This window comes from Streptomyces sp. NBC_01707 (assembly GCF_041438805.1).
Lineage (GTDB): Bacteria > Actinomycetota > Actinomycetes > Streptomycetales > Streptomycetaceae > Streptomyces.
This window is the reverse complement of the sequence record NZ_CP109190.1, coordinates 5503492-5960642: the sequence shown is the minus strand read 5'-3', so window position 1 is coordinate 5960642 and position 457151 is coordinate 5503492. Positions and strand designations below refer to the sequence as shown.

The 457151-nt window shown below is 69.8% G+C and carries 407 protein-coding genes, 4 tRNA genes, 3 rRNA genes and 9 pseudogenes (2 of these 423 only partly in view); 164 read left to right on the top strand and 259 right to left on the bottom strand.

The window, feature by feature from the left end:
• Positions 1-2085 carry the 5' portion of a phosphoenolpyruvate carboxylase gene (gene ppc, locus OG963_RS26880; protein ID WP_030926783.1) on the bottom strand. Its footprint begins 645 nt before the window's first position, so 2085 of the gene's 2730 nt are visible here — the first part of the coding sequence; the start codon lies at positions 2083-2085; its stop codon lies off the left edge, out of view.
• A 275-nt stretch (positions 2086-2360) separates the two neighbouring features.
• Between ppc and OG963_RS26875 the strand changes: the two genes are divergently transcribed.
• Both OG963_RS26875 and OG963_RS26870 read left to right on the top strand, forming a co-directional pair.
• Positions 2361-3362 (top strand): fatty acid desaturase, encoded by a 1002-nt coding sequence (locus tag OG963_RS26875; protein WP_093776494.1) that lies wholly within the window; start codon positions 2361-2363, stop codon positions 3360-3362.
• Positions 3359-4045 (top strand): TetR/AcrR family transcriptional regulator, encoded by a 687-nt coding sequence (locus tag OG963_RS26870; protein ID WP_093776492.1) that lies wholly within the window; start codon positions 3359-3361, stop codon positions 4043-4045. The genes OG963_RS26875 and OG963_RS26870 overlap by 4 nt, the downstream gene beginning before the upstream one ends.
• 113 nt (positions 4046-4158) lie before the next feature.
• Here the strand turns inward: OG963_RS26870 and OG963_RS26865 are convergent, their stop codons facing one another.
• Together OG963_RS26865 and OG963_RS26860 are read right to left on the bottom strand one after the other, a co-directional pair.
• Entirely contained in the window at positions 4159-4524 is a 366-nt protein-coding gene (locus tag OG963_RS26865) for a VOC family protein (RefSeq protein ID WP_030926778.1), read from the bottom strand.
• Positions 4524-5321 carry a trans-aconitate 2-methyltransferase gene (locus tag OG963_RS26860; protein ID WP_319325222.1) on the bottom strand — a complete coding sequence of 266 codons (798 nt, stop codon included), beginning with the start codon at positions 5319-5321 and terminating at the stop codon, positions 4524-4526. Before OG963_RS26860 ends, OG963_RS26865 begins: the two co-directional genes overlap by 1 nt.
• Positions 5322-5409: 88 nt before the next feature.
• On the opposite strand from OG963_RS26860, the gene OG963_RS26855 reads away from it, so the two are divergent.
• Positions 5410-5907 carry a MarR family winged helix-turn-helix transcriptional regulator gene (locus OG963_RS26855; protein WP_093776488.1) on the top strand — a complete coding sequence of 166 codons (498 nt, stop codon included), beginning with the start codon at positions 5410-5412 and terminating at the stop codon, positions 5905-5907.
• Here the strand turns inward: OG963_RS26855 and OG963_RS26850 are convergent.
• Positions 5866-6651, bottom strand: coding sequence for a response regulator transcription factor (locus tag OG963_RS26850; RefSeq protein WP_093776486.1), 786 nt, complete (start codon positions 6649-6651; stop codon positions 5866-5868). The genes OG963_RS26855 and OG963_RS26850 overlap by 42 nt on opposite strands.
• 277 nt (positions 6652-6928) lie before the next feature.
• On the opposite strand from OG963_RS26850, the gene OG963_RS26845 reads away from it, so the two are divergent.
• Positions 6929-7372: a GNAT family N-acetyltransferase gene (locus OG963_RS26845; protein WP_030926769.1), complete on the top strand. Its 444-nt coding sequence runs from the start codon at positions 6929-6931 to the stop codon at positions 7370-7372.
• A gap of 9 nt (positions 7373-7381) precedes the next feature.
• Here OG963_RS26845 and galK read toward each other — a convergent pair whose 3' ends face one another.
• The 3 genes from galK to galT are packed head-to-tail and all read right to left on the bottom strand — an operon-like array spanning position 7382 to position 10589.
• Positions 7382-8548, bottom strand: coding sequence for a galactokinase (gene galK, locus OG963_RS26840; RefSeq protein WP_093776484.1), 1167 nt, complete (start codon positions 8546-8548; stop codon positions 7382-7384).
• Positions 8545-9549 carry a UDP-glucose 4-epimerase GalE gene (gene galE / locus OG963_RS26835; RefSeq protein WP_093776482.1) on the bottom strand — a complete coding sequence of 335 codons (1005 nt, stop codon included), beginning with the start codon at positions 9547-9549 and terminating at the stop codon, positions 8545-8547. Before galE ends, galK begins: the two co-directional genes overlap by 4 nt.
• Positions 9546-10589, bottom strand: a complete 1044-nt coding sequence (galT, locus tag OG963_RS26830; protein WP_319325223.1) for a galactose-1-phosphate uridylyltransferase — start codon at positions 10587-10589, stop codon at positions 9546-9548. The genes galE and galT overlap by 4 nt, the downstream gene beginning before the upstream one ends.
• Positions 10590-10824: 235 nt before the next feature.
• Here galT and OG963_RS26825 point away from each other — a divergent pair, with 235 nt between their 5' ends.
• A complete protein-coding gene (locus OG963_RS26825; RefSeq protein WP_093776478.1) occupies positions 10825-12495 on the top strand; it encodes a sodium:solute symporter family protein in 1671 nt (556 codons plus the stop codon).
• Positions 12496-12510: 15 nt separating this feature from the next.
• The gene (locus OG963_RS26820; RefSeq protein ID WP_093776476.1) at positions 12511-12813 is read left to right on the top strand and encodes a hypothetical protein; all 303 of its coding nucleotides are present in this window, start codon (positions 12511-12513) and stop codon (positions 12811-12813) included.
• 33 nt (positions 12814-12846) lie between these two features.
• Here OG963_RS26820 and OG963_RS26815 read toward each other — a convergent pair whose 3' ends face one another.
• From OG963_RS26815 to OG963_RS26795, 5 genes are all read right to left on the bottom strand, one after another.
• A complete protein-coding gene (locus OG963_RS26815; protein WP_093776474.1) occupies positions 12847-13542 on the bottom strand; it encodes a LuxR C-terminal-related transcriptional regulator in 696 nt (231 codons plus the stop codon).
• Positions 13543-13835: 293 nt separating this feature from the next.
• On the bottom strand, positions 13836-15671 hold the full coding sequence (locus OG963_RS26810; RefSeq protein WP_371799539.1) for a PQQ-binding-like beta-propeller repeat protein: 1836 nt from the start codon (positions 15669-15671) through the stop codon (positions 13836-13838).
• Between the two features lie 85 nt (positions 15672-15756).
• Positions 15757-17616: a PQQ-binding-like beta-propeller repeat protein gene (locus tag OG963_RS26805; protein ID WP_319739066.1), complete on the bottom strand. Its 1860-nt coding sequence runs from the start codon at positions 17614-17616 to the stop codon at positions 15757-15759.
• A gap of 226 nt (positions 17617-17842) precedes the next feature.
• On the bottom strand, positions 17843-19690 hold the full coding sequence (locus OG963_RS26800; RefSeq protein WP_371799538.1) for a PQQ-binding-like beta-propeller repeat protein: 1848 nt from the start codon (positions 19688-19690) through the stop codon (positions 17843-17845).
• 112 nt (positions 19691-19802) lie between these two features.
• Positions 19803-21617 (bottom strand): ABC-F family ATP-binding cassette domain-containing protein, encoded by a 1815-nt coding sequence (locus OG963_RS26795; protein WP_371799537.1) that lies wholly within the window; start codon positions 21615-21617, stop codon positions 19803-19805.
• Positions 21618-21716: 99 nt separating this feature from the next.
• On the opposite strand from OG963_RS26795, the gene OG963_RS26790 reads away from it, so the two are divergent.
• The gene (locus OG963_RS26790) at positions 21717-22358 is read left to right on the top strand and encodes a lipoprotein (RefSeq protein WP_319739063.1); all 642 of its coding nucleotides are present in this window, start codon (positions 21717-21719) and stop codon (positions 22356-22358) included.
• Positions 22359-22377: 19 nt separating this feature from the next.
• Here OG963_RS26790 and OG963_RS26785 read toward each other — a convergent pair whose 3' ends face one another.
• The 7 genes from OG963_RS26785 to rsmI form a co-directional block, all read right to left on the bottom strand.
• Positions 22378-23694: an acyltransferase gene (locus OG963_RS26785; RefSeq protein WP_371799536.1), complete on the bottom strand. Its 1317-nt coding sequence runs from the start codon at positions 23692-23694 to the stop codon at positions 22378-22380.
• Between the two features lie 73 nt (positions 23695-23767).
• The gene (locus OG963_RS26780) at positions 23768-24661 is read right to left on the bottom strand and encodes a 4-(cytidine 5'-diphospho)-2-C-methyl-D-erythritol kinase (RefSeq protein ID WP_371799535.1); all 894 of its coding nucleotides are present in this window, start codon (positions 24659-24661) and stop codon (positions 23768-23770) included.
• Positions 24658-25623, bottom strand: a complete 966-nt coding sequence (rsmA, locus tag OG963_RS26775) for a 16S rRNA (adenine(1518)-N(6)/adenine(1519)-N(6))-dimethyltransferase RsmA (RefSeq protein WP_371799534.1) — start codon at positions 25621-25623, stop codon at positions 24658-24660. The genes OG963_RS26780 and rsmA overlap by 4 nt, the downstream gene beginning before the upstream one ends.
• Positions 25620-26900, bottom strand: coding sequence for a resuscitation-promoting factor (locus OG963_RS26770; RefSeq protein ID WP_093930385.1), 1281 nt, complete (start codon positions 26898-26900; stop codon positions 25620-25622). Before OG963_RS26770 ends, rsmA begins: the two co-directional genes overlap by 4 nt.
• A gap of 175 nt (positions 26901-27075) precedes the next feature.
• Complete coding sequence (locus OG963_RS26765) at positions 27076-27942, bottom strand: TatD family hydrolase (RefSeq protein WP_093776460.1); 867 nt, start codon at positions 27940-27942, stop codon at positions 27076-27078.
• Positions 27943-27974: 32 nt separating this feature from the next.
• Entirely contained in the window at positions 27975-28367 is a 393-nt protein-coding gene (locus OG963_RS26760) for a hypothetical protein (RefSeq protein WP_093776458.1), read from the bottom strand.
• A 161-nt stretch (positions 28368-28528) separates the two neighbouring features.
• Positions 28529-29422, bottom strand: coding sequence for a 16S rRNA (cytidine(1402)-2'-O)-methyltransferase (rsmI, locus tag OG963_RS26755; protein WP_093776456.1), 894 nt, complete (start codon positions 29420-29422; stop codon positions 28529-28531).
• 53 nt (positions 29423-29475) lie between these two features.
• Between rsmI and OG963_RS26750 the strand changes: the two genes are divergently transcribed.
• From OG963_RS26750 to OG963_RS26740, 3 genes are all read left to right on the top strand, one after another.
• On the top strand, positions 29476-31254 hold the full coding sequence (locus tag OG963_RS26750) for a dolichyl-phosphate-mannose--protein mannosyltransferase (protein ID WP_093776454.1): 1779 nt from the start codon (positions 29476-29478) through the stop codon (positions 31252-31254).
• 512 nt (positions 31255-31766) lie between these two features.
• A complete protein-coding gene (locus OG963_RS26745) occupies positions 31767-32483 on the top strand; it encodes a hypothetical protein (protein WP_371799533.1) in 717 nt (238 codons plus the stop codon).
• A gap of 1676 nt (positions 32484-34159) precedes the next feature.
• Positions 34160-34732 carry a hypothetical protein gene (locus tag OG963_RS26740; protein WP_319739057.1) on the top strand — a complete coding sequence of 191 codons (573 nt, stop codon included), beginning with the start codon at positions 34160-34162 and terminating at the stop codon, positions 34730-34732.
• Between the two features lie 3 nt (positions 34733-34735).
• Here OG963_RS26740 and OG963_RS26735 read toward each other — a convergent pair.
• From OG963_RS26735 to OG963_RS26725, 3 genes and pseudogenes are all read right to left on the bottom strand, one after another.
• Positions 34736-35040 (bottom strand): annotated as a pseudogene (locus OG963_RS26735) (transposase); the annotation flags it as partial.
• A gap of 58 nt (positions 35041-35098) precedes the next feature.
• Entirely contained in the window at positions 35099-35683 is a 585-nt protein-coding gene (locus tag OG963_RS26730) for a S1 RNA-binding domain-containing protein (protein ID WP_319739056.1), read from the bottom strand.
• Positions 35684-35795: 112 nt separating this feature from the next.
• Entirely contained in the window at positions 35796-36095 is a 300-nt protein-coding gene (locus OG963_RS26725) for a hypothetical protein (RefSeq protein ID WP_319739055.1), read from the bottom strand.
• Positions 36096-36237: 142 nt separating this feature from the next.
• Here OG963_RS26725 and OG963_RS26720 point away from each other — a divergent pair, with 142 nt between their 5' ends.
• Entirely contained in the window at positions 36238-36609 is a 372-nt protein-coding gene (locus tag OG963_RS26720) for a hypothetical protein (protein ID WP_319739053.1), read from the top strand.
• A 747-nt stretch (positions 36610-37356) separates the two neighbouring features.
• Here OG963_RS26720 and OG963_RS26715 read toward each other — a convergent pair.
• Positions 37357-39210, bottom strand: coding sequence for a multicopper oxidase domain-containing protein (locus tag OG963_RS26715; RefSeq protein ID WP_107490413.1), 1854 nt, complete (start codon positions 39208-39210; stop codon positions 37357-37359).
• Between OG963_RS26715 and OG963_RS26710 the strand changes: the two genes are divergently transcribed.
• From OG963_RS26710 to OG963_RS26695, 4 genes are all read left to right on the top strand, one after another.
• Positions 39136-39597: a hypothetical protein gene (locus OG963_RS26710; RefSeq protein ID WP_177309273.1), complete on the top strand. Its 462-nt coding sequence runs from the start codon at positions 39136-39138 to the stop codon at positions 39595-39597. The two genes, OG963_RS26715 and OG963_RS26710, sit on opposite strands and share 75 nt — an antisense overlap.
• A gap of 133 nt (positions 39598-39730) precedes the next feature.
• On the top strand, positions 39731-41365 hold the full coding sequence (locus OG963_RS26705) for a penicillin-binding transpeptidase domain-containing protein (protein WP_093776452.1): 1635 nt from the start codon (positions 39731-39733) through the stop codon (positions 41363-41365).
• A 72-nt stretch (positions 41366-41437) separates the two neighbouring features.
• On the top strand, positions 41438-41965 hold the full coding sequence (locus tag OG963_RS26700) for a YbaK/EbsC family protein (protein ID WP_030926728.1): 528 nt from the start codon (positions 41438-41440) through the stop codon (positions 41963-41965).
• Positions 41962-42813 carry an EamA family transporter gene (locus OG963_RS26695; RefSeq protein WP_371799532.1) on the top strand — a complete coding sequence of 284 codons (852 nt, stop codon included), beginning with the start codon at positions 41962-41964 and terminating at the stop codon, positions 42811-42813. The genes OG963_RS26700 and OG963_RS26695 overlap by 4 nt, the downstream gene beginning before the upstream one ends.
• Before the next feature lie 128 nt (positions 42814-42941).
• On the opposite strand, the gene OG963_RS26690 is transcribed toward OG963_RS26695, so the two are convergent.
• The 5 genes from OG963_RS26690 to OG963_RS26670 form a co-directional block, all read right to left on the bottom strand.
• Positions 42942-43736, bottom strand: coding sequence for an SDR family NAD(P)-dependent oxidoreductase (locus tag OG963_RS26690; RefSeq protein ID WP_093776448.1), 795 nt, complete (start codon positions 43734-43736; stop codon positions 42942-42944).
• Entirely contained in the window at positions 43733-44896 is a 1164-nt protein-coding gene (locus tag OG963_RS26685; protein WP_093776446.1) for a serine hydrolase domain-containing protein, read from the bottom strand. Before OG963_RS26685 ends, OG963_RS26690 begins: the two co-directional genes overlap by 4 nt.
• Positions 44897-45008: 112 nt before the next feature.
• Complete coding sequence (locus OG963_RS26680) at positions 45009-45776, bottom strand: energy-coupling factor ABC transporter ATP-binding protein (protein WP_093776444.1); 768 nt, start codon at positions 45774-45776, stop codon at positions 45009-45011.
• Positions 45773-46534, bottom strand: coding sequence for a cobalt ECF transporter T component CbiQ (gene cbiQ, locus OG963_RS26675; RefSeq protein WP_093930390.1), 762 nt, complete (start codon positions 46532-46534; stop codon positions 45773-45775). The genes OG963_RS26680 and cbiQ overlap by 4 nt, the downstream gene beginning before the upstream one ends.
• Positions 46534-47583, bottom strand: a complete 1050-nt coding sequence (locus OG963_RS26670) for an energy-coupling factor ABC transporter permease (protein ID WP_093776440.1) — start codon at positions 47581-47583, stop codon at positions 46534-46536. Before OG963_RS26670 ends, cbiQ begins: the two co-directional genes overlap by 1 nt.
• Before the next feature lie 191 nt (positions 47584-47774).
• On the opposite strand from OG963_RS26670, the gene OG963_RS26665 reads away from it, so the two are divergent.
• The gene (locus OG963_RS26665; protein ID WP_030926713.1) at positions 47775-48140 is read left to right on the top strand and encodes an SsgA family sporulation/cell division regulator; all 366 of its coding nucleotides are present in this window, start codon (positions 47775-47777) and stop codon (positions 48138-48140) included.
• Positions 48141-48284: 144 nt separating this feature from the next.
• Here OG963_RS26665 and OG963_RS26660 read toward each other — a convergent pair whose 3' ends face one another.
• A complete protein-coding gene (locus tag OG963_RS26660) occupies positions 48285-50516 on the bottom strand; it encodes an MMPL family transporter (RefSeq protein WP_093776438.1) in 2232 nt (743 codons plus the stop codon).
• A 116-nt stretch (positions 50517-50632) separates the two neighbouring features.
• A complete protein-coding gene (locus OG963_RS26655; RefSeq protein ID WP_030926709.1) occupies positions 50633-51205 on the bottom strand; it encodes a TetR/AcrR family transcriptional regulator in 573 nt (190 codons plus the stop codon).
• Positions 51206-51388: 183 nt separating this feature from the next.
• Between OG963_RS26655 and OG963_RS26650 the strand changes: the two genes are divergently transcribed.
• Positions 51389-54667 carry a S41 family peptidase gene (locus OG963_RS26650; RefSeq protein WP_093776436.1) on the top strand — a complete coding sequence of 1093 codons (3279 nt, stop codon included), beginning with the start codon at positions 51389-51391 and terminating at the stop codon, positions 54665-54667.
• Positions 54668-55250: 583 nt separating this feature from the next.
• Here the strand turns inward: OG963_RS26650 and OG963_RS26645 are convergent.
• The 4 genes from OG963_RS26645 to OG963_RS26630 all read right to left on the bottom strand — a co-directional run bounded on the left by OG963_RS26645 (position 55251) and on the right by OG963_RS26630 (position 58924).
• Entirely contained in the window at positions 55251-55445 is a 195-nt protein-coding gene (locus tag OG963_RS26645) for a hypothetical protein (protein ID WP_093776434.1), read from the bottom strand.
• An 85-nt stretch (positions 55446-55530) separates the two neighbouring features.
• The gene (locus OG963_RS26640; protein WP_093930391.1) at positions 55531-56451 is read right to left on the bottom strand and encodes an SDR family oxidoreductase; all 921 of its coding nucleotides are present in this window, start codon (positions 56449-56451) and stop codon (positions 55531-55533) included.
• Positions 56448-57392 (bottom strand): alpha/beta fold hydrolase, encoded by a 945-nt coding sequence (locus OG963_RS26635; RefSeq protein WP_093776430.1) that lies wholly within the window; start codon positions 57390-57392, stop codon positions 56448-56450. The genes OG963_RS26640 and OG963_RS26635 overlap by 4 nt, the downstream gene beginning before the upstream one ends.
• Positions 57389-58924: an NAD(P)/FAD-dependent oxidoreductase gene (locus tag OG963_RS26630; protein WP_093776428.1), complete on the bottom strand. Its 1536-nt coding sequence runs from the start codon at positions 58922-58924 to the stop codon at positions 57389-57391. Before OG963_RS26630 ends, OG963_RS26635 begins: the two co-directional genes overlap by 4 nt.
• A gap of 168 nt (positions 58925-59092) precedes the next feature.
• Here OG963_RS26630 and OG963_RS26625 point away from each other — a divergent pair, with 168 nt between their 5' ends.
• Both OG963_RS26625 and OG963_RS26620 read left to right on the top strand, forming a co-directional pair.
• The gene (locus OG963_RS26625) at positions 59093-59755 is read left to right on the top strand and encodes a MerR family transcriptional regulator (protein ID WP_030926698.1); all 663 of its coding nucleotides are present in this window, start codon (positions 59093-59095) and stop codon (positions 59753-59755) included.
• 77 nt (positions 59756-59832) lie between these two features.
• Positions 59833-60114 (top strand): DUF2087 domain-containing protein, encoded by a 282-nt coding sequence (locus OG963_RS26620; RefSeq protein WP_319739047.1) that lies wholly within the window; start codon positions 59833-59835, stop codon positions 60112-60114.
• On the opposite strand, the gene OG963_RS26615 is transcribed toward OG963_RS26620, so the two are convergent.
• Complete coding sequence (locus OG963_RS26615) at positions 60104-60919, bottom strand: exodeoxyribonuclease III (RefSeq protein WP_093776424.1); 816 nt, start codon at positions 60917-60919, stop codon at positions 60104-60106. The two genes, OG963_RS26620 and OG963_RS26615, sit on opposite strands and share 11 nt — an antisense overlap.
• A 50-nt stretch (positions 60920-60969) precedes the next feature.
• On the opposite strand from OG963_RS26615, the gene OG963_RS26610 reads away from it, so the two are divergent.
• Positions 60970-61455 carry a GNAT family N-acetyltransferase gene (locus OG963_RS26610; protein WP_319739045.1) on the top strand — a complete coding sequence of 162 codons (486 nt, stop codon included), beginning with the start codon at positions 60970-60972 and terminating at the stop codon, positions 61453-61455.
• A 19-nt stretch (positions 61456-61474) separates the two neighbouring features.
• Here OG963_RS26610 and OG963_RS26605 read toward each other — a convergent pair whose 3' ends face one another.
• The 9 genes from OG963_RS26605 to galU all read right to left on the bottom strand — a co-directional run bounded on the left by OG963_RS26605 (position 61475) and on the right by galU (position 69295).
• On the bottom strand, positions 61475-62275 hold the full coding sequence (locus OG963_RS26605; protein ID WP_371799531.1) for an alpha/beta fold hydrolase: 801 nt from the start codon (positions 62273-62275) through the stop codon (positions 61475-61477).
• A 260-nt stretch (positions 62276-62535) separates the two neighbouring features.
• Positions 62536-63321 (bottom strand): SAM-dependent methyltransferase, encoded by a 786-nt coding sequence (locus tag OG963_RS26600; RefSeq protein ID WP_093930395.1) that lies wholly within the window; start codon positions 63319-63321, stop codon positions 62536-62538.
• A 423-nt stretch (positions 63322-63744) separates the two neighbouring features.
• A tRNA-Ala gene (locus OG963_RS26595) sits at positions 63745-63818 on the bottom strand.
• An 88-nt stretch (positions 63819-63906) separates the two neighbouring features.
• Complete coding sequence (gene glpR, locus OG963_RS26590) at positions 63907-65079, bottom strand: gephyrin-like molybdotransferase receptor GlpR (RefSeq protein WP_093776416.1); 1173 nt, start codon at positions 65077-65079, stop codon at positions 63907-63909.
• Positions 65080-65246: 167 nt separating this feature from the next.
• Positions 65247-65849 (bottom strand): GNAT family N-acetyltransferase, encoded by a 603-nt coding sequence (locus tag OG963_RS26585; RefSeq protein WP_093776414.1) that lies wholly within the window; start codon positions 65847-65849, stop codon positions 65247-65249.
• A gap of 17 nt (positions 65850-65866) precedes the next feature.
• Complete coding sequence (locus OG963_RS26580; RefSeq protein WP_256223690.1) at positions 65867-66457, bottom strand: molybdenum cofactor biosynthesis protein B; 591 nt, start codon at positions 66455-66457, stop codon at positions 65867-65869.
• Positions 66454-66954, bottom strand: a complete 501-nt coding sequence (gene moaC / locus OG963_RS26575; protein WP_030926678.1) for a cyclic pyranopterin monophosphate synthase MoaC — start codon at positions 66952-66954, stop codon at positions 66454-66456. The genes OG963_RS26580 and moaC overlap by 4 nt, the downstream gene beginning before the upstream one ends.
• A 124-nt stretch (positions 66955-67078) precedes the next feature.
• Positions 67079-68389 carry a gephyrin-like molybdotransferase Glp gene (gene glp, locus OG963_RS26570; RefSeq protein ID WP_093776412.1) on the bottom strand — a complete coding sequence of 437 codons (1311 nt, stop codon included), beginning with the start codon at positions 68387-68389 and terminating at the stop codon, positions 67079-67081.
• 3 nt (positions 68390-68392) lie between these two features.
• Positions 68393-69295 (bottom strand): UTP--glucose-1-phosphate uridylyltransferase GalU, encoded by a 903-nt coding sequence (gene galU / locus OG963_RS26565; RefSeq protein ID WP_093776410.1) that lies wholly within the window; start codon positions 69293-69295, stop codon positions 68393-68395.
• 106 nt (positions 69296-69401) lie between these two features.
• On the opposite strand from galU, the gene OG963_RS26560 reads away from it, so the two are divergent.
• Positions 69402-69983, top strand: a complete 582-nt coding sequence (locus OG963_RS26560) for a 5-formyltetrahydrofolate cyclo-ligase (protein WP_093930445.1) — start codon at positions 69402-69404, stop codon at positions 69981-69983.
• A gap of 50 nt (positions 69984-70033) precedes the next feature.
• Here OG963_RS26560 and OG963_RS26555 read toward each other — a convergent pair whose 3' ends face one another.
• Positions 70034-72787 (bottom strand): penicillin acylase family protein, encoded by a 2754-nt coding sequence (locus OG963_RS26555; RefSeq protein ID WP_093776408.1) that lies wholly within the window; start codon positions 72785-72787, stop codon positions 70034-70036.
• Between the two features lie 243 nt (positions 72788-73030).
• Between OG963_RS26555 and OG963_RS26550 the strand changes: the two genes are divergently transcribed.
• The 6 genes from OG963_RS26550 (at position 73031) to OG963_RS26525 (ending at position 79069) form a co-directional block, all read left to right on the top strand.
• Positions 73031-74533, top strand: a complete 1503-nt coding sequence (locus OG963_RS26550; protein ID WP_256223703.1) for a potassium/proton antiporter — start codon at positions 73031-73033, stop codon at positions 74531-74533.
• Between the two features lie 311 nt (positions 74534-74844).
• Entirely contained in the window at positions 74845-76128 is a 1284-nt protein-coding gene (locus OG963_RS26545; protein WP_371799530.1) for an MFS transporter, read from the top strand.
• A 66-nt stretch (positions 76129-76194) separates the two neighbouring features.
• The gene (locus OG963_RS26540) at positions 76195-76542 is read left to right on the top strand and encodes an FmdB family zinc ribbon protein (protein ID WP_030926662.1); all 348 of its coding nucleotides are present in this window, start codon (positions 76195-76197) and stop codon (positions 76540-76542) included.
• A gap of 91 nt (positions 76543-76633) precedes the next feature.
• A complete protein-coding gene (locus OG963_RS26535; RefSeq protein ID WP_030926660.1) occupies positions 76634-77467 on the top strand; it encodes an S-methyl-5'-thioadenosine phosphorylase in 834 nt (277 codons plus the stop codon).
• A gap of 369 nt (positions 77468-77836) precedes the next feature.
• On the top strand, positions 77837-78415 hold the full coding sequence (locus tag OG963_RS26530; RefSeq protein ID WP_176902287.1) for a hypothetical protein: 579 nt from the start codon (positions 77837-77839) through the stop codon (positions 78413-78415).
• 165 nt (positions 78416-78580) lie between these two features.
• On the top strand, positions 78581-79069 hold the full coding sequence (locus OG963_RS26525) for an MscL family protein (protein ID WP_256328179.1): 489 nt from the start codon (positions 78581-78583) through the stop codon (positions 79067-79069).
• 1 nt (position 79070) lies between these two features.
• Here the strand turns inward: OG963_RS26525 and OG963_RS26520 are convergent, their stop codons facing one another.
• The 6 genes from OG963_RS26520 to OG963_RS26495 are packed head-to-tail and all read right to left on the bottom strand — an operon-like array spanning position 79071 to position 84481.
• Complete coding sequence (locus OG963_RS26520) at positions 79071-79298, bottom strand: hypothetical protein (protein WP_030926653.1); 228 nt, start codon at positions 79296-79298, stop codon at positions 79071-79073.
• A gap of 22 nt (positions 79299-79320) precedes the next feature.
• The gene (locus OG963_RS26515; RefSeq protein ID WP_371799529.1) at positions 79321-79707 is read right to left on the bottom strand and encodes a hypothetical protein; all 387 of its coding nucleotides are present in this window, start codon (positions 79705-79707) and stop codon (positions 79321-79323) included.
• Positions 79704-80426 carry a ubiquinol-cytochrome c reductase iron-sulfur subunit gene (locus OG963_RS26510; RefSeq protein ID WP_371799528.1) on the bottom strand — a complete coding sequence of 241 codons (723 nt, stop codon included), beginning with the start codon at positions 80424-80426 and terminating at the stop codon, positions 79704-79706. The genes OG963_RS26515 and OG963_RS26510 overlap by 4 nt, the downstream gene beginning before the upstream one ends.
• Positions 80423-81025, bottom strand: a complete 603-nt coding sequence (locus OG963_RS26505; protein ID WP_093776394.1) for a 4Fe-4S dicluster domain-containing protein — start codon at positions 81023-81025, stop codon at positions 80423-80425. Before OG963_RS26505 ends, OG963_RS26510 begins: the two co-directional genes overlap by 4 nt.
• Before the next feature lie 7 nt (positions 81026-81032).
• A complete protein-coding gene (locus OG963_RS26500) occupies positions 81033-83345 on the bottom strand; it encodes a molybdopterin oxidoreductase family protein (RefSeq protein ID WP_371799527.1) in 2313 nt (770 codons plus the stop codon).
• Positions 83342-84481 carry an MFS transporter gene (locus OG963_RS26495; RefSeq protein WP_371799526.1) on the bottom strand — a complete coding sequence of 380 codons (1140 nt, stop codon included), beginning with the start codon at positions 84479-84481 and terminating at the stop codon, positions 83342-83344. Before OG963_RS26495 ends, OG963_RS26500 begins: the two co-directional genes overlap by 4 nt.
• A 198-nt stretch (positions 84482-84679) precedes the next feature.
• Between OG963_RS26495 and OG963_RS26490 the strand changes: the two genes are divergently transcribed.
• The 3 genes from OG963_RS26490 to OG963_RS26480 all read left to right on the top strand — a co-directional run bounded on the left by OG963_RS26490 (position 84680) and on the right by OG963_RS26480 (position 87906).
• Positions 84680-85861, top strand: a complete 1182-nt coding sequence (locus OG963_RS26490) for a low temperature requirement protein A (protein WP_371799525.1) — start codon at positions 84680-84682, stop codon at positions 85859-85861.
• A gap of 10 nt (positions 85862-85871) precedes the next feature.
• Positions 85872-86978, top strand: a complete 1107-nt coding sequence (locus tag OG963_RS26485) for a P1 family peptidase (RefSeq protein WP_371799524.1) — start codon at positions 85872-85874, stop codon at positions 86976-86978.
• Positions 86979-87135: 157 nt separating this feature from the next.
• Positions 87136-87906 (top strand): DUF6227 family protein, encoded by a 771-nt coding sequence (locus OG963_RS26480; RefSeq protein WP_093776384.1) that lies wholly within the window; start codon positions 87136-87138, stop codon positions 87904-87906.
• Positions 87907-88029: 123 nt separating this feature from the next.
• On the opposite strand, the gene OG963_RS26475 is transcribed toward OG963_RS26480, so the two are convergent.
• Positions 88030-89586: an MFS transporter gene (locus OG963_RS26475; protein WP_093930406.1), complete on the bottom strand. Its 1557-nt coding sequence runs from the start codon at positions 89584-89586 to the stop codon at positions 88030-88032.
• Between the two features lie 61 nt (positions 89587-89647).
• Here OG963_RS26475 and OG963_RS26470 point away from each other — a divergent pair, with 61 nt between their 5' ends.
• The gene (locus OG963_RS26470; protein WP_093776380.1) at positions 89648-90619 is read left to right on the top strand and encodes a YafY family protein; all 972 of its coding nucleotides are present in this window, start codon (positions 89648-89650) and stop codon (positions 90617-90619) included.
• A 101-nt stretch (positions 90620-90720) separates the two neighbouring features.
• On the opposite strand, the gene OG963_RS26465 is transcribed toward OG963_RS26470, so the two are convergent.
• Positions 90721-91719, bottom strand: coding sequence for an RNA polymerase sigma factor RpoD/SigA (locus OG963_RS26465; protein WP_093776378.1), 999 nt, complete (start codon positions 91717-91719; stop codon positions 90721-90723).
• Between the two features lie 149 nt (positions 91720-91868).
• Here OG963_RS26465 and OG963_RS26460 point away from each other — a divergent pair, with 149 nt between their 5' ends.
• Both OG963_RS26460 and OG963_RS26455 read left to right on the top strand, forming a co-directional pair.
• A complete protein-coding gene (locus OG963_RS26460) occupies positions 91869-92417 on the top strand; it encodes a GNAT family N-acetyltransferase (RefSeq protein ID WP_093776377.1) in 549 nt (182 codons plus the stop codon).
• A 72-nt stretch (positions 92418-92489) separates the two neighbouring features.
• A complete protein-coding gene (locus OG963_RS26455; protein WP_319325244.1) occupies positions 92490-93569 on the top strand; it encodes a questin oxidase family protein in 1080 nt (359 codons plus the stop codon).
• Between the two features lie 4 nt (positions 93570-93573).
• Here the strand turns inward: OG963_RS26455 and OG963_RS26450 are convergent, their stop codons facing one another.
• A complete protein-coding gene (locus tag OG963_RS26450) occupies positions 93574-94356 on the bottom strand; it encodes a dioxygenase (RefSeq protein WP_371799523.1) in 783 nt (260 codons plus the stop codon).
• Between the two features lie 151 nt (positions 94357-94507).
• Between OG963_RS26450 and OG963_RS26445 the strand changes: the two genes are divergently transcribed.
• Positions 94508-95020 carry a MarR family winged helix-turn-helix transcriptional regulator gene (locus OG963_RS26445; RefSeq protein ID WP_093776374.1) on the top strand — a complete coding sequence of 171 codons (513 nt, stop codon included), beginning with the start codon at positions 94508-94510 and terminating at the stop codon, positions 95018-95020.
• Between the two features lie 116 nt (positions 95021-95136).
• On the opposite strand, the gene OG963_RS26440 is transcribed toward OG963_RS26445, so the two are convergent.
• Both OG963_RS26440 and OG963_RS26435 read right to left on the bottom strand, forming a co-directional pair.
• Positions 95137-96669, bottom strand: a complete 1533-nt coding sequence (locus OG963_RS26440; protein ID WP_093776373.1) for an MFS transporter — start codon at positions 96667-96669, stop codon at positions 95137-95139.
• Between the two features lie 218 nt (positions 96670-96887).
• The gene (locus tag OG963_RS26435) at positions 96888-97568 is read right to left on the bottom strand and encodes a TetR/AcrR family transcriptional regulator (RefSeq protein WP_371126454.1); all 681 of its coding nucleotides are present in this window, start codon (positions 97566-97568) and stop codon (positions 96888-96890) included.
• 285 nt (positions 97569-97853) lie between these two features.
• On the opposite strand from OG963_RS26435, the gene OG963_RS26430 reads away from it, so the two are divergent.
• Positions 97854-99131 (top strand): M6 family metalloprotease domain-containing protein, encoded by a 1278-nt coding sequence (locus OG963_RS26430; RefSeq protein WP_093776372.1) that lies wholly within the window; start codon positions 97854-97856, stop codon positions 99129-99131.
• A gap of 15 nt (positions 99132-99146) precedes the next feature.
• Here OG963_RS26430 and OG963_RS26425 read toward each other — a convergent pair whose 3' ends face one another.
• Positions 99147-100901, bottom strand: coding sequence for a class I adenylate-forming enzyme family protein (locus OG963_RS26425; protein WP_371799522.1), 1755 nt, complete (start codon positions 100899-100901; stop codon positions 99147-99149).
• A 192-nt stretch (positions 100902-101093) separates the two neighbouring features.
• Between OG963_RS26425 and OG963_RS26420 the strand changes: the two genes are divergently transcribed.
• Positions 101094-101166, top strand: a tRNA-Arg gene (locus OG963_RS26420).
• Between the two features lie 46 nt (positions 101167-101212).
• Here OG963_RS26420 and xerC (OG963_RS26415) read toward each other — a convergent pair.
• Together xerC (OG963_RS26415) and OG963_RS26410 are read right to left on the bottom strand one after the other, a co-directional pair.
• Positions 101213-102886, bottom strand: coding sequence for a site-specific integrase (gene xerC, locus OG963_RS26415; RefSeq protein ID WP_327367963.1), 1674 nt, complete (start codon positions 102884-102886; stop codon positions 101213-101215).
• Complete coding sequence (locus tag OG963_RS26410) at positions 102883-103563, bottom strand: helix-turn-helix transcriptional regulator (protein ID WP_327367964.1); 681 nt, start codon at positions 103561-103563, stop codon at positions 102883-102885. The genes xerC (OG963_RS26415) and OG963_RS26410 overlap by 4 nt, the downstream gene beginning before the upstream one ends.
• Positions 103564-103657: 94 nt before the next feature.
• Here OG963_RS26410 and OG963_RS26405 point away from each other — a divergent pair, with 94 nt between their 5' ends.
• The 5 genes from OG963_RS26405 (at position 103658) to OG963_RS26385 (ending at position 108803) form a co-directional block, all read left to right on the top strand.
• A complete protein-coding gene (locus OG963_RS26405; protein ID WP_326742090.1) occupies positions 103658-103888 on the top strand; it encodes a hypothetical protein in 231 nt (76 codons plus the stop codon).
• 215 nt (positions 103889-104103) lie between these two features.
• Positions 104104-105339 (top strand): DUF3631 domain-containing protein, encoded by a 1236-nt coding sequence (locus OG963_RS26400; RefSeq protein WP_371799521.1) that lies wholly within the window; start codon positions 104104-104106, stop codon positions 105337-105339.
• Positions 105340-105534: 195 nt separating this feature from the next.
• On the top strand, positions 105535-106344 hold the full coding sequence (locus OG963_RS26395) for a DUF2637 domain-containing protein (RefSeq protein ID WP_327367966.1): 810 nt from the start codon (positions 105535-105537) through the stop codon (positions 106342-106344).
• A gap of 93 nt (positions 106345-106437) precedes the next feature.
• Positions 106438-107094 (top strand): MobC family plasmid mobilization relaxosome protein, encoded by a 657-nt coding sequence (locus tag OG963_RS26390; RefSeq protein WP_371799520.1) that lies wholly within the window; start codon positions 106438-106440, stop codon positions 107092-107094.
• A complete protein-coding gene (locus OG963_RS26385) occupies positions 107091-108803 on the top strand; it encodes a relaxase/mobilization nuclease domain-containing protein (RefSeq protein ID WP_371799519.1) in 1713 nt (570 codons plus the stop codon). The genes OG963_RS26390 and OG963_RS26385 overlap by 4 nt, the downstream gene beginning before the upstream one ends.
• On the opposite strand, the gene OG963_RS26380 is transcribed toward OG963_RS26385, so the two are convergent.
• From OG963_RS26380 to OG963_RS26355, 6 genes and pseudogenes are all read right to left on the bottom strand, one after another.
• Positions 108804-109349, bottom strand: coding sequence for a flavoprotein (locus OG963_RS26380; RefSeq protein ID WP_327367969.1), 546 nt, complete (start codon positions 109347-109349; stop codon positions 108804-108806).
• 111 nt (positions 109350-109460) lie between these two features.
• Positions 109461-109925 carry a hypothetical protein gene (locus OG963_RS26375; RefSeq protein WP_371799518.1) on the bottom strand — a complete coding sequence of 155 codons (465 nt, stop codon included), beginning with the start codon at positions 109923-109925 and terminating at the stop codon, positions 109461-109463.
• Positions 109900-109959 (bottom strand): annotated as a pseudogene (locus OG963_RS26370) (hypothetical protein); the annotation flags it as partial. The gene OG963_RS26375 and the pseudogene OG963_RS26370, both read right to left, overlap by 26 nt.
• Before the next feature lie 231 nt (positions 109960-110190).
• Positions 110191-110778 carry an Imm21 family immunity protein gene (locus OG963_RS26365; protein ID WP_327367971.1) on the bottom strand — a complete coding sequence of 196 codons (588 nt, stop codon included), beginning with the start codon at positions 110776-110778 and terminating at the stop codon, positions 110191-110193.
• Between the two features lie 166 nt (positions 110779-110944).
• Positions 110945-111073, bottom strand: a complete 129-nt coding sequence (locus OG963_RS26360) for a hypothetical protein (RefSeq protein WP_371799517.1) — start codon at positions 111071-111073, stop codon at positions 110945-110947.
• Positions 111070-111333, bottom strand: a pseudogene (locus OG963_RS26355) (transcriptional regulator); the annotation flags it as partial. The gene OG963_RS26360 and the pseudogene OG963_RS26355, both read right to left, overlap by 4 nt.
• On the opposite strand from OG963_RS26355, the pseudogene OG963_RS26350 reads away from it, so the two are divergent.
• Positions 111328-111717 (top strand): annotated as a pseudogene (locus tag OG963_RS26350) (mobilization protein); the annotation flags it as partial. The pseudogenes OG963_RS26355 and OG963_RS26350 sit on opposite strands and share 6 nt — an antisense overlap.
• 25 nt (positions 111718-111742) lie before the next feature.
• On the opposite strand, the gene OG963_RS26345 reads toward OG963_RS26350, so the two are convergent.
• From OG963_RS26345 to OG963_RS26315, 7 genes are all read right to left on the bottom strand, one after another.
• Complete coding sequence (locus OG963_RS26345) at positions 111743-112861, bottom strand: hypothetical protein (RefSeq protein ID WP_327367972.1); 1119 nt, start codon at positions 112859-112861, stop codon at positions 111743-111745.
• Between the two features lie 90 nt (positions 112862-112951).
• Positions 112952-115033 carry a methyltransferase, FxLD system gene (gene fxlM, locus OG963_RS26340; protein ID WP_327367973.1) on the bottom strand — a complete coding sequence of 694 codons (2082 nt, stop codon included), beginning with the start codon at positions 115031-115033 and terminating at the stop codon, positions 112952-112954.
• A 21-nt stretch (positions 115034-115054) separates the two neighbouring features.
• Entirely contained in the window at positions 115055-116332 is a 1278-nt protein-coding gene (locus tag OG963_RS26335) for a lanthionine synthetase C family protein (RefSeq protein WP_327367974.1), read from the bottom strand.
• The gene (locus tag OG963_RS26330) at positions 116329-119283 is read right to left on the bottom strand and encodes a lantibiotic dehydratase (RefSeq protein WP_371799516.1); all 2955 of its coding nucleotides are present in this window, start codon (positions 119281-119283) and stop codon (positions 116329-116331) included. Before OG963_RS26330 ends, OG963_RS26335 begins: the two co-directional genes overlap by 4 nt.
• A gap of 214 nt (positions 119284-119497) precedes the next feature.
• Entirely contained in the window at positions 119498-119677 is a 180-nt protein-coding gene (locus OG963_RS26325) for an FxLD family lanthipeptide (RefSeq protein ID WP_016825826.1), read from the bottom strand.
• Positions 119678-119865: 188 nt separating this feature from the next.
• On the bottom strand, positions 119866-120054 hold the full coding sequence (locus OG963_RS26320; protein WP_371799515.1) for a hypothetical protein: 189 nt from the start codon (positions 120052-120054) through the stop codon (positions 119866-119868).
• Positions 120055-120280: 226 nt separating this feature from the next.
• Positions 120281-120727, bottom strand: a complete 447-nt coding sequence (locus OG963_RS26315; protein ID WP_327367977.1) for an ATP-binding protein — start codon at positions 120725-120727, stop codon at positions 120281-120283.
• Positions 120728-120968: 241 nt separating this feature from the next.
• Between OG963_RS26315 and OG963_RS26310 the strand changes: the two genes are divergently transcribed.
• The 7 genes from OG963_RS26310 to OG963_RS26280 all read left to right on the top strand — a co-directional run bounded on the left by OG963_RS26310 (position 120969) and on the right by OG963_RS26280 (position 130754).
• Positions 120969-122255: an XRE family transcriptional regulator gene (locus OG963_RS26310; protein ID WP_371799514.1), complete on the top strand. Its 1287-nt coding sequence runs from the start codon at positions 120969-120971 to the stop codon at positions 122253-122255.
• Positions 122252-122791: an N-acetyltransferase family protein gene (locus OG963_RS26305; protein ID WP_371799513.1), complete on the top strand. Its 540-nt coding sequence runs from the start codon at positions 122252-122254 to the stop codon at positions 122789-122791. Before OG963_RS26310 ends, OG963_RS26305 begins: the two co-directional genes overlap by 4 nt.
• A 90-nt stretch (positions 122792-122881) precedes the next feature.
• Complete coding sequence (locus OG963_RS26300; protein ID WP_327367980.1) at positions 122882-123712, top strand: hypothetical protein; 831 nt, start codon at positions 122882-122884, stop codon at positions 123710-123712.
• Positions 123709-124494, top strand: coding sequence for a hypothetical protein (locus OG963_RS26295; protein ID WP_327367981.1), 786 nt, complete (start codon positions 123709-123711; stop codon positions 124492-124494). The genes OG963_RS26300 and OG963_RS26295 overlap by 4 nt, the downstream gene beginning before the upstream one ends.
• A 245-nt stretch (positions 124495-124739) precedes the next feature.
• Positions 124740-125495, top strand: coding sequence for a phage Gp37/Gp68 family protein (locus OG963_RS26290; RefSeq protein ID WP_327367982.1), 756 nt, complete (start codon positions 124740-124742; stop codon positions 125493-125495).
• Positions 125496-125594: 99 nt separating this feature from the next.
• Positions 125595-126722, top strand: coding sequence for a three-Cys-motif partner protein TcmP (locus tag OG963_RS26285; protein WP_371799512.1), 1128 nt, complete (start codon positions 125595-125597; stop codon positions 126720-126722).
• 468 nt (positions 126723-127190) lie between these two features.
• Complete coding sequence (locus tag OG963_RS26280) at positions 127191-130754, top strand: NACHT domain-containing protein (RefSeq protein ID WP_327367984.1); 3564 nt, start codon at positions 127191-127193, stop codon at positions 130752-130754.
• A 337-nt stretch (positions 130755-131091) separates the two neighbouring features.
• On the opposite strand, the gene OG963_RS26275 is transcribed toward OG963_RS26280, so the two are convergent.
• The 3 genes and pseudogenes from OG963_RS26275 to OG963_RS26265 all read right to left on the bottom strand — a co-directional run.
• Positions 131092-132219, bottom strand: coding sequence for a tyrosine-type recombinase/integrase (locus tag OG963_RS26275; protein WP_371799511.1), 1128 nt, complete (start codon positions 132217-132219; stop codon positions 131092-131094).
• On the bottom strand, positions 132219-132428 hold the full coding sequence (locus OG963_RS26270) for an excisionase family DNA-binding protein (RefSeq protein ID WP_371799510.1): 210 nt from the start codon (positions 132426-132428) through the stop codon (positions 132219-132221). Before OG963_RS26270 ends, OG963_RS26275 begins: the two co-directional genes overlap by 1 nt.
• 2 nt (positions 132429-132430) lie before the next feature.
• Positions 132431-133273 (bottom strand): annotated as a pseudogene (locus tag OG963_RS26265) (replication initiator); the annotation flags it as partial.
• A gap of 26 nt (positions 133274-133299) precedes the next feature.
• Here OG963_RS26265 and OG963_RS26260 point away from each other — a divergent pair.
• Both OG963_RS26260 and OG963_RS26255 read left to right on the top strand, forming a co-directional pair.
• Complete coding sequence (locus tag OG963_RS26260) at positions 133300-133665, top strand: hypothetical protein (protein WP_371799509.1); 366 nt, start codon at positions 133300-133302, stop codon at positions 133663-133665.
• Between the two features lie 34 nt (positions 133666-133699).
• Positions 133700-134170: an NUDIX domain-containing protein gene (locus OG963_RS26255; protein WP_354391294.1), complete on the top strand. Its 471-nt coding sequence runs from the start codon at positions 133700-133702 to the stop codon at positions 134168-134170.
• Here OG963_RS26255 and OG963_RS26250 read toward each other — a convergent pair.
• The 4 genes from OG963_RS26250 to OG963_RS26235 all read right to left on the bottom strand — a co-directional run bounded on the left by OG963_RS26250 (position 134167) and on the right by OG963_RS26235 (position 137325).
• The gene (locus tag OG963_RS26250; protein WP_371799508.1) at positions 134167-134499 is read right to left on the bottom strand and encodes an ankyrin repeat domain-containing protein; all 333 of its coding nucleotides are present in this window, start codon (positions 134497-134499) and stop codon (positions 134167-134169) included. The two genes, OG963_RS26255 and OG963_RS26250, sit on opposite strands and share 4 nt — an antisense overlap.
• A 9-nt stretch (positions 134500-134508) precedes the next feature.
• Complete coding sequence (locus OG963_RS26245) at positions 134509-135066, bottom strand: HD domain-containing protein (protein WP_326629541.1); 558 nt, start codon at positions 135064-135066, stop codon at positions 134509-134511.
• Positions 135067-136042: 976 nt separating this feature from the next.
• Positions 136043-136519, bottom strand: a complete 477-nt coding sequence (locus tag OG963_RS26240; protein WP_371799507.1) for a hypothetical protein — start codon at positions 136517-136519, stop codon at positions 136043-136045.
• 308 nt (positions 136520-136827) lie between these two features.
• Positions 136828-137325, bottom strand: a complete 498-nt coding sequence (locus OG963_RS26235; RefSeq protein WP_371799506.1) for a lactococcin 972 family bacteriocin — start codon at positions 137323-137325, stop codon at positions 136828-136830.
• An 824-nt stretch (positions 137326-138149) separates the two neighbouring features.
• Here OG963_RS26235 and OG963_RS26230 point away from each other — a divergent pair.
• Positions 138150-138977 carry a hypothetical protein gene (locus OG963_RS26230; RefSeq protein ID WP_093930413.1) on the top strand — a complete coding sequence of 276 codons (828 nt, stop codon included), beginning with the start codon at positions 138150-138152 and terminating at the stop codon, positions 138975-138977.
• A 410-nt stretch (positions 138978-139387) separates the two neighbouring features.
• On the opposite strand, the gene OG963_RS26225 is transcribed toward OG963_RS26230, so the two are convergent.
• The gene (locus OG963_RS26225) at positions 139388-141040 is read right to left on the bottom strand and encodes a hypothetical protein (protein WP_371799505.1); all 1653 of its coding nucleotides are present in this window, start codon (positions 141038-141040) and stop codon (positions 139388-139390) included.
• 530 nt (positions 141041-141570) lie between these two features.
• Between OG963_RS26225 and OG963_RS26220 the strand changes: the two genes are divergently transcribed.
• Together OG963_RS26220 and OG963_RS26215 are read left to right on the top strand one after the other, a co-directional pair.
• Entirely contained in the window at positions 141571-141909 is a 339-nt protein-coding gene (locus tag OG963_RS26220; RefSeq protein ID WP_093776365.1) for a hypothetical protein, read from the top strand.
• Positions 141910-142246: 337 nt separating this feature from the next.
• On the top strand, positions 142247-142795 hold the full coding sequence (locus tag OG963_RS26215) for a DUF4262 domain-containing protein (protein WP_371799504.1): 549 nt from the start codon (positions 142247-142249) through the stop codon (positions 142793-142795).
• A 774-nt stretch (positions 142796-143569) separates the two neighbouring features.
• Here the strand turns inward: OG963_RS26215 and OG963_RS26210 are convergent.
• Together OG963_RS26210 and OG963_RS26205 are read right to left on the bottom strand one after the other, a co-directional pair.
• Positions 143570-144148 (bottom strand): suppressor of fused domain protein, encoded by a 579-nt coding sequence (locus tag OG963_RS26210; protein ID WP_093776363.1) that lies wholly within the window; start codon positions 144146-144148, stop codon positions 143570-143572.
• A gap of 517 nt (positions 144149-144665) precedes the next feature.
• Positions 144666-145136, bottom strand: coding sequence for a VOC family protein (locus tag OG963_RS26205; protein ID WP_371799503.1), 471 nt, complete (start codon positions 145134-145136; stop codon positions 144666-144668).
• A gap of 273 nt (positions 145137-145409) precedes the next feature.
• On the opposite strand from OG963_RS26205, the gene OG963_RS26200 reads away from it, so the two are divergent.
• From OG963_RS26200 to OG963_RS26190, 3 genes are all read left to right on the top strand, one after another.
• Entirely contained in the window at positions 145410-145637 is a 228-nt protein-coding gene (locus tag OG963_RS26200) for a hypothetical protein (RefSeq protein ID WP_319738852.1), read from the top strand.
• Positions 145638-146004: 367 nt separating this feature from the next.
• The gene (locus OG963_RS26195; protein ID WP_371799502.1) at positions 146005-147429 is read left to right on the top strand and encodes an FG-GAP repeat protein; all 1425 of its coding nucleotides are present in this window, start codon (positions 146005-146007) and stop codon (positions 147427-147429) included.
• A gap of 405 nt (positions 147430-147834) precedes the next feature.
• Positions 147835-148251, top strand: a complete 417-nt coding sequence (locus OG963_RS26190) for a MerR family transcriptional regulator (protein ID WP_093776359.1) — start codon at positions 147835-147837, stop codon at positions 148249-148251.
• Between the two features lie 196 nt (positions 148252-148447).
• Here the strand turns inward: OG963_RS26190 and OG963_RS26185 are convergent, their stop codons facing one another.
• From OG963_RS26185 to OG963_RS26175, 3 genes are all read right to left on the bottom strand, one after another.
• Positions 148448-149203: an SDR family NAD(P)-dependent oxidoreductase gene (locus OG963_RS26185; protein WP_093776358.1), complete on the bottom strand. Its 756-nt coding sequence runs from the start codon at positions 149201-149203 to the stop codon at positions 148448-148450.
• 180 nt (positions 149204-149383) lie between these two features.
• Positions 149384-150493, bottom strand: coding sequence for a PP2C family protein-serine/threonine phosphatase (locus tag OG963_RS26180; RefSeq protein ID WP_093776357.1), 1110 nt, complete (start codon positions 150491-150493; stop codon positions 149384-149386).
• Positions 150494-150844: 351 nt separating this feature from the next.
• Positions 150845-151420, bottom strand: coding sequence for a hypothetical protein (locus OG963_RS26175; protein WP_371799501.1), 576 nt, complete (start codon positions 151418-151420; stop codon positions 150845-150847).
• A 236-nt stretch (positions 151421-151656) separates the two neighbouring features.
• Between OG963_RS26175 and OG963_RS26170 the strand changes: the two genes are divergently transcribed.
• The gene (locus tag OG963_RS26170; protein WP_371799500.1) at positions 151657-154545 is read left to right on the top strand and encodes a BTAD domain-containing putative transcriptional regulator; all 2889 of its coding nucleotides are present in this window, start codon (positions 151657-151659) and stop codon (positions 154543-154545) included.
• A 150-nt stretch (positions 154546-154695) separates the two neighbouring features.
• Here the strand turns inward: OG963_RS26170 and OG963_RS26165 are convergent, their stop codons facing one another.
• The 6 genes from OG963_RS26165 to OG963_RS26140 all read right to left on the bottom strand — a co-directional run bounded on the left by OG963_RS26165 (position 154696) and on the right by OG963_RS26140 (position 162087).
• The gene (locus OG963_RS26165; protein WP_371799499.1) at positions 154696-155523 is read right to left on the bottom strand and encodes an isocitrate lyase/phosphoenolpyruvate mutase family protein; all 828 of its coding nucleotides are present in this window, start codon (positions 155521-155523) and stop codon (positions 154696-154698) included.
• A complete protein-coding gene (locus OG963_RS26160; RefSeq protein WP_371126453.1) occupies positions 155520-156065 on the bottom strand; it encodes a hypothetical protein in 546 nt (181 codons plus the stop codon). The genes OG963_RS26165 and OG963_RS26160 overlap by 4 nt, the downstream gene beginning before the upstream one ends.
• Before the next feature lie 56 nt (positions 156066-156121).
• Entirely contained in the window at positions 156122-156403 is a 282-nt protein-coding gene (locus tag OG963_RS26155) for a hypothetical protein (protein ID WP_093776352.1), read from the bottom strand.
• Positions 156404-156469: 66 nt separating this feature from the next.
• Positions 156470-157420, bottom strand: a complete 951-nt coding sequence (locus OG963_RS26150; protein ID WP_256223695.1) for an adhesin — start codon at positions 157418-157420, stop codon at positions 156470-156472.
• 96 nt (positions 157421-157516) lie between these two features.
• Positions 157517-159409, bottom strand: a complete 1893-nt coding sequence (locus tag OG963_RS26145) for a hypothetical protein (protein WP_093930425.1) — start codon at positions 159407-159409, stop codon at positions 157517-157519.
• 182 nt (positions 159410-159591) lie between these two features.
• The gene (locus OG963_RS26140) at positions 159592-162087 is read right to left on the bottom strand and encodes a D-alanyl-D-alanine carboxypeptidase (protein ID WP_371799498.1); all 2496 of its coding nucleotides are present in this window, start codon (positions 162085-162087) and stop codon (positions 159592-159594) included.
• Between the two features lie 194 nt (positions 162088-162281).
• Here OG963_RS26140 and OG963_RS26135 point away from each other — a divergent pair, with 194 nt between their 5' ends.
• The 3 genes from OG963_RS26135 (at position 162282) to OG963_RS26125 (ending at position 164746) form a co-directional block, all read left to right on the top strand.
• Positions 162282-163004, top strand: a complete 723-nt coding sequence (locus tag OG963_RS26135) for a GPP34 family phosphoprotein (protein ID WP_030927908.1) — start codon at positions 162282-162284, stop codon at positions 163002-163004.
• 376 nt (positions 163005-163380) lie between these two features.
• Positions 163381-164250 (top strand): helix-turn-helix transcriptional regulator, encoded by an 870-nt coding sequence (locus OG963_RS26130; protein ID WP_030927911.1) that lies wholly within the window; start codon positions 163381-163383, stop codon positions 164248-164250.
• 289 nt (positions 164251-164539) lie between these two features.
• Positions 164540-164746: a DUF397 domain-containing protein gene (locus OG963_RS26125; RefSeq protein ID WP_078879069.1), complete on the top strand. Its 207-nt coding sequence runs from the start codon at positions 164540-164542 to the stop codon at positions 164744-164746.
• Positions 164747-164852: 106 nt separating this feature from the next.
• Here OG963_RS26125 and OG963_RS26120 read toward each other — a convergent pair whose 3' ends face one another.
• The gene (locus tag OG963_RS26120; protein ID WP_093776348.1) at positions 164853-165692 is read right to left on the bottom strand and encodes a hypothetical protein; all 840 of its coding nucleotides are present in this window, start codon (positions 165690-165692) and stop codon (positions 164853-164855) included.
• Between the two features lie 80 nt (positions 165693-165772).
• Here OG963_RS26120 and OG963_RS26115 point away from each other — a divergent pair, with 80 nt between their 5' ends.
• A complete protein-coding gene (locus OG963_RS26115; protein WP_093930427.1) occupies positions 165773-166555 on the top strand; it encodes an SDR family oxidoreductase in 783 nt (260 codons plus the stop codon).
• 351 nt (positions 166556-166906) lie between these two features.
• Positions 166907-168481, top strand: coding sequence for a sodium:solute symporter family protein (locus tag OG963_RS26110; RefSeq protein WP_093776346.1), 1575 nt, complete (start codon positions 166907-166909; stop codon positions 168479-168481).
• Between the two features lie 97 nt (positions 168482-168578).
• On the opposite strand, the gene OG963_RS26105 is transcribed toward OG963_RS26110, so the two are convergent.
• Together OG963_RS26105 and OG963_RS26100 are read right to left on the bottom strand one after the other, a co-directional pair.
• A complete protein-coding gene (locus OG963_RS26105) occupies positions 168579-169694 on the bottom strand; it encodes an ADP-ribosylglycohydrolase family protein (RefSeq protein ID WP_362274279.1) in 1116 nt (371 codons plus the stop codon).
• 271 nt (positions 169695-169965) lie between these two features.
• On the bottom strand, positions 169966-172548 hold the full coding sequence (locus tag OG963_RS26100; RefSeq protein WP_371799497.1) for a bifunctional FO biosynthesis protein CofGH: 2583 nt from the start codon (positions 172546-172548) through the stop codon (positions 169966-169968).
• A gap of 244 nt (positions 172549-172792) precedes the next feature.
• On the opposite strand from OG963_RS26100, the gene OG963_RS26095 reads away from it, so the two are divergent.
• A complete protein-coding gene (locus OG963_RS26095; RefSeq protein WP_093776343.1) occupies positions 172793-174385 on the top strand; it encodes a phosphodiester glycosidase family protein in 1593 nt (530 codons plus the stop codon).
• A 211-nt stretch (positions 174386-174596) separates the two neighbouring features.
• Here OG963_RS26095 and OG963_RS26090 read toward each other — a convergent pair whose 3' ends face one another.
• The gene (locus tag OG963_RS26090) at positions 174597-175442 is read right to left on the bottom strand and encodes an LLM class F420-dependent oxidoreductase (protein WP_093776341.1); all 846 of its coding nucleotides are present in this window, start codon (positions 175440-175442) and stop codon (positions 174597-174599) included.
• A gap of 181 nt (positions 175443-175623) precedes the next feature.
• Between OG963_RS26090 and OG963_RS26085 the strand changes: the two genes are divergently transcribed.
• The gene (locus tag OG963_RS26085) at positions 175624-177168 is read left to right on the top strand and encodes a CehA/McbA family metallohydrolase (RefSeq protein WP_093776339.1); all 1545 of its coding nucleotides are present in this window, start codon (positions 175624-175626) and stop codon (positions 177166-177168) included.
• A gap of 32 nt (positions 177169-177200) precedes the next feature.
• Here OG963_RS26085 and OG963_RS26080 read toward each other — a convergent pair whose 3' ends face one another.
• The gene (locus OG963_RS26080) at positions 177201-178442 is read right to left on the bottom strand and encodes an MFS transporter (RefSeq protein ID WP_371799496.1); all 1242 of its coding nucleotides are present in this window, start codon (positions 178440-178442) and stop codon (positions 177201-177203) included.
• A 302-nt stretch (positions 178443-178744) separates the two neighbouring features.
• On the opposite strand from OG963_RS26080, the gene OG963_RS26075 reads away from it, so the two are divergent.
• The gene (locus tag OG963_RS26075) at positions 178745-179383 is read left to right on the top strand and encodes a DNA polymerase ligase N-terminal domain-containing protein (protein WP_093776337.1); all 639 of its coding nucleotides are present in this window, start codon (positions 178745-178747) and stop codon (positions 179381-179383) included.
• The gene (locus OG963_RS26070; protein WP_093776335.1) at positions 179380-180030 is read left to right on the top strand and encodes an endonuclease; all 651 of its coding nucleotides are present in this window, start codon (positions 179380-179382) and stop codon (positions 180028-180030) included. Before OG963_RS26075 ends, OG963_RS26070 begins: the two co-directional genes overlap by 4 nt.
• An 80-nt stretch (positions 180031-180110) precedes the next feature.
• Here the strand turns inward: OG963_RS26070 and OG963_RS26065 are convergent, their stop codons facing one another.
• Positions 180111-182816, bottom strand: a complete 2706-nt coding sequence (locus tag OG963_RS26065; protein WP_371799495.1) for a GNAT family N-acetyltransferase — start codon at positions 182814-182816, stop codon at positions 180111-180113.
• Between the two features lie 60 nt (positions 182817-182876).
• Here OG963_RS26065 and OG963_RS26060 point away from each other — a divergent pair, with 60 nt between their 5' ends.
• Complete coding sequence (locus OG963_RS26060; RefSeq protein WP_030927953.1) at positions 182877-183608, top strand: siderophore-interacting protein; 732 nt, start codon at positions 182877-182879, stop codon at positions 183606-183608.
• Between the two features lie 37 nt (positions 183609-183645).
• On the opposite strand, the gene OG963_RS26055 is transcribed toward OG963_RS26060, so the two are convergent.
• The 6 genes from OG963_RS26055 to OG963_RS26030 all read right to left on the bottom strand — a co-directional run bounded on the left by OG963_RS26055 (position 183646) and on the right by OG963_RS26030 (position 191792).
• On the bottom strand, positions 183646-185211 hold the full coding sequence (locus OG963_RS26055; RefSeq protein WP_093776329.1) for an APC family permease: 1566 nt from the start codon (positions 185209-185211) through the stop codon (positions 183646-183648).
• A gap of 246 nt (positions 185212-185457) precedes the next feature.
• Positions 185458-186921: an aldehyde dehydrogenase family protein gene (locus OG963_RS26050; RefSeq protein ID WP_371799494.1), complete on the bottom strand. Its 1464-nt coding sequence runs from the start codon at positions 186919-186921 to the stop codon at positions 185458-185460.
• On the bottom strand, positions 186918-188657 hold the full coding sequence (locus tag OG963_RS26045; RefSeq protein ID WP_093930433.1) for an amidohydrolase family protein: 1740 nt from the start codon (positions 188655-188657) through the stop codon (positions 186918-186920). Before OG963_RS26045 ends, OG963_RS26050 begins: the two co-directional genes overlap by 4 nt.
• Positions 188658-188811: 154 nt before the next feature.
• Entirely contained in the window at positions 188812-189933 is a 1122-nt protein-coding gene (locus tag OG963_RS26040) for an LLM class flavin-dependent oxidoreductase (protein ID WP_093776323.1), read from the bottom strand.
• A gap of 114 nt (positions 189934-190047) precedes the next feature.
• Positions 190048-190833, bottom strand: coding sequence for an SDR family NAD(P)-dependent oxidoreductase (locus tag OG963_RS26035; RefSeq protein ID WP_371799493.1), 786 nt, complete (start codon positions 190831-190833; stop codon positions 190048-190050).
• 11 nt (positions 190834-190844) lie between these two features.
• Positions 190845-191792, bottom strand: coding sequence for an LLM class F420-dependent oxidoreductase (locus OG963_RS26030; RefSeq protein WP_093776320.1), 948 nt, complete (start codon positions 191790-191792; stop codon positions 190845-190847).
• A 277-nt stretch (positions 191793-192069) separates the two neighbouring features.
• Between OG963_RS26030 and OG963_RS26025 the strand changes: the two genes are divergently transcribed.
• A complete protein-coding gene (locus OG963_RS26025) occupies positions 192070-192507 on the top strand; it encodes a VOC family protein (RefSeq protein ID WP_093776318.1) in 438 nt (145 codons plus the stop codon).
• An 11-nt stretch (positions 192508-192518) separates the two neighbouring features.
• Here the strand turns inward: OG963_RS26025 and OG963_RS26020 are convergent, their stop codons facing one another.
• From OG963_RS26020 to OG963_RS26010, 3 genes are all read right to left on the bottom strand, one after another.
• Complete coding sequence (locus tag OG963_RS26020) at positions 192519-193280, bottom strand: class I SAM-dependent methyltransferase (protein WP_093776643.1); 762 nt, start codon at positions 193278-193280, stop codon at positions 192519-192521.
• Positions 193281-193610: 330 nt separating this feature from the next.
• Positions 193611-195533: a long-chain fatty acid--CoA ligase gene (locus OG963_RS26015; protein WP_093776316.1), complete on the bottom strand. Its 1923-nt coding sequence runs from the start codon at positions 195531-195533 to the stop codon at positions 193611-193613.
• A gap of 114 nt (positions 195534-195647) precedes the next feature.
• On the bottom strand, positions 195648-196916 hold the full coding sequence (locus tag OG963_RS26010) for an acetyl-CoA C-acetyltransferase (protein WP_177309280.1): 1269 nt from the start codon (positions 196914-196916) through the stop codon (positions 195648-195650).
• An 86-nt stretch (positions 196917-197002) separates the two neighbouring features.
• Here OG963_RS26010 and OG963_RS26005 point away from each other — a divergent pair, with 86 nt between their 5' ends.
• Both OG963_RS26005 and OG963_RS26000 read left to right on the top strand, forming a co-directional pair.
• Positions 197003-198331, top strand: a complete 1329-nt coding sequence (locus OG963_RS26005; protein ID WP_371799492.1) for a 3-oxoacyl-ACP reductase — start codon at positions 197003-197005, stop codon at positions 198329-198331.
• A 5-nt stretch (positions 198332-198336) separates the two neighbouring features.
• Complete coding sequence (locus tag OG963_RS26000) at positions 198337-199209, top strand: MaoC family dehydratase (protein ID WP_371799491.1); 873 nt, start codon at positions 198337-198339, stop codon at positions 199207-199209.
• Between the two features lie 11 nt (positions 199210-199220).
• Here OG963_RS26000 and OG963_RS25995 read toward each other — a convergent pair whose 3' ends face one another.
• The 6 genes from OG963_RS25995 to OG963_RS25970 all read right to left on the bottom strand — a co-directional run bounded on the left by OG963_RS25995 (position 199221) and on the right by OG963_RS25970 (position 204900).
• The gene (locus OG963_RS25995) at positions 199221-199856 is read right to left on the bottom strand and encodes a TetR/AcrR family transcriptional regulator (RefSeq protein WP_030928002.1); all 636 of its coding nucleotides are present in this window, start codon (positions 199854-199856) and stop codon (positions 199221-199223) included.
• Between the two features lie 245 nt (positions 199857-200101).
• Positions 200102-201451 carry a dicarboxylate/amino acid:cation symporter gene (locus OG963_RS25990; RefSeq protein ID WP_093776310.1) on the bottom strand — a complete coding sequence of 450 codons (1350 nt, stop codon included), beginning with the start codon at positions 201449-201451 and terminating at the stop codon, positions 200102-200104.
• A 652-nt stretch (positions 201452-202103) separates the two neighbouring features.
• Positions 202104-202400 (bottom strand): DUF4229 domain-containing protein, encoded by a 297-nt coding sequence (locus tag OG963_RS25985; protein ID WP_093776308.1) that lies wholly within the window; start codon positions 202398-202400, stop codon positions 202104-202106.
• Positions 202401-202487: 87 nt separating this feature from the next.
• On the bottom strand, positions 202488-203012 hold the full coding sequence (locus OG963_RS25980; protein ID WP_352304996.1) for a GNAT family N-acetyltransferase: 525 nt from the start codon (positions 203010-203012) through the stop codon (positions 202488-202490).
• Positions 203013-203165: 153 nt separating this feature from the next.
• Complete coding sequence (gene mqnE / locus OG963_RS25975; RefSeq protein WP_093776306.1) at positions 203166-204329, bottom strand: aminofutalosine synthase MqnE; 1164 nt, start codon at positions 204327-204329, stop codon at positions 203166-203168.
• Between the two features lie 115 nt (positions 204330-204444).
• Positions 204445-204900: an Lrp/AsnC family transcriptional regulator gene (locus OG963_RS25970; RefSeq protein WP_030928011.1), complete on the bottom strand. Its 456-nt coding sequence runs from the start codon at positions 204898-204900 to the stop codon at positions 204445-204447.
• 132 nt (positions 204901-205032) lie between these two features.
• Between OG963_RS25970 and OG963_RS25965 the strand changes: the two genes are divergently transcribed.
• Positions 205033-205167 (top strand): hypothetical protein, encoded by a 135-nt coding sequence (locus OG963_RS25965; RefSeq protein WP_256224108.1) that lies wholly within the window; start codon positions 205033-205035, stop codon positions 205165-205167.
• A 23-nt stretch (positions 205168-205190) separates the two neighbouring features.
• Here the strand turns inward: OG963_RS25965 and OG963_RS25960 are convergent, their stop codons facing one another.
• Positions 205191-205853, bottom strand: coding sequence for a UbiX family flavin prenyltransferase (locus OG963_RS25960; RefSeq protein WP_093776304.1), 663 nt, complete (start codon positions 205851-205853; stop codon positions 205191-205193).
• Between the two features lie 146 nt (positions 205854-205999).
• Here OG963_RS25960 and OG963_RS25955 point away from each other — a divergent pair, with 146 nt between their 5' ends.
• Complete coding sequence (locus OG963_RS25955; protein WP_093776302.1) at positions 206000-206608, top strand: rhomboid family intramembrane serine protease; 609 nt, start codon at positions 206000-206002, stop codon at positions 206606-206608.
• Here the strand turns inward: OG963_RS25955 and mqnP are convergent.
• Entirely contained in the window at positions 206598-207515 is a 918-nt protein-coding gene (mqnP, locus tag OG963_RS25950) for a menaquinone biosynthesis prenyltransferase MqnP (RefSeq protein WP_030928016.1), read from the bottom strand. The two genes, OG963_RS25955 and mqnP, sit on opposite strands and share 11 nt — an antisense overlap.
• Positions 207512-208969: a menaquinone biosynthesis decarboxylase gene (locus OG963_RS25945; protein ID WP_030928021.1), complete on the bottom strand. Its 1458-nt coding sequence runs from the start codon at positions 208967-208969 to the stop codon at positions 207512-207514. Before OG963_RS25945 ends, mqnP begins: the two co-directional genes overlap by 4 nt.
• An 88-nt stretch (positions 208970-209057) precedes the next feature.
• Between OG963_RS25945 and OG963_RS25940 the strand changes: the two genes are divergently transcribed.
• The 5 genes from OG963_RS25940 (at position 209058) to OG963_RS25920 (ending at position 214875) form a co-directional block, all read left to right on the top strand.
• The gene (locus OG963_RS25940; RefSeq protein ID WP_030928025.1) at positions 209058-209462 is read left to right on the top strand and encodes a PLD nuclease N-terminal domain-containing protein; all 405 of its coding nucleotides are present in this window, start codon (positions 209058-209060) and stop codon (positions 209460-209462) included.
• 149 nt (positions 209463-209611) lie between these two features.
• Complete coding sequence (locus tag OG963_RS25935) at positions 209612-210103, top strand: nucleoside deaminase (RefSeq protein ID WP_371799490.1); 492 nt, start codon at positions 209612-209614, stop codon at positions 210101-210103.
• Positions 210096-211061: an isopenicillin N synthase family oxygenase gene (locus OG963_RS25930; RefSeq protein WP_093776300.1), complete on the top strand. Its 966-nt coding sequence runs from the start codon at positions 210096-210098 to the stop codon at positions 211059-211061. Before OG963_RS25935 ends, OG963_RS25930 begins: the two co-directional genes overlap by 8 nt.
• A 129-nt stretch (positions 211062-211190) precedes the next feature.
• The gene (locus OG963_RS25925) at positions 211191-213317 is read left to right on the top strand and encodes a hypothetical protein (protein ID WP_371799489.1); all 2127 of its coding nucleotides are present in this window, start codon (positions 211191-211193) and stop codon (positions 213315-213317) included.
• Positions 213310-214875 carry an ABC transporter substrate-binding protein gene (locus tag OG963_RS25920; RefSeq protein WP_371799488.1) on the top strand — a complete coding sequence of 522 codons (1566 nt, stop codon included), beginning with the start codon at positions 213310-213312 and terminating at the stop codon, positions 214873-214875. The genes OG963_RS25925 and OG963_RS25920 overlap by 8 nt, the downstream gene beginning before the upstream one ends.
• A gap of 21 nt (positions 214876-214896) precedes the next feature.
• Here the strand turns inward: OG963_RS25920 and OG963_RS25915 are convergent, their stop codons facing one another.
• The 8 genes from OG963_RS25915 to hemL all read right to left on the bottom strand — a co-directional run bounded on the left by OG963_RS25915 (position 214897) and on the right by hemL (position 223313).
• A complete protein-coding gene (locus OG963_RS25915; RefSeq protein ID WP_093776294.1) occupies positions 214897-215436 on the bottom strand; it encodes an SRPBCC domain-containing protein in 540 nt (179 codons plus the stop codon).
• Between the two features lie 55 nt (positions 215437-215491).
• A complete protein-coding gene (gene ccsB, locus OG963_RS25910; RefSeq protein ID WP_093776292.1) occupies positions 215492-216583 on the bottom strand; it encodes a c-type cytochrome biogenesis protein CcsB in 1092 nt (363 codons plus the stop codon).
• Entirely contained in the window at positions 216580-218325 is a 1746-nt protein-coding gene (locus OG963_RS25905; RefSeq protein WP_030928047.1) for a cytochrome c biogenesis protein ResB, read from the bottom strand. The genes ccsB and OG963_RS25905 overlap by 4 nt, the downstream gene beginning before the upstream one ends.
• Before the next feature lie 5 nt (positions 218326-218330).
• Positions 218331-219068 (bottom strand): cytochrome c biogenesis CcdA family protein, encoded by a 738-nt coding sequence (locus OG963_RS25900; protein WP_051878882.1) that lies wholly within the window; start codon positions 219066-219068, stop codon positions 218331-218333.
• Between the two features lie 31 nt (positions 219069-219099).
• A complete protein-coding gene (locus OG963_RS25895; RefSeq protein ID WP_093776288.1) occupies positions 219100-219711 on the bottom strand; it encodes a TlpA disulfide reductase family protein in 612 nt (203 codons plus the stop codon).
• Positions 219712-219778: 67 nt separating this feature from the next.
• Positions 219779-221029, bottom strand: coding sequence for a hypothetical protein (locus OG963_RS25890; RefSeq protein ID WP_093776286.1), 1251 nt, complete (start codon positions 221027-221029; stop codon positions 219779-219781).
• 284 nt (positions 221030-221313) lie between these two features.
• Positions 221314-222000, bottom strand: coding sequence for a histidine phosphatase family protein (locus OG963_RS25885; RefSeq protein WP_093776284.1), 687 nt, complete (start codon positions 221998-222000; stop codon positions 221314-221316).
• Positions 221997-223313, bottom strand: coding sequence for a glutamate-1-semialdehyde 2,1-aminomutase (gene hemL / locus OG963_RS25880; protein ID WP_371126452.1), 1317 nt, complete (start codon positions 223311-223313; stop codon positions 221997-221999). The genes OG963_RS25885 and hemL overlap by 4 nt, the downstream gene beginning before the upstream one ends.
• Before the next feature lie 129 nt (positions 223314-223442).
• Here hemL and OG963_RS25875 point away from each other — a divergent pair, with 129 nt between their 5' ends.
• Together OG963_RS25875 and OG963_RS25870 are read left to right on the top strand one after the other, a co-directional pair.
• Positions 223443-224027: a hypothetical protein gene (locus OG963_RS25875; RefSeq protein WP_078852811.1), complete on the top strand. Its 585-nt coding sequence runs from the start codon at positions 223443-223445 to the stop codon at positions 224025-224027.
• A 223-nt stretch (positions 224028-224250) separates the two neighbouring features.
• A complete protein-coding gene (locus tag OG963_RS25870; protein WP_319325285.1) occupies positions 224251-225360 on the top strand; it encodes a hypothetical protein in 1110 nt (369 codons plus the stop codon).
• A gap of 400 nt (positions 225361-225760) precedes the next feature.
• Here the strand turns inward: OG963_RS25870 and OG963_RS25865 are convergent, their stop codons facing one another.
• On the bottom strand, positions 225761-226333 hold the full coding sequence (locus tag OG963_RS25865) for a TIGR03086 family metal-binding protein (protein WP_093776278.1): 573 nt from the start codon (positions 226331-226333) through the stop codon (positions 225761-225763).
• 88 nt (positions 226334-226421) lie between these two features.
• On the opposite strand from OG963_RS25865, the gene OG963_RS25860 reads away from it, so the two are divergent.
• Both OG963_RS25860 and OG963_RS25855 read left to right on the top strand, forming a co-directional pair.
• Positions 226422-227228 (top strand): helix-turn-helix domain-containing protein, encoded by an 807-nt coding sequence (locus OG963_RS25860; protein ID WP_093931475.1) that lies wholly within the window; start codon positions 226422-226424, stop codon positions 227226-227228.
• Positions 227229-227274: 46 nt separating this feature from the next.
• On the top strand, positions 227275-227826 hold the full coding sequence (locus tag OG963_RS25855) for a GNAT family N-acetyltransferase (protein WP_030928081.1): 552 nt from the start codon (positions 227275-227277) through the stop codon (positions 227824-227826).
• A 13-nt stretch (positions 227827-227839) separates the two neighbouring features.
• On the opposite strand, the gene OG963_RS25850 is transcribed toward OG963_RS25855, so the two are convergent.
• Complete coding sequence (locus OG963_RS25850) at positions 227840-228283, bottom strand: GNAT family N-acetyltransferase (RefSeq protein WP_093776274.1); 444 nt, start codon at positions 228281-228283, stop codon at positions 227840-227842.
• Between the two features lie 216 nt (positions 228284-228499).
• Between OG963_RS25850 and OG963_RS25845 the strand changes: the two genes are divergently transcribed.
• Positions 228500-229252: a Mut7-C RNAse domain-containing protein gene (locus OG963_RS25845; RefSeq protein ID WP_093776272.1), complete on the top strand. Its 753-nt coding sequence runs from the start codon at positions 228500-228502 to the stop codon at positions 229250-229252.
• A gap of 40 nt (positions 229253-229292) precedes the next feature.
• Here OG963_RS25845 and OG963_RS25840 read toward each other — a convergent pair whose 3' ends face one another.
• Positions 229293-229868, bottom strand: coding sequence for a TetR/AcrR family transcriptional regulator (locus tag OG963_RS25840; RefSeq protein ID WP_030928088.1), 576 nt, complete (start codon positions 229866-229868; stop codon positions 229293-229295).
• Positions 229869-229975: 107 nt separating this feature from the next.
• On the opposite strand from OG963_RS25840, the gene OG963_RS25835 reads away from it, so the two are divergent.
• On the top strand, positions 229976-231463 hold the full coding sequence (locus OG963_RS25835) for an FAD-dependent oxidoreductase (protein ID WP_093931477.1): 1488 nt from the start codon (positions 229976-229978) through the stop codon (positions 231461-231463).
• A gap of 53 nt (positions 231464-231516) precedes the next feature.
• Here OG963_RS25835 and OG963_RS25830 read toward each other — a convergent pair whose 3' ends face one another.
• Positions 231517-232071, bottom strand: coding sequence for a hypothetical protein (locus OG963_RS25830; RefSeq protein WP_093776268.1), 555 nt, complete (start codon positions 232069-232071; stop codon positions 231517-231519).
• A 148-nt stretch (positions 232072-232219) separates the two neighbouring features.
• Between OG963_RS25830 and OG963_RS25825 the strand changes: the two genes are divergently transcribed.
• Entirely contained in the window at positions 232220-232555 is a 336-nt protein-coding gene (locus OG963_RS25825; RefSeq protein ID WP_030928094.1) for a YnfA family protein, read from the top strand.
• A 150-nt stretch (positions 232556-232705) separates the two neighbouring features.
• Positions 232706-233464 carry an SDR family NAD(P)-dependent oxidoreductase gene (locus OG963_RS25820; RefSeq protein ID WP_030928096.1) on the top strand — a complete coding sequence of 253 codons (759 nt, stop codon included), beginning with the start codon at positions 232706-232708 and terminating at the stop codon, positions 233462-233464.
• A 99-nt stretch (positions 233465-233563) separates the two neighbouring features.
• On the opposite strand, the gene OG963_RS25815 is transcribed toward OG963_RS25820, so the two are convergent.
• Positions 233564-234757 (bottom strand): RtcB family protein, encoded by a 1194-nt coding sequence (locus tag OG963_RS25815; protein WP_093776264.1) that lies wholly within the window; start codon positions 234755-234757, stop codon positions 233564-233566.
• Between the two features lie 170 nt (positions 234758-234927).
• Here OG963_RS25815 and OG963_RS25810 point away from each other — a divergent pair, with 170 nt between their 5' ends.
• From OG963_RS25810 to OG963_RS25800, 3 genes are all read left to right on the top strand, one after another.
• Entirely contained in the window at positions 234928-235698 is a 771-nt protein-coding gene (locus OG963_RS25810; protein WP_093776262.1) for a DUF3558 domain-containing protein, read from the top strand.
• A 152-nt stretch (positions 235699-235850) separates the two neighbouring features.
• On the top strand, positions 235851-236624 hold the full coding sequence (locus OG963_RS25805; protein ID WP_093776260.1) for a DUF3558 family protein: 774 nt from the start codon (positions 235851-235853) through the stop codon (positions 236622-236624).
• A 207-nt stretch (positions 236625-236831) separates the two neighbouring features.
• The gene (locus OG963_RS25800; RefSeq protein WP_093776258.1) at positions 236832-238175 is read left to right on the top strand and encodes a DUF2637 domain-containing protein; all 1344 of its coding nucleotides are present in this window, start codon (positions 236832-236834) and stop codon (positions 238173-238175) included.
• 98 nt (positions 238176-238273) lie between these two features.
• Here the strand turns inward: OG963_RS25800 and lysS are convergent, their stop codons facing one another.
• Positions 238274-240034, bottom strand: coding sequence for a lysine--tRNA ligase (lysS, locus tag OG963_RS25795; protein ID WP_176902281.1), 1761 nt, complete (start codon positions 240032-240034; stop codon positions 238274-238276).
• A 134-nt stretch (positions 240035-240168) separates the two neighbouring features.
• On the opposite strand from lysS, the gene argS reads away from it, so the two are divergent.
• A complete protein-coding gene (argS, locus tag OG963_RS25790) occupies positions 240169-241944 on the top strand; it encodes an arginine--tRNA ligase (RefSeq protein ID WP_030928108.1) in 1776 nt (591 codons plus the stop codon).
• Positions 241945-242063: 119 nt separating this feature from the next.
• Positions 242064-242387 carry a hypothetical protein gene (locus OG963_RS25785; RefSeq protein WP_143020007.1) on the top strand — a complete coding sequence of 108 codons (324 nt, stop codon included), beginning with the start codon at positions 242064-242066 and terminating at the stop codon, positions 242385-242387.
• Here the strand turns inward: OG963_RS25785 and OG963_RS25780 are convergent.
• Positions 242351-243694: a helix-turn-helix domain-containing protein gene (locus OG963_RS25780; RefSeq protein ID WP_319325290.1), complete on the bottom strand. Its 1344-nt coding sequence runs from the start codon at positions 243692-243694 to the stop codon at positions 242351-242353. The genes OG963_RS25785 and OG963_RS25780 overlap by 37 nt on opposite strands.
• A 305-nt stretch (positions 243695-243999) precedes the next feature.
• Here OG963_RS25780 and OG963_RS25775 point away from each other — a divergent pair, with 305 nt between their 5' ends.
• The 4 genes from OG963_RS25775 (at position 244000) to OG963_RS25760 (ending at position 247507) form a co-directional block, all read left to right on the top strand.
• Positions 244000-244749, top strand: coding sequence for a DUF4232 domain-containing protein (locus tag OG963_RS25775; protein ID WP_371799487.1), 750 nt, complete (start codon positions 244000-244002; stop codon positions 244747-244749).
• A 331-nt stretch (positions 244750-245080) separates the two neighbouring features.
• Entirely contained in the window at positions 245081-245881 is an 801-nt protein-coding gene (locus OG963_RS25770) for a HEAT repeat domain-containing protein (RefSeq protein ID WP_177309399.1), read from the top strand.
• An 86-nt stretch (positions 245882-245967) separates the two neighbouring features.
• On the top strand, positions 245968-246774 hold the full coding sequence (locus tag OG963_RS25765; protein ID WP_093776250.1) for a DUF4253 domain-containing protein: 807 nt from the start codon (positions 245968-245970) through the stop codon (positions 246772-246774).
• A 202-nt stretch (positions 246775-246976) separates the two neighbouring features.
• A complete protein-coding gene (locus OG963_RS25760) occupies positions 246977-247507 on the top strand; it encodes a HEAT repeat domain-containing protein (protein ID WP_107441121.1) in 531 nt (176 codons plus the stop codon).
• Positions 247508-247535: 28 nt separating this feature from the next.
• On the opposite strand, the gene hemB is transcribed toward OG963_RS25760, so the two are convergent.
• The 6 genes from hemB to OG963_RS25730 all read right to left on the bottom strand — a co-directional run bounded on the left by hemB (position 247536) and on the right by OG963_RS25730 (position 254140).
• Complete coding sequence (gene hemB, locus OG963_RS25755) at positions 247536-248534, bottom strand: porphobilinogen synthase (protein WP_176902279.1); 999 nt, start codon at positions 248532-248534, stop codon at positions 247536-247538.
• A 147-nt stretch (positions 248535-248681) separates the two neighbouring features.
• Entirely contained in the window at positions 248682-250349 is a 1668-nt protein-coding gene (locus OG963_RS25750; protein WP_093776246.1) for a bifunctional uroporphyrinogen-III C-methyltransferase/uroporphyrinogen-III synthase, read from the bottom strand.
• Positions 250346-251329 carry a hydroxymethylbilane synthase gene (gene hemC, locus OG963_RS25745; RefSeq protein ID WP_093776244.1) on the bottom strand — a complete coding sequence of 328 codons (984 nt, stop codon included), beginning with the start codon at positions 251327-251329 and terminating at the stop codon, positions 250346-250348. The genes OG963_RS25750 and hemC overlap by 4 nt, the downstream gene beginning before the upstream one ends.
• Positions 251326-252822, bottom strand: coding sequence for a glutamyl-tRNA reductase (locus OG963_RS25740; protein ID WP_093776242.1), 1497 nt, complete (start codon positions 252820-252822; stop codon positions 251326-251328). The genes hemC and OG963_RS25740 overlap by 4 nt, the downstream gene beginning before the upstream one ends.
• The gene (locus tag OG963_RS25735; RefSeq protein WP_030928153.1) at positions 252819-253592 is read right to left on the bottom strand and encodes a redox-sensing transcriptional repressor Rex; all 774 of its coding nucleotides are present in this window, start codon (positions 253590-253592) and stop codon (positions 252819-252821) included. The genes OG963_RS25740 and OG963_RS25735 overlap by 4 nt, the downstream gene beginning before the upstream one ends.
• 272 nt (positions 253593-253864) lie before the next feature.
• Positions 253865-254140 carry a glutaredoxin family protein gene (locus OG963_RS25730; RefSeq protein WP_030928155.1) on the bottom strand — a complete coding sequence of 92 codons (276 nt, stop codon included), beginning with the start codon at positions 254138-254140 and terminating at the stop codon, positions 253865-253867.
• Positions 254141-254298: 158 nt separating this feature from the next.
• Between OG963_RS25730 and OG963_RS25725 the strand changes: the two genes are divergently transcribed.
• The 3 genes from OG963_RS25725 to OG963_RS25715 all read left to right on the top strand — a co-directional run bounded on the left by OG963_RS25725 (position 254299) and on the right by OG963_RS25715 (position 257791).
• Positions 254299-255255 (top strand): HAD family phosphatase, encoded by a 957-nt coding sequence (locus tag OG963_RS25725; protein ID WP_093776240.1) that lies wholly within the window; start codon positions 254299-254301, stop codon positions 255253-255255.
• Positions 255256-255615: 360 nt separating this feature from the next.
• Positions 255616-256392: an ECF subfamily RNA polymerase sigma factor, BldN family gene (locus tag OG963_RS25720; RefSeq protein ID WP_030928170.1), complete on the top strand. Its 777-nt coding sequence runs from the start codon at positions 255616-255618 to the stop codon at positions 256390-256392.
• A gap of 208 nt (positions 256393-256600) precedes the next feature.
• Positions 256601-257791 carry a DUF5667 domain-containing protein gene (locus OG963_RS25715; RefSeq protein ID WP_327423001.1) on the top strand — a complete coding sequence of 397 codons (1191 nt, stop codon included), beginning with the start codon at positions 256601-256603 and terminating at the stop codon, positions 257789-257791.
• Between the two features lie 74 nt (positions 257792-257865).
• On the opposite strand, the gene OG963_RS25710 is transcribed toward OG963_RS25715, so the two are convergent.
• The 12 genes from OG963_RS25710 to OG963_RS25655 form a co-directional block, all read right to left on the bottom strand.
• Positions 257866-258915 carry a lysophospholipid acyltransferase family protein gene (locus tag OG963_RS25710; RefSeq protein ID WP_093776236.1) on the bottom strand — a complete coding sequence of 350 codons (1050 nt, stop codon included), beginning with the start codon at positions 258913-258915 and terminating at the stop codon, positions 257866-257868.
• A 15-nt stretch (positions 258916-258930) separates the two neighbouring features.
• A complete protein-coding gene (locus tag OG963_RS25705) occupies positions 258931-260025 on the bottom strand; it encodes an NAD-dependent epimerase/dehydratase family protein (protein ID WP_093776234.1) in 1095 nt (364 codons plus the stop codon).
• A 189-nt stretch (positions 260026-260214) separates the two neighbouring features.
• Entirely contained in the window at positions 260215-260313 is a 99-nt protein-coding gene (locus OG963_RS25700; protein ID WP_003948845.1) for a 30S ribosomal protein bS22, read from the bottom strand.
• A gap of 109 nt (positions 260314-260422) precedes the next feature.
• Positions 260423-260635: a helix-turn-helix domain-containing protein gene (locus tag OG963_RS25695; protein ID WP_014046653.1), complete on the bottom strand. Its 213-nt coding sequence runs from the start codon at positions 260633-260635 to the stop codon at positions 260423-260425.
• 128 nt (positions 260636-260763) lie between these two features.
• A complete protein-coding gene (locus OG963_RS25690; protein WP_030928195.1) occupies positions 260764-261579 on the bottom strand; it encodes a phosphatase in 816 nt (271 codons plus the stop codon).
• 142 nt (positions 261580-261721) lie between these two features.
• A complete protein-coding gene (locus tag OG963_RS25685) occupies positions 261722-262894 on the bottom strand; it encodes an acetoin utilization protein AcuC (protein WP_093776232.1) in 1173 nt (390 codons plus the stop codon).
• Entirely contained in the window at positions 262863-264074 is a 1212-nt protein-coding gene (locus OG963_RS25680; RefSeq protein WP_176902278.1) for an MFS transporter, read from the bottom strand. The genes OG963_RS25685 and OG963_RS25680 overlap by 32 nt, the downstream gene beginning before the upstream one ends.
• 41 nt (positions 264075-264115) lie before the next feature.
• The gene (locus OG963_RS25675) at positions 264116-264760 is read right to left on the bottom strand and encodes an HAD family phosphatase (RefSeq protein WP_030928204.1); all 645 of its coding nucleotides are present in this window, start codon (positions 264758-264760) and stop codon (positions 264116-264118) included.
• 72 nt (positions 264761-264832) lie between these two features.
• Positions 264833-264949 (bottom strand): 5S ribosomal RNA (gene rrf / locus OG963_RS25670).
• A gap of 79 nt (positions 264950-265028) precedes the next feature.
• Positions 265029-268153: ribosomal RNA gene (locus OG963_RS25665) — 23S ribosomal RNA — on the bottom strand.
• A 297-nt stretch (positions 268154-268450) separates the two neighbouring features.
• A 16S ribosomal RNA gene (locus OG963_RS25660) occupies positions 268451-269976 on the bottom strand.
• Together the 16S, 23S and 5S rRNA genes form the textbook arrangement of a ribosomal RNA operon.
• Positions 269977-270634: 658 nt before the next feature.
• Positions 270635-271651, bottom strand: a complete 1017-nt coding sequence (locus tag OG963_RS25655) for a GlxA family transcriptional regulator (protein ID WP_371799486.1) — start codon at positions 271649-271651, stop codon at positions 270635-270637.
• Positions 271652-271725: 74 nt separating this feature from the next.
• On the opposite strand from OG963_RS25655, the gene OG963_RS25650 reads away from it, so the two are divergent.
• Entirely contained in the window at positions 271726-272313 is a 588-nt protein-coding gene (locus tag OG963_RS25650; RefSeq protein WP_093777816.1) for a cysteine hydrolase family protein, read from the top strand.
• Between the two features lie 3 nt (positions 272314-272316).
• Here the strand turns inward: OG963_RS25650 and proC are convergent, their stop codons facing one another.
• The 9 genes from proC to OG963_RS25605 all read right to left on the bottom strand — a co-directional run bounded on the left by proC (position 272317) and on the right by OG963_RS25605 (position 281079).
• Positions 272317-273126 carry a pyrroline-5-carboxylate reductase gene (gene proC, locus OG963_RS25645; protein ID WP_093777818.1) on the bottom strand — a complete coding sequence of 270 codons (810 nt, stop codon included), beginning with the start codon at positions 273124-273126 and terminating at the stop codon, positions 272317-272319.
• Between the two features lie 76 nt (positions 273127-273202).
• Entirely contained in the window at positions 273203-274033 is an 831-nt protein-coding gene (locus OG963_RS25640; protein WP_371799485.1) for an ABC transporter permease, read from the bottom strand.
• Positions 274030-274797, bottom strand: a complete 768-nt coding sequence (locus OG963_RS25635) for an ABC transporter ATP-binding protein (RefSeq protein ID WP_030925363.1) — start codon at positions 274795-274797, stop codon at positions 274030-274032. The genes OG963_RS25640 and OG963_RS25635 overlap by 4 nt, the downstream gene beginning before the upstream one ends.
• A 100-nt stretch (positions 274798-274897) precedes the next feature.
• The gene (locus OG963_RS25630; protein ID WP_319739986.1) at positions 274898-275662 is read right to left on the bottom strand and encodes a methyltransferase domain-containing protein; all 765 of its coding nucleotides are present in this window, start codon (positions 275660-275662) and stop codon (positions 274898-274900) included.
• Positions 275663-275685: 23 nt separating this feature from the next.
• Positions 275686-276222: a hypothetical protein gene (locus tag OG963_RS25625; protein ID WP_093777822.1), complete on the bottom strand. Its 537-nt coding sequence runs from the start codon at positions 276220-276222 to the stop codon at positions 275686-275688.
• Positions 276223-276360: 138 nt separating this feature from the next.
• The gene (gene ilvD, locus OG963_RS25620) at positions 276361-278211 is read right to left on the bottom strand and encodes a dihydroxy-acid dehydratase (RefSeq protein WP_093777824.1); all 1851 of its coding nucleotides are present in this window, start codon (positions 278209-278211) and stop codon (positions 276361-276363) included.
• A 168-nt stretch (positions 278212-278379) separates the two neighbouring features.
• A complete protein-coding gene (locus OG963_RS25615) occupies positions 278380-279021 on the bottom strand; it encodes a TetR family transcriptional regulator (protein ID WP_030925358.1) in 642 nt (213 codons plus the stop codon).
• Positions 279018-279845, bottom strand: coding sequence for a sugar phosphate isomerase/epimerase (locus tag OG963_RS25610; protein ID WP_037822756.1), 828 nt, complete (start codon positions 279843-279845; stop codon positions 279018-279020). The genes OG963_RS25615 and OG963_RS25610 overlap by 4 nt, the downstream gene beginning before the upstream one ends.
• Before the next feature lie 286 nt (positions 279846-280131).
• Complete coding sequence (locus OG963_RS25605; RefSeq protein ID WP_093777826.1) at positions 280132-281079, bottom strand: Ppx/GppA phosphatase family protein; 948 nt, start codon at positions 281077-281079, stop codon at positions 280132-280134.
• A gap of 40 nt (positions 281080-281119) precedes the next feature.
• On the opposite strand from OG963_RS25605, the gene OG963_RS25600 reads away from it, so the two are divergent.
• A complete protein-coding gene (locus OG963_RS25600; RefSeq protein ID WP_093777828.1) occupies positions 281120-281989 on the top strand; it encodes a hypothetical protein in 870 nt (289 codons plus the stop codon).
• A 31-nt stretch (positions 281990-282020) separates the two neighbouring features.
• On the opposite strand, the gene OG963_RS25595 is transcribed toward OG963_RS25600, so the two are convergent.
• Positions 282021-283847 (bottom strand): hypothetical protein, encoded by a 1827-nt coding sequence (locus OG963_RS25595; RefSeq protein WP_093777830.1) that lies wholly within the window; start codon positions 283845-283847, stop codon positions 282021-282023.
• A gap of 190 nt (positions 283848-284037) precedes the next feature.
• Here OG963_RS25595 and radA point away from each other — a divergent pair, with 190 nt between their 5' ends.
• On the top strand, positions 284038-285450 hold the full coding sequence (gene radA, locus OG963_RS25590; protein ID WP_030925349.1) for a DNA repair protein RadA: 1413 nt from the start codon (positions 284038-284040) through the stop codon (positions 285448-285450).
• Positions 285451-285530: 80 nt separating this feature from the next.
• Positions 285531-286655, top strand: coding sequence for a DNA integrity scanning diadenylate cyclase DisA (gene disA / locus OG963_RS25585; protein WP_030972387.1), 1125 nt, complete (start codon positions 285531-285533; stop codon positions 286653-286655).
• Positions 286656-286862: 207 nt separating this feature from the next.
• On the opposite strand, the gene OG963_RS25580 is transcribed toward disA, so the two are convergent.
• The gene (locus tag OG963_RS25580) at positions 286863-287672 is read right to left on the bottom strand and encodes a hypothetical protein (protein ID WP_371799484.1); all 810 of its coding nucleotides are present in this window, start codon (positions 287670-287672) and stop codon (positions 286863-286865) included.
• An 838-nt stretch (positions 287673-288510) separates the two neighbouring features.
• On the opposite strand from OG963_RS25580, the gene OG963_RS25575 reads away from it, so the two are divergent.
• The 5 genes from OG963_RS25575 (at position 288511) to cseC (ending at position 293101) form a co-directional block, all read left to right on the top strand.
• Positions 288511-289410 (top strand): A/G-specific adenine glycosylase, encoded by a 900-nt coding sequence (locus tag OG963_RS25575; protein WP_030925345.1) that lies wholly within the window; start codon positions 288511-288513, stop codon positions 289408-289410.
• A gap of 176 nt (positions 289411-289586) precedes the next feature.
• Positions 289587-290237 (top strand): SigE family RNA polymerase sigma factor, encoded by a 651-nt coding sequence (locus OG963_RS25570; RefSeq protein ID WP_030925343.1) that lies wholly within the window; start codon positions 289587-289589, stop codon positions 290235-290237.
• On the top strand, positions 290225-290914 hold the full coding sequence (locus OG963_RS25565; RefSeq protein WP_093777832.1) for a hypothetical protein: 690 nt from the start codon (positions 290225-290227) through the stop codon (positions 290912-290914). Before OG963_RS25570 ends, OG963_RS25565 begins: the two co-directional genes overlap by 13 nt.
• Before the next feature lie 79 nt (positions 290915-290993).
• Positions 290994-291698 carry a two-component system response regulator CseB gene (cseB, locus tag OG963_RS25560; protein WP_030925339.1) on the top strand — a complete coding sequence of 235 codons (705 nt, stop codon included), beginning with the start codon at positions 290994-290996 and terminating at the stop codon, positions 291696-291698.
• On the top strand, positions 291695-293101 hold the full coding sequence (cseC, locus tag OG963_RS25555; RefSeq protein ID WP_051878535.1) for a two-component system sensor histidine kinase CseC: 1407 nt from the start codon (positions 291695-291697) through the stop codon (positions 293099-293101). Before cseB ends, cseC begins: the two co-directional genes overlap by 4 nt.
• Positions 293102-293205: 104 nt before the next feature.
• On the opposite strand, the gene OG963_RS25550 is transcribed toward cseC, so the two are convergent.
• Positions 293206-294831, bottom strand: coding sequence for an MDR family MFS transporter (locus tag OG963_RS25550; protein WP_093777834.1), 1626 nt, complete (start codon positions 294829-294831; stop codon positions 293206-293208).
• 124 nt (positions 294832-294955) lie between these two features.
• Between OG963_RS25550 and OG963_RS25545 the strand changes: the two genes are divergently transcribed.
• On the top strand, positions 294956-295540 hold the full coding sequence (locus tag OG963_RS25545) for a TetR/AcrR family transcriptional regulator (protein WP_093777836.1): 585 nt from the start codon (positions 294956-294958) through the stop codon (positions 295538-295540).
• 35 nt (positions 295541-295575) lie between these two features.
• Here OG963_RS25545 and OG963_RS25540 read toward each other — a convergent pair whose 3' ends face one another.
• A complete protein-coding gene (locus tag OG963_RS25540) occupies positions 295576-296274 on the bottom strand; it encodes a M23 family metallopeptidase (RefSeq protein WP_093777838.1) in 699 nt (232 codons plus the stop codon).
• Between the two features lie 1088 nt (positions 296275-297362).
• Entirely contained in the window at positions 297363-299891 is a 2529-nt protein-coding gene (locus tag OG963_RS25535; protein ID WP_093777840.1) for an ATP-dependent Clp protease ATP-binding subunit, read from the bottom strand.
• Positions 299892-300321: 430 nt separating this feature from the next.
• On the opposite strand from OG963_RS25535, the gene OG963_RS25530 reads away from it, so the two are divergent.
• Complete coding sequence (locus OG963_RS25530) at positions 300322-300930, top strand: SCO3374 family protein (protein WP_093777842.1); 609 nt, start codon at positions 300322-300324, stop codon at positions 300928-300930.
• On the opposite strand, the gene OG963_RS25525 is transcribed toward OG963_RS25530, so the two are convergent.
• The 10 genes from OG963_RS25525 to OG963_RS25480 all read right to left on the bottom strand — a co-directional run bounded on the left by OG963_RS25525 (position 300909) and on the right by OG963_RS25480 (position 309076).
• Positions 300909-301244 (bottom strand): Lsr2 family protein, encoded by a 336-nt coding sequence (locus OG963_RS25525; RefSeq protein ID WP_030925324.1) that lies wholly within the window; start codon positions 301242-301244, stop codon positions 300909-300911. The genes OG963_RS25530 and OG963_RS25525 overlap by 22 nt on opposite strands.
• A gap of 144 nt (positions 301245-301388) precedes the next feature.
• Complete coding sequence (locus OG963_RS25520; RefSeq protein ID WP_078852725.1) at positions 301389-301946, bottom strand: amino-acid N-acetyltransferase; 558 nt, start codon at positions 301944-301946, stop codon at positions 301389-301391.
• Positions 301947-301955: 9 nt separating this feature from the next.
• Positions 301956-302372: a BlaI/MecI/CopY family transcriptional regulator gene (locus OG963_RS25515; protein WP_093777844.1), complete on the bottom strand. Its 417-nt coding sequence runs from the start codon at positions 302370-302372 to the stop codon at positions 301956-301958.
• Positions 302373-302515: 143 nt separating this feature from the next.
• Positions 302516-302695, bottom strand: coding sequence for a hypothetical protein (locus OG963_RS25510; RefSeq protein ID WP_093777846.1), 180 nt, complete (start codon positions 302693-302695; stop codon positions 302516-302518).
• Between the two features lie 61 nt (positions 302696-302756).
• Positions 302757-303344 (bottom strand): hypothetical protein, encoded by a 588-nt coding sequence (locus tag OG963_RS25505; RefSeq protein ID WP_030925314.1) that lies wholly within the window; start codon positions 303342-303344, stop codon positions 302757-302759.
• A gap of 138 nt (positions 303345-303482) precedes the next feature.
• A complete protein-coding gene (locus tag OG963_RS25500; protein ID WP_030925312.1) occupies positions 303483-304280 on the bottom strand; it encodes a type III pantothenate kinase in 798 nt (265 codons plus the stop codon).
• The gene (gene nadC / locus OG963_RS25495) at positions 304280-305323 is read right to left on the bottom strand and encodes a carboxylating nicotinate-nucleotide diphosphorylase (protein ID WP_093777850.1); all 1044 of its coding nucleotides are present in this window, start codon (positions 305321-305323) and stop codon (positions 304280-304282) included. The genes OG963_RS25500 and nadC overlap by 1 nt, the downstream gene beginning before the upstream one ends.
• A 2-nt stretch (positions 305324-305325) precedes the next feature.
• A complete protein-coding gene (locus OG963_RS25490; RefSeq protein WP_093777852.1) occupies positions 305326-307113 on the bottom strand; it encodes an L-aspartate oxidase in 1788 nt (595 codons plus the stop codon).
• A complete protein-coding gene (gene panC, locus OG963_RS25485; protein ID WP_371799483.1) occupies positions 307110-308120 on the bottom strand; it encodes a pantoate--beta-alanine ligase in 1011 nt (336 codons plus the stop codon). Before panC ends, OG963_RS25490 begins: the two co-directional genes overlap by 4 nt.
• Positions 308117-309076 carry a Rossmann-like and DUF2520 domain-containing protein gene (locus OG963_RS25480; RefSeq protein ID WP_093777856.1) on the bottom strand — a complete coding sequence of 320 codons (960 nt, stop codon included), beginning with the start codon at positions 309074-309076 and terminating at the stop codon, positions 308117-308119. Before OG963_RS25480 ends, panC begins: the two co-directional genes overlap by 4 nt.
• 181 nt (positions 309077-309257) lie before the next feature.
• Between OG963_RS25480 and OG963_RS25475 the strand changes: the two genes are divergently transcribed.
• Complete coding sequence (locus OG963_RS25475) at positions 309258-310493, top strand: low specificity L-threonine aldolase (protein ID WP_093777858.1); 1236 nt, start codon at positions 309258-309260, stop codon at positions 310491-310493.
• Between the two features lie 36 nt (positions 310494-310529).
• On the opposite strand, the gene OG963_RS25470 is transcribed toward OG963_RS25475, so the two are convergent.
• A complete protein-coding gene (locus OG963_RS25470; RefSeq protein WP_093777860.1) occupies positions 310530-310814 on the bottom strand; it encodes a hypothetical protein in 285 nt (94 codons plus the stop codon).
• Positions 310815-310918: 104 nt separating this feature from the next.
• On the opposite strand from OG963_RS25470, the gene OG963_RS25465 reads away from it, so the two are divergent.
• Positions 310919-312031: a DUF5937 family protein gene (locus OG963_RS25465; RefSeq protein ID WP_093777862.1), complete on the top strand. Its 1113-nt coding sequence runs from the start codon at positions 310919-310921 to the stop codon at positions 312029-312031.
• A 25-nt stretch (positions 312032-312056) separates the two neighbouring features.
• Here OG963_RS25465 and OG963_RS25460 read toward each other — a convergent pair whose 3' ends face one another.
• Both OG963_RS25460 and OG963_RS25455 read right to left on the bottom strand, forming a co-directional pair.
• Positions 312057-312734 (bottom strand): response regulator transcription factor, encoded by a 678-nt coding sequence (locus tag OG963_RS25460; protein WP_093777864.1) that lies wholly within the window; start codon positions 312732-312734, stop codon positions 312057-312059.
• A 43-nt stretch (positions 312735-312777) separates the two neighbouring features.
• A complete protein-coding gene (locus OG963_RS25455; RefSeq protein ID WP_093777866.1) occupies positions 312778-313977 on the bottom strand; it encodes a sensor histidine kinase in 1200 nt (399 codons plus the stop codon).
• A gap of 96 nt (positions 313978-314073) precedes the next feature.
• Here OG963_RS25455 and OG963_RS25450 point away from each other — a divergent pair, with 96 nt between their 5' ends.
• Positions 314074-315105: an SAM-dependent methyltransferase gene (locus tag OG963_RS25450; RefSeq protein WP_093931246.1), complete on the top strand. Its 1032-nt coding sequence runs from the start codon at positions 314074-314076 to the stop codon at positions 315103-315105.
• Between the two features lie 110 nt (positions 315106-315215).
• On the top strand, positions 315216-316358 hold the full coding sequence (locus OG963_RS25445) for an NADH-quinone oxidoreductase subunit D (protein ID WP_030925291.1): 1143 nt from the start codon (positions 315216-315218) through the stop codon (positions 316356-316358).
• A 54-nt stretch (positions 316359-316412) separates the two neighbouring features.
• On the opposite strand, the gene OG963_RS25440 is transcribed toward OG963_RS25445, so the two are convergent.
• From OG963_RS25440 to OG963_RS25425, 4 genes are all read right to left on the bottom strand, one after another.
• The gene (locus OG963_RS25440; RefSeq protein WP_030925289.1) at positions 316413-317426 is read right to left on the bottom strand and encodes a hypothetical protein; all 1014 of its coding nucleotides are present in this window, start codon (positions 317424-317426) and stop codon (positions 316413-316415) included.
• A gap of 106 nt (positions 317427-317532) precedes the next feature.
• The gene (locus OG963_RS25435; protein WP_093931247.1) at positions 317533-318510 is read right to left on the bottom strand and encodes an ABC transporter substrate-binding protein; all 978 of its coding nucleotides are present in this window, start codon (positions 318508-318510) and stop codon (positions 317533-317535) included.
• Between the two features lie 68 nt (positions 318511-318578).
• Positions 318579-319253 carry an ABC transporter permease gene (locus OG963_RS25430; RefSeq protein WP_030925285.1) on the bottom strand — a complete coding sequence of 225 codons (675 nt, stop codon included), beginning with the start codon at positions 319251-319253 and terminating at the stop codon, positions 318579-318581.
• Positions 319254-319256: 3 nt separating this feature from the next.
• Complete coding sequence (locus OG963_RS25425; protein ID WP_093777872.1) at positions 319257-319970, bottom strand: ABC transporter permease; 714 nt, start codon at positions 319968-319970, stop codon at positions 319257-319259.
• A 129-nt stretch (positions 319971-320099) separates the two neighbouring features.
• On the opposite strand from OG963_RS25425, the gene OG963_RS25420 reads away from it, so the two are divergent.
• The gene (locus OG963_RS25420) at positions 320100-321287 is read left to right on the top strand and encodes a betaine/proline/choline family ABC transporter ATP-binding protein (protein WP_093931249.1); all 1188 of its coding nucleotides are present in this window, start codon (positions 320100-320102) and stop codon (positions 321285-321287) included.
• Positions 321288-321318: 31 nt separating this feature from the next.
• Here the strand turns inward: OG963_RS25420 and OG963_RS25415 are convergent, their stop codons facing one another.
• Positions 321319-322440: an esterase family protein gene (locus OG963_RS25415; protein WP_030925278.1), complete on the bottom strand. Its 1122-nt coding sequence runs from the start codon at positions 322438-322440 to the stop codon at positions 321319-321321.
• A gap of 139 nt (positions 322441-322579) precedes the next feature.
• On the opposite strand from OG963_RS25415, the gene OG963_RS25410 reads away from it, so the two are divergent.
• From OG963_RS25410 to OG963_RS25385, 6 genes are all read left to right on the top strand, one after another.
• Positions 322580-324421 carry a phosphatidylglycerol lysyltransferase domain-containing protein gene (locus OG963_RS25410; RefSeq protein WP_093777876.1) on the top strand — a complete coding sequence of 614 codons (1842 nt, stop codon included), beginning with the start codon at positions 322580-322582 and terminating at the stop codon, positions 324419-324421.
• Between the two features lie 93 nt (positions 324422-324514).
• A complete protein-coding gene (folP, locus tag OG963_RS25405; RefSeq protein WP_030925274.1) occupies positions 324515-325312 on the top strand; it encodes a dihydropteroate synthase in 798 nt (265 codons plus the stop codon).
• Positions 325309-325791, top strand: coding sequence for a nuclear transport factor 2 family protein (locus OG963_RS25400; protein WP_030925272.1), 483 nt, complete (start codon positions 325309-325311; stop codon positions 325789-325791). Before folP ends, OG963_RS25400 begins: the two co-directional genes overlap by 4 nt.
• 191 nt (positions 325792-325982) lie before the next feature.
• Positions 325983-326342, top strand: a complete 360-nt coding sequence (gene folB / locus OG963_RS25395; RefSeq protein ID WP_030925270.1) for a dihydroneopterin aldolase — start codon at positions 325983-325985, stop codon at positions 326340-326342.
• On the top strand, positions 326339-326950 hold the full coding sequence (gene folK, locus OG963_RS25390; protein WP_030925268.1) for a 2-amino-4-hydroxy-6-hydroxymethyldihydropteridine diphosphokinase: 612 nt from the start codon (positions 326339-326341) through the stop codon (positions 326948-326950). The genes folB and folK overlap by 4 nt, the downstream gene beginning before the upstream one ends.
• Before the next feature lie 96 nt (positions 326951-327046).
• Positions 327047-327529: a DUF3180 domain-containing protein gene (locus tag OG963_RS25385; protein WP_030925266.1), complete on the top strand. Its 483-nt coding sequence runs from the start codon at positions 327047-327049 to the stop codon at positions 327527-327529.
• A gap of 62 nt (positions 327530-327591) precedes the next feature.
• Here OG963_RS25385 and folE read toward each other — a convergent pair whose 3' ends face one another.
• From folE to dacB, 6 genes are all read right to left on the bottom strand, one after another.
• The gene (folE, locus tag OG963_RS25380; protein WP_093777878.1) at positions 327592-328197 is read right to left on the bottom strand and encodes a GTP cyclohydrolase I FolE; all 606 of its coding nucleotides are present in this window, start codon (positions 328195-328197) and stop codon (positions 327592-327594) included.
• 144 nt (positions 328198-328341) lie between these two features.
• The gene (gene ftsH, locus OG963_RS25375; RefSeq protein WP_093777880.1) at positions 328342-330369 is read right to left on the bottom strand and encodes an ATP-dependent zinc metalloprotease FtsH; all 2028 of its coding nucleotides are present in this window, start codon (positions 330367-330369) and stop codon (positions 328342-328344) included.
• 218 nt (positions 330370-330587) lie between these two features.
• A complete protein-coding gene (gene hpt / locus OG963_RS25370; RefSeq protein ID WP_030972308.1) occupies positions 330588-331127 on the bottom strand; it encodes a hypoxanthine phosphoribosyltransferase in 540 nt (179 codons plus the stop codon).
• 99 nt (positions 331128-331226) lie between these two features.
• Positions 331227-332345 carry a tRNA lysidine(34) synthetase TilS gene (gene tilS, locus OG963_RS25365; RefSeq protein ID WP_093777882.1) on the bottom strand — a complete coding sequence of 373 codons (1119 nt, stop codon included), beginning with the start codon at positions 332343-332345 and terminating at the stop codon, positions 331227-331229.
• A gap of 198 nt (positions 332346-332543) precedes the next feature.
• Positions 332544-333677: a zinc-dependent metalloprotease gene (locus OG963_RS25360; protein WP_030925255.1), complete on the bottom strand. Its 1134-nt coding sequence runs from the start codon at positions 333675-333677 to the stop codon at positions 332544-332546.
• Between the two features lie 49 nt (positions 333678-333726).
• Positions 333727-335232 (bottom strand): D-alanyl-D-alanine carboxypeptidase/D-alanyl-D-alanine-endopeptidase, encoded by a 1506-nt coding sequence (gene dacB, locus OG963_RS25355; protein ID WP_371126472.1) that lies wholly within the window; start codon positions 335230-335232, stop codon positions 333727-333729.
• 86 nt (positions 335233-335318) lie between these two features.
• Here dacB and OG963_RS25350 point away from each other — a divergent pair, with 86 nt between their 5' ends.
• Together OG963_RS25350 and OG963_RS25345 are read left to right on the top strand one after the other, a co-directional pair.
• Positions 335319-335813 (top strand): inorganic diphosphatase, encoded by a 495-nt coding sequence (locus OG963_RS25350; protein WP_003968257.1) that lies wholly within the window; start codon positions 335319-335321, stop codon positions 335811-335813.
• A 224-nt stretch (positions 335814-336037) separates the two neighbouring features.
• Positions 336038-337741, top strand: a complete 1704-nt coding sequence (locus tag OG963_RS25345; RefSeq protein WP_093777886.1) for a threonine/serine exporter ThrE family protein — start codon at positions 336038-336040, stop codon at positions 337739-337741.
• Between the two features lie 25 nt (positions 337742-337766).
• Here OG963_RS25345 and OG963_RS25340 read toward each other — a convergent pair whose 3' ends face one another.
• Positions 337767-338477 carry a DedA family protein gene (locus tag OG963_RS25340; protein ID WP_093777888.1) on the bottom strand — a complete coding sequence of 237 codons (711 nt, stop codon included), beginning with the start codon at positions 338475-338477 and terminating at the stop codon, positions 337767-337769.
• 146 nt (positions 338478-338623) lie between these two features.
• On the opposite strand from OG963_RS25340, the gene OG963_RS25335 reads away from it, so the two are divergent.
• Positions 338624-338986 (top strand): YbjQ family protein, encoded by a 363-nt coding sequence (locus tag OG963_RS25335; RefSeq protein ID WP_030925239.1) that lies wholly within the window; start codon positions 338624-338626, stop codon positions 338984-338986.
• A 44-nt stretch (positions 338987-339030) separates the two neighbouring features.
• On the opposite strand, the gene OG963_RS25330 is transcribed toward OG963_RS25335, so the two are convergent.
• Positions 339031-339789, bottom strand: a complete 759-nt coding sequence (locus OG963_RS25330; protein ID WP_093777890.1) for a MerR family transcriptional regulator — start codon at positions 339787-339789, stop codon at positions 339031-339033.
• Between the two features lie 148 nt (positions 339790-339937).
• Here OG963_RS25330 and OG963_RS25325 point away from each other — a divergent pair, with 148 nt between their 5' ends.
• The 3 genes from OG963_RS25325 to OG963_RS25315 all read left to right on the top strand — a co-directional run bounded on the left by OG963_RS25325 (position 339938) and on the right by OG963_RS25315 (position 343426).
• The gene (locus OG963_RS25325; RefSeq protein WP_319329657.1) at positions 339938-341215 is read left to right on the top strand and encodes an ion channel protein; all 1278 of its coding nucleotides are present in this window, start codon (positions 339938-339940) and stop codon (positions 341213-341215) included.
• Positions 341216-341318: 103 nt separating this feature from the next.
• Positions 341319-341942 carry an NAD(P)H:quinone oxidoreductase gene (gene wrbA, locus OG963_RS25320; RefSeq protein ID WP_093777894.1) on the top strand — a complete coding sequence of 208 codons (624 nt, stop codon included), beginning with the start codon at positions 341319-341321 and terminating at the stop codon, positions 341940-341942.
• 59 nt (positions 341943-342001) lie between these two features.
• Positions 342002-343426, top strand: a complete 1425-nt coding sequence (locus tag OG963_RS25315; protein WP_371799482.1) for a glutamate decarboxylase — start codon at positions 342002-342004, stop codon at positions 343424-343426.
• A 44-nt stretch (positions 343427-343470) separates the two neighbouring features.
• Here the strand turns inward: OG963_RS25315 and OG963_RS25310 are convergent, their stop codons facing one another.
• The 6 genes from OG963_RS25310 to OG963_RS25285 form a co-directional block, all read right to left on the bottom strand.
• A complete protein-coding gene (locus OG963_RS25310) occupies positions 343471-344301 on the bottom strand; it encodes an ABC transporter permease (protein WP_371799481.1) in 831 nt (276 codons plus the stop codon).
• Positions 344298-345245, bottom strand: coding sequence for an ATP-binding cassette domain-containing protein (locus OG963_RS25305; protein ID WP_093931259.1), 948 nt, complete (start codon positions 345243-345245; stop codon positions 344298-344300). Before OG963_RS25305 ends, OG963_RS25310 begins: the two co-directional genes overlap by 4 nt.
• Positions 345246-345332: 87 nt before the next feature.
• Complete coding sequence (locus OG963_RS25300) at positions 345333-345974, bottom strand: PadR family transcriptional regulator (protein WP_093931260.1); 642 nt, start codon at positions 345972-345974, stop codon at positions 345333-345335.
• Positions 345975-346167: 193 nt separating this feature from the next.
• Entirely contained in the window at positions 346168-346704 is a 537-nt protein-coding gene (locus tag OG963_RS25295; protein ID WP_093777900.1) for a DinB family protein, read from the bottom strand.
• 100 nt (positions 346705-346804) lie between these two features.
• Complete coding sequence (locus OG963_RS25290; RefSeq protein WP_371799480.1) at positions 346805-348262, bottom strand: aldehyde dehydrogenase family protein; 1458 nt, start codon at positions 348260-348262, stop codon at positions 346805-346807.
• 54 nt (positions 348263-348316) lie between these two features.
• On the bottom strand, positions 348317-349198 hold the full coding sequence (locus tag OG963_RS25285) for a helix-turn-helix transcriptional regulator (RefSeq protein ID WP_078878977.1): 882 nt from the start codon (positions 349196-349198) through the stop codon (positions 348317-348319).
• 306 nt (positions 349199-349504) lie between these two features.
• Here OG963_RS25285 and OG963_RS25280 point away from each other — a divergent pair, with 306 nt between their 5' ends.
• Entirely contained in the window at positions 349505-350029 is a 525-nt protein-coding gene (locus OG963_RS25280) for an ATP-binding protein (RefSeq protein WP_256224051.1), read from the top strand.
• Between the two features lie 58 nt (positions 350030-350087).
• Here OG963_RS25280 and OG963_RS25275 read toward each other — a convergent pair whose 3' ends face one another.
• Positions 350088-350330 carry a DUF397 domain-containing protein gene (locus OG963_RS25275; RefSeq protein WP_030925212.1) on the bottom strand — a complete coding sequence of 81 codons (243 nt, stop codon included), beginning with the start codon at positions 350328-350330 and terminating at the stop codon, positions 350088-350090.
• Positions 350331-350613: 283 nt separating this feature from the next.
• Between OG963_RS25275 and OG963_RS25270 the strand changes: the two genes are divergently transcribed.
• Positions 350614-351096: a hypothetical protein gene (locus OG963_RS25270; protein WP_093931262.1), complete on the top strand. Its 483-nt coding sequence runs from the start codon at positions 350614-350616 to the stop codon at positions 351094-351096.
• A gap of 69 nt (positions 351097-351165) precedes the next feature.
• On the opposite strand, the gene OG963_RS25265 is transcribed toward OG963_RS25270, so the two are convergent.
• Together OG963_RS25265 and OG963_RS25260 are read right to left on the bottom strand one after the other, a co-directional pair.
• The gene (locus OG963_RS25265; RefSeq protein ID WP_319739996.1) at positions 351166-353298 is read right to left on the bottom strand and encodes an FUSC family protein; all 2133 of its coding nucleotides are present in this window, start codon (positions 353296-353298) and stop codon (positions 351166-351168) included.
• A gap of 140 nt (positions 353299-353438) precedes the next feature.
• A complete protein-coding gene (locus tag OG963_RS25260; protein WP_371799479.1) occupies positions 353439-354605 on the bottom strand; it encodes a DUF2786 domain-containing protein in 1167 nt (388 codons plus the stop codon).
• A 106-nt stretch (positions 354606-354711) separates the two neighbouring features.
• On the opposite strand from OG963_RS25260, the gene OG963_RS25255 reads away from it, so the two are divergent.
• The 3 genes from OG963_RS25255 to OG963_RS25245 all read left to right on the top strand — a co-directional run bounded on the left by OG963_RS25255 (position 354712) and on the right by OG963_RS25245 (position 359509).
• On the top strand, positions 354712-355518 hold the full coding sequence (locus OG963_RS25255) for an ABC transporter ATP-binding protein (protein WP_093778070.1): 807 nt from the start codon (positions 354712-354714) through the stop codon (positions 355516-355518).
• The gene (locus OG963_RS25250) at positions 355512-357659 is read left to right on the top strand and encodes an FtsX-like permease family protein (protein WP_176902345.1); all 2148 of its coding nucleotides are present in this window, start codon (positions 355512-355514) and stop codon (positions 357657-357659) included. The genes OG963_RS25255 and OG963_RS25250 overlap by 7 nt, the downstream gene beginning before the upstream one ends.
• A gap of 155 nt (positions 357660-357814) precedes the next feature.
• Complete coding sequence (locus tag OG963_RS25245; protein WP_093777908.1) at positions 357815-359509, top strand: bifunctional 3'-5' exonuclease/DNA polymerase; 1695 nt, start codon at positions 357815-357817, stop codon at positions 359507-359509.
• A 41-nt stretch (positions 359510-359550) separates the two neighbouring features.
• On the opposite strand, the gene OG963_RS25240 is transcribed toward OG963_RS25245, so the two are convergent.
• Positions 359551-359853 (bottom strand): hypothetical protein, encoded by a 303-nt coding sequence (locus OG963_RS25240; RefSeq protein WP_093777910.1) that lies wholly within the window; start codon positions 359851-359853, stop codon positions 359551-359553.
• Between the two features lie 375 nt (positions 359854-360228).
• Here OG963_RS25240 and OG963_RS25235 point away from each other — a divergent pair, with 375 nt between their 5' ends.
• Positions 360229-360909 carry a phosphotransferase gene (locus tag OG963_RS25235; RefSeq protein WP_093931265.1) on the top strand — a complete coding sequence of 227 codons (681 nt, stop codon included), beginning with the start codon at positions 360229-360231 and terminating at the stop codon, positions 360907-360909.
• Positions 360910-361408: 499 nt separating this feature from the next.
• Here the strand turns inward: OG963_RS25235 and OG963_RS25230 are convergent, their stop codons facing one another.
• Together OG963_RS25230 and OG963_RS25225 are read right to left on the bottom strand one after the other, a co-directional pair.
• Positions 361409-362494 carry a sulfite oxidase gene (locus OG963_RS25230; RefSeq protein ID WP_218133110.1) on the bottom strand — a complete coding sequence of 362 codons (1086 nt, stop codon included), beginning with the start codon at positions 362492-362494 and terminating at the stop codon, positions 361409-361411.
• A 451-nt stretch (positions 362495-362945) separates the two neighbouring features.
• Positions 362946-363701, bottom strand: coding sequence for an SDR family NAD(P)-dependent oxidoreductase (locus OG963_RS25225; RefSeq protein ID WP_093777914.1), 756 nt, complete (start codon positions 363699-363701; stop codon positions 362946-362948).
• A 128-nt stretch (positions 363702-363829) separates the two neighbouring features.
• Here OG963_RS25225 and OG963_RS25220 point away from each other — a divergent pair, with 128 nt between their 5' ends.
• On the top strand, positions 363830-364264 hold the full coding sequence (locus OG963_RS25220) for an Rrf2 family transcriptional regulator (protein ID WP_093777916.1): 435 nt from the start codon (positions 363830-363832) through the stop codon (positions 364262-364264).
• Positions 364265-364489: 225 nt separating this feature from the next.
• A pseudogene (locus tag OG963_RS25215) lies at positions 364490-364888 on the top strand (tyrosine-type recombinase/integrase); the annotation flags it as partial.
• Positions 364889-364935: 47 nt separating this feature from the next.
• Here OG963_RS25215 and OG963_RS25210 read toward each other — a convergent pair.
• The 15 genes from OG963_RS25210 to OG963_RS25140 all read right to left on the bottom strand — a co-directional run bounded on the left by OG963_RS25210 (position 364936) and on the right by OG963_RS25140 (position 385277).
• Positions 364936-365009, bottom strand: a tRNA-Thr gene (locus OG963_RS25210).
• Between the two features lie 127 nt (positions 365010-365136).
• Positions 365137-366666 (bottom strand): alpha/beta hydrolase, encoded by a 1530-nt coding sequence (locus OG963_RS25205; RefSeq protein WP_093777918.1) that lies wholly within the window; start codon positions 366664-366666, stop codon positions 365137-365139.
• A 109-nt stretch (positions 366667-366775) separates the two neighbouring features.
• Entirely contained in the window at positions 366776-367981 is a 1206-nt protein-coding gene (locus OG963_RS25200) for a DNA polymerase III subunit delta' (RefSeq protein ID WP_030925188.1), read from the bottom strand.
• A 141-nt stretch (positions 367982-368122) separates the two neighbouring features.
• Positions 368123-371263: a dTMP kinase gene (tmk, locus tag OG963_RS25195; RefSeq protein ID WP_176902346.1), complete on the bottom strand. Its 3141-nt coding sequence runs from the start codon at positions 371261-371263 to the stop codon at positions 368123-368125.
• Positions 371264-371451: 188 nt separating this feature from the next.
• Positions 371452-374307 carry a type I DNA topoisomerase gene (topA, locus tag OG963_RS25190; RefSeq protein ID WP_093931269.1) on the bottom strand — a complete coding sequence of 952 codons (2856 nt, stop codon included), beginning with the start codon at positions 374305-374307 and terminating at the stop codon, positions 371452-371454.
• Between the two features lie 347 nt (positions 374308-374654).
• The gene (locus tag OG963_RS25185; protein ID WP_030925181.1) at positions 374655-374852 is read right to left on the bottom strand and encodes a hypothetical protein; all 198 of its coding nucleotides are present in this window, start codon (positions 374850-374852) and stop codon (positions 374655-374657) included.
• A gap of 244 nt (positions 374853-375096) precedes the next feature.
• On the bottom strand, positions 375097-375912 hold the full coding sequence (locus tag OG963_RS25180; protein WP_093931270.1) for an ABC transporter permease: 816 nt from the start codon (positions 375910-375912) through the stop codon (positions 375097-375099).
• Between the two features lie 19 nt (positions 375913-375931).
• Positions 375932-376723 (bottom strand): ABC transporter permease, encoded by a 792-nt coding sequence (locus OG963_RS25175; protein ID WP_093931271.1) that lies wholly within the window; start codon positions 376721-376723, stop codon positions 375932-375934.
• Positions 376720-377805: an ATP-binding cassette domain-containing protein gene (locus OG963_RS25170; RefSeq protein ID WP_371799478.1), complete on the bottom strand. Its 1086-nt coding sequence runs from the start codon at positions 377803-377805 to the stop codon at positions 376720-376722. Before OG963_RS25170 ends, OG963_RS25175 begins: the two co-directional genes overlap by 4 nt.
• Positions 377806-377893: 88 nt before the next feature.
• Positions 377894-378901: an ArsR/SmtB family transcription factor gene (locus tag OG963_RS25165; RefSeq protein WP_371799477.1), complete on the bottom strand. Its 1008-nt coding sequence runs from the start codon at positions 378899-378901 to the stop codon at positions 377894-377896.
• 64 nt (positions 378902-378965) lie between these two features.
• On the bottom strand, positions 378966-380474 hold the full coding sequence (locus OG963_RS25160; protein ID WP_093777932.1) for a class I SAM-dependent methyltransferase: 1509 nt from the start codon (positions 380472-380474) through the stop codon (positions 378966-378968).
• An 82-nt stretch (positions 380475-380556) separates the two neighbouring features.
• Positions 380557-381162 (bottom strand): hypothetical protein, encoded by a 606-nt coding sequence (locus OG963_RS25155; protein WP_030925163.1) that lies wholly within the window; start codon positions 381160-381162, stop codon positions 380557-380559.
• Between the two features lie 307 nt (positions 381163-381469).
• Entirely contained in the window at positions 381470-383911 is a 2442-nt protein-coding gene (locus OG963_RS25150; protein WP_093777934.1) for a sodium-translocating pyrophosphatase, read from the bottom strand.
• Positions 383912-384186: 275 nt separating this feature from the next.
• The gene (locus OG963_RS25145; protein ID WP_093931273.1) at positions 384187-384660 is read right to left on the bottom strand and encodes an ATP-binding protein; all 474 of its coding nucleotides are present in this window, start codon (positions 384658-384660) and stop codon (positions 384187-384189) included.
• Positions 384661-384923: 263 nt separating this feature from the next.
• Positions 384924-385277, bottom strand: coding sequence for an STAS domain-containing protein (locus OG963_RS25140; RefSeq protein ID WP_003967428.1), 354 nt, complete (start codon positions 385275-385277; stop codon positions 384924-384926).
• A gap of 78 nt (positions 385278-385355) precedes the next feature.
• Between OG963_RS25140 and OG963_RS25135 the strand changes: the two genes are divergently transcribed.
• Positions 385356-387911: a DEAD/DEAH box helicase gene (locus OG963_RS25135; protein WP_371799476.1), complete on the top strand. Its 2556-nt coding sequence runs from the start codon at positions 385356-385358 to the stop codon at positions 387909-387911.
• A gap of 40 nt (positions 387912-387951) precedes the next feature.
• Here the strand turns inward: OG963_RS25135 and OG963_RS25130 are convergent.
• The 7 genes and pseudogenes from OG963_RS25130 to ssd form a co-directional block, all read right to left on the bottom strand.
• Positions 387952-388173, bottom strand: a pseudogene (locus tag OG963_RS25130) (Rv3654c family TadE-like protein); the annotation flags it as partial.
• Between the two features lie 137 nt (positions 388174-388310).
• Positions 388311-388721, bottom strand: a complete 411-nt coding sequence (locus tag OG963_RS25125; protein WP_093777938.1) for a TadE family type IV pilus minor pilin — start codon at positions 388719-388721, stop codon at positions 388311-388313.
• The gene (locus tag OG963_RS25120) at positions 388708-388908 is read right to left on the bottom strand and encodes a DUF4244 domain-containing protein (protein ID WP_093777940.1); all 201 of its coding nucleotides are present in this window, start codon (positions 388906-388908) and stop codon (positions 388708-388710) included. Before OG963_RS25120 ends, OG963_RS25125 begins: the two co-directional genes overlap by 14 nt.
• Positions 388909-388967: 59 nt before the next feature.
• The gene (locus OG963_RS25115) at positions 388968-389771 is read right to left on the bottom strand and encodes a type II secretion system F family protein (RefSeq protein ID WP_319330126.1); all 804 of its coding nucleotides are present in this window, start codon (positions 389769-389771) and stop codon (positions 388968-388970) included.
• Positions 389768-390649 carry a type II secretion system F family protein gene (locus OG963_RS25110; protein ID WP_371799475.1) on the bottom strand — a complete coding sequence of 294 codons (882 nt, stop codon included), beginning with the start codon at positions 390647-390649 and terminating at the stop codon, positions 389768-389770. The genes OG963_RS25115 and OG963_RS25110 overlap by 4 nt, the downstream gene beginning before the upstream one ends.
• Positions 390646-391794, bottom strand: coding sequence for a TadA family conjugal transfer-associated ATPase (locus tag OG963_RS25105; protein WP_319740005.1), 1149 nt, complete (start codon positions 391792-391794; stop codon positions 390646-390648). The genes OG963_RS25110 and OG963_RS25105 overlap by 4 nt, the downstream gene beginning before the upstream one ends.
• The gene (gene ssd / locus OG963_RS25100) at positions 391791-392840 is read right to left on the bottom strand and encodes a septum site-determining protein Ssd (RefSeq protein WP_177309375.1); all 1050 of its coding nucleotides are present in this window, start codon (positions 392838-392840) and stop codon (positions 391791-391793) included. Before ssd ends, OG963_RS25105 begins: the two co-directional genes overlap by 4 nt.
• Positions 392841-393408: 568 nt before the next feature.
• Here ssd and OG963_RS25095 point away from each other — a divergent pair.
• On the top strand, positions 393409-394248 hold the full coding sequence (locus OG963_RS25095; protein WP_093931277.1) for an HAD family phosphatase: 840 nt from the start codon (positions 393409-393411) through the stop codon (positions 394246-394248).
• A 551-nt stretch (positions 394249-394799) separates the two neighbouring features.
• Here the strand turns inward: OG963_RS25095 and OG963_RS25090 are convergent.
• Positions 394800-395624: an oxidoreductase gene (locus tag OG963_RS25090; RefSeq protein WP_093777948.1), complete on the bottom strand. Its 825-nt coding sequence runs from the start codon at positions 395622-395624 to the stop codon at positions 394800-394802.
• Between the two features lie 102 nt (positions 395625-395726).
• On the opposite strand from OG963_RS25090, the gene OG963_RS25085 reads away from it, so the two are divergent.
• From OG963_RS25085 to OG963_RS25055, 7 genes are all read left to right on the top strand, one after another.
• Positions 395727-396722 carry an ATP-binding protein gene (locus OG963_RS25085; protein ID WP_030925133.1) on the top strand — a complete coding sequence of 332 codons (996 nt, stop codon included), beginning with the start codon at positions 395727-395729 and terminating at the stop codon, positions 396720-396722.
• A 725-nt stretch (positions 396723-397447) separates the two neighbouring features.
• Positions 397448-400186 (top strand): bifunctional SulP family inorganic anion transporter/carbonic anhydrase, encoded by a 2739-nt coding sequence (locus OG963_RS25080; protein ID WP_371799474.1) that lies wholly within the window; start codon positions 397448-397450, stop codon positions 400184-400186.
• 128 nt (positions 400187-400314) lie between these two features.
• Positions 400315-402312 carry an acetate--CoA ligase gene (acs, locus tag OG963_RS25075; protein ID WP_093777952.1) on the top strand — a complete coding sequence of 666 codons (1998 nt, stop codon included), beginning with the start codon at positions 400315-400317 and terminating at the stop codon, positions 402310-402312.
• A gap of 229 nt (positions 402313-402541) precedes the next feature.
• Complete coding sequence (gene nhaA, locus OG963_RS25070; RefSeq protein ID WP_093931280.1) at positions 402542-403951, top strand: Na+/H+ antiporter NhaA; 1410 nt, start codon at positions 402542-402544, stop codon at positions 403949-403951.
• 45 nt (positions 403952-403996) lie between these two features.
• On the top strand, positions 403997-404536 hold the full coding sequence (locus OG963_RS25065) for a phage holin family protein (RefSeq protein WP_093777956.1): 540 nt from the start codon (positions 403997-403999) through the stop codon (positions 404534-404536).
• Positions 404533-405495, top strand: a complete 963-nt coding sequence (locus OG963_RS25060) for an alpha/beta fold hydrolase (protein ID WP_093777958.1) — start codon at positions 404533-404535, stop codon at positions 405493-405495. Before OG963_RS25065 ends, OG963_RS25060 begins: the two co-directional genes overlap by 4 nt.
• Positions 405496-405659: 164 nt before the next feature.
• A complete protein-coding gene (locus OG963_RS25055; RefSeq protein ID WP_078878972.1) occupies positions 405660-405863 on the top strand; it encodes a hypothetical protein in 204 nt (67 codons plus the stop codon).
• Positions 405864-405950: 87 nt separating this feature from the next.
• Here the strand turns inward: OG963_RS25055 and OG963_RS25050 are convergent, their stop codons facing one another.
• The 3 genes from OG963_RS25050 to nth form a co-directional block, all read right to left on the bottom strand.
• On the bottom strand, positions 405951-407156 hold the full coding sequence (locus OG963_RS25050; RefSeq protein ID WP_030925120.1) for a MarP family serine protease: 1206 nt from the start codon (positions 407154-407156) through the stop codon (positions 405951-405953).
• Between the two features lie 90 nt (positions 407157-407246).
• Positions 407247-408020 (bottom strand): CoA pyrophosphatase, encoded by a 774-nt coding sequence (locus OG963_RS25045; protein WP_256224057.1) that lies wholly within the window; start codon positions 408018-408020, stop codon positions 407247-407249.
• A gap of 84 nt (positions 408021-408104) precedes the next feature.
• Positions 408105-408974: an endonuclease III gene (nth, locus tag OG963_RS25040; RefSeq protein ID WP_093777960.1), complete on the bottom strand. Its 870-nt coding sequence runs from the start codon at positions 408972-408974 to the stop codon at positions 408105-408107.
• A gap of 313 nt (positions 408975-409287) precedes the next feature.
• Between nth and OG963_RS25035 the strand changes: the two genes are divergently transcribed.
• Positions 409288-409962: a Crp/Fnr family transcriptional regulator gene (locus OG963_RS25035; protein WP_030925113.1), complete on the top strand. Its 675-nt coding sequence runs from the start codon at positions 409288-409290 to the stop codon at positions 409960-409962.
• Positions 409963-410079: 117 nt separating this feature from the next.
• Here the strand turns inward: OG963_RS25035 and OG963_RS25030 are convergent, their stop codons facing one another.
• The 4 genes from OG963_RS25030 to OG963_RS25015 form a co-directional block, all read right to left on the bottom strand.
• Complete coding sequence (locus OG963_RS25030) at positions 410080-410910, bottom strand: MBL fold metallo-hydrolase (protein WP_030925111.1); 831 nt, start codon at positions 410908-410910, stop codon at positions 410080-410082.
• Complete coding sequence (locus OG963_RS25025) at positions 410907-411797, bottom strand: NUDIX hydrolase (RefSeq protein WP_093777964.1); 891 nt, start codon at positions 411795-411797, stop codon at positions 410907-410909. Before OG963_RS25025 ends, OG963_RS25030 begins: the two co-directional genes overlap by 4 nt.
• Positions 411798-411999: 202 nt before the next feature.
• On the bottom strand, positions 412000-412470 hold the full coding sequence (locus OG963_RS25020) for a RidA family protein (RefSeq protein ID WP_030925105.1): 471 nt from the start codon (positions 412468-412470) through the stop codon (positions 412000-412002).
• Positions 412470-412628 (bottom strand): DUF4177 domain-containing protein, encoded by a 159-nt coding sequence (locus tag OG963_RS25015; protein WP_003967454.1) that lies wholly within the window; start codon positions 412626-412628, stop codon positions 412470-412472. Before OG963_RS25015 ends, OG963_RS25020 begins: the two co-directional genes overlap by 1 nt.
• 71 nt (positions 412629-412699) lie before the next feature.
• On the opposite strand from OG963_RS25015, the gene OG963_RS25010 reads away from it, so the two are divergent.
• Both OG963_RS25010 and OG963_RS25005 read left to right on the top strand, forming a co-directional pair.
• Complete coding sequence (locus OG963_RS25010; RefSeq protein WP_093777966.1) at positions 412700-413686, top strand: ArsA-related P-loop ATPase; 987 nt, start codon at positions 412700-412702, stop codon at positions 413684-413686.
• Positions 413683-415068, top strand: coding sequence for an ArsA-related P-loop ATPase (locus OG963_RS25005; protein ID WP_362271829.1), 1386 nt, complete (start codon positions 413683-413685; stop codon positions 415066-415068). Before OG963_RS25010 ends, OG963_RS25005 begins: the two co-directional genes overlap by 4 nt.
• Before the next feature lie 31 nt (positions 415069-415099).
• Here the strand turns inward: OG963_RS25005 and OG963_RS25000 are convergent, their stop codons facing one another.
• Complete coding sequence (locus OG963_RS25000; protein WP_030925100.1) at positions 415100-415450, bottom strand: WhiB family transcriptional regulator; 351 nt, start codon at positions 415448-415450, stop codon at positions 415100-415102.
• Positions 415451-415847: 397 nt separating this feature from the next.
• Between OG963_RS25000 and OG963_RS24995 the strand changes: the two genes are divergently transcribed.
• Entirely contained in the window at positions 415848-418106 is a 2259-nt protein-coding gene (locus OG963_RS24995) for a transglycosylase domain-containing protein (protein ID WP_371799473.1), read from the top strand.
• Positions 418107-418201: 95 nt separating this feature from the next.
• Here the strand turns inward: OG963_RS24995 and OG963_RS24990 are convergent, their stop codons facing one another.
• The gene (locus tag OG963_RS24990; protein WP_030925093.1) at positions 418202-418666 is read right to left on the bottom strand and encodes a GatB/YqeY domain-containing protein; all 465 of its coding nucleotides are present in this window, start codon (positions 418664-418666) and stop codon (positions 418202-418204) included.
• Positions 418667-418745: 79 nt separating this feature from the next.
• On the opposite strand from OG963_RS24990, the gene OG963_RS24985 reads away from it, so the two are divergent.
• Together OG963_RS24985 and OG963_RS24980 are read left to right on the top strand one after the other, a co-directional pair.
• On the top strand, positions 418746-419684 hold the full coding sequence (locus OG963_RS24985; protein WP_093777972.1) for a metallophosphoesterase: 939 nt from the start codon (positions 418746-418748) through the stop codon (positions 419682-419684).
• Between the two features lie 109 nt (positions 419685-419793).
• A tRNA-Pro gene (locus tag OG963_RS24980) sits at positions 419794-419867 on the top strand.
• A 95-nt stretch (positions 419868-419962) separates the two neighbouring features.
• On the opposite strand, the pseudogene xerC (OG963_RS24975) reads toward OG963_RS24980, so the two are convergent.
• The 3 genes and pseudogenes from xerC (OG963_RS24975) to OG963_RS24965 form a co-directional block, all read right to left on the bottom strand.
• Positions 419963-421131 (bottom strand): annotated as a pseudogene (gene xerC, locus OG963_RS24975) (tyrosine recombinase XerC).
• Positions 421131-421313, bottom strand: coding sequence for a helix-turn-helix domain-containing protein (locus tag OG963_RS24970; RefSeq protein WP_093777976.1), 183 nt, complete (start codon positions 421311-421313; stop codon positions 421131-421133). The pseudogene xerC (OG963_RS24975) and the gene OG963_RS24970 overlap by 1 nt, the downstream one beginning before the upstream one ends.
• Positions 421306-422168: pseudogene (locus OG963_RS24965) on the bottom strand (replication initiator); the annotation flags it as partial. The pseudogene OG963_RS24965 and the gene OG963_RS24970, both read right to left, overlap by 8 nt.
• Positions 422169-422707: 539 nt before the next feature.
• On the opposite strand from OG963_RS24965, the gene OG963_RS24960 reads away from it, so the two are divergent.
• Together OG963_RS24960 and OG963_RS24955 are read left to right on the top strand one after the other, a co-directional pair.
• Positions 422708-423253, top strand: coding sequence for a hypothetical protein (locus OG963_RS24960; protein ID WP_371799472.1), 546 nt, complete (start codon positions 422708-422710; stop codon positions 423251-423253).
• Between the two features lie 337 nt (positions 423254-423590).
• Positions 423591-423962, top strand: coding sequence for a hypothetical protein (locus tag OG963_RS24955; protein WP_371799471.1), 372 nt, complete (start codon positions 423591-423593; stop codon positions 423960-423962).
• Positions 423963-424171: 209 nt separating this feature from the next.
• Here the strand turns inward: OG963_RS24955 and OG963_RS24950 are convergent, their stop codons facing one another.
• Positions 424172-424522 (bottom strand): hypothetical protein, encoded by a 351-nt coding sequence (locus OG963_RS24950; RefSeq protein WP_093777978.1) that lies wholly within the window; start codon positions 424520-424522, stop codon positions 424172-424174.
• A 348-nt stretch (positions 424523-424870) separates the two neighbouring features.
• Here OG963_RS24950 and OG963_RS24945 point away from each other — a divergent pair, with 348 nt between their 5' ends.
• Together OG963_RS24945 and OG963_RS24940 are read left to right on the top strand one after the other, a co-directional pair.
• Positions 424871-425260, top strand: coding sequence for a hypothetical protein (locus OG963_RS24945; RefSeq protein ID WP_218133111.1), 390 nt, complete (start codon positions 424871-424873; stop codon positions 425258-425260).
• 919 nt (positions 425261-426179) lie between these two features.
• Positions 426180-427610 carry an FG-GAP-like repeat-containing protein gene (locus OG963_RS24940; protein ID WP_176902349.1) on the top strand — a complete coding sequence of 477 codons (1431 nt, stop codon included), beginning with the start codon at positions 426180-426182 and terminating at the stop codon, positions 427608-427610.
• 53 nt (positions 427611-427663) lie between these two features.
• Here the strand turns inward: OG963_RS24940 and OG963_RS24935 are convergent, their stop codons facing one another.
• Positions 427664-428320: a TetR/AcrR family transcriptional regulator gene (locus OG963_RS24935; RefSeq protein WP_093931284.1), complete on the bottom strand. Its 657-nt coding sequence runs from the start codon at positions 428318-428320 to the stop codon at positions 427664-427666.
• Positions 428321-428419: 99 nt separating this feature from the next.
• Between OG963_RS24935 and OG963_RS24930 the strand changes: the two genes are divergently transcribed.
• Positions 428420-429406, top strand: coding sequence for a zinc-binding dehydrogenase (locus OG963_RS24930; protein ID WP_371800323.1), 987 nt, complete (start codon positions 428420-428422; stop codon positions 429404-429406).
• 108 nt (positions 429407-429514) lie between these two features.
• On the opposite strand, the gene OG963_RS24925 is transcribed toward OG963_RS24930, so the two are convergent.
• From OG963_RS24925 to OG963_RS24915, 3 genes are all read right to left on the bottom strand, one after another.
• Positions 429515-430666, bottom strand: coding sequence for a phosphotransferase (locus tag OG963_RS24925; RefSeq protein ID WP_319329596.1), 1152 nt, complete (start codon positions 430664-430666; stop codon positions 429515-429517).
• A gap of 107 nt (positions 430667-430773) precedes the next feature.
• On the bottom strand, positions 430774-431523 hold the full coding sequence (locus OG963_RS24920) for an HAD family hydrolase (protein ID WP_143020020.1): 750 nt from the start codon (positions 431521-431523) through the stop codon (positions 430774-430776).
• Between the two features lie 59 nt (positions 431524-431582).
• Positions 431583-432548, bottom strand: coding sequence for a winged helix-turn-helix domain-containing protein (locus tag OG963_RS24915; protein WP_327422915.1), 966 nt, complete (start codon positions 432546-432548; stop codon positions 431583-431585).
• A gap of 257 nt (positions 432549-432805) precedes the next feature.
• Here OG963_RS24915 and OG963_RS24910 point away from each other — a divergent pair, with 257 nt between their 5' ends.
• Positions 432806-432973 (top strand): hypothetical protein, encoded by a 168-nt coding sequence (locus tag OG963_RS24910; RefSeq protein WP_176902350.1) that lies wholly within the window; start codon positions 432806-432808, stop codon positions 432971-432973.
• On the opposite strand, the gene OG963_RS24905 is transcribed toward OG963_RS24910, so the two are convergent.
• The 3 genes from OG963_RS24905 to OG963_RS24895 form a co-directional block, all read right to left on the bottom strand.
• Positions 432974-434227, bottom strand: a complete 1254-nt coding sequence (locus OG963_RS24905) for a GNAT family N-acetyltransferase (RefSeq protein WP_093777988.1) — start codon at positions 434225-434227, stop codon at positions 432974-432976.
• 63 nt (positions 434228-434290) lie between these two features.
• The gene (locus OG963_RS24900; protein WP_093777990.1) at positions 434291-435283 is read right to left on the bottom strand and encodes an asparaginase; all 993 of its coding nucleotides are present in this window, start codon (positions 435281-435283) and stop codon (positions 434291-434293) included.
• A gap of 54 nt (positions 435284-435337) precedes the next feature.
• Complete coding sequence (locus OG963_RS24895) at positions 435338-435958, bottom strand: ABC transporter substrate-binding protein (RefSeq protein ID WP_176902351.1); 621 nt, start codon at positions 435956-435958, stop codon at positions 435338-435340.
• Positions 435959-436074: 116 nt separating this feature from the next.
• Here OG963_RS24895 and dtd point away from each other — a divergent pair, with 116 nt between their 5' ends.
• Positions 436075-436524, top strand: coding sequence for a D-aminoacyl-tRNA deacylase (dtd, locus tag OG963_RS24890; RefSeq protein WP_030925066.1), 450 nt, complete (start codon positions 436075-436077; stop codon positions 436522-436524).
• A 45-nt stretch (positions 436525-436569) separates the two neighbouring features.
• Here the strand turns inward: dtd and OG963_RS24885 are convergent, their stop codons facing one another.
• The 6 genes from OG963_RS24885 to OG963_RS24860 all read right to left on the bottom strand — a co-directional run bounded on the left by OG963_RS24885 (position 436570) and on the right by OG963_RS24860 (position 441647).
• A complete protein-coding gene (locus OG963_RS24885) occupies positions 436570-437535 on the bottom strand; it encodes a folate-binding protein YgfZ (RefSeq protein ID WP_030925063.1) in 966 nt (321 codons plus the stop codon).
• Between the two features lie 21 nt (positions 437536-437556).
• Positions 437557-438018, bottom strand: coding sequence for a Fur family transcriptional regulator (locus OG963_RS24880; RefSeq protein ID WP_030925060.1), 462 nt, complete (start codon positions 438016-438018; stop codon positions 437557-437559).
• Between the two features lie 81 nt (positions 438019-438099).
• Positions 438100-438672 carry an FABP family protein gene (locus OG963_RS24875; RefSeq protein WP_371799470.1) on the bottom strand — a complete coding sequence of 191 codons (573 nt, stop codon included), beginning with the start codon at positions 438670-438672 and terminating at the stop codon, positions 438100-438102.
• Positions 438673-438952: 280 nt separating this feature from the next.
• Positions 438953-439954, bottom strand: a complete 1002-nt coding sequence (locus tag OG963_RS24870) for a hypothetical protein (RefSeq protein ID WP_371799469.1) — start codon at positions 439952-439954, stop codon at positions 438953-438955.
• The gene (locus OG963_RS24865; protein ID WP_319329586.1) at positions 439951-440748 is read right to left on the bottom strand and encodes a hypothetical protein; all 798 of its coding nucleotides are present in this window, start codon (positions 440746-440748) and stop codon (positions 439951-439953) included. The genes OG963_RS24870 and OG963_RS24865 overlap by 4 nt, the downstream gene beginning before the upstream one ends.
• Positions 440745-441647, bottom strand: coding sequence for a hypothetical protein (locus OG963_RS24860; RefSeq protein WP_371799468.1), 903 nt, complete (start codon positions 441645-441647; stop codon positions 440745-440747). Before OG963_RS24860 ends, OG963_RS24865 begins: the two co-directional genes overlap by 4 nt.
• A gap of 105 nt (positions 441648-441752) precedes the next feature.
• Between OG963_RS24860 and OG963_RS24855 the strand changes: the two genes are divergently transcribed.
• Positions 441753-442115 (top strand): DsrE family protein, encoded by a 363-nt coding sequence (locus OG963_RS24855; protein WP_030925046.1) that lies wholly within the window; start codon positions 441753-441755, stop codon positions 442113-442115.
• A 9-nt stretch (positions 442116-442124) separates the two neighbouring features.
• Here the strand turns inward: OG963_RS24855 and OG963_RS24850 are convergent, their stop codons facing one another.
• From OG963_RS24850 to OG963_RS24820, 7 genes are all read right to left on the bottom strand, one after another.
• Complete coding sequence (locus tag OG963_RS24850) at positions 442125-442382, bottom strand: DUF3099 domain-containing protein (protein WP_030925042.1); 258 nt, start codon at positions 442380-442382, stop codon at positions 442125-442127.
• Positions 442383-442590: 208 nt separating this feature from the next.
• Positions 442591-442878 (bottom strand): DUF1416 domain-containing protein, encoded by a 288-nt coding sequence (locus OG963_RS24845; RefSeq protein ID WP_030925040.1) that lies wholly within the window; start codon positions 442876-442878, stop codon positions 442591-442593.
• 50 nt (positions 442879-442928) lie between these two features.
• Positions 442929-443774 carry a sulfurtransferase gene (locus OG963_RS24840; protein ID WP_371799467.1) on the bottom strand — a complete coding sequence of 282 codons (846 nt, stop codon included), beginning with the start codon at positions 443772-443774 and terminating at the stop codon, positions 442929-442931.
• Between the two features lie 453 nt (positions 443775-444227).
• The gene (locus OG963_RS24835) at positions 444228-444917 is read right to left on the bottom strand and encodes a DUF2993 domain-containing protein (RefSeq protein WP_093778000.1); all 690 of its coding nucleotides are present in this window, start codon (positions 444915-444917) and stop codon (positions 444228-444230) included.
• Between the two features lie 179 nt (positions 444918-445096).
• Complete coding sequence (locus OG963_RS24830; RefSeq protein ID WP_371799466.1) at positions 445097-446395, bottom strand: hypothetical protein; 1299 nt, start codon at positions 446393-446395, stop codon at positions 445097-445099.
• A 10-nt stretch (positions 446396-446405) separates the two neighbouring features.
• On the bottom strand, positions 446406-446660 hold the full coding sequence (locus OG963_RS24825; RefSeq protein WP_030925031.1) for a MoaD/ThiS family protein: 255 nt from the start codon (positions 446658-446660) through the stop codon (positions 446406-446408).
• Positions 446661-446701: 41 nt separating this feature from the next.
• On the bottom strand, positions 446702-447595 hold the full coding sequence (locus tag OG963_RS24820; protein ID WP_371799465.1) for an alpha/beta hydrolase: 894 nt from the start codon (positions 447593-447595) through the stop codon (positions 446702-446704).
• A 306-nt stretch (positions 447596-447901) separates the two neighbouring features.
• Between OG963_RS24820 and OG963_RS24815 the strand changes: the two genes are divergently transcribed.
• The 6 genes from OG963_RS24815 (at position 447902) to OG963_RS24790 (ending at position 453381) form a co-directional block, all read left to right on the top strand.
• Positions 447902-448717 (top strand): response regulator transcription factor, encoded by an 816-nt coding sequence (locus OG963_RS24815; RefSeq protein ID WP_093778006.1) that lies wholly within the window; start codon positions 447902-447904, stop codon positions 448715-448717.
• Positions 448718-448741: 24 nt separating this feature from the next.
• A complete protein-coding gene (locus tag OG963_RS24810) occupies positions 448742-449788 on the top strand; it encodes a LacI family DNA-binding transcriptional regulator (protein ID WP_030925025.1) in 1047 nt (348 codons plus the stop codon).
• Between the two features lie 103 nt (positions 449789-449891).
• Positions 449892-451016, top strand: a complete 1125-nt coding sequence (locus OG963_RS24805) for a S1C family serine protease (protein ID WP_093778008.1) — start codon at positions 449892-449894, stop codon at positions 451014-451016.
• Between the two features lie 11 nt (positions 451017-451027).
• Positions 451028-451204, top strand: coding sequence for a hypothetical protein (locus OG963_RS24800; protein WP_176902352.1), 177 nt, complete (start codon positions 451028-451030; stop codon positions 451202-451204).
• A 39-nt stretch (positions 451205-451243) separates the two neighbouring features.
• Positions 451244-451975 (top strand): response regulator transcription factor, encoded by a 732-nt coding sequence (locus OG963_RS24795; RefSeq protein ID WP_030925019.1) that lies wholly within the window; start codon positions 451244-451246, stop codon positions 451973-451975.
• Positions 451976-452025: 50 nt separating this feature from the next.
• Positions 452026-453381 carry a sensor histidine kinase gene (locus OG963_RS24790; protein ID WP_371800322.1) on the top strand — a complete coding sequence of 452 codons (1356 nt, stop codon included), beginning with the start codon at positions 452026-452028 and terminating at the stop codon, positions 453379-453381.
• A 17-nt stretch (positions 453382-453398) separates the two neighbouring features.
• On the opposite strand, the gene OG963_RS24785 is transcribed toward OG963_RS24790, so the two are convergent.
• From OG963_RS24785 to OG963_RS24775, 3 genes are all read right to left on the bottom strand, one after another.
• Positions 453399-454283, bottom strand: coding sequence for a phosphatidylinositol-specific phospholipase C (locus OG963_RS24785; protein WP_093778010.1), 885 nt, complete (start codon positions 454281-454283; stop codon positions 453399-453401).
• A 106-nt stretch (positions 454284-454389) separates the two neighbouring features.
• A complete protein-coding gene (locus OG963_RS24780) occupies positions 454390-454821 on the bottom strand; it encodes a DUF302 domain-containing protein (RefSeq protein WP_037822716.1) in 432 nt (143 codons plus the stop codon).
• Between the two features lie 95 nt (positions 454822-454916).
• Positions 454917-456746, bottom strand: a complete 1830-nt coding sequence (locus OG963_RS24775; protein ID WP_319329570.1) for a bifunctional metallophosphatase/5'-nucleotidase — start codon at positions 456744-456746, stop codon at positions 454917-454919.
• 234 nt (positions 456747-456980) lie between these two features.
• Here OG963_RS24775 and mshD point away from each other — a divergent pair, with 234 nt between their 5' ends.
• Positions 456981-457151, top strand: the 5' end (the start) of a protein-coding gene (mshD, locus tag OG963_RS24770) for a mycothiol synthase (protein ID WP_093778014.1). 753 nt of this gene lie beyond the right edge of the window; the window shows 171 of its 924 coding nt (coding positions 1-171); its start codon is at positions 456981-456983; the stop codon falls past the right edge of the window.

The window sequence follows — 457151 nt, the reverse complement described above, 5'->3', positions numbered from 1 at the left end:
GCGGTACGCGTCGTGCGCGGCGTCGGAGACGGTGTCCATCGCCGCGTCCCAGCGTGCGAGGGCCTCGTCGGACTGGCGGGGCGCGGTGTGCAGCGCGGACGCCTGGAGGGTGGCCGCGACGGTCAGCTCCAGGTTCTCCCGTGCGAGCGCGGGGATGAGGTACTTGTCGGAGATGACCTCGCCCTGCTCGGTCACCTTGATCTCGCCCTCCAGCGTGCCCCACGGCTGCGCGAGGATCGCGTCGTGCGAGGGGCCGCCGCCACGGCCGACGGTGCCGCCGCGGCCGTGGAAGAGCCGCAGCCGTACGCCGTAGCGGTGGGCGACGTCGCGAAGCCGGCGCTGCGCGCGGTGGATCTCCCACTGGGAGGTGGTGATGCCGCCGAACTTGGAGGAGTCGGAGTATCCGAGCATGACCTCCTGGACGTCGCCGCGGAGGGAGACGAGCCGCCGGTAGGACGGGTCGGCGAGCATTTCGTCGAGGATCACGTCGGCGGCGCGCAGCTCGTCGGTGGTCTCCAGGAGCGGCACGATGCCGATCTTGGCCCAGCCGCCGTGCAGGTCGAGCAGTCCGGCCTCGCGGGCGAGTACAGCGGCGGCGAAGACGTCGTCGGCGCCCTGGCACATCGAGATGATGTACGACTCGATGACCTCGGGGCCGAATCGCTCGAAGGCTTCCTTGATGGTGTGGAAGACGCCGAGGGTCTTCTCGCCCGCGGCGTCCAGCGGGGCCGGGGTCGGGGCGAGCGGGCGGCGTGAGCGGAGCTCCTTGGCGAGGAGCTTCTGCCGGTAGTCGCGCGGCATGTCGGCGTAGCGCCAGGATTCCTCGCCGAGCCGGTCGAAGAGCTGGCCGAGGGTGTGGTGGTGGGCGTCGGCGTGTTCGCGTACGTCCATGGTGGCGAGCTGCAGGCCGAATGCGGAGAGGGTGCGGATGGTGCGGTCCATCCGCCCGTCGGCGAAGAGACCGCCGCGGTGCTCGCGCAGGGAGGTCTGGATGAGTTCCAGGTCGGCGAGGAGTTCGGCGGTGCCGAGGTAGTCGCAGCCGGGGCGGTGCGGGGTGTTGCCGGCGAGGCGCTCGCGGGTGTTGACGAGCTTCTGCCGGATGCAGGTGGCCTTGAGGCGGTACGGCTCCTCGGCGTTCAGCCGCTTGTAGCGCGGGCTGATCTCGGGGAGGCGTTCCAGGTCGGCCTGCAGGGAGGTCAGCAGCTCGTCGGTGGCGCCGGTGTAGCGGATCGAGTTGGAGAGCTGACCGCGCAGGTAGTCGACGAGTTCCAGCGCGTCGGTGATGCCGTGTTCGTGCTGGAGGATCAGTACGTCCCAGGTGACGGCGGGCGTCACGTTGGGGTTGCCGTCGCGGTCGCCGCCGATCCAGGTGCCGAAGGTCAGCGGGCGGGTGCCGGCGGGCAGCTCGACGCCGACCCGCTCCAGCTCGGCCGCGAGGTCCTCGAGCACGTCCCCGACGGCGTTGGCGTGCAGTTCGTCGAGGTAGTAGATGGCGTTGCGGGCCTCGTCGGCCGGCTCGGGGCGGACCACGCGCAGTTCGTCGGTCTGCCAGATGAGGTCGATGTTCTCGGCGAGCCGCAGGTCGTGCCGGCGCCGGTCGGCCTCGATGACGGGGGTGTCGAGCAGCTCGGCGATGCGGCGGAGCTTGTTCAGTACGGAGCGCCGCGCGGCCTCGGTGGGGTGCGCGGTGAAGACGGGCCGTACGTTGAGGTTCTTGACGGTCTGGCGCAGGTGCTCGGGGTCCGCGTCCTTCAGCCGGTCGGCGGTGCGGGCCAGCAGCCCGCCCTCGGCGGCGCGCCGGTCGCGCATCTCGTGGGCGCGGTGGACCTGCTCGGTCACGTTGGCCAGGTGGAAGTAGGTGGAGAAGGCGCGCACGAGCTGTGCGGCGGTCTCCAGGTCCGTGTCGCCGAGGAGTTCGGCGGCGGCCTCGCCGTCGGTACGGGTCAGGGCGCGGACACGCTCGACGAGGTCGAGGAGTTCCTGGCCCTCCTGGCGTACGAGGGTCTCGCCCAGCAGGTCGCCGAGGCGGCGGATGTCGGCGCGCAGCTCGGCGTTGGCGGCGGGGGTCTGGTCGGCACTGCTCACAGTGTGCGGCTCCTTGCAGTGGTTGAGCACCGGATCCGGGGCCGGCGGCCGGCACAGGCCCCGGGAAAGCAGAGTGCGGACCGCGCTGTCCGACTCTCCCAGGATAGGTGTCCGCGCCGTCGGCGCTGCTGTCGGCCCGACCACCGTTCCCCTTCATGGCGGAGGCCCGCAGCTCTCGTGCTGCGGGCCTCGGCGCTGCCATACTTACGAAGCCGTAGGTTACGGATGCGTAGCCAGAGCTATCCGTCGTACTCCTCACCCTCCAGGGGCTCCCCATGAACACCACCCCCGACGTGATCGACGACGCCCGGACACCGGCGGCCGACGGTCCGGTTCCCCCCTCCGCCACGCTCGGCGGCGACAACAAGCGTTCGATCGAGCAGATCGCGCTGCTGCTCTTCATCGTGGTGCCGTTCGTGGCGCTGGTCGCGGCGGTTCCGCTGGCCTGGGGCCGCGGTGTGAGCTGGCTCGATCTGGGTCTGCTGGTCGCCATGTACTTCACCGGCGTCCATGGCATCACGATCGGTTTCCACCGCTACTTCACCCACGGTTCCTTCAAGGCGAAACGCCCGCTCCGGATCGCCCTGGCCGTCGCCGGGTCCCTCGCCGTGGAGGGCCCGCTGGTGCGCTGGGTGGCCGACCACCGCAAGCACCACCGCTTCTCCGACGCCGAGGGCGACCCGCATTCGCCGTGGCGGTTCGGCGAGACGCTGCCGGCCCTGATGAAGGGGCTGTGGTGGGCGCACATCGGCTGGATGTTCGACGAGGAGCAGACGCCGCAGCACAAGTACGCCCCGGACCTGGTCAAGGACCCGGCGCTGCGCGGGATCTCCCGCCACTTCCTCACGTTCACGATCGTCTCGCTGGCGATCCCGCCACTGGTCGGCGGTCTGGTGACGATGTCGTGGTGGGGTGCGGCGACGGCGTTCTTCTGGGGCTCTCTCGTACGGGTGGCTCTCCTGCACCACGTCACGTGGTCGATCAACTCCATCTGCCACGCGGTCGGCAAGCGTCCCTTCAAGTCCCGCGACCGGTCCGGCAATGTGTGGTGGCTGGCGGTCCTGTCCTGCGGCGAGTCCTGGCACAACCTGCACCACGCGGACCCGACGAGCGCCCGGCACGGGGTCATGAAGGGGCAGGTCGACTCCAGCGCCCGGCTGATCCGCTGGTTCGAGAAGCTCGGCTGGGCGTACGACGTGCGCTGGCCGGACGCGTCCCGGATCGACTCCCGGCGTATCGACTCCCGGCGCGAGTCCGCGCGCGCCGACGCGGCATGATTGACCACGTGGCGACCGACGGCAGCACGAGCAGCGAGAAGAACCGTCCCTCCTCCACCCGGCGGACCCGCCGCGTGAGGATGACGGGCAAGGAGCGCCGCGAACAGCTGCTGGACATCGGCCGCATCCTCTTCGCCGACAAGGGATTCGAAGGCACCTCGGTCGAGGAGATCGCGGCCCGGGCCGGTGTCTCCAAGCCGGTGGTCTACGAACACTTCGGCGGCAAGGAGGGCCTGTACGCCGTCGTGGTGGACCGTGAGATGCGCCAGCTCCTCGACATGGTGACCAGCGCCCTGACGGCAGGGCACCCTCGCGAGCTCCTGGAACAGGCCGCGTTCGCACTGCTCGACTACATCGAGACGTACACGGACGGCTTCCGCATCCTGGTCCGCGACTCCCCCGTCGCCCAGTCGACGGGCACCTTCGCGTCGCTGATCAGCGATATCGCCACCCAGGTGGAGGACATCCTGGGCCTGGAGTTCAAGGCCCGGGGCTTCGACCCGAAGCTGGCCCCGCTGTACGCGCAGGCGCTGGTCGGCATGGTGGCGCTGACGGGCCAGTGGTGGCTGAACGTACGCAAGCCGAAGAAGGCGGAGGTCGCGGCGCATCTGGTGAACCTGGCCTGGCACGGCCTGGAGAATCTGGAGTCGAGGCCGCGGCTGATCGGCCACCGGAAGAACTGACCGGCCACCGGAGGAACCGGCGCGCCGACACGGTGTGTGAGCGGGCCCGCCCTGTCGTCAGGGGTGGGCCCGCCGGCCGTTCACGGCGTCCCGCGCCGAACCGGTTCCGGCACTCAGCCGTCCACCGGTTCCAGGAACTCCAGCCGGTTGCCGACCGGGTCGTGGCTGAAGAACCGGCGGTGTCCCGGCAGGTCGCCGTCCCACCGCACCGGTGCGCCGTGCGCCTCCAGCCGCGCCGCGAACGCCTCGATGTCCGAGACCCGCAGCCCCGGGTGGGCCTTCTTCGCCGGACGGAACTCGGCTTCGATGCCCAGGTGAAGCTGGACGGGGCCCGTCCGGAACCAGCAGCCGCCGCGGGCTGCGAGGACCGGTGGCTTGGGGATCTCCGTCATACCGAGGGCGTCCACGTAGAAGGCGCGCAACGCGTCCTCCGAGCCTGCCGGGGCGGCCAGTTGGACGTGGTCCATCGCGGCGATCATCACTTCTCCTTGTGGGCCACGGCGAAGATGCGGCGGAACGGGAAGACGGTGCCGTGCGGGCCCTTCGGGTAGGCGGTGCGCAGCGCGTCGCGGTATTCGGCCAGGAAGGCGTCCTTGGCCTGCGGGTCGTCCGCGAGCGCCGTCAGGACCGGGCGCAGACCGGTGCCCTTGACCCAGTCCAGGGCGGCGTCCTCACCCTGGAGCAGATGGAGGTAGGTGGTCTCCCAGACGTCCGCCGTGACGCCGGGGGCGGTGATCGCGTCCAGGTATCCGGTGGGGGTCAGGACGGCGTCGGCGTGGCGCAGGATGCCGGTCAGCCGGGAGCGCCAGCGTGGGGAGTCGGCCAGTTCGCGCATCAGGACGTGCGTGGGCTGGTCGAAGTTGCCGGGGACCTGGAAGGCGAACGTACCGCCGGGGGTGATGGCGTCCAGCCAGGCCGGGAAGCGGTCGGCGTGGCCGGGGACCCACTGGAGCAGGGCGTTGGAGACGATCAGGTCGTACGGTTCGGCCGGCGTCCAGGTGGTGGCGTCCGCCTCGGCGAAGTCCAGGAAGGGGGTGGCGTGGGCGCGGGCCTGTTCCAGCATCTGGGGGGAGTTGTCGTAGCCCGTGATGCGGGCCTCGGGCCAGCGCTCGGCGAGGAGGGCCGTCACGTTGCCCGCTCCGCAGCCGAGGTCCGCGATGCGGGGTGCGGGTGCGGCCGGCAGCTCGGGAATGCGGGCCAGGAGGTCGTGGAACGGGCGGGTCCGGTGGTCGGCGTGGCGCAGGTACTGCTGGGGGTCCCAGGTGGGTGTCGTCATGCAGCCAGGATCACCACCGAAGTATCTTGATGTCAAGACACTTGAATTCAAGAGACTTCATGTCGACAGACCCTTTACACTGATCCACATGGAGGACGAGGTCGACCGTCTGGTCGCTGCATGGCGCCGCGAGCGCCCCGACCTCGACGTGGAACCGCTCGAGGTGCTCAGCCGTGTCTCGCGCCTCGCCCGCCACCTCGACCGGGCCCGCCGGATCGCGTTCTCCGAACACAATCTTGAGCCGTGGGAGTTCGACGTACTGACGTCGCTGCGGCGCGCAGGTGCCCCGTATCAGCTCTCCCCCGGCCAGCTGCTGACGCAGACGCTGGTGACTTCGGGCACGATGACCAACCGTATCGACAGGCTGACCAAGAAGAACCTCGTCGAGCGGCTCCCCGACCCCAGCGACCGGCGGGGCGTGCTGGTCCGGCTCACCGCCGAGGGGCGCGACAAGGCCGACCAGTCGCTGGCCGGCCTGCTCGCCCAGGAGCGTGCCATCCTGAGCGAGCTCTCCCGCCACCAGCGTGGTGAACTGGCATCGCTGCTACGCCAGTTGACCGCCCCGTTCGACAACATCCCCGGGTAGCTCGGCCGGTCCGACGCCCGCCCGGCGGGCCAGTGCGACGGCGGCCAGGGTCGAGTGCACGCCCAGCTTCCCCAGCACGTTCTGCATATGCGTACGCACCGTGTGCGGTGAGAGGAAGAGCCGTTCCGCCACCGCCTTGCGGCCCAGCCCCGCGACCATGCAGCGCAGCACCTCGCGCTCGCGCGGGGTCAGCGACTCGACCAGCCGCTCGCTCTCGGTGCGGTGCTTGCGCGCCGCCGTCAGCTCCCGCAGCACCCCGGTGAGCAGCGCGGGAGGAAGATGCGTCTCGTCGCGGAGCACGCCCCGGATGACCGCGAGCAGCCGTTGCAGCGAGCAGTCCTTGGCGACCCAGCCCGACGCCCCGGCCTGCAGCGCGAGCGCGGCCCGGCGCGGGTCGTCCTTCTCGGCGAGCACCACCGTACGGGCGGACGGCTGGCCCGAACGGACGCCGGCGACCAGCGAGAGTCCGTCGACCGGAGCGCTCTCGCCGCTGTTCGGTGCGGGGACCGGGACCGGGCCGGAGGCCATGCGTCCACCGTCCGGCGACAGGGTGCCGAGTTCGGCGTCGACGAGTATCACGTCGTACCTACGGCCTTCGGCGGCCGCCCGCTCCATACATCGCAGCGCGGCGGGGCCACTGCCCGCCGCCGCCACGTCGACGTCCGGTTCGGCCGCGAGGGCCGCCGCGAGCGACTCGGCGAAAATGCGGTGGTCGTCCACCACCAGAACCCGGATACGAACCACAGGCACCCCCATGCTGCGTCTGGTGCGGGGCCACCCCCTGGCCCCCCGACGGGGACGGACCGGTGCGGGCACGACGCCCGGAGCGATGGGTGAACCTCAGTCCTACGGCCGCCGCCGTGTGCCGATTGCCACCCCGCCACGGGCGTCGTACCCGACTGCCTCGTACCCCTGAATCAGCACCGGCCCCCACCGGTGCTGTGCATCAGCGTACGACTGGGGGCCCGGAGCGGAAGGCAATTGACAGAACTGATGGACCTCGGTGTTTAGGGTGTGGTTCATGTTTCTTCTTGAGACAGAAGTAGACAAAGATCGTCGCCTTCTGCTGGGTGAGCGGCTGCACCGCAGCAACAGGGAACGCTCCCCGGAGCTACGCGCCCTGCTCGCCACGCCCGCCGAGCACGAACTCCCGCTGGAGGTATGGGCGATGGACGGCCGAGGCGGGCTGGCCGGCGGGCTGACCGGACGCACCTGGGCGTACTGGCTCCATGTGGATCTGCTCTGGGTCGACGACCGGCACCGCGGCTCCGGCCTCGGCTCGCAACTGCTCGCCGAGGCCGAACGGGTGGCCGTGACGGACCGTGCCTGCACCCGCTCCCGGCTGGAGACCTGGGGGTTCCAGGCCCCCGGCTTCTACCGCAAGCGGGGGTACGAGGTGATCGGGCAGGTCGAGAACTACCCGCCCGGCGTCACCGAGTTCATCCTGACGAAGACCTTCGGCTGACCGACACGCTCAGCCGGTGCGGCGGGCGCCTGCCGACGGGACCGCCGGAAAGACCCCGGGTGTCGCGTATCCCGCCGAAGTGAACGCCTCCAGCACCGACTTGGTGACCGCGTCCGCGTCCGCCTCCTCCACCAGCACGATCGCCGACCCGCCGAAGCCGCCGCCGGTCATCCGCGCCCCCAGCGCCCCGGCCGCGTTCGCCGCGGAGACCACCAGGTCCAGTTCGGGGCAGGAGACCCGCAGATCGTCACGGAGCGAGACATGGCCCGCCGTGAGGACGGGGCCCGCGGCGCGCACATCGCCCGCGTCGAGCAGCGCGATGACCTGCTCCACCCGTGCGTTGTCGCTGACCACATGGCGTACGTACCGCACGACCGACTCGTCGGCGCCGGACTCGGCGAGGGTGTCGAGCGCGGCGTCGAGACCGTCGTACGGAAGATCGCGCAGCGTCCCGATGCCGAGCGCCCGCGCGCCCGCCTCGCAGCCGGCCCGCCGCTCCGCGTACGCGCCGTCGCCCAGCGCGTGCTTGACCCGGGTGTCGACGACCAGCAGCCGCAGACCGTGCGCGGCCAGGTCGAACGGGACCTGACGCTGGGTGAGGTCACGGGTGTCGAGGTGCAGGGCGTGGCCGTCGGTGCAGCAGGCCGACGCCATCTGGTCCATGACCCCGCACGGCACGCCGACGAACGCGTTCTCGGCGCGCTGCGCAAGCACCGCCAGCTCGGACGCGGACAGGCCGAGCTCGAAGAGGTCGTTCAGCGCGAGCGCGGTGACCACTTCGAGGGCGGCGGACGAGGAGAGTCCGGCGCCGGTGGGGACGGTCGAGGTCAGCTGGATGTCCGCGCCGGTGACCTGGTGGCCCGCCTCGCGCAGTGCCCAGACGACGCCGGCCGGGTAGGCCGCCCAGCCGTGCCCGGAGTGCGGGGCCAGCTCGTCGACACGGAGCTGGACGACACCGCCCGGCACGTCGGTCGAGTGCAGCCGCAGCTCGCCGTCGGTACGGCGGGTGACGGCCGCGCGCGCCGTGTGCGGCAACGCGAGCGGCATCACGAAGCCGTCGTTGAAGTCGGTGTACTCGCCGATCAGGTTGACCCGGCCGGGCGCCGCCCAGACTCCTTCGGGTGCGGTGCCGTACAGCTCGGTGAAAGCGGTGACCAGCTCAGCGTTGTCGGTCATGGCGCGGTGGGCTCCTCTCGGCGGGCGAACGTCCAGGCGTCGGAGACGATTCCGGCCAGGTCGGCACGGCTCGGCTGCCAGCCGAGCCGCTCCCTGGCGGTGGCGGCGGAGGCGACCAGCACGGCCGGGTCACCGGCGCGGCGCGGGGCCGCGGTCTCGGGGACCGGATGGCCGGTGACCTTGCGGACGGTCTCGATGACCTCGCGTACCGAGAAGCCGTTGCCGTTGCCGAGGTTGCAGATCAGGTGTTCGCCCGCGGTGGCCGCGTCCAGGGCCAGGAGGTGGGCCTCGGCGAGGTCCGCGACGTGGATGTAGTCGCGTACGCAGCTGCCGTCGGGGGTCGGGTAGTCGTCGCCGTAGACGGAGATCGACTCGCGCCGGCCGAGCGCGACCTGGAGGACCAGCGGAATCAGATGCGACTCGGGACTGTGCCGCTCCCCGTGGCTGCCGTACGCCCCGGCCACGTTGAAGTAGCGCAGCGAGACCGCGGCCAGTCCGTGCGCGGCCGCCTCGCCTGTGATCATGTGGTCGACGGCCAGTTTCGTCGCGCCGTACGGATTGGTGGGGGCGGTCGGGTCGGACTCCGTGATCGGGCTGGACACCGGTTCGCCGTAGGTCGCGGCCGTGGAGGAGAAGACCAGGGTGCGGACGCCCGCGTCACGCATCGCGGCGAGCAGGGCGGTGGATCCGCCGACGTTGTTGACCCAGTACTTCTCCGGGTCGGTGACGGACTCGCCGACCTGGGAGTACGCGGCGAAGTGCAGCACCCCGTCGTAGGAGGGGTCCAGCCAGCGCGCGGCGTCCTGGATGCGGCCCTCGATGAACTCGGCACCGGCGGGGACACCCTCGCGGAACCCGGTCGACAGGTCGTCGAGGACGGTCACCTCGTGACCGGCTTCGAGGAGGTGCGCGGCGACCACGCTGCCGACATAGCCGGCGCCGCCTGTGACCAGGTACTTCTTCCGGGGGCTGAGCCGGGGGTCGCTCTGGGGCTTGCTCACTCGCTCGCTACCTCTCGCAGTCGCTGGGCCGCGGCCTCCGGCGGCACGTCGTTGATGAACACACTCATGCCGGACTCGGAACCCGCGAGGAACTTCAGCTTGCCGGAGGTGCGTCGGATGGTGAAAAGCTCGAGGTGAAGCCCGAACTCCTCCCGCCCGCGGACTCCGAACGGCGCCTGATGCCAGGCCGCGATGTACGGGGTCGGAGGCTCACCGGGGCCGAAGATCCGGTCGAATCGCCTCAAGAGTTCCAGATAGATCTGTGCGAACTCCGTGCGCGCGCCTTCGTCGAGTTCCCGCAGGTCGGGAACGCGCCGGCGCGGGTGCAGATGCACCTCGTACGGCCAGTGCGCCGCGTACGGGACGAAGGCCACCCAGTGCTCCCCGGTCAGCACCACGCGATCGCCGTCGGCCAGCTCGCGGGCCACGATGTCGTCGAAGAGGTTGCCGCCGGTCCGCTCGCGGTGCGCCTCCATCGAGCGGAGCATCAGCTCGGTGCGCGGGGTGACGAAGGGGTACGCGTAGATCTGCCCGTGCGGATGGCCGAGCGTCACACCTATCTCGGCGCCCCTGTTCTCGAAGCAGAACACCTGCTTGACCTGCTCGAACCCGGCAAGTTCGGCGGTGCGGTCGGTCCAGGCGTCGAGGACCAGGGCCGCCTGCTCCTCGGTGAGGTCGGCGAAGGACGCGTCGTGGTCGGAGGTGAAGCAGACGACCTCGCACCGGCCCGAGTCACCCGCGAGCGAGGGGAAGCGGTTCTCGAAGACCACCACGTCGTACCGGTCGTCGGGGATCTCGCTGAGCCGCCCCTCCCGGGACGGGCAGAGCGGGCACTCGTCGGCCGGCGGGTGGTACGTGCGGCCCTGACGGTGCGAGGCGATGGCGACGCTGTCCCCGAGAAGGGGATCGCGGCGGATTTCGGAGGAGGTCGATACGGCGTCCAGCGGCCGCCGGTCGACGGCGTCCCGGACCACGTCGTCGCGGCTGTCGTAGTAGAGCAGCTCCCGGCCGTCGGCGAGCGTCGTAACCGTCTTCTTCACCAGGTTCCTCCAAACATAACCGCACACAACAAACCACAAGCCAACACGCACGTCAATGCTCCGGCGCCGCCGTATGTGACCTGGGTCTCCTGTGGGCCGCAAGCCCGTCAGGCCTGGAATTTTCCCCTCATCCGATCACAATCCAACAAAGGACCCCAAGCAAACTGTTCATTTTTTGACAACAGGAGCGTAGGTTTCTGCAGGTTCAGTTCGCGCAACGAAGCGAGTACCCCCCATGCAATATCTGGCCGAAGGGCTCCGGCTGCCCACGAACGGGCTCGACTACACGATTCTGGCGATCTACTTCGTCGTGGTTCTCGGCATCGGCTTCGCCGCCCGGGCCAGCGTGAAGACCAGCCTCGACTTCTTTCTCTCCGGACGTTCACTGCCCGCCTGGGTGACCGGTCTCGCGTTCGTCGCGGCCAATCTCGGTGCCACCGAGATCCTCGGCATGGCGGCCACCGGCGCGCAGTACGGCGTCGCAGTCGTCCACTGGTACTGGATCGGCGCCATCCCCGCCATGGTCTTCCTCGGCCTGGTGATGATGCCCTTCTACTACCGGTCGAAGGTCCGTTCCGTACCGGAGTTCCTGCTCCAGCGCTTCGACAAGTCCGCGCACCTGCTGAGTTCCATACTCTTCGCCTTCGCCGCGATCCTGATTGCGGGCGTCAACCTGTACGCCCTGTCGATCGTCGTGGAGGCGCTCCTCGGCTGGCCGCAGTGGGTCGCGATCGTCGTCGCGGGCCTCTTCGTCCTCGTCTACATCACCATCGGCGGGCTCTCCTCGGCGATCTACAACGAGGTGCTGCAGTTCTTCGTCATCCTCGCCGCGCTCATCCCGCTCACCCTGCTGGGCCTCAAGCGCGTCGGCGGCTGGGACGGTCTGACCGGCTCGCTGGAGAAGAGCCACGGCTCCGACTTCCTCTCCGCCTGGGGCGGTACGGGCATCGGTGACGCCAACCCGCTCGGCGCCAACTGGCTGACGATCATCCTCGGCCTCGGCTTCGTGCTCTCCTTCGGCTACTGGACGACCAACTTCGCCGAGGTGCAGCGCGCCCTGTCCGCGAAGAACCTCTCGGCCGCCCAGCGCACGCCGCTGATCGCCGCGTTCCCGAAGATCTTCATCGTCTTCCTCGTGATGATCCCGGGCCTGGTCGCCGCCGTGCTCGTACCGAAGATCGGTACGCCGGGCTCGGACCTCACGTACAACGACGCGATCCCGCTGCTGATGCAGGAACTGCTGCCCAACGGTGTGCTCGGCATCGCCGTGACCGGTCTGCTGGCCGCGTTCATGGCCGGCATGGCGGCCAACGTCTCGTCGTTCAACACGGTGTTCACGACGGACATCTGGGCGCGCTACGTGAAGAAGGACCAGCCCGACGCGTACTACCTGCGGTTCGGCCGGCTGATCACAGCGGTCGGCGTACTGGCCTCCATCGGCACGGCCTTCATCGCCGCCAGCTTCTCGAACATCATGAGCTACCTCCAGACGCTGTTCTCGTTCTTCAACGTCCCGATGTTCGTTGTCTTCATCATCGGCATGTTCTGGAAGCGCGCCTCGATGAAGTCCGGGGTCTGGGGGCTCCTCGCGGGCACCACCGCCGCGATGGTCAACTACTTCTGGATCTACAAGCAGGGCGTCATCGAGATCCCGACCGACCAGGGCGCCAACTTCGTCTCCGCGATCGTCGGCTTCGTCGCCGGTGCGGTGGTCATGGTCGCCGTCACCCTTTTCACGGCTCCGAAGCCCGAGGCCGAACTCGCGGGTCTGGTGTACGGAACCGAGTCCCCGGACGCGGTGGAACCACCGGCCGAGGGCGACAGCGCCTGGTACCGCAAGCCGGCCCTGCTCGGCTGGGGCGCGATCGTCATCGCCGCCCTGTGCTACCTGCCCTACTCGCTCTGATCGGAGGCCATCACCATGTCCGAATTCCGCAATGACCTGCACAAGGAAGTCTCCGAACTGGAGCGCAAGTCCGCGACCGCGGCCCGTCTCTTCGACATCCGGCGGATCATCGGCGGCCTCTTCGTGATCTACGGAGTGATCGTCACGCTCGCCGGGATCAACCCGTCCGACGCGGACCTGAAGAAGGCCGAGGGCGTCCACATCAACCTCTGGACCGGGCTGGCCATGCTGGTCCTGGGGCTGTTCTTCCTGCTGTGGCTGAAGCTGCGTCCGGCACCGGCGCCGGACGGCGCCGCCGACAGCGGCCCGGACGCCTGAGCAGTCTCCGCACCGCCCCGAAGGGGCCGGACGTCACCGGACGTCCGGCCCCTTCGGCGTTCCGTCCACCGCCGCGCGGTCCAGCAGCCCGGTGCGGGCCGCAAGCGCCGCGGCCTCCAGCCGTGAGCCGACCCCCAGCTTCATCAGCACCCGCTGCACATGCGTACGCGCGGTGCTCGGCGCGATCCGCATCCCGGCCGCGATCAGCCGGGTGTCCTCGCCCTCCGCGACCCGCACCAGGACCTCGACCTCGCGCGGGGTGAGCATCCGCAGCAGTCGCTGCCCCTCGTCGTCCGGCTGGACGGCCGGGTTGAGCAGCTCGGCGAAGGCACCCTGCAGCAGTTGCGGCGCGACCGCCGCCTCGCCGGCCCGCGCCTTGACCATCGCCCGCTCGACACCCTCTATCCGCTCGTCGTGCCTGACGTATCCGGCGGCGCCGGCCGCGAAGGCCGCCGCGATCCCGCGCGGACTCGGCACCGGCCCGAGCACCACCACCGCCACCTGTGGGCGCTCCCGCTTGATCCGGGCTATCGGGTCGAACGCCCCGGGTTCGGCGGGCGTCGCCGTGCCGAACAGACAGACCTCCGGGGCTCTGCTCACCACGAGTTCCGCCGCACCGGCGGTCGGCGCGGCCGCCGCCAGCACCCGGTGACCCCGCAATTTCAGCGCCGAGGCCAACGCCTCGGCGAGCAGTCTGTGGTCATCGACCACCATGAGCCGCACGCCCATCGAGTTACCCCCCACAGCAATGGAGCCACACCCAGGCGTCGCGCGGCAGACGCCGGTTCGACGACAGCCCCGGCCCCCCGGCCCCTTTGACCCGGCAAGCTACACGCTTGTTCGACGTAGCGCGCCCCTTACCAGGCAGAAGACCCCCGGAATGCCGAATTCTGTGCTGTTCGGGTCCGGTTGACCGACAGTAAGCCGGCGGAAGGGATCGGTGAGCAGGCAGAAAACGACCGGCCCTGCCGGTCGATGTTCGACCGGCAGGGCCGTGGTGCGTGCGCGTACCCGTACCGGGGTCAGCCGGTGGCGAACGAGACCGCGAGGTACTGCTTGTCGTCGAGAGAGCTCTCCCGCGGCTTGCTCACCATCACCTCGGAGATGTACATCCGGCCGTCCGAGTAGAGGATCTCCGCGTAGTCCATGGAGAAGCTGGTCTCCGCGTCCCGGACGGACTCGTCCCCCGGGTTCTCCATGAGAACCGTCTGCTTGAAGGTGGAGCCGTCGATGGAGACGATCTGGCCGCCCTTGTCGTACGGGGGAACCTTGTACGCGATGATGTTGGAGCCGTCCATGCGGATCGGGAACATCGTGTACCGGTCGCCGGCGTCGGCCTTGTCGCTGGTCGGCTTGCCGGTGGTGAGGTCGAACGAGACGATCTCGTTGGTGTCGCCGTAGTCGCCGGTGCCCTCGTGCTCCTCGGTCGGCAGGTAGAGCCGGTTGTTGCCGACGGCCAGCTGCTGGCAGGTCTCGACCTCGGTGGAGCCGCAGCGGGCGGCGTACTTCTCGCCGTCCGCGGCGATCTTGGTGAGGAGCTTTCCGGTCGACGCGTCGATCGAGAAGAAGTCCGAGATCCCACTGCCGTCACCGGCGGTGTCGCCGACGTCGGCCGCGACGACCAGCGGCTTGGTGGAGACGATGCTCGCGTATTCGACACCGGGCGGCATCTTGAACGACGAGAGCGGGGCGCCGGTCGTCGGGTTCAGCGCCTGGATGACGAGCTGCGGGTTGTCGTACGTACCGCACTTGCGGACCACCGCGAGCGCGTCACCGCCGCCGTACCCCTTGTCGTAGCAGCCATCGGTGCCGACCTTCGGCTTCCAGCGCTCGGCGCCGGTGTTCAGGTCGAAGGCGGCGCCGCCCTCGGTGCCGCCCGCGGCGACCGTGGTGCCGCTGAGCGTGACCTCGTCGAACCTCACCGGCTCGTCACCGCTGGTGGCGGCGGTCACCGACTTGCTCCACATCAGCTTTCCGGTGTTCAGGTCGATCCCACCGACCTGGTTGCACGGCGGGTACTTCTTCGCCTTGGTCGGCTTGCTCTCCTCGAAGACGACGGCCGTCCTGTAGTCCTTCGACATGTGCCGGGAGGCAGCACAGAGCTGGCCCTCCAGCGGAACGGACCAGAGCTTTGTGCCCTTGACCTTGTCGTAGCCGACGATCTCGTCGACACCGGTCTTCACATACGCCTTGTCGGTCAGCCAGGAGCCGTCGACCGTCGTGACGTCGCCGACCTTCGGCTCCGGCAGCTGGAAGGCCACGGTGGACTTGGTGTTCGCCGGCACCTTCTCCTTGCCGCCACCTCCGATACCGCTGTCCCCGCCGTCCTTGTCCCCACCGGTGGGACCGGCGGTGGACACCTCGTTCTTCTTGTCGTCGCCACCGGAGGCGAGGAAGATGCCACCGCCGATGATCACCGCCACGGCGACCACGGCGGCAACGATGATCTGCATCTGCGCGGTGAACTTCTTGCCGCCCTTCCCGCCCTGCGGCGGCGGCGCGTACTGCGGCTGCATCGGGGCGGTCGGGTAGCCGTATCCGTAGCCCTGCTGCGGCGGCTGGCCGGGCGGCAGGCCCTGTCCGGCCGGGGGGCCGGGCGGGTAGCCGTAACCCGGCTGCTGCGGATAGCCGTAACCGGGCTGCTGCGGCGGCCCGGCAGGCGGGGTCTGCGGAGCGCCGAAACCACCGGCGGGCGGGGTCTGCGGAGCGCCGAAACCACCGGCGGGCGGGGTCTGCGGAGCGCCGAAACCACCGGCGGGCGGCGGTACCGGTGCCCCGAACCCACCGGGCGGGGTGTCCTGCGGGGCGCCGAACCCGCCCTGGGGCGGTTCGTTGGGCGGCTGGGGCGGCTGAGTCATGGCGTACGTACCTCGAGGGAAGGGGAGTCGGTCGGTCGGGACCTGTCGCGGTCGGTCAGGGTCCGTCGGGTGCCTGCGTGAGCCGTCACTTGCCGAAAGCCATCATGGTCTTCGTCTCCAGCTCTTCCTTGTCGTTGCTCGCGCTGACCCGCCCGCTCGCGATGAAGGAACGCCCACCCGCGTAGACGACCTTCGCGTTGTAGAACGAGCTCTCGATCTGGGACGTCGACTCCGGGTGCCGGAGCAGCATCTGCGGAGTGCCACCGGTCGGGGCGAGGGTGGCGATCCCGCCGCCCTTGTTGTACCCGGCCTCCACGTAGAGCAGCACGTTGCCGCCCTCCATCCGCAGCGGCTTCACGGTCTGCTCGGCGGGAGCCGAGGCCTTCCACTTCGGCTTGCCGGTGTTCAGGTTGAACGCGACGACCTTGTTCGTACGGGCGGTACCGCTGGAGTCGGGTTCGGTCGCCATGTAGAAGGTGTTGGCGTCGGCGGCGACACCGACACAGCCGTCCAGCGACTTGCCGAAGATGGCGAAGGCGCTGCCGCAGTCCGGTGCGAACTTGTCACCCTTGTCACCGACCAGCTGGGAACGGAGCGTGCCGTTCTCCTTGATGGCGAGGATGCTCCACTTCTTCTTCTCTCGCTGGGTCAGCGAGACGACGAGCGGGCTCACCGAGTAGACCCGGTCTATCTCCCAGCCACGGGCCGGCCGGTACGTCCACTTGGGCTTGCCGGTGGCCGCGTCGATCTCCTGGATCTGGTGCTGGGGGTTGTCGAGGTCGTCGGTGCGGCAACTGGAGGCGGCGATCAGCTTGGGGCCCCCGGCGAAGGCGAACGGCTGGCAGTTGCCCGCCGGCTTGCCGAACAGCTCCTTGCCGTCGCTGACCCGGTAGGCGTTGGAGTTGCTGGTCCGGCCGACCGTGACGGTGTCCGCGCTGATGGCGAGGGAGATGTCCGACATCATGTCCCAGATGCCGTTCTTCTTGATCGACTTCTTCCAGCCGGCCTTGCCGGTGTTGAGGTCGATCATCTGGAGGTCCGAGCAGTCCGCCTTGTCGGTGGTGCCGTTCTTGACCCCGACGACGATCTTGCCGTCGGTGGTGGTCTGCGAAGGCGCGGCGCACATGTCGGCGGGCAGCTTCAGCGTCCACTTCCGCTTGCCGTCGGCGACCGAGTAACCGGAGACCGCGCGGTACATGCCCTTGACGACGGTGTCGCCGACGACCCAGGGGCCGTACACGTCCGCGCCGTTGCGCGGCAGGTCGACGTCGTTCTTCTGCAGCCAGAGGACCTTGGCCTCGCCCGGCTTGCGTCCGACGTTGAGGTCGTCATCGCCAGGTCGTCCGGCGCCGTTGCCGTCGCCCTCGTCGACGGAGGGCGAACCGCTCGGCGCCTTGCCGTCCGTGCTCTCCTGCGCGACGGGCTTCTTGTCGTCGTCACCGCCGCCGGTCGCGAGGAACACGCCACCGGCGACGACGATCGCGGCGGCGACCGCCGCACCGATGATCACTGCGGGCTTCCCCTTGAAGGGGTTGCCACCGCCCGTACCGCCGGGGCCGCCCGGTATCGGGGCGCCGGGGTACTGCTGTTGCGGGTAGCCGTAGCCGGGCTGCGGCTGCTGGCCGTAGGGGCCCGGCTGTTGGGCGTACGGTCCCGGCTGCTGGCCGTAGGGGCCCGGCTGTTGGCCGTACGGTCCGGGCTGGTTGTACGGACCCGGCTGCTGCGGGTAGCCGTAACCGGGGGCCTGGGCCGGCGCCTGCGGGTAGCCGTAACCCGGCTGTGCGGGCGGCGGCGTCGGCGGCGCGGCAGGCATCTGCGGCGGCTGGGCAGGCGGTTGACCCTGCGGCGGCTGCCCGGGCGTCGCGGGCTGAGGACTCCCCTGCGGCGGCTCCTGCGGAGCGCCGAAGCCTCCCTGCGGCGGTTGCTGGCTGGGCGGCTGGGTCATCAGCACGTCCCCCTTCGTGCGGTCCGGTGCCCGTTCCGGTCTCCCCCGCGATTCCGCTGGGCTGAATTCCCCTCGGAAAGGAGCGAATCGGGCATGGCTTCCGCGGCGATACGACAGTCGAGCGGGGCTTCTTTGTACCACCCGCGACGCATCGCACACCGAGTCGGTCCGCCCCCTGTTCCCAAGGGAGAACCGCGCCGTGATGCCCTCGTTACGCCTCGGCCCGTCAGCTGCCGAAGGCCGCCATCGACTTCATCGACTTCTCGTCCTCGTCGTCGATCCCGCTGATCCTCGCGTGCATGAGGATGCAACGCCCGTTCCGGTAGGCGACCCTGGAATCGAAGAAGCCGCGCTCGACCGTGGCGGCTGCCGCCGGGTGCCGCAGCACCATCTGCGGTGTGCCACCGGTCTGCGGGAGGGACGCGATGCCGCCGCCCTTGTTCTTGCCGGCGGCGAGATACATCAGCAGCCTGCCGCCCTCCGTCCGTACCGGCATGAAGGTCTGTCCGGCCGGGGCCGCGGCCTTCCACTTCGCCTGACCGGTGTTCAGATCGAAGGCGACGACCTTGTTGGTGGGGGTGAGGTCGTCCTCGGGTGGCTTGGTCGCCAGATAGACCGTCCGCTCGTCGGCCGCCACCCCCAGGCAGTTGTCGAGGTTCTTGCCCTCGGTGAGGAGGTCACCGCCGCACTTCGTCCCGTATTCTTCGGTCCCGCCGACCAGTTGGGACCGGTAGGTGCCGTTCTCGTTGAGCACGATGATCGCCCACTTGTCCGCCTGCTTCAGCGAGACGACCAGCGGGTTGACCGAGTAGAACTGTGCGACCTCCCAGCCCTTCTTGACCTTGTACGTCCACCGGACCTTTCCGGTGACCGGATCGATCCGCTGCACCTGCTGCTCCTTGTGGTCATCGGCCGCGGTCTGGCAACTGGTGGCGGCGATCGCCACAGGGCCGCTGGCGAAGCCGAACGGCTGGCAGTTGCCCGGCAGTTCCCCGAAGAGCACCGCACCGTCGCTGACCCGGAAGGCATCCGTCCGGCTGGTGCGCCCCACGGTCACGGTGTCACCGTTGATCGCCATCGAGACGTCGGACAGCAGGTCCCAGGCGCCCTGGCGCCGGTATGTCTTGCGCCAGCCGGCCTTGCCGGTCGTGAGGTCGGCCATCTGGAGGGAGTTGCAGAGCGCGTCGTCCGCGGTGCCGGTCTTGATCCCGAAGACGATCTTGCCGTCGGCGGTGGGCTGCGAAGGCGCCGCGCACAGACTCGACGGCAGACGAAGACTCCATTTCCGGCGGCCGTCGGTGACGGAGTAGCCGGTGACCGTCCGGAACATGGCCTTGACGACGGTGTCGCCGACGATCCAGGGGCCGTACACGTCCGAGCCGTTGCGCGGCAGGTCGACGCCGCCCTCCTGGAGCCAGAGGATCTTCGCCTCGCCCGTCCTGCGCTTGGCGTTGAGCGCGTCGGCTTCGGCACGGAGGTCGTGCGTGCCCTGGTCCTCCGCCTTGCCGTCGCCCCCGCCGTCGGGTCCGGGCCCGGGGTCGGTGCTCGCGTTCGCCGTGGGCTTCGACCAGTCGTCGCCGCTCGCGGCGAGCCAGATGCCACCGCCGGCCAACAGCACCACCGCCAGCACGGCTCCGACGACCGCACCGCGCCGGCCCCTGAAGAACCCTCCGCCGCCCGGCCGCGGGGGCTGCTGATACTGCGACTGCTGCGGGTATCCGTATCCGGGCTGCCGCGACGACGGACGGCCGTACGGCCCGGGCTGAGAGGGCGCACCGTACGGCCCCGGCTGCGTGGGCGCGCCGTAAGGCCCGGGCTGCGTGGGCGCGCTGTACGGCCCGGGCTGCATGGGCGCACCGTACGGCCCGGGCTGCGGAACGCCGTACGGACCCGGCTGAGCGGGTGTGCCGTACGGGCCCGGCTGTACCGGCGCTCCGTACGGTCCCGCGGCCTGACCGGGCGGCGGCGCGGAGCCGTATCCGGGCGGTGGCGACGGCCGGTCCGATTCCGGCGGTGGATCGTACGGAGCACCGAAGCTTCCCTGCGGCGGTTGCCGGTCGGGCGGCTGGGCCATCAGCACGTCCCCCTTCGCGCGGATCGGTCCGGCATCTGCACCTGCGCCGGGCGGGCCCTCTTTCTACCACCCGCCCCGCAGGCCACCCGTCACGCCGAAGGCGCGTCAACGATCAGGCGTCCGCGGCCAGTTCCAGCCAGCGCATCTCCAACTCGTCGCGCTCCGCGACCAGTTCCCGCAGTTCCGCGTCGAGCTTCGCCACCTTCTCGAAGTCCGTGGCGTTGTCGGCGATCTGCGCGTGCAGGGTGGTCTCCCTGCTCGACATCTTGTCGAGCTGCCGCTCGATCTTCTGCAGTTCCTTCTTGGCGGCGCGTGCGGCCTGCGGCGAGACCGCGGCGGCGGCCGGCGTCTCCTTCCCCGCGGCGGGCGCCGAGGCGGGTACGGCCGCCTCCTCCATCCGCTGCCTGCGCTCGATGTACTCGTCGATACCGCGCGGCAGCATCCGCAGCGTGGCGTCACCGAGCAGCGCCATCACCCGGTCCGTGGTCCGCTCGATGAAGAACCGGTCGTGGGAGATCACGATCATCGATCCCGGCCAGCCGTCGAGGAGGTCTTCCAGCTGGGTCAGGGTCTCGATGTCGAGGTCGTTGGTGGGCTCGTCGAGGAAGAGAACGTTCGGCTCGTCCATCAGCAGCCGCAGGATCTGCAGCCGTCGCCGCTCACCGCCCGACAGGTCGCCCACCGGGGTCCACTGCTTCTCCTTCGAGAAGCCGAACTGCTCGCAGAGCTGGCCCGCGGTCATCTCCCGGCCCTTGCCGAGGTCGACCCGGTCCCGTACCTGCTGCACGGCCTCCAGCACCCGCAGGTTCGGCTTGAGTTCGCTGACCTCCTGGGAGAGGTAGGCGAGCTTGACGGTCCTGCCGACGACGATCTTCCCGGCCGCGGGCTGCTCCTCGCCCTGGGTGCGGGCCGCCTCGGCGAGCGCCCTCAGCAGTGAGGTCTTGCCCGCGCCGTTGATCCCGACCAGGCCGATCCGGTCGCCGGGGCCGAGGTGCCAGGTGAGGTGGGTGAGCAGCGTCTTGGGTCCGGCCTGGACGGTCACGTCCTCCAGGTCGAAGACGGTCTTGCCGAGCCGTGCGTTGGCGAACTTCATCAGCTCGCTGGTGTCACGCGGCGGCGGCACATCGGCGATCAGCTCGTTGGCGGCCTCGATGCGGTAGCGCGGCTTCGACGTACGGGCGGGGGCGCCGCGCCGCAGCCAGGCCAGCTCCTTACGCATCAGGTTCTGCCGCTTGGACTCCTCGGTGGCGGCGATCCGCTCCCGCTCGGCCCGGGCGAACACGTAGTCGCTGTAGCCGCCCTCGTACTCGTGGACCGTGCCGCGCTGGACGTCCCACATGCGCGTACAGACCTGGTCGAGGAACCACCGGTCGTGGGTGACGCAGACCAGGGCCGAGCGCCGGCTTTGCAGGTGCCGGGCCAGCCAGGAGATGCCCTCGACATCGAGGTGGTTGGTCGGCTCGTCGAGGACGATCAGGTCCTGTTCGGCGATGAGCAGCTTGGCGAGCGCGATCCGGCGCCGCTCGCCGCCGGAGAGCGGGGCGATGACGGTGTCCAGGCCGAGTTCGAAGCCGGGCAGGTCCAGCCCGCCGAAGAGCCCGGTCAGCACGTCACGGATCTTGGCGTCGCCCGCCCACTCGTGGTCGGCGAGATCGCCGATGACCTCGTGGCGGACCGTCGCCTCCGGGTCGAGCGAATCGTGCTGCGTGAGGACACCGAGACGCAGGCCACCGCTGTGGGTGACGCGGCCGGTGTCCGCCTCCTCCAGCTTGGCGAGCATCCGGATGAGGGTCGTCTTGCCGTCGCCGTTACGGCCGACGACACCGATCCGGTCCCCCTCGGACACACCGAGGGACACACCGTCGAGCAGGGCACGGGTGCCGTACACCTTGCTGACCTGCTCGACATTGACCAGATTGACGGCCATTTCACTCCTGACTGGGGGATCGATCGACATCCCAGGGTAGTCGCCACGCGGGTGGGTTAGCGTGCGGCGATCGATCAAGGGCGGGGACAGGGGATTTTCGTGGTGCGCAATTCCGTACGGGGCACGGTCACGGCGGTGCTGGTGGCGGTGTCGATGGCGGTCACCGGCTGCACGTCGTCCGCCCAGGACGACGGCGGAAGCGGCCGGAAGGCGGCCCCGAAGCCGCGGGCCGAGGCCCGGAGCGCGACCAAGGGCGGCAGCGTCGGAGGCTCCGGTTCTGCCTGCGCCCTGCCTGTCACCTTCGACCTCGCGTCGTCCTGGAAGCCGGAGGCCGTACAGCTCGGTGCGGACGACGCGCTGAACGAGCTGGCCCGACAGGGCCCGCTCACGCTCGTCTGCGAGATCGACGCGAAACCCGCCGGGAGCATCGGCTTCCTGCGTGTGTGGACCGGCGACCGCGCCGACCGCACCCCGCGCCAGGTCCTGGAGGCGTTCCTGGCTGACGAGCCGAACGCCGGCAAGATCACTTACACCGACACCGAGGCCGGCACCCTTCCCGCGACGGAGGTCGGGTACACGATCAGCAGCGAGCTGCTCGACGGGCCGCAGAAGAAGCGGGCGTTCGCCGTCTCCACCCCACACGGGCCGGTCGTGGTGCATCTGGGCGGGCTGGACTCGGCGGAGCACGAGGAGATGCTCCCGGCGTACGAGTTGGCGAAGCGGACCGTACGGCTCGGCTGAGCCGTACGAACGCACGTGGTCAGCGGGACCGCCGCCGCCCCGCCCGTTCCACCAGCAACCAGCCGCCCAGCGCCATCGCGACGGCCGCCGGGGCGCTGACCCGTACCGCGACCAGCATCGCCGTACGCCCTTCCAGCAGCCCGCCGAACCCGACCATCGACACCCCGAGCACCCCGAACAGGCAGAGCGTCACACCGAGCGCGGACACCGGCCCGGAGCCCTTCCCCGGTATCGCGGACACCGGCCGCTCGAACGTACGGAAGACGGCGACCAGCCCCGCCGTGACGGCTGCCGCCACCGCGATCCGCACCGGCACCTGCGCCCACCAGGCACCGGTCGCAGGTTCGGGAAGCGGGACGTGCAGGGCGATCATCGCCCCGTAGACCCCGAGCATCGCGGTGAGGTGCCAGAGGAACGCGGTCATCGCCACCCCGTTGGCCGCGACGACTCCGCGCCACACCCGCGGGCGGGCGACCAGCCGGGCGCCGGGTCCGCGCAGCAGCTCGACCGCGCCGACCAGCCACAGGCCGTGGCAGAGCAGGGCGAGCGTCGGCGGTGCCATGTTGCTGATCTTCTCTCCGGGCATCCCGACCATGGAGAGCGGATACGGACCGCACGCGACCAGCGCGGCCGCGGTGGCCAGGCCCGGGCCGGCCAGCAGCGCGGGGCGGCGGATGCGGCCGTCGGCGCGCAGAAAGCCCAGCTGGTGCACGGCGAGCCAGACGAACGCGAAATTGAGGAACGCGATGTACGGGACTCCGGCGGCGAAGCGCAGCACGTCGACGGCGACCGCCGCCGCGGCAAGCCCGGCGAAGGCGCCCCAGCCGTACCGGTCGTGCAGTTTCAGCAGCGGCGGCGTGAACGCCACCATCGCGAGATAGATCCCGATGAACCAGAGCGGCTGGGCCACCAGCCGCAGCGTGACCCCGGTCAGCCCGCCGCCCCCGCCGAGCAGCTGGACGATCAGCGCGGCCGTCCCCCAGACCAGGATGAAGACCATGGTGGGGCGCAGCAGCCGCTGCAGTCTGGCGCGGAGAAAGGCCGAGTAGACGGAGTCCGTCGCGCCGGCGGGCTGCTTGCGGCTGAGGGAGCGGTACGACAGCGCGTGCGAGAAACCGCCGACGAAGAAGAACACCGGCATGATCTGGAGCACCCAGGTCAGCAGCTGGAGACCGGGGACGACGGCGAGCAGGTTGCCGACGCCGTCGGGGGTGACGGCGGCCATCAGCCAGTGCCCGAGGACGACCGTCCCGAGCGAGGCGACGCGCAGCAGGTCGACGTACCGGTCCCGGGTGGCTGGGGTGGCCCCGGCCAGGTCACGAACACTTGATCCCATACGGGTACGGTCGCGCCCGACGCCCCGGGGGCGGCAGCGCGACCGTACTCAGTTCCCGTCTGAGTACCCGCGGTCAGACGATCGTGGCACCCGGCGCCGGGGACACCGCGACCCGCGCGGTCCGGCAGGTCCCCGACGCCCGCAGCGTGTCCGCGATCTTGCGCGCCGCCTCCGCGTCCGCCGCCAGGAACGCGGTGGTCGGCCCGGAGCCCGAGACCAGTGCGGCCAGCGCACCGGCCTCGGTGCCTGCGGCGAGGGTGTCGGCGAGCGAGGGGCGCAGGGAGAGCGCGGCGGGCTGCAGGTCGTTGGAGAGGGCCTTCGCGAGCACACCGGTGCTGCCGGTGCGCAGGGCGTCGAGGAGCGCCGGTGAGGCTTCCGGTGCCGGGACGTCGGTGCCCGCGGTGAGCCGGTCGAACTCCCCGTAGACGGCCGGGGTGGAGAGCCCGCCGTCGGCGACCGCGAACACCCAGTGGAACGTGCCGCCGACGTCGATCGGGGTCAGCTGCTCGCCACGGCCGATACCGAGGGCGGCGCCGCCGACCAGGGAGAACGGCACGTCGCTGCCGAGCTCCGCGCAGATGGCGAGCAGTTCGTCCCGGGTGGCGCCGGTCACCCACAGGGCGTCGCAGGCCACCAGGGCGGCCGCGGCGTCGGCGCTGCCGCCCGCCATGCCGCCCGCGACGGGGATGTCCTTGGCGATGTGAATGTGCACGTAGGGGGCGATGCCGTGGCGTTCGGCGAGGGCGATCGCGGCGCGGGCGGCGAGGTTGCCGGTGTCCAGCGGGACCTGTGCGGCGTCCGGGCCCGAGCAGGTGACGGTCAGCGCGTCGGCGGGGGTGACGGTGACCTCGTCGTAGAGGCCTACGGCGAGGAAGACGTTCGCCAGGTCGTGGAAGCCGTCGGGGCGCGGGGCGCCGACCGCGAGCTGCACATTGACCTTGGCGGGGACGCGAACGGTGACGCTCACTCGCCACTCCCGGTGGACTCGTTCCCGTGGGACCCGTTCCCGGCGGGCTCGTCCGCGCCGGGCCTGCTCTCGCTCGGCGAGTCCGCCGCCGGCTCGTCCACCGCCGGCTTGTTCTCGGCGATGGCCGCGAACTCCTCGACGGTCAGTGCTTCACCCCGCGTCTTCGGCGAGATCCCGGCCGCGACCAGAGCCGCCTCGGCGGCCGGCGCGGAGCCCGCCCAGCCGGCCAGGGCGGCCCGCAGCGTCTTGCGGCGCTGAGCGAACGCCGCGTCGACGACCGCGAAGACCTCGGCCCGGCTCGCGGTCGTCGCGATCGGCTCGGTGCGACGGACCAGCGACACCAGACCGGAGTCGACGTTCGGGGCCGGCCAGAAGACCGTGCGGCCGATGGATCCGGCCCGCTTGACGTCCGCGTACCAGTTGGCCTTCACCGAGGGCACGCCGTAGACCTTGTTGCCCGGTCGGGCGGCCAGCCGGTCGGCCACCTCGGCCTGCACCATGACCAGGGTCCGCTCGATGGTCGGGAACCGCTCCAGCATAGTCAGCAGGACCGGCACGGCCACGTTGTACGGCAGGTTGGCGACCAGGGCGGTGGGCGGCGGGCCCGGCAGCTCCGTGACCAGCATCGCGTCGGAGTGGACCAGCGAGAACCGGTCGGCGCGGCCCGGCATCCGGGCCTGGACCGTGGCCGGCAGCGCCGCCGCCAGCACATCGTCGATCTCGACGGCGACGACCCGGTCCGCCGCCTCCAGCAGCGCCAGGGTCAGCGAGCCCAGACCGGGTCCGACCTCGACCACCACGTCGTCCGGACGGACCTCCGCGGTCCGCACGATCCTGCGGACCGTATTGGCGTCGATGACGAAGTTCTGACCGCGCTGCTTCGTGGGGCGTACCCCGAGCTTCGCGGCCAGTTCGCGGATGTCTGCGGGGCCCAGGAGGGCGTCGGGCTCTGTGGTGCTCACCCGGTAAGCCTACGGCCGCAATGCGGCCACGGGCTCGCCCCCCGTTGCAGGTACAGCTTCTTCGCCCGGAACGTCTGCTCGGACGCCGGGGCGTCCTGCGGACGTCCGCTGCCGCCGAGGGAGCGCCAGGTCTGCGTGTCGAACTGGTACAGCCCGCCGTACGTGCCGCTGGCGTCGACCGCGCGAGGCCGACCGCCGGACTCGCAGGACGCGAGCCCCGCCCAGTTCAGCCCACCCGCTCCCACCGCGGACCGCGGGCGGGCTCCGGTACCGACCCTCACGATCCGGTCGACCGGCGTGCGGACCAGTTCGGCGTCCAGCGCCCGCGGCCGCTGCCGGACACCGTTGACGGTCCGAACCCCGTACGTGATCCGGCGGGCGCCCGGCAGGCCCTCGCGCTCGACGACCTCCGTACCGGCGGGGAGCGAATCGTCGCCGGACCGTTGTTCGGCGTACGGGATGGGCTCCTCGCGCACCTCGCGGGAGTCGGTGATCCGCATCACGGAGACCGTCTGGCCGTCGCGCGGGAAGCTGTGCGGGTCCACGGAGGTGGTGTCCTCGCCGTGCAGGGTGATACCCGCCTCGGCGACGGCCTCGCGGACGGTCGCGGCGTTGGTGCGGACGGTGCGCTCCCGGCCGTCGGCCATGAAGGTCACGGTGCGTTCGGTGCGGACGTCCAGGGCGAGCCCGGTGCGGCCGATCGAGGAGGAGCGGGCGACGGAGAGGTACGCCCCGTCGGCCCGCACCCCGAGCTGGCGCAGGGCGCCGTCGACCGAGCCCGCGGTGGTCCACACCCGGCGGCGCACCCCGTCGAGGGTGAGGGTCACCGGGCGCCCGTGGCGGACGGTGATCTCGTCGCCGTTGTCGAGGTCGCCGACGGGGGCCGGGGTGACGACGTCGTGGGCGCCGACGGTGACGCCCTCGTCGTCGAGCAGTTCGCCGATGTCGTCCGCGAAGGTGTGCAGGGTGCGCGGCTCCCCGTCGACGGTGAGCCGCACCGCCTTGTCGTGGGCGAGGAACGCGGTGGTGCCGCCGGCCAGGAAGGCGACGACGAGGGCCTGCGGGACGAGGCGGCGCAGGTTCTCCGGACGTGCGGGGCTCTTGCGGTGCGCGGCCCGCCGGGCCGCGGCCCGGCCTCCGGTGCGGGGGCCGGCGGCCGGCCCGGGCGGCGCCGCAGGCGCGTCGACGACGGTCGGATCGTGGACCGGCCAGAGGACGACACGCGTCTGCTCCTCGTGGAACGGCAGAGGTGCGGGGACGGTCTGCGGTGTCGCCACCGCCGCACCTCCCGCACGTCCCCTGCCCGGTGCCGCACGGTGACTGCCCTGCGCATTGATCACGACGCTCCAGAAGGTCCGTTCGTCCCGATGGCCCGATGGGCGTCCGGGACGATAGTGGAGCTTCGGTCACCCTCCAAAGCGGCGCGACCGCACACCGTCACAGCGTGATCTGTCAGTAATCGAACGCGCGAGCCGTGTTGTCGTTGATCGCCGACGCCAGGGTGTCCTCGTCGACCCCCTTCACCTCAGCCATGGCCCGGAGCGTGACGGGAATGAGATACGGCGCGTTGGGACGGCCGCGGTACGGGGCGGGGGTGAGGAACGGCGCGTCCGTCTCGACCAGGACCAGTTCGATCGGCGCGACGGCCAGCGCGTCCCGCAGCGGCTGGGCGTTCTTGAACGTCACGTTGCCCGCGAAGGACATGAAGTACCCGGCGTCGGCGCAGATCCGGGCCATCTCGGCGTCCCCGGAGTAGCAGTGGAACACGGTCCGTTCAGGGGCGCCCGCGTCGGCGAGCACCCGCAGCACATCGGCGTGCGCCTCGCGGTCGTGGATGACGAGAGCCTTGCCGTGTCGTTTGGCGATCTCGATGTGGGCCCGGAAGGACTCCTCCTGGGCGGCCATGCCCTCGGGGCCCGTACGGAAGTGGTCGAGGCCGGTCTCGCCGACGCCGCGCACCCGGTCGAGGGCGGCCAGCTCGTCGATCTCGGCAAGCGCCTCGTCGAGGGCGGCCTTCCCGCCCGGCTGCCGCGCCTCCTGGCGGGACCAGCCGTCCGGGTCGCCGTGGACGATGCGCGGCGCCTCGTTGGGGTGCAGGGCCACCGCCGCGTACACACTCGCATGCGCGGCCGCGGTCTCGGCGGCCCAGCGCGAGCCCCGCACGTCGCAGCCCACCTGGATCACGGTGGTGACGTTGACCGCGGCGGCCCTGGCCAGGCCCTCCTCGACGGTGGCGTCCTGCATGTCCAGATGGGTGTGCGAATCGGCGACCGGTACCCGCAGGGGTTCGGGCAGTGGCGGGGCTTCCGTACGGCTCATGCCACGATCGTACGAGGACCGTGGCACCGCTCTCACTTGCGGTGGAAGGGGTGCAGCAGGTCGGAGAGGTGCCAGTGGTGCTCCGCGGCCGCCGGAGCGGCTGCCGATGCGCCGACCGCCTCGCGTTCGCGGGCTTCGCCGTCCTCGGCGTGCCCGGCGGTCTCGTACTGCGACTGGAGCAGCTGCTGGACGGTCGAGACACGGCCGGACCGCATGATCCGGACCAGATGGCCGTCGCAGTTCGTACAGGTGGGCTTGGAAAGAGGTGACGGGACCCGTTCCCCGTTCGCCTTGTAGATGACGAAGTCGTTGTTGGAACCGTCGACGTGGTGCTCTATCTCGTAAGCCTGTTCCCAGCCGTATCCGCACCTCATGCAGGCGAAGGAATACGCCTCGTGCACGGTGGTCACTGCGGTCTCACTCATGCCTGCTCCTCTTGTCCGCTCGGACAAGCACTCCGGAGAATGCGTCCCTGATTCAGTGGACGCCTTTACCGGCGGGAGCGCACCATGCCCTGTCGAGTATTGGAGCGGTCTTGGCCTTCTCGTGGCAAAAGGGGCCGGATGGGCGGCTCGCCCTTTGCTTTTTACGATAGTCCTTTGCCGTCCGCAGGGGCGGTCCGCGACGCGTTCTTCGCGGCGACGACCGCATCGAAGACCTCCCGTTTGGGCAGCCCCGCCGCCGCGGCGACAGCGGCGATCGCCTCCTTGCGCCGCTCCCCCGCCTCCTCGCGCACCTGCACCCTGCGTACCAGCTCGGCGGCGTCCAGCTCCTCGGCCACGTCCGCCGCTCCCTCGACGACGACGGTGATCTCGCCGCGTACGCCTTCGGCCGCCCAGACCGCCAGTTCGGCCAGCGGGCCGCGCTTCACTTCCTCGTAGGTCTTGGTCAGCTCCCGGCACACGGCGGCCCTGCGGTCACCGCCGAACACCTCGGCCATCGCGGCGAGCGTGTCGTCGAGCCGGTGCGGGGCCTCGAAGAAGACCATGGTGCGGCGCTCGTCGGCGACCTCGCGGAGCCGCCCGAGCCGTTCGCCCGCCTTGCGCGGCAGGAAACCCTCGAAGCAGAACCGGTCGACAGGCAGACCGGACAGGGCGAGCGCCGTGAGCACGGCGGACGGGCCGGGGACGGCGGTGACCTTGATGCCCTTCTCCACGGCTGCGGCGACGAGCCGGTAGCCGGGGTCGGAGACGGACGGCATCCCGGCGTCCGTGACGAGCAGGACCCGGGCACCACCGGTCAGCGCCTCGACGAGTTCGGGCGTACGCGCCGACTCGTTGCCCTCGAAGTAGGAGACCACCCGCCCCGTGGTGTGGATGCCGAGCGCCTGCGTCAGCCGGCGCAGCCGGCGGGTGTCCTCGGCGGCGACGACGTCCGCCGTCTCCAGTTCTGCGGCGAGCCGTGGCGGGGCGTCCGCCACATCGCCGATGGGGGTCCCTGCGAGTACCAGCGTTCCAGTCGTTCCAGTCACATCAGCCATCCTCCCAGCACGGGCGACAGCAGTCGCACAGATGCGTTCCCTACGATGGCGCGGTGACGAGTACTGCGCCCGAAGCCCAGCAGGGTCAAGACGCCGGGGACCAGCACGGCGAAAAGCCGCCTTCCTGGCAGCAGCGGCTGCGCCGCTTCGGCCATTCGCCGCGGCCCGATATCGGGCTGCGGGAACGGCTGGTCCCGCCGTACAACCGGCCGGGACCGCAGTTGTGGGCGGTGCTGGGGGTGTCGCCGCCGACCGCCGAGCGACTGGTGCGGTGGTCGGCCTGGGGCGGTCCGCTGCTGGTGACGCTGGTCGCGGGGGTGCTGCGGTTCTGGCATCTGGGCAGCCCGAAGGCGGTGATATTCGACGAGACGTATTACGCCAAGGACTCCTGGGCGCTGATCAAGCAGGGGTACGAAGGGTCCTGGCCGAAGGACGTCGACAAGTCGATCCTGGCCGATCCTTCGCTGGTGACGGTGCCGACGGCACCTGGCTATGTGGTGCATCCGCCGGTCGGCAAATGGATCATCGGGTTCGGCGAGCAGCTCTTCGGGTTCACGCCGTTCGGCTGGCGGTTCATGGTGGCGGTGCTCGGCACGCTGTCGGTGCTGATGCTGTGCCGGATCGGGCGGCGGCTGTTCCGCTCGACGTTCCTGGGGTGTCTGGCGGGCGCACTGCTCGCCGTCGACGGGCTGCACTTCGTGATGAGCCGCACCGCGCTGCTCGACCTGGTGCTGATGTTCTTCGTGGTGGCGGCGTTCGGCTGTCTGCTGATCGACCGGGACTGGGCACGGCGCAGGCTCGCCGCGGCACTTCCGGTCGACAGCGAGGGGGTGCTGCGCCCGGACGCGCGGATCGCCGAGACGCTGCGGCTGGGGTGGCGACCGTGGCGGATCGCGGCGGGGCTCTCGCTGGGGCTGGCGTTCGGCACGAAGTGGAACGGCCTGTACATCCTGGTCGCGTTCGGCCTGATGACGGTGGTGTGGGACGTCGGCGCGCGCCGGACGGCGGGGGCGGTCCAGCCGTACCGGGCGGTGATCCGGCGGGACCTGGTGCCCGCGTTCGTCTCGACCGTGCCGGTCGCGATCCTGACGTACATCGCTTCGTGGACCGGCTGGATCATCAGGAACGATCCCGACCACCACGGCTACTACCGGGACTGGGCCACCACCGACGGCAGGGGCGGCGGCTGGACCTGGCTGCCGGACTGGCTGCGCAGCCTGTGGCACTACGAGTACCAGGTCTACGAGTTCCACGTGAACCTGACGTCCGGGCACACGTACCAGTCGAACCCCTGGAGCTGGATCGTCCTGGGCCGCCCCGTCTCGTACTTCTACGAGGAGCAGAACGGCTGCACGGCATCGGAGACCGGCAAGTGCGCCCGTGAGGTGCTGGCCCTCGGCACACCTCTGCTGTGGTGGGCCGCGTGCTTCGCCCTGGTGTACGTCCTGTGGCGGTGGCTCTTCCGGCGCGACTGGCGGGCGGGCGCGATCGCCTGCGGGGTGGCGGCGGGCTGGGTGCCGTGGTTCCTCTACCAGGAACGGACGATCTTCTTCTTCTACGCGGTCGTGTTCGTGCCGTTCCTCTGTCTCGCGGTGGCGATGATGATCGGCGCGATGATCGGGCCCGCGGCGGGCACCGGGGCCAGGCGGGAACTGGGCCTGGTGACAGGCGATCCGTCCGGTGAACGGCGGCGGACATTGGGGGCGGTCGCGGTCGGCGTACTCGTCCTGCTGATCATCTGGAATTTCATCTATTTCTGGCCGCTGTACACAGGCATGTCCATTCCGGAGAACTCCTGGCGCAACCGCATGTGGCTCGACACCTGGATTTAGCTGGACAGAAGCACGAAGAGGGCGCGGCTGGTGGCCGCGCTTTCTTGGTTGTTGTTGGTGGCCGTCGGTGGCCACTGGCCACCCTCAGACGGCCCACAGACGGCCCCGCCGGCAGGCGACTGTCTGGCAGCCTCGTGTTGGCAGGCACGGCCGGAGGCCCGGGATAGCGGTGGGCAACTCGTCTCCCGTCTTGTCGCTTGTCTTGTCGCTTGTCTTGTCGCTTGTCTTGTCGCTTGTCTTGTCGCTTGTCTTGTCGCTTGTCTTGTCGCTTGTCGTCACGCAGGTCAGACGCGCTCTCCATCCCCAGAAGAGCGCGAACGGCGTCACCCGCGACAAGCGACAAGACAAGCGACAAGACGGGGTACTTGAGAGCGATACGCGAGCCGATGTCTGTTATGTCTTCGCCGGAAGGTGTGGCTCGGCAGGCCCGTAGCTGCGGGCAGAGCGAGCCGTTGGGGGCAGCAACCAAATACTCGTTCGCCGAGCGAGCGCAGTGCAAGCAATCATGAAGCATGGCCCTCCAGCGCACGAAGCCGCACATCAGCACACTCTCCCTGCGGCACGTCCTGCCGGAGCCGTTGGCACTGGAGCAGTGGGCGGAGATCCGCCCGGTGATCGATGGCCGCGATCTGCTCGCGGCGATACATCCCGACGGGGTCTCCAGCTGTTCCTATGACGGCTGGATCGGCGCAGTGGAGGACTGTCCTCTCGCGGCGACCAAGGAGGCACGACAGGTCGAGTTGTCCAACAACGACTGTGACACGGGTTGCTGCGGTGGCGTCTTCGTCACTGTGCGGCGTGACGGGCCCTTCGTGCTGTGGACAGGATGGAAGAACACCAACGACATCCGGGTGCCGTCCCCGCCCGAGCTCCGCTTCGACGCTGCCCAGTACGACGCCGCACTGACTGCCGCTGCGGACGACGTCGGCTGGGAGGACCCAGTGCACACTGCTGCCCGTCTGGTGGCACGGGCCCTGGGCGACGGTGAATGGTTCGAGCGGTGGGGCTACCGGCTGGCGATGGTTCGGCCCTACCGCACGAAGTTCCCGGCAGACAGGGAGTCGCCCTCGGTCAGCGTGCTCTTCAGCCCCATCGATTCCCGATGCACCTACTACAGTCTGGGATTCGCCGTCACCGGGGACGAGGCCGCCGAGGACCAAGCTCGGCAGTTCGTGACGCGCATCCTGGCAGACGATCCGCGCAAGTCCGCCACTCCGTGCGGAACGTAGCACCTCAGTGGATATGTGAGTTACTGAATAGACCGCCCTTCGGGCGCCCACACCGGGAGCTCCCAAAGGTGTGTGAGCGACTCCAGAACGTGTTGGAGGCGAGTGGCCTTCCAACGGGAGTTGCCTCGCTCGCCTTGGAAGGCATCAGGCGCAGTCGCCCACGGCAACGCCTGAGCGCACGCAGCTACTGCCTACTGCCTACTGCCAACTTGCCACTAGCCAGTAGAACGGGCCGCTACCGCCCACACAGGCCGTTTCAACAGGGCGTTAGCCACTAGCCACTAGGCAATAGGCAGTAGGCAGTAACACGGAAGCTATCCGCGCAGCACGACGGACCTCGGTCGGCGGTCGAAGAGGCCACCTCTCGTTGCTCGAAGGCCAGAGGCATGGTGAGCGTCGTGAAGTCGGTGGGTGGCTTCGGCGGTATGGCCACCGCCAAGAGGCTGGGGCGCAAGGGACGTTGTCTCCCCTTCCGCCGGCCCCGGAGCGGGCGGAAGCCGTAGACGGCCCGTAGAGCGTCCAACCCCCCTCGCGCATGGGGTTTAAAGACCCCCCGCGCCGTGGACGGCTGCCCACGGTGCCACCGAGACGCTGTGTGACGGTAGTTTCCGCCGCCCTACGCGCACGCGCACGTAGGGGCTCCCTCCACGAAACCGCGCAACTCTGAAACTCTGCAGATCACAGGCGGTTGCAGGGGTTCAACCGGCGTTGTTGACGCAATCGACAGCGCCAACTACCGCAAAACGGACGAGTCGGTGATGCCACGCAACGGCGAACTGGCCCTCATCCACCGTCTTGGAGGGCTCTTCGTGGACTGGAAGCAAGCACGGTCGACCACAGCCACTACGACCAACGCCATGGTCTCACCCGCTCGCACAAGCAAGAGGAGCACGGCACGGCTCCGCCAGGGTGCTCCTCTTGCTTGTGCGAGCGGCCGGCCGCTCCCTACCCCGCGAGCCCGGCGCCCCTCTGAAATGCCGTCCGTAGCCACGACAGAGCAGCAGAGGGCATCGTGCTTAAGGTCATCCGACCTCGCCCCTCCCTGGCGGCTTACCGAGGCATTTCAGGGGAGGGGGCGGTCATTCCGCTTAGGCCTCCTGCACCTCTTACTAGAGAGTTGAGAGAAAACAGCGTCCGCAGCGTCCGCACTCTCACCTGCACCTGCTCTGACCTGCTTGGGCGCTGCGGACGCTAAACAGAATGTGCAGCGTCCGCCAGCGTCCGCAACCCTCACTCCGCCTTAAGAGCGTCACCGCAGGTCAAGACGGCCCTTAAGGATTGGGGGTGCGGACGCTAATCCCTGACGACGGGAGGCGGGGGGCCAGGTCGAAGCCTTCCACTTAGCGGCCCAATCCTGCGTCTCCCGTGGCAACTCCCGTCGCCGCGCCATGGACGCCAGGACGCGCGGCGATCGCCCCGCGCTCGCGCAGCGAGCTGCCAATGAATGTGCGGCTTGGCTGCTCCGCATATCGCCCTTCCAAGCGAGTATGGCCCCGGGTTGCCCTGCTAGACCTGGCACCCACCCCCGCTAGATCTAGCACCGCCACTAGGACCTGTCTGAATAAATGATCACCCGTGGGCTCAAAATGCCGGATGCTTATTGACGGAGGGTGGCCACCGTCATGGGGTGTCGCATCTCCCCCCGTGGCGGGACATGACGACGAGGAGTGTCAGCGGTGTTGGAGACCTACCTGTCCTGGTACCGCGAGGGCCGGATGGACGAGTCCGAGTTCCGCTCGGTCACGAACCACTTGGCCCAGTCCGGGCTGACCGTCGAGCACCCGATGCTGGGCTGCGGGATGCTGTTGGACGTCGTGGGGGAACAGGTGAAACTGCCTGTCGGGCGCATCCTGGAGCTTGTCGGCCTGTCGGTCGGGCCGCTCTGCATGCAGTTCTGGCTGTCGGCTGACACGGACGTGGTGTGCGATGTCAGGTACGTGGCGCCGGACACCCAGGTCCTCACCTTCGTGCTCGGCGGGTTGACAGAGAGCGAGCGTGAGCAGGCCATCGATGCGATTCAGCGGCTGATTCAGAGGGAGTTGCACAGGACTGTCGCGCTACTCGTCGATCTGGGCGGCGAAACAGCGGACGAGGACGATGACGCGCTGGTCCTGTCTGGCCGACTGCCGATGGGCCCGCGCCCGGACCGAGTGCAGTTCCGTACGGACCGGCTCAGCGCCGTCCCGGCTGTTCTTGCCGGAGCAGAGGTGACGGATCTCGGCAACGGGCTGAGTACAGTGCGCTGGTAATGATCATCGGCCAGGTTCGCGGAGCCAGAGGACGAGCGCTGCGAGGTGGAGTCCGGCCCGGTAGCGGGCGGCGATTTTGTCGAACCGTGTCGCGATGGCGCGGAACTGCTTGAGGCGGCTGAAGCAGCGTTCGACTACGTTGCGGGCTTTGTAGAGCTCGCGGTCGAAGGCTGGCGGTCTGCCGCCGGCCCGGCCGCGCCGTACGCGGTTGGCCTTCTGGTCGGCCCTCTCCGGATCACCGCCCGGATGCCCCGGCGCCGCAGGGTCCGGCGGATCGCCCGTGACGAGTACGCCTTGTCGGCGACACTCGGCATCCGTGAGATCGCCCGCCCCATGCTCACCTCAACGATTCGGGCACGGCGGCCGTCACGTGGGCAGCACGACTCCTGCGTACTGGCCGCTCTCTGGCCTGGAGAGGAACACTCGGCGGCGTGGCAGCTCGATTTCCGCGACGACGACGGCAATTTCCTCTCCGCCCTCGAAGTCTTCTGCCGGACTCGCCGCAGGGCGGCCGTCGATCTCTCTGAAGGGGACCAGCCCGAAGATCCCATCCCCGAGGTCGACGAGGACGCCGACGGGAAGCACCTGCTCAACCGTCCCGCGGAATTCCTGGCCCACCACTGTGCGGTCGGCGAAAGCCTGAAGGGGGTCGGGCTCCAGTGCCTTCAAAGACAGGCTGGCCTCAGCGTTGTAGGCGTCCAACCCAATGAACTCGCACGAGACACGCTGCCCTACCTGAACAACATCGGTGGGATCATCGAAGCGCCGCCAGGACAGTTCGGGGATACCGAGGAACCCGACACCGGGCAGGGTGGGATGGCCAGGCCCGTCGTCCAGGGCCACGAAGACCCCGAACCGTTCGATCGCCGCGACGGTGCCGGACAGGATGTCGCCGCGGTGCAGGGACTCAAGGAACGCCCAGAGTTCCGGGCTCTCAGACTGCCAATCCATACCCGCAACCCTGGCACACGACGTCGTGTGCCAGCCATGTCCTCAAGCTGAAGCGACCGTCCGCAATCCCGCCATGCCTCAGCCGCCAGCCCCTTGATCGCCCGGACAAGTCCTAGCTGTCCTGAAGCCGCGCCGCTCCTTCCAGCGCCTTCAGTACGGATTCGGGATCGCCGTCGTAGAACTCTTCGCGCCCGTCGGCGGCGGCCTCGTCGACCAGCTCCAACAGGTGCTGCCAGCCCGGGGCGGAGGTGTCCTGCCGTTCGGTGTGGAACCCGACGCGGGCGCGCGGGTGCGGCCTGGACCCGTCGAAGCACGAGCACGCGTCCTGGCGGGGCCCCCGGCGCTCCGGGGCAGGATCTGATGTGTCGCCCCATCGGTTCACGTAGAGCCTCGGTTCTTCCTTGTCCGTCATGGCACCAAGATACGGAGGTTGCTGTGGGCCGCTCCTGCGACTATTCGTGTGAGCGAGACTCAGGATCGAACGCTTGCGTGGGGACGCTGACGCTGCTGACGGGGAATTACGTGACGTTCCACACGGCTGATAGACCGTGGCTATGACGTTCCTGGTGGTGGTAGAGGGTGATGCGGGCGGATGGCGCGTCGATGAGGATGCACTGACGGAGGCGATCCTCGATCGGTGGACTGATGTCGCGACTCGTTCAGAGCATCCCAGCGAAGTGCGCAGTCACATATGGGAGTTCGAGACGACGAACGGGCCCGGAGAGGCGTATCTGCACGTGGAGGGCACGTGCCTATACATGGACGTGTGGGAAGACGACGCCATCTGGTTGGCGGTCCTCTTCCGCAGGCTGACACCGGACACCCTTGACCTGGTCTTCTGCGATGAGGGCTACACCTTCGATGTTCATCTCCCGCCTGGGATCGCTGAGGCTGAGCTCACGGGCCTTGTGAATGCGGTGGGCTGAACTCAGATGCTGAGGCCGGCGAGCTGTGCGAGGATCCGCGCCGTCGGAGAGCAGGCCATGGCGACCCCCTGGCGACCTCAGCCTGAAGTTGGAAAAGGCTCAAGGATCCATGATCACGGCCCAGAGACGGCCCAGCAGGCCCCGAACGGCCCCGTCCAGTCAGAAACTCGCTGGTCGGGGCCCCGCCTCCGCGACAAGCGAGACTTCATCTATTTCTGGCCGATGTACACAGGCATGTCCATTCCGGAGAATTCCTGGCGCAACCGCATGTGGCTGGATACCTGGATCTAGCGGGTTTCCATGAGTGCTGTGCGTAACGAGGCTTGAGGTGTTGGGCTTCGGTCCGGACAGTGGTCCGTTTCTCTATTCGAGAAGCAGACCCGCGGGGCCTTCCACTGCTGGACCACAGCCGTCGGGAAGCCTCGACCACGAGCACGATGGTCTCCTCCGGGGTTCGAGCGATGCGATCCGGAATGTCTCGGCCTTGGGGGGCGGGCCGCGCCCTCCAGCCTCCTCCCGGTGTCCTTGCCGGTCATTGCTGCGAGTCGCGCCGGGTGCCACCAGGGGCGTCTGCGGCCTCGCCAGGCGTTCGATCGCGATGTCGGCATCGTCCGCCGCCCGACGAGGTCGTGGTCGGTGCGCGCCCGCCCTTCGTGTTCGCCGATGCCGCCGACAGGCAGGAGGAGCAACGCGGGTGTGCTCCTCCTGCCTGCTTGGCTGCGGCACACACGGGTCGGTCGATCCCCGTCAGTGGCTGCCGCCACCGCTGTCGTGACCGTGGTGGCCGTCATGACCGACGATCGTCCACGGGCGCATCAAGTCGTCGCATTCATGCTCAAGGATGTGGCAGTGGTGGATGTACGTCGCCGGCAACTCGGTGCCGCTGTGCGGGATCGATGCGATCGTGCCCGGGACGTCGAATTGGTGGATGATTCTGGTCACCATCCCCTGGTACGCCCTGACCGTGTCCTTGCGGGCCATTTCCTCGTCCGGGTCCGGCGGAGTCGGTGGGCCGGTGAAATAGTCGGCCACCTCCGGCTTGTCCGCCGGGTTGCTGCCGTTGTCGACCCACTGCTTGTAGACCTTCTGGAAGGCGGGCCCGTCGAACGGCTGCCTCTCCAGCACCTGGAAGTTGACGAGATGGACGTGCACCGGGTGGGCGACCGGCTGGGGGTTGATGTACTCCCAGATCTCGGTCGACCCCACCTCGATGAAGTCCGCGCTCGGCGCCATGAAGGGCAGCGCGTTGAACTGAAGGGGATCGTCGGCTGTCCGCTGGTACACGACGAATTGCCGACGGGGCGTTTCCGACGTATGCCGGATCCGCATGACCGGCGGCAGGGCGAGTGTCCTCGGTGGTGTGCTCCGGTCCGCGCCGGACAGCCTTTCGGTCACCCGGAACTGCATGACTTCCGGGATCTCCGCGCCGTTGCCGTTGGGGAAGTAGACGGGGGCGTCGAAGTTCTCCAGCGTGACGTTCGTACCCATGGGAACCCGGCTGAAATCGACGATCAGGTCGATCCGCTCGGCCGACCCGAGCAGAATGCTCTCCAATCGCAACGGAGAACGGTAGCCGTCGTCGGTCCCGATCAGCCAGAACGGCAGTGTCTTCGTGTCGGTGTTGAACCGCAGCCGCCACGTGCGCGTATTCGATGCGTTGAGAATACGCAGCCGATAGCGCCGCGGCTGGACGTCCAGGAACGGGTACGCCTTCCCGTTGACGACGGGTGTGTCCGCGCCGAACTCCTTGTCCAGGGTGTAGGCGAGTGAGCCGTCCAGGTGGAAGGTCCGGTCGGCCAGGATGAGGGGAACCTCGAACTCGCCCTGCGGCAGGCCGAGCCGCCTGTCGGCGGGATCATGGATGAGGTAGGCGCCGGCCAGGCCCGCATAGACGTTGAGGCTGGTGATCCCGATGGCGTGATCGTGGTACCAGAGCATGCAGCTCGTCTGCTCGTGGTTGGTGTAGCCGTAGATCGCTTCGTTGGGTGCGGCACGGCGCGGATCCAGGGTGGCGTAGCCCGGGCCGTGAACGCCTTCCGAGGTGAACCACTGCAGTGGAAGACCGTCGGACTGCGGCGGGGTGAAGCCGCCGTGATGATGCACGACGTTCCATACGGAGAGATGCTCCGGAAGCATGTCAGGGCTGTCGTGGTGCAATTGATCGACCCTGGCCTGGAACAGGTGGGTGGTCGGCAGCTCGGTGCGGTACTTGACGACCGTCGGGTGGTCCTTGGTCGCGACGACGGTCGGACCGAGATATCCCATGCCGATCGGCATGTCGGGATCGTATGGATTCTTGGCCCAGTAACCCCACACGGCTCCTGTCCCGAGATCCCGGTGGAACTGCCACGGACGCTGCAACATCGTGAGCTCGTAGTAGTCGGCGCCCCGATGGAGGGACCGATCCGGGATGGCCGTCATCAGCGTGGGGAGCGGATCGACGTACTTTTCCAGCGGGGGAGTCTTCGTCACCTCGATGTCCGGGTGCCCTGACCCGGTACCGTGCGACGCGAATGCCGGTACGCCGTGAAGACCTTGTGGAAGCAACATGGCCGCACCACCGACGGTACCGGCCTTGAGGAATTGCCTACGCCCGACCATTTTCTCTCGCCTTCTACAGCCTTGGTGGGATTCAAGAAGTACAGGCCTGGTTCGGAGCAGGCTGTGGCGCAACGATCGAGTCGGCCGAAATCACCCGGACGTGAGTTCCCGGTTCTCGACGGTGCGGTAATTTCCTCTGAATTGCTGCCGCGGTTTCGGGCCGGACGCCGTCCTGAATCCGCGCCGCTCCTTTCAACGCGTTCGGCACGGAATTCGGGATCGCCGTCGTGGACGATGTGGGGCTCATCCGGCGTGGGCACGCCACTGGAGGACGTCAGCGGCGATGTCGACGGCGGTTCGGCCACGGTCCTGTGGGGCGGCTCGTCCGGCATGTCCATTCCGGAGAATTCCTGGCGCAACCGCATGTGGCCGGATACCTGGATTTGACCGGCTTCTTCGTACCGCTGCCGGTCGCGGTCCGATAACAACTCCCCCTGGAGTCACTGCCGTCCCGTAAAGTGCCCACAAGCGCTCTCTTGAACATGTTCAAGAGAGCCTCCTGGGGAGGGGGACTGCACAGATGCGCAGTGGAGCGAAGGTCGCCGTCATCGGCGGAGTGTTCGTGCTGGTGGTCGGCGGTGTGGGGTACGGGGCCTACAACGTGCTCGACGGGCTCGGCGGCGGGGGCGACGGATCGGACGGCCGCCCCGCCTCCGCCGTGGTGAAGACGGGGCCGCCGAGCAAAGCGGAGATCAGCGAGACGTCGAAGAAGTTCCTCGAAGCCTGGGCGGCCGGCGAGGCGGCGGACGCCTCCCAGCTCACCAACAACGCGACCGAGGCCAAACCGGCCCTCAGCGGATACAGCGCCCAGGCCCACGTCACCAAGGCGGTGATCACTCCGGGCCCGGCGACCGGCACGACAGTGCCGTTCACCGTGAAGGCGACCGTGAGTTACGAGGGGAAGTCCAAGCCCTGGTCGTACTCCTCCGAACTGACCGTCGTGCGCGGTCTGACCACCGGCCGGGCGCTGGTCGACTGGAAGCCCTCGGTGATCCACCCGGATCTGGCGGACGGCGAGTCGCTGAGGACCGGCGAGGCCTCCGCCCCGTCGATCGAGGCGCTCGACCACAACGGCAAGGTGCTGACGAAGGAGAAGTACCCGTCGCTGGGGCCGATCCTGGACGCGCTGCGCGAGAAGTACGGCGAGAAGGTCGGCGGGACCGCAGGCATAGAGACCTGGATCGAGTCCACGGGCGAGGACACCCCGGACCAGACGCTGCTGACACTGTCCAAGGGGAAGCCCGGCAAGCTGCAGACGACGCTGGACGCCAACGTCCAGGCGGCGGCCGAGAAGGCGGTCAAGCAGTACAGCCAGGCCTCGGTGGTCGCGGTCCGGCCGTCCACCGGTTCGATCCGCGCGGTCGCCAACAACCCTGCGACCGGCTTCAACGCGGCCATGCTCGGCAAGCAGGCACCCGGTTCGACGATGAAGATCGTCACCGCGTCGATGCTGATCGAGAAGGGGCTCACAGGCGCGAACCAGAAGGTCGAGTGCCCGAAGACCGTGCTCTACCAGGGTCGTACGTTCCAGAACCTGGCCGGGTTCTCCATCCCGGACGGCACCCTCACCACCAGCTTCGCCCGGTCGTGCAACACCGCCTTCATCAAGCTGATCGACGACACCAAGGACGACGCCGCACTCGCCAAGGAGGCCCGGGACGTCTTCGGGATCGGCCTCGACTGGAAGACCGGCTCCGCGTCCTTCGACGGCAGCGTGCCCGAGGCCACCGGCGGAGAGGCCGCCGCGCAGTACATCGGCCAGGGCACCATCCAGATGAACGCACTCAACATGGCGTCCATCACCGCCACCGCACGCAACGGCACCTTCCGGCAGCCGGTCCTCGTGCCGCAGGAGCTGGACGGCCGTCAGCTGGCCACCGCGTCCCGTTCGCTGCCCGCGTCCGTCTCCCAGCAGGTGACGAACATGATGCGGCAGACCGCGAGCTGGGGCACCGGCAAGGCGGCGATGGCCTCGGTCGGCGGCGACAAGGGCGCGAAGACCGGTTCGGCGGAGGTCGACGGACAGGCCACGTCCAACAGCTGGTTCACCGGCTTCAGCAACGACCTCGCAGCCGCGGCGGTCGTCCAGTCCGGCGGCCACGGCGGCGACGCCGCAGGCCCGGTGGTCGCCCAGGTGCTGCGCGCGGGGCCGTGACCTGCTCCGACCGGGGTCCGGTGGCCGAAACAGAATCGCGTGCCCCGCTGGACGGCCGCTAGCGTGCGGGGCATGAGTACTCCCGACGCCACGGCTCCCGTCACCCCAGCTCCTGAGGCCGCAGCTGCCGAAGCCCACCCCCGATTCGCCGAGGCCCTGCGCGAGCTGGGCCTCGACGTCGAGATCCGCCGTTTCCCGGAGGCGACCCGTACGGCGGCCGAGGCCGCCGCCGCGATCGGCTGCGACCTCAGCGCCATCGTCAAGTCGCTGATCTTCGAGGCCGACGGGGCGCCCGTGCTGGTCCTGATGGACGGCTCCTCACGGGTCGACGTGGAGCTCGTACGGCGGGAACTGGGCGCCGGGAAGGTCAAGCGGGCCGGGGCCGACCTGGTCCGGGAGACCACGGGATACGCGATCGGCGGGGTGCCGCCCTTCGGCCACCGTACGAAGACACGGGTGCTGGCCGACCGCGGGCTGCTCGACCACGACGTGGTCTGGGCCGCGGCGGGCACCCCGCACACCGTCTTCCCGCTCGACCCCAAGACGGTCATCGGGCACGCCGGTGGCACCGTGGTGGACGTGCGCGAGCAGACGAAGTGACGCCGCTGGTCGCGATCGCGGTCCTGGCCGCGGCAGTCACGCACGCCAGCTGGAACGCCATCGCGCACGCCATCAAGGACCAACTGCTCTCCTTCACCCTGATCTCCGGCGGCGGGGCGCTGCTGGGCGCGGTCATCGCCTGCTTCGTACCCCTGCCGGCCACTGAGGCGTGGCCGTATCTGGTCGTATCGGCGGTCCTGCACGTCGCCTACATGGCGCTGCTGATGCGGTCGTTCACGCTCGGCGACTTCGGCCAGATGTACCCGATCGCACGCGGCACGGCGCCTCTGGTCGTGACGGTGCTCGCGGCGGTCTTCGTCGGCGAGCGGCCGGACGGCTGGGCGACGGCGGGGGTGGCGGTCGCCTGCGCCGGGCTCGTCGGTGTCGCGCTCTGGGGCATCCGGGGCTCGCAGGCCCGCCCGCACTGGCCGGCGATCACCGCGGCGCTGGCGACGGGTCTGGCGATCGCCGGCTACACGACCGTCGACGGGGTGGGGGTCCGGGCCTCCGGCACCTCGCTCGGCTACATCGCCTGGCTGATGATCCTGGAGGGGCTCGCCGTACCGGCGTACACGCTCAGCTGCCGCCGCGGGCAACTGGCCGCCCAGCTCAAGCCGTTCGCGGCACGGGGGCTGCTGGGCGCGGCCTTGTCGGTGGCCGCGTACGGGCTGGTCCTGTGGGCGCAGACGAAGGCCCCGCTGGCCCCGATCGCCGCCCTGCGCGAGTCGTCGATCATCGTGGGCGCGGCAATAGGGTCGGTGTTCTTCAAGGAGCGGTTCGGCGCGCCGCGCATCGCGGCGGCCGGGCTGATGGTCATCGGGATCGGGCTGATGCTGCACACGAGTTGAGCCCGCCGGCCCGGGCACGCGGCGACGGTCCCCGGCGGCAGCGGACGTGCCGCGTACGGACGTGACACCCGAGGATCACCTGTCACGTCCGTTCCAGAGGCGTGCCGCCCGCCGGGCGGTCCCCCGCCTCAGTCCTCCGCGACCGCCCTCCGGAAGCCTGTGTTCACAGCGAGCAGGCCGCCGTCCACCCGCAGCGTCGTCCCCGTGATCCAGGCCGCGTCGCGGGAGGCGAGGAAGGCGACCGCGGCCGCGATGTCGTCCGGCTCGCCGACCCGGCCCAGCGGGTAGACCGCGCTCACCCGGTCCAGCTCGAGGTCACGTCCCGCCCAGGCGTCCGTGCGGATCGTGCCGGGCGCCACCAGGTTGACCCGGACCCCGCGTGGACCGGCATGGCCGGCGAGCGTACGGGTCAGACTGCCCAGTCCGGCCTTGGCCGCGCTGTAGGCATGGTTGCCGAAGTCCTGCTCGCCGTTGACCGAGCCGATGTTGACGATCGCGCCCCTCCCCGACGCCACCAGATGCGGCAGAGCGGCGCGCGAGCAGCGGTACGGGCCGGTGAGCGTGGCGTCCAGGTCGCCCTGCCAGACGTCGTCGGGCTCGTCCTCGAAGAGCGGAGTGTCGGGGGTGCAGCGGTACGCGTTGTTGACCAGCACGTCGAGCGTGCCGAACACCTCGACCGCACGGGCCACCGCAGCCTCGACCGCCGCCCGGTCGCCCACGTCGCAGGGCAGCGCCTCGGCGGTGGCACCCGTCTTCCGTATCGCCGCCGCCGTGAGCTCGGCGCGGTCACCGTCCAGATCGGTCACCAGGACGCGCGCGCCCTCGCCGGCCAGCCGGCGGGCCGTGGCCGCGCCGATGCCCTGTCCCGCGCCCGTGATGAGTACGCCGTATCCGTCGAACCTGGAATCACCGGTAGGAGTCATAGCGCCGACCGTACTGCTCTGACCAGGGCCTGGGCACGGGGATCGGCGGTGACTCCCTTCTGCAGACCGTTCGTCACATAGCCGAGCGCGATGCCCGATTCGGGGTCGGCGAAACCGAGCGAGCCGCCGCGGCCCGGGTGGCCGAAGGAGCCAGGGGCGAGGAGCGGGGCGGCCGGTCCGTGCAGCATGTAGCCGAGGCCGAAGCGGGTGTTGACGACGAGCACCCGGTCCGGGCCCGCGGACTCCTCGGTGCGGGCCAGGGTGAGCGTGGCCGGGGCGAACAGCCGGTGGCCGTCGACCGGGCCGATCATCGCCGCGTAGCACCGGGCCAGGGCGCGGGCGGTCGCGATGCCGTTGGAGGCGGGGAGTTCGGCCACCCGGTAGGCGGGGTCGTTCTCGTCGGGCAGCGGGTCTATCGCGCCGAACGCGCGGCGGGTCAGCGACTCCGGGTCACGGTAGGCCTCCGTGACCGACCGCTTGGGGCGCAGCCGCAGTGCGCCGCCGTTGTCCTGGAGGGCGGGCGGCTCGACCGGTCCGATCCGGCCCACCCGGTGCGCCTCTTCCGCCGGCAGCCCGAACCAGAAGTCCAGGCCGAGCGGGCGGGCGATCTCCTCGGCGACCCAGCGGCCCACGGTGCGCCCGGTGACCCTGCGCACCAGTTCGCCGACGAGCCAGCTGTACGTCTGCGCGTGGTAGCCGTGCGCGGTGCCCGGCTCCCACTGCGGGCGCTGCGCGGCGACGGCCCGCGGCCCGGATATCCCGTCGGCGGCCTCCTGCGGCGTCAACGGCCGGTCGAGGGCGGGGACCCCGGCCCGGTGGGAGAGGAGGTGGCGGACGAGGACGCGTTCCTTGCCGGCGGTCTTGAACTCGGGCCAGTACGTGCCGACGGGTGCGTCCAGGTCCACCTGGCCGCGCTGGTGCAGCAGCAGCGGTACGGCGGCGGCGATGCCCTTGCCCGCCGAGCGGACGATCTGCACGGTGTCGACGGCCCACGGCTCCGCGCCGTCCACGTCCCTCGTACCGGCCCAGAGATCGACGACCTTGTGCCCGTCCCGGTAGACGGCGACCGCGGCCCCCCGCTCGCCTCGGTGCTCGAAGTTACGGATGAAGGCGTCCCTGACCGGTTCGAATCCGGCCGCCACCGTGCCCCGTACGTCCACGCCTGCTCCTGCACTCCCGCTCATCCCCCCATGGTGCACGGCCCCGCAGGTGAGCTGTACCGCGGGTGACCTTCGTCCCGGCACGACCGGGGCGGACGCGCATCCCCGCCGGTCACGCGCCCATGGTCACGGAGCGCGGGTCGAAACCGAACGGAAGCTCCAGGCGGTGGGCGCGCATCAGCTCCTCGTCGCACAGCAGGTCGTGCGTACGGTCGTCGGCGGCGATGACACCGTCGCTGAGGATGACGGCGCGCGGGCAGAGCTCCAGAGCGTAGGGCAGGTCGTGCGTGACCATCAGCACGGTGACGTCCAGCGACCGCAGGATGTCGGCGAGTTCACGCCTCGACGCGGGGTCCAGGTTGGACGACGGCTCGTCCAGCACGAGGATCTCCGGCCGCATCGCGAGCACGGTGGCGACGGCGACGCGGCGGCGCTGGCCGAACGAGAGGTGATGCGGGGGCCGGTCCGCGTACCCCTCCATGCCGACCTGCTTCAGAGCCTCGACGACGCGCTCCTCCAGCTCGGCGCCGCGCAGCCCGGAGGCGGCGGGTCCGAAGGCGACGTCCTCCCGGACCGTCGGCATGAAGAGCTGGTCGTCGGGGTCCTGGAAGACGATGCCGACGCGGCGGCGGATCTCGGCGAGGTGGCGCTTCTCGACCGGGAGACCGGCGACCCGGACAGTGCCCGCACCCGCGTCGAGGATGCCGTTGAGGTGGAGGACGAGGGTGGTCTTGCCGGCGCCGTTCGGGCCGAGCAGGGCGACGCGCTCGCCGCGGGCGACGGTCAGATCTACGCCGAAGAGCGCCTGGTGACCGTCGGGGTAGGCGTAGGCGAGGCCGCTGACCTCGAGGGAGGCGGGGGGCGTCGGTGGCATGCTCATAGGCTCCATCCCAGCAGACAGACGACGAGGGCGAGGACGGGGAGTGCCGAGGCGTACGCCCACTGGGCACGGGACGCCGTCACTTCGTCGATGACCGGCATCGAGCCGGTGTAACCGCGACTGACCATGGCGAGATGGACCCGTTCGCCGCGTTCGTAGGAGCGGATGAAGAGGGCGCCCGCCGATGCGGCGAGAACTCCCCACTGCCGCACACCGCGGGCCTCGAAGCCCCGGGAGCGGCGGGCGATCGACATGCGCCGCATCTCGTCGGTGACCACGTCCCCGTACCGGATCATGAACGAGGCGATCTGCACGAGCAGCGGCGGCAGCTTGAGCCGCTGGAGGCCGAGCAGCAGGGAGCGCAGCTCGGTGGTGGAGGCCAGCAGCACCGAAGCGGCGACGCCCAGGGTGCCCTTGGCCAGCACGTTCCAGGCACCCCAGAGGCCGGGGACGCTGACCGGAACACCGAGGAGTTCGGTCTGCTCGCCCGGCACCACGAACGGCATCAGCAGCGCGAACGCGACGAACGGCACCTCGATGAGCAGTCGCTTGAGCAGGAATCCGGCCGGGATCCGGGCGAGCACGGCGACCGCGGCGAGCAGCGCCGCGTACAGCGCGAACGCCCAGACCGCCTCACGCGGTGTCGAGACGACGACCACCACGAAGCAGAAGACGGCGGCCAGCTTGCAGTGCGGCGGCAGATCATGGACCGGCGAGTGCCCGTGCCGGTAGAGCTTGTGGGCGTGCCCCGCGGCCATCAGACGGTTTCCTCGGTGCGCGCGTCGAGTGCGCTCGGCGTACGGCGGCGGCGCACGGCCCAGAAGACCCCGCTGCCGACCACCACCGTGGCGCCGACCCCGATCACTCCGGCGAGGCCGCCGGAGATCCGCGCGTCGGAGACGTCCCGGACGCCGTAGTCGGCGAGCGGGGAATCCTTGGACGCATGCGGCTCGGTCTTCTCGTCGATGCCCTGGTCGGCCGCGACCTTCTCCAGGCCGTCCGGGCTGGCCGAGGCGTAGAACGAGACGAAGCCCGCGAGGACGAGGGCGGTGACCAGGCCGGTGGCCCAGACCTTGCGCGTCGACCGGGCGGCGACGGGGGCGGTCTCGCGTGCCGGCGCATCGACGAGTTCGCCGCCGACCCGGAGCTTGAGCGGTGCGGTCAGCCCCCGGGCGCCGTGCACGAGGTCGGGGCGGACGGCGATGACGGCGCCGACGGTCAGCGCCGTGATCAGGGCCTCACCGATCCCGATCAGGAGGTGAACACCGACCATGGCGGTGAAGACCTTGCCGATCGCGATGTCGGTGGTACCGCCGATCCAGTAGATCAGCGTGAAGACGACCGCCGCGGCCGGTACGGACACCAGCGCGGCGACGAACGACGCGACGGTCATGGAGCGACGGGTCCGAGGCAGCACACCGACCAGGCCGCGGAAGAGGGCGTACGCGACGACGGTGGTCGTGATGCCCATGTCGAGGACGTTGACGCCCAGCGCGGTGAGCCCGCCGTCCGCGAAGAGAATGCCCTGCATGAGCAGGACGACGGATATGCAGAGCACCCCGGTATAGGGACCGACCAGGATCGCGGCCAGGGCCCCGCCCAGGAGATGGCCGCTGGTACCCGCGGCCACCGGGAAGTTCAGCATCTGTACGGCAAAGATGAAGGCGGCGACAAGACCCGCGAGCGGCGCGGTGCGCTCATCGAGCTCGCGGCGGGCACCCCGCAGACTGACCGCAACGGCACCCGCGGCAACGACACCGGCGGCGGCGGAGACAGGTGCGTTGATGAATCCGTCGGGTACATGCATAGAGGAGGCTCCGCTTCCTGCGTTGCTGCGCGGGGTCAAGAACCTCTCAATGATAGGGCCTTGTTGCGAACCATTCGCAAGAGCGCATACCTCACAGTTGTGCGCCCCAACCGCCCGACGCCCTCGCCGCGCCAACCGGCCAAAATATGGGACATTAGAGGGCAGAAGTTAACGAATAGGAGGAGTCGGCCATGTCCCCCGTGATCGAAGAGCACACCGAAGCCCGGCTCATCACCGAGGCCACCGACACCTTCACGGTCCCCGTCGACCTGCGGTACGACGCCGGCCGCGACCCGCGAACCGTCCATGTCGCCTTCCCCGGCGGCACCGACTGGGCCTTCGGCCGCGATCTGCTGGAGGGCGGGATGCGCTCCCCGGCCAGGAGCGGCGCCATCCGGATCTGGCCGCTGGGCCGGGCGCAGCTGGTCGTGGAGAAGCACTCCGCGGACGGCGTCGAGGTGGTCCAGTTCGACAACGCGTCGATGATCCGCTTCCTGCACCGCATCCACGACGAGACCAGTCCCGAGGCCGCGCAGGCGGTGACGGCCCGGGCGTGACGACATGGATGAGCCCCCGTGCCGTTCGCACGGGGGCTCATCGTCGCCCCGGTCCCCCGTCCCCACAGGTAACCGGCGCAGTCCGGGGCCGCGCTCCGCTCAGACGCGGACCCCGGAGCTCTCAGGGGGTTGCCCCCCGGCACATCAGACCCGGGTCAGCTCGCGCTCACCCTGGGCGTCACCGTGCCCCTCGCCGTCGGACGGAGTCCCGCCGAGCTGCTTGCGCAGCTTCTCGCCCTCCACGTCGACGTTGGGCAGCAGCCGGTCCAGCCAGCGCGGCAGCCACCAGGCGCGCTTGCCGAGCAGGGCGAGGACCGCGGGCACGATCGCCATCCGGACGACGAACGCGTCGAAGAAGACCGCGATGGCGAGCGAGAAGCCGATCATCTTGATCATCGACTCGCTGGAGCCGATGAACCCGGCGAAGACCGCCATCATGATCACGGCCGCGGCGGTGACGACGCGGGCACCGTGCCGGAAGCCGGTGACGATCGCCTGCGGGGGCTTCTCCCCATGGACGTACGCCTCGCGCATCCGGGTGACGAGGAAGACCTCGTAGTCCATGGCGAGGCCGAAGACCACACCCACCATGAAGATCGGCATCATGGACATGATCGGGCCGGTCTGTTCGACACCGAAGAGCGAGCCGAGCCAGCCCCACTGGAAGACCGCGACGACCGCGCCCAGGGCCGCGACGACCGAGAGCAGGAAGCCGAGGGCCGCCTTCAGCGGTACCAGCACCGACCGGAAGACCAGCATCAGGAGCAGGAACGCCAGGCCGACGACGAGCGCCAGGTACGGCAGCAGCGCGTCGTTCATCTTCTGCGAGAAGTCGATGTTCATCGCCGTGGAGCCGGTGACCAGGACCTCGGCGCCGGTGTCGGACTTGATGTCCGTGCCCGCCTCACGGATCGCGTGGACCACGTTCTCCGTTTCGGCGGAGCTCGGCCGGTCCTGGGGGACGACAGTGATCATCGCGGTGTCGCCGGCCTTGTTGAAGGTGGCCGGGGAGACGGCGACGACGTGCGGGATACCGGAGATGTCGTCGGTGACCCGCTTGACCGCGGTCCTGCCGTCCGAGCTGTTCGCCGTGTCCACGACGACCATGAGCGGACCGTTGAAGCCGGGGCCGAAGCCGTCGGAGAGCAGGTCGTAGGCGCGGCGCTGAGTGGTGCTGGTGGGCTGGGAGCCGTCGTCGGGCAGGCCCATCTCCAGGGAGGCGGCCGGCACGGCGATGGTCCCGAGACCGATGACTCCGACCAGCAGCACCCACACCGGCTTGCGCAGCACGAACCGCGCCCACCGGGTGCCCATGTTCGGCCTCGGCTCCGACCTGATCTCCGCCTCGGCGGCCTTGCGCGCCTTGCGCCCCATCACCCGCTTGCCCGCGAAGCCCATCATCGCCGGGACCAGGGTCAGTGCGATGAGGACGGCGATGGCGACCGTACCGGCCGCGGCGAAGCCCATCTTCGACAGCATCGGGATGTTGACGACAGCCAGGCCGACCAGGGCGATGACCACGGTGAGACCGGCGAAGACGACCGCGGAGCCGGCCGTGCCGACCGCCCTCCCCGCCGCATCCTCGCGCTCGCGGCCCTCGGCCAGCTCGGCGCGGTAGCGGGAGACGATGAAGAGCGCGTAGTCGATGCCGACCGCGAGGCCGATCATCATCGCGAGGGTGGAGGTGGTGGAGCCCAGGTCGAGCACGTTCGCCAGCGCCGTGATCGTCGAGACACCGATGCCGACGCCGATGAGCGCGGTCAGCAGCGGCAGCCCGGCCGCGATCAGCGAACCGAAGGTGATGACCAGCACGACCGCCGCGATCGCCACACCGATGATCTCGGTGGCACCGGTCTCCGGCATCACCTGGAGCGCGTCACCGCCGATCTCCACGGTGAGCCCGCTCTGCTGCGCCGCCGTGCCCGCGTCCTTGAGGTCGTCCCGTGTCGCGTCGGTCAGCTCCATCGAGCTGACCTTGTAGGAGACGGAGACGTACGCGGTGGAACCGTCCTTGCTGACGGCCTTGCCCGTGTACGGGTCGGTCACCGAGGCGATCTGGTCCGAACCGGACTTCAGCTCGTCCGCGACCTTGCGCACCTCGGCCTTGTTGGCCGGGTCCGTCATCTTCTCGCCGTCGGGAGCCTTGAAGACGACCCGTGCGGTCGCACCGTCGGCGCTGGCGGCGGGGAAGCGCTGTTCCAGCAGGTCGAAGGCCTTCTGTGCCTCCGTACCCGGAATGGAGAAGGAGCTGGAGGTGGCAGTGGACGCGGAGGCCGCGCCGAATCCGGCGAGCGCCAGCAGCGCCACCCAGACGAGGGCGACATAGCGGCGGCGCCGGAAGGCGAACCGTCCGAGTTTGTAGAGGAATGTGGCCACGGAGGCGTACTCCCGGTCAGGTCGTGTGAGTGGAAAAGGGCGTGAGGAACCAGCCCGACGACGAGAGCGGCGTGTCAGGTGGGGCTTGGGGAGAGGGCCGTACGGAGGGGACGCGGTCAGACGCCGAGAGCGGGGAGGATCACGGAGTCGACATAGTCGATGAGAAACGCCCGGTCGACGGCGCGGTCCTCGACCAGCTGCCGAGCGGCGAAAGCACCGATCAGCATGTGCGGTACATATTTCAGCGCCGGGTTGTCCGGACGCAGCTCACCCCGGTCCACCGCTCGGCGGAGCAGCGTGTCGAGGCCGGTCATCTCCGGCTCGATGAGCAGCTCGCGCAGGGCCTGGTGAAGATCGGGGTTCTCGTGGACGGCATGCATCAGGCCCCGCATCAGCGCGGAGTCCTTCTCCATCTGGCAGTCGTCGGCACGGCCGAGAGCGGCGTGGAAGTCGCCGCGCAGCGAGCCGGTGTCGATCTCGGCAAGGCCGCCCGGCTTGTTGTGCCGCAGTGCCTTGACGGCCAGCTCCGCCTTGCTCCCCCACTGGCGGTAGAGGGTGGCCTTGCTGGAACGGGTACGGGCGGCGACGGCATCCATGGTCAGGGCGTCGTAGCCGACCTCGCGCAACAGGTCGAGCACCGCGGCGTACATCTCGCTCTCGCGCTCAGGCGTGAGCCTGGTGCGTGCCATGGTGCGACCTCCTGTTCTCCCGGTCGTACGTCATTCGCTCGTACGTCATCGATCGAACGAAACTGTTTCGTACACATCGACCCTCGCCGACTCAGCGAAACTAAATCGTTTCGCTTGTGTGCTGCACCACAACTCGGCGCGCCACGAGTTGCCGGGGCCCTCTCGCGCGGAAAGCATTGGGGGGTGAGTGACGACGTCGCGTATCTCCGTTTCCCGCACCTCCACGAGGACCTGCTCTGCTTCGCGGCCGAGGACGACCTCTGGGTCGCTCCCCTCGTCCCCGAGGGGCACCGGCCCGGCCGGGCTTGGCGGGTGACCGTCGACCGGACCCGGGTCAGCCACCCGCGCTTCTCCCCCGACGGGACCCGTATCGCCTACACGACCTGGCGCAGCCTCGACCCCGAGATCCATCTCGCCCCGGTCGAGGGCGGGCCGGCCCGCCGACTCACCTACTGGGGTGCCACCGACGCCCGGGTCCGCGGCTGGACGCCCGACCCCGGCGAGCAGTGCCACATCCTCGCCGTGTCCTCGCACGCCCAGCCGTTCTCGTACTTCTCCTGGGCCTACAGCGTCCCCACGGACGGCTCCCCCGGCGGGAAGCTCCCCTGGGGCCCGGTCGCCGACATCGCGGTCGCGGACATCGACGGCGAGCGGCGCACGCTGCTGCTCACCGGCACGCCGCCGCACGAACCGGCCGCCTGGAAGCGGTACCGGGGCGGGGCGATGGGGCGGCTGTGGCTGCACGGCGTGCGGCTGCTGCCCGATCTCGACGGCCATCTGGACGCACCGATGTTCGTCGGCGGGCGCATCGCGTTCCTCTCCGACCACGAGGGCGTCGGCAACCTCTACTCCTGCCTGCACGACGGAAGCGATCTTCGCCGCCACACCGACCACGACGCGTTCTACGCCCGGCACGCCTCCAGCGACGGGCACCGGGTCGTCTACCAGTGCGCGGGGGAAGTGTGGCTGGTCGACGACCTGTCGCCGGACGCGGTGCCGCGGAAGCTGGAGGTGCGGCTCGGCGGACCGCGGGCCGGGCGGCGCACGTACCAGGTGCCGGCCGCCAGCCATGTCGACTCGCTGGCCGTGGACGAGACGGGCCGCGCGAGCGCCGTCGCGGTACGCGGCAGTCTGTACTGGCTCACCCACCGCGACGGGCCGGCCCGCACGATCACCGACACACCGGGGGTCCGGATCCGGCTGCCCGAGATGCTCGGCAGCATGGGCCAGGTCGCGTACGTCACGGACGCGGACGGTGTGGACGCGATCGAGATCGCCTACCTGCCGCGCGCCAGTGGACCCCGGGAGCCGCGTCGGCTGGCCTCCGGGCAGATCGGCCGGGTCCAGGAGCTGGCCTCCGACCCGGACGGCGAACAGCTCGCGATCGCGACGAACGACGGCCGCCTGCTGCTCCTGGAGACCGCCGAGGAGTCCACCGGCGAACCGACCGAACTGATCCGCTCCATCAACGGCCCCGTCCGTGATCTGGCGTTCTCGCCGGACGGCGCCTGGCTGACCTGGTCCCACCCCGGGATCGGCCGCTCGCTGCGGCAGATCAAACTGGCCCGGATCATGGGGCCCGGCGCGCCGGTGATCGTCGATGTCACCAACGGCCGCTTCGAGGACGAGAACCCGGTGTTCACGGGCGACGGCCGGTACCTCGCGTTCCTCTCCTGGCGCGGCTTCGACCCGGTGTACGACGTCCACACCGGCGACCTCTCCTTCCCGCTCGGCTGCCGCCCGTACCTGGTGCCGCTCTCCTCGGCCACCCCGTCCCCGTTCGCTCTCTCACCGGAAGGGCGCCCGGCGGCGGGCGGCCTCGACCCGGTCGACACTCCGGAAGCGACCCCGGTCGAAGGGGCCACGGTCACGGTCGAGTTCGAGGGGCTGGAGAACCGGGTGACACCGTTCCCGGTCACCGCGTCGAAGTACTCGGAGCTCCATCCGGTCAGCGGCGGCGGGCTCGTCTGGCTTCGCTGGCCGATCTCCGGCGCGCTCGGCGAGACGTTCGTCAACCCGGCCGACACCTCGGGTCGCCCCACCCTCGAACACTTCAACATCACCAAGGCCAGAAAGACCGAACTGGTCGGCCATCTCGACTGGTTCGCCGTCAGCGGCGACGCGACACGGCTCGTCGTCATGGACGACGGAGAACTGCGGGCCGTACCGGCCACCGAGGCCGGCGACAGCGACTCGACGGTCTACCTCGACCTGCGGCGGATCCTGCACGACGTCGACCCACCGGCGGAATGGCGGCAGGCGTTCGGGGAGGCGGGCCGCATCATCCGCGCCTACTTCTGGGAGCCGGACATGTGCGGCATCGACTGGGAGGGCGTGCTCGACCAGTACCGGCCGCTGGTCGAACGGGTGGCGACGCCGGACGAGTTCGCCGACCTGATGCGCGAGGTGCTCGGCGAACTGGGCACCTCGCACGCGTACGTGGCGCCCGCCCGCCGCAACGAGGGCCCACCGCACTACCAGCGGCCGATCGGACTGCTCGGCGCGAACCTGGTGTGCCGGGACGGAGCCTGGGTGGTCCGGCGGATCCTGCCCGGCGACTCCTCGGACTCCAAGGCCCGTTCACCGCTCGCCGGCACCGGAATCCGGGAGGGCGCGGTCCTCACCCATGTCGACGGTCGCCCGGTCTGCCCCGTCGCGGGCCCCTACCCCCTCCTCTCCGCGGCGGGCGGCACCACGGTCGAACTCACCTTCCAGCCCGCCGAGGGCGAGGGCCCCGCGCGCCGCGTCGCGATCGTGCCCCTGATCGACGAGCGGCCGCTGCGCTACCAGGACTGGGTGGCCAAACGCCGCGAAGTCGTACGCGAACTGAGCGGCGGCAAGTGCGGCTACCTGCACATCCCCGACATGGGCGGCTCGGGCTGGGCCCAGTTCAACCGGGACCTGCGCCTGGAGGTCTCCCGCCCCGCCCTGATCGTCGACGTACGCGGCAATGCGGGCGGCCACATCAGCGAGCTGGTGGTCGAGAAACTGACCCGCACGATCCTCGGCTGGGACCTGACCCGCAACGCCCAGCCGGTCTCGTACGCCTCCAACGCCCCTCGGGGCCCGGTGGTGGCCCTCGCCGACGAGGCGACATCCTCCGACGGCGACATGATCACCGCCGCGTTCCGCCTGCTGGAGCTGGGCCCGGTCGTGGGTCAGCGGACGTGGGGCGGCGTGGTCGGCATGACCGGCCGGCACCGGCTGATCGACGGCACGGTGATCACGGTGCCGATGAATGCGGCCTGGTTCGACGCGTACGGCTGGTCGGTGGAGAACCGGGGTGTGGAACCGGATCTGGAAGCCCTGCGCACCCCGCTGGACTGGGCGGAGGGCCGTCACGCGGTGCTGGACGACGCGGTGCACGTGGCCCTGGACCTCCTGAAGACCCGGCCTGCCGCCACGCCGCCCACGTACGACGCGGTCCCGGACCGGGCACGCCCACCCCTGCCCCCGAGGTGACTCGGCGCGGGGGCCCGGCTCCACGACTTGTCCTCGATCACCGGACGGGCTGATCACCCGCGCCCGCTACGAGGGTGACCGCGCGCGAGTGTGTCCCCACGCCGATGGCAATTCCCGAGCCCCGCCCGACAACGGCGAGCCATGAGTCCCGTCCGCTGACCGCAACTTGTGAGCCCGTCCACCGACGACAGCTCGCGAGCCATGTCCAGCGACGGCAACTTGTGGGCACACCCGGCGACGGCAACGCGTGAGCCCGTCCGCCGACGGCAACCCGTCAACTCTTGCACCGACAGCAGCTCGTGAGCGCCGCCCGCCGACGGCAGCTCGTAAGCCCCCTCCAGTGAGAGCCACTTGTGGACCACGCCCCGACGGCAACTGGTGAAACCGTCCGCCGACGGCCCTACGAGCCCGTCCGGCGATTGCGGACAAGGGGCCGCGGGGGCTTGCCCCCGGATTCTCGAAAGGGGCGGGGTGGGAAAGGAGAACCCCCACGCACGCGAAAGGCGCGCCCGGTCTCCCGGGCGCGCCCCTCATCCGCGCGAAGCCTCAACCCACGCCTCCGCGCAGGTCACCAACGATCAAGTCAAGACTCGTCGTCGATCCGGTCGTGCGTGCCCCGCGCCGCGTTCCGCGACGTGTTCTGGGACCTGTCACGACCGCGCTCCGACGCCTCGGACGACGACCGCTGCCGCGCGTCGCCCTTCTTGTCGCCGACGTTCTTCTTCGCCTGGTCGGCGAGCTCCTGCGCCTTGTCCTTGAACTGGTCTGCGATACCCATGCTGTTCACTCCTAGTGGGGTGCTTGGGGGTGGTCCGTAAGGGCCTCGACCAGACTTACACGGCAGGACATCCCACGCATTTCGATCAGTCACGCTGAGTGCCCGCACCCCGCGCGCCACCCGCTCCTCCCGCGCCCCGCGCGCTCTCGTCCGCCGCGCCCCCGGCCCCCACGAGCCCCTTGCTCACGCCCTCCAGCCGCGGCCCGAACCGTTTCATCTCGCGCTGCCCGACCACCCCGATGACCGCCGGCAGGTAGCCCCGTACCGACTGCATGCCCCGCAGCCACCACTGCGCGTACACATGCGCGGAACGCCGTTCGATGCCGGCGACGATCCGGTCGATCGCCGGGCCCAGCGGATACGTACGATTCGCCGGCCAGGGCAGCCGCTGCCGCAACTCCCGCATCACGTCGTCCTCGTCGGCGCCCCGCACCATATCGGTGTCCGTCCAGGACAGATAGCCGACGCCCACCTTCACCCCCCGGTACCCGACCTCCGCCCGCAGGCTGTGGGCGAACGCCTCCACGCCCGACTTCGACGCGCAGTACGCGGTCATCATCGGCGCCGGGGTGATCGCGGCGAGCGAAGCGATCTGCAAGAAGTAGCCGCGGCTCTCCATCAGTACGGGCAGGAACGCCCGCCCCGTCACCGCGCCGCCGATCAGGTTGACCTCGATGACCCGCCGCCACGACTCCGGGTCGGAGTCGACGAACGGCCCGCCCGAGGCGACCCCCGCATTGGCGACGACGACATCGACCTTGCCGAACCGCTCCTTCACCTCCTGCGCGACCTGCGCCATCGCCACATGGTCGGTGACGTCCGCGTACCAGTGGTCGCTCTCCGCGTGCAGCCGCTCGGAGACCTTCTTCAGCTCGTCCGGCTCCAGGCCGACCAGCGCCAGCTTCGCACCGCGCGCCGAGAGCTTGCGGGCCAGCAGCTCGCCCACGCCGCGCGCCGCGCCGGTGACGACCACGACCTGTCCTTCGAGACTGCGCCTGCCGCTCATACGACCTCCTCCTCAACACTGTCACCGACCGTGCCGGCGACAGGGGTGACATACCCGGCGACCAGTTCCCGGATCTTCGCGGTGACGGCCTCCGGCGCCTCCACCGGTGTCATGTGGCCCATGCCCGCCAGCTCGGTCAGTCCCAGACAGTCGGGCAGCGCGGCCGCGAGGGCGCGGGCGTGGACCGGCGGCGTCAACCGATCCTCCGTGCCGGCGATCACAGCCGTGGGCACCCGCAACTCCCGTACCCCCGAATCGAGATCGAGCTCAGCGAGCACATGCCCCCAGGCGACCCGGGACGCCCTCGGACAGGCGTGCACGATCCTGGCACAGGACTCGACTCGCTCCGGCGCCGAACCGGGGCCCATCGTCGCGTACTTGAGAATCCGCTTGGAGACAGGTGTGACCGGCCCGAGCGGGGCCCGCGCCCCGAGGATCGCGCGGGTCATCCGGGTCCGGACGGTACCGGCCCGCATCGGCACGACGAGCGACTCGTCGATCAGCCGCGAACTGCCGGTGCTGCACAGCAGTACGGCCGCCGCGTGCTCACGCAGCCCGGCCCGACGCGAGGCGGCCATCAGCGTCATGCCGCCCATGGAGTGCCCGGCGAGCACCGCCTTCTCGCCCGGGGCGAGAGCGGCGGCGAGCACCGCCTCGAGGTCGTCGGCGAGCGCGTCGGTGCTGTACCCCTCGGGACCGACGACGGGCGTTCGCCCGTGTCCGCGCTGGTCGTAGGCGACGACCCGGTGGTCCACCGACAGGTCCCGGATCTGCGCGGCCCAGAAGTGGGTGTTGCAGGTCCAGCCGTGCGCCAGCACCACTGCGGGGGCGTCGTCCGGCCCGTACACCTCGACGTGGATGCGGGAGCCGTCGGCGGAGACGGCGGTCAGTTCGCGCACGGGCACCGGCGGGGCGTCCTCGCGTCGCAGCAGCCGGCTCATCGCGCGACCTCCTCGGCGACGGACTCCCGGCCGACGACGGTCTCGGCGGCATCAGCCTTCCGAGGCCGGATGACCTCGTACTCCCCGAGGTCCACCGTCCGTGTCGCCCGGCGGAATTCACCCGTCGTTCCGGGCCAGACCGTGGTGTTGCGCCCGTTGGCGTCCAGATACCAGCTGGTGCAGCCACCGGTGTTCCAGACGGTCCGCTTCATCCGCTCCTGGACCCGCCGGTTCCACATACCGACCGCCGACCTCCGCGCGCCGAGCGCGACCCGTCCGCCCAGGACGTTCAGCTGGCGCAGGTAGTCCGCCATGTAGTTCAGCTGGGACTCGATCATCAGGATCATGGAGGAGTTACCCAGCCCCGTGTTGGGGCCGATGATGGTCATCCAGTTGGGGAAGCCCGCGGCGGTGGCGCCACGCAGCGACTGCATGCCGTCCTTCCAGGACTCGGCGAGCGTGATGCCTTCCGCGCCGACGACCCGGTCGGCGATCGGCATGTCCGTCACATGGAAGCCGGTGCCGAAGATGATCACGTCGACCTCGGTCTCCGTGCCGTCGGCGGCGACGACGGTGGAGCCGCGCACCTCCGTCAGCCCGGAGGCGACCACATCCACATTGGACTGGGCGAGAGCCGGGTAGTAGGTGCTGGAGAGCAGGATCCGCTTGCAGCCGATGCGGTACGAGGGGGTCAGCTTGGCCCGCAGCGCCGGATCCTTGATCGCCCGGGCGATGTTGGACTTGGCCATCCTCTCGACGAGACCGAGCTCGTTCGGGTGCTTGGTGAAGGCGCCGACCTGCAACTCCCGTATGCCCCACAGCAGTCCGCGGCGCGCGGCACCGGTGAACGGCAGCGTGCGGTGCAGCCACCGCTCGGCACCACTGATGCTGCGGTCCATGCGCGGCATGACCCACGGCGGGGTGCGCTGGAACAACGTCAGCTTCCCGGCCTTCGGCTGGATCGCCGGCACGATCTGGATGGCGGAGGCACCGGTGCCGATCATGGCGACGCGCTTGCCGGTCAGGTCGTAGTCGTGGTCCCAGCGGGCCGAGTGGAAGACCTTGCCGGGGAAGTCGGCGAGACCGGGGATGTCCGGCATCTTGGGGTCGGAGAGCGGGCCGGTCGCGGAGACGACGACATCGGCGACGATCGTGGTCCCGTTCGCGGACTCGATCGTCCAGTTCAGCTCGTCGCCGTCCCACCGCATCATCGTCACTTCGTGACCCAGCCTGATGTGCGGACGCAGCCCGAAGGTGTCGGCGACGCGCTCCAGGTAGGCCCGTATGTGCTCCTGCCCGGAGAAGGTGCGCGGCCACTCCGGGTTGGGGGCGAACGAGAACGAGTAGAGGTGGGACGGTACGTCGCAGGCACAGCCCGGATAACTGTTGTCGCGCCAGGTGCCACCGACGGAGTCGGCTCGCTCCAGGACGACGAAGTCGGTGATGCCTTCGCGGCGCAGCCGGACCGCGGCCCCCAGGCCCCCGAATCCGGATCCGATCACCGCCACTCGTACGTGCTCGTGCTGGGCCATGCTGCCGCCTCCCGCGGTACGTCACACGACTCTGCCAGCAATCACTGGCATTGTGGGGAGAGTAGAGCAGCTCCGTACCGATGGGTAGGGGTCGGGCAAGGGAAAGTTACCGACGGTACAACATAGGGTGCCGTTGTGGCTGAAGGACGCGAGCACCGCGAATACCGCATGGAGGAGCTGGCCAGGGAGGCCGGCATCCCCGTACGGACCGTGCGCTTCTACCGGGAGCGCGGGCTGATCGCGCCACCGCGCCGGGAGGGGCGCATCGCCTGGTACGACGACCACCACCTGGCGCGACTGAGGACGATCGCCGGCCTGCTGGAGCGCGGCCACACCCTCACCGGAATCGCCGATCTGGCCCGGACGTTCGAGAGCGGCCGCGATGTCGCCGAGGTGCTCGGGCTGGGCGAACCGACCGAGGAGACCCCGGTCCGCCTCACGCCCGAACAGCTCGCGGACTACTTCGAGGGCGAGGTCACCCCCGAGAACCTCGCCACCGCTCTGGACCTCGGCTATCTCGCCACCGACGGCGACGAGATCGTGCACATCAGCCGCCGCCTCCTGGAGGTGTCTGCGGAGCTGGTACGGGAAGGGGTGCCGCTCTCCACCGTGCTCTCGGCGGGCCGCCGGGTCCGCGAACACGCGGACGCGCTCGCCGAACTCTTCGTCGGGGTGATGCGGTCCCACTCCACCGAGGCCGAACCCACCCAACTCCGCCCGCTCGCCCGCGCGGTGGTGGACGCGGAACTCTCGATGGCCTTCGACCGCAGGCTGCGCCGCGACGACGGCACCGGGCCGAAGCCCTCGGAGACGAAGACGCCGGAGACGTAGCCCTCGAACCGTCACCCTCGGATCCGTCGCCCGAAATTGCGTTGCCCGCACCCGTCCCGTGCGCCAGGCTTCCGCCCATGCCTGACAACGATCCGAGCAGTTCGCACGGGGTGGCCGCCCTGTTCTCCCGCGGTCGGCTGACCGCGATCCCCCGCAAGCCGGCCCGCCGCGAACAGCTGCTCGTCCACCTCGCCCGCACGCTGTTCGAGCCGGACCGCACCTACAGCGAGCGCGAGGTCAACGAGGCGCTGCTGACGGTGCACGACGACTACTCGGCGCTGCGCCGCTATCTCGTGGTGGCGGGCCTGCTGACCCGCCCCAAGGACGGCAGCAGCTACCGCCGCACCCTCACAGGTTGAAGACGGCCGTCACCGGTGCGTGGTCGCTCCATCGCTCGGCATGCGTGGCGGCCCGCTCGACCCATGCCTTCACCGCACGCCCGGCGAGACCGGGCGTCGCCACCTGGTAGTCGATGCGCCAGCCGGTGTCGTTGTCGAAGGCCCGCCCCCGGTAGGACCACCAGGAGTACGGCCCCTCCTCGTCGGGGTGGAGCGCCCGCACCACATCGACGTAGGCGGCCTCGTCGAAGACCCGGGTCAGCCACTCCCGCTCCTCCGGCAGGAAGCCGGAGTTCTTCTTGTTGCCCTTCCAGTTCTTCAGGTCGGCCTCCTGGTGGGCGATGTTCCAGTCGCCGCACACCAGCACCTCACGGCCGTCGGCCGCGGCCCGCACCTTGAGCCCCTTGAGGTACGACAGGAAGGCGCCCATGAAGCGCTCCTTCTCGTCCTGCCGCTCCGTGCCGACCTCACCGGACGGCAGGTACAGGCTCGCCACCGTCACACCGGGCAGGTCGACCTCGACGTACCGGCCGCTGTCGACGAACTCCTCGCTCCCGGCGTCCCCGAACCCGCCGAACCCGATCTGCACCCGCTCCGGCGCCCGGCGCGTGTAGAGCGAGACCCCGGCCCGCCCCTTGGCGGCGGCGGGTGCGTGCACGGCGTGCCAGCCGTCGGGCTCACGCACCTCGGCGGCGAGCTGCTGCGGCTCGGCCCGCACCTCCTGCAGGCAGATCACATCGGCATCGGTCTGCGCCAGCCACTCGATGAAGCCCTTCTTCGCGGCGGCGCGGAGCCCGTTCACATTTACGCTGGTCACGGTGAGCATCCCGGCACCATACCGACTACCGGATGCCGCATACATGTACCATATTCCGCATGTATATCCAGCCACGGTCCTTCGACCACCCCGACGCCGTCAAACTCAACGACGAGGTGCAGCTCGAGTACGCCGAGCGCTACGGGGACGAGGGCGATGTCACACCGCTCGACCCGTCGATGTTCCGGCCGCCGCACGGCCTGTATCTGCTCGCCTACGACGAGTCGGACGCGCCGGTCGCCACCGGCGGCTGGCGCTCGCAGGACCGGAACGACGAGGGCTACTCGGACGGCGACGCCGAGCTCAAGCGGATGTTCGTGACCCGGGAGGGCCGCGGACAGGGCCTGGCCCGCCGTATCCTCGCCGCCCTCGAAGCGGACGCACGGGCAGCGGGCCGCATCCGGATGGTGCTGGAGACCGGCAACCAGCAGCCGGAGGCCATCGCGCTGTACACCTCCAGCGGCTACACCCCGTGCGAGAAGTTCGGCTACTACCGCACGTACGAGAGCAGCCTCTGCTTCGCCAAACCGCTCCAGGAGGCCTGATCCAGGCCGCTGTCCCGGTCTAGAGCCTTCCGAGGAACCCGAGCAGCGCCGCGTCGAACCGCTCCGGCTGCTCCAGGTTCGGCAGGTGTCCGGCGCGGTCGACGACGACGAGCGAGGACTGCGGAATCAGCCGCTGCATGGCCTCGGCGTCCGCGACCGGCGTGTACGTGTCGTCTGCGCCCACGACGATCAGCACCGGCACCTCGACCCCGGCGAGCGACTCCCGGTAGTCGGGCCGCTCGGCCCGGCCCCGCAGAGCAGCCGCAGCCCCTTCGGGAGCGGTCGTACGCATCATGGTGAGGACGTGCGCGGCGACGTCCGGCAGCCCGGTGACGTTGTACGGGGCGATCATCTTGTCGATCACCTCGTCCGCGTATCCGTCCAGGCCCTCGGCGAGCAGCCGGTCGGCCATCCGGTTGCGGAAGATCTTTCCGTCCTCGGTCTCGGCGACCGGGGAGGTGTCGGCGAGGACCAGCGCCGAGACCCGGGCGCGGTGCAGGCGGTGGAATTCCATGGCGATCTGTCCGCCCATGGACAGCCCGGCGACCACGGCCCGTTCGACACCGAGGTGGTCGAGGAGAGCGGCGATGTCGTCGGCGAAGTCCGCGAACAGGGTTCGGCCCGGCACGACGGTGCTCTCCCCGTATCCGCGCAGATCCGGCACGATCACCCGGTGACCGGCCCGCTCCACCGCTTCGGCCTGCGGGTTCCACATCGTCCGGTTGAACGGATGGCCGTGGACGAGAACGACGACCGGACCGTCGGACGGCCCCCGGTCGTCGTACGCGAGGGTGGTACCGCTCTTCGTGCTGAACTCCATGCCGATCCCCCCGGGTCTGCCGTTCCTTACGCCCCTGCGATCACCCCGGACCGTACCCGGCTCCCGGCCATCACGTGGTCGGCATCCGCTTCGACGGCGTCCAGGCGGCCACCCCCGTTCGACGGCCACGACGAACCGCTGTGCGGCCGCGCCGAGAAGTCGGTCCGGGCACGTCCGCCGGAGCGCGTCCTCCGCCTCCGGCCGGCACATGACACAGAATCATGACCGGCGCCGGAGAGCGTCGACACCGCCTGTCCCGCTCACTTCACGCGCGCAACACCCACGTAGAAACCGCTCCGTTCGTTCTCCGGAGCCGGCTCCTCCTGGTACCACTCCGCGGCCGGCACCAGCCCGGGCGCGACGAGTTCCAGACCGTCGAAGAACGGCTCGACCTCACTGCGTGTACGCATCCGCAGCGCGATGGCGCCCTTCTTGTACGCGGCCTCGGTCTCGACGCGCAGCTCCGGATGCTGGTCGGCCGTACCGTGCGACAGGACCAGATAGCTGCCCGACGGCAGGGCGTCCACCAGGGTGCGGGTGATGTCGTACGGCTCCTGGTCGTCGGGCAGGAAGTGCATGAGCGCGATCAGCGACAGGGCAATGGGCCTGTCGAAGTCCAGCAGCTCACGGGCTCGGTCGAGGATCAGCTGCGGCTGCCTGACATCCGCGTGGATGTAGTCGGTGGCGCCCTCGGGGTTGCTGACGAGCAGCGCCTCCGCATGACGCAGGACGATGGGGTCGTTGTCCGCGTAGACGATCCGGGCCGTGGGCGTGATCGCCTGGACTATCTGGTGCAGGTTCGGCGAGGTGGGAATGCCGGTACCGACGTCGAGGAACTGGTCGACGCCCCGGTGCGCCAGCCAGGCGGAGGCCCGGTGCATGAAGGCCCGGTTCCGGGCCGCGTTGGCCCGCGCCTCCGGGGGCAGCTTCTCCCCGACCGCCTGATCGACCGGGTAATTGTCCTTGCCGCCGAGCAGCCAGTCGTAGACGCGCGCCGGATGGGGTTTGCTGGTGTCGATCTGGGGGTTGAGCGGGCCGGCCGTCACAGGACGCTCCTCCGTACGGGAAACGCGGGCAGGGAACTGCGGCTCGTCCCGCCGCGAGAAAAGCACCTGCTGAGCGGGACGATCGAAAACAGCCTAGGCGACGCGGAGTTCGACCGTTGTACGGACCACTGTTCTCCCCGCGACCGGCCGAGGCCGGAGCCTGGCCGGCGGTGGCCGTGACGAGCCGCGAGTTGCGGGCCCCGCCGGTATCACCGTCGGCCGGGAGCTCCTTGCAACTACAGGATCTGGACCGTCACGGAACCCCGACCGAGCCGCGGGACTTCGACCCGGCCTTCGCCGCGCGGTCGGCTGCTGCGACGGTCCGCCTCGGTGCACAGGATCGGAAGGAGTCGCTCTGCATCGCTGCTGTACGACGCCAAAGAGCCCCTACCGGGTTTCCCCGGCAGGGGCTCTGAGCTGCGGTGGACCTGTGGGGATTTGAACCCCAGACCCCCTCGATGCGAACGAGGTGCGCTACCAGACTGCGCCACAGGCCCTTGCAACGAGTGAAACTCTAGCATCCTCGGAGCGGTGCTCGGAAATCCGCTCCCCCGCTGGTCAGCCGGGTCGGCTCCGCAGCGGGTCTCACTCGTTGGCGGCGCGGGGCCGGTCGCCGTCCTCGTACTGGTCGAAGAGCGGGGTCCGGCCACGGTCGCGGGTCCGGCGGGACTGGTTGGTGCGCTGGCGCGGGGCCGGGTCCACGGGGGGCGCCGTGGGGGTCGTGGTGCCCGGCTGCGCCGGTTCGGCGGTACTGGAGCGGGCCGCGCTCCAGGTCTCCGGGTTGCCGACCTCGACGCCGCCCGTGGCGCGCGGAGCCACGGGCGCGGTGACGTAGGTCGGCAGCGGGACCGGGACGGGCTCCCAGCTGTCGCCCTGGGCCCGGCCGCGTTCACGCTGCTGGTCGACCCACTCCGCGTGGTCCGTCTGCTCGACCAGCGCGCGGCGGCCCGCTTCCTGCGGGGAGACCGTGGGGGCGGGCTCGGGCTCGGGGTGGCGCGTTTCGGGCTCCTCGTCGGGCTCGGCGGGAGCCGTGGCCGCGGGCTGGTGCCTGCGGTGGCGGTTCTCGCGCAGGTGCTGCGCGGCCACCTCCGCCCTGCGCCGGTCCATGGTGAAGGCGAACCTGCGCCGTTCCTGCGCGCGCAGATGCACGATGTACGTGCTCAGCAGCACGGCAGGCACCGCGGGCGCCCACAGGAAGTGGAGGCCGCCGACCGCCGCGACGACCGCGCCGAGGGTGAAGGCGAGGAAGAGGACCGAGGTGGTGCGCCGTCGGCGCGCCAGCACCTGCGAGCGCTGGGCGCGCCGGGCGCGTTCCGCATCGATTCCACCGGGGCGCGCGCGCCGCGTGGGTACGGGCACGGACGCGTGTGCCGATCCCTCCTGGGCCTGCCGCTCCTGGGAACCCTGGGACCCCTGCGCCGTGGAGGCCGCCCGCTCCGGTGCGCGCACCGGGTCGTGCACACGGGCTTCCGTATGCGCCGGAGGCGCGGCGAAGGCCCGGACGTCCACGGAATCCACTCGGTCCGTGTCCACGTCCGGCTCGGCGTCGGGTGCCGCCTCCTCGGTGGTGCGCTCCCGCAGTTCCTTGGCGTACCGGCGCTCCATCGCCGCCCGTCCGGACAGCAGCCGGATGGCGGTGCTGAAGCGTTCCGTCGGGCGGGCTTCATTGAGCTCGTCCTGCCTGCGGAGCCACATCGGCACCAAGTAGGCGGCCCAGGCCCCGACGATGACTGCATAGATGAGGCCGCTGCTGCTCACGTCTCACACCGTAGAGGGGTTTGCACGGAGGCATCCGCCAATTGGCCCGGTGTGTCGCACGATCTGGCTGATATCAAGGACTTTTTTTGTGATTGTTCGGATCAACAGTCGGCGTTTGCGCGTTCGTTAGCAGTCACACAGCGATCAATTTCGAACATTCATTTTATTTAGCGCGGCGTTCCGGGTCGTGCCTGGTGCCAGCGCCGGAGCAGCCCGTCGGGCACCTCCTCCGCGGTGAGCGCGAAGATCAGATGGTCCCGCCAGGCACCGTCGATGTGGAGATACCGTGGACGCAGCCCTTCCTCGCGGAATCCGAGTTTCTCCACGACTCTTCGGCTGGGCGCGTTCTCGGGGCGAATGCAGACCTCGATGCGGTGCAGGCCGACGGACCGGAAGCAGTGATCGACGGCGAGAGCGACCGCGGTCGGCATGACACCGCGACCCGCCACATCCTGGTCCACCCAGTAGCCGATATGGCCCGAGCACATCGATCCCCAGGTGATCCCGGCGACCGTCAACTGCCCTACCAGACGCCCCTCGTACTCGATGGCGAAGGGCAGCATCCGGCCGGCGTTCGCCTCGGAGCGCAGATGGCGGACCATCTGACGGTAGGTGGGGCGACGGGCCACCGGACCGCCCGGGCCGGGCGGTGGGACGGTCGCCTCCCAGGGGCGGAGCCAGTCGCGGTTGCGCCGGTTGACCTCCCGCCACTCACGCTGGTCGCGCAGCTTTATCGGCCGGAGGGCGATCGCGCCGTCGGTCAGGATCACCGGCCAGGTCGGGACGTTCAGCTCGGGCTCCCGGGTCGGGGGTGGTCGCCGCCGCGGAGCTGATCGACGGCGTGCACCAGAAGGCGTTCGAGGACGGCGAGGCCGTCGCGCACCCCGCCGGTGGAGCCCGGCAGGTTCACGACGAGGGTGCGGACGGCGACTCCGGCGAGACCACGGGAGAGCGCGGCCGTGGGGACCTTGTCGCGGCCCTCGGCACGGATCGCCTCGGGGATGCCGGGGATCTCGTGGTCGAGGACACGACGAGTGGCCTCGGGGGTCCGGTCGGTCGGTGAGATACCCGTACCGCCGGTGGTGACGATGACGTCGTACGCGGCGGCCACCCCGGCCCGCAGGGCCTGCTCGACGGGGTCGCCGTCGGGGACGACCTGCGGCCCGTCGACGGCGAAGCCGAGCCCGGCGAGCGCCTCGACGATCAGGGGGCCGCCCCGGTCGGCGTAGACACCGGCCGCGGCACGGTTCGACGCGGTCACGACGAGCGCGGTACGGGGGGCGGGCGGCGATCCGTCGAGGGGCGCGCCCGGTGCGTGCGGCTCCGGAAGCGACCCCGCATGCCCGCCGCCCGACGCCGCAGCCTCGGGCGCCGTCATGCGTCCGCTCCCTTCGGCACCGAGCGACGGTAGTCGCCGGACTTGCCGCCGGACTTCGACTCGACCCGGACGTCCGTGATGACCGCGCTCTTGTCGACCGCCTTGATCATGTCGATCACGGTGAGCGCGGCGACCGAGACGGCCGTCAGGGCCTCCATCTCGACGCCGGTGCGGTCCGTCGTCTTCACCGTGGCGAGGATCTCCACCGCGTCGTCGGCGACGCTCAGGTCGACCTTCACGCCGGAGACGGCGAGCGGGTGACAGAGCGGGATCAGCTCGGGAGTGCGCTTGGCGCCCATGATCCCGGCGATACGGGCGGTGGCGAGGGCGTCGCCCTTGGGAACTCCCTCGCCGCGCAGCAGTTCGACGACGCGCGGCGAGACGAGGACCCGGCCGCTGGCGCGGGCGACACGCGCGGTGACGTCCTTCTCGGACACGTCGACCATCCTGGCCGCACCCGCCTCGTCGAGATGCGTCAGCCTGTTCTGCGTACTCACTGGACTCCGCCTAGCGGTAGGGCGCCGGTTGCCCGCTCGGTCCGCACCAAGGTGCGGTCGGGGGTCCGGGGGGAGTCCCCCGGTAAGGCACAGCGGCAGACACCGTACCGCCACCGGGTCCCGTTCAGCGGAGCAGGATCACCTCGGTGACCGTGCCGGGCTCCGCGGAGGTGACGTCCTCGGGCAGCACGATCAGCGCGTCCGCCTGGGCGAGGGCGGCGATCAGATGCGATCCGGAGCCGCCGACGGGGGTGACGGTGCCCTCCTCGGCGTCGTACCTGCCGCGCAGGAACTGGCGCTTGCCGGACGGTGAGCCGAGTGTGCTGTCGGTCTTCAGCGTGGCGCGGACCGTCGGGCGGTTCACGTCCTTCAGGCCCATCAGCGCGCGGATCGCGGGCCGCACGAACAGCTCGAACGAGACGTACGACGAGACGGGGTTGCCCGGCAGAGCCAGCAGCGGGGTGTGTTCGGGGCCGATCGAGCCGAAGCCCTGCGGCTTGCCCGGCTGCATGGCGAGCTTGCGGAACTCGATGCCGCTGCCCGGCTCGTCCGCGTCGCCGACAGCGGACAGGGCCTCCTTGACCACGTCGTACGCGCCGACGCTGACGCCGCCCGTGGTGACGACGATGTCGGCGCGGATCAGCTGGTCCTCGATCGTGGCGCGGAGCATGTCGGCGTCGTCGGTGACGGCGCCGACCCGGTAGGAGATGGCTCCCGCGTCGCGCGCGGCAGCAGTCAGCGCGAAGCTGTTCGAGTCGTAGATCTGACCGCCTGCCAGTTCCTCACCGGGTTGCACCAGTTCGCTGCCGGTGGAGATGACCACGACACGCGGCCTGGGCCGCACCTTCACGGTGGAGCGGCCGATCGCGGCGAGCAGCCCGATCTGCGGCGGCCCGATGACCGAACCGGCCCGCAGGGCCAGATCGCCGGGCTGCACATCGCTGCCGCGGGCCCGGACATGGGCGCGGGCCGCGACGGGCCGGTGGACGCGGACCTCTCCGCCCGCGTCCTGCGGGGCGTGGCTGTGGGCGCGCATGGTGTCCGCCGGGCCGCCACCCGTACCGCCGTCGGTCCACTCGACCGGCACGACAGCCTCCGCACCGGCCGGCAGCGGGGCGCCGGTCATGATGCGGGCGGCCTCGCCGGGGCCGACGGTCTGGTCGCCGGAGAGTCCGTCGCTGCCTGCCGCGACGTCACCGATGACGGTGAGCACGGCGGGGAACTCCTCGCTGGCGCCCTCGAGATCGGCGGTGCGGACCGCGTAACCGTCCATCGAGCTGTTGTCGAAGGGCGGCAGGGCGATCTCCACCATGACGTCCTCGACGAGGACACAGCCCTGGGCCTCGGGCAGTTGGAGCTCGATGGGTTCGAGCGGCCGCACCGCGGCGAGGATGTCCTCCAGGTGCTCGTCCACCGACCAGATCGGGTTGCTCAAGTGCTACATCTCCTCGGTGACGAAACTGCGGAGCCAGGTCCTGAAGTCCGGACCCAGATCTTCACGTTCGCACGCGAGTCTGACAATGGCGCGGAGGTAGTCGCTGCGGTCACCGGTGTCATACCGGCGGCCCTTGAAGACGACACCGTGCACGGGGCCGCCGATCTTCTCGTCCTCGGCGAGCAGCTGCAGGGCGTCGGTGAGCTGGATCTCGCCCCCGCGGCCCGGCTCGGTCCTGCGCAGTATGTCGAAGACGGCGGGGTCGAGGACATAGCGGCCGATGATCGCGAGGTTGCTGGGCGCGTCCGCCGCATCGGGCTTCTCGACCAGCCCGGAGACCCTGACGACATCGCCGTCCGTGGTGGCGTCGACGGCCGCGCAGCCGTACAGATGGATCTGTTCCGGCTCGACCTCCATCAGCGCGACGACGCTGCCGCCCTCGCGCTCCTGGACCTCCACCATCCGTGCGAGCAGCGGGTCGCGCGGGTCGATCAGGTCGTCACCGAGCAGGACCGCGAACGGCTGGTCGCCGACGTGCGGCGCGGCGCACAGCACGGCGTGGCCGAGGCCGCGCGGGTCGCCCTGGCGGACGTAGTGCATGGTGGCGAGGTCACTCGACTCCTGGACCTTCCGGAGCCGGTCGGCGTCTCCCTTGCGGGTGAGCGCGGACTCCAGCTCGTAGTTGCGGTCGAAGTGGTCCTCGAGGGGGCGCTTGTTGCGTCCTGTGATCATGAGTACGTCGGAGAGGCCGGCCGCCACCGCTTCTTCGACGACATACTGGATCGCGGGCTTGTCGACGACAGGCAGCATCTCTTTGGGAGTGGCTTTGGTGGCCGGCAGGAAGCGGGTACCGAGCCCCGCGGCCGGGATGACAGCCTTGCTGATCCTGGGGTGCGACTGAGTCATGCGCGCAACCATAACCGGTACCCATGGGCGGAAGATGAGCATCCGGTTAACTTTGTACTCATATATGCACATACAAGAGATGCACAGGTGCCCGTTGAACACCGACATGCCCGAAAAGGGCTCCCTGCGGCGTGACCTGCTTGCCGCGCGATCCCTCCTGAGCAGGGAAGACGTCGACAACGCCGCGATGGTTCTGTCCCGCGGTGCAGTAAATCTTCCGGAGTTGGCCGAGGCCCGCACCGTCGCCGCCTATGTCTCGGTGGGGCGCGAGCCGGGCACCCGTGCACTGCTGGACGCGCTTCGCGCGCGGGGGGTGCGCGTGCTGCTGCCGGTGCTCCTCTCGGACAACGATCTGGACTGGGCCGCGTACGAGGGTGGCGACGGCCTCGTACCGGCGGCCCGCGGGCTGCTGGAGCCGGACGGTCCGCGGCTGGGTCCGGACGCCGTCCTGGAGGCGGACGCGGTCCTGCTGCCGGGCCTCGCGGTGGACGGGCGCGGGATGCGGCTCGGCCGCGGCGGAGGTTCGTACGACCGGGTGCTGGCCCGGCTCGCGGCGGCCGGGGCGCATCCCGCGCTGGTCGTCCTCCTCTACGACAACGAGGTGGTCGCGCAGGTTCCCGTGGAACCGCACGACCACCCCGTGGACGCCGTGGTGACACCGGCCGGAGCGCGGCGCTTCACCGTCTGAGCCCGGCCGGAACCGCACCGGGCCGCCGTCCTCCTGTGACGGCTCGAGCGTCAGGACGGCTTGAGCGTCAACGTGTCCTTCGTCGCCTTCGCCACCGCATTCGTCCCGAAGGACCAGTCGAGCAGTTCGCCGTCGACCCACTTGTCGGTCTGATCGGTGTAGTGCGCGCTGAACGCGTGCCCGGAGGCGCCGGTGAGGTTGATCCAGCGGGACTTGTCCCAGTCCCCCACGTTGACGACCATCCGCATCGACGGGACCCAGATGACCTCGTAGCCGCCCGCCGCGTTCCAGCCGGAGGCGTTGACCGCGGCCTCGCCGCCGCCGAGGTTCCACGGGCCGCGGTTGAGGGCCCGCTGGAGCACATCGGGACCTTCGGTACCGAGGGTCTGGTTCTTCAGGGTCAGCTGGTGCAGCCGGCCCCAGCTCCAGGTGGAGATGTCCTTGCCGAGCTTGGCGGTCAGCTCCCAGCGGGCGTCCTTCATCGCGCGGCCGAAGAGCTCGTCACGGGTCTCGGTCGCCTTGTCCTTGCGGTTCTTCGGCGCCTTCCACCAGTCGCTGTTCTCGTCGTTCATGAGGTTGGCGACCACCTGGTACCAGCGGTCGCCGCCGTCCGGCTGCGCCGTGTCCGTGTCGCGCTGGCCGCATTCGCGTACCGGCTTGTCCTGCTCGTCGACCGGCCCCGTGCTGTCGGCCGGGAGGACGGTGAGGCACTCGCCCTTGACCCGCATCTCCTTGGGCAGCTTGTCGCCGAAGGCCAGCCTGAGGATGTTGCGCCAGACCGCGTTGAAGTACGCGGCGGCCGCCGAGTCGGGCTCCTGGGTGTAGTCCCAGCCCTCCAGGAGCTTCTGTGCCTCACGGACGCTCTTGTCGGAGACGTTGATCTTCATCAGCTCGGGCACCAGCAGCGCGGCGATCTCGCTGGTGTTGTCCATCTGCATCTTCTGCATGTCGTCGGTCGAGATCTTCCCGCCGCCCTTGATCTTCGACTCGATGAGGTCGTTGATCCGCTGGCTGCGGGTGCCGTAACCCCAGTCCTTGGTGAGCAGATAGGGGTACTTCTTCTCGTCGACGACGGCCTGGTTGGCGGTGACGATGTAGCCGCGCTTCGGGTTGTACTCCCACGGCAGCTTGTCGAACGGGATCGGGTCCTTCTCCCATCCGTACGACGACGCCCAGCCGGGGCTCGGCATCGTGCCGTTGCCCGCCTTGCGGACCGGGATCTTCCCCGGGGCCTGGTAGCCGATGTTGCCCTTGGTGTCGGCGTAGATGAGGTTCTGCGAGGGGACCTCGAAGTGCTCGGCCGCGGCCCGGAAGGTCTTGAAGTCCTTGGCGCGGTCGAGCTCGAAGACGGCGTCCATGGAGTGACCCGGCTCCAACGCGGTCCACTTCAGCGCTACGGCGTAACCGTCGCCGCGGTCCGGCGCGGCATTGGTGACGGGAGCCTTCTCGCCGACCTTCTCCAGTTCGCCACTGCGGTCGGAGACCAGTGGGCCGTTGTTCGTCTCGCGCACGGTGATGTGCCGGCTCTCGCCGCCCGCGACCCTGATGGTCTCCTTGCGGGTGACGAAGGGCTTCACCTTGCCGTCGTACAGGTAGCCCTCGCCGGAGACCTTCTCCAGGAAGAGGTCGGTGACGTCCGCGCCGAGGTTGGTGAAGCCCCAGGCGATGTCCTGGTTGTGACCGATTATCACGCCGGGCATGCCGGAGAAGGTGTACCCGGCGGTGTCGTACCGGCAGGTCGCCGAGAGCTGCCGGCAGTGCAGCCCCATCTGGTACCAGAGCGACGGCAGCTGCGGCGCCAGGTGCGGGTCGTTGGCGAGCAGCGGCTTACCGGTGGTCGTGTAGGTGCCGGAGACGACCCAGGAGTTGGATCCGATGCCGTTCCCGTTCGGGCCGAGCAGCGCGGGGATCTTGTCGAGGGTGTCGGAGAGCGAGGAGAGCTGCGTGTTCAGGCCCTCGGTGGCGCCCTGCACGGTGTTCGCGCCGACGCCGGTGGACGACGTCGCGGCCGGGTCGAACGCGCCCGTGACCGACGAGATCGCACCCGTGCCGACAATCGGCCGGTGCTTGTCGTACGGGTACGCGGGGTACAGCTCCTCGATCCGCTCCTTGCTGAGCCTGCTGGTCATCAGCGAGCGGTCGATCTCGTCCTGCATGTTGCCGCGCAGGTCCCAGGCCATCGCCTTCAGCCAGGCGACCGAGTCGACCGGGGTCCACTTCGTCGGCTTGTAGTCGTTGGTGAGGCCGAGCGCGGCGTACTCGACGGAGATGTCCTTGCCGTCACGCCCCTTGAGGTAGGCGTTCACCCCGTCCGCGTACGCCTGGAGGTTCTTCTTGGTGTCGGCGGACAGGACGGTGTCGTACTCCTCCTGCGCGATCTTGCGCCAGCCCAGCGTCCGCAGGAAGGCGTCCGTGTCGACCTGCCCGGAGCCGAACATCTCGGAGAGCCGGCCGGCCGTCATATGACGGCGGACGTCCATCTCCCAGAAGCGGTCCTGTGCCTGGACGAAGCCCTGGGCACGGAACAGGTCGGTGTCGGAGTCCGCGTAGATCTGCGGAATTCCGTAGCTGTCGCGCTTGACGTCGACGTTGGCGGAGAGACCGTCGATCTTGACCGACCCGTTCGTCTGCGGGTACGAGGCACGCACGGTCCCCACGGACCAGTAGGCGCCGTAACCGATACCCGCGACAAGCGCCAGCACCAGGGCGATCACGATCAGGCGGGCGCGTCGCCCCTTCTTCTTGCCGGTCTTCGCACCGGCAGAACCGGAAGAGCCGGAAGAGGCGGTTGTGTTGGCGGGCATCGCTGTCCTTCGAGGGGCAGGGTGGTCCTGGGAGTGCAGGAGCAACCATAGGCGCAGCACCGAGGCGGGTCCGACGCGGTATCGGGATCCATCGGATCGAGGAGCGGTCACATGAGCACTCGAACGCGTCAAGAAAGCGTTAAAGATTAGGTAAGGTAACGAAGTACCGGCCGCCGGAGAGCCATTCGGCAGGCGTACGCAGGGAAGGAACGGCCACTGACTGTCCACGCGCTCAACGAACTCCTGCTCGTCTGCTCGCTCGTCCTGCTCGTCGCCGTCGCGGCGGTACGCATCTCGTCCCGCAGCGGGCTCCCCAGCCTGCTCCTGTACCTCGGCATCGGGATCGCCATCGGGCAGGACGGGTTCCTCCACATCAAGTTCGACAACGCCGAACTGACCCAGGTGTTCGGCTACGCCGCCCTTGTCGTGATCCTGGCCGAGGGCGGACTCGGCACGAAGTGGAAAGAGATCAAGCCGGCACTGCCCGCCGCCGCGACGCTGTCGGTCGTGGGTGTCGCGGTGAGCGTGGGCGTCACCGCGGCCGGGGCGCACTACCTGGTCGGCCTGGACTGGCGGCAGTCGCTGATCATCGGCGCGGTCGTCTCGTCGACGGACGCCGCCGCGGTCTTCTCCGTACTGCGCAAGGTGCCGCTGCCTGCCCGGATCACCGGTGTGCTGGAGGCCGAGTCCGGCTTCAACGACGCCCCCGTGGTGATCCTGGTGGTGGCCTTCTCGACCAAGGGACCGGTGGACAGCTGGTACCTGCTGGTCGGCGAGATCGCCCTGGAACTGGTGATCGGCGCGGCCGTCGGCATCGCCGTCGGCTGGCTCGGCTCGTTCGGACTGCGTCATGTGGCACTGCCCGCGTCCGGTCTCTACCCGATCGCGGTGATGGCGATCGCCGTGTCCGCGTACGCGGCCGGCGCGCTGGCCCACGGCAGTGGCTTCCTCGCCGTCTATCTGGCCGCGATGCTCCTCGGCAACGCCAAGCTGCCGCACTGGCCCGCCACCCGCGGCTTCGCCGACGGGCTCGGCTGGCTGGCCCAGATCGGCATGTTCGTCCTGCTCGGGCTGCTGGTCACCCCGCACGACCTGCTCGAAGACTTCTGGCCCGCGATCATCGTGGGTCTGGTCCTGACCGTGGTGGCACGCCCCATGGAGGTCTTCATCTCCCTGATCCCGTTCCGGCTGCCGTGGCGGGAGAAGGCCTTCATGTCGTGGGCGGGGCTGCGCGGCGCCGTCCCCATCATCCTGGCGACCATTCCCATGGTGCACGGGATCGAGGGCTCCACCCATGTCTTCAACATCGTCTTCGTGCTCGTCGTCGTCTACACGCTGATCCAGGGACCGACCCTGCCCTGGCTGGCCAAGGCCCTGAAGATCGCCGTCGACCCCTCCGAGGCCACCGACCTGGGCATCGAGTCGGCGCCGCTGGAGCGGCTGCGCGGGCATCTGCTGTCCGTGGCGATCCCCGGGAAGTCGAAGATGCACGGCGTGGAGATCGCCGAACTGCGGCTGCCCGCCGGAGCGGCCGTCACCCTCGTCGTACGGGAAGGCAAGAGCTTCGTGCCCGGACCGTCGACCATGCTGCGGCGGGGTGACGAACTGCTGGTCGTCGCGACCGATCCGGTGCGCGACACGGCCGAGGCCCGACTGCGGGCGGTCGGCGAGGGCGGCAAGCTGGCCGGGTGGCTGGGGACCGACGGTCCTGCCGGTGGAACCGGCAGGACCAGGACGCACCACTGATCCGAGGCTACGAAGGTGTGATTGCCCGCAATCACAGGCATGCACCGGATCCTGCCCTGTAGCATGAAGGAAACGTGATCGACAAAGATCGATAGATCCGGTCAACACCGGATCGACCAACTCTGCCTGACGCAGAGCTGGCGCGACCGTATGGCGGTCGTGGCGTCCTCCGCCTCTGCTGCGAGCGCCCGGCATCTACCGCAGTTCCGCGCGAAGAGGACAGCTCTCGGCAGCTCCCGTCCGGGACCGGCACCCACAGGTGCGGACCGGCCACGGAAGCATGGCTACCAGGCGGCAGAAAGGCATGGACCGTGGCGTCCACGGTCTCCGACCGCCCCGGTTACGGGCAACTGCTGCGCATCCCCGGTGCGTGGACCTTCCTCCTTCCGGGCTTCGCCGCACGGCAGCCCTTCGCGATGCTGACCATCGGCATCGTCCTGCTGGTTCAGCACGCCACCGGCTCGTACGGCAGCGCGGGCGCCGTCGCCGCTGTCACCGGTGTGTCCATGGCACTGTTCGCCCCGCAGAGCGGCAAGCTGGCCGACCGCATCGGCCAGCGCGCCGTACTGCTGCCGGGAGTCCTCGTGCACGCGGCGTCCGTATCGGCACTGACGACACTCGCACTGGCGGACGCACCGCTCTGGCTGCTGTTCCTGGCCGCGGTGCCGACCGGTGCCTCCGTCCCGCAGATCGGCCCGATGGTGCGGGCCCGCTGGGCGGCGCTGCTGGGCGCGGCACCCGGCCGGAAGGCCTCGCCCCTGATGTCGACCGCCGCCGCCTTCGAGTCGGTGACGGACGAGTTCACCTTCGTCATCGGACCCGTCCTCGCCACCGCCCTGTGCACCGGGGTGCATCCGGCGGCCGGACTGATCGCGGAGGCCGCACTGACGCTGATGGGCGGCCTGTTCTTCGCGGCGCAACGCCGAACCCAGCCGGCCGTCCGCGCCACCGCGTCCGACGCCTCCGAACGACACACCTCCGCCCTGTCCGTACCGGGCGTACGCGTGCTCGCCATGGCGTTCCTCGGGATCGGTGCCGTCTTCGGTGGCATGCAGGTCTCGCTGACCGCGTTCGCCGAGGAGATCGGCCGGCCCGGCGCGAACGGCCTGCTGTACGGGATCTTCGCGGCCGGCAACATGCTGGCCGGGATCGCCTGCGGTGCCGTCGCCTGGAAGAGCGGGCCGCGACGCAGGCTGATCGCCGGGTACGCGGCGCTGACCCTGACCGCGTCCGGGCTGTGGGCCGTGCACTCCGTGCCGCTGCTGGCCGGGCTCGGGCTGCTCGTCGGACTCTCCATCGCACCGGCGCTGATCAGCGGATACACACTCGTCGAGGCGCTGGTTCCGGCCTCCGCGAGGACCGAGGCTTTCACCTGGCTGACGGGCTCGGTCGCGCTCGGCCAGGCAGCGGCCGTGACGGTCGCCGGACGACTGGCGGACGCCCACGGCGCGAGCACCGGATTCGTGGTGCCGCTGGTGGGGACCGTGCTGGCGCTCGTGACCCTGGTGACGCTGCGTTCGCGGCTGACACCGAGAGCTCCGGGACGGACCGTGGCACGTGGTGTCGGTCACCGAGAGCCGGTCACGGTGGACTGATCCAGCGGAATACGTCAGTATGGAGCGTCGTTAGCACTCACAGAGTCAGAGTGCCAGGAGGAGCAAGTGCCGACCTATCAGTACCAGTGCACCGAATGTGGCGAGGGCCTCGAGGCGGTGCAGAAGTTCACCGATGACGCTCTGACCGTGTGCCCGAACTGCGAGGGACGCCTGAAGAAGGTGTTCTCGGCGGTCGGCATCGTCTTCAAGGGTTCCGGCTTCTACCGGAACGACAGCCGCGGCTCCTCGTCGAGCAGCGCGCCGGCGTCGTCGTCCGCGAAGGCGACCGGTTCCACTTCGTCGACTTCCTCGACGGGGTCGGACTCGAAGTCGTCCGCGTCCTCGTCCGCCGCTGCTTCCTCTTCCTCGTCGTCGTCCTCCGCGTCGTCGTCGAGCGGTACGTCGGCCGCCTGAGCCGAGGTACGCAGCTTCACACTTCATCCGAGAGCCCGGCCGATCCGATCGGCGGGGCTCTCGGCATTTACAGCCCCGCTAGTGTGATCGCATGGTGAACGCAGAGATCGGTGTCATCGGCGGCTCGGGCTTGTACTCCTTCCTGGAGGACGTCACCGAGGTTCGCGTGGACACCCCGTACGGACAGCCGAGCGATTCCGTCTTCCTCGGCGAGATCGGCGGCCGCCGGGTCGCCTTCCTCCCCCGCCACGGACGCGGCCATCATGTGCCGCCGCACCGCATCAACTACCGCGCCAACCTGTGGGCGCTGCGGTCCGTGGGCGTACGTCAGGTGCTCGGCCCGTGTGCGGTCGGCGGGCTGCGTCCGGAGTACGGACCGGGAACGCTGCTCGTACCTGACCAGATGGTGGACCGCACCAAGGCCCGCACGCAGACGTATTACGACGGGGAGACCCGTGCCGACGGCGTGGCGTCGAACGTGGTGCACCTGGGCTTCGCCGACCCGTACTGCCCCGAGGGGCGCAAGGTCGCACTGGCCTCGGCCCGCGCCAAGGGCTGGGAGCCGGTGGACGGCGGGACGCTGGTGGTCGTCGAGGGGCCGCGCTTCTCGACCCGGGCCGAATCGCGCTGGCATGCGGCGATGGGCTGGTCGGTGGTCGGTATGACCGGGCATCCGGAGGCCGTGCTCGCCCGTGAACTGGGGCTCTGCTACACGACGATGACGCTGGTGACGGACCTGGACGCGGGCGCCGAGGCGGGCGAGGGCGTCTCCCACGGGGACGTGCTGAAGGTGTTCGCGGCCAACGTGGACCGGCTGCGGGCGGTGCTCTTCGACGCGGTGACGGCTCTGCCCGCGGAAGGGGAGCGCAGCTGTTCCTGTGCGCGTGCGCTGGACGGGATCGAGACGGGGATCGAGCTGCCGTAGGGGTGCGGCCGCGGCTTGGTCCGCGGCTCCGGCCGAATCCTGGTCATGGCACGGGCCCGCGTCATGACTCGGGCCCAGTCATGGCGCGGGCCCGGCCCTGACTCCGGCCCGCTCCTGACTCCGGCCCGGTCCTGGCTGCGGCCCGCCAGTCCGGTCTTGGTGCCGGTCAGGTCCTGGTCCCGGCCCGGCTCCAATCGCGGTTCTGCGAGGCGGGTGGGGCGCGGGTGGGTGACCGCGTTGTCCACAGCATGTGCGTTGTCCACAGGGCTCGGCGGGAATCTCACGGACGGTGGATCGTGAGGGGCGTCGGTGTTCGTCCGAACGCCGGATCTCGCGTTTCCTCACTCCCCACGGCAGGTGGTGTCGGCCATGTTCCCGCCCGTTTCTCCGACCACGTCCTCGTCCGATGCGCGTCCGACGGTCCCCGGTCCGCCGGTGTCGGCGCCACCGCCCTGCGGGGTGCCCGCGTTCGCGCCGCTGCGGGTGCGCGGGGGTGGAGGGCGTCGGTTACGGCGGGCGGTGTGGCGACAGCGCCGTGCGATGGCGGCCGGGCTGGCGCTGACGGCTGCGGCGCTGGCCACGACAGGACTGACCGGTGGTGACGGTGGACGCGGGGCGGCCGACCCCGCGGGAGGCCCGGCGCCGGAAGGGGAGCGGCGACAGGTTCAGCTGGTGTCGGCGCCGGTCCGGATCGCGGATCCGGCGACGGTGCGGCTGTTGCGGCCGGGCGACCGCGTGGACGTGATCGCGGGCGGGGGTTCCGGGGCGGACGCCAGGGTGGTGGCGAAGGGGGCCCGGGTGGCGGCGGTACCGCGGACGGCGGGCGACGGTTTCATCGAAGGCCCTGCGGAAGGTGGCGCGCTGGTCGTGCTGTCCGTGCCTCGGAGCACGGCGGCGTCGCTGGCCGGCGCGGGGATCTCGGCCCGGCTGGCGGTGACGCTGTGCTGAGTCGTGCACACCGGACCACTCGCACTGATGAGCCGTCAACTCACCTTCCGAAAGGCAAGGATTGGGTGGTTTCGCCTCGTACTGGCGTAGGTTGCGGAACAGTTCGCTCCCCCTACGGCACATGCGGAGGAAGACTCACTCGTGAGCGAGAAGAAGTAGGTCAGTCTGCTGGAAGGCTTCAAGGTCTTCCTGTTGCGCGGCAATGTGATCGACCTGGCGATCGCGGTCGTCATCGGCGCCGCGTTCACCAACATCGTGAACGCGTTCGTCAAGGGCGTCATCGATCCGCTCGTCGGTGCGTTCGGCACCAAGAATCTGGGGAGCTACAGCTCCTGTCTCAAGGGCTCCTGTGTCACCGACCCGAAGACGGGCGAGGCGACCGAGGGCATCCGCATCCTGTGGGGCTCGGTGCTCAGCGCCACGCTCAGTTTCGTGATCACGGCAGCCGTCGTCTACTTCCTGATGGTGCTGCCGATGGCCAAGTACCTGGCGAGGCGAGCGGCGATCCAGGCTGTCAAGGACGGCGTGCAGGAGACGCTGGAGGTGAGCGAACTGGAGGTGCTGAAGGAGATCCGCGACGTGCTCGTCTCTCAGCGCAGTGGCCCGGCGGGCAAGGGCCGCGGCCAGGAACCGGGCCGCGGCCACGACGAGTGACTCAGACGTGGTGGGGAGGCTTCTCGTCGAGGAAGCGCGCGAGGTCGGCGGCGCTGCCGCCGGCCGGAGCCCGCTCGCCCCACGCTCGGTCCGTATCGTCCGCGGACTGCTGGTCCAGCGGATCGTCGAAGATCAGAGCCGGCTTGGGCTTCCTCTGCTCCGGCTGTGTCGGGGGCGTCGGCTGCGTCGGTTTCGAATCGCGCGGTCCGGGGGTGGGGGCGGTGCTCATACCAACCAGGGTACGGCGACGGTCAGCGGTCCTTCGGGTCAAGCACCCAGAGGCCCAGGACGACGAGGAACGACAGACAGAGGAAGCCCGCTCCCCACCAGGCCGTTCCGGTGTTGCCCTCCATCCATTCGTCGACGATGACGGTCAGTCCCCAGAGCTGGCCGATGACGACGGTCATGGCAAGGGTCAGCCGGGCCGTCAGTTTCGAGGAGCGCTCGGGTTCCTGGTCGGTGCCCGCTCCCGGTCCCGGACCGGTGCGGCGGACCCGGGGGTGGCCGTAGCCGCTGGTGGAGCGGATCTGCGGATAGCGCTCGTGGACGGGTCGGTTCAGTTCCGGCCGGGCGCTGCCCGGGTGGTACTCGGGATAGGCCGGGCGTTCCGGGTCGGCGGGTTGCCGGGCGTCGGTCATGTCCGCCTGCCGGGGGTCTCGGCTTCGGGTGCCGCGGTACGGGGAGCCTTCGCGCCGGGAGCCTGTGCCGGAGGTGCCTCCGCCCCGCCGTCCCGGACCGAGGGGCAGCCGATCCGCGAGGCGAGGTCCGGCCGTTCCTCGCTGATCTGGCGGCACAGACCGCGCTCGATGCTCTCGCCGGAGCGGGTGGTGCCGACTGCCCAGACGCTGCCGTCGGTCTGCTCGGTGAGCGCCACCTTGGGCAGGGGTCGGGGCGGCGGTCCGGCGGTGACTTCTCCGGTGCGCACATCGAAGATGCCCTCGTGGCAGGGGCAGTAGAACTCTCCCTCCGGACCGCGGTCCTTGCGCCAGAGCACCGCGCAGGCGAGATGGGTGCAGATCGCCGAGTAGCCGACGAGCGTGCCGTCGTCCAGCCGTACGGCGACCGCCTTGTCATCCTCCTCGGGGTAGCTGAAGGCGATGGCCTCGCCGGGCAGGAGCTGAGCGGTGATCTTCCTCGGTTCGGGTGCCTTGGCGTCACCCGTGTCGCCGTGGCGCGGGAGCATGCCGCCGGCCACGCCGAGGCCGCCGACGGCGAGTCCGCCGGAGACGGTCGCGACGATCCGGAGGTAGTCACGCCGGGTGGTGAGGGAGTCGGCGGCGATCCGGTCGTGCAGGGCCTTGCGCGCGTCGCCGTGAGGGCTCCGGCCCCCGGTCGGCGGCTGTTCGGTGACGCTCATCGGCGGACGCCCTTCCCGTTGATCTCGACGACGGGAAGACCGCCGGGCACCGGCCACTGGACCTTGTCGGCGGGGACGACCATGGCCACACCGGTGCGGACCTCGGTCTCGCCGAAGGTGAAGGTGTCGGCGATCTGGACGCCGGGCCGCTCCGCCTGGAGCTCCTCGGCCGTTCCGTAGAACAGCGCCCCGGTCGGGCAGACGGTGGCGCACATGGGGGCGAGACCGTAGGCGGTGCGGTCGTAGCAGAGGTTGCACTTCATCTGCAGCTTCGCCTGGAGGTCGATCTTCGGGACGCCGAACGGGCAGGCGTTGACACAGTTGGCGCAGCCGATGCAGCGGGTGGTGTCGGCCTGCTGCACCACACCGTCGGCGGTGACCAGGATCGCGTCGGCGGGGCAGACCTCGGCGCACGGCGCGACCGGGTCCTCGCAGTGCATACAGACCGTGGGAAGGGAGGCGACGGAGTGGCCCTCGTCGGTGTAATCGAGGTGGATCATCGACTTGCCGCGGTGCGAGTCACATTCCCGGCATGCGGACACACAGGCCTGGCAGCCGATGCAGCGCCCCGGGTCGATGAAGATCGTTCTTCCCATCATGCGGGCTTCAGCTCCTCTCCGAGGTGCCACGGCCTTGCGGGGCCGTGGGCGGCAACGGATCGGTACGGGAGACCTGGGCCTCCGGGTAGGCGACCTGGCCGGGCGGGACGGGAGGCGCGGGAACCTCGTCGATCTTCTCGGCGTGCTCGATGCGGCAGGCGCACACCTTGTATTCGGGGATCTTGGAGCGGGGGTCGAGGGCGTCGACGGTGAGGGCGTTGGCGGCGGTGGGGACCGGCCAGTGGTACGGGATGAAGACGGTGTCGGGGCGGATCGCCTCGGTGACGAGGGCGGGGAAGACCTCGCTGCCGCGCCGGGTGATGACGCGGACCGGTTCGCTGTTGCGGAAACCGTGGGAGGGGTGGATCTCGGCCCAGGGGCGCGGGGTCTGCTCGACGAGAGCACCCAGCCGACGGGTCTGGTTGCCCGAGAGGAAGTGGGCGACGGTGCGGCCGGTGGTGAGCGACATGGGGTACTCGTCGTCGTCGTACGGGTCCATCGGCGGGTGCCAGTCGACGACCTGCAGATGGATCTTGCCGTCGGGGTGGTAGGTCCTGCCGTCCTCGAAGAGGCGGGGTGTGCCGGGGTGGTCGGTGGAGGGGCAGGGCCAGGCGATGCCGCCGGTCTCCTCGAGCCGTTCGTAGGTGATGCCGTAGTAGTCGTTGACGGTTCCGGCGGAGGCGATCCGCAACTCGTCGAAGACCGCACGCGAGTCGGCGAACGCGAATTTGTCCCCCGCGCCGAGCCGCCGGGCGAGTTCGCACATCACCCAGGTGTCGGTCCGTACCCCGGGGGGCGCCTCCTGGGCCTTGTTGTGCTTGACCACGCGGGCCTCTGCGTTGGCCATCACCCCTTCGTCCTCGGCCCAGGTGGTGACGGGAAGGACGACATGCGCGTTGGCAGCGGTCTCGGAAAGGAAGAAGTCGAATTGGGCATGGAATTCGGTGGCGTCGTACCCCTCCTTGACCACCCGGTAATTGGGCAGGGAGACGAAGGGGTTGTTGCAGATGCCGATCAGACCGCGGATCTCGCGACGCTGCATCTGCCAGACCATTTCCATCATCGAGGTACCGGCGGGCGGGAGTTCGGACTCCTCGATGCCCCAGATCTCGCAGATCTGCCGACGGTGCTCCTCGTTCATGATCGAGCGGCCGCCGGGAAGGAGGTCGGCCTTCTGGCCGTGCTCTCGGCCGCCCTGCCCGTTGCCCTGGCCGGTGATGGTGCCGTAGCCGGCGCCGGGCTTGCCGATGTGGCCGGTCGCGGCGCAGAGGTTGATCACGGTGAGGCAGTTCTCGACACCCTGCGAGTGGTGTTCGATACCGCGGGCATGCCAGGCCATGGCCTTGGGGGCGCGGGCGAAGGTGCGGGCGACCTGGACGACCTGTTCGGCGGGGATGCCGCAGATCTCCGCGGCGCGGGACGGTGGGTATTCGGCGGCCTTGGCCTTGACCTCGTCCCAGCCGGTGGCGTGGGCGGCGAGATACGCCTCGTCGGTGAGGCCCTCCTCGATGACCACGTTCAGGACGGAGGTGAAGAAGGCCGAGTCGGTGCCCGGCTTGAGGGCGACATGGATGTCCGCGGTGCGGGCGATCGCGGTCTCGCGGGGGTCGACGACGATCAGGCTGGCGCCGCGGTCCCGGGCCCCCCACACGTACTGCGTCATCACGGGGAAGCATTCGCCGACGTTGGAGCCCGCGATCAGCAGGCAGTCGGTGAGCAGGCAGTCGGAGAAGGGGTTGCCCGCCCGGTCGATGCCGAAGGCGAGCTTGTTCGCACCCGCGGCGCTGACCATGCAGAGCCGGCCGTTGTAGTCGACATGCCGGGACTTGAGGGCGACCCGGGCGAATTTGCCGACGAGATACGTCTTCTCGGAGAACAGGCTGGCACCGCCGAGGAGACCGAAGGCGTCGTTGCCGTGGGTCTGCTGGATGCGTGTGATCTCGGAGACCGTGAAGTCGAGCGCCTCGTCCCAGGAGACCTCCCGGAACTCCTCGTCGCGGGAGCGGCGCATCAGCGGGGCGGTGAGCCGGTCGGGGTGGTTGACCTGCTGATACGCATTGATGCCCTTGGGACAGAGCCGCATCCGGTTGATGTCGTGGTTGCGGGGTTCGACGCCGAAGACCTTGCCGCCGCGGTCGACGCGCAGATACATCCCGCACTGGACGCCGCAGAAGCAGCAATGGGTGGGGACGAGCGTCTCGCCGTCCTGGTCGGCGTGCCACCGGTCGGCCGGGATGCCGCCGGCGTCCCGGAAGGCCCGGGTGCCCGGCGGTGCGAGGGAGGGGTCGAGCGGGACGACCGGACCCGGGTCGGCAGTCACTTGAAGCCCTTCTTCACATGGGAGAGATAGGCGCTGCCGCGCAGCACCCGTTTGCAGCGCGGGCAGTATTCGGCCCACTCGTCGAAGTCGAGGCTGAGATCGCGCATGGTGCCGCGGAGGTTCTCGACGTACGGCCCGGTGTCGATGGGCTCCTCGCAGCGGCGGCAGCTGAAGATCTCCTGGTCCTGCCGGCCGGTGTACTTGAACAGCTGCATACCGACCGCGGCCGGTCGCTGGACGATGTGGAAGAACTTCCCGAACGGGATGTAGATGAGGGTGAAGACCACCGACACCATGTGGAGGATCCCCAGGAATTCGTATCCGCCGCCGTGCAGGAAGATCGACGAGAAGGTGAGCAGCAGACCGGTCACGGAGATGACGATCAGGGCGATCAGCGGCACCAGGTCGTAGCCGAAGCGCTGGCCGGTGATGGCGCCGCGATCCTTCATACGGCGCCAGAGGAAGTAGGAGGCCCCGGGGATGACAAGCACGGCGGCGATGTCCAGACCGTGGAACATCAGCCACCCGAGGATGTTCAGCGAATCGAAACCGATGATCTTGAAGCCCCAGATCCGCATCTCGTAGCCGGGGCCCGAGCCGGTGCCGGAGGTGAAGGTGAACCAGCCCCAGGTCAGCGGGAAGGTGATCAGCGAGGCGAGGATGCAGCCCCAGAAGATCAACTGGTGGGCGGCCCAGCGGGCGTGCGAGCGGGCACCGAGGAACTTCTGGAAGCCCAGATAGGTGGCGATCATCCTCGGCAGAGCGGTAGGGCCCTTGCGGAAGTTGGCCATGGAGAAGAAGCTCCGCCAGCCCTGCTTGAACAGGCGGCGTGCCCCGGGCGCGGAGACCCAGACCGTGTAGCGGTAGGCGACACCGAAGGCGAGGAAGACCGTGGCGACCGCATACGGAAGGAGCGCGGAGTCGAAGTTCTCCAGCAGCCGGCTGCCGAACACGATCGCGAGGACCAGCAGGACGGAGACGATGACGCCGACCGCGGTCGCACGAGAGGTGACGGAGCGGAGGACCGCGGTGCGGGCGCTGCCGGGGGCGGGCGGTACAGGCGTGGCCCCGGCCGGGTTCGACGCGGTGGCGGCCGCGGTTGCGCTTTCGTCTGCGGCTTCTGGGGGCTCGGTCACCGGCCCACCGTAGGGCCGGATGGGACGGTTGGTCCTGATTTGACGTCCGGCTGAGTGAGCGCGTCACCCAGCGGCACGAAGCCCGGGCGCGCGACGGTCCGCGGCGCAGGACCTGACGCGGGACGCTTTCCCCGTACGACCTGCGCGTCCCGCCACCGACCACCCAAGTGGTCTGCTGTGCTGGGCCCCATGCCCCGGATGACCGCCCGCAGCCGCACCGAGAAGCACCGCACCTCGACCCCGCTGGAACTCTTCTTCGACCTGTGCTTCGTCGTGGCCGTCGCCCAGGCGGGCGGTCGTCTCGTGCATGCCCTCGCCGAGGGGCATCCCGGCACCGGGATCGCCAGCTATCTGGCCGTGTTCTTCGGGATCTGGTGGGCTTGGGTGAACTTCTCCTGGTTCGCCTCCGCGTACGACACCGACGACACGCTCTACCGCCTGGTCACGTTCGTCCAGATCACCGGTGTGCTCATCTTCGCCGCCGGGGTGCCGCGCGCCTTCGACGACGGGGACTGGACTCTCGGTGTCATCGGCTATGTGGTGATGCGGCTCGCGCTCACCAGCCAATGGCTGCGGGTGGTCCACTGTTCCGAGGGTGCGGAACGCAGGGTCGCGCAGCGGTACGCGATCGGGATCGCCCTGGCCCAACTGGGCTGGATCGGCATGCTGTTCGTGCCCGCCGACATGAACGGCACCCGTACCGCGGTCTACGTGGCACTCGCCCTGTGCGAGCTGTCGGTTCCGGCCGTCGCCGAGCGTGAACGCAGGACGAGCTGGCATCCGCATCACATCGGCGAACGGTACGGCCTGTTCACCATCATCGTGCTCGGCGAGACGATCGCCGCGGCAACGGTCGCCGTCCAGGAGTCGGTCGACGAGCACGACGCGCTCGGCGAACTGCTGCCGGTCGCCGCGGGCGGACTGCTGATCGTCTTCGCCGCCTGGTGGGTCTACTTCGCCGTTCCGATCCACAACTATCTCCGTGGCAGCAGGCAGTCGTTCATCTGGGGATACGGCCACTACGTGATCTTCGGTTCCGCCGCCGCGATCGGCGCGGGCATCGAGGTCGCGGTGGAAGGGGCCACCGGGAAGGCCCATGTGTCGGCGGAGGCCGCCTCGGCCGCCGTGACCGTACCCTCGGCGGTCTTCCTGCTGACGGTCTGGCTGCTGCACGCCCGCCACTTCAAGCGCGACCTCGCGGAGCAACTGCCTCTCCCCCTGGCCGCGGTGGCCATCCTGGCCTGTACGTTCGCCGGGGAGTACGCGGTCTTCGCGGCAGGCCTGGTGGCCTCCGCGACCGTGGCGGCCGGAGTGGTGCTGTCGCGGCGCCCGGCACCGGGCGGGCCGGTCTCCACCTCCGTTCCGCCGACCCATGCGTGAGGAGCACACGATGACCGGACAGCACACCGGACAGGGCCAGGCACAGGGCGCGCAGCCGCCGACCTCCCTCCCCCCGGCCGGGAGGGACGCGCTGACGGATGTGGCCGGGTTGCGGGTCGGTCATGCGCGGGTTTCCGGCGACGGCGCACTGAGCGGCACCACCGTCGTCCTCGCCCCCGAGGGCGGCGCGGTCGCCGCCGTCGACGTACGGGGCGGCGGCCCGGGCACCCGGGAGACGGACGCGCTCGACCCCCGCAACCTGGTGCAGCGCATCGACGCCGTCGTCCTGACGGGCGGCAGCGCGTACGGACTGGACGCGGCGTCCGGCGTGATGGCCTGGCTGGAGGAGCAGGGGCGGGGCGTGCGGGTCGGTCCCGATCCGTCGCAGGTGGTGCCGGTGGTCCCGGCCGCATGCATCTTCGACCTGGGGCGGGGTGGCGACTGGCGGGCCCGCCCGGACGCCTCGACCGGCCGCGCCGCGGTGGAGGCCGCGGGGGGCACGGAGTCGGGTGCCCCGGTCGCGGAGGGCGGCGTCGGCGTCGGCACGGGAGCGGTCGCCGGCCGGCTCAAGGGTGGGGTGGGCACGGCGAGCGCACTGCTGCCGTCGGGGATCACGGTCGGTGTGCTGGTCGTGGTGAACGCGGCGGGTTCGGTGGTCGATCCGGTGACCGGGGTGCTGTACGGCGAGTACGGAGCCGCCGAACCGCCCGTGCACCCCCCGGCGGACGTCCACAGGACCGCCGGGCGCCGGCTGGCCGAGGCGGCGGACGCCGAAGCCCGCCCCCCGCTCAACACCACGCTCGCCGTCGTCGCCACGGACGCGGATCTCACCCGCGCGCAGGCGCAGAAGCTCGCGGGCACGGCGCACGACGGACTGGCGCGCGCCGTCCGTCCCGTACATCTGCTGAACGACGGGGACACGGTCTTCGCGCTCGCCACCGGGGAGCGGCCGCTGCCCCCGGACAACCCGATCGCGCTGAACGAACTCCTGGCGGCCGGCGCCGACGTGCTGACGCGAGCCGTCGTGAAGGCCGTACGGGCGGCCGAGAGCGTCGAAGCCCGCCACCCCGGCGCGGGCACGTACCCCTCGTACAGCGATCTCTACGGCACCGGCTGACCGCCGACTCGCCGTCCGCACAAGGAAGTTCGGACGAAACGCCAGGAACTATCCGCGCGTGCCGTACGTTTTCCGGAACCCCGGTCTCGATGTCGGACCCAGGGACTACGTTAAGCACGCATCGTGTGACACGCGGCGACGGCCTGGAGACAGCACCTTGAGCGATCCGTACGAGACAACCGAGCAGCACCTCGAGCGACTCCTGCGACGCGCACTCAACTCTTTCGACCTGCCCGACTGCACGGTCGAGAGACTCGGCACGGCGCTGGCACACAGCAGCTCCCTGCACTCCTCGCACCACAGTTCCGTACTGCACCGCGAGACCTACCGTCATACCTACCTGCTGTCCGACGGCTCGGCCCTGACCCTGTGGGAGCTGGTCCACGGCGGCGCCAGGGACACGACGGACCGCCGGTCGCGGACACGGCCCGGCCCCCAGCACCACGAGCTGTACGACGACGAGGCCGACGCCCATGTCGCCGCCGCCCGGCTTGCCGGCAGCTTCTCCGACATGCCGGTGTTCGGCGACGACGCCCCGCAGGCGGACCTGGATGTACACACGGTCCTGATGGCCGCGCCGCCGGCACCGCTGCCCCGGATGTACGCGCCGGACAACTCCGCGGACCACGCCCGCCGCGTGCTGCGCCGCGCGGAGAACGGCGACGCGCCGGGCGAGGAGACGGCGTGTCTGCTGCGGGCCGCCTTCGCCCACCACATCACCCAGATCTTCGGCCGGCAGTGCCGGGTCGACGGACGGGACGCCGGTTTCACCCTGTACGAGCACGCCTTCCTGCTTCTCGACGGCAGCGAGACGAGTCTGTGGGAGGTCGAGCACACGGCGACGCCGGACGGCCGCCACATGTGCGAGGTGTACGGGGACGAGCAGGCGGCGCGCGAGGCGATGGAGAGCCGCACGCGCATCTGCTGACGGGTGACGGCTCCCACCCGCCGCAGCACGCACAAGGGGCCCGCGCCTGACGCAAGGATGCCCGCACCCCCGAAGGGTGCGGGCACCGAGCAGACAGGCACGCGGCCGGGCCGGCAGACGCACTCAGCGCGTCAGTGCGGCCTCCTTGACCACCTCGTCCGGCGTGGCGTCGACGTCCTGGACGTCCTCGTCCTCGCCGCCCTCCACGTGCTGCCGCGGTCGCGCCGGCAGCGCGAACATCACCAGGAAGATCACTGCGAGCACCCCGGCCACCCACCACAGCGAGTGCTGGAACGCCTCGACGAACGCCGGGCCCATCGCCTGCGGCGCCAGTCGGTCGCTGATCGACCCGAAGAAGACGACCGAGACGAGTCCGAGCCCCAGTGCGTTACCCATCTGCTGCACGGTGTTGATCAGCCCGGACGCCGATCCGGAGTGCTCCTTCGGCACCTCGGACAGCACCGCGTCCGTCAGCGGGGCCACGATCAGCCCCATACCGAGCCCCATGACGACCAGCGGCAGAGCCATCTGCCACGGGGCGATGCCCATGCCGTACCGGTCGGACTCCCAGATGTAGAGCAGCAGTCCGGCGACCATCAGCAGCGCGCCCGCCTGCAGGACCTTGCGGCCGAACCGGGGTACCAGTTTCTGTACGGAGATCCCGGCGGCGAACGAGACGGCGATCGAGAACGGGATGCCGGTCGTGCCCGCCCGCAGCTCGCTCCAGCCGAGTCCCATCTGCATGTACAGCGTCCAGACCAGGAAGAAGATGCCGAGGCCGATCCCGAAGGTCAGCTGGACGGCGATGCCCGCTGCGAAGCTCTTGACCCGGAACAGCGACAGCTCGACGAGCGGCGAACCGTCCTTGCGTGCCTTCGCCCGCTCGAACAGCACCAGGGCCGCGAACACCAGGACACTGCCGATCATCGACATGTACCCCCACAGCGGCCAGCCCAGCTCGCGCCCGCGGGTCAGCGGGTAGAGCAGCATCAGCAGTCCCAGCGTCACCAGCGCGACACCGACCAGGTCGAGGCGGAGCGCCTTCGGGGCTTTGGACTCCGTGATGAACTTCCGGCCCAGGAGCAGTCCCGCGATGCCGACCGGCAGGTTGATCAGGAAGATCGGCCGCCACTCCAGGCCCGCGATGTTCCACTCGGTGAGCAGCGCGCCCAGCAGCGGTCCCGAGACCGCGCCGAGGCCGACGATCGCACCGAAGAGGCCGAAGACCTTGCCGCGCTCGTGTGCCGGGAACGTGGCGTGCACGATCGACAGCACCTGCGGGACCATCAGCGCGGCGGTGCCGCCCTGCAGGATGCGGGAGGCGACCAGCATCTCCGGGTTCGCCGCGAAGCCGCAGAGCGCGGAGGCCAGCGTGAAGCCGCCGATGCCGATGAGGAAGAGCCGCTTGCGGCCGTAGATGTCGCCGAGCCGGCCGCCCGTGATCAGACCGGCCGCGAAGGCCAGGGCGTATCCGGCGGTGATCCACTGGATCGAGCTGAACGAGGCACCTGTGTCGCGCTTGATGCTCGGAATGGCGATGTTGACGATCGTGACGTCGACCAGGTCCATGAAGGCCGCGGTCATCACGATGGCGAGCGCGAACCACCGGCGCCGGTCCGACGGGTCCGAGGACACCGTGGGATCGGCCGCCGTGGACGGCAGCGATGCGGAAGAAGTCATATGAAGAAGTTAAACGTCCATTAGGTCAGGTCATGACCCAATGGACCGGCACTCTGGATCCATGACCGATACCCCGGCACGACTGCTGAATCTGCTGTCGCTCCTCCAGACGCCGCGCGAGTGGCCGGGCAGCGAACTCGCCGAGCGACTCGACGTCAGCCCGCGCACCATCCGCCGCGACATCGACCGGCTCCGCGACCTCGGCTACCCCGTCGAGGCGTCGCGAGGCTCGGTCGGCGGCTACCGGCTGGTCGCGGGCACCGCCATGCCGCCGCTGCTCCTGGACGACGAGGAGGCGGTGGCGATCGCTGTAGGACTGCGGGCAGGGGCGGGGCACGCCATCGAGGGGGTTGACGAGGCATCCGTACGAGCCCTGGCGAAGCTGGAGCAGGTGCTGCCGTCCCGGCTGCGGCACCGGGTCTCGACCCTGCAGAACGCCACCATGCCGCTGACCCGCGGTGACGGTTCGACCATCGATCCGCACACGCTGACGGTGATGGCGTCGGCGGTCACCGGCCGGGAGCGACTGCGGTTCGCCTACCGGGCGGGGGACGGCGCCGAGACGAAACGGGAGGCCGAGCCCTACCGGCTGGTGAGCACCGGGTGGCGGTGGTACCTCGTCGCGTACGACCTGGGGCGCGAGGCATGGCGTACGTTCCGCGTCGACCGGGTGAGCGAGCCGTTCGCCACGGGGGCCCGCTTCACACCGCGCGAGCTGCCCACGGGGGACGCCGCGGCATTTCTCACCGACTCCATCCGGCGCCGGCAGCCGGAGCTGGCGGTCGAGGTGAGCTTCGCGGCCCCGGCGGAATTCGTGTCCGCGCGGCTGCCCCCGGCGTTCGGTCCGCTGGAACCGACGGGCGAGAACAGCTGCCGGCTCCGTGCGGTCATGGCGGACTCGCTGGAGTGGGTGGCGCTCCGACTGGCGCTGGTCGACTGTGAGTTCACCGCGCACCAGCCGGCGCAGCTGGTGGAGTTCCTGAGCGATCTGGGCGCCCGGCTGACGCGCGCCGCAGCACTCTCCGCACCATGACGGCAAAGAAATGAGCCCCGGCGCCAGGGGGGGTGGGCGCCGGGACTCAGCTCATGGGGTCCGCACGAAGCGGCTCATATCGGAGGCTACTGGACTCGAGCTCACGCCGCAGCGTCAAAACCCGTGTCGTGGGCCATTCGCTTCAGTTCGAGCAGTGCGTGCTTCTCGATCTGCCGGATCCGCTCGCGTGTCAGACCGTGCTGCTTGCCGACCTCGGTGAGAGTCCGCTCCCGGCCGTCCTCGATGCCGTACCGCATACGGATGATCGACGCGGTGCGGTTGTCGAGCTTGCCGATCAGATCCTCCAGCTCCTCGCTGCGCAGCAGCGTCATCACGGACTGCTCGGGCGACACCGCGGAGGTGTCCTCCAGCAGATCGCCGAACTGGGTCTCGCCCTCGTCGTCCACGGACATGTTGAGGCTGACCGGGTCACGGGCCCAGTCCAGGACATCGCCGACGCGCGTGGCCGTGGAATCCAGCTCCGCGGCTATCTCCGCGTGCTCGGGCTCGCGCCCGTGCTCACGGTTGAACTCCCGCTGGACACGGCGGATCCGGCCGAGCTCCTCCACCAGGTGGACGGGGAGCCGGATCGTACGGGACTGGTCGGCTATGGAACGGGTGATGGCCTGACGGATCCACCACGTCGCATACGTGGAGAACTTGAAGCCCTTGGCGTAGTCGAACTTCTCGACCGCGCGCACCAGGCCCGCGTTCCCCTCCTGGATCAGGTCGAGCAGGGGCAGCCCTGCCCGCGGATAGCGGCGGGCGACAGCAACCACGAGTCGAAGGTTGGAACGGATGAATATGTCCTTGGCGCGCTCGCCCTCGGCGACCAGCGCCTCCAGCTCCTCACGCGTCGCTCCACCGGCTTCGCTCTCCACCACACCGTCGAGGACCTGCCGGGCGAACACGCCCGCTTCGACGGCTTGGGAAAGCTCGACCTCCTTGGCGGCGTCGAGCAGCGGCGTGCGCGCGATCTCGTCCAGGTACATGCCGACCAGGTCGCGATCGGCGATTTCCCCGCCCACGGCGCGAACACTGCTTGCCCGGCTGCTCCCACCAGTGGTGGACGAACGACGGGCGACGGCACGGGTTGCCATGCGTGCTCCCTTGCTGAGTAGGTCGCGACACCCTTTCGGGTGCCCTGCATCCGTTGGAAACAACGACTGGAATCCGGACAGAATTCCCATGCCTCGCATTCATTGTCGCGATCATGCAGTACCCTGTCGCGCCGAGAAGGGGAGGGTTCATGCCGGAAACCCCGGGACTCCGTACAGAGGTGCAGGTCAGACCAGGCGTCGCGGGCGATCTGGCGGCCCTCACCGGCATCTACAACCATTACGTTCGTGAGACTGCGCTCACATTCGACACCGTCCCCTTCACACCCGAACAGCGGATGCCGTGGCTGCTCTCTCACCCTGAAGACGGTCCGCACCGTCTTCAGGTTGCTCAGGATGTCCGCATTGTCGGCCCCGCGTCGGTGCTCGGCTACGCGACCAGCAGCGCCTTCCGCCCCAAGGCGGCGTACGCCACGTCGGTGGAGGTGAGCGTGTACTGCACACCGCAGGCCGCCGGCCAGGGCATCGGCACACTCCTGTACGAGTCGCTCTTCGAGGCCCTCGCTGACGAGGATCTCCATCGCGCGTACGCGGGCATCGCCCTGCCCAACGACGCCTCGGTGCGGTTGCACGAGCGATTCGGCTTCCGCCATGTCGGTACGTACGCCGAGGTGGGCCGGAAGTTCGGCAGGTACTGGGACGTGGCCTGGTACGAGAAGCCTCTGGGCCCGGAGACCTAGGCCCCGGCGGGGTCGTGGCGTAGGTCTGCAGCCCGTTACGGGCGACGGGCCCCGCGCCTAGCGTGTTCCGGCATGACCGACACGACAGGCAGGAAAGACGCCACAGGCGCACCGGGCACTGCACCGGGCGACACCACCGGCGCGCTCGACGAGGCGCTGGAGCGGCTCCACGCCGCGGGCCCCGAGCGGAACGGCTGGCTGAGCAACCACGGCCCGATGGCCGTCGAGGCGCTCGTACGGCACGGCCAGGCACCGGCCGTCCACCGTTGGCTCGACCACTACAGCCACAAGCTGGAGGACATGCCGGCCCCCGCGGCCCGGGTCACCGCGGAGAACTGGCACGAGGCCCTGGGCGACCCGCGCAGGATCGCCGACTGGACGACGTACTTCGAGCGGGAGATTGCCGGGCGCCCCTGGCAGGACGTCCTCACCGAGTGGTGGCCGCGGCTGCTGCCTGGCATCGCCGCGGGCGCCACCCACCCCGTGATCCGGGTCGGCCACGCCGTGCGCACCCTGCTCGACGGGGAAGCGAACGCCCCCCGGAAAGCCGAGCTCGCGCACGGCCTCGGCTACTGGGCCGCCCGCCACCAGCCGCTGCCCGCGCTGCACCCACCGGCCTCGCTCGTGCCCGCGCCGAGTGCCGCGGCCGCGCTGGACGCCGTACCGCCGGTGGCCGACCAGAGTGGCGGGATACGCGACCGGCTGGCGCAGCTCACCGAGTTCCCGCTGTGGCCGCAGCAGTTCGCCGACGACCCGGACGTGGCGCGCGCCCGGCTGGCGGAGCTGGTCAGGGCCGCGACCCACCGCTACGCCACCCACGGCCACGGCGCACCGATCATGCTGGTGCACGCCGCGACCGCACCCAACGCCGTGCTGCGTACGCTGCCCGCTCTCCCCCGTGAACTGTGGGGACAGAGCCTGGCCGCGGCCTGGGCCGCGAGCGCCGCGGTCACCGCCGCGTACAGCCCCGCCGACCCCGTTCCCTGCGCCGCATCGCCGTCGGCGGTCTCCGCGGACGAGATCTTCGCGCGGGCGGCGGCGCACGGCGACGACCACACGATCAAGTTCACCGACACCGCACTGGATGTCGGTGACACGACGGCCCTGGCCGCCGCGCTCCGCTCGATCGAGCTGAACCCGCCGGCCCTCTGACCACTCAGCCGAACTGCACCGATCGCTTCGCGAGCCCCATCCAGAACCCGTCGATGATGCTGCGCCCCTGGTCCAGCTCTCCCTCCGAGGCGCCCAGCGTCACGAAGAGCGGCGCGAAGTGCTCGGTGCGCGGATGGGCCAGCCGGCCCGCCGGGGACTTGTGCTCGAAGTCGAGCAGCGCGTCGATGTCCTGCGCCTGCAGCGCCCGGTGTCCCCAGTCGTCGAACTCCACCGACCAGGCGGGGTTGCCGCCGCCTGTGTGCCGCAGTGCGGCGAGGTTGTGGGTGAAGAAGCCGCTGCCGACGATCAGTACGCCCTCGTCGCGCAGCGGCGCGAGCTTGCGTCCGATGTCCATCAGCTTCTGCGGGTCCAGCGTCGGCAAGGAGATCTGGAGTACGGGGATGTCGGCGCCCGGGAACATCTCCACCAGCGGGACGTACGCCCCGTGGTCGAGCCCGCGGTCCGGGATGTCCTGGACCGGTGTACCGGCGCCGCGCAGCAGCTTGCGTACGTTCTCCGCCAGCTGCGGCGCCCCCGGGGCCGCGTACCGCACCTGGTAGTAGTGCTCGGGGAAGCCCCAGAAGTCGTAGACGAGCGGGACGGTCTCGGTCGCGCCCAGGGCGAGCGGGGCCTCCTCCCAGTGGGCGGAGGCCATGAGGATCGCGGTGGGGCGGGGCAGGCCGGCGGACCATGCGGCCAGCTGGCCCGGCCACACCGGGTCGTCGGCCAGCGGCGGCGCACCGTGGGAAAGATAGAGGGCGGGCATCCGCTCCGCGGTGACAGTCATGGCACTCCCCATCCACTGCTACTGAAGACAGATCTTCTACGGGGCCTTCGAAGCTCCTGAGCTCCGAAGCTCGAAGCTTCTTGAAGCTTCAAGTTCCCATCTACGGAGACCTTAGCCCTATCTAGTTCAACTTTCAAGAAAAGGTCGTACAGTGGAGTCCATGACCACGGCATCCACCGGCGGGCCGCCCTGGCTCTCCGACGAAGAGCAGAGCGTCTGGCGCGCCTATCTCCAGGCCACCACGCTCCTGGAGGACCACCTCGACCGCCAGTTGCAGCGCGACGCCGGCATGCCGCACATCTACTACGGGCTGCTCGTCCAGCTCGCCCAGGCGCCCCGGCGTCAGATGCGGATGACCCAGCTGGCCAAGGACGTCAAGATCACCCGCTCCCGGCTCTCGCACGCCGTCGCCCGGCTGGAACGCAACGGCTGGGTGCGCCGGGAGGACTGCCCTTCCGACAAGCGCGGACAGAACGCGGTCCTCACCGACGAGGGTTACGAGATGCTCCGCCGGTCCGCGCCGGGTCATGTGCGTGCCGTACGCCAGGCGATGTTCGACCGGCTCACCCCCGAGCAGCTGCGCTCCTTCGGCGAGATCATGCAGGTCATCGCCACCGGACTGGAGCCGGACGGCACGGACGCGGACCTGCCCTGGCTGCGCTAGGGGTCTCCTGCCCACGCACCGCGTACGGACGCGGGTCTGCCCCGGCTCCGCCGAGCGGAACCGGGGCAGACCCATGTTCACGTCACTTCATGTGACTCCACGCCGCGCGTCCGTCGTCAGTGCGCGACAACCGGGACCTTGAACTCGTCCTCGACCCCGTCGGCATCCCCCGAGCCGGAACCCGAGTTCACCGTGGTCGCCGAAGGACGTCCGGCGTTGATGAACGTCACCGCGATCGCGGACGCCACCACCAGGATGCCGACCGCCCACCAGATGGCTCCCGTGAAGCCGTGCACCATCGACTGGAGCTTCAGCAGCTTCGGGTCCGTGGCGGCCAGCGCGGCGTGCGAGGTGGCGTACGCCGTGGCGGCCGAGGCGGCGATCGTGTTCAGCAGCGCCGTACCGATCGCGCCACCCACCTGCTGCGAGGTGTTGACCATCGCGGACGCCACACCCGAGTCCCGCGGCTCGACCCCGTGCGTGGCCAGCGACATGGCCGGCATGAACGCCGTACCCATGCCCAGACCCAGCAGGAGCTGCGCCGGGAGGATCAGTGCCGGGTAGGAGGAACCGATCTCCAGCTGCGTCAGCAGCAGCATGCCCACGGCTGCGGCCAGGAAGCCCGGGCCCATCAGCTTGCGAGCCGGGACCCGCGTCATCAGCCGGGCGCCGATCTGCGTCGATCCGGTGATCATGCCCGCGATCATCGGGAGGAAGGCGAACCCTGTCCGGATCGGCGAGTAGCCCCTCACGACCTGCAGGTAGTACGTCAGGAAGAGGAAGAGCCCGAACATCGCGATGATGGCCAGCCCCAGCGAGAGGTAGACACCGCCGCGGTTGCGGTCCATCACGACGCGCAGCGGCAGCAGCGGCGACTTGACCCTGGCCTCGGTCAGGACGAACGACAGGAGCAGCACACCGGACGCGACGAACATGCCGATGGTCAGCGGGTCCGACCAGCCGCTGGACTCGGCGCGGGTGAATCCGTACACCAGCGAGACCAGACCCAGTGCGGAGAGCACCACGCCGGGGATGTCGAGCGACGAGCGGTTACGGCTGCCGACCGGCTCGCGGATCACGAAGTACGCACCCGCGGCCGCGATGACGGCGAACGGGATGTTGACGAAGAACGTCCAGCGCCAGTTCAGCGTCTGGGTGAGGAAGCCACCGAGGATCAGGCCGACGGCGCCACCACCACCGGCGATCGCACCGTAGATACCGAACGCCTTGGCGCGCTCCTTGGCATCGGTGAACATCACGGCGAGCAGCGAGAGCGCGGCCGGGGCGAGCAGGGCACCGAAGACACCCTGGAGCGCGCGTGAGCCGAACAGCATGCCCTGGTTCTGGGCCGCGCCACCGAGCGCGGAGGCCAGCGCGAAGCCGATCAGGCCGACGACGAAGGTGCGCTTACGGCCCCACAGGTCGGCGATCCGGCCACCGAAGAGCAGCAGTCCGCCGAAGGCGAGGGCGTAGGCCGTGATGACCCACTGCTTGTTGGCATCGGTGATGCCCAGGGCCGTCTGTGCGTGCGGCAGCGCGATATTCACGATCGTGGCATCGAGCACCACCATCAGCTGCGCGAGTGCGATGAAGGCCAGCGCTTTCCAGCGGCTGGGGTCAGGAAGTCGTGGATCAGCTGTTTTTGACATGGAAGTAGCCACCTAAGGACGCGCGTGGACGCGAAGGGTCGTGAACCGTGACCGTGAACGCAGAACGTCCCGGCCGGTGAACGGTGAGGGTGAGAAGTGCGAAGGGAGGGAGCTGGAAGAAGTGGGAGTGGACGTGAGGTCAGTCGTGAGCTGGGGGTGGTGAGGGCGCGTCGGACACGCAGCCGGACGGCGTCTGCTTCAGCAGCCCGGCACGGGCCTCATGGCCGGCGCCGCAGATCCTCCAAGGTTGCCGCCGTACCGGGCAGTTCGGACCGGGCCGGAGCCTCGAGGCCGTCCAGGAACAGCTGGATGTGACGGTGGGTGAACCGGTCGATGTCCAGGCACGCGATGCCTGGCAACGGCCGGGTGAGCTGGGAGAGGCCGACCAGTACGTCACCGACGGCGATGTCGGTGCGCAGGCGCCCCGCGGACATGGCGCGCGCCACGAGCCCTTCGACGGCCTCTTCGAGGCGGCGACGCTCGGCGAGCAGTTCGGGATGGTCCTTGTCGAAGCCGCCGGACAGCATCGGGCAGAGTGCCCCGACGCGTTCGTCGGCCGCCGCGTGGACGAAGCGGCTGAGCGCAGCGAACGGGTCGCCCTCCTCGGCCGCCGCCTCGTCCGCACGGTCGGTGGTGCGGGAGGTGACGGAGAGAACGACCTCATGGGTCAGCGCGGCCCGGTCGGGGAAGTTCCGGTAGAGCGTGGCATTGCCGACACCCGCGCGGCGGGCGACCTCGTCGAGCGGCACGTCCGGCCCGAACTCGACGAACATCTCGCGCGCCGCCGCCACGATCCGCTCCCGGTTGCGCAGCGCGTCCGCCCGCGGGCGGGGCGTGCGGCGCGGCGCCGTCCCGGTGTCGATGTCGGTGTCGGCGGCGATGCGAGTGACGGTCTCCACGACGGCAGCCCTTCCCTTCCGGCTCTTGCTGCTCCTGTTGGCTCCTGCGGCGCCCCGGATACGTGCAACCGGGGAGCGCCTCCCCGTTTCGCGGGGACACGGGTTCAAACGGGGATTCGGTCCCCGGTTATTTCCCATCCCAGATGTGACCTGCGTCACATCACCCGGACGGAGAATCCACCGATCGGCGCACCCAACGCGCGGCCACGCACCGGCCGCCAGAGGGTGATCAGCAGAGCGCAGCCAGGGCCCGTCGGCTGCCGCGGACCCCCGGAAGGCGACTCTATGCAGCAGCCCCGCCACCGGATACCCAGCCGCCGCCGCACCCTCGCACTCGCCGGGGCGACCACACTGGTCATCGCCGCCACAGCCTCGGCCAGCAGCACGCTCTCCCTCCCCGGCCACGCCACCGCCGGACCGGTGGCCACCGCTGACGAGGCAGGGCTGGGACCGTGCCGGATATCCGCGACGATGGGCGTACAGATGTCGGAGGGGATGCCGACCCCGACCGGCTACTCCCGGTCCACCGGCGAGGTGCACGCGCTCAACCTGATGATCGACTTCCCGGACGCACCGGGACCCGGGTCGGCGATGGACCGGTTCGGTGAATTCTTCCCGCAGACCACCGCCTGGTTCCGGACCAGTTCGTACGGCCGGCTCATCTACCGGCCCGAAACCCCCGTGAAGAGCTGGCTGCGGATGCCGCTGCCGTTCTCGGCGTACGGGATAGAGCGCGGCTCACCGTACGAGCCGGGCTACCGCCGTCTGGTCCAGGACCTCGTGGCCATAGCCGACCCGAAGGTGGACTTCAGGGAGTACGACCTGGTCAATGTCCTGGTCACACCGAACGCCGGACCCTCCGCACTGGACACCGTGTTGTCCGTGACCTTTTCCGGCAATGCCGACGCCCCGCTCGCGGACGGCGTCCCGCTCGCCAACACGTCCTTCATCTACAGCCGGCAGGACGACGGCTCCGGGTCGTACGCACAGAACGGCTACCGCGTCCTGCCGCACGAGAACAGCCATGTCTTCGGCCTGCCCGACCTCTACACCATGGAGGGCGGCGGCTCGGTCGGGCACTGGGACATCATGTCCGAGGACTGGGGGGCCAACAACGATCTGCTCGGCTGGCACAAGTGGAAGCTCGGCTGGCTCGACGGCAAACAGATCAGCTGCGCCTCCAAACCCGGCACCACCGACCGCATCCTCGGGCCGCTGGCCGCCCGGGGCGGCCTGAAACTGGCCTTCGTGCCGCTCAGCGCGGAGTCGGGCTACGCGGTGGAGGTACGGACCCAGGCGGGCAACGACCGGGCGGTCTGCAGGCCCGGTGTACTCATCTACAAGGTGCGCTCCGACGTGGACACCGGCCTGGGGCCGATCACCGTCGCGGACAGCACCAAGGGCAGCAGAGGCTGCACACGGTCCCCCAACGTGCAGGCCGAGCTGTCCGACGCCCCGTTCCAGCCCGGCCAGACGTTCACCAACGCGGCGGACGGGATACGCATATCGGTGGTCGACAAGGACTCCAAGGGCAACTACCGGGTCCGCATCACCCGCTCCTGATCACGCCCCTCCCCGCTACCCGCTCTTCGTCCCCCTCCCCCGCACCTCGTCGTCGACCGGCCCGCGCAGCTCACGCTTGAGGATCTTCCCGGTCGGGTTCCGCGGAAGCGGTTCCTCGCGTACGAGGACATGGGCCGGAACCTTGAACGCAGCCAGGGTCCGCCCGACGTGCGCCCGCAGCTCGTCGGGCGTGACGGTGGCACCGGGCCGAAGCCGGACGACCGCGGCGACCTCCTCACCGAGGACCGGGTGCGCCACGCCCAGCACTGCCGCGTCCTCGACGTCCGGGTGATCGTGGAGCACGGCCTCGACCTCCACGCAGTACACGTTCTCACCGCCACGGATCACCATGTCCTTGAGCCGGTCCACGACGCTGACCCGCCCGTCACGCACCAGCGCGAGATCGCCGGTCCGGAACCATCCGTCGGTGAACGCCTCTGCCGTCGCCGCCTCGTCCCGCCAGTAGCCGCGGACCAGTGACTGGCCGCGCAGCCACAGCTCGCCGACCTCGCCCTCGGGCAGCGCCTCACCCGCCGGACCGGCGATCCGTACCTCGGTGGTGGGGGTCGGTCGGCCGACGCTGCCCGGGTGCAGCCGGTAGTCGGCGCCGAAGTTCGCCAGGACGCCGCCGCAGGTCTCGGTCAGACCGTAGCCGTTGCGCGGCTCGATCCGCTCACCGAAGCGGGCGGTGAGCCGCCCCACCAGGTCGGGCGGAGCGGCCGCCCCGCCGGTGTTCAGCATCTGGAGGCTCGCCAGTTCGTCCCCCGCCCGCTCGGCGGCGGCGAGGAGCTCGAGGGCGGTGGCCGGGACACCGGCGTAGTGCGTGACGCCGTGCTCACGGATCAGCCGCAGCGCCTCCTCGACGTCCCACTTCCGCATGAGCACGAGCGCACCGCCCGCCGCCATCGCCGAGTAGAAGGAGGTGAACGCGGCGACATGGAAGAACGGAAAGGTCATCAGGGTGACCGGCGCGGGCCCCTGTCCCGGGATGATCCCGCGGCGGAGTGCGGAAGCGGTCGCGTGGAACCGCGGGTTGAGTGCTGCGCCCACCTGGGCGAGGTGGGTGGCGACGGCGCCCTTGGGCCGCCCGGTGGTGCCCGAGGTGTAGATGATCGTCGCATAGTCCTCGGGGCGGATCTCGACCTCGGGCGGTGCGGCGAGCGGGTCGGGCGCGGGCAGGTCCTCGTACCGCTCGGCCCCCTGCGGAACCTCGCCGGCCCGGCCGTGGAAGACGACCAGGCGCGCCTCGGTCTTCTCCGCCCACGCGGAGACGCGAGGCAGCCGCTCCCCGTCCACCAGCAGCACCCTCGGTCCGCAGTCGTCGAGCGCGTACGTGAACTCGTCCTCGGTCCACCAGGCGTTGAGCGGTACGGCGACGAGACCGGCCAACTGCGCGGCCCAGAAGGCGATCTGCCACTCGGGGTGGTTGCGCATCGCGACGACGGCCCGGTCTCCGGGGCGGAGCCCGTACACCTCGGTCAGCCGGCACGCCAGCGCGGACGCGGCGGCGAAGAACTCCGCGTACGAGTAGCTGCCCTCGGCGGCGATCAGGAACGGCTGGTCCCCGAAGGCCCAGGTGGTCTCAACGAATTCGCGGAGGGTTCTGGGCCCGTCCGCATACACGAGCACCCCGGCCTGCGGGCCGTCCTGCAACCGTACGACGGCGAACGGGGCTCCGGGCCCGGTCAGCGCCGCCTCGATGCGGTCGGCGGCGGACGAGGCACCGGCGTCGGGGGCCGGGTCGGCGGGGATCGGGTCGGTGTGCGGCACGAACGACCTCTCTAAGCGCTTGCTCAGTACTTTCGTGACGCTATGCCCGCCCCCATGCCCCGTCAAGACACCCCGCAACCCACACCGTGCGCGCACCCGGCAGCACCTTCACCGAATGCACCGCCCGCCTGCCTCCATCACCCCTGCGCCTCATCCGCTACCCTGTCCTGGACTGCCGTCAGCGGCAGATCTGCCTTCGTAGCTCAGGGGATAGAGCACCGCTCTCCTAAAGCGGGTGTCGCAGGTTCGAATCCTGCCGGGGGCACAACGCGTTACCGCTCTGACCTGGCGTTTCTCCCCAGGGAGGGGTCTTACTCGGCCTCGGACTCCTCGTCCGGGGCCGTTTGCGTGAGCGGTGCGTGAGCGGACGGGGAGTTGATCTCCCGAATTTTCCCCAAAGGATCAGCACCATCCGGCACGGATTCCGCTTCGGCGGACTCCGCGTCGTCGGGCTCGGCCTCCGCTTCGGGAGCGGTGTTCTCGGGGGTTGTGCGCGCTCGCGGCACGAGCCGGGCCGCAGCCTCCGCGATCGCCAGATCCGCCTCGGGGAGCAGGCTCGTGTACGTGTCCGACGTGATGGTGATCGAGGAGTGGCCGAGCATCTCCTGGATGTCCTTCAGGCCGGCACCTGCAGCGTGAGCCAGGGTCGCGGCACCGTGGCGGAGGTCGTGGAGCCGGACCGGCGGGAGGCCGATCTCCTCATACAGCTCGATGAATCGTCGTGTGACGTTGGCGGGGTGGAGCAGTTCTCCGTTCTCGCGGGTGAAGACCCTTCCGGTCTCCGCCCAGGCGCTCCCCCACTTCTCGCGATCCTTGTCCTGCTGGGCTCGGTGCCGCTTGAGTGCCTGGACGGTGTCGGCGTCGAGGGCGATGGTGCGCGCTCCGGCGTCCGTCTTCGGATCGTCCTCGTACACCTCCCAGCCATTCACGACGAGTTGCTTGGCGACCGTAAGAAGCCCGGCCTCCAGGTTCGCGTCGGTCCACCTCTGACCGCACGCCTCGCCTCGCCGAAGTCCGCGGAAGGCGACCAGGTGAAACAACGCGTACAGCCGGTCCTCGGCTACATGGTCGAGAAAGAGGCCGGTGTGTTCCGGCGTCCAGACCATCACCGGCGAGGGCTTCTCGCCGGTGCGCTTCCAATGGAGGATGCGCTCCTCGGTCCACACGAGCGCCTTGGGGCGCCTGCCTGCCTCCAGCTCGACGTGGGCGGCCGGGTTGAAGGTGATCAGCTGCTGGGCGATCGCCGCGTTCAGCGCTGCCCGCAGTGTGGAGCGAACACGTTGCCGCGTCGCTGGACCGACAATGCGGCGGTAGGGATCCATCTCGGCGATGGCCGCTTTCATCGCCTTACGGCGGGCGCGGGGCTCGCGCCCCTTCCAGGCAATCTGCGCGAGATCCTCGAACGCCTTGCGTCGTGCGGCGTTCCCCTCGGCGATCTCGACGTTGGCCTCGGCTATGGCCTCGAACATCTCCGAGAGGTGAGTGACCCGAAGGCGGTCGAGCCGAACGTACCCGATGCGCGGCTGAAGGTGGACGCGAATGTTGCTCTCGTCGCGGCTGATTGCACTCTGCCGCCCCTTCTTGCCCGCCAGCCAGATGTCCAGCCACTCACCGACCGTGAGGCGGCTGGTGAGGTCCAGGCCGTGGCTCAGGCGCCGACGGGTCGCCTCGATGTCCGGTAGCGGAGCCTTCTCGTCTGCCACCTTCTCCAGCAACTCGGCGATCTGATCGAGACCTTCGGAGTCATCGGTGTCGGCAAGGCCGAGAAGGGCGCGTATGTGGTCGAGGTCGGCTTGGGCGGCTTTGAGGCTCTCGTAGCCGGCACGGCTGAACGAGCGGCGGGTTCCGTCGGCTCGGGGTGGGAGCTCCTGGCGTACGGAGTAGGAGCCGTGCTTGCGGCCGGCGAGCCTGGGGCACTTCTTGCCGAGCGGCTTGCCGGTCTTGGGGTCGCGGCAGTAGCAGCGGCGGTGGGTGGAGCCCTTCAAGGGCGTTCCTCCTGGGTGGTCTCAGGGGCCCATTCGGGCGGGTCTACGTCGTGAAGTGCGGGTGGGAGGTCGGGTGGGGTGGCTCCGTCTTCGCGGAGCTCGCGACGGAGGTAGCGGAGCTTGTACTTGGCGGAGATGGCCTGGTCGGCGTACGCGCTCTGCTTGCGTTCGGCCTCTTCCTGCTGGGCGCGGCTCGTTGCCGTCCTGGCCGCGAACCGTGCCTGCTCTTCCTCGTCGAGCGCGGCCAGCGCGGTGCGCACGAGACTGGTGTGGGCTTCGAAATCGGGCACGAGGCCCGAGTCATAACCGAGCACTTCCTCTTCGCCGGTGAAGCGGCGCAGGGCATCCCAGGTCGGCACAAGTCCCTGAAAGGGGAGTTCCTGCGTCCGGTCGACGTAACCAACCGGGAAAATCAGGCAGGCCGGATACGTCTCCAACGCGGCGGCCAAGACGATGACGTCCACCAGCGGGAGGCCGGCCCGGCGGCCCGACTCCATGTTGGCAATCACGTTGCGGGGAATGGGGTGCCCGAGCTCCTCGCACCGGTCGGCCAGATCCTGCGCGCTCCACCCCATCTCCTTCCTTCTCCGGCGGACCTCACCGGCCACGTTTGCCTGGACCCGGTCCACCCACTCCGGGAAGTCATCCTCTTCATCATCCGAATGGCGTTGTGTCATGCAGACACATTAGCTTGAGGATGCTGATTGGTAGACGCCTGGAGCCGGACGGGATGACCACGTTCGCCGAGGGCTGTACCGAAAGGGATGCCGCATGCGCGAAAACACCACAGGAGGGCAGCCCAAGGGGATGAGCCGAGAAGACCTGTTGGCCTTGCCGGTAGCCGTTGACCTGGAAACGAGCAATCGCGCCCTGGGGCTTGGCCGAAGCAAGGGGTATGAGCTGGCGAAGCGGGGCGCGTACCCGTGCAAGGTCCTGCGGCTCGGTAACGCCTACCGCGTCGTGACCGCAGACCTGCTGAATCTGCTCGGGCTGGCGGCATGAAGGGACGGCAGCCTAGCAAAGCGTTCTGCGTTGAGCTGACACAGAATCGCTGGACTGTTGGCAGGAGTGGACGTACGGTCCGTGTTCCCTCGGGGTACGAAGTGGGCCTCCGGCGAGGCAACGCCGGAGGCCCGAGCAGCCCCGAACGGCCCTGGAAGAACCAACCCGGCGGCAAGGGCAGGCAAGCCCACCACCGCCAGACGAGGAGCTGCCCCGTGGAACACGCGGGAACCGAGCCCTATTCCACCCCTGACAAGCCCTCCTGGCCGCCGGTCGCCATACCCGGCCAGCCGACGGGCCGCCCTGCTTCACCGGGAGAGCCGCACGCAGCCGTCTCCGAGGCTGCCCCGGTATCCGAGGGGGAGCAGGTGCTGACGGAGCTGCGGGAGCAGATCCGTCATTACGTCGTACTGCCCAGCGAGGAAGCGTTCACGGCAATGACGTTGTGGGTGGCGGCGACCCATCTGCAGACGGCATGGCAGCACGCTCCGCGGCTGGCCGTGGTCGGGCCTGCAAAGCGCTGCGGCAAGTCACGGCTGCTGGACGTGATCACGGAGAGCGTCCACAACCCGCTGATCACGGTCAACGCGTCGGCCGCCGCGGTGTTCCGGTCGATCACCGCCACACCGCCCACCCTGCTGGTCGACGAGGCCGACACTCTCTTCGGCTCCGCGAAGGTCGCGGAGAAGAACGAGGAGATGCGTGGCCTGCTCAACGCAGGGCACCAGCGCAACCGCCCCACCCTCCGGGTCAGTGGACCCAACCACGAGGTGGCGAAGTTCCCCACCTTCGCCATGGCCGCCCTCGCCGGCATCGGTGACCTGCCGGACACGATCATGGACCGGTCGATCGTCATCCGGATGCGCCGCCGCAGGCCGGGCGAGAAGGTGGCGGAGTTCCGTACCTTCCGGGACACCCCGCCCCTCCACGCCCTGCGCGACCGGCTCGCCGCCTGGCTGGCCCCGCTCCACGCCGAGGCGATGGAGCTGACACCGGCCATGCCGGTCGAAGACCGTGCGGCCGACACCTGGCAGCCGCTGGTGACCGTCGCCGACCTCGCCGGCGGAGCATGGCCCGACCTCGCCCGCACTGCCTGCCGTGTCATGGCCAAGCACGAGGCAGAGCAGGACCAGGACAGCAGTAGCCTCGGCATCCGCCTCCTGGCCGACATCCGCCGTGCCTTCGCCACCGAAGGCAATCCGCCGGCTCTCCGTACCAGTCGGCTCCTCGACATCCTCAACCAGGACGCCGAAACCCCCTGGCCGGAGTACACCACCAACGGCCTGACTCCTCGGGGCCTGCAGATCCTGCTCAAGGAGTACGGCATCAGCTCCGCCCCCCGCCGCTTCCACGGCAACGTCCAGGCCCGGGGCTACGCCCTCCTGCATTTCACCGACTCCTGGGCACGCTACTGCCCCGAGCCCGTACCGGAAGCCACGACCGGGGCCTGACCCGGCGCGACCCGGCGCGACTCGTCTCTGCGCAGGTCAGAGCGGTGACGAGTCGGGACCCGGTGACGAGTCGACTCGATGTCACCTCCGCACCCGTACCTGCCCTGACCAGGCACGCGACGAGTTGCGACGGGTCACTCCCACCCGCCACCGGGCCACACCAGTCCCACCTCCGTACTCCTGGAGCGCTTCCCCTTGCCTTCTCCCACCTTCACCGCGGCACCTTCCCCTGCCCCGGTGCCCTTGACCGCAGCGATCCGCACGGGCGTGGCGCTGCTGGCCGTGGCAGCCTTCGCGCTTTCCTACGACGCCCTGCGTCAGATGGCCGCCGCCAGCCACATCCACCCGGCGCTCACCTACGCCTTCCCGCTCGTCATCGACGGGTTCATCGCCATCGGGATCGGCGCCCTGCTCGTCCTGCGGACCGCGCCCCTGTCCGCCCGCCTCTACGTCTCGGCGCTGGTCGGCACCGCCACCGCCACAAGCATCTGGGCCAACGTCCTGCACGCCATCCGCCTCAACCAGCAGACCCGCCACAACGGGCTCTCCCTCGACGACCTCACCGTCGGGGCCATCTCCGCCATCGCGCCACTCGCCCTGGCCGGAGCCGTCCACTTCTACCTCCTCGTCGCCCGGCGCCCCGATACCCCTGACCGCCACAACCCCGAAGACCGCCACGAACCCGCCAAGGAACACCAGACCGGCCCGCTCGCTCCGCCAGCCGTCACGGACACCGACGACGGCGTGCCTGGGCCACCCGCGAAGCGAGAGACGGAGACGCCACAGCAGCCTGGGAAGCCGGGAAGCAAACGGCCGAGCGTTTCCCGAGAGCAGGCCGTGGCTATCGGCCGCACGGCTCCGCTCGGACGAGCCGGCCGTGCCTCGCGCCGCAGCATCGAGAAGGCAGTCAGGGACGAGGGTTTCGGGATCTCCCGAAGCCGTCTGGATGAGGTCAAGGACCTGCTGCAGGCCGAGCTCGACGCCGCCACCACAAGCAACGGCTGATACTCGCAGCCCACGTCCCCCAGCCCGTTCCTCCCGTGAATCAGGACGGGAGGAACGGGCCCTCTCCCTCCACCACCGCTTGCAGGAGCCCACATGCACAGCCCCGACCACGAACCCTCGTCATCACAGCAGCAGCTGACCTCCTCCCCAGCACCAGGCGGAGCAAGGTATCCCGCTGGACCGTCCACGGGCCGGTTCCACGGGGAAGCCTCCGCCCCGGGGGTGGCGGAGGCACTCGGGCACCAGGGGGTGCCCGAGGAGGAGCAGCTGGTCGGCACCACCGCGTACCCGCCGCTCCCGCGCGCCGCCGAAGCCGCCGCCCTCCACCGCGTCGCCCGACGCCGTCGGCGCGATCCGAACGGCCAGCGCAAGCAGCGTGTCGACGCCCGCTACAGCGTCGGCGAGAAGGCGGACATCCTGCGCGTGGCCCGGTCGCTGAACATCGCCGGCGCGCACTACGTCGGCGCCGTCGTCATGGCCCACGTGCACGGCGACCTGGCCCTGCCCGGCCAGCGCACCGCGCTCGACGACTACATCGACGAGCTGACCGCTCTGCGTGGCGAGGTCGCCAGGATCGGCCACAACGTCAACCAGATCGCCAAGAGGCTCAACTCCGGCGGACATCCACACCCTGGGGACAGCGGGCTTCTCGCCCGCGCCGAGCAGACCCTGGCATCGGTCGGCGCCACCGTCCGCCACATCGCCGCCGCCACGAACCAGGCCGTGTCCACCACGAAGGCCCCCCGGTGATCGCGAAGATCAGCGGCGGCAAGGACACCGGGGGCCTGATCCGCTATCTGTTCGACACCGTCAGGGCCAAGAGCCACACCGACCCCCACCTCGTCGCCTCCTGGGACGGCTTCGCCCCCGACCCCGGCCGCGCCGACGACATCGACGCCACGAGGAAGCTCCTCGTGGCGGACCTCGACCTCCACGTCAAGCAGGCCAGGCGTCTGGGCCGTGCCCCCGAGCGCCACGTGTGGCACTGCTCGGTCCGTGCCGCGCCCGAGGACCGGATCCTCGACGACGAGGAGTGGGCCCACGTCGCCCGCCGGATCGTCGCCGCCACCGGCATCGCGCCCGAAGGTGACCCGGACGGCTGCCGCTGGGTCGCCGTGCGCCACGCCCCCGACCACATCCACATCGCCGCCACCAAGGTCCGCGCCGACCTGCGCACCGCCCGCCACTGGAACGACTACCTCACCGCCGACCGCGAACTCGCCGCCATCGAGAAAGAACACGGCCTCTTCGAGGTCGTCCGCGGGGACCGCACGGCCGCCAAGCGACCCACCCGTGCCGAACAGGAGAAGGCCCGCCGCGCCGGCCACGACAAGACCGCCCCCGAACGCCTGCGCGCCCTCGTCCGCACCGCCGTGGCCGCCGCAACCGGCATGGAGGAGTTCATCCAGTTCCTCAGCCACACCGAGGGCGTGCTCGCCGAGGTCGTTTACTTCCCCTCCGGCGACGTACGCGGCTACAAGGTCGCCCTCACCGACGGCGCCGACGCACCGATCTGGTACTCGGGTTCCAAGCTCGCCCCGGACCTCTCCCTCCCCAAGATCCAAGAACGCCTGGCCAGCACCGCCCCGCAGCCCACCATCCAGCCGGGCGTGCGCCGGACCAACCCCTGGCACCATGCCACCGCCGCCACCGAACGCATCCCCCACCATCTCGCCCAGGACGACGACCACGCCTCCCAGGCCCACCTCGCCGCCTTCGGCGAAGCCCTCGACGCCCTCCCCCTCCTCGCGCCCCACCCCCTGAAGTCCCAACTCCGCGAAGCGGCATTCGTGTTCGAGCGCGCCACCCGCTCCCGCATCCACGCCGAACACCACCACGCCCGCGCCCTGCGCGGCGCCATCCGCGCCATGGTCCGCGAGCCCGCGCCCAAGGAGGGCGCCGCGCTGGCGATGCTCCTCGACGCCGCGATCCTCGTCGTCATCGCCGCCTCGCACTGGCACCAGCTCCGCCACCACGACCAGCAGGTCGCCGCAGCCCAGCGGGCACTGCTCCACCTGCAGACCGCCTACGAGCAAGCCGCGCCCGCTCCCCTGGCCGCGCTCGCCCGGAACCGGCCACCAGCGGCGACCGCAGACCGGCACGTCCGCCGCCTCCGCGAGACGCTGCCCGGGCACGCCGAGCAGATCATCGAGGACCCCGCCTTCGACGCCCTCAGCGCCGCCCTCGCCCACGCGGAAGCAGCAGGCCACAACCCGGACGATCTCCTACGTCAAGCGACCGACCAGCGCGCTCTCCACGACGCCCGCCGCCCCGCACGGGTACTGACCTGGCGCGTCCAGCGCCTCAGCGAGCGGCCGGCCCCGAGCGCACGAGCCCGCGCAGCACGAGCCCGCAGCACGGTGACCCCTCGGACCGCGCCCCAGCACCCCACCACCCCGGCCCCCGAAACGACCGTCGCGATCACGGCCCCGCAGCGACCACGCCCACGACAGCGCTGATCACGACCGCGCGGACACCCTGGGAGCAAGCAGCTCCAGCACTTCCTCCCAGCGGTACCGGTCGGCCCCACCCCCGGCCTTCGGCAGGTGAGGCTCGTACGAGCCGACCAGGACGCCCATCTCCCGCAGCCGATCAAGGCTCTGCCGGTAAGCGGGATGGGCTGCCTGGGCGGAGTTCAGGTACGGCAGCACGGCCACCGGGACACCCATGGCCGGCGCCTCGCACAGGATGCCCAGCGCGAGATTGTCGGAGATCCCCGCGGCCCACTTGTTGACCGTGTTGAACGTGGCCGGAGCGACCGCGATCGCGTCCGCGGGGCGCGTCGGACGCGGTTCGCCAGGTGCCCGCCAGGCCGATCGGACGGGACGGCCGGTCTGCGTCTCGATCGCCTCCACGTCCAGGAAACCGAGCCCGTCCGGGGTGGTGATGACAGCCACGTCCCAGTGCCGTTCCTGCGCCGCGGTAATCAGCCGACCGACGTCGGCGGCGACCCCGGCCGCGCAGACCACGATCTGAAGCACGAGTTCATCAGACTGATCGTTCACTGAAGGCTTCCTTTCGGGTGCAAGATCAATGCAGTCGACGCGGCGGGCTCGTAGGAGTCTGCGCGACTGAGCGATTAACTTGGCCAGTCGAGCGCTCACACCGACATACAGTCAGGTCTGGATCCCTCCGGCTGGGGTACGGCTCAGCACCGCGCGGAATCGCTCCCGTCCGGCACTGACGCTGGCTTCCCATAGACCTGCGGCGGTACCGGATACGGAGAGCGACTGAAGCCGCTGCTCTTCGCTGCTGAAATCGGCGCCCGTCACATTCTGGTCAAGCATGCCCATCGCGGTGAGCGCCGTGTGACCGCAGGAGACCGCGTGCTCGGCGTTTCCAGAACCGTTGGCCAGCAGGGCGTACCGTAGGACCAGACTCGCGAAGAACGCGTAGGTACCGGCGACATCGGTGAGACCATCCTCGGTTGACTGCCACTCGGGGAACTGCTCCAGTCGGCATGCACGGTCAGCGGCGTCCGGAAGCGGACGGTCGACGCTCCAGAGGTCGCCCGCAGACTCCCTGTAGAAGCTCACATCGGCCTCCCGGTCCGCCTCACCCGCCCGCAGACCGATGAACATCGGAGCCATCCGTTCTGCACAGGCTGCAACGTACAGACGAACCGCCTCGTCTGCCCCGGTCTGAAGCTCAGCCACGACGGTCTCTTCCACCAGCGTCTTCACACGCCGTCCCCCCTCCACGTCCTTTGCTCAACTGGCCATCTCAACCACTCACCGGCCAAGTGGAGCGCTCGGTCACAGTCTGCCGTGGACGCGGTGCTGCACTGCGGGCTTCATGTGTCGGTGTCCCGTGTCACCGAACTTCATTGTCACGGGGTCTTGTTCGTCAGTCCCGGCCACTCTCGGCGACGAGCTGCACCACACCCACCCAGGGGAACTCGCCTGTCTTGTGGGCCGCACGCACCCTCCATCGACCGGCAGGGAGCTGCACCAGAGTCTGATCCGGATGTCCCCCATCGGGATACTCCACTCCCAGATCGGCGCCCGCTTCGGCCGAATCCATCAATACCGCCGGGCCATCAGTGACCCACAGCCCGCTGTCTTCCCATTCGGTGTCGGGATCGGCCAGGACCGCCTCAACCCCCTCGAACAACTCGTCCTCCGAGTCCGCAGCCAGCCAGCGCACGAACATCAGCTCCTTGGGCAGGAAAGACGTCTTCGCAGGTTCATCGGCCAGAACAAGCGCGGTGGCGCCGCTTGCGCCCACGGTGATCAGCCCGGCCAAGTCCTCCACCTCGCAGGCACGGTCATAGTCGTCACGGCCACCGGCATCACCGACAACGGAACCGTCCTCGGTGCATCCACCCCAGGCGTTCACCGAGGACTCCGGAACGACGATCAAGGGGCCGCCCATCGACCGGACCCACACCAGCCCAGCACGGTCACTGCGGTCGGGTTCGTGAGAAACATCCATGCGCCCAGTCTGGCCGCCCCCACTGACACCGCCCGAAAACCGGCCACCCGACGAACATCCCCACCCCCACTGGCTACGGTCGCGTCCACTGCCCTCCCGTTCTCCGCCGTTCAGGGCGTTGCTCTACGGGCGCAGACGGTCGACGAGCTGCCGCGTCGCACGCTCCCTACGAACGCGGTTCCTCGGAAAAACGGCAGCGCTCCTGCGCCGCGGTGATCAGCCAGCCGACGTCGGCGGCGACTCCGGCCACGCAGACCACGATCTGGAGGAGCGGCGTGTCGTGCTGATCGCTCACGCGGGTACTCCCAGTTGGCGGCTGAAGTGGTGCAGTTCGGGCAGTGTCCGGCGGCGGTCGCGGGCTGCCATGTCGGCGACCAGTTCGCGTACGACCGGGCGGCGGACGTCCTGTGCCGCGCAGCTCTCGGCGATGCGCAGCGCCTGGTAGCCGTCGGCGAGTCTGCCCTGCTGGCTGTAGGCGCGGGCGGCGTCCACCCAGAGCGCGGCCCGGCGCTCGGGTACGGGAATGTGCCGTCGCATGAGGGGGCGGGCAGTGTGCGACCGCCCAGGGATCAAGCCCGTCGCGCCCTCGCCAGCGACGTGCGAGCAGCCGTCCCCGGCCACGCTGGGCGGATCCTCGCCGACCCGGCCTGGCCCGCGCTCGCCACCGTCCTGGCCGACGCCGAAGCCCGCGGCCACCAACCCCGCCAACTCCTTCGGGAAGCCGCAGCTCAGAGTGAGCTAACCACCGCCCGCCAACCCGCCCGTGTCCTCATCACCCGCATCCAGCACACTGGCCGAAACCCAGCACCCAACCGCCGCGCCGAAGCCGCCCGCCGACGCTCCGCCCTCGCAGCCTCGGTCCGCGTCCGGCAGACCCACGACGGTCAGCTTCCGTCGGCGGCTACGCCGCCTACCGAACAGCAGCGCCGACAGAGCCGACAGACACCGTCAGGCCCGCAGGGGGTTACGTTCCTCCGGGCCTGGAGGAACATACGAGGCTTTCTCGGATCACGCTGTCGCTGACGCGCAGAGCTGGCGTCAGTTCTCTTCGCAGCTCGTCCGAGAGGACCCCTGTGCCGAGGGCGCAGGCGCGCACCAGCGCTCGGCAGTCCTGCACTTGCCGGTCCGTGGCGATCGCGGTGAACAGAGGGTGAGCCAAGTTCTCGCGGGCCGCGTAGCCGTCCTCGGCGTCCGTCGTCCTGCGGTGGAGGTCTTCGACGATGCGGTGCGCGGCGAGCGCCTCGGCGGAACCGATCGCGTCGAGGACTGTAAGGCCGAGCCGGGTGTCGAAGACGGTCATCCCGGGTTCGGCCTTCCGTCCGGAGTAGGTCGTCACCAGGTCGGCCAGGTGACCGTCGATCAGCTGCCCGGCGTCGCGGCGGCATAGAACCGTCAGGCACGCCGTGACGGCTTGTTCCCATGGGTCGCCGGGCAGCGTGCCGGCGAGGAGACCAGCAGCCCCTGCCGTGTCGTTCGCAACGAGGGCGGCGAGTACGGCGACCTGCCGACCGTCGAGCATCCGCTGTCCGATGCCATGGTGGGCTTTGATGTGCACCAGCGCCTCGGCCCAGCGCCCCTCGGTGGTGAGGGTGCGGGTGCCGTCGGCGAGGAGGACGCGCCACAGCCACGCGCGAACTTCCTGGCGGTCTTCGCCGGTCGCTGTGAGGTCCGCAGGGACGTTGACGCCCTCGAACCGTGCCGCTGTGCCCGTCTCGACGGCCTTGTACAGGTCGAGGAGTCGCTGGCGCCCCTCGTCGGCGTGGCCAGCGCGGATCTTGAGGCGGGCGAGGTTGACGACCGGCTCCAGTCCTCGGATCGCGGTCATGCCGGGCAAGGGGCAGGCGTGGAGGTAGGCGGCGGCGTGCTGGTGGCACATCTCGCGGGCGAGGTCGGGGAGGCCGAGGTCGGAGGCGATGAGCGCGGCCTGGTTGTAGACGGCCGATGCGAGACCCTGGTCGGCCTTCCTCACCGCGGTGTCGGCCAGGTCGACGAGTGCACGCACACGTTCAGGCAGGGGCAGGCAGGCGGGGCGGAATCGGGCGACGAGCGGGAAGCGCTGGGCTGTGAGGCCGTGCGGGTCCATGGATCTCCCCCGGGTTGAAAGTAAGGATTGCTGAGGCGACGGTGCCCGCCAGCCGTGTACCGACGGGCACCGTCCGCTACGCGTCGTGCGTCATCGCCAGTCGACGACGATGCGGTTCAGCGGCGTGTCGAGGACGAAAAGACCGGGGCGCTGCTCGATGGCGGGGGCGTCGAGGGGCTGGATCTCGAACGTGGCCTCACGGTCGCGGTAGTAGCGGTCCCAGGTACGGATGGCGTCGGCGACCTTCGCGGTCAACTCGTCGCTGCCGGGGCCGTGGCCGATGACGCCGAACTCCCAGAGCTTGTCGCCCTCGGGGGTCTGCTCCTTCGACAGGCGCCGGGCGAGGTAGGTGACGGCACCCTTGTCGACGACCGCGGTCGACGAGGGGTAGGGGTCCTCGGTGAGTAGGGTGCCCTTGGCGCTGCGGGGGAACAGCATCCGGATGAGGCCAGAGGGGAGGGAGCAGGTGACGAACAGTTCCATCCACTCCGGCGATTCCATGGCGCGGACCGTCATGCCGGTCCACTCCTCGGTACGCGGCTGGTCAAGCACACCTGCGAGGGCATCGGCGTCGATGTTGAGCCCGGCGGGGGCCTGGAGTCGTACGGCGCCGTCCGTACTGAGCGGGATCACTCGGCGGTCATCGTCGGCGATGCCCCGCCGAAGCGGCATGAAGGTGTTCATCTCGCTGCCGAGGGACACCCACCGGCCGTCACGCTGCTCGTAGGCGATGGAGCGAGACACCGTGCCCTTGAGGCGCTGGGGGACGAGGAGCCGGCCGCCGGGGGCGAGCTGCTGCAGCCAGGCGTGCGGCACCCCGTGGGCGCCGACGGTGGCGATGATCCGGTCGTACTGCGCTGCTTCGGCGTAGCCGAGAGCCCCGTCGCGGGTCACGGCCTCGGCGTTGGTGATCCCTGCGGCGGCGAGGTGCGCACGGGCGCCTTCCACGAGGTCGTCGTCGACATCGAGGGTGGTCACGTGTCCGCTCTCGCCGACCAGGTGGGCGAGGAGACCGGCGTTGTAGCCGGTGCCGGCGCCGAGTTCGAGGATGCGCTCGCCGGGCTGAGCTTCGAGCTGATCCAGCATGAGGGCGACGACGCCTGGATGGGAGGCGCAGGAGATGGAGGTGCCGTCGCTGTCGTACTTGATGTGCACGGGTGCGTTGGCATAGGCGTCTTCGAGCGACGCCTCGGGCACGAACACGTGGCGGGGCACGGTCCGCAACGCGGTCTCGACGGCGGGCGTGCGGGCGTGTCCGTCCGCGCGGAGCTGGTCGACAAGGGCGTTGCGGAGGCGCTCGGCGTCCGCCGTGGGGGTGGTGATCGTGTCGGTGTTCACCGCGCTGACGCTATCGGCGTCGGCCGTTGCCTCAGTGGGCGATGCGGTCCGGTCACTTGTTCCCATGACTACCTCTCGTGCGATGTGGGACAGGGTTCTCTGGTCGTCCCGGAGGAGACCGGCGCGGTTGGCGTGGAAGATCACGTGGTGGGCGATGACGGCGCGCAGGCCGCGGGTGAGGGCGCCGCGGGCTGCGAGGTCGGCGAGCATGGCTCCAGCCCGTTCGAAGGCGGTTACCCACTCGTCATACCTGTGCAGTGGACCGTTCGGGCGGCTGAGGCTGCGGGCATCCGCGGTCATCAACTTAAGCATGGGCGTGATCAGTTCGGCGGATCGTTCGGGGTGTGGTGGATTGGTGACCGGTCGAAGAGCTGCGACCTTCGCCCATACGTCGCCCTGTTCGAACCAGTCGAGTCCGGCGCCGCGCATCATGGCGCTCGCGAGCAGGATGGCGGTTTCCCGGCGTCCCAAGTGCACCAGGCCCGGCTGGTAGGTGAGCAGGTGGCGGGAGTCACGGTGGAAGAGTTCGTGGCCCGCATCCATGGCCTCGGGCCCACCGAATGCGTCGGTCTCGGGCTCGTAGACGCAGGGCAGGCTCGACACGACCACGGCGTCGCCGATGAGGTCGCTCAGGAGTGACTCGATTGCTGATGAGGGCTTGTCGGCGAGGTAACGCAGTGGCCAAGGCTGCTTGTTCATGAACCACCAGCCGGTGAGCTGCCCGTCGGCCTCAGCCGCGATCAAGGCGGGGCCGAGGCGTTCGGCGATGGTGCGGCGGGCGCTCTCGCGGTCGACGAAGGTGATGTTGTGCTGGTGCCAGAGATCGGGAGGCATAGGGGTCCTTCGGTCGGTGAATCAAGCGATGAGGAGGCATGCGTCCCAGGCGGACCGGGGTGGTGCGGCGGTGCTGGGCGCAAGGAGGGCCAGGGCTATGCCGGCGGCGCCGTCGAGGAGGCCGTGGCCTCCTTCCTCGTCCTGGATGAGCGCCGTGGCCATGAGTTCGGGGTCGGCGCCCGGCGGGATGACCGCAGCCAGGAGGGCCGGGATAGTGGCTCGGAGTTTTCCCGCGGTCGAGGGGTGGGCGTCGTCTGCCGTACGCGCGGCAGCGTGGGCAAGGCCGGCGAACCCGTGGCAGAGGCCGTTGTCCGTCGTGGCCTTCAGCTGCGCGGGGTCGGTGAGGGCGGCCACGAGCTCGTTCTCCGCGTAGATCTGGCGGCTGGTATCGCCGAGGGCCAGTGCGGCAAGTTGCTGGGCGCGGGCGAGGCCAGCGGTGCCATAGCACCAGGAGGGCCGCCGGGGCGCGGACGAGGCGAGACGCCCCGTCCGCAGCTCGCCCCGAGTGACCCAGTACGGCCAGACCGGTCCACGGTCGGCCCTCTTCTCCTTCCAGCAGTCCAGCCAGGTCAGGATGGTGCGCATTGCCGCGTGGTGCCCGTCGTCCACGGAGCCGTTCCGAGCGGCGAGGGCCAAGAGCGCGAGCACGCCGCCGATGCCGTGCGCCATGCCGGTGTTGGCGTGTCCGCCGGGGAAGCGGTCGTCCGGGCTGCCGGAGGGCCCGGTCTCCGTCCACCAGCCCGGCAGGGTCTCGCCGTGATGGGTGATCGGTTCAGTGAGGCGCACGCAATAGTCGAGAACGGCGCGCATCGTGGAACTGCCGGGGTTTCGGCGCAGTAGGTAGGCGCCGTATCCGGTGAGGCCCCGGATGGCGTCGAACTCGGCGAGCTGCGGCAGGCGTCCGGCGTCGATGCGGCGGTACGCGGCATCGAGACGGCGCCCGACGTCGACGGCGATCTGTCCGTCCATCGCTTTGAGGGCACGCTGGTAGGAGCCGGGAAGATGGTCGGCGGCACAGCTCAGGGCGTGGGCGAAGGCGGACGCCCCGTAGAACGGGTGGCTGTCCGGGCCGCTGGTGAGCGGCTGCCGGGAGGCGGCGGCGAGCCAGTCGTGGGCGCGCTGCCACGAGCCGAGGCCGCTCGCGGCCCGCTCGATGTGCAGGAGCGCCATCCCGGGCGGGCCGTAAGCAAGGTGCTGCCGGTCCGAGGAAAGCGTCCTGGAGCCGAGGGGCACGATGTCGGGGTCGGCAAGCCGGGCGGCGATGGCTGCGACCAAGCCGAGCGCGGGGTGGGCGGTCACGAGGCCCTCCCCCGAGTGCGGGCGGTCCAGGCCAGGGCCGCGGCACGCGCCAGGTAGAGGCACACCTCTTCCTCCGGAAAGTTCACGGCGACGTGGCGCACGAAGTGGACGTGCAACAGGGAGGTCAGGACATCGTCGACGGCGATGCCCTGGGTGTCCGGGCCGGGCAGGTGCGGCCGGTACGCGGCGAGCGCCGTGTCCCGGTCAGCCCATCCCGACACGATGGCGTCCCCGCCCGGGACAGAGCGCAGCGCCGCCCAGTCGTCGCTCGGGTCGGCAAGCCGTACGGCGTCGGTGAACTGCGGGCGCCGAACGGGAGCGGGGGCTTTCGGAGGGATGTGGTCGATCAGCCATCGCGTCCCGGCCTCGGTGCTGCCGAGGAACGCGGAGGCGATGGCAACGGTGTGGGCCGCCACCAGCGTGCGCAGTCCGGGGCACTGTGGCTGCGCGAGCTGGGCCAGGACGGCGCGCGAGTCCGCCCGGAACACCTCCTCGGCCGCCTCCCATGCGGTGCCGGAGCCCCAGCGGCCCATCTCGCGGTAGGAGGTGGGATAGCGCAGGTCGGTCAGCAAGCCGATGCTTCGTAGCTCGTCGGCCCAGGCGCTCACCGTTCGGGCCGTGTCGGCGAAGGCTTCCGGGTCGGGGAGGGCGATGCGTACGCGGAGGTGCTGGTCCGGGTCGCGGAAGCGGATGAACCACCACGGCGGGCTGCCGAGTTGTTCGAGGAGGCCGGGCAAGTACCGGGAGATCAGGACGACTTGGCGTCGATAATCGCCGTACAGAGCGGCCAGAAGAACAGAGGAAGCGGCGGGCGTCTGCGTCTGGGCCGCAGACAGGGCACGGGCACGGCTGGGGGCGGGCAGTAGTGGCCACGTCGGCGGTCGGGTCGCCTTGAGCGGAACTACGACCTCGTGGGCTCGCCCACCGCACCAGCCGTACGCCTCTGGTTCCGGGGCCTCGACGAGCACGGCCAGGCACGAACGGTCGAGGTGTCTGCGCAGGAGCGCACGGTGGCCGGCCTCGCCGAGGTCGAGGAAGAGACGTCGGTCGTCCTCAACGAGATGGACACGGCGCGGCAGCCTCCGCCGGGCACGCCAGTCGCTGAGCGCGGCGTCCCACTCGGCCCGAGGGCGGACATGGCCGGGCAGTTCGGACGCTTCCAGCCGCCAGCGTGCCGGGGCGAGCACAGTGCGGCCGTACCGCAGACGTGGAAGAAACGGCATCGCTGCCGCGGCACCCCAGTCGAAGACGGTGACCTGCGCGCACTGGGCGCGGGACAGTTCAGTGAGGAACCGCACCAGCGGCGGGGTGTGGGTGCGCAGGCTCAACGCGTGCATCCCAACGGCCTCCACGCGGTGGCCTCGCTCGGGGACGGCGAGGTACATGCGGCGGCCGTCGCATCCCACGGCCAAGTCCTCCAGGGTGAGGACGGTGTCCTGCGGGACGCGGTGCTCCTGAAGGCTGATCACAGTGGGCAGGACCTGTGGGGTGCGAGTGACGTGGGCGCTCGCGGGGAGCAGGGGCGGGAAAGAGAGCTGCGCGGGCATGGTGTTGCCGTCTGCGGCCGGGAGGTCGGCAAGCTCGGCGGCCAGGGCCTCGCGGTCGGCGGGGGCCAGCACGCTGAGGAACCGGCCCGTGGAGACGCCGGCGCCACGGGACACGCTCACCATCTCCAGCCGGAACCGCCCGCGCTGCAATTCCTCCAGGCTGGCCGCGTGAACCCGCACTCCGATCTCCAAGTGCGACGGCAACCGGGGCTCGTCGGGACCCACGTCCAGGGCCTCAATCTGTTCGTCCGTGAGGATCACTTCGTCACGGCCGTCGAGCGCGGCGGCCTGAGCCAGTCGTACGAGGGCGTCATCCCGAGCGGAGACGCGGGACCTGCGTGCGCCGGCCGGAGCACCTGGGTAGCCGTCGGGATAGCCGGTGCCACTGTCCGCCACGGCCTCCTTGAGCGGCACCATCGTGCCGATGCCGTACCGCTCGTAGAAGCGCTGGTGGTAATCCTTCCAGGCGGCGGTCCCGTACGGGCGGATGCTCAAGCGGGACAGGACGAGAGCGGCGCGCTCGATCTCTCGGGCGACCGCTTCCGGCAGAACGAGCCGCGCATCCAGGCGGAGGTCGAGCGCGACGGGGTGGCGACGCAGGCCCGAGACGAGGTCTCGCATCCGCGCCGCGACGCTGTCCCGGCCGCCGTACGTGGCGCACTCCTCCAGACCCGCCCGGATGGCGTGGAGTTCGCGTACGGTCTCGGCGACCGGGACGAGGCTGCCGGCGTCGATCGCGTCGAGTTGGCCCACCAGATACCCGAGGGCATCGGTCTCGGTGCTCGGAGTGTGCAGGCCCGTGATCAGTACCCGCCGCCGGATCAGTTCCGCCAGCAGTTGACGCGCCTTCTCGGGATCAGCCTCGGGGAACTCCGCCTGGAGCTTGTCCACGAGGGTGCCGAACCGAATCGGCGCCCGGGTCGCGGCCAGGACCGCGCGCACCGGTCCAGTCAGGGCCAAAGACGCTTCGACCGCGCGAGTCAGGTCGTCCTTAACGTCGGGCTGGAACGGCACGATGAGCCGGTCTCCCCGGTACATCACGGTGTTGTTGATGACGACGGGCAGCCGTTCGAGGAGGTCCGGGCATGACTCCAGCCGTGTGACCAGGGCCGCCAACCACTCCGCCCCTGCCCGGCCGACGGCCACGTGCTCCTCGCCCCAGTCGGCCCGCGCCTGCGGACCGAACGCCGCGGTGGCCACGCCGGCGAACAGGCCGAAGGGTGTCGCCCGGTGCTGGGCCCGCAGCAGGTAGCGGGCCACGGACAGCGCCGCGCGCTGCACATCCCGGAGGGCTGGGTGCTCGGCCGTGCACAAGGCCCCTACCTGCTCAGCCAGGACCGGGCTGGAGTACCGGAGGGCCTCGGCGACATCCCTGTCCGCCCAGGCCGCGCGTAGCCACGACACACGGGCAGACGAACCACTGGGCGAGCGGTCGTCGAGGTCAGGGCATGGAGGAATCGGCAGCGAGGGCCGGGCCACGGCGCGCACGAGAACAGTGGAAGCGGTGCGGAACGCTGCAGGCGGAGCAACCACCAAGTACCTCCGTAGGTGAGGGGGGCGGCTGGTGCCGCCGCGCGGAGACGCGGCGGCACCAGCCCTGGGTGATCTGGAGTCCAGGTCAGGCGACGTTGGTGGTGCAGGCGCCGCAGGTGGACCCGCAGTTGTCGTCGGTCAGGTTGACCAGGCCAGCCGGGTCGGCGATCTCGACGAGAGAGACATCCAGGTCGAATCCGTCCGACGCCCCAGGGATCTGCGGGCGTACTTCCGTGCGGCTGGGAACTACGGTGCTGCGCGTCATGCTTCAACTCCTCGTAATCGTTGTGGTGTTACTGGGCTGGAGCGCCCACCAGGTGCCGCCACGGGAGCGCTGCCAGCGGCTGCTCCCCTGACGGCTCCTGGCCGCCCGGCGCGAGGGGACGTGCTCCGCGTAGGAAGTCCTCGCGGGCTGCCTCCCTCACGCCGGGAAGTCGTGTGCCGGGAGACTGATCAAGCGGATGCCGGTCGCCGCTCCATGAAGTAGGCGAGCGCCTGCGCCTTGAGGCGATCGAGGCACGGCTCGCACGTGTAGAAAAGGGCGTGTTGCCCGTCCCACTGCACCGGGCCGAGCCAGATCACCAGGACTCCCGTACGCCCGCAGCCGAGCCAGCAATCACCGGTGATCCACGGCCACTCCATGAAAGGACGTCCCCTTTCTCAGCTGGTCGGGATAGTCGATTGGTGGCCTGGCAGTTGGGAGCGCAGGCCCAGAGCTGGAACGGCAGGCCCCGGTGGCGTAGATCGCCCAGCCGTCGACCGCTTGCTCCCAGCGGCCGGGCGCAGAGGGCGCAGTCCATGGCCATCTGCTGGCGGGACCGGAGTCGGGCGAGATCCGGAAGGGGCGAGGGTGCCGTGGCCGAGATGCTCACTTGCCGCCCTCGGTACGGAGTTCCGCCCAGACCTCTTTGCCCCAAGGGCGTCTGCCTGAGCCGTGCAGGTCGTAGCCCCACCGGTCGGCGACGGCATCGACGAGGAGCAGCCCGCGCCCCGACTCGTCGTCGTCAGCCGCCTGGCTGAGTATGGGCAGACGCGATGGTTCCCGGTCCACAACCCCGACACGCAGTCGTGTCGCGCTCGGCCGCCCAACCGTGAGGCGGATCTCGGGACACGGAGTGTGCCTGGAGGCGTTCGCGATCAGCTCTGTAATGATCAGCGCGGCGCGGTCGGCGAGGCCGTCGAGGTGCCACACGTCGAGGACGTCTCGGACGAGTCGACGGCCGAGCTCGGCCGTGGACGGCTCGCACGGGAAGGTCTGGCTGTACGTGGGGTGGCCGACGGAGAGGGCCTCAACTGGTGTTCTCGCACTCGTCATTGGGGCAGAGCCTTCGTGTCGTCTCGGCGCCCGGCCCGCCCCCGCGGGGGAACCTCAGGGGCGGTCCGGGCCGTCAACAGCCGCCCGCACGGTGGGGCGCGGCGGGCGACCAGCACCCAGACAACTCCCTTCACTCGCCAGTTGGTTAGGGTGTTCAGCCACTCAGCCGACGGACTCACCTAGGACGTTTTGACCTCTCCTTTACCTGGCGGGTGGGGATCGCGCGGGCTACCGTGCCCGCATGGACACCACCCGCAACACCGTTCTTGAGGCGTGGATGACCGAACACGGCTACAGCTCCAACAGCCTCGCCGAGGCAGTGAACAGGGCCATTGAACGGTTGACCGGGCGCCCTGGAGGACTCGACGGTTCATCGGTCCGGGCATGGAAAGCGGGCCGCGTCGTGTGGCCAAAGTCAGCCGCCCGCAAGGCACTTGAGGGCGTCACCGGACTACCCGCCGTCGCTTTAGGGTTCGTGCCACGGAGCCGGCCTTCGTCCGCCCCGGTCCCACCGCAGCAGGAGGATCCCGACATGAAGCGCCGCACCCTCGTCGGCAGCATCGCAGCGGCGGCCGCAGCAGCAGCCGCCGCTCCCGGCACCGTATCGCCGCGCCGTATCGGCATGAGCGACGTCAACCGCCTCAACAAGCGCTTCGCCGAGATCATCGCCAGCGACCACCGCCACGGCGGACAACTCGGCATCGAACAGCGGGCCGCCGCCCTCGCCGAGGAGGCGCTCAACCTCCAGAACGCCGGCAGCGCCACCCAGCGGGTACGCAGCAACCTCTACGCCTCCGCAGCCGCCTTCCGCTCCTCCGCGATGTGGGCCGCCATCGACGGCCGACGCTACGACGTCGCCAAGGCGCACATGCGCGAGGCCCAGGCCCTCGCAGAGATGTCCGGCGACCAGGCGATCAAGTTCCGCATCTGGAGCCACGCGGGCACCATGTACCGCCACATGGGCCGTCCCGCCGACGCGCTTGCCGCCAACGACGTAGCCCGCAACCTGCACCTCACCCGCCGAGACCCCCTGTTCGCGTCCCTCGGCCTGGCCCGCCAGGGAGCCATTCACGGCACGGCACAGGACCGCACCGGCACCCGCCGGGCCTTCGAGCAGGCGCAAGACGCCATGCTGCGCGCCGACCCCGCCAACTACCGGCCGGTATGGATGCTCGCCTTCTACGACCAGGCCGAACTGGACTCCCTGGCCCTCTCCGCACACTTGGCACTCGGCGACTACTCCACCGCCGAGTACCACGCCCACCGCTGCCTGTCAGCCCTCCGACCCCACATGATCAGGTCCCGGGCCATCACCACCACCCGGCTCGCCCACGCCCAGCTCGCACAAGGCGCCCCCGATGCCGCCACGGCCACCGCGATGAAGGTCCCCGCCGAAGCCGCCACCCAGCACGCCAGGGTCACGCGCATGCTGCAGGAGTTCGGAGCCGCACTGCGCGCCACCGCGCCGGGCACCTCCACCGTGCAGACTTGGACCGAGCACACCGCCACCTGGAGGATGACCGCATGACCACGGCGCCCGCCATCGAGCTACGCACCTTCACCACCCTTGAAACCGCCCGCGGCGACCTCCTCGACGTGTACGCCGAAGTACGCGCCCCACTCCTCCACCTGCCGAACTACGCCGTCACCGCGTTCGGCGAACGCCTGGACCGACACGGCTCCGAGCCGGGGTTCACAGCCGTCCTCGCGTACGCAGACGGACATCCAGTCGGCTACGCCTACGGCAACACCATCGAGCACGGCGACCGCTACTGGCAGCGCACCAGCCCGACGCCGGCGGAGAAGTACACCGAGCGCCCGGCCGTGGCCCTGAAGGAGATCGGCGTCCGACCGACCTGGCGGAAGACCGGCACCGCCCGCCGCATCCACGACGCCCTCCTCGTCACCCGCGACGAGCCCTTCGTCACGCTCATGGTCAACCCAGCCGCTGGGGACGGAAAGGTCCACGCGCTCTACAAGTCGTGGGGGTACGAGGACATCGGCCAGAGCCAGCCGTCACCGGCCTCGCCGGTCCTCAGTGTGATGATCCGGGCCAGCCACTGACCAGCCAAGACTGAACCGCCGCGGCGTGGCTGAGCGGCGGAACAACGAAGTCAGCCGGTGTTGTCAGTGGGGCAGTGCAGACTGGATGTCGTGACGACACCCGACGTCCGAGGGCTGGAGCAGCTTGAGCGCACCGTCCTGGACGACACCGCTTCTCTCGCGACCGCCCTCCGCCAGTGCCTCATGCTCGCTGGCTACGCCCACCATGCGGAACTGCGTGTCTGGGCGCTGAAGGAGCTGGAAGGGTACACGGCGACGGATGAGCTGCCGCCGTACCGCAAGGTGCCAGCAGCGCTCGAAGTCGCGGTGGATCTCAACCTCCCGGGCCAGATCATTCAGGGCAACACCCGGCGAATCAGCCCCCACCAACTTCCCCAGCACGCTCGTGATCGCCGTATCGGGGAGAGCGCACCGATCCGGCAAGGCGTCCGAGAACTCGAAGCCTTGGTCGCGCACGGCGACCGGGTGCTACGTCTCAGCCCGCCTGGCTCCGCGGAGTACGTCCTGCAGATGACGCAGGAGCAGCATCGCCTCGGCAACGAGGCCGCCGACATCACGTCTCTGCATTGGGATGTCTCCGTGGCCAGCGTCGAGGGCGTCCTCGACCACATCAGAACCCGTCTGACCCAGTTCGTCGCGGAAGTGAGAGCAGCCATGCCCCCCGGCCAGCAGAACCCCGACCCCAGCCAGATCGACTCGGCCGCGCAGCAGGCCCTCAACATCACGGGAGGTGACAACTCCACCTTCCACATCGTCGCTCCGAACGCGAAGGCGGATCGTGGCAGCACCGCGAACGCCAACGTCAACGAGTCCGCAACCACGACCCCCCAGCCCTGGTGGCACCGCACCACGGTGATCTGGGGCGCCGTCGCGGCGCTCGCGGCCGTCGCCGGCGTCATTGCCACCGTGGTCGTGAAATGAGGCTCCGTAGAAGCCGCCTCGACCGATTGGAGGCGGACGTTCTAGACGAGAGACGTCCTCTCGCCCCGATCCTGCGCCAGGTGATCGCCCTGGGTGGACACGCTCACTCCGAACCGTTGAGAGCATGGGCACTGCGCGAACTCCAGGGCTACGAGGGCATCGACGTACCACTTCCCGATTATCGACGCGTATCGGCGCCTCTGGTGATGGACGGCTTTGCCGGGATGTACCGGTTCAAGGAGCAACCGGTGAGCATGTTCGACCTCCCGGATTTCGCCCGCGACGACCTGGGCAGCGAACTCCGCCTCGGTAAGGGAGTCGGCCAGATCGAATCCCTCGTCGCCGGAAGCGCTGGCCAGACCGTACAGCTTGGGGACGCCATGGCTGCCGACCTCGCCGTGCTCATGAGCCAGAACTCCCATCGTCAGGTGCTCCGGTTGTACTGGGCCGTCCACCCGTCGGCCCTGGAAGGCGTTCTCGACCAGGTGCGCACCCGACTCGTTCAGTTGGTCGGGGAACTACGCGCCACGATGCCTCACGGCCAGCACGATCCGACTGCCGCCCAAGTCGCGCAGGCCCTCCAGAACATCAACATCGTGGCAGGCGACAACTCCTCCGTGACCGTCACTGCGCCCGTCGCCGTCGCGCACCGTCGCGGATCAGCCCGAACCGAGATCGCCGGAGGACCGCAGCAGAGCTTTCCGCAAGCAGCAGTTGCATGGACAGTCTCGATCACCCTCCTCGCCGTTGCTGCCGCCGTTGCCTGGAGCGTGTGGATCTGATCCCAGCCGTCCCACGAGGGCGCATCCAGGGCAGAGGGGTGCATTCGGTCGAACTGGCCAAGTACCCAGCTGCACACTCGTTGACGATGACGCCGGGGGGGACCCTCTTCACAGAACATGCATTCGACCTGAAAGATGGGGGCGATCGCGTGTCAGTTCGGCACGTCGCTCGTTAGGCAGCGCAGTCGAAGCGCCGGGTGGGAAAGCGCTGATGACCAGTGTCCACCCGCTACGGGAGGGGACCCATGGGCGATCGCAGCACAATCGAGTGGACCGAGGCGACCTGGAATCCCACCACAGGATGCGACCGGATCTCCCCCGGGTGTGACAACTGCTACGCCTTGACGTTATCCAGGCGCCTCAAGGCCATGGGTGTTGCCAAGTACCAGACGGACGGGGATCCCAGGACATCCGGCCCGGGCTTCGGCCTCGCCCCTCACCCTGACGCACTGGCCATCCCCCGTCAGTGGAAGGCCCCACGGATGGTCTTCGTCAATTCCATGAGCGACCTCTTCCACGCCAAGGTCCCCCTGGACTTCGTCCGGCAGGTCTTCCAGGTGATTGCCGAGACACCCCAGCACACCTATCAGCTACTGACCAAGAGAGCCCGCAGGCTGCGACGTGTGGCTGACGAACTCGACTGGCCCTCCAACCTGTGGATGGGCGTATCCGTCGAAGATGCAGAGCACCTGGATCGTGTCGACGACCTTCGACACGTTCCCGCTGCCGTGCGCTTCCTTTCCTGCGAGCCGCTTCTCGGCCCGCTTACCGGTCTGCAACTGGACGGCATCGGCTGGGTTATCGCCGGAGGCGAGTCCGGGCCCCACCATCGCCCCGTACAGGAGGAGTGGCTGGTGGACATCCGCGACGCCTGCAATGACGCCGGAGTGCCCTTCTTCTTCAAGCAATGGGGTGGCCGCAGCCCGAAGTCAGGGGGCCGCGAACTCGACGGAGCGACCTGGGACGAGATGCCGCCCCGACTGCCTGTCGCAGCCCATTAACGGCCAAAGTCCAGCAGCCGCCGTACGCACTCTGGTGGCACATGGCAACGGTGTGTGACCCTCTCCCTAGCGGGGCCGACGGGAGTAGGGGGACCGATCGTGGCCGTACCGAAGGATGCCGTGTGGGAACGCGATCCGCACACGGCGGCCAAACATGACTTACTGAAGCAGTACTTGGCGGCATGGGCGCCGATTCTGCTGTCACGACTCGACGTGATCAGTTACGCCGAAGGCTTCGCGGGTGCTGGCGTCTACAAACAGGGCGAGCCCGGCTCCCCGGTCATCGCTTACGAAGTCTTCGCCGACACTCTGCACAGGTTCCCGAAACGTATGCGCGTGATCCTCATGGAGGAGAACGCTCGGCGCGTCAAAGAGTTACAGCGCCAGATGGAGCTCGTCCGCTCCCGGCAAACGGACGGCATCACCAAACGAATAGCTGTGGACATACGTCACGGAGATTTCCACCCGGCCCTCCTCCAGAAGCTGCGGGGCATCGGAGCATTGGGGAAACCCCTCTTCGTCCTGCTGGACAGCTTCGGCGGACCTGATATCCCCTTCTCGCTCCTCCAGGAGCTGGGGCGGCATCCCAGCACCGAAGTGATGGTGACCTTCGAGCCTAGCTTCCTCACCCGGTTCGCCGAGAAGCACGACGGCCACCGCCAACTCGGCGACGAAGCCTTCGGAAGCCAGGAGTGGCAAAGCGTCTTCCAACAGCCGCCGTCAGGCAAGTTCACCTTCCTGCGCGAGCAATACCGGAACACCCTGCGCCAGGCCGGCTTCACGCACACGCTCTACTTCGAGATGGTCGACGAGGGCGGCAGGATGCTCTACCTGATCTTCGGCACCCAGCACGAACTGGGACTGGAGAAGATGAAGGACGCCATGTGGAAGGTGGACCCTTCCTATGGCGTCCGCTACCGCGACCCCAGGGACACTCAACAGCAGATGCTTGATCTCGTGTTCGAGCCGGATACGGCTCCGCTGCGACGGATCCTGCACGACTTCATCTCCGAAATGCCCGATGGGCGAACCATCCCCGAGCTCAAGCGATACGCCCTGTTGGAAACCGTCTATCGGCCCGCCCAAGTGATCGAGGCCATCCGACAGTTGCGTGAGGCGGGGGCCGTGACAACGGAACCTCGTGCCATCAACTCCAAGACGCGAGTGAGCCTGGCTGCGACGCCGCCCACTACCCGTCCGTCAGCCGAGCAAGGCGCCCTCTGGTGAGAGGCCGCGAGGGCACATCCAGGGCACATGAGCCTGGGAAACGGCGTTGACCTGTGAGAACTGCCGAGAGGAGTTCTCACAAGTCAAAGCGCATTTCCTTGCGAAACAACAGGTCAGCGCCCTCCCTTCACCAATCGCTGCGCAAGTGGCAAGAGACAGCTCTCCGCCACCAGCAGGGTGAACCGGCCCCGGTTCTGGTGGAGGCTCTGATGTGCTTCGTGCTGATGCCCGGCCACGCTGGTAGGACGGCAAGCAGGAGCCCCGGCTGCGGGACTCGCGGTACTGGTCCGGGCGGACGCTGATCGCGCCCGGACTTTCACAGGGCGGAGACCACGAGGGCTCAGGCGCCCGAACGCGAACCGTCCTTGTCTCGCCCCCGCCTCTCAGTGTGACGTCTTACCATGAGGCGGTGCTCCGCCGGAGGTTCGGGGCAAGCAGTGTGGGTCGGTCGGACGGGGTACGGTCGGGGTGAGCAGGGCGGGGCAGGCTGGGGAGGTCGGCAGTGTCTTCCGATGCGAGCTGGCCGCGCACTTGGCCGTACACGGGCTCCGTGGCCGCCCGGTGTCGGGGCTGGTCGTTCCCGCAGGGGTGTGGCCCGTCCGGCTGGACTTCGAGACCAGCGACCCGACCGACGACATCCGTGTCACCTTCTCCGACGGGCGCCGCGCCTACGTGTCCGCGAAGCGGAAGATCGACCGAGGGCGTCCGCTGGAAGAAACGCTGACGGGGTGGGTGGGACAGGTTCCGACGCTCGGCCCCGACGATCTTCTGGTCATCGCCGGCGAGGAACTCGTCGGGCCGGTAAAGAACCTCGACCGGGCTCTGCGACGCCACCGTGCGGGCCTGCGCATGGAGACTGGTGACGAGTCCAGGGCCCTCGCGCTCCTCGCCGACCGGCTTCCTTCACGGGTCCGCGGGCTCGTCCTCGACCGGGCGCGTGTTCTCCACCTACCCGGCTCGACCGGACCGGCACCGCACCGTGACTTCCTGGCTGCCCTGATGGACCTCGTCGTGGCAGACGCGCAGGGACACCGTGCCGTGAGCGCCCTGGCCGACTTCTTCCATCGGCAGGCGGGCGAGGCGCTCGGGAGTTCCGCCGAGGACTGGGTTGCCGCCCTGACCGCCTCGGGGGTGACCGTGCTCCCGGACCAGGGGGGTCCGGTGGCGATGCGTCTGGCCTCCCGTCGGAACGCCGTCGACTCGTACCGCACCCGGCTTACAGCGGAGGCCGGACGGATCGACCTCAGCCTGCTCGCCGATGACCTCCCGCCCCTCGTCGTCGACGACCTCATCGGCGGCCTCCGAATCGACGTGGAGGGCGAGCGCACCTCCTCCTTCCTCCACCGATACATGAGGCGCTGGCGCCGCATGCTCATCGTGGGGCAACCGGGCTCAGGCAAGTCTGTGGCGGTACGTGAGATCGCGGCCCACTGCGCCAGCCACGCCGACGCCCCCGCCCCGATCCTCGTGTCGCTGCCGCGTCTACTGAAGGGACAGCCGCGACGCCTGACCCTCGACGGCCTGGTCAATGACGCCGTGGCGGACACCGTGCAGGACGCGGACCGGGGACCGCTCGCCGCGTACCTCCATGAGGAAATCGGTCAGGGGCGCGTGCTCCTCCTCTGCGACGGGCTGGACGAATGCGGGGCGCGCGCGCCGTGGGTCGCGCAACAACTCGAAGAGATTCTCGCGTCTCTGCACCCCTCCTGCGGGTTCGTGGTCACGACACGGACGAACGGGCAAGGGGCCGCGGCGCGGCTCGGCCTGCCCCGGGTCGAGCTCGCGCCTCCACAGGATCTCGACGCAACGGTCGACAGCATCCTCGTCGCCTGTGCCAAAGCACGGATTCCCGGGCCGGACCGAGCAGCCTTCCTTGCAACGCGACGCGCCTGGATCAAGGATGCGAAGAAGGAGCACGCGCATCTGCTCGCGGTGCCGCTGCTCGCCGCTCTGCTCGCCCTCGTCTGCGCGGACGCGCCGGACGCCGACCTTCCCAAAGGGCGTGCGGCGTTGTTGCACCGCGCGGTGGAACAGTCCGTGCACCGGTGGGAGAGGCTACGGGGGACGCTCGACCCGGCCCGGCCCTGGGCACCCGCCCTGACGACGGGCATGCTCCTCGACGGATTCGTCACGCTCGGACGGCTCCTCGACGGCGAGGCGACTCCTCCAGCGGGACGCGCCCTCGAGTCACTGACCGGCATGCTGAGGGCCCCGCTGCGATGGGCCATGCCGCCCGCCGCAGCCGGCGAGGTGGCGGAGCACGTGCTCCGTTTCTGGGACGAGCACGTCGCCGTGTTCGTGGTGAACGGCGCGGGCGAACTCACCGCCCGCAGCAAGGTCTTCGCTGAGATCGCAACGGCCATGTGGGCACGGTCGTGCGGGGCAGAGGAACTGCGGGACTGGCTGCGCCACGCCCTCGTCCACACGGACTCCGACGGGGCTATCGCACTCGCCGCCGGACTCGATTCCCGTACGGCTGAGGCTCTGCTCGATGTCGGCGAGACACAGCGGGAGGCCACCCTCATGGTGGCTGACCTCGCGGCGCGCGGTGTCGTGACTCTTTCCGACGGCGAACTGGAACGGGCCCTGGACCACCTCACGGACGGTGCTCTTGGCGCGCTCGCGGGCGAGCCGGTACTCCCGCGCGGCCCTGGCAAACCCCCGGAGCTCTTCCCGGCGCTGTGGGACAAGACGCGTGACGCGGGGCCCTGGCCCTTCGTGGAGGCCGCGTGTCTGCTGGCCCTGCCCTCGACATCGCGGCGTCGGCGAGCGGACCTTGTGGAACTGTCCGAGCTCGATGGCACCGCCGAGTCGATCGCCCGGGCCCTCTGCGCGCTGACGGACGCCCGCACGGACGCGGCCCCCTTGGGCGGAGCGGAGATCGACGCGCTCCGCGGGGTGCTGGCGCTTCCCCTGCCGCAGGACTCCGAGATGGTGCAAAAAGGGCGTCGCAGTTGGGAGATGGTCGGCGGCGGCCGCCTCACACCAGGGCTCGAGCAGGTCGCCCTAGGCGCGGCCGAGCACCTGGGAGAGCTTCCCGACGACGCGGGTGAGTACGTGTTCGCCCTCGCGATGCACACGCCTGGGTACGTCGCCGAGAGGATCTACGCCGTACTCGCACGCGCGGGATTCGACACGAGTCGGCGTTGGGGGAACATCGCCACCCAGCTGCGAGACTGGGCATCCGGCGCCTGGGACGACAGAGCGGTTCTCCTCTCGGACCTCGTGTCACTCCACGGCCCGTGCCCGGAGTCCACAGGTGGGGACTTCTGGTCGCTCACCGCCCTCGGCGACCTTCTCGCGGCGACCGGATACTCTGATTCCCCGGCGAACGAGATCGACCGCGCCTTCGCCCACGACAGCGCGGCGGAACGCCGGGCGTGGCTCGACGCGATGGCTGACGCGTACGGCATCGACAAGGCGGCCGTGGCCACCCAGGCTCGTCACCTCCAGCAGATCACCGCGCCCGATGCCCTGCTGGGCGAATGGCTCGTCGCGGGCACACCGCCTCTGGTCAAGCCCTCGCCCATCCCCGGCGTCGGGCAGGTCCTCACGGACGCCCAGCAGACGGCGTTGCTGGCGTGCCTGGAAGCGGACTCCTCGTGGATGGCGTGGTCGGCGGCGAACGTGCTGATCAACCTGGAGGGAGGTCGTGTTCCGTGGGACGGTCAGGAGCTGTTAGACAGGGACATGACCCATTGGCCTCGCCACCGGGCGGCCCTATTCCACGCCGTCGCCCTCATGACCTCAGGCGATCGGCGCCCTTCGCTCCTGGCACGGGCTGCTTCCTCGGAGTCGGCAGACCACCGAGTGGCGGCGAAAATACTGATCTCTGCCGTACCGCGTCTCGACCCCAACGGTTCGATCGTGGAGGCGCTACGCCGGGACACCGACCTGTCGGTCCGTCCGAAGGACGCGCATCAAGCGACGCCTGGCCCGACGCACTGGAGTTGCAACCACTGCCGGACGGTCCAGGCCCTCGACACAGAGGACTGTCCGGGGTGTGACGACGGTGTGCGCCCTCGGTCCTGAGGGGTGGGTCAGGAGTGACGGCCGCGCGCGGCGCGTCGAGTGGAGGCAACCACCGCAGACTGCCTGTGGCCGCGAAGTGCGTGAGCGATGCGTGAGCGGATAGCTCGGCACGAGACGTCATGAGCGGGATCGTCCACGATGTCGGGTGACGCTGACCAGGTAAGACAGCACCACCCGTCATCATCGAGCATCCCCCGGCAAGGATCCAATCCCACTCCTAAAGCGGGTGTCGCAGGTTCGAATCCTGCCGGGGGCACAGCATTAAGGGCCAGTTCAGAGGGTTGATCCTCTCGAACTGGCCCTTTCGCATGATCGCGTCCGTGCCACACACGTGCCACTACGTCCCGGCGTCTCCCTGCCGCTGGCGGATCATCGACCCCAGCCGATCGGCGATCGCACGGTCCCGGTCGGCAGTCATGTGCTGATAGATCAACGCGGCACGGGCGGTGCTGTGCCCCATGCGCGTCATCAGCTCACGCGTGCTCGCCCCGGCAGCAGCCAGGGTGTTTCCCGTGTGCCGCAGATCGTGGAAGTGGACATCGGCAGCGATGCCCGCATCCATGCGCGCCTTGATCCAGTCGTCCCGGAAGTTGCTGCGCCGCAGCTGTCCGCCCTGGGGGCCAAGGAAGACGTGGCCGTCACGGCCCGCCCCCGCGTAGCGCTCCAGGTGCTCAATGACGTCGGCCAGGATCTCGTCCGGGAAGGCGACGGGACGGACGCCGGCCGCCGACTTCGGAGCCTTGTCGAACAGCTTGCCGTCCTGCATCTCGGCCTGGGCGCGCTGCACCAGGACCACCCGCCCGGCGGTGTCGATGTCCCGGCGGCGCAGCGACGCCAGCTCACCGAACCGCAGTGTGGTGAAGGCCGCGAGCAGGACGAGCAGCCGGTAGCGCGGCGCCATGGCCTCGGCCACCGCGTACACCTCGGCCACGGTCAACACCGGGCGCTCGGGCACGTCGTACCGATCGGCCCCCTTGACCCGGCAGGGGTTACGACGAACGAGTTCATCGTCAACAGCCGTGTTCATGATGGCTCGAAGGACCTGATACGCCTTGACGACGGTCGGCTCCCCCACCCCGGCCGCGAGCAGCTGGCCACGCCAGGCCCGGACACGGGACGTGGTGACGTCGGCCAGAGATCCCGAACCAAACGTCGGCCTGATGTGCAGCCGGATCACTGCCTCGTTCCGTTCCCTGCTGCGGGCAGCCAGCTTTCGGTCCCGCAGCCACGCATCGGCGTACTCGGCGAACGGAACGGCCCGCTTGTCCGGGACTTCCCACTGGCCGCGCGAGATGTCCGCCTCAATGTGCGTCAGCGCGACTTCCGCGTCCGTCTTCGTCGCGTAGGTCTGCTCGGCACTGCGAAGCTGCCCGGTCACAGGGTCGCGGTACCGAGCCTGCCAACGACCTGACTTGAGTTGCCGGACCGAACCAAAACGCCGACGGTTGCCCTTCCTGTTCGCCATCAGGCGACCCTCCGAAGGCCAGCCGAGCGACGAGCGACCGGCTCGAAGGTGTGGGCGTCGATGAAGGCGGTGACGGCTCTCTCGGGGATGCGGACGTGTCGGCCTACCTTCACGAAGGTGATTCGGCGTTCCTCGATGAGCCGCCGGGGGAACCGGACGGTGGTGCCGAGAAGTTCGGCGACCTGGTCAACAGTGAGCAGCCGTTCCATGGTCACCACTCCCCCGCGGTGTCGAAGGCTTCCAGTTCGGTGCGGTTCTCTCGGGCAAGTTCGCGGTTTTGCCTGATCTCGTTGGCGATGGATTGGGCGAGCCAGGATTCGCCGGGGGTGTGGCCCTGTCCGGCGTACTCCCAGTGGGCGATGACCAGGGTGGTGTCCTCTGTCTGGTCGTCGTCCTGGTCGAGGGGTCCGAGGCCGCGTTCCCGGCGTTCTTGCTGGGCCCGCCAGTCGGCGCGTGCTCCGCGCAGGGCTCCGAGGGTGGTCGAGTAGCGGGGTGTTTTGGTGGAGAAGTGGCCGCGGAAGCCGAGCATGTGGGACCAGTGGGCGAGCAGTCGTTCCGGGTAGGCGGTGTCCAGGTCCCAGCAGGCCTCGATCAGACGTCGGGTGTGGTCGGGCAGGTGGGGGTGGAGGTCGAGTTCGCGGAGTTCGCCGATGCGGCGGTCGAGGGTGCCGGTGGTCTCTGCTGCCTTGGTGGCGTATTTGGCGACGTAGGCCCCCACGGCCTGTTCGCTGACGTCGGCCTGGCCTTCAAGGGCGCCGATGGGCTGCACGTCGATCTGTGTTCCCCAGCGCAGCGTCCGGGCGGGGAATCGGCCGGCGGAAGGGACGGGAACCGTGGCGCGTGTGGCGGCGGCCCGGATCGCGTCGTCGAGGAGTTCGACGGTGGCCCAGGCCGGGGCCGGGGTGTCGGGCCCGTCCGGTCCGTCGATGCGGACGACCGCGTGGAAGTGGACCGCGCCGCGCTTTTGGAACTCGGCGACCTTCCCGAACGAGACCCGCGCCTCTTCCTTGCAGGCCGCCTGCGTCAGTCCGGCCACCGGCGACCCCACACGCCTGGCACGGCGAGGACCTTCCCAGCCAATTGGCCGACAAGGCCAAGAGCGGGGCTGAAGTGCGGATATTGCTCGGCGATCCGGACTCGGCGATGTTGCGCCAGCGAGGCGAGGAAGAAGGCATCGGCGACGACCTTGCCGCCCGCGCCCGGATCACCGGCCGTTACCTCAAACCGGTGGCCACGACGCCAGGCATCGAGGTCCGGTTGCACGACACGATCTTGTACAACTCCATCTACCGCTTCGACGACGACGTGTTGGTGAATCCGCACGTCCTCGGAGCACCCGCAGGGCAGAACCCGGTGCTGCACTTCCGCTACATCCCCGGCGCCCGCACTTTCCGCCACTACATGCGGAGCTTCGACTACGCATGGGAGCGAGGTCGCCCCGCCTAGGGAGGCCGGACGACGGACGTGCGACGCTGGAGACATGGCCCGCGTCGACTACATCAACGATCCGAACGCTCCGAAGGCGAACAGCATCGTCCCTTCGGTGACGGTCGTGGCCCTGAACGAGGCCGGGGAAGTCCTACTGATCCACAAGACCGACAACGATCTGTGGGCCTTGCCGGGCGGCGGGGTCGACGTCGGCGAGTCGGTTGCCGATGCCGCGGTACGCGAGACGAAGGAAGAGACGGGGTTCGACGTAGAGGTGACCGGACTGGTCGGCCTCTACACCAACCCCGCGCACGTTATGGCGTATGACGACGGCGAGGTACGACAACAGTTCTCGATCTGCTTCACGGCCCGCATCGTCGGCGGCGAGCTACGGACAAGCAGCGAGAGCAAAGAAGTCGCCTTCGTCGCCCCCGACAGGTTGGACGGGCTGAACATCCATCCGTCCATGCAGATGCGGATCGAGCACGGCCAAGCGCGCCGATCCGAGCCTTACATCGGCTAACGCAAGAGGTTGCCAGCCAGGTACCTGCGTAGGAGACGGATCGCGAGTTCATGCCCGTATTCCTCAGCGATCGACATGGGCGTATTCCCTTGGGGATCGACCAATTGAGGATCTGCGCCGTAGGCCAAGAGCACTGCCGTGGTGTGCACGGTGAGAGGCTCCCCCTGCTGCTGGGCTCCATCCCCCTCGATGTCGATGGCATGGGTAAGCAGCGTCAAACTGCCGTCGACCTCGTTAGGGTCTGCCCCGGCGTCGAGCAGCTGGGCCAAAGTCTCCACGTCCTCATGCTCGACTGCATGGTGCGCGGGGGATCGGACTTGATCAGACATGCGGAGTCCTCACGAACCAGCGGAGAGCCGCGTACGGGTCCGCTCTACAGCGGCACCCAGGTACGGCCGCGCCTTGCTGATCGCGGTGTGCACCTCGCCGCCCGGCTCGTAGCGGACCAAGATTTCATCAATCCGCCGGCCGAAGTCGAAGGGCTGGCCAGCGGGCCCCGTCGTCATGTCGGCGTAGATGAGCGCGTCCAGAAGCGGGGAGTCCTCCCGCTCGTACACGTCCAGCTCAGCGGAGAGCCCGCGTTGCTCTGCCTCGTAGACGGCGCCGGAGTGATGGGCGACCAGTCGCACGAGGCGTGACGGCGCCCCGAGGGTTTCCAGGTAACGAGCACCATCGATGGGGTGGAAGCCGGTATCCCGCAGCTCTGGGGCGTATCCGATGTCATGGAGCCACGCAGCGGCAACGAGCAGATCCCGCTCATCCGCTGGCACAGCCGCCGATGCCTGGCGAGCACGTTGCGCGACAGCTTGCGTGTGAAGCCAGCGATTCCCAAGCGGCGGCAACAGCGACTCGGCCAGCTCGGCCGCTCCCTGGGGTGTGTCCAATACGGAAGGCATGAATCGCACCGTAGCTCAGGTGGTTGGTCTGCAGACAGCTCTCATGGAGCCCCACGGGCCATGAGCGCGGTAAGAGTTTCCCTACTTCATCAAGACCCGCGCACGGCGCGGGTGCGCGCCGCCTCAGCGGCGCGGCCCGCCTCTGTCTTCGCCCCGGCTGGCCGCGCCAGGCGGCGCGCTACGTGCTGCGGGTGGGAGCGAGGAAGTCGTCCGCGGCTCAGGGACATGCCTCCGGCGGGGCGCTCAGACTCCGGGATGGGTCGGGACGCCGTTCGCGGGTACCGGCAGATTCGTGGTGAGCGTGGTGGGCTCCCATCCCGACCACCTTCGCCCCAGGCAGAGCCGAGCAGTCGCGGCCCAGGGCGTCAAGGTCGTTCGTACGGTGGCGCGCTCCACCTTGACGCCCTGAACCACGCCCGCTCCACAGTGTGTTGGCCGAAGGCGGACGGGATGGGAGCTGGGGTGAGTGGTGGGTTGAGCAGAGCGGCGAACGCTGCCGCCTCAACCACTCTCGGGCGGTCGCTCCCTCTGCCACACTGGGCCAGCCGCCGAAGGGTGGCGTTAAGGGGGTAGGCCGTGGGATTGGCTTTTGGGGCTATGGTGCTCGGCGCGCTGTTCGTAGCGATCGCGCTTGCACTGACGGGTGCCGTACTCGGCATCCATGCCCTGTTCCTCGGACGAGTCCCCGGCCGCTGGCTACAGCGGCACGTCAGGCGGCCAAGGGTGTGGGGGGCAGGCGCCCTCCTGCTTGTATGGGGCGCATTCTGGTCTCCGACTGCCGCTGTCATCGGAGCGGGACTCGTCGCCATCGGGTACGTACGTACGGACACCGGCCCGGCCTCCTGAACGGGTCCATCTGGCGATGACATCAGCGGCTGACACCAACGGGACCGATCGTCGGCGAATCCTGGCGGATTTGCCCGGCATGTAGACGCCACGGGACCCCATTGGGGCATCACCACGCACGGACGATGCGTCAGGGGTGATTGACTGGCACGCCGACTCCTTGCCGGTCTTCGGGTCGGTTGCGCCGATCACGCCACCAGCTCCATACCGTGTGCCCCACAAGAGACACGCCGACAACGCATGCGGTGACGCGGATCACGGTCCAGGTAATTCCGACAATCGCACCCTGCGAGTCCGCTTCTGTGTGCAAGCGCTGAGAGGTCTCAATGTAGGCGGTCAGCGGAATAAGGAGGCGGAAAAATAGGCCGCCAATTCCGGGAGTCCGTGCCAGATTTCCCACGAGCCCCACGGGGGCACCGAAAATGAACGCCGCTATTCCCCACACGAGAATCCGAGAGGAAAGCCCTTCGCCGGAGGCGCCCGATTCCAGCCCGGCCGGGATAGCGGGGTACATGTCCTTAAAGAGGTAGTATGCAACCACACCGATAGCCAACCCCAAAGATGACAGCAGTGCTGACTCAATTTTGGATCGGCGGAAATAGCCCACCAAGAATGCATAACAGGCCCACGGCCACCCTCCGGAAAGGACCACACTTAGGGTGACACAAACGGCGTTGTCCAACTTTCCGGCAACGGGACCCGCTAGGCCAAGTAGCAAACCCGTCCCGATAGACACAGCGATCGGTGCAACACTAGTGCGCGGAAAGCGCATGATCCCTCTTCCCCGTTCCGTGATTAAGCCAGAGGTGGAGGTGGTACTACTCGGGGACTGCGCGGGCAACGGACCAGCCCCCGAGCGGCACACCAACCGACCGCACCCTGCATGGAGTTACTGATCGGTGCGGGGATCAGAGCCTAATCGATGCTGTAGTACGTAGAGCAGGTGTAGGCGAGACCCGCAGTGAGGTGGGCGTTAGAGGTGGCGTTGGCTGGAGCGGTATCTTTCCTCGTGCCGCCAGCGATCTTCACCGTGGACGCGTGGCTCTTCGTGTAATGGTAGTAGTTCGAGTAGCAGTACTTATTGAATACCCCGGTGCTGACTTCCGTGGTGTACCAGCCGTAACACCAGTTGCCGCCACTGGCACTGACGCAGGCCTCAGACAGCGGGCTAACGGAGCCCGCCGCAGCGTCCATCTTGATCGTCACCACACCCCACTCAGAGGGGTTACCCAGCTCTGCGGGCGGCTGGGTGCCGTCCCCACGATGGTGGACGGTGACGGTAGCTCCGGGGGTGCTCGCGATCGCAGACGCGCTGAGCTGAGAACTGTCCGCGGTGGCCGGCGCCACGAGGCCGCCAACAGCCAGAGCTGCGCCAGCGATGGTGAAAGCGACGGATCTACCGGTGATCTTCATGAAACCCCTCCCAGTGATTCCCCGTGTGGGGACTGGGATCATCGAATGGCATATGCCTGGCTGTAAAGCGTGGTGAAACCGGTTGGCTGAAAGCCCGTCTGTCTGATCTGTGGGCCCTGTCTGGATATTTCTGCATCCTGGAACGTCTGATTTGTTTACATTGCGGCAATATCTCACCGTGGGTCGCTGATCCTGGCGCCGTCACCCATAGTTGTGGCCGGTGGCTGGTAAGCACTCTGACATCCTCGTGTGGGAAGAAGGAGGCGGCACGGCCGATCCTCACCGCGCTGCGAATGAGCCCGGATCCACCGGTGGAGGTCTGCCCAATGCCGGAGCTGTTCCGCTGACATCCAGCGTTGACATCAACGACTACGGACAGCCGCAGCGTTCAGCGGTCGCGAATGGTCAGAGCGTGCACGGGTGGAGCCCGACAGGCAGCGGGTGGATCGAACTCCTAAAGCGGGTGTCGCAGGTTCGAATCCTGCCGGGGGCACCAGGCAAAAGGCCCCGGACCGATCATGGTCCGGGGCCTTTTGACGGCACCATTTGACGACAGTCGCGTCTCAATGCGAGCAGGCCGACTCATCGCGCGGGCTTCATGACGTGCCCCAGTGCGACGAGGCCGCCGAGCGGTGCGATGACCAATCCTCACAGTCGTTCGTGCAGTGGCGCGCTCCACCTTGACGCCCTGAACCAGGCCCGCTCCACGGTGTGTGGGTCGACGGCGTACGGGATGGGAGCTGGGGTGAATGGTTGGTTGATGGAGCAGGCAAGCGGTGCTATGCCTGCTCCAGCTCATGAAAACCGGGTGGAGGGGGTCAGCGATGGCAGAGCGGGCGTGGGCCACGGCGGGCAAGAAGGCCAGTCCCGACCGGAAGTCGCCGGGCCGGCCGCGGCTCACGGGCGTGGCGCTGATCGTGTTGTCTCTGCTGTGGGCGGTGCTGAGCTACCTGGCGTTCACGGTGTGGGTGCCGGGCCAACAGGAGCGCTACGAGCACTACCGGGCAGCCGAGCCGTGCCCCGCGCAGGCGACCCCGCAGGAGGTGGCTGCGAAGGACTGCCTCACTACCTGGCACTTCACCGTCGCGAAGACCGAGTCCACGTTCGCAGGAAAGGCCAGGAACTACGAGGCAACTCTCAAGGACAAGGGCGACGACTCCTGGCAGAGGGTCGTGCGGTTCAGCGACTCCGGGCCGCTCTTCGACGAGCTGCATCGGGGTGACGAGGTCATCGCGACCGGCTGGCGCCGCGACATCGTTGTCCTCAGCAAGGACGGCGTCCGCCAGAACACCTCCGACGCACCTCGCGACGAGCACCAGGGGAACGCTGCCATGGGCGTCCTCGTCGCACTCCTCGCGGCCCAGTCGCTGGTATTCGGCGCGGTCCGCCTGGCCAGGCCGACCGCCTACGCGCCCTTCGTCTGGGAGCCGTACGGCAGGTGGCTGGCCTTCACCAACATCTGCGTCGGCGTGGGTGTGGGGGCCGCGTCGGGGTGGCTCGGCATCCCATGGTGGACCGTGCTCGTGACCGTGCCGGTCGTGGTGTGCGCAGTGATGGCGCGACTCCTGCGCCAGCAGCGGCGCGCGGCGGCGTCCTCGGCGAGGGTGCGGCGGCCGAGGTGGCAACAGGACTCGCGAGTGAGTTCGCGATAGTTCAGAAGTTCCCTCGTGCCACAACCGCGCCAGATCGGGCGGGAACTCACGGGGAACAGCGGCTGCCGGCGGAGGCCACAGCCAGCAGCCGCCGAAGTCCGCGTTCCGCAGGTCAGACCTCAACTCGCCCCACCTCGCTCCCAAAGCGGGTGTCGCAGGTTCGAATCCTGCCGGGGCACCAGGCAAAAGGCCCCGGACCGCACGCGGGTGTGCGGGAGACCCGGTCGGCCGGGGCACCGATGGCGCTGCTCCCGGCGCTGGGGGTCGTCGGGGTGCTGTCACCCTCGTGACGCCGCGCGTCGCATCAGGGCCGCGCGGCGTCCTCGCCGCACTGCGGCTCCGCCCGCCCGCTGGCCGGAAGAGCCCCGGGACGCGAGCGGGCGGGTGCGGTCACCCCACGCGGGCCGTGCTCACTGGACGTCCACGAAGTCCAGGCGGCTGTAGCTGTAGAAGTGACTCCATTCGTCGCCCTCGTACTTGGCCTGCCAGTCGCCGTCCTTGGCCGCCGTGAAGGTCTTCGTGAACTTGCCGTCATTGCCCGTCACGGCGACGCCGGCCCCGCGCCAGGTGGTCGTGCCCTTCGCGCGGAAGTAGATGTCGATCCGCGCGCCGGCGAACGCGGACCACTGCCCGTTGTCCTCGTTCTTCGTGTTGAGCTTGCCGGTGATCGTGAGGGGGGCGCCCGCCTTGACCGGCTCGGGGTTCGCGTTGAACTCCGGGAAGGCCGTCATCTGGCGGTACACCGTGTACGACTCCGGGGCGGGGCCGGCCGGGATCTGCTTGGTGCCGGGGAACTGGAACCGCCAGACGCCCACGCCCTGGTAGGGCAGGTCCGCGGCCGTGACCGTGCGGGAACTGTCGCCCGCGATGGCGGGGCTGTCGATGGTCTTCTTGGTGACCCAGGTCGTGGTGCCCTTCGCCTTGAACTGGAGGTTCACCTTCAGGGTCGTGTAAGCCGGAAGGTCGTAGCGGTCGAAGACGCCTGCCACCGAGACCTTCTTGTACCGGCTGACAGTGACCGTGGGGAGCCTGTGGAAGCCCGCGCTCGTCGTCGGGTCGGAGCTGACGTACGCGTACGAGTTGGACAGCCATGGCGTGCCGAGGAGGGCGATCGTCTGCCGTCGGGTGCCGTCGACAGGGACCTGGGTGGTGAAGCGCCCGTCCTCCCCGGTCTTGAAGGTCCGTACGGTGTACACCGACATGGGCGTGCCGACGGGGACCGGCTTGGAGACGCCGTTGCTGTCGCGGTAGGTGGCCCGGCCGGTCAACGGGGCGTCTGTCCCGTCCGCGCCCCTCACCGTGGGCGAGTCCAGCGTGATGTCGGTCGTGGTGTAGCCGACCTCGACCTGGCGGGTCAGACCGTGCGCGGCGTTCGCGCCGGCCGGCCGGAGGACCATCCTGACGTCGTTCTGCCGCGTCGTCGTGTCGTGCTTCTCCGTGCCCGTGAAAGTGAAGGGCGTCTCGACATGACCCGCGGCGTCGGTGGTCAGTCCCGTCTTCGTCGCCGTCGTCTCCAGCACCAGCCGGCCGTTCGCCATCGGCGTCTCGGCGCCGTCGCGCGGGTCGCGCAGCGTCGCGTCCGCCTTGACGGTCACCGTCCTGTGCTCCAGGTCCGGTTTCCCGCTCACCTCGAACGTCTTGACCTGCGGGATCAGGTGGTAGTCGAAGATCGCCTCGTCCTTGTGGAGGATCGTTTCACCCTCGGTGCCGTCGTACTCGACGTCCACCGCGTACCGGCCCAGGTCCGCCAGGCGCAGCGGGGTGGTCTCGACGGCGGTCTCACCGGGGTCGTCCTGGCAGGACGGCATGCAGGGGTCCATGTCCTCCAGGAAGCCGAACTCATCGATGGTCGCCACCGGGGTGTCGGTGCCCGTCTTGCGCAGGAGCACCTTCAGGTCCTTCGGCAGCGTGCGCGTACCGAAGTCCACGTAGATCCGGGTCTCGTCGGTCCGGACCGAGGGGCCCGCCGGGTGCGGGTCGGCCGCCTGTGCCGCCGTCGGAGCCGCGAGCACGCCACCGAGTGCGCCGAGTGTGCACAGCGCCGAGAGGGTGCGTTTTCTCATGTGTTCCCCCCAGGGAATCAAGATCTGATCAGCCGCCAGACCTCTGGAAGGGCTGGAAGGTTGTAGGGACAACCAAAGCGAGTGTTGGACGGGCGTTTGCCGGGTGTTTGCCGAGGTGCGTGAGCGGTCGCGAACGGATATGCGGCAATCACTTTTCCGCCGCCGGGTTCTGGCCAGTAGCGGGGGGCGCCGCTTTGCGAGGAGGGGGTCTACCGCATCAGCAAGGTCCCCCGTTCACGCGCCACCGAACGAGCCGCTGACGGCAGCTGTTGACGGCAGCGGGGGCGCGCGCCGCCGTCCGGCTGGAAGCATCCGCACACTCGCGGCCCAGGGCGTCAAGGCCGTTCGTACAGTCGGGTGGTGACGGTGCGGGGCCCCGTTGCCTGCTCTGCAGGTCCTGCCGAGGAATCACGGCAGGGCTGTGGACGACAGCCGCTCGGTACGCCAGGTGCGGATGCGTGGTGCAGTGATCTCATCGAGGTCCAGGCCCTGCGGCACCGCGTCCCAGCTCGAGCGGCATCATGGAGGGCATGGGCATTGAACTGGAGCTGCACTCGGCGCGGCCGGCACGTAACTCGCGCAAGTCCCGCGCAACGTTCCTGCAGAGCTCTTACGGACACGGCGATGCATTGGCCGATGCGCTCGACTCACTCCAACGCCTCGGCATCACCGGACGGCTCACCTCTGTCGATCCGTACAAAGACACGCTGATGAACGAGCAGGAGTCCGCCACCGCTCTTCGGGAGATCCCCGAGCTGAAGCAGCGGTGCAGTGATGTGCATCAGCTCGCTGCGCTGGATGACCTTGCAGCGATGCTCGGGCAGTGCGCTGACACCCCGGGCAGCTATCTGTGGTTCCAGGGAGACTGAGGCCGCGCGACAGCCGTGCCAGAACCTACGGGGAGCCACGGGGGAACAGCAGGCGTCGGCAGCGCGTGAACCCCCCGTTCGCCGGAAGGCTCCTCCGCCCCTCGTTCGGGAGAGGCCTTCGGGAGAGGCCAGCCGCAGGGTGGTACCCCGCGCTCTCATGAACCTCACCCGGCCCCAGGTTCGCATGCCCCCAGAACTCGTGAACAACTGCCTTCACGACTCGGGCTCCGGCACAGATCTTGGGGAGCGGTCGCGGAGGGTGACGATGTTGTTCGATGAAAGGGTGGTCACGAACCCCGACTGCCGGATTCAGCCGCTCACCTCGTAGCCTCCGCACATGACCGATGATTCGTTCCAGTGCCGCTGTGTGCTCTGCCATGACTACGGTGACCGAGACGAGGCCGACCGCGCGGATCTGACGATCATCGAGAATGTGCAGCAGCACGGATGGCACGTCCAGATGGTTCCCGAAGACGAGATCGGTCCTGGATTCGCCTACACGATCGGCCTCGCGCACACTCACGGCGGGCCTGAACTCTCCATGTTCGGACTCGATGTCCACGCCATGCACCGCATGCTCAACAGGCTCGGAGCGAAGTCCGCCGCGGGTGCTGTTTTGGCTGAAGGCCAGAGGCATCCTGAGGTTGTCGACGGTCACCAAGTCGCGCTCAGGCAGGTCGATCTCCGCTGGTACCGAACCTTCTTCGGGCGGGCCATGGGGTTCTACCGGCGGCCTCCGTTGCCTGTGCTGCAAGTTGCGTGGCCCGACATGGACGGCCGTTTCCACTGGAAAGATCAGGCTGAGGAGAGACATCGGGAGTCGCAGCCTCAGTTGTGGCTGCCGCCGAAGGAGCACCCTGTCGGGGTCTGGACGACGGAACTCTGAGCCCTGACGTGCCGACCAGTGACAGACCAACGCTGTTGCGCAAGCTGCCGAAGCGAGATCATTTTTCGGAGTGATTTCAATCCGGCTCGGCCGCAGAGCTGCCGCTTCATCTTCTTGACGCGGATCACGGCGCCTTCGACACTGCCCGAGCTCCAGTCGAGAGTGAGGTAGAACGGCCCGGCCCCGTGCAGGGCGCGTCCCGTGCACCACCGCTCTCAGGCACTGTCGCTCGGTGGGGCGACCCTGGCGACCTTCGACACGCCCCGGCGCACCGGCCACCAGCTCCCCAGGACGAACAGCAGCAGGACCGGGACGGTGGCCCAGGCCATCAGCTTGAGGCTCGCCTCCCGTCCCCGTCGTCAGGCTCCATCAGCACTATCGGGCAGCCGCCGAGCGCGAGAGCCAAGCCCGCCACGAGCCCGGCGATGGACTCCCAGGGCTGGGTGGCCCCCTTCGGCGTGGTCGATACCGCAGCCAACACCAGTACGACAGGAGTTCCAGCCCGGAGGCCGGCGCCGCCACGGCGAACGCCCCGGGCAGCCGTCGGCCTCTGACGGCGCACCAACTCGACGAGGAGACCGGCGACATCCGCGGTGACTATTCACCGACGGAGACCATCGCGACCTGAACGGACGGGGCAAAAGTTGGGGTGCAGTCCCCACAGATCCCGCCCAAGGAAGGCGCGAGGTCAACTGACCGAAGTATTCAGGGGCTACGTTCCTGTTCCCCTGGTCGCTGCGTCGGGACGGCTCGGCAAAGTCACGGACGACGAACTCATGGGTGGGGCGGCGTAAACACGTCCCGCGCATCGAGCAGATCCCTGAAGAACGCCTTGGGACGTAGCGCCAGGGCCTGAACCCGTTCCGATTCGCTGATCGGGACAACGTTCACCACCCGAACGGCTTCGGTGCTGGTCTGTATGGAGTCGGTTTGCTCGTCGGTCCAAGGGCCCGCCAGGAAGGCGCGGCGGCACCCCGGGTAGGTCGGCACGTCGTCAGGAAAGGTGACGACCTCTCCCCAGCCAAGAGCCCGCCCAAGCGTCCACGGATACGCCGCCAGGTTTGCCAGGCACATTGCGATGAGGCCTTCGTCCTGCGGCTCCACGTGCCCACGACGGAACAGACGAAGTTCCGCCCGGCCGCCTGTTCGGCCGTCACGGGAGGGCATGGATTCGACCGACATCCCGACCGTGGTGAAGACGGTGACGCCCGACGAATCCGCCGCCCTGTGGACCATGACGTCGATCCGGTCGAGAGGGCCGGGGCCGTTTTCGAAGGTGATGCCGGCGTCCTCCTCCCCCAGCTCTTCCTGTAGCCGGTGGAAAACATCACGAACGATGACGGGTGCGGGCATGCGCGGGACTCTACACAGTGTCACCGTGCGCCATGCCCGCGCCCCATGGATCCTGGGGCTCTGGAATGGCTGCTCGCATACCGGCGCGCTCCGGACGAAAGTCTGTTGAGCACGATGCGAAGGCGCGTAGGCGTCGCAGGAGACGCAATGGTGAGCAGCAGCGGCGCCGAGTGGTCTGAGGTAGCCGCAATGGCAGCGGATCGACCAGAGTAAAGACGGTCCGGTCGATGCCTAAAGTTCCGCCCGGCCGACCGAGCGAAGGATCCATGCGCTCGCGCATATGCCACAGGTGGCAGTGGACGGTCTTGCGAACATGTGCCCGGCCTTCTGTTCCCCCGCCGCGACACGGGCGGGAGTTCAGCTGCCCCGGCGGGCACAGGTCATCGGCGCCGCCCGCACACTGCTGCGTCCGGTACGCCCGCGGCAGCTCGCCGACACCCGCGCAGTTGGTCCGAGGCCTTCAGGCGGTGGGGCAGCCGTTGACGACCGCTTTGCCACGTGCCTTACGCGTGGTGGGTCAGGCCGGGGTATCGGCGCCCTGCGCGGAGGCCGCGAACGCCTCGGGGCCCTGCTCCGCCGCTGCCGGGTCCATCCACATGACTTGCCAGCCGTGGCCGTCGAGGTCGTAGAAGCTGCGTGAGTACATGAAGCCATGGTCCTCGGCGCCATCCACCTCGCAGCCGCCCGCCGCGACTGCAGCGGCGCTGACCGAATCGACCTCATCGCGGGACGACACGCTGAAGCAGTACAGGGCCAGCGTGTGCGTGGTGGGATCGGCCATCGGCAGTTTCGCGAACTCCGCGAACTTCTCGCGGCTGAGCAGCATGACGAAGGCATGCTCGCCGACCAGCATGCAGGCGGCGGTCTCGTCGGTGAACATCGGGTTGAAGCCGAACCCGAGCTTGGCGAAGAACGCCTTGCTGAGCTCGAGGTCCGCCACGGGGATGTTCACGAACAGCGTGCGGCCCGGGTGTGCGGGATTCGTCATGGTGGGTCTCCAGTCGGTGAGTCGATGGCGTACGTACTGGTAGACCGGCCCGGCCGGCGGAACTCATCGGTGCGCCTTCGCCGACTACCCGGACGACGGACGCCGTCACATGGATGTCTGCGCCCACCGCGTCGAGTTGCCAACGAGACAAGGCGATCAGTCACCGGCGCGGCTGGGTGTCCCACCGCGTGACAACGCCGACGAGCACAGGCGGACGACTGCGAACATGATGTCCGGCAGGCGCCCTGACCAGCAGCTGGGCCCATGTGGCGGATGCCCGTGGACACCCCGGACGGCGATCGGACAACTTGTGAGGCGAAGCTCGCCGGCATCCCAGGGGCGGCCGGCGCCACGGTGGCCGGGGCCATGGCCGGGGCCGGGGCCGAGCAGCTTCGGCTGGAGGTCGTGACGGCAGCGGTCGACGGCAACGTCAGCGCGCAACACCGGATCCGAGAGTGCAGGGCGGCATCCCGTTCCGACGCCGGAGGCGTGTGGCCGTGATCCCGTGTCCGGTCGGTCGAACCCCTTAAGCGGGTGTCGCAGGTTCGAATCCTGTCGGGGGCACAAGCGAAAAGACCCCCAGCCGATCACAGCCGGAGGTCTTCGACATCCGCGCGGCTGGGAGGGGCAGGGCGCGACGGTGGCGGTCCTCGGTCTCGTCGTCGTAGAGGGCGCCGCCACCGGGCCTGATGCCGGACGTACCCGGTTTCGGATGCGCCGGCCGAGGCTGCCGGCCGATTCCGCCGCGAGGCGGCGCACTCGGACGAATCAGTCGGGTTGCGCAAACGTACGGCCTGCCTCGTACAACCCTTCAACCACTTGGGTCGTCTACGGCATCGCCCCACACTGCTCCAAGGAGAAGACCGTCATGTCTCTGCCCTTCCGCACCGTTGTCGCCGCCGCGACCGTAACCGCGCTGGCTGGTGGCCTGTTCACCGCTGTGACCGCGGCACCGGCGTCCGCCGCCCCCGCCAGATACGCCGACGACTTCAATGGCGACGGACACCGGGACATCGCGATCGGCGCGCCGTACAAGTCCATCAACGGCGCCTCTGCTGCGGGTGGTGTGGTCGTGTCTCTCGGATCGGCCACCGGACTGACCACGCAGAAGATCGGGCTCAACCAGAGTTCCGCAGGGGTGCCGGGCACACCGGAAGAGGGCGACCGCTTCGGTATGTCGATCGCCAGCGGAGACCTGGACTCGGACGGATACGCGGACCTGGTTGTGGGCGCCGACGGTGAGGACGTGGGCGCGTACGAGGGCCAGGGCAGCGTGACCATCCTCTGGGGCGGCGCCAAGCCGTTCACCAGCAGCACCACGACCACGGTGGACAACCCACACCAGTGGCAGAGTCATGGCCTGGACGTGGCGGTGGGGGACTTCACCGGTGACAGCGGCGCGGACCTCGCCGTGATCGAGCCGGACGCGGTCGTCGTATACAAGGGCGGCCACTCCCGGGAGAGCCAGACAACCCCCGCGTACACCATGGCGGTCCCGGGTGCCCAGCTCCTCAATTGGGAAGCAGCCGTGGGCGACGTCAACGGAGACGGCAAGCACGACCTGGCCGTGACCGGCAATCCCGGCACCGGACGCCCGGGCACCGACATCTACACAGGTCAGGAAGGCCGTCCGAACCGGATACAGCGCGTGGACGACGGGAGCACCGCGGTCGCCCTCGGCGACATCAACGGCGACGGCTTCGACGACATGGCCACCTCCCTCACCTGGCCCGACACCTACTACGTCGACGACCCCAGCAACGGCTCCGGTTACGTGACCGTCCGGTACGGCAGCCTGACGGGCTTCGGCGACCCGGTGACCCTGCACCAGAACAGCACCGGTGTGCCCGGCGCCGACGAGGACGGCGACGGCTGGGGATCCTCGGTGGCGATCGGCGACATCACCGGCGACGGCAAGGCCGAACTGGTGGTCGGCGCCAACGGCGAATGGCTCGGCAATCTGGAGAACGCCGGTGACGTGACAGTGTTCCGCGGCTCCGCCTCCGGTGTCTCGCAATCCGGAGTCGTGCGCATTTCCCAGGACACCGCCGGCGTTCCGGGCGTCGCGGAGACCGATGACCTCTTCGGCGCCCAGGTCCGGCTCACCGACTACAACAACAACGGCAAGGCAGACCTGGCGGTGACCGCCTCCTTCGAGAACGACCGCAGCGGAGGCCTGTGGACCCTCCCGGGTACTTCGTCCGGCCTCACCGGTTCCGGTTCCAAGTCCCTCAGCTCGGCCGACTTCGGCCTCGCGAGCGGATCACGGCTCGGTGAGACGCTGCTCGACTGAGCCAGGCGGACGTCTCCGACCGGGCACGGACCGGTGGACTCCGCAAGGTCCCCCAGCGAACCAGTAGCTCCCCGACGGGCAGGGCAACGAGGGGAGAGTGGGAGAGATCTTCTCCCACCACCCTGGGTGCGCCTACGCTCCCGTTCGTCCAGGTCACAGCACCGTGGCGAGGGTGCCGCAGAGAACGCATAAGCGCTGGACCCTCCCAGGTCATGGCGGGGGAGGGTCCGGCGCTGTCCGGCTGTCACCGAGTCGTGGCGCGGGCGGTTCGATCTCACATTCCGGACTGCGGAAGAAGCCGAACCTTTCCAGTAGTGTGAAGGTTCAGCGGTCGAAGGCAAGATCGCCTGCCTGTGCGAGGACGAGGCGTACCGTCCGCACGAATACCCGACAAGGGAGGGCAATATGAAGATCGGAGAACTGGCCGCGAAGACCGGTGTCGCGCCGCGGCTGCTTCGTTACTACGAAGAGGTCGGCATCCTGACGCCGTTCCGGAGTCCCAACGGATACCGCACGTACGGCGAGCCGGCCATCGACCGTGTACTGCAGATCCGCGAACTCCTCGAAGCCGGTCTGACGACGGAGATGATCCGCGAGGTCCTGCCCTGCCTCGGGTCCGCCGAGGGCGATGCGCACGCCCGGGAGTGTCCCGACGCAAAGGACCTGGACGGTCTGCGACGTCAACTCAGCAGCATCAAACGGCGCATCGACGTGCTGCAACGCAACCAGCGCGCGATCGAGGCCTACCTGCGCCTCCGCGAGGACGCCACGGTCCCCACGCCCACGACCGCGGACGGAGTCCTGGTCCTGGTTGCGGAGTGACAGCGGCGAGACTCACGCGGCCGAGCGCTCACCTGCCGGAAGGCGCCATCGATGAGGCGCAGGGCTGACGCTGCCGGTGTGACGGAGGCGGGCTCGAGGACGTCGCGACGGGCCGATTCCCCAGTGGCGGTGCTCCGGTGCCGTCGACTGCCGTCCTGGCACCGGAGCACCGCACGCTACGGGTGCTGCTCCCAAATCAGATGCTGAATCCGCCATCGACGGTCAACCGTGCGCCTGTGATGTACGCAGCGTTCTCACCGGCGAGGAAGACGACCGCCTTGGCAACGTCCTCGGTGGTGCCCATGCGCCCCAGGGGTGTCATGGCCACCTGCGGGGCAGCATTCGGCCCGTCCGCAGGGTTCATGTCCGTGTCGGTCGCCCCGGGCTGTACGACATTGACGGTGATGCCGCGCGGGCCGAAGTCGCGCGCCCACCCGCGGCCGAGCTGGTCGATCGCTGCCTTGCTTGCCGCGTATTCGGCAACGCCAGGGACAGGAATGCGGTGGGCGACATTGCTTCCCACCAAGATGACACGCCCGCCGTCGGGCAGATAGCGCGATGCGGAATGCGTGGTGACGACGGTCCCCATCACATTGGTGGCCATCATCTGCTGGACTCCTTCGAGAAGGTCCAGGTCCAACTGGTCGACGGTTCCCATGACGGCGACTCCGGCAGAATTCACCAGCACATCGATCCGGCCGCCCAGGAACTCGGCAGCCTGTTCGACAGCGGTCGACGCCTCGTGGGGAACGGACTGATCCGCCTGCACGGCAAGCGCCTTCGCCCCCAGAGCGGCCAGGTCCGCGACAACCTCTTCCGCCTGCTCGCGCGACTTTCGGTAGGTGATGACAACGTTTGCACCCTCGCGTGCCAGTTCACGAGCGATCCCCGCACCGATACCCCGCGACCCTCCGGTCACGAGCGCAGTCCGTCCTGTCAGAGCCTTGGACATGGCAATGTCTCCTTGCGCCGTTCAGCTGGCTTTCAGCTACTGAACCGAAGCTAAAGGTTGACATTAGTGTGAACGTCAAGCCCGGATGCCGTGACGTCCGCACTCGCGCTTGCGCCCATGAGGCGCGCATCCGTCACCGCCGTCACCGAGACGGCGATACCCCCGGAGCCGGGAGCGTCACTATCGAGGGCTCGTCGGTCGTGCGTCGTCGGGTGTACGGGTGATGGCCAGCAGCGCCATGTCGTCGGTTCTCGTACCACCCGTGTGCCTGTGCACGTCGGCGAGCAGGTCGTCGACGAGGGCGTCCGGGCCGGGATGGCGATGTCCCGTGAACCTGCCGACCGGGTCGTAGAAGGTGCCCGTCTCGTCCCGGGCCTCGGTCAGCCCGTCGGTGTACAGCAGCAGACTGGCTCCTTCGGGGAACGTCACCGTGTCGACGCACTCGGGGCCGGCACCGAGGGCAGCCAGGCCCAGAGGCAGATCCGGCCGACCGGGCTCGACGTACTGCACTGTGTCTCCCAGGAACAGCAGAGGCGCCGGGTGCCCGCGGTTGACCAACCGGAATTCGTTTCCTCGCTGCGGGAATTCCACGAACACGCCTGTGATGAACCCTTCGCTCTCGAACAGGCTCCCTGCCTGCCGAGCATCGAGGGTGACGGCCCGCTCCAGCCGTTGCACGAGGCCGGCCAGGCTGGGCTCCTGCAGGGCCGCCTCTCGAAAAGTCCCGACGCAGACCGCGACCGCCCTGACTGCTTCCATCCCCTTGCCACGCACATCACCGATCACGCAGCGCACACCGAACGGAGTGTCGACCACCGCGTAGAGGTCCCCGCCGATCTGCGCATCCGTCTGAGCGGCCTCGTAGTGTGCGGCGAAGCGCAGCGGGCCGATTCTCTCCGGCGGGTGTGGCAGAACTGCACGCTGAGCAGCGGCGGCGATATCGCGTACGGACTGCAGCTGCATCTCTCGGTTGGCCAGGAGGCGATTCAGGAAGGCCGCGATCACGGTCACTGTCGCAACCATGGCCAGCTCGCTGAACTCGACCGGACTCCGGCGGTAGCCGAAGATCCGGAACATGGCCCAGTCGAGGAGGAACGCACTCACGCCGGTGATGATGGTGCCGCGCAGGGACAGCAGGGGGGCGGCCGTCAGGATCGCGGCCGCGTAGAGGGCCGCAGCGCTGACGGTGCGCGGTGTGGCGAGGTCCATCGACACGGCGAAGAGAAGCAGGACGGCGGGCAGCAGGCGGCTCCGCTTTCCCGCCCACTTCCACACTCCCAGCCTTGCCACGTGTTGCTCCCGACGTCGACTGGGCTCCTGGCCAGCTCAGGCTAAGGGCTGTCGGGACAGCCCTTGGCTGTCGACCCGCACGCCCCGCTCTCTCACGTCACCCTGCTCGCCCACGCCGCACCCCACCACACGGTGGCCGTCACTCAACCGGGGTACGAGATCGAGAATGATGCACATTCTGAAGCGGGTGTCGCCGGTTCGAATCCTGTCGGGGGCACGAGCCGGATGGCCCCGGACCGAACACGGTCCGGCGTCTTCGACATCCTCGTGACCGCCGCCCGCTGCATGGTGGTCAGGACATGACCTCGTCCCGCAGGAAGCGGGCGGCCGCGGCCACCAACTCGGCGTCGGTCAGCCCGTTCCTCCTTCAGGGCGTGCTTCGACGGTGCGTCGGGTCTCGCGGACCAACCGGTACGACTCCCTGCCCATCCGGATCCGGTCGTCGTCGTCCACGTGGCAGCCGAGGCGTGCCGGAAGGCCGCGCAGATACGCGACGGCGGGGCCGGTGAATCGCACCCTGCCGTTGCCGAGGTGGGTGATGCCTTCGGGCTCGGCGAGCGCGGCAAGCCAGGTGGCATGGGCCCGGCTCACCTCGGCGGTGTACGTGGCGTCGGAGCCTGCCCGCTGTTCCAGGGCGAACAGGACGTCCCCGTAGCGGGCGTGATCGAGGACGGCGCGCACGGCCTCCTCGACACTCGACAGGCCGGCGTCCACCTGGTCGTTGGCGAAGACACGGCCGGGGCGGGCTCGGGCGTACGCGAACCAGGTCCCCGTACGGGACGGGATGACGTACCCGACCGGATAGCCACCGGGGAGCCCGTCGTCCACGCATACGTACACGATCTCCGCGGCATCGCTCCGCTCACGTGTGAGGAAGAGCCTCCGCTGTTTCAGCAATCTCGTGAGAGACCCGTCGATGACGGTCACGTCCGTGTTCCTTCCTCGGGGGGCGGCGGCCGTTCCCCCCGCCAACGGCCGCCGCCCGGCACAGCGCGCCCTCCGGTGCTTCCCGCGGTCGAACACCGTGGTTTCGACGGGCACTTGCAAACCATGGCGGCACACGCTGCAATGCCAATGAAATTCTGATGATGCGCGGAGCGGGGCGGAGGCTTCGGGTGGGCGCGGGTTCTTGTCGACGGCTCCGGCTTGCCGTGCTCGGGCCGGTGCGGGCCTGGCGTGGCGGGGTCCAGCTGCCCCTGGGGCCCGTCCGGCGACAAGCCGTGCTGGCCGCGCTGGCGCTGCGTCCGGGCTTCCTGGTGAGCCACGAACAGTTGCTCGACGGGGTCTGGGGGGCCGAGCCACCGAGAACCGGCCGCAAGGTACTGCCCAGCTACATCTACGGGTTGCGGCAGACCCTCGACGCGGAGGGCACCGGGCCGGCGGATTCGATGATCCGCGGGGAAGGGGGCGGTTACCGCCTCGTCGTCGACGACGTCCAGCTCGATGCGGCGGACCTGGCCGAGCACATCGAGGGCGCTCGGCGCGCGAAGGCGTCCGGGGATCCGGCCACCGCGGTGGACCGGTTGTCGGCCGCACTCGACCTGTTCGACGGCGAGCCGCTGGCCGGGCTGCCCGGACCGTTCGCCGACGTCGAACGGCAGCGACTGCTGGAGCGCCTCCTCGGGGTTCGGGTGGAACGGCTCGAGTGCCTGGTTCTGCTCGGCCGGTTCGCCGATGCCCTGGACGGTCTCGGCGCCCTGTCGGCGTCCGGTCCGTACGACGAGTCGCTCGCGGCGTTGCGCATGCGCGCCCTGTACGGCAACGGACGCCAGGCGGAGGCCCTCGCCGTCCATCAGGACATGTGCGAGCGACTGCGCGACGAGCTCGGGGTCGATCCCGGCGATGAGCTCCGTCGGGTACATGAAGCGGTGCTGCGCCGGGACGACGAACTCCTCCTCGGCCGGGCCACGGCGCGCTCCGCCGCTCCTTCCACCCGGCCCCGGCCCGGCCGCACCGTCAACGAACTGCCGGGCGACGCCGGCCACCTGATCGGGCGGGAGGCCGAGCTGGCTCAGCTGATCGCGCCTTCCGCGCCCGGATCCGTATCGATCGTGACGGTGGACGGTACGGCCGGCGTCGGCAAGACCGCGCTCGTCGTGCGCGCGGCCCGGGAGCTCAGCGCCGATTACCCGGACGGCTGCCTGTTCGCGGACCTGCGAGCGCACAGCACGCAGCGGCGGCAATCGCCGGAGCAGGCGCTGCAGCGGCTGCTGCGATCGCTCGGCGCGGCCAAAGGCGAACTGCCGAGCGACCTCGAAGAGCTCACCGCGGTCTGGCGGGCGGCGACGAGCCCGCTTCGACTGCTCCTCGTGCTGGACGACGCCCTGGACGCCGACCAGATACGGCCGCTGCTGCCGGCAGGGGCGGGAAGCAGGGTACTGGTGGCCGGCCGACGCCGGCTGGCCGAACTCGACGCCGACCGACGGGTCACCCTGGAGCCCCTGGACAGCGGGGACGCGGTGTCCCTGCTCACGCACATCATCGGAGAGGAGCGCGCGGGCAGGGAGCCGGAGGCGACCCATCAGCTGGTCGGGCTCTGCGACGGACTGCCGCTGGCACTGCGCATCGCCGGGTCGCGGCTGCAGAACCGCAGCACCTGGACGGTGGAGTACCTGGCGGGCCGCATGGCAGGCGATGAGCACAGGCTCGGCGAACTGAGCGTCGGGGATCGCAGCGTGGAGGCGGCCTTCACCCTGTCGTACGAACATCTCGCACCCGAGCAGCAGCGCGGATTCCGTGCCCTGGGTCTGGCACCGACGGTCGAGTTCGACGTGCTGACGTCGGCGACCATGCTCCATGGGCCGTCCCACGCCACCGAGCAGATCCTGGAGAGCCTGGTCGACACGAGTCTTCTGCAGCAGCCGCGTCCGGGCCGCTATCGATTGCACGACCTGGTGCGCGTGCACGCAAGACACCTCGCGGAGGCCGCGCCCGCCGAGGCCTCCGCCGCACGCACAGCCGCGCTCCGCCTTTATCTGGACGCGGCCCGGATCGCCAGTGACTGGGGCTCCCGCAGCTTCCCCACCGGACCTCCGCCGGATGGAGCACCTTTCACGACCTGGCAGGAGGCGGCAGCCTGGCTGGACGCGGCCGGTGGAGAGCTCGCCGACGTCGTCGGACACGCCGCGGCCCTCGGCGAAGCCGACTACGCCTGCTGGATCGCCGAGGCGCTGGTCGACTACTTCGTACGGCAGGGCCGCTACCACGAGTGCCAGACAGCACTTGAGATCGCGCTCGACCACGTGGACGAGGCAACCGACGAGCGGATGGCCCCCGCACTGCGCAACTGCTTGGGCTACACCGCCGTACACCAACGCAGGTACACGCAGGCGCGCACCTGCTTCACCGAGGCGCTGGACCTCGTCCGACGACGCCCCGACCCGGGCGAAGAGGTCCGTACTCTCGCCGGGCTGGGCGCTCTCGACCTGAGTGTGGGTGACGGCGACGGGGCGATTCGCCACGTCACCGCGGCGGTGGACCTGGCCGGGCGACTGCGCAACGACTGGGTAGCCTCGACGGCACTCGTCATCCTCGGCCTCACCCACCAGTTCGGGGGACGGAACGAGGAAGCGCTGGCCTGCTTCGCCGAAGCCCGCACCCGTGCCGAGACGGACGGCAGACCGCGCATGCTCGGCAGGCCCCTGAGCTGCGCCGCCGACGTCCACCTCCGCCTCGGCCACTACGGTGAAGCCAAGAGCCTGTACCGCGAAGCGATCCGCCTGGTCGAGCAGGTCGGGGACATCTTTCTCTGCGCGCGCAGCCTGACCCGGCTGGGCACGGCGGAGCAGGGCGAGGGAAACCCGGCCGCGGCCATCGCCCTCCATCACCAGGCCCTGGTTCAGCACCAGTTGCTGAACCCGCTCACCGATCCCAGCTGCGACTGGCTGGAGATGGACATCCGTAGCCGTCTGGGCCGCGCCTACCTGGCGACCGGCCGCCTCCGCGAGGCGCGCGAGCAGTTCCGGACCGTGCTCGACGTGCACGGCGCCCGTGCACACCGCGCCGGCCGTGCACCGGCGGCTGAAGGGCCCGAGGGCCGCGAGCCCCGGTAGAGGGTCATGCCACGAACGGACGAGAACGACGGCGTCGGTTCAGCTGTTCACGACGGGGACCGGCGGTATCACGGCGACCGGATCGTCCGGTCGGTGGGCCTGCCGGACCCTCCTGCTTCGGCGACGGATTCACCGACTGATCGCACGGGCTCAGCCGGAGCCCGGGCCCGGGGCGTGCCCGCGTACGCTCAGGTTCTGCACCTGTGCGTACGTCGGTGTGTCCCCGCCCACCGGCCGACCCGCCCGGATGTTCGCCGCCACGGCCATCGCCTCCCCGAGTGCCGCCCGGTACAGCAGCGAGCCGAGGCTCATCCTGCGCACGCCCAGCTCGCCGAGCTGGGCGACCGTGGGCCCGGACGGCGAGTAGAGGATGTTGAGGGGCGCGTCCAGGCTCTTCACCAGCGCGGCGATCGCGGTGGGGTCGGTCAGGCCGGGGACGAACACACCGTCCGCGCCCGCCTGCCGATACGCGTCGAGCCGGCCCATCGTCGCGGCCGTCGCCGCCTCCCGGCCACCGAGCCAGTGCGTGTCGGTGCGGGCGTTCACGAAGAGATGCGGGACGGCGGCCTTCACCGCCGCGATCTTCGCCGCGTGCAGCTCCACAGGGGTGAGGGTGCCGTCGCCCCTGCCGTCCTCCAGGTTGATGCCGACCGCCCCCGCCGCCGCCAGTTCACGGGCCAGCTCGGCCACCTCGGCCGGGTCGTCGCTGAACCCGCCCTCGGCATCCACCGAGAGCAGATACGGCCCGGCGCCCAGTCGCCGGGTCAGAAGCACGGTCTCCTCGCGGGTCGCTCCCGTACCGTCGGGCAGTCCGGCCGCCGCGGCCACCGCGAGGCTTGTGGTGCCGATGGCGGGGAAGCCCTGCTCGCTCAGGGCCGTCGCCGAGGCGTGGTCCCAGGCGTTGGGGAGCAGCAGCGGTGACGTGGTCGTCGCGCGGTGCAGGGAACTGAACGCCGTGAAGGCGACCAGGGAGGTCATGGTGTCGGGATCCGTTCGGCGCGCTCGGGCATGCGGGTGGGTGAGAGGTCTCCTACGGCATCCGCGTAGTAGGTCGATTCCGCTACGTGGAAGGCGAGTTGCCGGAACGTCCAGCCGATGCCGGGAGAACGGTCCAGCTGCTCGGGCGTCAGCGCGTCGAGACGGTTCGCCCAGATCCTGGCCAGTCGGGTCAGCCGGCTGCGGGCCTCGTCGAGATCGGCCCCGGTGAACGGGGCGAGGTCCGCCCCGGTGGTGGTCGCCGAGGCGTGCCAGTGGTCCGGTTGCGTCTCCTCCCCCACGAGCCGCGCCTCCATCTCGGCGAGGTGGTCGACCAGATGGTCGGCGACGCGGCGGATCGCCTTGTGCGGCGTATGGACACGGTCGTCGGCCGGGACGGGGCGCCCGTCCCAGGCCGCCCAGGTCGCGGCGAGGGCCAGGACGTGGTCGACCATGTCCGCGACGATCCCGGCGGGGTCGCGGTCGTCGGTCGCCGGGACGGAGCCGGGTGCGGTGCCGGAGGTGGAGCGGGTCGTTGTCGTCATGGTTCGACGCTAGAGGCGGGACTCTTCGGTGGTCACCGAACCGTGCCGCGATGCGCCTAGGACGATGTGACGCCCCTCTGCCTCGGCCGACGGCCCGGGGCGGCGCATGCCGGGCACCAGTAGCCCTCCTGCTGGACGTACTTCCAGCCGAGCTCCTCGATGTGCGGGGAGGCGAGGGTCGCGCTGTGGAGGAAGTGGCCGAACAGGTCCGACTCGATGTCCGGTGGCGGGTCCGCGATGACCATGTCGAACACGGCCCGCGCCTGGCAACCCCGACGATCGCACAGAAGGCAGAACCGCACAGGGCCGGGTGGCTCTCCGTCGGTGGTCAGGCTCATGCGTCCACTATGACCCCCCAGCCGGACGGATACCTGCCGTTCCGCCCGGCACCTCGGCGGTCGGCCTCAGCGGCAGTCCACCCTCAGCTGCGCCGCTGCGTGATGCGCGCCCACCAGTTCCTCGTCACCCCAGTCGCGCCCCCGGTCGATCAGCTGCACCGCGAACGTGTCGCCCTTCACCGGGTAGCTGCTCACATCGACGGGGGTGCCGCGATGCACGGTCTGGCGTACCGCGAAGCCCGTATACGCGGAGTCGGCGTCATCCGGATTCGAGAGCACCCGGTACACGGTGGGGTTCCCCGCCACGTCGCGGTCGCGGCCGCTGTCCGGTACGAAGACGGTCAGCGCGCACTCGCGGTAGCCGCTGCCCAGGTGCCAGGACCAGGTGGCGGTGTTGCCCCGGTCCTGGGTCGTGCTGCCCGACATCGGCACGGCGCTGAACCGCCCGTCGCACGTACTGCCCCGGTAGCCACCGGAGTCGACCGTGTACCAGCCGTCGTCACCGTCCTCGAACCGGCCGTGCTCACGGTACTCACCTGTCGAGCAGCCTGGCCCGGCCCAGGCTGTGTAGGCGTAACCGCCCTTGCCGGGCGGGTACTTGAGAGTACGGGACGGGCTGGGATCTCGGGGCGACGGCGGTGGTGACGGCGACTTCGAAGAGGTGGGTGCCGGGTCCGGGCTCTCGGTTCCGGACGGGCCGATCCGGGTCGGGGCGCCGCCCCCGATGCCGTCCGGCGGGATACCCGCGCGCCCCACCGCCCCCGTACGCCGACCGCTGTCGTCGCCGCCCGAAGCGAGCAGCGAGGCGCCCGTGACCAGCGACCCGGCCACCACCACGACTCCCGCCGCCAGCAGGGCCTTTCTGCTCCGCGGCAGCGTGGAAAGCCGGCCCGCGAGCGTCTCACGGGCGATCCAGGAACCGTCCCCGCCGGCCGACCGGGCCACCGATCCGCAGTCCGGACAGACCAATCCCGGCAGCGCACCTCGCTGTTCACTGCCACACCGTTGGCACCTCATGGCAGCACACCATGCCAGGGCAACGCGCCCGGAGGGAGAGACCGTGCACGATTCGCTCGCTCTCTCCTCACCTGCGGCTCCCTGCCTGCGCCCTCCTCAGCGCAGCTCCTCCGGGCACGGTGTACCGGGCGACAGCTGGTACGGGGCTGCCAGCCGGTACACCCCGGGGCGCGGCGCGAGCAGTTCCGTCCACTCGTCGCCGTCCTCGTCCTCGTCCACCTTGAGCAGGCAGCCGTTCGTGTTGACGAAGGTCCGCGGGCTGTCCTGGTCCACACGCCGCTTGGACGCCTCGGTCTCCTGCGGCCGCTCCACACTCTTGCCCTCGTCGTCGACCAGGGCGAGCCAGCGCGAATACGGGATCCGGATCAGCACCCGGCCGGCCCGCTTCACATGGATGGTCAGCTCACCCGCACCGGCCCGGTCCACCGTCGCCGGCGGGTCGGCCAGCGGCACCGGGCTGTCGACCTCGAAGAGCTGCCAGTTGGAGTCGGCCCAGATGGCCTTCAGGTACGGCTGGCCCTTCTGGACCAGCACCGCCTCCTGCATCGCACCGGTGGAGTCAGGCTCCCCCGTGGGCAGCACCACGTAGTGCACCGCCCAGCGATCGAGCCACTGGCGGTAGTTCACGGGGTTCAGGGTGTCGTCGTAGAAGAGCGGGTTGCGCTCCATGTCGGCCTGCCGGTTCCAGCCGCGGGCCAGATTGACGTACGGGGCGAGCGCGGAGGCCTCGCGGTGGCTGCTGGCGGGCACCACCTCGACCCTGCCGCGTTCCGCGCCGACCTCCTGGAGCTCGTTGACCAGCGGGGCCAGTTCCCGAGTCCAGGAGGCGGCGGGGGCGGTACGGACGATGTCGTCCACGCCCTTGACGCCGACCCAGATGTTCATGCCGACGAACGCCAGGATCAGCGCGTACCAGCGCCGCGAGCGCGGCACGGCGTACGGCAGCGCGGCGAGCAGCACCACCCCGGCGAACAGCATCGCCATCCGTGTGACGTTGGAGCCGATCTGCGAGTCGACCACATAGGTCAGCAGCGTCCCGGTCCCGTAGACGGCGGCAGCGGTGCGGACCGTGCGCCATTCCCTCGGCACGAGGACGAAGGTGAGAACGGCGAAGAGGAACGGCAGGGACAGCGTCGCGATCGACATCGGCTGCGTACCGGAGAACGGGAACAGCCACGCCGACAGCGCGACGACGACGACCGGCGCCAGGCCCAGTGCGTACGCGCCGGGGCGCCGCTTGTTCAGGAACAGCGCGGCGGCCACCACACCGAGGAACAGCCCCGCGACGGGGCTGCCCGCCGTGGCAAGCCCGGCGAGCGGCGCGGCGACGGCCGCCTTCGCCCAGCGCTTGTGGCGCCACCGGTACGGCCAGCAGAACACCGCGGCCACCGCACCCAGCGCGAACATCATTCCGAGCCCGAACGTCACCCGCCCGGACAGCGCGTTGCACAGGTACGCGAACACTCCGGCGAGCGAGCAGGCGAGCGGGTTGCGGACGGCCCGGACCCGCACCACGATCAACGCGGTCAGCCCCGCCGACACCGTCCCGGCGATCATCATCGTCGTGCGGACGCCGAGCACGGACATCAGATACGGCGAGACCACGCTGTACGAGACGGGGTGCATGCCCCCGTACCAGGCAAGGTTGTACGCGGTACCGGGATACCGGCCGACGAACTCGGCCCAGGCGTCCTGCGCCGCGAGATCGCCGCCGCTGTTCGCGAAGAGGAAGAACCAGAGGATGTGGGTGACCGCGGCAGCCGCCGTAGCAATGGTGACGGGGTGACGCAGCAGCTGCCGGGTACGGGCCTGCCGGCTGCGGGCCTGCCCGGGCGGTCCCGGCGCTTCGGTGGCCGTCGCCGACGGTTCCGGGGTACGCGGAGCAGGCAGCCGGACATTCATGCTGCCACCACTGCCGCTCGTCACGTCGCCTCGCACATCAGTGTTCCCGGCCGCCTCACGGCCGGGTCTCGGCTCCGCGGTGGTCACTACGGCTTCTCCCCGTCTCCGCCGGTCCCGTTCCCCGTCTCCGTATCACCTGTGAGGACGCCGTCCGGCGCTCCCCGGTTGTCCGGGGACGCTAACACGTACGCAAAGAGGAAGAGGGTGCCGGTATCGGCACGGAAAAAGGGGAGGGGATGCCGGGACCGGCACCCCCTCCCCCGTCCGCGTCAGCTGACGCGGGTCAGCTTCTGGCCGAAGGACGGGTTCGTCAGATCGCTCTGCAGCGCCACCGCCACCTCCACCTGGCTGGACCCCTCACCCACGGTGAGCGTGCCGACGTGGGTTCCGGCGGCAGCCTCGTGCGGCAGCGTCTTCCCGTCGTCGGTCAGTTCGAGCTTGACCGTCAGACCGGGCCAGCCGACCGCCGCCACGTCCTCGGTCGCGACGACCGGGGTGGTACCGCCGAACCCGTTGTCGACCATGCCGACGACATCGCCCTTCCTGACCACCTTCCCGCTCTTCAGCAGGCTCTCGGTCGCGAGCATCACGTCCTTGCTGACCGCGTTGACCGTGTCGATGATGGCCGGCTTGTGCTGACCCAGCACCGCACCGACGATCAGCTGGTCGGTGTCGCCGACCATCTTGTGCGCGGCAAAGAGCAGGTTGCCGCCCGCCTTGGTCGTGGAGCCGGTCTTGATGCCGAGGGCGCCGTCGTACGGCACGAGGGTGTTGTAGTTGCGCCACTCCTTGCCCGACGGGTCGGTCCACGACGGCAGCTTCGTGATCGCCATCAGAGCCGGGATCTCCACCAGCTTCTGGCCGAGCTTCACCTGGTCCTCGGCCGAACTCACCGTGGTCGCGGTGAGTCCGGACGGGTCGGTGTACGTGGTGTTCTTCATGCCGAGGGACTTGGCGGTGTCGTTCATCTTCTTGACGAACGCTTCCTCGGAGCCGGCGTCCCAGCGCGCCAGCAGCCGCGCGATGTTGTTCGCGGACGGGATCATTATGGCCGCGAGGGCCTCCTGCTCGGTGAGCTTGTCCCCGGCCTTCACGGTGTTGAGCGTCGACTCGCCCGCGGTGTCCAGCCTGCCGTCCGACTCCCCCTTGGCGTCGACCGTGATGGACGGACCGGCTTCGCCCTTCTTGAGCGGGTGGTCCTTGAGCACGACGTACGCGGTCATCGCCTTGGCCACACTGCCGATCGGCACGGCCTTCTGATCCCCGAACGAATCCACCGTGCCGAGGCCGGTCGCCGCCATGTAGCCCTGGCCCTCGTTCGGCCACGGCAGTGACGGCTTGCTGCCCTCGAAGGTGTACGTCGACTGCGCCGTCAGCCGGAGCTCGGGCGTCGGCAGCGGGCGCACCGCCTGCACGATCGCAAAGACGATCAGCAGGAGGATCACGAGCGGGGTCCAGATCTTGACCCGGCGCACGGCCGTACGGACGGGCGTCTCCGGCGGCGGAGGCGTGTTCGTCAGCTCGGCCAGCAGATCGAGCGGCGGCCGCGGCGGCATCGGCTGCTGCCGGGTCCGCTCGGCGCCACTGAGCGACGGGGCGGCGGCCGAAGCGGGTGGGGCCGCGGGTGTCTCGGGCTTGCGGACGGCGGGGGCGGGCGGCGCCTCGTCGCGGCGCAGCGGCACGAACCGACTGGTGCGCTCGGCGGCACTCTCGGCCTCGGCCTCCGGCTTCTGCTGAGACTTCTGCTCCGTCTTCGACGCGGGCGGGGTGATCTTCAGCGCGGTCGTCGGCTGGTCGACCCGGTCCGGCCGGACCGTCCTGAAGACAGCCGTGGGCTGATCGATCGCGCGCTTGCCCTCGGCAGGCTCGGAGGACTCGGCGGCCTCCGAGTCCTCGGACACCTCGACGGTCTCCGCACCCTCGGCGCTCTCCTCGGGTGCATCGGAGACCCGGGCCTCGTCGGCAGCGCCGTCGGTTCCCTCGTCCTCGGCCTCGCCCGGACCCTCGGCTTCGGCGTCGTCGGATGCCGCTGGCTTCCCGGCGCCCTCGGCACGCGCCTCGTCGGCTTCGTCCCCGTCCGCGGCGTCGGCATCAACCGCGTCCGACGCGGCCGGCTCGCCCGACCCGTCGGACCCGTCGGACCCGTCCCCGGTCGCGTCGGCGGACGTCGTCCCGCCGTCACCCGTCCCGTCGACGATCTCGGGCGTGTCGCTCCCCGTGACGTCGTCGCTCCCGGCGACCGCGACCGCGTCGGGCTTCTCGTCCTTCTCGTCCTGCTCGGCCGCCTTCGCGCCGGCCGTGCCCTTCCCCACCCACGCGGCGACCGCGGCACGCAGCCGCGCATCGCTCTCCTCGGGTGCGGTCCCGGTTCCCGCCTCGTCGGCCGACCCGGCCGCCTCCGCGGCCCGGGCGCCCTCCTCGGACTCCTCCGGCTCCTCGGGCCCAGAGGCCCCCTCCCGGGCCTCAGGGGCCTTCTCGGCCCGCTCGGGACCGTGGGAGCCGTGAGAGCCGTTCCGCGACCCGTCGAGGACCTCGCCGAGGCCTTCGCGAGAGCCCTGCCGCTCGCCCTCGCCGGACTCCGCAGGCTTCGTACGGAAAACCGCCGTCGCCGTATCCGGATTGCCGCGGGTTCCAGTCGCGGTTCCGGTTCCGGCATCCGCCGCGGCTGCCGTGTCACGGAAGACGGCGAGTCGCGGATCGCTTTCGCTCCGAGCCGCGCCCGACGACTTCTGCTGCTCCGACCTGTCGGGGGACTCGCCCGCCACCGATGCCTCCTCCATGCGCCGCGGGGACGCCCCCGCACTGTCCGAACCAGCTACCAGTGTCCTGTGTGAACCCCCGGCCGGGCTGCTAGACGAGAACGACATACCTACTGGTTCCCGTACGAAGCACCCAGGCGCCCTCGACAGACCAATGTGAGAGGGGTCACCCTGTCATTCATCCACGCGGGGAGGCATGGATGGGCAGGAGCCGCAGAACAATTCCGGAGGAGCTTCTGCTGCTCGCTCTGGACCCGACCACGGGTACCACAGCGCAGCCGCAGTCGCTCGACCTCGGCCTCGCCGGAGCTCAGCTAGTGGAGCTGGCTCTGGCAGGACGGATAGCCCCTGACGGGGATCGTATCGCCGTGGTGATGCCACGGCCGACAGGAGATCCGACACTGGACTCCGCACTGGAACTGCTGCGCCGACGCGGCAGCCCGGTCCGGGCCGTCCACTGGATTGGCGGGCCCCGGCTGGGGCTGCGTCAGACCTATCTCTCGCATCTGGAGCGGTGCGGCATGGTGCATGCCGTGGCGGGACAGATGTGCGGGGTGCTGCCGACGACTCGCTACCAGGCGACGGACACGGCAATCAGCCGGGAGATCAGATCCCGGCTGGACAGTGCGATCCGCACCGGTGTACCGCCGGACCCGCGGACCGCGGCGCTCGCCGCACTGGCCCACGCGGTCGGACTCGGCAAGCACCTCTACCCCGGGAACGAGGGGCGCTCATCGCGCTCCCGGCTCCGGGACCTGATCAGACACGACCCGATGGGCGGTCTCGTGGCGCACGCCGTGATGGACGTCCAGAACGGGGCGGTCGCACAACCCCGCCGCAACCAGGCGGCGGGAGCGCCATTGCAACCGCAGGTGCAGTCGCAGTCACGCCGCGACAGCATGGTGCACACCGCGGCCCACTAGGGTCTTTCGTTCGGATCAGGCTGGACCAGGGAGCGAGGTCCGGTGCGCGCAGCTGCAAGGCGGAGGAAGAAGCCCACGCGGAGCGTCGGCGACTGACGACAACGCGGCAGATGTGCGTGCCGGACTCCGCGAGCCCAGCATGATCCACACGAGAGGCCCTGGGGCGGCGGACCGCACCGCACCGACGGGACAACCGAATACCGCCGCACCGACGTCCCCAAGACCCGGTTCGGGAGCCGCACCACGCGCGGGGCAGCCGGTCCACCGGCTGCCCCGCGCGCCTGCGTGTGGCCATTTCCCAGCGCAACCCGGCCCCTGGGTGGCAATCTGCTGAGCAGTAGATACGCACAGCTACACAGCCGGAGGTGCCGTTTCCGTGCCGACCAACGTCAATCCCACCGTCAGGCGACGCCGGTTGGGCCAGGAATTGCGCCGCCTGCGCGAGCTCAAGGGCATGACCGCCGAGGAGGTGGCGGAGCGACTGCTGGTCTCGCAGTCGAAGATCAGCCGCCTGGAGAACGGCCGCCGGTCCATCAGCCAGCGCGACGTCCGAGACCTCTGCGGGGTGTACGAGGTCGAGGACCACCGGATCGTCGACTCGCTCATGCAGATGGCCAAGGACTCCCGCCAGCAGGGCTGGTGGCACGCCTTCGGCGACATCCCCTACAGCGTCTATATCGGCCTGGAGACCGACGCCGAGTCGCTGCGGGTGTACGAACCCCAGGTCGTCCCGGGCCTGTTGCAGACCCGGAGCTACGCCGAGGCGCTGATCAACGGTGCGCTTCCGGAGGCGCCGCCGAACGACATCGACAAGCGCGTCAGCGTCCGTGCGCGACGCCAGGACCGGATCACCGACCAGGAACATCCGCTGCGGCTCTGGGCGGTCATCGACGAGGCCGCGCTGAGCCGGCTGGTCGGCGGCCGGCAGGTGATGATCGAGCAGCTGGAGCAGCTCGTCGAGCTGTCGCACCTGCCGCATGTGACCGTGCAGGTACTGCCTTTCGAGATGGGTGCACATCCGGGCATCAACGGGCAGTACGCCATTTTGGAATTCCCGGACGCCGCGGACTCCAGCGTGGTCTATATCGAGGGCGTCACCAGCGATCTCTATCTGGAGAAAGCGAATGATGTGCAGCGATACAGCGTCATGTATGAGCACTTGCGGGCGCAGGCGCTGAATGTGGAGCAGACCCGGCACTTCATCGCCGACATCGCGAAGAAGTACGCCCGGCTGAGCACCGACTGAGAGCCGCCGAACGCCGGGCGAACACCGGCCGAATGCCGAGCGGACGGCAGGCGACGGCAGCCCGGAGCCAGTATTCCGCAAAGTCCGATATGCGGGAAAAGGAGCGATGTTACGGGTGGGGCGACGGCACGGTACACCGTCGCCACCTCAAAGTGGAAGGCCCGAATGGAATATGCCATCCGGTCGAGTGAACGACGCCTTCACGCAACGATGTTGGCGAGTAGCGTCGATCACGCCAACAGGTTGTGCGGTTGGCACCTCTCACACAACTCTCTGAACCGGAGTGAACATGGCTATTCGTCAGGGTGCTACGGACAATTGGACGAAGTCGTCGTATTCCGGGGGCAACGGCGCTTGCGTCGAGGTCAGGTCCCCTCTCGCCCAGGCGATCGCGGTGCGTGACTCGAAGGCGCCCGAGGGCCCCTCGATCACGTTCGTACCCGGCGCGTGGAACGCCTTCGTCTCCGACATCGCGAAGGGCTCCGTCGGCGCCTGACCCGTGCCCTTCCACAGACCGGGGTGCGGCACCGACACCGGTGCCGCCGGAAGCCCTCTCGACTGGTCCGCCGTCCTGGCCGAGGGGGCTCCTCCAGCAGATCCGGTCAACGCAGTTGGTCCACATACCGATCCGTGCCGGGCACGGTCGGAATGAACGGCGCCACCAGCTCGACCCGGCCCAGGCCTGATTCCGCGACCGCCGCGTCGAGCCCGGTGAAGTGCTCCGCCCAGCAGTCCCGTGGGTCCTCCTGGAGGAACCAGAGCAGGGTCAGCCGGGTGTCGACGCCCTCGACCTGCTTCACATAGGTCATCCGGTCGCCCGGCAGCGGCGTGGGGCGGAAGACGGTCACCATCGCCGCCGGTGAGCCGCCGAGCCGCTTCGGCAGATGCCGGGAGCGCAGCCACTCCAGCAGTTCGGCCCGCTGCCCGGCGCCTTCGGCGTCGATCACCTGGAGCACCAGTCCGCGGTACGGGTGGTCGAGGGCGTGGTAATCCCTGGGGCCTGCGGCGCCGTCCCGGTAGACCGTCGCCTCGTGGTCCTGGAACGCGGTGAACACATGGGTACGGTCCTGGTAGACCCGGCCGTCCCGGTTCAGCCGCTTGTTGATCCCGACGGTCCACTTCATGTGGTCGTCGTAGCGCCCGTCCGTCACCCAGTACGTGGACAGGTAGCACCCGGCGCCGACCGGCTGCGCGACCGCGGACTTCTCCGGGTAGCGCAGCTCCTGGAGCTCCCGGGTGGCCACCCAGCGCCGCCCGGCGAACATCCAGGGCATCGCCATCGCACCGGCGTAGTAGTGGTCGTCCTCATACCAGCGGTTGTACGCGTATTCATGGCCTGGGCGTGGTTCCACCATGGTGATCAGCGCGTGGCCGGGATGGACTCCGTACGGCCCCAGCGCGGCCAGTTCGGCGTACGTGTCGCTGCGCGTCCCGTCGCTCATGCCATTCCCCTTCCGCACTCCGCCACAGCGTCCTACTCTGACGCCCCGTCAGAAAAACTGCCAGGGGCCGGGAGGCACCGATGTTGCTCGCGGGGAAGACCGTCGTGGTGTCCGGGGTCGGGGCCGGACTGGGGCACCGGATCGCGGAGACGGTGGTACGGGACGGCGGCAGCGCGGTCCTCGGGGCGCGCACCGCGGAGCGGCTCGCCAAATCGGCCGCCGAGATCGACCCCGCAGGACGGCACACCGCACATCTGGCCACCGACATCACCGACGAGGCGCAGTGCGAGGCGCTGGCCGCGCTGGCGCTGGAGCGGTTCGGGCGGATCGACGCGGTGGTCCATGTCGCCGCCTGGGACAGCTACTTCGGCGGCGTCGAGGACGCCGACCTCGCCACCTGGCAGTCGGTGATCGACGTCAATCTGCTCGGCACACTGCGGATGACGCGCGCCTGCCTGCCCGCCCTCAAGGAGCGAGGAGGCTCCGTGGTCGTCATCGGCACGCAGTCGTCGGTCGCCGCGCCGTCCCAGGTGCGACAGGCCGCATACGCGGCGTCGAAGGGCGCGCTCACCTCGGCGATGTACTCCATGGCGCGGGAATTCGGCCCGCACCGGATCCGGGTCAACACGGTGCTGCCCGGCTGGATGTGGGGACCGCCGGTGCAGGCGTACGTCCGGTTCACCGCACACTCCGAGGGCCTGCCGGAGGCCGACGTGCTCGGCAGACTCACCGAACGGATGGCACTGCCCGAGCTGGCCACGGACGGTGACGTGGCGGAGGCCGCGGTGTTCCTGGCCTCCGACCGCGCCCGGTCGATCACCGGGCAGTCCCTGCTGGTCAACGCCGGCGAGCTGATGCGATGATCCGCTGTCCTTAAGGGCAGTTCTCCTCCTTCTCGGCCGCACGGGACCCGCATCCCGTGCGGTCTTTCTGCGCTCTCCAGTGCTTGTGGTTGCTCTGCACAGCCTGACGAAGTGCCTGCTCATCGTGTGGCCGCCGTCACGTTCACGACAACGCCCCCGTGGGTCAAGAACAAGTAAAATCGTTCGACTTACTGATTGGCGTTCACATCCCTGATCGCCAAAAACCTTGACCGAGGTACCGAACAGGCGGTTCAATCCCCGATGTCCCCGCTCCCGCACGGGGCCCCGCTGGGCGGCCGTACTGACGAAGTGCGTAACCCCGTTCATAAGGCGGACCCCAGGAGGGGGCACATGAACAGTCTCGACTGGGTCGTGCTCATCGGCTACTTCGGCGTGATGATCGCGATCGGACTCTGGTCCCACAAGCGTGTGGACAACGTCAGCGACTTCTTCACGGCCGGCGGCAAGATGCCGTGGTGGCTGTCCGGCATCTCGCACCACATGTCCGGCTACAGCGCGGTGATGTTCACCGGGTACGCCGGCATCGCGTACCAGTTCGGCGTCACGTCGTTCGTGACCTGGTCGCTGCCGATCGCCATCGGCATCGGCATCGGCGCCCAGCTCTTCGCACCGCGGCTCAACCGGCTGCGCTCGAAACTGCACGTCGCCTCGCCGCTCGAGTACCTCAAGAACCGCTACAACATCCAGACGCAGCAGGCGCTCGCCTGGTCGGGCCTGCTGCTGAAGATCGTGGACGTCGGCGCCAAGTGGGCGGCCATCGCCACCCTGCTCTCGGTCTTCACCGGCATCTCGATCACCCAGGGCATCTTCATCACCGGCTGCATCACCGCCGTCTACTGCACGGTCGGCGGACTGTGGGCCGACGCGCTCACGGAACTCGGGCAGTTCATCATCCAGCTCTTCGCCGGTATCGCGATGCTCGTCACCGCCATGGCCAAGCTGGACGGCATCAGCACGCTGTGGACGGTCTGGGACAAGCTGCCCGAGGGCCACACCGACCCCACGGCGGGCCCGTACACGGTGACCTTCCTGCTGGCGTACCTGTTCATCAAGACGTTCGAGTACAACGGCGGCATGTGGAACCAGGCGCAGCGCTACATGGCCACGGACTCCGCCGCCTCCGCAACCCGTTCCGCCCGGCTCTCCGCCATTCTGTGGCTGGTCTGGCCGACGGTCCTGTTCTTCCCGATGTGGTGCGCCCCGCTGCTGGTCCACGCGCAGAAGCCGGACGCCTCCGACAGCTACGCCCTGATGACCGAGCAGCTGCTGCCGCACGGCCTGCTGGGTCTGGTCGTCGTCGGCTTCTTCTCGCACACGATGGCCATGTGCTCCTCGGACGCCAACGCCATCGCGGCGGTCTTCACCCGGGACATCGCCCCGGTCCTCTCGAAGGCGGCCCGCACCTGGAGCAGCCGCACCGGTCTGCTGGCGGCCCGCGTGTCCACGCTCGGCTTCCTCGGTCTGTCGATGGCGCTCGCCACCCAGATCAACTCGCCGACGTTCAAGGACATCATCTCCGTCGTCATCAAGTGGGTGGCCGGTCTGATGGGTCCGATCGCGATCCCGTTCATGCTGGGCCTGCTGCGCAGGTTCCGTAAGTCGGGTCCGACGGCGGCGCTCGTCAGCTGGGCCGCGGGTCTGCTGGCGTTCTACTTCACCAACTACAACTTCGACGGTTCGGTGAAGACGAACGTCGCGCTCCAGTACCAGGTCGCGCTACCGCTGGCGATCTCGCTGGTGCTCTACATCGCGATCGGCTTCATCAAGCCGGAGGACACCCCGGAGCGCGACGCGCTGATCGAGCAGATCAACACGGACGGCGACGGTCCGTCGGCCGCCGGCGCGACCGTTCCGGCGCAGGCCGGTGCCGGCGACACCACCGTCGCGGAGGGCGTGAAGGACTGATCCGCCCACCCGGAGCCGAGGGGCGGGGTAGGGACACGGCGGTGTCCGTACCCCGCCCCTCGTACGTCCTGCGCGGGTCGGCCCGCACGGGCGGTGGTCAGCCGCGCGGGTAGCGGGTCAGCCAGCCCGGTGCGGCGGCCGACGGGCTGTGCAGGGCCGGGCCCTGGGTCATCTCCATGGCGAAGTCGTCGGCGAGTTCGAGGAGGGTGGCCCTGCCCTCCAGTTCGGCGAGCCAGGCCGGCGGCAGCGCGGTCTCGCCGTGCAGCGCGCCGAGCAGGGCCCCGCACAGGGCCCCACTGGCCGCGGAAGGGCCGCCGTGGTTCACGGCGAGCCGCAGCCCGTGCCGCACGTCCTCGCCCACCAGCGCGCAGTACACGGCGACGGCCAGCACCTCCTCGGCCGAGTCCGTGTCGCCCAGCGCCTCGATGAGGGCCGGGCCCGGGATCCCCTGGCGTACGGAGCCGAGGGCCTGCTTGAGCGCCTCGGTGACCTGTTCGTGGCCGGGGCGCTCGGCGAGCAGCGCGAGGGCGTGCTGCACGGAGCCGTCCAGGGTCTCGCCGCGGGCCAGGCCGTGCACCATGACGGCGAGGGCACCCGCGGAGAGCAGGGCGGTGGGGTGTCCGTGGGTCTGTGCGGCGCATTCGACGGCCAGCTGGAGGACCAGCTGCGGCTCCCACCCGACCAGCAGTCCGAACGGGGCGGACCGGGTGAGGGCCGCCGAGTCGCGTGCGACGGGGTTCTTGGGCCGCTCGAGGGTGCCCATCGTGGCGTCGCCGAACCCGGTGAGGCATTCCCGGGTGGGGGCGCGGCGGGCGTACAGCCACTCCTCCTGGGCGAGCCAGCCGTTCTCCGGGCGGCGTTCGTCGGGCCCCCACTCGTGCTGGGTGGCGGCCCAGCGCAGATGGGCACGGTACACATCGGTGGGCGGGTGCCAGGCGCCGGTGTCGCGGCGGACCTGGGCGCGGATCAGCCCGTCGACGGTGAACAGGTTGAGCTGGGTGACCGCGGTGACCGCGCCGCGTCTGCCGTGGACCGGGACGAAGTCGGTGACGGCGTCGGCTCCGTGGGCCGCACGGATCTCTTCGAGCGAGAGACCGGCGACGGCCGCACCGAGCGCGTCGCCGATGGCACCGCCCAGCAGACAGCCACGTACCCGGCTGCGGAAGTCCTGCTGTTCGACACGGCCCCAGACAGCTGTGGCTCCTGTGCTCACCGTGCCCCTTCCCCGTCCTCGTACGGCTGCGCAGCTTCGACTGCGCAGCACTGTAATCGAACGGGGAACGGCCGGTTGAGGACCCGAACGCTATGTACGGAGTGGCTCTCGCGGTCACCTTTGAGCGGCAATCTCCGGGGATTTCCGGACCTCGGGGCATCAGTCGCCCATGGGGCGTGGTCCCCGCCGGCCGTCGGCCCCTCCCCTCGGGGCCTTCCCCGGATCAGACCGTGGCCCGGTCGCATCGGCGGCCGGGCCGCGGCCGTCCGGATCAGCTCGGCAGCACCGGCAGCAGTTCCGGCAGGTGCCCGTCCGAGGCCGCGGCGGCCGTCACCCGCTCCTGCGGCACCTCCCCGTACAGCGTGGTGCGCGGCTTCGCCGGCCGGCCCGCCAGCTCCGCGATGGCGACCAGGTCCTGGACCGACCGGTACGAGCCGTAACTCGACCCTGCCATGCGGGAGATGGTCTCCTCCATCAGCGTGCCCCCCAGGTCGTTCGCGCCCGAGCGCAGCATCTCGGCCGCGCCCTCCGTACCGAGCTTGACCCAGCTGGTCTGGATGTTGGTGATGTGCGGGTGCAGGAGGAGCCGCGCCATGGCGGTGACGGCCCGGTTGTCGCGGTCGGTCGGGCCCGGGCGGGCGATGCCCGCGAGATAGACGGGGGCGTTGGTGTGGATGAACGGGAGTGTCACGAACTCCGTGAAACCACCGGTCTCCTGCTGAAGGCGGGCCAGGGTCCTCAGATGGCCGAGCCAGTGGCGGGGCTGGTCGACGTGGCCGTACATCATCGTCGACGACGATCGCAGCCCCACCTCATGGGCGGTCCTGATGACGTCGAGCCAGGTGGCCGTCGGCAGTTTCCCCTTCGTGAGGACCCAGCGGACCTCGTCGTCGAGGATTTCGGCGGCGGTGCCGGGGATGGAGTCGAGCCCGGCCTCCTTCGCGGCGGTCAGCCAGTCCCGGATGGACATCCCGGTGCGGGTGGCGCCGTTGACGACCTCCATCGGCGAGAAGGCGTGCACATGCATGCCGGGCACGCGCTCCTTCACCGCGCGTGCGATGTCGAAGTACGCGGTGCCGGGGAGGTCGGGGTGGATGCCGCCCTGCATGCACACCTCGACGGCGCCGACGTCCCACGCCTGCGCGGCCCGGTCGGCGACCTGGTCCAGCGACAGGGTGTACGCGTCGGCGTCCGTGCGCCGCTGGGCGAAGGCGCAGAAGCGGCAGCCCGTGTAGCAGACGTTGGTGAAGTTGATGTTCCGCGTGACGATGTAGGTGACGTCGTCTCCGACCACGTCCCGTCGCAGCTCGTCGGCGATCCGGCACAGTGCGTCGAGAGCCGGCCCGTCGGCGTGGAGCAGGGCGAGTGCCTCGTCGTCGGTGAGCTTCGTCGGATCGTCGGCGGCCGTGGCCAGTGCGGCCTTCACATCCGTGTCGATCCGGGACGGGACCATGCCGGGCGCGGCTGCCTCGCGCAACGCCTCCCAGTCCCCGTACACCTCGTCGAAGTCGTCGCGGCGGTCTCCGGTACGGCCCTCGGTGTCGATGGTGCGGTGCAGATCGGTGCGGCCGGAGGCGTTGAATCCCTCGTCGGGTTCCTGCCAGGGCAGCCCCGCCGGGATCGCCCCCTCCCTCGCGAGACCCGTCTCCGGGTCGGCGAGCGCCCGGACGTGCGGGAGGAGGCGGGGGTCGAGCCACGGCTCGCCGCGCTGGATGAACTCCGGGTAGATGGTCAGCCGTTCGCGCAGCGTGAAACCCGACGCGGCGGTCCTGGCCGCGAGCTCGTCGATGTGCGGCCAGGGGCGTTCGGGGTTCACATGGTCCGGGGTGAGCGGCGAGACACCGCCCCAGTCGTCGATCCCGGCGCCGATGAGCAGCGCGTACTCGGCGTCGACGAGGTTCGGCGGGGCCTGGATGCGGGCGGACGGGCCGAGGATGTGCCGGGCGACGGCGACGGCCGCGGCCAGCTCCTCCAGTTCGGCGTCCGGCATTCCACGCATCGCCGTGTCGGGCTTGGCGCGGAAGTTCTGGACGATGACCTCCTGGATGCCGTGGTAGGCGCGGGCGGTCTTGCGGATCTCGAAGAGGGAGTCGGCGCGTTCCTCGTACGACTCACCGATCCCGATCAGGATCCCGGTGGTGAACGGGACGTTGGAACGGCCCGCGTCCTCCAGCACCCGCAGCCGCACCGCGGGCTCCTTGTCCGGGGAGCCGTGGTGCGGGCCGCCCGGCTCGGACCACAGGCGGGTCGCGGTGGTCTCCAGCATCATGCCCATGGAGGGGGCGACGGGCTTGAGCCGCTGCAGATCGGTCCAGGTCAGCACTCCGGGGTTGAGGTGCGGGAGGAGTCCGGTCTCCTCCAGGACCCGGATCGCCATGGCCCGTACGTACGCCAGGGTGTCGTCGTAACCCTCGGCCTCCAGCCACTCCCGCGCCTCGGGCCAGCGGTCCTCGGGCCGGTCGCCGAGCGTGAACAGCGCTTCCTTGCAGCCCATCGCGGCGCCCTTGCGGGCGATGTCCAGTACCTCGTCGGGCGACAGGAACATCCCGTGCCCTGCCTTGCGGAGCTTGCCGGGGACGGTGACGAAGGTGCAGTAGTGGCACTTGTCGCGGCACAGCCGGGTCAGCGGGATGAAGACCTTGCGCGAGTACGTGATGACGCCCGGCCGGCCCGCGGCTTCGAGGCCCGCGTCCCGCACCCGGGCGGCGGACGCGGCGAGGTCCGTCAGATCGTCGCCGCGCGCCTGGAGCAGGACGGCGGCCTCGGTCACATCGAGAGCGACCCCGTCACGGGCCCGCTTGAGAGCGCGCCGCATGGAGTTGGTGGTCGGGCGTCCGCGCTGAAGATCGGTCATGAACCGAGCATACGAGCGATGCGGGCGAGCGGGCGGGACGCCTCCAGTGCGGCCAGGACCCCTGCCTCCCGTGACGGCCGCTCGCGTCCGGCGCGGCCGGGCCGAGGACCGGACCATGGCCGAAGCCGTCGCCGACCCGACCGGACCCGGCTCGGCGCCCGTCCGATCCCGGAAAGGGCTTACACGCCGTGGGCTCCCGTGTTTAGGTGAGGCCGCCATCACCGGATCAAGGACGAGGTGTCATATGCGGTTCGGACCCAGGAAGTTCGCCGTCGTAGCAGCGATAGCCCTCGTGGCCGGGACCGTCGGCGGGCCTTCCGCGGCCGCCGATCGGGACCACGGGCTGCCGCTCGGACCGCGCGGCCTCCCCGAGACACGTACTGTCGAGACGCTTCAGCCCGGCGTCACGCTGACCACGATTGTTCGTGGCGAGTCCGATCCGGCCGACGGCTGGACCGTCGAGGTCGCCGTCCCCGGTGGCGGCGAAGACCCCGACCCCGACGCGCCGCCCACCGCCGTCGCCGACCGGGCGCATGCCGACGCTCTCGCCGGTGCCCTGTCCGGCAAGGGATTCGCCGCTCGCGTCGAGGACGTCACGACCCCTGCCGTGGCCGACTTCGCCGGCGGCAGCATCGGCTTCCGGGTGCGGATCGGGCTCGACGCCGACAAGGCAGCCGCCAACACCCTCCTCACGCGGGTGCGGGCAGCGGGTTTCACCGCCTCCGCCGTCTTCACCGGGTGGGACGGCGCCTCGACCGACCGCGGTCCCTGGCGCGTTCAGGTACTCACCATCGACCCCAAGAAGTTCCGCGGTGATCTCGTCGGCGACTTCGGGCCGGACATCGAGCGGCGCGAGACCACCAGCGTGCTCGCCAGGGCCCGGAACGCGACTGCGGGAGTCAACGCCGGGTTCTTCGTGCTCGACCCCGCCGCCGGCGCGCCCGGCGACCCGGCAGGTCTGGGTGTCTACGACGGAAGGCTGCTGAGCGAGTCCACCAACGGCCGGCCGGTGTTCACGTTCACCGCCGACGCGCGGCACGCGGGCGTCGACCGGTACAGCTGGACCGGCAAGGTCAGCGGGCGCGGCACCACGCTGCCGCTCGACGGCATCAACCGCGTCCCGGGCCTCGTCCGCAACTGCGGCGGCACCCACGACGACCGGCCCACCAGTCATCCGCTCCACGACACGACCTGCACGGATCCCGACGAACTCGTCGCCTTCACCGCGGACTACGGCACCGAAACCCCGTCCGGACCCGGTGTGGAAGCGGTCATCGACCGGCAGGGCCGGGTCACCGAGGTCCGCGAGCCGCGCGGCGGCGCGCTCCCGGCCGGCGCCCGCTCGGTCCAGGGCACCGGCACCGACGCCGCCGCCCTGCGCGCGATGGCCGTGCCGGGCGCCCGCCTCGCCGTCAGCGGCCACCTGACCGACGAGCGGGGGCGACCGGCCCGCATCCCGCAGATGGCCGCCAACGGCGGCCCGGAGCTCGTCCGCGACGGCCGTCCCCATGTGACGCCGCAGGCGGACGGCATGGTCCGGCCCGGCGACCCGAGCTTCTACTACGGCTGGGCGGCCAAGCGGAATCCACGCACGATCGCCGGCGTGGACGGACACGGCCGGATCATGCTGGCCACGGTCGACGGCCGCGCGGTCGACAGCCTCGGCCTGTCCATCGCGGAGAGCGCCGCGGTGGCCGACTCCCTCGGCATGGAGAGCGCCGTCAACCTGGACGGCGGCGGCTCGACGACGATGGTCGTCGACGACAAGGTGATCAACCACCCGTCCGACGCGACGGGCGAACGCCCGGTCGGCGACGCGATCCTGGTGCTGCCCTGACCGAGCGGCGGCCGACGGCGGGTCCGGTCTCGCCGACCTGACGCGAAGGGGCGCCCCACCACCGGTGGGCCGCCCCTTCCGCATACGTACCGCTACCGCTTCCCCTGCCCGGCCGGCTGCCGACGCCAGTTGGGCAGCGACCCCCGAAGGCGTCGACAGCTTCCTCCCGGGCATGCGCGTCGAGGCGCAGATCGTCCGCGTGGGCCCCAGGTCACAGATACTGCGCGTAGTCGTCCAGCGTGCGCAGGACCTCAGCCTCCCCGGCCGGAGGCAGCTGCAGCACGACCTCCTCGATGCCCAGCTCCGCGTAGTGCGCCAGCTTCCCCGCGCTCGGCAGCACCGCGTACGGCACCACCTGGAGCTGCTTCGGGTCGCGGCCCGCCGACTCCCAGGCCGCGCGCAGCACGGGCACCGACTCCGTGAGCCCCCGGCCGCCGATCGGCAGCCAGCCGTCCGCGTACTCCGCGATGTGGGCGAACAGCTTGGGGCCGGCCGCGCCGCCGATCAGGGTACGCGGGCCGGACACCGGGCCACGCGGTTCCTGGACCGGCTTCGGGTACGCATGACTGGCCCGGACCGAGCCGAACTCCCCCGCGTACCCCGTGGGTTCGTCCGCCCACAGGGCGCGCATCAACGCCATTCGGTCGCGGCCCAGCTCCCGCCGCGTCGACCAGGTGACCCCGTGGTCCGCGGCCTCCTCGACGTTCCAGCCGAAGCCGAGGCCGAGCGTGAACCTGCCGCCGGAGAGATGGTCGAGCGTGGCGATCTGCTTCGCCAGGTCGATCGGGTCGTGCTGGGCGATCAGCGTGATGCCGGTGCCGAGCCCGAGGTGTTCCGTGACCGCGGCGGCCTGGCCGAGGGCGACGAACGGGTCGAGGGTGCGGCCGTACTCGGGCGGAAGTTCGCCTCCCGCCGGGTACGGGGTGTCCCTGGTCACCGGGATGTGGGTGTGTTCGGGCAGATAGAGCCCGGCGAATCCACGCTGTTCGAGTTCGCGCGCGAGCCGTACCGGCGCGATCGTCTCGTCGGTGAGGAAGATCGTTGTGGCGATCCGCATGCGAGGGCACCTCCGTCGTCGTCTGGCCCCAACCTATGCGGTGCCGGTCAGGACGCCCAGGGCCTCTCGGGTCACGGTTCCTGTCCGTCAACCTTCTTCCGTTTGCCGCGAGTTCATGGCCCCATAGCAGGGTTCGGGTCCGTCACCCTCGTCACTCACGACACCCCGGGGAGCCACTCGCATGACCGGATCGCACACCCCGCAGAACGGTCCGCTCGGCAGGCGCGGCCTGCTCGTCGGGACCGCCGCCACCGCCCTAACGTTGTCGACTGTGAGCTTCGCGAACGCCGCGCCCGGCGAGGACGACGGCAAAGGTGGCGGTACGGACCAGGCCGACCTGACGAGGACCGTGCGCGGCATCCTGCCGACCGGTTCGCCCGACTTCGTCTATCTGCCGGTCGAAGTACCGCGCGGGGTACGGGAGATCGCCGTCTCGTACACCTACGAGAAGACGCCCGTCCCGGCCGGCACCCAGGGCAACGCCCTCGACATCGGCATCTTCGACGAGCGCGGCACGGCGCTGGGCGGTCGCGGGTTCCGTGGCTGGTCCGGCGGAGCACGTGCCGACTTCTTCATCCGGGCGGACGCGGCGACGCCCGGTTATGTCGCGGGGCCGGTACGGGCCGGGATCTGGAACATCGCGCTGGGCCCGTACACCGTCGCGCCCGAAGGGCTCCCGTACGAGGTGACGATCACCCTCCGCTTCGGCGAGCCCGGCACCACGCCGACCCCCGGGTACCCGCCCGAGCGCGCCAAGGGCCGGGGCCGCGCCTGGTACCGCGGCGACTGCCATCTGCACTCCGTCCACTCGGACGGCAGGCGCACCCCCGCCGAGATCGCCACCGCCGCGCGCGCCGCCGGGCTCGACTTCATCAACAGCAGCGAGCACAACACCCACGCCGCGCACAGCGCGTGGCAGGGGCTGTGGGGCGACGACCTGCTCATCCTGACGGGCGAGGAGATCACCACCCGCAACGGCCATGTGATCGCGCTCGCCACGGACCCGGGCACCTTCGTCGACTGGCGCTACCGGGCCCGCGACAACCGCTTCGGGCATTACGCGAGGGCCGTCCGCCGGGCGGGCGGTCTGGTGGTCCCCGCCCATCCGCACGCCACCTGCATCGGCTGCCACTGGAAGTTCGGCTTCGGTGAGGCGGACGCGGTGGAGGTGTGGAACGGGCCGTACACCCCGGAGGACGAGATCGCGCTCGCCGAGTGGGACAACTCCCTCGTGGCGGCCGTCCGCGCGTCGAAGCCGTGGGTCCCGGCGATGGGCAACAGCGACGCGCACCGCGAGCCGGACAAGGTGGGACTGCCGCAGACCGTCGTCCTCGCCGAGGAGCTCTCGCGCGACGCGATCGTCGCGGGCATCCGGTCCGGGCACTCGTACATCGCCGAGTCGTCCGCCGTCAGCCTCTCCTTCGGCGCCTCGGGCGGGCGGGGCGGGCACGCGGGGATCGGTGAACGGCTGCGGGCCGACGCGGACAGCCCGGTCACGGTACGGCTGGAGGTGACCGGGGTGCCCGGCTGCACCGCCCACTTCGTCACGGACCAGGGCACGCTGTTCACCACCGTGCTGCCGGAGTCGGGTGCGGGGACGGTGGAGTGGCGCACGACTCCGGCGTACGCCGCCTATGTCCGCGCCGAAGTCCGCCACCCGTCGACCGTGCCGGGACTGCCGGGGGCACCGGCGGCGCTCACCAACCCGGTGTTCCTGGAGGGGTAGGGCCTGCCCGGCCCGGATCCGCCGGACGGACTTCAGGGGGTCGGTGCGGGGGCGGCCCTCTTCGGGACAGGTGGTGGGAGAGTCCGAAGCCGTCGCGTGCAGGCTCGTCGTTGCACGACCGAGAGGCCCGCGACCAGTGCGCCCAGCACCAGCCACCCAGCCGGCCCGGCAGCCATCACCACACCGGTCAGCAGCGGTGGCCCGGCGGACTTCTGGATGGACTGGGACATCCCCGCCACCCCCAGATACGCGGCGCGGGCGTCCTGGGGTGCGAGGAGCACCGCCAGCTCCCAGGAACTCACCGAGCGCATCAGTTCCGCCATGGTGACCACCAGAGCGGCGGCGAGCAGCACCGCAGTGGCCACCCAGGTCCCGCCACGGGTGGCCACTGCCAGGAACGCACAGCAGACGAACATCATGGCCCCGTACAGCAGCACCGCCCGGGTGGCCCGGCGCGGACCCTCGGCCCGCGCCGACACGCTGATCTGCAGCACCACGACCGTCACGGTGTTGATGATCAGGAAGGCCGGGGCGACGGCGTGCGGCGCCGAGGTGCGGTTCACCAGCCACAGCGGCAGGCCGACGTTGAGGATGGAGTCGTCGAGGCTCATGGGGATGTCCAGCAGCACGAACGTGAGATAGCCACGGTCCCGCCACGGGCCGGCCCTGCGGACGGGCGACCGCTTCCCGGCCGGGGCCACGGCTGCCGAGCCGTCGGACCGTGCCACCTCGACGGCCTTGTCCCGCGGCTCGCTCGTGCGCCACACCAGCGCAGCGGCGACGACGAAGGACAGCGCGTTGCCCAGGATCAGGGCCCGGTAGGCGTCGCTGGTCCCCACGGCCAGGCCCATGGCCGCGATCCCCGCTCCCACGGCGTATCCCCCGTTGGCCACGCTGCGGGACAGTGCCTGGTAGGCCGCGCGCTGCTCGCCCGCCGTCCTGGTGGCGAACAGCATCTCCAGCATCTTCGCCGCCCTGTCGCCGAGGTACGTGACGGCGATGACGGGCAGGAGCGTCTCGAAGCCGCTGCACACCAGCACCAGGACGAGCGTCACCAGACGGAGCAGGTGGCAGCCGATCAGCAGCGGGCGCACCGGGAAGCGGCCGGCCAGACGTCCGGCCAGCGGTGAGCCGGCGATACCCGCCACTCCGGCCACGCCCAGCAGGACGCCGATCTGTCGGGCGCTCAGTTGTGTCACGAAGGTGAGGTACAGGACCGAGGACGCGGCCCACAGCCCCGAGCCGGTCCGGTCCAGGGCCAGAGCGAGCAGCATGACCCGCGCGTTGCGGCCGCCCGGCGGATTGCGCAGCCGGGCCGGCAGACTTTGCCGGCCTCTCCGGATCTCCGGTTCCCCGCTCCCGTTGCCGCGCCGCATCGGATGCCCCCTCGGATATGTCTCGACATCAAGAGATCAATGAGCCAAGAGAGGAGCCTGCGGGAGCATCGTCTCGATGTCAAGATACTTGATGTCAACATACCTGCGCAGCGTCCCACCCTCCCTGTGCGCTTCACCGCCGGGCGCGACACAGTGGAAGGGGGACACCGGGCGGGGCTGCCGGGAGGAGGCGTCCGGACATGACCGGCGAAAACGACGACCGGCTCCGGGACTACCGCGGCAAACGGCACTTCGACACGACCGACGAGCCACGCGGCGACGCCGGACGGACGGGTGCGGCGCCCTGTTTCGTGGTCCAGATCCACCAGGCGCGGCGCATGCACTTCGACTTCCGCCTGGAGGTCGACGGCGTATTGAAGTCATGGGCGGTGCCGCGCGGTCCTTCGGAGAATCCGCGCGAGAAGCGGCTGGCCGTCCCCACGGAGGACCACCCGCTGGAGTACCGCACGTTCGAGGGAGTCATCGCGAAGGGCGAGTACGGCGGCGGCACGGTGATCGTCTGGGACCAGGGCACCTACCGGCCGCTCAGTCACGACCGCTGGGGCGCACCTGTGCCGTTCGAACAGTCCCTGGAGGACGGGCACGCGACCTTCTGGCTCGACGGCGCCAAGCTGCACGGCGAGTTCGCCCTCACCCGCTTCAAGGGCGGCGGCGAGAGCGATGCCCCGGGTGAGGAGATATGGCTGCTGATCAAGGCCAGGGACGGGCGCGCCACCCATGACGGGCCCGGCACACCCGACCCCTACCGGGCACGCTCGGCCCGGACGGGGCGCACCCTGCAGCAGGTCGCCGCCGAGGAAGGGGGCGGGTCCTCATGACCGCCCGCGGGACCGTGGAGGTCCTTCTCAGCCGCTACGGCACCACCTATGCCGCCGAGGCCGGCATCCAGCTGCGGAACACGCCGCAGCCGCTGTACCAACTCCTCGTGCTCAGCGATCTGCTGAGCGCCCGCATCCGGGCGTCCGTGGCGGTGGCGGCGGCACGCGCGCTGTTCGCCCACGGCATGCGGTCCCCGGACCGGATGATCGGGGCGACCCGGCAGCAGCGCGTCGACGCGCTGGGCGAGGGCGGCTACCAACGCTACGACGAACGCACCGCCACACAGCTCGGCGACGGTGCAGAGCTCCTGCTGGTCGAGTACGGGGGTGATCTGCGGCGGCTGCGCAAGGAGGCCGACGGCGACCTGGACATCCTGCGGAACGGACTGCGCAGGACCCCTGGCATGGGACCGGCCGGTGCGGACATCTTCGTGCGCGAAGTGCAGGCCGTGTGGCCGGAGACGGGGCCGTTCCTGGACGCGAAGGCTCTTCAGGGAGCGGAGAAACTGGGGCTGCCCGCCTCGCCGGCCGAGCTCGCACGGCTGGCGGAGCAGGCCGACGACCGCGGGCCGGCCGTGCTCGCGGCGGCCCTGGTGCGCGCCGCACTGGACAAGCACGTCGTCGAGGACGTCGGAGCGCCGGCCTGAGGGGCGGCCCGTCGGCGCGGGCCCGGCACCGGCTTCCGGCGGGGCCGACCGACCGGCACGGCCGGTCGGCCCCTACGTCCCTACGCGCCCAGGGCCGCCGCCCGGCTCAGGAACGCCAGCCGGGCCCGCTTCTCCGGCTTGTCGATCTCCGGACCCAGCTCGAAGCCGGCCCGGACCATCCGGGCGACCCCCTTCGCGTTACGGGCGTCGGGCTCGACGACGACCCGCAGATGCGCGGGGTCGCTGAAGACGTAGTCGATGAGTACGGAGAGCAGCGCACCGGTGAAGCCCGCCACGGGTCCGCCGGTGCCGGTGGGACCGATCAGCAGATGGACACCGTGGTCGCCGGGCTGTACGTCGTAGCACTCGCCGAGCGGGTCGGCGTCCGGCTCGTACGTCTGGAAGAGCGCGACCGGGACGCCGCCGCAGTACGCGAGGTAGGCGTGGTGCGTGGTGAGCGAGTCCAGGAACTCGTAGGTCTCCAGGACCTGTTCGCGGCTGTACCCGCCCATGCCCCAGAAGCGGGCGCGGTCCTCGGTGACCCAGGCGTGGAGCACGTCGAGGTCGCGGGCCGGATCGACAGGGACGAGGGAGACCGTGCCGAAGCCGTCGACCTTCCGTTCGAACACGGCGGACTCGGCTCGCGCCCCGGCGCTCGTCTCGGCACTCACGTCACGCTTCTCCTCTTCTCGGTGCAGCAGATTCCAGTCCGTGACGACGGGGGCGAGCTCCCCCCGTACCCACAGCGGAAGTTGATCACGGTGGTGCGCGCCCCCCGGGACTCCGGACGCCCCGAACGGGACCACCCACAGGCTGTCCTCGCGCCGCGCCAGGTCCCATACGTAGCGGGCGGCGGGACCGCGGGCGCTGCGGTCGGTCACGCCAGGGACGCTGGACGTGGACAGCACACAGTCGTGGTCACCCGCGAGCCCCGGCCGGCTCTCGTCGGAGTCGGCACCGGGCAGCGCCCGCCAGGGCGCGAGCCGGTGCAACTCACCCCAGGGACGTGTCACTTCCGCGCCCGCGACGCGCTCCATCGCGCCCGCGACCACCGCCACCCGGTCCGCGTGCGTCAGCGGCCCGTCGTCCCCCGTCAGCAGGCCCTCAAGGGCGTAGGCGATCCTCGGCACCGTCGCCAGCCACGGGAGGAACAGATCCGGGTACGGATCCGAGTGCGCCGAACCGTGCAGCGGAGCGAGCGCCGGGTGGGCCGCCAGCCGGTGCACGACCTCGGCGCGCAGTGCCGCGTACAGCGTGGCGTCCGTGCTGTCGGCGTCCATCCTCCGGTCCCAGCGCAGCAGCCGATCGCGCTGCCTTGCGGCCTCCGGGCCGCTGAGCTCCGTCACCTCCTCCAGCAGCCTCAACAGGGGTTCGGCTGAGGCGAGATGGGTGTCCATGTGAACGGCCGCCATGTCCTTGGCGGTCCAGCGGGCGGACTCGTCGAGCAGTTCCTGGATCCGGTCGGCGCGGTGCGGGGGTGCGAACTCGACGCCGAGCGGGGCGGCGATCCCGCGCTGGTTGGCCATCACCGCCGCGCCGTGGACGTCCGCGCGCACCATCGGTGCGCGGCGGGTCTGCCAGGCGTACGCGGCGTCCCAGGCGGGCACGGTACGCAGCCGGTTCGTGTGCGGGCGCAGGGGGACGTGTCCGGCGACCCGGTGCAGCGTCGCGCCCGCCGTGTCCGCAGCCAGGACCACATTGACGGGCTCCACCCAGCGGTCCAGGGCGACGTCGAGGTCGGTGACCGTGCGGGCGCGGAGCAGTGCGGGCAGGGCGTCGAAGCCGAGTTCGCCGGTGACGCGGGGCGGGTGGCGGAGGCTGACGGCTTCCTCGCCGCTGTCCGGTCCGCCGCTGATCACCGGCCCGCGGCCGGTCTCGACGACCTCGACGGTCACCGTGGCGGCGCCCGCCACCTCGATGGTCTCGATGTGGGAGGCGGCCGTCTCCCAGCCGTCGGGACCGAGCGCCTGCACCCCGCCGGCCGGTGTACGCCGCAGCCGTTCCCGGTAGAGGTCCTGGTAGTCGGCCATGGCATTGGTGATCGCCCAGGCGACCTCCCCGGTGTGCCCGAAGTGCGCGATGCCGGGAACGCCGGGGACGGCGAGGCCCACCACGTCGAACTCGGGGCAGGCGAGCCGGATCTGCTGGTAGACGCCGGGGTCCTCGATGAACCGGTGCGGGTCGCCCGCGATGATCGGCGCCCCGGTCGTGGTGCGCTCGGCGGTGACGAGCCAGCCGTTGCTGCCGGAGGTGCCGGGACCGTCGGTGGCGAAGAGTTCGATCGCGTCGTCGCCCAGCAGGCGGGCGACCTCCTCGCGCCAGAGCTTGGTGGGGAAGCCCGCGAACAGGATGTGGGTGGCGAGCCAGACACCCAGCGGGGTCCACGGCTGCCAGGTGCCCGGCACGAGTCCGGCGGCGGCGAACTCGGGAGCTCCCCCCGCCCCTTCGCCCAGTCCCGCGTTGACGCCGTCGACGTACGCCCGCACCCAGTCGGCGGTCTCCGGAGCGAGGCGCTCGAAGCAGCGGCGGGCGGTGTCGTCCAGCCGGGCCCGTCGGGCGAACCGGTCCCACTCCACGGCCTCCGCACCGAGGAAGGCGGCCGTCGTGCCCTGCGCCCGGTGCCGTTCGACCTCGATCTGCCAGGCGCGGTCCAGGGCGGCGTTGCGCCCCTGGGCATAGGCGAGTTCGCGGGCGCCCGCCGCTCGCAGATGGGGTATGCCCCAGTCGTCCCGGTAGACCTCGTTGTGCATGCCGTTCCCGCCCTCGCTCGACTCCCGGGCCCCCATAATTTAGGTTAGCCTAACCTAAAAGCGATCTGAGATGGATCTCCGGGGAGGGAGACAGCTGTGGGGCATGGCTGGGAGGGCGTCGTCCTCAAACTCATGCGCGGGAAGGACTTCGAGTTCACCGTGACCGGGGCCGAACAGGTCACCGACGACTTCCGCCGGGTGCATCTGACCGACGGCGGGCTGCTCGCCGCGACCGGCGGCGCGCACCCGACGATGTGGGTCAGGATCTGGTTCGAGCAGGCGGGCAGACCGCACCAGCGCGCCTACACCCTGGTCGACCCGGACCCGGCCACCGGGACGTTCAGTCTCGAATTCGCCCTGCACGACGGCGCCGCGAGCGACTGGGCACGAAAGGCGCAGCCCGGCGACACCATCGAGGCGACGCTCCAGGGCACCGGCTTCACCCTGCCCGAGCCACGGCCCGCCCGGCTCTTCGTGATCGGCGACCCGGCCTCCCTGCCCGCCATCAACTCCCTGCTGGACGCGGCCCCGCGGACCCCGGCGACGATCTGGTTCGAGACGACGCACGACTCCGACGAGGAACTGCCGTTCCGGCTGGACCCGGACCGCCACACCCTGCACAGGGTGCCGCGCCGCGACGCGGGTGCCCACCTGGTCGACGAGGTGAGGGCCGCGCTGCCCGCGCTGCTCGGCGACCCCTCGGAGGCGTACATCTGGATCGCCTGCGACACGGCCACGACGCGCTCGCTGGCCACGTACGTACGCAAGGAACTGGCCGTCGCCAAGGAACGGGTGAACGCGCTGGGTTACTGGCGCACGGCCGCCTGATCGCCGCCCCGCCCCCCACGCACCCGCGGGTGGCCGCTCAGTCCTCCACGACCAGCGCGGGAGTCTCCTTCGTCAGCACGTCTCCACGGAAGAACGAAGGGCTCCTGCGCTGCATCACCAGCATCAGGACCACACCGAGAAGCAGCAGCCCGACGCCGATCACGAACACCGAGCCGACGCCGAGGACCGACGAACCGGAGCCGTAGGACGGATCCCACATGTCGTAGAGGGTCTTGGAGAACACCGCGGTGAGCAGGATGCCGCCGGCGACCGGGAAGAGGCCCTTGAAGACAAGGTCCCGGGCGGAACGGGTGAGTTCGGCGCGGAAGTACCAGGCGCAGGCGAAGGCCGTCAGCGCGTAGTAGAAGCAGATCATGAGGCCGAGCGCGTAGATCGTGTCGACCAGGACGTGCTCGCTGACCAGGGTCATGACGGTGTAGAAGACACCGGTGGCGACGCCCGCCGTGACGGTCGCCTTCCCCGGGGTCCTGAAGCGCGGGTGGACGCGGGCGTACGAGGCGGGCAGGGCCTCGTACGTGGACATCGCCAGCACCGTGCGGGCCACCGGGATGAAGGTGGTCTGCAGGCTCGCGGCGGCCGAGGCGAGGACGGCGACGAAGAGCAGGATGCCGAGGCCGGGGCCCATGACCGGGCCGGCTAGCGCGGCGAAGACGTTGTCGGAGCTGTCCGGGTCGGCCAGACCCGGGCCGGTGGTGCCGGAGCCGACGGCCATCTGGGCGGCGACGGCAGTGGCGAGGTAGGAACCCACCAGGACGACCATGGCGATGAGGGCGGCACGCCCGGGCGTCTTCTCGCTGCCGATCGTCTCCTCATTGGCGGTCAGGCAGGTGTCCCAGCCCCAGAACATGAAGATCGACAGAGACAGACCCGCGGTGAAGGCCGCGAAGGACTTCACGGCGAACGGGTTCAGCCACGACCACGAGAAGTCGGCCGACGTCGCGAAGTCGCCGCTCGTTCCCTTCTGTACCGCCATCGCCACGAACAGGGCGAGGACCACGAGTTGGAGTCCCACCAGCGCGTACTGGAGGCCCTTCGTGGTGGTCATTCCCCGGTAGCTGATCGCGGTGGCGGCCGCGATCAGGAGGAGACAGGTGAGGATGTGGACGGGCTTGCTGTCGTCCAGCGCGGCGATCGAGTCACTACCGGTGATCTCGCCGGCGAGCAGCCAGAAGTACGAGGTCGCCACGCCTGCCAGGTTCGACAGGACGATGATCGTCGCGATGACCAGGCCCCAGCCGCACATCCAGCCGATGCGCGGGCCGAACGCCTTCACCGTCCAGGTGAAGGAGGTGCCGCAGTCCGGCATGACCTTGTTGAGTTCGCGGTACGCGAACGCGACCAGCAGCATCGGCAGGAAGCCGGCCAGGAAGACAGCGGGCATCTGGACGCCGACCTCGCCCGCGGTGGAGCCGAGGGTGGACGTCAGGCAGTAGACGGGCGCCACGGTCGAGATGCCGATGACGGCGCTGCCCATCAGGCCGACGGAGTTCCCGCCGAGCCCCTTGCCGCGTACACCGCCGTCGGCCGGGGCGGTGCCCGGTACCGCGTCTCCGGCCCGGGGCCGCGCGTCCAGCTGAGTCATACAAGGGACGGTATGCGCTGCGATATCCACATCCGGAGGGCTGAACTCCGAGACCTCCCTCTTGAATCATCGCCTTAATTGCAGCTGTAATTCGATGAATTGAAGGAGAATCGAGTACGGGACCTGCCGATGAATGGCGACCTTCGATCGGGATCCCGTGCGAGAACCGCAGCTCCGTCCGCTTTGTGCTGGTTCAGAATTTTCCCGCGCCTGTCCGCATACCGGACGGACGCGCCGCAGCGGTGCTCAGCCCGGCCAGACGATCGCCTGCAGTTCGCTGTACGCGTGCAGCGCGTACGAGCCGACGTCGCGCCCGACTCCGCTCCTCTTGAACCCGCCGAACGGGGCCTCCATGTTCCGGCCGATCGTGTTCACCCCGACTCCGCCGGCGCGCAGCCGCCGCGCCACCCGGAAGGCCCGGGCCACGTCCCCGGACCACACGTAGTCGATCAGTCCGTAGTCGCTGTCGTTGGCGAGTGCGATGCCTTCCTCCTCGTCGTCGAAGGGGACGACCACGACGACCGGGCCGAAGATCTCCTCCCGGACGACCCGCATGTCGTTGGTGCAGTCGGCGAGGAGCGTCGGCGCGACGTAGAAGCCCCGGTCGACGTGCGACGGCCGCGCGCCGCCGGTGACCACCCGCGCACCCTCCTTCCGGCCGAGATCGACGTACGCCTCGATGCGGTCGCGGTGGGCGGCGGAGATGACCGGCCCGACGACCGTGCCCGGCGCCGCCGGGTCGCCGACCGCCAGACGCCCCGCATACGCGACAAGCTTCTCGATCAGCGCGTCGTGGCTGCCGCGCTGCACGAGGACGCGCGTCGGAGCCGTGCAGATCTGTCCGCTGTAGAACGAGAACGTCGTGCCGATGCCCGCCACCGCCGCGTCCAGATCGGCATCGTCGAGGACGACTGCGGCGCCCTTGCCGCCCAGCTCCATCAACTGCCGCTTCATCCCTCGCCCGCACACCTCGGCGATGCGTCGTCCGACGGACGTGGAGCCGGTGAAGCTGACCATGTCGACGTCCGGCGAGTCGACGGCCGCCTCGCCGGCCTCAGGGCCCGAACCCGTGACGACGTTGACGACCCCCGACGGCACGCCCGCCTCGGCGAGGGCCTCAGCCATCCGGTAGACGGAGAGCGGGTCCTGCGGGGCGGGCTTCACGACCACCGTGTTGCCCATGGCGAGCGCGGGGGCGACCTTGCCGGCCGGGTTGGCCCACGGATTGTTGTACGAGGTGATGCAGGTGACGACGCCGACCGGCTGGCGTACGGCGACCGCGCCGAAGACACCGGCCCGGCCCATCGGACCTGCCTCGTTGATCTGCGGCGCGATCGCCTCCTCGACGGGCTCCAGGGCGCCCTTCGCGTACCGCCGGAAGCGGGCCGCGCCGACGGCGACCTGCATGGACCGCGCCGTTCCCGTCGTCGCGCCGCTCTCCGCCCGGGCGAGCGCGGCGTTGGCGGTGAGGTCGCGGTGCATCAGGTCGGCGGCGCGGTCGAGAATCGTGGCCCGCTCCTCGGGGCGGGTGCGGGACCAGGCGGGGAAGGCCTCACGGGCCGCGGCGGCCGCCGCGTACACCTGCTCGCGGCTCGCCTCGGGTGCGAGACCGACGGTCTGCTCCGTGGCCGGATCGATCACCTCGTAGTGGCCGTGGTCGGGCTCGGTCCACTCTCCGCCGATGAAGAGGCGCTGGGGTGCGGTGGTCATCGGGTGCTCACCGTCCGGGTGTCGCGGCCGGAGCGGAGCACGGTACCGGGGACCGCGCCGGTCACCTTGTCGTCGCGCAGCGTCTCGACGCCGTTGACGCGGACCGACACGATGCCGATGGCCTTGGAGTCGAGGCGTGGGCTGTCGCCGGGCAGATCGTGGACGAGGGTGGCGGGCCCGGCGTCGATGCGCTCGGGGTCGAAGAGCACGAGGTCGGCGTGGAAGCCTTCCTGGATCCTGCCCCGGTCGCGCAGCCCGAAGAGCTGGGCGGGGTCGTCGGTGAGCATCTTGACGGCCTGTTCGAGGGGGACGAGTTTCCGGCCGCGCAGGCAGTCACCGAGGAAGCGGGTGGTGTACGGGGCGCCACACATCCGGTCCAGATGGGCGCCCGCGTCGGAACCGCCGAGCAGGACGTCCTCGTGCTGCCAGGTCCGCTGCCGCAGCGCCCAGGAGTCCGGGTCGTTGTCGGTGGGCATGGGCCACAGCACCGTACGCAGCTCGTCGGCGGCGCAGATCTCGACGAGGCAGTGGAACGGGTCCTGGCCGCGCTCGGCGGCGATGTCGCGTACGACGCGCCCGCTGAGGCCCTCGTTCGCCGCGCTGTACGTGTCGCCGATGACGTACCTGCCGAAGTCGGCGAGACGCCGGAAGACGCCTGCCTCCTTGCTGTCGGCACGGCGCAGCATCTCGGCGCGGACGGCGTTGTCGCGGAGCCGCTCGATCCGTTCGGGGACGGGGAGGGAGAGGATCTCGCCCCAGCCGGGGATGAGGTTGAGGGCGCAGAAGGTGCCGAGCGACATGTTCATGGGGGTGAGGATCGGCATGGTGAGGGCGACGATCCGGCCGCCCGCCCGACGGGCGAGTTCGCTGGGGACCAGCTGGCGCGGTACGCGTTCGGGGACGGCGGCGTCGACGGTCAGGACGTTCCAGTTGAGGGGGCGGCCGGCGGCGGCGGTCATGTCGACGAGGAGGTCGATCTCGTCGTCGGAGAACTGGTCGAGGCAGCCCGCGACGATCGCTTCGAGCTGGGTGCCCTCGTGTTCGCCGACGGCGCGGGAGAGAGCGAGGAGCTCTTCGGGCAGTGCGTGCCGGGAGGCCACGGGCTTGCCGTCGCCGTCGGAGTGCGTGGCGGACTGAGTGGTGGAGAGCCCCCAGGCACCGGCGTCCATGGCGTCGTGGAGGAGCCTCAGCATGGCGTCGAGCTGGGCGGGTCCGGGCTGTCCGCCGACCGCGTCGGCGCCCATGACGTGCCGGCGCAGGGCGCAGTGGCCGACCATGAACCCGGCGTTGACGGCGATCCGCCCTTCGAGGGCGTCGAGGTACTCGCGGAAGGTGGACCAGGACCAGTCGACGCCCTCCTCCAGGGCCTTGAGGGCCATCCCTTCGACCTTGGACATCATGCGGCGGGTGTAGTCGGCGTCGTCGGGCCGGTCCGGGTGGAGCGGGGCGAGGGTGAACCCGCAGTTGCCACCGGCGACGGTGGTGACGCCGTGGTTCATGGACGGCGTGGCGTACGGGTCCCAGAAGAGCTGGGCGTCGTAGTGGGTGTGGGGGTCGACGAAGCCGGGGGCGAGCACGAATCCGGTGGCGTCCTCCGAGGTCACGGCCTCCTCGGTGAGGGTGCCGGGCTCGGCGATGACGGCGATGCGGCCGTCGCGGACACCGAGGTCGGCAATGTACGAGGGAGCACCGGTGCCGTCCACGACGGTCGCTCCGCGGATGAGGTGGTCGAGCATGTCGGGTTCCCTTCTGATCTGTACGGGATGCAGCCGGGGTGCGTACGACCGCGGTACGCACCCCGGCTCGCGGAGCGGCGGTCCGGGAAGACGCCGCTCCAGCTCATGCCGCTCCGGCGATCGAGGAGCGGGGATCCGGGGGCAGCTCCCCCGCCTACGCCGCCGTGCGGAACCGCGTCGTCCGGTGCACCGGATCCGTATCGATCTTCGGAATCACATGTTCACCGATCAGCCGGATCGAGTTCATCGTGTCCTCGCGGCTGATCCCGATCGGCAGCCCGAAGCTCAGCTGATCCGCCCCCGCCTGCTCCCACCGCCGGCACTGCCGCAGCACCTCGTCCGGATCACCGCAGATCATCAGCTCCTCGGCGATCAGCAGCTCGATGATCTCCTCGCTGTACTCGGGCAGCAGCTCCGGCCACTCCGGAATGCCTTCGGGCCTCGGGAACGTGTCGTGGTAGCGGAACAGCAGCGACTGCAGGTAGTTCAGCCCGCCGCCGACCGCGATCTCGACGGCCTTGGCGTGCGTCTCGGCGCATATGGCCGTCGACGTCACCATGACGTTGTCGTTGACGAAGCCGCCGACCGGCTCCGCGTCCTTGACGGCCGTCTTGTACGAATCGACGACCCACTCCATGTCGGAGACCTTCTGCACGCTGAACCCCAGCACGCCGAGCCCCTTCCTGGCGGCCATGGCGTACGAGGACGGCGACCCGGCCGCGTACCACATCGCCGGGTGCGACTTCCCGTACGGCTTCGGCAGGATCTTGCGGGGCGGCAGCGACCAGTGCTTGCCCTGGAAGCCGACGTACTCGTCCTGGAGCCACATCTTGGGGAACTCGGCGATGGTCTCTTCCCAGAGTTCCTTGGTGTGGTTCATGTCGGTGATGCCCGGCATGAACCCGAGGATCTCGTGGCTGCCGGCCCCGCGCCCCGAGCCGAACTCGAATCTCCCCTCCGACAGATGGTCGAGCATGGCGACCTTCTCGGCCACCTTCACGGGGTGGTTGACGGGGGCGAGGGGGTTGAAGATGCCGGAGCCGAGGTGGATCCGTTCGGTGGCGTGCGCGAGGTACCCCAGGTACACGTCGTTGGCCGAGAGATGCGAGTACTCCTCCAGGAAGTGGTGCTCCGAGGCCCAGGCGTACTTGAAGCCGGACTTGTCCGCCTGGATGACGTACTCGGTCTCCTCGATCAGCGCCTTGTGCTCCGCCTCGGGGTCGACCTCGGCGCGCGCGGCGGGTACGTACCCCTGTACAAACAGCCCGAATTCCAAGGGGGTTCACCGTCCTCAATCATTTCTGACACATCGTCAGATTGTGATGCGACCGACTGTTCCACCGACGGTCCGACCCGTCAATAGCTGACGCTCCGTCAGCTATTGACGCCCTCAGAAAAGACTGACGCCCGCCAGCCACCCGCCGTCGATGACGAACGGCTGACCGGTGATGTACGAGGAGTCGTCCGAGGTCAGGAAGAGCGCGAGGGCCGCCACCTCCTCCGGTTGTCCGATCCGCCCGAGCGGCACGAGCTTCTTGTAGAGCCCGGCCACCGCCTCCCTTGACTCCTCCGGGTCCGCGGCCGGATCCAGCGCGGCCGGATTGGTCATCGCGGTGTCCACGGCCCCGGGGCAGACCGCGTTGACCCGTATCCCCTTCGCCGCGAGCTCGACCGCCGCGACCCTGGTCAGCCCCAGCACGGCATGCTTGGTCGCCGCGTACGCCCCCACGAAGGCCATCCCGGTGAGCCCCGTGTACGAGGCGGTGTTGACGATGGTCCCGCCACCCGCGGCCTCTATCTCGGGGGCGACGTTCTTGATCCCCAGGAACGCGCCGACCTGGTTGACCTGCACGACCTGCCGAAACTCCTCCAGAGGCGTCGACACCAGCTCGTTGAACCGCAGGATCCCGGCGTTGTTGACCAGCCCGTCGATCCTCCCGAAGGCGTCCTTGGCGGTGGCCACGGCGCGCTGCCACTCCTCCTCCCGGCTCACATCGAGATGCACGAACCGGGCGACCCCCTCCCCCAGCTCCTTCGCCAGGGCCTCCCCCTGGTCGTCGAGCACATCGGCGATCACCACCCGCGCGCCCTCGGCGACGAAGAGCCGCGCCTCCTGCTCACCCTGCCCGCGCGCCGCGCCGCTGATGAGAACGGTGCGCCCATCCAGCTTGCCCATGTCCCTACTCCTTACTGCTGGTCGAGGTACGGAGCGACATCGGCGGCGAACGCCGCCATCTGATCGGTCAGTTCGCCACGACTGCGACTGCGGAACCGCACCTGGATCTGGTGCACACCCATCGCCCCGTACGCGCGCAGCGACTCGGCCATGGCCTCCGGCTTCCCGCTGAGCGTGCGCCGCCCCACGGACCACGCCGGCTCCCCCACGTACAGCGGCTCGGTGATGGCACCGACGACCAGCGGCTCCTCGATACCGGCCTCCTCCCGCAGCGCCCGGACTCCGGCGATCTGCTGCGGCAGCCGGTCCCTGGGGTCGCCCTGCGGCAGCCACCCGTCCCCGCGCAGCGCGGCCCGGCGCAGGGCGGCGGGCGAGGAACCGCCCACCCAGACGGGCACCCGCTCCTGCGCGGGCCGCGGCCGCTGCCCCAGCCCGCTGAACGAGAACCGTTCCCCGGCGAACTCCGGGTACTCCTCCGGCCCGAGCGCGGCCTTCAGCGCGTCGATCGTCTCGTCGAGCACGCCGCCGCGACCGTCGAAATCCGCCCCGAGCGCCTCGAACTCCTCCCGCACATGCCCGGCCCCGACCCCGAGGATCAGCCGGCCGCCGGACAGGTGGTCGAGGGTGGCGTACTGCTTGGCGGTGGCGAGTGGGTGACGCAGCCCGACGACGGCGACATGGCTCATCAGCAGAACGCGTTCGGTGATCCCCGCGAGGAAGGCGAGGGTGGCCACCGGGTCGTACCAGACGGTGCTCATGACCTCGGCGAGCCGCCGAGGAATCGCGACATGGTCGCAGCTCGCCAGATAGGCGAAGCCGGTGCGGTCGGCGGTGCGGGCGATCTCGGCGAGATCACCGGGCCCGGCCGAGGCCTCCCACGCTTCCGTATAGATGGTGCTCTGCGACTGGACCGGGAGCTGCATCCCGTACGACAGTCGCCCGGCGGGCAGTATCGGCACCGGGTCGCCTCCCTTCCTCCGTGTCCGCCCCGACCGAATCTGACGTACCGTCATTTTCGAGGCGGGTGCCATCGTCGTACCTGACGGTGCATCAGACAAGAGGGAGGGAGTACAGCGGCTCCGTCGCCCGGGCGGTCGCCGGACAGCCGTGTCCGGCGGTTGGAGCCGGTACGTCCCCCGGCCGGTCGATCACATCCGGCGTGAGACCGCTGCCGCACGGGTGTCAGAGGCGCGCGATACGGTCCCTGTCATCGACCCGGACCGAGGAGTAACCACCATGTCGACCAGGTGGACCGTGACGCTCGACTGTGCGCATCCGGCCAGGCTGGCGGAGTTCTGGGCGCTCGCCCTCGGCTACGTGCCGAAGCCTCCGCCCGCCGGTTTCGGGAGCTGGGAGGAGTGGTTCGCCCACCACGGCGTCCCGGAGGAGGAGTGGGACGACGGCGCGTACCTGAGCGATCCGGAGGGGGTGGGGCCGACGCTGTCCTTCCTCAAGGTGCCGGAGCCGAAGGTGGCGAAGAACCGCATGCACCTGGACGTACAGGCCGGTGGCGGCCGCGAGACGCCGTGGGAGGTGCGGTGGCCGCGCGTGACCGAGGCGGTCACCCGCCTGACCGCCGCCGGCGCGACCGTGGTGCGCGAGTACGAGATGGACGGCCGGCCCGATCACGTGGAGATGGCCGACCCGGAGGGCAACGAGTTCTGCGTGGTCTGACTCCGGCCCCGTCACTGCGTGGCTGATCCGCCGGGCGGCGTCCGCGCGTCACGGCGGAACAGGGCCGTCCATAGGAACGACTCACCGAAGTACGGGGACTCGGGCGGCTCGTCGTGCATACGGCGCAGTTCGACCTCCGTCAGGTCGGAGAAGATCCGGCGCAGGGACTCCGGCGTGTAGGCGAGCCCGCCGTGCAGGCCGGACCCGCGGTAGAACTCCGCGTCGGGGAGTTCGGAGCCCATCCTTCCGGCTGCGAAGCAGGTGAGCGCGAGGTGGCCGCCGGGGGCGAGGACGCGGTCCAGCAGGGCCAGGTAGCTGATGCGGCGGTGCGGCGGCAGGTGGTGGAAGCAGCCGGAGTCGTGGATCAGGTCGTACGGGCCGTCCGACTCGGCCTCGGTGAGGGCGAAGGCGTCACCGCAACGGAACCGGATGTCGGCCCCTGCCTCACGAGCGCGCTCCTCGGCCCAGGAGATGGCGGCCGGGGAGAGGTCGACGGCGTCCACCTGGAAACCCAGGGAGGCGAGATGGAGAGCGTTACGGCCCGGGCCGCACCCGAGGTCGAGCGCCCGACCCGGCGTGATCAAGGATCGGTCGAGGTACGAGACCAGGTTCTCGTCCGGTTTCGCCACGAAGAACGGCACCGGCTTCGAGCGGTCGCCGTAGAACCCGTCCCACCAGCCGGCCCCGTCCGTCGTCCAGCGATCGGCCTCCGGCGCGAACAGGCCGTCCATCAGCTTCAGGACGTCGTCGATCGTGCGTATGTTCCGGTCCATCGGATCCCCTTCCACGATGGGGACACGGTAGGGCCGCACGACACAGAATCCCAGCTCAGGCGGCATGCGGAAAGGCCGCGAAGAGGCGGCCGGGCGACTCGTCCGGACCCGGCGACGACCTCATCCCCGACCGCCCCGCACGGTCTCCCACGCCCCTGCCGAAGGCCGTCACGGCGGCATTCCCGGGCACGCTCACGCAGCTTTCTCGGCGTTCTCCGCGGCCGCCGACGCGTCGTCGGGCTCGGTACCCCGCCGGGGCCCCGGCGGCCGCTCCACCTCGTACCGGCCCGGCCGCCCCGCCTGCCGGGCCGCCCCTCCGGGATCGTCCGCCTACCTCCGGTACAGCTCCTCGATCTCCGCCTCGAAGTCCCGCAGGATCGCGTCCCGCTTCAGTTTCAGCGAGGGCGTCAGATGTCCGCCCTCCTCCGTGAAGTCCACCGGCAGCACGACGAATTTGCGGATCGACTCGGCGCGCGAGACCAGGCGGTTGGCCTCGTCGACCGCGCGCTGGAGCGCGCCGCGCAGCTCCTGGTCCGCCACCAGGTCCCGGATCGGCACGTCCTGCTTCTTGCGCATCTGCCGCCAGTGCAGGAGCCCGTCCGGCTCCAGGGTGATCAGGGCGGTGATGAACGGGCGGTTGTCGCCGACCACCATGCACTGGCCGACCAGCGGGTGCGCGCGCAGCCAGTCCTCCAGCGGCGCCGGGGCGACGTTCTTGCCGCCCGTCGTCATGATGATTTCCTTCTTGCGACCGGTGATGGTGAGGTAGCCGTCCTCGTCGAGGGCGCCCAGGTCGCCGGTGGCGAACCACCCGCCGTCCAGTGCGGGGACGGGCGTGCCGCGTTCGGTGTCCCAGTAGCCGCGGAACACCTGGCCGCCGCTGAGCAGCACCTCACCGTCCTCCGCGATCCGCACGGCGGTGCCCGGCAGCGGCCAGCCGACCGTGCCGAGGCGCGGTTTGAGCGGTGGGGTGACGGTGGCGGCGGCCGTGGTCTCCGTCAGGCCGTACCCCTCGAAGATCTCGATGCCCGCGCCCGCGTAGAAAGCTGCGAGTCGGCGGCCCAGCGGGGAGCCACCGCAGATCGCGTACCGGACGTGTCCGCCGAGGGCCGCCCTGATGCGGCGGTAGACCAACGGGTCGTACAGGGCCCGGGCGGCCCGCAGGCCCCAGCCCGGCCCGGGACCGGTGCCGTGCTCGGCGGCCTCGACGGCCTGTCCGTACCGCTGGGCGATCCTCGCGGCGCGGTCGAACGACGAGGCGCGGCCCATCTTCTCGGCGGTCGCCCGGCCGGTGTTGTAGACCTTCTCCAGTACGTACGGGATGGCCAGCAGGAACGAGGGCCGGAAGCCCGCCAGGTCGGCGAGGAGGTCCTCGGTCCGGATGGACGGGGCGTGGCCGAGCCGGACCCGGGCGCGCAGACAGCCGATCGCGACCATCCGCCCGAAGACGTGCGACAGCGGCAGGAAGAGAAGGGTCGAGGCCGGTTCCTTGCTGACCGATTTGAAGACGGGGTGGAGGAGTTCGATGGCGTTGTCGACCTCGGCGAAGAAGTTGCCGTGGGTCAGGACGCAGCCCTTGGGGCGTCCGGTTGTGCCCGAGGTGTAGATGAGGGTGGCGGGTGTCTCCGGTTCCAGGGCCGCCCGGCGGGCGGCGACCGCGTCGTCGGGGACGTCCCTGCCGAGCGTCTTCAGCCGGCCGAGTGCGCCGGTGTCGAACTGCCACAGGTGGGCGAGATCGCCGAGCTGTTTGCGTTCCTGGCTGATCAGCCGGCCTTCCTCAGCCGTCTCCACGGCGCAGGCGACGGCGCCCGAGTCCTGGAGGATCCAGCGGGCCTGGAAGGCGGACGACGTGGGGTAGATGGGGACGGTGACGAGTCCGGCGGCCCAGCCCGCGAAGTCGAGCAACGTCCACTCGTACGTCGTACGGGCCATGATCGCGATCCGGTCGCCGGCCCGCAGGCCCTCCGCGATCAGTCCCTTGGCGACGGCGAGCACCTCGCCGGCGAACTGTTCGGCCGTCACGTCCTGCCAGTTGCCGTCCGGCTGCTTGCGGCTGAGGACGGCGTCGCCCGGGGCCTCGTGGGCGTTGTCGAAGGGGATCTCGGCCAGCGATCCGTGCCGGACGGGCGGCGCGATCGGCGGTACGGAGACCTGCCGTACCGATCCGTCCGGCGCCCTGACCTTCGTCGGCTCGACCGGAGCGGGTGGGGCGGGCGTCGCGGCAGGTGCGGGGGCAGAGGGTGACGTGGACACGAGCGGCTCCTCAACAGGGGGAAGGGCGGTTCGGCCGGTCCGTCCGGCGGCCGTTTCGTCCTCGGCCGCCGGTCGGGCTTGAAGTTGTTCTCGATCGCTGAAAGGGACCGGGAATCAGGGGCGTTCCAGGATCGCGGTGACCCCCTGGCCGCCCGCGGCGCAGATCGAGATCAGCCCGCGGCCCGGGCCTTCCCGCTCGGCGAGCAGTGCGGCGAGGGTGGCGACGATCCGCGCCCCGGTCGCGGCGAACGGATGCCCGGTGGCGAGCGACGATCCGGCCACATTGAGCCTGTCCCGGTCGACCGGGGCGAGCCCCTGCTTCTCCCAGGCGGCCAGGGTGGCGAGCACCTGGGAGGCGAAGGCCTCGTGGATCTCGACGAGGTCGAAGTCCTCGACGGTGAGCCCGGCGCGCTCCAGCATCCGCGGTACGGCGTACGCGGGAGCCATCAACAGCCCGTCATCGCCGCCCACATGGTCGACGGCGGCGGTCTCGTACAGCGAGAGATACGCCAGTGGCTCCAGGCCGTGCGCCTCGGCCCACTCGTCGCTCGCCAGCAGCACGGTGGCGGCGCCGTCGGTGAGCGGGGTCGAGTTGCCCGCGGTCATCGTCGCGTCGGGGTGGTCGGCGCCGAACACCGGCTCGAGGGTGGCGAGTTTCTCCACGGTGGAGCCGGGGCGGAGGTTCTGGTCGCGGGCCAGGCCGAGGTGGGGGACGACGAGGTCGTGCAGGAAGCCGCGTTCGTACGCGGCGGCGAGCCGCTGATGACTGGTGGCGGCGAGGAGGTCCTGCTCGGCGCGGCCGATGTCCCACTGCCGGGCGGTGATCGCCGCGTGTTCGCCCATCGAGAGCCCGGTGCGGGGTTCGGCGTTCCGCGGTATGTCGGGGACGAGATGCCGGGGCCGTATCCCCGTAAGTGCCTTGATCCGTCCGCCGGTCGACCTTGCCCGCCGGGCCGCCAGCAGCAGTCTGCGCAGTTGGTCGTTGACGCCGAGCGGTGCGTCGCTCGTGGTGTCCGTGCCGCCCGCGATCGCGGAGTCGACCGCGCCGAGCATGATCTTGTCGGCGGCGGCGATCACGGCCTGGAGCCCCGTGCCGCAGGCCTGTTGGATGTCGTACGCGGGGGTGCGCGGGTCGAGCGCCGAGCCGAGGACGGTCTCGCGAGCGAGGTTGAAGTCCCGGCTGTGCTTGAGGACGGCGCCTGCGACGAACTCGCCGACCTGCTGCCCCTGAAGCCCGAACCGTTCGACCAGACCGTTCAGTGCGGCGGTGAGCATCTCCTGGTTGGAGGAGTGTGCGTACGGGCCGTCGGAGCGCGCGAACGGGATCCGGCTGCCGCCGATGACCGCGACCCGGCGCGGCTGCGGGAGAGCAAGGGGGATCATCTCGACCAACTCATCTCGACCTGCTCCTGACTCTTGAGTAACCTTACTCCGCAGTAAAATCTACGACCGCGCAGGGAGTCTGGACAATGGCCGACCGCTATCTGCACTTCACCGGCACAGCACCCGGCCGATTTCTGACCCGGAAGCTCGGCCTGCCGCAGCCGGCGCGGCTGCGTCGCTGGTCGCTCGAGACGCAGTCGCTGGACGGCCCGCTGCTGCACCTCACGGCGGGCGACTCAGCCGTTGTGCGGGAGCTGGGTGCGGTCCTGGCCGCGACCGGCCTCACGGTGGTCCGGAGCGCCGAAGCGACATCCCGCCCTGCGGGGATCGTGGTGGATGCGACGGCAGTTGCCACCGCCGCCGGACTCGGCGACGTGCACGCGGCACTGCACCCTGTCGTACGTTCGCTGGCACCGGGCGGCCGGATCGTGATCGTCGGGGTGCGGCCGTCGGCCGACGACCACCATCAGGCGGCTGCCCAGCAGGCTCTTGAGGGGTTCGTGCGCTCGCTCGGCAAGGAGATCGGCAGGGGCGCCACCGTCCAGCTGCTCCGGATCGAACCGGGTGCGGCCGCCTCGGCGGAGTCCACCCTTCGGTTCCTGCTCTCGCCCCGGTCCGCGTACGTCAGCGGCCAGGTCGTCGAACTCACCGGCGCCGCGCCCGATCCGGCCGCCGACCCGGCCGCACCGCTCGCCGGACGCACCGCGCTGGTCACCGGCGCTGCCCGCGGCATCGGCGCCTCGGTCGCGTCGGTCCTGGCACGGGACGGAGCGCAGGTCATCTGCCTCGACATCCCGCAGTCCCGGGACGAGTTGGCGCGCACCGCCGACCGGATCGGCGCGTCGGCGCTGCCGCTCGACGTCACCGCGGACGACGCCGCCGAGCGGATCGCCGCCGCGGTCCCCGACGGCCTGGACATTCTCGTCCACAACGCGGGCATCACCCGGGACCGGCGGCTCGCCAACATGCCCGCCGACCGCTGGACCCAGGTCGTCGAGGTCAACCTCGACAGTGTGCTGCGCACCACGGACGCGCTGCTCGATGCGGGCACCATCAACCGGGGCGGCCGGATCGTCGCCACCGCGTCCATCGCCGGCATCGCGGGCAACACCGGTCAGACGAACTACGCGGCCAGCAAGGCGGGCATCATCGGGCTGGTCCGCTCCCTGGCCCCGCGCGCCGCCGCCGACCACGGCGTCACGGTCAACGCGGTCGCCCCCGGCTTCATCGAGACCAAGATGACCGCCGCCGTCCCCCTCTTCATCCGGGAGGCGGGCCGCCGGATGAACTCCCTCGCGCAGGGCGGACTTCCGGTCGATGTGGCGGAGACGACCGCGTGGTTCGCCCAGCCCGCTTCGGCGGCCGTGAACGGCCAGATCGTGCGGGTCTGCGGCCAGAGCCTGCTCGGGGCGTGACGTCGATGTCGACCACTGCCACTTCCCGGGGTCTGACCGCATCACTGGTACGAGGCGCCGTCACGTCCCCGTTCAAGCGGGCGGGCCGGCCCGGCGCCGCACTGCCGGCCGACCGCCTGGTGGCCCGGGACGTTCGGATCGCCCCCGGTCCCCTCGCCTCGTACAGCAGGATCTGCGGCTTCTCCGAGCCGGACACAATGCCGCTGACGTACCCGCATGTGCTGGGCTTCCCGCTCGCGATGCGGCTGATGACCGGACGCAGCTTCCCGCTTCCCGTCGTCGGGCTGGTCCACACCTGGATCGAGATCACCCGGCTCCACGCGCCGCACCCCACGGAAGCACTCGAACTCACCGTGTACGCCGATGCGTTGGTGCCTCATCGGCGGGGCACCGAGGTGACGATGACGACCGAGGCGCGGTCGGGCGGCGAGCTGGTGTGGGAGTCCCGCAGCGGCTATCTCTCCCGCCACTCGACACGCGGGGTCCCGCCCGCCGCCGAGGTCGGGCCTCGCGTCCTCCCCGCGGTCGAACTCCCCGCGGCCGCCGAGTGGCGGCTCCCCGGCGATCTGGGCCGTCGTTACGGCGCCGCGTCGGGTGACCGGAACCCGATCCACCTGTATCCGCTCACCGCCCGGCTGTTCGGCTTCCCGAGACCCATCGCACACGGCATGTGGACGGTCGCCCGCTGTCTGGCCGAGACCGCCGAACCGGACAGGATCCGTTACGTCCGGGCCGACTTCAGGGCCCCCGTCCCGCTCCCGGCGACCGTGACGTACGCGGTGGACGGCGCGGGCAGCTCCTTCCAGCTCCGCAGCGGCGGTGGCCGCGTCCACCTCACCGGGACGATGGCACGGGACGGTGCGCGGACGGAGTCCTGAGCGGCCGGCCGCTACGCCCGAGCGGCTGCCTGGGCCCGTGGCGCCCACGGGCGGCCGTGCATGAGATTCTCCAGGCCCGCCCACGAGAAGTTCATCAGCGTGGCCGCGGCCTCCTTCGCCGAGACGCCCGGGGTGTCGTTCGCCCAGCCGGCGAGCGACTCCGCGGCCCCCACGAGCGCCTGCGCCAGGCCCGACACGTCGCGGTCCGGGAGCGCCGGATCGTGGTGCGCCTCACGTGCGGCGGCGCCGATCAGACCCGTCACGAACGCAACGATCTCGTCCCGCATCACCATGACCTCGGTGGCGAACGGCTCCCCGTGCGTACGTGCCTGCCGGTGCAACACCGCCCAGCCGTCCGGGTTCTCCGCGGTGTGCGTGAAGAACGCCCGCAGCCCGGCCCACAGTTGCCGGTCCGCCGTCAGCCCCGGCTCCACCCCCGACCGCACCGCTGCGACCAGCGCCTTTGCCTCGCGCTGGATACAGGAGGTGAAGAGCTCCTCCTTGGAATTCAGGTACAGATAGACCAACGGCTTGGACACACCGGCCAGCTCCGCGATCTCGTCCATCGAGGCGGCCCGGTATCCACGCTGCCCGAATGTCTGCACCGCGGCGTCCATCATCTGCTGCTCGCGCACGGCACGCGGCATCCGTTTGCTCTTCACAGCACCCACGTCCGACTTCCTCCCACCCCACTGCGCCACTCCTCGGCAAGAGTACGGCGCGGGCTCCTCCGGCGGCGTACGAAGAAGCCTTCCCGGGCCGTCCAGTGGCCGGTTTCACCTCCGCCGGAAGTCACGACTTCCCCCGCGCTCCGGCTCCCCCTCAGGACGCGCACAACGGCGAGCGCCCCCGGTCCACGAAGGACCGGGGGCGCTCGCCGAAGGTGTGCCCGTTACGCGGCCACCGGGACGCCCACCGGCTCCGCGTCGCGCACCTCGTCGTCGACCGGGGAGGACGAGGCCGAGTTGTACGCGTCGAGGTCGAGAATCTTCTCGCGTGCCGAGACGATCACCGGGACCAGCGCCTGGCCGGCCACGTTGGTGGCCGTACGCATCATGTCCAGGATCGGGTCGATGGCCATCAGCAGGCCCACGCCCTCCAGCGGCAGCCCCAGCGTGGACAGCGTGAGGGTCAGCATGACGGTCGCACCGGTGAGACCGGCGGTGGCCGCCGAGCCGATCACCGAGACGAACGCGATCAGGATGTAGTCACCGACACCCAGCTGGACGTCGAAGATCTGCGCGATGAAGATCGCCGCCAGCGCCGGGTAGATCGCGGCGCAGCCGTCCATCTTCGTCGTCGCCCCGAACGGGACGGAGAACGAGGCGTACTCCTTCGGAACACCGAGGCGCTCGGTGACCTTCTGGGTGACCGGCATCGTGCCGACCGAGGAGCGGGAGACGAAGGCCAGCTGGATCGCGGGCCAGGCGCCCTTGAAGAACTGGAGCGGGTTGACCTTGGCGACCGTGGCGAGCAGCAGCGGGTACACGCCGAACAGCACCAGGGCGCAACCGACGTAGACGTCGACGGTGAACGTCGCGTACTTGCCGATCAGGTCCCAGCCGTAGTCGGCGATCGCGTAGCCGATGAGGCCCACGGTGCCGAGCGGGGCGAGGCGGATGACCCACCACAGGGCCTTCTGGAGGAGCTCCAGGATCGACTCGCTGAGGGTGAGGATCGGCTGGGCCTTCTCGCCGAGCTGGAGCGCGGCGATACCGGCGACGGCGGCCATGAAGACGATCTGCAGGACGTTCAGCTCGGTGAACGGGGTGATCACGTTCTCCGGGATGATGCCGGTCAGGAAGTCGAGCCAGGAGCCCGCGTGCTCAGGCTTGGCGCCGTCCTTCGGGGTCAGGCCGGTGCCGGCGCCCGGGTTGGTGATCAGGCCGATCGCCAGGCCGATGGCGACCGCGATCAGCGAGGTGATCATGAACCAGAGCAGGGTGCGGGTGGCCAGCCTGGCGGCGTTGTTGACCTTCCGCAGGTTGGTGATCGACACCAGGATCGCGAAGAAGACGAGGGGCGCGACGGCCAGCTTCAGCAGCTGGACGAAGATGTGGCCGACCTTGTCGAGCGTGGTGTACAGCCAGCCGATGTCGTAGCTGCGGGCGAGCCAGCCGAGCAGCACGCCGAGGACCAGACCGGCGACGATCTGGGCCCAGAACGGGACCTTGGGTATACGGAAACCGGAGCCGGACTGCCGGCCGGTGCCGGCGGTGGCGGACGCGGGATTCGCGGACACGGACACACTCCAGATGTGACGTATCGGGGCGCACGGGAACGGCGCGGGGGACGGGGGTGCGGCGCCCGCGTCAGGGGCGGCTGTGACCGAGAACGGTAGGTGGCGGATCGCGCTTGCTCCGGTGCAGGTCAGAGGCGTTCGGAGAAAGCTGGTTGGCAGATCACGAGAAGGATTGTTGGCAGACCATGCCACCTTCGGCCCCGACCGTGAGCACGTCACCGCAGGTGGGCGCGCTAGTCCTCGGTGTGACCGAAGGATCCGCCAACAATCCTTCTCGCCCGCCACCTAAAGATCTCGGTCACAGCGGCGCCGCTGCATGATGCCGGTTCAGACGTTGCGGCAACAGACCGCGGACATACAGCGGCAGAGATCGACATGCAGGCGCACCACGAGCTCAAGGCCGGCTCGATGGCGAGGGCGCACAGCTGTCTTCATGTCGAACACGTTAACACTTGAACTTTGAGGATCTCAAAGGTGTTCTTTGGGGAAGCCTTGGCGAGCACGCGTCCCGCACCACGCGACGGAACGCAGAAACCCCAGCACAGGAGCGGATGCTCCGGCACTGGGGCGTCGAGCGAACACGGTGCGCTTGTGAGGAAACTTACGTAACCCTCACTCCGGCCTCATGCGGGCTTCACGCGGGACCGCGGCGCTACGGGGCGACGCCGTCCTCCTGGCCCTGGTTCGCCGCCAGCCGGGCCTTGGCGCGGTCGATCTTGGGGACGATCTGCGCGGACATCTCGTCGCGCTGCTTGCGCAGCAGGACGTAGCTGAGCGGCGCGGAGAGCAGCAGGGCGAGCAGGATGATCCACATGATGTTGGATCCGCCGAGCCCGGAGGGCAGCAAACCGTAGGTGACAGCCACGGCGACGACGGCGAGACAGCCGACGAAGATGCTGAGGCGCATCAGCGTGTACCGGATCGTTGCGCTCGGCTTGGCAGCGGACACGGCTGGCCTTCTCTCTACGTACGACAACCCTGCCCGACCAGTGAAGCATGCCCCGAATTCGATCACTTCGGCGGGCGGGCCGGCGAGTCACCCCAACGGGAGCAGCATGATGATGTCGTCGCGGTCGTCCCCGTCGGCGACCCTGATCGCGCCGGGCACCCGGCCGACCTCCTTGTATCCGCACGTCGCATAGAAGCGGTCGGCCCCGGTGCCGCCCCGGCAGGTGAGGCGGATGGCCTCTATCCCGTCGGTCCGGCGGGCGGCCTCCGCCGCGGCGGACATCAGCTCACGGCCGTAGCCCTTGCCCTGGTGGCCGGGATGGACCATCACCGTGTAGAGCCAGAGCCAGTGGGACATCAGCCGGTGGGTGTTGCGGACGAGGAAGGCCGTGGCGGCGACGGCCCCCTTCTCGTCGTACCCGACCAGCAGCCGGGTGCGGCCCTCGGCCATCGAGACGAGGTGCTTGACCAGTTCGGGGCGGATGTCCTCGGTGGTGACGGGTGGCACGAAGCCGACGGCACCACCGGCGTTGGAGACATCGGCCCAGAGTGCGCAGATGCCGTCCCGCAGGGTGCTGTCGAACTTGGGATCCACCTCAAATGTAAGCGCCATAGTGGCAGATTAGCTATTACAGCATGGTCGCCTCAAGCGCCGTCCACAACGCGAGAAAGCCCCGGCCGGGGACGGCGGCCGGGGCTTTCGTACCAAGAGATCCGCTCAAGAGATCCGCGACGGGCGGTTCGACGGTGGAGCGAACCGGCCGCGTCAGACCCGCATCGGCTGCGGCGCCTCACGGCGGTCCGCGTCCGGTCCCGGGTACTCGCGGATGATCTCGTACCGGGTGTTCCGCTCGACGGGGCGGAATCCCGCGTCCCGGATCAGCTCCAGCAGATCGTCGCGGCCGAGCTTGTTCGGCGTGCCGTAGTTGTCCGCGTCGTGCGTGATCTTGTACTCGACGACCGAACCGTCCATGTCGTCCGCGCCGTGCTGGAGCGCGAGCTGGGCGGTCTGCACCCCGTGCATCACCCAGAAGACCTTGACGTGCGGGACGTTGTCGAAGAGGAGACGCGAGACGGCGAACGTCTTCAGCGCCTCGGCGCCGGTCGCCATCGTCGTCCGCGCCTGCAGCTTGTTGCGGACCTTGCCGTCCTTCATGTCGACGAAGTCGTGCTGATAGCGCAGCGGGATGAAGACCTGGAAGCCGCCGGTCTCGTCCTGCAGCTCACGCAGCCGCAGCACGTGGTCGACGCGGTGACGCGGCTCCTCGATGTGGCCGTACAGCATCGTCGCCGGGGTCTTCAGACCCTTTTCGTGCGCGAGACGGTGGATGCGCGACCAGTCTTCCCAGTGGGTGTTGTGGTCCACGATGTGCTGGCGGACCTCCCAGTCGAAGATCTCCGCGCCGCCGCCGGTCAGCGACTCCAGACCGGCTTCGATCAGCTCGTCGAGGATCTCGGAGGCGGAGAGCCCGGAGATGGTCTCGAAGTGATGGATCTCGGTGGCGGTGAACGCCTTGAGGGAGACCTGCGGAAGGGCTTCCTTCAGCGCGCTGAGGGAGCGCGGGTAGTAGCGCCACGGCAGCGTGGGGTGGAGCCCGTTGACGATGTGCAGCTCGGTGAGGTTCTCGCCCTCCATCGCCTTCGCGAGACGGACGGCCTCCTCGATGCGCATGGTGTACGCGTCCTTCTCGCCCGGCTTCCGCTGGAACGAGCAGTACGCGCACGACGCGGTGCACACGTTCGTCATGTTGAGGTGCCGGTTGACGTTGAAGTGCACGACGTCGCCGTTCTTGCGCGTGCGCACCTCGTGGGCGAGGCCGCCGAGCCAGGCCAGATCGTCCGACGCGTAGAGGGCGATGCCGTCCTCACGGGTCAGCCGCTCCCCTGCGCGGACCTTCTCCTCCAGCTCGCGCTTGAGCCCGACGTCCATGCGGCTGCCTCCCAGATGTCTCTGACGTGCTGTGCGGTAAGTGCGCTCCCCCCGGGACACCCTGTGGAACCCCCGGTGGAACCCCTGGTCACCCGGGGGCTCCACCACGTTACGCCTACGACTCCTCGGGAAGTTCCCCGACCCGGTTCTCCCACTTGGTGGAGAGCACGATCGTGGTGCGGGTACGGGAGACGCCCTTCGTACCGCTGAGCCGGCGAATGGTCTTCTCCAGGCCGTCGACGTCACCGACGCGCACCTTGAGCATGTACGAGTCGTCGCCCGCGATGAACCAGCAGTCCTCGATCTCCGCGAGGTCCTTGAGCCGGCGCGCGACGTCCTCGTGGTCGGCGGCATCGGAGAGCGAGATGCCGATCAGGGCCGTGACCCCGAGACCGAGTGAGGCGGCGTCGACGGTGGCGCGGTAGCCGGTGATGACACCGGCGGTTTCCAGCCGGTTGATGCGGTCGGTGACGCTGGGCCCGGAGAGCCCGACGAGCCGCCCGAGCTCGGCGTACGAGGCCCTGCCGTTCTCCCTGAGGGCCTGGATGAGCTGCCTGTCCACCGCGTCCATATGACTGAAACCTTCCATTGTTCAGCAGTACCGCGAGTTTACGTATAGAATCTAAGGCACACAGGGTTCACGCCCTGCAGATCTTTCAGATTTTCAAAGAAGTTCTTTCGAATCCTCAGGAGTGAAGACACCGTGTACACGATCGAGATGGCCTACGCCCGGATGCGCGAGCTGCAGGACCTGGCCAACCGCTCGCGTGCCCACCAGCCCGCCGCCGCGCGCGAGATCGACCGGACCCGCACCCAGCGCGCCCCGAAGAAGCGCTGACCCCCGGCCCAACCGGGCCGGCCTCAGTCACGGGAGCCACCGAGCTCCCCCTCCCACCGGCGGTACAGCCGATGCGGCACCGCTGCCGCGTCGAGCACCCGCCCCGCGACGAAGTCCACCAGATCCTGGATGTGCGTCGCGCCCGCATAGAACGCCGGAGAGGCGGGCAGCACCACGGCGCCCGCCTCGTCCAGGGCCACCAGATGCTTCAGTGTCTGACCGTTCAGCGGAGTCTCGCGCACCGCGACGACCAGCTTCCGCCGCTCCTTGAGCGTCACGCTCGCGGCCCGCTGCAGCAGATCCTTCGAAAGCCCGAGCGCCACTCCGGCCACACAGGCCGTCGAGGCCGGCACGATCAGCATCCCCTTCGCCGGGTACGAGCCGGAGGACGGCCCGGCCGCGAGATCACCGGCCGCCCAGTGCCGCACCCGGTCGACCTCGACATCGAAGGTGTGCGGCTTCCCGTCCGCCCCGCGCGCCAGCCAGCTCCGCAGGTCCTCCTGCCAGTGCGCGTCACGGAAGGCGATCCCGGTCTCGTCCAGCAGCGTCAGCCGCGAGGCCCGGCTCACCACCAGATCGACGCTCTCCCCCGCGGCCAGCAGGCCGCGCAGCACGGCGGCGGCGAATGGTGTGCCCGAAGCACCGGAAACCCCGACAATCCAAGGCTGCCGCTGCTGCTGACTCACTGAAGTCCCGGATTCCACACACCCGAGCCTATCCGGCGCACGGCCTGCGGAACCGAGTGAGGGGTTTCGGGCGTTCCGACAGATGAAGGACAGGCCCGGGACAGAGCCCAGGGCGGCTGTGAACGGCCACGGACAGGGGGGCGGCCATGACCGGTACCCGTACAGACACCTCGGCACGTGCGGTGACGGCCGGCGCGTTGATGCTGGGCTGGATCGCACTGCTGTGGGTGCTCGAATCCATCGACATGGCGACCGGTCAGGCCCTCGACACCTACGGCGTCACCCCGCGCGAGCCGAGCGAGCTGCTCGACATCGTGCCCGCCGCGTTCCTGCACAGCGGGTGGGAGCATGTCGCCTCCAACACGCTCCCGCTGCTGGTCCTCGGCTTCATCGCCGCCCTCGGCGGGATACGCCGGTTCGCCGCCGTCGCCCTCACCGTCATCGTGGTCAGCGGCCTCGGCGTCTGGCTGACCGCACCGCCGAACACGGTCACGCTCGGCGCGTCCGGCGTCGTCTTCGGCCTCTTCGGCTATCTGCTGGTCCGCGGCTTCGTCGACCGCAGACCGCTCGACATAGTGGTGGGCGTCGTGATCGCCGTGGTCTACGGCTCGCTGCTGTGGGGCGTGCTGCCGACCGACTCCGGCATCAGCTGGCAGGGGCATCTGTTCGGGCTGATCGGAGGGGTGGGCGCGGCGTTCGTGTTCCGCCGCCCGCGCCGCGCCCCCCGTGCCGTGCCCCCTGCCTTCACGGCGTGAGGCCGCGCACCAGCAGATCCAGCAGGGCGCACGCGAACAGCGCGATCCCGATGAACCCGTTGACGGAGAAGAACGCCCGGTTCAGCCGGGACAGGTCGTGCGGCCGCACCACGCGGTGCTCGTACACGAACGCCACGGCGACGATCACCATGCCGATCCAGTAGAAGAGCTCCGCGCCCGTCGCGAGCCCGAACCACACCAGCAGCCCGGTCGTCACCACGTGGCAGACCCTGGCCCCCCAGAGCGCCGCCGGGATTCCGAAGCGGGCCGGGACCGAGAGCACGCCGTGCGCGCGGTCCGCCTGGACGTCCTGGCAGCCGAAGATCAGGTCGAAGCCACCGATCCAGACACCGACCGCGAGGCCGAGGATCACCGCGTCCCACGACCAGCTGCCGGTGACCGCGAGCCAGGCGCCGATGGGCCCCATGGCCTGCGCGACACCCAGGATGGCGTGCGGGTAGTGGGTGAACCGCTTGCCGTACGGATAGACGACCATCGGTACGACGGCGATCGGCGCGAGCGCCAGACAGAGCGGGTTCAGCAGGGCGGCGGCCCCGAGGAAGACGACGACGGCGACGAGCGCACCCGTCCACGCCGACCTCACGGTGACGGCACCGGTGACCAGCTCGCGATTGGCGGTACGCGGGTTCCGCGCGTCGATCTCGCGGTCGATGATCCGGTTCGCGGCCATCGCGAACGTCCGCAGCCCGACCATCGCGACCGTGATGAGCAGCAGCCGCCCCCAGTGGATGTTCTCGTCGAGCTGGAACATCGCGCTCAGCGCGGCGATGTAGGCGAAGGGCAGCGCGAAGACCGAGTGCTCGATCATCACGAGCCGCAAGAACGCCTTGACCCTGCCGGTCGGTTGCGCGGGCCCGGGGCCCAGCGCCGCTTCGGCCGCACTCACAGCCCGTACTCCTTCCACCGGCGGTCGACCTTCGCCGCCGTCTCCGGGTCGGACTCGACCATGTTCGGCCAGCCCCCGTCCCGGGTGTAGCCCTCCTCGGGCCACTTCTTCGTCGCGTCGATGCCGGCCTTGCCGCCCCAGAACTGCTGGTAGGAGGCGTGGTCGAGATGGTCGACCGGGCCTTCGGTAACGGTGAGGTCCCGGGCGTAGTCGGTGTTGCCGAGCGCCCGCCAGGAGACCTCGTGCAGATCGTGGACGTCGCAGTCGGAGTCCACGACGACGATCAGCTTGGTCAGCGACATCATGTGCGCGCCCCAGATGGCACTCATCACCTTCTGGGCGTGCTTCGGGTACTTCTTGTCGATCGAGACGATCGCACAGTTGTGGAAGCCGCCGGACTCGGGCAGGTGGTAGTCCACGATGTCCGGCACGATGATCTTCAGGAGCGGCAGGAAGAACCGCTCGGTGGCCCGCCCCAGCGGGCCGTCCTCGGTCGGCGGCCGGCCCACCACGATCGACTGGAGCAGCGGACGCTTCCGCATGGTCACGCAGTCGATGGTGAGCGCGGGGAAGGGCTCCTGCGGCGTGTAGAACCCGGTGTGGTCGCCGAACGGCCCCTCGGGAAGCATCTTCCCGGGCTCCAGCCACCCCTCGATGACGACCTCCGCCTGCGCCGGGACCTGCAGCGGCACGGTCTTGCAGTCGACCATCTCGATCCGCTTGCCCTGGATGAACCCGGCGAAGAGGTACTCGTCGATGTCGCCGGGCAGCGGGGCCGTGGAGGCGTACGTCACCGCCGGCGGCGCCCCGAAGGCGATCGCGACGGGCAGCCGCTCACCGCGCTTGGCGGCGACCTGGTAGTGGTTGCGGCTGTCCTTGTGGATCTGCCAGTGCATCCCGATGGTGCGCCGGTCGTGGCGCTGGAGCCGGTAGAGCCCCAGGTTCCGGACGCCGGTCTCCGGATGCTTGGTGTGGGTGAGCCCCAGGTTGAAGAAGGAGCCGCCGTCCTCGGGCCAGGTGAAGAGCGCGGGCAGCTGATCCAGGTCCACGTCGTCGCCGGTGAGGACGACCTCCTGCACGGGGGCGTTGTCCGACTTCACCTTCTTCGGCGGCACGTGCACCATCGAGCCGAGCTTCCCGAACGCCTCGCGCACGCCGACGAAGCCGTGCGGCAGCTCCGGCTTGAGGAGGCCGCCGATCTTGTCGCTGATGTCGGTGTACGACTTCAGCCCGAGCGCCTTCAGCAGCCGCCGGTCGGTCCCGAACACGTTCATGGCCAGGGGCATCGACGAGCCCTTGACGTTCTCGAAGAGCAGGGCGGGCCCGCCCGCCTTGTTCACCCGGTCGACGATCTCGCCGACCTCCAGATAGGGGTCGACCTCGGCCTTGATGCGCTTGAGCTCGCCCTCGCGCTCCAGCGCCCGGAGGAGGGAACGAAGATCGTCGTAAGCCATGCTGACAAGTATCTGCCACGGGCTACCCTGGCCCCGTCACCGGGGCGGGACAGCGCCCCGCCATCTCTTCGCGGGGGGACCCTTCACCATGTTCCGGGCCTTGATCTATCTCCTGCCTCTGGCACTGACGATCTACGCGTTCATCGACTGCCTGAACACCCCGGAGGACGAGGCCAAGCATCTGCCGAAGATCGCCTGGGTCTTCATCATTCTGCTGTTCTGGATCGTGGGCCCGCTCGTGTGGCTGGGCGCGGGCAAGATGCGCCACGCGCCCGCCGGGGGCCGCACCCCGTCGGAATGGCACCGCAACCACCGTCATGAGTGGGTGGCACCGGACGACAATCCGGACTTCCTGAAGGCGCTGAAGGAGGAGAACAAGAAGGACGAGTCACTCCTCAAGGACTGGGAGGCGGATCTGCGCCGCCGCGAGGAGGAGCTCAAGCGCCGCGAGAGCGGGGCCGGGCCGGAGGAGCCCGCTCCGCCCGCCTCGTGACCGCACGCGGGTTCACGGATACAGCAGCTGTCGCTTCGCGTTCCGGGGCCGGTCCCGCTCGGAGATCGAGCCCGTCCGGCCATTGAGGACGTGGGGCGACCGGGGACCGCACGTTGCCCCGGTGTTCCGTGACCGGGAGAGTGAACGGCATGAGGGACAGGGACGACGGCAGGGGCGGCGCCGGGGGCACCGGCCGTGACGTCGACAGGGAACGCCTCGCGACCGCCGTCGCGGAGGCCCGCGCCGGACTGGCCGAGGGCGGCATTCCGATCGGCGCCGCGCTGTACGGGGCGGACGGCTCGCTCCTCGGCCGCGGGCACAACCGCCGCGTCCAGGACGGCGACCCGTCCATGCACGCGGAGACCGCGGCCTTCCGCGCCGCCGGGCGGCAGCGCTCGTACCGTGGCACGACGATGGTGACCACCCTTTCGCCGTGCTGGTACTGCAGCGGTCTGGTCCGCCAGTTCGGGATCTCCCGGGTGGTCATCGGCGAGGCGGCCACCTTCCGCGGCGGGCACGACTGGCTGGCCCGGCACGGCGTCGAGGTCGTGCTCCTCGACGACGCCGAGTGCACCGCCCTGATGCGCGCCTTCGTCCAGGACCATCCGGATGTATGGAACGAGGACATCGGCGATGAGTGAGCCCAGGATTCCCACCATCGATCTGCGACCGTGGCTCTCCGGCGACGCCGGGGCCCGCCGCGAGACCGCCGAGACCGTCGACGCGGCGCTGCGGGCGGCGGGCTTCCTGCTGGTCACCGGGCACGGCGTGGACCTCGCGCTGCGGACCGCGATCCGCGACACCGCACGGGGGTTCTTCCTGCTGCCGGCCGCGGCGAAGACGCCGTACGCCGTCAAGGTCGGCGGCCGTGGCTGGCTCGGCCCCGGCGCCGAGGCCAACGGCTGTGCGGAAGGCACCCGGACACCCCCGGACCTCAAGGAGTCGCTCTCCTTCGCCGCCGAGGAGCCCACCGGCGACCCGGAGATCGACGCCGAGTGGTTCCTGCCCAACACCTGGCCCCGTGAGGCACCCGCGCTGAGGGCCCTGGTGACGGAGTACCTCACGCAGATGCGGACGCTCTCGGACCGGCTGCTGGAGCTGCTCGGTGCCGCGCTCGGCAAGCCCGAGGACTTCTTCACCCGGCACACCACGCATCCCACCTGGGGTTTCAACATCAACTGGTATCCGGGCACCGAGGTGGTCGGGGAGCCGGTGCCGGGCCAGTTCCGGATCGGCCCGCACACCGACTTCGGTACCGTCACGGTCCTCGACCGGCAGACCGGCAAGGGCGGGCTGCAGGTCTTCACGGACGACGACGGCTGGGAGGACGCCCCGTACGACCCCGAGGCCTTCACCATCAACATCGGAGACCTGATGGCACGCTGGACGGGCGACCGCTGGCGTTCGGGCCGGCACCGGGTGCTGCCGCCGCCCTCCGACGCCCCCGCCGAGGAGCTGATGTCGCTCGTCTATTTCTATGAGTGCGACCCGCGCACCACGGTCGTGTCGGTGCCCGCGCCGACCGGCCGGGTCACCCACGAGCCGGTGGACGCCCACACGTATCTGCGCGCGAAGCTGGACGCGATCTCGGTCGGCTGACGAGGGTCCGCGGCCGGCCGGCGGGACCGCCCGTATCGTTCGAAAATCTTCACCCCCCTCCAACACGCCGTCGATATCCTGATGTTGACGGTGTGACAGTTCGTGCACGGTGTCGGCACTGGGGGGGCTGTGGACAGGGAGCTGTACGGGCGCGAGGCGATCTTCGGCAACGACGGACTAGCGGCGCGTCTGACAGGTCTCACCCCTACCGGCTCCGCCAGGGCCGCCTACGAGCACCGCGACGATCCGCCCGTCGTCGTGCTGACCGGCGGGCGCGGCATGGGCAAGACCTCGGTGCTCAAGCAGCTGCGTCATGTGTACCGCGAGATCACCCCGGTGGCCCTGGTCGACTGCGAGGCGGTCGTCCCGCCCGAGGACCCCGGCCCCGGCTGGACTCCGGTCACCGGCGCGCTGCCGGGCCTCGCAGCGCAGCTGACGGTGCGGGTACATGGAGCGCGGCCGGTGCAGTTCCCGCGGCTGAGTCTCGGGCTGGTGGCGGTCGCCTCGATCTCCTGGAGCCGGGAGGACGAGACCCGGGCGCAGCGGGATCTTCAGTCGCTCGGTCCGGTGCTGGCCACGGTCGACACCAAGGGGGGCGCGGCGACCGGCTGGGTCGCGAAGGTGCTGACGAAGCTGGCCGCGAGCGCGTTCGACTCGATGGTTCCGCTGGCGGGGCTGGTCGCGGAGGCGACCGTGGAGACGGTGCTGGAGGAGACGTTCAGCCGGTTCCAGCGGCGGTCGGCGGACTGGTACGGGAGCTATCCGCAGGCAGGCGGCAACGGCCGGATCGGGCTGCGGCAGCTGGCCGTGGACTTCGAGCGCGGCGGTGATCTGCGCCGCCGGGCCGAGGACCATCTGGTGCTGGCCCTGGTCGAGGACCTGGTCCGGGCCTACCGGGGTATGGCGCGTGGCGCCCGCCGGGGCCGTCCGGTGCTGCTGCTCGACAATGCGCACACGGCGCTGGGGCGGCAGCTGGTCGAGCCGCTGCTGCGGCAGCGCGGCGCCGGGGGCCGCGATCAGATCGCCGTGTTCACCTCGTCGCGGGCCCGTGACCACGAGGGGCTGAGCCATGCGGTACGGCACCGGCTGCCCGAGGTGGCGCACGCCTCGCACTGGGCCAGGTCCACGGAGGTGACGTCCGGGATCCTCGCGGTGGACCTCACCCCGCTGACCGCCACACAGGTGCAGGCGGCGTTCGACCGGTTCGATCCGGCGGGCCGCACCCCGGCCGGACTGGCCCGCGGTGTGCACCGGCTGACGGGCGGGCGCCCGCTCGGGGTGGCGCTGCTCGCGCAGGCGGCGGGCGAGGCGGCGGAACCGGCGGCGCTGGTGCCCGGGGCACTGTTCGACCGCACGGTTGAACTGCGCGAGGACCATCCGCCGGTGCGGGTGGCGGACGAGCTGCTGAAGCAGCTGCTGCCGGGGCAGCGTCCGGACGTCCTGAGTGTGCTGGCCGCGGCGCACGGCGAGGAGTCCGCCCGGCTGCTGGCGAGGACGCGGCTGCGCGGGGTCTCGATGGACGGCGATGTGGCGCTGCTCGTACGGGATGTGTTGCGGTCGGAGGACTGGCAGGTCGGTCCCGACTACTTCGTCGCCGATCCGCTGCTGCGGTCGCTGCTGCTGCACCGGCTGCGGTTCCAGGACGGTGACCACCCGCATTACGCGATGTGGCGTGCGGTGCACGAGTCGCTCCGCACGGCCTATGTGCCCGGGGGCAGCTTCCCGAGCGTCCCGCACCGCCTGCACCAGGAGCTCGTGCTGGGCGGGGCCGGGGCCTGTGTGACCCATCTGAGGGTGCAGTTCGCGCTCACCGACGTGATGCGCTGGCTGGCCGCGCTGCGGTTCATCGCCGCGGCGCCCTATCCGCGCGCGCCCGGCAGCTCCGGCCCCGATCCACGGCGGGCGATCGCCCTGGGGCAGGAGTCGGCCGGCTCGTCGCCGGACGAGGAGACGGGGCTCGCCGGGCTCGACGAGCGGGCGACGAAGCTCCAGCTGCAGCTGCGCCGGCTGCTGCACGCCGTCTGGCTGCTCTCCGATCCGCTGGCACTGCCGGACGACGAGGTGACCGAGAAGATGGCGTTCGAGCTGCGGCAGCTGTCCGGCAGGCATCCGACGGGCAACAGTGTGCTCTGGGACGCGGCGACGCACTGGCCTCAGGACATCAGGGCGTGGCGGCCGCTCTCCATGCCGCCGGGGCCGCCGGCCACCGCGCACGGACCAGGACGGACACGGGGGGACGGTGGCTCGCATGCGTAATCCGCTGCGTTATCGCGTCTGGTACACGGCTCGGCAGAAGATCGTCACGACGATCGTGGTGGGAGCGCTCGTGATCACCTCCGGCTGGTACGGCATCAGCCGGCTCACGGCCCCGGAGAACCGGCGGTGCGTGCCGGGCGTCGAGCGTCCGCAGGGCAGTGACGAGTGCATCGGTGTCTCCGGCTCCGGCTACGACTTCGGGATGCCCAAGCTGACCGCTGTCGCCGCGGCGATCGGCCGGGAGAACTCCGGGCTGAAGCCGGGCCGGTACGTGTCCGTCGCACTGCTGCTTCCGCTGACGTCGACCGACGGCTCGATGGGCACGAAGATGCGGCGGGAACTGCAGGGCGCGTTCGCCGAGCAGTACCGGGCCAACCACCTGTCGAACGACCAGGTGCCGAAGATCCGTCTGCTGCTCGCCAACACCGGGAAGAACAACCTGCTCTGGCGCCCCACGGTGGACCGTCTCAAGAAGATGACGGGCGCCCCGGACCGACTGCGGGCGGTGTCGGGAGTGGCCACCAGCAGTACGCAGGTCAAGTCGGCGGTCAAGGAGCTGACCTCCGCGCACATCGCGGTCGTCGGTTCGACGATCACCGCGGACGACATCGCCAACGGCCCGAAGGGCGACCCGTTCCCGGGGCTGGCCCGGGTCTCTCCCACCAACCGGGACGAGGCGCGCGCCCTCGCCCAGTTCGGCAAGGTGCGGGCCGACAAGGCACTGTTGGTCCAGGACACCCGTACCGGGGACCACTACACGGACACGCTGAAGGCGGCGTTCGCCGCGCTGGTCAAGGGCACCCGGTACGAGCCGCAGCTGTTCACCTCGCCGAAGGACCCGACCGACGAAGGCACCACGGCCAACACGTTCCAGCAGATCACGCATCTGATCTGCGACTCGGGCGCGGAGACGGTGTTCTTCGCCGGGCGCCACACCCAGCTGCGGCAGTTCATCAACGCGCTCGGGGCCCGCGGCTGTCAGAACCGGGCGTTCACCGTACTCACCGGCGACGAGGGCTCGTATCTCGGCGGCGACAAGAAGCTCGACCGGAGCACGCTGCGCCGGAAGGTGACGGTCCGCTACGCCTCGCTCGCACACCCGGACGCCTGGGCGGCGGGGAAGGACGGGGCGAAGGAGAGGACGGGCGGCTCCCCAGCGGACTACCAGGAATTCCTGGATCTGCTGGCGGTGGTGGGGAAGAAGCCGGTGGGTCCGATCGGCCCGACCGGGCGCCAGGATCTGACCGACGGCCAGGTGATCATCGCCTACGACGCGATGGCGACGGCTGTGCACGGCATCCGGCAGGCGACCCCGGGCGGCAAACGCCTTCCGGAGCCCGCGGACGTGGGCGAGCAGTGGCCACGGGTGAAGGCGTCGTTGCGGGTGTCGGGGGCCAGCGGCTGGATCTGTCTGGACAACCACGGCAACCCGTACAACAAGGCGGTGCCGGTGGTGGAGCTGGCGCCTGAGGACGCCTCGCAGCGGTTCGTGGCGATCGCCTGGCCGGAGGGGAAGCCGCCGGCGCGCAACTGCCTGCCACCGTCGTCCGCGCCCTGACCGCCACTGCCGCCCGGCCCGTCAGCCCGGACCCCGGCCGCCGTCCGACGCGTACCCGTCCCGCAGCTCCTGCCACCGCGTGAGCGTCCACGCGGACCAGTCTGCGGGACGCCCGTCCAGCGCCTCCACCAGGTACTCGAAGTGGTTGTGCCAGCCCGCCAGGCAGTCCAGCAGCAGCGCGTCGTCGCCGCGGAACTCATTGGTGAAGCGCAGCACCGCATGGTCGCCGCGCGGCGGCTCCAGGTGGAAGCGGATCCGGCCGTGCACCCCTTCGAGGGTGTATTCGGCGACCCGCTCGATGTCCCAGGCGGTGACGGTGCCGGAGGCGACCGTGGCGTTCCCGTCCTGGTCGGTGTTGAGCCAGCGCAGCGTGATCGCACCGCCGATGCGCGGTTCGAACGGTTCGGCGGCCGCGAGCCAGTCCCGCAGCCCCTCGGAACTGGCAACGGCTGCCCACACCCGTGACACGGAGTGGGGCAGCCGGAGCGTGAACCGCAGGATGCGGCGGTCACCTTCGGTCTCCGCCGCACCACGTTCGATCACGGGGTGCGTGTCGCTCATGGTTACAGCGTGGCCCGGTGAGGCGGGTTCCGCACCCGTACGGACGGGAAGCGGCTCAGACGCCTGCGTAGGAGTGCTTGCCGGTGACGAAGATGTTCACGCCGTAGTAGTTGAAGAGCCAGCAGCCGAAGGCGATCAGAGCCAGGTAGGCGGCCTTACGGCCCTTCCAGCCTGCGGTGGCGCGGGCGTGCAGGTAGCAGGCGTAGGCGACCCAGGTGATGAAGGACCAGACCTCCTTGGGGTCCCAGCCCCAGTAGCGGCCCCAGGCGTCGCCCGCCCAGATCGCGCCCGCGATGATCGTGAACGTCCACAGCGGGAAGACGGCGGCGTTGACGCGGTACGAGAACTTGTCGAGGGTCGCCGCGGCGGGCAGCCGGGACAGCACGGACTGGGCGAACGAGCCGGGCTCGACGCCGTTCGCCAGCTTGCTCTCGTAGCTGTCGCGGAACAGGTACAGCAGTGTGCCGACCGCACCGATGTAGAAGACGGCGCCGCAGATGATGGCGGTGGAGACGTGGATCCACAGCCAGTACGAGTGCAGTGCGGGCACCAGCTGGTCGCTGGAGGTGTAGAGCACGGTGGTCGCGATGCCGAGGTCCAGCAGGACGGTCGTGACCAGCAGCAGGCCCATCCAGCGGACGTTCTTCTTCAGCGCGAGCAGGATCAGGTACGCGGCGACGGCCACCGTGGAGAAGGTGATCGAGAACTCGTACATGTTGCCCCACGGGGCACGCTGCACGGACAGCGCGCGGGCGACGACCCCGCCGGCCTCGACGAGGAAGGCGAGCACGGTCATCGAGACCGCGATCCGCCCCCAGAGATCGCCCTTGAACGTGCCGCCGGCGGCGCCGGGCCCGTCCGGGACATCGCGTGAACCGGCGGCGGAACGCGTAATGATCTTCGGTCGCTCCAGTACGGCGGTGGCGCCGCCCTTCTGCGCGACCTGGACCTGGATCTTCGCCGAGGAGGCGCCGGCGGCTCCGGCCCCGGTCAGCGCGGCGGCGGTCCGGCCGACCTTGCTGCGGCTGCCGAACACCCACTCCGCGATGTGCGCGAAGAAGGCAATGGTGTAGACGGCCATCGACGAATAGATCAGCACATTGCTGGTATGTGCCAGATTCTCGTTGGTTGCGGCGGCGAGATTCACTTCTCAGCCCCTTCGGCAGGTTCTTCGGAAAGTGCTTCGGCAGATGCGTCGTCGGGCGCGGTGGGCGCCATGTCGTGGAGTGTGACCGCGAGATCGGCCAGCTCCTCGGGAAGCTTCGCGGACTCGCTGCGGCCCAGGCCCGCCATCTCGACGACGGTGACGCCGTCCGCCCCGCGTACGGCCCGGACCCAGACCCGGCGCCGCTGGATGAACAGCGACCCGGCCAGACCGGCGATGGCCCCGATGGCTCCGGTGAGCGCCCAGCCGCTGGCGGGCTGTTGCGAGATCTGGAAGCTGGCCCACTGCTCGATGCCCTCGAAGGTGATCGATCCGGCGCCGTCCGGCAGCTTCATCGTCTCGCCGGGCAGCAGCCGCTGCTTCAGCTTGTCGCCCTTGCTGTCCTTGAACGCCGCCATCTTCGAGGTGTTCAGCTGGTACACGTTCTGCGGCAGTCCGGAGTCGACACCGAGGCTGCCGTGGTACCCGTTGAGGGCCAGTACCGGGAAGTCCGCGGCCGGGAACTGGGAGAACATCGTCCCCTTGCCGTTGCCCGCGAACGTCGGCACGAAGAACGCCTGGAAACCCAGCTGGTCCTTCTTGCCGTTCTTGTCGCGGTAGCCGTCCATCACCTTGATCGCACCGGTCGAGGTGACATTGCTGTCGATCGGCAGCAGCGGAACGGCGGCCTTGTAGACCTCCTTGCCCTTGCCGTCCTTGACGGAGACGACGGGGGCGTAGCCGTGCCCGATCAGATAGACCTTGGAGCCGTCGACCACCAGCGGCTCGTTGACCTTGATGACGGCCTTCTTCGGCTTGCCGTACGCGCCCTCGGAGTACGTGACATGGGCCTCGTACTTGCGTGGGGTGCCGATCTGCGGGCCGTTGCGCTCGTACGTGCCGACGAACTTGTCGAGGGTGAAGCTGAACGGGGCGAGCGAGTCCGTGTCGTACAGCGATCCGGATTTGAAGTCGTCGTACTGGGTCAGCGTGTTGGAGAAGCCGTCGCCGTCGACGATCAGCTTGCCGCCCTCGGACTTGAAGAGCTGACCGGTGGCGAAGGCCACCAGCATGACGATCAGCGCGACATGGAACATCAGGTTCCCGGCCTCGCGCAGATAGCCCTTCTCGGCGGCGACCGCATCGCCGTCCGCGTGCGCCCGGTAGCGCCGCTTACGCATGATCGCGAGCGCGGCCTCGCGGACCTGCTCGGGTTCGGCGTCGGTGCGCCACGTCGTGTAAGCGGGCAGCCGGGTCAGCCTCTTGGGGGCGCCCGGCGGCCGGCTGCGCAGCTGACCGACGAACTGGCCGGTGCGCGGCACGATGCAGCCGATGAGGGAGACGAACAGCAGGATGTAGATCGCGGAGAACCACACCGAGCTGTAGACGTCGAAGAACTGGAGCTTCTCGTAGATCGGCGTGACGGTGGTGTGGGCTTCCTTGAAGGTCTGCACCTTCAGCTCGTCCACGCTGTTCTGCGGGATCAGCGAGCCGGGGATGGCCCCGAGCGAGAGCAGGAAGAGCAGGATCAGCGCGACCCGCATCGAGGTGAGCTGGCGCCAGAACCAGCGCGCCCAGCCGATGACGCCCATGGCGGGCAGTGTGGCCAGGGCTTCTTCGCGCGGTGCCGTGGAGAGCTGCGAGCCGGCCGCGCCGAGCTCGGCCGCGTTCTCCCGCTCCTGTCGGCTCTCGCGCTCACGCTCGTTCGCGCGCTCGTCGGCCGCGTCGGTCTTGGTGTTGCTCATGGAACTCAGATCCCCACCGTGAAGCCGTTGGACCAGCCCTGCAGTTCCTGCATCATGCTGCTCCACACACCGGTCAGCAGGAGCAGTCCGGTCACGATCATCATTGCGCCGCCGATCCGCATGACCCACACGTAGTGGCGCTTGACCCATCCGAAGGCACCGAGCGCCTTGCGGAAGGCGACCGCGGCCAGCACGAACGGCAGACCGAGTCCGAGACAGTACGCCAGGGTCAGTACGGCCCCGCGCCCGGCGGTCCCCTGTTCGAGGGCGAGCGTCTGCACGGAAGTGAGCGTCGGGCCGAGGCACGGCGTCCAGCCGACCCCGAACAGCACCCCGAGCAGCGGCGCTCCGGCGAGGCCGGACACCGGCCGCTTGTGGATGCGGAACTCACGCTGGGTCATCCAGGGCATCAGCCCCATGAAGAAGACGCCCATCAGGATCATCAGGACGCCGAGAACCTTGGAGATGACCTCGCTGTGATCCTGCAGCCGCTGCCCGAAATAGCCGAAGAGCGCGCCGCCGGAGACGAACACGGCGGAGAAGCCGAGGACGAAGAGCGAGGCGCCGACGACCATGCGCCCCCGTCTGGCCTGGGCCAGATCGGTCCCGCTGACGCCGGTGACGTACGAGAGGTAGCCGGGCACCAGCGGCAGCACGCACGGCGAGAAGAACGAGACCAGTCCGCCGAGTACGGCGATGGGCAGGGCCACCAGAAGAGCCCCGTTGAACACGGTCGTGTTCATGCCCGTGGTCGCGGCGAACGTGAGCACGTGATCACTTCTCCGCGATCAGCGGGTCGATCATCTTGTGGAGCTTGACGTCGTCGAGGGCGACGAGGGTGCGGGCCGCGATCTTCCCGTCCCGGTCGATGACCACGGTCGACGGGATGGCCTGCGGGTTCAGCGTCCCCTTGGGGAAGCGGAGGATGAGCTTGCCGATCGGGTCGAAGAAGCTCGGGTAGGTGATGCTGTTGTCCTTCTCGAAGTTCACCGCCGGGCCCTTCTCGGCGTCCCGGGTGTTGATCCCGATGAACTGGACACCCTGACTCGCGGTCTCCTTCGACACCTTCGCGAAGTGCTTGGCCTCCAGCCGGCAGGGGCCGCACCACGAGCCCCATACGTTCAGCACGACGACCTTGCCCTTGTAGTCGGCGACATCGAGGGGCTTGCCGTCCAGCGTCGCTCCGTCGAGCTTCGGCGCGTCCTGGCGGTCCGCCTTGGCCACGGTGGAGATCCCGCCACTGCCGGTGACGAAGTGGGAGTTGCCGCCACCGCCGGCCTTGTTGCCGTCACCACCGCAGGCGGTCAGGGTCAGCGCCAGTGCGGCGGCCGCTGCGGGGGCGGCGAGCAGGGTGAAGCGGCGTCGGGGTGCGCGGCCAAAGCTCATGTGAAAAGTTTCGCATGGCGGTTTCGGGGATCTTGCGCACCCCCCTCGGTGCCCGTAAAGACCGTTGTCAGGCCTGTTTAAAGAAGGTGTTCCAGCCACCGCCGGGCGCCTCGCCGACCCCGAGGGTACGGAGCTTCGCAAGCACGGCCGGGTCCTGGACATCGAGCCAGTCGACGAACTGCCGGAACGAGACGAGCCGCACGTCCGGCTTCCCCGCGATCCTTTTGAGGGTCTCCTCGACCGCATCCATATAGATACCGCCGTTCCACACCTCGAAGTGGTTGCCTATGTAGAAAGGTGCACGGTTCGTTCTGTACGCCCGCTCGAAGCCGGCGAGATACGACTGGATGGCCTGCTGACGCCAGGCCGGAAAGCGCGACGGCATTCCCTGGGTGGAGTTCTTCGACTGGTTGGCGAGGATGTTGTAGTCCATCGACAGCACTTCGAACGAGTGCCCTGGGAACGGTATGGCCTGGAGCGGAAGATCCCACAGCCCCTGGCGCTTCTCCGGCCAGATCTGGGTGCCGCCGGGCGAACTCGCGTCGTAGCGCCAGCCCAGTTTGCGCGCGGTGGGCAACAGATTGTCCTGGCCGAGCAGACAGGGTGTGCGGGCGCCTATGAGTTCCTTGCGGTAGTCGAAAGGCAGCGGGTCGAGATCGGTCCAACCGGTATTGGTGCGCCATTCGGTGACGAAGGAGACCGCCTGATCGACTTCGTTCTCCCACTGGGCCGGCGTCCAGTGCGCGACCGATCCGGAGCCGGCACAGAAATGTCCGTTGAAGTGCGTGCCTATCTCATGACCGTCGAGCCAGGCCCGGCGCACCTGGTCCAGCGTCGCCTTGATGTGATCATCGGTGAGATATCCGATGTCGGACGCGCCGATGGCGTTGTTCGGCGGTCGGTACAGGGATTTCTTCGACTCGGGCAGCAGATAGAGCCCGGAGAGGAAGAAGGTCATCGCCGCGTCGTGGTCCTTGGCGAGTTCGAGAAAACGCGCGAAGAGCCCCGTGCCGACCTCGCCCGCCCCGTCCCAGGAAAAGATCACGAACTGCGGCGGGGTCTGCCCGGGTTCCAGCGGGACCGGCGCCGAAGGCTGGTTCGGCTGTTCCCCGGTGTCGGCGGTGGAACCGTCCCCGATCTCCCGCACGTCGTCGTCCCCGGCACCGCTTCCCTCGCCCTTGCCGTCCGCCCGCTGCCCGGAGCCGGAGCCCGAGCCGCCCCCCACGGCAGAGTCCAGGGAACCGCAGCCCGCCATCCCGATGGCAGCCGCTGCTCCCAGTCCGGCTGTGAGCAGACTCCTTCGGCTGATATCGCGCATGGCGTCCCCATCTGCGGTCGTTCCGGCCCAACTCCATACAAACTGGCAAAGGCTTAGATGGGTGAAACAGCACGGTGGTTCCGCCGATCGGCACCTGCCTCCTGGCGCGACCCCACGCCGGCGCCGGCCGGACGCGGCTCGGGCCGGACGCGGCTCGGGCCCCGGCCGACGGATCGGCGGGGCCCGCGGAGAGAGGGATCCAGGGTCTTCCGTTCGGATCAGTCCGGATCAGGGAGCGGCCGATGCCGGACGAGGCGACCCCGGCACGATCCGGACGAGAGGCCCTAGGCTCCGAACGCCTTGGACTTCCCCTTCACCGGCTTGGCACCGGCCAGCAGATGCGCAGGCACCAGATCGCGGGCCGGCTCGGTGTAGCCGACGGAGACGATCTTGTCGCCCTGGTACGTGAAGGTGGTCAGCGAGGCGAGCGTGCACTGCCGCTTGCGCGGGTCGTGCCAGAGCCGCCGCCGCTCGACGAAGCTCCGGACGATCCAGATCGGCAGCTGATGGCTGACGCAGACAGCCTCGTGCCCGCGGGCCGCGTCGCGCGCGGCGTCGAGGGCGCCCATCATCCGTACGACCTGCTCGATGTACGGCTCGCCCCAGGACGGGCGGAACGGGTTGGTGAGGTGCTTCCAGTTGTCCGGCTTGCGCAGCGCGCCGTCGCCGACCCCGAAGGTCTTGCCCTCGAAGACGTTGGCCGCCTCGATCAGCCGCTCGTCCGTGGCCAGGTCGATGCCGTGCGTCTTGGCGATCGGTGTCGCCGTCTCCTGGGCGCGCTCCAACGGGGAGGCGACGACATGGGTGATGTCGCGCTTCTCCAGGTGCTCGGCCACCCGGTCGGCCATCTGCCGGCCGAGCTCGGAGAGGTGGTAGCCGGGGCGGCGTCCGTAGAGCACACCCTCGGGGTTGTGCACCTCCCCGTGACGCATCAGATGGACGACGGTGATGTCCTTGTCGGCCGGGCTCATGCGGTGGCCTCCGATGCGGCGCGGGCGGCGGCGGGCAGCGCGGCGGCGATCCGCTCGACGGCCTGCGTGTCGTGGGCGGTGGAGACGAACCAGGACTCGAACGCGGACGGCGGCAGATAGACGCCCTGCGCCAGCATCGAGTGGAAGAAGGCGGTGAAGCGGAAGGCCTCCTGCTTCTTGGCGTCCTCGTAGTTCCGCACCGGCCGGTCCGTGAAGAACACAGAGAACATGTTGCTGGCCGCGGACACCGTGTGCGCCACGCCCTCCTTGGTGAACGCCTCGCTCACCAAGGCCTGGATCTCCGCGGAGACCGCGTCGACCTTCGCGTACGCCGCGTCGTCGAGCAGCCGCAGCTGGGCGAGCCCGGCGGCGGTGGCGACCGGGTTACCGGAGAGGGTGCCCGCCTGGTAGACGGGGCCGACCGGGGCGAGGTGGGCCATCACGTCGGCGCGCCCGCCGAAGGCCGCGGCCGGGAAGCCGCCGCCCATCACCTTCCCGAAGGTCATCAGGTCGGGCCGCACCCCGTCGACACCGAACCAGCCGGCCTTCGAGGTACGGAATCCGGTCATGACCTCGTCGGAGATGTACAGCGCGCCGTCGGCGGCGCAGATCTCCTTGAGCCCGGCGTTGAAGCCGTCCAGCGGCGGTACGACGCCCATGTTGCCCGGCGACGCCTCGGTGATCACGCAGGCGATCTCGCCGGGGTGCGCGGCGAAGGCGGTCCGCACGGCCTCCAGGTCGTTGTACGGCAGGACGATCGTGTCGCCGGCCTGCGCGCCCGTGACCCCGGGGGTGTCCGGAAGACCGAAGGTCGCGACCCCGGAACCGGCGGCGGCGAGCAGCGCATCGACGTGCCCGTGGTAGCAACCGGCGAACTTCACGACCTTCGCGCGGCCGGTGAACCCGCGCGCCAGCCGGATCGCGGACATGGTCGCCTCGGTGCCGGACGACACCAGCCGTACCTGCTCCACGGGCTCGATCCGGGCCACGATCTCCTCGGCGAGCGCGACCTCGCCCTCACCGGGCGTACCGAACGAGGTGCCGCGGGCGACAGCCTCCTGGACTGCGGCGATGACCTCGGGGTGGGAATGGCCGAGGATCATCGGCCCCCACGAGCACACGAGGTCGACATACTCACGACCGTCGGCATCGGTGAGGTACGGACCGGTACCGGACACCATGAAGCGGGGCGTACCGCCCACGGCCCGGAAGGCACGTACGGGAGAGTTCACGCCTCCGGGCGTCACGAGGGACGCGCGGTCGAAAAGCGTCTGCGAAACTGGGGCGTCATAGGGAAAGCTCACACAAGCCATGGTGTCAGAGCCACCGACAGTCTTGCGGACGGGTGTTTCACACCACGCCCGCGGGGGAGGTCACTGACACGATGATCGGGTTGCGCGGCGGGGGCTGTGTCTCCTAAGTAGTAGTCGGGTGGATGAGATATGCATCGCGGTGGCGGAGTGGGCGAAGGGACCGACGACCTGGGGCCCGAGCCTGCCCGGCGAGGTCGGCACCGGCGTGAGGCTGAGCGCAAGCAGGGCATACATCAGGCCGGCAGTGCACAGGCCGGAAGCAGGAGTGGTGGTCGGGTGGGGGTGACCTACAAATATTTCGGGGCCCCCGACGGGGCCACTGCCGCACGCGTGCCCATTTCGATGCGCCCCGAGGAACTCGGCGGTGACGAGCTGGGCATGGGCGGCATGTTCAGCAAGATCAAGCCGGAGACGGTCGCGGCCATGGTGCTCACCGGCATCCAGGGCATACCCCTGCACAAGGTCCCCCCGCTGGAACTGGTCGTCCTGCACCCCGACTACGCGGTGGTCAAGCTCCCGATGACGGTCGTCGACCCGCTGCGCGACGTCGGCGAGGAGTCGGTCGGCGCCGCGGCCTTCATCTGGTCCACGGTCCCGGACCGCGGCGGCCCGCGCGACGCGTTCAACGTCTACCAGCTGCTCCACGAGTGGCAGGATTTCAGCCATCGTCTGCATGACGCGGGGCATCAGGCCTACTGCTTGGTGTGGCCCTGAGCCGATCCCCATTCGGCCCTGAGCCCGTCCCGATCCGGCCTCGGACGTGTCCCGGCCTCGTCCCGGTCCGGCCACCGACCTGTCCTGCCCTCGTCCCGGTCGCGTCCTGACCTGGTCCTGAGCCGGCCCCGACGCCACCCCGTAGCGCGGCTGTCACCCCGGGGCTCTACGGTTCTCCCCTGTTCTCGTGCACGCTGCACGCTGCACGTTCGGGAGGGGACCCATGACCACCAGTGCCGCATCCGCTCGCCTTGTCGCCACACTCACCGCACCCCTGGACCGGGATCGTGAGGCCGCGTACGCGCCGTCCGTCCTGCGGTGGCCGGATCGCCGTCTGCTGATTCAGCGCGGCGACTTCGAGGCGGTCGCCGTCGACCTGGACGACCCGTCCGCCCCGCAGACCCGCTTCCCGGCCCCCTGGCCACGTCGCTTCGGTACGTTCACGGTTGCGCCGGGCGGGGATCTCGCGGTCTTCGCGGGGGTCCATTCGGTACGCGCGGTGGATCCGGCCGGGGCGGTGCGCTGGGAGGTCCGGCACGGTTGCTGGGAGGGCAGTTGCCGCATCCTGCACGAGTCGTTCGAGGAGTACGCGGACAGCCGGTCGCATGTGTACGCGGACAGCGGCTCGGCGGTGTTCTCGGCGGACGGGTCGCTCGTGTGGGCCCATGTCCGGGGCCCCCTGGCGACGGCCGGGCCGGATCCGGAGGCGCTCGACGAGTGGCTGGTCATCGATGCCGCCGACGGGCGGGTGCTGGGGCGGGCGGACGCGGAGACCGTGGCGGCGGGCTCGGAGCACGTACCGCACCCCGATCCGGCGCAGATGGGGCTGAGCGTCGGCGAAGGCCAGGACGGGGCACCGCTGCTGTGGGGGCGGTGGGACGGGTCGGAGCTGTCCGTGGAGCACTTCGGCGAGGAGGAGCGGATCCTGACCTCCGTGAGCCCCACCGGCGAGCACTTCCTGACAGTGGCGCACGATCTGGACTCGCTGGCTCTGCACCGGGTCTCGGACGGTGCGGTGGTGGCCGAGCTGGACGCCGCGGACGCCGTCCCCCGTCACCCCGACGCGGATCCGGAAGACTTCGACGCCGACGACGTGATGTGGGACTACGAGTGCGGGTTCGTGGACAAGGAGACGGCCATCTCCAGTACGGATCAGGAGGAGGAGTACGGGCCGGTGCGGCACTGGCTGCTGGACGCGTCGGGGATGCGCCCGGCCGGTCAGGTCGTGTACCCCTTCCCGGTCTCCGGCACTCCCACGGCTCTCGGCGACGGCACCTGGTACACGGTGTCCGGGAGCGGGGACGCCGTGCACTTGTGGGCCTTGGACAGGTAGGCCGTCGTACGCCCATATTCGGCCATTCATTGGCCGAAGAATGATCTTCAGAAGACCTGCCGGCCCTGCCGATGTACCCCATACAGCCGATACCGCCGATGCGGTCGGTGTGCGAGGCATCGACATCAAGGAGGCCTGTTCATGGGCGACATCCTGCTGGCCCTGTCCATCCCGGTACTGGTCTTCGCCGTGGGGATCTACGCAGGGTGCGAGACGTGGTGGCGGCGCCGGCATCCGGCGCCGCCGTCCCCGTACACCCATCAGGCGGCGCGCCTGTCCGAGCGCCACATGGTCGCCTCCGCCGAGGAGATCGTCGACGGGGCGCACGCGAGGCTGGAGGAGTTCTACGGCACCTCAGGAGGGACGATTCCGGCCCCGGGGGCCACTGGCGTCCCGGGGCTCACGCCCGCGGCGGTTGCCAGTCCGGGTCGCGGCCGGTCACAGCCAGCATCCGCTCGAAGGGGCTAGCGCCGTCCGGCACGCGGAAGGGCTCGCCGAACACCTTCGCCTTCCGCGCGTTCGGAGCCATCTCGGCGAGCCCGGGGCCGAGTTCGCTCACCACCGCCTCGTCCGGGACGTATTCCTGACCGGTGGCCCGTGCCAGGTCCCACGCATGCACGGTCAGGTCGCCCAGCACCATCCGCGCGACGGTTCTGGCGGGGAACCCCATGGAACCCGCGGTCCCCTCGTCCGCACCCGGCGCGTCCCACGCCGCCACCAGCTTGGCCGTCTCCTCGCCGAAGCGGCCCCGCCAGTCCCCGGTGACCGCGGTCGGCTTCGCGCCGAAGTCCGGCTCCTGTCTGGCCGCCAGGGCCTGGAAGTTGACGACCACTTGGAAGAGATGGTCGACGAGGGCCCGCACGTCGTACTCCGTGCACGGCGTGGGGTCGCCCAGTCGGCCGTCGTCGATGCCACGCACGACGGGAGCAGCGCCGTCGGCGGCCGCGGCCAGCAGTTCACTGATTTTCTTCATGCTGCGACCGTCCGCCCGGCGGCGGCCCGTGTCTTGAATAATCGCGACACCACAGATACGAACGTATGTTCGCAATAGAATCGCTGCCATGTCTGCTCCTCGACGCGACACCCGGGGCATCGTCGACGCCCGCGAACTCTTCTCGCATGTGCACTTCCGCCGGCGTGAGCCCGCACCCGGGCTGCGGACACAGGTGGCGTTCTACTGGCTGATCGACTGGGACCTGCCGGAGCCGTACACCTCGCACGTGGTGCCGCACCCGTCGGTGAACCTGGTCTTCCAGCACCACGAGAGCAGCGGCGAGGCCGCCTTCGCGGAGGTCGCGGGCATCGGACTCGAACTCTTCACCCAGAAGCTGGAGGGCCGGGGACGGGTGTGCGCGGTGAAATTCCGGCCGGGCGGCTTCCGGCCGTTCGCACCGGGCCGCCCCGTGTCGGAGTGGACGGGCCGACGGCTCCTGGCGAACGAGGTCCTCGCCGTACCCGCTCCGGTGGCGGCCGTGCTGGACCCGGCCCAGGAGGACGCGCGGGTCGCCGCGCTGGACGCGTACCTGCTGGCACTCACCCCGGAACCGGACCCGCAGGCCGAGCGGGCGATGGCCCTGGTCGAGCGCGTCCGCACCGACCGCACGATGCGCCGGGTCGACGAACTCGCCCGCACCGAAGGGCTGTCGGCACGTTCGCTGCAGCGGCTCTTCGCCACGTACGTGGGCGTCGGCCCCAAGTGGGTGATCCTCCGCTACCGCATCCACGAGGCGCTGGAACGCGCCGAGTCGGACCCCGAAGTGGACTGGGCCGAGCTGGCCGCGGATCTCGGCTACAGCGACCAGGCCCACCTGACCAGGGACTTCACGTCGACGATCGGCGCCCCACCGACGGCACTCGGCACCCGTTGACGGTCGGTGCCGGTGGTTGTCGGTGGGGCGGCCTACTGTCTTCGGTATGGATCGCACCGCGTCGGCGCCGGCGCCCGTCGTACGGATCGTGCCCTGGTCGGACGGCGACCTGGAGCTGCTCCGCCGTGCCAACGCACCGGAGCTGATGGACCACCTGGGCGGCCCCGAGTCCGAGGAGCAGCTCATGGCGCGCCATGACCGCTATGTCGCGCTGAGCGAGGACCGGACAGGCAGCGGCAGGATGTACCGGATCGTCCTGGCCGACGGCAGCGGGGAAGAGGCCGTCGGGACCATCGGTTTCTGGGAGCGGACCTGGCGGGGGCAGGAGGTGTACGAGACGGGGTGGGCCGTCCTCCCCGGATACCAGGGGCGGGGCATCGCGGCGACCGCGGCCGTGGCCGTCGCCGAGCAGGCCCGGGCCGAGCACAAGCACCGGCATCTGCACGCATACCCGTCCGTGGACAACGCCGCGTCGAACGCGGTGTGCCGCAAGGCAGGCTTCACCCTGCTCGGCATGTGCGACTTCGAGTACCCGCCCGGCCATGTGCTGCTGACGAACAACTGGCGGCTGGAACTCGCCCCGGAGTCCGCCCCGTGACTCGGCGTGGAGCTCAGCCCTGGTCCCGGACCAGCCGCTTGGTGAAGCTGAACGCGACGATGGCGAGCCGCTCCCGCAGATAGAAGCGGTGGGCGTCCGTGCGGTGGGTCCCCGAGTCCAGACTGAATTCCAGGCACCCCGCCTCCTGGGCGCGCTGCTCCAGATACCCCAGGAGCCGGCGGCCGACGCCGGTGGAGCGGGCGCGCTCGGCGGTGACCAGATCGTCGACGTACAGCTTGCGGATCTGGCTGGTGTTGTCGACGACGCGCCATCCGGCAGCGCCCACGCATTCGCCGTCGTCGTCGTAGCAGGCCGTGAAGCGGAGCCCCTGCGCGTGTCCCTTCCCGTACACCTCCCGGAAGAGGTCCTCCGTCAGATGTGGACGCAGCTCACGCAGGACGGGAAGCAGGTCGTCCGCCAGTCGGGCGTCGCCGGGTTCGAGATCGAGAATTTTCATGGCAGAACTGTAGGCGGCCGCCCGGGACCCAAAAACGCTCCGCCTGGGCGGCGGGCCCCGCCCAGGCAATTCATGTGTAATGCACAGCTTTTGCGCAATACGACTGAATTCTCTGCGGACCTGCCCCGGCACACCGCCTCGTTCCGCGGCCGAGCCACCACCTCTCCCCCTCGAATCCCCTGGCTGCCGCGGACCGCTCAATGGCATCCTGGCGACGTGAACGGACCGGAGATCCACCTCGAGGTCGACCCCGAACTGCGGCTCTTCGTCGCGCACGAGCGCCGCAACGGGCGCACGGCCGTGATCACCGACGGCGCCTCGACGCTCGGCCATGTCGTGGAGTCGCTCGGGGTCCCGCTCACCGAGGCGGGCCAACTGCTCGTCGACGGGCGCCCCGTTCCGGTCTCGCACATCCCAGGCGCGGGTGAACTCGTGGAGGTGCGCGCGGTGGCACGCCCCCAGCGCATCGAAGGCGCTCCGCTGCGCTTCCTCCTCGACGTCCACCTCGGCACGCTCGCCCGGCGGCTGCGGCTACTGGGCGTCGACGCCGCGTACGAGAGCGCGGACATCGGCGATCCGGCACTGGCCGCGCTGTCGGCGAAGGAGCAACGGGTGCTGCTCTCGCGCGACCGGGGTCTGCTGCGGCGCCGGGAGATCTGGGCGGGCGCGTACATCTACAGCGACCGACCCGACGACCAGCTACGGGACGTACTCGAACGGTTCGCACCGGTACTGGCCCCGTGGAGCCGGTGCACCGCATGCAACGGGCAGCTCACCGAGGCCGACAAGGACTCCGTCAGCGGGCAGCTGGAGCACGGCACGCAGCGGTCGTACGACGTCTTCGCGCAGTGCGTGGAGTGCGGCCGGGTGTATTGGCGCGGCGCCCACCACGCACATCTGGAGAAGATCGTCGCCAGTGCGGTCCACGAGTTCGGTGACGCCTCCGATCAGGCCGGCCCACTCGTGTAGACGGTGTCCGGCCGAGCCGTCGCCGAGGCGAGCGGGGCCGTTACGGCCGCTCGGCGGTCAAGTAGCGCTGGACGGTGGGCGCGAGCCAGGCGATCACCTCGTCGCGGGGCATGGAGGCCGCAGGCGCGATGCGCAGGACGTATCTCGCGAGCGCCATCCCCAGGATCTGAGATGCGGCGAGCGCGGCACGGCGTGGGGCATCGGCGGGGTCGGGGCAGACCCCGGCAGCTATCGGACCGAGCTGCTCGGCGAAGACCGCCCGCATGCGCTCGGCCCCCGCCTCATTGGTGACCCCGACCCGGAGCAGCCCCGTCAGCACGTCGTCCTCCTCCCAGCGGTCCAGGAAATGGGCGACGAGTACGGCCCCGACGTGCTTGCCGGGCAGCGCCCCGAGCGCGGGCAGGCGCAGATCGATCACGGACGCGGCGGCGAACAGTCCTTCCTTGTTGCCGTAGTAGCGCATCACCATCGACGGGTCGATGTTCGCGTCGCGGGCGATGGCCCGGATGGTGGCGCGCTCATAGCCGTCGGCGGCGAACCGCTCGCGGGCGGCTTCGAGGATCGCGGCCTTCGTGGCATCCGAGCGGCGGGGGGCGCCGGGGGCTTTCGTCGTCATGCCAACAATCGTAGGCCAACAACTGTTGACATACCAGATCCACCGGATCTACATTTGCCAACAAGCGTTGACCCACACTCGTTGGCAAACGGCTTCAGGAGGCCGCCATGACCGGCAAGCCCAGCACCCGTGCGAACGCCGACTCCGCCCCCGACGTACCGCACGACGCCGCCACCGCCGATGTCCTCGTGGTGGGCGCAGGGCCCACCGGGCTGCTGCTCGCGGGCGACCTCGCCGCGCGCGGCCTGTCGGTCACCGTCGTCGAGCGCCGCCGGCGCAGCGCGAGCAACATGACGCGCGCCTTCGCCGTTCATGCCCGCACCCTCGAAGTACTCGACGCCCGCGGCCTCGCCGACGAGCTGCTCAAGACGGGATCCCGCCTCACCGGGTTGCGGCTCTTCGGCAACCTTTCGCTCGACCTCTCCCGACTGCGGTCCCGCTTCCCGTTCGTGCTGATCACCCCGCAGTACGAGATCGAGCACCTGCTGGAGCGCCGCGCGCTGTCCGCGGGGGTGCACTTCCGTCACGGCACGGAACTGACCGGCCTGCACCAGTCCGCCGACGAGGTCACCGCCGAGGTGCAGGACGCCGACGGGACGCGCACCACCCTCTCCGCGCGCTATGCCGTCGGCACCGACGGAGTGCGCAGCGCCGTCCGCGAGGCGCTCGGGCTCCCGTTCCCCGGCAAGTCGGTGATCCGGTCCATCATCCTGGCCGACGTCCGGCTGACCGAGGAACCGGCCGCCCTCCTCACGGCCAACGGCGTGGGGGACGCCTTCGCCTTCATCGCCCCGTTCGGCGACGGCTGGTACCGGGTCATGGGATGGAACCGGAACCACCAGGCCGACGACACCGACCCCGTCGAGCTCGACGAACTGCGGCAGATCGTCCGCCTCGCCCTGGGCAGCGACCACGGCATGCACGACGCCCGCTGGATCTCCCGCTTCCACAGCGACGAGCGCCAGGTGCCCGCCTACCGCACAGGCCGGGTCTTCCTCGCCGGGGACGCCGCCCATGTCCACTCCCCCGCGGGCGGCCAGGGCATGAACACCGGCCTCCAAGACGCCGCCAACCTGTCCTGGAAGCTCGCAACCGTGCTCCGGGGACACGCGGCGGACCCGGAAGCGCTCCTCGACAGCTACCACTCCGAGAGGCACCCGGTCGGCACCAAGGTGCTGCGCAGCAGTGGTGCGCTGGTCCGCCTCGCCATGGCCCGCACCCTGCGGCAGCGAGCGGTCCGCACGGCCGCCGCCCGCCTCCTGTCGACGGCACGGCCGGCCGGCGACAAGGCGATGGGCATGATCTCCGGCATCGGCATCGCGTACGCGGCGCCGCGCGGCTCGCATCCCCTCACCGGAAAGCGCGCTCCCGACCTGGGACTGGTGGAGGGCCGCCTCCAGGAGGTGCTGCGCGACGGCGAGTTCGTCGTCGTGACTCCCGCCGACATGCCCACGCCGGTGTCGCCGGTCCCGCTGGTGCACACGCACTGGACGGACGACCGCTCGACCGTGCTGCTCGTCCGTCCCGACGGTCATGTCGCCTGGGCGAGCGACCGGCCCGACCCCGCGGCGCTGCGGGCCGCCCTCACCCGATGACCGGCACGCACACCACCACCGCGGCCACGTGTCCGGCCACGCCGGACACGCGGTCAGAAGACGTATTCGTCCCCGGTGGCGGGCGCCAGCACCTCATGCCGGTCGTTCTGCGGGTTCCGATCGGTCACGCCACCGTTCCACGCGGTGTCGATCCGTACGACAACCTCGTTCGGCCGCCCCGCGAGCTGCAGTTCGAGCGCGAACTGCCGGCCCGCCGCCCCACCCGCACGCAAGGGTCCTGTCCGGCACAGCACGGTGCGGGCGTCGGCCTGCAGACAGGCGCTCGGCATCTCCTGCCGGCCGGTGAGGACCACCGAGAAGCGCAGCCGCACGGTCGAACGCATCACGTCCGACGGGCCATGGTTCTCGCTGAGCAGCCAGACTCCTAGCTCCTCGCCCCACAGCGAGACATGGCCGTGGTGGGAGACGTCCGCCTCCGGTGCGACCGACCGGTACGCCGGAACCGGCTTGGCCGCAACCGCGGCCACCGGCACGGGTGCCGAGTCCGCCCCGGTCGCCTTTCCGGCCCCCCACATCACAGACGACACCGTCGCCGCAGTCGCCATCGCGACGGAGACCAACAGTCGAGCCCTACGCGTCAGTACCATGTCCCGAAGATACTGATCACCCCGAATCGTCCCTATTTACACACCGGTTCGACACACCAACTCCACCCACCTGCCCCACCGTCCGGATCGCCGCCCCCTCCAGCCTCCCCCGCGTCGTCCCGCCCCGCCCACATGAAACGCTGCCCCCATGGTCGTCGCCCGCTCAGTCGCGCTGTTCGTCGTCGCCGCGCTCTTCGAGATCGGCGGAGCCTGGCTCGTCTGGCAGGGCGTGCGCGAGCACCGGGGCTGGATCTGGATCGGCGCCGGAGTCATCGCCCTCGGCGCGTACGGCTTCGTGGCCACGCTTCAGCCGGACGCGGAGTTCGGTCGCGTCCTCGCCGCGTACGGCGGTGTCTTCGTCGCAGGTTCGATCGCCTGGGGCGTGATCGCCGACGGCTACCGCCCCGGCCGCTGGGACGTGATCGGCGCACTGATCTGCCTGGCCGGCATGGCCGTGATCATGTACGCCCCCCGCAACCACTGACCGCGCCGCCGATCACCCCGATGACCTGCACCGACCGCACCGACCGCACCGCTGACCGTGCCACCCCCACCGTCGGCCGACGAACGGCCGCTCGCCCCGCCTGCCTATCCTGAACCTGTACCGATCAGCCGTCCGAGGAGTCGAGTCCGCATGGCCGCCACCCCCATCGCCGTGATCACCGGAGCGAGCAGCGGCATCGGCGCCGCGACTGCCCGCCGGCTGGCCGCCGACGGCTACCGCGTCGTCCTGACCGCCCGCCGCAAGGACCGGATCGAGGCACTCGCCGCCGAGATCAACGAAGCGGGACACGAGGCCACGGCGTACGCCCTGGACGTCACGGACCGCGAGGCGGTCGACACGTTCGCCACCGCCTTCCGCAACCTCGCCGTGCTCGTCAACAACGCGGGCGGCGCCCTCGGCGCCGACCCCGTCGCCACCGGCGACCCGGCCGACTGGCGCCAGATGTACGAGACGAACGTCATCGGCACCCTCAACGTCACCCAGGCCCTGCTCCCCGCCCTCACCGCGAGCGGGGACGGCACGATCGTGATCCTCTCCTCGACGGCGGCCCTCGCCTCGTACGAGGGCGGCGGTGGCTACGTGGCCGCCAAGCACGGCGAGCACGTCCTGGCCGAGACGCTGCGCCTGGAGATCGTCGGCACCCCGGTCCGCGTCATCGAGGTCGCCCCCGGCATGGTCAAGACGGAGGAGTTCGCCACCACCCGGTTCCGTGGCGACACCGAGAAGGCCGCCAAGGTCTACGCGGGCGTCGACGCCCCGCTCTCCGCCGACGACGTGGCCGACACGATCACCTGGGCCGTCACCCGCCCCAGCCACGTCAACATCGACCTGCTGGTGGTCCGCCCCCGCGCCCAGGCCTCCAACTCCAAGGTCCACCGCACCCTCTGACCTCCGACAGCGACGCGCACACGGCTTCGGCCACGCAGAAGAGCCCCGGACCACCACCACAGGGTCCGGGGCTCTTCCGTTCATCGGCGCGGCAGGCGATCAGCCCTTCACGCACACCACCTGCTTCAGCTTCGCGACGACCTCCACGAGGTCCCGCTGCTGCTCGATGACCTGCTCGATCGGCTTGTACGCAGCCGGAATCTCGTCCACGACGCCGGAGTCCTTGCGGCACTCCACACCTCGCGTCTGCTCCTCCAGGTCCCGTGTCGAGAAGCGCCGCTTGGCCGCGTTGCGGCTCATCTTCCGGCCGGCGCCGTGCGAGGCCGAGTTGAACGACTTCGCGTTCCCGAGGCCCTTCACGATGTACGAGCCGGTGCCCATCGATCCGGGGATGATGCCGAGGTCCCCCGACCCGGCCCGGATCGCACCCTTACGGGTGACCAGCAGGTCCATGCCGTCGTACCGCTCCTCCGCCACATAGTTGTGGTGGCAGGAGATGACCGGGTCGAAGGTCACCCGGGCCTTCTTGAACTCCTTGCGGACCACGTCCTGGAAGAGCCCCATCATGATCGCGCGGTTGCGCTTCGCGTACTCCTGGGCCCAGAACAGGTCGTTGCGGTAGGCCGCCATCTGCGGCGTGTCCGCGACGAAGACGGCCAGGTCGCGGTCGACCAGACCCTGGTTGTGCGTCAGCTTCTGCGCCACCCCGATGTGGTGCTCGGCGAGCTCCTTGCCGATGTTCCGGGATCCGGAGTGCAGCATCAGCCAGACCGAACCCGACTCGTCGAGGCAGAACTCGATGAAGTGGTTGCCCGACCCAAGCGTCCCCATCTGCTTCGTGGCCCGCTCCCGACGGAACTTGACCGCATCGGCCACCCCCTCGAACCGTCCCCAGAAGTCGTCCCAGCCCGCCGTCGCGAATCCGTGCAGCCGCCCGGGGTCCACGACGTCGTCGTGCATCCCACGGCCCACCGGAATGGCCTGCTCGATCTTCGATCGCAGCCGCGACAGATCTCCCGGCAGGTCGTTGGCGGTCAGGGAGGTCTTCACCGCGGACATTCCGCAGCCGATGTCCACCCCCACCGCGGCCGGGCAGACCGCACCGTGCATCGCGATCACCGAGCCGACGGTCGCGCCCTTGCCGTAATGCACATCAGGCATGACGGCGAGCCCCTTGATCCAGGGCAGGGTGGCCACATTCTGCAGCTGCTGCATCGCGCCGCCCTCGACCGAAGCCGGGTCGGCCCACATGCGGATCGGGACCTTGGCCCCCGGTACCTCTACATACGACATAGCCCCTCGATTCCCCCGAAAAGTCAGAAAGCGCAAAACCGGTGCCAAGGTCGACAAATGAGTCGGTCGACCGGCATTCACAGCGGCGCGTGCGATACACATTGTGTCCACCGGCCGCCATCGAGCGGCAACCGTTTTTCGCACGAAGGGAGCCCAGGATCGTGCGACGAATGGCGTACGTACCCGGCGCCGCGCTCCTTGCAGCGCTTGTCGTCGGCTGTAGCGCCGGCACCGGAACCGACGGCTCCGCCGCCGACAGCAGGCCCGGCGGCCCGACGTCCTCCCCCGCCGCACCGGCGGGCAAGTACCGCACACTTCCCGACCCTTGCCGCTCCGTGACGCACTCCACCCTGAAGGACCTGCTCCCGGGCGTCGCCGAACTGCCGCAGGAACAGCAGGAGAAGGCGTACGCGGGAACGGCCTCCGTGACCTACGACACGGACCGCCGCGTCGGTTGCACATGGAAGGCCGAGGACTCGGACTCGTCCCGCGGCCTCTCCCTCGACTTCGAGCGGGTCGTCTCGTACGACACCTCCGTGAGCGACGACGACCGCGCCGACGAGGTGTACGGGAAGAAGGAGGCCGCCGCGCATCTGCCGTCCTCGGCATCGGACACCCCCTCGGACTCGAGCTCCCCGTCGGGCTCGGCACCGAGCGACGGGGAGACCGGCGGAAAGAGCGGCGACGGGGCCACCGAAGACCTTCAACCGCGCGTCCTCGACAACCTCGGAGATGCCGCATTTCTGGACGATCTGCTCATCAAGGCAGGTTCCGCCGCACAGCATCGGACGGTGAGCGTGGTATTCCGCACATCGAACGTCATCGTGACCGTCCGGTACACCGAGCAGCCCGCCCTCTCGACGGAGATGCCCGACAGCAAGGAACTGCAGGAGAAAGCCCAGGCGCTGGCCCGGAAGCTGGTCGACAAGTTCAGCGAATAGCCCCGCGCCGATCGCCCCTGACCGGCGCCGGTCCCGCTCGGCGGCCCACCCGGCCGAGGCGGCATCCGGCCGCCGTCCGTCGTACCGTGGCCCTCCGGAACACCCGCCCGACCGTCCACCCGCGCCGCCCGCGCCACCCGAGTGAAGGAACCATGCACCGATCAGCCTCGCGACTCACCCGCATACTCGCCTGCGCCGCCGTCCCGGTGATGCTCGTCGTCGCCGGCTGTTCGTCGGACTCCGGCAGCAAGAAGGAGTCGGACGGCTCGTCCTCCTCCGCTCCGGGCGCGAAGAAGTCGGTGGCGGCGCTCGAACCGGCGAAGTTCGCCGAGCTGCCCGACCCGTGCAAGGCGATCTCCGCGAAGACGATCACCTCGCTGGTACCCAAGGCGAAGAGCAAGGCCGGTTCGCCGGCCACGTCCAGCGACACCTCGGTGCGCGCCGGCTGCTCCTGGAACGGCCTCGACGACAACGGCGTCAAGGGCTCGCAGTACCGCTGGCTCGACGTCGGCTTCACCCGCTTCGACTCGGACCAGGCTCTCGGCACCGGCGCGAAGCGCGCCGAGGACGACTTCACGAAGCAGCTCGCCAAGACCAGGACGGCCGAGGGCGCGAAGAAGATCACCGAGGCCCCCGTCAGCGGCATCGGCGAGCAGGCCACCAAGGTCACGTACGACCTGGCCAAGACCGGCGAGGACTTCAAGTACGCGACGATCGTGGCCCGTACGGGGAACGTCGTCGTCACCCTGACCTACAACGGCGCGGGTTACGCGGGTGCGAAGACGCCGTCCGGCGCCGACATCCTCAAGGACGCCGAGAAGGCCGCCAAGGAAGCCGTCGCCGCGGTCGCCGACGCCAACGCCGCCGACGACAAGCAGTCGAGCCCGTCCGCGAGCCCGTCGAAGTCGGCCAAGTCGTCGAACTAGACGTCACGGGGAACCGGAACCGGACCCGGCGCCGCTCGCCCGGCAGCCGCCCCGATCCCCAAACCCCCTGCCCGGAAGCAGTTTTACGAAGCCCGGTCCTGCCCCGAGGACCGGGCTTCTCGCCTCCCCGCGCAACGGACGCCACACACATGTGCCAGGCTGTGCCCGCCAGAAGTCGAAGAAGGGGACACAGGGAGGGGATCGCGGGTGGCCGCGATGCAGCTGACACGCACGCACCGGGTACTCATCGGGGTCGTCGTCGCCGGCGCGGCAATCATCGCCGCGATCGGCTTCGCGGGCTCGTACGCCGCCGTGCGCGCGCTCGCAGAACAGAAGGGCTTCGGGAACTTCTCCCTGGTCTTCCCGATCGGCATCGACGCGGGCATCTGCGTACTGCTGGCCCTGGACCTGCTCCTGACCTGGATGCGGATACCGTTCCCGCTGCTGCGTCAGACGGCCTGGCTGCTGACCGCCGCGACGATCGCCTTCAACGGCGCCGCGGCCTGGCCCGACCCGCTCGGCGTCGGCATGCACGCGGTGATCCCGGTGCTGTTCGTGGTCGCGGTCGAGGCCGCCCGGCACGCGGTCGGCCGAATAGCCGACCTGACGGCCGACAAGCACATGGAGGGCGTCCGGCTCACCCGCTGGCTGCTCTCCCCCGTCCCCACGTTCAAGCTGTGGCGGCGGATGAAGCTGTGGGAGCTGCGTTCGTACGAGCAGGTCATCAAGCTCGAACAGGACCGGCTGATCTACCAGGCCCGGCTCCAGGCCCGTTTCGGCCGGAACTGGCGCCGCAAGGCCCCCGTCGAGTCGCTGATGCCGCTGCGGTTGGCGAAGTTCGGCGTTCCGCTGGCCGACACCGGCCCGGCCGGGCTGGCCGCGGCGGGCATCGAACCCGTCCTGCTGCCCCCGGCCCCGGCTCCGGCCGCCGTCGAGACGGTCCACCCCCAGGCCGAATTGCCTTACGCCCCGCAGCCGCAGTACGCCGAGCCTCAACAGCACCAGGCACAACCGCAACAGCAGCAGCACGCCCACCCCTCCGACCCGGCCGCCGAGGAATGGCCGCAGGAGGGCCCCGGCTCGCACGAGAGCCCGTGGTTCGCGGCGCCGCAGGTCCCGGAGGGCGCGTACGAGGGTGCGTACAACCCTACGTACGTCGAAGGCCTCGAACCCACCCCGGTCATGATCCCCTCGGGCCCGGGCGGCCGCACCCGCCCACTGGGCAACGTGGGCACGATCGGCGCGGTCCCCCACCCCCGTGGCGAAGAGCCCCTGCCGGAGTCGCCGGAGCAGCCCCAGCAGCTCCAGGAGCCCGCGGCCGACCCGGTCGAGTGGGCACAGGAGGACGCGGAGTTCGGCGAAATCGCCTACGAGGTGTTCAGCGCGTACACGCACCAGCACAACGACTACCCGAGCGTCGAGGTCCTCGACATCCATCTCTCGGACGGCCACAACGTCAGGCACCCGCGCAGCGCGGCCCTGCTCCGCCGTCTGCTGCCGGGTTTCAAGCAGCGCTTCGACAACGAGATGGCCGAGAACCACATCGCGTGAGCGATCCGGGCCCGTCACCGCTCGACGGCGGACCGGAACCGGCAGCACGGAGGGCCGTCACCCGCATCACCGGGTGACGGCCCTCCGTACAGCGGCAGCTACGCGCCCAGCAGCTTCCGCACCCGCTCCGCACCCACGGCCAGCAGCAACGTGGGCAGCCGCGGCCCGGTGTCCCGGCTGACGAGCAGCCGGTACAGCAGCGCGAAGAACGACCGCTGCGCGGTCTTCAGCTCGGGCGTCGGCTTGGCGTCCGGCTCCAGCCCTGCCAGGATCTTCGGCACGCCGTAGACGAGCGTCGTCAGCCCGTCCAGCGACCAGTGCGAGTCCAGCCCGTCCAGGAGCAGGTGCAGCGACCGGTGCCCCTGCTCGTCCAGCGAGCCGAGCAGTTCCTTGTCCGGCTCGTCGCGGACGATGGTGCGGGCTTCGGCCGGAACCTGGCTGGTGATCCAGTTCTCCGCGCGGTCGAGCCGCGGCCGCGCCTCGTCGAGCGAGGTCAGCGGGTTCTCCGGGTCCAGGTCGCTCAGGATGCGCAGGGTCTGCTCGTCGTGCCCGGCCGTGATGTCGACGACGGACGCGAGTGTGCGGTACGGCAGCGGGCGCGGGGTGCGCGGCAGCTCACCGGCGGCCGTGCCGACGGCGCGGGCGTACGCGGCGGCGTCGGCGGGCAGCACGGTGCCGTCGGCGACCTTGCGGCCCAGGGAGTCCCACTCGTCGTACAGCCGCTGGATCTCCTGGTCGAAGGCGATCTTGAAGGACTGGTTGGGCTTGCGGCGCGCGTACAGCCAGCGCAGCAGCGGCGCCTCCATGATCTTCAGCGCGTCGGCCGGGGTCGGCACGCCGCCCTTGCTGGAGGACATCTTCGCCATGCCGGAGATCCCGACGAAGGCGTACATCGGGCCGATCGGCTGCACACCGTCGAAGACCTCGCGGACGATCTGACCGCCGACGACGAACGACGAGCCGGGCGACGAGTGGTCCACACCGCTGGGCTCGAAGATCACGCCTTCGTACGCCCAGCGCATCGGCCAGTCGACCTTCCAGACCAGCTTGCCGCGGTTGAACTCGCTGAGCCGGACGGTCTCGGCGAAGCCGCAGGCGGTGCACGTGTAGTTCAGCTCGGTCGTCTCGTCGTCGTACGACGTGACGGTCGTGAGGTCCTTCTCGCAGTTGCCGCAGTAGGGCTTGTACGGGAAGTAGCCGGCGGAGCCGCCGCTGCCGTCGTCCTCGCTCGCCGCGCCGGAGCCCGCCTCGGCCTCGAGCTCGGCGTCGTCGACCTTCTTCTGCTGCTGCGGCTTCTTGCCCTTGCCCGCGGCCGCCGGGTCCTTCTTCGTGCGGTACCGGTCGAGGACGGCGTCGATGTCGGCGCGGTGCCTCATCGCGTGCAGGATCTGCTCGCGGTAGGCCCCCGCCGTGTACTGCTCGGTCTGGCTGATGCCGTCGTACTCGACACCCAGTTCGTCCAGCGCGGCCGTCATGGCGGCCTTGAAGTGCTCCGCCCAGTTGGGGTACGCGGACCCGGCCGGGGCGGGCACGGACGTCAGCGGCTTGCCGATGTGCTCGGCCCACGACTCGTCGACGCCGGGGACGCCCGCCGGGACCTTCCGGTAGCGGTCGTAGTCGTCCCACGAGATGAGGTGCCGGACCTGGTGCCCTCGGCGGCGGATCTCGTCCGCGACCAGGTGCGGGGTCATGACCTCGCGGAGGTTGCCCAGGTGGATCGGGCCCGACGGCGAAAGACCGGACGCGACGACGACCGGTTTGCCAGGCGCACGACGCTCCGATTCGGCGATGACCTCGTCCGCGAAGCGGGAGACCCAGTCGGCCTCGGTGCTGCTCTGACTCTGAGCCACGGTCGGCACGTCCTTCTCTCTGGTAGGGCTCGTAGGGGCACCGTCCATTCTCCCAGGTCCCACCGGCAGCGCGAAAACGGCTTTACAGTGCGTGGGATACTGGGCGTGATCCCTTGTACCCCTACGGAAACGGCAGCCGTCCCATGGCCTCGGTCAATTCCCTCGCTTCCACGCTCCAGCAGCAGCTGGCGGACGCCCTGACGGCAGCTCTGCCGGATGCCGGCACCGCGGACCCGCTGCTGCGCCGAAGCGACCGGGCCGACTTCCAGGCCAACGGGATCCTCGCCCTCGCCAAGAAGCTGAAGGGCAACCCGCGCGAGCTCGCGTCCCAGGTCACGGCCGCGATCCCGGCGGGCGACCTGATCAAGGAGATCGAGGTCTCCGGCCCCGGCTTCCTGAACATCACGCTCACCGACAAGGCGATCATCGAGACCCTGGCCGCGCGCGCCGCGGACGACGAGGGCCGGCTCGGTGTGCCGTACGGGCAGAACGCGGGCACGACGGTCGTCGACTACGCGCAGCCGAACGTGGCCAAGGAGATGCACGTCGGCCACCTCCGGTCCGCCGTGATCGGTGCCGCCATGGTGGAGGTCCTGGAGTTCACCGGCGAGACGGTGGTCCGGCGCCACCACATCGGCGACTGGGGCACCCAGTTCGGCATGCTCATCCAGTACCTGATCGAGCACCCGCAGGAGCTCGACCACCGGGGCGGCGAGGAGCAGGACGGCGAAGCCGCCATGTCCTCGCTGAACCGGCTCTACAAGGCGTCGCGGGCGCTCTTCGACTCCGACGAGGAGTTCAAGGCCCGCTCCCGGGACCGGGTGGTCGCGCTCCAGGCCGGTGACGAGGAGACGGTCGCGCTCTGGCAGCGGTTCGTCGACGAGTCGAAGATCTACTTCTACTCGGTCTTCAACAAGCTCGACATGGAGATCCGCGACCCCGACATCGTCGGCGAGTCCGGTTACAACGACATGCTCGAGGAGACCTGCCGGATCCTGGAGGAGACGGGCGTCGCCGTCCGCTCCGAGGGCGCGCTGTGCGTGTTCTTCGACGACGTGAAGGGCCCGGACGGCAACCCGGTGCCGCTGATCGTCAAGAAGACGAACGGCGGGTACGGCTACGCGGCGACCGACCTCTCAGCCATCCGCGACCGGGTCCAGAACCTCAAGGCGAGCACCCTGCTGTACGTCGTGGACGCGCGGCAGTCGCTCCACTTCAAGATGGTCTTCGAGACGGCCCGCCGGGCAGGCTGGCTGAACGAGGACGTGAAGGCGCACCAGCTGGCGTTCGGCACGGTGCTCGGCAAGGACGGCAAGCCCTTCAAGACCCGTGAGGGCGAGACGGTCCGGCTGGTCGACCTGCTGGACGAGGCGATCGAGCGGGCGACGGCCGTCGTGCGCGAGAAGGCAGAGAAGGTCGGCCTGACCGAGCAGGAGATCGTCGAGAACGGCGAGTACGTCGGTATCGGCGCGGTGAAGTACGCCGACCTCTCCACGTCCGCCGTGCGGGACTACAAGTTCGACCTGGACCAGATGGTGTCGCTGAACGGCGACACGTCCGTGTACCTCCAGTACGCGTACGCCCGTATCAAGTCCATCCTGCGCAAGGCGGGCGAGATCCGGCCGGTCGCGCACCCCGAGCTGGAGCTGGCCCCGGCCGAGCGGGCGCTGGGCCTGCACCTGGACCAGTTCGGCGAGAACCTCGCCGAGGTGGCGTCCACGTACGAGCCGCACAAGCTGGCCGCGTACCTCTACCAGCTGGCCTCGCACTACACGACGTTCTACGACCAGTGCCACGTGCTGAGCGACGAGAACCCCGCCGAGGTGGTCGAGAACCGGCTCTTCCTCTGCGACCTGACCGCCCGCACGCTGCACCAGGGCATGGCACTGCTCGGCATCCGCACCCCCGAGCGTCTCTGACCCTCCGTCTCCCCCCTGTGACCTGCGAAATCGCCTATTGACCGGGGGCGGTCACCGGGCGACAGTGACGCGGCCGGCCTGTTCGGCACGTACACGAAGTCACAGGGTGGGGACGGACCATGCAGGTTGACGGCGAAGAGGACAGACCGGCGCGCGCCGAAGCGGAAGCGCTGTTGCGGGCGGGACGGCTCTTCGAAGCCCGGTGCACGGCGCAGGACGCGCTCGACGCGGACGGTCCGGACGCCGGGCTCGCCCAGCGGCTGCGCGAACCGGCACCGGGCTCTCCGCACGCGCTCCGCGTCGAACCGGCCGCCTCGCGCCGCGGCGGGCTCGTCGGCAGGACCGGCCCCCAGCCGCCGTCGGTGGCCCCGGGCCGTCCCCCGAGCACTGCGGCCCGGCTCTCATGTCAGCCGTCGGACCACCGCGCGGTGTCGTTGACGTAGAAGTACTGCGGCCGTGCCTTGATGCTGCTCGTACGGAACGGCTTCCCGCCGTCGTCGATGCGCAGCGTCCCGTCGCGGCCGCCGCTGCTCCACTCCAGCTCCAGGTACCAGCTGACGTCATGCCCTTCGACATGTGCGTCGAGGTCGAACACCTCCACATCGGTGGACGTCACCCGGAACGGGAAGTCCTTCGGCGGCACCGGCGTGCCTGCGTGCTCCCCCGCCACCGGCGTGAGCGTCGGACGGTTGTCGTCCAGGTCCACGTCGAAGGACTGCGGCGTGATCCCACCTCCGCACCCCTCACCCATCGAGTACGCCGACCACGCCAGCGGCTCCTTCCGGGAGAGCACCCGCACGTGCAGGCCGTGCAGGACGACGGCCTGCCCCGACCTTCCCTGCACGGTGAGTTCGAGCAGCATGTCGCCGCCGTCCACACCTCCGAGCGCCCTGGCCCAGCCGCGGGTGTCCTGCGGCGCAGGCGGCGGAGGCACGGCATCGGGCTCCTGGTCCAGCAGGTAGTGCTGCCCGCAGGGCGCCTCCCAGTTGTACGAGCTGATCGTGACGTCAGGGGCGGCGCCCCCGCTCCCCTGCTTCCGCGCGCCCGCGCCCTGCCCGCCGGACGGGGCAGCGCCGCCGGAGGACGAGACGCTCGGGGTGCCGGAGTTGCTGGGTGGGCCCGACGGTTTGTGAGCGCGGGGCGACGCGGACTTGCTCGCATCGACGTCCGGCAGCTCCGGCGCGTCCCCACCGGCACCATCCACTTCGGCGGGAGCATCGCTGAGGTCGGAGTTCGAACCCGAGAGGTTCAGACTGCTGACGACAAGGGTGGTGGGCACCGTGAGTGCGACGACGGCGGCTGCAGCGAGCAGAACGCGCATCCGGGGGGCGGACCGGAACCACCGGGGCGAGTCCCCCTCGGCCGCCACGGTTCCGGGCTCGGGCCCTTCGTCCGCGTCCTTCTCGTCGTCCACCGCCGGAGCCCGAGCCGGAGGTACCGACGGAGCAACAGCTTCCGACACCGGTGCAGGAACGGGCGTTGCGGCCTCCGCCTTGGTCCGCCGTCTCGCGGCTTCCGCCACGATCCACCGCCGGTGCAGCTCCACGAGCTCGTCGGGCGTCGCCGCGCACAGCCGCGCAAACCGCTCCACAGGGGCGTACTCATTGGGTACGGCGTCACCGTTGCAGTACCGGTGGAGCGTCGACGTGCTGACATGCAGTCTTCCCGCGAGTACCCCGTAGCTTCGCCCCGAACGGTCCTTCAGTTCCTTCAGCAGAGCTGCGAATTCCGCGGCTTCCGGCGTCGCCACTGAGGCGTTCCCCCTCCTGGTCCGTCCCGGAACACCGTTCCAGGGACGTGGAATCTCCCCAGCTCACAGTACGCGGAGGCATTCCGGCATCCCCAATGGCCGGGCGGGCGTTGCGGCCGGAATCCGCCACCGCGCAGTCTGTGACCGGACCGCAGGAACCACCGGGATGACGCCTTGCGAACTCGCTTCCGCATCGAGCTGATCGATGCCGTGGCCATGGGCGTAGTGATCGTCGCCAGCACGATCGTCATGGTCCTGATCCGCCACAACTGAGACCACCGAACACCACGGGGAGTACCACAGCCATGCGCAACAACCGCTTCCGCACGACCGCCTTCGCCGCGACCGCCCTCCTGGCCGCCCTCTCGCTCACCGCCTGCAGCGGCGACGACGGCACGGCGGGGGCGGCGGCTCCGGGAACCGGCACCACCGGCGGGCAGTCCCGGGCCACGGACACGGGCACGGGCACGGACGGCAAGCCTGCCGACAACGCGCCCCGGCCCACGGCCCGGCCCGCGTCCGTCGACTCCCAGGGCTCCACCCCGAACACCGGCAGCGGCACCGGTTCCGGTTCCGGTTCCGGTTCAGATTCCGGCAAGGGCGGCAGCACCACCGGCAGCAGCTGGCCGGCCACCGCGGCCTGCATCGGCGAGAACACCGAGATCACCCTCACCAAGGTGAGCCGGCCCATCAACCACCTGCTGCTCACGATGACCAACACGGGTTCTCGCGCGTGCAACGCGTACCACGCGCCCAAGCTCCGGTTCGACGACGCCCAGGCCGTCTTCCCGATCCTGGACGACAACCGGCCGCAAGCCGTGGTGACGCTCGCCCCTGGCAGGTCCGCGTACGCCGCCATCCTGCTGACCGGCGACGTCGAGACGAACGACCAGTACAAGGGCACGCATCTCGCGGTGCACTTCTCCGCCAAGGACCCCTCGGGTGACACGGGCACCGCCCCGGACGAGCTGACACTTCCGGCCGGCACCTACTGGGACGACAAGGGCTTCGTCACCTACTGGCAGAGCGACATGGCCGACGCCCTCACGTACTGAGTGCGCCGAACGCGCCGATCGCGCGAACCGCGCCGAGCCACCCCCCGGACGCCGCTCAGTCCCGGTAGTCCGGGGCCACCCGGTCCAACAGGCGCAGCATGGCCGCCCACGCCAACTCGTACGCCCCGTCGTCCTGGAAGTCCGCGTCCGCCTCGCCCGCGAGCTGGCGGGCGGTGTACTCCCAGGTCTCGGGGGAGGGGACGGTCGGCGGTCCGCCACGCCGTGTCCTCGATCGCCCGACAGCCCTGCATTCCGGGCACGTCCGGCCATCGAGGGCACAACGGCAACCGGACGGACCCGGTCGGGCCCTGCGGCCCTTAGCATCGGCCGCATGGCGATGTTCGTGCACCTGACACCCACGGCGAATGCCGCCCGCATCCGACGGTCCGGGATACGGGCCGTCAGCCACGGCCGCGACGGATCGCGGGGGCTCTTCTGCTTCCCCGTCCTTCCCTCGTACACCCTCACCCACCAGTGGCTCCGCGAACTCGCCCGGCACGGCGGCCCGCGCGGCCTCGTCGCCGTGCACATCCGCCTGCCCGACGACGAGCGCGTCACCGTCGGCCGCTACAACGACCGCCCCGCACAAGGCCCCACGGCCACCACAGCGAGCGACGCCGTACGCCGCATCGCCGCCCTGGACGACCCGCGCGGCTGGGAAGTGTTCGTTCCCAGAGCCGTCACCAAGCGCGAAGTGCACCGCCTCCGCGCCGTCAAACAGGTCACCGGCTGGCGCTACTTCCCCGACTCCAACGGCAGGACACCCTGCACCTGCTTCGGTTGCCGGGTACGTGGCGAGTACGGCTCACAACGCCTGCGCCGACGCCGACCGCACCCCCTCGACGGCCCGGCGCCCGCCACCCCGGTCCTGTTGCGGCAGATAGCGGCGTCCGGTGACCCCGGTGACCCCGCAAAGCTGCGCGAGACACTGCACTGGTTCAGCCTGCGCCGACGAGGACCGGTCGACCGGCTGACCCACCTCGCCGGCCACCCGGACCCACAGGTCCGGGTCGCACTGGTCGAAGCAGTGGCGGGCTGGTCGACGCCGGGCGTCGAAGAACTCCTCCACCGGCTCTCCCAGGACCCGCACGCCGACGTCCGGGAGGCCGTCGAGTTCACGGAGCCGGAGTAGCGGCCGCGCCCGGACTCCCGCCACACCGCCTGCCGACACCGGGGCCGGGCCGCCGACTGTCAGTGGCGGCCTCTAGGGTCACCGACATGGCGACGCTCCCGAACCCGCTCCCGTCACTGGCCACTTCCGGGCTCCGGCTCCCGCCCGGCACCCTGGTCGACACGACGAACGACGGCCCGTGGCACGAACCCCTGCTCTGGTACGCGGACGGGCCCGCCACCCCGGACACCTGGCGCCGGCTGCTCGCCGAGGGCAGGACGGTCGGGCTGCTCCCCGTCCTCCTGGACGGCGGAACACGCGGCGAATGGCCCGAGAAGTGGGAGCTCAGCCCCGGCAGGACGTCGTACCCGGGTGACCACCACGCGGAGGACGTACTGGGCGAACTCTGGGAGGAGTACGCGCAGGACGAACTGGAAGGGGCGGCCGTCGAGCCGTTCGGCCCGGACTGGCCGGGCCTCGCGCCCACCCCGTCGGTCGGCGGTCCCGTCGACGCGGAGGAACGGGCCGCAGGGATCGCCGCTCTGCTCACCGACGCGGACGGCCGGATGCAGGGAGGCCGGGCGGCGCTGGTCCCCGCGCGGCGCAGCGCGGACATACCGGCGGCGATCGGCTGGACGGGACCCCTGAACCACGAGAACGACGTGGCGCGGCTCTGCGCGGTTCTCCGGTCCTGGGAGGACCGCTTCGGCATACGCGTGGTGGCGCTCGGCTTCGACCGTCTGATCGTCTCGGTGGCCACCCCGCCGACCACTGCCGACGAAGCTGTGGCGGTCGCCGCCGAGCACTTCGCGTTCTGCCCGGACAACATCGCGCACAACACCCCGGACACGCTGCGCGCCTACGCGGAGCAGTACGTGCTGGGCGAGGATTCCTGGTCGTTCTGGTGGGACTGAGCGAGTGGTGCTGCCCCTGCCCGCTCACCAGGGGTTCCAGGTCGCCCGGACCACCCTCCCACTCCCGCATTCCATGGGCCTGTCGGCGACCGCAGGCGCCGCGGCCGCCCGGAGGTGCGGACCACAGGAACCAGTCGGCCGTCCGGCCCCCGGGGCAGAGGCCGAGGTATGCGAACGCCGTTCACGGGGAAACGCACACATCATGGATCGGACAGACAGCCTCATCGAGCAGTTCCGCACGCTGCCCGCCGAAAGCGACGAAAAGCGCGAACTCATCGCCGCGATGGGCGACATGCTCGCCGACCGCCCGGACCATCCGGCCGCCGTGCCCTTCCTCGCCTCGGTGACCGCCGACTCGGAGGAGTACGACCTCGCACGGGTCGAAGCCACCATGGTCCTTCGCCTGCGTCCCCCGACCGAGGCCGATTTCCGGCTTCGCGCGGGCCAGGCACTGCTGACCGTGCTGCGCGGCCCCGACGAGAACCTGGTCCGCCAGTACGCGGCCATGGCGCTCGGGCCCTACGCCGACGATCCGGAGGTCCACGAGGTGCTGGCCGCCGCCGTCATGGACGACTTCGACCGGCTCGTACGGGACAACGCCCTGGCGGCGCTCGACGAGGCGGGCCCCAGCGACAAGCGGATCGAGCTGCTGCACCGGCTGTCCGCGGACGCCGCGCTGGGCCACGAGGCGGTCCGCATCCTCTCGTCCTGGGGCCTGGAACCCGCGGCCTGAGGCGACGCGGGACTCCAGGTGTCCGCCGCTACGAACGGCGCAGCCGCTCGGCGACCTCCGTGGCCCAGTACGTAAGGATCATCTGCGCACCCGCGCGCCGGATCCCGGTCAGGCTCTCCATGATCGCCGCGTCGCGGTCGATCCAGCCCTTCTCGGCGGCGGCCTCGATCATCGCGTACTCGCCACTGATCTGGTACGCGGCGACCGGCACGTCCACCGCGTCGGCGACCTTCGCCAGGATGTCCAGGTACGGTCCGGCCGGCTTGACCATGACCATGTCGGCGCCCTCGTCGAGGTCGAGCGCCAGCTCGCGCAGGGACTCGCGGGCGTTCGCCGGGTCCTGCTGGTACGTCTTGCGGTCGCCCTTCAGCGACGAGCCGACCGCCTCACGGAACGGTCCGTAGAACGCCGACGAGTACTTCACCGTGTAGGCGAGGATCGACACGTCCTCGTGCCCGGTCTGGTCGAGCGCGTCGCGGATCACCCCGACCTGGCCGTCCATCATGCCGCTCGGGCCGACCACATGGGCGCCCGCATCCGCCTGGACCTGGGCCATCTCGGCGTACCGCTCCAGGGTGGCGTCGTTGTCGACGCGGCCGTCGGCGGTCAGGACACCGCAGTGACCGTGGTCCGTGTACTCGTCGAGGCACAGGTCCGACATGACGACGAGATCGTCACCGACCTCTTCGCGCACCGCGCGCAGACCGACCTGGAGGATGCCGTCCGGGTCGGTGCCCGCGGTTCCCCGGGCATCCTTCTTCTCGTCCGTCGGAACGCCGAAGAGCATGATCCCGGAGACCCCGGCCGAGACCGCGTCGACGGCGGCCTTCCGGAGGGTGTCCAGGGTGTGCTGCTGGACACCGGGCATGGCCGAGATGGCGACGGGCGCCGTGATGCCCTCGCGTACGAACGCGGGCAGGATCAGGTTCGCCGGGTCGAGCCGTGTCTCGGCGACCATCCGCCGCATCGCCGGGGTCGTCCGCAGCCGCCGGGGGCGGGAGCCGGGGAAGTTTCCGTACACAGTCATCCTTCGACGATAGACCCGTACACATCACCGTCTTACCGACACCTGTACCGGAAAAACGAGCGGGGGAACGGGCCGGTGAACAGGCAGGGGCCCGGCTGCCGAAACAGCCGGGCCCCTGAACACCGTGAACACTCCCGAACGGGCCGGTCAGGTCGTCGTACGACGCCTGCGCGCCCCAGGACGCCGCTCGCTCGGCCGCGTCACCGGGTCGCCGGCCTCCTTCGCCGCATCCCGACGCTGCGCGCCGAAGTCGGCGAGCGCCGCGGCCAGCTTGTGCACCGACGGCTCCGGCGACAGCACGTCCACCCGCAGACCGTGCTCCTCGGCGGTCTTCGCCGTGGCAGGACCGATACACGCGATGACGGTCACGTTGTGCGGCTTGCCCGCGATGCCGACCAGGTTCCGGACGGTCGACGACGAGGTGAAGAGCACCGCGTCGAAACCGCCGCCCTTGATGGCCTCACGGGTGTCGGACGGCGGCGGCGAGGCGCGGACCGTGCGGTACGCGGTGACGTCGTCGACCTCCCAGCCCAGCTCGATGAGCCCGGCGACCAGCGTCTCCGTGGCGATGTCGGCGCGCGGCAGGAAGACACGGTCGATCGGGTCGAAGACCGGGTCGTACGGCGGCCAGTCCTCCAGCAGACCGGCGGCGGACTGCTCACCGGACGGCACCAGGTCCGGCTTCACACCGAAGTCGATCAGCGCGGCGGCGGTCTGCTCGCCGACCGCCGCGACCTTGATCCCGGCGAAGGCACGGGCGTCGAGCCCGTACTCCTCGAACTTCTCGCGGACGGCCTTGACCGCGTTGACGCTGGTGAAGGCGATCCACTCGTAGCGGCCGGTGACGAGGCCCTTGACCGCACGCTCCATCTGCTGGGGCGTGCGCGGCGGCTCGACGGCGATGGTCGGGACCTCGTGCGGCACGGCGCCGTACGAACGCAGCTGGTCGGAGAGCGACGCGGCCTGCTCCTTCGTACGCGGCACGAGCACCTTCCAGCCGAAGAGCGGCTTGGACTCGAACCACGAGAGCTGGTCGCGCTGGGCGGCGGAGCTGCGCTCACCGACCACGGCTATGACCGGCTGGTGCCCGTCCGGCGACGGCAGCACCTTCGCCTGCTTGAGCACCTGGGCGATCGTCCCGAGGGTCGCCGTCCAGGTGCGCTGCCGGGTCGTCGTACCGGCGACCGTGACGGTGAGCGGGGTGTCGGGCTTGCGGCCCGCCGAGACCAGCTCGCCCGCGGTGGCCGCGACCGAGTCCAGCGTCGTCGAGACCACGGCCGTGGCGTCGCTCGCGCCGATCTCGGTCCAGCAGCGGTCCGAGGCGGTGCGGGCGTCGACGAACCGGACGTCGGCGCCCTGCGCGTCACGCAGCGGCACACCGGCGTACGCGGGAACGCCCACGCCGTTCGCGACACCCGGGACGACCTCGAAGGGAATGCCGGCGGCGGCGCAGGCGAGCATCTCCGAGCCCGCCGCCCCGTCCAGGCCGGGGTCGCCGGAGACCGCACGGACGACCCGCCTGCCGCCCTTCGCGGCCTCCATGACAAGATTGGCCGCGTCCCTGAGAACGGGCACACCGGCGGCTGTTGACGACACGTCAACAACCGCCAGCTCAGGCGTGCTTACGCCTGCCCGCGCATGGCCGCGAACAACGCCGAGCACGTCGGGCTCGGCGACAAGGACGTCCGCGCTCGCGAGCGCCTCGACGGCGCGCAGAGTCAGCAGTCCCGGATCGCCGGGACCGGCGCCGAGGAAGGTGACGTGCCCTGCGGGCAGGACAGGAAAGTCGGATGCGGCGGGGCCGGTGGGGCTCAAAGTGCTCGCTCCCCCATAAGACCGGCCGCACCCTTGGCAAGCATCTCGACCGCGAGCTCGCGACCGAGGGCCGCCGCGTCGTCGTGCGACGTGGGGACGGGACCGGTGATGGACATCTGTACCAGCGAGGCGCCGTCGGTGGAACCGACGACACCGCGCAGGCGCAGTTCGTTGACAGCCTGTCCGTCGACCAGGAGGTCGGCCAGCGCACCCACAGGTGCGGAACAGCCGGCCTCCAGGGCGGCGAGCAGGGAACGCTCAGCGGTCACGGCGACCCGGGTGTGCGGGTCGTCGAGCTCGGCGAGCGCGGCGGCGAGGTCCGCGCTGGTTGCAGCGCATTCGATCGCCAGTGCTCCCTGACCGGGAGCGGGCAGAACGGTGTCGACCGGCAGGAAGTCGGTCACCTCACCGGTCCGGCCGAGGCGGCTGAGCCCGGCCGCGGCGAGAACCACCGCGTCCAGTTCACCGCTTCGTACAAATCCGATACGCGTATCGACGTTGCCACGGATCGGCACGGTCTCGATGTCGAGGCCGTGGCTGCGGGCGTACGCGTTGAGCTGCGCCATGCGGCGCGGAGAGCCGGTGCCTATGCGGGCACCGGGCGGCAGCTGCTCGAAGGTCAGCCCGTCCCGCGCCACCAGCACGTCGCGCGGGTCCTCGCGCCGCGGCACGGCAGCCAGCACGAGCCCCTCGGGCTGTGCGGTCGGCAGATCCTTGAGCGAGTGGACGGCGAAGTCCACCTCGCCTCGCAGCAGCGCCTCACGCAGCGCCGCGACGAACACGCCGGTGCCGCCGATCTGCGCGAGATGCTCCTTGGAGATGTCTCCGTACGTGGTGACCTCGACGAGCTCGACGGCGCGCCCGGTCACCTCGCTGACCGCGTCGGCGACCAGGCCGGACTGCGCCATGGCGAGCTTGCTGCGCCGGGTGCCCAGCCGGAGCGGCGCGCCGGTCTGCGCGCGGGGTGAGTTGTCGGTCATGACCGCCCTCGATTCGGGTCGTTCAGGTCTGCCCGGGAGACGGCGGCGACCGTCTGCGGGTCGAGGTCGAAGAGTTCCCGCAGCGCGTCGGCGTACCCGGCGCCGCCGGGCTCACTGGCGAGCTGCTTGACCCGCACGGTGGGCGCGTGCAGGAGCTTGTCGACGACGCGGCGCACGGTCTGCGTGATCTCGGCGCGCTGCTTCTCGTCCAGGTCGGGGAGGCGTCCGTCGAGCCGCGCGATCTCGCCGGCCACCACATCGGCGGCCATGGTGCGCAGGGCGACCACGGTCGGGGTGATGTGGGCGGCGCGCTGGGCGGCGCCGAACGCGGCGACCTCGTCGGCGACGATGGTGCGCACCTGGTCCACATCGGCGGCCATCGGAGCGTCCGCGGACGCCTCGGCGAGCGACTCGATGTCGACGAGGCGCACACCGGCGAGGCGGGCCGCCGCTCCGTCGATGTCGCGCGGCATGGCGAGGTCGAGCAGGGCCAGCCGGACGGGGCCGGTGGACTGCGCGGGCACGGTGGCCCGGCGCACGGCCTGCGCCTGCGCGGTCGTGGCGGCGGAACCGTTCTCCACCCACGCGGCGTGCTGGTCCAGGTCGGCGGCGGGCGCGGCGGGCGCCTCGTCGGCGGTGGCGGCCGCGTCGAACGGCAGGCCGAGCGCACCGGCGACCGTCTCACCGGTCAGGACGAGTCCCGTCGCACCGGTACAGGACACGACGACATCGGCACGTGTCAGTTCGTCGGAGACCGCGGCCATCTCGACGGCCCGGGCGGTCACTCCCGTGCCGCCGGCCTGGCCCAGGATCTCGACGAGCCGGTCGGCACGGGCCCGGGTCCGGTTGGCGACGACGATCTCGGCGACACCGGTACGGGCCAGCGTGGCGGCGGCCAGCGAGGACATCGAGCCGGCGCCGATCACCAGAGCACGCTTGCCCCTGGCCCAGTCGGCGGTGTCGGCGCCGCCCGCGAGCTGCTGCAGCCCGAAGGTGACGAGCGACTGCCCGGCCCGGTCGATCCCGGTCTCGCTGTGGGCGCGCTTGCCGACCCGCAGGGACTGCTGGAACAGGTCGTTCAGCAGCCGGCCCGCGGTGTGACTCTCCTGCCCCAGCGCCAGCGCGTCCTTGATCTGGCCCAGGATCTGGCCTTCGCCGACGACCATGGAGTCCAGCCCGCACGCCACCGAGAAGAGGTGGTGGACGGCCCGGTCCTCGTAGTGCACATAGAGATACGGAGTGAGCTCGTCCAGTCCGACCCCGCTGTGCTGCGCGAGGAGCGTGGACAGCTCCGCGACGCCCGCGTGGAACTTGTCCACGTCGGCGTACAGCTCGATGCGGTTACAGGTGGCGAGGACGGTGGCCTCGGCCGCGGGCTCCGCGGCCAGGGCGTCCTGCAGCAGCTTGGACTGCGTCTCGGCAGCCAGCGACGCCCGCTCCAGTACGGAGACCGGGGCGCTGCGGTGGCTCAGCCCTACGACAAGGAGACTCATGCCGGCATCACGGCGGGCATGTCCCCGTCGGGTCCCTTCCGGTTGCTGCTCGCGGCGGCGCGCACGGGCGGTGCGGCCTGGTCGACATCGCCCCCGGCCTCGGCTTCCTCACCGGCCTTGCGCTGCTCGTGGAAGGCGAGGATCTGGAGTTCGATCGAGAGGTCGACCTTGCGGACGTCGACACCGTCGGGCACGGAGAGCACCGTCGGCGCGAAGTTCAGGATGGAGGTGACGCCTGCGGCCACCAGACGGTCGCAGACCTGCTGGGCGGCACCGGCCGGGGTGGAGATGACACCGATCGACACGCCGTTGTCGCTGACGATCTTCTCCAGCTCGTCGGCGTGCTGGACGGGGATCCCGGCGACGGGCGTACCGGCCATGGCGGGGTCGGCGTCGATCAGCGCGGCGACCCGGAAACCGCGGGAGGCGAAGCCGCCGTAGTTGGCGAGCGCGGCGCCGAGATTACCGATACCGACGATGACGACCGGCCAGTCCTGGGTGAGCCCGAGCTCACGGGAGATCTGGTAGACGAGGTACTCGACGTCGTACCCGACGCCACGCGTCCCGTAGGAGCCGAGGTAGCTGAAGTCCTTGCGCAGCTTGGCAGAATTGACTCCCGCCGCCGCGGCGAGCTCCTCGGACGAGACCGTGGGGACCGAGCGCTCGGAGAGCGCGGTCAGTGCGCGGAGATACAGCGGAAGCCGGGCGACGGTGGCCTCGGGAATTCCTCGGCTACGGGTCGCCGGTCGGTGAGTTCGGCCAGTTGCCACGGTGCTCCTGCGGGATGAGCGGGGCTGCAGGCGGCCGTATGTTCCAAGACCGCCCCGTCGAATGCAGGCTATGTCTTTGTGAACGCGTGCACAAAGATGGTGTCCGTTTTGTCCGGTCAAAGTGACCGGGGTCACGCACATCCGTCGCGCGATCCCGGAACCTTGGATCGCATCAGCCCGTTGCAGGCCCGAAGGGGGCAAAGCGGTACACACTCCTCACAACTACGCCCCCGAGATCACTCAAAACGCCCACGATGGTAACCGGGTTTCACTCAGGAAAGCAGCGCGCTGCGCAGCCTCGCCGGATCCACCCGCCAGAACGTGTGCTGTTCGTTATCGATGAGGACGACCGGAATCTGCTCCCAGTACTCCCTGTGCAGCTCCTCGTCCTGGGTGATGTCCTTCTCCTCCCAGGACGCGCCGGTCTCCTCACAGACCTCCCGCACCACCAGCCTCGCGTCGTCACAGAGGTGACACCCCGGCTTCCCGACCAGGGTCACCACCCGGTCCGCGGGCTTCTTCTTCGCACGACGCAGCAAGGCACTCATGCCTTCATTCTGCGCCGACCGCCCACCCTTTCCGGAACTCATCCGGCACTGATCCGGTACGCCCCGAATCGCCCGTTTAACAATTCGGCCGCCGAGAGTTCACGCCACCGCATCCCGGCAGGTCGGGAAGGGCTCAACAGACTGGCTATGCTCACGACATGGCCGCTCTTGGATGGCTCACACCACGTAGGCGTTCCGCGACAGCACGGAGCGTGCTGGCAGGCGAGGCAGCAGCCGAGGCAGCGCGGAAGTCGTCACTCCACGCCGAACAGCCCGCCGAACGATCCACCGACGAGACCCCCGCCACGACCGCGGAGCCGGAACCGGCCTTCCCGGTCGTCGGCGACGAACGGGCTGCCGCCTTCTTCGACCTGGACAACACGGTCATGCAGGGCGCGGCGATCTTCCACTTCGGCCGCGGGCTGTACAAGCGGAAGTTCTTCCAGCGCCGCGAACTGACCCGGTTCGCCTGGCAGCAGGCGTGGTTCAGGCTGGCCGGCGTGGAGGACCCGGAACACATGCAGGACGCCCGTGACAGCGCCCTGTCCATCGTCAAGGGCCATCGCGTCTCCGAGCTGATGTCCATCGGCGAGGAGATCTACGACGAGTACATGGCCGACCGCATCTGGCCGGGCACCCGCGCCCTCGCGCAGGCCCACCTCGACGCCGGACAGAAGGTCTGGCTGGTCACCGCCGCCCCGGTGGAGACCGCCACGATCATCGCCCGTCGCCTCGGGCTGACCGGCGCGCTCGGCACGGTCGCCGAGTCCGTCGACGGCGTCTACACCGGCCGCCTGGTCGGCGAGCCGCTGCACGGGCCCGCGAAGGCCGAGGCGGTCCGCGCCCTGGCCGCCGCCGAGGGCCTCGACCTCGCCCGCTGCGCGGCGTACAGCGATTCGCACAACGACATCCCGATGCTGTCCCTGGTCGGCCACCCCTACGCGATCAACCCGGACACAAAGCTCCGCAAGCACGCCCGGGCCCTCGACTGGCGGCTGCGCGACTACCGCACGGGCCGCAAGGCGGCCAAGGTCGGCATCCCGGCCGCGGCCGGTGTCGGCGCCCTCGCCGGCGGCACCGCGGCCGCCGTCGCCCTGCACCGCCGCCGCCGCTGACCGCACGCGGACCTTCCCCCCCCCCACGCAGGGGGCCGAGCCACGCCCGGCTCCCTGCCGCCAATCGGGACCCCCTACCCGCTGACCGCTCCGGCCAGTCGGATTGCGCGCACCCGACCACAACCCGTTGCGGCCGCAGGCAGATCACGAAGTAATCCGATCAATAACCGGTCACGATGTGCTACTTGATGCGCCTCATAGTCGCTACAGAAGCGACGGAATCGATGATTTGAGCAACTGGGTGTAGCACTGCCTGTACGAAGCGTTATTCTCCTCAGACGCATTCCGGAACCCACCACTCACTACGACGAGTGACGGTTTCGCACTGCACGTGATGGAAGCTCTGCCTCTGGGAGTCCCGTGTACCCACACGTCGGGGTTGACGCCTCGGGCCTGGCTACGCTGCGCGCAACGGTCGCCGACCGCTTGCGCGGCTTCGTCCCCACCGCGTACGCCGTACCCGCATTTGCCACCCCTGCACCTGTCGGCCCTTGCTATGCCCTGGCCGAACGCGGTGCAGCGGTCGGAAGACGCAGCAACCGCGGCGCAACGACCACGTCCACCGTTCGTCGGCCGACCGCCGACAGCGACAGCGCACGCATGATGGATCTCGTCGAGCGCGCACAGGCCGGTGAGGCTGACGCCTTCGGCCGCCTCTACGACCAGTACAGCGACACCGTGTACCGGTACATCTACTACCGCGTGGGCGGCAAGGCGACGGCGGAGGACCTCACCAGCGAGACCTTCCTGCGCGCCCTGCGCCGCATCTCCACGTTCACCTGGCAGGGCCGCGACTTCGGCGCCTGGCTGGTCACGATCGCCCGCAACCTGGTCGCCGACCACTTCAAGTCCAGTCGTTTCCGACTGGAAGTGACCACCGGCGAAATGCTCGACGCCAACGAGGTCGAGCGCAGCCCGGAGGACTCCGTCCTCGAGTCCCTCTCCAACGCCGCACTGCTGCAAGCCGTGCGCCGACTCAACCCCCAGCAGCAGGAGTGTGTGACGCTGCGCTTCCTGCAGGGCCTCTCGGTCGCCGAGACGGCCCGCGTGATGGGAAAGAACGAAGGCGCGATCAAAACCTTGCAGTACCGCGCCGTCCGCACGCTCGCCCGACTGCTGCCGGACGACGCACGCTGAACACGCTCTGCGACACCCCCCTCACGCACTGGTCCGATCATCTTTCGTGCGTAACCCATGTGCCGCGCCACTCGTTGTGCCGGTTGCAGGCCCCCTGTCGTCACTCCATGTCCGCCGCCACTCACTCTTTCGTGTGGAAGCGCTCAAGGTGTGCAACCTTCCGGACCCCCAGGGGAGTCGACCGTCATGACGAGAGGAGGTGCCGCCAGTGATCGCAAACGTTTCGGCACACCGGCGGGCGAACGCCTTCGCCCAGGCCCTGGAGGAGCATGAGCTCCAGGGTGCGGCGGCCGTACAGCCCGAGGACCCGGCCGAACCGGCCGACCACGGAACGCTGTTGGCCCTGGCGAACGGCCTCGGTGAGCTGCCGAGACCGAAGTTGGATCCCGAGGTCAAAGTGGTGCAGCGAGCCCAGCTCGTCGCCGCCATGGAGGCCATGTTTGCCGAGGGCGGCGCGTCCACGGGCCCTACGGTGCCCGAACAACGGGGCAGGGGGGCCCACCGGGCCTCCCCGCTCAGGAAGTTGCGCCCCCGCTCCCGCTGGACGAAGGGCATCGCGGCCGGCGGACTCACCGTCGGTGTGGCCGCGGGAGCCTTCGGCGGGGTGGCCGCTGCCAGTTCCGACGCCCTACCGGGTGATTCCCTGTACGGGCTGAAGCGCGGCATGGAGGACATCCACCTGGGCATGGCCGACGGCGACGCCGACCGGGGCGAGGTCTACCTCGACCAGGCGTCGACCCGGCTGAGCGAGGCCCGCAGACTGATGGAGCGTGGCCGCGCGGGCGATCTGGACCACGAATCACTCGGCGAGATCAGGCGCACGCTCAACGGTATGACGCACGACGCCACCGAGGGCCACCGCCTGCTCCACGCCGCGTACCAGCGCGACGGAGCACTCGGTCCCATCCAGACCCTGGACTCCTTCTCACGCTCCCACCGCGGAAGTTGGAGCACCCTGCGCGACCGTCTGCCGGTCCAGCTGACGGACGTCGGCGACCAGGTGAGCTCGGTCTTCGAGGCCATAGACGAAGAGGTCGCACCGCTGCAGTCCCTGCTCCCCCGCAGCCCGGACCGGAGCACCGACTCCCAGGAGCCCGGCTCCTCGCAGCAGACCGACGCGTCGCCCGGCACTGACGACCCGTCCCCCTTCTCCCCCGAGGCCTCACAGGGCCAGACGGGCAGCAGCGGTACCCCGGATCCCACCGGATCCGCCTCCGCCCCGGAGGACGGCCTGATCGCAGGCGGCACGGACGGCTTCCTGGACACACCGTCCCCGGGCACCACCCCGCCCACGACGGGCAGGGACAGCACCCCGCCCACCCCGGACGTGACACTGCCGCCCCTGCTCCCCGGCCTGCTGCCGGGCCTGGGATTCAACAGCGAGGACGAAGAGGACTGACTGCCCGGCGGACGGATTCCCCCAAGCCCGTCCGCCGGTCGCTCAACCCTTCCGGTGGTTGAGGACACCCGCCGTCAGAAGAACACCGACCTCCGCTGCACCAACAGCTTGTACAGCGTGTGCTGAATCTGCTCCCGCACCTGATCCGTCAGGTTGAACATCAGCATCGGATCCTCAGCCGCCTCCACCGGATAGCCGTCCGTGGGAATCGGCTCCCCGAATTGAATCGTCCACTTCGTCGGCAACGGCACCGCCCCCAAGGGGCCCAGCCAAGGAAACGTGGGCGTGATCGGGAAGTACGGAACCCCCAGCACCCGCGCCAGCGTTTTCGCGTTGCCGATCATCGGGTAGATCTCCTCCGCCCCGACGATCGAGCACGGCACGATCGGCACCCCGGCCCGCAACGCCGTCGACACGAAGCCGCCCCGCCCGAACCGCTGCAGCTTGTACCTCTCGCCGAACGGCTTCCCGATGCCCTTGAAGCCCTCCGGCATCACACCGACGACCTCGCCCTGCCTGAGCAGGCGCTCCGCGTCCTCCGCACAGGCCAGCGTGTGCCCGGCCTTCCTGGCCAGCTCGTTCACCACCGGCAGCACGAAGACCAGATCCGCGGCCAGCAGCCGCAGATGCCGGCCCGCCGGATGGTTGTCGTGCACGGCGACCTGGAGCATCAGCCCGTCCAGCGGCAACGTCCCCGAGTGGTTGGCCACGATCAGCGCCCCGCCGTCCGACGGGATGTTCTCGATGCCCCTCACCTCGACCCGGAAGTACTTCTCGTACATCGGCCGAAGCATCGACATCAGAACCTGGTCGGTGAGTTCCTTGTCGTAGCCGAACTCGTCGACCTCGTACTCGCCGGTGACCCGCCGACGAAGAAACGCGAGCCCTCCCGCGATCCGTCGGTCCCAGCTACCGCGCCGTACCTCGTCCTGCACACCCTCCACGGGCTCCCCGCCCCCCTGCACCGCCGCCTGGACCGGCGTGGCGTCCAACTGCCCGGGCAGGGCGCTCAGGGCCGCGGTGCCCACCGCGGGACCCGCCCCGGACCGCCGCCGCGCCGACCGCGGCGCGCCACCCGACCGCGAACGGTCGTCGTCGAACGGAATGACCTTGGCATCCGCCATCGTCGGTGCGCTCCTCTATCTCGCGCTGTGGGTCGGTTGTGTGTCGTCGGTCCCGGCGATCCCCGGGACCGCACCGGTCCCACCGGCGAACGGCATCGCCGCCAGCCGGTCGACGGCCCGGCCGACCATCTCGGGCGGCAGCAGGCCGGGGGCCTGGTTCCGCGCGAAGTCCGCGAACGTCTCCGCGGTGGTGAATCCCGGGTGGAAGCCCAGCGTCTCGCGCATCTGCACGGTGGAGACCACCCTGCCGTGCGTGAGCAGCCGGATCTGCTCCGGCGAGAAGTCCGTCATGCCGACGGTGCGGAGGGCCTGGCCCACCCAGGTGACGGCGGGCAGGGGCACCGGCATCGTCGGCCGCCCGAGCCGTCGTGAACACTGCGACAGCAGCAGCACCCCGTCGCCCGCGATATTGAAGGTTCCGCTGTTCAGCGTCCCGCGCCGCGGTTCGTGCGAGGCCATCCTCAGTACGTCGATGACGTCGGCCTCGTGGACGAACTGGAGCCGGGGGTCGTACCCGAACACGGTCGGCAGGACAGGCAGCGACAGATAGTCGGCGAGCGGCGAGTCCGCGTCCGGCCCCAGGATGTTCGCGAACCTCAGCACGCACACGGCGACGTCCGGCCTGCGGCGTGCGAAGCCCCGCACATACCCCTCGACCTCCACCGCGTCCTTCGCGAAGCCCCCGCTCGGCAGGGACTTGGGCGGGGTGGTCTCGGTGAAGACCGCCGGATCGCGCGGTGCGGAGCCGTACACACCCGTACTGGACTTGATCACCAACCGCCGCACCGTCGGCGACTTCTGGCAGGCACCGAGCAGCTGCATGGTGCCGATGACATTGGTCTCCTTGATCATGGTGCGGCCACCGGCCCCGAGCGCCTTGCCGCTGACGTCCAGATGCACGACCGTGTCGACGGTGTGCTCGGCGAGGACTCTGGCGATCGCGGGCTGGCGGATGTCCGCGCGGACGAAGTCGGCATCACCCAATTGGTGCCCCGGCGCGATCGCGTCGACGGCGATCACCCGGTCCACCTCCGGGTCACGCTGGATGCGCCGCACGAATCGGCCGCCCAGTTGCCGGGCCGCTCCCGTGACGAGCACGACCTTCCCCAAGATCAGCGCCTTCCGTCGAAGAGGTTTCCCCTGGCCGTCACCGTAGCGGGTGGATGTTGCCCTGTGATGACTGCGCGGCGGCGTTCTGCCGAGTCTTTGGCGCAAATATCTTCAAGGCCCCCCGCACAACGCACCGCAGCCCTCCCACCATGTCGGTGGGAGGGCTGCGGATTCACGAACTGCGTTCGCTTACTTCTTGTTGCGACGCTGAACGCGCGTGCGCTTGAGCAGCTTGCGGTGCTTCTTCTTGGCCATCCGCTTGCGCCGCTTCTTGATAACAGAGCCCACGACTACCCTCGCTCACTTCTCTTCACTGGTGCGGGGCGTCTGGGCCCACACGACCTACGTCGGCCTAGCCTACCCGCCACCGGGTGAGGGACGTAATCCGAGGCCGACGTCAGGCTGACTCCACCCCCACAAAGGACTCGCGGAGATACTCGTGAACCGCTTGCTCCGGGACCCGGAAGGACCTGCCCACCCGGATCGCCGGCAGATGACCACTGTGCACCAAGCGGTACACGGTCATCTTCGACACCCGCATGACCGAGGCGACTTCCGCCACGGTCAGAAACTTGACCTCGTTGAGAGGCCTCTCGCTGCCAGCAGCCATGACCCACCTGTACCTTCCGCACGAGACGCGCACCGGCTTCCCCTCCGGTGACTCTTCGTCGTTGTGCGCTCACTCCCCAGATTAGGGGCGGGTGATGCGAGTGGGGAAGAGGAGGGACCATCGGCCGCCTACTGTGACAGACACGCCCGATTGAGCACATAGCGAGTGAGCGGCCGGTAGTAGGCGGACCGAACGGCGTCATCAAGCGGAACGGCGACCGACACCTGCCCCTCGGCCTCACCGACGAACAGCGCGGGATCATCCGTGTCCGCCAGGCCGATCGCCTCAATGCCCAGCTGACCTGCCCCGCAGACCCATCCGTGGTCCCCGACGACGAGCTCGGGCAGCCCCCCGTGGGCAGCCACCGCGGCCTCCAGCGCCACCCGAACCGGCAGCGGCGAGTGGGTGTGTGCGCCCGGCTCACCACCGCGTACCCGCACGCCGGGCTCGCGCACCAGGGCGACTCCCCGTACGTAATCGAGGTTGTAGGTGCGTACGCCGAACCGGGTCGTTATGTCGATACATCGCCCCTGCGCCGGGGTGAGTACGGCGCAGCCGGCCGCCGACAAAGCGTCTGCCAGCGCGGCGTAGAAGCCGAGCAGCCGGTGCGGATGACCCGTCCCGAACAGCACCGGCGCCCGCCGGGCCGCCACGTTCGACAGCCGCTCGGCAAACGCGTCCAGACCAGCCAAAGTGCGCTCCGGATCGATCACATCAGGACCCGAAACATGAGCAGGATCGTCCGAGACTCCGCACTTGTCAGCCATCAACCGAAGCAGATCGCACTCGTCCCATCCTCGTTCGGGATGGAGCCCGAGCAGCACCCGCGGATCCCTCGCCGCGAACAGCCGATAGCTCCGCAGGCTCACCTCCCGCGAGGTGGCCACGGGCCCGGCCAGCCGGGCCGCCAGCAGATGCGCACGCAGCGCTCCGGTGCTCAACACCCTGCCGATGCTCCCCCAACCACCCGGACGGGGGGACAGAAGCCCGACTACGCCCCACAGTTGGCGTAACCATTCCTCAGTTGGCGCAACCCTTCGTCACGTCAGCACGGAATCGGCCGCGCCAGGACCGTCCCCGCCCGTTTCAGGCCAGCAGCCCCCGCAACGGGAACGCCGCCCGCCTGGTCGCGAGCACCGCCTGGTCGAGCCGGTCCGCCGGGTCGTACCCGCCCTCCCACGACTGCCAGGAAGGCGTACGCCCATCCGTCATCCGGGCCGGCCCCAACTGCCGCGTCCGGGCGTAGACCTCGTCCCGCCACGAAGATGGAATCACCGACTCCGGGTCCACCGGCGCATGCGCTGCGATCCCCACCAGGTGCGTCCAGGACCGCGGCACCACGTCGACGACCGCATACCCTCCGCCGCCGAGCGCCACCCACCGCCCGCCCTCCACGTACTCATGGGCGAGCTCATGACACGACTCCATGACCGACCGCTGCGCGTCCAACGACACCGCCAGATGGGCGAGCGGGTCCTCGAAGTGCGTGTCGGCACCGTGCTGGGTCACCAGCACCTGCGGCCGGAAGTCCGCCAGCAGTTCAGGCACCACCGCATGGAACGCCCGCAGCCACCCCGCGTCCCCCGTACCGGCAGGGAGCGCCACATTCACCGCGGCACCCTCCCCCGCACCGGCACCGGTCTCCTCCGGCCAGCCGGTCTGCGGAAAGAGCGTCCGCGGATGCTCGTGCAGCGACACCGTCAGAACCCGCGGGTCCTCCCAGAACGCGGCCTGCACCCCGTCGCCGTGGTGCACATCCACATCGATGTACGCGACCCGCTCCGCGCCCAGCTCCAACAGTCGGGCAATGGCCAGCGCCGGGTCGTTGTAGATGCAGAACCCCGACGCGCCACCCGGCATCGCATGGTGCAGCCCACCTGCGAAGTTCACCGCATGCGCCGTGGCCATGCGCCACACCGCCTCGGCCGCCGCCACCGACTGCCCGGCGATCAGCGCCGACACCTCGTGCATCCCCGCGAACGCCGGATCGTCCATCGTCCCGAGCCCGTAGTTCTGATCGGCCGCCCTGGGGTCCGCCGATGCCGCGCGCACGGCCGCCACATAGTCCTCGCGGTGCACGAGCCGAAGGGTGGAGTCCCCGGCCGGCTTGGCGGCCACCACGTCCACCGCACTGTCGAGCCCGTACGCCCGCACCAGACCCATCGTCAGCGCCAGCCTGACGGGGTCCATCGGATGACTGCTCCCGAAGTCGTATCCCGTTACTGCGTCATCCCACATCAACTGTGCGCGGCCGCTCATGCCCGCCACCGTATCGGGCAGGCTCCGGACCGAACGACTTGGCGTACACGAGCGTCGCGAGCACCAGCACCATCGGGACGAGCATCGCGCCCCGGTAGCTCCACGCGTCCCCCAGCGCCCCGACCAACGGCGACCCCACCAGGAACCCCACATAGTTGAAGACGTTCAGCCGCGCGATCGCCGTATCGCTCGCACCGGGGAACATCCGCCCTGCGGCCGCGAACGTCTGAGGCACGATCACACACAGCCCCAACCCCAGCATGGTGAACCCCAGCATCCCGATCCACGCACCGGAGGCAACCGCTACCACCCCGAACCCGGCCGCGGCCAGCACACTCCCGAACCGCACGACGGTCACGGCCCCGAACCGCCGTACCCCGAAGTCCCCCACAGCCCGACCCAGCAGCGTCGTCACCATGTAGACGTTGTACGGAACGGTCGACAGCTGCTCCGAGCTCCCCAGCACGTCCTGCAGATACTTCGCGCTCCAGTTGGAGACCGTCGAGTCCCCGATGTACGCGAAGCTCATCACCAGACAGAGCGGCATCAGCAGCCTGAACGAGACCGAGACCCCGGAAGAGACCTCTTCCCGCTGCCCGTCGGCGTCGGTCTCCGTCTCGGCGCCCTCGACGTACCACCGGCTCCCGATGAACGCGGCCGGCAACAGCACGACGACCGCCGGAAGATACGAGACCAGCAGCGTCAGATCCCAGTGCGCCCCGGCCCATGCCATCGACGCCCCGGCGATCCCGCCCAGGCTGTACGCGGCATGGAACCCGAGCATGATGCTGCGCCCGTACGCCCGCTGGAGGCTGACCCCCATCATGTTCATGGAGGCGTCGAGTGCCCCGACGGACAGCCCGAACACACCGAGCGCCACGGCCGCCTGCCACAACTCACCGCCTGCCCCGACACCGAGCAGCGCCAGCAGTACGACGGGCTGTGCCCACCGGAGCACGACCCGGGGCCGTACCCGCGCGACCACCTTCTCGGTGACCACGCTGCCCACCCCGGCCAGGATGGGCACGGCGGCAAGGAACACGGGCAGCAGGCCGTCGGATATCCCGTACCGGTCCTGAATGGCAGGAATACGCGTCACGAGCAGGGCAAACGTGACCCCCTGCACGAAGAAGCTCAACGCCAAGGAGGCCCTACCGTGCCGCAACCGCGCATCCTTCATGGCCGCAGCGTAGGGCCCTGGCCTACCCGTGGGTAGATGGATCAGGCGAGCAATTCCCGCAGTTGAGCCATGTCGGAGAAGCAGCCGGTCACCCCGGCGAGCCGGTCGGCGGGCATCATCGACGTGAACCCGTACACATCCATCCCCGCGGCCCGGGCCGCCTCCACCCCGAGCGGGCTGTCCTCGATGACGACACACCTTTCGGGCGGAACTCCCATCCGCTCAGCGGCATGGAGGAACAGGTCGGGCGCCGGCTTCCCCCGCCCCACGTCCTCCGCACTGAAGATCCACTCCTCCTCGAACCACTGGTCGAGCCCGGTCTTCCGGTGTCCGACCCTGATCCGCTCGTGGTTCCCGGACGAGGCGACGCAGTACGGAACCCCGTCGGCGACGAGCTTTCCCAGCACGTCGGCGACCCCTTCGACCGGCTCCAGCTCTTGCTGGAACGCACTGAAGATCCGGGAGTGGAGCGTCTCGTCGAAGTCCGCAGGCAGCTTCTCCCCGGTCCTCTCCTCGACGAGGTCGTGGATCCGGTGCACGGCAGACCCCATGTAGTCACGGAGCGATTCCTCGTACGAGGTGGGGTGACCGAGCTCGGTCAGGTAGCCGGAGAGGATGGTGTTGGAGATCGGCTCACTGTCGACGAGCACACCATCGTTGTCGAAGATGACCAGTTCGTAGCGCATGGTTCGAGCCTAGACGCTCAGAACGCAGAAAAGCCCCGTGCCACAAGGGCACGGGGCTTTCCCGGAATAATTGTTCGGCGGCGTCCTACTCTCCCACAGGGTCCCCCCTGCAGTACCATCGGCGCTGAAAGGCTTAGCTTCCGGGTTCGGAATGTAACCGGGCGTTTCCCTAACGCAATGACCACCGAAACACTATGAAATTAACCAACACCGGGCAAAAACACGGCCGTTCGTTATTTCAGAACTAACACAGTGGACGCGAGCAACTGAGGACAAGCCCTCGGCCTATTAGTACCAGTCAGCTCCACCCGTTGCCGGGCTTCCACATCTGGCCTATCAACCCAGTCGTCTACTGGGAGCCTTAACCCCTCAAAGGGGGTGGGAACACTCATCTCGAAGCAGGCTTCCCGCTTAGATGCTTTCAGCGGTTATCCTTTCCGAACGTAGCCAACCAGCCATGCCCTTGGCAGGACAACTGGCACACCAGAGGTTCGTCCGTCCCGGTCCTCTCGTACTAGGGACAGCCCTTCTCAATATTCCTACGCGCGCAGCGGATAGGGACCGAACTGTCTCACGACGTTCTAAACCCAGCTCGCGTACCGCTTTAATGGGCGAACAGCCCAACCCTTGGGACCGACTCCAGCCCCAGGATGCGACGAGCCGACATCGAGGTGCCAAACCATCCCGTCGATATGGACTCTTGGGGAAGATCAGCCTGTTATCCCCGGGGTACCTTTTATCCGTTGAGCGACAGCGCTTCCACAAGCCACTGCCGGATCACTAGTCCCGACTTTCGTCCCTGCTCGACCCGTCGGTCTCACAGTCAAGCTCCCTTGTGCACTTACACTCAACACCTGATTGCCAACCAGGCTGAGGGAACCTTTGGGCGCCTCCGTTACTCTTTAGGAGGCAACCGCCCCAGTTAAACTACCCATCAGACACTGTCCCTGATCCGGATCACGGACCCAGGTTAGACATCCAGCACGACCAGAGTGGTATTTCAACGGCGACTCCACAACCACTGGCGTGGCTGCTTCAAAGTCTCCCACCTATCCTACACAAGCCGAACCGAACACCAATATCAAACTGTAGTAAAGGTCCCGGGGTCTTTCCGTCCTGCTGCGCGAAACGAGCATCTTTACTCGTAGTGCAATTTCACCGGGCCTATGGTTGAGACAGTCGAGAAGTCGTTACGCCATTCGTGCAGGTCGGAACTTACCCGACAAGGAATTTCGCTACCTTAGGATGGTTATAGTTACCACCGCCGTTTACTGGCGCTTAAGTTCTCAGCTTCGCCGACCCGAAAGTCAGCTAACCGGTCCCCTTAACGTTCCAGCACCGGGCAGGCGTCAGTCCGTATACATCGCCTTACGGCTTCGCACGGACCTGTGTTTTTAGTAAACAGTCGCTTCTCGCTGGTCTCTGCGGCCACCCCCAGCTCATGGAGTAAATCCAATCACCAGTGATGGCCCCCTTCTCCCGAAGTTACGGGGGCATTTTGCCGAGTTCCTTAACCATAGTTCACCCGAACGCCTCGGTATTCTCTACCTGACCACCTGAGTCGGTTTAGGGTACGGGCCGCCATGAAACTCGCTAGAGGCTTTTCTCGACAGCATAGGATCATCCACTTCACCACAATCGGCTCGGCATCAGGTCTCAGACTTAATGTGTGACGGATTTGCCTATCACACGCCCTACACCCTTACCCCGGGACTACCACCGCCCGGGCTGGACTACCTTCCTGCGTCACCCCATCGCTTACCTAGTACAAGTCTGGTTCGTCGGCTCCACCACTACCCTCAACTCCGAAGAGATCGGGCCGGCTTCACGGACTTAGCATCGCCTGATTCAGTATTGGGCGTTTCAAAGCGGGTACCGGAATATCAACCGGTTGTCCATCGACTACGCCTGTCGGCCTCGCCTTAGGTCCCGACTTACCCTGGGCAGATCAGCTTGACCCAGGAACCCTTAGTCAATCGGCGCACACGTTTCTCACGTGTGTATCGCTACTCATGCCTGCATTCTCACTCGTGAACCGTCCACAACTCGCTTCCGCGGCTGCTTCACCCGGCACACGACGCTCCCCTACCCATCCCAGCAGGCGTTGGCCCTCAACGCTGGAATGACACGACTTCGGCGGTACGCTTGAGCCCCGCTACATTGTCGGCGCGGAATCACTTGACCAGTGAGCTATTACGCACTCTTTCAAGGGTGGCTGCTTCTAAGCCAACCTCCTGGTTGTCTCTGCGACTCCACATCCTTTCCCACTTAGCGTACGCTTAGGGGCCTTAGTCGATGCTCTGGGCTGTTTCCCTCTCGACCATGGAGCTTATCCCCCACAGTCTCACTGCCGTGCTCTCACTTACCGGCATTCGGAGTTTGGCTAAGGTCAGTAACCCGGTAGGGCCCATCGCCTATCCAGTGCTCTACCTCCGGCAAGAAACACACGACGCTGCACCTAAATGCATTTCGGGGAGAACCAGCTATCACGGAGTTTGATTGGCCTTTCACCCCTAACCACAGGTCATCCCCCAGGTTTTCAACCCTGGTGGGTTCGGTCCTCCACGAAGTCTTACCTCCGCTTCAACCTGCCCATGGCTAGATCACTCCGCTTCGGGTCTTGAGCGTGCTACTAAAACGCCCTATTCGGACTCGCTTTCGCTACGGCTTCCCCACACGGGTTAACCTCGCAACACACCGCAAACTCGCAGGCTCATTCTTCAAAAGGCACGCAGTCACGACTGTTGCTCCGAAGAACAACAGCGACGCTCCCACGGCTTGTAGGCACACGGTTTCAGGTACTATTTCACTCCGCTCCCGCGGTACTTTTCACCATTCCCTCACGGTACTATCCGCTATCGGTCACCAGGGAATATTTAGGCTTAGCGGGTGGTCCCGCCAGATTCACACGGGATTTCTCGGGCCCCGTGCTACTTGGGTGTCTCTTAAACGAGCCGTCAATGTTTCAGCTACGGGGGTCTTACCCTCTACGCCGGACCTTTCGCATGTCCTTCGCCTACATCAACGGTTTCTGACTCGTCTCACAGCCGGCAGACTATGAAAAAGAGATCCCACAACCCCGCATGCGCAACCCCTGCCGGGTATCACACGCATACGGTTTGGCCTCATCCAGTTTCGCTCGCCACTACTCCCGGAATCACGGTTGTTTTCTCTTCCTGAGGGTACTGAGATGTTTCACTTCCCCTCGTTCCCTCCACACTGCCTATGTGTTCAGCAGCGGGTGACAGCCCATGACGACTGCCGGGTTTCCCCATTCGGACACCCCCGGATCAAAGCTCGGTTGACAGCTCCCCGGGGCCTATCGTGGCCTCCCACGTCCTTCATCGGTTCCTGGTGCCAAGGCATCCACCGTGCGCCCTTAAAAACTTGGCCACAGATGCTCGCGTCCACTGTGCAGTTCTCAAACAACGACCAGCCACCCATCACCCCACCCCTAAGGGCGAGTTCACTGGGGCCGGCAACTGAAGGCAACCTCGCGGCCATACCCTCAGACACCCAACAACGTGCCCGACACGACCCTCCACGATTCACGTTCCACGCCGAAGCAGTACTAGTGATCCCGAAGAACCGTGCCGAATAGTCAACGTTCCACCCATGAGCAACCACCGTCGAACATTTGCCGACGAAGTGGCCTCTGACCGAGCAAGCCCGGTAAGAAGTGCTCCTTAGAAAGGAGGTGATCCAGCCGCACCTTCCGGTACGGCTACCTTGTTACGACTTCGTCCCAATCGCCAGTCCCACCTTCGACAGCTCCCTCCCACAAGGGGTTGGGCCACCGGCTTCGGGTGTTACCGACTTTCGTGACGTGACGGGCGGTGTGTACAAGGCCCGGGAACGTATTCACCGCAGCAATGCTGATCTGCGATTACTAGCAACTCCGACTTCATGGGGTCGAGTTGCAGACCCCAATCCGAACTGAGACCGGCTTTTTGAGATTCGCTCCGCCTCGCGGCATCGCAGCTCATTGTACCGGCCATTGTAGCACGTGTGCAGCCCAAGACATAAGGGGCATGATGACTTGACGTCGTCCCCACCTTCCTCCGAGTTGACCCCGGCAGTCTCCTGTGAGTCCCCATCACCCCGAAGGGCATGCTGGCAACACAGAACAAGGGTTGCGCTCGTTGCGGGACTTAACCCAACATCTCACGACACGAGCTGACGACAGCCATGCACCACCTGTATACCGACCACAAGGGGGGCACCATCTCTGATGCTTTCCGGTATATGTCAAGCCTTGGTAAGGTTCTTCGCGTTGCGTCGAATTAAGCCACATGCTCCGCTGCTTGTGCGGGCCCCCGTCAATTCCTTTGAGTTTTAGCCTTGCGGCCGTACTCCCCAGGCGGGGAACTTAATGCGTTAGCTGCGGCACCGACGACGTGGAATGTCGCCAACACCTAGTTCCCAACGTTTACGGCGTGGACTACCAGGGTATCTAATCCTGTTCGCTCCCCACGCTTTCGCTCCTCAGCGTCAGTAATGGCCCAGAGATCCGCCTTCGCCACCGGTGTTCCTCCTGATATCTGCGCATTTCACCGCTACACCAGGAATTCCGATCTCCCCTACCACACTCTAGCCTGCCCGTATCGACTGCAGACCCGGGGTTAAGCCCCGGGCTTTCACAACCGACGCAACAAGCCGCCTACGAGCTCTTTACGCCCAATAATTCCGGACAACGCTTGCGCCCTACGTATTACCGCGGCTGCTGGCACGTAGTTAGCCGGCGCTTCTTCTGCAGGTACCGTCACTCTCGCTTCTTCCCTGCTGAAAGAGGTTTACAACCCGAAGGCCGTCATCCCTCACGCGGCGTCGCTGCATCAGGCTTTCGCCCATTGTGCAATATTCCCCACTGCTGCCTCCCGTAGGAGTCTGGGCCGTGTCTCAGTCCCAGTGTGGCCGGTCGCCCTCTCAGGCCGGCTACCCGTCGTCGCCTTGGTAGGCCATCACCCCACCAACAAGCTGATAGGCCGCGGGCTCATCCTTCACCGCCGGAGCTTTTAACCCCGTCCCATGCGGGACAGAGTGTTATCCGGTATTAGACCCCGTTTCCAGGGCTTGTCCCAGAGTGAAGGGCAGATTGCCCACGTGTTACTCACCCGTTCGCCACTAATCCACCCCGAAGGGCTTCATCGTTCGACTTGCATGTGTTAAGCACGCCGCCAGCGTTCGTCCTGAGCCAGGATCAAACTCTCCGTGAATGTTTTCCCGTAATCGGGAGACACATCACGAGAGCGGGACGATCAGCCGGAATAAGACCGATCGTCCACAGCGTCCTCGCTGTGTAATTGCCTACCGGAACCACAAAGGCCCGGCAGGACTTTCAAAGGAACCACCAACCTGCCGAAACAGGCCGGGGTATCAACATATCTGGCGTTGACTTTTGGCACGCTGTTGAGTTCTCAAGGAACGGACGCTTCCTTTGTACTCACCCTCTCGGGCTTTCCTCCGGGCTTTTCCCTTCGGTCTTGCGTTTCCGACTCTATCAGACTCTTTCGTGTCCGATTCCCGGTCGAAGCGGCCCCCTGCGGAGCAGGAGAATTTTCACTGCGCTTTCCAGTTCTTCGCTTTCGCGTTTCCCTTTCCGGCGAGTCCGACTCTATCAGATCCTTTCGGGCCTGATTCCCAGTCAGCGGGGTTTGCCTTCCCGGCTGTTGGGCCGTTCCGACGAGTGAGACTTTAGCGAATCCTGCGCCTCGACGCTAATCGGGGTCACGCTCCTTCGAACGTGGATTCTTCATTTCGCAAATGCGCACACAAAGCCGGGCGACAGACGTCGCTCGCTCGTTGTGGTTACTGCGGAATGGCTGTCCGGGGACCGACCGAGGTCGGCACTCACGTCGGACAACTCGGAGCACATTACGGATGCAGGCGGGCCATGTCAACCTCCCGTTGGTCCAGGGTGTGCTGGAAGGCCAGCCGGTAGTCGCGGGGACTGGTGGCCAGGTGGGTGGCGAAGTGCTGGCGCATCGTGATCTCGCTGCCGAAGCCCGTACGGCGGGCCACCTCGGGGAGGGGGAGGTCGGTGCGTTCCAGAAGCTTTTGAGCTGCGGCGATGCGCTGAGTGATCAGCCAGCGCAGAGGGGTGGTGCCCGTGGTCGCCTGGAAGTGACGGGCGAAGGAGCGCGGGGACATGCCGGCGCGGGCGGCGAGGCCGGCCACCGTGTGCGGTTCGGCCAAGTGGGTCAGGGCGTAGGCCCGGACCGCGGCGAGGGTGTCGGCATCACGGTCGGTGTGCGGAGTGGGGTGCTCGATGAATTGGGCCTGGGTTCCGGTGCGGAACGGGGCTGTGACCATCGAACGCGCGATCGCTGCTGCGACTTCGGCGCCATGGGTCGTACGGACGAGATGGAGACAGAGGTCGATGCCGGCCGCGGTGCCCGCTGACGTCCAGATGTTGTCGTCGTGGAGGAACAGCGCATCCGGAACGACTGTCACGCGGGGGTGGTGGGTGCGGAGGAGGTCGGTGAGGTTCCAGTGGGTGACAGCCCGGCGGTCGTCGAGGAGGCCCGCCTGGGCGAGGGTGAATGCGCCGCCGCAGAGCGCGGCGATCGGGGTGCAGCGGGCGTGTGCGCGGCGAAGGGCTTCCAGGACCGGGGCGGGGGCAGGCGTCAGATGGTCGTCGAGGCCGGGGACGACGATCAGGTCGGCGCGGGTCAGCCAGGCGAGAGTGCGGTCCGGGGTGAGGGAGAGGCCACCGCGGAGGGGGACGGGGGCCGGGTCGGTGGCGACACGACGCAGGTCGAAGGGCGGGACGCCGCGGTCGGTGCGGTCCACGCCCCAGACCTCGGTGATGACGGAGACGTCGAACGCCCGGACGCCGGGGAAGGCGACAAGGGCGATGCGGGCGGGGGTGGGTGCGTGTCCGGGCGCCATGGTGGCAGTAAAGCATCGATCGATGACTTTTCGTCCTCTGGGCTACACGGGTGCGTGGCGGCAGCATGGTTCCCATGGAGATCGCAGGGAACGCAGCGCTGGTCGTGGTGGACGTGCAGGAAGGCTTTGAGGAGGAGGGGTACTGGGGTCCGCGGAACAATCCCGAGGCCGACCGGAACATCGCCGGGCTCATCGATGCGTGGCAGGAGAGCGGGCGCCCCGTCGTATTCGTACGGCATGACTCGACGAAGCCGGATTCTCCGCTGCGGCCCGGATACTCGGGGAACGCGTTCAAGGGATACGTGGAGGAGCGGCGGGGGAAGGGCGGCGGACCCGAGCTGTTTCTGACGAAGACGGTCAATTCCGCCTTCTACGGGACGCCCGATCTGGGCGCCTGGCTGAATGAGGCCGGAGTGCGGCAGATCGTGGTGGCCGGGATCCAGACCAATATGTGCGCGGAGACCACGGCGCGAATGGGCGGGAACCTCGGGTACGAGGTGTTCTTCGCGTTCGATGCGACGTACACCTTCGACGCGATCGGGCCGTGGGGGTGGCAACTGAGCGCGGACCAGCTGGCGCGGGCCACCGCGGTGACGCTGCACAGCGGTGGGTTCGCGAAGGTCGTGGCCAGCGCGGAGCTGGTGGCGGCCGCGGGGAAGTGAGGGTCAGCCGTTGCCCGAGGCCAGCTCGCGACTCCGGTCGCGGGCCGCTTCGAGGGCGGCGATCAGGGCGGCCCGTACGCCGTGGTTCTCCAGCTCGCGGATGGCGCTGATGGTGGTGCCTGCCGGGCTGGTGACGGCTTCGCGGAGCTTGACCGGGTGTTCGCCGCTGTCGCGGAGCATCACCGCGGCGCCGATGGCGGCCTGCACGATCAGGTCGTGGGCCTGGGCACGCGGCAGACCGAGCAGAATGCCCGCGTCGGTCATCGCCTCGACAAGGAAGTAGAAGTACGCGGGTCCCGACCCGGAGAGCGCGGTCGCCGCGTCCTGCTGGGACTCGGGGACACGAAGGGTCTTGCCGACTCCGCCGAAGATCGCCTCGGCGGCCGCGAGGTGGTCGGTGGTGGCGTGACTGCCCGCGGAGATGACGGACATTCCTTCGTCCACGAGGACGGGGGTGTTCGGCATGACACGTACGACCGGAGTCCTCGCGGCGAGGCGGTCCTCGATGAAACCGGTCGTGATGCCGGCGGCAGCGCTGATGACCAGGCGTTCGGTGGTGATGTGAGGGGAGAGCTCCTCGAGGAGCCGGCCCATGTCCTGGGGCTTGACCGCGAGGATGAGGATGTCGGCGCGCTTGGCGGCCTCGGCGTTGGTGACGGACTCGACGCCGTAGCGGGTGCGGAGTTCCTCGGCACGCTCGGAGCGGCGCGCGGTGACCAGCAGGTCGGCGGGGCGCCAGCCCGCCCGGATCATGCCGCTGAGCAGGGCCTCGCCGATCTTGCCGGTGCCAAGGACTGCGACTGTCTGGGTCATGCGGTTCACCCTCCGGACGGTGCGGTGGTACGCGGTTCTGGTGGTACGTCGTCGCCGCCATCCTCGCACCGGGACATCAGGCGGTGCGGCGGCGGAGGGTGGCTGCGCCGAGGGTGAGGACGAGGAGGGCGCAGCCCGCCACGACCAGGACGTCACGGACGAAGTTGCCGGTGACGTCGGTGTGGTGGAGGACTTCGTTCATGCCGTCGACCGCGTAGGACATGGGCAGGACGGTCGAGATGGCTTCGAGGACGGGCGCCATCTGGTCGCGTGCGATGAACAGGCCGCACAACAGGAGCTGCGGGAAGATCACGGCCGGCATGAACTGGACGGCCTGGAACTCGGATGCGGCGAAGGCGGAGACGAACAGGCCGAGTGCGGTGCCGAGCAGGGCGTCGAGCAGGGCGACGAGGAGCAGCAGCCAGGGGGAGCCGATCACGTCGAGGCCGAGCACCCAGATCGAGAGCGCGGTGGCCAGGAGGGACTGGAGGATCGCGACGGCGCCGAACGCGAGGGCGTAACCGGCGATCAGATCGCCCTTGCCCAGCGGCATGGCGAGGAGGCGTTCCAAGGTGCCCGAGGTGCGTTCGCGGAGGGTGGCGATCGACGTCACCAGGAACATCGTGATCAGCGGGAAGATGCCGAGCAGCGAGGCACCGATCGCGTCGAAGGTGCGCGGGCTGCCGTCGAAGACGTACCGCAGCAGCGTGATCATCAGGACCGGGATGAGGAGCAGCAGCGCGACGGTACGCGGGTCGTGGGTCAGCTGGCGCAGGACGCGGGCGGCGGTGGCGAGGGTGCGGGCGGGGCTGAGGGCCTGGGGCCGGGACTGCGCGTGGGGGTGGGGGCCGGCGGCGGCTGCCTGCGGGGTGGCGGCGGCTTGCTGCGGCGCGTTCGTCGAGCTCATCGTGCGTTCTCCTGACGGGTGGCGGCCTCGTCGACCAGGTGGAGGAAGGCTTCTTCGACGGTGGCGGTGCGGGCGTCGGTGCGCAGCGCCTCGGGGGTGCCGTCGGCAAGGATCTCGCCCTCACGCATGAGGAGCAGGCGGTGACAGCGCTCGGCCTCGTCCATCACGTGGGACGAGACGAGGAGCGTGGTGCCGTGGTCGGCGGCGAGGCTGTGGAAGAGGCTCCACAGATCGCGGCGGAGTACCGGGTCGAGCCCGACCGTCGGTTCATCGAGGATCAGGAGTTCGGGGGTGCCGAGCAGGGCGGCGGCGAGGGAGACGCGGGTGAGCTGGCCGCCGGAGAGAGTGCCGGCAAGAGCGTCCGCGTGGCTGGTCAGGTCCACATCGGCGATGGCCCGGGCGACGGTGGCCCGACGGGCGTCCCGGTGGCTGCGGCCCGGCTGGAGGATGGCCGCGAAGTAGTCCAGGTTCTGCCGGACGCTGAGGTCGGTGTAGACCGACGGTGCCTGGGTGACGTACCCGATGCGCGGGCGGAGGGTGGGGTGGCCCGCGGGAGTGCCGAGGACGTCGAGGGTTCCGGTGACCTTGGCCTGGGTTCCGACCACAGCTCGCATCAGGGTGCTCTTGCCGCAGCCGGAGGGGCCGAGGAGGCCGGTGATCCTGCCCGGTTCGACGGTGAAGTCGAGGCCGCGCAGGACGGTTCGCTCGCCTCGCACGACGGTGAGGCCGCGGGCCTCGATGGCGGCGCCCGAAGAATTCATCATGCGGTGAATTTTGATCCGGCGACGCCCGCGCGTCAAGGGACCCGGCGATACGGGCGCGGGGCTGTCGAGGACGGGCGGAGCCTCCGTCTCGGCACGACGGTCAGCGCGTCGCCACGCTGAGATCGACCGCGTAGCTCTCCTCGACCATGCCGTCAGGGAAGAGCTCCGCGAGGCGGGCGTGCTCCTCTGTGAGGAACCGGCGGGTGGGTTCCTCACCGAGGACCAGGAACGCGGAGTGGCTGCCGAGGTTGGCGAGGTGGGTGTCGAGCGGCACCCGGCGGCTCCAGGGCACGGTGCGGTGCACGAAGCCGAGCCCGGTCGGCAGGTGGCGGGAGCGGACGGGCGAACCGTGGGCGCTCTCCTCGGCGCCGAAGAAACGGCGGAGTCGGGCGTCCTGCTCCGCGATCCAGGGGACGGAATGGTCGGAGACGTTCCACCAGAGCGCAAGGGCCCCACCCGGCCGCAGGACGCGGAGGGCCTCGGGGGTGGCGAGGGCCTGGTCGGTCCAGTGCCAGGACTGGGCGTACGTGATCAGATCGGCCGAGGCGGTGGCGAAGGGGAGGCGGTTGCCGTCACCGCGCACGATCGGGATCTCCGGGAGCGACCGGTGCAGTTCCGCCGCCATGCCGGGGCCCGGCTCGACGGCCGTGACATGGGCGCCCCGGTCGTGGAGGAGGCCGGTGGAGATACCGGTGCCGGCCCCGATGTCGAGGGTGCGGGCGCCGCGCAGGGGGCGACCGGTGATCTCTTCGATCGCGGTGAAGAGGGCGGGCGGGTAGCCGGGCCGGGCCGCGGCGTACTGGGCGGCGGCGCGGTCGAAGGAGAGGGCGCGGGGACGAGGGGTGGGCGGATCCGTCTGGGGCACAGGACCATCGTCGCCCGGTGGGGCTACTTGCGCCGGGGTTTCCTGGCCTTCGACGTCTTGCGTCCCGCCGGGTTCCCGGTCCTCGTCGCGCGGCGCTTCGCGTACCGGGCGACGGCCGTCTCGTACTCCGTACGCCGCAGCTTCTCGCCCGGCGCCTCCAGGAACGAGCGGACGAAGTACGCGAGCAGCGAGCCGATGAAGCCGATCGTCTTGAGACCGCGCAGATTGTCCTCACGGGCCCGGTCGGCGGGGCGGTGGCTGAATCCTTCCCAGGTCTTGCGGAAGGCGACGGCGCTGCAGACCGCGAACATCAGGACGACCAGGATGCCGACGAGGCTGCCGACATCGGCGATCTCCAGGCCCTGGTAGGCGAAGCGGAGCACGAAGCAGGAGGCGACGGCCGCAGCGAGGGAGCCGAGGGCGACGCCGACGCGGCGGAGCCCGTACCGACCGTCGTGCTCGACCCAGGTCGTACCGAAGAAGCGGATGGGCTCGGGCCGCGGGCCGGGAGCGGTCGATCCGGGCTCCGGGCCGCTGGGTGCTTCGTTGTTCTCGCTCACGAGGTCGATTATCCCCGGGCGGCGACGGTAGCCGCGGCGGCACTGTCCCCTTGCGGGGGCGGGCCGCGATGGATGTGCGTCGGGCCCCGGCGACCGCTGGGTCACCGGGGGCCGAAAGAGGTCGGGTGCGTGCGTATGTCAGCCGAGCTTGGAGACGTCGCGCACCGCGCCGCGGTCCGCGCTCGTCGCCATCGCCGCGTACGCCCGCAGCGCCGCGGAGACCTTGCGCTCGCGGCTCTTCGGCGCGTACACGCCGTTCAGCGCCTCTCGACGGGTGGCCAGCTCGGCCTCGGGGACGAGGAGCTCGATCGACCGGTTCGGGATGTCGATCCGGATCCGGTCGCCGTCCTCGACGAGCGCGATCGTGCCGCCCGATGCCGCCTCCGGCGATGCGTGGCCGATCGACAGACCCGACGTACCGCCGGAGAACCGGCCGTCGGTCACCAGGGCGCAGCTCTTGCCGAGGCCGCGGCCCTTGAGGAAGGAGGTGGGGTAGAGCATCTCCTGCATACCGGGGCCACCGCGCGGGCCCTCGTAACGGATGACGACCACGTCGCCTTCCTTGATCTCCTTGCGGAGGATCTTGTCGACGGCCTCTTCCTGCGACTCGCAGACGACCGCCGGGCCCTCGAAGGTCCAGATCGACTCGTCGACGCCGGCCGTCTTCACGACGCAGCCGTCCTCGGCGAGATTCCCCTTGAGGACCGCGAGGCCGCCGTCCTTGGAGTACGCGTGCTCCAGGTCGCGGATGCAGCCGCCCGCCGCGTCCAGGTCGAGGGTCTCCCAGCGCTCGGACTGCGAGAAGGCGGTCGCGGAACGGACGCAGCCGGGGGCCGCGTGCCACAGCTCGACGGCTTCGGGGGACGGAGAGCCGCCGCGCACGTCCCAGTTCTTCAGCCACTCGGCGAGGGTGGCGGAGTGCACCGAGTGCACGTCCTCGTTGAGCAGGCCGGCACGGTGGAGCTCGCCGAGGATGGCGGGGATGCCGCCGGCCCGGTGGACGTCCTCCATGTAGTACGTGCCGCCGGGGGCCACGTTGGGCGCGACCTTCGACAGACAGGGGACGCGGCGCGAGACCTCGTTGATGTCGTCGAGGTCGTAGGACAGCTCGGCCTCCTGGGCGGCGGCGAGCAGGTGCAGGATCGTGTTGGTGGAGCCGCCCATGGCGATGTCCAGCGCCATGGCGTTGTCGAAAGCGGCGCGGGTACCGATGGAGCGCGGCAGGACCGTCGCGTCGTCCTGCTCGTAGTAGCGCTTGGTGATCTCGACGACGGTGCGGCCGGCCTCCTCGTACAGCGCCTTACGGGCGGTGTGCGTGGCGAGGACGGAGCCGTTGCCGGGGAGGGAGAGGCCGAGGACCTCGGTCAGACAGTTCATCGAGTTGGCGGTGAACATGCCGGAACAACTGCCACAGGTGGGACAGGCGTTCTCCTCGATACGGAGGATGTCCTCGTCCGAGACGTTCTCGTTGACCGCGTCGCTGATCGCGTTGATCAGATCGAGCTTGCGGACCGTCCCGTCGACGAGGGTGGCCCGGCCGGCCTCCATCGGGCCGCCGGAGACGAAGACCGTCGGGATGTTCAGACGCATCGCCGCCATCAGCATGCCGGGCGTGATCTTGTCGCAGTTGGAGATGCAGATCAGCGCGTCCGCGCAGTGCGCCTCGACCATGTACTCGACGGAGTCCGCGATCAGGTCGCGCGAGGGGAGCGAGTAGAGCATCCCCGCGTGGCCCATCGCGATTCCGTCGTCGACGGCGATGGTGTTGAACTCGCGCGGCACCGCGCCCGCGGCCTTGATGGCGTCGGAGACGATCCTGCCCACCGGTGCGAGATGGGTGTGGCCGGGGACGAATTCGGTGAAGGAGTTGGCGACCGCGATGATCGGCTTGCCGATGTCCTCACTCGCTACGCCCGAGGCCCGCATAAGGGCGCGGGCGCCCGCCATGTTGCGGCCGTGGGTGACAGTGCGGGACCTCAGCTGGGGCATCGTCGCTCGCTCCTTCGACAGATATGACTCCTTCGAGGGTACGCCTCGGCTCCAAGATCTGGACACGCTGTCCGGAATGCGGGATGGCGTGCTCGCTGTGCGAGCGGGACGCCCTGTCACCGGCACCTCGACGCCGGACGCGCTGGGCGGTGATGCCCGGAAGATCGTTCAGGCCTGCGCCAGATAGCGCTGCAGCGTCGGTGCGACCATCGCGACGATCTTCTCCGGATCCGCCGAGGCCAGCGGCTCCGCCTTGATCACGTACCGCAGCATCGCGATCCCGATCATGTGCGAGGCGGCCAGCTCCGCGCGGAACGTCGGGTCGGGTACGTCCAGTGCCTCCGCGACCCGTTCCAGCAGCCGCCGCAGCACGAAGCCGCGCAGCACCTTGGCCGCCGCCTCGTGTGTCAGCGCGGACCGCATGATCGCCAGCAAGGGGGCTCTGGTCGCGGGGTTCTCCCATACGCCGATGAAGTAGCGGGCCAGCCGCTCCCCCAGGCCGTCCGTGCCGCCCGTGAGGACGGCCGGGATCACCAGTGCGGGTTCGAAGGAGACCTCGATCGCCGCCGCGAAGACCTCGTCCTTCGTACCGAAGTAGTGGTGCACGAGCGCGGCGTCGACTGCTGCCTTCTTGGCGATGCCCCTGATCGACGTCTTGTCGTAGCCGCGTTCGGCGAACTCGGTACGGGCCGCCTCCAGGATGCGTTCGCGGGCGCCGGGCCCGGTGGTTCCAGCCGTACGAGCGGGGCGGCCGCGGCGTTTGGGAGGTTCGGCGGGGCCGTGCGGGCCGCTGCCCCCGTCGGTGGTCATGGGCGCGGCGCCTGCGCCGTCGCGGACGCCAGGTGGAGCCGGGTGAAGGCCAGCGCCTCCGCGAGGTCGGCCTCACGTTCGGCGGCGGACATGGCCCGGCGGGTGTTGACCTCGATGACCACATGGCCGTCGAAGCCGGTACGGGCCAGCCGTTCCAGAAGTTCGGCACAGGGCTGGTCGCCGCGGCCGGGCACCAGGTGCTCGTCCTTGTTGGAGCCCTTGCCGTCGGCCAGGTGGACGTGGGCGAGCCGGTCGCCCATCCGCTCGACCATGGCCATGCCGTCGGTACGGGCGGTCGCGGTGTGCGAGAGGTCGACGGTGAAGTGACGGTAGTCGTCGTTGGTGACGTCCCAGTCGGGGGCGTACGCGAGCATCTCGCGATCCCGGTACCGCCACGGGTACATGTTCTCGACGGCGAACCGCACGTCCGTCTCGTCCGCCATGCGCCAGATACCGGTGACGAAATCGCGCGCGTACTGCCGCTGCCAGCGGAACGGCGGATGGACGACGACCGTCGACGCCCCGAGCCTCTCCGCAGCCGCCCGGGCCCGCTGGAGCTTCACCCATGGATCGGTGGACCAGACCCGCTGCGTGATCAGCAGGCAGGGGGCGTGAACGGCGAGGATCGGCACCTGGTGATAGTCCGAGAGCCGTCGCAGCGCCTCGATGTCCTGGCTGACGGGGTCGGTCCAGACCATGATCTCGACACCGTCGTAGCCCAGACGCGCGGCGATCTCGAAGGCCGTCGCCGTCGACTCCGGATAGACGGAAGCCGTCGACAGGGCGACCTTCGCATCCGGGATGCGCACCACTGGTTCTGCCACGGAGACAGGGTACGGGGCTGCTGCACGCGCCACCGAGGGGCCGAGGCGGAAAGTGAGCAGGGCCATGGCCGGCTCCGCGTGCTTCCGATCGGCCCTCGGCCGGGCCTCCGGTCGGTTGCGGGCGGCTTTCGGTCGGCGCCGGACGGTTTCGGTCGGCGCCGACCTGTCTCCGGTCGGCCGCGGACGGATTCCGCGGCTCCTGTCGGCTTCCGGGGCGGCTTCCTGTGGCTCCTTCGCGCCGTCCCGGTCCGCCGGACGGTGGCCGGGTGAGGTGGGTGGGCGTGGTTCAGTTCATGGCCGCGGACGCGGTCGGGAGGTGGTCCAGGCGGCGCAGGATGACTCCCTCGCGCAGCGCCCACGGGCAGATCTCCAACTCCTCGACCCCGAAGAGGTCCATCGCCCCCTCGGCCACCAGCGCCCCGGCCAGCAGCTGCGCGGCCCGCCCCTCGGAGACCCCGGGCAGACGCCCGCGCTGGTCGGCGGTCATCCCCGCCAGCTTCGGCACCCACTCCTCCAGCGCCTTGCGGGTCAGGGTCCGCTGTACGTACAGGCCCTCCGCGGAGCGCGCGGCGCCCGCGATCCTGGCGAGCTGCCTGAACGTCTTGGAGGTCGCCACGACGTGGTCAGGACGGCCGGAGCGGCTGAATTCGCCGACCGTACGGGCGATCTGTGCCCGCACATGGCGGCGCAGCGCCTTCACCTCCGCCGGGTCCGGCGGATCGCCCGGCAGCCAGCCGGAGGTGAGGCGTCCGGCCCCCAGCGGCAGCGACACCGCGGTGTCCGGCTCCTCGTCGATGCCGAAACCGATCTCCAGCGAGCCGCCACCGATGTCCAGGACCAGCAGCTTCCCGGCCGACCAGCCGAACCAGCGGCGGGCGGCGAGGAAGGTGAGCCGCGCCTCCTCCTCACCGGTGAGGACAGCCAGGTCGACGCCGGTCTCTTCCCGTACCCGGGCCAGCACCTGGTCGGCGTTGCTCGCTTCCCGCACCGCGGACGTGGCGAACGGCAGCACGTCCTCACATCCCTTGTCCTCGGCCGCCTGCAGCGCATCGGCGACCGTCGTGACAAGCCGGTCCACGCCGGCGGGTCCGATCGCCCCGTCCGCGTCCAGCAGTTCGGCCAGACGCAACTCCGCCTTGTGCGAGTGCGCGGGCAGCGGGCGGGCGCCGGGGTGCGCGTCCACCACCAGCAGATGAACCGTGTTCGACCCCACGTCGAGGACTCCGAGTCTCATACCCGGCACGCTACTGCTCCCGCGGACTTACCCTTGGCCCGTGCCAAAGACGAAAAAGGCGAAGCCGGACAAAGTCACTAAGAAGCAGAAAATGAAGCAGGAGATGCAGCAGCCGCAAGAGAACGAGCCGGACCGGTCCGAAGACGAGAAGGGGATCGACTTCGCACGTGCCTGGGTCGAGTTCCCCGACCCCGCGGACGACGAACAGATCTTCCGCTGCGACCTGACCTGGCTGACCTCCAGGTGGACCTGCATCTTCGGCAGTGGCTGTCAGGGCATCCAGGCGGGCCGTGCGGACGACGGGTGCTGCACGCTGGGCGCGCACTTCTCGGACGAGGACGACGAGAAGCGGGTGGCGGAGCATGTCTCCCGGCTGACCCCGGAGCTGTGGCAGTTCCATGACGTCGGTACGGAGACGGGCTGGGTCGAGGTCGACGACGACGGGGAACGCCAGACGCGCCGCTGGAAGGGGTCCTGCATCTTCCAGAACCGGCCCGGGTTCGCGGCAGGAGCCGGCTGTTCGCTGCACATCCTGGCGCTCCGGGAGGGCAAGGAGCCCCTGGAGACCAAGCCGGACGTGTGCTGGCAGCTGCCGATCCGGCGTACGTACGACTGGATCGACCGGCCGGACGACACGCGCGTGCTCCAGGTCTCGATCGGCGAGTACGACCGCCGGGGCTGGGGCCCGGGCGGTCACGATCTGCACTGGTGGTGCACGTCGGCGACGTCGGCGCACGGGGCCGGGGAGCCGGTCTATGTGTCCTACCGGCCCGAGCTCACCGAGCTCATGGGCAAGGAGGGGTACGAGCGGCTGGTCGAGCTGTGCGAGGAGCGGCTGTCCTCGCTGCTGCCCATGGCGCCGCATCCTGCGGATCCTCCGGTGCACCCGGCGGGACCTGCGGGGTCCTGACGAAGGCCGGGGCGACGGGCTGAAGTGTTTGTCAGCCCGTCGGCGCCGGGTCGCTCGGGCCGGTCCCCGGGTCGGAGGGGTCGGGGGACGGGTCGGAGGGGGTGGACGGGTCCGGTGACGGTTCCGGGTTCGTCGGTGACGGTGTGGGCTCCGTCGGATGGGTCGGGTGGGGAGAGGTCGACGGCGGGACGGACGGATGGCTCGGGTGGGACGGGTTGGTCGGGCCGGTCGGGCCGCCGGACGGGGCCGGCACCGCTCTGTGCCCGCGGACCAGCACGGTCGAGCCCGACGGGGCGAGACGGATGCTCGCGCTCCAGGCCCCGGCCGGTTCCCGCGCATGGTCCACGTAGGCGTGGATCGTGACGCTCTCCCCCGCGGCGAGGGTTCCGGATTGCCTGCTGAGGCGGAGCCAGGACGCATCCGCCCGTGCCGACCAGGCCACGGGGGCCCCGCCCGAAGCGGTCAGTGTGATCAGCGTGGTGGCGCCGGACGAGTGGGCCGTGACGGCGAGTCGGCCGGGGCCGTGCTGCCCCGTCCCGGAGCTGATGACCTCCGCGGAGACATCCGGCGTACGGCTGCCGTCCTTGAAACGGGAGCCGGGGTCGGGGCTGGCGTTGCCCGCATTCTGGTAGCGGTCGTACGGGTCGCCGTCGAACTCGCTCCCGCCGTCCTCCTCGGTCGCGGTGACCGAGGAGCCGTCGTGCCCCTCGCCGGTCAGCGGCGCGCCCCGGTACGCGGACCACAGCGCGATCACGGGGGCGGCGACGACCGTCGCCACCAACGTCGTCGTCACGACTCTCGCCCGCAGCCGGTCCCGGCGCGCGGCGTGGTCCTTCGGGTCCATCGGGAAGCCCGTCCGGTCGAAGCGCGGAGTGGCGGACCGATTCCTCTGGGCATGGACCATCGCCACGTACGCGGAGGGCCGCGGGGCCTCGACGACCGGAAGTGCGGCACCCGGGCTGACGGACGCGCCCGGCCAGGGGCCTTCCGCGCCCGCCCGCTCGGCGGCGCGGCGACAGCGGGGGCAGTCGTCGACGTGGCGGACGAGCTCGCTGCGCAGGGCGGCGGAGAGCAGCACGCGGTGGTCGCCGAAGAGCCGCGCGACGGTGGGACAGTTGCCGGTCTCGACGACGGCGAGGGCGGCCCGGGTGCGTTCCACTTCGCAGGCCGCGGCGGCCAGGAGCTCACGGGCGGTCGCCGGGTCGAGGCCGAGGACGGAGGCCACGGCGCGCGGGGCGAGGCGGTGGCGTACGGCCAGTTCGAGCGCTTCGCGTTGTTCGGGTGTGGTGCCGGCGGCCTCGGGCCAGGCGAGCTGTGCGAGTTCACGGCGGTGCGCCTCGGCTGCCGCGGCGGTCTCCGAGGCGTCCGTGGCATCTGCGGCGAGGGCGGTGGCGTCCGGGTGCACACGGGTTTGTGAGCCCCCTGCCCGGGCGGCCGCGGCCGTACCCCCCGGCTGCCCGGCGGCCTGCTGGCGGTGCGCCTGCCGGCCCCGGTTCTGCTTCTGGTTCTTCTGCTCCGCGAGCTTGCGCAGGCACGTCCACCTGGCCAGCGCGTACAGCCAGGTTTTACGTTCCTCCTCCCCCCTGGGGCACCGCCCGTCCTGACGCTCCGCGACGGCGAGAACGGCGCCCAGTGCCTCGATGGCTCCGTCGTGATCGCAGAGCACGGAGAGGCAGTAGGTGAACAGGCCGTCGAGATACGCCTCGGACCGGGCGGGCGCTCGCTGCGGCGACGCCTGGGGCGCACGGCGCTGCGCCCGGTGTGCGCCGGTGCTGTGCCTGGAGGTCTGGAGCCTGCTGCTCGTCACCTTGCGACCGTAAGCAAGGCAGAGCGTGGCCTTGGCACCCCTTTCGCACATTTAACCCTTACGGGTGAACGTATCCCTTGAAAGGGGACAGGAATCGTCAATTCCGTCGGGCTTCCTGACCCCGATCGCCCCTCTCCCCGCGCCCCTCGCGCTTCCCCTCCCCACCCCCCACGGATCCCACCGCGAGCTCCCGCGTACCGCGCCGGGCGGCGTTGTCGGTCCTCACCTATACGGTGGCGCCATGGCTGCCCGTACAAAATCCGCGAAGGACCGGCCGTCCTACCGCTGCACCGAGTGCGGCTGGACGACCGCCAAGTGGCTCGGCCGATGCCCCGAATGCCAGGCGTGGGGAACGGTCGAGGAGTTCGGCGGCGCCCCTGCCGTGCGGACGACGGCGGCCGGCCGCGTCAGCTCGGCCGCACTCCCCATCGGCCAGGTCGACAGCCGGCAGGCAACCGCCCGGCCGACCGGGGTGGACGAGCTGGACCGGGTGCTCGGCGGCGGGCTGGTCCCCGGCGCCGTGGTGCTGCTCGCGGGCGAGCCGGGCGTCGGCAAGTCGACGCTCCTGCTGGATGTGGCCGCCAAGGCCGCCAGCGACGAGCACCGCACCCTCTATGTCACCGCGGAGGAGTCCGCGAGCCAGGTGCGGCTGCGTGCCGACCGGATCCGGGCGATCAACGACCACCTCTTCCTCGCCGCCGAGACCGACCTCTCCGCGGTCCTCGGCCATCTGGACGCGGTCAAGCCGTCCCTGCTCATCCTCGACTCCGTGCAGACCGTCGCCTCGCCCGAGATCGAAGGCGCACCCGGCGGGATGGCACAGGTCCGGGAGGTGGCCGGTGCACTCATCCGCGCCTCCAAGGAGCGTGGCATGTCCACGCTCCTGGTCGGCCATGTCACCAAGGACGGCGCGATCGCGGGGCCGCGACTGCTGGAGCACCTCGTCGATGTGGTGCTGTCCTTCGAGGGCGACCGGCATGCGCGCCTCCGGCTGGTCCGGGGCGTGAAGAACCGGTACGGGGCGACCGACGAGGTCGGCTGTTTCGAACTGCACGACGAGGGCATCACGGGCCTCGCCGACCCCTCCGGCCTCTTCCTCACCCGGCGCGACGAACCCGTGCCGGGCACCTGTCTGACGGTCACGCTGGAGGGGCGGCGCCCGCTCGTCGCCGAAGTGCAGGCGCTGACGGTCGATTCGCAGATCCCCTCACCGCGGCGCACCACCTCCGGCCTGGAGACCTCCCGGGTCTCGATGATGCTGGCGGTTCTGGAGCAGCGCGGCCGGATCAGCGCGCTCGGCAAACGGGACATCTACAGCGCCACGGTCGGCGGCGTGAAGCTTTCCGAACCCGCCGCGGACCTTGCGATCGCACTCGCGCTGGCCAGTGCGGCGAGCGACACACCACTGCCCAAGAACCTGGTGGCGATCGGCGAGGTGGGCCTTGCGGGCGAGGTCAGAAGGGTTACGGGGGTGCAGCGCAGACTGGCCGAAGCACACCGGCTGGGCTTCACCCACGCGCTGGTCCCGACCGACCCGGGGAAGGTCCCACCCGGTATGAAGGTCACGGAAGTCGCCAACATGGGCGACGCGCTGAGAGTGCTCCCGCGCCGGTCTCGTACAGAGCCCCCACAGGAGGCCGACGCACGCCGGTAGACTTTGCCCTGGTCTCGCCCGTCCGTACGAACGGTATGAGGGACATAAGGGCACCGCAAACCTGTGACCGGAGGAGTGCAGTGGCAGCCAGCGACCGGGCAGCATCGCCCGGAAAGTCCGGCCAAGGCACCGGTAATGAGGCGCTGATGCGCGCCTCGTTGAGCGCCGTCGCGCCCGGAATGGCCCTGCGGGACGGCCTGGAGCGCATCCTCCGCGGCAACACCGGCGGGCTGATCGTGCTCGGCATGGACAAGACCGTCGAGTCGATGTGCACCGGCGGCTTCGTGCTGGACGTGGAGTTCACCGCGACGCGGCTGCGCGAGCTGGCGAAGCTCGACGGGGCACTGATCCTCGACAAGGACATGACGAAGATCCTGCGGGCCGGCGTGCAGCTGGTCCCGGACGCCTCCATCCCCACCGAGGAGACCGGAACCCGCCACCGCACGGCGGACCGGGTCTCCAGGCAGTGCAACTTCCCGGTCGTCTCGGTCTCGCAGTCGATGCGTCTGATCGCGCTGTACGTGGACGGGGAGCGCCGGGTCCTGGAGGAGTCCGCCGCGATCCTCTCCCGGGCCAACCAGGCCCTCGCCACCCTGGAGCGATACAAGCTCCGCCTCGACGAGGTCGCGGGCACGCTCTCCGCGCTGGAGATCGAGGACCTGGTGACGGTGCGGGACGTGACGGCTGTCGCGCAACGTCTGGAGATGGTCCGCCGGATCGCGACCGAAATCGCCGAATACGTGGTGGAACTGGGCACCGACGGCCGGCTTCTCTCCCTCCAGCTCGACGAGTTGATCGCGGGAGTCGAGCCTGAGCGGGAACTGGTCGTGCGCGACTACGTGCCGGAGCCGACCGCCAAGCGGTCGCGTACGGTCGCGGAGGCGCTGACCGAGCTGGACGGGCTCTCGCACACCGAACTGCTCGAACTGCCGGTCGTGGCACGGGCCCTGGGGTACAGCGGCTCACCCGAGACCCTCGACTCGGCGGTCTCGCCCCGCGGTTTCCGGCTGCTGGCGAAGGTGCCGCGGCTGCCCGGGGCCATCATCGACCGGCTGGTGGAGTACTTCGGCGGACTGCAGAAGCTGCTCGCGGCGAGCGTCGACGACCTTCAGACGGTGGACGGAGTCGGCGAGGCACGGGCGCGCAGCGTGCGCGAAGGGCTGTCGCGACTGGCCGAGTCGTCGATTCTCGAGCGGTACGTCTAACGTCCTTCGTCTGGATCAGGCTGCATGATCCGAACGAGAAGCCCTAGGGATTCGCAGCGGTTGCGCAGAGCAGTACATGCCCTCGGGGCCCGGTCGGTGGACCGGGCCCCGAAGTACGTTTCGGACCGCGACCACGACCGTGATCGGCAGTGCCCGTGATTGCGAGGTGATCGCGCACCGGTCAGGAACTGCTCGGGCGGGCGCCGCTCAGTCCTTCGCGAGGACGAAGGAGGCGCGCTGCACAGGCTCGCCGGGAGCCTTCGCCTCGACGAGATACGTACCGGCCCCGGCAGCCCCCGCGGGCGGTGTCGCGCACTTCGGGGCGCTCTTCTTCCGGTCCCACTCCACGGTGTGGACGATGGTCGCGCCCGCCGGAACCTCCAGCAGCACGCTGCCCGCATTGCGCGGGCAGTCCTTGGAGGACCACACCTCGTCGTCGTCGCCACCGGCTTCGGTGACGGTCACCACCGCGCTCTTCGGCCCGAAGTCGGCCTTGCAGGCGCTGGAGGAGGTGTTCTTGGCGATCAGCTCGAACTTCGGGTTCTCGCCGGGGCCGTAGTTGAGCTTGGTGCGCAGGGTCAACTGCAGTGCGGAGGAAGTGCAGTCGGGGATCGAGGAGCCGGCCGGAACCTGCTGCCCCTCGCTTCCGCCACCGGACGCGCTGCCGGAACCCGATCCGGATCCGGCGTCGGCGCCGGAGCCACCGTCGGCGGTGCCGGCGGAGCCCTCGTCCGCGCCGCTGCCGCCGCCGCCGCCCGCACCGGAGTCGTCCGAATCGTCACGCCCGCCCGGTTGTTGGCTGATGGCCGGACCGGAACTGGCGGGTCCCGGAGTGATCGAGTGTGCGGGGCCGGACCCGTTGGGCCGGGAGTCGTCCATGTTCCCCTTGCCGCCACCGGAAGTGACGACCCATGCGATCAGCAGCGCGAGCAGCACGATCAGCATCGCCGCTACGGCCCTCCGTCGCCAATAGATGCTGGAGGGAAGCGGCCCGATCGGATTGCGCAGAGATCCCACGGCGCAAACTGTACGAGAGATCCGCGCCAACTCCCGCCCCACCCGCCGCTCTGATCCTCAAGTTTTGCGGATCATCATCATGCAGTGGCCTGTTCCGACCCCGACTTTCGTCAGGCGTGCCCCGTGATGGTCGCCCACCGTGACAACCCCACCCTGTTGCCTACGGTCTGTCACGTGAAGGAGTTCAACTCCCTTCTCCTTCCTGCACGGCGACGTCACCGATTTCGCACACGGCACGTGCGCGCAGCACGGATGCGGGAGCCCTGTCCCTGTCCCTGTCCCTGCTCGCGCCACTCGCGGCAGCCGTCGGCCACGACGCCGATGTGCCTCTCGAGTCGATCGTGGACGAGGACGTGCAAACCGTCCGGTCGTTGCTGCGGCGGCCTCACCGGTTCGGTGTCCGCCGACGGCGACCGATCGTTTCTCGTCAACCACGCGGCGGCGGCCGCGGCAGCCGCCTCTCTCGCGGCCTCCCGGCCGCGCACGGGCCCGGTTCACGGTGCCGGTGGTCTCGCCGGTCTCTGCCGGGTGTGTGCCTTCCGCACCATGCGGCGACGGGCCCGCTCGTGAGGGACCCGTCGCGGCGCGGGTGATCGCCCCGCTGTCCCGCCCGGCTCGGTCGCTCGCCCCGGTGGCAAGGAACGGCCAGGTGCCTCGCGCCCCGGATACCGGGCCCATGGGCGGACGGCCGAGTCCCTGCCGGGTCCGGATGAAGGCGCCGGCCGAGGCTCACTGTGGGGACAGACGGGTGGCATTATCACTCCATGGGCCCCCATGACGGGCGACACCCCCGCCGCCAAGACCGTTGCCTGCCCTTCCGTGCCAGGATCGGCTTGCGATGACTGCCATGACTGCGACACAGACGCCCACATCCCTCCACGCGCCCGTCATCGGGTGGTTCGACCAGCACGCCCGCGATCTGCCCTGGCGCCGCCCCGAAGCGGGTGCCTGGGGTGTGATGGTGAGCGAGTTCATGCTGCAGCAGACCCCCGTCAGCCGGGTCCTCCCGGTGTACGAACAGTGGCTGGCCCGCTGGCCGCGCCCCGCCGATCTGGCCGCCGAGCCGCCCGGTGAAGCGGTCCGCGCCTGGGGCCGGCTCGGCTACCCGCGGCGAGCGCTGCGCCTGCACGGAGCCGCGCAGGCAATAACTGAACGGCACGGCGGCGACGTACCGAGTGAGCACAGTCAGCTGCTCGCGCTGCCCGGGATCGGTGAGTACACGGCGGCGGCCGTGGCCTCGTTCGCTTACGGACAGCGCCATGCCGTACTCGATACGAACGTCCGCCGGGTGTTCGCCCGGGCCGCGACGGGCATCCAGTACCCGCCGAATGCGACCACCGCCGCCGAGCGGAAGCTCGCCCGCGCGCTCCTGCCCGACGAGGACGAACGGGCGGCCCGCTGGGCGGCCGCGACGATGGAACTCGGAGCGCTGGTCTGCACCGCCAAGAACGAGGACTGCACGCGGTGCCCGATCGCCACGCAGTGCGCCTGGCGGCTGGCCGGTAAGCCCGAGCATCAGGGGCCCCCGCGCCGCGGCCAGACCTATGCCGGTACCGACCGGCAGGTGCGCGGCCGGCTGCTCGCCGTGCTGCGCGAGGCGGTGGCCCCGGTTCCGCAGTCGGCGCTCGACGCCGTATGGGACGAGCCGGCGCAACGGGCCCGGGCGCTGGACGGCCTGGTCGCCGACGGCCTGGTCGAACCGCTTCCGGGCGGCCACTACCAACTGCCGCTGGGCTAGAAGCAGAAGGGGGGCTTCCACCCGCTGTTACACAACCGATGGACAGCCGTGCGTCGGTGTATGGCTGCTCTGCACAGCGCCGTGACAACCGCTCCGTAACGTCTCCGACCGTCAGCTCACGCGACCAGTGGCTGGCAGAGGTCAGACGGGGATCTACGGGGACGGAGGCGGTTGGAATGGCGCATGGCGAGGTGCTCGAATTCGAAGAGTACGTACGCACCCGGCAGGAGGCCCTGCTGCGCAGTGCGCGCCGCCTGGTCCCCGACCCGGTGGACGCGCAGGACCTGCTGCAGACCGCCCTGGCCCGGACGTACGGCCGCTGGGACGGCATCGCCGACAAGTCCCTCGCCGACGCCTATCTGCGCCGCGTCATGATCAACACGCGTACGGAGTGGTGGCGGGCCCGCAAGCTGGAGGAGGTTCCCACCGAGCAGCTGCCCGACGCAAGCGTCGAAGACGGCACCGAGCAGCGCGCCGACCGTGCTCTGCTGATGGACGTCCTGAGCGTGCTGGCTCCCAAGCAGCGCAGCGTGGTGGTGCTGCGACACTGGGAGCAGATGAGCACGGAGGAGACGGCCGCAGCGCTCGGGATGTCTGCCGGTACGGTGAAGAGCACGCTGCACCGGGCACTGGCGCGACTGCGCCAGGAGCTGGAGAGCCGCGAGGCGATGAGCAGGCAGGCCGCGATCCGTGAAGCCCAGGGCGGCACGGCGGGCGACCGGGCTCCGGCCGTCGGTGCTCCGGGGCGTGCGCGGGTACCGGCGCAGGGTCGCCGACAGGCGGACCGGCGGCATGAGGAACGGGGGCAGGAGCGGTGCGCGGCCTGACAGGCGGAAGCAGAACGACCGGCAGAGGCGGCGGTCTCACCGGCTGGGCGGCGGGCAGTACGGCAATGGCCGGGCTCGCCGCCCTCGGGCTGTTCACCGTCAGCTGCTCCACCGGTGGCACGGGAACCCGTGACGAGGGACCGGCGGGCACGCAGCCGGTCGCCCAGGTCACACCATCCGCCACCGCCCCACCCACGGGGAAGTCCGTGCGGCGGGTCGATGCCGTCCAGCTGGTCAAGCGGGACCCCAGGGTGAGCGAGCGGGTCAGGACGGACCTGAAACCCTGCACGGGGCACGAGTACCCGGTCGACGCCTCGTACGGCACGCTGACCGGCGGCTCGTCGGCGGACGTCGTGGTGAATGTGATGACCTGCGGCGACTCGGTAGGGGTCGGCACCTACGTGTATCGCGCGCGGAGCGACGGCACGTACCAGAACGTCTTCACCACTGAGCAGCCTGCGGTCTACGGCACCATCGACCGGGGTGACCTGGTGGTGACGACGCAGGTGTACGAGAAGAAGGACGCGGTCGCCTATCCGTCCGGCGACGAGGTGGTCACGTACCGCTGGTCCGGCAACCGGTTCAACGAGCACGACCGGGTGCACAACGACTTCAACAGAGCTGTCGGCAACGGCGAAGCGGAGTTCCCGGAGCCTGCCGATCCGACGACGAACTGAGACCGCCGAAGGACCGAGACCGGCGCGAACGAGCCGGCGAAGAGCCGCCAACCCGAGAAGCGAGAGCTGAGAGCAGTCGATGGCCGAGACCCACGTCCTGTTCGTCGAGGACGACGATGTCATCCGTGAGGCCACCCAGCTGGCGCTGGAGCGGGACGGATTCGTGGTCACCGCGATGCCCGACGGCCTCTCCGGCCTGGAGGCGTTCCGGGCCCACCGGCCGGACATCGCGCTGCTCGACGTGATGGTGCCGGGCCTGGACGGCGTCAGTCTGTGCCGGCGCATCCGGGACGAGTCGACGGTTCCGGTGATCATGCTGTCGGCCCGCGCCGACTCGATCGACGTGGTGCTCGGTCTGGAGGCCGGCGCCGACGACTACGTGACCAAGCCTTTCGACGGCGCCGTGCTGGTCGCCAGGATCCGCGCCGTGCTGCGTCGCTTCGGTCATGCATCGGGCGGACAGCCGGGCGGTACGGAGACGGAGACGCAGCCCGTCGGCGGCGTGCTGGTCTTCGGTGATCTGGAGGTCGACACCGAGGGCATGGAGGTACGCAAGGGCGGCGAGCAGGTGGCACTCACCCCGACCGAGATGCGGCTGCTGCTGGAGTTCTCGTCCGCGCCCGGCACAGTGCTCTCCCGCGACAAGCTGCTCGAACGGGTCTGGGACTACGGATGGGGCGGCGACACCCGGGTCGTGGACGTCCATGTGCAGCGGCTGCGCACCAAGATCGGACAGGACAGGATCGAGACGGTCCGCGGCTTCGGCTACAAGCTCAAGGCATGACGCGGCCGGCTCTGCGGACAGGTGTCCGCTGGAAGATCAGCATCGCGATCGCGGCGGTCGGCGCGTTGATCGCGGTCGCGCTGAGCCTCGTCGTCCACAACGCCGCCCGCGTCTCGATGCTGGAGAACGCCCGTGAGGTCCAGCTGGAGCGGCTGACCTACGCGCAGCTGCTGTACGAGGCGACGAAGACGAAGAAGGCCGACCCCAAGTTCGGCGCCAAGCTCAACGACCCGACGATGCCGGAGAGCCTGCGCGCGGAGACCCGCAGGAACCGGCGCGCCACGCATGTCGACGAGTACGCGAACGGGGTGCCCGATGTGTGGGCGGCCGTGCCGTTGGCCAACGGTGACGTGCTGTCGCTGCACACCCGCTTCGCCAACCGCAGCGCCACGATCATGGGCGATCTCGACCGCGCTCTGATCATCGGCTCCGTCTCGGTGGTCTTCGGCGGCTGCGCGCTCGGCGTACTCATCGGCGGCCAGCTGTCGCGCCGCCTGCGCAAGGCGGCAGCCGCGGCCGGGAAGGTCGCGCAGGGCAATACGGAGGTGCGGGTCAGGGACGCCATCGGCGGCGTCATCCGGGACGAGACCGACGACCTGGCCCGTGCGGTGGACGCCCTCACGGACGCGCTGAACGAACGGATCGAGGCGGAGCGCCGGGTCACCGCGGACATCGCGCACGAGCTGCGCACACCCGTGACCGGGCTGTTGACGGCGGCCGAGCTCCTGCCGCCGGGCCGCCCCACCGAGCTCGTACGGGACAGAGCACAGGCGATGCGCACACTCGTCGAGGACGTGCTCGAGGTGGCCAGGCTGGACAGTGCGTCGGAGCGGGCCGAGCTGCAGGAGATCGCGCTCGGCGAGTTCGTCAGCCGGCGGGTCGCTCTGCTGGACCCGGATGTGCGGGTCCAGGTGGTGCACGAGTCGTGGGTCAACACCGATCCGCGCAGGCTGGAGCGCATTCTCGGCAATCTGCTGGGCAACGCTGCCAAGCACGGTTCCACTCCGGTGGAGGTCACGGTCGAGGGCCGGGTGGTGCGCGTCCGCGATCACGGGCCCGGCTTCCCGGAGGCGTTGCTGCGTGAGGGCCCGAGCAGGTTCCGTACCGGAAGCAGCGACCGCGCCGGGCACGGGCACGGCCTGGGGCTGACCATCGCCGCCGGTCAGGCCCGGGTCCTCGGCGCCCGGCTGACCTTCCGGAACGCGGCGCCGCAGGGCGCGGCGGAGGGGGCCGGCGGGGCGATCGCCGTGCTGTGGCTGCCGGAGCACGCCCCGACGAACACGGGCAGCTTCCCCATCCTTCAGCTCGCCGAACAGCGCAGGGCGGCCGAGGCCGAACCGGGGGACACGGACGGTCGGGGGGCGAACGCCGCGTCGAAGGACGGTACACAGTTCGGTGGCTGAGGTGGGCTGAGCCCGGGTGAGCTGGGCGAGAACGACGGCAAGGCCCCTGGGGTGCGCGGATCGCGCGCCCCAGGGGCCTTGCCGTCGTTGCCAGGTCGGCCGGATCAGACGGTCTCGCTCCGCCTGGCGTCGGTGCCGGCGTCCGCTACGACCTCCGCCTTGGCCTCCGGCCCGGCTCCGCGCAGCGGCACCTCCTTGACGAACACCGCCGCCAGCAGCGCGATCACGCCGACCGAAGCACCGACCAGGAAGGCGATGTGGGTCCCGGACGAGACCGCGAACTGGTACGCCTCACGCACCGGGTCCGGCAGCTTCGCCAGGCTCGCCGCGTCCAGCTGCGCGGACCTCGCGGTGGCCGCTCCGCCGCCGCGGGCAGCCATCTCGTCCTGCACACGTCCGGTGAACAGCGCCCCCATGATCGCGACACCGAAGGAGCTGCCGAGCGTCCGGAAGAGGGTGGTCGCGGAGGAGGCGACGCCCATGTCCTTCAACTCGACGCTGTTCTGCGCGACGAGCATGGTGATCTGCATCAGGAAGCCCATGCCCGCGCCGAGCACCGCCATGTAGACGCCGGAGGTGAAGCGGGTGGTGCCGGTGTCCATCTGCGAGAGCAGAAACAGACCGGCCACCATCAGGACGGAGCCGATGATGGGGAAGATCTTGTACTTTCCGGTGCTGGTGGTGACCCGTCCGGCGATCAGCGAGACGATCATCATCGACAGCAGCATCGGCAGGAGCAGGAGTCCGGAGTTGGTCGCGGACGCGCCCTGGACGGACTGCTGGAACAGCGGCAGGAAGAGCACCGCGCCGAACATCACGAAGCCGGACATGAAGCCGACGAGGGACATCAGCGTGAAGTTGCGGTTGCGGAAGATGTGCAGCGGAATGATCGGTTCTGCGGCCTTCGTCTCGACGAAGAGGAAGCCGACGAGGGAGACGACGCCGATCGCGGCGAGCTCCATGATCACGGCGGAGCCCCAGGCGTACTCCGAACCGCCCCAGGTGGTGACCAGCACGATCGCGGTGATGCCGAGAGTCAGCAGCCCGGCTCCGAGGTAGTCGACCTTCGCCTTGGTGCGCTCCTTGTTCGGCAGGTGCAGCACGGCGGTGACCATGGCGAGGGCGACCGCACCCAGCGGCAGGTTGATGTAGAAGCTCCAGCGCCAGCCGAGGTGGTCGGTGATGGTGCCGCCGACCAGCGGTCCGCCGATCATCGCGATCGCCATCACACCGGCCATCAGGCCCTGGTACTTGCCACGCTCACGGGGCGGCACCAAGTCGCCGATGATCGCCATGACGCCGACCATCAGGCCGCCCGCACCGAGTCCCTGGATCGCCCGGAAGCCGATCAGCTGACCCATGTCCTGGGCCATTCCACTCAGTACGGAGCCGATCAGGAAGACCACGATGGACGTGAGGAAGATGCCCTTGCGTCCGTACATGTCGCCGAGCTTGCCCCAGATCGGGGTGGAGGCCGCGGTGGCCAGGGTGTACGCGGTGACGACCCAGGACAGATGCTCCAGACCGCCGAGGTCGCCGACGATGGTCGGCATTGCGGTGCCGACGATCAGGTTGTCGAGCATGGCCAGCAGCATCGTGATCATCAGGGCGAGCATCACCACCCGGACGCTGCGCTGCCGCGGCTCGGGTGCGGTCGCCGACGCGTCGGCGACCTTGTCGGCCGGTCTGCCGCCCGCCTTCCCGCCTGCCGCCTTCTTCAGGTCCGCCATGATCCCCAACTCCCTGATCCCCTGCGCCCCGGCCACTTACTTGCCGCCCGGCTAGTTGACTACACTGGGGACAGTAGAACCCGTAACTAGCCGGGCGTCAAGTAAGTTTTTTTGGGAGAGCACCATGGGCAGCACGCAGCAGCCACGCCGGGGCAACACGCGCCAGCGCATCCAGGACGTCGCCCTGGAGCTCTTCGCCGAGCAGGGCTACGAGAAGACCTCGCTCCGCGAGATCTCCGAGAAGCTGGACGTCACCAAGGCGGCGCTGTACTACCACTTCAAGACCAAGGAAGACATCCTCGTCAGCATCTTCGACGACCTCAACCGGCCCGTCGAGAAGCTGATCGCCTGGGGCAAGGAGCAGCCGCGCACCCTGGAGACGAAGAAGGAGCTGCTGGTCCGTTACAGCGACGCACTGATCGACGCCGCCCCGTTGTTCCGCTTCATGCAGGAGAACCAGGCGGCCGTGCGCGATCTCAGTGTCGGGGAGACCTCGAAGAAGCGGCTCATGGAGCTGCTCGATCTGCTCAAGGACCCCGACGCCGCCCTCGCCGACCAGGTCCGTTGCGTCAGCGCGCTCGTCTCGATGCACGCCGGGATGTTCTTCCTCAAGGACGTCGACGGCGACGTCGAGGACAAGCGCGAGGCCGTCCTCGAAGTCGCCGTCGGCCTGGTCACCCAAGCCCACAGCCCGGGCCCCGCGGAGTAGCGGGGCCCGGGCTGCGGGGAGTGCGTCCGGTCGGGTCAGACCGTGACGCCCTGCTTGTTCAGGAAGGCGACCGGGTTGACCGCGGAACCGTAGTTGGCGGTGGTCCGGATCTCGAAGTGCAGGTGCGGGCCGCTGGAGTTGCCGGTGTTACCGGACAGGGCGATCTGCTGCCCCTTCTCCACCGACTGGCCGATGTGCACGTCGATCCTCGACAGGTGGGCGTACTGCGAGTACATGCCGTTGTCGTGCTTGATCACGATGGCGTTGCCGTACGCGGGGCCGTCACCGCCACCGTTCGGACCGGCCTTCACGACGACGCCGCCGTGCGCGGCCTCGACCTTGGTGCCGATCGGCACGGCGAAGTCCTGGCCGGAGTGCTTGTGGGCCCAGCGCGAGCCGTCGTTGCCGAAGCTGGCGCTCAGCTGGTACTGGCTGACCGGCGCCTCCCAGGAGGTCGCCAGGCGAGCGGCCTTCTTCGCCTCGGCAGCCTTCTTGGCCACCGTCTCCTTGGCGGCCTGGGCCGCCTTGCCCTGCACGGTCGCCTGCTTGGCGACCGACTTGGCCGCGGCATTGACCAGGCTCGGCGTGTCGGGGGTGCTCGCCGCCGCACCGGCTGCGAACGCAGCGCCCGCACCGAGAACCATCGTCGTCCCCAGGCCGGCTGCCACGACGGCGCCACGAACACGGGACACGGACGGGCGGCGGGAGTGCTGGAACGTAGCGCGCTTCGACATATGCGGAGATCCTCCGGAGGTGAGTCGTCCCGGCTTGTCCGCCGGGCTGGCTATCCCTTGGTAACCCGGACCCCCAGCAATGCTCAAACACCCCATCTACGAACAAAAGCCGTAGTCGACGCGGCGGGAATCCACTCCCGCGAGCCCCACACCACCCACTCCACACCCCGTCGGATCTCTTCGACCGGGCAAGGTTTAACCCCAGTTCCAAACCGCGCTAAACGGACATTGCCTAGTGTTCCAGGCATCCCGCACCTCTGCGCCGAAGGTCCCGGTCACCCCCGGGGCCGAGGTCCCTCCCGCGCTCGCGGCCACGTCCCCTAAGCCGCCTAGTAGGCCCCGAAAGGGCTGTGCGCCTTGTCACCCGTGGTGGGACCAAGGCCTGTCCGATTCAGGACCTTCGGCCCGCCCCCCGTCGACGCCTACCGGCAGGAGCCGGTCTCACCGGCCCCGCCGCCGGCGTGGGCCTCCAGTACCGCCCGGATACCGCGCTGTGCTGGTCCACGAGGGCGGTCCCGCCCGGTGTCGAGGGCCCTCGACACCGGGGACGGCCCGTTTCGGCGCGGTGAAGCCGTACAGCGCGGGCCCGGCGGCCGGAGACCGGTGACGGCGGGCGTCCGGCTCAGAACGGCGAAAAGGGCCGCCGGCGGAGCGGGGGTGCGTACGCAGAGCGGCGTGCAAGGGCCGCCAAGTCGGGCGGCGCGTCAGGGCCGCCCAGTCGCCGAGACCGCTCCATGGGGCGTCCTGTGAGGCACAGGCGTCCGTGAGGCCCGGAACCGGCCGGCTCCGCCCCGGCCGTGCACGAGGAGCTCCCCGGCCCGCACTCGGGCACGTGCGAGAGCATCACCTGGCACAGGGCGGGAGGGAGGTGGTCGGCCTCAAGGCAGGAAGAGGCGAAGCGGTCGGATCCCACGCCGCTCCAGGTGCTGCCCGGCCTCGATGTCGAGGACACCGATGGCCAAGTCCTCGGCGCCGACAGCCCCCGCATCGCCCACTGCTCCCGGACCGCACACGAAAAGGGGCTGCCCCGGAACCGTACGGAACGGTCCGGGGCAGCCCCTTCACATGCTCAGACGCTCGGCGCGTCCTTACGCGTCCTTCGTCAGGTTCGGGCCGGCGCCGCCTGCCGCCTGCTCGATCGGCGGGACGTCGGGCAGTGCCGACTTCTCCTCGCCGCGGAAGGTGAACTTCTTGTCCTCACCCTCGCCCTCGGTGCCCACGACCACGATGTGACCGGGACGCAGCTCACCGAAGAGGATCTTCTCGGAGAGGATGTCCTCGATCTCGCGCTGGATCGTCCGGCGCAGCGGCCGGGCGCCCATCACGGGGTCGTAGCCCTTCTTCGCCAGGAGCGACTTGGCCTCCGCGCTGAGCTCGATGCCCATGTCGCGGTCCTTCAGGCGCTCGTCCACCTTGGCGATCATGAGGTCGACGATCTGGATGATGTCTTCCTCGGTCAGCTGGTGGAACACGACCGTGTCGTCGACACGGTTGAGGAACTCGGGCCGGAAGTGCTGCTTGAGCTCTTCGTTGACCTTGTTCTTCATCCGCTCGTAACCGGTCTTGACGTCGCCCTGGGCGGCGAAGCCCAGGTTGAAGCCCTTGGAGATGTCCCGGGTCCCGAGGTTGGTCGTCATGATGATGACCGTGTTCTTGAAGTCCACGACCCGGCCCTGGGAGTCGGTCAGGCGACCGTCTTCCAGAATCTGGAGCAGGGAATTGAAGATATCGGGGTGGGCCTTCTCGACCTCGTCGAAGAGGACGACGGAGAACGGCTTGCGGCGCACCTTCTCGGTGAGCTGGCCGCCCTCTTCGTAACCCACGTAACCGGGGGGAGAACCGAAGAGGCGGGAAACCGTGTGCTTCTCGCTGAACTCCGACATGTCGAGGGAGATCAGCGCATCCTCGTCACCGAAGAGGAATTCGGCGAGCGTCTTGGAGAGCTCGGTCTTACCGACACCGGACGGACCGGCGAAGATGAACGAGCCACCGGGGCGCTTCGGGTCCTTCAGACCGGCTCGCGTACGACGGATCGCCTGCGAGAGGGCCTTGATGGCGTCCTTCTGGCCGATGACGCGCTTGTGGAGCTCGTCCTCCATGCGCAGCAGACGGGAGGACTCCTCCTCCGTCAGCTTGAAGACCGGGATGCCGGTGGCCGTGGCCAGGACCTCGGCGATCAGCTCGCCGTCGACCTCGGCGACGACGTCCATGTCGCCGGCCTTCCACTCCTTCTCCCGCTTGGTCTTCGCCGCCAGCAGCTGCTTCTCCTTGTCGCGGAGAGACGCTGCCTTCTCGAAGTCCTGGGAGTCGATGGCCGACTCCTTGTCGCGGCGGACGCCCGCGATCTTCTCGTCGAACTCGCGGAGGTCCGGCGGCGCGGTCATCCGGCGGATACGCATCCGGGAACCGGCCTCGTCGATCAGGTCGATCGCCTTGTCCGGCAGGAAGCGGTCCGAGATGTAGCGGTCGGCCAGCGTCGCGGCCTGGACCAGCGCCTCGTCCGTGATGGACACGCGGTGGTGGGCCTCGTAGCGGTCGCGCAGACCCTTGAGGATCTCGATGGTGTGCGGCAGCGACGGCTCCGCGACCTGGATGGGCTGGAAGCGCCGCTCGAGGGCCGCGTCCTTCTCCAGGTGCTTGCGGTACTCGTCGAGCGTCGTCGCACCGATCGTCTGGAGCTCGCCTCGCGCCAGCATGGGCTTGAGGATGCTTGCCGCGTCGATCGCGCCCTCGGCGGCGCCCGCACCCACCAGGGTGTGGAGCTCGTCGATGAACAGGATGATGTCGCCGCGGGTGCGGATCTCCTTGAGGACCTTCTTCAGGCGCTCCTCGAAGTCACCGCGGTAGCGGGAGCCGGCGACCAGCGCGCCGAGGTCGAGGGTGTAGAGGTGCTTGTCCTTGAGGGTCTCGGGCACCTCGCCCTTGACGATGGCCTGCGCCAGGCCCTCGACGACCGCCGTCTTGCCGACGCCGGGCTCGCCGATGAGAACCGGGTTGTTCTTGGTACGGCGGGACAGCACCTGCATGACCCGCTCGATCTCCTTCTCGCGCCCGATGACCGGGTCGAGCTTGGATTCGCGAGCGGCCTGGGTGAGGTTCCGGCCGAACTGGTCGAGCACCAGGGACGTGGAGGGCGTGCCCTCCGCGGGGCCGCCCGCAGTGGCCGCCTCCTTGCCTCCCGAGTACCCGGAGAGCAGCTGGATGACCTGCTGCCGCACGCGGTTCAGGTCGGCGCCCAGCTTCACGAGGACCTGGGCGGCGACGCCCTCGCCCTCGCGGATCAGGCCGAGCAGGATGTGCTCGGTACCGATGTAGTTGTGGCCGAGCTGAAGAGCCTCGCGGAGCGACAGCTCCAGGACCTTCTTGGCTCGCGGAGTGAAGGGGATGTGTCCGGACGGGGCCTGCTGGCCCTGACCGATGATCTCCTCCACCTGCTGGCGGACCGCCTCGAGCGAAATCCCGAGGCTCTCCAGGGCCTTAGCGGCGACACCCTCACCCTCGTGGATAAGGCCCAGGAGGATGTGCTCGGTGCCGATGTAGTTGTGGTTGAGCATCCGGGCTTCTTCCTGAGCCAGGACGACAACCCGCCGCGCGCGGTCGGTGAACCTCTCGAACATCGTTAATCGCTCCTCAGAGCGGTCAGGCAGTAAGGGGTCGGTCCCCTCCCTGTCCTTCCGCAGCTTAGTCCCGCAAGCGGGGACCGCTCATTCCAACTGCCGACACCCGTCCTTGGCCTCCTGCCCCGAACGCCGACAACTGCTCCAACCCGATGGTGCGAGACGATGTTCCCGCAGGCCAGGCAGATACCCCTATCGCCAGTACGCCGACGGCGAACGTGAGACGTCTCGGCCTGCGTGTCGCCCCTCCCCACTAGGGATGTCTTACCCGCAATTACAGACAGTCCATGCGGCGCACGCCGGTTCCCTCCGCTACGGGCGAACATCCTTGCGCTGCAAAATGCGCTCGTGCGCCCTCCATCCCGGACACGCTGCGCACGCAATCGGGAGCTCTGCGTAACTCTTGGGCTCTGTCGGCAGTTCTTCCGGCATGGCCCTCACCGTCCCGCCTCCGCGCTCGCCGCTCGCCGACGACGGCCATGGCGACCATGCGCAGTGGTACGAGCGCGAGCTCGGCTGGGCGACGGCGGGCACCGCTCCGGTCCGGTTGCTGACCGGGCTGCGATTCGACGTCCTGGAACTGCCTGCGGTCGCGGGTCACGCTGCGCTGCGGCGGGTGGGACGCACCGGGCCGGTGACAGTGACCGGGCAGACGATGGGGCTGTTGGTGGCCCCGGGGAGCGCCGACGAGCTGCCGGGGCTGCTCGACTGGCTGGAGTGGGGCGGGGTGGCCCTCACGCTGACCGCCGTCGGGACGGGCGGGCGGATCATCGCGCCGGCACCTCCCGGCCGGGCGGCCGGCTCGCCGGGGGCCGCCGTATGGCTGCGGCCCCCCGAGTTGCGGCACGAGGGGGAGTCGGGGCTCCCGGCCCTCGCCGGCCTCGGGAGCAGGGGTGGGGATGCTCCCGATCTCGTACGGCTCGTGGACGCGATGGCAACGGAATGCCACCGGGCCCGGTTGACGCGTGCCGGGACAGGATGGCCGGCATCGGGATGCACGGCCGATCAGTCGACAGCTCAGCCGTTGGCCTTCTCGTAAGCCTCGCGGATCTCTGCCGGAACACGACCGCGGTCATTCACATTGTGACCGTTCTCGCGCGCCCACTTACGGATCTCGGCGGTGTCCTTGTTGCCACCGGGAACGGCGCGGACCTTGCCACGACCGGCCGCGGCACGGCCACCGGTGCGTCGGCCACCCTTGGTGTACGGCTCAAGAAGACCACGGAGCTTGTCCGCGTTGGTCGTGGTGAGGTCAATCTCGTACGTCTTGCCATCCAGAGCGAACGTCACTGTCTCGTCCGCCTCGCCACCGTCGAGGTCATCGACAAGAAGGACCTGAACCTTCTGTGCCACCGGATTTCCTTTCATCGAAAATGCAGTACGCGGAAAGGAAACCGCTTTTCTCCGGAAAACACAAACCCCTGGGAGAGGTTCAGGAGTGCAAGAACACGGGAAACATGCGCGATTCGGACATAGGGTTCCGTGTTCTTCCGGCGGTCACAGGTGCAGAAGCATCCGACTGTTGCCCAAGGTGTTCGGCTTCACTCGTTCGAGACCGAGGAACTCTGCTACGCCCTCATCATAGGAACGCAGCAGCTCGCTGTAGACATCTGTGTCGACCGGCGTCTCTCCGATCTCCACGAAGCCGTGCTTGGCGAAGAAGTCGACTTCGAAGGTGAGACAGAAAACCCGGCGCACACCCAGCCAGCGAGCGGTCTGCAACAGCTTGTCCAGTACTTGATGCCCCACTCCGACACCCTTGATGCTGTGATCGACCGCGAGAGTACGGACTTCGGCGAGGTCTTCCCACATCACATGGAGTGCACCGCAGCCGATGACCCGGGCATCCGCGTCGCGTTCCGCGATCCAGAACTCCTGGATGTCCTCGTAAAGCGTCACCGTCGCTTTGTCGAGCAGGATGCCTTCGCGTACGTACCCGTCGAGGAGACGACGGACCGAGGGCACATCGCTCGTCCTGGCGCGGCGGACAGTGATGGCTGCGTTTATAACCGACGGTTCGGTACGGAAATCTGTATGCGGAAGCTCTGAGGACATGCCCCGACGCTATCGCTCGGCCTCCGGGCCCGCGTCATCAGCCGGGTGATCACCGACCTCCGGGACCTCCGGGGATACGATCCGCATCGCATCGCGGAGAGCTTCGCGCTGCTCGGCGGACATCATGCCGAAGAAGGCGACAAGAGCGGCGGCCGGGTTGTCGCTGTGCGACCAGGCTTCGTTCATCAGCGCGGCCGAGTAGGCGGCGCGGGTGGAGACCGCCGTATATCGATATGCGCGGCCCTCTACTTCCCTGCGCACCCAGCCCTTCTGATGGAGATTGTCCATTACCGTCATGACGGTCGTGTACGCGATGGACCGTTCCTGCTGAAGGTCCTCAAGGACTTCCCGCACGGTGACCGGACGGTTCCATTGCCAGACCCGCGTCATCACGGCGTCTTCCAGCTCTCCCAATTGGCGGGGCACAGCGTCACCATAGTGCTAGATGTCAGGAATGGCAGGTTATTTACACAGCAAAAGGGCGTACGGCTCATGATGAGCCGTACGCCCTTCGCTCGATACAGTGCGATGCGGTCCGGTGCCGTGCAGTGGCAGCCCGCGAGGTGCGGTCAGACCCCGTCGGTCCGCGGGGACTTCTGCAACGCTTCGGCGCGGCTGAGCGCCGAGTCCACCGCCGCGTCCTCCTTGGCCTTGTTGGGGCCGCCCTGGCTCTTGACGATCGTCACGACGAGACCGATGAAGAAGGCGGCCATCACCACGGGGGGCACGAGCGCGGATACGTAGTCCATGGCGTCCAGAGTAGCGAGCCCGGCACGGACTTCCGCGTGCCCCCTCCGCCGTCCGGCGTGGCTACCCCGCGGCGCGCTGCTGCGCGGGCGGTGCCGGCGGGGCCGGGCGGCGGGGCGGGAAGACCTCCGAGGGCTTCGGCGCCGGGCGCTCGGGCGTTGGCACCGGACGGGGCGGGGCCGGCGGGGTCTTCGGCCGTTCGGGTTCGGCGGCCGCTGCCCGGCCGCCCGGCAACGCCAGCAGCCTGCTGCGCGGGGCGGGGGCCGTCGCGGGTACGGCGCGGCCGGCGAGCCGGGCCCGTACCGACCGCTCGGCGAGTACCTGGCAGCGCTCCAGGAGTGCTGCCGCGACCGGTCTGCAGCGCTGGAGGCGCAGTGCGGCCAGATCCTCCGGGCGGGGGTCGTAACCGGCGGCCAGGGCGTCCTGGAGCAGTTCCAGATAGCCGGTGGCGGAGCCGGGAAGGGCGTCTCGGTAGCGGGCGAGGTCGGCGAGGAGGAACGCGCGCAGCCGTCCTGCCTCGCCGGCCACCTCGTCGACGGAGCCCGCAAGACGCAGGCAGTCCTGGACATCGTCGTCGGGCAGGGGCGCGGGGTGGAGGGCGTTGGCGAGGGCGCGTCGGAGCACTCGCAGCTCGTCCGCGCTGAACGCCATACCGCCGCGTGATCCGTAAGGCGTGGGCATAACGCGACAATACGTGCTAAATGGACAAAATCGGCTTAGCTGGCCGACGGCGGCGCGGCGGCGGCCGTCCCGCCGCCGCGTCGTTCCCGCAGGTGCCCGGTGCTCCGCCTACATCCGGGCCACGTTGCGCTCGTACACCAGACGCAGGCCGATGAGCGTGAGCCAGGGCTCGTGCTCGTCGATCACGGAGGACTCGCCCAACACCATCGGAGCAAGGCCGCCGGTCGCAATGACGGTGACGTCGTCCGGGTCGGCCGCCAGCTCCTTCTTCATGCGTTCGACGACGCCGTCGACCTGACCCGCGAAGCCGTACACGATGCCCGCCTGCATGGCCTCGACCGTGTTCTTGCCGATCACGCTGCGCGGCCGGGCCAGCTCGATCTTGCGGAGCTGGGCGCCCTTGACGCCGAGCGCCTCGACCGAGATCTCGATGCCGGGCGCGATGACCCCGCCCGCGTACTCGCCGCGGGCGGAGACCGCATCGAAGGTGGTGGCGGTGCCGAAGTCGACGACGATGGCCGGGCCGCCGTAGAGCTCGACGGCGGCGACCGAGTTGATGATGCGGTCCGCACCGACCTCCTTCGGGTTGTCCACCAGGATCGGCACGCCCGTCTTGATGCCCGGCTCCACGAGCACGGCAGGGACGTCCCCGTAGTAACGGCGGGTGACCTCGCGCAGCTCGTGCAGCACCGCCGGGACGGTGGCGCAGATCGCTATGCCCTCGATGCCATCGCCCAGCTCCTCGCCGAGCAGCGGGTGCATGCCCATCAGGCCGTTGAGCAGCACCGCGAGCTCGTCCGCGGTACGCCGGGCGTCGGTGGAGATGCGCCAGTGCTCGACGATCTCCTCACCGTCGAACAGACCCAGGACGGTATGGGTGTTGCCGACGTCGATGGTGAGCAGCATCAGGCGCCGGCCCCGTCGGTGTCGCGGAAGTCCAGGCCGATGTCGAGGATCGGTGAGGAGTGGGTGAGCGCACCGACGGCGAGGTAGTCGACGCCGGCGTCGGCGTAGGCACGGGCGCTGTCGAGGGTGAGACGACCGGACGACTCCAGGGCCGCGCGGCCGCCGACGACCGCTACGGCCTCCTCGGTCTCGGCCGGGGTGAAGTTGTCCAGCAGGATCAGGTCGGCGCCCGCCGCCAGGACCTCGTGGACCTGGTCCAGGGTGTCGACCTCGACCTCGATCGGTACGTCCGGGAACTCGTCCCGCACCCGCTTGAACGCCTCGGCGACACCGCCCGCCGCGATGACGTGGTTGTCCTTGACCAGCGCGGCGTCGGAGAGCGACATCCGGTGGTTGACGCCGCCGCCACAGCGCACCGCGTACTTCTCCAGGGCGCGCAGCCCCGGAGTGGTCTTGCGGGTGTCGCGGACCTTGGCCTTCGTACCTTCGAGCACGTCGGCCCAGGCGCGGGTCGCGGTCGCGATGCCGGAGAGCCTGCAGAGCAGGTTGAGCGCGCTGCGCTCGCCGGTGAGCAGGTCGCGGGTGCGGGTGGTGACCGTGAGCAGCTTCTGGCCGGGGACGACGCGGTCGCCGTCCTCGACATGGCGCTCGACCTCGAACTCGGCCGTGCAGACGATGGACAGGACGGCCTCGGCGACCCGCAGACCTGCGACGACACCGGACTCACGGGCGGTGAAGTCACCGGTGGCCATGGCCTCCTCGGAGACCGTCGCGACGGTCGTGACGTCCACGCCGTGATCGAGGTCCTCCTCGATGGCGACGTGCGCGATGTCCTCGACCTGAACGGGATCGAGGCCCGCGTCGGCGAGGAGCTGGGCGAGGTCGGGGTCGAGGCCGCACTCCAGCGGGTCCAGCTCGTAGTCGTCGTCCCCGCCGCAGCCGCAGGCGTCCCCGCAGCCGCCCGCGGACGGTGCGGGCGCGCCGATCTGGATCAGCGGTACGTCCACGGGTGTGGGGCGCGGATTCTCTTCGGGCGTGCTCACGGTTACGGCTCCTCGGGGGTGGGGTGGGTCGTGGGTGCTGCTGCGCAGTCTGGTGCCCCCGCCGGCAGTACGGGCGGGAATGCCTCGGATTCAGTCCGGCTGAGGACGAGCCGGCGGTCCGGGGTGAGCTGCACGACGAGGTGGCGGCGCCAGGTCTCGTCGTCCCGCTCGGGCCGGTCCTCGCGCCAGTGGCAGCCGCGGGTCTCCTCGCGCTGCCGGGCGGCGGCGACCAGGACACGCGAGACGAGGAGCAGGTTGGTGGCCTCCCACGCCTCGACACCGGGCTCCGCACGCTTCGGCCCGGCCGCCCAGGCGTCGGCGGCCGCACTGTTGTGCAGGGTCTCGAGTGCGTCGGCAGCGGTGACGAGACTGGCGGCGGAACGCAGGACGCCTGCCCCCTGGGTCATGATCCGCTGGATCGTGGTCCGCGCCTCGGGGGCGAGCAGCGGCGAGGGGGCGGGGCGGCGGGTGTCCCGTTCGGTGTCCGGGTCCGCCACCACGGCCGTCGGCTTCGTCACAAGGGTTGCCGCACCCGTCGCCTGCGACCGGTGCTCGACGATGTCCGCCGCGATGCGCTCGGCGAAGACCAGGCCCTCGAGGAGCGAGTTGGACGCCAGCCGGTTCGCGCCGTGCACGCCCGTGCACGCGACCTCACCGCACGCGTACAGCCCAGGGACCGTCGTCCGACCGCGCAGATCGGTACGGATGCCGCCGGAGGCGTAGTGCGCGGCGGGGGCGACCGGAATCGGTTCCGTGATCGGGTCGATGCCGTGGGCCCGGCAGGCCGCCAGAATCGTGGGGAAGCGCTGCTCCCACATCTCGGCGCCGAAATGGCGCGCGTCGAGGTACATGTGCTCGGTGCCGTGCAGCTGCATCTGGCGGGTGATGGCCTTGGCGACGATGTCGCGCGGCGCCAGTTCCGCGAGTTCGTGCTGCCCGACCATGAACCGCGTGCCGGACGCGTCGACGAGATGGGCGCCCTCGCCCCGTACCGCTTCCGACACCAGGGGCTGCTGGCCCTCGGAGTCGGCGCCGAGGAAGAGCACCGTCGGGTGGAACTGGACGAATTCGAGGTCGGAGACCTCCGCGCCGGCCCGCAGGGCGAGGGCGACGCCGTCGCCGGTGGAGACCGGTGGGTTGGTGGTGGCGGAGAAGACCTGGCCCATACCGCCGGTGGCGAGGACCACCGCGGGGGCGTGGACCGCACCGACACCGTCGTGCTGGCCCTCCCCCATGACGTGCAGGGTGACACCGGCGGTACGGCCCTCGCTGTCCGTCAGCAGGTCCAGGACCAGGGCGTTCTCCACGGTGTGGAGGGCTGCGGAGCGGACCGCCTCGACCAGGGCGCGGGAGATCTCGGCGCCTGTCGCGTCCCCGCCAGCGTGCGCGATCCGGCGGCGGTGGTGGCCGCCCTCACGGGTGAGAGCGATGTCGCCGGTGTCGGTGGTGTCGAAGTGCGCGCCGGTCTCGATCAGGCGGCGTACGGCGTCGGGGCCCTCGGTGACCAGGGTCCGTACCGCCGACTCGTCGCACAGGCCCGCGCCGGCGACCAGGGTGTCGGCCAGATGCTGCTCCGGGGTGTCGCCCTCGCCGAGGGCAGCCGCGATACCGCCCTGCGCCCAGCGGGTGGAGCCGTCGTCGAGCCGGGCCTTGGTGACGACGACGGTGGCGAGGCCCGCGGCCGCGCAGCGCAGCGCGGTGGTGAGGCCGGCGACGCCGGAGCCGACCACCACGACATCCGCGTCGATGGCCCAGCCGGGGGCGGGGGCGGTCAGCCGTATTCCGGTCACGTGTCGGCTCCGAAGGTCAGCGGGATGTTGTCGATGAGGCGGGTGGCGCCCACCCGGGCGGCGACGGCGAGGATCGCGTCACCGGTGGTCCGGTCGTCGGGGATCTCGGTGAAGTCCGCCGGGTCCACGAGCGCCAGATAGTCCAGGTCGAGCGGCGGCTGTTCGGCGGCCGCGTCGTCGAGGATCATGCGCGCGGCGGCGCGCACCGCCGCGGGCCCGTCGTCCGGCCTGGCCCGGGCCACCGCCTGGGTGTCGGCGGCCGCGCGGGCCTCGCCGAGCCGGGTGAGCGCGGCGGCCCGGCCCGTCGTCGCCGGGGTGGTCTGCGCGCGGGCGTGCAGCGCCTGCTGGGCGGCGAGCCTGTCGCGGGCCGCGAACAGGGCTCGGGACAGCGCCAGGGCGGTGCGTCGCTCCTGGGCGTCGAGGAAACGGTTGCGGCTGGAGAGCGCGAGGCCGTCCGGCTCACGGGCCGTCTCCACGCCGACGATCTCCACCGGGAAGTTCAGGTCGCGCACCATACGGCGGATCAGCGCCAGCTGCTGGGCGTCCTTCTGACCGTAGAACGCGACATCGGGGCGGGTGAGGTGGAGGAACTTGGCGACGACGGTCAGCATCCCGTCGAAGTGGCCGGGGCGGAACGCCCCTTCCAGCCGCTCCCCCATCGGGCCCGCGGCGATCCTGACCTGCGGCTCACCGCCGGGGTAGACCTCGTCGACGGACGGGGCGAAGACCACGTCGGCACCGGCCGCGCCGGCGACGGCGAGATCGGCGTCGAGGGTACGGGGGTATCGGTCGAGGTCCGCGGCCTCCCCGAACTGGAGCGAGTTGACGAAGACGGTGACGACCACCTGGCCGTCCGGGCCCACGGTGGCGCGGGCGGCCCGGATCAGGCTCGCGTGGCCCTCGTGCAGGGCGCCCATGGTCATGACGACGGCCCGTGGTCCCTTGCACCCGCCGGACGCGTCGAGCTCCGCTGCCGTACGGACCAGGGCGGTGGACGTCTCGGTCATCGGGTCTCTCCCGGTCCGGTGCTGCCCGTGGTGCCCGCGCCGGTGGCCCCGTCGGCCAGGACGCCGAGCAGGTCCTCCGCCAGCTCCGGCTTGAGCAGGCCGTGCGCCAGCGCCCGGTCGGCGGTGGCGCGGGCCATCGCGAGGTATCCGGCCACGGTCTGCGGGGCGTGCTTGCGCAGCTCGCCGATGTGCGCGGCGACCGTGCCGGCGTCGCCGCGGGCGACCGGACCGGTCAGCGCGCCGTCACCGGAACGCAGGGCGTTGTCGAGAGCGGCGCCGAGGAGCGGGCCGAGCATCCGGTCGGGAGCCTCGACGCCTGCCGTGCGCAGCAGCTCCATCGACTGGGCGACCAGCGTGACCAGGTGGTTGGCGCCGAGGGCGAGCGCCGCGTGGTAGAGCGGACGGGACTCCTCCGCGATCCATTCGGGCTCGCCGCCCATCTCGATGACGAGCGCCTCCGCGGCAAGCCGCAGCTCCTCGGGCGCGGTGACACCGAAAGAGCAGCCGGCCAGCCGCTGGACGTCGACGCTCGTGCCGGTGAACGTCATCGCGGGGTGCAGGGCGAGCGGCAGTGCGCCGGCCCGCAGGGCGGGGTCCAGGATCCGGGTCCCGTACCGCCCCGACGTGTGGACGATCAGCTGCCCCGGGCGGACCGCACCGGTCTCGGCGAGGCCCTCGACGAGGCCGGGCAGGGCGTCGTCGGGCACGGTCAGCAGGACCAGCTCGGCCCGCGCGAGCACCTCGGCGGGCGGTACGAGAGGCACGTCGGGCAGGAGCGCGGCGGCCCGGCGCACCGATGCGTCGGAGACGCCCGACACGGCGACCGGGCGGTGACCGGCCAGCTGCAGGGACGCGGCAAGGGCAGGGCCGACCCTGCCCGCGCCCACGACACCCACGGTGAGGCGGGCGGGGCGGTCCCTCGCGTCGAGGGGCTCCTTGGGTGCTGTTGCGTTCACGCGGCGATGGCCTTCCGTTCCAGTCCGCGGGGGGTACCGGACGATTTCTCTGCATGCTACGCCAGCGTTTCGCACAGACTCCTGGCCGTCCACAGCCTGTGGACGAATGCGTGGACGACCGCCGGGGCGGGGACCGCGTAACCGTGTGGGCTCCGGCCGTCTTCTGCGTGATGATCGTCCCATGGCAGACAGGCATGAGCAGGCACGAGCGCAGGCGCAGGACGAGATCCGGGACGAGGTCGGGGACCGGGCGGGGGACGCGATACGGGACGGCGGGCCGGACCGCGAGACGGCTGAACGGTTCCGGCGGATCGCCGCCTGGCGCCGGGCCGACCGGATCCTCTCGCGGCCGCCGGTCGACCGCACGCTCGGCGAGCAGCTGGCCGACCTGGGCGCGTACGCCGGTTCCGTGGCCGATCTGGACCGGCCCGCGGACATCTACGGCGACGGGATCGTCGCCGTACTGGAGCAGCGCATCGCCGATCTGCTCGGGATGGAGGCCGCGGCCTTCTTCCCGACCGGAACGATGGCTCAGCAGGTGGCGCTGCGCTGCTGGGCGGGGCGCACCGGCAGCCCGACCGTGGCACTGCACCCGCTCGCCCACCCGGAGGTGCACGAGCGCGGCGCTCTGGGGTCGGTGAGCGGACTGCGCACCGTCCACCCGACGTCCGAGCCGCGGCTGCCCACCGCGCAGGAGATCCGCGACTTCGCCGAACCCTTCGGCACGCTGATGCTCGAGTTGCCGTTGCGCGACGCCGGTTTCGTACTGCCGGAGTGGGAGGAGCTGGAGGCCGTGGTGGAGGCCGCCCGCGAACGCGATGCAGTGGTGCACTTCGACGGCGCGCGACTGTGGGAGTGCGCCCCACGCTTCGGGCGCGGGCTGTCGGAGATCGCAGCGCTCGCGGACAGCGTGTACGTGTCGTTCTACAAGACGCTCGGCGGACTGTCCGGGGCCGCGCTCGCCGGTCCGGAGTCCCTGATCGAAGAGGCCCGCACCTGGCGCCACCGGTACGGCGGCCAGCTCTACCAGCAGTTCCCCGCGGCGCTCTCCGCGCTGGTCGGCCTCGACCGGGAGCTGCCGAAGCTGTCGTCCTACGTGGCGCAGGCGAAGGTGGTGGCCGGCGCCCTGGCCGAGGGCTTCACGGAATCCGCTGTTCCGTGGTTCCGGGTGCATCCGGAACCGCCGCACACGCACCAGTTCCAGGTGTGGCTGCCGTACGGGGCGGAGGCCCTGACCGACGCGGCGGTACGCCAGGCGGAGGAGACGGGCGTGGCACTCTTCCGCAAGTGGCACCCGGCCACGGCGGGACCGCCCGGGGTGTCCTACACGGAGGTCACGGTGTCGGAGGCGGGGCTGGAGTGGACCCCGCGGGATGTGCGGGTGGCGGTGGGGGAGTTCGTGAAGCGGCTGGGTTAGCGGGCGCTCCGGGACCGTCCGGCAGCCGCTTCGTCCTCAGACGCCGGAGCGGCCGGAACCACCCGGCGGGGTCGAGCTGTCCGGTGGGGTGGGACCGTCCGGTGGCGTGGAGCGGTGGCCGTGGTCGTGGGTGACCAGTCCTCGTAGTGCCGTGCGCCAGCGGCGGCGCGCCGGGAGTCCCGCCATCACCGCGGCGAAGCGGCGCCGGTCGCGTACGTCGCGCGCCACCGCCCAGTCGTGCCGGCCGGGCAGCGGCGGCGGCAGTTCCCCGTGCTGGGCCGCGCGATAGCTGTCGATCATGTGCTGCTGAATGGCGTCCATGAACTCAGCGTGGGCCGGTCCCGGCGGTCCCGCGCGACGATTGACGACCGCCGTCAAACGGCACCTGACCCTCGCGCCGCACCCCGCACTATGGAGGGGTGAGCGTGAACATCGACATCGCGGGCCTGGCGCCCGAGCGCATCGTCTTCGAGACCTCCCCCCTCGCCGAGCTGGGGCTGGCTCTGCATGCGCTCTCGGAGCCGGGGCACCATCCCGGACTTCACGGCTGGGCGACGGCGACCGCCGCCTCGCTGGAGCCCGACCTGGCCGACCGGCTGCACGAGGCCGACTTCCTGTGGCGCAACACGTTCTCCGACGTCTTCATGCCGTTCGCCGGGGTGCGCGGCGGCGACGGCCGGACCGGGGCGACGCTCGCCGAGGACCTGGACATCCTCGACCGGCTGGACGACGAACGGTTCGTCGCCTCCGCCCTGGAGTTCACCTGCGCCAGCCTGTACGGGACCGGCGCGCCCTCCCCGCTCAGCGACCCGCTGATGCGCGCCCGCGCACTGGACATGGCGGCGGCGCGCGGCCCGCGGCAGGTGGAGTTCACCCGGCAGCTGCTGGCCGACCCCGTCCCCGTACGCCGCTGGGTCCGGCGTCTCTTCGAGGACTGCGACGAGGCGTTCTTCGCGGACACCTGGCGGCGGGTCCAGGTCCAGCTGGTCGCCGACGCCCGGCACAAGACGGATCTGCTGCGCCGCAAGGGCGCCGGTGAGGCGTTGGGCGCGGTGTCCGCCGCGCTCTCGCTCGACGAGGGTGCGGGCAGGATCGGCGTCGACAAGATGACGGAGGGCTCGACCACCGCGACCGACCCGTCCGTCGGCGCCGGGCTCACGCTCATCCCGACCAGCTTCGGCTGGCCGCATCTGATGGTGCTGCACGCGCCGGGCTGGCGTCCGGTGATCCACTATCCGGTGCGCCACCCCGAGCTGCCCTCCCCCGCCTCGGTCGAAATGCTCCAGCTGCGGATGGAGGCGCTGGCCCACCCCATGCGGATGCGGCTGTGCCGCAACCTCGCCCGTTCTCCGTACACGACCGGAGAGCTCGCCGACTCGCACAGCATCACGGCGCCCGAGGTCTCCCGGCATCTTTCGGTACTGAAGAAGGCCGGTCTGGTCACCACACGGCGGCGCGGCCGTTACGTGCTGCACCAGCTGGACCTGACGGTGGTGGCCCGGCTCGGCAGCGACTTCCTGGAGGGTGTGCTGCGGTGAGGTGACCGGGGCGCGCCCGCCCCTGTCAGCCCGCCCCGCCTCCGCCGGCCCGCACCAGCCCCGTCTCGTACGCGAGAACGACGACCTGCACCCGGTCCCGCAGGTTCAGCTTGGTGAGGATGCGGCCCACGTGCGTCTTGACCGTCGCCTCGGAGAGCACCAACCGCGCCGCGATCTCGCCGTTCGACATGCCCTGCGCGACCAGCAGCATCACTTCGCGTTCGCGTTCGGTGAGCTTGCCGACGTCCTTGTGCTTGGGTTCGTCGGTGCTGCTCGGCAGCAGGGGCGAGAAGCGGTCGAGCAGCCGCCGGGTGGTGGACGGGGCGACGACCGCGTCGCCGCTGTGCACCGAACGGATCGCACCGAGCAGTTCGGCCGGCGGGACGTCCTTGAGCATGAAACCGCTGGCCCCCGCCTTCAGACCGGAGAAGGCGTATTCGTCCAGGTCGAACGTGGTCAGGATGAGAACCTTGGGCGCATCGGGCCGGGCGCAGATGCGCCGGGTCGCCTCGACACCGTCCAGCCTCGGCATGCGTACATCCATCAGCACGACGTCGACGGCGGTGGAGCGAAGGTTCTCGATCGCCTCCGCGCCGTCGCCGGCCTCGGCGACGACCTCCATGTCCGGCTGCGCCGCGAGCACCATCCGGAAGCCGGTGCGCAACAGCACCTGGTCGTCGACGAGCATCACGCGGATCGCCATGAGGGTCCTTGTCTCCTGTTCCTGTCCAGCAAGGGGCGCTGGGCTAGTGGGCGGGCTTGAGCGGCAGCAGCGCGCTGATCCGGAACCCGCCGCCGGGCCGCGGCCCGGCGTCCAGCGTGCCGCCCACCATGCCGACCCGCTCGCGCATACCGATCATCCCGTGACCTGCGCCGTCGGCGCCGCCGTCCTCGTACAGTTCGTGCGCCGCGCCCCGGCCGTCGTCCTCGACCAGCAGCCCGAGCCCGTCGTCGAAGTAGACCAGCCGCACGCTGGCCCCGGCGTCCGGGCCGCCGTGCTTGCGGGTGTTGGTCAGGGCTTCCTGCACGATGCGGTACGCCGTCAGCTCGACGCCGGTGGGCAGCGGGCGCGGCGTCCCCTCGATCTTGAAGTCCACCGCCAGACCGGTCCGGCGGACCTGCTCGATCAGGTCCTCGATCTGCTCGACGTCGGGCTGCGGGACGTACTCCCCGCTCTCCTGGCTGTCGCCGGTGCGCAGCACGCCGAGCAGCCGGCGCATCTCGGCGAGGGCCTGCCTGCCGGTGCTGGAGATGGTCTCCAGAGCCTGCCGGGCCTGGTCAGGCGCCGCGTCCATGACGTACGCCGCGCCGTCGGCCTGCACCACCATCACCGAGACGTTGTGCGCCACGACATCGTGCAGTTCGCGGGCGATACGGGCCCGCTCGGCGGCCACGGCGACCTTCGACTGCGCCTCACGCTCCCGCTCCAGCCGGGCGGCCCGCTCCTCCAGTTGGCTGAAGTACGCCCGCCGGGTCCGCATCGAGTCGCCGAGCACCCAGGCGAGAACGAACGGCACGGTCATGACGACGACGACGAAGACGTCCTGGACCCAGCCGCCCCGGGTCTCGCCGGGCCAGCGCAGCTGCGAGAGACCGGCCGCGCACAGGCTGCAGACCAGCGCGAGCCGTGAGGCCCATCGCTCGCCGACCGTGGCCACCGTGAAGGTGATCACCAGCATGGCGAAGTTCGCGACGCTCGGCCTGACGTCGAGCAGCAGCTGCGCGACGCCCGCCGCGACGGCGAGCAGCAGCATCTTCTCCGGCGCCCTGCGGCGCAGCGCGACGACCAGGCACAGGCCGATGACGACCGGCACGGTGGCCAGCGGCTGCGTGCCGCGGCCCTGGTCACCCACGATGGACACGCCGGAGAGCCCGAGGAGGACGACAGCCCAGAAGATGTCGACGCCCGTCGGGTGTCTGCGGATGAAGTCGTAGAGACGCTGCACGTAACCCAGCGTAGGGACAGGCGGCAGGTGGGTGGGTCAGCCGGAGGGTCGATCCGGTTCCTGGGACCGTACTCCCCAAGGTGGAGACTTGGCCCCGTGACGGATGAGTGGCGTGGGTGGCAGGAGGCGGCCGAGACCGCTTTGTACGGGGACGGGGGGTTCTACCGGAGCCTCGAAGGGCCGGCCGGGCACTTCCGTACGTCCGTGCACGCGTCCCCGCTGTTCGCCACCGCGGTGTGCCGGCTGCTGGTCAGGACGGCGCGCGAGCTGGGGACGGACGCGGTCGATCTGGTGGATCTGGGGGCCGGGCGGGGAGAGCTGGTGACAGGGGTGCTTGCGGCGCTGCCCGGCATCGCCCCGGCGGGACTCTCGGTACGGGCCTACGCCGTGGAGATCGCCGGGCGCCCGGCCGGCCTGGACCCCCGGATCGAGTGGTGCGCCGAGCCGCCGCCGGGGGTACGGGGGCTGCTCTTCGCCAACGAGTGGCTGGACAACGTCCCGACGCCGGTCGCGGAGACCGACGCGGACGGCATCGACCGGTACGTCCTCGTCAGGACTGCGGACGGCGCGGAGCGGCTGGGTGAACCGGTGACCGGGGCGGACGCCGCCTGGCTGCGACGCTGGTGGCCGTCGGCCGGGCCGGGCAGCCGTGCGGAGATCGGCCGGCCGCGCGACGAGGCGTGGGCGCGGGCGGTCTCCACGCTGTCCGCGGGGCTCGCGGTGGCGGTCGACTACGCCCACGTACGGCAGTCGCGGCCGCCGTTCGGCACGCTGACCGGCTTCCGGGCGGGGCGCGAGGTGCGGCCGGTACCGGACGGCAGCTGCGACCTCACCTCGCATGTGGCGCTGGACGCGTGCGCGGCGGCCGGGACCGTGGGGGGTGAGGAGCCCGAGGTGGTGGACCAGAGGGAGGCACTGCGCGGGCTGGGTGTCAGCGGGGAGCGGCCGTCGCTCGCCCTGGCCTCGACCGATCCGGCGGGATACGTGCGCGCGCTCGCGTCGGCGGGTGAGGCGGCCGAGCTGACCGCGCGCGGCGGGCTCGGAGACTTCGGCTGGCTGATGCAACGGGTGACGCAGGGGCCCTGTCCGGCGGCCGCGTCCGGCGCGACCGGCCCGGTCGGCGTCTGAGCCTGTCCCCCGCCCCGTCGGGGTCCGGGGCAGGAAGCGGTGCGTGCGGGCGGGCCCACCGCAGGCGCCCCACCCCGCACCGCCCCCGGCGCTCAGGGAATACTGGCCGTATGACGGAGACGACAGTCGGCATCGGCGGCGCGGCGGAGAGCACCGACATGGTGCTCAACATCGGGCCCCAGCACCCCTCGACCCACGGCGTGCTCCGTCTGCGGATCGTCCTCGACGGCGAGCGGATCCAGCACGCCGAGCCGGTCATCGGCTATATGCACCGCGGCGCGGAGAAGCTCTTCGAGGCCCGCGACTACCGGCAGATCGTGATGCTCGCCAACCGCCACGACTGGCTGTCGGCGTTCTCCAACGAGCTGGGCGTCGTGATGGCCGTCGAGCGGATGCTCGGCATGGAGGTCCCGGAGCGCGCGGTCTGGACGCGCACCCTGCTCGCCGAGCTGAACCGGGTGCTGAACCATCTGATGTTCCTCGGCTCGTACCCGCTCGAACTGGGCGGTATCACCCCGGTGTTCCACGCCTTCCGGGAGCGCGAGGAGCTCCAGGCCGTGATGGAGGAGGTCTCCGGCGGCCGGATGCACTACATGTTCAACCGGGTCGGCGGTCTCAAGGAGGACCTCCCGGCGGGCTGGCTGGGCCGCGCCCGGGACGCCGTCGCGTCGGTCCGCTCGCGGATGGACGTCTACGACAGGCTGGTGCTCGGCAACGAGATCTTCCGGGGCCGTACCCGCGGTGTCGGCGTGCTGTCCCCCGAGACCGTGCACGCGTACGGGGTGTCCGGTCCGATCGCGCGCGCCTCCGGGGTCGACTTCGATCTGCGGCGCGACGAGCCGTACCTCGCGTACGGGGAGCTGCAGGACACGCTCGAGGTCGTCACCCGTACCGAAGGCGACTGCCTGGCCCGGTTCGAGTGCCTGCTGGAGCAGACCCACAACGCACTGGACCTGGCGGACGCCTGCCTGGACCGGATGGCCGATCTGGCGCCCGGTCCGATCAACCAGCGGCTCCCCAAGGTGCTCAAGGCCCCCGAGGGGCACACCTACGCCTGGACCGAGAACCCGCTCGGCATCAACGGCTACTACCTGGTCTCCAAGGGCGAGAAGACTCCGTACCGGCTGAAGCTCCGCTCCGCCTCGTACAACAACATCCAGGCACTCACCGAGCTGCTGCCGGGGACGCTCGTCGCCGACATGGTGGCGATCCTGGGTTCGCTGTTCTTCGTGGTCGGCGACATCGACAAGTAGCCGGCCGGGCCACGGGCCCGCTGCCGGCGGCCCGTGGCGAGATCCGCCGGCCCGCTACGAGATCGCGCTGCGCAGTCCGGCGACGTCCAGCTGTTCGGTCTCGTCGTGCGCCGTCAGGTCGATGACCTTGCCGACGGTGCGGTTCGCGGCCGTGCCCGTGCGGTGCGCGGCCAGTGCCTCCTCGCCGACCACGTCCGCAAGGTCCTCGTTCTGCACGGACTCGATCGCGGCGTGCGCCTTCTGCGTACCGAAGAAGTCGAAGCTTCCCTGCGGCACCGGATGGCGGCGGGACGGGGCGTACGGTACGACCGCGCTGGCGGCCGGGACCGTGCGCGGCGCCGGGAGCACCGTCGACGGGCGGCGGGCCGGGGGCAGGGCGGCCTGCGGGCGGCGCTGCTCGGTGCCCGGTGCGGCGGTCGCCGCATGCTTCCCCTGCGGTTCCTCGGCCTCCCGCGCGCGCTCCTCGAGATCGCGCTTCCTGGCCTGCTCGGCAGTGCGGCGGGCCTCCTGGAGCGCGGCGTTGCGACTGAGGTCCTGCAGGGCCTGGGCGGCGCTGCGATACGCGGCCGGCGTCGGCGTGGAACGCGCGGTGGGCAGCTCCCGGGGCGTCGCGGCCGCTTCGATCGCGAGCTGCCTCCGGCCCTCCAGCGCGCTGGCCCGCTCGGTCTCGGCGTTGGCGTACCGGCGCAGCAGTGCGGCGTGCTCACCGCGCAGACCGGCGAGTTCCACACGCTTGCGGCGCAGCTTCGTCTCGAGCCGGACGCGCAGCGTCCGCGACTCGTCGAGGTCGGCCTCGAGCTCCGCTACGCGCTCCTCGGTCTTCCATTCGTCGCTGGCACGGGCGCGCGTCAGATCCGCGACGCGGCGGCCCGCCTCCCGGTCCCAGGCGCGCATCAGATATGCCCCCGTGACGGCGGCGGCCGCCGCGGCGGCGACCAGTCCGCGCAGGACCAGGGGGTCGGCGAGAAGCCAGGCGCCCGCCGCACAGACGACTGCCGCTCCGGCGACGACCGAAGGGGGAAGGATTCTGTGGAGAGGCGGCGAATGGCGGTGACGTCCACGTGGCATGGCCTGAAATTTACCGTGCGTAGGGGTCACTTGGGAGGCCGCCCGGCAATCTGTTCCCCGGCAGTTACCTGACGGGCTTACCGGCGGCCCCCTAAGTCGTCATCCGCTACTTCTTGATCAAGCCTTTCGACTGCAGATAGTCCTTGGCCACATCGGCGGGCTTGGCGCGCTCGGCGTCGACCTTGCGGTTGAGTTCCGCGAGGTCCTCCGTGGTGAGCACCTTGGTGAGCTTGCCGAGCGCATCGGCAATGTCCGCTGCGCCCGCGTCCTTGGCATTGAGGACCGGAAGGACGTTGTCCGCGTTCTGGAGCTTCTTGTCGTCGTCCAGGAACACCAGGCCGTAGCTGTCCAGCACCGCGTCCGTGGTGGTGGTGAGGACCAGCTGGTCCTTGCCGTCCTTCACCGCCTGCTTGGCCTGCGGGGTGCCGACTCCCTTGGGGTCGATACCGGTGACATCAATGCCGTACGTCTTCTTCAGACCCGGTGCGCAGAACGGCCGCACCTCGCACTCGTCACCCGCCGCGATCTTCACCTTCAGCTTGGAGGCGCCGAGGTCCGAAAGAGTCTTCAGCTTGTTCTTGTCGGCGAATTCCTTCGTCACCGCGAAGGCGTTCTGGTCGACGGCGTCACCGGCCGGAAGCACCTTCAGCCCGCGCGGGGTGGCGAGCTTCTCCAGCGCGGCGACGGTGGCCGCCACGTCACCGGAGGCAACCGGCTTCTCCTCGGCCGCCTTCGCCCCGTTCACCTTGGCGTTGAGGAATTCGGCGATCGTCGCGGCATATTCCGGTACGACGTCGATCTCGCCCTTCTCCAGGGACGGCTCGTACAGTTCCCGGTTCTTCACCGTGGTGACCGAGGTGCTGTATCCGGCGTCGCCGAGAATCTGCGCGTACAGCTCGGCGACCACCTTGGACTCGGTGAAGGCGGCGGCGCCGACGACGAGCGAGCCCTTCTTCCCGGAGCCGCCGGACGCGGCGGAACCGCCCTTGTCCTTCTCCAGGCTGTCGCCGCCGCAGGCTGCGAGCGAGCCGGCCAGCACGACCATGCCGACGACCGCGCCGGCTATGCGCGAGGTCTTGCTCATGTTGTTCTCCGTCCACAGCAACAGGGCTGTTTGCGAGGTGCGTTGGGCACATGAATGGGATCAGGTGATCAGGCGGTCCGCCGGCGGCGGAGCGGCGACAGGGCCCGGTCCAGCCCCACCAGCACCGCCTCGACGAGCAGGGCGAGCACGGCGACGAGCAGCGCGCCCGCGACCACCTGCGGTGTGTTGTACGTGTTGAATCCGGCGGTGATGATCCGGCCGAGACCGCCCTGGCCGACCATCGCGGCGATCGTGGCCGTGGCGACGACCTGGACCGCCGCCGAGCGCAGACCGGTCATGATCAGCGGATAGGCCAGCGGGAGCTCGACCCGTACGAAGAGCTGGCCGCCGGACATCCCCATGCCCCGCGCCGCCTCCACCACCGACCGGTCCACCCCGGTCATCCCGACGTAGGCGTTGGTCAGCAGCGGCGGCACGGCGAACAGCACCAGCGCGATGACCGTCGGCACATATCCGGCGTTGCGCAGCGGCGACACCATGAACAGGGCCAGCACCGCGAAGACCGGTATCGCCCGCCCCACGTTGGAGACGTTGACGGCCAGCGCGCCCCCCTTCCCGATGTGCCCCAGATACAGGGCCAACGGCAACGCGATCAGGCAGGCAAGTGCGAGAGACACCCCGCTGACGTACAGATGCTCGCCGAGCCGGTGGCCCGCCCCGCTCTCCCCCGACCAGTTGGCGCCGGTGGTCAGCCAGGTCCAGGCCTCTGCGAGTACTCCCATGCGTCAGACCGCCTCCGCCGTAGCTCCCGCACCCACGGCGTCGCGGGTCCTCGGTATCCGGGTCCAGGGCGTCAGCAGCCGCTGCACCCCGAGCAGCAGCAGGTCGGCGACCACCGCGAGCAGGACGCAGAGCACCGACGCGGTGAGCACCTGCGCCTTGAAGAAACTCGGCAGGGCATCCTCGATGAGGTTGCCGAGGCCGCCTCTGCCGACGATCGAGCCGACGGTCGTCAGCGCGATCGTGGAGACCGTGGCGATCCGGACCCCGGCCATCAACGCGGGCAGTGCCAGCGGGAGTTCGACCTCCCACAGCAGCCTTCCCGGCCCGTACCCCATGCCCTTCGCGGCGTCCTTCGCCTCCTGCGGCACCGCTTCGAGCCCGGCCAGGATGTTCCGTACGAGAATGGTCAGCGAATACAGCACAAGGCCGGTGACGACCAGCGCGGCGGAAAGTCCGAACAGCGGCAGCAGCAGCGAGAACATCGCCAGCGAAGGCACGGTGTAGAGCACCGTCGTCAGGCCGAGCACCGGTCCCGCCAGCCGTCGGCTGCGGCGCGCGAGCAACGCCAGCGGAAATGCCACCAGGAGCCCGATCACCACCGATACCGCGGTGATCCAGATGTGCTGAACGGTCGCGTCGGTCAACTCCTGGCTGCGGGAACGGAGATACTCCCCGCAGATCCAGTCGTTCGCCACCAGGCAGTTCTGCCCCGCCATCCGTCCCCCTCTCGCGTTCGCCGTGTCGGACCGATGTCTGGCGACCCTATCCTCGACCACTGACAATCGCCGAGGCCGTTGTATTCCAGCAACATGTCCTTCACAGAACACGCGCCACAATGGGGAACCATGATCCGATTCGAGCACGTCACCAAGCGGTACGCGGACGGCACGACCGCCGTCGACGATCTCTCCTTCGACGTGGCCGAAGGTGAACTGGTCACGCTCGTGGGACCGTCGGGCTGCGGCAAGACCACCACCATGAAGATGGTGAACCGGCTGATCGAACCGACCGAGGGCCGGATATTCCTCGACGGGGACGACATATCCGCCATCGACCCCGTCCGACTGCGCCGCCGTATCGGTTATGTGATCCAGCAGGTCGGCCTCTTCCCGCACAGGACGGTGCTGGAAAACACGGCGACCGTTCCCCATCTCCTCGGCTGGAAACGGGGAAAGGGCCGGGAGCGCGCGGCCGAACTCCTCGACCTCGTGGGACTCGATCCGTCCGTTTACGGCGACCGATATCCGGACCAGCTCTCCGGAGGTCAGCGCCAACGCGTCGGAGTAGCAAGGGCACTTGCCGCGGATCCGCCGGTACTGCTGATGGATGAACCTTTCGGCGCGGTCGACCCGGTCGTCCGTGAACGCCTGCAGAACGAATTCCTCAGACTCCAGGCGCAGGTCCGCAAAACCGTGCTCTTCGTCACCCACGACATCGAGGAAGCCGTTCGGCTCGGCGACCGGATCGCCGTCTACGGGCAGGGCTCCATCGAGCAGTTCGACTCCCCGGCGACCGTACTCGGCGCACCCGCCACCCCGTACGTCGCGGACTTCGTCGGCGCGGACCGCGGTCTCAAGCGGCTCTCCGTCACCCCCATCGAGGAGAGCGACCTCGACCAGCCCCCCGTCGTGCATCTGGACGACCCGCTCTCCCGGGCGACCGAGCGGCTGCGCGCGGAAGGGGCGCGCTGGGCCGTCGTCCTGGACCGCGAGGACAAACTGCACGGCTGGATCCCGGCGGACACCGCCCTCGCCGAAGCCAAGGGCACGGTCCGCGAACACGCCCGCCGTATGGAGGCCTGGCTCCCCGTCGGCGCCCCGCTCAAGCAGGCGTTCGCCACCATGCTCCAGCACGACGCGGGCTGGATAGCGGTCATCGACAAGGAGAGCACCGGCCGGTTCCTCGGGGTGCTCACCCCGGCTCGCCTCCATGAAGCGCTGCGCCGCTCGATCGACGCGGACGCCCAGGACGTGCCACGCGCCGAGGTGGCTGTGGAAACCGTGGCGACCGTAGCGAGGACCGGCTCACCCTGAGACCGGCACTCGCCGGACCGGCGACGAGCGCTCAGTCCTCACTCAGCCGGCTGCTCATCCACTCCAGCACCGAAGGGATCTCCCGCCGCCACGTGTTGAAGTTGTGCCCGCCGCTGTCCAGCACGATCGACGACACCTGCGCGGGGGCCCTCACCTTCGCCATGAAGTGCCGTGTACCCCGGTAGTTCCCCTCGCCGCGCCGCGACGTGGTCACCAGGAAGGACGAGTCGGGCTGCGGCAGATGGTCCAGGCTCCACAGCAGGTCGGCGCGCTCGCGGGCCCGCCGGCTCCCGTGGAAGAGATCACCGGTCGTCGGGTCCTCGGCCGCCCTGTAGTACGCGGACAGCCCGGCGCTGGCCGAGAACCTGTCCGGGTGGTGCAGGCCGATCTTCAGCGCGCAGTAGCCACCGGTCGAGTTGCCGATGATGCCCCAGTTCCGTGCCCGCTTCCCGATCCGGTACGCGTCCGAGAGCGCCTCCGGCAGGTCCTTCGCGAAGAACGTCTCGGTCTGGGGACCACCCTTTATGTTCACGCACTCGGTGTCCCTCGGCGGCGCGACCGTTGGCCTCAGCATCACCAGAATCATGGGCTGCGCCCGGCCGGATCTCACCCGGTCGAGCGCTGTCCGCGGGTACTGAAGACCCTTCAGGAGGTTCTCCGCGGTGCCCGGGTAGCCGGTGAGGACGACGACCGCGGGGAACGTCCGGCGGGAGTACTCGGACTGGAAGTACTCCGGCGGCAGATACACGTACGCCGAGCTCTCGATTCCCGAGAGCCGCCCTGCGACGACGACCTTGTCGACCCGGCCGACGGCCGTGGTCCGTGATTCGCCCGGGACATCGGGCCGTTCCATCCCGACCCGGACGATGTTCTTCGATGCCGACGCCCCGGTGGCACCGTCCGCCACCACCCCCAGCTCCTGCTGTCGACCGAGAAAGTCGGCCCAGGAGCCGTAGAACTGAAAGGAGTTGTTCGCCAGCAGGCCAACCGAGGCGAAGACCATCACCTGAGTGGCCAGCAACAGGCCGACCCGGCCGAACACCGCGGACACGCTGCGGCGCGCGAGCCTCGGCCAGAGACAGACGGTGGCGGCGAACAGAACGACAGCCAGCCCGATGGCCAGGGCCAGAACTGCCTTACTGGTGAGCCCCATAGTGGGTGAGCTTTCTTGTCAGGAAATTTCCGGGATACGGGTGAACCCGCTGCCCGGAAGCCTCGTCCTAGAGGTCGCACATCGTCCGGGGCGCTTCGGCCGACGGACTCAGGAATCTCTCGCGGAGCCACGGGAAGCGATGTCTGTCACGCTAGATGGGGATAAATCAGGTTTGGTTCCGCGTGCTGTGCGCAAGCTCCTACGCGGACCGCGCCCGGAGGCCGTTCCGGCGCTCGTCGGCACCGCCTGCACGTTCGTCGGCCTGATCGACGTCGCCGCAGGCGTGTTCCCGCGCTTCAGGCACAGTCGGATGCACACCCTCGCCGAAGTGCTCCCCGGGGCCCTCGGGCCCTTCGCCGCCGCACTGTCGCTGAGTGCGGGAATGCTGCTGCTCCTCCTCGCACACGGCCTCAAGCGGCGCAAGCGGCGGGCCTGGCGCGCCGCCGTGGCACTCCTCCCGGCCGGCGCGGCAGCGCAGTTCACCTACCGCCACTCGGTCATCGGCACAGTCGTCTCACTGGCGCTGTGCTACCTGCTGGTCCGCCACCGGAATGAGTTCACCGCACTCCCCGACCCGCGGAGCCGTTGGCGGGCGCTGGCCAACTTCGTTCTGCTCGGGGCGGGTTCGCTCGGTCTGGGGCTGGTCATCGTCTCCGTCCATCCCGGCCGGGTCGTCGGGAACCCCTCCATCGCCGACCGGCTCCAGCACGTCCTGTACGGAATGGTCGGCTTCGAGGGGCCCGTCGAGTACGCCGGGGTCACCTCCTGGACCGTGGCGTACTCGCTCGGCGCACTCGGTCTGCTGACCGCCGTCACCACCATCTACCTCGCGTTCCGCCCCGAACATCCGGCCGCCCGTCTCACCGAAGAAGATGAACTCCGGCTGCGCGCGCTGCTCGACAAGCACGGCGCCCGCGATTCGCTCGGCCACTTCGCACTCCGCCGTGACAAGGGCGTCGTCTTCTCCCCCAGCGGCAAGGCCGCCGTCTGCTACCGCGTCGTCTCCGGCGTGATGCTGGCCAGCGGCGACCCGATCGGGGACGTGGAGGCCTGGCCGGGCGCCATCGAGCGGTTCATGGACGAGGCGAAGGCGCACTCCTGGACACCCGCGGTGATGGGCTGCAGTGAGACCGGCGGCGAGGTCTGGACCCGCGAGACCGGGCTCGACGCGCTGGAACTGGGCGACGAGGCGGTGGTGGATGTCGCGGATTTCTCGCTCGCCGGGCGCGCGATGCGCAACGTACGCCAGATGGTGAAGCGCATTGAGCGGGCCGGCTACGAGACCCGGGTCCGGCGCGTCCGCGACATCGGCGAGACCGAGCTGGCCCGCATCCGGCGGGCCGCCGCCGACTGGCGCGGTACGGACACCGAGCGCGGCTTCTCCATGGCGCTCGGCCGGATCGGCGACCCGGCCGACGGCGACTGCGTCATCGCCACCGCCCACAAGGCCGACGAGCGCACCGCCGACTCCCCTTACGGCGACCTGAAGGCCGTGATCCATTTCGTCCCGTGGGGTACGGACGGCATGTCCCTGGAGCTGATGCGCCGCGACCGTTCCGCCGACCCCGGCATGAACGAGCTGCTGATCGTCGCCTCCCTCCAGGACGCGCCCCGGCTCGGCATCGAGCGCATCTCGCTGAACTTCGCGATGTTCCGCTCGGCGCTCGCCCGCGGCGAGCGACTGGGTGCGGGCCCGGTGCTCCGGGGCTGGCGCGGCCTGCTGATCTTCCTGTCGCGCTGGTTCCAGATCGAGTCGCTGTACAAGTTCAACGCCAAGTTCCGGCCGCGCTGGGAGCCCCGCTTCGTCGTCTACCGCACCAGCCGCGACCTGCCCCGGATCTCGTTCGCCGCAATGCAGGCCGAGGGTTTCGTCAACGTCGGTCTGCCCCGTCCGTTCCCCCGCCGCTTCATGTCCGCCCGGCCCCTCCCCTGCGCCCACGCACCGGTCTCCGGCCAGGAGCACGGTGCCCGCACGGCATAACACTGCTCGGTACGGGCCTACGCTGGTCGCATGAGTACGTTGCGTGGACGAGGCACGGTCCGAGGCCTGCCGGAGTGGGACCGCTGTGCGGTCATGGGTGTCGTCAATGTGACCCCGGACTCCTTCTCCGACGGGGGCCGCTGGTTCGACACCACGGCTGCGATCAAGCACGGCCTCGAGCTGGTCGCCGAGGGCGCCGACCTGGTCGACGTCGGTGGCGAGTCGACCCGCCCAGGTGCCAGCCGGGTGGACGAGTCCGAGGAACTGCGGCGCGTGGTCCCGGTCGTCCGGGAGCTGGCCCGGGAAGGCGTCACGATCTCCGTGGACACCATGCGCGCCCGCGTCGCCGAACAGGCCGTCGCCGCCGGTGCGGCCCTCGTCAACGACGTGAGCGGCGGGCTCGCCGACCCGGACATGATCCCGGTCGTCGCCGCGTCCGGCACACCGTTCGTCGTCATGCACTGGCGCGGCTTCAGCGAATCCATGAACAGCCGCGCGGTGTACGAGGACGTCGTCGCCGAGGTCGTCGCGGAGCTGCGGATGCGGATGGACGCCGTGGTCGCGGGCGGTGTCGCCCCCGAACGGATCGTGGTCGACCCGGGCCTCGGCTTCGCCAAGGACGCCGCCCACGACCTCGCCCTCGTCGCTCACCTCGACGAGCTGCGCGCCCTCGGCCGTCCGATGCTGGTCGCCGCCTCCCGCAAGCGGTTCCTCGGCCATGTGCTGGCCCGTGAGGGCGCCGCCCCGCCGCCCGCCCGCGAACGCGACGCGGCCACCGCCGCGATCTCCGCCCTGTCCGCCCAGGCGGGCGCCTGGGCGGTCAGGGTCCACGAGGTCCGGGCCACCGCCGACGCCGTACGGGTCGCCCGCGCTGTCGAGGGAGCCGCGTGAGCGAGCGTCACGACGACCAGGCGGAGGTCGCCGCCGACATCGCGGCGGTCGAGCAGGCCAACACCGCCTTCTACGAGGCGATGGAGCGTGGCGATCTCGACGAGCTCTCCGGGCTCTGGCTGCCCGGCGAGGACCTCACCATCTCCTGCGTCCACCCCGGCTGGCCGGTGCTCACCGGCCGCGGCGAGGTGCTGCGCAGCTATGCACTGATCATGGCGAACACCGAGTACATCCAGTTCTTCCTGACCGATGTCGGGGTCTCCATGACGGGTGACACGGCCCTCGTGACCTGTACCGAGAACATCCTCAGCGGCGGCCCGGCGGAGGACGGCGGCGAGCTCGGGCCGCTGGTGGGCCAACTCGTCGTCGCCACCAATGTCTTCCGGCGAACCGGGGACGGCTGGAAGCTCTGGTCCCACCACGGGTCGCCGGTGCTGGCCGACTCCGATGACGACGATGACGAGGACACGCCCTCCTGAGCGGATGTGCCTCCGAAGGGAATGGAACCCGGGACTGCGGGTAGGGGAGGCGGCTACCGGCCCACCACGGCCCTGTCCATGGCCCCGCGAGCGAGCACTGTCGGTGCTCGCAGGTAGATTCGAATGAGGGCACCTCGCCACCCGCATACGGCCCCGTGCCCCTACGACCAACGACAGCAGGAGTGATTCGCGTGGATCGTGTCGCGCTGCGCGGCCTCAGGGCCCGTGGGAACCATGGTGTGTTTCCCCGGGAGCGGGAAGAGGGCCAGACCTTCATCGTGGACCTGGTTCTCAGCCTCGACACCCGCCCCGCGGCAGCCTCCGACGACCTGACGAAGACCGTGCACTACGGCGTGGTCGCGGAGGAAGTCGTCGAAATCGTGCAGGGAGACCCGGTCGATCTGATCGAAACACTCGCGGAACGCATCGCCCAGAAGTGCCTGGGGCACGAAGGTGTCGAGGAGGTGGAGGTCGTCGTCCACAAGCCGGATGCGCCGATCACCGTTCCCTTCGACGATGTGACCATCACCATCACCCGGAGCCGAGCATGACTGCATTTTCTACCGAGGGGCAGAGCGACCCGACCGTACAGCCGGTTCCCGCCTCCGTGGTCGAGCAGGTGGACGCCGCGGACATCACCCTTTCGAACCCCAAACTCGCCGTCCTCTCCCTCGGCGCCAACCTCGGCAACCGGCTGGAGACCCTGCAGGGCGCCATCGACGCGCTGGAGGACACCCCCGGTCTCCGGGTCAAGGCGGTCTCTCCGGTGTACGAGACGGAGCCCTGGGGCGTCGCCCCCGGCTCCCAGCCGTTGTACTTCAACGCGGTGATCGTCGTGAAGACGACGCTTCCCCCGTCCTCCCTCCTGGAGCGCGGCCAGGCCATCGAGGAGGCCTTCGAGCGCGTCCGTGAGGAGCGCTGGGGCGCGCGCACGATCGACGTCGACATCGTGGCGTACGCGGACGTCGTCTCCGACGACCCGGTCCTCACCCTCCCCCACCCCCGGGCCCATGAGCGTGCCTTCGTCCTCGCCCCGTGGCACGACATCGACCCCGAGGCCCAGCTTCCTGGCCGCGGCCCGGTCGCCGGCCTGCTCGACGGTGTCGGACGCGAGGGCATACGTCCTCGGCCCGATCTGGAACTCCGCCTGCCCGAGTAGTCGTTAGGCTCAGGGCAGGCCGGTAACGGCACAGAACAGACGGATGGACACGGAGACCGACGGTCGATCGGCCGGCGGCGAAGGGCGGCTCTCGCGGTGAGGCAACTACGGCTCGGGGTACTGGCCGGAATCTTCGTCGCGGCAGGCGTGCTGTCCTGGGGCGGGGCCCGCCTCTGGGACTCGCTCGACACGCTGCCGAGCGTGCCTCTCGCCGCACCCGTCGTGCTCGCGGTGATCGCCGTCATCCTGCTCGCGACGGCGCTCTCCATCCGCTCCCGGCTGCGCGCCCAGCGTGAGCGCCGCCCGGGCGCGAAGGGCGTCGAGCCGCTGATGGCGGCCCGTGCCGTGGTCTTCGGCCAGGCCAGCGCCCTGGTCGTCTCGCTGGTCGCCGGCCTGTACGGCGGTGTGGGAGTGTTCCTGCTCGGCTCGCTCGACGTGCCTGCCCGCCGCGACCAGGCGATCTACGCCGGCCTCGCGGTGCTAGCCGGCATCGGGGTGGTTGCCGCCGCCCTGTTCCTGGAACGCGTCTGCAAGCTCCCGGACGACAAGGACGACGACAAGAGCGCCGCCTCCGCCTGACGCGCCGTGCCCGTCCGGCACACCGGCACCGCCCACGGCGGCTTCGGCACCGCGACCGGCCCTCAGCGCGCCATGATCAGGCTCATCGCCTCCGCGCGCGTCGCGGGGTCACGGAGCTGGCCGCGTACCGCCGACGTCAGCGTCTTCGCGCCCGGCTTGCGGATCCCGCGCATCGACATGCACATGTGCTCGCACTCGACCACGACGATGGCTCCGCGCGGCTCCAGGATCCTCATCAGCGAGTCGGCGATCTGCGTGGTGAGCCGCTCCTGCACCTGCGGGCGTCGGGCGTAGACGTCGACCAGCCGGGCCAGCTTCGACAGGCCGGTGATCTTTCCGGTGGTCGCCGGAATGTACCCGACGTGCGCGACCCCCCGGAACGGAACGAGGTGGTGCTCACAGGTCGAGAACACCTCGATGTCCTTGACCAGCACCATCTCGTCGTGGCCGAGATCGAACGTGGTCGTCAGGACGTCCTCGGGCGCCTGGTGCAGGCCGGCGAATATCTCCTTGTACGCCCGCGCCACCCGTCCCGGCGTCTCCCGCAGCCCCTCCCGGTCCGGGTCCTCTCCGACGGCGATGAGAAGCTCGCGCACCGCGGCCTCGGCCCGCTTCTCGTCGAACTCACCGATCGAGCCCTGGCCGTCCAGCGTCACCGGGTCGGTCATCTGTGCCTCGTTCCTTCAGCTGTCACCTGCACGGACATCGCGCGGGCATACCAAAAAGCCGTGCCCCCCAGGCTAAAACCTGGGGGGCACGGCATCCATTCCGGGTCGGTGGACCCCCGTGACGGGGGCCACACCGGGTCCGTGTCAGCTCTCCGGACGCTCCTCCGGGACCGCCTCGGTGGCCGGGGTGGTGTCCGTCGGCGTCGAGCCGTTGGCCGTGGTGACGCCGTTGGTGAGAGCGAGCTCCTTCGGCGAGAGCACCGGAGGCCGCGTCGACGGCGTACGCCGTGCGGAGCCGGTCCACGCCGGACGGGCCGGACGCTTCACGATTCCGGCGAAGATCTCGGCGATCTGCTCCTTGCCGAGGGTCTCCTTCTCCAGCAGCTGGAGGACCAGGTTGTCGAGAACGTCGCGGTTCTCGACGAGGATCTCCCAGGCCTCGTTGTGCGCGGTCTCGATGAGCTTCTTGACCTCTTCGTCGACGAGCGCCGCGACCTCTTCCGAGTAGTCGCGCTGGTGGCCCATCTCCCGGCCCAGGAAGGGCTCGGTGTTGTCGCCGCCGAACTTGATCGCGCCGAGCCGCTCCGTCATGCCGTACTGCGTGACCATCGCGCGGGCCGTGGCACTGGCCTTCTCGATGTCGTTCGCAGCGCCGGTGGTCGGGTCGTGGAAGACCAGCTCCTCGGCCGCGCGCCCGCCCAGCATGTAGGCAAGCTGGTCGAGCATCTCGTTGCGCGTCGTGGAGTACTTGTCCTCCTCGGGCAGCACCATCGTGTAACCGAGGGCGCGGCCGCGGGAGAGGATCGTGATCTTGTGCACCGGGTCCGAGTTCGGCGAGGCCGCCGCGACCAGGGCGTGTCCGCCCTCGTGGTACGCGGTGATCTTCTTCTCCTTGTCGGACATGATCCGGGTCCGCTTCTGCGGGCCGGCCACGACGCGGTCGATCGCCTCGTCCAGCATCTCGTTGTCGATCAGCTTCTGGTTGCTGCGCGCCGTGAGGAGCGCCGCTTCGTTCAGCACGTTCGACAGGTCGGCACCGGTGAAGCCGGGGGTACGACGGGCCACGGCGCCGAGATCGACGTCCGGGGCGACCGGCTTGCCCTTCTGGTGCACCTTGAGGATCTCGAGTCGGCCCTGCATGTCCGGCCGGTCGACCGCGATCTGCCGGTCGAAGCGGCCCGGACGCAGCAGCGCCGGGTCGAGGATGTCCGGCCGGTTCGTGGCGGCGATCAGGATCACGCCGCCCTTCACGTCGAATCCGTCCATCTCGACGAGCAACTGGTTCAGGGTCTGCTCGCGCTCGTCGTGACCGCCGCCGAGACCCGCACCGCGGTGCCGGCCGACGGCGTCGATCTCGTCGACGAAGACGATCGCCGGGGCGTTCGCCTTGGCCTGCTCGAACAGGTCACGGACCCGGGAGGCACCGACACCGACGAACATCTCGACGAAGTCGGAACCGGAGATCGAGTAGAACGGGACGCCCGCCTCGCCCGCGACGGCGCGTGCGAGCAGCGTCTTGCCCGTACCGGGAGGCCCGTACAGCAGGACGCCCTTGGGGATCTTGGCCCCGACGGCCTGGAACTTCGCCGGCTCCTGGAGGAACTCCTTGATCTCGTGGAGCTCCTCGACCGCCTCGTCGGACCCCGCCACATCGGCGAACGTCGTCTTCGGGGTGTCCTTGGTGATCAGCTTCGCCTTGGACTTGCCGAACTGCATGACCTTGGAGCCGCCACCCTGCATCTGATTCATCAGGAACAGGAAGACGACCACGATCAGGACGAAGGGCAGCAGCGAGAGAAGGATCGAGATGAACGGCGACTGCTTCGACGGCGAGACGGTGTAACCCTTCTCGATGTCACCGCTCTCGAACTTCTTCTGCAGCGTGTCGGCAAGCTGGACACCCTGGTCACCGATGTAGCTCGCCTGGAACTTGCTGCCGGACTCGCCCGGGAGATTCTGGCCGTCCTTCAGCTCAATCTTGAGGATCTGTTCGTCACCGGTGGTCAGCTTGGCCTGCTCCACCTGGTCCTTGCTGATCGCCTGGATCACCTTGCCGGTGTCCACCGTCTTGTAGCCGCCAGACGAGCCGACGACCTGCATCAACACGACCACGGCGAGGACGGCCAGCACGATCCACATGACCGGCCCACGGAAGTATCGCTTCACGTCCATCCATACGGAGCGAAGTCGCCCCGTCCCTCCTGCCCGTAGGTAAATGCTGCTGTGAGAAAAGACTGTTCTTCGGACGGTACCCCAGCATTGTCACCCGTGACCGCCGAGGACGTCTGTCAAACGTGCCTTCGAAGGCTTCAACGCCGCGCGGCGGTCAAGGGTTCCCCGGCAGCCCGCCCACGTCGGATGCGGACCGGGGAAAGAGGGGTCGCGGCCGGTCAGCCGCCGTAGACGTGCGGGGCGAGCGTCCCGACGAAGGGCAGGTTGCGGTACTTCTCCGCGTAGTCCAGCCCGTAACCGACGACGAACTCGTTGGGGATGTCGAAGCCGACCCACTTGCAGTCGAGCGCGACCTTCGCCGCGTCCGGCTTGCGCAGCAGGGTGCAGATCTCCAGGCTGGCGGGCTCACGCGAGCCCAGGTTCGACATCAGCCAGGACAGCGTGAGGCCCGAGTCGATGATGTCCTCGACGATCAGGACGTGCTTGCCCTTGATGTCGGTGTCCAGGTCCTTGAGGATCCGGACGACACCGGACGACTGGGTGCCCGCGCCGTACGACGAGACAGCCATCCAGTCCATGGTGACGGGGGTGGACAGTGCGCGCGCCAGGTCCGCCATCACCATCACTGCGCCCTTGAGGACGCCGACGATGAGCAGGTCCTTGCCCGCGTACTCCGCGTCGATCTTCGCGGCCAGCTCGACGAGCTTCGCGTCGATCTCTTCCTTGGTGAGGAGCACCGCCTGAAGGTCGGTACCCATGTCCTTCTCGTTCACCCGCGTCTCTTCCTTTGCCTGCCCGGTCCGGGGTGGTGTCCCGGACCTGCGCGGCCGCTCGCCTGCATGTCAGCCGCTTGTGCGTCAGCTCTGCCGAATCACCAGTCTGCCACCCTGGCGCCGGGCTTCGACTCGGCCGGGGAGGTTGATGGCCTGCTGGCCGCGCCAGCCGGTGATCAACCGGTCGACTTCTTCGATGTGCCGGGCGAACAGCGAACCGGCCGGAGCGCCCGCCTCCACGGCCGCACGGCGCAGCACCCGGCGGCGGACGGCGGGCGGCAGCGCGTACAGCTTGGCGCATTCCAGCTGCCCGGCGTCGTCGCGTACGGCGGAGTCGGCCTCGGCGGCCCAGGTGTCCAGGGCGTCGGCGTCGTCGCGGGAGAGCTGCGCGGTACGGGCCAGGGCCCCTACGACGCCTTTGCCGAGAGCCTTCTCCAGGGCGGGCAGGCCCTCGTGACGCAGCCGGGAGCGGGTGTAGGCGGGGTCGATGTTGTGCGGGTCGTCCCAGACGGGCAGGGACTGGACGAGGCAGGCTTTGCGGGCGGTCTGCCGGTCGAGCTGGAGGAAGGGGCGGCGGTAGCGGCCGGCCGGGCCGGATGCGGCGGCCATGCCGGAGAGCGAGCGGATACCGGAGCCGCGGGCGAGGCCGAGCAGGACCGTCTCCGCTTGGTCGTCGCGGGTGTGGCCGAGCAGCACCGCGGCGGCGCCGTGCCGCTCGGCCGCCGCGTCCAGGGCGGCGTAGCGGGCGTCACGGGCGGCGGCCTCGGGACCGCCCTCGCTACCGACGTGCACGGCGACGGCCTCGACCGGGTCGAGGCGCATGCCCCTGAGCCGGGCGACGACCTCGGCGGCGCGGTCGTCGGACCCGTCCTGGAGATTGTGGTCGACGGTGATACCGCCGGCCCGGACGGCCAGCTTGCGGGCCTCGAAGGCGAGGGCGGAGGCGAGCGCCATGGAGTCGGCGCCTCCGGAACAGGCGACCAGCACCAGCGGGGTGTCGGGCCGTTCGGGAAGCGCGGGACGGTCGGCGAGTGCGGCGCCGCACCTGCCCGTGCCGGCTTCGGCGAACTCGGGGCGGGAGGCGCGCTCGGTATGTGCGATGTGTCCGTCGTGATCGGTGCGTTCGGCGAATTCGTTGAGTACGTCGTGGAGTACGCGGCGGACCGCCAGGCGTATCGCCGCGACCGCAGGATGGGGACCCATGTCCGGTGCCCTTCGTGAAGTTTTGGGGGGTGCTTCGAAGCGTCGGCACGGACAAGTGCCGTCACTCAGAGTGCGTCGATGGTGACAGAGCCGGGCCGCCCATCGAGCATTGCACGCCTTTCCATGCCCCTACGGTCCCTCGGATGGGTGATTACCGGCGCGTACATCTGTCGTCTTCCCCCGTCGGCCGCCCCATGATCACGACTCTGCCTTACGGTGCACCCTCGCGATCCAGTCCGCCGGAGCGGCGATCTCAGCCTTGGTGGGGAGGGTGTTCGGGGACGTCCAGACCCGGTTGAAGCCGTCCATGCCGACCTCGTCGACCACGGCGCGTACGAACCGCTCGCCGTCCCGGTACTGACGCAGTTTGGCGTCGAGCCCGAGGAGCTTGCGGAGCGCCTGGTCGAGCCGCGAGGCGCCGCGCGCCCGGCGCTGCTGGAACTTCTCCCGGATCTCGGCGACGGAGGACACGACCTCGGGGCCGACGCCGTCCATCACATAGTCCGCGTGCCCTTCGAGGAGGGACATCACGGCCGTGAGCCGGCCGAGGATCTCGCGCTGGGCAGGGGTCTGCACGATCTCCACGAGGCTGCGGCCGCCGTCCTCGCCGTCCTCGCCCTCGGGCCGGCCGCCGGCGAGCGACTGGGCGGCCTCGCGGAGCCGCTCCAGCACGGTCATCGGGTCGACGTCGGTCTCGTCGAGGAATGACTGGATCTCACCCTGCAGATGGTCGCGGAGCCACGGCACACCGGTGAACTGGGTGCGGTGGGTCTCCTCGTGGAGCGCGACCCAGAGCCGGAAGTCGTGCGGGTCGACATCGAGTTCACGCTCGACGTGCACGATGTTCGGGGCGACCAGCAACAGCCTGCCGCCGCCGTCGGCCGAGCCCGGGAGGTCGCGGCCGGCCGGGGCGAAGGTCTCGTACTGGCCGAGCACCCGGGAGGCCAGGAACGACAGGAGCATGCCCAGTTCGACACCGGTGACCTTGCCGCCGACCGCGCCCAGTACGGCGCCGCCCGGGCTGTTGCCGCGCCGGTCCTGCATCTTCTCCAGGAGGGGGCGGAGCAGTTCGCGGAAGCCCGCGACGTTCGCCCTGATCCAGCCGGCCCGGTCGACGACCAGGACCGGGGTGTCCTCCGGTTCGGACCCCTCGGGGATCATCCGCGTGAAGGAGCGGACGTGTTCCTCCGCGGACTTGGCATGCCGGCGAAGCTCCGCGACGACTTCGCGGGCCTCCTCGCGGCTGATGTCGGGGCCCGGCCGTACAAGCCGGGTCGCGGTCGCAACCGCCAGATTCCAGTCGACCATCTCGGCACCACCGATGCTCGTCATGCGTCAACCGTACGTGCTCGGGTCGCTCCGCGGTGAGCTCTTGACCGGCTCACCCGTTGCGGGCGGCGAGGCTCGCGGCAAGGGCGTCGAGCGAGGACTGGGCCTCGGACGGCGAGGTCGTACCGGATGCCAGGAAGGCGAAGGCGAGCAGTCGCCCCCGGCCGTCGACGACGGTCCCGGCGAGGGTGTTCACCCCGGTGAGGGTGCCGGTCTTGGCACGGATCAGACCGGTGCCGCGCGACGTCTCGGTGTACCGCTTGCTGAGGGTGCCACTGAAGCCGGCCACCGGGAGGCCGGTGAGGACCGGGCGCAGTTCGGGGTGGTCCGGGTCGGCGGCGCGGGCCAGCAGCCCGGCCAGCAGCCCTGCGGTGACCTTGTCCTGCCGGTTCAGTCCGCTGCCGTCGGCGAACTTTGCGCCGTTCAGCGGCAGATGCAGCTTCTTCAGCTGCGCGGTGACGGCCCGTCGGCCGCCGTCGAAGTCGGCGGGTTCGCCCGCGGCCAGGGCGGTCTGCCGGGCCAGCGCCTCGGCGATGTCGTTGTCGCTGTTGGTCAGGGCGCGTTCGACGAGGGCGGACAGCGGGGCGGAGAGGTGCTCGGCGACCGGGCGGGACTTGGCTGCCGGGCGGCCGGACACCGGCCCGGAGCCGGTGTCGATGTCCGCGTCGTTCAGCAGTCCGGCGAAGGCGCGGGCCGCGTCACCGGCCGGGTCGCCACTGCGCGGGGCGGGCCCGCTGTCCGTACCGTCGAGCCGCCCCTCGTCCACCATCAGGGCGCTGACCGGGGCGATGTTCTCGTTGGGGCCGATCGGGTGCAGTGCGGGTCCGGAGTACCGGGACGTGTCGTACGCGAGCCGGACGGTGTCGATGCCGCGGTCGCGCAGCGCGTGCACGGTGTCGGCGGCCAGCTCGCGCAGCGCCGCCTTGTCGAGCGTGGGGTCGCCGCCCCCCACGAGGGTGAGACTGCGGGAGTCCGGTGACGCCTGGACCGTCGTGGCGATGCGGTGTCCGGGGCCGAGGGCGGAGAGCGCGGCGACGGTGGTGGCGATCTTGACGGTGGAGGCGGGCGTCATGGGAGTGTCGGCCCCCTTCCCGTACAGCCGCTTGCCGGTCGCGGTGTCGATGACGGCGGCGGTACGGACCGTGCCGAGCGCGGAGGCGTTCAGCAACGGGGTGAGGGTGCCCCGGAGATCGGCCGTTGCTCCGTCCGGGGTGTCCGGGGCGTCCGGGGCGGACTTGTCGACCCCGGTGCTCAGACCCGTGAGGACCGCCGGGGCACTGGGGGCCGGGGCCGGTCCGGACGGCGCGGTGGCCTCGTGATGTGCGCCACCTGTACGGCTCCTGGCGGCAGCCCACTCCTGCTCGGCCTTACGCTGACCCGAGTCCCAGGGGCCGGCGGCGAGGACGGCGCCGGCTGCGAGCGCCAGGCCGAGGACGGCGGAGCCTGCCGTGAACTGCCAGTTGCTCAGTCCGTGCAACCTGTTCGGGCGGGCCGCTCCGGTCGGCCCGCGGAACGCTCTCAACGGATTGATCGACGGTCTTTTCACCGGCTCGGCCACCGTTGACCAGCCCCTTTCGCGAGCACACATCTCCGTGGGGGACACTTAATCACCAGTCGTATGTGTTGATCATGGAGGAGCCACCCGTGGAGTTCGACGTCACCATCGAGATCCCGAAGGGTTCGCGGAACAAGTACGAGGTGGACCACGAGACCGGTCGGATCCGCCTGGACCGTCGACTCTTCACCTCGACCAGCTACCCGGCGGACTACGGCTTCGTCGAGAACACCCTCGGCGAGGACGGTGACCCGCTGGACGCGCTGGTCATCCTGGACGAGCCGACCTTCCCCGGCTGCCTCATCAAGTGCCGCGCCATCGGCATGTTCCGCATGACGGACGAGGCCGGCGGCGACGACAAGCTGCTGTGCGTGCCGGCCTCCGACCCCCGGGTGGAGCACCTGCGCGACATCCACCACGTGTCGGAGTTCGACCGCCTGGAGATCCAGCACTTCTTCGAGGTCTACAAGGACCTGGAGCCCGGCAAGTCCGTCGAGGGCGCCGACTGGGTCGGCCGCGCCGAGGCGGAGGCCGAGATCGAGGCCTCCTACAAGCGCCTCGAGGCGCAGGGCGGCGCGCACTGACACCTGCGGTCCCGCAGCCGTCGGACCGGCTCGACGCCGATTCCGTATGCGGCCCCGCGCACGGTCCGTAGGGTCCCGCGCAAGGTCCGTTCGCGGTTCAGCGCAAGGAACGGGCGGCACACCTTTCACAGGTGTGCCGCCCGTTTCGCGTCTGCGCCCATGTCCGCGCCCATACTGGGCACAAGCGCAACCGAAGACGCGCAGCCAAGAAGGAGCGAGGTCGAGTGGTGGCGGAACAGGGCGGTCCCGAGGACCAGAAGCCCCAGTCCGACGAGGCGCGCAGCGCCTTCGTCCCGCCGGAGGGGGTGGGGAAGTCCGCAACTCCGTCGGAGGACGACCATCCCACGTCGGAGTTCGCCATTCCGGCCGGTCTGACGCCCGAGCCCACTGGCGCAGGTTCCGCTTCCGGCTCCGGATCGGGTTCGGGCAGCGGCTCCGACACGATCGGTTCCGCGTTCGCCCCACCGCGCACCCACGGCGTCAAGCAGGCGCCGCCCGCCTTCACCCCTGCGCACGGCATTCCGATGGTCCAGCTGACCAAGGAGGCCCCCTGGCAGGACCGGATGCGCACGATGCTGCGGATGCCCGTCGCCGAGCGGCCGGCGCCGGAGCCGGTGCAGAGGCCGGACGAAGCGGGGCCCGCGGTGCCGCGCGTGCTCGACCTGACCTTGCGTATCGGGGAGTTGCTGCTCGCGGGCGGCGAGGGTGCGGAGGACGTCGAGGCCGCGATGTTCGCGGTGACCCGCAGTTACGGTCTCGACCGCTGCGAGCCGACGGTCACCTTCACCCTGCTGTCGATCTCGCACCAGCCTTCACTGGTCGACGATCCGGTGACGGCGAGCCGCACCGTACGCCGCCGCGGCACCGACTACACCCGGCTGGCGGCCGTCTTCCGGCTCGTCGACGACATCACCACCGAGGACGTCGAGGTCTCCCTGGAGGAGGCGTACCGGCGGCTCGCCGAGATCCGGCGCAACCGGCATCCGTATCCCGGCTGGGTGCTGACGCTGGCCGGCGGCGGGCTGGCCGGTGCGGCGTCGGTGCTGGTCGGCGGTAACGCGCTGGTCTTCGTGGTGGCGGCGGTCGGCGCGATGCTCGGCGACCGGCTCGCCTGGCTGTTCGCGGGGCGCGGGATGCCGGAGTTCTACCAGTTCGTGGTGGCGGCGATGCCTCCGGCCGCGATCGGGGTCGCACTGACCCTGACCCACTCGACGGACATCCGGCCGTCCGCCGTCATCACCGGTGGGCTGTTCGCGCTGCTGCCCGGGCGGGCTCTGGTCGCGGGCGTCCAGGACGGCCTGACCGGCTACTACATCACCGCGGCCGCCCGGCTCCTCGAAGTCATGTACTTCTTCATCGCCATCGTCACCGGTGTGCTGCTGGTCCTGTATCTGGGGGTGCAGCTGGGCGCCCAGCTCAATCCGGAGGCCCGGTTCGTGGCCCACGACCGGCCGGTGGTGCAGATCCTGGCGTCGATGGCGCTCTGTTTCGCCTTCGCGATCCTGCTCCAGCAGGAACGGTCCACGGTGCTCGCGGTGACCCTCAACGGCGGCGTGGCCTGGGTGATCTACGGGGCGATGGCCCGGACCGCCGGCATCTCGCCGGTGGCGGCGACGGCGGTGGCGGCGGGCCTGGTGGGGCTCTTCGGGCAGCTGTTCTCGCGGTACCGGTACACCTCGTCGTTGCCGTTCATCACAGCGGCGATCGGTCCGCTGCTGCCTGGTTCGGCCACGTACTTCGGTCTGCTGGGTGTCGCGCAGAACGAGCTGGACCGGGGGCTCGCCTCGCTGTCGACCGCGGTGGCGACGGCGCTGGCCATCGCGATCGGGGTGAATCTGGGGAGCGAGATCTCCCGGCTGTTCATGCGGGTGCCGGGAGCGGTCGGCGGGGCGAACCGCCGCGCGGCCAAGCGGACACGCGGCTTCTGACGCCTTCCGCCTTCACGGAGGCGGTTCAGCGCTTGGCGTGGCGGCCGCGCTGGCCCGGGGCCGGGTTGCCGCCTGCGAGCGGGCTCCGGTCCTCGCCCTGGGCGGCCGCTTCCTTCTTCGCCTTGCTGCGGGCGCGCAGGAACTCGATCGCGATCGGCACCACCGAGATCAGCACGATCAGGACGAGCATCGCCTCGATGTTCTTGCGGACGAACTCGATCTGGCCGAGCCCGGCGCCCAGCAGCGTGACGCCGACACCCCAGAGCACGCCACCGATGATGTTGAACGTGATGAACGAGCGGTAGTTCATCCGGCTCACACCGGCGATGATCGGCGTGAACGTACGCACGACGGGCACGAAGCGGGCCAGGATCAGCGACTTCGGACCGTACTTCTCGAAGAATTCGTGGGCCTTCTCGACGTTCTCCTGCTTGAAGAGGCGGGAGTCCGGCCGCTTGAAGAGCGACGGGCCGACCTTGCGGCCGAAGAGATAGCCCACCTGGTCGCCGATGATCGCCGCCAGCGCCACGAGGACGCAGACCAACCACAGAGGGGTGTGCAGTTTGTCCGTCGTCACCAGCAGGCCCGTGGTGAACAGCAGCGAGTCACCGGGCAGGAAGAAACCGATCAGCAGCCCGGACTCGGCGAAGACGATGACCAGCACACCGAGCAGCCCGAACTGCCCGATGAGATGGTCCGGGTCCAGCCAGCTCGGTCCGAGCGCAAGCGTATTCAAGGGTCCGGGCTCCAGGATCGGTCGATGGCGGCTGCGTGGCCGCCCAAAGCTATCAACGCCACAAGGCGCCTCCGGGTTCCAGTGGCCCACGCGAGGATGCACAGGGGGTGAACCGGGACAAAGCTGTCCCCAGGAGGTGCCACACGATGGGCATTGAAGATTACGGCGGCGGTCAGACGCAGTCCGAGGTCCTGATCGTCACCACCAATGACGTCCCCGGCTACCAGGTGACCCAGGTGATCGGCGAGGTGTTCGGCCTGACGGTGCGCTCGCGTCACCTCGGCAGCCAGATCGGCGCCGGGCTGAAGTCGATGATCGGCGGCGAGCTGAAGGGGCTGACCAAGACCCTCGTCGCCACCCGTAACCAGGCCATGGAGCGGCTCGTCGAGCAGGCCATGGCACGCGGCGCCAATGCGGTGCTGATGATGCGCTTCGATGTGACGGAGGCGGCCGATGTGGGCACGGAGGTCTGCGCGTACGGCACGGCGGCCGTGATCAGCAGGATCTGACCGCCCCGACGGGGGCCGAGGCGCCTCGGCCCCCGTACAAGGAGTTACGCCCGACGCTCCGCGTTGGCGTCGATCGCGTCCCGAAGGTGCTCGGCCAGGCCGGGCCGGATCGATTCGTAGTACGCGCGGAACTGCGGGTCGCCCACGTACATCTCGCCGAGTCCCCGGTGGATCTCGTAGGTGCATTCGTAGAACCATGTGGAGATGTGGAGACGGTGCGCCTCGGCCAGCTCCATCGCCGCCTCCGAGCCGGCCGGCTCGCCCGCCTCCATGACGGCGGTGTAGGCCTCGCTCCATGCGGCGACCTCGGCCTGCATCCGCTTCCAGTCCTCCTTGGTGTAGCGGGCCACCCGGCGCTGCGACTCCGCGTACGTGGCCGTTCCGCCCCAGCGGCGCTCGGCCTCCTCCGCGTGCTCCTCCGGGTCCTTGACCCCGAAGACCTCGAACTTCTCCTCGGGCGTGAGATTGATGCCCATCTTCCGTGCCTCCATGGCTGTTTCGACGGCGGCGGCCATCTTCTGGAGCTCGGCGATCCGGCCGGACAGCAGGGCGTGCTGACGGCGCAGGTGGTCCTGCGGATCCGCGTCCGGGTCGTCGAGCAGCACCGCGATCTCTTCGAGCGGGAAGCCGAGCTCCCGGTAGAACAGGATCTGCTGCAGCCGGTCGAGGTCGCCGTCGTCGTAGCGCCGGTGACCCGCGTGGCTGCGCCCGCTGGGCGAGAGCAGTCCGATGCCGTCGTAGTGGTGCAGTGTGCGCACCGTGACTCCGGCGAAACCGGCGACCTGTCCCACGGAGTGATCCACGGTTCCCGCCCCCTTCTTCGATTCGCTCTGTGCGTCGGTACGTGTCCGAGCCTGAGGCCTGACGTGACGTGAGGTGCAAGCCCGAATTGCCCTCACACTTGGATCAGATTGGCGCATTATGCGGCTTTTGCGTCGCTAGGGTGAGCCGATGGTCTCCGACTCCCCCGTGCCCGCCGAGTCCGCCTCCGCACGCCGTCTGGTGCTCCTCATCGTGCCCGCCCTGGTCGTGGGCGTGGCCTCGGCGCTCATCCTGCTCGGCATCAGTCTCCTCGCGGAGCAGCTCCAGGACGTGCTCTGGGAGACGCTTCCCCAGGCGCTCTCCATCGGCGGGTACTCCTCGCTGTGGATGATCGTGATGCTCACCGCCACGGGCCTCGCGGTCGGCCTGGTGATCCGCACGGTGCACGGTCACGCCGGACCCGACCCGGCCACCACCGGGCTGGTCGATCCGCCCATGCCGCCGGACGTCATCCCAGGGCTGCTGGTCGTGACGGTCCTGGCGCTGGCGGGCGGGGTCAGCCTCGGGCCCGAGAACCCGATCACCGCCGCCAATATCGCGCTCACCTTCTGGCTGGGCCGCCGGATCGCCCCGCAGACTCCGGCCACCCTGTGGATCGCTCTCGCCTCGGCCGGCACCATCGGCGCGCTGTTCGGCACCCCGATCGCCGCGGCCCTGATCCTCTCCGAGTCGCTCGCGGCCGACGGGGGCGCACCGGGCGCACTCTGGGACCGGCTCTTCGGCCCGCTCGCGGCGGGTGCCGCGGGGGCACTCACCATGTCGTTGCTGGCCCACCCCAGCTTCGGCCTGTCACTGCCGCCGTACCCCGGCCCGCACTGGGGGGATCTGCTCTCCTCGGTCGTGATCACGTCGGCCGCGGCGCTGCTCGGACTGGCGGCGGTGTACGCGTTCCCGTACGTGCACCGCGCCTTTCGCACCCTGCGTCATCCGGTCCTGATGCTGACCTGCGGCGGCCTGGTGCTCGGTCTGCTCGGCGCACTCGGCGGCCATCTCACGCTCTTCAAGGGGCTGGACGAGGTGAAGGAGCTCAGCGCCGATCCGAACGGCTGGTCGGCCGGCCAGTTCGCCGCCATGGCGGTGGTGAAGACCGTCGCGCTGGTGACCGCCGCGACCTGCGGCTTCCGGGGCGGCCGGATCTTCCCTGCCGTGTTCGTCGGCGTGGCGCTCGGGTTGTGCGCCCATGCCGCCGTCGACGCGGTGCCGCCGGCGCTCGCGGTGCCGTGCTCGGTGCTGGGGGTTCTGCTGGCCATCACCCGGCAGGGCTGGTTGAGCCTGTTCACGGCGGCGGTGCTGGTCGGCGACACGGGCGTACTGCCGCTGCTGTGCGTCGCATCGCTGCCGGGCTGGCTCCTGGTGACCGGGCGGCCGCAGATGCAGCTCCACGGGGACGGCACACCACTGAGGTGAACCGGGCCCGAACTGCGCCTGTCCGACGCGCCGGTTGCGCCGGCTGTCCGTATCGTCACATCCATATGACCGTGTCCCGGTCTGCCCGTCGGAGGTTTCCGTCATGCCCACGCCTGTCAACGTCGCCGTCATCTACTACTCCGCCACCGGCACCGTCGCGACCATCGCCGAGGCCATCGCGGAGTCCGCCGGGAGGGCAGGCGCGGAAGTACGGCTGCGCAAGGTGACTGAGCTCGCGCCGCAGGCGGCCATCGACTCCAACCCGGCCTGGGCCGCCAACGTGAAGGCGACCGCCGGCATCGCCGAGGCCTCGAAGGACGACGTGGTCTGGGCGGATGCCGTGATCTTCGGGTCGCCGACCCGGTTCGGCAATGTCGCCGCCCAGCTCAAGGAGTTCCTGGACCGGCTGGGCGCCCTCTGGCAGGCCGGCCATCTCGCGGACAAGGTCTACAGCGGTTTCACCGCCACCAGCACCCCGCACGGCGGTCAGGAATCCACGCTGCTGGCGCTCTACAACTCGGTCCATCACTTCGGCGGCATCCTCGTCGCCCCCGGTTACACCGACCCGTCGAAGTTCGTCGACGGCAATCCCTACGGCACCTCGCACATCGCCGGGCAGGGCGACATCCCGGTGGGTGAGCAGACCCTGACCGCTGCCCGGGTGCAGGCCGAGCGGGTCGTGAAGTTCACCCGCGCCATCAAGTCCGGCCTCGCGGCCGAGAACTGACCCGAGCAGGCCACCCGCCACCGTCGTCGCCGCCACCAGCTGAGAAGGACTGTCCGCCGATGCCTCTCCACAAAGGTTCGAATCGCGACAAGGAACCGTCCAAAGAGCGGCGCAGGCGCGCCTTGAACCCGTTCTTCGGGGAGGCCGATCCGACGGCCGGGATGACGTCCGCGCCGCCGCGGCACCGGCTGCCCGACGGACCGCTGCCGCCCTCGACCGCGTACGGCCTGGTCCATGACGAGCTGATGCTCGACGGAAACTCCCGGCTCAATCTCGCCACCTTCGTCACCACCTGGATGGAGCCCGAGGCCGGGGTGCTGATGGGCGAGTGCCGGGACAAGAACATGATCGACAAGGACGAGTACCCGCGCACCGCCGAGCTGGAACGCCGCTGTGTGGCGATGCTCGCCGACCTGTGGAACGCCCCCGACCCGACGACGACTGTGGGCTGTTCGACCACCGGCTCCAGCGAGGCCTGCATGCTCGCCGGCCTGGCGCTCAAACGCCGCTGGGCGGCCAGGAACGCCGACCGCTACCCGGCGACCGCCAGGCCCAATCTGGTCATGGGCATCAATGTGCAGGTCTGCTGGGAGAAGTTCTGCAATTTCTGGGAGGTCGAGGCCCGGCAGGTCCCGATGGAGGGCGGACGCTTCCATCTCGACCCGCAGGCCGCCGCGGAGCTCTGCGACGAGAACACCATCGGCGTGGTCGGGATCCTCGGCTCCACCTTCGACGGCTCGTACGAGCCCATCGCCGACCTCTGCGCGGCCCTGGACACTCTCCAGGAGCACACCGGCCTCGACATCCCCATCCATGTCGACGGCGCGTCCGGAGGGATGGTGGCGCCGTTCCTGGACGAGGACCTGGTGTGGGACTTCCGGCTCCCCCGGGTGTCGTCCATCAACACCTCCGGGCACAAGTACGGACTGGTCTACCCGGGCGTCGGCTGGGTCCTGTGGCGCTCACCCTCGGATCTCCCCGAGGAGCTCGTCTTCCGGGTCAACTACCTGGGCGGCGACATGCCGACCTTCGCGCTGAACTTCTCCCGGCCCGGCGCGCAGGTGGTGGCGCAGTACTACACCTTCCTGCGGCTGGGCCGGGACGGCTACCGCGCCGTTCAGCAGGCCTCCCGCGACGTGGCGAGCGGGCTCGCCACCCAGATCGAGACGCTGGGCGACTTCCACCTCCTCACCAGGGGTGACGAGTTGCCCGTCTTCGCCCTGACGACCGCCCCCGACGTGCATGCGTACGACGTCTTCGACGTGTCACGTCGGCTGCGCGAGCACGGCTGGCTGGTGCCCGCGTACACCTTCCCCGCCAACCGGCAGGATCTGTCGGTGCTCCGGGTGGTGTGCCGCAACGGCTTCTCCTCGGACCTCGCGGAACTGCTGTTGGAGGACCTCCGCCTGCTGCTGCCCGAACTGCGAGGCCAGCGGCACCCGTTGAGTCATGACCGGAAGGCCGCGACGGCCTTCCACCACTGACCGAGGAGCAAGCCGGCGGCGGCCGGGCCGGGATCGGACTCGGGTCAGTGGCTCAACCGGGCGAACCGCCGCACCGCAAGCGGAAAGAAGACCGCGATCAGGGCCACCGGCCAGCCCACCGCGAGCAGTCCGGCATGCTCCGCCGCCCAGGATCCCCCGGCCCCGCCCGGGTTGCCGAACAGGTCGCGCACCGCCGTGGCCGTCGCCGACATCGGGTTCCATTCGACGACCGCACCCAGCCCGCCCGGCATCGACTCCGGTGCGGCGAAGACGTTGGAGAGAAAGCCGATCGGCCAGACCAGGATCTGCACCGCCTGCACCATCTCCGGCCTTCCGGCCACCATCGCCAGCTGGATGCCGATCCACAGCATCGCGAACCGCAGCAGCAGAAGCAGCCCGATCGCCCCCAGCGCCGCCGCCACCCCGTTGTGCCAGCGCCAGCCGACCGCGTACCCGACCCCGATCATCACGGCGAGCGCGGCCACCGACTGGAGCATGTCCGCCACGCTCCGGCCGACCAGCACCGAACCGGACACCATCGGCATGGAACGGAACCGGTCGATGACTCCCTTGGTGAGGTCCTGGGTGACCGCGAGCATGGTCGACTCCAGACCGAACGCCATGGTCAGCGCGAGCATGCCGGGCACCAGGAACTCGGTGTTGTCGCCGTCGACGCCCTGCCCGCCACCGACCAGGTAGTTGAACATCAGCAGCAACATCACGGGGAAGACCAGGCCGACGACGACCCGCACCGGCTGCCGGGCCCAGTGCGCGAGCTCGCGCCGGGTCATCGTCCATGAATCGGCCACGGCCCAGCTGATCGTGGTCGCCCCCCTCGCGCTCCTGCCGGCCGTTCCCGTACCGACCGCGCTCATGCCACCACCTCCGCGTCGTCCGTCCGCCTGTCGGTGAGGGACAGGAACACCTCGTCCAGGGTCGGGCGGCGCACCGCGATGTCCTCCGCCTCGATGCCCGCCTCCTCCAGCGCCCGCACAGTCCGGGTCAGCGTCACCATCCGGTCCCCCGCGGGCGCCCCGATCAGCCGCCGGTCCGCATCCACGACCACTCCGTCCGTCAGCAACCCCGCCGCGGCGCCCAGTTGTGCCGCGTCACGTATGACGACATCGATCCGGTCCCCGCCCACCAGCGCCTTCAACTCGTCGGCCGTGCCCTCTGCGGCCACCCGTCCGGCGTCGATCACCGAGATCCGGTCCGCAAGCTGATCGGCCTCCTCCAGGTACTGCGTGGTCAGCAGCACGGTCGTGCCGCCGCCGACCAGCGAACGCACCGCCGCCCACACCTCGGCCCGCCCTCGCGGGTCGAGCCCGGTCGTCGGCTCGTCCAGGAAGAGCACCTCGGGGTCGGTGATCAGCGAGGCGGCCAGATCGAGCCGCCTTCGCATACCGCCGCTGTACTCCTTGACCGCCTTGCGGCCGGTGTCCGCGAGCCCGAAGCGGGCCAGCAGCTCGTCGGCCCGCACGCCCGAACGGCGTGCGCCCAGGTGGTGGAGCCGGCCGAACATCTCCAGGTTCTGCCGGCCGCCGAGCTCCTCGTCGACCGCCGCGTTCTGCCCGAGCAGACCGATCCGTCGCCGGATCTCGCCGGCCCGGCTCCGTACGTCGAACCCCGCCACCTCGGCCCGACCCCCGTCGTGCCGCAGCAGCGTGGACAGGATGCGTACGGCCGTGGTCTTGCCGGCGCCGTTGGGGCCGAGCACGGCATGCACCGTGCCCCTGGCGACCTTGAGATCGAGGCCGTCCAGGGCGCGCTTGCCCCCGTACCTCTTGTGCACATCTTCGAGAACGATCGCGTCGGTCAAAATCGCCACATCCTCTCGCCACAGCGATCTAGTCAAACTTGACTAGATGCAGAAGGTAGCCGCGACTCCCTCATTCGTCAAACTTGATTAGTCGTCGTCCCCGGGATCCGGGACACCCGTCGCGTACGGGTTCTCCGCGCCCTCGGCGAGTACGCCGACGAACGGATCACCCTCCCCCGCGAAGGTGTACGCGCCGCCCTCGATCCGCGCGATCAGCCCTCGCGTCCACTCGGCCCCGGCGTCCGCGGAGTGGACCCACATGTTCATGATCTCGCCGATGTGGCCCAGCGACTCGGGCCCGTCCTCCGGCGTGTAGTACTCGGTGACCGAGGCCCGCCAGGCCGCCAGCCCCGCCACCCGCTCCCTCAGCAACGCGATCGCCTCGGACCGCTCCAGGTCGACGATGAAGCCGATGCCCGCCGACAGCACGTCCATCTTCTGGTCGTACGCGGTCAGCGCGGCGCGCAGCAGCGCGAGGTACTCCTCGGTGCCCCGCTCGGTGATCTCGTACTCGGTGCGGGGCGGGCCACCCGCGGTGCTCGGAGCGATCTCGTGGGCGACCAGCAGCCCTTGCTTCGCCATCTGCTTCAGAGCGTGGTAGATCGAGCCCGGCTTGGCGTTGGACCACTCGTGGGCGCCCCAGTACTCCAGATCGTTGCGGACCTGATAGCCGTGCGCCCGGCCGTGCTGCCGCACGGCCCCGAGGACCAGCAGCCGGATCGCGGACATCCACTCACCCTTCCTATTCAACTTTGACTAGGGTAAGGGTTCTGCGTCATCCCTGGCGGGCGCACGACGACAGGTGCGGCGCCTCGCCGCGTTGTCGGAACACCCCGATACGACCGGCACGATGACGCCCCTCCGCCTCGCGACGCCCCCTCCGACGCGGCGCGCCGATCCACCAGGGATTACGGGACAGCCCTCAGCTCGCGTCCTGCGCGATCAACTCGAACGCGGTACGGCCGTCCAGGGACTCCCGGATGATGTCGGCATGCCCGGCGTGCCGGGCGATCTCCTCGACAAGATGGACCAGCAGCCAGCGCATCGAGCACTTCTCGTCCTTCGGGAACCAAGGCGCCTCGGGCAGCGGGAACGTGTCGTTCATGCTGTCCACCGAGTGGACGAACTCCTCGGTCTCCGCCGCCACCTTCGCCCAGAACTCAAGCATCTGCGGGACGTTCTCGTCCCCGACCAGCCGGAAGCTGTCCGCCCAGGTCTCCTCGGTGCGGGCCTTCTCATTGGGGCGCTGCTGGGCGAGACACAGCCAGTTCAGCTCGGTCTCGGCGACATGCTTGAGCAGCCCGGAGAGGGAGAGTCCACTGGCGCTGGGCCGGCTCGCCGCCTGCTCCTCGGTCAGCCCGATCAGCGAGCGCCGGACAGCGCCGCGCTGCGCCTCCACGAAGGAAAGGAGCGCGCCGCGCTCGTCGCCGTGAGCCTCTGCGGGAACGTGAGTGACCATGGTGTCCGCCCTTCGGAGTTCGGGCTTGCGCCCGGTGTCTTCCTGACACCGACCAAGCTACGGACCCTTGCGGACAGCTTCGGTCCTCAACAGGCAGGCATCAGAGCGAGAATTCGGTCCGGCCGTGCTGTATCGAGATCCACTTCTGGGTGGTGAACGCCTCCACGGTCGCATCGCCGCTCAGCCGCCCCGCTCCGGAGAACTTCTCACCGCCGAAGGCGACCAGCGGGTCGTCCTGGATGGTGGAGTCGTTGACGTGGAACATCCCGGTGACGATGCGCTTCGCGAACCGCACCCCGCGTTCGGCGTCGGCCGTGTGCACGGCGCCGCTCAGCCCGTACGGGGAGTCGTTGGCGATCCGTACGGCCTCCTCCTCGCCGTCGAACGTCATCAGCAGCGCCACCGGGCCGAAGATCTCCTGGGCCAGCAGCGGGGAGTCGTCCGGCAGCCCGGTGAGGACGGTGGGTTCGACGAGGTTGCCGTGGGTACGGCCCCGCACGAGCGCCATGGCGCCTTCCGCGATCGCCTGGTCGACCAGCGCGGTCAACGCGTCAGCCTGGAAGGTGTTGATGACGGGGCCGATCTGGGTGGCCGGATCCCGCGGGTCGCCGGTCCTGAGCGCGGCCACCCTGGCGACGAACTTCTCGGTGAACTCCGGCGCGACGGAGCGGTCCACCAGGATGCGGTTGGCGGCCATGCAGACCTGCCCCTGATAGACGAAGCGGCTGAAGACCGCAGCGTCGACCGCGTAGTCGATGTCCGCGTCGTCCAGGACCACCAGGGCGCTGTTGCCGCTGAGTTCGAGGACGGCGCGCTTGAAGAGTCCGCCGGCGGTCGCGCCGACATGGCGGCCGACCCGGTCCGAGCCGGCGAAGGAGATCACCTTGGGTACGGGGTGCGCTATGAGCGCGTCGCCGATCTCGGCGATGTCGGTGACCAGGACGTTGAGCAGACCTGCGGGCAGCCCGGCCTCCTCGAAGATCCTGGCGATCAGTCCGCCGCCGACCACGGGGGCGTTCTGGTTGGGCTTGATGACGACCGCGTTGCCGAGCGCCAGGGCCGGCGCGACCGACTTCATCGTCACCAGGAAGGGGAAGTTGAAGGGGCTGATCACACCTATGACGCCGACGGGCACCCGGTAGACGCGGTTCTCCTTGCCGTCCACCGGGGACGGCAGGATCCGACCCTCGGGGCGCAGCGCCTGCTGAATCGCCTCGCGCAGGAAGTCCTTGGCGCAGCGGATCTCGTACTCCGCCTTGAGCCGGGTGCCGCCCAGCTCGTCGATGATCGCGCCGATGATGTCCTCGGTGAGTTCATCGGTGATGCGCAGGGCGCGTTCGAGGACGAGGCGGCGTTCGTACGGATTGACGTCGGCCCAGATCCGCTGGGCGCGCTCGGCGGCGCGATAGGCCTCGTCGACCTCCTGTGCGGTGGCGACGGTGATCGCGGCGAGCTTTTCGCCGTTGTACGGATTGAAATCGATGATGTCCCAGGAGCCGGAACCGGTCCGCCACTCACCGTCGATGTACTGGTTGGCCAGCTCATTGAAGAAGGACATGCGATCCCTTACTGCAGGTGCAGACTCCTGTTGAGGCGCCATCGTACTGATGTCTCAGGTCAGTTGGAGCAGGCCGCGGAGCAGATCACGGCTCTCTTCGGGACCCGGACTGTCCTGATGGAGCCGCGTCATGGCCTTTTCGTACTGAGCGACTTCCTCGCGCTTGTCCAGATAGAGCGCACTTGTCAGCTGCTCCAAATAGACAATGTCCGACAGATCGGATTCCGGGAAACTCAGCATCGTAAAGGAACCGCTCTCGCCCGCATGCCCGCCAAAACTGAAGGGCATCACCTGGAGCGTGATGTTCGGCTGCTCCGACATTTCGATCAGATGCCGCAATTGCGCCCGCATCACCTCGCGTTCGCCGTACGGGCGGCGCAGCGCGGCCTCGTCCAGCACGGCATGGAACCGCGGCGCCCGTTCGGAGACGAGGACCTTCTGCCGCTCCAGCCGGAGCGCGACCCGGCGGTCGATCTCGGCGGTGGGGGCGCCGCGCATGCCGCGGGAGACGACGGCATGGGCGTAGGCCTCGGTCTGCAACAGACCGTGTACGAACTGGACTTCGTAGATCCGGATGAGCGAGGCCGCACCCTCCAGACCGATGTAGGTCTGGAACCAGCCGGGCAGCACATCTCCGTAACTGTGCCACCACCCCGCCACATTGGCCTCGCGTGCCAGACCGAGCAGGGAGTCGCGCTCCGCCTCGTCCGTGACGCCGTAGAGCGTGAGCAGGTCCTCGACGTCCCTGGCCTTGAAGCTCACCCGTCCCAACTCCATGCGGCTGATCTTCGATTCGGAAGCCCGGATGGAGTAGCCGGCCGCCTCGCGGGTGATGCCGCGCGAGTCGCGCAGCCGCCTGAGCTGTGAGCCCAGCAGGATGCGCCGCACCACAGATCCACTCGACTCGCCTGCCGCCACTGGTCCAACCCTCCCCATCGCTTCCTGGGCATCGGGGCTCCCCCTGAACCCCAAGAGCCGGATTCTGCCATCAAAACGCTTCAGCCCGTACTCATTCGATTACGGAAATGAGAAGACTTCCAGAAAGCCATGAAACTGGCCGTGGGAAGAAATGAGCAAGAACCGGCACGGGATCGGACAGGTCCGGCGCGTGCACGTGCATCTGCCCTTGCATCTGCCCAGCGCATTCGGAACCATGGACCCCGCGCACCTGCGTGCTCGTTCGTGTTGTGCCGCTGTACCACCGCAGTACCGCTACAGCCGCGAATCCCGGGAGTGCCTCGCATGGGGACGAATGGATCGACGATGCTCGAGCCGTTACGGCAGGGGCTTCCCCCCATCGATCCCTCAGCCGTCTCCGGATCGGCCACCTGCACCCTTCCGGCCCGGTACGAAGCCGTGGGCGGGGCCAGGCAGTTCACCAGGGCGACGCTGAACCGGTGGGAGCTGAGCGACCGCTTCGACGATGTCGCGCTCGTCGTCTCCGAACTCGTCACCAACGCCCTGCGGCACGCGCTGCCGACGGACGCCCCGAGAGATCCCCAGGACTCTCCCGTACGGCTGCACTTGATGCGTTGGACCTCGCGACTGGTGTGCGCGGTGCGCGACCCCAGCCAGAAGAGCCCTGTCGCCGCCGAGGCCGCCGACTCCGCGGAGTCGGGCCGGGGACTGTTCCTGGTGGAGTCGTTCAGCGACAGCTGGGGCTGGCATCTGTCACCCGCGCCGGGCGCGGAGAACCTGTCGGCGGGTGCGCCGGCGCTGACCGGCAAGGTGGTCTGGGCGCTGTTCCGGCTGTCCGACGACGCGTGACGCGTACGAGCCCCGGGCTCGTACGCAGGGCGTAGGACCGGCCGCGCGTGCGCGCCTGTCAGTGTCCCGCTATCAGGTGGTCGAACTCCCCGTCCTTCACGCCGAGCAGCAACGCCTCTATCTCGGCCGGCGTATAGACCAGGGCGGGCCCGTCGGGATGGCGTGAATTCCGCATCGCCACATCCCCGTCGGGCAGTTTTGCGAACTCCACGCAAGATCCTTGGGAGTTGCTGTGCCTGCTCTTCTGCCAGACGACTCCGCGAAGCTCTGTGGCCGCCATGCCGTTGTACACGTGGTGCACAGGACGCTCCCCGAGTTGCAAGGTGCAAGTGTCAACTGTCTCGGATCATAGCTGTGTTCATATGCCAATGCATGAGCAGATGCACGTGCACGTGGGGTGGTCCTTTGATTACAGCTTTACCTTCCCCGTCTGCCCGCCCTCACAGGAGATAGACGAACGGACCGTCTATTTGGCTCCCACTCGGCGCAGTTGCCTGGAAGTCGCCCCCATCGGCTGCCCCGCGAGCCGCTCCGCGCTCCCTGGTAGTTTTGCGCGGTCTTTCGTCAACAAGGGGGAAATTCACATGCAGAATCTTGTACGCACAGGCGCCGTCGTCGTCGCGGGTCTGGTCGCCGCGGTCACCCTGACCGGTTGCGGAAGTGACAGCGGGAAGAGCGATTCGGGCAAGGGCGCCACCGATGGGCAGGCGTCGGCGACCGGCGGCGGCAGCGACTCCGGGGACAGCGGTGCCGCGGCCGACGCCTCGGCGCTGGAGGGCACCTGGGCGGGGCTGACCGACGGCAAGGCCGTCGCCCTGTCCGTCGCATCCGGGAAGGCGGCGCTCGTCGCGGACGCCCATGTCTGTTCGGGCGAGGTGAAGGACATGGGCAAGGTGATGCTGGCTCTGAAGTGCACCGACGGCAACACCGACCGCACCATGGGATCCATCGAGTCCAACAACGGCAAGACGATCACCGTGTCGTGGGACGCGGGCGGCAAGGACACCCTGGCCAAGACCGATCCGGGTGCGCTGCCGACGGGGCTGCCGGGCCTGCCCACCCCCTGAGTGCCCGTCGCCCGGACAGGGAGCCCTGAAGCAGGACTGCGTACAGGGCGGTGCCGGACGGTCCGTCGTTCAGTCCCGTCCGGCACCGTCGGCTCCGGCCGGGCCGGACGTGGAGCCGTCCAGGCCCCGGGAGAACTCCTCCAGGGTCTCCAGCAGCAGACCGGCTCCGTTCCGCACGACCGGATCGGCCGCCTGCCCGCGTAGGCGGTCATCCTCGTCCCACTGCGCGAGCGCCTCACGGACCGCGCCCCAGCACGGTACGCGGCGCTCCCGCACGTCTTTCGCGCCCTGCTCGGTGGCGCGGCGCAGCGCGTCGGCGAACTGCGCGGCGGCGGGCAGGGGGGTGGCGCCGCCCTCCGGGAGGTGAGCCTCCATCAACATGGCGGCTCGGCCGAACTGGGCGAGCACGTGCTGGGTGTCGTCGGCGGCGGCCCGGGACAGGCCGCGGTTGCGCACCGGTTCGTGCTGGGCGGTCGCGACCGCTTCCTGCCAGGCGATGCGGGCCGTGCGCGTGGCGAGGAGCGCGGCCCTGACGTCGTCGCGACCCCGTTCCGCCGGGTCGGCGTACTGGTCGACGACGGAGGCGGCGTACCGCCCGTCGGAGGCCAGCCAGTCGCCCAGCCGGTTGCGGAGCCGCGGGGTCTCCCAGGCCGGGTAGACGGCGTACGAGACCATCGCGAGCAGCCCGCCGACGAGGGTGAGGACGACGCGTTCGAGAACGGTCTGCGACCAGTCGTCGCCGGCCATGCCGAGCAGGAAGACGACGTACGCGGAGATGCAGGCCTGGGCGACCGCGTAGCCGGTGCGCATCAGCAGGTACATCAACAGGGCGCAGACGACGGCGAGGACGGCGGACAGACCCACGCCGGGGTGGGCGGCCTGGACGATGACGGTGGCGAGGAAGACCCCGACGACGGTGCCGCCGAACCGGGCCACGGAACGCTCGTACGTCTGGGCGAACTCGGGACGCATCACCATGACGGCGGCCATCGGCGCCCAGTAGCCGTGCCCGAACGGCAGCGCGACACCTAGGAGATAGCCGACGGCGACGACGACGGCGACCCGGACGGCGTGCCGGAGGATCGGCGAACCGGGGCGGATCTCGGCACGCATCGACCTCAGGACGACGGGTACCAGCCGCAGCAGGGTGGGGCGGCGGCGGTGCGGGGCGATCACGTCGGCGGTCTCGGTGGCCTCGGCCTGCTCCTCCTTCGTCCCCTCACCCTCGGCCGTCTCGATGACATCGGCGAGCAGCACGCCGAGACGGTCGGCGGCGCGGCGGGCCGGGCCGCTCAGAAGCTCCCTCGTGTCAGGGGTCTTCAGGATCGCGACGGCGGGCGCGGCGATCCGCACCGGGTCGCCGTGGCGGATCGCGCGGGCCGCCGCGTCCAGTACGGATCCGGCGGCGGCCAGGAGTTCGCGGACCCGGTCCCGTTCGGGACCTTCGTCCGGGACGCCCATCCCCGGGTCGGCAAGTGAGGCGAGCACCGGCCTGATCCGCTCGGCCACGCCGCGGGAGCCGTGCAGTTCGGCCGGGCGGTGACGGGCCTGGCGCGGGGTCACGGCGGCGGCGCTGCGGGCCGTCATCAACGGGACCGGGTCGAACTCGGCCACCGGTTCGTGGCGCAGTCTGCGGGCGTAGTCGGCCTCGGCCGCCAGCGCGTCGGCGAGGGCGTCTCGCTGGGCGCCCCATCTGCGTACGGGAAAGAGGACGATCAGCGTCGCCTGGACCACGCCGCCGAACGCGATCACCGTGCCGTGCAGGGCGGCCTCGGCGACGGAGGTGGGGAGGGTGATCGTGACCAGCATGATCGCGACGTTGGACGACGCGATGATGCCGGCCGTCGGCCCCGCCGCCCAGGCCAGCCCGGCCACGAGCGTCCAGAGCACGAGCAGGGCCATGAACAGCAGGACATGGGATCCGGTGAGATAGCCCAGGAACGTCGATACGGCGAGACTCGCGCCGGAGACCAGGGCGAGGACCGGCCTGGGGCGCCAGCTGCGCTGGAACGTGGCGATGGCCGCCTGGAACGCGCCGAACGCGGAACTGGCGGCGACCACCGGCCCGAAGAAGCCGAGGCAGACCCCGATGACCAGGGCGAGCCCGGCCGCACCGCGGACCGCGATGAGCGGTTCGAGGCGCCGCCGCTCGATCTTCAGCCCCGAGCGGGCGGTCTCCTTCAGCGCCCGGAGCCAGCTCATGTCCCGAGCCTAGCTGGAATGCCCATCCTCGGGACTTTTCGGTCATCGGCCCCTTCCGGACGTCACCCAGGGGCGGGCGCACCGCTCTCCGGTCACGGACGGGGCACCCGGCTACGACGTGTCGTGTTCGTGCGCGCCCGCTACCGGGAACCGTCGATGCCCGGCCTCCGCTCACCCATCCGGGCCCGGTCGGCCGCAGCCGTACCGTGCGCCCAGCCCTCGCCGTCCGACACTCCGCGCACCCGGGTGCTCGTCGTCTCCGGGAACATCCGGTCCGCGGCGTCCGTGACCGCCACGTCCCGCGCCGCAAGGACCGGGAGCAGATCGCCGGCGGCCGCCCCCTCCTCCGAGACCGAGGCCGCGGTGACCCGGGCGGTGTCGGCCGCGAGCCGAGCGCCCAGCCGCTGGACGTACGCCATCAGGAAGGACTGGCGGAACGTCTTGGTCCGCTTGCGTCCGCCGGCCCGCTGTCCCGCCTCGGCCTTCGCCATCGCCGCCGTGCCCTGGACCAGCAGGGAGGTGTAGAGCAGTTCCACGGCCTCCAGGTCCGGTTCGAAGCCGACGACCGTCGAGAAGCCGAGATCGCTGTTCCACACCGCGCGGCAGCGGTTGGCCGAGGCGACGGCGTCGAGCAGGATCGCCTTCGCCGTCTCGTACGGGGCATCGACCCCGATCCGGCAGGCGCCCGGCGCCTCCTTGCTGTGCGTACGGGCGGCGAGAAGGGCCTCGTCGATGGAGTGCCGGGCCATCAGCTCCTGCGCCTTGGTGGTCAGGGCCTCCGCCTCCTCCGGGAAACCGGTCGCCTCCGCCTTCGCGAGCAGGGCGCGGATCCGGGTCAGCATGCGGGGTTCGTCGTGCGCCGGCTGCAGACGGAGCCGGTGGCCGGGTGCGCCGGGCGGCGGACCGACCGGTTCGATCGCGGGGAGCCGGAGCAACAGCCGGTAGAGACCGAGCAGGGCGGAGGCGTACGAGAACCGGTCGGGCCGGTTCCGGGGCGGCGGCGCGGGAAGCTCGGCGAGCTGGGACCGCCAGCGGGACGGCAGCTGCTCGTACCGCCCGGTCTCCGTGGTGATCAGGTTGGCGGCGAGCCCGGCCCGCGTCTCATCGAGTTCGCGGCGGACGATCCGCACGACGTCGGCGGGCTGCCAGCCGCGCTGCCAGGCGCGCCGGACGAACTCCTCGCCGCGCCGGAACAGTTCCGCATCCGCCGTCGGGTCGGCGGCGAGGAGGGAGGCACCGGTGTCGAGACCGGCGTCGCCGTCCGAGTAGAGGGCTGCCGCGAATGCCTGGTCGATCACCGGTTCCATGAGGTCAGGGTAGGCAGGGCCGGGCTCCGGGGTATGCCTGGCCCTACCCCGGAGACGGGCTCTGGTGGTCGTGTCCGGCGGGTCCTGCCACGGTTCGATCGAAACCATGACTTCCGCCCCCGCGACCGATGCCGCCGACGCCGTGCGGCTCCGCTCCGTACGTCGCGTCCACGGAGACGTCGACGCCCTCCGTGGCGTCGACCTCACCGTCCGCCCCGGCACCTTCACCGCCGTCATGGGACCGTCCGGCTCCGGCAAATCGACGCTCCTGCACTGCGCGGCCGGACTCGACCGGCCGACGTCCGGCACCGTCGAGGTGGGCGGTACGGAGCTGACCGGGCTGAGTGAGCGACGGCTGACCCTGCTGCGCCGGGACCGGATCGGCTTCGTCTTCCAGTCGTTCAACCTGGTCCCCTCGCTGACGGCCGCCCAGAACGTCGCGCTGCCGCTGCGGCTGGCCGGCCGCCGCCCCTCCCGCACCGACGTACACACCTCGCTCGCCCGGGTCGGTCTCGCCGACCGGGCGGACCACCGGCCCACCGAACTCTCCGGCGGCCAGCAGCAACGGGTGGCACTGGCGCGGGCGCTGATCACCCGGCCCGCGGTGCTCTTCGGCGACGAACCCACCGGCGCGCTGGACACCGCGACGAGTCGACAGGTGCTGGTGATGCTGCGCGAACTGGTGGACCGGGAGCGGCAGACGATCGTGATGGTCACGCACGATCCGGTGGCGGCGGCGTATGCGGACCGGGTGGTCTTCCTGGTCGACGGGCAGGTGGCGGACGACCTGACCGGCCTCACCGCGGAACGGATCGCGACCTGGACGGCCGCAGGACGAACGGACACCCCGCGGAAGGCCTCAGGCCGGACGGCCCCCGTCCTTCCCGCTCACACGGAGGCCGCGTCGTGCTGACCGTCGCTCTGGCCGCCCTGCGGACCCGTTGGACCACCCTCATCGGCACCTTCGTCGCCCTCGCGCTCGGCGTCGGGCTGATCGCGACGATGGGGCTGGGACTGGCCTCGACGTTCGACGCCCCCGTCCCGGAGCCACAACGGTTCGCCGCCTCCCGGGTGGTGGTGATGGGCGACGACACGCTGACCGTACCGGTGCGACGCGGGGCGTCCACCGCGCAGGTCTCGCAGCGACTGGCTCATCCACACCCTGTGGACAGCGAACTCCTGAGCGACCTTCGGAAGCTCGGCCCGGTGACCCTGGCCGGACGACGGGCGACCGGCAGCGGCGGCCCCGACGCCGTCGGTGTCGACGCCCCCGTCGCCGACGTACGCCGCGTCGTCGGCGACCGCGCCCAGGTCCTCACCGGCGACGACCGCCGCCGCGCCGACCCGGCGACGGAGCAGGACGCCGAGGCACTGCTGACCGTGAACGCGCTGCTCGGCACGGCGGCCGGTATCACCGCATTCGTCTCGGTGTTCGTCGTCGCATCGACGTTCGCGTTCGCGGTGGCACTGCGCCGCCGCGAATTCGGTCTGCTGCGCACGGCGGGCGCCACCCCCGGCCAGCTGCGGCGGCTGCTGCTGACGGAGGCGGCCGTGGTCGGCACGCTCGCCTCGGCGGCCGGATGCGCGCTGGGCCGCTGGGGCGCACCGCACCTCGCGCAACTGCTGGTCGACGGCGGGGCGGCACCCTCCTGGTTCACCATCCGCCCCGTGGCCTGGCCGCTGCACGCGGCCTTCTGGACCGGCCCGGCCGTGGCGCTGGCGGGCGTATGGGCGGCGTCGCGGCGGGCGGGCAGGACCGGCCCGGCCGAGGCGTTGCGCGAAGCCGACGTCGATACGGGCGTCCTGCCGCCCGTACGCCGGCTGCTGGGCTTCGCACTGCTCGCAGGCGCCGCGTTCCTGATGACGAAGTCGCTGGTCACGGATGCGTCCGGACTGCTGAAGCGGAAGACGTACACCACCCAGCCGATGGTGCTGATCACGGCCGCGGCCCTGCTCGCGCCGCTGCTCGTACGCCCGTTGACCCGGCTGCTCCGTCTTCCCGGGGCAACAGGGATGCTCGTACGGGCGAATACGGCCGCGTCCCTGCGCCGCACCGCCGCGGTGGCCGCCCCGGTCCTGGTCACGGTGGCACTGGCCGGTTCGGTGCTGGGATCCGCGATGACGGTGTCACAGTCGAAGGCCGCCGAGGCGCGCGAACACACCCGGGCCGATCTGGTCGTGACAGGCGAGGACCTGAGGGGCTCGGTGGCGCGGCCGGTTCCCGGGGCGACGTTGTCCGCGTCGGCGTCGACCGCGGTCTTCGTACGGGAGGAGGACACCGCCCTCATCAGATCGCAGGCGCGGGCGGTGGACGACGCGAAGACCCTGGCGGCCGTCGAGCGACTGCCGGTGGTGGCGGGCGACCTGCGCGATCTCGACGACCGCTCGATCGTCGTGAACGAGGAGTGGGAGCAGCACACGGTCGGCGCGACGGTAAGGGTGTGGCTCGGCGACGGGCGGCCGGTGTCACTGCGGATCGCGGCGGTACTGGCCCTCGGGACGGGCGACAACGGGGCGTACGTCACGGCGGCGAACGCGCCGACGGCTCCGGTGGACCGGATCGACGTACGACTCGCCCCCGGCGCGGACAGGGCGGCGGTCACGGCCGCCCTGCGCGACACCGGGGGAACGGTGCGGTCGACGGATCAGTGGCTGGCCGCGACCCATCCGCGCACGAGCCCGCAGACACGGCTCGGCCTGATCGTGGTGCTGGGCATCGCCCTCGTGTACACGGCACTCGCGCTCGCCAACACCCTGCTGATGGCCGGGTCGGTACGGTCCGGGGAGCTGAACGCACTGCGACTGGCCGGGGCCGCCCGGCCGCAGGTGCTCGGGGTCGTCGCCGGGGAGACGCTGTTCGCCGTGGGGCTCGGCGCGGTGCTCGGCATGGCCGTGACCGCGGTGAATCTGGCCGGACTGGGCGCCGCGCTGGCCACCCTGTCCGCGCCGGTCACGGTGACGGTCCAGTGGCCGGTTGTGGGGGCTACGGCCGGGGCGTGTGCCGTGGTCGCGGTGGCGGCGGCCATGGCGCCGAAGGCCGTTCGGCACGGGTGAATCGTCTCTCCCCGCCCCTCAGCCCGTCAGGTGATCCAGGACTGGAGGTCGGGCCCGGGGCGGGGCCCTGGTTTCGGGAAGAGGCGGGGTGGGGCCGTGGGGGGCCACCGCGCGGCCCCACCCCGCTGTCAGTCCCACCTGCCAGACTCAAACGCATGACCGCGCGCTGGGCTCTGACCGCCACAGAGACCGGCGGAGCCCACCTCGCCCCGCTGGCCCCCACCGGCCTGCCCGCGGCCCCTTTCCTCACCGAGCCCGACCTGGTGGAGGCCGTCCGTTCCCGCCCGGACGTCACCCGCTGGGTGTGGCGGTCGACCGCCGAGATCTACCCACGCCTGCTGGCGGCGGGCGTACGGGTCAGCCGCTGCTACGACATCGAGGTCGCCGAGTCACTCCTCCTCGCTCACGAGGGCCGGCTGGGCGAGCCCCGCTCGGCCGCAGCCGCCCACGCCCGCCTCCGTAACGCCCCCGTGCCACCGGATCCCCCGTCCCGCTCCGCCGAACCCGGCTCGCAGTCCTCCCTCTTCGAGCCGCCGTCCGGTACGGACATCCCGTTCGAGGCACTCCTCCAGGTCTACGCGGAACAGCTGCGCCGCCACGACGCCACCGCGCACCCCGGCAGGATGCGCCTGCTGACGGCCGCCGAGTCGGCCGGGATGCTGGTCGCCGCGGAGATGCACCGGGCGGGCCTGCCCTGGCGGGCCGACGTGCACCGGGAAGTGCTGCACGACCTGCTGGGCGAGCGCTACGCCGGCGGCGGCGAACCCCGCAGACTGGCCGAGCTGGCCGACGAGGTGTCCGCAGCGTTCGGCCGTCGTGTCCGCCCGGACCTCCCCGCCGACGTGGTGAAGGCGTTCGCGCAGGCCGGCATCAAGGTGAAGTCGACCCGCCGCTGGGAGCTGGAGGAGCTGGATCATCCGGCGGTGGAGCCACTGATCCGGTACAAGAAGCTGTACCGGATCTGGACGGCGCACGGCTGGAGCTGGCTCCAGGACTGGGTGCGGGACGGCCGGTTCCGCCCCGAGTACCAGCCGGGCGGCACGGTCAGCGGCCGATGGACTACCAACGGCGGCGGGGCGCTGCAGATCCCCAAGGTGATCCGGCAGGCGGTCGTCGCCGACGACGGCTGGCGGCTGGTCGTCGCGGACGCCGATCAGATGGAGCCGAGGGTCCTGGCCGCGATCTCCCGTGACCGCGGCCTGATGGAGGTGGCGGGCCACGACGGCGACCTCTACACGGCGCTGTCGGACCGCGCGTTCCAGGGTGACCGCGACCATGCCAAGATCGCGCTGCTGGGCGCGATCTACGGCCAGACGTCGGGCGACGGTCTGAAGAATCTGGCGGCGCTGCGGCGACGGTTCCCGCTGGCCGTGGCGTATGTCGACGACGCGGCGAAAGAGGGCGAGGAAGGCCGTCTCGTACGGACATGGCTCGGCAGGACCAGCCCACCGGCTGCCGGGAGCGGGGACGACGACGAGGCGGGCATCCCGCAGGAGAGCGACGAGCAGCCGCCCGGCGGCGACGACTTCACCCCGGGCTATGCCTCGTCGAACGCCCGCGCGAGGGGCCGCTTCACCCGCAACTTCGTGGTGCAGGGCAGTGCCGCGGACTGGGCACTGCTGTTCCTCGCGGCGCTTCGCCAATCCCTGACGGCCGCCGGTCTCCGGGCCGAGCTGGTCTTCTTCCAGCACGACGAGGTGATGGTGCACTGCCCCCAGGAGGAGGCGGATGCGGTGGTGGAGGCGATCCGGGCCGCAGGGGAACGGGCCGGGCGGACCGCCTTCGGCGAGACGCCGGTGCGTTTTCCTTTCACGACGGCGATCGTGGAGCGCTACTCCGACGCCAAGTAGGACCGCTCAGGAGAGGCCACTCCACTCCCCGTCACCATCCATCACTTCCCGGGACCGGAACCATCACCGGAACCACCTGGCCGAGCGGCCGCCCGGGGTTCGCCCTTCCGGAGGGACGGCGCGGGCTTCCGCAAGGATGGCGCGGGCTGCACCGTCTCCACCGGCGGTACGACACGCCCGGTACTCGCGCCCGGCCCCCCGAAGCCGCCGAACCCGGCCAGACCGTGGTCGTAATGCACCGCTCGCAGATGCTGATGCCGGTGCCGCGCGTTGAGCAGATGAATCAAGAACGCGGTCAGCGCGATCATCGCCACGACGACCGCCGCCATGATCAAGGTGTCCATAAAAGACGGCCCCCTTCGCACGCGCAGGCCGAAAGAACAAGAATCGCCGGGAACGACGCAGCCCGACGAACCGGCGTACGGAACGTTCTCGACATTCCCAGGCTACTCCGCGGAAACAGCCCGGACCGGAAACGCTTTCGTGCCGGTGCCCTGAGCGATGGAGGACGAGCGAAGGCCGGGGTCGGCGAACACGAGCCGGGCGTCGGCCCGAAGGCGCGAGCGCGCCGATGACCACGGTGGCGACCAAGGGCGCCGCCGGGAATTGCCGACACCGCAGCGACAACGGCTGGCGCGACCCCCCACTTCGCCTTGTCGGCCCCTCCCATATGCGCGGGAGATCTCCCCGGCCGAGGAACGCACCAGTAGGTTCCCCTCATGCGAATAGGCCAACTGCTGGGCACGGGACGTTCTGCCGACGTGTACGCGATCGACGAGGCCTGGGTCCTGCGCCGGTACCGCGACAGCAGCGATGCCACACCGGAACTCGCCGTCATGTCCTACCTCTCGGCGTGCGGCTACCCCGTCCCCCGCGTCGGCCCGAGCCCGGCCGAAGCCACCCCCTCCGACCTGGTGCTGCAGCGTCTGACCGGCCCGACGATGCTGGACTCGCTGCTCTCCGGCGCACTCGCCGAGGACGAGGGCGGCGCCATGCTCGCCGGCCTCCTCACCGACCTGCACACGATCCCGGCCAGGGTCTCCCAGGACCCGGAGGACCGAATCCTCCACCTGGATCTGCACCCGGACAATGTGATGCTGACACCCGACGGCCCGGTGGTGATCGACTGGCGGACCACCGCCGAAGGCCCACCGGCCCTGGACCGGGCCATGTCGTCGTTGATCCTGGCCCAGGTGGCGGTGGATCCCTCATCGCCGTCGGCAGCGGGCGCCGGCGCTCTGCTCAAGGCCCTGCTCCCGCACCTCGCCGACCAGGGAGGCGTCCCCGCCTCCCACCTCGCGCAGGCCAAGCGCCGCCGCGCAGCGGACTCGAACCTGAGCCCGGACGAAGTGGCCCTCATCGACGAAGCCGCGGACCTGATCGGCGAACTGACCGGGTGAGCCCTCGGCGCCCGAGCCGGGGTCCCTACCGCGGGCGCGGAGATCATCGTGATTCCGGCGGCCGCCCCAGGAAAAGAAAAAGCCCCGGATCACGACGAGTGAATCCTGGGGTTGCTCGAGTTCTGGGGTTGCTCCGGTTCCGGTGTCACTGCGGGGCCGGAGCCGGACAGACGGTGGCTCCCGGTGCCCCATATCGGTCCGTAAGCGTCGGTCGTCGCTGACGACTCCGATGCCGATACGTTGCTCTCCCGGGAGCCTAGCCAGTCGCCGAGATGGGTGTCACTCGGTCGATGAACGTCTTCATCGGCGGTGCGGCTCTCACCGGTTGGCTGGTGTATTAGCTAGCTTCCTCCTTATTTGTCCGTAGTCAAGAGAAGAAGCGCGTAAAAATCAGCTTCTGCCGTCCCCTTGCGGCGGCCACTGGCGACATCGTCCGGATTGGACGCACGAACCAGGGTCGGAGGCGGGCTTCGGGATCTGCGGCCTGGCCGCCCGGCTTTCAGCGGTCGCAGGTGACGTGGAGGCGGGCCCAGGCGTTGTTGGCGTAGCCCTTGGGGTTCCAGACCGTCGCCGGGGACTCGGGCTGGACGGCTGCGGCGGAGTCCCAGGCGCGGGCGAGGAGTTCCGTCTCCCCTGCCGGGAGGGTGAGCGAGGCGCGCCAGTGCTGCCATGTCCATGGGTTGTCCGGTGCGTTCAGATCGGCGTGGACCCACGTGGTGCCGCCGTCGGCGGACACGTCCACGCGTGTGACCGTGCGGTCGTCGCCGGCGAAGGCCACGCCGGTGACCTCGGTGGGCCCGGACGGCAGCCGGGCACCCTTGCCGGGCTGCAGGATGGCGCTGTGAATGGCGACCGGCCCGAGCGTGATGCCGTCGCCCGGTCCTGCCTCGTGGGGGTCGGCCTCGGGCGGCAGGAGGCTGTATTCCCACTGGAAGTAGTTGTCGGACGGTTCGGTCTGCGCGGTGATGCGCTGGAGCCATTTGACGCTTCGGGCGCCGATGTAGCCCGGGACGACGGCGCGCAGCGGGGCGCCGTGCGCGACGGGAAGAGTCTGATCGTTCATCGCCCAGGCCAGGAGCACCTCGCTGGAGGTGGCCTTCGCCGCCTGTATGGAGGCGCCGAAGGGCTGTGGCGGGTCGGCGTCCTGCGACAGGTCGGCGCCGGTGAAGGCGATGTGGGCCGCTTCTGCCTGCAGCCCTGCCTCGGTCAGTACATCCGCCAGGCTCACACCGGTCCACCATGCCGTGGAGATGGCGCCGGGACCCCAGGGGACCTGGCCGGGTATGTCGCGGAACTCCACGAGATCGGCGCGGCGGTTGCCTGCGCACTGCAAAGTGGCGAGCACCTTCCGTTCGGGGAAGCGGCGCCGCAGTTCGTCCAGCGACAATTCCAGCGGGCGGTCGACCATGCCGTCCACCCGCAGCCGCCAACTCGCTCCGTCCACGCGGGGGATCGGGGCATGGTTGCGGCCGTAGAAGGTGTCCAGAGGGGTGACCGGGTCCACGAGCGCGCCAGGAGGTGGTTCAGCGTTGTAGGGCTCGGTCTGGTGCACGACCATGTCGTCCCGCTTGCCCCATATGCCCATATCGTCACTATGCTCGAAGTCCTCCCATGCGGCACTTTGTGTCCGCCGGAGACCGCTCCGAGCCTGTGTCTGAGACCACAGCTGAGACCACCAACGACGTCGCGTCCGACAAAAGCAAAAGCCCCAGGTCACGGCAGTGAGTCCTGAGGCTTCCACAGAGCTGCCTTCGGGATTCGAACCCGAGACCTACGCATTACGAGCTGTCCGGGCTTGTTCCACGGGGGTCCAGGGGCGTCCGGTAGTCGGTTTGCGCCGCAGGTCAGGCGCCGTACCGGACGTCCACTGACGAGCGCGCACCGCACCGGATTGAACAGCGATCGAGACTAGAACTGAGCCTTTTCCAACCTGCTGCAAGTCACACGGGGCGCCTGCGGTCGCCACTGCGCGGAGCACACCGCGTGCCCCCCTCCCACGCCAGGAGACCTTCGGGGTACGCGGCGCGCTGCTGCGATCAGGCGTTGTAGCCGCCGTGGGCGTCCAGCACCGCGCCGGTGACGTACGACGCGGAGGGGCCGGCCAGGAAGCCGATCGCCGCCGCGATCTCGTCGGGGTGTCCCATGCGCTGCAGCGACAGCGAGCCGACCAGCGCCTTGAGGGTCTCGGGGTCCGGCGGCTCCATGCCGCTCTCCATCAGCCCGGCCTCCACGACGTTGGCGGTGATGCCGCGGCGACCGAGGTCACGGGCGACGCCCATGGTGTACCTCTCGATCCCCGACTTGGTGGCCGAGTAGTCGGCGAGGCCGGGGAGACCGACACGGGTCCCGAGTCCCGAGCTCACCGTGACGATGCGGCCCCCCTCGCGCAGTACCCGGGAGGCGGCCCGGATGACGGCGATGACGCCCAGGTAGTTGGTGGCGTGCATCCGGTCCAGCGCGGCGGTGTCGACGTCCGGGTCGTCCACGGTGCGGCCCTGTTCGGGAGAGACCGCCGCGTTGTTGACGAGGATGTCCAGGCCGCCGAAGTGCGCGACCACTTCGTCGATCAGGGCCGGCGCCCCGCCCATGTCGGCCTGGTCGGACTTCACGGCGAGGGCCTTGGCCCCCTTGGCCTGTACCTCGTCGACGACCGCGCGCGCCCGCTGCTCGGAGCTGACGTAGGTGAACGCGACGTCTGCGCCCTGCTCGGCCAGTAGGCGCACGGTCGCGGCCCCGAGTCCGCGGGACCCCCCGGTGACCAGGGCGACCTTGCCCGTGAGCGGCTTGTTCATGTTTCCCACCTCGCTGATTGACCCTTGATTCAGTCGAAACAGTAGTTGTTACGACAGTCTATTGCAACATTTCCTGTTACGACTGAGCTGTCGTAACATGGATCGTTACGGCGGAGAGGAGCGGCCCGATGGGCGCCAACAGCAGGTTGACGATCGCTGCCCACGCTCTGGCCTGGATCGGCCTCTACCAGCGCCAGGGCCACGAGGTCGCGACGTCCGAGCAGATCGGATCCAGCGCGAACACCAATCCCGTGGTGATCAGGAGACTGCTCGGCGAACTGCGCAGGGCGGGACTCGTCGAGTCCCGCAGGGGCGTCGGCGCGGGCTGGTCGCTGACACGCGGGCTGGAGTCGATGACCCTGCTCGACGTGTACGAAGCGGTGGAGGACGGCCCACTGTTCGCCATGCACCGGGCCGCACCGGACGAAGGCTGCGTGGTGGGCCACGGCATCCAGCCCGCGATGCAGGGCATCTACGCGGGCATCGAGGAAACCCTGAGGAGCGAGTTGGCGCGCGTCACCCTCGAAGACGTACTCCGGGACGTCCTCGCGGTTCCTCGCTAGGCCGTGTATCGAGAAGTGGATCTCGAACGGTGCGGGGAAGGTTCAAATCGCGGTGGGAGATCCAAAGCAGTGCAGTCATTGACGGCGACCAGGACCGGATCGACGCAGCCAAGCCGCAGCAGCACAGCAAAAAAACAGTTGGGCCCATGGCGTCGGTCGACGCCATGGGCCCTGTTCGTATGCCGGCCATCAGTTCCAGATGAGTCTGCCGTCTTGAACACGTCCAGCAGCGGCGAACTCTGGCAGGAACACCAGGCTGTCTTCACCCGGGCCGACGGACGCCCCATCGACCCCCGCGACGACTGGGAGGAATTCAAGGAGCTACTGGCGGCGGGCATCGCGGACCGTCGTCTCTACGACGGGAGCCGCCACACGGCGGGCACGATCCTGAACGAGCTGGGGGTGGACATGCCCACGATCATGGAGATCCTTCGGCACACCCGGATCAGCCAGACGCGCCGCTACGTCAAGGGCCGCTCGCATCTCTCCAAGGACACCATGCGCCGCATGGGGGACGCCTTCCTGACCGCCCCGGAACAGGCGTCCAGGCCCGCGACTGAGACTGGAAGTGAGACTGGGGACCGCCGCGCGGCCCGTGCACGGCGCCGCCGCCGTATCCAGTAAAAGCAAAAGCCCCAGGTCACGGCGAGTGAGTCCTGAGGCTTCTACAGAGCCGCCTTCGGGATTCGAACCCGAGACCTACGCATTACGAGTGCGTTGCTCTGGCCAACTGAGCTAAGGCGGCGCGCCCCCTCGCACCATGGTGCGATCAGCGGCGTCGCCAAGTCTACACAGTTTCGGAGAGTGCTCCGTACCGCCCTCCCCCGGATCCGTTTCCGCTGGTCAGGGGGGAGGTTCGGCGGATCGGGGAGTCAGGAGCACCTCTTGTCGGCGGCGGGCGGGGTGCCGTTCAGGAGGTACGTGTTGATCGCCGTGTCGATGCAGGCGCTGCCGCGGCCGTACGCCGTATGGCCGTCACCCTCGTAGGTGAGGAGCCTTCCGGAGGAGAGCTGCCCGGCCAGGGACTGGGCCCACTTGTACGGGGTGGCCGGGTCACGGGTGGTGCCGACCACGACGATCGGGGAAGCGCCCTTCGCCCTGATGCGGTGCGGGGTGCCGACGGCGCCGACGGGCCAGTCGGCGCAGTTCAGGGAGGCCCAGGCGAGAGCCTTGCCGAAAACCGGGGACGCCTTCTCGAAACTGGGGAGGGCCTGCATGACGGCGTTCGGGCCGGTGAAGGTCGGGGGCGAGTCGAGGCAGTTCACGGCCGCGTTGGCGGACATCAGGTTCGCGTACGTGCCGTTCGGCTGACGCTCGTAGTAGCTGTCCGCGAGGGCGAGCAGGCCGGAACCGTCGCCCGCCTGGGCACCCGCGATGGCTTGACGGAGCTGGGGCCAGGACGATTCGTCGTACATGGCGGCGACGACGCCCATGGTGGCGAGTGACTCGCCGAGCTTGCGGGTCTCGCCGGTGGGGATGGGCTTGGCGTCGAGGTCGGCGAAAAGCTGCTCGAGGCGGGTGGCGGCATCGGCGGTGGATGTGGTGCCGAGCGGGCAGTCCGACTTCTTCACGCAGTCGGCGGCGAAGGACTGGAATGCGGTCTCGAAGCCCGCGGTCTGGTCCCGGTTCATCTCGATCGACGAGAGCGACGGGTCCATCGCACCGTCGAGGACGAGGCGGCCGGTCCGGGCAGGGAAGAGCTCGGCGTACGTGGCCCCCAGGAAGGTGCCGTACGACGCCCCGACGTAGGTCAGCTTCTCGTCACCGAGCAGGGACCGCAGGATGTCCATGTCGCGGGCCGCCTCGACGGTGGAGACGTGCGGGAGGATCTTGCCGGAGCGCTGCTCGCAACCGTCCGCGAACTTCCGGAAGGAGTCGCTCAGCTGCGTGACCTCGGCTGCGTCGTCGGGGGTCTGATCGACCTGGGTGTACGCGTCCATCTGCGGTCCGGTGAGGCATTCGACGGGCTCACTGCGGGCGACACCGCGCGGGTCGACGGCGACCATGTCGTAGCGGGCGCGGACCGGAGCGGGGTATCCCGCGGCCGCGTAGCTCTGGAGGTAGCCGACGGCCGAGCCGCCGGGGCCGCCCGGGTTCACCAGGAGGGAGCCGATCCGCTTGCCCGGGCCGGTGGCCTTCTTGCGGGAGACGGCCAGTTTGATGTCGCCGGCGCCCGGTTTCGCGTAGTCGAGCGGCGCCTTCATGGTGGCGCACTGGAAGCCGGAGACGCCGCAGTCCCGCCACGTCAGATGCTGTGTGTAGTACGGCAGAAGCGCCGTGGGCGCGGCAGGCGCGGGACTCGACGCACTCGTCGTCGAACTGCCGCTGCTGCAGCCGGAGATGAGTAGGCCGGCAGTGCCGATCAGGGTGCCGAAGGTACGGAGCAGGCGCCTGGTATCCATCCTCGGAGCGTAGCCGCCGTGCGACGACTCGCCCGATTCGTTACCCAATCGGATGAATCAGCGATCCGTGTCGGCGATCCCTGCCGGAGCTTCGTGTCAGATGTCGGTGTCAGCCCGCGCGTAGGGCCATCGTCATCGCCTCCACCGCGAGCAGCGGCGCCACATTGCGGTCCAGCGCCCGGCGGCAGGCGATCACTGCCTCTATCCGGCGCAGGGTGCGCTCGGGTGTGGAGGAGCGGGCGATGCGGTCGAGTGCGTCCTGGACATCGACATTGGAGAGGGCGATCTGCGAACCCAGCTGGAGCGCCAGTACGTCGCGGTAGAAACCGGTCAGGTCGGTGAGCGCCAGATCCAGGCTGTCGCGCTGGGTGCGGGTCTTGCGGCGCTTCTGCTTGTCCTCCAGCTCCTTCATCACCCCCGCCGTGCCACGGGGCATCCGGCCTCCGGCGACCGCGCCGAGCGCGGCCTTCATGTCCTCCGTCTCCTTGACGTCGACCTCTTCGGCGACCTGTTTCGCATCCTCGGCAGCGGTGTCGATGAGCTCCTGGGCCGCTTTCAGACAGCCGCCGATGTCGTCGACCCTGAGCGGGAGCTTGAGCACGGCCGCGCGGCGCGCGCGGGCCTTCTCGTCGGTGGCGAGGCGGCGGGCCCGGCCGATGTGCCCCTGCGTGGCGCGCGCGGCGGACGCGGCCCGCTCGGGATCGATGCCGTCCCGCCGGATCAGCACATCGGCGACGGCGTCGACCGGCGGGGTGCGCAGCGTGAGGTGACGGCAGCGGGACCGGATGGTGGGCAGCACGTCCTCGAGGGAGGGGGCGCAGAGCAGCCACACCGTGCGGGGCGCAGGCTCCTCGACCGCCTTCAGCAGCACGTTCCCCGCGCCCTCCGTGAGCCGGTCGGCGTCCTCCAGGATGATCACCTGCCAGCGGCCCACGGCCGGGGAGAGCTGGGCACGGCGGACCAGCTCACGGGTCTCCTTCACACCGATGGAGAGCAGGTCCGTGCGAACCACCTCGACGTCGGCATGCGTACCGACCAGGCTCGTGTGACAGCCGTCGCAGAAGCCGCACCCCGGTGCGCCGCCCAGGGCGCGGTCCGGGCTGGTGCACTGGAGGGCGGCGGCGAATGCGCGGGCGGCGGTGGACCGCCCGGAGCCCGGCGGTCCGGTGAACAGCCAGGCGTGGGTCATCCTCGACCCCGGCGGCACCCGCTCCCCCGAAGAGACGGCGGTGACCAGCGCATCGGCGTCCTGAGCGGCGGCGCCGAGCTGCTCCTGCACTCGGTCCTGGCCGACCAGGTCGTCCCATACGGACATCGGTCACCGCCCTTCCGGTGGTCGTGTACGGCTCCGGCTTCCCATTGTGGGGGAAGGGTCTGACAATCCCGACGATCCGGTCCGTCCCGGGACCCGGGCCGCCGGCCGGGGATCCGGCCGGGGCCCGTCGGCCGGCTCCGCTCAGCGGCGCGGGCGGCGGCCGCGTCCGGAGGTGCCGGGGTCCTCGTCGTCACTGTCGTGATCGCCGAGCAGCTCGTCCGCCAGCGTCGGCAGATCGTCCAGCGGGGTCTCCTCGGCCCAGTCCGGACGAGGACGCCGACCGCGCGGCTGCCGCTCCTCGGCAGCGTGCGGGGCGCCGTGCTGATCGCTGAACTGCGGCAGCTCCCGGGTGCGCTCGTTCTCCCTCTCCGCTGCGTGCTCGTCACGGAAGATGCCGCGCGGAACCCGGTCCGCCGGGTGCTCCTCAGGAGCCTCCCGCACGTCCCTGACCGGCGGAAGCACGGTCGTCTCGTCCGCGGCGCCCGCAGCGTCCCGGGCCGAAGGACGCTCCGACCGCTCGGAACGGTCTGTCGCGTCGGAGATCTTCGGGAGCATCGTCGTCTCGGCCTCGGGCGTCGGCGTGGTAACCGGCGACGGCACCGCCTGGGTCACCTCGTTCGGGCCGACGACCGGCGTCGGCACCGTCAGCTCGTTGTCCGGCACGGACGCGGACCCCGCTCGGGCGGCCCCCGCCGCCGCAGCCGAAGCCGCCTCGGCCTCCGCCTGCCGCCGGGCCGCCTCGGCCCGCAGCAGAGCCTCCTCGGCCTTGCGCTGCTTCTCCAGCCGCCGCGCCTCGGCCTCCTTGCGGAGCCTGGCCTCCTCCTCGGCCTGCCTGCGCAGCCGGGACTGCTCGGCCTCGCGGGCCTGCTCCTCGGCCTCCCGCCTGACCCGCTCCTCCTCGGCGATCCTGCGGGCCTCCTCGGCCCGCCGGCGAGCTTCCTCCGCCTGCCGTTCGGCCTCGCGCTGCCGCGCCTCCTCCAGCTCGCGGCGCTGACGCTCCTCCTCCTCGGCGCGGAGCTTGGCGAGCTGCTCCTGGCGCTCGCGCTCCAGTCGCTCCTCCTCCGCCTTGCGGGCGGCCTCTTCCTCGGCCCTGCGCCGGGCCTCGTCCTCGGCCGCCTTGCGCGCCTCCGCCTGGGCCTTGATCTCGGCCTCGGAGAGCGGCAGGAGCTGGTCGAGCCGGTGGCGTACGACGGTGGTGATCGATTCCGGATCCTGGCCTGCGTCCACCACCAGATAGCGGGTCGGGTCGGCGGCGGCCAGGGTCAGGAAGCCGGACCGTACCCGGGCGTGGAACTCGGGCGGCTCGGACTCCAGCCGGTCCGGCGCCTCGGTGAACCGTTCCCGCGCGGTCTCCGGGTCGACATCGAGCAGCACCGTCAGATGCGGGACGAGGCCGCTCGTCGCCCACCGCGAAATCCGGGCGATCTCGGTCGGGGACAGGTCGCGGCCGGCGCCCTGGTAGGCGACGGACGAGTCGATGTAACGGTCGGAGATGACGATCGCGCCGCGCTCCAGCGCCGGACGGACCAGCGAGTCGACGTGCTCGGCACGGTCGGCGGCGTACAGCAGGGCCTCGGCCCGGTTGGAAAGACCGGCCGACGACACGTCGAGCAGGATGGAACGCAGCCGCTTGCCGACCGGGGTCGCCCCGGGCTCGCGGGTGACGACGACCTCGTGGCCCTTGGCGCGGATCCACTCGGCGAGCGCCTCGACCTGGGTGGACTTGCCCGCTCCGTCGCCGCCCTCCAGGGCCAGGAAGAAGCCCGTCGCCGCGGGCGCCACGGCCGGTTCGCCGCCGCGCAGGGCCTCGCGCAGATCGCGGCGCAGAGGCACTCCGGACCGGTCGTCCGTCCTGGCGAGGACGATCGCGGCGAGCGGCAGCAGCAGGGCGCCGATGAGCATGAGGGCGAAGGCGGCGCCGCCGTGCGCGAAGACGAAGTCACCTGCGGTCAGCCGGTGCCTGCCGATGGCGGCGGCCAGCAGCGGGCCCCCGACCGCGCCGAGCGCGATCAGGACCCGGACGACGGCCTGGAGGTGCTCGGTGGTCCTGGCGCGGCGGACCTCTTCGGTCTCCTGGTCCACGAGCGTGTGCCCGGTGTACGCGGCGACACCCGCCGCGTATCCGGCGAGTACCGCGAGGAACACCACGGTCGCCGTGTCCGGCACCAGGCCCATCGCGAGGAGCGCGACCCCGGTGACGGCTGTGGCGAGGGCGAGCAGCCGGCGCCGCGACAGGGCGGGCAGCACCTTCTCGGCGGTTCGGATGCCGGTCCCGGTGGCGCCGGTCAGGGCGAGGATCAGCAGGGCGAAGGTGACGGGACCGCCACCGAGGTCGGCCGCGTGGAGTACGGCGACCGCGGCCGCGGCGGCGATCGCTCCGGCGACCGCGGCGCAGGCACCGACGATCAGCGGAACGGAGCCGGTACGGCCCCTGTCCGGCCCGTCGACGGTGGAGGGCCTGCGCAGGCCCTCCAGGGGCGAGCGCGGGCGAGGCGTCGGCGAACCGGGCAGTTCGAGGAAGTACAGGGTGGAGATCGAGGCGGAGAACAGCCCGGCCGCGACGTACGAGCCGAGGGCCGCCTGGTGGAAGGAGAACCACTCCAGTCCCGAACCCAGCAGATTTCCGATGAGCGTGGCGATCAGCAGGACGGCGGCCGCGGCGGGGACGGCGGCGAAGTCCGTACGCAGGGAGAGCCGGCGCAGGGCGTCGAGATGGTCCGGCAGCGGGCGTACCGCGGCGCCCTCCGCGGGCGGGGCGGGAAGCAGCGCGGGCGCCGCGCTCTCCTTGGCGATGGTCCACAGCCGTTCGCCGATGCCGGTGACGAAGACGGTGATGAGGATCATCATGAGCGCCTTGTCGGGCACCCAGTCGATCCACAGCGGGGCGACGACGAGCAGTGCGAGCCGCAGCCCGTCCGCTCCGATCATCAGCCACCGCCGGTCCAGCGGCCCGCCGGGCGCGGTGAGCGTCGTCAGCGGCCCCAGGAGTACGGCTCCGAAGAGGAGCGTGGCAAGGATTCGGGCACCGAAGACAGCGGCGACGGCAAAGGCCGCCCCGCGGTATCCGGATCCGAATGAGCCCTCGAGGACCGCCGCTTGCAGCGACAGCAGCACCAGCACGAGAAGGGCGAGTGCATCGCCGATTCCGCCGACGAGCTGCGCGCTCCACAACCGCTTCAGCGGGGGAACACGCAACAGGGCTCGTACGGCGCGCTCGCGTGAGTCTGCGGCAAGTGTGTCGGAGGTGGGGCTCACGACCGTTGGCTGCTCGGCTCGCGTCATCCGCCCAGCCTATCCGGAGCGGTGCGGTCGCCGGTGGCCCCATCCGAACATATGGGCGCCGGGCACGGGGCGGGGCGGTGTTCGAGTGCCTGCGGCGGGCTCTCCCCCACCGAAAAACGCAGGGCCCGGCACCTTAAGAGGTGCCGGGCCCCGGCGCTCACGCGTGCTCGGCCGTCAGCCGAGTGTCGTCAGTCCTCGGCGGGGGACGTCGCAGTCGCCTTCTTGGCCACGGCCTTCTTCGCCGTCGTCGCCTTCTTTGCGGTCGTCGTCTTCTTCGCCGCGGTCTTCTTGGCCGCCGTCGCCGTCGTCTTCTTCGCCGTCGCCTTCTTCGCGGCCGTCTTCTTCGCCGGGGCCTTCTTCGCCGTCTTCTTCTTGGCGGGTCCCTTGGCGCGCTTCTCCGCGAGGAGCTCGTAGCCGCGCTCCGGCGTGATCTCCTCGACGCTGTCGTCGGTGCGCAGCGTCGCATTCGTCTCGCCGTCGGTGACGTACGCACCGAAGCGCCCGTCCTTCACGACGACCGGAGCACCGCTCACCGGGTCGGTGCCCAGCTCCTTCAGCGGCGGCTTGGCGGCGGCCCGTCCGCGCTGCTTCGGCTGGGCGTAGATCGCGAGGGCCTCTTCGAGCGTGATGTCGAAGAGCTGATCCTCGGAGGTGAGCGAACGCGAATCCGTGCCCTTCTTCAGGTACGGACCGTAGCGGCCGTTCTGCGCGGTGATCTCGACGCCCTCCGCGTCCTCGCCGACGACCCGCGGCAGCGACATCAGCCTGAGCGCGTCGGCCAGCGTCACCGTGTCCAGCGACATCGACTTGAAGAGCGACGCGGTCCGCGGCTTCACCGCGTTCTTGCCGGTCTTCGGCGTGCCCTCGGGCAGCACCTCGGTGACGTACGGGCCGTACCGGCCGTCCTTCGCGATGATCTGGTTCCCGCTGACCGGGTCCGCGCCGAGCTCGTAGTCGCCGCTCGGCTTGGCCAGCAGCTCCTCCGCGTGGTCGACGGACAGCTCGTCGGGTGCCAGGTCCTCCGGCACATCCGCGCGCTGATGGCCCTCGGCATCCTTCTCACCGCGCTCGATGTACGGGCCGTACCGCCCGACGCGGAGCGTGATGTCGTTGCCGACGGGGAAGGAGGAGATCTCCCTGGCGTCGATCGCGCCGAGGTCGGTGACGAGCTCCTTCAGACCGCCGAGGTGGTCGCCGTCGCCGTTGCCCGCGGCGGAGGCCGCGCCGCTGACGACGTCGTCGCCCTCGCCGAAGTAGAAGCGCCTCAGCCACGGCACGGACTGGGCCTCGCCCCGCGCGATGCGGTCGAGGTCGTCCTCCATCCGGGCGGTGAAGTCGTAGTCGACGAGCCGGCCGAAGTGCTTCTCCAGCAGGTTGACCACGGCGAAGGAGAGGAACGACGGGACGAGCGCCGTGCCCTTCTTGAAGACATAGCCGCGGTCGAGGATGGTGCCGATGATCGAGGCGTACGTCGACGGACGGCCGATCTCGCGCTCTTCCAGCTCCTTGACCAGCGAGGCCTCGGTGTAGCGGGCCGGCGGCTTGGTCGCGTGTCCGTCGGCCGAGATCTCCTCGGCGGACAGCGCGTCGCCCTCGGCGACCTGCGGCAGCCGCCGCTCACGGTCGTCGAGCTCGGCGTTCGGGTCGTCGGCGCCTTCGACGTACGCCTTCATGAAGCCGTGGAAGGTGATCGTCTTGCCGGACGCGGAGAACTCGGCGTCCCGGCCGTCGCTCGCCCGGCCACCGATCTTCACGGTGACCGAGTTGCCGACCGCGTCCTTCATCTGGGAGGCGACGGTCCGCTTCCAGATCAGCTCGTAGAGCCGGAACTGGTCGCCGGTCAGGCCGGTCTCGGCGGGTGTGCGGAAGCGGTCGCCGGAGGGACGAATCGCCTCGTGCGCCTCCTGCGCGTTCTTGACCTTCCCGGCGTACGTACGCGGCTTCTCCGGCAGGTAGTCGGCGCCGTACAACTGCGTGACCTGCGCCCTTGCCGCGGAGATCGCGGTGTCGGAGAGGGTCGTGGAGTCGGTACGCATGTAGGTGATGAAGCCGTTCTCGTACAGCTTCTGCGCGACCTGCATGGTGGCCTTGGCTCCGAAGCCCAGCTTGCGGCTCGCCTCCTGCTGGAGGGTCGTCGTACGGAACGGGGCGTACGGGGAGCGACGGTACGGCTTCGACTCGACGGACCGTACGGCGAACGCGGAGTCGGCGAGCGCGGCGGCCAGGGCCCGTGCGTTCGTCTCGTCCAGGTGCAGCACCTGGCCGGAGCCGGACTTGAGCTGCCCGTCCGGACCGAAGTCGCGACCCTGGGCGATGCGGCGACCGTCGACCGCGCTCAGGCGGGCGGTCAGCGTCGACGGGTCGGAGGCGTCACCGGTTCGGCCGGTGGCGAACGTGCCGGTCAGGTCCCAGTACTCGGCGGAGCGGAAGGCGATGCGCTCGCGCTCCCGCTCGACGACGAGGCGCGTGGCGACGGACTGGACGCGACCGGCCGACAGTCGCGGCATGACCTTCTTCCACAGGACCGGCGAGACCTCGTAGCCGTAGAGGCGGTCGAGGATACGGCGGGTCTCCTGGGCGTCGACCATGCGCTGATTGAGCTCGCGCGGGTTGGCCACCGCCTCCCGGATCGCGTCCTTGGTGATCTCGTGGAAGACCATCCGGTGGACCGGGACCTTCGGCTTGAGCACTTCCTGCAGGTGCCACGCGATGGCTTCGCCCTCGCGGTCCTCATCGGTGGCGAGGAAGAGTTCGTCGGACTCGGCCAGCAGCTGCTTGAGCTTCCTGACCTGCGCCTTCTTGTCCGCGTTGACGACGTAGACGGGCTGGAAGTCATGCTCGACGTCGACGCCGAGCCGACGGACCTCGCCGGTGTACTCGTCCGGCACCTCTGCGGCACCGTTCGGCAGGTCACGGATGTGCCCGACGCTCGCCTCGACGACGTATCCGGGGCCGAGGTAGCCCTTGATCGTCTTCGCCTTGGCAGGCGACTCGACGATGACGAGTCGGCGGCCGCCCTGTGCGGTCTCGCTGGTCGGGGACAACTTCGCTCTTCTCTCCGGTCGACACTCGGTGGGCATCCGGGCAGCGCGATGGCGCTGCCGACGGTGCTGTCGCTGCGGAGTGTGACGGTACAACCCGCCCCCGTGTCAAACGGCAAAAGCCCGCAACGGCCACTCGAACGGTAACCCGACTTCCGCCATTCCTGCCGCCCGGAGTGCCCGTTACGCGGTGCGCACGGTCGCTGCCTGCGGGTTTCGGGGCCCGGTGGCCGCGTTGTGATCACCAAGGGAGAGAGGCGGCGCAGCCGGGCGTGTTCGCGGGTCCGGACCCGGTGGCGGCACGGTCGGCGAGGTGGTGGGAGCCCGGTGACGCCGGACCGGGGAATGGATCAGATGTGAGTGAAGCACCACACGCCGAGGACGAGGAAAAGTACGCCGAACAAAGTGGCGAGTGCGGTGGAGACGACGGGGCTCACCCCGTGCGCGACCGGCGCACGATGGACGATGCGCGCCCCCGTCCACACCAGCAGCGCGGCCCCGAACAGCGCGAACGCCGTCCCGGCGAAGACCGCAGGTCCGCTCTCCATGTCCGTACGCCTCTCTGCCTGCGTCCGGCGCGGAGCCTGTGCCCGCGTCGAGTCGCCTCGCCAGGGGAGGCTGCCACGCACGGGCGTCGTGGACACGAACCCCGGGTGAACTCCAGCACCGCGTCCCGTGGCGGTGGCCGTCGTGCACGCCCGTCGGGTGCGCCCGGGCAACGGTCGGCGCCGGGGCCTCACCCGACGGGCGTGCGTCGCGGCCGTGCGTGACGGCCGTCCGCGATGGCCGGATTCACATCACATCGAGCGTCGCGCGTCGCCTGCTGCCTCGTTCGAAGAGCGCCAGCAGAACGACGGCGAGCACCGCATACCCGGCCCCCGTCGCCACCTCGGCACCCAGCCGCCCCCGGTCGAGCCCACCCCCCGCGGACAACTGCCGGGCGGCCTCGGCGGCGTGAGTCAGCGGGAGTACGTCCCCGAAGGTCCGCATCCATCCCGGCAGGGTCTCGCGCGGCACATTGGCCCCGGTGAGCAGAAGGAGTACGGAACTCGCCACGTTGGACACCAGGAACACATCGCGGAAACGCAGCCCGAGCGCCCCCAGGGCGAGCCCGAACGCGGAGCATCCGGCCGCGGCCGCGACGAACACTGCCCCGAGACCGGGCAGCGAGCCAACCGGAACCTGTAGTCCGAGCAGGAGGCAGGCGGCTGTGAGCGTGAAAACGCTGATGAGGAGGCCGTTCAGTACATACGGCAGAGCGCGCCCGAACCAGAGCGGAGCCCGGTGCCGAGGGCTCAGCAACACCGCTCCGAGGGTCCCGTAGCGGCGCTCGTTGGCGATGGCCATGGTGCCGCCGTAGACGCAGGCCGTGGAGGCGGCGACAACGGCGTTGCCCAGCAGGTAGAAGCGGTCGTCGGCGACACCCAGCTCTCGCCCGAGGAAGACGAAGAACAGCAGCTGCAGCAGCGGGCCGACCAGCAACGTGCCGATGAACATGGGCGGCGTCGTCCAGTTGAAAAGTGCCCGGTACGAGAGGGCACCCCCGATCACGACGAGTCGCAGCGTGCGGACGATGCGTCGAGCGAGGTGGGGAATCCGGTGGAACATGCGGCGAAACTCCTGGGCTTCAGGCGAGGGAGAGGGTGGCAGCGGCCCGCGCACGGAGTTCGACCCGCCCCAGGACGAGCACGGCAACCAGCGCGTAGACCGCGCCGAGGGCGAGGGCGACGATCATCGGGGTCAGTACCTCACCGACGGCCGCACCACCGGATGTCGCCGCGTGCACGGCCCGCGAACCCCAAGTGGTCGGCAGCAACCAGGAGACCGGACGCGTCCAGTCCGGGAGCACGGTGACGGGCACGAGCAGCCCGGACAGCAGCCACACGGGCGCGTCCAGCGGGTTGGCGAGCGCGTTGGCATTGCGCAGCAGGACGAACGTGGCGGCGAGCAGCAGCCCCATCATCCCGAGCGACAGGACGCACACCGGTACGGCGACCAGAAAGAGCAGCGGGTGCGCGAAGTCGAGGGGCACGTCGAAGAGCACGGCGCCCCAGAGCACGGTCGCGCCCATGGCGTACGTACCGATGACGGCCGTGGCCAGGGTGATGGGCAGAAGGACGAGGGAGAGCGGTGTGGGCGAGCTGACCAGCGTCTCCAGAGTTCCGAGCCAGCGCTGGTTCTGTACGGCTCCGCCCGACCCGAAGAGCACCGAGGACCAGATGCCCATCAGGCCCGCGCCGACAGCCGCGGTGAGCAGCCCGTCGGGGTCGTCGGCGGCACGGAAGAGGTAGACGGCGAGCGTCGCGTACACCAGGGGTACGAGGACGGCGAAGGTGATTTCGAGCGGTGAGCGGCTCATGTACGAGACATGGGTCCGCACTCCGACGACGGTCAGGCGAAGGGCCCGCGACACGGTCATACCGCGGCCTCCTCGGACCGGCCGGCCGTCGCGGCGCGGGAGTCGTCGCCCGCGCCGCCGTCCGTACCGGTGTCCGCGCCACCGGCCGTACCGATCCCCGCCACCTCGGCCTGCTCGGCCTCTTCGACGATCGCGATGTACGCGTCCTCCAGGGTGGGTTCACGGGTGACGACCCGTCCGATCCGGATCCCGTCGAGCGCCGCCAGGACCTGTGCGTGCAACTCCGCCCCGCGTTCCGTCTGCACCATGACGGCCTGCCGGCCACCCCGGTCCTCGGCCGCCACCCCGCGCACTTCCGGCAGTTCGCGGATGCGGTCGAGGTGCTCGTCGGCAGCCCCGTACGCCTCGATCTCCAGGATGTCGCGCTCCTGCACCCGGGACTTGAGCCGGTCCGGGGTGCCGAGCGCCCGGATCGTGCCACCCGCGATCACCGCGATCCGGTCGCACAACTCGTCGGCCTCGGCCATGTAATGGGTGGTGAGCAGAACAGTGGTGCCACCGGTCCGCAGATCGGCGACCGTACGGCGCAGATCGCGCGCCGCCACCGGGTCGACACCGATGGACGGCTCGTCGAGGAAGAGGACATCGGGCCTGTGCAGCAGACCACGGGCGATGTGCAGACGCTGCCTCATCCCGCGCGAGTAGCCCTCGACACGTTCCCTCTCCCGGCCGGCCAGGCCGACCAGGTCGAGGAGTTCGGCGATCCGGCGTTTCTGCTCGCGTGGCTCGACCCCGTACAGCTCGGCGAAGTAGCGCAGGTTGTCGAGAGCGGAGAGCCGGTCGTACAGGCCCCGGTCGCCACCGAAGACGTAACCGATCCTGCGGCGTACGGCCACGGGGTCGGACGCCACGTCATGGCCGAGGACACGAGCCGTGCCGGAGGTGGGCAGCAGCAGGGTGTTGAGCATCTTGATGGTCGTGGTCTTGCCCGCCCCGTTGGGGCCGAGCAGTCCGAACAGCTCGCCGCGCGCAACCTCGAAACTGACGCCGCGCACGGCCTCGGTCGCGGTGCGGCGGGGGCGCAGAAGGCCGGTGCGGCTGGTGTAGGTGCGGCGGAGATTCCTCGCCTCGATCGCAAGCATGGCGGGGACGCTAGGCCCGCCCGTACCGCACCCGCCATCAATTCGGTGGCTGCCGAATCGTCGTTCGCGTCCTGGTCCGGTGGTCCGGTCAGGACACGGCGCGCAGCACGTCCTCGCCCGACAGCAGCGCGAGCAGGGCCCGGCCGGTGTCGGTGAGCTGGTAGTAGACGCTGCGTCCGACCCGGTGACGGGTGACGACGTCGGCGTCGGCGAGGACGGACAGATGTTCCGAGACCGTGCTCGGTGCGAGGCCGAGCCGGTCGGCTATCCCTGCCGTGGTGAGCGGCCCGCCGAGCTGGCGCAGCACCGATGCCCGGCCCCGTCCGAGCAGCACACCGAGCCGGTCGGTGGCCTCCGGCCCGGTCGCGGCCCGCTCGCGCAGCGCCCCCGTGCCCCGGGCCTGGAAGGAGACGGCGAGGACCTCGGGGTCGTCGGTGGAGTAGAGCCGGCAACCCTCGGCGAAGACGAGCGGCACGAGCAGCAGCCGCCGCTCGCCCGCCCGGTACTCGGCGTCGATGTGCTTCGTCAGCTCAAGGACGGGCGGCGTCCACTTGGCCCGTGCCTCCAGCCCGGCGAAGAGCGCGTCGATCCCTTCGGTCGCGAAGGTCCGGGCACGGATGAGAACTTCGTCCTCGACCAGACGGCGCATGGTCGGCCACTGCTGCTCCAGTGCGCCTTCCCAGTACGCCAGATACGCATCGGCGAGTGCGACGCAGGCCGCCTCGGGATCGTCCAGGTAGGGGCGGATCCGGGGGTGGTCCTCCAGCCCCGGATAGTGCTCCTCGACCCCGGCCCGCACGACCTCGGGCGGCGTCGCCCGGATGGTGTCCAGCTCCGTCTCGACGGACGAGGCCCCGACCGGAAGGGGAAGCAGGAAGTCCGGGAAGTTCGCCGGGCCGTCGACCAGCAGCTGCAGTGCCGCGGTCCGGTCGTCCTCACGCAGCACCTCACGGGCCCGTACGGCCCACTCCTCGTACGGCCAGGAGGGCGTGCGGTGCGGCCGGGCCAGATGCAGGCTGCAGAAGGCGTCCCACAGCGGGCTGATGGCGATCCGGGTCGCGCCGAGCGTCGCTTCGTCCAGCTCGATCCGGATCACCGCGCCTCCACTGTCCCCTCCGGCCTCATAGGATCTCCGCGCCCGTCGACGTGCACAGCACCGATCAGGCCTGCCCCGCCGGTTCCAGGAACCCTTCCCCCACCAGCAGGCGGATCGCCTGCGGAGTGCGGTCGCGCAGCAGCACAGGGTCCTCGTTCATCAACTGGGCGATCGCGTCCAGGATCCGGCCAGCGGGCAGTGTCCCGTCACAGACGCCCGCGAAGCCCGCGCCGACCGAGTCGACCTTCGTCGCACGCCGCATGCCGCGGTTCTGACGCAGCACCACATGCTCGGGGTCCTCCGCGCCGGGCAGCCCGACCTGCTCCTGCATCACCTCCAGCGCCAGCGTGAAGTGATCGGCGAGGAGAGCCGCGTCGTCGTGGAGCCGCAGGTAGTCCTGGCGCGCGAAGTGGGCCTCCACCGCCTCGCCGAGCGGCTGCTCCACCGGATGCGGCCACTCCTCGATCACGATCGACGGGTTCTCCGCGGCCGATTGCGACTTCCGCAGGGTGATCCAGCCGAAGCCGACACCCTTCGTCTTGCGGGCCTCGAACTCGTCCAGCCAGGCGTCGTACCGCGCGGCGTACTGCGCGGGGTCCGTACGGTGGTCGCCGCTGTCGCGCAGCCACAGCTCCGCGTACTGCGTGATGTCCTGTGTCTCCCGCTGGACGATCCAGGCGTCGCAGCCGCGCGGCACCCAGGAACGCAGCCGGTCCTGCCACTCCTCGCCTTCGACGTGCTGCCAGTTCGCGAGGAAGTGTGCGTAACCCCCTTCGTTCAACCGGTCGCCGGCCTGCTGCACCAGCGTCCGGCACAGGTCGTCGCCGCCCATGCCGCCGTCGCGATAAGTCAGGCGGGCACCGGGCGAGATGACGAACGGCGGGTTGGAGACGATCAGGTCGTACGTATCGGTGCCGACCGGCTCGAAGAGAGAACCCTCGCGCAGGTCGGCCGGGGTGGTACCGGACAGGGCGAGAGTCAACCGGGTGAAGACGAGGGCTCGGGGGTTGAGGTCCGTGGCCGTGACCCGGGTGGCGTGCTGCGAGGCGTGCAGCGCCTGGATGCCGGAGCCCGTACCGAGGTCGAGCGCGGAGCCGACCGGCTTGCGCACGGTGATTCCGGCGAGCGTGGTGGATGCCCCGCCGACCCCCAGGACCACCCCCTCCTCGTGCGAACCGATGCCACCCGCGCCGCCGACGGCGCAGCCCAGGTCGGAGACGATGAACCAGTCCTGGTCCTCGGGCCCGCTGTACGGCCGCACATCGACGGTGGCCCGTACCTCGTCGCCCTCCTGAACCACCCAGCCGTCCTCGATGCACTCGGCCAGCGGGAGCGCGGCCCGGGCCCGCTCGTACGGAACGGGGCGCTGAAGCAGGAAGAGCCGCACCAGCGTGTCGAGCGGGGCGTCACCTCGGGTGGCGCGGAGCGCCGGAACCGTCTCACTGCGGGCGAGCGCGGCATAGGCGGGCGCGCCGAGCAGGTCGAGGAGCCCATCGGCGGTGAAGGCGGCGGCAAGCAGGGCTTCGCGGAGCCGGGGTGAACGGTCGGGCGCGGGGAGGCTGGTCGTACTCACCCGCCCATTGTGGCCGCTCCCGCCGACAACGGCACCGGCCCGGCAGCCACCTGGGCCGCCGGGCCGGTCGTACGGCTGCCGGTTACGACTTCTTGCTGGGCGAGGCGGACGGCGCGGGAGCGGTCGGCGCGACCGAAGCCTTCGGCTTCTGGCAGCCGGGCTGCTTGGCCATGGCGGTGCCGACCTCGCCGGACTGGAGCTTCCTCAGCGCCTCGTCACCGTTGGTGCTGATCTTGTTCAACTCGTCGGCGATGCCCTTCAGACCGTCGGCGAACTTCGCCTGGTCCTTCGTGTTGAGCTCGTCGACCTTCTTCTGCAGGTTCGCGTACGCCGCCGAGGAGGCGTTGAGCTCCTTCACGGCCTCCTTGTGCGTGGCCTCGCCGCCGTCGACCGGCGGTGCGCCCGCCGATTGCACCGCAGCGCCCAGGGCCTTGTACGCCTGCGAGATCTGCTGGAAGGCGGCCGAGTCCGTCTCCTGGACGTCGGCGGGCTTGCTGTTGTCGGCAGTCTGCTGCTGGATGGCGGCGTTGGCGTTCGCGATCTTCTGCAGCTGGGGCTTGACCTGGTCACAGACCTTCTTGGCCCAGTCGTTGACCTTGTTGTCGCTGCTGCTGTCGTCGCTGCAGCCCGACAGCGCAAGTACGAGTACCGCACCGCCGGACAGTGCGGCTGCAAGCTTCTTGTTCACCGGATCGGTCCCTTCCAAGGCTCTCGGCCCCGGAACTTACACGCCGGAAGACCTCCATCCGGGTGCCAGGCGTCCAGTGGGTGACCTTTTGCAGCCATTTGCACCAAGGGAAATGAGGGAGATGCCACTCGCACGCGAACGGGCTAACAAGTCGAACAGTCGAACGTTTCGAACAAATGAAGGGGTGGGCGGCACATCATCAGATGTGCCGCCCACCCCTTCATCCTTCGGCCGCTACCGCCGACGGGCCGGCCAGTTGCCGATCAGCCGTTGCCTGCGGGCTGCCATGCCGTTCGCGGCGCCCGCCTCACGAAACGGCCGCCGGATCGGTCGTCTCGGCGGTCCTGCCGCCGTCCTCGTCGTCGCCGCCGGAGTCACCGTCCTCGCCCACGGCGATCCCACGCCGCTTGGAGACATAGACCGCGCCGACGATGACCGCGATGGCGAGCACCGCCACCACCGTCCGCACACCCGCGCTCGCGTCCGCCCCGTAGCTGAACTGCACCACCGCGGGGGCGATGAGCAGCGCCACCAGGTTCATCACCTTGAGCAGCGGGTTGATCGCCGGTCCCGCCGTGTCCTTGAACGGGTCGCCCACCGTGTCGCCGATCACCGTCGCGGCGTGGGCGTCGCTGCCCTTGCCACCGTGATGACCGTCCTCCACGAGCTTCTTGGCGTTGTCCCAGGCGCCTCCGGAGTTGGCGAGGAAGACCGCCATCAGCGTCCCGGTGCCGATCGCGCCCGCGAGATACGAACCGAGCGCCCCGACGCCGAGGGTGAAGCCCACCGCGATCGGTGCGAGCACCGCGAGCAGTCCGGGCGTGGCGAGCTCGCGCAGCGCGTCCTTGGTGCAGATGTCGACGACGCGTCCGTACTCGGGCTTCTCGGTGTAGTTCATGATCCCGGGGTGCTCTCTGAACTGCCGCCGCACCTCGTAGACCACGGCCCCCGCGGACCGGGACACCGCGTTGATGGCCAGACCGGAGAAGAGGAAGACGACGGCGGCACCGAGGATCAGCCCCACCAGGTTGTTGGGCTGCGAGATATCGAGGCTCAGCCCCATCGCTCCGGCGCCGGCCCCGACGTCGTCGACCGCTGTGGCGATGGCGTCGCGGTACGAGCCGAACAGCGCCGACGCCGCGAGAACGGCGGTGGCGATGGCGATGCCCTTGGTGATCGCCTTGGTGGTGTTACCGACGGCGTCCAGGTCGGTGAGGACCTGGGCACCGGCTCCGGTGACATCACCGGACATCTCGGCGATGCCCTGGGCGTTGTCGGAGACCGGACCGAAGGTGTCCATGGCCACGATCACCCCGACGGTGGTGAGCAGCCCGGTCCCGGCGAGAGCCACCGCGAAGAGCGCCAGCATGATCGACGTACCGCCGAGCAGGAACGCCCCGTAGACACCGAGGCCGATCAGCAGCGCGGTGTAGACGGCGGACTCCAGACCGATGGAGATCCCGGCGAGCACCACGGTCGCCGGGCCGGTCAGCGAGGACTTGCCGATGTCCCGGACAGGACGCCGGTTGGTCTCGGTGAAGTAGCCGGTGAGCTGCTGGATCAGCGCGGCCAGCACGATGCCGATGGCAACGGCGACCAGGGCGAAGATCCGCGGGTCGCCGCCGTGCGAGGTGATGGCGCGGTCGGTGACGCCGTCCAGATCGGCGTACGAGGACGGCAGATAGAGGAACACGCCCACCGCCACCAGGACGAGCGAGATCACCGCGGAGATGAAGAAGCCGCGGTTGATGGCGGTCATCCCGCTGCGGTCGGCGCGTCGCGGGGCGACCGCGAAAATCCCGATCATGGCGGTGATCACGCCGATCGCCGGCACGATCAGCGGGAAGGCCAGTCCGGCGTCGCCGAAGGCGGCCTTGCCGAGGATCAGCGCGGCGACGAGGGTCACGGCGTACGACTCGAAGAGGTCGGCAGCCATGCCCGCGCAGTCGCCTACGTTGTCGCCCACGTTGTCGGCGATGGTGGCGGCGTTGCGCGGGTCGTCCTCCGGGATGCCCTGCTCGACCTTGCCGACGAGGTCGGCACCGACGTCGGCGGCCTTGGTGAAGATGCCGCCGCCGACCCTCATGAACATGGCGATCAGCGCGGCACCGAGACCGAAGCCCTCCAGCACCTTGGGCGCGTCGGCGGCATAGACCAGGACCACGCAGGAGGCGCCGAGCAGTCCGAGCCCCACCGTGATCATCCCGACCACGCCGCCCGTGCGGAAAGCAATCTTCATCGCGCGGTGCGACACGGCGGTGAGATCTTTTTCCGGTTCACCTTCAGCCGGCGTCGCCTCACGGGCCGCGGCAGCCACTCGCACATTGCTGCGTACGGCAAGACGCATACCGATGTATCCGGTGGCCGCCGAGAAAAGCGCACCCACCAGGAAGAACACCGAACGGCCGGCTCGCTGCGACCAGTTGTCGGCCGGCAGCAGCAGGAGCAGGAAGAAGACCACGACGGCAAAGATGCCGACGGTCCGCAGCTGCCGGGCCAGATAGGCATTGGCGCCTTCCTGGACGGCTGCCGCGATCTCCTTCATACGTTCGGTGCCCTCACCGGCCGCCAGCACCTGGCGTACCAGCAGCCTGGCAACGATCAGTGCGGCGACGGCCACGGCGGCAACGACGATCACGATGACGCGGTTGTCATCGGTCAGTACCGCGGCCGCGAGTGAGGTGGGCCGGTCGGAAAGTGCGGAAACTTCGGGCAGTTCTGCCAGTGATGTGTTGAAGAACCCCGCCATACGTCCTCCTCGACGCTCAGCGCTCAAGACGTGGACGGATTGTAGGGAGCGGAACCTGATCAAAACAGTGCGCGGGAAATGTAATTGACCTTCTACACCAGATCGGCAAATGATCGCATTCTCGGATTGAGCCGAATGCAGTAATGGGGCAGACACATTGTCCGTTGATCATTGATCAAGCACAAATGAAAAAGGCCCTGCTCAGCAGGGCCTCGAAGAACGGATCAAGCGTTGCGCGCCAGGACGGACCGACCGTCCGTCGCGCCCGCGGCGCCTCAGGGCGCCAGGGGTGCGGGCGTCTTCGGCCAGCTCATCCGGATCACTCCACCGTCGGCTGCCGATCTGACTTCCACATCATCGACGAGGCCGCTGATGACCGCGAGACCCATCTCGTCCTCGCCGTCCGCGTCAGCCTCGGATTCCGGCTCATCGCGCCTCCCGCCGGGCGTGGCGCCGTGCGTCCCGGACGCTGCTTCGGACCCGGCTTCGCTGCCCGGACCGGGCACCTCGTCGCCGACCTCGATGGAGAAGGACTTCTCCTCCTCGGTCAGGACGACCTTGATCGGAGCTGTGATGCCATGGCTGCGGTGCAGCCCGACAGCGCGGCTGCAGGCCTCACCGACGGCGAGTCTGACCTCGTCGAGCGCAGCTTCATCGACCCCGGCCCGGCGCGCCACCGCGGCCGCCACGAGGCGGGCCGTTCTGACGTGTTCGGGCTGGGCGCTGAAGCGGAGTTCAACGGTGGCCATGCGATCCCCCTCAGACGTACGGGCGTGCATCTCAAGGGCCCGGGCGTGCCGCCCGGTACCCCTGCTCTCTTCCTCCGGCAGGCCGACGGAGCCACCGGCCGACCAGCAGTCGACAGCTTGCGTGCCGCCGACACACCGGTCCGGCCACCGTCCACCGGCAGCCGACGGCCCGGCCCGGCGGACCCACGGCCCGATGGACCGCCTGTCCGCCGAACGGGCTGCCTGCCGGACCGGCCTTCGGCCGATCCGGCCGCGGACCGACCTCAGTCGGTGGCCGCGACAGCCTCGTCGACCGTGGTGTGAATCGGGAACACCTTGGTCAGACCAGTGATCCGGAAGATCTTGAGAATGCGCTCCTGGTTGCAGACCAGGCGCAGCGAGCCCTCATGGGCCCGGACACGCTTCAGGCCACCCACAAGCACGCCGAGGCCGGTGGAGTCGAGAAAGTCGACACCTTCCATGTCGACAACCAGGTGGTAGCTGCCGTCATTCACCAACTCGACCAACTGCTCGCGCAGCTTGGGCGCGGTATACACATCAATCTCGCCACCGACCTCGACGACCGTACGGTCGCCACCAGGGCCGGACACATTGCGAGTCGACAAGGACAGGTCCACGGATCCTCCAGCACCTTGCTATCGAGCGGTCGCCCCTCGGTCTCCCCGACGGAGCCAGGGGACGGATCGCCAGCCGCGATGGCATTCAATCACTTACCAGCAGCCATGCACGACGCCTTGGGACCATTGTCCGTCACGGCGGTGACACACTCGGTGCTGATGGCCAAGAATCACCGCCCCAGTCGACCACCCGTGAGCGGGGACTCCCGCCCCTCTCCGGCAATGATCCTCCACCGGCTCGCCGCAGGGGCGAGCCGGTCCGCGCGCATCACTCATACGGAGCACTTGCCCCCGCGTACGGGAACCCATGCCATCTGGCCGGATCGCATCCGACCAGAAGTGATCACCGCCATCCAGAAGGCCGGCATCGACCACCCGTGGGCGCATCAGGCAGCCGCTGCGGAGCACGCCCTGGACGGCGAATCCGTCGTGATCGCCACCGGAACCGCCTCCGGCAAGTCGCTCGCCTACCTCGCACCGGTCCTCAGTGCCCTGCTCGACGGCTCGGAGGCCCCCAACGGCCGCGGCGCGACCGCCCTGTATCTCGCACCCACCAAGGCCCTGGCCGCCGATCAGCGGCGTTCGGTGAAGGAACTCGCCGCGCCGCTCGCCAACGCGATCAGGCCGGCGGTCTACGACGGCGACACCCCGGTCGAGGAACGCGAGTGGGTACGTCAGTACGCCAACTACGTCCTGACCAACCCCGACATGCTGCACCGCGGGATTCTGCCGTCCCACCCCCGCTGGTCCTCCTTCCTGCGCGCCCTGCGCTTCGTCGTCATCGACGAGTGCCACACCTACCGCGGCGTCTTCGGCTCGCATGTCGCCCAGGTGGTGCGCCGGCTACGCCGCCTCTGCGCCCGCTACGGAGCCGATCCGGTCTTCCTGCTCGCCTCGGCCACCGCGGCGCAGCCCTCGGTGGCCGCAGGCCGTCTCACCGGCCTCCCTGTCAGGGAGGTCGCCGACGACGCCTCGCCCCGCGGCGAAATGGTCTTCGCCCTGTGGGAACCACCGCTGACCGAGCTGCACGGGGAGAAAGGCGCCCCCGTACGCCGTACGGCCACCGCCGAGACCGCCGACCTCCTCACCGATCTGACCGTCCAGGGCGTCCGCTCCGTCGCCTTCGTACGCTCCCGGCGCGGCGCCGAGCTCATCTCCGTCATCGCCAAGGAGCGACTCGCCGAGGTGGACCGCTCACTGCCCGCCCGGGTCGCCGCCTACCGCGGGGGATACCTCCCCGAGGAGCGCCGCGCGCTGGAGCACGCCCTGCACTCCGGCCGGCTGCTGGGCCTGGCCGCCACCACCGCCCTCGAACTCGGCATCGACGTCTCGGGCCTGGATGCCGTCGTCATCGCCGGCTATCCCGGCACCAGGGCGTCGCTGTGGCAGCAGGCCGGCCGGGCCGGACGCGCCGGGCAGGGTGCCCTGGCCATCCTGGTGGCCCGCGACGACCCGCTGGACACCTTCCTCGTCCACCACCCCGAGGCGCTGTTCCAGCAGCCTGTGGAGTCGACCGTCCTCGACCCGGACAACCCGTACGTCCTCGCCCCTCATCTGTGCGCGGCGGCCGCGGAGCTTCCGCTCACCGAGACCGACCTGGAGCTGTTCGGGCCCGCCGTGGCCGAGCTGCTGCCGCAGCTGGAGGCCGCGAAACTGCTCCGCAAGCGGGCGTCGGGCTGGCACTGGACCCGCCGTGAGCGGGCCGCCGATCTCACCGACATCCGTGGCGAGGGCGGCCGTCCGGTCCAGATCGTCGAGGAGGGAACCGGTCGGCTGCTGGGCACGGTCGATGAATCGGCCGCACACACCGCCGTCCACGAAGGAGCCGTCCACCTCCACCAGGGCCGCACCTATCTGGTCCGGAAACTGGATCTGGAGGACTCGGTCGCCCTTGTCGAGCAGGCCGACCCGCCGTACTCGACAACCGCACGGGACACCACCTCCATCGCCGTCCTGGAGACCGACACCGAGATCCCGTGGGGTGACGGGCGGCTCTGTTACGGCTCCGTCGAAGTCACCAACCAGGTCGTCTCCTTCCTGCGTCGCAAACTGATCACCGGCGAGGTCCTCGGCGAGACCAAGCTCGACCTGCCGCCCCGCACGCTGCGCACCCGAGCCGTGTGGTGGACGGTCACCCAGGACCAGCTGGACGCCGCCCGCATCAACCCGGAGATCCTGGGCGGCGCGCTGCATGCCGCCGAGCACGCGTCGATCGGAATGCTCCCGCTCTTCGCCACCTGCGACCGCTGGGACATCGGCGGTGTCTCCGTGCCGCTCCATCCGGACACGCTGCTGCCGACGGTCTTCGTGTACGACGGCCACCCCGGCGGTGCCGGATTCGCCGAGCGGGCCTTCCACACCGCCCGTGACTGGCTCAGCGCCACCCGCCAGGCCATCGCGTCCTGCGAGTGCGAGGCGGGCTGCCCGTCCTGCATCCAGTCCCCCAAGTGCGGCAACGGCAACGATCCGCTGCACAAGCGGGGCGCCGTCCGCCTCCTGGGGGAACTCCTCAGGTCCGCCCCAGCCGATCCGGGGGAGCCGGCGGAGCCGGAGAGCCCGAGCCCGGCCCCGGAGCGGTCCACGGAGAGCCCGACGGACCCGGAACGGCCTCAGGAGGGCCCGCCCGGGATCTGACCGTCGGCGTGTACGGCCCGAACCCCACCCGGGCCGTCACATCGGCGATGTCCCCCTGCACCGCACACCGCACCACCATCGCCCCCTGAGCCCCGGCCACCTCCTCGGCCGCCCGGCACGCCGCCTCCGTCCCCCGCAGGGCCCGGTCGGCGGCTGCCAGGGCCGCCAGGTCCGCCGCCCCACCGGCCCGGTGCCTGGCAACCACCACTTGTCCGAGCGCGAGCACGATCGCGAAGACCGCACACAGCGCGGCCGTGGTCATCGCCACCCACACGGTCGCCACTCCCCGATCCCCTCCCCCGCACCGGCGCGCCCCCGAGAAACACCGCACCCGCCGCACCTGCCATGCCTGCCGTATCCAGCGCCGGGCCGCCTGCCGCGAGTCGGCAGCCTCCCTCGTCACGGCGCCGCCCCCACCGTGTCCTCGGCCAGGGCTGCCGCCTCCGCGCTGAGCGTCAGGGTCAGCGGGCCGGGTCCGGGCGTCGGTGCAGCGACCCGTACCCGCCACAGCTCCCCGGCCCGTTCCAGATCGACCCGAGCCCGGTCGGGTGCCGCCGACCGGGCGGCTGCCAGGACCTGCTCCTCCGGTTCGGAGCGGGCCGCCGCCCGAGCACCGGCCCTCGCCGCATCCACGCACCGGATCTGGGCAGAGGCGGCCATCAGCGCCCAGATGAGGGCCAGGGCGAACAACGCCAGTACCGGAATCACCATGGCCGCCTCCGCCGTCACCGCGCCCCGGTCGCCTCCCCCTCCGCCGCCCCTGCCCTCGCCGCTCCCCCTCCCGGGAGGCCTCCGCTCAGAACTTCGCATCGAGCGCGTCCTTGAGAAGCGACTGCAGCGCCGACATGACAGGCGGACTGGTGACCACCTTGTAGAGCACCGCTGCGAACGCGCAGGCCGCGATCGTCCCCACCGCATATTCGGACGTCGTCATTCCGCCGTCCGAGCGGGCTCGGCGCACCATGCCCCGCACCCAGCTCCTGATTCGCCGTGCCATTTCAACCCCCGAGAATTGGTTCGATTTGATTCGAATGAATAGCTATTGCCACTCTTGTCTCAACCGGTGTGCAGCAGCCCGGTCGCCAGGCCGATGACCACAGGCGCCACCCCGACCGCAAGAAAGGCGGGCAGGAAACAGAGCCCCACCGGTGCCGTGATCAGCACGCCGGCCCGCTGGGCGCGCGCCACGGCCGCACTCGACCGTTCCGCGCGCATCGCCTCGGCCAGGCGGGAGACCGGCTCCGCCGCGGGAGCCCCGGTCGAGCCCGCTCGCTCCAGACAGCGGGCCAGTGCACCGGCGCCCGGTATCTCGCCGAACCTCCCCCAAGAGACGGCCGGTTCGCCGCCCAGCCGGATCTCCGCCGCCGTTCGCGCCAGCCGTTCGCCGACCGGACCGCCCAGCGAATCCCCCACCGCCTCGGCCGCCTCACGCGGCCCGGCTCCGGCCGAGATGCAGGCCGCCAGCAGATCGGCGGCAAGTGGGAGCTGCTGCGCGGTCTCCGCCACCTCCGCTGCGGGCACACCGGGTCCGTGCCGATGGCGTGTCCGCTGCCACCGCCAGGTGCCGTACGCGGCCGCCAGTCCGGCCGCGCACCCCAGCGGACCACCGACCAGAATCCAGCCGGTCACCACAGCGCCCAGCAGCGCAGCCAGCTCCCTGACCCGGGCCCCGCCCATCGACCTTCTGCGCCGCCGCTTCCCTGGCTCGACCGCCAGCAGCAACGCACCCCGGCGAAGCACCGTCCGCTCACGCCGCCGTCCGGCCAGCGCGAGAGCCGGATACCCGACTGCGCCCAGGACCACCCCCAGCAGACCCAACCCGTGGACAAGGTGCACAACCTCGCCTGCCACCCGACTCATGCGGCTTCCCCCGCCCGTACGATCCGGCCGGCCCAGAGGAGTCCGGCTGTCTCCAGCAGGCCGCCGACCGCCAGGCAGACCAGCCCGGCCGGACCGTGCAGGAGCACCCGCAACGGGTCGGCCCCGAGCGCCGCCCCCAGCCCCAGACCCAGCACCGGCAGCAGCGCCAGCACGGCCACCGTCGACCAGGCACCCGCCAGCTGCGCCCGTAACTCCTGCCGCCTGCGCCGCTCGGACCGCAGCGCTCCCTCCAGACGGTCCAGACCGGCCGCCAGCCCGGCCCCTCCGTCCACCGCAACCCGCCAGCACGCCGCCACCCCGGCGAGCCCTTCCAGGCCTGGCTCGCGCGCCGCCTGCCCGAGCGCCGCCGGCACATCGCCGCCGAACCGTGCGGCAGCCGACACGGCGGCCTCCGCCGCACCCATCGCGCCGGTTCCTCGCACTGCGGCCAACAGCGCCTGCCCAGGCTCCTGCCCGGCCCGCAGCTCACCCACCACCGCCGCGCACAGTGCCACCACCGCGTCAGCCCGGCGCTCCCGCTCCCGCCGCCCGGCACGTCTGCTCAGCAACCGCCGTACCAGCGGCACCGCCACCGCCCCCGCGACCACCGGCAGCGGGGACTCCCCCAGCACGGCAAGGACCAGCGCCACCGGCAGACAGAGCCACTCCCTGCGCCCCCGGAACAACCCGCCGCACCGCTCCAGCCCCCGCTCCCAGCAGCTCCGCGGCGCCGGCTCGCCCACCCCGTCGACGAACAACACCTTCGCCCGCCGCAGCCCTTGGTCCTGCCCCACCGCCAACCAGGCTGCCGCCCCCGCACACATGGCCATCGTGTATGTCGCGTACTCCGCCGCCCCCGCCGACAACCCACCGGTCACATCGCACCCCCGATCAGCGACCGCAGCCGCTCCCAGCCCCGCTCCCGGACGAAACCGTCGGCGCCCCAGCGCAGCGCGGGCACCGTCACCACCAGACCGGCCGCGTCCCGCTCCAGCACATGCGCCTCGGCGATCTTTCGCAGCCCGGCCCGGTCCCGTACGAGATGGACCACCACCGACAGCGCCGCCGCCAACTGACTGTGCAGCGCGACCCGGTCGAGTCCGGCCGCCGTGCCGAGGGCCTCCAGACGGGCAGGGACATGCTCGGCGGCATTCGCGTGGACCGTGCCGCAACCGCCCTCGTGGCCCGTGTTCAGCGCGGCCAGCAACTCCGTCACCTCGGAACCACGCACCTCCCCCACCACCAGCCGGTCCGGCCGCATCCGCAGTGCCTGACGCACCAGGTCCTGCAGGGTCACCCGGCCCGCCCCCTCCTGATTGGCAGGACGCGACTCCAGGCGCACCACATGCGGATGGTCCGGCCGCAGCTCGGCCGAGTCCTCGGCGAGCACGATCCGCTCCCGCTCCCCGACGGCGCCCAGCAGGCTCGACAGCAGCGTGGTCTTCCCCGCGCCCGTGCCACCGCTGATCAGATACGAGACCCGGGCCTCCACCAGCGCCCGCAACACCCGGTCCCCGCCGGGCGGTACGGTCCCCGCCGCAACCAGCTCCGTCAGCGAGAAGGCCCTGGGGCGCACCACCCGCAGCGACAGACACGTGGAGCCGACGGACACCGGCGGCAGTACCGCGTGCATCCGCGTCCCGTCCGGGAGCCGGGCGTCCACCCAGGGCCGGGCGTCGTCCAGCCGCCTCCCGGCGACCGCGGCGAGCCGCTGCGCCAGCCTGCGCACCGCCGGGGCGTCCCGGAAGGTCACCCCGGTGAGTTCGAGCCCACCTCCCCGGTCCACCCACACCCGGTCCGGCGCGGACACCAGCACGTCCGTGACCGCGGGATCGGCAAGCAGCGGTTCCAGGACCCCGGTGCCGACCAGTTCGCCGCGCAACTCCTCTGCGGCTCCTAGCACTTCGGCATCGCCGAGCAGCCTCCCCTGGGCGCGTAGCGCTGCCGCCACCCCGGCCGGGGTCGGTGCGGCGCCGCTCTGCGCCAGCCGCTGCCGCACAGCGTCGAGCAGTGCGTCGGTCATGACACCGCTCCCCCGGCGACGCCTCCGGCAAGTGCCCGCTCCCAGAACGCCGTACAGAACCTGGCCAGCGGGGAGCGGGCGCTGCCACCGGGCGGCGTCCCACCGTCCTGAGCGGCGAGCAGGCCCGGCTCCAGCGGGAGTTCACCGGCGAGCGGCAGCCCCAGCGCGTGCGCCACCCAGCGCTCGTCCAGACCCGCCGCGTACGGGCCGCGTGCCATCACCCTCAGATCGCCCAGGACCATCCCGGCCATCGACGCCACCCGCTTCGCGGCCGCGACCGCTCGCAACTCGCCGGGGACGACCAGCAGACCGAGGTCCAGCTGGGAAAGCGCCTCGGCCACCGACTCGTCGACCCGGCGCGGCAGATCGACGACCACCACACCACCGAGCCTGCGCGCGGCCGCCAGCACCGCCGCCATGGCAGGCGGCGGAACGACCACCCAGTCGTCGCGGCCCCAGCTCAGCACGCGCAACCCGTGCAATGCGGGCAGCGACTCCTCCAGGGCACAACCGCCCACCCGCCCCTTGGAATGGGCGAAATCCGGCCATCTCATCCCCTCGGCGCGCTCGCCACCGAGCAGCACATCGATGCCGCCGCCCAGCGGATCGCCGTCGATCAGCATGGTCCGGCGCCCGCTCCTGGCCGCGGCCACGGCCAGCGCGCAGGCCAGTGTCGACGCGCCGGCTCCGCCCCGTCCGCCGATCACTCCGACGGTGAGCGCGGGCCTGCCCACACCCTCCGCCGCGTTGGCGATCTGATCGACGAGCCAGCTCTCCGCATCGGGCAGTCGCAGCACATATTCCGCCCCGATCTCCACGCCCTGCCGCCAGACGTCCGGGGCATCCTGGTCGCGCCCCACGAGCATCACGCCCTGCCTACGCGCGACTCCACGGCAACGCGGAGCCGCGTCGTCGCCCACCAGAACCATCGGAGCCCGCTCCCATCCGCCTCTGGCTTCGGGCGGTGTGTGGTGAACCTCTGGCTCCGCTCCGGCGGCCGCGCACAGCCGCAGCAGATCGTCGAGCAGTTCCACATCCTCGGTCACGATCAGCGGTCCGCCGCTCCGCTCTTCGGCGACCGGCAGACGACCCTGTGCGATGGACTCGGCCACGATCTCCGCCCCCTTCTCCCTGCACCTTCACCGCGGTTTCGCGGCGATCTCGGAGCCTTCCGAGATCGGCGATATCCGGAACCCGCGGACTTCGCGGGTGGAATCACCGTGCAACGCTTCGGGAAATCGTGTGGATCTTGCTCAAAAACTGTGGACAACTCCACCGCTGTGAATATCTCGGTCACCCATACCGGCGACTTCCGGAGAGCAGCACTTCCGCTACACACTGTGACGAGTCATGGTGGTTCGAGAGCGCAGAAAAACGGGCCGTCGCGGCCGAGAAGGAGGCAGAATGCTTGATTCCGAGCGCCAGAAATGCGTCCGGACATGCGACGACCCCCGCCGGGGGGGGAGAGCGGGGGTCGTCCCCACGGCCGACTCGGGGGGGGAGGAGTCGGACCGGGTTAGCACGGTCGCGAACGATCCGTGACTTCCATGGTGTACCCGAGAGCCTTCTCAGGCAAACCCACGCGCCAGAGTTTACGCCGAATGGTGGGCCCCTATGCTCTGCCTTGTGGAAAACCACTCCTTGCCGCGCACAGCAGCCTTCTTTGACCTGGACAAGACGGTCATTGCGAAGTCCTCGACTCTGACCTTCAGCAAGTCCTTCTACCAAGGCGGACTGATCAACCGCCGTGCCGTACTGCGCACCGCGTACGCACAGTTCGTGTTCCTCGCCGGGGGCGCCGATCACGACCAGATGGAGCGGATGCGCGAATATCTCTCCGCGCTCTGCAAGGGCTGGAACGTCCAGCAGGTGAAGGAAATCGTCGCCGAGACCTTGCACGATCTGATCGACCCCATCATCTACGACGAGGCGGCGACCCTCATCGAGGAGCACCACACCGCCGGACGCGACGTCGTCATCGTTTCCACCTCGGGTGCAGAAGTCGTGGAGCCGATCGGCGAGCTGCTGGGAGCCGACCGGGTCGTCGCCACCCGAATGGTCGTCGGCGGCGACGGCTGTTTCACCGGCGAGGTGGAGTACTACGCATACGGGCCGACGAAGGCCGAGGCGGTCCAGGCCCTCGCCGTGTCGGAGGGATACGACCTCTCGCGCTGTTACGCCTATAGCGATTCCGCGACCGATGTACCGATGCTGGAGGCCGTCGGCCACCCGCACGCAGTCAATCCGGACCGCGCGCTGCGGCGTGAAGCAGCCCTCCGCGAATGGCCGATTCTCGTCTTCGATCGCCCGGTTCGACTCAAGCAGCGGCTGCCCACCTTCTCGATGCCACCCCGCCCGGCGCTCGTGGCCGCCGCGGCAGTGGGCGCAGCAGCCGTCACCGCGGGACTCGTCTGGTACAGCTCGCGCCGACGCGCGGCCGCGACTACCGCCTGACGCCCGGCAGCCGCGTGCACGCACCGGGAGACCTCGGCCCTCGCCACGCGAGGGCCGCCACCCGGGTCACCGCCCACCGCTACCCGGAGTCTGCCTCCGGACAGCGGCTCCGGTCCTCGCCGAACGGCTCAGCCATACGCCGGATCACGGCTCCGACCAGCATGTTCTGATCGTCCATATTTGAACCCAAAAGTAAAGAAGCATGGCCAGCACTACCGCTTACCCCATGTGTGGAGTACAAAGGAGTCAACGGCCCGCGAGACCAAGGACATCCGAGAGGATTACCTGTAACGCAGAGAAGGCCCCACGGACCGAGCATGAAAACCGAGCACCCACGCGACGTCGACCCGTCGATTACGGGCCAGCCGCACCAGGTAACGGGCTGAGTTCCCGACCTGATGGGCATGTATCGAGGACGCATGGTAACTGGGTGGACGTGCCAGCGGCGGTACCGAGGACGGTACCGCCGCAACCCTTTGATCGGGCAGTGAAGTCAGCAGTCGGGTTGGGGAGTTGACGGCCGAGCTGACCGATGATCCCCCGGGCCGGCGCTAAGCGGCCCCGCGCTGCAGCGCCTCACAGACCGCCGTCGACTCCCTGACACCGAGTTCCACCGCGCGCCCGCAGTGCGCGATCCAGGCCGCCATGCCGTCCGGTGTACCCGACAGATAGCCCTCGAACGCCGCGACGTACGCCGCCCGGCCCTGTTCCGCATGGCCGACCTCGGCGGGGCAGATGGACTTCGGGTCCAGCCCGCTTCCGATCAGCACGATCCGCTCGGCGGTCCGCGCGACCAGCCCGTTGTACGAGCCGAAGGGGCGCAGCGCCAGCAGTTCGCCGTGCACGACGGCGGCGGTCACCAACGCGGGCGCCGCGCTCCCCGCAAGGATCAGTCCGGAGAGACCTTCCAGCCGCCCGGCGACCTCGTCCGCTCCGGGCAGCGGCGCCTCGATCAGCGGCTCGTCCACCGGCTCGCCCGCCAGCCGAGGCCGCCCGACCGCCTCGTCGGGCGCGGCCCCGCCGGCCGCCACCAGATGCAGCCGAGCAAGGACCCGCAGCGGCGACTGCCGCCAGATGGAGAGCAGTTGACCTGCTTCCGCAGTGAGCCGGAGGGCGGCTCCGATCACCTGCGACTCGTCGTCACCACTGAAGTCGGTGCGCCGACGCACCTCCTCGAGGTTCCAGTCGGCACCGGAGAGCGCGGCGGAGCCACGGGCGCCGCGCAGCGCCGCCTCCGCGGTGACCTCGTTACTGCGGCGCCGCATGACTCGGTGACCGTAGACGCGGTCGACGGCCTTGCGTACGGAGTCCACCGCGTCGGCGACCCCCGGCAGGGCGCCCAGGGTGGCGAGCGGGTCTGGGGCAGTCGTACTCATAGGTAGCGAGGCTACGCGCCCCCTACACCCATACCGCCCCGGAGTGGCCTTCTTCACGAAGTTCGACAGCGGAGCGCAGTTGTGCCGCTACCCTAGGTGAACATGAAGATCGCTTTCGTAGGGAAGGGCGGCAGCGGCAAGACCACGCTGTCCTCGCTCTTCATCCGCCACCTTGCCGCCAATGAAGCCCATGTCGTCGCGGTGGACGCCGACATCAACCAGCATCTGGGAGCCGCACTCGGCCTCGATGACGAGGAGGCGGCGACGCTGCCGGCCATGGGCGCGCAACTGCCGCTGATCAAGGAGTATCTGCGGGGCAGCAACTCCCGTATCGCCTCCGTAGAGACGATGATCAAGACGACTCCGCCCGGCGAGGGCTCTCGGCTGCTGCGCGTCCGCGAGGACAACCCGGTCTACGACGCGTGCGCCCGCACGATCACGTTGGACGACGGGGACATCCGGCTGATGACCACCGGACCGTTCACCGAATCGGATCTGGGGGTGGCGTGCTACCACTCCAAGGTCGGCGCGGTCGAGCTCTGCCTCAACCATCTCGTCGACGGCCCCGACGAGTACGTGGTCGTCGACATGACCGCGGGTTCGGACTCCTTCGCGTCAGGAATGTTCACCCGCTTCGACATGACGTTCCTGGTTGCTGAGCCGACCCGCAAGGGCGTCTCGGTCTACCGCCAGTACAAGGAGTACGCACGGGACTTCGGGGTCGCCCTGAAGGTCGTCGGCAACAAGGTGCAGGGCCAGGACGACCTGGACTTCCTGCGGGCCGAGGTCGGCGACGACCTGCTGGTCAGCGTCGGTCACTCCGACTGGGTGCGGGCGATGGAAAAAGGTCGGCCGGCCCGCTTCGAGCTGCTGGAGGCGGACAACCGGATGGCCCTGCAGGCCCTGCAGGACGCGGCGGAGGATTCGTACGGGCAGCGCGACTGGGAGCGCTACACGCGACAGATGGTGCACTTCCATCTGAAGAACGCAGAGAGCTGGGGCAACGAGAAGACGGGCGCCGACCTGGCTGCTCAGGTCGACCCCTCCTTCGTGCTCGACGAGCGGAGTGCGCGGGCCGGCGCCGCTCAGCCCGTGTGAGACTCCGCGCCCCTCGATCACTCGGCCCCCTGATCCGGCCGGCCCTCGATCTGTGATCCAGCCGGTCGCCCACGACCAGGCGACCGGCGCAGTGACGGGGCCGGACACCCCCTGGCTCTGCGCCCGCTTCCCGTCGCGCTCGTCCGGGCTCAGGGGCGAGTCGGACGGCCCACCCATCCCCACACCCCTCCACCCCCTCCCTCCCCACACCCCTCCCAACGGTGTCTCACCGACGCCGAGTACGCCTCACCCGCGCCGCCCCGAGAGAACACCCCGTATTCCGGCAGCTTCTGAGCGGACGGCAGACGCCCCGACCGCGGCCGCTTCGGCCGACTTCCGGTGAAGGCGGTGGAGCCGTCGCCGGCGACGCGGATGTGCCCGCCGAGGGCGACTTCGGGCACATTCCGCTCGAGCCCGCAGCCCTCTCGCGGCCGCCACCATCCACACTCCGTTCCCTTTGGGATATTTTGTACGGAATCTCCCGACGTGGCGCAGCCACGTTCGCAAGCGGCCCAGAAAGTGGTGCCGTGACAGATCTGATTTAAAGCTGCCTATTCACTTGAAAGAGTGACCCAATGGCCCATTTGCTCTAAATCATGGACACAAATCTTTACTCTCCATTACGATTCATTTACCGAGAGTTGAGAAATCCCGCCGCTGCACGCCGTGACCCACGGCCGCGTCCCCACGTTCCGCGACCGCGCTGCCCCGGAGGAGACGGGAACATGTCTGCTTGCGTCCGCATCCGTCATGACCACACAGCCCACACTTCGCCGTCTTCCCGCGCCTCGGGAATCAAGCGACCTCATAGCCCGCCACCGCCGCGCCGCGGCGGACGATTCCGCATCGCGGGCGCCGACCTGTCCGCGTCCATCACTGTCTTTCTCATCGCCGTCCCCATGTCGCTCGGCCTGGCCGTCGCCATGGATGCCCCGCTGGAAGCCGGACTCATCTCCGCCGCGGTCGGCGGCATCGTCGCCGGACTGCTCGGCGGCACTCCCCTCCAGGTCAGCGGCCCGTCCGCCGGTCTGACCGTGGTCACGGCCGAGTTGATCCAGATCTACGGCTGGCGCACCACCTGCGCGATCACCATCGGCGCCGGACTTCTGCAGATCCTGCTGGGCTCGCTACGAGCCGCGCGCGGCGCCCTAGCTGTCAGCCCCGCCATCGTGCACGGCACCCTCGCCGGTATCGGCGTGGCCATCGCGCTCGCCCAGTTGCACATCGTGCTCGGCGCCTCGCCCCAGAGTTCGGCAGCCGCCAACGCCCTGGCACTTCCGGAGCAGTTGGGCCGGACGAGCCCGGCCGCGCCGCTGATCGGTGCACTGACCATCGCCGTACTGGTGGTGTGGCCGCGGCTCCCCGGGCGGATCGGGCGAGCGGTGCGACGACTGCCTGCGGCCCTCGCCTCGGTGGCGATCGCAACGGCGGTGGCCGCGGTCGCGGCGCCCGGGATCGCCCGGGTCGACCTGCCTTCCTGGCGCTCGCACGCCCTGCCCGAGCTGCCGCAGGGCCCTGTCCTGGCCCTGGCCACCGCCGTGTTGACGGTGCTGCTGGTGGCCAGCCTCGAATCACTGCTCGCCGCTGTGGCGGTGGACAAGCTGACCGCCGACCGCGCCGGCGGCCGAACCGCCGATTCCAGCCCTCCGGCCCCGGATGCCCCCGCCGCGCCGCGGGTCCAGCGCTCCGATCTCGACCGCGAACTGCGCGGCCAGGGCATCGCCAACGTACTGGCCGGCTTGCTCGGCGGGCTGCCGGTGTCAGGTGGCGCGGTGCGGAGTTCGGCGAACGTACGGGCCGGGGCCACCGGCCGGGCCGCCACCGTGCTGCACGGCGTCTGGGTGCTGCTTGCCGCCGGACTGCTGGTCACAGCTCTGGAGTGGATCCCGCTGGCCGCGCTCGCCGCGCTGGTGATGGTGGTCGGCTTCCAGATGGTGAACTACGCCCACATCCGTAATGTCCACAAGCATCGTGAATTCCTGGTGTACGGGGCGACGATCACCGGCGTGGTGCTCTTCGGCGTGCTCGAGGGTGTCGCCATCGGCATCGCCGTGGCCGTGGCCGTCGCCCTGCACCGGCTGGCCCGCACCAGGATCACGGTGACCGATCAGGGCGGCCAGCATCTGGTCGTCGTACGAGGGCAGCTGACGTTCCTCGCGGTACCGCGGCTCAGCCGGGCGCTCGGCCAGTTGCCCCGAGGCGGGGACGCGGTGGTCGAGTTGGACGGCTTCTTCATGGACCACGCGGCGTACGAGACGATCCAGGACTGGAGCGATGCCCAGACCGCGCAGGGCGGCCACGTCGTCTTCACCGGCAGATCCGGTGGCCGGATCGCCGAGCCCGCCTCGGCGGCCCACTCCTGCTGTCGCCCCTGGACACCGTGGCGCAACCATCACTGCCACGACCGGCCCGACCGGTCCGGCCAGCCGGTCGACGCCCGCCGTGCCGCCGCCACCGGGGCGGCCTTCGCTCTTGAGGAAAACCCCCGCGCCGACCAGGGACCCGCAGGCTCAGCCGGCGCCGAGGCCGATGCCAGGGCGGTCGATGCGGCCGATGCCGCCGACGCCGCAGCCGGCTCCACCGGCCGGTCCGACACTCCTGGCGATGGAGCCGCCGTGCCGCGTCGGACCGGTGCGCATCGGCTGGCCAGCGGGCTCAGTTCGTTTCAGCGCAATACGGCTCCACTGGTGCGGGACGAGCTGGCCCGGCTGGCCCGCGAGGGGCAGCGTCCCTCCCAGCTCTTCATCACCTGCGCGGACTCCCGCCTGGTCACCAGCATGATCACGGCGAGCGGACCGGGCGACCTGTTCACCGTTCGGAACGTCGGCAACCTCGTGCCCCCGCCGGGCGCGGAGGCCGGTGACGACTCGGTGGGCGCCGCGATCGAGTACGCGGTGGATGTGCTCAAGGTCGAGTCCATTACCGTCTGCGGCCACTCCGGCTGCGGCGCGATGCAGGCGCTGATGGGCACCAGGCCGGACACTCCTCGGACATCACTGTGGCGCTGGTTGCGGCACGGCCTGCCGAGCTTGGAACGGATGACGTCCCGGCATCATGCCTGGGCGCGGATCTCCGGCCGGCTGCCCGCCGATGAGGTCGAGCAGCTCTGCCTCACCAACGTGGTCCAGCAGTTGGACCATCTGCGGGCCCATGAATCGGTGGCGCGGCGACTGGCCGAGGGTGCGCTCCAGTTGCACGGGATGTACTTCCATGTCGGCGAGGCGCAGGCTTATCTGCTGGCCGAGGGCGCGAGCGCCGGTAGCGGAGTCGACGAGGTCTTCGACCGGGTTGGCCCCTGCGACCCGAACCACTCCCACCCGTACGACATCACCGACCTCAGTGATCCCACCAGTCTCACCGCCCTTGGTGATCCGGGTGATCACGCCGCTGTTTCGGTCCCCACCGGCGCCGCCGGCCCGGCCGATCCGACTGGTTCCGGCGAGTTGGAACGTACGAGCGCCTGAACCACGCACACCTGAACCACGTGCGCCCCGGGTCCGTGAGACCTTGTGATCGTTCCTCCATACACGAAACACAGGTCTAAACCAATTTCCGGCAGACACTTGTCACCCGGCCTTGGGCCTGATGAGCTATGCCCCGGGACACAACGGACACCCTGGGAATGGGAGATGTCGTGAGCAACGAAAGCTTGGCCAATCTGCTTCGGGAAGATCGCCGGTTCGCACCACCCGCCGATCTGGCCGCCGACGCCAACGTCACAGCCGAGGCGTACGAGCAGGCCGAGGCGGATCGGCTGGGCTTCTGGGCCGAGCAGGCCCGGCGCCTGACCTGGGCCACGGAGCCGACCGAGACGCTCGACTGGAGCAACCCGCCCTTCGCCAAATGGTTCGCGGACGGCAAGCTCAACGTCGCGTACAACTGCGTGGACCGTCACGTCGAAGCGGGCCACGGCGACCGTGTCGCCATCCACTTCGAGGGCGAGCCCGGTGACAGCCGCGCAATCACCTACGCGGAACTGAAGGACGAGGTCTCCCGCGCCGCCAACGCCCTCGCCGAGCTCGGTGTCGGCAAGGGCGACCGGGTCGCCGTCTATCTGCCGATGATCCCCGAGGCCGCCGTCGCGATGCTGGCCTGCGCCCGCATCGGCGCCGCACACTCGGTGGTCTTCGGCGGCTTCTCCGCCGACGCCATCGCCGCCCGCATCCAGGACGCGGACGCCAAGGTCGTCATCACCGCCGACGGTGGCTACCGCCGGGGCAAGCCGTCCGCGCTGAAGCCCGCCGTGGACGACGCCGTCTCCCGTTTCGACACCGTCGAGCACGTCCTCGTGGTGCGGCGCACCGGCCAGGACACCCCGTGGACCGAGGGGCGCGACGTCTGGTGGCACGAGATCACCGGCCGCCAGTCCGCCGACCACACCCCCGAGGCGTTCGACGCCGAGCATCCGCTCTTCATCCTCTACACGTCGGGGACGACGGGTAAGCCGAAGGGCATCCTGCACACCTCCGGCGGCTACCTCACGCAGGCGGCGTACACCCACCACGCGGTCTTCGACCTCAAGCCGGAGACCGACGTCTACTGGTGCACCGCCGATATCGGCTGGGTGACCGGGCACTCGTACATCGTGTACGGACCGCTGGCCAACGGCGCGACGCAGGTGATGTACGAGGGCACGCCCGACACCCCTCACCAGGGGCGCTTCTGGGAGATCATCCAGAAGTACGGCGTCACGATCCTCTACACCGCGCCGACCGCGATCCGTACGTTCATGAAGTGGGGCGACGACATCCCCGCCAAGTTCGACCTGTCGTCGCTGAGGATTCTCGGTTCGGTCGGTGAGCCGATCAACCCCGAGGCGTGGATCTGGTACCGCAAGCACATCGGCGCCGACAAGTGCCCGATCGTGGACACCTGGTGGCAGACCGAGACGGGCGCGATGATGATCTCGCCGCTTCCCGGTGTCACGGAGACCAAGCCCGGTTCGGCCCAGCGGGCCCTGCCCGGTATCTCCGCCACCGTCGTCGACGACGAGGCCAACGAGGTGGCGAACGGTGGGGGCGGCTACCTCGTCCTCACCGAGCCGTGGCCGTCGATGCTCCGCACCATCTGGGGCGACGACCAGCGCTTCATCGACACCTACTGGTCGCGCTTCGAAGGCAAGTACTTCGCGGGCGACGGCGCCAAGAAGGACGAGGACGGCGACATCTGGCTGCTCGGCCGGGTCGACGACGTGATGCTCGTGTCCGGGCACAACATCTCGACCACCGAGGTGGAGTCGGCTCTCGTGTCCCACCCGTCGGTCGCCGAGGCCGCCGTGGTCGGCGCGGCCGACGAGACGACGGGCCAGGCCATTGTCGCGTTCGTGATACTGCGTGGTTCGGCATCCGCCTCCGACAGCCTCGTCGCCGATCTGCGCAACCACGTCGGCGCCACGCTCGGCCCGATCGCCAAGCCCAAGCGGATCCTGCCGGTCGCCGAGCTGCCGAAGACCCGTTCCGGCAAGATCATGCGCCGCCTGCTGCGCGATGTCGCGGAGAACCGCGAGCTGGGAGATGTCACCACGCTCACCGACTCCTCGGTCATGGACCTCATCCAGACGCAGCTGCCGTCGTCGTCCTCCGAGGACTGAGAGGCACCGGACGCGAGCAGATCCGACCCCGAGGGGCATCCGGCAACGCGCCGGGTGCCCCTCGGGCATTTAAAGTGAAGATCACCGGATTCGGCCCCGCACACCCCGGGTACAGTGGCAGCTGCATCAACAACTCATCAATAAATCTCCACAGGGTGTGCCGGGAAGTCTGGTCGGCAAGTGCATCAGCCATGCCATTGCTGCCGTACCGACCCGGAGGTCTCCACTCGTGGCCGCGCCCGCCCCCACACCCCCCTCTCCGTCCCGCCGCACCTTTCTCGGGCGTCTCTCCCTCCCCGAGCGGAACTACCTCGCTGACGCGCTGCGCACCGAGACCGTCGGCGGGGTCATCCTGCTGGTGGCGGCTGTCGCCGCGCTGACCTGGGCGAACACGCTCGGGTCCAGCTACCGGGCCATCAGCGACTTCCACCTCGGGCCGCAGTCCCTGGGGCTGAACCTCTCCATGCAGCACTGGGCGGCGGACGGGCTGCTCGCGATCTTCTTCTTCGTCGCGGGTGTCGAGCTCAAGCGAGAACTGGTGGCGGGTGACCTGCGCGACCCCAAGGCGGCCGTCCTGCCGGTCATCGCCGCCGTCTGCGGTATGGCCGCGCCGGCCATCGTCTACACGCTGGTGACCGTGGTCGGCGGCGGTTCCACGGACGGCTGGGCCGTCCCGACCGCCACCGACATCGCCTTCGCGCTCGCCGTCCTCGCGGTCATCGGTACCTCGCTGCCGTCCGCGCTCCGCGCCTTCCTGCTCACCCTTGCCGTCGTCGACGACCTCTTCGCGATCCTGATCATCGCCATCTTCTTCACCGAGCACATCGACTTCATGGCGCTCATCGGCGCCGTCGTCGGCCTCGCCGTCTTCTACCTGCTGCTGCGCAAGAACGTGCGCGGCTGGTACGTCTACGTACCGCTCGCCCTGGTCATCTGGGGGCTGATGTACAACAGCGGCGTCCACGCCACCATCGCCGGTGTCGCCATGGGCCTGATGCTGCGCTGCACCCGGCGCCAGGGCGAGCAGCACTCCCCCGGCGAGCACATCGAACACCTGATACGCCCGCTGTCGGCCGGTCTCGCCGTGCCGTTGTTCGCGCTCTTCTCGGCGGGGGTCCCGCTCTCCGGCCACGCGCTGGCGGGAGTCTTCACCCGGCCCGAGACGCTCGGTGTCGTACTGGGGCTCGTCGCCGGCAAGACGATCGGCATCTTCGGCGGTACCTGGCTGGCCGCCCGCTTCACCAAGGCGGAGCTGAACAAGGACCTGGCATGGGCGGACGTATTCGCAGTCGCCTCGCTCGCCGGGATCGGCTTCACCGTGTCGCTGCTCATCGGCGAGCTCGCATTCGAGGGGAACGCCACCCTCACCAACGAGATCAAGGCCGCGGTGCTGACGGGCTCCCTGATCGCGGCCGTGTTCTCCGGTGCATTGCTCAAACTCCGGGTACGCAGATACCGAACGCTCTACGAGGCGGAGGAGCTCGACGAGGACCAGGACGGCGTTCCCGACATCTACGAACAGGACGATCCGGCGTACCACCTTCGGATGGCCGCGATCCACGAGAAGAAGGCTGCGGAACACCGCCGCCTTGCCGAACTGGCGGGGGCAGCGAGCAGCAAGCCGGACAGTCCGGCATGATCTGACACCAGATGTGTCGAGCAGGAGCAGAAGAGGGAGTCAGGGATGAGCGACCCCGGCAACTACGCGGGCAGCGCCGACCGCAGTCTCGGGCAGCTGGTCGCCTCGGCGACGGCCGAGGTGTCCGCACTGGTGCACGACGAGATCGCCCTGGCCAAGGCAGAGATGCGGCAGGACGTCAAGCGGGGTGTGGCCGGCAGCGTGGCGTTCATCGTCGCAGGCGTGCTCATTCTGTTCGCGCTGCCCGTGCTGAGCTTCGCGGCGGCGTACGGAATCCACAATCTTGGACTCGGGCTCGCCTGGTCGTTCCTGATCGTCGGCGCCGCGTTCATCGTGCTGGCGATCCTGCTCGCGCTGATCGCCATCGCCAAGTTCAAGAAGGTCAAGCCGCCGGAGAAGTCCATCGCCTCGGCCAAGCAGACGGCGTCCGTGCTGCAGGGCGTCAAGCCGCATCCGCGGCCCGCCGTCACCGCGGGTGCGAGCCGTCCGGCCGTCACATCCTCGAGCAGCACCCCGGCGAACAAGGCCCTGGCGAAGTCCGCGGTCCAGGACAAGGCGTCCGCTGTGGCACGCTCGTCCGCATGACCGTCCCCGATTCCAGCGCATTCGGCCCCACAGGCCCCGGCTCAGGCAGTCCCGTACGCCTCGACGGCCCCTGGACCCACCGCGACGTTGCGGCCAACGGGGCACGCTTCCACATCGCCGAGCTGGGGGACGGGCCGCTCGTACTGCTGCTGCACGGCTTCCCGCAGTTCTGGTGGACCTGGCGCCATCAGCTGACCGCGCTCGCCGACGCCGGCTTCCGTGCCGTCGCGATGGATCTGCGCGGGGTGGGTGGCAGCGACCGTACGCCTCGGGGTTACGACCCCGCCAACCTCGCCCTCGACATCACCGGCGTGATCCGCTCGCTCGGCGAGCCGGACGCCGCGCTGGTCGGCCACGACATGGGCGGCTACCTCGCCTGGACCGCCGCGGTGATGCGGCCGAAGCTGGTGCGCCGGCTGGCAGTCTCCTCGATGCCGCACCCGCGCCGTTGGCGGTCCTCCATGCTCTCCGACTTCGCACAGTCCCGGGCGGGCTCGTACATCTGGGGCTTCCAGCGTCCATGGGTGCCGGAGCGCCAGCTCGTCGCGGACGACGCGGCGTTGGTCGGCCGGCTGATCCGCGACTGGTCGGGGCCGCGGACTGCGGAGTTCCCCGACGACGCGGCGCTGGACGTCTACCGGCGCGCGATGTGCATCCCGTCGACGGCGCACTGCTCGATCGAGCCGTACCGCTGGATGGTGCGGTCCATGGCGCGTCCGGACGGCATCCAGTTCAACCGCAGGATGAAGCGCCCGGTGCGGGTTCCCACGCTGCATCTGCACGGTTCGCTCGATCCGGCGGTCCGTACGCGGAGTGCGGCAGGGTCCGGCCAGTACGTCGAAGCGCCTTACCGTTGGCGACTTTTCGATGGTCTGGGACACTTCCCGCACGAGGAGGATCCGGTCGGTTTCTCGACCGAACTCATCAACTGGCTCAAGGATCCTGAGCCGGACCGGTAGCCCCGCGACCGCCGCTGCGAGCGGCCGGGGCCGGTGACCCGGCGCGGTCAACCGGTGGCTGGAAGAGCACAGTTGTCCGACGAACAGCCAATTGCCTGGCGCATAGGCCAATTGGCTGACGCATGGGCGATTACCGACCATGAGGCACGGGCAGACGTCGGGGTATGGGCTGGACGCACGACTTCGGTGACGCAGCACGCAATCGACGCTCGACCGCTACGGCGGATCCGAGCACTCATGAGGGGGACGGCCCCCAGGGCCGGGTGCGCAGTGCGCATGATCTGCATGATCTGCAGCTGGGCATTCCGCGCATCCTCCGCCGCCGGGCCCGCTGGGTCTCGGCGCGGCTGAGGCATCCCCGCGGATGACCCGCCCCTCACCCGATCACGCGGAGCGAGGACTCCAGGGGGTGGGTTCGGGACAGCTGCCCCGTACCCACCCACGCTCTCCGCGACCTACAGCGCGCACGCCTGGCTGTCGACCTGCTGGTTGGCGGTGCGCCCGGTCGTGATGTCCTGGCGGATCTCGTCGGCCGTCAGGGCGTAGCCCGTCTGGGGGTCGTCCAGCGACTTGGCGAACACGACTCCGAACACCTTGCCGTCAGGGGTCAGCAGCGGTCCGCCGGAGTTGCCCTGACGGACCGTCGCGTAGAGCGAGTACACGTCGCGGCGGACCGTGCCCCGGTGGTAGATGTCCGGGCCGTTGGCGTCGATGCGGCCGCGGACACGTGCGGCACGTACGTCGTACGAGCCGTTCTCCGGGAAGCCCGCGACGATGGCGCTGTTCCCCGAGGCCGCGTCGTGGTTGGTGTCGGTGAACTTCAGCGGCTTCGCGTCGAGGCCCGGGACGTCGAGTACGGCGATGTCGCGCCGCCAGTCGTAGAGGACGACCTTCGCGTCGTACAGCCGCCCCTGGCCGCCGATCTGGACCGTCGGCTCGTCGACGCCGCCGACGACATGCGCGTTGGTCATCACCCGGCGGTCGGAGAAGACGAAGCCGGTGCCTTCGAGAACCTTGCCGCAGCTCGGAGCCGTACCGACGACCTTGACGATGGACTGCTTGGCGCGCGTCGCGACCGGGCTGCCGGCCAGAGCCGGATCCGGGGCCCTGACCTCGGTGATCGGCTCGTTGGCGAAGGGGCTGAAGACCTGCGGGAAGCCGTTCTGCGCAAGGACCGAGGAGAAGTCCGTGAACCAGGTGGAGGCCTGGGAGGGCATCACCCGCGAGACGCCCAGCAGCACCGAGGAGTTACGGACCTCCTTGCCCAGCGTCGGCAGCGACGTGCCCGCGAGGGCTGACCCGATCAGCCACGCGACCAGCAGCATCGCGACCACGTTGACCAGCGCGCCGCCGGTCGCGTCGAGAGCGCGCGCAGGCGACCACGTGATGTAGCGGCGGAGTTTGTTACCGAGATGCGTAGTGAAGGCCTGGCCGACGGACGCGCACACGATCACGATTATTACTGCGACGACTGCGGCAGTCGAGGAGACTTCCGAGCTGTCAGTCAATTGGTCCCACAGAATCGGCAGCAGATAGACGGCGACAAGACCGCCGCCGAGAAACCCGATCACCGAGAGGATGCCGACGACGAAGCCCTGGCGGTAGCCGATCACTGCGAACCACACGGCGCCGGCCAGCAGCAGGATGTCCAGCACGTTCACCGTCTATTGCCCTCGCAGATTCGTCGCCGGACCCGTTCGTTCGGCTGAGGCCGGGCGGGCCCGAAAGGGCCCGGCACAGGAGTCAGCCTGTCATGCGCGCCAGTCGAGCGGCACCTGTCTGGACCTGTCCCAGGGGCGCTCCCATCCTGCGAAGTGCAGAATGCGGTCGATGACCCCGGCCGTGAAACCCCAGACGAGGGCCGATTCGACCAGAAATGCCGGGCCCAGGTGACCGCTGGGGTGCACCGTCGTCACCCTGTTGGCGGGATCCGTGAGATCCGCCACGGGAACCGTGAAGACCCGGGCGGTCTCCGCCGGATCGACGACTCCCACCGGGCTCGGCGCCCGCCACCAGCCGAGGACCGGCGTCACCACGAAGCTGCTCACCGGGATGTACAGCCGGGGCAGCACGCCGAAGAGCTGGACGCCGCGCGGATCGAGGCCTGTCTCCTCCTCGGCCTCCCGCAGAGCGGCCCTCAGCGGCCCTGTGGTCGCCTGATCGCCGTCCTCGGGGTCCAGGGCGCCACCGGGGAAGGAAGGCTGCCCTGCGTGGGAACGCAGGGAACCGGAGCGCTCCATCAGGAGCAGCTCGGGGCCTCGCTCGCCCTCGCCGAAAAGGATCAGCACGGCGGACTGGCGCCCGGCGCCGTTCTCGGGCGGCAGGAAGCGGCTGAGCTGCCGGGGCTCGACGGTCCGCGCGGCGCGGACGACAGGGTCGAGCCAGCCGGGCAGCCCGTCGGTCGTGACGGCGATCGCGTCGTCACGACCCGCTCCGGCGGTGTGGTCGTGTTCGCGCTTCTCCACGTCGCTCCGGTCGGGCATCTGCCCGTCCGTCCGGACGTGGCTCTGTTCGTGCGTCTTCATAGGCACCCCTCGTCGTCCCACAACGCCTGTCGCCACGCAATTCGTTCCGGAGCGGGCGCCCTCGTCAGCCGGCCACCGCCTGCGTCACCCGGCTCCCAGCGGGGGCGCGGGCCTGCCCGGGTAGTCCGGCGGCGGGCTGAGCCGCTGGCCCGGCTGGCCGCCCATCTCGTACTTCAGGAGCTTCCGGGCCTTCTCCGGGTCCGTCTCGCCCTCACCGTACGAGGGGCAGAGCGGGGCGATGGGACAGGCGCCGCAGGCGGGCTTGCGGGCGTGGCAGATGCGGCGGCCGTGGAAGACGACGCGGTGCGAGAGCATCGTCCACTCGCTCTTGGGGAAGATCGCGGCGATCTCCGCCTCGACCTTCTCCGGGTCCTCCTGTTCCGTCCACTTCCAGCGGCGGACCAGCCGGCCGAAGTGGGTGTCGACCGTGATGCCGGGGACGCCGAAGGCATTGCCGAGGACGACGTTGGCGGTCTTGCGGCCCACGCCGGGCAGCGTGACGAGATCCGCCAGCCGGCCCGGTACCTCGCCGCCGAAGTTGTCCCTGATCGACGCGGAGAGGCCTATCAGCGACCTGGCCTTGGCCCGGAAGAAACCGGTCGGCCGGATGAGCTCCTCCAGTTCCTCCGGGACGGCCGCCGCCATGTCCTCGGGGGTGGGATAGGCGGCGAACAGCGCAGGGGTGGTCTGGTTGACCCTCAGGTCGGTGGTCTGGGCGGACAGAACCGTGGCGACGAGGAGCTCGAACGGGTTCCTGAAGTCCAGCTCCGGGTGGGCGTACGGGTAGATCTCGGCGAGCTCGCGGTTGATCCGGCGGGCCCGGCGAACCATCGCGAGGTGGGATTCAGGCTTCCCGGGCTTCGCCGCGGCGGCCGGCTTGCCGGCCTTCGCCGCCGCGGCTGCCTTCGCGGGCTTCCCCGACTTGGCCGACTTCGCCGGCTCCCCCTGTTTCACCGGCTCCCTCGACGGACGTTTTGTCGCTTTTGTCGGGCGACTGATACCCTGTTCGCCCACAGCGGAATTTCGGCCTTCCGACACCCCATCAGCCCCCTTGGCCTGCGCTCTCACCGGCGATTTGGACACCCGGTAAGCCTAGGGCCAGGCACTGACATCCGCCCCGGTCACTGCGGATCCACCCCCGATCGGCCCCCTGCCGCACGGTGAGCTGCGCCCGTGCGTCAAACTGGTTTGTGATTGATCGCACTGTTTTACCGTCCGGCATGATGGGGACCACGGTTCCCTGAACAGGCCGACAAGGAGAGAACTCGTGGACGACGTTCTGCGGCGCGCCCCGCTTTTCGCGGCGCTCGATGATGAGCAGGCCGCGGAGCTCCGCGCCTCGATGAGTGAGGTGACCCTCGCACGCGGCGACGCTCTCTTCCACGAGGGCGACCAGGGTGACCGGCTGTATGTGGTCACCGAGGGCAAGGTGAAGCTCCACCGCACGTCCCCCGACGGACGCGAGAACATGCTCGCGGTCCTCGGCCCCGGCGAGCTGATCGGTGAGCTGTCGCTCTTCGACCCGGGCCCTCGCACCGCCACCGCCACCGCGCTCACCGAGGTCAAGCTCCTCGGCCTCGGCCACGGCGACCTGCAGCCCTGGCTGAACGCCCGTCCCGAGGTGGCCACGGCCCTGCTGCGCGCGGTCGCCCGCCGACTGCGCAAGACCAACGACCAGATGTCCGACCTGGTCTTCTCCGACGTGCCGGGCCGTGTCGCCCGTGCCCTCCTCGACCTGTCGCGCCGGTTCGGCGTCCAGTCGGAGGAAGGCATCCACGTCGTCCACGACCTGACCCAGGAAGAGCTGGCCCAGCTGGTCGGCGCCTCCCGCGAGACGGTCAACAAGGCGCTCGCCGACTTCGCGGGCCGCGGCTGGCTGCGCCTGGAGGCGCGTGCCGTGATCCTGCTGGACGTGGAGCGCCTCGCGAAGCGCTCGCGCTAGCCGGACACCTTCTCCTCACGCGTGGAGGGCCCCGCCGCCCGGCGGGGCCCTCCACGCGTGTCAGGGCCCTCTGTCAGGCCCGCGCACGACCGTGTCGCATCCGTGCGTCGGAGTGCGTCAGATCAGCCCGTGCTCGCCCAGGTACTCCAGCTGAGCCAGCACCGAGAGCTCCGCCGCCGGCCACAGCGTCCGGTCCACGTCCGCGTAGACCTGCGCCACCACCTCGGGCGCCGTACGGTGCCCCGCCTCCACCGCCGTCTCCACCTGCGCCAGCCGGTGCGCGCGGTGCGCCAGGTAGAACTCGACCGCGCCCTGAGCGTCGTCCAGCACCGGTCCGTGTCCCGGCAGCACCGTGTGCACCCCGTCGTCGACGGTCAGCGAGCGCAGTCGCCGCAGCGAGTCGAGGTAGTCGCCGAGCCGCCCGTCCGGATGCGCGACGACCGTCGTGCCCCGCCCGAGGATGGTGTCCCCCGTCAGCACCGCCCGGTCGGCGGGCAGATGGAAGGAGAGCGAGTCCGCGGTGTGCCCGGGGGTCGGCACGACGTACATCTCCAGGCCGCCGACCGTGATCACGTCTCCGGTGGACAGTCCCTCGTCGCCGAGACGCAGCGCCGGGTCCAGGGCGCGCACCTTCGTGCGTGTCAGCTCGGCGAAGCGCGCCGCGCCCTCGGCGTGGTCGGGGTGTCCGTGGGTGAGCAGGGTGAGCGCGATCCGCCGGCCCGCGCGCTCGGCCGAGTCGATGACGGCCCGCAGATGGCCGTCGTCGAGCGGTCCCGGATCGATGACGACAGCGAGGTCGGAGTCGGGTTCGGCGACGATCCAGGTGTTGGTTCCGTCGAGCGTCATCGCCGAGGCGTTGGGCGCGAGGACGTTGACGGTACGGGTGGTGGCGGGGCCGGACAGGACGCCGCCGCGCGGCTGTCCCGGAAGGGCTGCTGCCTCGCTCATACGGCTTCACCGCCCGCGCTGCCGGTCGGGATGTGCTTGGTGAACTCGTCGTGCCCGGGCCAGCTCAGCACCAACTCGTCGCCGTCGAGCCGGGCCTGTGCGAGTACGGGGGTGAGGTCCTGGGACGACGCGGCCTTCAGGGCCTCGGCGGCGGTCCCGTACGGCCGCAGCTGACGCAACGTCGACACGGTCGGCGGCATCATCAGCAGGTCGCCCCGGTCGTACCCGTCGGCGGCGTCCCCGGCGGCGATCCACACCGTGCGGTCGGCCTCGGTGGACGCGTTGCGGGTGCGCTGGCCCTCGGGGAGCGCGGCGACGAAGAACCAGGTGTCGTAGCGGCGCGGCTCGAACTCGGGCGTGATCCAGCGCGCCCACGCCCCGAGCAGATCGGACCGCAGCACCAGACCCCGCCGGTCCAGGAACTCGGCGAAGGACAGCTCGCGGGCGACCAGGGCCTCGCGGTCGGCCTCCCAGTCGGCGCCCGTGGTGTCGCTGACGACCGTGTCGGCGGTCGGCCCGGCGAGGAGGACGCCTGCCTCCTCGTACGTCTCGCGAACGGCCGCACAGACGATGGCCTGCGCCTCGGCCGCCGTGCCGGCACCGAGCCGCTCGGCCCAGCTCTCCAGCGCGGGTCCGGCCCACTCGACGAGGCGGTCGTCGTCGCGCGGGTCGACCCCGCCCCCCGGATAGGCGTACGCGCCGCCGGCAAAGGCCATGGAGGTGCGGCGACGCAACATGTGGACCTCGGGCCGCCCGCCGGTGTCAGCGGGGTCCCGGAGCAGCATCACGGTGGCGGCCCGCCGGGGAGCCACGGCCGTCAGCTCGCCCGCGGCGAGCGCCCGGATCCGATCGGGCCATTCCGGTGGGTACCACTGACCATTGGACATGGCCGGAGGCTATCCGGAACCGCGCCGATGTTCGAGAGGTGCCGATCACGCATCCCGCGATCCCCCCGGGCAGGCCCGTGTCCCGGCCCGTCGCCCCCCGCCCCGTACACACACCGCCCACGATCCGGCCCATACGCACGATCCCGCCCGGTCGCATCGACCGGGCGGGATCACGGAAACGCTCGTCCCATGCTGTGGCGGCTCAGGCTCCGGTCAGCTCGACCTGGACCTCGACCTCGACCGGTGCGTCCAGCGGCAGCACCGCGACGCCCACCGCGCTGCGCGCGTGCACGCCCTTGTCGCCGAGCACCGCGCCCAGCAGTTCACTCGCACCGTTGATCACGGCGGGCTGCCCGGTGAAGTCGGCGGCGGAGGCGACGAAGCCCACGACCTTCACGACCCGCTTGATCCGGTCCAGGTCTCCGGCGACCGACTTCACGGCGGCCAGCGCGTTGAGCGCGCAGGTCTTCGCCAGCTCCTTGGCCTCGTCCGGCGTGACCTCCGCACCGACCTTGCCGGTGACCGAAAGCTTGCCGTCCACCATGGGCAGCTGGCCCGATGTGTACACGTACACCCCGGACTGGACGGCCGGCTGGTACGAGGCGAGCGGCGGTACGACGTCCGGCAGAGTCAGTCCGAGTTCGGCGAGCTTCGCCTCGACTGCACTCGCCACTACGCCTTCTCCCGCTTCAGGTACGCCACGAGCTGCTCGGGGTTGTTCGGGCCGGGAACGACCTGGACCAGCTCCCAGCCGTCCTCGCCCCAGGTGTCCAGAATCTGCTTGGTCGCGTGCACGAGAAGGGGCACGGTCGCGTATTCCCACTTGGTCATAGGCCGACTGTAATGCCTGGCACGCACGACCTCGTGCGTAGCCCACGGCTCGACTGGTTAGGCTCGAATACGTGAGCAGGTTCCAGGTCGTCAGCGGCAAGGGTGGTACCGGTAAGACCACGGTCGCCGCCGCACTCGCGCTCGCCCTCGCGACCGAGGGCAAGCGGACCCTCCTCGTCGAGGTCGAGGGCAGGCAGGGCATCGCCCAGCTCTTCGAGGCGGAGTCCCTTCCGTACGAGGAGCGCAAGATCGCCGTCGCGCCGGGCGGCGGCGAGGTGTACGCCCTCGCGATCGACGCGGAGCGCGCGCTCCTCGACTACCTCCAGATGTTCTACAAACTCGGCAGCGCCGGGCGGGCGCTCAAGAAGCTCGGCGCGATCGACTTCGCCACCACCATCGCGCCCGGTGTGCGGGACGTGCTGCTGACCGGCAAGGCCTGCGAAGCCGTACGGCGCAAGGACAAGCAAGGCCGGTACAGCTACGACTACGTGATCATGGATGCGCCGCCGACCGGCCGCATCACGCGCTTCCTCAACGTGAACGACGAGGTGGCGGGGCTGGCCCGGATCGGTCCGATACACAATCAGGCGCAGGCTGTGATGCGGGTGCTGAAGTCTCCCGAGACGGCGGTCCATCTGGTGACGCTGCTGGAGGAGATGCCGGTCCAGGAGACCGCGGACGGCATCGCGGAGCTGCGGGCGGCCGAACTGCCGGTGGGCAGAGTCATCGTGAACATGGTGCGACCGCATCTGCTGGACGAGGACGCACTGCGTACCGCTTCGGGCGGCCGCCGCAGGGAGATCGCGAAGACGCTCACCCGGGCCGGTGTGACCGGTTCCGCGGCGCTCGTGAGGCCGTTGGTCGAGCAGGCCGCCGAGCATGCCCAACGGGTGGAGCTGGAGCGCGAACAACGCGCGGTGCTCGCGGGTCTCGAGCTGCCGACGAACGAACTCCCGCTGATCGGGGAGGGCGTGGACCTGCCCGGGCTGTACGACCTGGCGGTCGAACTCCGCAAACAGGGCGTGGGCGAAGGGGCGGGGCAAGGGGTGGGTTCATGACAGCGAGTACGAAGAAGGGTGCGGCCGAGGGAACGGACGCCGGCACAGCCGCCGCGCCCGTTCCGGACGTCCCCGCCCTGGACGCCGACGCGCTGCTCGACGACCAGGACATCCGCATCGTCGTGTGCTGCGGTTCGGGCGGAGTCGGCAAGACCACGACCGCGGCGGCGCTCGGCGTACGGGCGGCCGAGCGCGGCCGGAAGGTCGTCGTCCTCACCATCGACCCGGCCCGCAGGCTCGCGCAGTCCATGGGCATCGACTCGCTGGACAACATCCCCCGCCGGGTGCCGGGCATCGACGGCGAGGGCGCCGGGGAACTGCACGCCATGATGCTCGACATGAAGCGGACCTTCGACGAGATCGTCGAGGCGCACGCGGACGGCGACCGGGCCCGCGCGATCCTGGAGAACCCCTTCTACCAGTCCCTGTCGGCCGGCTTCGCGGGCACGCAGGAGTACATGGCGATGGAGAAGCTCGGGCAGCTGAGGGCACGCAACGAGTGGGACCTGATCATCGTCGACACTCCGCCGTCGCGTTCCGCACTGGACTTCCTGGACGCGCCGAAACGTCTCGGCTCGTTCCTGGACGGGAAGTTCATCAAGCTGCTGATGGCTCCGGCGAAGATGGGCGGCCGGGCCGGGATGAAGTTCCTCAACGTCGGCATGTCGATGATGACCGGGACCCTCGGCAAGCTGCTGGGCGGTCAATTCCTGCGTGACGTACAGACGTTCGTCGCGGCGATGGACACCATGTTCGGCGGCTTCCGGACCCGGGCCGATGCCACGTACAAGCTGCTGCAGGCCCCCGGCACGGCGTTCCTCGTCGTCGCGACACCGGAGCGCGACGCGTTGCGCGAGGCCGCGTACTTCGTGGAGCGGCTGGCCGCGGAGGAGATGCCGCTGGCCGGTCTGGTCCTCAACCGGGTCCATGGCAGCGGCGCCGCCCGGCTCTCCGCCGAGCGCGCCCTCGCGGCCGCAGAAAATCTTGATGACATCGGCATTGTGGATCAGGCGGCCGGGAAGGCTGGACTTCGTGACCCGGACGGCTCGGCAGTCACCTCTCCCGAAGATCCCGAGTCGCCGCTCTCCCCCGCCCGTTCCGCGCAGACCGAAGACCCTGAGCACGAACCCGCGTCCGAACCCGAACCCGAGGCTGAAGCCGTCTCCGTGGAGCAGCTGACCGCTGGTCTGCTGCGACTGCATGCTGAGCGCATGCAGGTCGTCGCACGCGAGCAGCGCACCCGCGACCGCTTCACCGCACTGCACCCCGAGGTCGCCGTGACCGAAGTCGCCGCGCTGCCTGGTGATGTCCATGACCTCGCAGGGCTGCGGGCCATCGGTGATCGGCTCGCGACCGGTTCTGCTCCGGCCGGAGCTGCGTGAGCACCTGAAAGGCCCTAGCCGCCCTCGCCGACTACCCCACGGCGGCGTATGTCTCGTGCAGTTCGTCGTCATCCAGACCGATGGCCACCGGCAGGATGCCCGTGGACCGCTCGTACTCACTGCGAGCGGTCTCCAGCAGCCGGCGCCAGGACGTGACGGTCGGCCGTCTGCGCAACAGTGCGCGACGCTCCCGCTCGGTCATTCCGCCCCACACGCCGAACTCGACGCGATTGTCCAGCGCATCGGCCAGGCATTCGGTCCGCACCGGGCATCCGGTGCACACCGCCTTGGCCCTGTTCTGCGCTGCCCCTTGTACGAACAGTTCATCCGGATCGGTAGTGCGGCAGGCTGCCTGCGCACTCCAGTCGGTTACCCAGCCCATCACGGCGCCGTCCTCTCCCGAATCGAGGCTCCCCCACGGCGGTAGCGGCATATTCACCGCTGCCAGTTGAGGACGTTACGGAAAGTGGTGACAGCACAACACCCCCTTCGGGCCCAATCTTGAATGGCCCGAACGGACTATGCGTACGCGGCAGATCACCCAGGGGAGTGAGGTGGCGACATCCGTGACCATCCCGTCGAAATCGAGATAGTTCACCTGGGTCATAACGGACGTTCGATGACACACCAGGCGAATTCGGGAGCGCCTCGGGTCGCGAACGGACCAGCGCCGGGTCATGCACGGGGGTTGATGCGAAACGGGACTGCTGTGACAGTTGGGAGCAGCTTAGGCCAATGCCTATACGCCTGTCCGGCGAATGAGAACGTAGGCTGCCCCCATGCCAAAGAACCGCTCGGGCGGGGGTCTCACCGCGACCCAGCAGGCCGCCAAGTTTCTCGGTGTCGCCGCACTCTCCGGAGTCGTGCTCGCGGGCATCGCACTGCCGGCCGCCGGGGCTCTGGGGCTCGCCGCCAAGGGGACGGTCGAGGGATTCGACGAGATCCCGGCCAATCTCAAGACGCCGCCGCTGAGCCAGCGCACCACGATCCTGGACAGCAAGGGCGGCGCGATCGCCACGGTCTACTCGCGCGACCGCACCGTCGTCCCTCTGAAGGACATCTCCCCGTACATGCAGAAGGCGATCGTCGCGATCGAGGACGCGCGCTTCTACAAGCACGGGGCGGTCGACCTCAAGGGCATCCTGCGCGCGATGAACCGCAACGTGCAGTCGGGCGGGACCGCGCAGGGCGCGTCGACCCTCACCCAGCAGTACGTGAAGAACGTCTTCGTCGAGGAGGCGGGCGACGACCCGGACAAGGTCGCGCAGGCCACCCAGCAGACGATCGGCCGCAAGGTCCAGGAGCTGAAGTACGCGATCCAGGTCGAGGAAGAGCTCGGCAAGAAGAAGATCCTGGAGAACTACCTCAACATCACCTTCTTCGGACAGCAGGCGTACGGCATCGAGGCCGCCTCCCACCGGTACTTCTCCAAGTCGGCGAAGGACCTGAAGCTGGAGGAGGCCGCACTGCTGGCCGGCCTCGTGCAGTCACCGAGCCGCTACGACCCGGTCAACGACACGGAGGAGGCGACCAAGCGTCGCAACACCGTGCTCCAGCGCATGGCGGATGTCGGGGACATCTCGCAGGCCACGGCGAAGAAGGCGCAGTCGACGCCGATCAAGCTGAACGTCAGCAAGCCGAAGAACGGCTGCATCACCGCCGTCAGCGGGGCCGGCTTCTTCTGTGACTACGTGCGCCAGGTCTTCCTCACCGACCCGGCCTTCGGCAAGACCAAGGAGGACCGCGCCAAGATCTGGAACCGGGGCGGCCTCACGGTCCGCACCACGCTCGACCCGCAGGCCCAGCAGGGCGTGCAGGACTCGATCAAGAGTCACGTCTACAAGACGGACAAGGTCGCCACCGCCGTGACCCTGGTCCAGCCGGGCACCGGCAAGATCATGGGCATGGGCCAGTCCAAGCCGTACGGCCTCGGGCAGAACGAGACCCAGTACAACTACTCGGTCAACAAGGACATGGGCGGCTCGAACTTCGGCTTCCCGACCGGGTCGACGTTCAAGCCGTTCCTCGCCGCCGCGGCCATAGAGGGCGGCACACCGGCTACGCAGATGTACTCGGCGCCGTACGAGATGGACTACCCGGACACCGTCCAGACCTGCGGCAAGCCGTGGGTCAACAACAGCGTGCCGAGGTATCACCTGGAGAACGAGAGCGAGTCGGAGGAGGGGCCGTACGCGCTGAAGGACGCGATGGCGATGTCGGTCAACACCTACTTCGTCCAGATGCTCCAGGACATCGGCATGTGCCCGGTCTCGCACATGACCGACAAGCTGGGTGTGGTGCAGGGCGACGGCACCAAGCTGCCGCAGAACCCGTCCGCGCTCACCCTCGGCTCCAACGGTCTCTCGCCGCTGACGATGGCCAGCGCGTACGCCGCGTTCGCCAACCGCGGCACGTACTGCACGCCGATCGCGATCGAGTCGGTGAAGACGGCGGCCGGCGACTCCCTCCCCGTGCCGAAGTCCACCTGTACACAGGCGATGTCGGAGACGACGGCCGACACCATCAACACCCTGCTGCGCGGCGTGGTCGACTCCGGTACGGGCCGGGAGGCCGGTCTCCAGAACCGCGACAACGCGGGCAAGACGGGTACGACCGATGCCCGCAAGAACGCCTGGTTCGTCGGCTACACGCCGAACATGTCCGGTGCGGTCTGGGTCGGCAGCCCGTCCCAGAGCGTCGAGATGGAGCAGATCACCATCGGCGGCGTGTACCGGGCCCAGGTGTACGGCGGTGAGGTCCCCGGACCGATCTGGCGGGACGCCATGACGAACGCCCTCGACGGCCAGCCTGCACCGCCCTTCACCACCGTCGACATCCCGGACCCCCGGGATGAGGAGGACGAGGACGAGGACTGGGGCGGAGACAGGCGCAGGGGCCGGCACGACAACCGCGACGACGGCAAGAACAAGCCCGGCGACACCAGCCCGTTCCCCGGCATCACCATCACGCCGGGCGCGACCGGCGGAAACGACGGGACCCCCCGCGGCCAGACCAACGGCGGCCAGACCGGCCCCTGACCTCTGGACGCAACACCCGTCCGCGCAACAGAAGGCGGGGTGGACCGGGACATCCCCGGTCCACCCCGCCTTCGCGCAGGTACGGAACTGCCGCCTCAGCCCGCGAGGAGCTTCTTCACCGCGGCCGCCACCCGGCCGCCGTCGGCGAGCCCCGCGACCTTCGGGTTCACGATCTTCATGACGGCGCCCATGGCCCGCGGCCCCTCGGCGCCGGCGGCCTTCGCCTCGTCGACGGCCGCCGCCACGATCGCACCCAGCTCGTCGTCGCTCAGCTGCTTCGGCAGGTAGCCGTCGAGCAGCTCGCCCTCCGCCCGCTCGCGTTCGGCCTGCTCCGTCCGGCCGCCCTGGGCGAAGGCCTCGGCCGCCTCGCGGCGCTTCTTCGCCTCCCTGGCGATCACCTTCTGCACCTCGTCGTCGGAGAGCTCGCGCGCCGTCTTGCCGCTGACCTCCTCCTTCGTGATCGCGGTGAGGGTCAGCCGGAGCGTGGACGAGGTCAGCTCGTCACGCGCCTTCATGGCCGTCGTGAGGTCTTCCTTGAGCTTGGACTTGAGCGTGGTCATGTGCTGATTGTGGCAGGTGCGGGGTGCGGAACGCCCGCCGGTTTTCCGCGGACCGCACGGTGTCTGCGACGATGGGCGCATGCGCGCACGCTACGGAGTACCCCTGAAAGTCACGGCAGTCGGCGCAGCGGTCGGCGCCGCCGGTCTCGTCTACGCGGCAGGTTTCGAGGCCCGATCGTTCCGGCTCCGCCGCGTCACGATCCCCGTACTCCCGCACGGGGCACGTCCGTTGCGCGTACTGCAGGTCTCCGACATCCACATGGTGAGCGGCCAGCGCAAGAAGCGCGGCTGGCTGCACTCGCTGGCCGGCCTGCGCCCCGACTTCGTCGTGAACACCGGCGACAACCTCTCGGACCCGAAGGCCGTGCCGGAGCTGCTGGACGCACTCGGCCCGCTGATGGAGTTCCCGGGTGTGTACGTCTTCGGCTCCAACGACTACTACGGCCCCAAGCTCCGCAACCCGGCCCTCTATCTCCTCGAGAAGACCCGGGGGAAGCACGGTCTCAACGGGAACGCCCCCGCGGTCGGCGTCGTGCACAACCCGTGGGAACCGATGCGCGACGCGTTCGACGAGGCGGGCTGGCTGGGACTGAGCAACACCCGGGGCCGCCTCAAGGTCGACGGCCTGGAGATCGCCTTCACCGGCCTCGACGACCCGCACATCAAGCGGGACAGGTACGCGGAGGTCGCGGGCGGACCGGAGACGGGCGCCGACCTCTCGATCGGTGTGGTGCACGCCCCGTACCTGCGCTCCCTCGACGCCTTCACCGCCGATGGCTACCCCCTGATCCTGGCGGGCCACACGCACGGCGGCCAGCTCTGCATCCCCTTCTACGGGGCCCTGGTCACCAACTGCGACCTGGACACGGACCGGGTCAAGGGCCTCTCCGGCCACACGGTCGGCGACCGCCGCGCCTACCTCCACGTCTCGGCAGGCTGCGGCACCAACCGCTACACCCCGGTCCGCTTCGCCTGCCCGCCCGAGGCGACCCTGCTGACGCTGACACCACGCGACTGACGCCGTACGCCGCTCCCGGGACCTGGCGCGTGCCGGGGCAGAAACCGGATTTCGTCTCCGGGCGCGGGTGGGCTAAAGTAATCGATGTCGCCAGGACACCGGCGACGATCGGGGTGTAGCGCAGCTTGGCAGCGCGCTTCGTTCGGGACGAAGAGGTCGTGGGTTCAAATCCCGCCACCCCGACAGCTGAATAGCAGTTCAGAGGGCCCTTACCAATTTGGTAAGGGCCCTCTGACGTTGCTGCGTGTCTAACTGCGTGACTACCGGTTCCTGAGTGCCTACGCCCCGTCCCGCTCGGAGCCGAAGATGCCGTCCATGACCACGGCACCGGTCTGGATCACGGGTCGGATCTGCTTCCGGTAGACCTCCTCCGTCACAGCCGTACCCGAGTGCCCGACCAACCGGGAGATCTCCTCCAGCGGGACGCCGCGGTCGGAGAGCAGGGACACGAAGCTGTGCCGGAGCTCCCTCGGAGTCCACTCGTCGGCGACGACCCCGTCAATGCCCTTGAGCGCCTGGCGGAAGGCCCGCCGGACGTTGGCGGCATCGAGCGGCTTGCCCACGGCCGAGGAGAAGACGAGGCCGTGTTCCTCCCACTCCTCATCAGCGGCGAGCCGGTCCCACCCTTGATCCTCGAATTGCCGCCAGAGGGCTTCCACGCACCGCGCCGGCAGAGCGAGCGTGCGCCGGGACTTCCGCGTCTTTGTGTCCCCGCTCCGCCGGACCGAGCGCCAAACGGCGATGTGCGGATGCTGCGGCGAGTCGAGGTCCGGCCGGCCCTTGGGGAAGACGTGACCCCAGGTGAGTGCCCGCAGCTCCTCGGTTCGGGCACCGGTCAGCAGCGCGACGACGGTGTACGCGTACATCGAGGTTCCCTCCGCACCCTTGAGTACGGCCTCGGCCTGGGCAAATGTGAGCGCCTTGGACGGGCGCCCGGCCTGCCCTTGAGGCACCGAGCACAGCTCAACGACATTGCGCTTCACCTTGTCCCGCGCCATGGCCCGCTTGACCGCGCGGTTGAGGCAGGAATGGATTCCCTGGAGCGTACGCGTGCTGAGTGTCTTCGCTTTGGTGGCCAGCCAGCGGTCTACGTCCTCCGCACTCAGCTCGCGTAACTTGCGCGCGCCGAGTGAGGGAATCACGTGCTTCTGACTCAAGAGCGTCACGGTCTCAACGGTGCTGGGGTCCAAGCCCGCCAGGCCGTACGAAGCCAGTCCGTCACGGCATCCTTCACCGTGTAGTTGGTCGGCGCGATGGCGAGGCCGTCCTCGTGGTCCCGCAGCACCTCCTTGAGCTTGTTCTTCGCCTCCGTCTTGGTCTTGCCACTCCCCCGCTTCACAATCCGCTTCCCGCTCGGATCGAAGCCAAGGTTCGCCGTGGCGATCCACCGTTGTCTCTTCTCGTCCCAGTGCAGGCCGCCGTCACCGCGACTCCGACGCTTGGTCATCAGGCAGCACGCTCCATCTGCCCGGCGATGAAGTCTCGAAGAGCCCTGGCGGGGATACGCCGGCACCGCCCGATGGCGACAGAGGGCAGACGTCGAGTGCGGATCAGGTCGTAGACCGTCGACCGGCCGACCTTCAGACGCGCCATGACCTCACCTACGGTGAGCAGCTCGTCGTCACGCATGCGTCGGTTCTCCTTCCGTTCCGGGGGCGGGTTCGAGGGATGCGGCAAGCCAGGTCTCGGCAGCGCTCAGGCCTGTTCCGGCGAAGACCCAGTGGGCGAGCACGAGCGTGGTTTCGCCGTGCTGGGGGACGGGTGGGGCGATCTGGGCCCGGCGCCAGTCGGCACGGGCGTCGCGGAGGGCGCCGAGGGTGGTGGAGTAGCGGCGGGACTTGGTGGAGAAGTGGCCGCGGAAGCCGAGCATGTGGGCCCAGGCGCGCAGGCGGAGGTGTTCCAGGTCCTTGCGGGCGCCGAGAGTCCAGGCGGTACGGATCATGCGGCGGGCGTGACCGCTGATCCGCGCCTGAGCCAACTCGGCCAAGAATCGGATCGGCCGGTCCAGAGTGCCCGTCGTCGTCTCGGCGCCCTTGGTGGCGTACTTGGCGATGTAGGCAGCTACGGCCCGCTCGGTCAACTCCTGGCCACTGTCGAAGTCAGCGGAACGGATGGTGCGGACGTCGAGCTGTCGCCCGAAAGTGAAGGTATGCGGCCGCCCGTCTATCTCCGGGCCGTCGACGCGGTCGCGGCGGCACGGATGGCGTCGGTGAGCAGCTCGGCCGTGGCCCAAGCCGGGGGCGGGGTGTCGCCGCCTTCCGGGCCGTCGAGCCGGATGACCGCGTGGAAGTGGACGGCGCCCCGCTTCTGGTACTCGGCGACCTTGGCGAAGGAGACGCGCGCGTGGTCACGGAAGGCGCGTTGGGTCAGACCAGCGCGCTTGGCGACCTCACGGCGGAGGTAGATCGAGAAGCGCCGCCAGAGGGCACCGGCATGCGCGTTCCAGAGGACGGCCGCTTCGTAGTCGTAGGTGTCGGGGTCAAGGCTCCTCGCTCCGCTCGTCGCGCGCTCCCCGGCTCACCGCCGGGGCCCTGCGCTCCTGTCTCCGCCCCGCTCTGGGCCCCGGCTACGCCGGTCGCGCAACAAGAGCGAGAGAACCTGGACGAAGGAAAACGGAAGGCACAAGACAAGCCTCCGGCGGGGGCGCTCAGACTCCGGGATGGGTCGGAGCGCCGTTCGCGAGTGCCGGCCGGATCGTGGTGAGCGTTGTGGGCTCCCATCCCGACCACCTTCGACCCAGGCAGAGCCGAGCAGCCGCGGCCCAGGGCGTCAAGGTCGGTCGTACAGTGGCGCGCTCCACCTTGACGCCCTGAACCACGCCCGCTCCACAGTGTGTGGGCCGAAGGCGGACGGGATGAAAGCTGGGGTGAGTGGTGCGTTGGGATGGGGGCGGCGGAAGCCGAATGACCCTGCTGGCCCGCTCGGCCGGCAACCGTAGGCGATGGACAGCGCGCCCCCGGTCCGCCATGCTGCCCTGGCGATCACGTGCCGACGGTGGCTCCGTTGTGTGAGGGGTGGTTTTGGTGGAGCAATTGCAGGTCGAGGCTGTGCCGCCGGAGCGCATCCGTTACCGGTGTACGCGTCTTCAACGCGTACTGCCTGTTCTGCCCCTCCTTCTCATCGTCGGGGGCACGACGGTCATCGATTGGGTGACCTTGAAGCGCACCGGGTCTGAGATCGCCGAGTCGCTGGGTATGTGGGCCGCCCTGTCGCTCGTGCTGCTGATACTCGGGCAGTACCTTGGCGTCACCCTCACGGAGTCGACGGCTATCGTTCACAGCCTCCGCCGCCGGGCCATCCAGTGGTCGAACGTCCAGGCCATCCGCGTCGAACGCTTCCAGGGGGTCCAGACCGTTGTGATCTACGAGGCGGGTGGCCGTCGTACTCGCCTTCGGGCCCCGATCACCGGGTTCCTCAGCTGGGATAGCGAGTTCGAGGAGAAGTTCCGCACCATCGACAGGTGGTGGCTGGACCACCGCGGCCCGGATTGGACGCCTGTCCTGGTTCCGGAGGGGCAGTGGGCTGGCCCACCGGTTCCCGACGGGAACCCTTTCGCCTCTCCCACGTAGTCGGCGGCTGGTCCACGCACCCTCCGCCGGTGGAGCGCCTGACGGCCGTCGCTGGCCGTTCCGGAACGATGACGTGACCGCAGGTCGGGAAACCGGCCTGTCGCTTCTTCGACGACTGAGCACCGCGGCGAAGGTCGTGGTGGGCGTGCCCGTTCCGTGCCCGGCCCGGCGGGACCTTCCGGTGACTCACGGGGAACAGCGGCGAAAGCCGCGATCCAGAGCAGGTCAGGCACTCGGCAGGTCAGCCGCGATCCGCATACGGCGTCTTCCAAACTGGTGCTCCACGGCCCCTCAGCTGAAGTGACCCGGATCCGTAATTCCGAAGAAGGTAGGAGTCATGCTGACAAGGACACTGCCCCCTGAGCAGTGGTGGATAGGCGCCGTCATCTCCGGCGCTGTCTTTGTGATAGCCATGCATCCCATAGCGACCACGGCGAAGAAGAAGCTGCTCCTGCCCTTGATACCCCTTGTCGGCGGCACCTACCTCTTCCTTGATACGGCGGGAGACAAGGATGCATATCCAGTGGTTTGGTTCACGGCCATCATGATCACCTTTGCGGCGCTGAGGATCATCTTCGCCCCGTATCTCCGCCGTCAGTTCGCCCTGGTGCGTTCAGGACAGCGGATGCAAGCACTGACGGGCAGGCAGCAGGCAATCTTCTGGTTTACCTTCTTGGTTGTCACAGTTGCCGTGTTTCTCGTCATCTGAGTTGAGCTTCCCTCCAGGGCCGTGAAGGGACCGGTATGGCGGTCGCTGACCGATCCGGCTAGAGCAACGAGTCAAGTGTTCCCCGTGCCACAACCGCGCCAGATCGGGCGGGGACTCACAGGGAACTGCGGCTGCTGGCGGAGGCCACAGTCAGCAGACATCGAAGTCCGCGTCCCGCAGGTCAGACCCCAACTCGCCCCACCACGCTCCTACAGCGGTGATCCCCGCTCCACCGCTGTGCGGAAGCAGGCCACCAGTGCGCTGCCGTCTTCGGTGAGGTAGAACACGAAGGTCCATTTCTGATCAGCAGAATCGATCATCCCTCCGCGCACCGGTCGGCGGTGCTCGCGGAGGAGCTGCACCGCTCGTTCCAGCCCAAGAGGTTCGATTCCGCGCAGCCGCGCGCACTGAAGGCGGCGGGAGAAGACCCCGGCATGTCGCTCTGAGGGATCCGTCGTGTCCCACACGCTGTAGGTGGCGCCGCTGCGGAGGGCGGCCAGAGCAGTCACGGACGCCTCGTCGTCACCGGCCAACAGCTTCTCCAGCAAGTGCCGTTCCATGGTCCCCCCACCGGGATCCTGCGGTACAGCAGCCAGGTACCGCAACCCCAGCAACCGCCCGCGTCCAGTAGCGTCCCTCCGGAGCCCGGTAGCGGCCGGAATGGCCGTTGCTGACCGATCCGGCTAGAGCTACGGATCAGAAGGCAGTCGTGCCACCCCCGTGCCGGATTGGACAGGGGCCACGGGAGCGCCGAGAGCCGACCGCAGCGGCAAAATGATCAGCCCCACGAAGCGACCAAGGAAGTCACACCCACTCACGCTTGACATACGTTTTGAACGCGTTCAAGATCTGGCTCGGCAAGTACAGCGCGTCTTGAGCCGTGGCGCCGTGATGATCAGGGGGACAGAATGAGCAAGGGGATAGTCGGACGGTGGTTCGTCGCTGTACTGGGCGCTGCTTCGGTACTCATCTCAGGGTGTGCGTACTCGGTCGACCCCGACGAGCTTCCCGGCATGTACCGCAACGGCAAGACCGGCGGCGAGATCACGCTCGATTCCGACGGCACATTCACCGCCACTGATCTGTCGACAGACGCGCACACCGACCCCGAAGATTTGCACGGCCACTGGGACTTCGTCGACAGCAGCGGCAGCGACTTCGTCTACCTGGACATCGAGGAGCGTGGCATCGGTGAGGTCTCCGGTGTCCAGCTCTACGCGCGCGGCGGAGGGAAGGTGGAGTTCAGCGAGCCGGATGGGTCGTGGTCCCTGGTGCTCACGAAGGTGTCCGACCAGTAGATCTGGGTGCCCAGTCCAGCGTGTGGTGGCACCACACCCGGCGGCGGCCGCCCCGCAGATGCAAAGCCCGCCAGGAACTACGCCGGACCCCACATGAGTGTCTAACTGCGTGACAACGCCGACGCACAACGGCGGACGGCCACGCACGCGTGCGGACCATCGCAGCAGGTGAGCGGCACACCAGCCCAAGGCCGGGCGCTCACCCAAATTGTTTCGGGACGAAGAGGTCGTGGGTTCAAATCCCGCCACCCCGACAGCTGAAACACCAGGTTGGAGGCCCATTCGCTTGATCGCGAATGGGCCTTTTTCTTTTCCGGGGCACGTTCGAGCAGCTGCCGCTCCGCACCAGGACGCATGCGCCGATCATCGCAGCCGTATTCACAAACTCCGCAGTCGCGTCGATACTGACAGTAACGGATCGACGAGGGGCCACAGGACGGTTCCCCGCCGGACAGACGGGGGACTCATGATCTCCATTGTTTCCATCGCGGTTGCGCTCGCGGCCGCGGTCGGGGCGTGCTTGGTCGCACTGCGGCGCAGAGGTGGCTCGGGGGAAGACGGGGCACTGCAGCGTGGGGCAGCGAACCAGGGGCTGGCAGAGGGACTGGGCATAACCCCCAGGGCGTGACCACCACCCCGTACGGGAAGAGCTCCAGCGCACCGGCTGACAGTCGAGCACCGGCTGACAGTCGAGGGGGCGAACGGGGGCCGATGGCGGCAGCCTTCCTCGTGCCCCATGGACGACTACGGACAGGGCCTTGCGCGTCAGTTCACGTCAAGTGACAGACGCACAAGGCCACTTGTCCGCGTGACTGTGGTGGCCTCTGCTGTGCGAACGCCACGCCCGTCTCATGCAACCCTTCAGCCCCCTGGGTCGTCTACGGAACTGTCTGTACCCGTCTCAGGGAGAAACGCCGCCATGTCTCTGCCGCTCCGCACCGTCGTCGCCATCGCAGCCGCAGCCACGCTGACCGGTGGTCTGCTCACCGCCGTCGCCGCGGCGCCGGCCGTCGCCGCGCCCGCCAAGTACGCCGACGACTTCAACGGCGACGGACACCGGGACCTCGCGATCGGCATGCCGTACAAGACCATCAACGGCGTCCCGGCCGCGGGCGGCGTGATCGTGACCTTCGGCTCGGCAACCGGTCTGACCACCGAGCGGGTCGGGCTCAACCAGAGTTCGACCGGGGTTCCGGGGACGCCGGAGGACGGCGACCGCTTCGGTATGTCGATCGCCGGCGGCGACCTGGACGGGGACGGATACGCGGACCTCGTCGTGGGCGCCGACCACGAGGGTGTGGGCAGCAACGAGGGCCAGGGCAGCGTGACCATCCTCTGGGGCGGCAAAAAGCCGTTCACCAGCAGCACCACGACCGCGGTGGCCGACCCGCACCCGTGGCAGGCCCACGGCTGGGATGTAGCGGTGGGGGATTTCACCGGGGACGGCGGTGCGGATCTCGCCGTGATCGAGTCGCAGTCCGTCGCCGTCTATGCGGGGGGCTTCGCCCGCGGGAGCCAGCCGACACCGACGTACACCGGCCTGACCGGGCCCGGTGGGCAGCTCGGCAACAGCGAGGCGGCCGTGGGTGACATCAACGGGGACGGCAAGGACGACCTGGCCGTGACCGGAAGCGACTCCGGGTACGACCGACCGGCCGTCGACGTCTTCTACGGCGCGGCAGGAAGGCCGCGGACGGGGCCGCGGGTGACCGGCGGTGGCACGGCAGTCGCCCTCGGCGACATCAACGGGGACGGTTACGACGACATGGCGGCGTCCCTCACCTGGCCCGAGTACTACTCCGCAGCCGATCCGAGTGCCGGCGCCGGTTACGTCACCGTGCGGTACGGCAGCGCGGCCGGCGTGGGCGATCCGGTGGTCATCCACCAGAACAGCGCCGGAGTGCCCGGCGCCGACGAGGACGCCGACGGCTTCGGCAGCTCGCTGGCGATCGGCGACATCACCGCTGACGGACGGGCCGAGCTGGTGGTCGGTGTCGACGGCGAGGACCTCGGCAGCACCAAGAACGCCGGCGATGTGGCGGTGTTCCGCGGCTCCGCCTCCGGGGTGTCGATGTCCGATGTCGTGCGTATCTCCCAGGGCACCACGGGCGTGCCGGGCGGCCCCGAGACCGACGACCTCTTCGGCGGCCAGGTCCGGCTCGCCGACTACAACCACAACGGCAAGGCCGACCTGGCCGTCACCGCACCCTTCGAGAACGGTCGCAACGGAGCCCTGTGGACCCTGCTGGGTACCGCGTCCGGCCTCACCGGCTCCGGTTCCAAGGTCTTCGGCTCCGACGACTACGGCCTCGCGAACGGATCGCGCCTCGGGGAGTCCCTGCTCGACTGAGCCGGCGAGCGATTCCGGTGCGAGCGGCCCGGCGGATTCGCGCGGCCGCTGTCCTACCGCTCCTTCTCCAGCCCCGACCTCAGTTGCACGAAGCCCAGTTCGGCCGCCCGCACCGCGTCCTCGTACACCTCGTCCGCGCTCTCCCCCGCGTCGATGCGCCGCCAGTTCTCCAACGCCAGGATGCGTTGTACGGCGATGATCTGACCCGCCGCGAGCCGGTCCGGTACGGCGTCGCCCAGCGCGCGGGCGAGCGCCGCCTCCGAGCGGCCCTGGTATCCGTACATGCGGGCCACCAGCGACGGTGTCCCGTACAGCATCCGGTGGAACGCCAGCACCTGCGGGTGATCGCAGAGTCCGGTCACCGGGTCGCGGCGCTCCAGGCCGTCCAGGAAGTGGCGGTGCAGGGCGTCCAGCGGCGATTCGTCCTGGCTGCGGGCCACGACCACCCGGGCGGCCTCGTCCTCGTGGTCGGCGAACCGGTGCAGCGCCAGGTCCTCCTTGGCCGGGAAGTACCGGAACAGCGTCGGCTTCGAGATGTCGGCGGCGGCCGCCACCTCCGCCACCGAGACCTTGTCGAAGCCCCGCTCCAGGAACATGGCGATCGCGGCGTCGGAGACCGCCTGGTACGTCAGCTGCTTCTTCCGCTCACGCAGACTGATCGGCGCCTGCGCAGCCGTTCCGGTTCCGGTCTTCTCTCCGCTCATGACCATGAAGGGTACGCCCTTGACCTCAACCGGACTTGACGTCCGAGAGTGGTCGCACGGGTGCCGGACAGGCCGGTCGCCCGGTGACGGAGAGGCGTGATCCGCATGCGTGTGGCGCTGGTCAGGGAGCTGGGCGGCCCGGAGGTACTGGTTCCATCCGAGATGCCCGACCCGGTGCCGGGGCCCGGCGAGGTGGTGATCGACGTGAGCCACGTTGACACGCTCTTCGTGGAGACCCAGATCCGGTCAGGCGCGTTCAGCGGCCACTTCCCGGTCCGGCCCCCGTACGTTCCGGGAGGCGGGATCGCCGGGAAGGTGAGCACGGTCGGCGAGGGCGTCGACGCGGGATGGGCGGGCCGCCGGGTCATCGCCTCCGTCGGCTTCACCGGTGGCTACGCCGAGCAGGCGGCGACCGCCGCGGACCACCTGGTGCCGGTACCTGACGGACTGGGGCTGCGCGAGGCCGCCGCCCTCACGCACGACGGGGTGACGGCCGCCGCGCTGATGGAGGCGACCGCCCCCGGCCCCGGCGAACGCGTGCTGATCCTCGGCGCCTCCGGCGGCATGGGAACTCTCCTCGTGCAGCTGACGCACGCGGCAGGCGCCCATGTCGTCGCGGTGGCCCGCGGCGACCGGAAGACGGCGCTGGTACGGGAGATGGGCGCCGACGACGTGATCGACGGAGCGGACACGGGGTGGGTGGAACAGGCGCGTACGGCCCTGGAAGCGGCGGGCGGCCCGGCGGACGTGGTGCTCGACGGGGTCGGCGGCGCCATGGGCACTGCGGCGTTCACCCTGACCGCGGACGGCGGCCGCTTCTCCGCCCACGGAGCACCGACGGGCGGCTTCGCCCCGATCGACCCGCAGGAGGCGGCGCGGCGCGGCATCACACTGCGCGGCATCGGGGACGTACAGCTGACCGACGCGGAGTACGTACGCCTGGCCGGACACGCACTGGGTGAGGCAGCGGCCGGACGGCTGCGTCCGGTGATCGGGCACGTCTACCCGCTGGAGCGGGCGGCCGAAGCGCATACGGCGATCGAGGACCGCAGCCTGCTGGGCAAGGTGCTGCTGAGCGCACAGAAGGACTGACCGGTCCGGGCGGGAAGCGGAACGCAGGAGAACGGCGCCCGGCCGCTCGCGCCCATCGGGTCCCACATCCCTCCCCGCCCGCCTTCGGACACCTCAACGCAGCAAGGTCTACGCCGGCCGGTTCGCGGCGAACCAGTGGACATACGCACCGCCGACCTCCTGGACCGTCGGCACGCGGGGCAGCCCCAGTGGCTCCGCGGCCGCCGCCAGCACCTTCCGTATCCGTCGGGCCGCCTGCGACAGCAGGCGCCACTGCGGCTCCGGTCCAGGGCCCAGGGCCAGCACGGTGCGGATCACGTCCGTGTAGACGGACTGCGCCCGCTTGTACCCGAGAAGCACCGGCAGGTCTCGCTCCCATCCGTCCGAGCTGCCGGGCCGGGCGCACTCGACCGCGTCCCGCCAGATCGCCGCGATCCGCCCCTGTTCCACCGCCGGGTAGCGCATCAGATGAAGGTGTGTCGCCAGGTCGTACAACGGGTCGCCGACCATCGCCAGCTCCCAGTCGATGGTCCACAGATCGCCATCCGGGTCGACGATGAAGTTCTCCCGGTGCAGATCGCCGTGGATGAGGGCGAACGGGCGCGGCGTCAGCCCACCGCCCACCCGCCGCAGCCGGTCCAGTCCGTCGTCGCGGAGGCCGAGTTCCCGGAAGAGAGAGCCGTAGCGCGGTGCGTGCCGACGGTAGACCTGGTGCTCGGTGAAGTGGATCAGGCGCATCAGAAAGGCGGTGGAGTCGTCGCCCGGTCCTTCGGGCCGGCGACCCTGCCCCGGGCCGTCCGTCCCGCTGATCCGGTCGGGGTCGACCGAGACCAGTTCGTGGAAAAGCAGCCCCAGTTGCCGCGCATGGCGCGTGGACAGCGGTCGCCCGGGAGGACAGATCTCACCGAGCGTCCGCCCCTCGATGAATGTGTAGAGGGAGACCGTCTCGCGCTCGACGACCGCCGGGATACGAGTGATGCACCCCTGAAGGGCCCGGACGAGCTCCTTCTCCGAGGGGAACCAGCGCAGATCGAACCAGAACAGCCCCGCCCTCGGGTCCCGGCACTTCCACCAGGTCTGCGCGGTCGAACCGTCGCCCGCCGGAAGCGGAAAGGCGTATGTCTCGTGGTGGTAACCCTTCAACGGTCCCACCAGCAGGCTCTCGTCCGGGACGAGCGCGGCGGCACGTATCCGGGCCTCGGACGCCCGCGCTGCGGGCATCTGCCCCGCGGCCGCCCGGTCCGACGGCTGCGCGGCGACGGAAACCGGGAGCGCCGTCACGGGAGGGCCCGGCCCGTCACAGCCGCCGTGCGCCTGCCGCGGGCCCCGCAGCCCGGCCCGGCCAACTCGTCGCGATCCATACAAGGAAGGTACAACTTCCTGGTGTGCTACCGCACTTGTGCCTGCAGCCCGCGCGCCGCATCGGCGAGCACCTGCATCGAGTCGAGGACGGGAACCGCTCCGCCCCGCGACAGCACCACTCGCTTCTCGGGCTTGCGGTGGAACCCGATGAAGGGCATCCCGACCGCGTTCGCGGTCTGCCAGTCGGTGGCCGAGTCGCCGACCATCAAGTGCGCCGCGACACCGCCTGCCGAGTCCCGCATGACCTCGTTCAGAGCCCATGGATTCGGCTTCATGAGCGCAGCGTCCCTCTCGTTCCGGCCGATCACCGAGGAGGGTACGAAGTACTTAGACAGCGACTCACGCTCGAGGTAGCGCTTGATGGCGTCCGGGTGATTGTTGGACGCCACCGCCAGCCGCCGGCCCGCTCCGGCCCATGCCTTCATGAACTCCGCAGCACCCGGTGTCGGTTCCGCATGCTCGGCCGACTTGATCTCCCAGGCGGTGAGGACACCCTGCATCTCCGCGGCGGCAGAGCCCCACGCCTCGGACTCGCCGTAGTGGGCGGCGCGCCCCGCGTAGCAGCTGAAGATCGCGTGGGGGTCGGTGCATCCGTGCATCTCGTCCACTTCCAGACGGTGCGATGCGGCAATGTCCAGCAGCTCTTCGGCGATGCGGCCGGCCACGCTCTCCTTGCCTTCATGGCCACCGGCGAAGAGACGAGCGACGGGTCCGTCGAAGTCGAGCACGACGCAGGTGGCGCGGGACAGCAGGTCCGTCACTCTCTCGACGGACACGGCCGGCAGGACCGTCTTGCTCCGGGGAGACGTAGGGGTGGTCGTGGCGTGCGGCACGATCAGAAATCCGCCCTTGTGGCTAGTTTGTCCCAGTTCGAGTCAAAAAATGCCTGAAACGTGCGCACGATGCCGACCTGGTCGGGTGTGGAGTCGGCCGAGGCGCGATACGGAAAGAGGGTGGCCCCCGTACCGTAGGCGTCGTAGATCGCGACTTCCTCGCGGTCCGGAGGGAGCGGGATGGTGCCCTCTTCGGTCACGTAGAAGCCCTGCAGCGCCAGTCGGCGGTTCAGAATGTACAGCTTCATCTGCGGTGCGAACGGCACCAACCGCACCTCGACATCGACTTCGGGCACGAACCCCTGGTAGCGGAGTTCGAACAGGGCCTCCCGGAGCATGGTCGCGTGGCTCTGCAGGATCCCCTTCAGCCTCCGCCGCACCCGCGGATCGTCCGTCCCGTCCACCGGACGGGGTATGGCGAGATGAGGGAAGTCGCAGTCGGGGAGCATCAGCCGGGCCGTGATGCTGCGCGGCGGCCTGATCTCCCCGGTCATGATGCGGTTCTTCTGGTCCGACACCCGGGCCGCCAGCGACTCCGTGGTCATCGAGAAGACATCGAGCTCCACCTGCGTGGCCTCGAACGCCTCCTCCAGATAGGGCTTCAGCAGCACCGGAGGGACACGCTCCGAGACGACCGCCCACACGTCGTCCCCGTCGTCGTCCCCGCTGTCGTCCCTGTTCTCCACGGAGGGGCTGTCGCGTTGCGGGACGACATCGGGCTTCGGCCCTTCGCTGACGAACGTCCCGCTGCCCTGCCGGGTGACGATCAGCCCCTTGCTGCCGAGCAGCTTCAGCGCCTCTTTGACCGTCGCGCGCGAGACGTCGAAACGATTTGCGAGCTGCTCCTGCGTGGGCAGCCGGTCGCCGGGCCGCCACACCTCGCTGTTGATCCCCTTCAGCAGCTCATCGGCGATCCGCTTGTACTGATGCGCACTGCTGCCACCCGGCACAGGTCCATGGCTCGTCACCTCTCAACCATACAACTACCAGGCACACAACAAGAGATGGGGCTCGCAACCAGCTGAATCGTCATCGCATAGTCATCAACTTACCTACACAACCAGACAAGTTTGCAAACTCCACCCCGCAGGGAACCATATCCACAGGCCAACCAGTCAAATTCATAGGGGAGTTGAGTGGTTGCCGGGAGTCACAGGTATCGCGTCCGAGCGGCACAAAGGTGTGCGTGCGCAGACGCCCCTTCACCACCGGAGGAGTGACCGCCATGCCATTCATCACGCTGGGACTCGAGCAGTTCGTTCAGTGGAAGTACGGCCTCATGGGCACGGTGGGCTTCACCCTGCTGACCCTGGGCCTCAAGACGGGCAGCTCCAACTGTGCCGGGGCCGGAGCTCTCATCCTCGCTCTGCTCCTCGTCCCGACCGATTCCTGATCAGAACACGTCCGGGCACCAGGCCCGCCGCCCCGCCCGGAACACCCTGTCCGCCACCGCCGCCGCGCCCGGCGTCAGCTCCTCGACCCGGCCCAACGCAGCCAGCCGCAGCGCCGATTCGTCGCCGAGACAAAGCGTCCCCAGCTCCCGTACGTCCAGGGCCAGATCCGCGCTCCGCGTCGTCGGTGCGCACGAGGCGCCGTCCGGGGATACGTCCAGGCGGAACCGGCCGCCGGCGAGTCCCTCCGGGTCGTGGATGTCCAGGGTCAGGGTGGCCGGGGACGCGTAGGTGCGGGACTCCAGGGTTCGAACGACGTCCAGGATCCGCACCCACATCCAGTCCGCCTGCGTCACGATGCGGGCCGCGCGCGGGTCCGGGAGGAGGAGGGGGAGCAGGTCGTCGGGGGCGCGGTGGCCCGAGCGGACCGTGGTGATCCAGTCGATCGAGCAGACGAAGTGCCACAGCGCCCGTTCCGCCGCCGGGGTCTCGGCGATCAGGCCGAGGACGGACGCCCGGTTCAGCGGCTGCTTCGCATCGCCCCACTTGTCGTCGGCGCGGTAGACGAGCAGACCGTCGACCGTACCGTCCGCGTTGCGGTACACCACGTGGAACGGTTCCGTCCACGATCCCGGCACGGGCACGTCCTCGCCGGTGTTCAGCTGCCACCAGCGGTCGCCACGGCTGACCACGCCGTGCTGACGGGCGCGCAGCCGGTCGTGCAGGGCCGGGCCGAGCTTGCGTACCTCCGCGCCGTCCACCAGGTCGATCCGACCGCCGCCGTCCGCAGCGGACGGGCCCGACCAGCGCGGGTCCAGTCCCGCCCGGGGGACGTCGATCTCCCACTCGGTGGTCCAGGCGGCCGGGCCGAACCCGTACCGCCCGTAGATCGGGTACTCGGCGGCGATCAGCGTGGCGACCACGTCACCGCGGTCCTTGGCCGCCGCGAGGTCCGTGGCCATCATCCGGCTGAGCAGCCCGCGCCGGCGGTGCGTGGGCGACACCGTGACATTGGTGACCGCGTCGGACGGCACCGTGGCGCCGCCGACCACCGTCAGCTCCTGCGCGAACGAGCGGAACGTCGCCACACACCGGCCGGCGTCGAACACCCCTTGGGTCCGGGCCAGGTCCATGTGCGGGAGGCGGCTCGCGACCTCCCCCTCCGTCACCGTCGGCGGGCGCAGAAAGCCGGTGTTCACGGCGCGCAGCCAGTCGGGGAACTCCGATGCGGTGACGGGACGGACCTCAAGGCTCATGCGCCCCACGCTAGGCATGCGGTCCGCGGAATGTCGCCCGGTTTTCCGCCGCCACGGAGCCGGTCAGAAGGCCGCTCGGATCTCGCCCACCTCCGCGCTGCCGCCCAGCAGCGGCGCCCGTCCGATCCGGTCCACCACCGGTGCGTCGACGCCGAGCAGCTCCAGCGCCCTGGCCAGCACCGGGCCGAGCGCCCGGCCCCCGCCGTCGGTGATCTTGAAGGCCAGCGCCCGGCCGTCCGGCAGCGCCACCGCCTGGACCGCCTCCGCGCCCATCTTGGAGAGCGTGCCCGGCACCTCGCGCATCAGCCAGGTGTCGGGGCGCCGGGTGCCCGCGACGTACTCGGGGTGGGCACGCATCGCGTCCGCCACCCGTCGCTCGGCGGTACCCTCCTCCGCCCGCACGAACGAGCGGAACGCCCGCGCCAGACCCACGAGGCTGATCGCCATCAGCGGCGCCCCGCAGCCGTCCGTACCGACCGCCGCGACGGGTTCGCCCGCCGCCTCCTCGACCACCTGGTGGACCAGCTGCTGGAGCGGGTGCGCCGGGTCCAGATAGCTCGCCCGGTCCCAGCCGTTGAGTGCGCACGCCGCGAGCATGGCGGCGTGCTTGCCGGAGCAGTTCATGGTGATCCGCTCACGGACCTGGCCCGCGGCGAGGTACGTCTCCGCCTCCGCCGGGTCCAGCGGCAGATCGGGCGGGGTCTGCAGATCCTCGGGCGTCAGTCCGTGGTCGGCGAGCATCTTGCGTACGAGGTCGAGGTGGAACTCCTCGCCCGAGTGGCTCGCGGCGGCCAGCGCCAGCCGCTCCCCGGAGAGGTCGAGCCCGGCCCGCAGGACGGCGGCGGCCTGCATCGGCTTGTTGGAGGAGCGGGGGAAGACCGGCGCGTCCGGGTCTCCGAGTGTCCGCTCCACACTGCCGTCCGCTGCCAGCACGACCAGGGAGCCCCGGTGGTGACCCTCCACGAAGCCGGACCGTACGACCTCGGCCAGAACGGGAAGAGCGGGCCCGGCGGGCAGCGCGGGGGACGCCGGGGATATGAGAGGTGTGGAGGTCATGGGGGGCGGCCTTCCGGGCGGGGCGACTGACCCGCCCCGCCCGGAAGGATCGCTTCAGGCGAGCAGGTCGTCTACTTGTGCTTCCCCATCACGGTACCTGCGGGCGATCTCGGCGCTGCAATCGTCAGCGGTACGTTGCAGTTGGTGACGGCGGCGGGAGACCTGCTGCTCGTAACGGACGAGCCGCCCCATCGCGGTGTACAGCTCCTCGTCGGTGCGGGCGTCGAGGTCGGAGAGTTCGACCTCGGCGAGCGTCTCGGCCGCCAGCCGGCGGAACTCGTCGCTGCGCGGTGTGGTGAGCGTGACGTGCCGGGCGGAGGAACGGTGCCGGGACGGGGTGTCGGCGAGGATCTCGGAGAGCCGGTCCACGACCGGCGTCTCGGGGTCCCGGCGGCGGGCCAGCTCGGCCCGCAGGATGTCGATGCGGCCCTGGACCAGCCGGCGTACGTAACTGAGGTCCGCCTCGTCGCGCTGCGAGTCACGGCGCAGGTTGCGCAGCTCCGGCAGCCGCAGGGAGCCCAGCTCGGGCGGCGACTGCCCCGGCAGGCGCTCGCCGATGCCCGGACCGGTCCGCTGCACGGGTGGCCGCATGGCGCCGGCGGTGGTATCGGTACTGGTTGTGGCACGCGTGACCGGTACGGCACCGGCTGGGTGCCCGGCTCCATATGTACTCATGCTTTGTCCATCCCCTCGACCGGTGCGTCGGCACACCGCCTCCGTGCATCGTGCCATTCCGTACGGTGAAAACGCAGGTGCTCTGTACCCGTTCAGCCCAAGATAGGTTGGTCTGTATGCGTGCAGTGATACAGAGGGTGTACGGGGCGAGCGTCACGGTGGCCGACGGCTCGGGCGACGGGAGCGCGCCCGCGGTGGTGGGCGAAATCGTCGGCGAAGGACTGTGTGTGCTGGTCGGAGTCACCCATGGGGACACCGTGGAGAAGGCGGCGCAGCTCGCCCGCAAGCTCTGGTCGGTCCGCATTTTGGAGGGCGAGAAGTCCTGCTCCGACGTGAATGCGCCGCTTCTGGTGATTTCGCAGTTCACTCTCTACGGGGACGCCCGGAAGGGCCGCAGGCCCACCTGGAACGCCGCGGCACCCGGCGAGATCGCCGAACCGCTGGTCGACGAGGTGGTGGCGCAGCTGCGGGCGCTGGGGGCGCATGTGGAGACGGGCCGGTTCGGAGCGGACATGCGGGTCTCGCTCACGAACCATGGCCCGTTCACCGTCCTCGTCGAGGTCTGAGCGGGATCCGGCAGGGGAGCCGAACGCGCGCGCAGAGCGGGAGATCTACGGCTCGACGACCGTCTCCTGGGCCGCAGCCGTGTCCCCGGCGAGCAGTTCCGCGTCCACCGCCACGTTCCGCTTGACCAGCGCCAGTGCGATCGGCCCCAGCTCGTGGTGGCGGGCGGACGTGGTGATGAAGCCGAGCTGACGGCCGTCCGCCCCGTCCGCGGCGAGCCGTACCGGCGTCCCGTGACCGGGCAGCAGCACATCGCTGCCGTCCAGGTGCAGGAAGACCAGCCGGCGCGGCGGCTTCCCCAGGTTCTGCACCCGGGCCACGGTCTCCTGACCGCGGTAGCAGCCCTTCTGGAGGTGGACGGCCGTGCCGATCCAGCCCAGCTCGTGCGGGATGGTGCGGTGGTCGGTCTCGAAGCCGAGCCGGGGGCGGTGCGCCTCGACGCGCAGCGCCTCGTACGCCAGGATGCCGGCCACCGGGCCGTGCTCGGCGGCGTACCGCTCCAGGTCGGCGCGGGGAAGGAACAGATCGCGGCCGTGCGGCGCCTCCCGCACGACGACACCTTCCGGCACCTCTTCGATGGAGCCGGCCGGCAGGTGAACGACGGCGAAGTCCTCGGTGCGGTCGGCGACTTCGACCTGGTAGAAGAACTTCATCGATTCCAGATAGGCGACCAGCTCACCCTGGGTGTCCGGTTCGACGTGCGCCCACACCGTCTCGCCGTCGTCGACGAGGTAGAGGGCGTGCTCGATGTGCCCGTTCGCGGTGAGAATCAGCGCCTCGGTGGCCTGTCCGGGGGCGAGTTCGCTGACGTGCTGGGTGAGCAGCAGGTGCAGCCAGGCCAGCCGGTCGCTTCCGGTGACGGTGACGACGCCGCGGTGCGAGAGGTCGACGAGGCCGGTGCCGTCGGCGAGGGCGCGCTGCTCGCGGAACAGGTCGCCGTAGTGCGCGGCGACACCTTCGTCGCGGCCTTCGGCGGGAACGGCGCCGGGCAAGGACAGCAGAGGGCTCTTCATGCGACCAGCGTACGACTCGATTTACTGCTCGGAACCAGGAGCGGGGGCCGGTCCGGCCGCGGCCGCCTTCGTCGTGCAGTCGGCACAGCGGCCGAAGATCGCGAAGTGCTTCATGTCGGTCTCGAACCCGAACGTGTCCCGCAGCTTCGTGGTGAACTCGGCGACGACGTCGACATCGGCCTCGATGACATTCGTGCAGTCCCGGCAGACCAGATGGATGTGGTGATGGCGGTCGGCCAGGTGGTACGTCGGTGCCCCGTGCCCCAGATGGGCGTGGCTGACCAGCCCCAGCTCCTCCAGGAGCTCCAGAGTCCGGTAGACCGTGGAGATGTTCACGCCGGACGCCGTCCGGCGCACCTCGCAGAGGATGTCGTCCGGCGTCGCGTGTTCCAGTCTGTCGACCGCTTCCAGGACAAGCTGCCGCTGCGGCGTCAGCCGGTAGCCGCGCTGCCGAAGGTCGCTCTTCCAGTCGGTGCTCACCACAGGCCCAGTGTAGGACCGGACGAGCGCCCGCCCGCAGGGCGCACGACCACTCGGCCGTCCGGCTGGGTGCGGGTGGTGCGCCTACTTGAAGAACGCGATGCCGTCGTCCGGCAGGTCGCCGAGGCCCTTGGCCATCTGCTCGACCTCTTCGGGGGTGACGACCTTCTTCAGGTGCGCCGACATGTAGGGGCGCAGCTCCACCTCGGGGGTGGCCTTCTCGCCGACCCACATCAGGTCGCTGTTCACATAGCCGTAGAGCCGCTTGCCACCGTTGTACGGGCCGGATGCCGCGGTCCGGGCCACCGCGTCGGTGACCAGGTCGATCTGCGGCTTCTGGTGGGCGAGCTCGCCGTACCAGATCTCGATGACGCCCTGGTCGCGGACCATGACGACCTCGACCTTGCGGTCATTGTCGACGCGCCAGTAGCCGGACTCCGACTCCAGCGGCTTGACCTTGTTGCCCTCGGCGTCGAGCACCCAGGAGTGCGAGACGTATTCCAGGAAGTCCCGGCCGTCGTGGCTGAAGGAGACTTCCTGGCCGAAGTTGCACTTCTCGGCGCCGGGGAAGTCGGACACGCCCGCGCCCGTCCAGTTGCCGAGCAGGAAGGCAAGCGGGACGAGGTCCGGGTGGAGGTCGGACGGGATCTCGATCATGAGCGGCTCAGACGATCTGTGAGGGGGTGATGAGCGGTGCGGACGCGGGTCAGCGCTGGCCCTGGTACAGCTTCTTCACGGTCAGGCCGGCGAAGGCGAGAACACCGACGCAGACCAGGACCAGCAGGGTGGAGAAGAATGCCTCAAGCACGGGAGCTCCTCGGACGAGCGATAACGAGCGGTATGGCGGCAGTACAGGGCCGGGCCCCAGCCTAATGGGTAGGGGCCCGGCGCGATGGTTCGGGGCTTGCCGGGGAAGCGGGGCTCCCCGGCGTGCGGATCAGCCCAGCAGCTGGTTCTGCAGGATCAGCGTCTGGCGGAACGGGATCTGCTCGGCGATCTTCTTGCCCTGCTGCGAGTGGATGACCAGGGCGAGCGTGTCACCGGCCTGGATGTAGGCCTCGTGGATCCGCCCCTTCCCGGTCTTCGTCTCGCCGTACGCGTAGACCGCGGTCTCCGGCACCTTGCCGCCGGCGTTCCAGCTCTCGTCCAGTTGCAGATCCGTCGGCCAGTCGAGCGGTATGCCCGGCGTGCTGCTCACGTAGGTGTCGTCCCGAAGCCCCTGGGCGTACGCCGTCGAGTTGAACTGCAGCAGATAGACCTTGGACCTCGTGCCGTCCGGCATGGTCCAGCCGCGTGCCGCGATGTGGCGCAGGGCCGAGTCGTCGAGCAGCTGCGTGAGCTCGCCGCGCTTGTCCTTGCGGAACTCGCTGACGAACTGCGTGGTGCTCACCCAGCCGCCGGTCAGCTTCTTGTCCGCGGTTGCTCCGGCCGGGGCGGGGATCAGCAACTTCCGCAGGTCGGCATGGTGGATCTCGGCGACATTGGCCTCGTTGAACGGGCGCGGCGAACCGGCCGGCAGCGCCGGCAGGCTGAGCTCCGGGTAGTCCCAGCGCCCGTCGCCCTCGGTGGCCAGGCCCGGTACCTCGGTGCGCTCCATCGAGGTGATGCCGAGGGCCGTCCCGGTGCCGAGACCGCCGAGCACCAGCACGGCGGCGGTCCAGCGGGCGACGGCCCGCAGGACGCGGCGGGACGACTTCGGAGCCGGCACGGGCCCCGCCGCCGCGAGTCCCTGCTCGGGGGCCACCAGAGGCTCGGTGACCGGTACGGACTCCGAGGCCGGGACAGGCTCCGTCGCCGGGACAGGCTCCGCGGCCTGCACGTCCGTGACCGGGACGGGCTCCGCTCCTGCCGACGGAATCTCCTGCTCCGGAGCAGGAGCAGGAGCAGGAGCAGCGGGCTCCTCGGTCGCGGCGGTCGGTGCCGCCGTCTGCTCGGTCATACGTACTCCCCCGGGGACTCGATGTGGTCGAGCTGGTCCTTCACCAGATCGGCGACGTGGGACGCGCTGAACGGCTTGGTGCCGTACGCGTTGACGGTGAGGGACAGTTCCCCGTCGTACGCGAAGCAGGACAGGGCGTCGAGCTTCGCCTTGGTCTGCGGCGCCCGGAAGCACTTGGCCTTCTTGTGCCCCTCGATCGTCGGCCCCTTACGGGAGCCGCCGTAGGTGCCCATCAGCTCCGTCCGGAAGCCGAACATGTCGTGGACGGCCCTCTTGTCCTTCATCTTCACGATCTGGATCTCGATCGTCAGATCGTTGTCGTCCGAGGTGTACGAGCGCTGCGCGATGCCCTGGACGTGGAGCCGGTCGATGCGCTGGTCCAGTTCGCGGCGCTGCTTGCCCGCGATCCCCCGACCGCTCTCCTTCATCTGGGCCGTGGCCTTCTTGCCACTGATCTCGTCGTCGTTCCCGTACTCGCCCATGTCCGGGCCGAGACGGTAGTTCTCGGGAACCGGCAACAGCAGCTTGCTGAGCTCGGTGTCGGCCCTGCCCCGGCCGACGTCCCCGGCGGGGTCCTTGGCGGGCTTGTGCGCGCCCTCGCCCCAGACCTTGGTGGTGACGGTGCGGTCGGCGCTGTCCACGGTGACCGTGGTGTAGGCCGCTGCACCGCCGACGGCGCCGAGGACCAGGACCGCGGGGAGCACGGCGAGCACCACGCGCCGGGCCCGGCCCTTCGGGGCGGGCGGGGCCGGCTCGGCGGGCGGGGCGGTGTCGGGTGTCATGTCGTCGTTCACAGCCGCTCCAGCTGTCGCTCGGCCAGGGTCCGGATGTCCTTCTTGCTGATCGGCACGGTGTCGAAGATGTTGATGTCGAGCATGACGTCGCCGCGCTGGGCGATGGCCCGCGCCTGGTAGACAGGCAGGTAGCCCGGCTTGTTCACTGCCTTGTACAGGAAGTAGCGGCCGTTGCCGCTGCCCTTGATCGGATCGCCCTCGTTGCCCGCGCCGTCCTTGGCGTAGGGCATGTAATCCAGCTGATCGTTCGCATGATCGGACGCCCCGAGCTCTGCGCCTGAGCGGAACTGCACGAGGCGGATGCCCACGTCGCGGTACCGCCCCTGCGACCAGTTGGCGGCCGCGATCCGACGGACGTCGGCCTCCGCGAGCGTCTCGAACATGTAGTCCTCGCTCTCGAACTCCCGCGCGTACGCGTCAAGGGGCATCCAGCCCTTGGTCGGGAACGGGAACCTGGCGTTGCGCGCCCCCGAGGGCTTGCCGACGAGCAGCTCGCGCAGATCGCCCTCCGTCTTCCGCTGCCGGTCCTGCGACACGGGCAGCGGGGTCGGGACCTTGTCCGCGGGCAGCGCCTTCGCCGGGTAGGCGAGGTTCGGCTGCGACAGGGCGGGCAGCGGGGTCGGGGCGCGATCGGCCTGCACGCCGTAACCGACGGCGGTGCCACCGGCGATCCCGAGCACCGCGGCGGCGGCGATCAGCAGAGCGGTACGGCCACGCGGCCGCGGCTTGACCGGCGTCGCCGGCGCGTCGGACCCGGCCACCGGAACAGCCGTCGGCCCGACGACGGGCTCGGTCACGGGCGCGACCATCGGCGCGGGCGGCTCCACGGCCTGAGCTTGCGCCTCGACCTGCACGGGCGGCTCGGCCGACCGGTCAGGAATGGTGTCTTTCGGTTCCAAGAGGGTCCCCCCACGAGACCTGAGGCGCAGATTCCATTACCTGCGCACCCAACTGACCCCTCGCAAGGGGGTGGGGTTGTACCGGCGACGATTACAGTTCGGCATATGCAGAAGAAGCTCGTGATCAAGGTGACCGCAGGTGCTGACTCCCCCGAGCGCTGCTCGCAGGCGTTCACGGTGGCCGCGGTCGCCGTCGCCAGCGGTGTGGAGGTCTCGCTCTGGCTGACCGGCGAATCGTCGTGGTTCGCCCTGCCGGGCCGCGCCGCCGAGTTCGAACTGCCGCATGCCGCACCGCTGCCGGATCTCATCGAGTCGATTCAGGCGGCCGGCCTGATCACCCTCTGCACGCAGTGCGCCGCGCGTCGCGACATCACCGAGAGCGATGTCCTCGAAGGTGTACGAATCGCGGGCGCCCAGGTCTTCGTCAGCGAGATCATGGCCGACGGCGTCCAGGCCCTCGTCTACTGAAGCAGCCGTCTACCGGCGCTTCTTGCCGTCGAGCTCGTCCCACCACTCGTCCGACTTCGGGTCACCCGAGGGGTCATCCCACCAGCGGTCCTCCGGCCCCCGCCGGTTGGCGACCATCGCCGCGATCGGCGGGATGACCATGGCGACCACGCACATCCCTATGGCGACGGGCATCGACCAGAGCCGTACCACGGCCCAGGCGGACACGAACAGGACGATGCATCCGCCCATCAGCAGGAAATAGCCGCGACGGCGCCGGGCGTACATAACTCAAGCGTAGGCCCGATCCGGGCGCACGCGAACAGCGTGGACGGCCCCGCAAACCGCGCCGCGCACACCCCGGCGAGCACCACCGGGCACGCGCCCGCGAACGCCACCGTCGGCCCCCCCTGGACGGCGCGAAGGGCCGTACCCCGGTTCAGAAGGCGTCCAACCCCCTGGGGTACGGCCCTCCGGCCGATCTGCGTGCCGCGGATCAGACGGCGATGGCCACCTCGGAGAGGCCACCGGTCTGTGCGACGACTGTGCGGTCGGCGCTGCCGCCCGGGACGAGGGCGCGCACCGTCCAGGTGCCCTCGGCCGCGTAGAAGCGGAACTGTCCGGTCGCCGAGGTCGGGACCTCCGCGGTGAACTCGCCGGTCGAGTCCAGGAGGCGGACGTAGCCGGTGACGGGCTCGCCGTCGCGGGTCACGCTGCCCTGGATGGTGGTCTCACCAGGCTTGATGGTCGAAGCGTCGGGGCCGCCGGCCTTTGCTCCACACATGGTGTTCTGTCCTTCTGGTCGGGGGTCGTGCTGGTCCAGGTCGTGCGGAGTTACTTGCCGGCGCCGAGCTCGATCGGCACACCCACGAGGGAGCCGTACTCGGTCCACGAGCCGTCGTAGTTCTTGACGTTCTCGACTCCGAGCAGCTGGTGCAGCACGAACCACGTGAGCGCGGAACGCTCACCGATGCGGCAGTACGCGATGGTGTCCTTCGCCAGGTCGACCTGCTCGGCCTCGTAGAGCGCCTTGAGCTCTTCGTCCGACTTGAACGTGCCGTCGTCGTTGGCGTTCTTCGACCACGGGATGTTGCGGGCGCTCGGCACGTGGCCGGGGCGCTGCGACTGCTCCTGCGGGAGGTGCGCCGGGGCGAGCAGCTTGCCGCTGAACTCGTCGGGCGAACGCACATCGACCAGGTTCTGGTTGCCGATCGCGGCCACGACGTCGTCGCGGTAGGCGCGGATCGACTCGTCCTGGGCCTGGGCCTTGTACTCGGTGGCCTGGCGGGAGGGGATCTGGTCGCCGTCGACCAGGTCGCGGGAGTCCAGCTCCCACTTCTTGCGGCCGCCGTCGAGCAGGCGGACGTCCTGGTGGCCGTAGAGCTTGAAGTACCAGAACGCGTAGGACGCGAACCAGTTGTTGTTGCCGCCGTAGAGGACGACCGTGGTGTCGTTCCCGATGCCCTTCCCGGACAGCAGCTTCTCGAAGCCGGCCTGGTCGATGAAGTCACGGCGGACCGGGTCCTGGAGGTCCTTGGTCCAGTCGATCCGGATGGCGTTCTTGATGTGGTTCTTCTCGTATGCCGAGGTGTCCTCGTCGACCTCGACGAGGGCGACCTTCGGGTCGTCGATGTGGGCCTCGACCCAGTCGGCGTCTACCAGGACGTCACTGCGGCTCATTCTGTTCTCCTCCGGGGCAGTCTGCGGCGAGATGGTGCGTGATGCGAGATGTACGGGGGCGCAGTATCTGCGCGTACACACATGCACGGGGGTGGGCCCTGACAGTGGTCGAAGGGCCGGGAACGCGGGATGCGACGATCCAGCTCAGATGGTGCGACAGAGCATGGCGGCGATGCGGCACAGGTCTACTGCCCGCCGCTTCGTGAGATCCGCCTGTCGCTTCATGGGTCCGATCGTAGGGACGTACGGGCGGCCATGTCACCGTCGTGTCGCATATTGAGACACGATCGTCCACAATGCGGGACAAGAGCAAGCTTGCCGCGCCGCGCGCGCCGGACCGGGGCCGATCGGCTCCCTCGGTCATCTACGGGTCGGACGCGTCCGTCTCATTATGTGGCGCAGTGGCTGTCCGGGCTCCTACCCGGCGTCGGCACGCCTTACGTATCGGACCGCCTATCCGCCGAGTGGGATGTCCGAACCCGTCACGGAGATCTCCAGGCCGTTCTTCGTCGGCTCGATCCTCTGCAGCTTCAGGCCGTTCGGCAGGGCCCCGATCTCCCGCTCAAAGTCGGTCTTCCTGCGCACCAGACCTTCGAGGCCGGGGATGCCTTCGCCCGGCACCTTGTCCGCGTGCACCCGGATGGTGTGGCCGTCGACCAGGGTGACGGTGGAGGTCACGCTGCGCTTGAGCGTGCGGCCGAGGATCTCGACGGAGCCGGTCACCTTCACCTTGCCGTTGCCGCCGTACTGGACGACGACGCCGTCGTCGGCCGCGTGCGTCAGGTCCTCGTACGAGACGGTCGCCGTGCCCGTGGCCCGGGCGGCGGTGGCGCTGGAGAAGCCGTTGGCCAGCGTGACGTCGTGAAGTTCGGCGTTCATCTTGCTGATCCGGATCCTGCGGCCGCCGGCGTCGGTCTCGATGCCGGCGAGCTCGATGTCGACCTCGTCGAGCGAGGATCCGGCGACCTGCGTCAGGAACGGGAAACCCTTGATGGAGATGTCCGTCGAGTCGATCGTGGAGCCGCTGATCCCGACCCTGCCCTCGGCCTCCGACTCGGCGAAGTACACCGCCGCCCGGTCGACGGCGATGAAGATGCCGCCCAGAACCACCACCATGATCAGCAGTATTCGCAGTGCGCGCATGCCTGTTCTTCCCCCACCCTGCACCCGATCCGGCCGGACCCGCCTGGTGTCCGTGAGCCTACTGCGGCTGCACGGCACCCCCGGGGTGATCGACGAGCCGGGGGCCCTCCCCGGTTCCCGGGCCGATGTACAGGTATCGGACCGGGCCGGGGCGGGTGGGCCGCAGGGATCGTGCCGGGTCAGGAGAGGGCGCGGCCGATCAGATAGACGGCGGGCGCCGCCGCGGTCAGCGGCAGCGCCACACCGGCGGTCATGTGCACAAAACGTGACGGGTAGTCATAGCTGGCCACCCGCAGCCCGATCAGCGCGCAGCCGCCGGCCGCGAGCCCGAGGAGGGCGCCCTTCGCGCCGAGGTCGGTGAGCCCGCCTGCCGCGACACCGGCGCCCGCGGCGACGAGCAGCGCCACCACGACCGAGACCGGTCCGGGCAGCGGCAGCGCGCGGGCGAGCACCGCGACCGCGACGGCGGCACCACCCACCGTCACCGCGCCCGGCACCGCCGCGAGATGCCCGGCGGCGAGGATCGCCAGGGCCGCCGAGGCGACGGTGGCCATCAGCCCGTACATCCGCTCGTCGGCGCCCGCGTGGCTGCGGAGCTGGAGGACGACGGTGAGCAGCACCCAGATGCCGAGGGTGCCGAGGATCGCCGCAGGGGCGTTGTCCCGTCCGGCGACGAGCAGCACGACATCGGCGACGAACCCGCCGGCGAAGGCGAGTGCGATGCCCTGCCGGGCCGGCCACATGCCGTTCAGCCGGAACCAGCCCGCCGCGGTCACGGCCTGGAGCAGCACCAGCGGCACGAACAGGGCGTACTGCCCGAGCGCGGCACCGAGGGCGAGCAGCAGCCCGAGACCCGCGGTGATCGCGGCCGGCTGCATGCCCGGCGCGATGATCGGCGAGCGGCCCTCGGCGCGGGCGCGCTGGGCGTCGGTGACGCGGCTGTTGCCCAGGGTGGTGGGCGCGCTGTAACCGGAGGTGTCGGCCCCCGTCGCGGTGTCCGGGGCGACACCGGTCGGCGCCGCCTCGGCAACCGCCACGGGCGGGACCTCGGGGGGCAGCGGATACGAGCCGGAGGCGCCCTGTGGAGCGGGACGGCCGTCGGCGGCGGTGGCGACCGGCCGCTGAGGCTGTGCCGGCCGGCCCGGGTAGGCCTGGTCGTACTGCTGCTGCGCATACGGCTGCTCGTACTGCTGCTGCCCGTACTGCTGGTCGTACTGCTGCTGGTCGTACGGCGGCTGCTGGTACTGCGGCCGGCGCTGTGCGGGCCGGACGGTCGGCTGGTACTGGGTGTCCCAGGTCTGCCCCTCCCACGTCTGCGTCGCACCGGAGTCCTGGAACGCCTGGCCGTCCGGGTCGTACGGGGCTGCCTGCTGCCCGTACGGCTGCTCGCCGTACGGCTGCGGCTCCTGCCCGTGTCCGTACGCGTGCCCGTACCCGGACTCCTGTCCGTACGGATGCTGCTGATCGCTGCTGCTCATGTGCTGCGGTTCACCCTCCTGCGAACGGCGGGAGCACCTCGACCGTGCCGCCCTCGGCAAGGCGTACGGTCTCATGGCTGCGGGTCCCGACGGGGTCACCGTCGATCAGGAACGAGCACCGTTGCAGCACCCGGGTGAGCTCACCGGGGTGTCGCTCACGCACCGCGTCGAGCGCCTCGGCGAGCGTCGCAGCTGCGTACGGCTCCTCGGCGGTTCCGGCGGCCGCCTTGGCGGCGGCCCAGTAGCGGATCGTTCCCGCTGGCATGGCGGCGCTCCCTTCGTCTCGCGTCAGCTGTCCATCATGAATCACGCGGCGACCGACCAGTCCGCGATGCGGGTGAGCAAGTTCTCGTCCGCCGCGTTCTCGGCGTGCCCCATGCCCCGCTCCAGCCACAGCTCGGCGCCGCCCTGTGCCGCGTCCACCAGCATTCTTGGGTGGTCGAGCGGGAAGTACGGGTCCTTGTCGCCGTGCACGATCAGCAGCGGGGCCGGGGCGATGAGCGGGACCGAATCGACCGGGGAGAGCGGCACGGGGTTCCACTCGTTGTGGTCGATCCGGGTGCGGAAGCCGTACCGGCCGACCAGCCGGCCGGTGGGCCGGGTCACCACCCAGTGCAGACGTCGCATTGGAGCCGTGCCCCGGTAGTACCAACGGGCGGGAGCACTCACAGCAACCACTGCATCCGCGTGCGCTTCTGTGCGCCCCCCGTGCGCGGGAACGGTGAGGGGAAGCTGTTCCTCGGCGGCAGGCGTGTCGGGCGCCGTATACAGCGCGCCGTGGCGCAGCACGACGGAACCACCCATCGAGAATCCGACCGTAACCACCCGGCGGTGCCCGAGGGAGCGCGCCCAGGCCACCGCGGCGGCCAGGTCCAGCACCTCGCGGTCACCCACCGTCGACCGCCCGCCGGAACTTCCGTGCCCTCGGAAGGAGAACGTGATCACGGTTGCACGCTGGGCAAACACCCGCGCCGCGCGCCGCACGGCGGGCCGGTCCGCCGATCCGGTGAAACCGTGCGCGATCACGATCGCCGTATCGGCGGCGACCGGGTCGGCGGCGGGCCCGGCACCTGCCGCACACGGTTCGTACACCGCCTCGATCGACAGCCCGTCATCGGTCCGCAATGTCGTACGCCGGGCCCCCGGGGTGATCAAGCAAACAGAAGAACTCCGAAACGAACTCTCGGACACAGAACTCATGTGGGCTATTCTGCTGGGAAGAGGATCCGGGCAATGCAGCCCCCGGGTCCTTTTGTGCTTTCCGCGCGTTGTTACGACGACGTTTCGACAAGCTCAGCGGTCCCGGGGCGTGGGGCCGCACCGTAAAACCCGTATGACAGATGTCCTACGGCCGCACCGAACCGTACGAAGAAGTGCCGCATACTCCCCCGGGCCCCACCCGGGAGTGCCCCTCTCGCAGGGAACGAGGAGGACCGACGTAATGGGCGAGCAAGGCGAGCAAACCGTGCATGATCATCGACCGACTACCCGGGCAGGTGGGCGGCGATGAGTTCACTGCTGCTTCTGACGAATGCCCTCCAGCCGTCGACGGAGGTGCTTCCCGCCCTCGGTCTGCTCCTGCACAGTGTGCGGGTGGCCCCCGCCGAAGGACCCGCTCTCGTCGACACCCCCGGTGCCGACGTGATCCTGGTCGACGGCCGCCGCGACCTGCCGCAGGTGCGATCACTGTGCCAGCTGCTGCGGTCCACCGGACCGGGCTGCCCGCTGATCCTCGTCGTGACGGAGGGCGGTCTCGCGGCCGTCACCGCCGACTGGGGCATCGACGACGTGCTGCTGGACACGGCGGGACCGGCCGAGGTGGAGGCCCGGCTGCGGCTCGCCACCGGCCGGCAGCAGCTCACCTCCGACGACTCCCCGATGGAGATCCGCAACGGCGACCTGTCGGTCGACGAGGCGACGTACAGCGCGAAGCTGAAGGGCCGGGTCCTCGACCTGACCTTCAAGGAATTCGAACTCCTCAAGTACCTCGCGCAGCACCCGGGCCGTGTCTTCACCCGCGCCCAGCTGCTCCAGGAGGTCTGGGGCTACGACTACTTCGGCGGTACGCGGACGGTCGACGTCCATGTCCGGCGACTGCGCGCCAAGCTCGGCCCCGAGCACGAGTCGCTGATCGGCACGGTCCGCAACGTCGGCTACCGCTTCGTCACACCGGAAAAGGTGGAGCGCGCGGCCGGGGAGGCCAAGGCCCAGGCCGCGGCCCGGACGGCGGCGGCCGCACCGGCCGAACCCGTCACCCACCCGGAGCACTCGGAGGTAGCCGAGGTCACGGAAGAAGCCCCGGTCCGGCCTGCCAAGAGGTAGTTCCATCCGCGTAGACTGCCGCGCGTGGCCAAGGTGACGCGGGACGATGTGGCGAGACTGGCGGGGACGTCGACCGCGGTCGTCAGCTACGTCATCAACAACGGACCCCGGCCGGTTGCCCCGGCCACGCGCGAGCGGGTACTCGGCGCGATCAAGGAGCTGGGTTACCGGCCGGACCGGGTTGCCCAGGCGATGGCGTCGCGGCGGACCGATCTCATAGGAATGATCGTCCCGGACGCCCGGCAGCCGTTCTTCGCGGAGATGGCGCACGCGGTCGAACAGGCCGCGGCCGAGCGCGGGAAAATGGTCCTCGTCGGCAATTCCGACTACCGCGACGAGCGCGAGGTCCACTACCTGCGGGCCTTCCTCGGAATGCGGGTCTCCGGGCTGATCCTGGTCAGCCAGGGCCCCAGCGAGCGGGCGGCGGCCGAGATAGAGGCGTGGGACGCACGGGTCGTGCTGCTGCACGAGCGGCCGGAGGCGATCGACGACGTCGCGGTCGTCACGGACGACATCGGCGGCGCGCAGCTGGCCACCCGGCACCTGCTCGAACACGGCAACGCGTACGTCGCGTGCCTCGGCGGCATGGAGACGACCCCGGCGGTCGGCGACCCGGTCGCCGACCACGTCGAGGGCTGGCGCCGGGCGATGCACGAGTCGGGACGGTCGACGGAGGGCCGGCTCTTCCAGGCCCCGTACAACCGTTACGACGCCTACCGGGTGGCGCTCGGGCTGCTCGCCGGCCCGGACCGCCCGCCGGCGATCTTCTGCTCGACGGACGACCAGGCCATCGGGGTACTGCGGGCTGCGCGCGAACTGCGGATCGATGTGCCCGGGGAGCTCGCGGTGGCGGGCTTCGACGACGTGAAGGAAGCGGGTCTGACCGATCCGCCGCTGACCACGATCTCCTCGGACCGCCCGGCGATGGCCCGGGCCGCGGTGGACCTGGTGCTCGACGACTCGCTGCGGGTGTCGGGGTCCCGGCGGGAGCGGCTGAAGCAGTTCCCGTCGGCGCTGGTGGTGCGGCGGTCGTGCGGGTGCGGGGAGCCGGCGGCCGGTCAGGGGCGGTAGGCGGCGACGCCTGTACGGCCTTTATATCGGGCATACGAGGTTCTGCCGGGCTTCTCAGGACGTGCTCAGGCTTCTCTCATGTTCGCTGGACACAGTCGGGGACATGACTGAGAGCCAGCGCCCGAGCGGCGAGTACCCGATGTACCCCTCGTACGGCAACGGCGACGCGGCCTACCCGCCGCCGCCTGCGCACCAGCCCGCGCAGCCGATCTCCACGGGCCCCGGAACGACCGTGTGGCCCGGCAGCGGCGGCGCCGGCCACAGCGGTGGCGACGGCTACGGCAGCTTCGGTCACGGGCTGCCGCAGCCCGCCCCTCAACCATCCGGGCACGGGCGCCGGGCCAAGCGGCCGGTCGCCCTGCTGGCGGCCGTGGCCGTCGCGGCGGCGGTCGTCGGCGGTGTCACCGCCACCGCCGTCGGTCAGCTCACCGGCACGGGTTCCAGCGGCACCGACAGCGGCTCCGTGGTCAGCGGCACGACCGTCTCGCAGAGCAGCACAGGCACCGTCGCCGGTGTCGCGAAGGCGGTGTCGCCGACGATCGTCGAGATCGGTGCGACGTCGACCGCGGGCGAGTCCACCGGCTCCGGCGTGATCATCACGTCCGACGGCGAGATCGTCACCAACAACCACGTCATCGCGGGCGCCTCGTCGATCAAGGTGACGCTGAGCACCGGCAGGACGTACACCGCGAAGGTCGTCGGCACGGACGCCGACAAGGACCTGGCGCTGATCGATCTGGAAGGCGCGAGCGGGCTGAAGACAGCCACGCTCGGCGACTCCTCCGGGATCAAGGTCGGCGACCAGGTCGTCGCGATCGGCTCGCCCGAGGGCCTCACCGGCACCGTCACCAGCGGCATCGTCTCCGCGCTGAACCGCGATGTCACCGTCGCCAAGGACAGTGAGGGCGGTCAGGGCCAGGGGCAGCAGGGCGGCGGCAGCGACTGGCCGTTCGAGTTCGGCGGACGGCAGTTCAACGGCGACACCGGCAACTCCACCACGACCTACAAGGCCATCCAGACCGACGCCTCGCTCAACCCCGGCAACTCCGGCGGCGCGCTCATCAACATGAACGGCGAGATCATCGGCATCAACTCCGCGATGTACTCCGCGAGTTCATCCGGCGGCTCGAGCAGCTCCGGTGCGGGCAGCGTCGGTCTCGGCTTCGCCATCCCGGTGAACACGCTCAAGGCCGACCTCGACACCCTGCGGGACGGCAACGGCTCCTGAGGAGATCAGCCATGAACCACCCGTCCGACACCCCCACCGGCCCGGCGGACCTGAAGCTGCCGCTCGCGTCGGCGGCTCGGTCCGCCGCGACGGCCCGGCCCGCTCCGGAGCTCCGTGCGACCACCACGATCACCGCCCGCCGCAGACGCCGGGCCGCGCGACGCCGCGCCACGGCCGTGACAGGCTGAAGGCACCCCGGCAGAGCAGAGAGAAGAGGACGACGAGCGATGAGCCCCGCCGAAGACGATCCGCAGCGCATCCTGATCGTCGACGACGAGCCGGCCGTGCGCGAGGCCCTGCAGCGCAGTCTCGCCTTCGAGGGATACGGCACACAGGTCGCCGTCGACGGAATCGACGCACTGGCCAGGGCGGAGTCGTACGCCCCCGATCTGATCGTCCTCGACATCCAGATGCCGCGGATGGACGGCCTGACCGCCGCCCGCCGCATCCGTTCCACCGGCTCCACCACACCCATCCTGATGCTCACCGCCCGCGACACGGTCGGCGACCGCGTCACCGGGCTCGACGCCGGCGCCGACGACTATCTGGTCAAGCCCTTCGAACTGGACGAGCTCTTCGCCCGCATCCGGGCCCTTCTGCGCCGCAGTTCGTACGCGGCCGCGGCGGGCGGCGACGTCCCCGACGACAATGTGCTGTCCTTCGCCGATCTGCGGATGGACCTCGCCACCCGCGAGGTCACCCGTGGTTCGCGCCGGGTCGAGCTGACCCGGACCGAATTCACCCTGCTGGAGATGTTCCTGGCCCACCCGCGGCAGGTGCTGACCCGCGAGCAGATCCTGAAGGCGGTCTGGGGCTTCGACTTCGAACCGAGCTCCAACTCCCTGGACGTGTACGTGATGTACCTGCGCCGCAAGACGGAAGCGGGCGGTGAACCGCGGCTCGTGCACACGGTGCGGGGCGTCGGATACGCGCTGCGGGCCGGCGGGGGTGACGGGTGACGGGCCCGCTGCACCGGATCCGCGCGCTGCCGCTGCGCTCCCGGCTGGCGATGCTGGTCGCGACCGCGGTGGCCGTCGCGGTCGCGGCGGTGGCTCTGGCCTGCTGGCTGACCACGCGGGACCGGCTGATCGAACAGCTCGACTCGAGCCTGCGACAGGTCCGTCCCACCGGGGCCGACGTCGACGTCCTCACGCGGGCCTGCGCCGACCCGGACGAAGTCCTGTTCCTCCCCACGTCCTACACGCTCCAGCTGGTGCTGGCGACGAGCACGACGCCCTGCACCCAGCCGGAGAAGTCCCCGATCCCGGTGCAGCTCGCCGACCGGGCCGTCGCCGCCGGGGTGCGGAGGGACGCAGTGCACACCACCGAGGCGAAGGACGGCACCGAGATGCGCGTCTACACCTCGGCCGTTCACGGTCCGGGAAGCCGCCCCGGGATCGCCGTATCCGTGGCCCTGCCCATGAAACAGGTCACCGACCCCCTCGACCAGCTGGCGCTCGTCCTGCTCTCCGTCTCCGGCATCGGTGTCATCGGCGCGGGCGCCGCCGGGCTTTGGGTCGCCCGCACCGGCCTGCGCCCCGTCGACGAGCTCACCGAGGCCGTCGAGCATGTCGCCCGCACCGAGGACCTCACGCTCCGCATCCCGGTCGAGGGAGAGGACGAGATCGCCCGGCTCTCCCGCTCCTTCAACTCGATGACTGCCGCCCTCGCCAGCTCCCGCGACCGGCAGGCGCAACTGATCGCGGACGCCGGACACGAGCTGCGCACGCCGCTGACCTCGTTGCGTACGAACGTGGAACTGCTCGCCCGCAGCGAGGAGACCGGCCGGCCGATCCCGCCGGACGACCGCAAGGCGCTGATGAAGTCGGTCACGGCGCAGATGACCGAGCTGGCGTCGCTCATCGGCGACCTCCAGGAACTGGCCCGCCCGGACGCGGCCCAGCCCGGCCCGCTCCAGGTCGTCGGCCTGCACGACATCGCCTCGACCGCGCTGGAACGGGCACGGCTCCGCGGCCCGGAGCTGACCATCACCGCGGACCTCGAGCCCTGGTACGTACGGGCTGAGCCGGCGGCACTGGAGCGGGCGGTCGTCAACGTCCTCGACAACGCCGTCAAGTTCAGCCCGCAGCACGGCACGGTCGCCGTGGCCCTGCACAGCGGGGAGCTGACCGTGGTGGACCAGGGCCCGGGCATCCCCGAAGAGGAACTCCCTCACGTCTTCGAGCGCTTCTGGCGCTCCCCGTCCGCCCGCCAGCTGCCGGGTTCTGGCCTGGGCCTGTCGATCGTCGCGCGCACGGTCCAGCAGGCGGGCGGCGAGGTCGCGCTGCGCCGGGCGCCCGGCGGCGGCACGGAGGCATCCCTCCGGCTGCCGGGCGCCCCGCAGCCGCCGCCGGAGTCCACCTGAGCCGCCGCGGCGACCGCTCAGGACCCGGAGTTGTGCCGGATCAGTGATGCGACCAGGCCGGGCCGGGTGGCGGGGAAGTCCAGCGGGACGATCCCGAGCCCGGTCCAGCCGGACGCCTCGGAGCCGTCGAGGAACGACTGCACCTGCGGGTTGAGCCGGTCCGCGTTCCAGCGGGGCGGCATCAGGGCCGCCGTGCTCACGTAGTTCATGAACAGCTTCCCGGGCTGCTGCGCGGCCTTGCGGAACTGGGACTCGATCTTCGGGTACTTGGCGAACGGCTCCGCCATGTAGTCGTCCTGGATGTCGAAGAGCGCGGGATCGGCGTAGCGGACGCCGGGCAGTCCGCCGTTGTCGGCCAGCAGCACGACCTTGCCGCGGGCTTCGCCCAGCACGGGCAGTGCGGGGTCGATCCGGAAGAGCGGCCGCCAGCCCTTCGCGTCGAGGTACAGGTCGAAGATCCGCCGGAACTCGGCGTCGCTCTCCTCGGAGTACTCCTGCTTGACCCGCATCAGCACGGTCTCGGTGGGGCGCTCGGCCAGGAAGTCCCAGCAGGCGCCGAGGACGTCACCGAACATCAGGTTCTGGTAGAAGGCTCCGTGATGGATCGCGAAGGAGTCGCCGGTGACCCGGCACCGTACGTCGAGAAAGCGGATGCCGCTGCCCAGCTGCTCGGCGACGGTGGTGTTCTGGCACTCGGTCCACGGGCCGCCGTAGCGGGCGCCGGAGTCATGTGTTCCGGGGATGGTCAGACGTTGTACGCGGGTGCCGTCGGCAAGTCCGGCCATCCAGTCCTGCGTGGTGAGAGCTGCCCGGCGGGGTGCGGCAGTCGCGGATTCCGTCCCGACGAGAGCGGTGGCGGAGAGGGCGAGTGCGCCGGCTAAGAAGGTTCTGCGGGTACTCATGCGGGTGCCTCCGTCGGCTGTGTGGGGGGTCAGCCTTCGGAGTATGACGGGTACACGCCATAACGGGAACGGGGCCGCGTGGCCCGGACACGGGCGCCCGCCGCCCCTAGACCGTGGCCGGGCCCGTCGCCTGACGTACCGCCGCCACGGTGCTCGCCTCCACCGCGGCGACGCCCGCCTCGCTCGCCGGCCCCAGACCGTGGCGGGCGGCGAGCCATGAGGCGTCGTTGCAGGTCACCCAGGTGTCACCGGCGGCGTCCTGCCAGGCCAGCGCCTTTGACGGGAGGTCGATGCCGGCGGTCTGCCGGTCCTGCATCAGCTGCGTGCCGCCCTCGGGCTTGCCGAAGATGAGCAGCTCGGTGGGCCTGAGTTCCAGGCCGATGCGGGCGGCATGGTCCGCATGGTCGATCCGTGCGAACACCTGGAAGCCCGAGGCGGTGATCGCCTCCTGGAGCCGGTCGATCGTTTCGCGGACGGACCCGTTGCAGGCGACGGTGACCAGGCCGTCGTCCGCGTCCGCTTCGGCTTCTGCAGTCATGTTTCCGACACTAGGCGAGGCCCGGGCCCGAACCCGTGACGACAGCGGGGCGGTGGGCCGGATGGCCCACCGCCCCGCTCACTCGATCCCCGGACCTACTGGATGACCGTGATCCGGTCCGTGGCCGGCGGTGCCAGCGGCGCCGTGGCCGTGGAGTGCGCCGCCAGGTACGCGTTGAACAGATCCAGGTCGGACGCGCCGACCAGCTTGTCGGTGCCCTGTCCGAGCGCCGCGAAGCCGTCGCCGCCGCCCGCGAGGAACTCGTTCATCGCGACGCGGTACGTCTTGGCCGGGTCGATCGCCGCACCGTTCAGCTTGATCGTGTCGACGACGACGCGGGCCGCGCCCGTCTTCGTCATGTCGAGCGTGTACGTGAGGCCCTTGGACACCTGAAGGATCTTCGGGCTGGCCTCGTTGGCGCCGCTGACCTGCTGCTGGAGCGCGCTGATCAGCTGGGCACCGGTCAGATTGACGACATTCATCATGTTGGTGAAGGGCTGCACGGTGAACGACTCGCCGTACGTCACCACCCCGTCGCCCTCACTGCCGGTCGACTTGTACACCAGGTCCGCCCGGATGCCGCCCGGGTTCATGAAGGCGACGACCGCCCCGCCCTTGTCCGCCGGCGCGAGGCCCTCCAGCTGCGCGTCGGCGATGAGGTTGCCGAGCGGCTTCTCGGGGGCCGTGGAACCGCGGCCGTTGATGTCGGCGCTGATGAAGCCCTGCGGCCTGTTCGCGATCGGGGCCGCGAGGATGTTCCAGCGGGCGATCAGGGCCGTCATGTCGGTGGCCTTGGGCTGGTCCCGGGTGACGATGTGGTTCGCCGAGGTCGGGTTCGAGGAGCTCGACGACTTCACCGACGTACGCACGATGTCCTTGGTGCGGCGGTCGTACGTCAGGGTCGTGTCCGTGTACAGCTTGCCGAACGACGCCGCCGAGGTGACCAGGCGCGGGTTGCCCGCCGGGTCCGGCACGGTGCACACGTACGCCTGGTGCGTGTGACCCGTGACCAGCGCGTCGACCTTCGGGCTGATGCCCTTGGCGATGTCCACGATCGGCCCCGAGATGCCGTCACCGGCGCCGGGGCTGTCGCAGTTGTAGTTGTACGAGGAGGAGGCCGGGGCCCCGCCCTCGTGGATGAGCGCGACGATGGACTTCACGCCCTGCCGGTCGAGCTCCTTGGCGTACTTGTTGACCGTCTCGATCTCGTCGTGGAACTTCAGGCCCTTGACGCCGTTGGCGGTGACGATGTTCGGCGTGCCCTCCAGGGTCACCCCGATGAAGCCGATCTTGACGCCGTTCTTCTTCCACACCGTGTACGGCTTGAGGATCGGCTTGCCGGTCTTCTCGTCCGTCACATTGGCGGCGAGGTACGGGAAGTCCGCGCCCTGGAACTTCTTGCCCTGCTCGTAGCACCCCTCGACGGGGTGGCAGCCGCCGTTCTGGAGGCGGGCCAGCTCGACGGCGCCCTCGTCGAACTCGTGGTTGCCGACGCTCGTCACATCGAGGTCTATCTTGTTGAGCGCCTCGATGGTCGGTTCGTCGTGGAAGAGCCCGGACAGCAGCGGGCTCGCGCCCACCATGTCGCCGCCGGCCGCGGTGATGGAGTACGGGTGGCCCTTGCGCGCCGTGCGCAGCGAGGAGGCGAGGTACTCGACACCACCGGCCGGGATCGTCTTCGTCGTGCCGTCGGCCTGCGTCTCGGTGACGTTGCCGGCCGAACCGGCCGGCGGCTCCAGGTTGCCGTGCAGGTCGTTGAAGGACAGCAGCTGGACGTCGACGGTGCGCGCGGGCGTGTGGTGCCCGTGACCGCGGTCCTGGGCGCCGGCAGGCATCGCCGCGACGAGTGCGCCGACGGTGGCCAGCCCGGCCGCGGCGGCGAGCACCCGCCGTGACGCGCGGTTCTTCTGCGGTGTCGCTGACATCGGTCCCCTTGTGAGTTCAGCGGGAGGGTTCGGCCCGCAGCCTAGAGTCAACGCGCGTAGCGCGACAGGTGTTTCGCGTTACGAACCGGTTGCCATGTGGTCAGTAAGGGGATCAACTCCCCCGCACCGCCCACAGCTCGCACCTGTCCGGTCGAAAACGTCACGGCAATGGCCGAGCCCCGCGACACCCCGCTGTCCCCCCTCACGGCCTCGCCCCGCCGTACGCTCGTACGCATGACGACTGATGTACCCCTCCCCGCCCCCGGGCGTGAGATCCGGACGCTCGACGTGCTCTCCGCCGACCAGGCCGGAGCCGTTCTCGATCTGCTCGACGAAGCGACTCGCGCCGACGGCAGGCCCGCGGTCTCCGAGCAGGGCCGGCTGCAGCTCAGGGGCGGGCGCCGG

What these genes read in the sequence shown, in the direction of transcription:
- OG963_RS25290 (WP_371799480.1), bottom strand. Translation starts at nt 348,262, where the DNA reads ATGTCCTTCTTCAATGAGCTGGCCAACCAGTACATCGACGGTGAGTGG.
- OG963_RS25325 (WP_319329657.1), top strand. Translation starts at nt 339,938, where the DNA reads ATGGTCTCCGACTCCCCCGTGCCCGCCGAGTCCGCCTCCGCACGCCGT.
- galK (WP_093776484.1), bottom strand. Translation starts at nt 8,548, where the DNA reads ATGACCGACAACGCTGAGCTGGTCACCGCTTTCACCGAGCTGTACGGC.
- OG963_RS25535 (WP_093777840.1), bottom strand. Translation starts at nt 299,891, where the DNA reads ATGTTCGAGAGGTTCACCGACCGCGCGCGGCGGGTTGTCGTCCTGGCT.
- OG963_RS25005 (WP_362271829.1), top strand. Translation starts at nt 413,683, where the DNA reads ATGACAGCGAGTACGAAGAAGGGTGCGGCCGAGGGAACGGACGCCGGC.
- OG963_RS24970 (WP_093777976.1), bottom strand. Translation starts at nt 421,313, where the DNA reads ATGCGTGACGACGAGCTGCTCACCGTAGGTGAGGTCATGGCGCGTCTG.
- OG963_RS26505 (WP_093776394.1), bottom strand. Translation starts at nt 81,025, where the DNA reads ATGATGGGAAGAACGATCTTCATCGACCCGGGGCGCTGCATCGGCTGC.
- galU (WP_093776410.1), bottom strand. Translation starts at nt 69,295, where the DNA reads ATGACTCAGTCGCACCCCAGGATCAGCAAGGCTGTCATCCCGGCCGCG.
- OG963_RS26605 (WP_371799531.1), bottom strand. Translation starts at nt 62,275, where the DNA reads ATGGAGTTCAGCACGAAGAGCGGTACCACCCTCGCGTACGACGACCGG.
- OG963_RS26320 (WP_371799515.1), bottom strand. Translation starts at nt 120,054, where the DNA reads ATGGAGTGGCCGTGGATCACCGGTGATTGCTGGCTCGGCTGCGGGCGT.
- OG963_RS26000 (WP_371799491.1), top strand. Translation starts at nt 198,337, where the DNA reads ATGTCGACCACTGCCACTTCCCGGGGTCTGACCGCATCACTGGTACGA.
- OG963_RS25935 (WP_371799490.1), top strand. Translation starts at nt 209,612, where the DNA reads ATGAGGGACAGGGACGACGGCAGGGGCGGCGCCGGGGGCACCGGCCGT.
- OG963_RS25785 (WP_143020007.1), top strand. Translation starts at nt 242,064, where the DNA reads ATGCAGGTTGACGGCGAAGAGGACAGACCGGCGCGCGCCGAAGCGGAA.
- OG963_RS25640 (WP_371799485.1), bottom strand. Translation starts at nt 274,033, where the DNA reads ATGAGCTCGACGAACGCGCCGCAGCAAGCCGCCGCCACCCCGCAGGCA.
- OG963_RS26390 (WP_371799520.1), top strand. Translation starts at nt 106,438, where the DNA reads ATGCACAGCCCCGACCACGAACCCTCGTCATCACAGCAGCAGCTGACC.
- OG963_RS25855 (WP_030928081.1), top strand. Translation starts at nt 227,275, where the DNA reads ATGGATCGCACCGCGTCGGCGCCGGCGCCCGTCGTACGGATCGTGCCC.
- OG963_RS24800 (WP_176902352.1), top strand. Translation starts at nt 451,028, where the DNA reads ATGAACCACCCGTCCGACACCCCCACCGGCCCGGCGGACCTGAAGCTG.
- OG963_RS26665 (WP_030926713.1), top strand. Translation starts at nt 47,775, where the DNA reads ATGTCCCCCGTGATCGAAGAGCACACCGAAGCCCGGCTCATCACCGAG.
- panC (WP_371799483.1), bottom strand. Translation starts at nt 308,120, where the DNA reads ATGACCGAGACGTCCACCGCCCTGGTCCGTACGGCAGCGGAGCTCGAC.
- wrbA (WP_093777894.1), top strand. Translation starts at nt 341,319, where the DNA reads ATGCCCACGCCTGTCAACGTCGCCGTCATCTACTACTCCGCCACCGGC.
- OG963_RS24990 (WP_030925093.1), bottom strand. Translation starts at nt 418,666, where the DNA reads ATGACCACGCTCAAGTCCAAGCTCAAGGAAGACCTCACGACGGCCATG.
- dtd (WP_030925066.1), top strand. Translation starts at nt 436,075, where the DNA reads ATGCGTGCAGTGATACAGAGGGTGTACGGGGCGAGCGTCACGGTGGCC.
- OG963_RS25225 (WP_093777914.1), bottom strand. Translation starts at nt 363,701, where the DNA reads ATGAACAAGCCGCTCACGGGCAAGGTCGCCCTGGTCACCGGGGGGTCC.
- OG963_RS26050 (WP_371799494.1), bottom strand. Translation starts at nt 186,921, where the DNA reads ATGACCACCGCACCCCAGCGCCTCTTCATCGGCGGAGAGTGGACCGAG.
- OG963_RS25530 (WP_093777842.1), top strand. Translation starts at nt 300,322, where the DNA reads ATGGCCCTCACCGTCCCGCCTCCGCGCTCGCCGCTCGCCGACGACGGC.
- OG963_RS25900 (WP_051878882.1), bottom strand. Translation starts at nt 219,068, where the DNA reads ATGAACACGACCGTGTTCAACGGGGCTCTTCTGGTGGCCCTGCCCATC.
- OG963_RS25120 (WP_093777940.1), bottom strand. Translation starts at nt 388,908, where the DNA reads ATGGCACGGCGAATCAGGAGCTGGGTGCGGGGCATGGTGCGCCGAGCC.
- OG963_RS25000 (WP_030925100.1), bottom strand. Translation starts at nt 415,450, where the DNA reads ATGGGCTGGGTAACCGACTGGAGTGCGCAGGCAGCCTGCCGCACTACC.
- OG963_RS26090 (WP_093776341.1), bottom strand. Translation starts at nt 175,442, where the DNA reads ATGCGGATCGCCACAACGATCTTCCTCACCGACGAGACGATCGCGCCG.
- OG963_RS26150 (WP_256223695.1), bottom strand. Translation starts at nt 157,420, where the DNA reads ATGAGGTGCCAACGGTGTGGCAGTGAACAGCGAGGTGCGCTGCCGGGA.
- OG963_RS24820 (WP_371799465.1), bottom strand. Translation starts at nt 447,595, where the DNA reads ATGAGTTCTGTGTCCGAGAGTTCGTTTCGGAGTTCTTCTGTTTGCTTG.
- OG963_RS24830 (WP_371799466.1), bottom strand. Translation starts at nt 446,395, where the DNA reads ATGAGCAGCAGCGATCAGCAGCATCCGTACGGACAGGAGTCCGGGTAC.
- OG963_RS26670 (WP_093776440.1), bottom strand. Translation starts at nt 47,583, where the DNA reads ATGCATGTACCCGACGGATTCATCAACGCACCTGTCTCCGCCGCCGCC.
- OG963_RS25575 (WP_030925345.1), top strand. Translation starts at nt 288,511, where the DNA reads ATGACTGCCATGACTGCGACACAGACGCCCACATCCCTCCACGCGCCC.
- OG963_RS26530 (WP_176902287.1), top strand. Translation starts at nt 77,837, where the DNA reads ATGTTCCCGCCCGTTTCTCCGACCACGTCCTCGTCCGATGCGCGTCCG.
- OG963_RS24855 (WP_030925046.1), top strand. Translation starts at nt 441,753, where the DNA reads ATGCAGAAGAAGCTCGTGATCAAGGTGACCGCAGGTGCTGACTCCCCC.
- OG963_RS26135 (WP_030927908.1), top strand. Translation starts at nt 162,282, where the DNA reads ATGGGCAGGAGCCGCAGAACAATTCCGGAGGAGCTTCTGCTGCTCGCT.
- OG963_RS25605 (WP_093777826.1), bottom strand. Translation starts at nt 281,079, where the DNA reads ATGAGACTCGGAGTCCTCGACGTGGGGTCGAACACGGTTCATCTGCTG.
- OG963_RS26645 (WP_093776434.1), bottom strand. Translation starts at nt 55,445, where the DNA reads ATGGGTATCGCAGACCAGTTCAAGGACAAGGCGCAGGAGCTCGCCGAC.
- OG963_RS26610 (WP_319739045.1), top strand. Translation starts at nt 60,970, where the DNA reads ATGTATATCCAGCCACGGTCCTTCGACCACCCCGACGCCGTCAAACTC.
- OG963_RS25270 (WP_093931262.1), top strand. Translation starts at nt 350,614, where the DNA reads ATGCAGAATCTTGTACGCACAGGCGCCGTCGTCGTCGCGGGTCTGGTC.
- OG963_RS25285 (WP_078878977.1), bottom strand. Translation starts at nt 349,198, where the DNA reads ATGGGGAGGGTTGGACCAGTGGCGGCAGGCGAGTCGAGTGGATCTGTG.
- OG963_RS26055 (WP_093776329.1), bottom strand. Translation starts at nt 185,211, where the DNA reads ATGACTCAGCTGGACGCGCGGCCCCGGGCCGGAGACGCGGTACCGGGC.
- OG963_RS25500 (WP_030925312.1), bottom strand. Translation starts at nt 304,280, where the DNA reads ATGCTGCTCACCATCGACGTCGGCAACACCCATACCGTCCTGGGTCTG.
- radA (WP_030925349.1), top strand. Translation starts at nt 284,038, where the DNA reads ATGGCTGCCCGTACAAAATCCGCGAAGGACCGGCCGTCCTACCGCTGC.
- cseC (WP_051878535.1), top strand. Translation starts at nt 291,695, where the DNA reads ATGACGCGGCCGGCTCTGCGGACAGGTGTCCGCTGGAAGATCAGCATC.
- OG963_RS26365 (WP_327367971.1), bottom strand. Translation starts at nt 110,778, where the DNA reads ATGGATGTTTCTCACGAACCCGACCGCAGTGACCGTGCTGGGCTGGTG.
- OG963_RS26875 (WP_093776494.1), top strand. Translation starts at nt 2,361, where the DNA reads ATGAACACCACCCCCGACGTGATCGACGACGCCCGGACACCGGCGGCC.
- OG963_RS26765 (WP_093776460.1), bottom strand. Translation starts at nt 27,942, where the DNA reads ATGAGCCGTACGGAAGCCCCGCCACTGCCCGAACCCCTGCGGGTACCG.
- OG963_RS25240 (WP_093777910.1), bottom strand. Translation starts at nt 359,853, where the DNA reads ATGGACACCTTGATCATGGCGGCGGTCGTCGTGGCGATGATCGCGCTG.
- cseB (WP_030925339.1), top strand. Translation starts at nt 290,994, where the DNA reads ATGGCCGAGACCCACGTCCTGTTCGTCGAGGACGACGATGTCATCCGT.
- OG963_RS24825 (WP_030925031.1), bottom strand. Translation starts at nt 446,660, where the DNA reads ATGCCAGCGGGAACGATCCGCTACTGGGCCGCCGCCAAGGCGGCCGCC.
- ftsH (WP_093777880.1), bottom strand. Translation starts at nt 330,369, where the DNA reads ATGGACGTGAAGCGATACTTCCGTGGGCCGGTCATGTGGATCGTGCTG.
- OG963_RS26455 (WP_319325244.1), top strand. Translation starts at nt 92,490, where the DNA reads ATGACCGACACGACAGGCAGGAAAGACGCCACAGGCGCACCGGGCACT.
- OG963_RS25760 (WP_107441121.1), top strand. Translation starts at nt 246,977, where the DNA reads ATGGATCGGACAGACAGCCTCATCGAGCAGTTCCGCACGCTGCCCGCC.
- OG963_RS25650 (WP_093777816.1), top strand. Translation starts at nt 271,726, where the DNA reads ATGGAGATCGCAGGGAACGCAGCGCTGGTCGTGGTGGACGTGCAGGAA.
- OG963_RS26100 (WP_371799497.1), bottom strand. Translation starts at nt 172,548, where the DNA reads ATGACCGATCTTCAGCGCGGACGCCCGACCACCAACTCCATGCGGCGC.
- OG963_RS26810 (WP_371799539.1), bottom strand. Translation starts at nt 15,671, where the DNA reads ATGACTCAGCCGCCCCAGCCGCCCAACGAACCGCCCCAGGGCGGGTTC.
- OG963_RS25675 (WP_030928204.1), bottom strand. Translation starts at nt 264,760, where the DNA reads ATGCGCTACGAACTGGTCATCTTCGACAACGATGGTGTGCTCGTCGAC.
- OG963_RS26325 (WP_016825826.1), bottom strand. Translation starts at nt 119,677, where the DNA reads ATGACGCGCAGCACCGTAGTTCCCAGCCGCACGGAAGTACGCCCGCAG.
- OG963_RS25440 (WP_030925289.1), bottom strand. Translation starts at nt 317,426, where the DNA reads ATGCCACGTGGACGTCACCGCCATTCGCCGCCTCTCCACAGAATCCTT.
- OG963_RS25230 (WP_218133110.1), bottom strand. Translation starts at nt 362,494, where the DNA reads ATGGGCATATGGGGCAAGCGGGACGACATGGTCGTGCACCAGACCGAG.
- OG963_RS26070 (WP_093776335.1), top strand. Translation starts at nt 179,380, where the DNA reads ATGACCGCCCGCGGGACCGTGGAGGTCCTTCTCAGCCGCTACGGCACC.
- OG963_RS26820 (WP_093776476.1), top strand. Translation starts at nt 12,511, where the DNA reads ATGTCCGAATTCCGCAATGACCTGCACAAGGAAGTCTCCGAACTGGAG.
- OG963_RS26045 (WP_093930433.1), bottom strand. Translation starts at nt 188,657, where the DNA reads ATGCTCGACCACCTCATCCGCGGAGCGACCGTCGTGGACGGCACCGGT.
- OG963_RS25825 (WP_030928094.1), top strand. Translation starts at nt 232,220, where the DNA reads ATGGTCGTCGCCCGCTCAGTCGCGCTGTTCGTCGTCGCCGCGCTCTTC.
- OG963_RS25015 (WP_003967454.1), bottom strand. Translation starts at nt 412,628, where the DNA reads ATGACCAAGTGGGAATACGCGACCGTGCCCCTTCTCGTGCACGCGACC.
- OG963_RS26210 (WP_093776363.1), bottom strand. Translation starts at nt 144,148, where the DNA reads ATGCCCGCACCCGTCATCGTTCGTGATGTTTTCCACCGGCTACAGGAA.
- OG963_RS25445 (WP_030925291.1), top strand. Translation starts at nt 315,216, where the DNA reads ATGACGGAGACGACAGTCGGCATCGGCGGCGCGGCGGAGAGCACCGAC.
- OG963_RS25435 (WP_093931247.1), bottom strand. Translation starts at nt 318,510, where the DNA reads ATGAGCAAGACCTCGCGCATAGCCGGCGCGGTCGTCGGCATGGTCGTG.
- OG963_RS26295 (WP_327367981.1), top strand. Translation starts at nt 123,709, where the DNA reads ATGAGGCTCCGTAGAAGCCGCCTCGACCGATTGGAGGCGGACGTTCTA.
- OG963_RS26535 (WP_030926660.1), top strand. Translation starts at nt 76,634, where the DNA reads ATGGTGAACGCAGAGATCGGTGTCATCGGCGGCTCGGGCTTGTACTCC.
- OG963_RS26655 (WP_030926709.1), bottom strand. Translation starts at nt 51,205, where the DNA reads ATGGCACGCACCAGGCTCACGCCTGAGCGCGAGAGCGAGATGTACGCC.
- OG963_RS25105 (WP_319740005.1), bottom strand. Translation starts at nt 391,794, where the DNA reads ATGACCGACGCACTGCTCGACGCTGTGCGGCAGCGGCTGGCGCAGAGC.
- OG963_RS24910 (WP_176902350.1), top strand. Translation starts at nt 432,806, where the DNA reads ATGCCATTCATCACGCTGGGACTCGAGCAGTTCGTTCAGTGGAAGTAC.
- OG963_RS26025 (WP_093776318.1), top strand. Translation starts at nt 192,070, where the DNA reads ATGTCGACCAGGTGGACCGTGACGCTCGACTGTGCGCATCCGGCCAGG.
- OG963_RS26405 (WP_326742090.1), top strand. Translation starts at nt 103,658, where the DNA reads ATGCGCGAAAACACCACAGGAGGGCAGCCCAAGGGGATGAGCCGAGAA.
- OG963_RS26845 (WP_030926769.1), top strand. Translation starts at nt 6,929, where the DNA reads ATGTTTCTTCTTGAGACAGAAGTAGACAAAGATCGTCGCCTTCTGCTG.
- tmk (WP_176902346.1), bottom strand. Translation starts at nt 371,263, where the DNA reads ATGACGCGAGCCGAGCAGCCAACGGTCGTGAGCCCCACCTCCGACACA.
- OG963_RS25520 (WP_078852725.1), bottom strand. Translation starts at nt 301,946, where the DNA reads ATGTCCTCAGAGCTTCCGCATACAGATTTCCGTACCGAACCGTCGGTT.
- OG963_RS26250 (WP_371799508.1), bottom strand. Translation starts at nt 134,499, where the DNA reads ATGTCTGATCAAGTCCGATCCCCCGCGCACCATGCAGTCGAGCATGAG.
- OG963_RS26020 (WP_093776643.1), bottom strand. Translation starts at nt 193,280, where the DNA reads ATGGACCGGAACATACGCACGATCGACGACGTCCTGAAGCTGATGGAC.
- OG963_RS26160 (WP_371126453.1), bottom strand. Translation starts at nt 156,065, where the DNA reads ATGACGACAACGACCCGCTCCACCTCCGGCACCGCACCCGGCTCCGTC.
- OG963_RS24885 (WP_030925063.1), bottom strand. Translation starts at nt 437,535, where the DNA reads ATGAAGAGCCCTCTGCTGTCCTTGCCCGGCGCCGTTCCCGCCGAAGGC.
- OG963_RS24780 (WP_037822716.1), bottom strand. Translation starts at nt 454,821, where the DNA reads ATGACTGCAGAAGCCGAAGCGGACGCGGACGACGGCCTGGTCACCGTC.
- OG963_RS26440 (WP_093776373.1), bottom strand. Translation starts at nt 96,669, where the DNA reads ATGTCAAAAACAGCTGATCCACGACTTCCTGACCCCAGCCGCTGGAAA.
- OG963_RS26860 (WP_319325222.1), bottom strand. Translation starts at nt 5,321, where the DNA reads ATGACGACACCCACCTGGGACCCCCAGCAGTACCTGCGCCACGCCGAC.
- OG963_RS25545 (WP_093777836.1), top strand. Translation starts at nt 294,956, where the DNA reads ATGGGCAGCACGCAGCAGCCACGCCGGGGCAACACGCGCCAGCGCATC.
- OG963_RS25095 (WP_093931277.1), top strand. Translation starts at nt 393,409, where the DNA reads ATGCTCTGCCTTGTGGAAAACCACTCCTTGCCGCGCACAGCAGCCTTC.
- OG963_RS25815 (WP_093776264.1), bottom strand. Translation starts at nt 234,757, where the DNA reads ATGTCGTATGTAGAGGTACCGGGGGCCAAGGTCCCGATCCGCATGTGG.
- OG963_RS26555 (WP_093776408.1), bottom strand. Translation starts at nt 72,787, where the DNA reads ATGCCCGCCAACACAACCGCCTCTTCCGGCTCTTCCGGTTCTGCCGGT.
- OG963_RS26095 (WP_093776343.1), top strand. Translation starts at nt 172,793, where the DNA reads ATGCGGTTCGGACCCAGGAAGTTCGCCGTCGTAGCAGCGATAGCCCTC.
- OG963_RS26270 (WP_371799510.1), bottom strand. Translation starts at nt 132,428, where the DNA reads ATGGAACGGCTGCTCACTGTTGACCAGGTCGCCGAACTTCTCGGCACC.
- OG963_RS25905 (WP_030928047.1), bottom strand. Translation starts at nt 218,325, where the DNA reads ATGAGCAACACCAAGACCGACGCGGCCGACGAGCGCGCGAACGAGCGT.
- OG963_RS25235 (WP_093931265.1), top strand. Translation starts at nt 360,229, where the DNA reads ATGCGAATAGGCCAACTGCTGGGCACGGGACGTTCTGCCGACGTGTAC.
- folK (WP_030925268.1), top strand. Translation starts at nt 326,339, where the DNA reads ATGACTGCATTTTCTACCGAGGGGCAGAGCGACCCGACCGTACAGCCG.
- OG963_RS25655 (WP_371799486.1), bottom strand. Translation starts at nt 271,651, where the DNA reads ATGGCGCCCGGACACGCACCCACCCCCGCCCGCATCGCCCTTGTCGCC.
- OG963_RS26760 (WP_093776458.1), bottom strand. Translation starts at nt 28,367, where the DNA reads ATGAGTGAGACCGCAGTGACCACCGTGCACGAGGCGTATTCCTTCGCC.
- OG963_RS25980 (WP_352304996.1), bottom strand. Translation starts at nt 203,012, where the DNA reads ATGGCGCTTACATTTGAGGTGGATCCCAAGTTCGACAGCACCCTGCGG.
- OG963_RS26310 (WP_371799514.1), top strand. Translation starts at nt 120,969, where the DNA reads ATGGACACCACCCGCAACACCGTTCTTGAGGCGTGGATGACCGAACAC.
- OG963_RS25570 (WP_030925343.1), top strand. Translation starts at nt 289,587, where the DNA reads ATGGCGCATGGCGAGGTGCTCGAATTCGAAGAGTACGTACGCACCCGG.
- OG963_RS25770 (WP_177309399.1), top strand. Translation starts at nt 245,081, where the DNA reads ATGGCGATGTTCGTGCACCTGACACCCACGGCGAATGCCGCCCGCATC.
- OG963_RS25065 (WP_093777956.1), top strand. Translation starts at nt 403,997, where the DNA reads ATGAGCGACCCCGGCAACTACGCGGGCAGCGCCGACCGCAGTCTCGGG.
- OG963_RS26745 (WP_371799533.1), top strand. Translation starts at nt 31,767, where the DNA reads ATGGCCCTCCAGCGCACGAAGCCGCACATCAGCACACTCTCCCTGCGG.
- proC (WP_093777818.1), bottom strand. Translation starts at nt 273,126, where the DNA reads ATGACCCAGACAGTCGCAGTCCTTGGCACCGGCAAGATCGGCGAGGCC.
- OG963_RS26410 (WP_327367964.1), bottom strand. Translation starts at nt 103,563, where the DNA reads ATGACACAACGCCATTCGGATGATGAAGAGGATGACTTCCCGGAGTGG.
- OG963_RS26190 (WP_093776359.1), top strand. Translation starts at nt 147,835, where the DNA reads ATGAAGATCGGAGAACTGGCCGCGAAGACCGGTGTCGCGCCGCGGCTG.
- hemB (WP_176902279.1), bottom strand. Translation starts at nt 248,534, where the DNA reads ATGACTGTGTACGGAAACTTCCCCGGCTCCCGCCCCCGGCGGCTGCGG.
- OG963_RS26490 (WP_371799525.1), top strand. Translation starts at nt 84,680, where the DNA reads ATGACCGCCCGCAGCCGCACCGAGAAGCACCGCACCTCGACCCCGCTG.
- OG963_RS24905 (WP_093777988.1), bottom strand. Translation starts at nt 434,227, where the DNA reads ATGAGCCTTGAGGTCCGTCCCGTCACCGCATCGGAGTTCCCCGACTGG.
- OG963_RS25540 (WP_093777838.1), bottom strand. Translation starts at nt 296,274, where the DNA reads ATGTCGAAGCGCGCTACGTTCCAGCACTCCCGCCGCCCGTCCGTGTCC.
- ilvD (WP_093777824.1), bottom strand. Translation starts at nt 278,211, where the DNA reads ATGCCCCAGCTGAGGTCCCGCACTGTCACCCACGGCCGCAACATGGCG.
- OG963_RS25775 (WP_371799487.1), top strand. Translation starts at nt 244,000, where the DNA reads ATGCGCAACAACCGCTTCCGCACGACCGCCTTCGCCGCGACCGCCCTC.
- OG963_RS24835 (WP_093778000.1), bottom strand. Translation starts at nt 444,917, where the DNA reads ATGCGCGCACTGCGAATACTGCTGATCATGGTGGTGGTTCTGGGCGGC.
- mqnE (WP_093776306.1), bottom strand. Translation starts at nt 204,329, where the DNA reads ATGGACGTCGGGCTCAAGCGCGAGCTGGAGGAGAAGGTCCGCGCAGGG.
- OG963_RS25710 (WP_093776236.1), bottom strand. Translation starts at nt 258,915, where the DNA reads ATGGCGGATGCCAAGGTCATTCCGTTCGACGACGACCGTTCGCGGTCG.
- OG963_RS25360 (WP_030925255.1), bottom strand. Translation starts at nt 333,677, where the DNA reads ATGACGAGCATCGGTGGTGCCGAGATGGTCGACTGGAATCTGGCGGTT.
- OG963_RS25175 (WP_093931271.1), bottom strand. Translation starts at nt 376,723, where the DNA reads ATGACCGTGTCGCGGGCCCTTCGCCTGACCGTCGTCGGAGTGCGGACC.
- OG963_RS25295 (WP_093777900.1), bottom strand. Translation starts at nt 346,704, where the DNA reads ATGGTCACTCACGTTCCCGCAGAGGCTCACGGCGACGAGCGCGGCGCG.
- OG963_RS25185 (WP_030925181.1), bottom strand. Translation starts at nt 374,852, where the DNA reads ATGGAGAGCGGACCTGCGGTCTTCGCCGGGACGGCGTTCGCGCTGTTC.
- OG963_RS25460 (WP_093777864.1), bottom strand. Translation starts at nt 312,734, where the DNA reads ATGGCGATCCGCGTGATGCTCGTCGACGACCAGGTGCTGTTGCGCACC.
- OG963_RS26345 (WP_327367972.1), bottom strand. Translation starts at nt 112,861, where the DNA reads ATGGACCCGCACGGCCTCACAGCCCAGCGCTTCCCGCTCGTCGCCCGA.
- OG963_RS25830 (WP_093776268.1), bottom strand. Translation starts at nt 232,071, where the DNA reads ATGGTACTGACGCGTAGGGCTCGACTGTTGGTCTCCGTCGCGATGGCG.
- OG963_RS26155 (WP_093776352.1), bottom strand. Translation starts at nt 156,403, where the DNA reads ATGAGCCTGACCACCGACGGAGAGCCACCCGGCCCTGTGCGGTTCTGC.
- OG963_RS24995 (WP_371799473.1), top strand. Translation starts at nt 415,848, where the DNA reads ATGCCAAAGAACCGCTCGGGCGGGGGTCTCACCGCGACCCAGCAGGCC.
- OG963_RS26805 (WP_319739066.1), bottom strand. Translation starts at nt 17,616, where the DNA reads ATGACCCAGCCGCCCAGCCAGCAACCGCCGCAGGGAGGCTTCGGCGCT.
- OG963_RS24815 (WP_093778006.1), top strand. Translation starts at nt 447,902, where the DNA reads ATGAGTTCACTGCTGCTTCTGACGAATGCCCTCCAGCCGTCGACGGAG.
- OG963_RS25260 (WP_371799479.1), bottom strand. Translation starts at nt 354,605, where the DNA reads ATGGAACCGGTGATCGACCAGGCATTCGCGGCAGCCCTCTACTCGGAC.
- OG963_RS24940 (WP_176902349.1), top strand. Translation starts at nt 426,180, where the DNA reads ATGTCTCTGCCGCTCCGCACCGTCGTCGCCATCGCAGCCGCAGCCACG.
- OG963_RS25430 (WP_030925285.1), bottom strand. Translation starts at nt 319,253, where the DNA reads ATGGGAGTACTCGCAGAGGCCTGGACCTGGCTGACCACCGGCGCCAAC.
- OG963_RS26290 (WP_327367982.1), top strand. Translation starts at nt 124,740, where the DNA reads ATGGGCGATCGCAGCACAATCGAGTGGACCGAGGCGACCTGGAATCCC.
- OG963_RS26520 (WP_030926653.1), bottom strand. Translation starts at nt 79,298, where the DNA reads ATGAGCACCGCCCCCACCCCCGGACCGCGCGATTCGAAACCGACGCAG.
- OG963_RS24950 (WP_093777978.1), bottom strand. Translation starts at nt 424,522, where the DNA reads ATGGAACGGCACTTGCTGGAGAAGCTGTTGGCCGGTGACGACGAGGCG.
- OG963_RS25180 (WP_093931270.1), bottom strand. Translation starts at nt 375,912, where the DNA reads ATGTTCCACCGGATTCCCCACCTCGCTCGACGCATCGTCCGCACGCTG.
- OG963_RS25025 (WP_093777964.1), bottom strand. Translation starts at nt 411,797, where the DNA reads ATGTCCAATGGTCAGTGGTACCCACCGGAATGGCCCGATCGGATCCGG.
- OG963_RS25895 (WP_093776288.1), bottom strand. Translation starts at nt 219,711, where the DNA reads ATGAGCTTTGGCCGCGCACCCCGACGCCGCTTCACCCTGCTCGCCGCC.
- OG963_RS26510 (WP_371799528.1), bottom strand. Translation starts at nt 80,426, where the DNA reads ATGAGCGTCACCGAACAGCCGCCGACCGGGGGCCGGAGCCCTCACGGC.
- OG963_RS25835 (WP_093931477.1), top strand. Translation starts at nt 229,976, where the DNA reads ATGACCGGCAAGCCCAGCACCCGTGCGAACGCCGACTCCGCCCCCGAC.
- OG963_RS26795 (WP_371799537.1), bottom strand. Translation starts at nt 21,617, where the DNA reads ATGGCCGTCAATCTGGTCAATGTCGAGCAGGTCAGCAAGGTGTACGGC.
- hemC (WP_093776244.1), bottom strand. Translation starts at nt 251,329, where the DNA reads ATGACCGACAACTCACCCCGCGCGCAGACCGGCGCGCCGCTCCGGCTG.
- OG963_RS25870 (WP_319325285.1), top strand. Translation starts at nt 224,251, where the DNA reads ATGACCACCAGTGCCGCATCCGCTCGCCTTGTCGCCACACTCACCGCA.
- OG963_RS26165 (WP_371799499.1), bottom strand. Translation starts at nt 155,523, where the DNA reads ATGACCTCCCTGGTCGCCTTCACGGCGTTCAGTTCCCTGCACCGCGCG.
- OG963_RS26725 (WP_319739055.1), bottom strand. Translation starts at nt 36,095, where the DNA reads ATGACGGACAAGGAAGAACCGAGGCTCTACGTGAACCGATGGGGCGAC.
- OG963_RS25810 (WP_093776262.1), top strand. Translation starts at nt 234,928, where the DNA reads ATGGCGTACGTACCCGGCGCCGCGCTCCTTGCAGCGCTTGTCGTCGGC.
- OG963_RS26460 (WP_093776377.1), top strand. Translation starts at nt 91,869, where the DNA reads ATGCCGGAAACCCCGGGACTCCGTACAGAGGTGCAGGTCAGACCAGGC.
- OG963_RS26625 (WP_030926698.1), top strand. Translation starts at nt 59,093, where the DNA reads ATGGAGGAGCTGGCCAGGGAGGCCGGCATCCCCGTACGGACCGTGCGC.
- OG963_RS26450 (WP_371799523.1), bottom strand. Translation starts at nt 94,356, where the DNA reads ATGACTGTCACCGCGGAGCGGATGCCCGCCCTCTATCTTTCCCACGGT.
- OG963_RS26255 (WP_354391294.1), top strand. Translation starts at nt 133,700, where the DNA reads ATGGCCCGCGTCGACTACATCAACGATCCGAACGCTCCGAAGGCGAAC.
- OG963_RS26825 (WP_093776478.1), top strand. Translation starts at nt 10,825, where the DNA reads ATGCAATATCTGGCCGAAGGGCTCCGGCTGCCCACGAACGGGCTCGAC.
- OG963_RS26690 (WP_093776448.1), bottom strand. Translation starts at nt 43,736, where the DNA reads ATGACTCCTACCGGTGATTCCAGGTTCGACGGATACGGCGTACTCATC.
- OG963_RS26080 (WP_371799496.1), bottom strand. Translation starts at nt 178,442, where the DNA reads ATGCTGCTCGCTCTGGCCCTGGACCGGACCGGCTCGGGGCTGTGGGCC.
- OG963_RS25310 (WP_371799481.1), bottom strand. Translation starts at nt 344,301, where the DNA reads ATGAGCGCGGTCGGTACGGGAACGGCCGGCAGGAGCGCGAGGGGGGCG.
- OG963_RS25550 (WP_093777834.1), bottom strand. Translation starts at nt 294,831, where the DNA reads ATGGCGGACCTGAAGAAGGCGGCAGGCGGGAAGGCGGGCGGCAGACCG.
- OG963_RS26635 (WP_093776430.1), bottom strand. Translation starts at nt 57,392, where the DNA reads ATGAGCCGGCTGCTGCGACGCGAGGACGCCCCGCCGGTGCCCGTGCGC.
- OG963_RS26010 (WP_177309280.1), bottom strand. Translation starts at nt 196,916, where the DNA reads ATGATCCCCCTTGCTCTCCCGCAGCCGCGCCGGGTCGCGGTCATCGGC.
- OG963_RS26230 (WP_093930413.1), top strand. Translation starts at nt 138,150, where the DNA reads ATGGCAGAGCGGGCGTGGGCCACGGCGGGCAAGAAGGCCAGTCCCGAC.
- OG963_RS25150 (WP_093777934.1), bottom strand. Translation starts at nt 383,911, where the DNA reads ATGGCGGGGTTCTTCAACACATCACTGGCAGAACTGCCCGAAGTTTCC.
- OG963_RS25885 (WP_093776284.1), bottom strand. Translation starts at nt 222,000, where the DNA reads ATGAGCCCGGCCGACAAGGACATCACCGTCGTCCATCTGATGCGTCAC.
- OG963_RS26680 (WP_093776444.1), bottom strand. Translation starts at nt 45,776, where the DNA reads ATGAGCATGCCACCGACGCCCCCCGCCTCCCTCGAGGTCAGCGGCCTC.
- OG963_RS26865 (WP_030926778.1), bottom strand. Translation starts at nt 4,524, where the DNA reads ATGATCGCCGCGATGGACCACGTCCAACTGGCCGCCCCGGCAGGCTCG.
- OG963_RS24870 (WP_371799469.1), bottom strand. Translation starts at nt 439,954, where the DNA reads ATGACCGAGCAGACGGCGGCACCGACCGCCGCGACCGAGGAGCCCGCT.
- OG963_RS24935 (WP_093931284.1), bottom strand. Translation starts at nt 428,320, where the DNA reads ATGGTCATGAGCGGAGAGAAGACCGGAACCGGAACGGCTGCGCAGGCG.
- OG963_RS24945 (WP_218133111.1), top strand. Translation starts at nt 424,871, where the DNA reads ATGAGCAAGGGGATAGTCGGACGGTGGTTCGTCGCTGTACTGGGCGCT.
- OG963_RS25930 (WP_093776300.1), top strand. Translation starts at nt 210,096, where the DNA reads ATGAGTGAGCCCAGGATTCCCACCATCGATCTGCGACCGTGGCTCTCC.
- OG963_RS26815 (WP_093776474.1), bottom strand. Translation starts at nt 13,542, where the DNA reads ATGGGCGTGCGGCTCATGGTGGTCGATGACCACAGACTGCTCGCCGAG.
- OG963_RS25940 (WP_030928025.1), top strand. Translation starts at nt 209,058, where the DNA reads ATGTTCCGGGCCTTGATCTATCTCCTGCCTCTGGCACTGACGATCTAC.
- OG963_RS26475 (WP_093930406.1), bottom strand. Translation starts at nt 89,586, where the DNA reads ATGACTTCTTCCGCATCGCTGCCGTCCACGGCGGCCGATCCCACGGTG.
- OG963_RS24775 (WP_319329570.1), bottom strand. Translation starts at nt 456,746, where the DNA reads ATGTCAGCGACACCGCAGAAGAACCGCGCGTCACGGCGGGTGCTCGCC.
- OG963_RS25045 (WP_256224057.1), bottom strand. Translation starts at nt 408,020, where the DNA reads ATGAAGACGCACGAACAGAGCCACGTCCGGACGGACGGGCAGATGCCC.
- OG963_RS25915 (WP_093776294.1), bottom strand. Translation starts at nt 215,436, where the DNA reads ATGAGCGACACGCACCCCGTGATCGAACGTGGTGCGGCGGAGACCGAA.
- OG963_RS25995 (WP_030928002.1), bottom strand. Translation starts at nt 199,856, where the DNA reads ATGCCGCGTGCCGTGCGCGAGCAGCAGATGATGGACGCCGCGGTGCAG.
- OG963_RS25115 (WP_319330126.1), bottom strand. Translation starts at nt 389,771, where the DNA reads ATGAGTCGGGTGGCAGGCGAGGTTGTGCACCTTGTCCACGGGTTGGGT.
- OG963_RS24785 (WP_093778010.1), bottom strand. Translation starts at nt 454,283, where the DNA reads ATGAGTACCCGCAGAACCTTCTTAGCCGGCGCACTCGCCCTCTCCGCC.
- OG963_RS26305 (WP_371799513.1), top strand. Translation starts at nt 122,252, where the DNA reads ATGACCACGGCGCCCGCCATCGAGCTACGCACCTTCACCACCCTTGAA.
- OG963_RS26375 (WP_371799518.1), bottom strand. Translation starts at nt 109,925, where the DNA reads ATGTTCATCGGTCTGCGGGCGGGTGAGGCGGACCGGGAGGCCGATGTG.
- OG963_RS25410 (WP_093777876.1), top strand. Translation starts at nt 322,580, where the DNA reads ATGTCTGTCACGCTAGATGGGGATAAATCAGGTTTGGTTCCGCGTGCT.
- OG963_RS26195 (WP_371799502.1), top strand. Translation starts at nt 146,005, where the DNA reads ATGTCTCTGCCCTTCCGCACCGTTGTCGCCGCCGCGACCGTAACCGCG.
- OG963_RS26715 (WP_107490413.1), bottom strand. Translation starts at nt 39,210, where the DNA reads ATGGTCGGGCGTAGGCAATTCCTCAAGGCCGGTACCGTCGGTGGTGCG.
- OG963_RS25510 (WP_093777846.1), bottom strand. Translation starts at nt 302,695, where the DNA reads ATGGACTACGTATCCGCGCTCGTGCCCCCCGTGGTGATGGCCGCCTTC.
- OG963_RS25030 (WP_030925111.1), bottom strand. Translation starts at nt 410,910, where the DNA reads ATGAGCGAGGCAGCAGCCCTTCCGGGACAGCCGCGCGGCGGCGTCCTG.
- OG963_RS26065 (WP_371799495.1), bottom strand. Translation starts at nt 182,816, where the DNA reads ATGGGGGCCCGGGAGTCGAGCGAGGGCGGGAACGGCATGCACAACGAG.
- OG963_RS25860 (WP_093931475.1), top strand. Translation starts at nt 226,422, where the DNA reads ATGTCTGCTCCTCGACGCGACACCCGGGGCATCGTCGACGCCCGCGAA.
- acs (WP_093777952.1), top strand. Translation starts at nt 400,315, where the DNA reads ATGCCCCGGGACACAACGGACACCCTGGGAATGGGAGATGTCGTGAGC.
- folP (WP_030925274.1), top strand. Translation starts at nt 324,515, where the DNA reads ATGGGTGTCGTCAATGTGACCCCGGACTCCTTCTCCGACGGGGGCCGC.
- OG963_RS25730 (WP_030928155.1), bottom strand. Translation starts at nt 254,140, where the DNA reads ATGAGTGCCTTGCTGCGTCGTGCGAAGAAGAAGCCCGCGGACCGGGTG.
- OG963_RS26700 (WP_030926728.1), top strand. Translation starts at nt 41,438, where the DNA reads ATGAGTACTCCCGACGCCACGGCTCCCGTCACCCCAGCTCCTGAGGCC.
- cbiQ (WP_093930390.1), bottom strand. Translation starts at nt 46,534, where the DNA reads ATGGCCGCGGGGCACGCCCACAAGCTCTACCGGCACGGGCACTCGCCG.
- OG963_RS26720 (WP_319739053.1), top strand. Translation starts at nt 36,238, where the DNA reads ATGACGTTCCTGGTGGTGGTAGAGGGTGATGCGGGCGGATGGCGCGTC.
- OG963_RS26620 (WP_319739047.1), top strand. Translation starts at nt 59,833, where the DNA reads ATGCCTGACAACGATCCGAGCAGTTCGCACGGGGTGGCCGCCCTGTTC.
- OG963_RS24955 (WP_371799471.1), top strand. Translation starts at nt 423,591, where the DNA reads ATGCTGACAAGGACACTGCCCCCTGAGCAGTGGTGGATAGGCGCCGTC.
- OG963_RS25145 (WP_093931273.1), bottom strand. Translation starts at nt 384,660, where the DNA reads ATGGCCACCGTTGAACTCCGCTTCAGCGCCCAGCCCGAACACGTCAGA.
- OG963_RS25920 (WP_371799488.1), top strand. Translation starts at nt 213,310, where the DNA reads ATGCGTAATCCGCTGCGTTATCGCGTCTGGTACACGGCTCGGCAGAAG.
- OG963_RS26630 (WP_093776428.1), bottom strand. Translation starts at nt 58,924, where the DNA reads ATGGCCCAGCACGAGCACGTACGAGTGGCGGTGATCGGATCCGGATTC.
- OG963_RS26580 (WP_256223690.1), bottom strand. Translation starts at nt 66,457, where the DNA reads ATGACGGCGCCCGAGGCTGCGGCGTCGGGCGGCGGGCATGCGGGGTCG.
- OG963_RS25635 (WP_030925363.1), bottom strand. Translation starts at nt 274,797, where the DNA reads ATGATGAATTCTTCGGGCGCCGCCATCGAGGCCCGCGGCCTCACCGTC.
- OG963_RS26200 (WP_319738852.1), top strand. Translation starts at nt 145,410, where the DNA reads ATGCCCGTGGACACCCCGGACGGCGATCGGACAACTTGTGAGGCGAAG.
- hpt (WP_030972308.1), bottom strand. Translation starts at nt 331,127, where the DNA reads ATGGGTACCGACCTTCAGGCGGTGCTCCTCACCAAGGAAGAGATCGAC.
- OG963_RS25615 (WP_030925358.1), bottom strand. Translation starts at nt 279,021, where the DNA reads ATGACCACCGACGGGGGCAGCGGCCCGCACGGCCCCGCCGAACCTCCC.
- OG963_RS25820 (WP_030928096.1), top strand. Translation starts at nt 232,706, where the DNA reads ATGGCCGCCACCCCCATCGCCGTGATCACCGGAGCGAGCAGCGGCATC.
- OG963_RS24930 (WP_371800323.1), top strand. Translation starts at nt 428,420, where the DNA reads ATGCGTGTGGCGCTGGTCAGGGAGCTGGGCGGCCCGGAGGTACTGGTT.
- OG963_RS26560 (WP_093930445.1), top strand. Translation starts at nt 69,402, where the DNA reads ATGCCCGAAAAGGGCTCCCTGCGGCGTGACCTGCTTGCCGCGCGATCC.
- OG963_RS26430 (WP_093776372.1), top strand. Translation starts at nt 97,854, where the DNA reads ATGCAGCAGCCCCGCCACCGGATACCCAGCCGCCGCCGCACCCTCGCA.
- OG963_RS24790 (WP_371800322.1), top strand. Translation starts at nt 452,026, where the DNA reads ATGCTGGTCGCGACCGCGGTGGCCGTCGCGGTCGCGGCGGTGGCTCTG.
- OG963_RS26870 (WP_093776492.1), top strand. Translation starts at nt 3,359, where the DNA reads ATGATTGACCACGTGGCGACCGACGGCAGCACGAGCAGCGAGAAGAAC.
- tilS (WP_093777882.1), bottom strand. Translation starts at nt 332,345, where the DNA reads ATGGGTCCCCATCCTGCGGTCGCGGCGATACGCCTGGCGGTCCGCCGC.
- OG963_RS25220 (WP_093777916.1), top strand. Translation starts at nt 363,830, where the DNA reads ATGGGCGCCAACAGCAGGTTGACGATCGCTGCCCACGCTCTGGCCTGG.
- OG963_RS26225 (WP_371799505.1), bottom strand. Translation starts at nt 141,040, where the DNA reads ATGAGAAAACGCACCCTCTCGGCGCTGTGCACACTCGGCGCACTCGGT.
- OG963_RS25475 (WP_093777858.1), top strand. Translation starts at nt 309,258, where the DNA reads ATGGCAGACAGGCATGAGCAGGCACGAGCGCAGGCGCAGGACGAGATC.
- OG963_RS26730 (WP_319739056.1), bottom strand. Translation starts at nt 35,683, where the DNA reads ATGGATTGGCAGTCTGAGAGCCCGGAACTCTGGGCGTTCCTTGAGTCC.
- OG963_RS26855 (WP_093776488.1), top strand. Translation starts at nt 5,410, where the DNA reads ATGGAGGACGAGGTCGACCGTCTGGTCGCTGCATGGCGCCGCGAGCGC.
- OG963_RS25865 (WP_093776278.1), bottom strand. Translation starts at nt 226,333, where the DNA reads ATGAAGAAAATCAGTGAACTGCTGGCCGCGGCCGCCGACGGCGCTGCT.
- OG963_RS25080 (WP_371799474.1), top strand. Translation starts at nt 397,448, where the DNA reads ATGTCTGCTTGCGTCCGCATCCGTCATGACCACACAGCCCACACTTCG.
- OG963_RS24845 (WP_030925040.1), bottom strand. Translation starts at nt 442,878, where the DNA reads ATGTGTGGAGCAAAGGCCGGCGGCCCCGACGCTTCGACCATCAAGCCT.
- OG963_RS25300 (WP_093931260.1), bottom strand. Translation starts at nt 345,974, where the DNA reads ATGTCCGCGATCCGGCTGCTGGTCCTCGGGGCCGTGCGGCAGCACGGC.
- OG963_RS25765 (WP_093776250.1), top strand. Translation starts at nt 245,968, where the DNA reads ATGGCGACGCTCCCGAACCCGCTCCCGTCACTGGCCACTTCCGGGCTC.
- OG963_RS26215 (WP_371799504.1), top strand. Translation starts at nt 142,247, where the DNA reads ATGACCGATGATTCGTTCCAGTGCCGCTGTGTGCTCTGCCATGACTAC.
- OG963_RS25875 (WP_078852811.1), top strand. Translation starts at nt 223,443, where the DNA reads ATGCATCGCGGTGGCGGAGTGGGCGAAGGGACCGACGACCTGGGGCCC.
- OG963_RS24805 (WP_093778008.1), top strand. Translation starts at nt 449,892, where the DNA reads ATGACTGAGAGCCAGCGCCCGAGCGGCGAGTACCCGATGTACCCCTCG.
- OG963_RS26515 (WP_371799529.1), bottom strand. Translation starts at nt 79,707, where the DNA reads ATGACCGACGCCCGGCAACCCGCCGACCCGGAACGCCCGGCCTATCCC.
- OG963_RS25415 (WP_030925278.1), bottom strand. Translation starts at nt 322,440, where the DNA reads ATGGGGCTCACCAGTAAGGCAGTTCTGGCCCTGGCCATCGGGCTGGCT.
- OG963_RS25170 (WP_371799478.1), bottom strand. Translation starts at nt 377,805, where the DNA reads ATGCTTGCGATCGAGGCGAGGAATCTCCGCCGCACCTACACCAGCCGC.
- OG963_RS26115 (WP_093930427.1), top strand. Translation starts at nt 165,773, where the DNA reads ATGTTGCTCGCGGGGAAGACCGTCGTGGTGTCCGGGGTCGGGGCCGGA.
- fxlM (WP_327367973.1), bottom strand. Translation starts at nt 115,033, where the DNA reads ATGCCTCCCGATCTCTGGCACCAGCACAACATCACCTTCGTCGACCGC.
- OG963_RS26705 (WP_093776452.1), top strand. Translation starts at nt 39,731, where the DNA reads ATGCGCAGTGGAGCGAAGGTCGCCGTCATCGGCGGAGTGTTCGTGCTG.
- OG963_RS25945 (WP_030928021.1), bottom strand. Translation starts at nt 208,969, where the DNA reads ATGGCTTACGACGATCTTCGTTCCCTCCTCCGGGCGCTGGAGCGCGAG.
- OG963_RS25740 (WP_093776242.1), bottom strand. Translation starts at nt 252,822, where the DNA reads ATGAGTCTCCTTGTCGTAGGGCTGAGCCACCGCAGCGCCCCGGTCTCC.
- OG963_RS26120 (WP_093776348.1), bottom strand. Translation starts at nt 165,692, where the DNA reads ATGAGCGACGGGACGCGCAGCGACACGTACGCCGAACTGGCCGCGCTG.
- OG963_RS26275 (WP_371799511.1), bottom strand. Translation starts at nt 132,219, where the DNA reads ATGGCGAACAGGAAGGGCAACCGTCGGCGTTTTGGTTCGGTCCGGCAA.
- OG963_RS26465 (WP_093776378.1), bottom strand. Translation starts at nt 91,719, where the DNA reads ATGGCAACCCGTGCCGTCGCCCGTCGTTCGTCCACCACTGGTGGGAGC.
- OG963_RS24875 (WP_371799470.1), bottom strand. Translation starts at nt 438,672, where the DNA reads ATGATCGAGATCCCGTCCGACCTCCACCCGGACCTCGTCCCGCTTGCC.
- OG963_RS26315 (WP_327367977.1), bottom strand. Translation starts at nt 120,727, where the DNA reads ATGACGAGTGCGAGAACACCAGTTGAGGCCCTCTCCGTCGGCCACCCC.
- OG963_RS25060 (WP_093777958.1), top strand. Translation starts at nt 404,533, where the DNA reads ATGACCGTCCCCGATTCCAGCGCATTCGGCCCCACAGGCCCCGGCTCA.
- OG963_RS26035 (WP_371799493.1), bottom strand. Translation starts at nt 190,833, where the DNA reads ATGGGCAAGCTGGATGGGCGCACCGTTCTCATCAGCGGCGCGGCGCGC.
- OG963_RS26800 (WP_371799538.1), bottom strand. Translation starts at nt 19,690, where the DNA reads ATGGCCCAGCCGCCCGACCGGCAACCGCCGCAGGGAAGCTTCGGTGCT.
- OG963_RS25890 (WP_093776286.1), bottom strand. Translation starts at nt 221,029, where the DNA reads ATGCGCGATATCAGCCGAAGGAGTCTGCTCACAGCCGGACTGGGAGCA.
- OG963_RS25135 (WP_371799476.1), top strand. Translation starts at nt 385,356, where the DNA reads ATGGCATTCAATCACTTACCAGCAGCCATGCACGACGCCTTGGGACCA.
- OG963_RS26085 (WP_093776339.1), top strand. Translation starts at nt 175,624, where the DNA reads ATGACCGGATCGCACACCCCGCAGAACGGTCCGCTCGGCAGGCGCGGC.
- OG963_RS25280 (WP_256224051.1), top strand. Translation starts at nt 349,505, where the DNA reads ATGGGGACGAATGGATCGACGATGCTCGAGCCGTTACGGCAGGGGCTT.
- OG963_RS25205 (WP_093777918.1), bottom strand. Translation starts at nt 366,666, where the DNA reads ATGGATACCAGGCGCCTGCTCCGTACCTTCGGCACCCTGATCGGCACT.
- OG963_RS25425 (WP_093777872.1), bottom strand. Translation starts at nt 319,970, where the DNA reads ATGGCGGGGCAGAACTGCCTGGTGGCGAACGACTGGATCTGCGGGGAG.
- hemL (WP_371126452.1), bottom strand. Translation starts at nt 223,313, where the DNA reads ATGGCTTGTGTGAGCTTTCCCTATGACGCCCCAGTTTCGCAGACGCTT.
- OG963_RS26785 (WP_371799536.1), bottom strand. Translation starts at nt 23,694, where the DNA reads ATGGGATCAAGTGTTCGTGACCTGGCCGGGGCCACCCCAGCCACCCGG.
- OG963_RS25200 (WP_030925188.1), bottom strand. Translation starts at nt 367,981, where the DNA reads ATGTCCGTATGGGACGACCTGGTCGGCCAGGACCGAGTGCAGGAGCAG.
- OG963_RS26075 (WP_093776337.1), top strand. Translation starts at nt 178,745, where the DNA reads ATGACCGGCGAAAACGACGACCGGCTCCGGGACTACCGCGGCAAACGG.
- OG963_RS24795 (WP_030925019.1), top strand. Translation starts at nt 451,244, where the DNA reads ATGAGCCCCGCCGAAGACGATCCGCAGCGCATCCTGATCGTCGACGAC.
- OG963_RS26245 (WP_326629541.1), bottom strand. Translation starts at nt 135,066, where the DNA reads ATGCCTTCCGTATTGGACACACCCCAGGGAGCGGCCGAGCTGGCCGAG.
- OG963_RS25055 (WP_078878972.1), top strand. Translation starts at nt 405,660, where the DNA reads ATGGGCTGGACGCACGACTTCGGTGACGCAGCACGCAATCGACGCTCG.
- OG963_RS24895 (WP_176902351.1), bottom strand. Translation starts at nt 435,958, where the DNA reads ATGAGTACATATGGAGCCGGGCACCCAGCCGGTGCCGTACCGGTCACG.
- rsmI (WP_093776456.1), bottom strand. Translation starts at nt 29,422, where the DNA reads ATGGCTGATGTGACTGGAACGACTGGAACGCTGGTACTCGCAGGGACC.
- OG963_RS25680 (WP_176902278.1), bottom strand. Translation starts at nt 264,074, where the DNA reads ATGAAGGATGCGCGGTTGCGGCACGGTAGGGCCTCCTTGGCGTTGAGC.
- OG963_RS26005 (WP_371799492.1), top strand. Translation starts at nt 197,003, where the DNA reads ATGGCCGACCGCTATCTGCACTTCACCGGCACAGCACCCGGCCGATTT.
- OG963_RS26110 (WP_093776346.1), top strand. Translation starts at nt 166,907, where the DNA reads ATGAACAGTCTCGACTGGGTCGTGCTCATCGGCTACTTCGGCGTGATG.
- OG963_RS26220 (WP_093776365.1), top strand. Translation starts at nt 141,571, where the DNA reads ATGGGCATTGAACTGGAGCTGCACTCGGCGCGGCCGGCACGTAACTCG.
- OG963_RS26615 (WP_093776424.1), bottom strand. Translation starts at nt 60,919, where the DNA reads ATGCTCACCGTGACCAGCGTAAATGTGAACGGGCTCCGCGCCGCCGCG.
- OG963_RS25245 (WP_093777908.1), top strand. Translation starts at nt 357,815, where the DNA reads ATGACCGCGCGCTGGGCTCTGACCGCCACAGAGACCGGCGGAGCCCAC.
- folE (WP_093777878.1), bottom strand. Translation starts at nt 328,197, where the DNA reads ATGACCGACCCGGTGACGCTGGACGGCCAGGGCTCGATCGGTGAGTTC.
- argS (WP_030928108.1), top strand. Translation starts at nt 240,169, where the DNA reads ATGGCCTCGGTCAATTCCCTCGCTTCCACGCTCCAGCAGCAGCTGGCG.
- OG963_RS25840 (WP_030928088.1), bottom strand. Translation starts at nt 229,868, where the DNA reads ATGACGACGAAAGCCCCCGGCGCCCCCCGCCGCTCGGATGCCACGAAG.
- OG963_RS25970 (WP_030928011.1), bottom strand. Translation starts at nt 204,900, where the DNA reads ATGGACGCGGTGGACAGGCAGCTCATCCAGGCCCTCAGGGAGAACGGC.
- OG963_RS25505 (WP_030925314.1), bottom strand. Translation starts at nt 303,344, where the DNA reads ATGGCGTTCAGCGCGGACGAGCTGCGAGTGCTCCGACGCGCCCTCGCC.
- OG963_RS25955 (WP_093776302.1), top strand. Translation starts at nt 206,000, where the DNA reads ATGACCGGTACCCGTACAGACACCTCGGCACGTGCGGTGACGGCCGGC.
- OG963_RS25685 (WP_093776232.1), bottom strand. Translation starts at nt 262,894, where the DNA reads ATGAGCGGCCGCGCACAGTTGATGTGGGATGACGCAGTAACGGGATAC.
- OG963_RS25255 (WP_093778070.1), top strand. Translation starts at nt 354,712, where the DNA reads ATGACTTCCGCCCCCGCGACCGATGCCGCCGACGCCGTGCGGCTCCGC.
- OG963_RS25470 (WP_093777860.1), bottom strand. Translation starts at nt 310,814, where the DNA reads ATGGACGCCATTCAGCAGCACATGATCGACAGCTATCGCGCGGCCCAG.
- OG963_RS25595 (WP_093777830.1), bottom strand. Translation starts at nt 283,847, where the DNA reads ATGTGCGAAAGGGGTGCCAAGGCCACGCTCTGCCTTGCTTACGGTCGC.
- OG963_RS25090 (WP_093777948.1), bottom strand. Translation starts at nt 395,624, where the DNA reads ATGAGTACGACTGCCCCAGACCCGCTCGCCACCCTGGGCGCCCTGCCG.
- OG963_RS25085 (WP_030925133.1), top strand. Translation starts at nt 395,727, where the DNA reads ATGAAGATCGCTTTCGTAGGGAAGGGCGGCAGCGGCAAGACCACGCTG.
- OG963_RS25805 (WP_093776260.1), top strand. Translation starts at nt 235,851, where the DNA reads ATGCACCGATCAGCCTCGCGACTCACCCGCATACTCGCCTGCGCCGCC.
- OG963_RS24985 (WP_093777972.1), top strand. Translation starts at nt 418,746, where the DNA reads ATGCGCGCACGCTACGGAGTACCCCTGAAAGTCACGGCAGTCGGCGCA.
- OG963_RS26205 (WP_371799503.1), bottom strand. Translation starts at nt 145,136, where the DNA reads ATGACGAATCCCGCACACCCGGGCCGCACGCTGTTCGTGAACATCCCC.
- OG963_RS24900 (WP_093777990.1), bottom strand. Translation starts at nt 435,283, where the DNA reads ATGACCTCCACACCTCTCATATCCCCGGCGTCCCCCGCGCTGCCCGCC.
- OG963_RS24840 (WP_371799467.1), bottom strand. Translation starts at nt 443,774, where the DNA reads ATGAGCCGCAGTGACGTCCTGGTAGACGCCGACTGGGTCGAGGCCCAC.
- OG963_RS24850 (WP_030925042.1), bottom strand. Translation starts at nt 442,382, where the DNA reads ATGTACGCCCGGCGCCGTCGCGGCTATTTCCTGCTGATGGGCGGATGC.
- OG963_RS25850 (WP_093776274.1), bottom strand. Translation starts at nt 228,283, where the DNA reads ATGAAAATTCTCGATCTCGAACCCGGCGACGCCCGACTGGCGGACGAC.
- OG963_RS26235 (WP_371799506.1), bottom strand. Translation starts at nt 137,325, where the DNA reads ATGAAGATCACCGGTAGATCCGTCGCTTTCACCATCGCTGGCGCAGCT.
- OG963_RS25335 (WP_030925239.1), top strand. Translation starts at nt 338,624, where the DNA reads ATGGGCATTGAAGATTACGGCGGCGGTCAGACGCAGTCCGAGGTCCTG.
- OG963_RS26640 (WP_093930391.1), bottom strand. Translation starts at nt 56,451, where the DNA reads ATGAGCGGCAGGCGCAGTCTCGAAGGACAGGTCGTGGTCGTCACCGGC.
- OG963_RS26185 (WP_093776358.1), bottom strand. Translation starts at nt 149,203, where the DNA reads ATGTCCAAGGCTCTGACAGGACGGACTGCGCTCGTGACCGGAGGGTCG.
- OG963_RS25315 (WP_371799482.1), top strand. Translation starts at nt 342,002, where the DNA reads ATGCCTCTCCACAAAGGTTCGAATCGCGACAAGGAACCGTCCAAAGAG.
- OG963_RS25420 (WP_093931249.1), top strand. Translation starts at nt 320,100, where the DNA reads ATGATCCGATTCGAGCACGTCACCAAGCGGTACGCGGACGGCACGACC.
- OG963_RS25725 (WP_093776240.1), top strand. Translation starts at nt 254,299, where the DNA reads ATGGCCGCTCTTGGATGGCTCACACCACGTAGGCGTTCCGCGACAGCA.
- OG963_RS25265 (WP_319739996.1), bottom strand. Translation starts at nt 353,298, where the DNA reads ATGAGCTGGCTCCGGGCGCTGAAGGAGACCGCCCGCTCGGGGCTGAAG.
- OG963_RS26485 (WP_371799524.1), top strand. Translation starts at nt 85,872, where the DNA reads ATGACCGGACAGCACACCGGACAGGGCCAGGCACAGGGCGCGCAGCCG.
- OG963_RS26470 (WP_093776380.1), top strand. Translation starts at nt 89,648, where the DNA reads ATGACCGATACCCCGGCACGACTGCTGAATCTGCTGTCGCTCCTCCAG.
- OG963_RS26125 (WP_078879069.1), top strand. Translation starts at nt 164,540, where the DNA reads ATGGCTATTCGTCAGGGTGCTACGGACAATTGGACGAAGTCGTCGTAT.
- OG963_RS25695 (WP_014046653.1), bottom strand. Translation starts at nt 260,635, where the DNA reads ATGGCTGCTGGCAGCGAGAGGCCTCTCAACGAGGTCAAGTTTCTGACC.
- OG963_RS25125 (WP_093777938.1), bottom strand. Translation starts at nt 388,721, where the DNA reads ATGCGAAGTTCTGAGCGGAGGCCTCCCGGGAGGGGGAGCGGCGAGGGC.